This window comes from Pseudomonas sp. Seg1 (genome assembly GCF_018326005.1).
GTDB lineage: Bacteria > Pseudomonadota > Gammaproteobacteria > Pseudomonadales > Pseudomonadaceae > Aquipseudomonas.
In genome coordinates this window covers 2,073,939-2,535,311 of sequence record NZ_AP021903.1, presented here as the reverse complement: position 1 = coordinate 2,535,311, position 461,373 = coordinate 2,073,939, and the positions used below count along the sequence as shown (strand labels likewise).

At 59.5% G+C, this 461,373-nt stretch carries 380 protein-coding genes, 11 tRNA genes, 1 other RNA gene and 7 pseudogenes (1 of these 399 cut by a window edge); 177 read left to right on the top strand and 222 right to left on the bottom strand.

The window, feature by feature from the left end; all coding sequences use genetic code 11:
• Positions 1-714, bottom strand: partial view of a malate dehydrogenase (quinone) gene (gene mqo / locus KI231_RS11240; RefSeq protein ID WP_103303302.1) — the beginning only. Its footprint begins 933 nt before the window's first position; the window shows 714 of its 1,647 coding nt (coding positions 1-714); it begins with the start codon at positions 712-714; the stop codon falls past the left edge of the window.
• A gap of 586 nt (positions 715-1,300) precedes the next feature.
• Positions 1,301-2,299, bottom strand: a complete 999-nt coding sequence (locus KI231_RS30315; protein WP_502937320.1) for a methyl-accepting chemotaxis protein — start codon at positions 2,297-2,299, stop codon at positions 1,301-1,303.
• An 860-nt stretch (positions 2,300-3,159) separates the two neighbouring features.
• Here KI231_RS30315 and sodC point away from each other — a divergent pair.
• From sodC to KI231_RS11220, 3 genes are all read left to right on the top strand, one after another.
• The gene (gene sodC / locus KI231_RS11230) at positions 3,160-3,681 is read left to right on the top strand and encodes a superoxide dismutase family protein (protein WP_213028265.1); all 522 of its coding nucleotides are present in this window, start codon (positions 3,160-3,162) and stop codon (positions 3,679-3,681) included.
• A gap of 140 nt (positions 3,682-3,821) precedes the next feature.
• Positions 3,822-4,136 (top strand): DUF2388 domain-containing protein, encoded by a 315-nt coding sequence (locus KI231_RS11225; protein ID WP_103303299.1) that lies wholly within the window; start codon positions 3,822-3,824, stop codon positions 4,134-4,136.
• 80 nt (positions 4,137-4,216) lie between these two features.
• Entirely contained in the window at positions 4,217-4,618 is a 402-nt protein-coding gene (locus KI231_RS11220) for a hypothetical protein (protein WP_213028264.1), read from the top strand.
• Here the strand turns inward: KI231_RS11220 and ligD are convergent, their stop codons facing one another.
• The 6 genes from ligD to KI231_RS11190 all read right to left on the bottom strand — a co-directional run bounded on the left by ligD (position 4,619) and on the right by KI231_RS11190 (position 15,546).
• Complete coding sequence (gene ligD, locus KI231_RS11215) at positions 4,619-7,219, bottom strand: DNA ligase D (RefSeq protein WP_213028263.1); 2,601 nt, start codon at positions 7,217-7,219, stop codon at positions 4,619-4,621.
• Between the two features lie 17 nt (positions 7,220-7,236).
• Positions 7,237-8,190, bottom strand: coding sequence for a methyltransferase (locus tag KI231_RS11210; RefSeq protein WP_213028262.1), 954 nt, complete (start codon positions 8,188-8,190; stop codon positions 7,237-7,239).
• A gap of 11 nt (positions 8,191-8,201) precedes the next feature.
• Positions 8,202-9,578, bottom strand: a complete 1,377-nt coding sequence (locus tag KI231_RS11205) for an iron-containing redox enzyme family protein (protein WP_213028261.1) — start codon at positions 9,576-9,578, stop codon at positions 8,202-8,204.
• Positions 9,579-9,757: 179 nt separating this feature from the next.
• Complete coding sequence (locus KI231_RS11200) at positions 9,758-10,477, bottom strand: hypothetical protein (RefSeq protein ID WP_249412119.1); 720 nt, start codon at positions 10,475-10,477, stop codon at positions 9,758-9,760.
• Between the two features lie 373 nt (positions 10,478-10,850).
• Complete coding sequence (locus KI231_RS11195) at positions 10,851-14,441, bottom strand: toxin VasX (RefSeq protein WP_213028259.1); 3,591 nt, start codon at positions 14,439-14,441, stop codon at positions 10,851-10,853.
• Between the two features lie 355 nt (positions 14,442-14,796).
• Positions 14,797-15,546 carry a tellurite resistance TerB family protein gene (locus tag KI231_RS11190; protein WP_213028258.1) on the bottom strand — a complete coding sequence of 250 codons (750 nt, stop codon included), beginning with the start codon at positions 15,544-15,546 and terminating at the stop codon, positions 14,797-14,799.
• 260 nt (positions 15,547-15,806) lie between these two features.
• On the opposite strand from KI231_RS11190, the gene pcsA reads away from it, so the two are divergent.
• Positions 15,807-16,529 carry a phosphatidylcholine synthase gene (gene pcsA / locus KI231_RS11185; RefSeq protein WP_213028257.1) on the top strand — a complete coding sequence of 241 codons (723 nt, stop codon included), beginning with the start codon at positions 15,807-15,809 and terminating at the stop codon, positions 16,527-16,529.
• A gap of 145 nt (positions 16,530-16,674) precedes the next feature.
• Here the strand turns inward: pcsA and KI231_RS11180 are convergent, their stop codons facing one another.
• Positions 16,675-17,487 (bottom strand): class I SAM-dependent methyltransferase, encoded by an 813-nt coding sequence (locus KI231_RS11180; RefSeq protein ID WP_103306920.1) that lies wholly within the window; start codon positions 17,485-17,487, stop codon positions 16,675-16,677.
• 33 nt (positions 17,488-17,520) lie between these two features.
• Positions 17,521-17,793 (bottom strand): DUF4242 domain-containing protein, encoded by a 273-nt coding sequence (locus tag KI231_RS11175; RefSeq protein WP_103306919.1) that lies wholly within the window; start codon positions 17,791-17,793, stop codon positions 17,521-17,523.
• 237 nt (positions 17,794-18,030) lie between these two features.
• Between KI231_RS11175 and KI231_RS11170 the strand changes: the two genes are divergently transcribed.
• A complete protein-coding gene (locus KI231_RS11170) occupies positions 18,031-18,492 on the top strand; it encodes a GNAT family N-acetyltransferase (RefSeq protein ID WP_213028256.1) in 462 nt (153 codons plus the stop codon).
• Positions 18,493-18,509: 17 nt separating this feature from the next.
• On the opposite strand, the gene KI231_RS11165 is transcribed toward KI231_RS11170, so the two are convergent.
• Genes KI231_RS11165 through KI231_RS11155 form a run of 3 tightly spaced genes read right to left on the bottom strand, consistent with a single transcriptional unit; the run spans position 18,510 to position 20,273 of the window.
• Positions 18,510-19,721: a cytochrome c biogenesis protein DipZ gene (locus KI231_RS11165; protein WP_213028255.1), complete on the bottom strand. Its 1,212-nt coding sequence runs from the start codon at positions 19,719-19,721 to the stop codon at positions 18,510-18,512.
• A 48-nt stretch (positions 19,722-19,769) separates the two neighbouring features.
• Positions 19,770-19,982 carry a hypothetical protein gene (locus tag KI231_RS11160; RefSeq protein ID WP_213028254.1) on the bottom strand — a complete coding sequence of 71 codons (213 nt, stop codon included), beginning with the start codon at positions 19,980-19,982 and terminating at the stop codon, positions 19,770-19,772.
• Positions 19,983-20,009: 27 nt separating this feature from the next.
• Positions 20,010-20,273 carry a DUF2790 domain-containing protein gene (locus KI231_RS11155; RefSeq protein ID WP_213028253.1) on the bottom strand — a complete coding sequence of 88 codons (264 nt, stop codon included), beginning with the start codon at positions 20,271-20,273 and terminating at the stop codon, positions 20,010-20,012.
• A gap of 295 nt (positions 20,274-20,568) precedes the next feature.
• Here KI231_RS11155 and KI231_RS11150 point away from each other — a divergent pair, with 295 nt between their 5' ends.
• On the top strand, positions 20,569-21,309 hold the full coding sequence (locus KI231_RS11150; protein ID WP_064392669.1) for a response regulator: 741 nt from the start codon (positions 20,569-20,571) through the stop codon (positions 21,307-21,309).
• Entirely contained in the window at positions 21,306-22,613 is a 1,308-nt protein-coding gene (locus KI231_RS11145; protein WP_213028252.1) for an ATP-binding protein, read from the top strand. Before KI231_RS11150 ends, KI231_RS11145 begins: the two co-directional genes overlap by 4 nt.
• A 120-nt stretch (positions 22,614-22,733) precedes the next feature.
• Here KI231_RS11145 and KI231_RS11140 read toward each other — a convergent pair whose 3' ends face one another.
• Together KI231_RS11140 and KI231_RS11135 are read right to left on the bottom strand one after the other, a co-directional pair.
• Positions 22,734-23,483, bottom strand: coding sequence for an HvfC family RiPP maturation protein (locus KI231_RS11140; RefSeq protein ID WP_213028251.1), 750 nt, complete (start codon positions 23,481-23,483; stop codon positions 22,734-22,736).
• Positions 23,476-24,315 (bottom strand): HvfB family MNIO-type RiPP peptide maturase, encoded by an 840-nt coding sequence (locus KI231_RS11135; RefSeq protein ID WP_213028250.1) that lies wholly within the window; start codon positions 24,313-24,315, stop codon positions 23,476-23,478. Before KI231_RS11135 ends, KI231_RS11140 begins: the two co-directional genes overlap by 8 nt.
• Before the next feature lie 417 nt (positions 24,316-24,732).
• Here KI231_RS11135 and KI231_RS11130 point away from each other — a divergent pair, with 417 nt between their 5' ends.
• The 3 genes and pseudogenes from KI231_RS11130 to KI231_RS11125 all read left to right on the top strand — a co-directional run bounded on the left by KI231_RS11130 (position 24,733) and on the right by KI231_RS11125 (position 26,793).
• Positions 24,733-25,779, top strand: coding sequence for a class I SAM-dependent methyltransferase (locus KI231_RS11130; RefSeq protein ID WP_213028249.1), 1,047 nt, complete (start codon positions 24,733-24,735; stop codon positions 25,777-25,779).
• A gap of 28 nt (positions 25,780-25,807) precedes the next feature.
• Positions 25,808-25,903, top strand: a pseudogene (locus tag KI231_RS30310) (N-acetyltransferase); the annotation flags it as partial.
• Positions 25,904-25,950: 47 nt separating this feature from the next.
• Positions 25,951-26,793, top strand: a complete 843-nt coding sequence (locus tag KI231_RS11125) for an NAD-dependent protein deacetylase (RefSeq protein ID WP_213028248.1) — start codon at positions 25,951-25,953, stop codon at positions 26,791-26,793.
• Positions 26,794-26,899: 106 nt separating this feature from the next.
• Here the strand turns inward: KI231_RS11125 and KI231_RS11120 are convergent, their stop codons facing one another.
• The gene (locus KI231_RS11120) at positions 26,900-27,775 is read right to left on the bottom strand and encodes a LysR family transcriptional regulator (protein ID WP_213028247.1); all 876 of its coding nucleotides are present in this window, start codon (positions 27,773-27,775) and stop codon (positions 26,900-26,902) included.
• 261 nt (positions 27,776-28,036) lie between these two features.
• Between KI231_RS11120 and KI231_RS11115 the strand changes: the two genes are divergently transcribed.
• The 3 genes from KI231_RS11115 to KI231_RS11105 are packed head-to-tail and all read left to right on the top strand — an operon-like array spanning position 28,037 to position 30,618.
• Entirely contained in the window at positions 28,037-28,735 is a 699-nt protein-coding gene (locus KI231_RS11115; RefSeq protein WP_103306907.1) for a CoA transferase subunit A, read from the top strand.
• 24 nt (positions 28,736-28,759) lie between these two features.
• The gene (locus KI231_RS11110; RefSeq protein ID WP_103306906.1) at positions 28,760-29,425 is read left to right on the top strand and encodes a CoA transferase subunit B; all 666 of its coding nucleotides are present in this window, start codon (positions 28,760-28,762) and stop codon (positions 29,423-29,425) included.
• 11 nt (positions 29,426-29,436) lie between these two features.
• Positions 29,437-30,618 carry an acetyl-CoA C-acetyltransferase gene (locus KI231_RS11105; protein ID WP_213028246.1) on the top strand — a complete coding sequence of 394 codons (1,182 nt, stop codon included), beginning with the start codon at positions 29,437-29,439 and terminating at the stop codon, positions 30,616-30,618.
• A gap of 146 nt (positions 30,619-30,764) precedes the next feature.
• Here KI231_RS11105 and cobF read toward each other — a convergent pair whose 3' ends face one another.
• Together cobF and KI231_RS11095 are read right to left on the bottom strand one after the other, a co-directional pair.
• A complete protein-coding gene (gene cobF / locus KI231_RS11100; RefSeq protein ID WP_213028245.1) occupies positions 30,765-31,520 on the bottom strand; it encodes a precorrin-6A synthase (deacetylating) in 756 nt (251 codons plus the stop codon).
• Entirely contained in the window at positions 31,520-32,089 is a 570-nt protein-coding gene (locus KI231_RS11095; RefSeq protein ID WP_213028244.1) for a histidine phosphatase family protein, read from the bottom strand. The genes cobF and KI231_RS11095 overlap by 1 nt, the downstream gene beginning before the upstream one ends.
• A gap of 330 nt (positions 32,090-32,419) precedes the next feature.
• Between KI231_RS11095 and KI231_RS11090 the strand changes: the two genes are divergently transcribed.
• The 8 genes from KI231_RS11090 (at position 32,420) to KI231_RS11055 (ending at position 40,693) form a co-directional block, all read left to right on the top strand.
• Positions 32,420-33,274: a MurR/RpiR family transcriptional regulator gene (locus KI231_RS11090; protein ID WP_103306903.1), complete on the top strand. Its 855-nt coding sequence runs from the start codon at positions 32,420-32,422 to the stop codon at positions 33,272-33,274.
• A gap of 2 nt (positions 33,275-33,276) precedes the next feature.
• A complete protein-coding gene (locus KI231_RS11085) occupies positions 33,277-33,921 on the top strand; it encodes a cysteine hydrolase family protein (protein ID WP_103306902.1) in 645 nt (214 codons plus the stop codon).
• Entirely contained in the window at positions 33,918-35,249 is a 1,332-nt protein-coding gene (locus KI231_RS11080) for a type I glutamate--ammonia ligase (RefSeq protein ID WP_103306901.1), read from the top strand. The genes KI231_RS11085 and KI231_RS11080 overlap by 4 nt, the downstream gene beginning before the upstream one ends.
• A complete protein-coding gene (locus KI231_RS11075) occupies positions 35,233-35,985 on the top strand; it encodes an N-formylglutamate amidohydrolase (RefSeq protein ID WP_213028243.1) in 753 nt (250 codons plus the stop codon). Before KI231_RS11080 ends, KI231_RS11075 begins: the two co-directional genes overlap by 17 nt.
• 91 nt (positions 35,986-36,076) lie before the next feature.
• Positions 36,077-37,426: an APC family permease gene (locus KI231_RS11070; protein WP_213028242.1), complete on the top strand. Its 1,350-nt coding sequence runs from the start codon at positions 36,077-36,079 to the stop codon at positions 37,424-37,426.
• A 117-nt stretch (positions 37,427-37,543) separates the two neighbouring features.
• Positions 37,544-38,560 (top strand): arginine N-succinyltransferase, encoded by a 1,017-nt coding sequence (locus tag KI231_RS11065; RefSeq protein WP_213028241.1) that lies wholly within the window; start codon positions 37,544-37,546, stop codon positions 38,558-38,560.
• 61 nt (positions 38,561-38,621) lie between these two features.
• The gene (gene astA, locus KI231_RS11060; RefSeq protein ID WP_103306897.1) at positions 38,622-39,656 is read left to right on the top strand and encodes an arginine N-succinyltransferase; all 1,035 of its coding nucleotides are present in this window, start codon (positions 38,622-38,624) and stop codon (positions 39,654-39,656) included.
• 167 nt (positions 39,657-39,823) lie between these two features.
• Positions 39,824-40,693, top strand: a complete 870-nt coding sequence (locus KI231_RS11055; protein WP_213028240.1) for an oxaloacetate decarboxylase — start codon at positions 39,824-39,826, stop codon at positions 40,691-40,693.
• 132 nt (positions 40,694-40,825) lie between these two features.
• Here KI231_RS11055 and KI231_RS11050 read toward each other — a convergent pair whose 3' ends face one another.
• The 3 genes from KI231_RS11050 to KI231_RS11040 all read right to left on the bottom strand — a co-directional run bounded on the left by KI231_RS11050 (position 40,826) and on the right by KI231_RS11040 (position 44,082).
• A complete protein-coding gene (locus tag KI231_RS11050; protein ID WP_213028239.1) occupies positions 40,826-41,128 on the bottom strand; it encodes a hypothetical protein in 303 nt (100 codons plus the stop codon).
• Between the two features lie 429 nt (positions 41,129-41,557).
• A complete protein-coding gene (locus KI231_RS11045) occupies positions 41,558-42,796 on the bottom strand; it encodes a M20/M25/M40 family metallo-hydrolase (protein WP_213028238.1) in 1,239 nt (412 codons plus the stop codon).
• Between the two features lie 212 nt (positions 42,797-43,008).
• Entirely contained in the window at positions 43,009-44,082 is a 1,074-nt protein-coding gene (locus KI231_RS11040; RefSeq protein ID WP_103306894.1) for a diguanylate cyclase, read from the bottom strand.
• 213 nt (positions 44,083-44,295) lie between these two features.
• Here KI231_RS11040 and KI231_RS11035 point away from each other — a divergent pair, with 213 nt between their 5' ends.
• From KI231_RS11035 to KI231_RS10940, 20 genes and pseudogenes are all read left to right on the top strand, one after another.
• Positions 44,296-45,750 (top strand): flavin-containing monooxygenase, encoded by a 1,455-nt coding sequence (locus KI231_RS11035; protein WP_213028237.1) that lies wholly within the window; start codon positions 44,296-44,298, stop codon positions 45,748-45,750.
• A gap of 21 nt (positions 45,751-45,771) precedes the next feature.
• Entirely contained in the window at positions 45,772-46,698 is a 927-nt protein-coding gene (locus KI231_RS11030; protein WP_213028236.1) for an alpha/beta fold hydrolase, read from the top strand.
• A gap of 190 nt (positions 46,699-46,888) precedes the next feature.
• The gene (gene glcD, locus KI231_RS11025) at positions 46,889-48,388 is read left to right on the top strand and encodes a glycolate oxidase subunit GlcD (protein ID WP_213028235.1); all 1,500 of its coding nucleotides are present in this window, start codon (positions 46,889-46,891) and stop codon (positions 48,386-48,388) included.
• Positions 48,388-49,437 (top strand): glycolate oxidase subunit GlcE, encoded by a 1,050-nt coding sequence (gene glcE, locus KI231_RS11020; protein ID WP_213028234.1) that lies wholly within the window; start codon positions 48,388-48,390, stop codon positions 49,435-49,437. Before glcD ends, glcE begins: the two co-directional genes overlap by 1 nt.
• A gap of 2 nt (positions 49,438-49,439) precedes the next feature.
• Positions 49,440-50,660 carry a glycolate oxidase subunit GlcF gene (gene glcF / locus KI231_RS11015; protein WP_213028233.1) on the top strand — a complete coding sequence of 407 codons (1,221 nt, stop codon included), beginning with the start codon at positions 49,440-49,442 and terminating at the stop codon, positions 50,658-50,660.
• An 88-nt stretch (positions 50,661-50,748) separates the two neighbouring features.
• Positions 50,749-52,137, top strand: coding sequence for a 2-oxoadipate dioxygenase/decarboxylase HglS (gene hglS / locus KI231_RS11010; RefSeq protein WP_213028232.1), 1,389 nt, complete (start codon positions 50,749-50,751; stop codon positions 52,135-52,137).
• Between the two features lie 578 nt (positions 52,138-52,715).
• Positions 52,716-53,231: an Hcp family type VI secretion system effector gene (locus KI231_RS11005; protein ID WP_047601845.1), complete on the top strand. Its 516-nt coding sequence runs from the start codon at positions 52,716-52,718 to the stop codon at positions 53,229-53,231.
• Positions 53,232-53,363: 132 nt separating this feature from the next.
• Entirely contained in the window at positions 53,364-55,409 is a 2,046-nt protein-coding gene (locus KI231_RS11000) for a type VI secretion system Vgr family protein (RefSeq protein ID WP_213028231.1), read from the top strand.
• Positions 55,406-56,272 (top strand): DUF4123 domain-containing protein, encoded by an 867-nt coding sequence (locus KI231_RS10995; RefSeq protein ID WP_213028230.1) that lies wholly within the window; start codon positions 55,406-55,408, stop codon positions 56,270-56,272. The genes KI231_RS11000 and KI231_RS10995 overlap by 4 nt, the downstream gene beginning before the upstream one ends.
• Positions 56,269-59,142: a toxin VasX gene (locus KI231_RS10990; RefSeq protein ID WP_213028229.1), complete on the top strand. Its 2,874-nt coding sequence runs from the start codon at positions 56,269-56,271 to the stop codon at positions 59,140-59,142. Before KI231_RS10995 ends, KI231_RS10990 begins: the two co-directional genes overlap by 4 nt.
• A gap of 400 nt (positions 59,143-59,542) precedes the next feature.
• Positions 59,543-60,487, top strand: a complete 945-nt coding sequence (locus tag KI231_RS10985) for a DUF6708 domain-containing protein (protein WP_213028228.1) — start codon at positions 59,543-59,545, stop codon at positions 60,485-60,487.
• Positions 60,488-60,522: 35 nt separating this feature from the next.
• Positions 60,523-61,473 carry a hypothetical protein gene (locus KI231_RS10980; protein WP_213028227.1) on the top strand — a complete coding sequence of 317 codons (951 nt, stop codon included), beginning with the start codon at positions 60,523-60,525 and terminating at the stop codon, positions 61,471-61,473.
• A 35-nt stretch (positions 61,474-61,508) separates the two neighbouring features.
• Complete coding sequence (locus KI231_RS10975) at positions 61,509-62,423, top strand: hypothetical protein (protein WP_213028226.1); 915 nt, start codon at positions 61,509-61,511, stop codon at positions 62,421-62,423.
• Positions 62,424-62,460: 37 nt separating this feature from the next.
• Complete coding sequence (locus tag KI231_RS10970; RefSeq protein ID WP_249412118.1) at positions 62,461-63,240, top strand: hypothetical protein; 780 nt, start codon at positions 62,461-62,463, stop codon at positions 63,238-63,240.
• Positions 63,222-63,413: pseudogene (locus KI231_RS10965) on the top strand (hypothetical protein); the annotation flags it as partial. The gene KI231_RS10970 and the pseudogene KI231_RS10965, both read left to right, overlap by 19 nt.
• Before the next feature lie 35 nt (positions 63,414-63,448).
• Complete coding sequence (locus KI231_RS10960) at positions 63,449-64,381, top strand: hypothetical protein (RefSeq protein ID WP_213028225.1); 933 nt, start codon at positions 63,449-63,451, stop codon at positions 64,379-64,381.
• A gap of 792 nt (positions 64,382-65,173) precedes the next feature.
• A complete protein-coding gene (locus tag KI231_RS30305) occupies positions 65,174-65,803 on the top strand; it encodes a hypothetical protein (protein ID WP_213028770.1) in 630 nt (209 codons plus the stop codon).
• Positions 65,804-65,873: 70 nt separating this feature from the next.
• Positions 65,874-66,200 carry a hypothetical protein gene (locus KI231_RS10950; protein WP_249412116.1) on the top strand — a complete coding sequence of 109 codons (327 nt, stop codon included), beginning with the start codon at positions 65,874-65,876 and terminating at the stop codon, positions 66,198-66,200.
• Between the two features lie 63 nt (positions 66,201-66,263).
• Entirely contained in the window at positions 66,264-66,734 is a 471-nt protein-coding gene (locus tag KI231_RS10945; RefSeq protein WP_213028224.1) for a hypothetical protein, read from the top strand.
• A gap of 20 nt (positions 66,735-66,754) precedes the next feature.
• Positions 66,755-67,252: a hypothetical protein gene (locus tag KI231_RS10940; RefSeq protein WP_213028223.1), complete on the top strand. Its 498-nt coding sequence runs from the start codon at positions 66,755-66,757 to the stop codon at positions 67,250-67,252.
• Positions 67,253-67,294: 42 nt separating this feature from the next.
• Here KI231_RS10940 and KI231_RS10935 read toward each other — a convergent pair whose 3' ends face one another.
• Positions 67,295-68,107: a VanW family protein gene (locus KI231_RS10935; RefSeq protein ID WP_213028222.1), complete on the bottom strand. Its 813-nt coding sequence runs from the start codon at positions 68,105-68,107 to the stop codon at positions 67,295-67,297.
• A gap of 231 nt (positions 68,108-68,338) precedes the next feature.
• Here KI231_RS10935 and KI231_RS10930 point away from each other — a divergent pair, with 231 nt between their 5' ends.
• Entirely contained in the window at positions 68,339-69,166 is an 828-nt protein-coding gene (locus KI231_RS10930) for a glycosyltransferase family 2 protein (RefSeq protein ID WP_103305839.1), read from the top strand.
• 330 nt (positions 69,167-69,496) lie between these two features.
• Here the strand turns inward: KI231_RS10930 and KI231_RS10925 are convergent, their stop codons facing one another.
• From KI231_RS10925 to KI231_RS10895, 7 genes are all read right to left on the bottom strand, one after another.
• Positions 69,497-70,081 (bottom strand): hypothetical protein, encoded by a 585-nt coding sequence (locus KI231_RS10925; protein ID WP_103305838.1) that lies wholly within the window; start codon positions 70,079-70,081, stop codon positions 69,497-69,499.
• Between the two features lie 85 nt (positions 70,082-70,166).
• Positions 70,167-70,349: a hypothetical protein gene (locus KI231_RS10920; protein ID WP_213028221.1), complete on the bottom strand. Its 183-nt coding sequence runs from the start codon at positions 70,347-70,349 to the stop codon at positions 70,167-70,169.
• A 10-nt stretch (positions 70,350-70,359) separates the two neighbouring features.
• Entirely contained in the window at positions 70,360-70,602 is a 243-nt protein-coding gene (locus tag KI231_RS10915) for a hypothetical protein (RefSeq protein ID WP_103305836.1), read from the bottom strand.
• An 83-nt stretch (positions 70,603-70,685) separates the two neighbouring features.
• Positions 70,686-71,756 (bottom strand): lipocalin-like domain-containing protein, encoded by a 1,071-nt coding sequence (locus KI231_RS10910; protein ID WP_213028220.1) that lies wholly within the window; start codon positions 71,754-71,756, stop codon positions 70,686-70,688.
• The gene (locus KI231_RS10905; protein ID WP_213028219.1) at positions 71,746-74,217 is read right to left on the bottom strand and encodes an ABC transporter permease; all 2,472 of its coding nucleotides are present in this window, start codon (positions 74,215-74,217) and stop codon (positions 71,746-71,748) included. Before KI231_RS10905 ends, KI231_RS10910 begins: the two co-directional genes overlap by 11 nt.
• Positions 74,214-74,867: an ABC transporter ATP-binding protein gene (locus KI231_RS10900; RefSeq protein ID WP_213028218.1), complete on the bottom strand. Its 654-nt coding sequence runs from the start codon at positions 74,865-74,867 to the stop codon at positions 74,214-74,216. Before KI231_RS10900 ends, KI231_RS10905 begins: the two co-directional genes overlap by 4 nt.
• A gap of 200 nt (positions 74,868-75,067) precedes the next feature.
• On the bottom strand, positions 75,068-76,765 hold the full coding sequence (locus KI231_RS10895) for a sulfatase-like hydrolase/transferase (protein WP_213028217.1): 1,698 nt from the start codon (positions 76,763-76,765) through the stop codon (positions 75,068-75,070).
• A 391-nt stretch (positions 76,766-77,156) separates the two neighbouring features.
• Between KI231_RS10895 and KI231_RS10890 the strand changes: the two genes are divergently transcribed.
• The 17 genes from KI231_RS10890 to KI231_RS10810 all read left to right on the top strand — a co-directional run bounded on the left by KI231_RS10890 (position 77,157) and on the right by KI231_RS10810 (position 96,059).
• A complete protein-coding gene (locus KI231_RS10890) occupies positions 77,157-78,509 on the top strand; it encodes a UDP-glucose dehydrogenase family protein (protein ID WP_213028216.1) in 1,353 nt (450 codons plus the stop codon).
• Positions 78,506-79,543, top strand: a complete 1,038-nt coding sequence (locus tag KI231_RS10885) for an NAD-dependent epimerase (protein ID WP_213028215.1) — start codon at positions 78,506-78,508, stop codon at positions 79,541-79,543. The genes KI231_RS10890 and KI231_RS10885 overlap by 4 nt, the downstream gene beginning before the upstream one ends.
• Positions 79,544-79,561: 18 nt before the next feature.
• Complete coding sequence (locus KI231_RS10880; protein WP_103305829.1) at positions 79,562-80,308, top strand: sugar transferase; 747 nt, start codon at positions 79,562-79,564, stop codon at positions 80,306-80,308.
• Positions 80,308-80,955, top strand: coding sequence for a CpsD/CapB family tyrosine-protein kinase (locus KI231_RS10875; RefSeq protein ID WP_213028214.1), 648 nt, complete (start codon positions 80,308-80,310; stop codon positions 80,953-80,955). The genes KI231_RS10880 and KI231_RS10875 overlap by 1 nt, the downstream gene beginning before the upstream one ends.
• A gap of 21 nt (positions 80,956-80,976) precedes the next feature.
• Positions 80,977-82,002, top strand: a complete 1,026-nt coding sequence (locus KI231_RS10870; protein ID WP_103305827.1) for a polysaccharide biosynthesis/export family protein — start codon at positions 80,977-80,979, stop codon at positions 82,000-82,002.
• 16 nt (positions 82,003-82,018) lie between these two features.
• A complete protein-coding gene (locus KI231_RS10865) occupies positions 82,019-83,611 on the top strand; it encodes a GumC family protein (RefSeq protein ID WP_213028213.1) in 1,593 nt (530 codons plus the stop codon).
• On the top strand, positions 83,608-84,702 hold the full coding sequence (locus tag KI231_RS10860; RefSeq protein ID WP_213028212.1) for a glycosyltransferase family 4 protein: 1,095 nt from the start codon (positions 83,608-83,610) through the stop codon (positions 84,700-84,702). The genes KI231_RS10865 and KI231_RS10860 overlap by 4 nt, the downstream gene beginning before the upstream one ends.
• Positions 84,699-86,069 (top strand): O-antigen ligase family protein, encoded by a 1,371-nt coding sequence (locus tag KI231_RS10855; protein ID WP_213028211.1) that lies wholly within the window; start codon positions 84,699-84,701, stop codon positions 86,067-86,069. Before KI231_RS10860 ends, KI231_RS10855 begins: the two co-directional genes overlap by 4 nt.
• Positions 86,066-87,034, top strand: coding sequence for a glycosyltransferase (locus tag KI231_RS10850; protein WP_213028210.1), 969 nt, complete (start codon positions 86,066-86,068; stop codon positions 87,032-87,034). The genes KI231_RS10855 and KI231_RS10850 overlap by 4 nt, the downstream gene beginning before the upstream one ends.
• Positions 87,027-88,163 carry a glycosyltransferase gene (locus KI231_RS10845; RefSeq protein WP_103305822.1) on the top strand — a complete coding sequence of 379 codons (1,137 nt, stop codon included), beginning with the start codon at positions 87,027-87,029 and terminating at the stop codon, positions 88,161-88,163. The genes KI231_RS10850 and KI231_RS10845 overlap by 8 nt, the downstream gene beginning before the upstream one ends.
• 13 nt (positions 88,164-88,176) lie before the next feature.
• Complete coding sequence (locus tag KI231_RS10840; RefSeq protein ID WP_103305821.1) at positions 88,177-89,178, top strand: polysaccharide deacetylase family protein; 1,002 nt, start codon at positions 88,177-88,179, stop codon at positions 89,176-89,178.
• On the top strand, positions 89,175-90,479 hold the full coding sequence (locus tag KI231_RS10835; protein ID WP_213028209.1) for an oligosaccharide flippase family protein: 1,305 nt from the start codon (positions 89,175-89,177) through the stop codon (positions 90,477-90,479). Before KI231_RS10840 ends, KI231_RS10835 begins: the two co-directional genes overlap by 4 nt.
• Positions 90,476-92,395, top strand: a complete 1,920-nt coding sequence (locus KI231_RS10830; protein WP_213028208.1) for a hypothetical protein — start codon at positions 90,476-90,478, stop codon at positions 92,393-92,395. Before KI231_RS10835 ends, KI231_RS10830 begins: the two co-directional genes overlap by 4 nt.
• 215 nt (positions 92,396-92,610) lie before the next feature.
• The gene (locus KI231_RS10825) at positions 92,611-93,300 is read left to right on the top strand and encodes a GNAT family N-acetyltransferase (RefSeq protein WP_213028207.1); all 690 of its coding nucleotides are present in this window, start codon (positions 92,611-92,613) and stop codon (positions 93,298-93,300) included.
• Positions 93,301-93,304: 4 nt separating this feature from the next.
• Positions 93,305-94,489 carry a GNAT family N-acetyltransferase gene (locus KI231_RS10820; protein WP_213028206.1) on the top strand — a complete coding sequence of 395 codons (1,185 nt, stop codon included), beginning with the start codon at positions 93,305-93,307 and terminating at the stop codon, positions 94,487-94,489.
• Entirely contained in the window at positions 94,461-95,252 is a 792-nt protein-coding gene (locus KI231_RS10815) for a ChbG/HpnK family deacetylase (protein ID WP_213028205.1), read from the top strand. Before KI231_RS10820 ends, KI231_RS10815 begins: the two co-directional genes overlap by 29 nt.
• A 114-nt stretch (positions 95,253-95,366) precedes the next feature.
• Positions 95,367-96,059, top strand: coding sequence for a GNAT family N-acetyltransferase (locus KI231_RS10810; protein WP_213028204.1), 693 nt, complete (start codon positions 95,367-95,369; stop codon positions 96,057-96,059).
• A gap of 361 nt (positions 96,060-96,420) precedes the next feature.
• On the opposite strand, the gene KI231_RS10805 is transcribed toward KI231_RS10810, so the two are convergent.
• Positions 96,421-97,227: a class I SAM-dependent methyltransferase gene (locus KI231_RS10805; protein ID WP_103305815.1), complete on the bottom strand. Its 807-nt coding sequence runs from the start codon at positions 97,225-97,227 to the stop codon at positions 96,421-96,423.
• Between the two features lie 246 nt (positions 97,228-97,473).
• Between KI231_RS10805 and KI231_RS10800 the strand changes: the two genes are divergently transcribed.
• On the top strand, positions 97,474-97,821 hold the full coding sequence (locus KI231_RS10800; protein ID WP_213028203.1) for a hypothetical protein: 348 nt from the start codon (positions 97,474-97,476) through the stop codon (positions 97,819-97,821).
• 158 nt (positions 97,822-97,979) lie between these two features.
• On the opposite strand, the gene KI231_RS10795 is transcribed toward KI231_RS10800, so the two are convergent.
• The 5 genes from KI231_RS10795 to KI231_RS10775 form a co-directional block, all read right to left on the bottom strand.
• Positions 97,980-99,410 (bottom strand): sigma-54-dependent transcriptional regulator, encoded by a 1,431-nt coding sequence (locus tag KI231_RS10795; protein ID WP_103305813.1) that lies wholly within the window; start codon positions 99,408-99,410, stop codon positions 97,980-97,982.
• Positions 99,379-100,872, bottom strand: coding sequence for a sensor histidine kinase (locus tag KI231_RS10790; protein WP_213028202.1), 1,494 nt, complete (start codon positions 100,870-100,872; stop codon positions 99,379-99,381). Before KI231_RS10790 ends, KI231_RS10795 begins: the two co-directional genes overlap by 32 nt.
• A gap of 94 nt (positions 100,873-100,966) precedes the next feature.
• Complete coding sequence (locus tag KI231_RS10785; RefSeq protein ID WP_103305811.1) at positions 100,967-102,070, bottom strand: SCO family protein; 1,104 nt, start codon at positions 102,068-102,070, stop codon at positions 100,967-100,969.
• Positions 102,067-104,874: a multicopper oxidase domain-containing protein gene (locus tag KI231_RS10780; protein ID WP_213028201.1), complete on the bottom strand. Its 2,808-nt coding sequence runs from the start codon at positions 104,872-104,874 to the stop codon at positions 102,067-102,069. The genes KI231_RS10785 and KI231_RS10780 overlap by 4 nt, the downstream gene beginning before the upstream one ends.
• A 361-nt stretch (positions 104,875-105,235) precedes the next feature.
• Complete coding sequence (locus KI231_RS10775; RefSeq protein ID WP_103305809.1) at positions 105,236-106,684, bottom strand: sensor histidine kinase; 1,449 nt, start codon at positions 106,682-106,684, stop codon at positions 105,236-105,238.
• Positions 106,685-107,103: 419 nt separating this feature from the next.
• Here KI231_RS10775 and KI231_RS10770 point away from each other — a divergent pair, with 419 nt between their 5' ends.
• The 6 genes from KI231_RS10770 (at position 107,104) to KI231_RS10745 (ending at position 113,493) form a co-directional block, all read left to right on the top strand.
• Positions 107,104-108,450 carry a hypothetical protein gene (locus KI231_RS10770; protein ID WP_213028200.1) on the top strand — a complete coding sequence of 449 codons (1,347 nt, stop codon included), beginning with the start codon at positions 107,104-107,106 and terminating at the stop codon, positions 108,448-108,450.
• A 35-nt stretch (positions 108,451-108,485) separates the two neighbouring features.
• Complete coding sequence (locus KI231_RS10765) at positions 108,486-110,726, top strand: Ig-like domain-containing protein (protein ID WP_213028199.1); 2,241 nt, start codon at positions 108,486-108,488, stop codon at positions 110,724-110,726.
• Positions 110,727-110,797: 71 nt separating this feature from the next.
• A complete protein-coding gene (locus KI231_RS10760) occupies positions 110,798-111,262 on the top strand; it encodes a curlin (RefSeq protein ID WP_053119098.1) in 465 nt (154 codons plus the stop codon).
• A 28-nt stretch (positions 111,263-111,290) separates the two neighbouring features.
• Positions 111,291-112,742, top strand: a complete 1,452-nt coding sequence (locus tag KI231_RS10755; protein WP_213028198.1) for a curlin — start codon at positions 111,291-111,293, stop codon at positions 112,740-112,742.
• 270 nt (positions 112,743-113,012) lie between these two features.
• Positions 113,013-113,219, top strand: coding sequence for a type II toxin-antitoxin system RelB family antitoxin (gene relB, locus KI231_RS10750; protein WP_034152589.1), 207 nt, complete (start codon positions 113,013-113,015; stop codon positions 113,217-113,219).
• On the top strand, positions 113,209-113,493 hold the full coding sequence (locus KI231_RS10745; protein ID WP_082341417.1) for a type II toxin-antitoxin system RelE/ParE family toxin: 285 nt from the start codon (positions 113,209-113,211) through the stop codon (positions 113,491-113,493). The genes relB and KI231_RS10745 overlap by 11 nt, the downstream gene beginning before the upstream one ends.
• 76 nt (positions 113,494-113,569) lie before the next feature.
• Here KI231_RS10745 and KI231_RS29960 read toward each other — a convergent pair whose 3' ends face one another.
• The 22 genes and pseudogenes from KI231_RS29960 to KI231_RS10640 all read right to left on the bottom strand — a co-directional run bounded on the left by KI231_RS29960 (position 113,570) and on the right by KI231_RS10640 (position 138,221).
• Positions 113,570-113,788 carry a hypothetical protein gene (locus KI231_RS29960; RefSeq protein WP_034152590.1) on the bottom strand — a complete coding sequence of 73 codons (219 nt, stop codon included), beginning with the start codon at positions 113,786-113,788 and terminating at the stop codon, positions 113,570-113,572.
• Positions 113,789-113,969: 181 nt separating this feature from the next.
• Positions 113,970-114,340: pseudogene (locus tag KI231_RS10740) on the bottom strand (DUF6124 family protein).
• Between the two features lie 1,265 nt (positions 114,341-115,605).
• The gene (locus KI231_RS10735) at positions 115,606-116,466 is read right to left on the bottom strand and encodes a CsgG/HfaB family protein (RefSeq protein WP_083368634.1); all 861 of its coding nucleotides are present in this window, start codon (positions 116,464-116,466) and stop codon (positions 115,606-115,608) included.
• 29 nt (positions 116,467-116,495) lie between these two features.
• Entirely contained in the window at positions 116,496-116,927 is a 432-nt protein-coding gene (locus KI231_RS10730) for a curli assembly protein CsgF (RefSeq protein ID WP_064120104.1), read from the bottom strand.
• Positions 116,924-117,316: a curli production assembly/transport protein CsgE gene (csgE, locus tag KI231_RS10725; protein ID WP_213028197.1), complete on the bottom strand. Its 393-nt coding sequence runs from the start codon at positions 117,314-117,316 to the stop codon at positions 116,924-116,926. Before csgE ends, KI231_RS10730 begins: the two co-directional genes overlap by 4 nt.
• Positions 117,313-117,852 carry a type II secretion system GspH family protein gene (locus tag KI231_RS10720; RefSeq protein WP_213028196.1) on the bottom strand — a complete coding sequence of 180 codons (540 nt, stop codon included), beginning with the start codon at positions 117,850-117,852 and terminating at the stop codon, positions 117,313-117,315. Before KI231_RS10720 ends, csgE begins: the two co-directional genes overlap by 4 nt.
• Positions 117,827-118,201, bottom strand: a complete 375-nt coding sequence (locus KI231_RS10715; RefSeq protein ID WP_064588154.1) for a type II secretion system protein — start codon at positions 118,199-118,201, stop codon at positions 117,827-117,829. The genes KI231_RS10720 and KI231_RS10715 overlap by 26 nt, the downstream gene beginning before the upstream one ends.
• Before the next feature lie 4 nt (positions 118,202-118,205).
• On the bottom strand, positions 118,206-118,679 hold the full coding sequence (locus KI231_RS10710; protein ID WP_194934686.1) for a type II secretion system protein: 474 nt from the start codon (positions 118,677-118,679) through the stop codon (positions 118,206-118,208).
• Between the two features lie 2 nt (positions 118,680-118,681).
• Positions 118,682-120,529: a secretin GspD/PilQ domain-containing protein gene (locus tag KI231_RS10705; protein ID WP_213028195.1), complete on the bottom strand. Its 1,848-nt coding sequence runs from the start codon at positions 120,527-120,529 to the stop codon at positions 118,682-118,684.
• Positions 120,526-121,044, bottom strand: coding sequence for a hypothetical protein (locus KI231_RS10700; protein ID WP_213028194.1), 519 nt, complete (start codon positions 121,042-121,044; stop codon positions 120,526-120,528). The genes KI231_RS10705 and KI231_RS10700 overlap by 4 nt, the downstream gene beginning before the upstream one ends.
• Entirely contained in the window at positions 121,044-121,592 is a 549-nt protein-coding gene (locus KI231_RS10695) for a GspMb/PilO family protein (RefSeq protein WP_213028193.1), read from the bottom strand. Before KI231_RS10695 ends, KI231_RS10700 begins: the two co-directional genes overlap by 1 nt.
• Positions 121,579-122,124: a PilN domain-containing protein gene (locus KI231_RS10690; RefSeq protein ID WP_213028192.1), complete on the bottom strand. Its 546-nt coding sequence runs from the start codon at positions 122,122-122,124 to the stop codon at positions 121,579-121,581. Before KI231_RS10690 ends, KI231_RS10695 begins: the two co-directional genes overlap by 14 nt.
• A gap of 1 nt (position 122,125) precedes the next feature.
• Positions 122,126-122,929 (bottom strand): hypothetical protein, encoded by an 804-nt coding sequence (locus KI231_RS10685; protein WP_213028191.1) that lies wholly within the window; start codon positions 122,927-122,929, stop codon positions 122,126-122,128.
• Positions 122,910-124,616, bottom strand: coding sequence for a GspE/PulE family protein (locus tag KI231_RS10680; RefSeq protein ID WP_213028190.1), 1,707 nt, complete (start codon positions 124,614-124,616; stop codon positions 122,910-122,912). Before KI231_RS10680 ends, KI231_RS10685 begins: the two co-directional genes overlap by 20 nt.
• An 81-nt stretch (positions 124,617-124,697) precedes the next feature.
• Entirely contained in the window at positions 124,698-125,228 is a 531-nt protein-coding gene (locus tag KI231_RS10675) for a response regulator (protein ID WP_103305790.1), read from the bottom strand.
• Between the two features lie 218 nt (positions 125,229-125,446).
• A complete protein-coding gene (locus KI231_RS10670; protein ID WP_213028189.1) occupies positions 125,447-126,208 on the bottom strand; it encodes a peptidylprolyl isomerase in 762 nt (253 codons plus the stop codon).
• 15 nt (positions 126,209-126,223) lie between these two features.
• Positions 126,224-127,774 (bottom strand): ABC transporter substrate-binding protein, encoded by a 1,551-nt coding sequence (locus KI231_RS10665; protein ID WP_213028188.1) that lies wholly within the window; start codon positions 127,772-127,774, stop codon positions 126,224-126,226.
• Positions 127,775-127,783: 9 nt separating this feature from the next.
• On the bottom strand, positions 127,784-128,404 hold the full coding sequence (locus tag KI231_RS10660) for an SCO family protein (RefSeq protein WP_103305787.1): 621 nt from the start codon (positions 128,402-128,404) through the stop codon (positions 127,784-127,786).
• The gene (locus KI231_RS10655; protein ID WP_213028187.1) at positions 128,401-129,051 is read right to left on the bottom strand and encodes an SCO family protein; all 651 of its coding nucleotides are present in this window, start codon (positions 129,049-129,051) and stop codon (positions 128,401-128,403) included. Before KI231_RS10655 ends, KI231_RS10660 begins: the two co-directional genes overlap by 4 nt.
• 14 nt (positions 129,052-129,065) lie before the next feature.
• Positions 129,066-130,988, bottom strand: a complete 1,923-nt coding sequence (locus KI231_RS10650) for a YncE family protein (RefSeq protein WP_213028186.1) — start codon at positions 130,986-130,988, stop codon at positions 129,066-129,068.
• 592 nt (positions 130,989-131,580) lie between these two features.
• Complete coding sequence (gene mnxG, locus KI231_RS10645; RefSeq protein ID WP_213028185.1) at positions 131,581-137,412, bottom strand: manganese-oxidizing multicopper oxidase MnxG; 5,832 nt, start codon at positions 137,410-137,412, stop codon at positions 131,581-131,583.
• A 200-nt stretch (positions 137,413-137,612) separates the two neighbouring features.
• Complete coding sequence (locus KI231_RS10640; RefSeq protein WP_213028184.1) at positions 137,613-138,221, bottom strand: lytic transglycosylase domain-containing protein; 609 nt, start codon at positions 138,219-138,221, stop codon at positions 137,613-137,615.
• 206 nt (positions 138,222-138,427) lie between these two features.
• Between KI231_RS10640 and gspG the strand changes: the two genes are divergently transcribed.
• From gspG to KI231_RS10625, 3 genes are all read left to right on the top strand, one after another.
• A complete protein-coding gene (gene gspG, locus KI231_RS10635) occupies positions 138,428-138,856 on the top strand; it encodes a type II secretion system major pseudopilin GspG (RefSeq protein ID WP_103305781.1) in 429 nt (142 codons plus the stop codon).
• 14 nt (positions 138,857-138,870) lie between these two features.
• On the top strand, positions 138,871-140,058 hold the full coding sequence (locus KI231_RS10630) for a type II secretion system F family protein (protein WP_103305780.1): 1,188 nt from the start codon (positions 138,871-138,873) through the stop codon (positions 140,056-140,058).
• A gap of 73 nt (positions 140,059-140,131) precedes the next feature.
• The gene (locus KI231_RS10625; protein WP_213028183.1) at positions 140,132-140,569 is read left to right on the top strand and encodes a hypothetical protein; all 438 of its coding nucleotides are present in this window, start codon (positions 140,132-140,134) and stop codon (positions 140,567-140,569) included.
• Positions 140,570-140,841: 272 nt separating this feature from the next.
• Here KI231_RS10625 and KI231_RS10620 read toward each other — a convergent pair whose 3' ends face one another.
• Positions 140,842-141,741: a LysR family transcriptional regulator gene (locus KI231_RS10620; protein ID WP_103304934.1), complete on the bottom strand. Its 900-nt coding sequence runs from the start codon at positions 141,739-141,741 to the stop codon at positions 140,842-140,844.
• A gap of 159 nt (positions 141,742-141,900) precedes the next feature.
• Between KI231_RS10620 and KI231_RS10615 the strand changes: the two genes are divergently transcribed.
• Together KI231_RS10615 and KI231_RS10610 are read left to right on the top strand one after the other, a co-directional pair.
• Entirely contained in the window at positions 141,901-142,926 is a 1,026-nt protein-coding gene (locus KI231_RS10615; RefSeq protein ID WP_213028182.1) for an alpha/beta hydrolase, read from the top strand.
• Between the two features lie 252 nt (positions 142,927-143,178).
• A complete protein-coding gene (locus tag KI231_RS10610; RefSeq protein ID WP_213028181.1) occupies positions 143,179-144,606 on the top strand; it encodes a mechanosensitive ion channel family protein in 1,428 nt (475 codons plus the stop codon).
• Positions 144,607-144,815: 209 nt separating this feature from the next.
• Here KI231_RS10610 and ycaC read toward each other — a convergent pair whose 3' ends face one another.
• From ycaC to KI231_RS10580, 6 genes are all read right to left on the bottom strand, one after another.
• A complete protein-coding gene (gene ycaC / locus KI231_RS10605; RefSeq protein WP_103304931.1) occupies positions 144,816-145,439 on the bottom strand; it encodes an isochorismate family cysteine hydrolase YcaC in 624 nt (207 codons plus the stop codon).
• 68 nt (positions 145,440-145,507) lie between these two features.
• Positions 145,508-147,346, bottom strand: coding sequence for an amidohydrolase (locus KI231_RS10600; protein ID WP_103304930.1), 1,839 nt, complete (start codon positions 147,344-147,346; stop codon positions 145,508-145,510).
• 43 nt (positions 147,347-147,389) lie between these two features.
• On the bottom strand, positions 147,390-148,016 hold the full coding sequence (locus KI231_RS10595; RefSeq protein ID WP_213028180.1) for an antibiotic biosynthesis monooxygenase: 627 nt from the start codon (positions 148,014-148,016) through the stop codon (positions 147,390-147,392).
• Positions 148,009-148,425, bottom strand: coding sequence for a DoxX family protein (locus KI231_RS10590; RefSeq protein WP_103304928.1), 417 nt, complete (start codon positions 148,423-148,425; stop codon positions 148,009-148,011). Before KI231_RS10590 ends, KI231_RS10595 begins: the two co-directional genes overlap by 8 nt.
• 213 nt (positions 148,426-148,638) lie before the next feature.
• A complete protein-coding gene (locus KI231_RS10585) occupies positions 148,639-149,562 on the bottom strand; it encodes a LysR family transcriptional regulator (protein WP_103304927.1) in 924 nt (307 codons plus the stop codon).
• Between the two features lie 56 nt (positions 149,563-149,618).
• A complete protein-coding gene (locus KI231_RS10580) occupies positions 149,619-150,611 on the bottom strand; it encodes an MBL fold metallo-hydrolase (protein WP_103304926.1) in 993 nt (330 codons plus the stop codon).
• 252 nt (positions 150,612-150,863) lie between these two features.
• Here KI231_RS10580 and KI231_RS10575 point away from each other — a divergent pair, with 252 nt between their 5' ends.
• The gene (locus KI231_RS10575; RefSeq protein ID WP_213028179.1) at positions 150,864-151,319 is read left to right on the top strand and encodes a helix-turn-helix domain-containing protein; all 456 of its coding nucleotides are present in this window, start codon (positions 150,864-150,866) and stop codon (positions 151,317-151,319) included.
• Positions 151,320-151,353: 34 nt separating this feature from the next.
• Here KI231_RS10575 and KI231_RS10570 read toward each other — a convergent pair whose 3' ends face one another.
• Positions 151,354-151,923, bottom strand: a complete 570-nt coding sequence (locus KI231_RS10570; RefSeq protein ID WP_213028768.1) for a flavodoxin family protein — start codon at positions 151,921-151,923, stop codon at positions 151,354-151,356.
• A 354-nt stretch (positions 151,924-152,277) separates the two neighbouring features.
• Between KI231_RS10570 and KI231_RS10565 the strand changes: the two genes are divergently transcribed.
• On the top strand, positions 152,278-155,130 hold the full coding sequence (locus KI231_RS10565) for an ATP-binding protein (protein ID WP_213028178.1): 2,853 nt from the start codon (positions 152,278-152,280) through the stop codon (positions 155,128-155,130).
• Here KI231_RS10565 and KI231_RS10560 read toward each other — a convergent pair.
• Together KI231_RS10560 and KI231_RS10555 are read right to left on the bottom strand one after the other, a co-directional pair.
• Positions 155,095-156,564, bottom strand: coding sequence for an ATP-binding protein (locus KI231_RS10560; protein WP_213028177.1), 1,470 nt, complete (start codon positions 156,562-156,564; stop codon positions 155,095-155,097). The genes KI231_RS10565 and KI231_RS10560 overlap by 36 nt on opposite strands.
• Before the next feature lie 90 nt (positions 156,565-156,654).
• Positions 156,655-157,605, bottom strand: a complete 951-nt coding sequence (locus tag KI231_RS10555) for a GlxA family transcriptional regulator (RefSeq protein ID WP_103304921.1) — start codon at positions 157,603-157,605, stop codon at positions 156,655-156,657.
• Between the two features lie 221 nt (positions 157,606-157,826).
• Between KI231_RS10555 and KI231_RS10550 the strand changes: the two genes are divergently transcribed.
• Positions 157,827-158,549, top strand: a complete 723-nt coding sequence (locus KI231_RS10550; RefSeq protein ID WP_213028176.1) for a pirin family protein — start codon at positions 157,827-157,829, stop codon at positions 158,547-158,549.
• A 49-nt stretch (positions 158,550-158,598) separates the two neighbouring features.
• Here KI231_RS10550 and KI231_RS10545 read toward each other — a convergent pair whose 3' ends face one another.
• Together KI231_RS10545 and KI231_RS10540 are read right to left on the bottom strand one after the other, a co-directional pair.
• Positions 158,599-159,075: a hypothetical protein gene (locus tag KI231_RS10545; RefSeq protein ID WP_249412115.1), complete on the bottom strand. Its 477-nt coding sequence runs from the start codon at positions 159,073-159,075 to the stop codon at positions 158,599-158,601.
• 184 nt (positions 159,076-159,259) lie between these two features.
• Positions 159,260-160,135: a LysR family transcriptional regulator gene (locus KI231_RS10540; RefSeq protein WP_213028175.1), complete on the bottom strand. Its 876-nt coding sequence runs from the start codon at positions 160,133-160,135 to the stop codon at positions 159,260-159,262.
• Positions 160,136-160,246: 111 nt separating this feature from the next.
• Here KI231_RS10540 and KI231_RS10535 point away from each other — a divergent pair, with 111 nt between their 5' ends.
• From KI231_RS10535 to KI231_RS10525, 3 genes are all read left to right on the top strand, one after another.
• Complete coding sequence (locus KI231_RS10535) at positions 160,247-161,521, top strand: YbfB/YjiJ family MFS transporter (protein ID WP_213028174.1); 1,275 nt, start codon at positions 160,247-160,249, stop codon at positions 161,519-161,521.
• A 60-nt stretch (positions 161,522-161,581) separates the two neighbouring features.
• Positions 161,582-162,580, top strand: a complete 999-nt coding sequence (locus tag KI231_RS10530) for an NAD(P)H-quinone oxidoreductase (protein WP_213028173.1) — start codon at positions 161,582-161,584, stop codon at positions 162,578-162,580.
• 112 nt (positions 162,581-162,692) lie between these two features.
• Positions 162,693-163,637 carry an alpha/beta hydrolase gene (locus tag KI231_RS10525; RefSeq protein ID WP_213028172.1) on the top strand — a complete coding sequence of 315 codons (945 nt, stop codon included), beginning with the start codon at positions 162,693-162,695 and terminating at the stop codon, positions 163,635-163,637.
• Here KI231_RS10525 and KI231_RS10520 read toward each other — a convergent pair.
• Positions 163,634-165,445 carry an ABC transporter ATP-binding protein gene (locus KI231_RS10520; protein ID WP_213028171.1) on the bottom strand — a complete coding sequence of 604 codons (1,812 nt, stop codon included), beginning with the start codon at positions 165,443-165,445 and terminating at the stop codon, positions 163,634-163,636. The genes KI231_RS10525 and KI231_RS10520 overlap by 4 nt on opposite strands.
• A 35-nt stretch (positions 165,446-165,480) precedes the next feature.
• On the opposite strand from KI231_RS10520, the gene KI231_RS10515 reads away from it, so the two are divergent.
• Both KI231_RS10515 and KI231_RS10510 read left to right on the top strand, forming a co-directional pair.
• A complete protein-coding gene (locus tag KI231_RS10515) occupies positions 165,481-166,161 on the top strand; it encodes a hypothetical protein (RefSeq protein WP_103304914.1) in 681 nt (226 codons plus the stop codon).
• Positions 166,162-166,325: 164 nt separating this feature from the next.
• On the top strand, positions 166,326-166,739 hold the full coding sequence (locus KI231_RS10510) for a VOC family protein (protein ID WP_103304913.1): 414 nt from the start codon (positions 166,326-166,328) through the stop codon (positions 166,737-166,739).
• Between the two features lie 56 nt (positions 166,740-166,795).
• Here KI231_RS10510 and KI231_RS10505 read toward each other — a convergent pair whose 3' ends face one another.
• The 5 genes from KI231_RS10505 to KI231_RS10485 form a co-directional block, all read right to left on the bottom strand.
• Entirely contained in the window at positions 166,796-167,125 is a 330-nt protein-coding gene (locus KI231_RS10505) for a hypothetical protein (protein WP_213028170.1), read from the bottom strand.
• A 149-nt stretch (positions 167,126-167,274) separates the two neighbouring features.
• Positions 167,275-168,300 carry an RNA 3'-terminal phosphate cyclase gene (gene rtcA / locus KI231_RS10500; protein ID WP_213028169.1) on the bottom strand — a complete coding sequence of 342 codons (1,026 nt, stop codon included), beginning with the start codon at positions 168,298-168,300 and terminating at the stop codon, positions 167,275-167,277.
• An 8-nt stretch (positions 168,301-168,308) separates the two neighbouring features.
• Positions 168,309-169,097, bottom strand: a complete 789-nt coding sequence (locus KI231_RS10495) for a nucleotidyltransferase domain-containing protein (protein ID WP_213028168.1) — start codon at positions 169,095-169,097, stop codon at positions 168,309-168,311.
• Between the two features lie 14 nt (positions 169,098-169,111).
• A complete protein-coding gene (locus KI231_RS10490; RefSeq protein ID WP_213028167.1) occupies positions 169,112-170,338 on the bottom strand; it encodes an RtcB family protein in 1,227 nt (408 codons plus the stop codon).
• Positions 170,339-170,676: 338 nt separating this feature from the next.
• Entirely contained in the window at positions 170,677-172,224 is a 1,548-nt protein-coding gene (locus tag KI231_RS10485) for an RNA-binding protein (RefSeq protein WP_213028166.1), read from the bottom strand.
• Between the two features lie 204 nt (positions 172,225-172,428).
• Between KI231_RS10485 and rtcR the strand changes: the two genes are divergently transcribed.
• Positions 172,429-174,030 carry an RNA repair transcriptional activator RtcR gene (gene rtcR, locus KI231_RS10480; RefSeq protein ID WP_213028165.1) on the top strand — a complete coding sequence of 534 codons (1,602 nt, stop codon included), beginning with the start codon at positions 172,429-172,431 and terminating at the stop codon, positions 174,028-174,030.
• An 84-nt stretch (positions 174,031-174,114) separates the two neighbouring features.
• Positions 174,115-174,393, top strand: a complete 279-nt coding sequence (locus tag KI231_RS10475) for a hypothetical protein (protein ID WP_213028767.1) — start codon at positions 174,115-174,117, stop codon at positions 174,391-174,393.
• Between the two features lie 104 nt (positions 174,394-174,497).
• Here KI231_RS10475 and KI231_RS10470 read toward each other — a convergent pair whose 3' ends face one another.
• Together KI231_RS10470 and KI231_RS10465 are read right to left on the bottom strand one after the other, a co-directional pair.
• On the bottom strand, positions 174,498-174,746 hold the full coding sequence (locus KI231_RS10470) for a YceK/YidQ family lipoprotein (RefSeq protein ID WP_213028164.1): 249 nt from the start codon (positions 174,744-174,746) through the stop codon (positions 174,498-174,500).
• 100 nt (positions 174,747-174,846) lie between these two features.
• On the bottom strand, positions 174,847-175,053 hold the full coding sequence (locus tag KI231_RS10465; RefSeq protein WP_249412114.1) for a YceK/YidQ family lipoprotein: 207 nt from the start codon (positions 175,051-175,053) through the stop codon (positions 174,847-174,849).
• Between the two features lie 703 nt (positions 175,054-175,756).
• Between KI231_RS10465 and KI231_RS29955 the strand changes: the two genes are divergently transcribed.
• A complete protein-coding gene (locus KI231_RS29955) occupies positions 175,757-175,915 on the top strand; it encodes a hypothetical protein (protein ID WP_249412113.1) in 159 nt (52 codons plus the stop codon).
• A gap of 499 nt (positions 175,916-176,414) precedes the next feature.
• Here the strand turns inward: KI231_RS29955 and KI231_RS10455 are convergent, their stop codons facing one another.
• Positions 176,415-176,591 (bottom strand): hypothetical protein, encoded by a 177-nt coding sequence (locus KI231_RS10455; protein WP_213028163.1) that lies wholly within the window; start codon positions 176,589-176,591, stop codon positions 176,415-176,417.
• A 396-nt stretch (positions 176,592-176,987) separates the two neighbouring features.
• On the opposite strand from KI231_RS10455, the gene KI231_RS10450 reads away from it, so the two are divergent.
• Positions 176,988-177,203 carry a hypothetical protein gene (locus tag KI231_RS10450; protein WP_213028162.1) on the top strand — a complete coding sequence of 72 codons (216 nt, stop codon included), beginning with the start codon at positions 176,988-176,990 and terminating at the stop codon, positions 177,201-177,203.
• Between the two features lie 544 nt (positions 177,204-177,747).
• On the top strand, positions 177,748-179,202 hold the full coding sequence (locus tag KI231_RS10445) for a tyrosine-type recombinase/integrase (protein WP_213028161.1): 1,455 nt from the start codon (positions 177,748-177,750) through the stop codon (positions 179,200-179,202).
• A gap of 10 nt (positions 179,203-179,212) precedes the next feature.
• Here KI231_RS10445 and KI231_RS30300 read toward each other — a convergent pair whose 3' ends face one another.
• The 10 genes from KI231_RS30300 to KI231_RS10395 all read right to left on the bottom strand — a co-directional run bounded on the left by KI231_RS30300 (position 179,213) and on the right by KI231_RS10395 (position 193,375).
• Positions 179,213-179,386, bottom strand: coding sequence for a hypothetical protein (locus KI231_RS30300; RefSeq protein ID WP_502937313.1), 174 nt, complete (start codon positions 179,384-179,386; stop codon positions 179,213-179,215).
• Positions 179,387-179,486: 100 nt separating this feature from the next.
• Positions 179,487-182,669 carry a helicase-related protein gene (locus KI231_RS10435; protein ID WP_213028160.1) on the bottom strand — a complete coding sequence of 1,061 codons (3,183 nt, stop codon included), beginning with the start codon at positions 182,667-182,669 and terminating at the stop codon, positions 179,487-179,489.
• Positions 182,651-184,429, bottom strand: coding sequence for a phospholipase D family protein (locus KI231_RS10430; protein ID WP_213028159.1), 1,779 nt, complete (start codon positions 184,427-184,429; stop codon positions 182,651-182,653). The genes KI231_RS10435 and KI231_RS10430 overlap by 19 nt, the downstream gene beginning before the upstream one ends.
• Positions 184,423-185,631, bottom strand: coding sequence for a DUF6361 family protein (locus KI231_RS10425; protein WP_249412112.1), 1,209 nt, complete (start codon positions 185,629-185,631; stop codon positions 184,423-184,425). The genes KI231_RS10430 and KI231_RS10425 overlap by 7 nt, the downstream gene beginning before the upstream one ends.
• 489 nt (positions 185,632-186,120) lie before the next feature.
• Positions 186,121-186,684 (bottom strand): condensin complex protein MksE, encoded by a 564-nt coding sequence (locus KI231_RS10420; protein ID WP_024678242.1) that lies wholly within the window; start codon positions 186,682-186,684, stop codon positions 186,121-186,123.
• Complete coding sequence (locus KI231_RS10415; protein ID WP_213028158.1) at positions 186,668-188,074, bottom strand: hypothetical protein; 1,407 nt, start codon at positions 188,072-188,074, stop codon at positions 186,668-186,670. The genes KI231_RS10420 and KI231_RS10415 overlap by 17 nt, the downstream gene beginning before the upstream one ends.
• A complete protein-coding gene (locus KI231_RS10410) occupies positions 188,071-191,016 on the bottom strand; it encodes a hypothetical protein (RefSeq protein WP_213028157.1) in 2,946 nt (981 codons plus the stop codon). Before KI231_RS10410 ends, KI231_RS10415 begins: the two co-directional genes overlap by 4 nt.
• A 5-nt stretch (positions 191,017-191,021) precedes the next feature.
• Complete coding sequence (locus tag KI231_RS10405; RefSeq protein WP_144431999.1) at positions 191,022-191,894, bottom strand: hypothetical protein; 873 nt, start codon at positions 191,892-191,894, stop codon at positions 191,022-191,024.
• 546 nt (positions 191,895-192,440) lie between these two features.
• Positions 192,441-193,154: a toll/interleukin-1 receptor domain-containing protein gene (locus KI231_RS10400; RefSeq protein WP_213028156.1), complete on the bottom strand. Its 714-nt coding sequence runs from the start codon at positions 193,152-193,154 to the stop codon at positions 192,441-192,443.
• 74 nt (positions 193,155-193,228) lie between these two features.
• Positions 193,229-193,375, bottom strand: a complete 147-nt coding sequence (locus tag KI231_RS10395; protein WP_178075653.1) for a hypothetical protein — start codon at positions 193,373-193,375, stop codon at positions 193,229-193,231.
• A gap of 374 nt (positions 193,376-193,749) precedes the next feature.
• Here KI231_RS10395 and KI231_RS10390 point away from each other — a divergent pair, with 374 nt between their 5' ends.
• From KI231_RS10390 to KI231_RS10380, 5 genes are all read left to right on the top strand, one after another.
• A complete protein-coding gene (locus tag KI231_RS10390) occupies positions 193,750-194,661 on the top strand; it encodes a helix-turn-helix transcriptional regulator (RefSeq protein WP_213028155.1) in 912 nt (303 codons plus the stop codon).
• 329 nt (positions 194,662-194,990) lie between these two features.
• Complete coding sequence (locus KI231_RS30295; RefSeq protein ID WP_502937312.1) at positions 194,991-195,533, top strand: M15 family metallopeptidase domain-containing protein; 543 nt, start codon at positions 194,991-194,993, stop codon at positions 195,531-195,533.
• A gap of 61 nt (positions 195,534-195,594) precedes the next feature.
• Positions 195,595-195,990, top strand: a complete 396-nt coding sequence (locus KI231_RS29950; protein WP_249412111.1) for a hypothetical protein — start codon at positions 195,595-195,597, stop codon at positions 195,988-195,990.
• A gap of 72 nt (positions 195,991-196,062) precedes the next feature.
• Positions 196,063-196,515, top strand: a complete 453-nt coding sequence (locus tag KI231_RS29945; RefSeq protein ID WP_249412110.1) for a hypothetical protein — start codon at positions 196,063-196,065, stop codon at positions 196,513-196,515.
• A gap of 118 nt (positions 196,516-196,633) precedes the next feature.
• A complete protein-coding gene (locus tag KI231_RS10380) occupies positions 196,634-197,413 on the top strand; it encodes a hypothetical protein (RefSeq protein WP_213028154.1) in 780 nt (259 codons plus the stop codon).
• A 291-nt stretch (positions 197,414-197,704) separates the two neighbouring features.
• Here KI231_RS10380 and KI231_RS10375 read toward each other — a convergent pair whose 3' ends face one another.
• Together KI231_RS10375 and KI231_RS10370 are read right to left on the bottom strand one after the other, a co-directional pair.
• Entirely contained in the window at positions 197,705-198,265 is a 561-nt protein-coding gene (locus KI231_RS10375) for a hypothetical protein (RefSeq protein WP_213028153.1), read from the bottom strand.
• Positions 198,266-198,750: 485 nt separating this feature from the next.
• A pseudogene (locus KI231_RS10370) lies at positions 198,751-198,939 on the bottom strand (IS3 family transposase); the annotation flags it as partial.
• A gap of 295 nt (positions 198,940-199,234) precedes the next feature.
• Here KI231_RS10370 and KI231_RS29940 point away from each other — a divergent pair.
• Both KI231_RS29940 and KI231_RS30155 read left to right on the top strand, forming a co-directional pair.
• Positions 199,235-199,580: pseudogene (locus KI231_RS29940) on the top strand (amino acid permease); the annotation flags it as partial.
• 169 nt (positions 199,581-199,749) lie between these two features.
• On the top strand, positions 199,750-199,884 hold the full coding sequence (locus KI231_RS30155; protein ID WP_283246368.1) for a hypothetical protein: 135 nt from the start codon (positions 199,750-199,752) through the stop codon (positions 199,882-199,884).
• A 99-nt stretch (positions 199,885-199,983) separates the two neighbouring features.
• Here KI231_RS30155 and KI231_RS10365 read toward each other — a convergent pair whose 3' ends face one another.
• Entirely contained in the window at positions 199,984-201,357 is a 1,374-nt protein-coding gene (locus tag KI231_RS10365; RefSeq protein WP_213028152.1) for a transposase, read from the bottom strand.
• 267 nt (positions 201,358-201,624) lie between these two features.
• On the opposite strand from KI231_RS10365, the gene KI231_RS10360 reads away from it, so the two are divergent.
• Positions 201,625-201,777: a hypothetical protein gene (locus KI231_RS10360; RefSeq protein WP_213028151.1), complete on the top strand. Its 153-nt coding sequence runs from the start codon at positions 201,625-201,627 to the stop codon at positions 201,775-201,777.
• A gap of 100 nt (positions 201,778-201,877) precedes the next feature.
• Here KI231_RS10360 and KI231_RS10355 read toward each other — a convergent pair whose 3' ends face one another.
• Positions 201,878-202,930 carry a hypothetical protein gene (locus KI231_RS10355; protein ID WP_213028150.1) on the bottom strand — a complete coding sequence of 351 codons (1,053 nt, stop codon included), beginning with the start codon at positions 202,928-202,930 and terminating at the stop codon, positions 201,878-201,880.
• Positions 202,931-203,147: 217 nt separating this feature from the next.
• On the opposite strand from KI231_RS10355, the pseudogene KI231_RS10350 reads away from it, so the two are divergent.
• Positions 203,148-203,327 (top strand): annotated as a pseudogene (locus KI231_RS10350) (hypothetical protein); the annotation flags it as partial.
• A gap of 22 nt (positions 203,328-203,349) precedes the next feature.
• On the opposite strand, the gene KI231_RS10345 reads toward KI231_RS10350, so the two are convergent.
• Positions 203,350-206,742, bottom strand: coding sequence for a TM0106 family RecB-like putative nuclease (locus tag KI231_RS10345; protein WP_213028149.1), 3,393 nt, complete (start codon positions 206,740-206,742; stop codon positions 203,350-203,352).
• Positions 206,743-206,956: 214 nt separating this feature from the next.
• Here KI231_RS10345 and KI231_RS10340 point away from each other — a divergent pair, with 214 nt between their 5' ends.
• A complete protein-coding gene (locus tag KI231_RS10340; RefSeq protein WP_213028148.1) occupies positions 206,957-207,862 on the top strand; it encodes a hypothetical protein in 906 nt (301 codons plus the stop codon).
• Positions 207,863-208,118: 256 nt separating this feature from the next.
• Here the strand turns inward: KI231_RS10340 and KI231_RS10335 are convergent.
• The 9 genes from KI231_RS10335 to thrS form a co-directional block, all read right to left on the bottom strand.
• Positions 208,119-208,195: transfer RNA gene (locus tag KI231_RS10335), tRNA-Pro, on the bottom strand.
• Between the two features lie 89 nt (positions 208,196-208,284).
• On the bottom strand, positions 208,285-208,641 hold the full coding sequence (locus KI231_RS10330) for a MerR family transcriptional regulator (protein WP_003179985.1): 357 nt from the start codon (positions 208,639-208,641) through the stop codon (positions 208,285-208,287).
• Positions 208,622-208,924, bottom strand: coding sequence for an integration host factor subunit alpha (gene ihfA / locus KI231_RS10325; RefSeq protein ID WP_002553164.1), 303 nt, complete (start codon positions 208,922-208,924; stop codon positions 208,622-208,624). Before ihfA ends, KI231_RS10330 begins: the two co-directional genes overlap by 20 nt.
• Before the next feature lie 3 nt (positions 208,925-208,927).
• Positions 208,928-211,306 (bottom strand): phenylalanine--tRNA ligase subunit beta, encoded by a 2,379-nt coding sequence (gene pheT / locus KI231_RS10320; protein ID WP_213028147.1) that lies wholly within the window; start codon positions 211,304-211,306, stop codon positions 208,928-208,930.
• A 26-nt stretch (positions 211,307-211,332) separates the two neighbouring features.
• Entirely contained in the window at positions 211,333-212,349 is a 1,017-nt protein-coding gene (gene pheS / locus KI231_RS10315; RefSeq protein ID WP_003226365.1) for a phenylalanine--tRNA ligase subunit alpha, read from the bottom strand.
• 109 nt (positions 212,350-212,458) lie between these two features.
• A complete protein-coding gene (gene rplT / locus KI231_RS10310; protein WP_007913489.1) occupies positions 212,459-212,815 on the bottom strand; it encodes a 50S ribosomal protein L20 in 357 nt (118 codons plus the stop codon).
• Positions 212,816-212,843: 28 nt separating this feature from the next.
• Positions 212,844-213,038 (bottom strand): 50S ribosomal protein L35, encoded by a 195-nt coding sequence (gene rpmI / locus KI231_RS10305; protein WP_002553160.1) that lies wholly within the window; start codon positions 213,036-213,038, stop codon positions 212,844-212,846.
• A gap of 60 nt (positions 213,039-213,098) precedes the next feature.
• Entirely contained in the window at positions 213,099-213,650 is a 552-nt protein-coding gene (gene infC / locus KI231_RS10300; RefSeq protein WP_171057393.1) for a translation initiation factor IF-3, read from the bottom strand.
• Entirely contained in the window at positions 213,650-215,572 is a 1,923-nt protein-coding gene (gene thrS / locus KI231_RS10295) for a threonine--tRNA ligase (RefSeq protein ID WP_103304894.1), read from the bottom strand. The genes infC and thrS overlap by 1 nt, the downstream gene beginning before the upstream one ends.
• Before the next feature lie 371 nt (positions 215,573-215,943).
• Between thrS and KI231_RS10290 the strand changes: the two genes are divergently transcribed.
• Both KI231_RS10290 and KI231_RS10285 read left to right on the top strand, forming a co-directional pair.
• The gene (locus KI231_RS10290; RefSeq protein ID WP_213028146.1) at positions 215,944-216,246 is read left to right on the top strand and encodes a hypothetical protein; all 303 of its coding nucleotides are present in this window, start codon (positions 215,944-215,946) and stop codon (positions 216,244-216,246) included.
• 288 nt (positions 216,247-216,534) lie between these two features.
• A complete protein-coding gene (locus KI231_RS10285; RefSeq protein WP_003179963.1) occupies positions 216,535-216,747 on the top strand; it encodes a cold-shock protein in 213 nt (70 codons plus the stop codon).
• A gap of 73 nt (positions 216,748-216,820) precedes the next feature.
• On the opposite strand, the gene KI231_RS10280 is transcribed toward KI231_RS10285, so the two are convergent.
• Both KI231_RS10280 and KI231_RS10275 read right to left on the bottom strand, forming a co-directional pair.
• Positions 216,821-217,135, bottom strand: coding sequence for an I78 family peptidase inhibitor (locus KI231_RS10280; protein WP_103304892.1), 315 nt, complete (start codon positions 217,133-217,135; stop codon positions 216,821-216,823).
• Between the two features lie 167 nt (positions 217,136-217,302).
• Entirely contained in the window at positions 217,303-217,608 is a 306-nt protein-coding gene (locus KI231_RS10275) for a hypothetical protein (protein WP_007913485.1), read from the bottom strand.
• 132 nt (positions 217,609-217,740) lie between these two features.
• Between KI231_RS10275 and KI231_RS10270 the strand changes: the two genes are divergently transcribed.
• Positions 217,741-217,953, top strand: a complete 213-nt coding sequence (locus tag KI231_RS10270) for a hypothetical protein (protein ID WP_103304938.1) — start codon at positions 217,741-217,743, stop codon at positions 217,951-217,953.
• A gap of 33 nt (positions 217,954-217,986) precedes the next feature.
• Here KI231_RS10270 and KI231_RS10265 read toward each other — a convergent pair whose 3' ends face one another.
• The 8 genes from KI231_RS10265 to KI231_RS10230 all read right to left on the bottom strand — a co-directional run bounded on the left by KI231_RS10265 (position 217,987) and on the right by KI231_RS10230 (position 225,600).
• Positions 217,987-219,015, bottom strand: a complete 1,029-nt coding sequence (locus KI231_RS10265; protein WP_103304891.1) for a nucleoside hydrolase — start codon at positions 219,013-219,015, stop codon at positions 217,987-217,989.
• Positions 219,016-219,046: 31 nt separating this feature from the next.
• Positions 219,047-219,451 carry a D-ribose pyranase gene (gene rbsD / locus KI231_RS10260; protein ID WP_103304890.1) on the bottom strand — a complete coding sequence of 135 codons (405 nt, stop codon included), beginning with the start codon at positions 219,449-219,451 and terminating at the stop codon, positions 219,047-219,049.
• Complete coding sequence (gene rbsK, locus KI231_RS10255) at positions 219,448-220,365, bottom strand: ribokinase (RefSeq protein WP_213028145.1); 918 nt, start codon at positions 220,363-220,365, stop codon at positions 219,448-219,450. The genes rbsD and rbsK overlap by 4 nt, the downstream gene beginning before the upstream one ends.
• Before the next feature lie 24 nt (positions 220,366-220,389).
• The gene (locus KI231_RS10250) at positions 220,390-221,409 is read right to left on the bottom strand and encodes a LacI family DNA-binding transcriptional regulator (RefSeq protein WP_213028144.1); all 1,020 of its coding nucleotides are present in this window, start codon (positions 221,407-221,409) and stop codon (positions 220,390-220,392) included.
• 3 nt (positions 221,410-221,412) lie between these two features.
• Positions 221,413-222,390 carry an ABC transporter permease gene (locus KI231_RS10245; RefSeq protein ID WP_103304887.1) on the bottom strand — a complete coding sequence of 326 codons (978 nt, stop codon included), beginning with the start codon at positions 222,388-222,390 and terminating at the stop codon, positions 221,413-221,415.
• Entirely contained in the window at positions 222,387-223,940 is a 1,554-nt protein-coding gene (locus KI231_RS10240) for a sugar ABC transporter ATP-binding protein (RefSeq protein WP_213028143.1), read from the bottom strand. Before KI231_RS10240 ends, KI231_RS10245 begins: the two co-directional genes overlap by 4 nt.
• Positions 223,941-223,995: 55 nt before the next feature.
• Complete coding sequence (locus KI231_RS10235; protein ID WP_103304885.1) at positions 223,996-224,952, bottom strand: sugar ABC transporter substrate-binding protein; 957 nt, start codon at positions 224,950-224,952, stop codon at positions 223,996-223,998.
• Positions 224,953-225,153: 201 nt separating this feature from the next.
• Positions 225,154-225,600: a hypothetical protein gene (locus KI231_RS10230; RefSeq protein ID WP_103304884.1), complete on the bottom strand. Its 447-nt coding sequence runs from the start codon at positions 225,598-225,600 to the stop codon at positions 225,154-225,156.
• Positions 225,601-225,949: 349 nt separating this feature from the next.
• Between KI231_RS10230 and KI231_RS10225 the strand changes: the two genes are divergently transcribed.
• The 3 genes from KI231_RS10225 to KI231_RS10215 all read left to right on the top strand — a co-directional run bounded on the left by KI231_RS10225 (position 225,950) and on the right by KI231_RS10215 (position 228,199).
• Complete coding sequence (locus tag KI231_RS10225) at positions 225,950-227,038, top strand: asparaginase (protein ID WP_213028142.1); 1,089 nt, start codon at positions 225,950-225,952, stop codon at positions 227,036-227,038.
• 197 nt (positions 227,039-227,235) lie between these two features.
• The gene (locus KI231_RS10220; protein ID WP_103304882.1) at positions 227,236-227,505 is read left to right on the top strand and encodes a DUF1654 domain-containing protein; all 270 of its coding nucleotides are present in this window, start codon (positions 227,236-227,238) and stop codon (positions 227,503-227,505) included.
• 4 nt (positions 227,506-227,509) lie between these two features.
• Complete coding sequence (locus tag KI231_RS10215; RefSeq protein ID WP_103304881.1) at positions 227,510-228,199, top strand: endonuclease; 690 nt, start codon at positions 227,510-227,512, stop codon at positions 228,197-228,199.
• 52 nt (positions 228,200-228,251) lie between these two features.
• Here KI231_RS10215 and KI231_RS10210 read toward each other — a convergent pair whose 3' ends face one another.
• Positions 228,252-229,163, bottom strand: a complete 912-nt coding sequence (locus tag KI231_RS10210) for a siderophore-interacting protein (protein ID WP_213028141.1) — start codon at positions 229,161-229,163, stop codon at positions 228,252-228,254.
• An 87-nt stretch (positions 229,164-229,250) separates the two neighbouring features.
• A complete protein-coding gene (locus KI231_RS10205; RefSeq protein WP_103304879.1) occupies positions 229,251-229,619 on the bottom strand; it encodes an SPOR domain-containing protein in 369 nt (122 codons plus the stop codon).
• A gap of 250 nt (positions 229,620-229,869) precedes the next feature.
• Between KI231_RS10205 and csrA the strand changes: the two genes are divergently transcribed.
• Positions 229,870-230,064 (top strand): carbon storage regulator CsrA, encoded by a 195-nt coding sequence (gene csrA, locus KI231_RS10200; RefSeq protein ID WP_003179932.1) that lies wholly within the window; start codon positions 229,870-229,872, stop codon positions 230,062-230,064.
• Between the two features lie 231 nt (positions 230,065-230,295).
• Here csrA and KI231_RS10195 read toward each other — a convergent pair whose 3' ends face one another.
• Complete coding sequence (locus KI231_RS10195) at positions 230,296-230,751, bottom strand: DUF2214 family protein (RefSeq protein WP_213028140.1); 456 nt, start codon at positions 230,749-230,751, stop codon at positions 230,296-230,298.
• A gap of 395 nt (positions 230,752-231,146) precedes the next feature.
• On the opposite strand from KI231_RS10195, the gene KI231_RS29935 reads away from it, so the two are divergent.
• Positions 231,147-231,587, top strand: a complete 441-nt coding sequence (locus KI231_RS29935; protein ID WP_249412109.1) for a hypothetical protein — start codon at positions 231,147-231,149, stop codon at positions 231,585-231,587.
• 104 nt (positions 231,588-231,691) lie between these two features.
• On the opposite strand, the gene KI231_RS10185 is transcribed toward KI231_RS29935, so the two are convergent.
• Positions 231,692-231,958: a hypothetical protein gene (locus KI231_RS10185; RefSeq protein ID WP_158249175.1), complete on the bottom strand. Its 267-nt coding sequence runs from the start codon at positions 231,956-231,958 to the stop codon at positions 231,692-231,694.
• Between the two features lie 165 nt (positions 231,959-232,123).
• On the opposite strand from KI231_RS10185, the gene KI231_RS10180 reads away from it, so the two are divergent.
• Positions 232,124-232,291 (top strand): hypothetical protein, encoded by a 168-nt coding sequence (locus KI231_RS10180; RefSeq protein WP_213028139.1) that lies wholly within the window; start codon positions 232,124-232,126, stop codon positions 232,289-232,291.
• 296 nt (positions 232,292-232,587) lie between these two features.
• Here the strand turns inward: KI231_RS10180 and KI231_RS10175 are convergent.
• Positions 232,588-232,664: transfer RNA gene (locus KI231_RS10175), tRNA-Val, on the bottom strand.
• Between the two features lie 184 nt (positions 232,665-232,848).
• On the opposite strand from KI231_RS10175, the gene KI231_RS10170 reads away from it, so the two are divergent.
• Complete coding sequence (locus KI231_RS10170; RefSeq protein ID WP_213028138.1) at positions 232,849-234,132, top strand: NAD(P)/FAD-dependent oxidoreductase; 1,284 nt, start codon at positions 232,849-232,851, stop codon at positions 234,130-234,132.
• A gap of 130 nt (positions 234,133-234,262) precedes the next feature.
• On the opposite strand, the gene KI231_RS10165 is transcribed toward KI231_RS10170, so the two are convergent.
• The 23 genes and pseudogenes from KI231_RS10165 to leuC all read right to left on the bottom strand — a co-directional run bounded on the left by KI231_RS10165 (position 234,263) and on the right by leuC (position 259,475).
• Positions 234,263-235,234 (bottom strand): XdhC family protein, encoded by a 972-nt coding sequence (locus tag KI231_RS10165; RefSeq protein ID WP_213028137.1) that lies wholly within the window; start codon positions 235,232-235,234, stop codon positions 234,263-234,265.
• 1 nt (position 235,235) lies between these two features.
• Entirely contained in the window at positions 235,236-236,471 is a 1,236-nt protein-coding gene (locus tag KI231_RS10160) for a c-type cytochrome (protein ID WP_213028136.1), read from the bottom strand.
• A 2-nt stretch (positions 236,472-236,473) separates the two neighbouring features.
• On the bottom strand, positions 236,474-237,013 hold the full coding sequence (locus KI231_RS10155; protein ID WP_201239061.1) for a (2Fe-2S)-binding protein: 540 nt from the start codon (positions 237,011-237,013) through the stop codon (positions 236,474-236,476).
• Positions 237,006-239,837 carry a xanthine dehydrogenase family protein molybdopterin-binding subunit gene (locus KI231_RS10150; RefSeq protein ID WP_213028135.1) on the bottom strand — a complete coding sequence of 944 codons (2,832 nt, stop codon included), beginning with the start codon at positions 239,835-239,837 and terminating at the stop codon, positions 237,006-237,008. The genes KI231_RS10155 and KI231_RS10150 overlap by 8 nt, the downstream gene beginning before the upstream one ends.
• Positions 239,838-240,323: 486 nt before the next feature.
• Positions 240,324-240,400, bottom strand: a tRNA-Asp gene (locus KI231_RS10145).
• A gap of 93 nt (positions 240,401-240,493) precedes the next feature.
• Positions 240,494-240,570, bottom strand: a tRNA-Asp gene (locus KI231_RS10140).
• Positions 240,571-240,626: 56 nt separating this feature from the next.
• Positions 240,627-240,702 (bottom strand) — tRNA-Val (locus tag KI231_RS10135).
• 183 nt (positions 240,703-240,885) lie between these two features.
• Positions 240,886-241,661 (bottom strand): annotated as a pseudogene (locus KI231_RS10130) (SDR family oxidoreductase).
• Positions 241,658-242,869, bottom strand: coding sequence for an O-succinylhomoserine sulfhydrylase (locus tag KI231_RS10125; protein ID WP_213028134.1), 1,212 nt, complete (start codon positions 242,867-242,869; stop codon positions 241,658-241,660). The pseudogene KI231_RS10130 and the gene KI231_RS10125 overlap by 4 nt, the downstream one beginning before the upstream one ends.
• A 73-nt stretch (positions 242,870-242,942) precedes the next feature.
• Complete coding sequence (purF, locus tag KI231_RS10120; protein ID WP_007956466.1) at positions 242,943-244,448, bottom strand: amidophosphoribosyltransferase; 1,506 nt, start codon at positions 244,446-244,448, stop codon at positions 242,943-242,945.
• Between the two features lie 41 nt (positions 244,449-244,489).
• A complete protein-coding gene (locus tag KI231_RS10115; RefSeq protein ID WP_007913461.1) occupies positions 244,490-245,050 on the bottom strand; it encodes a CvpA family protein in 561 nt (186 codons plus the stop codon).
• A 98-nt stretch (positions 245,051-245,148) separates the two neighbouring features.
• Positions 245,149-245,805 (bottom strand): SPOR domain-containing protein, encoded by a 657-nt coding sequence (locus tag KI231_RS10110; protein ID WP_103304869.1) that lies wholly within the window; start codon positions 245,803-245,805, stop codon positions 245,149-245,151.
• Positions 245,789-247,096 (bottom strand): bifunctional tetrahydrofolate synthase/dihydrofolate synthase, encoded by a 1,308-nt coding sequence (gene folC / locus KI231_RS10105; protein ID WP_213028133.1) that lies wholly within the window; start codon positions 247,094-247,096, stop codon positions 245,789-245,791. Before folC ends, KI231_RS10110 begins: the two co-directional genes overlap by 17 nt.
• The gene (accD, locus tag KI231_RS10100) at positions 247,093-248,013 is read right to left on the bottom strand and encodes an acetyl-CoA carboxylase, carboxyltransferase subunit beta (protein ID WP_103304867.1); all 921 of its coding nucleotides are present in this window, start codon (positions 248,011-248,013) and stop codon (positions 247,093-247,095) included. Before accD ends, folC begins: the two co-directional genes overlap by 4 nt.
• A 204-nt stretch (positions 248,014-248,217) precedes the next feature.
• Positions 248,218-248,844 carry a phosphoribosylanthranilate isomerase gene (locus KI231_RS10095; protein ID WP_103304866.1) on the bottom strand — a complete coding sequence of 209 codons (627 nt, stop codon included), beginning with the start codon at positions 248,842-248,844 and terminating at the stop codon, positions 248,218-248,220.
• 65 nt (positions 248,845-248,909) lie between these two features.
• Positions 248,910-249,734, bottom strand: a complete 825-nt coding sequence (gene truA / locus KI231_RS10090) for a tRNA pseudouridine(38-40) synthase TruA (protein WP_034152768.1) — start codon at positions 249,732-249,734, stop codon at positions 248,910-248,912.
• Between the two features lie 273 nt (positions 249,735-250,007).
• Positions 250,008-252,674, bottom strand: a complete 2,667-nt coding sequence (locus KI231_RS10085) for a motility hub landmark protein FimV (RefSeq protein WP_213028132.1) — start codon at positions 252,672-252,674, stop codon at positions 250,008-250,010.
• Positions 252,675-252,882: 208 nt separating this feature from the next.
• Positions 252,883-253,893, bottom strand: a complete 1,011-nt coding sequence (locus tag KI231_RS10080; protein ID WP_213028131.1) for an aspartate-semialdehyde dehydrogenase — start codon at positions 253,891-253,893, stop codon at positions 252,883-252,885.
• A 275-nt stretch (positions 253,894-254,168) separates the two neighbouring features.
• The gene (gene asd, locus KI231_RS10075; protein WP_007956451.1) at positions 254,169-255,281 is read right to left on the bottom strand and encodes an aspartate-semialdehyde dehydrogenase; all 1,113 of its coding nucleotides are present in this window, start codon (positions 255,279-255,281) and stop codon (positions 254,169-254,171) included.
• A 66-nt stretch (positions 255,282-255,347) separates the two neighbouring features.
• A complete protein-coding gene (leuB, locus tag KI231_RS10070) occupies positions 255,348-256,430 on the bottom strand; it encodes a 3-isopropylmalate dehydrogenase (protein WP_213028130.1) in 1,083 nt (360 codons plus the stop codon).
• Between the two features lie 57 nt (positions 256,431-256,487).
• On the bottom strand, positions 256,488-257,255 hold the full coding sequence (locus KI231_RS10065; protein ID WP_213028129.1) for a class I SAM-dependent methyltransferase: 768 nt from the start codon (positions 257,253-257,255) through the stop codon (positions 256,488-256,490).
• A 145-nt stretch (positions 257,256-257,400) separates the two neighbouring features.
• A complete protein-coding gene (gene leuD / locus KI231_RS10060) occupies positions 257,401-258,045 on the bottom strand; it encodes a 3-isopropylmalate dehydratase small subunit (protein ID WP_007913445.1) in 645 nt (214 codons plus the stop codon).
• A gap of 11 nt (positions 258,046-258,056) precedes the next feature.
• Positions 258,057-259,475: a 3-isopropylmalate dehydratase large subunit gene (gene leuC, locus KI231_RS10055; protein ID WP_103304861.1), complete on the bottom strand. Its 1,419-nt coding sequence runs from the start codon at positions 259,473-259,475 to the stop codon at positions 258,057-258,059.
• A 140-nt stretch (positions 259,476-259,615) separates the two neighbouring features.
• Here leuC and KI231_RS10050 point away from each other — a divergent pair, with 140 nt between their 5' ends.
• The 3 genes from KI231_RS10050 to KI231_RS10040 all read left to right on the top strand — a co-directional run bounded on the left by KI231_RS10050 (position 259,616) and on the right by KI231_RS10040 (position 265,632).
• On the top strand, positions 259,616-260,506 hold the full coding sequence (locus KI231_RS10050; RefSeq protein ID WP_201239074.1) for a LysR family transcriptional regulator: 891 nt from the start codon (positions 259,616-259,618) through the stop codon (positions 260,504-260,506).
• Between the two features lie 69 nt (positions 260,507-260,575).
• The gene (locus KI231_RS10045) at positions 260,576-263,854 is read left to right on the top strand and encodes a sensor domain-containing protein (RefSeq protein ID WP_213028128.1); all 3,279 of its coding nucleotides are present in this window, start codon (positions 260,576-260,578) and stop codon (positions 263,852-263,854) included.
• Positions 263,855-263,940: 86 nt separating this feature from the next.
• On the top strand, positions 263,941-265,632 hold the full coding sequence (locus tag KI231_RS10040; RefSeq protein WP_213028127.1) for a molecular chaperone HscC: 1,692 nt from the start codon (positions 263,941-263,943) through the stop codon (positions 265,630-265,632).
• Here the strand turns inward: KI231_RS10040 and KI231_RS10035 are convergent.
• The 12 genes from KI231_RS10035 to gltX form a co-directional block, all read right to left on the bottom strand.
• The gene (locus KI231_RS10035) at positions 265,629-268,307 is read right to left on the bottom strand and encodes a DUF805 domain-containing protein (protein ID WP_213028126.1); all 2,679 of its coding nucleotides are present in this window, start codon (positions 268,305-268,307) and stop codon (positions 265,629-265,631) included. The genes KI231_RS10040 and KI231_RS10035 overlap by 4 nt on opposite strands.
• Positions 268,304-268,999, bottom strand: a complete 696-nt coding sequence (locus KI231_RS10030; protein WP_213028125.1) for a DUF1266 domain-containing protein — start codon at positions 268,997-268,999, stop codon at positions 268,304-268,306. The genes KI231_RS10035 and KI231_RS10030 overlap by 4 nt, the downstream gene beginning before the upstream one ends.
• Positions 269,000-269,186: 187 nt before the next feature.
• A complete protein-coding gene (locus tag KI231_RS10025) occupies positions 269,187-269,633 on the bottom strand; it encodes an Hsp20 family protein (protein WP_103304855.1) in 447 nt (148 codons plus the stop codon).
• Between the two features lie 121 nt (positions 269,634-269,754).
• Positions 269,755-270,714: a tRNA dihydrouridine synthase gene (locus KI231_RS10020; protein WP_103304854.1), complete on the bottom strand. Its 960-nt coding sequence runs from the start codon at positions 270,712-270,714 to the stop codon at positions 269,755-269,757.
• A 160-nt stretch (positions 270,715-270,874) separates the two neighbouring features.
• Entirely contained in the window at positions 270,875-271,324 is a 450-nt protein-coding gene (locus KI231_RS10015) for an acyl-CoA thioesterase (RefSeq protein ID WP_103304853.1), read from the bottom strand.
• Between the two features lie 46 nt (positions 271,325-271,370).
• Positions 271,371-272,204: an alpha/beta fold hydrolase gene (locus KI231_RS10010; protein WP_103304852.1), complete on the bottom strand. Its 834-nt coding sequence runs from the start codon at positions 272,202-272,204 to the stop codon at positions 271,371-271,373.
• 30 nt (positions 272,205-272,234) lie between these two features.
• A complete protein-coding gene (locus KI231_RS10005) occupies positions 272,235-272,774 on the bottom strand; it encodes a TetR/AcrR family transcriptional regulator (RefSeq protein ID WP_103304851.1) in 540 nt (179 codons plus the stop codon).
• A 182-nt stretch (positions 272,775-272,956) separates the two neighbouring features.
• Positions 272,957-273,032: transfer RNA gene (locus tag KI231_RS10000), tRNA-Glu, on the bottom strand.
• Positions 273,033-273,113: 81 nt separating this feature from the next.
• Positions 273,114-273,189 (bottom strand) — tRNA-Ala (locus tag KI231_RS09995).
• A gap of 53 nt (positions 273,190-273,242) precedes the next feature.
• Positions 273,243-273,318, bottom strand: a tRNA-Glu gene (locus KI231_RS09990).
• Positions 273,319-273,397: 79 nt separating this feature from the next.
• A tRNA-Ala gene (locus KI231_RS09985) sits at positions 273,398-273,473 on the bottom strand.
• 203 nt (positions 273,474-273,676) lie between these two features.
• The gene (gene gltX / locus KI231_RS09980) at positions 273,677-275,158 is read right to left on the bottom strand and encodes a glutamate--tRNA ligase (RefSeq protein WP_213028124.1); all 1,482 of its coding nucleotides are present in this window, start codon (positions 275,156-275,158) and stop codon (positions 273,677-273,679) included.
• Positions 275,159-275,386: 228 nt separating this feature from the next.
• On the opposite strand from gltX, the gene KI231_RS09975 reads away from it, so the two are divergent.
• Positions 275,387-276,436, top strand: coding sequence for an HlyD family secretion protein (locus KI231_RS09975; protein ID WP_213028123.1), 1,050 nt, complete (start codon positions 275,387-275,389; stop codon positions 276,434-276,436).
• Positions 276,426-277,976: an MDR family MFS transporter gene (locus KI231_RS09970; RefSeq protein ID WP_103304848.1), complete on the top strand. Its 1,551-nt coding sequence runs from the start codon at positions 276,426-276,428 to the stop codon at positions 277,974-277,976. Before KI231_RS09975 ends, KI231_RS09970 begins: the two co-directional genes overlap by 11 nt.
• Before the next feature lie 139 nt (positions 277,977-278,115).
• Here KI231_RS09970 and uvrB read toward each other — a convergent pair whose 3' ends face one another.
• Complete coding sequence (gene uvrB, locus KI231_RS09965) at positions 278,116-280,131, bottom strand: excinuclease ABC subunit UvrB (protein WP_095123435.1); 2,016 nt, start codon at positions 280,129-280,131, stop codon at positions 278,116-278,118.
• A gap of 337 nt (positions 280,132-280,468) precedes the next feature.
• On the opposite strand from uvrB, the gene KI231_RS09960 reads away from it, so the two are divergent.
• Positions 280,469-281,665, top strand: coding sequence for an amino acid aminotransferase (locus KI231_RS09960; RefSeq protein WP_103304847.1), 1,197 nt, complete (start codon positions 280,469-280,471; stop codon positions 281,663-281,665).
• 226 nt (positions 281,666-281,891) lie between these two features.
• Positions 281,892-282,092, top strand: coding sequence for a hypothetical protein (locus tag KI231_RS09955; RefSeq protein WP_053118898.1), 201 nt, complete (start codon positions 281,892-281,894; stop codon positions 282,090-282,092).
• On the opposite strand, the gene KI231_RS09950 is transcribed toward KI231_RS09955, so the two are convergent.
• Positions 282,089-282,319 carry a hypothetical protein gene (locus tag KI231_RS09950; RefSeq protein WP_103304846.1) on the bottom strand — a complete coding sequence of 77 codons (231 nt, stop codon included), beginning with the start codon at positions 282,317-282,319 and terminating at the stop codon, positions 282,089-282,091. The two genes, KI231_RS09955 and KI231_RS09950, sit on opposite strands and share 4 nt — an antisense overlap.
• Positions 282,320-282,547: 228 nt before the next feature.
• Here KI231_RS09950 and KI231_RS09945 point away from each other — a divergent pair.
• Positions 282,548-282,623, top strand: a tRNA-Asn gene (locus KI231_RS09945).
• A 119-nt stretch (positions 282,624-282,742) separates the two neighbouring features.
• On the opposite strand, the gene KI231_RS09940 is transcribed toward KI231_RS09945, so the two are convergent.
• Positions 282,743-284,266: a nucleobase:cation symporter-2 family protein gene (locus KI231_RS09940; protein WP_103304845.1), complete on the bottom strand. Its 1,524-nt coding sequence runs from the start codon at positions 284,264-284,266 to the stop codon at positions 282,743-282,745.
• Between the two features lie 290 nt (positions 284,267-284,556).
• Between KI231_RS09940 and KI231_RS09935 the strand changes: the two genes are divergently transcribed.
• Entirely contained in the window at positions 284,557-284,886 is a 330-nt protein-coding gene (locus KI231_RS09935; RefSeq protein WP_213028122.1) for a BrnA antitoxin family protein, read from the top strand.
• Positions 284,887-284,889: 3 nt separating this feature from the next.
• On the opposite strand, the gene KI231_RS09930 is transcribed toward KI231_RS09935, so the two are convergent.
• Both KI231_RS09930 and xth read right to left on the bottom strand, forming a co-directional pair.
• Positions 284,890-285,717, bottom strand: coding sequence for an arylamine N-acetyltransferase family protein (locus tag KI231_RS09930; RefSeq protein WP_213028121.1), 828 nt, complete (start codon positions 285,715-285,717; stop codon positions 284,890-284,892).
• Positions 285,718-285,817: 100 nt separating this feature from the next.
• The gene (gene xth / locus KI231_RS09925; protein ID WP_213028120.1) at positions 285,818-286,612 is read right to left on the bottom strand and encodes an exodeoxyribonuclease III; all 795 of its coding nucleotides are present in this window, start codon (positions 286,610-286,612) and stop codon (positions 285,818-285,820) included.
• 126 nt (positions 286,613-286,738) lie between these two features.
• On the opposite strand from xth, the gene KI231_RS09920 reads away from it, so the two are divergent.
• Complete coding sequence (locus tag KI231_RS09920; RefSeq protein WP_213028119.1) at positions 286,739-287,320, top strand: GNAT family N-acetyltransferase; 582 nt, start codon at positions 286,739-286,741, stop codon at positions 287,318-287,320.
• A 3-nt stretch (positions 287,321-287,323) separates the two neighbouring features.
• Here the strand turns inward: KI231_RS09920 and KI231_RS09915 are convergent, their stop codons facing one another.
• Positions 287,324-288,766: a mechanosensitive ion channel family protein gene (locus KI231_RS09915; protein ID WP_213028118.1), complete on the bottom strand. Its 1,443-nt coding sequence runs from the start codon at positions 288,764-288,766 to the stop codon at positions 287,324-287,326.
• 219 nt (positions 288,767-288,985) lie between these two features.
• Positions 288,986-289,852, bottom strand: a complete 867-nt coding sequence (locus tag KI231_RS09910) for a pirin family protein (RefSeq protein WP_213028117.1) — start codon at positions 289,850-289,852, stop codon at positions 288,986-288,988.
• 371 nt (positions 289,853-290,223) lie between these two features.
• On the opposite strand from KI231_RS09910, the gene dkgB reads away from it, so the two are divergent.
• On the top strand, positions 290,224-291,027 hold the full coding sequence (gene dkgB, locus KI231_RS09905; protein ID WP_213028116.1) for a 2,5-didehydrogluconate reductase DkgB: 804 nt from the start codon (positions 290,224-290,226) through the stop codon (positions 291,025-291,027).
• 4 nt (positions 291,028-291,031) lie between these two features.
• On the opposite strand, the gene KI231_RS09900 is transcribed toward dkgB, so the two are convergent.
• The 8 genes from KI231_RS09900 to KI231_RS09865 all read right to left on the bottom strand — a co-directional run bounded on the left by KI231_RS09900 (position 291,032) and on the right by KI231_RS09865 (position 302,501).
• Positions 291,032-294,250, bottom strand: a complete 3,219-nt coding sequence (locus KI231_RS09900; protein ID WP_213028115.1) for a transporter substrate-binding domain-containing protein — start codon at positions 294,248-294,250, stop codon at positions 291,032-291,034.
• Between the two features lie 10 nt (positions 294,251-294,260).
• Positions 294,261-294,887 carry a response regulator transcription factor gene (locus KI231_RS09895; RefSeq protein ID WP_213028114.1) on the bottom strand — a complete coding sequence of 209 codons (627 nt, stop codon included), beginning with the start codon at positions 294,885-294,887 and terminating at the stop codon, positions 294,261-294,263.
• Between the two features lie 135 nt (positions 294,888-295,022).
• Positions 295,023-295,445: an ANTAR domain-containing protein gene (locus tag KI231_RS09890; RefSeq protein ID WP_213028113.1), complete on the bottom strand. Its 423-nt coding sequence runs from the start codon at positions 295,443-295,445 to the stop codon at positions 295,023-295,025.
• Between the two features lie 92 nt (positions 295,446-295,537).
• Positions 295,538-295,990: a hypothetical protein gene (locus KI231_RS09885; RefSeq protein WP_213028112.1), complete on the bottom strand. Its 453-nt coding sequence runs from the start codon at positions 295,988-295,990 to the stop codon at positions 295,538-295,540.
• A 168-nt stretch (positions 295,991-296,158) separates the two neighbouring features.
• Positions 296,159-296,875, bottom strand: a complete 717-nt coding sequence (locus KI231_RS09880) for an MgtC/SapB family protein (protein WP_007913384.1) — start codon at positions 296,873-296,875, stop codon at positions 296,159-296,161.
• Between the two features lie 142 nt (positions 296,876-297,017).
• Positions 297,018-299,717, bottom strand: a complete 2,700-nt coding sequence (mgtA, locus tag KI231_RS09875; RefSeq protein WP_213028111.1) for a magnesium-translocating P-type ATPase — start codon at positions 299,715-299,717, stop codon at positions 297,018-297,020.
• An 835-nt stretch (positions 299,718-300,552) separates the two neighbouring features.
• Positions 300,553-301,887, bottom strand: a complete 1,335-nt coding sequence (locus KI231_RS09870; RefSeq protein ID WP_103306733.1) for a lysine N(6)-hydroxylase/L-ornithine N(5)-oxygenase family protein — start codon at positions 301,885-301,887, stop codon at positions 300,553-300,555.
• Positions 301,888-302,018: 131 nt separating this feature from the next.
• On the bottom strand, positions 302,019-302,501 hold the full coding sequence (locus tag KI231_RS09865) for a sigma-70 family RNA polymerase sigma factor (RefSeq protein ID WP_103306732.1): 483 nt from the start codon (positions 302,499-302,501) through the stop codon (positions 302,019-302,021).
• A gap of 321 nt (positions 302,502-302,822) precedes the next feature.
• Here KI231_RS09865 and KI231_RS09860 point away from each other — a divergent pair, with 321 nt between their 5' ends.
• From KI231_RS09860 to KI231_RS09850, 3 genes are read left to right on the top strand one after another with little or no spacing between them, the layout of a single operon-like run.
• A complete protein-coding gene (locus tag KI231_RS09860; protein ID WP_103306731.1) occupies positions 302,823-303,986 on the top strand; it encodes an efflux RND transporter periplasmic adaptor subunit in 1,164 nt (387 codons plus the stop codon).
• Positions 303,987-305,960 carry a MacB family efflux pump subunit gene (locus tag KI231_RS09855; RefSeq protein WP_213028110.1) on the top strand — a complete coding sequence of 658 codons (1,974 nt, stop codon included), beginning with the start codon at positions 303,987-303,989 and terminating at the stop codon, positions 305,958-305,960.
• A gap of 7 nt (positions 305,961-305,967) precedes the next feature.
• On the top strand, positions 305,968-307,362 hold the full coding sequence (locus KI231_RS09850; protein ID WP_213028109.1) for an efflux transporter outer membrane subunit: 1,395 nt from the start codon (positions 305,968-305,970) through the stop codon (positions 307,360-307,362).
• Between the two features lie 176 nt (positions 307,363-307,538).
• On the opposite strand, the gene pvdP is transcribed toward KI231_RS09850, so the two are convergent.
• The gene (pvdP, locus tag KI231_RS09845; RefSeq protein WP_103306728.1) at positions 307,539-309,164 is read right to left on the bottom strand and encodes a pyoverdine maturation tyrosinase PvdP; all 1,626 of its coding nucleotides are present in this window, start codon (positions 309,162-309,164) and stop codon (positions 307,539-307,541) included.
• Between the two features lie 207 nt (positions 309,165-309,371).
• Here pvdP and pvdM point away from each other — a divergent pair, with 207 nt between their 5' ends.
• The 5 genes from pvdM (at position 309,372) to KI231_RS09820 (ending at position 317,305) form a co-directional block, all read left to right on the top strand.
• On the top strand, positions 309,372-310,742 hold the full coding sequence (gene pvdM, locus KI231_RS09840) for a pyoverdine-tailoring dipeptidase-like protein PvdM (protein WP_213028108.1): 1,371 nt from the start codon (positions 309,372-309,374) through the stop codon (positions 310,740-310,742).
• On the top strand, positions 310,739-312,025 hold the full coding sequence (pvdN, locus tag KI231_RS09835) for a pyoverdine-tailoring periplasmic protein PvdN (RefSeq protein ID WP_213028107.1): 1,287 nt from the start codon (positions 310,739-310,741) through the stop codon (positions 312,023-312,025). Before pvdM ends, pvdN begins: the two co-directional genes overlap by 4 nt.
• A gap of 36 nt (positions 312,026-312,061) precedes the next feature.
• Positions 312,062-312,949 (top strand): dihydropyoverdine dehydrogenase, encoded by an 888-nt coding sequence (pvdO, locus tag KI231_RS09830; RefSeq protein ID WP_103306725.1) that lies wholly within the window; start codon positions 312,062-312,064, stop codon positions 312,947-312,949.
• Between the two features lie 110 nt (positions 312,950-313,059).
• On the top strand, positions 313,060-314,709 hold the full coding sequence (locus KI231_RS09825; RefSeq protein ID WP_123533053.1) for a cyclic peptide export ABC transporter: 1,650 nt from the start codon (positions 313,060-313,062) through the stop codon (positions 314,707-314,709).
• A 115-nt stretch (positions 314,710-314,824) separates the two neighbouring features.
• Positions 314,825-317,305, top strand: a complete 2,481-nt coding sequence (locus KI231_RS09820; protein WP_177431461.1) for a TonB-dependent siderophore receptor — start codon at positions 314,825-314,827, stop codon at positions 317,303-317,305.
• Between the two features lie 100 nt (positions 317,306-317,405).
• Here KI231_RS09820 and KI231_RS09815 read toward each other — a convergent pair whose 3' ends face one another.
• The 7 genes from KI231_RS09815 to KI231_RS09785 form a co-directional block, all read right to left on the bottom strand.
• On the bottom strand, positions 317,406-318,362 hold the full coding sequence (locus KI231_RS09815; RefSeq protein WP_213028106.1) for an alpha/beta hydrolase: 957 nt from the start codon (positions 318,360-318,362) through the stop codon (positions 317,406-317,408).
• Between the two features lie 74 nt (positions 318,363-318,436).
• Positions 318,437-332,095: a non-ribosomal peptide synthase/polyketide synthase gene (locus KI231_RS09810; RefSeq protein WP_213028105.1), complete on the bottom strand. Its 13,659-nt coding sequence runs from the start codon at positions 332,093-332,095 to the stop codon at positions 318,437-318,439.
• Positions 332,096-332,108: 13 nt separating this feature from the next.
• Positions 332,109-339,935, bottom strand: a complete 7,827-nt coding sequence (locus tag KI231_RS09805) for a non-ribosomal peptide synthetase (protein ID WP_213028104.1) — start codon at positions 339,933-339,935, stop codon at positions 332,109-332,111.
• Positions 339,932-343,333, bottom strand: coding sequence for a non-ribosomal peptide synthetase (locus tag KI231_RS09800; protein ID WP_213028103.1), 3,402 nt, complete (start codon positions 343,331-343,333; stop codon positions 339,932-339,934). The genes KI231_RS09805 and KI231_RS09800 overlap by 4 nt, the downstream gene beginning before the upstream one ends.
• Before the next feature lie 187 nt (positions 343,334-343,520).
• Positions 343,521-344,504: a TauD/TfdA family dioxygenase gene (locus KI231_RS09795; RefSeq protein WP_213028102.1), complete on the bottom strand. Its 984-nt coding sequence runs from the start codon at positions 344,502-344,504 to the stop codon at positions 343,521-343,523.
• 39 nt (positions 344,505-344,543) lie between these two features.
• Positions 344,544-345,284: a thioesterase II family protein gene (locus tag KI231_RS09790; protein WP_103306717.1), complete on the bottom strand. Its 741-nt coding sequence runs from the start codon at positions 345,282-345,284 to the stop codon at positions 344,544-344,546.
• 72 nt (positions 345,285-345,356) lie between these two features.
• Entirely contained in the window at positions 345,357-346,529 is a 1,173-nt protein-coding gene (locus KI231_RS09785) for an MFS transporter (protein ID WP_213028101.1), read from the bottom strand.
• Positions 346,530-346,801: 272 nt separating this feature from the next.
• Here KI231_RS09785 and KI231_RS09780 point away from each other — a divergent pair, with 272 nt between their 5' ends.
• From KI231_RS09780 to KI231_RS09770, 3 genes are all read left to right on the top strand, one after another.
• Positions 346,802-347,602, top strand: coding sequence for a glucose 1-dehydrogenase (locus KI231_RS09780; RefSeq protein WP_213028100.1), 801 nt, complete (start codon positions 346,802-346,804; stop codon positions 347,600-347,602).
• Positions 347,595-349,421, top strand: a complete 1,827-nt coding sequence (locus KI231_RS09775; protein ID WP_213028099.1) for a glycoside hydrolase family 15 protein — start codon at positions 347,595-347,597, stop codon at positions 349,419-349,421. Before KI231_RS09780 ends, KI231_RS09775 begins: the two co-directional genes overlap by 8 nt.
• A 402-nt stretch (positions 349,422-349,823) precedes the next feature.
• A complete protein-coding gene (locus KI231_RS09770) occupies positions 349,824-350,213 on the top strand; it encodes a hypothetical protein (RefSeq protein ID WP_103303927.1) in 390 nt (129 codons plus the stop codon).
• A gap of 143 nt (positions 350,214-350,356) precedes the next feature.
• On the opposite strand, the gene KI231_RS09765 is transcribed toward KI231_RS09770, so the two are convergent.
• Positions 350,357-351,328 (bottom strand): GlxA family transcriptional regulator, encoded by a 972-nt coding sequence (locus KI231_RS09765; protein WP_213028098.1) that lies wholly within the window; start codon positions 351,326-351,328, stop codon positions 350,357-350,359.
• An 89-nt stretch (positions 351,329-351,417) separates the two neighbouring features.
• Here KI231_RS09765 and inhA point away from each other — a divergent pair, with 89 nt between their 5' ends.
• The 4 genes from inhA to KI231_RS09745 all read left to right on the top strand — a co-directional run bounded on the left by inhA (position 351,418) and on the right by KI231_RS09745 (position 355,603).
• On the top strand, positions 351,418-352,104 hold the full coding sequence (gene inhA, locus KI231_RS09760; RefSeq protein ID WP_213028097.1) for an isonitrile hydratase: 687 nt from the start codon (positions 351,418-351,420) through the stop codon (positions 352,102-352,104).
• Between the two features lie 229 nt (positions 352,105-352,333).
• Complete coding sequence (locus KI231_RS09755) at positions 352,334-353,125, top strand: CPBP family intramembrane glutamic endopeptidase (RefSeq protein ID WP_213028096.1); 792 nt, start codon at positions 352,334-352,336, stop codon at positions 353,123-353,125.
• Between the two features lie 102 nt (positions 353,126-353,227).
• The gene (locus KI231_RS09750) at positions 353,228-354,793 is read left to right on the top strand and encodes a methyl-accepting chemotaxis protein (RefSeq protein WP_103303923.1); all 1,566 of its coding nucleotides are present in this window, start codon (positions 353,228-353,230) and stop codon (positions 354,791-354,793) included.
• Between the two features lie 339 nt (positions 354,794-355,132).
• On the top strand, positions 355,133-355,603 hold the full coding sequence (locus KI231_RS09745; protein WP_213028095.1) for a hypothetical protein: 471 nt from the start codon (positions 355,133-355,135) through the stop codon (positions 355,601-355,603).
• Between the two features lie 207 nt (positions 355,604-355,810).
• Here KI231_RS09745 and KI231_RS09740 read toward each other — a convergent pair whose 3' ends face one another.
• Together KI231_RS09740 and KI231_RS09735 are read right to left on the bottom strand one after the other, a co-directional pair.
• A complete protein-coding gene (locus tag KI231_RS09740) occupies positions 355,811-356,176 on the bottom strand; it encodes a DUF6124 family protein (RefSeq protein ID WP_213028094.1) in 366 nt (121 codons plus the stop codon).
• Positions 356,177-357,537: 1,361 nt separating this feature from the next.
• A complete protein-coding gene (locus KI231_RS09735; protein WP_213028093.1) occupies positions 357,538-358,218 on the bottom strand; it encodes an alpha/beta family hydrolase in 681 nt (226 codons plus the stop codon).
• A gap of 95 nt (positions 358,219-358,313) precedes the next feature.
• On the opposite strand from KI231_RS09735, the gene ccoN (KI231_RS09730) reads away from it, so the two are divergent.
• The 10 genes from ccoN (KI231_RS09730) to KI231_RS09685 all read left to right on the top strand — a co-directional run bounded on the left by ccoN (KI231_RS09730) (position 358,314) and on the right by KI231_RS09685 (position 366,047).
• Positions 358,314-359,738 (top strand): cytochrome-c oxidase, cbb3-type subunit I, encoded by a 1,425-nt coding sequence (gene ccoN, locus KI231_RS09730; RefSeq protein WP_025110370.1) that lies wholly within the window; start codon positions 358,314-358,316, stop codon positions 359,736-359,738.
• 10 nt (positions 359,739-359,748) lie between these two features.
• Positions 359,749-360,357 (top strand): cytochrome-c oxidase, cbb3-type subunit II, encoded by a 609-nt coding sequence (ccoO, locus tag KI231_RS09725; RefSeq protein WP_103303920.1) that lies wholly within the window; start codon positions 359,749-359,751, stop codon positions 360,355-360,357.
• Between the two features lie 3 nt (positions 360,358-360,360).
• Positions 360,361-360,558: a cbb3-type cytochrome oxidase subunit 3 gene (locus KI231_RS09720; protein WP_095189482.1), complete on the top strand. Its 198-nt coding sequence runs from the start codon at positions 360,361-360,363 to the stop codon at positions 360,556-360,558.
• Complete coding sequence (ccoP, locus tag KI231_RS09715; protein WP_103303918.1) at positions 360,555-361,508, top strand: cytochrome-c oxidase, cbb3-type subunit III; 954 nt, start codon at positions 360,555-360,557, stop codon at positions 361,506-361,508. Before KI231_RS09720 ends, ccoP (KI231_RS09715) begins: the two co-directional genes overlap by 4 nt.
• 481 nt (positions 361,509-361,989) lie before the next feature.
• Positions 361,990-363,432, top strand: a complete 1,443-nt coding sequence (gene ccoN / locus KI231_RS09710; RefSeq protein WP_103303917.1) for a cytochrome-c oxidase, cbb3-type subunit I — start codon at positions 361,990-361,992, stop codon at positions 363,430-363,432.
• Positions 363,432-364,040 (top strand): cytochrome-c oxidase, cbb3-type subunit II, encoded by a 609-nt coding sequence (gene ccoO / locus KI231_RS09705; protein WP_103303916.1) that lies wholly within the window; start codon positions 363,432-363,434, stop codon positions 364,038-364,040. Before ccoN (KI231_RS09710) ends, ccoO (KI231_RS09705) begins: the two co-directional genes overlap by 1 nt.
• A gap of 5 nt (positions 364,041-364,045) precedes the next feature.
• Positions 364,046-364,231 carry a cbb3-type cytochrome oxidase subunit 3 gene (locus tag KI231_RS09700; protein ID WP_213028092.1) on the top strand — a complete coding sequence of 62 codons (186 nt, stop codon included), beginning with the start codon at positions 364,046-364,048 and terminating at the stop codon, positions 364,229-364,231.
• Positions 364,228-365,211, top strand: a complete 984-nt coding sequence (ccoP, locus tag KI231_RS09695; protein WP_103303915.1) for a cytochrome-c oxidase, cbb3-type subunit III — start codon at positions 364,228-364,230, stop codon at positions 365,209-365,211. Before KI231_RS09700 ends, ccoP (KI231_RS09695) begins: the two co-directional genes overlap by 4 nt.
• 173 nt (positions 365,212-365,384) lie before the next feature.
• Positions 365,385-365,639 (top strand): type II toxin-antitoxin system Phd/YefM family antitoxin, encoded by a 255-nt coding sequence (locus tag KI231_RS09690; RefSeq protein WP_213028763.1) that lies wholly within the window; start codon positions 365,385-365,387, stop codon positions 365,637-365,639.
• Complete coding sequence (locus KI231_RS09685) at positions 365,640-366,047, top strand: type II toxin-antitoxin system VapC family toxin (RefSeq protein WP_103303913.1); 408 nt, start codon at positions 365,640-365,642, stop codon at positions 366,045-366,047.
• 96 nt (positions 366,048-366,143) lie between these two features.
• Here the strand turns inward: KI231_RS09685 and KI231_RS09680 are convergent, their stop codons facing one another.
• Complete coding sequence (locus KI231_RS09680; RefSeq protein ID WP_103303912.1) at positions 366,144-367,145, bottom strand: metallophosphoesterase family protein; 1,002 nt, start codon at positions 367,143-367,145, stop codon at positions 366,144-366,146.
• Between the two features lie 298 nt (positions 367,146-367,443).
• On the opposite strand from KI231_RS09680, the gene KI231_RS09675 reads away from it, so the two are divergent.
• The 7 genes from KI231_RS09675 to hemN all read left to right on the top strand — a co-directional run bounded on the left by KI231_RS09675 (position 367,444) and on the right by hemN (position 374,845).
• On the top strand, positions 367,444-367,620 hold the full coding sequence (locus KI231_RS09675) for a hypothetical protein (protein WP_213028091.1): 177 nt from the start codon (positions 367,444-367,446) through the stop codon (positions 367,618-367,620).
• A gap of 232 nt (positions 367,621-367,852) precedes the next feature.
• The gene (gene ccoG, locus KI231_RS09670; RefSeq protein WP_213028090.1) at positions 367,853-369,268 is read left to right on the top strand and encodes a cytochrome c oxidase accessory protein CcoG; all 1,416 of its coding nucleotides are present in this window, start codon (positions 367,853-367,855) and stop codon (positions 369,266-369,268) included.
• A gap of 11 nt (positions 369,269-369,279) precedes the next feature.
• On the top strand, positions 369,280-369,819 hold the full coding sequence (locus KI231_RS09665) for a FixH family protein (RefSeq protein WP_213028089.1): 540 nt from the start codon (positions 369,280-369,282) through the stop codon (positions 369,817-369,819).
• 135 nt (positions 369,820-369,954) lie between these two features.
• On the top strand, positions 369,955-372,405 hold the full coding sequence (locus KI231_RS09660) for a heavy metal translocating P-type ATPase (protein WP_213028088.1): 2,451 nt from the start codon (positions 369,955-369,957) through the stop codon (positions 372,403-372,405).
• A 22-nt stretch (positions 372,406-372,427) separates the two neighbouring features.
• The gene (ccoS, locus tag KI231_RS09655) at positions 372,428-372,640 is read left to right on the top strand and encodes a cbb3-type cytochrome oxidase assembly protein CcoS (protein WP_213028087.1); all 213 of its coding nucleotides are present in this window, start codon (positions 372,428-372,430) and stop codon (positions 372,638-372,640) included.
• A complete protein-coding gene (locus tag KI231_RS09650) occupies positions 372,633-373,316 on the top strand; it encodes a sulfite exporter TauE/SafE family protein (protein ID WP_213028086.1) in 684 nt (227 codons plus the stop codon). Before ccoS ends, KI231_RS09650 begins: the two co-directional genes overlap by 8 nt.
• 146 nt (positions 373,317-373,462) lie before the next feature.
• Entirely contained in the window at positions 373,463-374,845 is a 1,383-nt protein-coding gene (gene hemN / locus KI231_RS09645; RefSeq protein WP_213028085.1) for an oxygen-independent coproporphyrinogen III oxidase, read from the top strand.
• On the opposite strand, the gene KI231_RS09640 is transcribed toward hemN, so the two are convergent.
• Positions 374,842-375,324 carry a hypothetical protein gene (locus KI231_RS09640; RefSeq protein WP_213028084.1) on the bottom strand — a complete coding sequence of 161 codons (483 nt, stop codon included), beginning with the start codon at positions 375,322-375,324 and terminating at the stop codon, positions 374,842-374,844. The two genes, hemN and KI231_RS09640, sit on opposite strands and share 4 nt — an antisense overlap.
• Positions 375,325-375,479: 155 nt before the next feature.
• Here KI231_RS09640 and fnr point away from each other — a divergent pair, with 155 nt between their 5' ends.
• Positions 375,480-376,214 carry a fumarate/nitrate reduction transcriptional regulator Fnr gene (fnr, locus tag KI231_RS09635; RefSeq protein WP_103303904.1) on the top strand — a complete coding sequence of 245 codons (735 nt, stop codon included), beginning with the start codon at positions 375,480-375,482 and terminating at the stop codon, positions 376,212-376,214.
• A gap of 78 nt (positions 376,215-376,292) precedes the next feature.
• Positions 376,293-376,841 (top strand): adenine phosphoribosyltransferase, encoded by a 549-nt coding sequence (locus KI231_RS09630; RefSeq protein ID WP_027921719.1) that lies wholly within the window; start codon positions 376,293-376,295, stop codon positions 376,839-376,841.
• A gap of 133 nt (positions 376,842-376,974) precedes the next feature.
• On the opposite strand, the gene KI231_RS09625 is transcribed toward KI231_RS09630, so the two are convergent.
• The 5 genes from KI231_RS09625 to dnaX form a co-directional block, all read right to left on the bottom strand.
• Positions 376,975-378,123 carry an acyl-CoA dehydrogenase family protein gene (locus KI231_RS09625; protein WP_213028083.1) on the bottom strand — a complete coding sequence of 383 codons (1,149 nt, stop codon included), beginning with the start codon at positions 378,121-378,123 and terminating at the stop codon, positions 376,975-376,977.
• Between the two features lie 209 nt (positions 378,124-378,332).
• The gene (gene recR, locus KI231_RS09620; protein ID WP_095189469.1) at positions 378,333-378,935 is read right to left on the bottom strand and encodes a recombination mediator RecR; all 603 of its coding nucleotides are present in this window, start codon (positions 378,933-378,935) and stop codon (positions 378,333-378,335) included.
• A 66-nt stretch (positions 378,936-379,001) separates the two neighbouring features.
• Positions 379,002-380,036 carry an NADPH-dependent curcumin/dihydrocurcumin reductase gene (gene curA, locus KI231_RS09615; RefSeq protein ID WP_213028082.1) on the bottom strand — a complete coding sequence of 345 codons (1,035 nt, stop codon included), beginning with the start codon at positions 380,034-380,036 and terminating at the stop codon, positions 379,002-379,004.
• Positions 380,037-380,291: 255 nt separating this feature from the next.
• On the bottom strand, positions 380,292-380,630 hold the full coding sequence (locus KI231_RS09610; RefSeq protein WP_003223337.1) for a YbaB/EbfC family nucleoid-associated protein: 339 nt from the start codon (positions 380,628-380,630) through the stop codon (positions 380,292-380,294).
• A gap of 67 nt (positions 380,631-380,697) precedes the next feature.
• Positions 380,698-382,788 (bottom strand): DNA polymerase III subunit gamma/tau, encoded by a 2,091-nt coding sequence (dnaX, locus tag KI231_RS09605; RefSeq protein WP_213028081.1) that lies wholly within the window; start codon positions 382,786-382,788, stop codon positions 380,698-380,700.
• A gap of 145 nt (positions 382,789-382,933) precedes the next feature.
• Here dnaX and KI231_RS09600 point away from each other — a divergent pair, with 145 nt between their 5' ends.
• Positions 382,934-383,677, top strand: coding sequence for a substrate-binding periplasmic protein (locus KI231_RS09600; RefSeq protein ID WP_213028080.1), 744 nt, complete (start codon positions 382,934-382,936; stop codon positions 383,675-383,677).
• Between the two features lie 210 nt (positions 383,678-383,887).
• On the opposite strand, the gene KI231_RS09595 is transcribed toward KI231_RS09600, so the two are convergent.
• From KI231_RS09595 to KI231_RS09565, 7 genes are all read right to left on the bottom strand, one after another.
• Positions 383,888-384,685: a hypothetical protein gene (locus tag KI231_RS09595; RefSeq protein WP_213028079.1), complete on the bottom strand. Its 798-nt coding sequence runs from the start codon at positions 384,683-384,685 to the stop codon at positions 383,888-383,890.
• 376 nt (positions 384,686-385,061) lie between these two features.
• Positions 385,062-385,158: signal recognition particle sRNA small type (ffs, locus tag KI231_RS09590), an RNA gene on the bottom strand.
• A 146-nt stretch (positions 385,159-385,304) separates the two neighbouring features.
• Entirely contained in the window at positions 385,305-386,468 is a 1,164-nt protein-coding gene (locus KI231_RS09585) for a zinc-binding metallopeptidase family protein (protein ID WP_213028078.1), read from the bottom strand.
• A 98-nt stretch (positions 386,469-386,566) separates the two neighbouring features.
• Entirely contained in the window at positions 386,567-388,924 is a 2,358-nt protein-coding gene (ligA, locus tag KI231_RS09580) for an NAD-dependent DNA ligase LigA (RefSeq protein ID WP_103303894.1), read from the bottom strand.
• 89 nt (positions 388,925-389,013) lie between these two features.
• Positions 389,014-389,877: a cell division protein ZipA gene (zipA, locus tag KI231_RS09575; protein ID WP_103303893.1), complete on the bottom strand. Its 864-nt coding sequence runs from the start codon at positions 389,875-389,877 to the stop codon at positions 389,014-389,016.
• Positions 389,878-390,136: 259 nt separating this feature from the next.
• A complete protein-coding gene (gene smc / locus KI231_RS09570) occupies positions 390,137-393,625 on the bottom strand; it encodes a chromosome segregation protein SMC (protein ID WP_213028077.1) in 3,489 nt (1,162 codons plus the stop codon).
• Positions 393,626-393,627: 2 nt separating this feature from the next.
• Positions 393,628-394,287: a GntR family transcriptional regulator gene (locus KI231_RS09565; protein ID WP_103303891.1), complete on the bottom strand. Its 660-nt coding sequence runs from the start codon at positions 394,285-394,287 to the stop codon at positions 393,628-393,630.
• Between the two features lie 268 nt (positions 394,288-394,555).
• Between KI231_RS09565 and xdhA the strand changes: the two genes are divergently transcribed.
• From xdhA to guaD, 4 genes are all read left to right on the top strand, one after another.
• A complete protein-coding gene (gene xdhA, locus KI231_RS09560) occupies positions 394,556-396,010 on the top strand; it encodes a xanthine dehydrogenase small subunit (RefSeq protein ID WP_103303890.1) in 1,455 nt (484 codons plus the stop codon).
• Positions 396,003-398,402, top strand: a complete 2,400-nt coding sequence (gene xdhB, locus KI231_RS09555) for a xanthine dehydrogenase molybdopterin binding subunit (protein ID WP_213028076.1) — start codon at positions 396,003-396,005, stop codon at positions 398,400-398,402. Before xdhA ends, xdhB begins: the two co-directional genes overlap by 8 nt.
• 144 nt (positions 398,403-398,546) lie before the next feature.
• Positions 398,547-399,404, top strand: coding sequence for a xanthine dehydrogenase accessory protein XdhC (gene xdhC, locus KI231_RS09550; RefSeq protein ID WP_213028075.1), 858 nt, complete (start codon positions 398,547-398,549; stop codon positions 399,402-399,404).
• A 13-nt stretch (positions 399,405-399,417) separates the two neighbouring features.
• Positions 399,418-400,722 (top strand): guanine deaminase, encoded by a 1,305-nt coding sequence (gene guaD / locus KI231_RS09545; protein WP_103303887.1) that lies wholly within the window; start codon positions 399,418-399,420, stop codon positions 400,720-400,722.
• Positions 400,723-401,013: 291 nt separating this feature from the next.
• On the opposite strand, the gene KI231_RS09540 is transcribed toward guaD, so the two are convergent.
• Positions 401,014-401,778: a GntR family transcriptional regulator gene (locus KI231_RS09540; RefSeq protein ID WP_103303886.1), complete on the bottom strand. Its 765-nt coding sequence runs from the start codon at positions 401,776-401,778 to the stop codon at positions 401,014-401,016.
• Between the two features lie 356 nt (positions 401,779-402,134).
• Between KI231_RS09540 and KI231_RS09535 the strand changes: the two genes are divergently transcribed.
• Positions 402,135-403,331: a benzoate/H(+) symporter BenE family transporter gene (locus tag KI231_RS09535; RefSeq protein WP_213028074.1), complete on the top strand. Its 1,197-nt coding sequence runs from the start codon at positions 402,135-402,137 to the stop codon at positions 403,329-403,331.
• A 37-nt stretch (positions 403,332-403,368) separates the two neighbouring features.
• Here the strand turns inward: KI231_RS09535 and KI231_RS09530 are convergent, their stop codons facing one another.
• Positions 403,369-403,713 carry a YggL family protein gene (locus tag KI231_RS09530; RefSeq protein ID WP_095189455.1) on the bottom strand — a complete coding sequence of 115 codons (345 nt, stop codon included), beginning with the start codon at positions 403,711-403,713 and terminating at the stop codon, positions 403,369-403,371.
• A gap of 233 nt (positions 403,714-403,946) precedes the next feature.
• On the opposite strand from KI231_RS09530, the gene dacB reads away from it, so the two are divergent.
• Positions 403,947-405,407, top strand: coding sequence for a D-alanyl-D-alanine carboxypeptidase/D-alanyl-D-alanine endopeptidase (gene dacB, locus KI231_RS09525; protein ID WP_213028073.1), 1,461 nt, complete (start codon positions 403,947-403,949; stop codon positions 405,405-405,407).
• Between the two features lie 137 nt (positions 405,408-405,544).
• On the opposite strand, the gene KI231_RS09520 is transcribed toward dacB, so the two are convergent.
• Entirely contained in the window at positions 405,545-407,926 is a 2,382-nt protein-coding gene (locus KI231_RS09520; protein WP_213028072.1) for a sensor domain-containing diguanylate cyclase, read from the bottom strand.
• Positions 407,927-408,071: 145 nt separating this feature from the next.
• A complete protein-coding gene (gene rlmKL, locus KI231_RS09515; protein WP_166222320.1) occupies positions 408,072-410,342 on the bottom strand; it encodes a bifunctional 23S rRNA (guanine(2069)-N(7))-methyltransferase RlmK/23S rRNA (guanine(2445)-N(2))-methyltransferase RlmL in 2,271 nt (756 codons plus the stop codon).
• A 530-nt stretch (positions 410,343-410,872) separates the two neighbouring features.
• Here rlmKL and rmf point away from each other — a divergent pair.
• Positions 410,873-411,088, top strand: a complete 216-nt coding sequence (gene rmf / locus KI231_RS09510) for a ribosome modulation factor (protein ID WP_003223300.1) — start codon at positions 410,873-410,875, stop codon at positions 411,086-411,088.
• Positions 411,089-411,372: 284 nt separating this feature from the next.
• On the opposite strand, the gene KI231_RS09505 is transcribed toward rmf, so the two are convergent.
• Positions 411,373-412,392 carry a quinone-dependent dihydroorotate dehydrogenase gene (locus tag KI231_RS09505; protein ID WP_213028071.1) on the bottom strand — a complete coding sequence of 340 codons (1,020 nt, stop codon included), beginning with the start codon at positions 412,390-412,392 and terminating at the stop codon, positions 411,373-411,375.
• A gap of 223 nt (positions 412,393-412,615) precedes the next feature.
• Between KI231_RS09505 and KI231_RS09500 the strand changes: the two genes are divergently transcribed.
• The 8 genes from KI231_RS09500 (at position 412,616) to cobA (ending at position 424,241) form a co-directional block, all read left to right on the top strand.
• The gene (locus KI231_RS09500; protein ID WP_213028070.1) at positions 412,616-413,827 is read left to right on the top strand and encodes a CmpA/NrtA family ABC transporter substrate-binding protein; all 1,212 of its coding nucleotides are present in this window, start codon (positions 412,616-412,618) and stop codon (positions 413,825-413,827) included.
• Between the two features lie 15 nt (positions 413,828-413,842).
• Positions 413,843-414,418 (top strand): ANTAR domain-containing response regulator, encoded by a 576-nt coding sequence (locus tag KI231_RS09495; RefSeq protein ID WP_007916390.1) that lies wholly within the window; start codon positions 413,843-413,845, stop codon positions 414,416-414,418.
• A 270-nt stretch (positions 414,419-414,688) separates the two neighbouring features.
• Positions 414,689-415,900 (top strand): nitrate/nitrite transporter, encoded by a 1,212-nt coding sequence (locus KI231_RS09490; RefSeq protein ID WP_213028069.1) that lies wholly within the window; start codon positions 414,689-414,691, stop codon positions 415,898-415,900.
• Between the two features lie 7 nt (positions 415,901-415,907).
• Entirely contained in the window at positions 415,908-417,566 is a 1,659-nt protein-coding gene (locus KI231_RS09485; RefSeq protein WP_213028068.1) for a bifunctional protein-serine/threonine kinase/phosphatase, read from the top strand.
• Positions 417,567-417,977: 411 nt separating this feature from the next.
• A complete protein-coding gene (nirB, locus tag KI231_RS09480; protein WP_213028067.1) occupies positions 417,978-420,431 on the top strand; it encodes a nitrite reductase large subunit NirB in 2,454 nt (817 codons plus the stop codon).
• A complete protein-coding gene (gene nirD, locus KI231_RS09475; protein WP_213028066.1) occupies positions 420,428-420,745 on the top strand; it encodes a nitrite reductase small subunit NirD in 318 nt (105 codons plus the stop codon). Before nirB ends, nirD begins: the two co-directional genes overlap by 4 nt.
• A complete protein-coding gene (locus tag KI231_RS09470) occupies positions 420,745-423,459 on the top strand; it encodes a nitrate reductase (RefSeq protein WP_213028065.1) in 2,715 nt (904 codons plus the stop codon). Before nirD ends, KI231_RS09470 begins: the two co-directional genes overlap by 1 nt.
• Before the next feature lie 14 nt (positions 423,460-423,473).
• On the top strand, positions 423,474-424,241 hold the full coding sequence (gene cobA, locus KI231_RS09465) for a uroporphyrinogen-III C-methyltransferase (protein WP_213028064.1): 768 nt from the start codon (positions 423,474-423,476) through the stop codon (positions 424,239-424,241).
• 62 nt (positions 424,242-424,303) lie between these two features.
• Here the strand turns inward: cobA and KI231_RS09460 are convergent, their stop codons facing one another.
• From KI231_RS09460 to ppsA, 8 genes are all read right to left on the bottom strand, one after another.
• Positions 424,304-425,338 (bottom strand): OmpA family protein, encoded by a 1,035-nt coding sequence (locus tag KI231_RS09460; protein WP_103303880.1) that lies wholly within the window; start codon positions 425,336-425,338, stop codon positions 424,304-424,306.
• Positions 425,339-425,445: 107 nt separating this feature from the next.
• Positions 425,446-426,036, bottom strand: a complete 591-nt coding sequence (sigX, locus tag KI231_RS09455; protein WP_011333251.1) for an RNA polymerase sigma factor SigX — start codon at positions 426,034-426,036, stop codon at positions 425,446-425,448.
• Between the two features lie 90 nt (positions 426,037-426,126).
• On the bottom strand, positions 426,127-426,951 hold the full coding sequence (locus KI231_RS09450; protein WP_007916401.1) for a mechanosensitive ion channel family protein: 825 nt from the start codon (positions 426,949-426,951) through the stop codon (positions 426,127-426,129).
• Positions 426,952-426,953: 2 nt separating this feature from the next.
• Positions 426,954-427,202 (bottom strand): hypothetical protein, encoded by a 249-nt coding sequence (locus KI231_RS09445; protein ID WP_008076827.1) that lies wholly within the window; start codon positions 427,200-427,202, stop codon positions 426,954-426,956.
• Between the two features lie 63 nt (positions 427,203-427,265).
• Positions 427,266-428,261, bottom strand: coding sequence for a divalent cation transporter CmaX (gene cmaX / locus KI231_RS09440; protein WP_103303879.1), 996 nt, complete (start codon positions 428,259-428,261; stop codon positions 427,266-427,268).
• Between the two features lie 22 nt (positions 428,262-428,283).
• On the bottom strand, positions 428,284-428,775 hold the full coding sequence (gene rraA / locus KI231_RS09435; RefSeq protein WP_103303878.1) for a ribonuclease E activity regulator RraA: 492 nt from the start codon (positions 428,773-428,775) through the stop codon (positions 428,284-428,286).
• A gap of 226 nt (positions 428,776-429,001) precedes the next feature.
• The gene (locus tag KI231_RS09430; RefSeq protein WP_103303877.1) at positions 429,002-429,991 is read right to left on the bottom strand and encodes an alpha/beta fold hydrolase; all 990 of its coding nucleotides are present in this window, start codon (positions 429,989-429,991) and stop codon (positions 429,002-429,004) included.
• 96 nt (positions 429,992-430,087) lie between these two features.
• Complete coding sequence (gene ppsA, locus KI231_RS09425) at positions 430,088-432,463, bottom strand: phosphoenolpyruvate synthase (protein WP_103303876.1); 2,376 nt, start codon at positions 432,461-432,463, stop codon at positions 430,088-430,090.
• Between the two features lie 174 nt (positions 432,464-432,637).
• On the opposite strand from ppsA, the gene ppsR reads away from it, so the two are divergent.
• The gene (ppsR, locus tag KI231_RS09420; protein WP_064116928.1) at positions 432,638-433,456 is read left to right on the top strand and encodes a posphoenolpyruvate synthetase regulatory kinase/phosphorylase PpsR; all 819 of its coding nucleotides are present in this window, start codon (positions 432,638-432,640) and stop codon (positions 433,454-433,456) included.
• A gap of 121 nt (positions 433,457-433,577) precedes the next feature.
• Here ppsR and KI231_RS09415 read toward each other — a convergent pair whose 3' ends face one another.
• Positions 433,578-434,987 carry an aminotransferase-like domain-containing protein gene (locus KI231_RS09415; RefSeq protein WP_213028063.1) on the bottom strand — a complete coding sequence of 470 codons (1,410 nt, stop codon included), beginning with the start codon at positions 434,985-434,987 and terminating at the stop codon, positions 433,578-433,580.
• A gap of 90 nt (positions 434,988-435,077) precedes the next feature.
• Between KI231_RS09415 and KI231_RS09410 the strand changes: the two genes are divergently transcribed.
• Together KI231_RS09410 and KI231_RS09405 are read left to right on the top strand one after the other, a co-directional pair.
• Positions 435,078-435,998 (top strand): DMT family transporter, encoded by a 921-nt coding sequence (locus tag KI231_RS09410; protein WP_213028062.1) that lies wholly within the window; start codon positions 435,078-435,080, stop codon positions 435,996-435,998.
• A gap of 51 nt (positions 435,999-436,049) precedes the next feature.
• On the top strand, positions 436,050-436,778 hold the full coding sequence (locus tag KI231_RS09405) for an alanyl-tRNA editing protein (protein WP_213028061.1): 729 nt from the start codon (positions 436,050-436,052) through the stop codon (positions 436,776-436,778).
• A 17-nt stretch (positions 436,779-436,795) separates the two neighbouring features.
• On the opposite strand, the gene prpD is transcribed toward KI231_RS09405, so the two are convergent.
• From prpD to KI231_RS09375, 6 genes are all read right to left on the bottom strand, one after another.
• On the bottom strand, positions 436,796-438,280 hold the full coding sequence (gene prpD / locus KI231_RS09400) for a 2-methylcitrate dehydratase (RefSeq protein ID WP_213028060.1): 1,485 nt from the start codon (positions 438,278-438,280) through the stop codon (positions 436,796-436,798).
• A 189-nt stretch (positions 438,281-438,469) separates the two neighbouring features.
• A complete protein-coding gene (gene prpF / locus KI231_RS09395) occupies positions 438,470-439,660 on the bottom strand; it encodes a 2-methylaconitate cis-trans isomerase PrpF (protein ID WP_213028059.1) in 1,191 nt (396 codons plus the stop codon).
• Positions 439,661-439,714: 54 nt separating this feature from the next.
• Positions 439,715-442,309, bottom strand: a complete 2,595-nt coding sequence (acnD, locus tag KI231_RS09390; RefSeq protein ID WP_213028058.1) for a Fe/S-dependent 2-methylisocitrate dehydratase AcnD — start codon at positions 442,307-442,309, stop codon at positions 439,715-439,717.
• A gap of 205 nt (positions 442,310-442,514) precedes the next feature.
• Positions 442,515-443,642: a bifunctional 2-methylcitrate synthase/citrate synthase gene (prpC, locus tag KI231_RS09385; RefSeq protein WP_213028057.1), complete on the bottom strand. Its 1,128-nt coding sequence runs from the start codon at positions 443,640-443,642 to the stop codon at positions 442,515-442,517.
• A 146-nt stretch (positions 443,643-443,788) separates the two neighbouring features.
• The gene (prpB, locus tag KI231_RS09380) at positions 443,789-444,682 is read right to left on the bottom strand and encodes a methylisocitrate lyase (RefSeq protein ID WP_103303868.1); all 894 of its coding nucleotides are present in this window, start codon (positions 444,680-444,682) and stop codon (positions 443,789-443,791) included.
• The gene (locus KI231_RS09375; RefSeq protein ID WP_185037038.1) at positions 444,679-445,401 is read right to left on the bottom strand and encodes a GntR family transcriptional regulator; all 723 of its coding nucleotides are present in this window, start codon (positions 445,399-445,401) and stop codon (positions 444,679-444,681) included. The genes prpB and KI231_RS09375 overlap by 4 nt, the downstream gene beginning before the upstream one ends.
• 291 nt (positions 445,402-445,692) lie before the next feature.
• Between KI231_RS09375 and rloA the strand changes: the two genes are divergently transcribed.
• The 4 genes from rloA to pabB all read left to right on the top strand — a co-directional run bounded on the left by rloA (position 445,693) and on the right by pabB (position 450,404).
• Complete coding sequence (gene rloA / locus KI231_RS09370) at positions 445,693-446,229, top strand: retropepsin-like aspartic peptidase RloA (protein WP_008081000.1); 537 nt, start codon at positions 445,693-445,695, stop codon at positions 446,227-446,229.
• 5 nt (positions 446,230-446,234) lie between these two features.
• Positions 446,235-447,770 (top strand): osmotic stress tolerance membrane protein RloB, encoded by a 1,536-nt coding sequence (rloB, locus tag KI231_RS09365; RefSeq protein WP_150730486.1) that lies wholly within the window; start codon positions 446,235-446,237, stop codon positions 447,768-447,770.
• Positions 447,770-448,756 (top strand): alpha-L-glutamate ligase-like protein, encoded by a 987-nt coding sequence (locus tag KI231_RS09360; RefSeq protein ID WP_103303866.1) that lies wholly within the window; start codon positions 447,770-447,772, stop codon positions 448,754-448,756. Before rloB ends, KI231_RS09360 begins: the two co-directional genes overlap by 1 nt.
• A 304-nt stretch (positions 448,757-449,060) precedes the next feature.
• Positions 449,061-450,404 carry an aminodeoxychorismate synthase component I gene (gene pabB, locus KI231_RS09355; RefSeq protein ID WP_103303865.1) on the top strand — a complete coding sequence of 448 codons (1,344 nt, stop codon included), beginning with the start codon at positions 449,061-449,063 and terminating at the stop codon, positions 450,402-450,404.
• Positions 450,405-450,535: 131 nt separating this feature from the next.
• Here pabB and thrH read toward each other — a convergent pair whose 3' ends face one another.
• A complete protein-coding gene (thrH, locus tag KI231_RS09350) occupies positions 450,536-451,153 on the bottom strand; it encodes a bifunctional phosphoserine phosphatase/homoserine phosphotransferase ThrH (protein WP_213028056.1) in 618 nt (205 codons plus the stop codon).
• Positions 451,154-451,316: 163 nt separating this feature from the next.
• Here thrH and KI231_RS09345 point away from each other — a divergent pair, with 163 nt between their 5' ends.
• The 3 genes from KI231_RS09345 (at position 451,317) to KI231_RS09335 (ending at position 454,949) form a co-directional block, all read left to right on the top strand.
• Entirely contained in the window at positions 451,317-452,051 is a 735-nt protein-coding gene (locus KI231_RS09345) for a phosphoadenylyl-sulfate reductase (RefSeq protein ID WP_103303863.1), read from the top strand.
• 576 nt (positions 452,052-452,627) lie between these two features.
• Positions 452,628-454,166 carry an NCS1 family nucleobase:cation symporter-1 gene (locus KI231_RS09340; protein WP_213028055.1) on the top strand — a complete coding sequence of 513 codons (1,539 nt, stop codon included), beginning with the start codon at positions 452,628-452,630 and terminating at the stop codon, positions 454,164-454,166.
• A gap of 54 nt (positions 454,167-454,220) precedes the next feature.
• A complete protein-coding gene (locus KI231_RS09335; RefSeq protein WP_213028054.1) occupies positions 454,221-454,949 on the top strand; it encodes an aspartate/glutamate racemase family protein in 729 nt (242 codons plus the stop codon).
• A gap of 133 nt (positions 454,950-455,082) precedes the next feature.
• On the opposite strand, the gene KI231_RS09330 is transcribed toward KI231_RS09335, so the two are convergent.
• Complete coding sequence (locus KI231_RS09330) at positions 455,083-456,006, bottom strand: LysR family transcriptional regulator (protein WP_213028053.1); 924 nt, start codon at positions 456,004-456,006, stop codon at positions 455,083-455,085.
• 126 nt (positions 456,007-456,132) lie between these two features.
• Between KI231_RS09330 and KI231_RS09325 the strand changes: the two genes are divergently transcribed.
• Positions 456,133-456,879, top strand: a complete 747-nt coding sequence (locus tag KI231_RS09325) for a 3-oxoacyl-ACP reductase family protein (protein WP_213028052.1) — start codon at positions 456,133-456,135, stop codon at positions 456,877-456,879.
• A gap of 71 nt (positions 456,880-456,950) precedes the next feature.
• On the opposite strand, the gene KI231_RS09320 is transcribed toward KI231_RS09325, so the two are convergent.
• From KI231_RS09320 to KI231_RS09285, 8 genes are all read right to left on the bottom strand, one after another.
• Positions 456,951-457,646 carry an HAD-IA family hydrolase gene (locus tag KI231_RS09320; protein WP_213028051.1) on the bottom strand — a complete coding sequence of 232 codons (696 nt, stop codon included), beginning with the start codon at positions 457,644-457,646 and terminating at the stop codon, positions 456,951-456,953.
• Between the two features lie 201 nt (positions 457,647-457,847).
• A complete protein-coding gene (locus tag KI231_RS09315; protein ID WP_213028050.1) occupies positions 457,848-458,015 on the bottom strand; it encodes a hypothetical protein in 168 nt (55 codons plus the stop codon).
• Positions 458,016-458,132: 117 nt separating this feature from the next.
• Positions 458,133-458,555 (bottom strand): glycine zipper domain-containing protein, encoded by a 423-nt coding sequence (locus tag KI231_RS09310; protein ID WP_103303858.1) that lies wholly within the window; start codon positions 458,553-458,555, stop codon positions 458,133-458,135.
• 137 nt (positions 458,556-458,692) lie between these two features.
• Positions 458,693-459,064, bottom strand: a complete 372-nt coding sequence (locus tag KI231_RS09305; protein ID WP_103303857.1) for a glycine zipper domain-containing protein — start codon at positions 459,062-459,064, stop codon at positions 458,693-458,695.
• Between the two features lie 315 nt (positions 459,065-459,379).
• Complete coding sequence (locus KI231_RS09300) at positions 459,380-459,568, bottom strand: hypothetical protein (protein WP_213028049.1); 189 nt, start codon at positions 459,566-459,568, stop codon at positions 459,380-459,382.
• Between the two features lie 213 nt (positions 459,569-459,781).
• On the bottom strand, positions 459,782-460,102 hold the full coding sequence (locus tag KI231_RS09295) for a YbjQ family protein (protein ID WP_038366885.1): 321 nt from the start codon (positions 460,100-460,102) through the stop codon (positions 459,782-459,784).
• Positions 460,103-460,252: 150 nt separating this feature from the next.
• Positions 460,253-460,342: transfer RNA gene (locus KI231_RS09290), tRNA-Ser, on the bottom strand.
• On the bottom strand, positions 460,338-460,574 hold the full coding sequence (locus KI231_RS09285; RefSeq protein WP_213028048.1) for a hypothetical protein: 237 nt from the start codon (positions 460,572-460,574) through the stop codon (positions 460,338-460,340). The genes KI231_RS09290 and KI231_RS09285 overlap by 5 nt, the downstream gene beginning before the upstream one ends.
• Positions 460,575-460,638: 64 nt before the next feature.
• Here KI231_RS09285 and KI231_RS09280 point away from each other — a divergent pair, with 64 nt between their 5' ends.
• The gene (locus tag KI231_RS09280; RefSeq protein WP_103303818.1) at positions 460,639-461,328 is read left to right on the top strand and encodes a crotonase/enoyl-CoA hydratase family protein; all 690 of its coding nucleotides are present in this window, start codon (positions 460,639-460,641) and stop codon (positions 461,326-461,328) included.
• The last annotated feature ends 45 nt before the right edge of the window (positions 461,329-461,373 follow it).

Here is a 461,373-nt window from a genome sequence, read left to right as displayed (position 1 = left end):
GTCTTCGTTCTTGGTGATGTCCTGCACTTCGCTGGACAGTTTCAAGTTGAAGTTAGGCTTGGTCTGCAGGTAACCGGCGAACTGGCGGGTGATTTCGCCGAAGTTCATGTCGGTACCCAACGGGCTCCAGGTGGCCGCGATTTTCTGGTTCGGGTCACGCCCTTCCATCATCAGCGGGACCCACTTCTTGATCACAGCCGGGTCTTCGGAGTACTGCATGCCAGCGAACAGCGGGCTCGCTTGCAGGGCTTCGTAGCGCTTTTTCAGGAACTTGATGTTGTCATCGCCCCACACGAAGCTCATGTGCGGAGTGGTGTTGATGAACGAGCGAGGGTTCTTCAGAACACCTTGCTGAACCTGCCAGGCCCAGAATTGACGGGAGACCTGGAACGCTTCGTTGATCTCGACCGCTTTCGGGATCGTCACGTTGCCTTTGTCGTCTTCCGGGGTGTAGTTCAGCTCAGCGAGAGCCGAGTGACCGGTACCGGCGTTGTTCCAGCCGTTGGAGCTTTCCAGGGCGACGCCGTCGAGGCGCTCGACCATTTCCATCGACCAGCTTGGCTCCAGCTCATTGATCCACACACCGAGGGTGGTGCTCATGATGCCGCCGCCGATCAGCAGGACGTCGACTTTCTTTGCTTCGTCAGCATTGGCGGATGTCATCCCCATCGCCAAAGCCAGACCCAGCAGGGCTGTGTTCACTTTTTTAAACATCTGTTGCACCTATGATAAAACGCCTTCCGCCCGCCGCTGTTGTGCGTGTGAGGCCCCTCTTCTGCAACGCTCAGGCTAGCGTCGCGGGTTCCGGCACACTTCAATTTTGACGGGTGGGCACACAAGGCCGATGTACCGCATCGACCTCAGTTAATGTCCCTTCTGAACTGACTTCTTATCATTATTGGCTTCAGCTACTTGAGCGACAGGGATTCCGTCGGCCCGCCCAAAAGGCAAGCAAACTGAATAAGGTCAAACCAAGTTGGCGCGAAGAATATCACGTCAGGACAAACCCGCGCGTCTGTTCCCGACTTGAGAGTCTTTTTCCGCTCAGGGGCTTATCGGCTGGCAAGTGCCGAACATGACCCCAGCGCGGCCCTTGGCTGAATCCTCTCGCTTAAAGTCATCGTTTTGATGTTGTGAATACACTTGTGTTTACACCAAAGTCCAATGTGGGAGCTGGCTTGCCAGCGATAGCGGTGTGTCAGTTAACATCAATATTGAATGTGCCGGCCTTATCGCTGGCAAGCCAGCTCCCACATTGGGTTGTGGTGTTCTCAGGGTTACTGCACACCTGCTGCAGCACTCACAACCGAAACCGATCCACCGACTGCGCCAACTGCCCCGCCAGACTCGACAACTCATCTGTGGTGTTCGCCGTCTGGCCGATTACCCGGCTATTGCCCTCGGACATCCCGGCAATCATCTCCACCTGATGGGCAATCTCGTTGCTGGCCTGGCTCTGCTCGCCGATGGTGCGGGTGATGTCATTGACCAGTTGTGTAGTGCTCAACGTCGCTTCAAGAATTTCCCGAATCGCCCGCTCGACGTCAGCCGTCACCGCCATGCCCTTGTCGACCTGCGCCACGCCTGCCTCCATGCTGCTGACGGCCTCACGAGTGCTGTGCTGAATGCGTGCGACCATCGCGGCGATTTCCTGAGTGGACGCGCTGGTTCGCGCCGCCAGGCTGCGCACTTCGTCCGCCACCACCGCAAAGCCCCTGCCCTGCTCACCGGCTCGCGCAGCTTCGATGGCGGCGTTAAGCGCCAGCAGGTTGGTTTGGTCGGCAATGCTTTTGATCACCTGAATGATGTTGAAGATCGCTTCGGACTCCTGATCCAGCGTGCGGATCACCTGCGCCGATTGTTGCGCCGAGCGGGCAATATCATCCATGTCGCTGACCACTTGATGGATCACCTGCCCGCCATTCTTCGCCAATGACTCGGCCTGGTTGGCCATGCCCAGCGCGCGCTCGGCGTGTCGGGTGATTTCCTCAATGCTCGCGGTCATCTGGCTGGCGGCGGCAGCCATGGTCCCGGCGGCGACGCTTTGTTGCTGGCTGCTGTCGGCGACCTGATGGCAGCCATGGCTCAACTGCTCGCTCATGCCACTGACACCATGGGCATTTCGGCGCACCACGTCGATCATGTTGCGCAAGTCCCGCTGCATGGTCGCCAGGGTCCGAATCAAGACGCTGGCCTCGTCCTTGCCGGACGGCTCGGCGATGGACTCGCTGAGATTGCCGTGAGCGATGCTTTCGGCGATCCGGCTGGCCGTTTTCAGTGGCCCGAGGATGCTCGACATCACCCAGCGCCCCTGCGCCAGCAGCAACAACAGACTGGCAATCAGCACTAGGCCAAGAGCGAGATTGGCATTGCGGATAGCCGCTTCGGTGCCTTCGCTGGTCTGTCGGGTGTTGGTTTCGATCAATTCACTCAGCGCCGCCATTTGCGTTTCGATCTGACTGAACGCGGTATTGAACGTAGCGAGTTCCTGCTGCGCCGCATCCGGGTTGTCCAGTGCCAGCCCGACAATCCGCTCACCGGCGTTGATGTATGTGTCGAGACTCGGCTTGATCTGCTCCAGCGCCGTGCGCAGGGTCGGGTTGATTGGCAACTTGAGGTTGTCGTCGAGGACCTCGCGGAAATGCCCGGTGTGTTCATTGATCGAGTCGCGCACTTCGGCGGCTGTCCCGGTACTTTTGCCTAACCCCACCAGCATCGCCGAATAGACGTCGGCGCGCAGGGCGTCGTGCATCATGTCGGCCTCCATGTGGTTGCGCAGCGCGCTCATGCTGACGGCGTTGTCATTGACCGCTGAAGCCATGTGCACATTACCGAAGTAACTGACCACCCCATGATCAAGGCTGTCAGCAGACTGGTAACAATCAGCAACACTAAACGCAGTTTGATCGACACCTTGCAAATCCTCCCCGGGCACGCTGGAAAGCCCTGTCAGACCTTGAGTTAAGCCTATTTGCGCCAATCTGCCGCGCCAGAGCGTGTCAGCGAATGTCAACGCAGAACGGCAGCACCGGCAAAACTTTCGGATTGTGCGAAGAGTCTCACTTTGAACGCCGCGGGATCGCGCCTTCATCGCCTGTTAATGGGCAAAGGCTATTGAGTCGGTCCTTCTGAAAACTCGTGCAGCACAAGGAAACGCTTATGAAACGCGCACTCTGGTTGGGACTACTCGGCACCCTCGCTATTGGCACCGCTCAGGCGGCGAGCGAGAAAGTCGCCATCAATCTGGTCAGCGCCGATGGTGCACCGCAGGCGATTGGCGCCGTCACCATCAGTGAAACGCCGTATGGCTTGCTGTTCACTCCCGATCTGAAATCCCTGCCGGCCGGCGTGCATGGTTTTCATGTCCATGAAAACGGCAGTTGCGAGCCCGGCATGAAGGACGGCGTCAAAGGCGCGGCACTCGCGGCCGGTGGCCATTTCGATCCGCAGAAAACCGGCAAGCATCTCGGCCCGTACGCTGACGGCCATCTGGGCGATTTACCGGCGGTTTACGTGACAGCCGACGGCATCGCCAACTATCCGGTGCTGGCGCCGCGGCTGAAGAAAATCAGTGAGATCAAGGGGCATGCACTGATGATCCATGCCGGCGGCGATAACCATGCCGACATGCCCAAGCCCCTTGGCGGTGGCGGCGACCGCATGGCCTGTGGCGTGATCTGACCACTGCATATAGGAACGGGCAGCCCGCAACGGCGCTGCCCGCACTCCATATGAATCTCCCACGGAACTCCCGCCCTCCGCGCACCTCTCACATTATGTAGTACTTCCCTTTTGCTTCGCGCTTGTGGAGGAATACCGTCATGCGCAAGTTAGTGCTCGTTTCTTCTTTACTCTTATGCCTGCCCGTCGGTTCGGCACTGGCCCGCGTCGATGCGGGCGATGTCGCCACTTCGGCAGGTGTCTCCGCGTCGCTGTACTCGACCTTCAAGGATCACAAAATGGTGATTCCGGCCCGTGACGACTTGTCTGCATTCGTCGCCAGTGGCGGGGCCATTCGTGGGGTTTATCTTGAGTCGGTGCTGCAACAGGTTCGCCAGGAAAACCCTGGCATCAACGCCAGCGATGAAGACCTCGCCAATGCGATTCTGGTGCATTACGAAGGTCTGAATCAGTAGCTGTCAGATGCGAAGCGGCCGATGGACGGCTGCTGACGGCGCATAGGCAAAAATGTCCGACGGCCTCTATGATGGAGGCCATGACGACTTCTGTGCCGTTGCGCTCACCCTGCCCGCCCGGCGCCTGCAATTGCGGGCGCGACCCGCTGCTGGAGAAACCCGGTGCGGATCTGCGCATCCTGCGCCTGACGCGCGAGGAAGAAAAACGTCTGCTCGCGCGTCTGGAGATGCTCAAGGATCTGGCCGACCTCAGGCATCTGCAACAACAGATGTTTGAACAACTGGGTATCCGTGTCGATGTTGCCCCAGGTTTCAATGAAGTGCGCACGATGCGCGGCATTGCCATTCAGATCGAAGAGCTGCCGGGGCTGTGTCGCAAGACGCGTCAGGCAATTCCGGCCGCAATTCGCCGGGGCCTGGAAAACCATCCGGAAATTGCCTTCGAACTGCTCAACGCCCACGACTTGTTGCGCGATACCTGATCACTTCTTCATCCCGACCCGTTTGCGCATTTCTGCGGTGATGCTCTGGCGGGTTTTCTTCATGTCCGCCCAGGGCTCGTCGCCGACTTCTGCCAGGCGTTCATGGACGTTGTGGATATTCCACTGATTGCCGCCCTTGATCTCGGCCACTTCTTCCCGGAACAACGGCACCGACACCGGCAAACCCTCACGGGTGCGCGCGGCATAAGTACAAATAGTCGTTGCGCCGAGACCATTGCGCAGATAGTCGATGAAGATTCGCCCGACGCGGTTTTTTGGCCCGGACACCGCCGAAAATCGATCCGGCAACAGCTTGGCCATATGACTGACGATCGCGTGGCTGAAATCCTTGACCTCATCCCAGCCGAGCTTGCGGGTCAACGGCACCACCAGGTGAATGCCCTTGCCGCCGCTGGTTTTGAGAAACGCCTTGAGCCCCAGTTCATCCAGCACCGTGAGGGTCAGCGCGGTGGCTTCGACCATGCTTTTCCAGGGCAGCGCCGGATCCGGGTCAAGGTCGAGGACGAAGCGGTCAGGCTTGTCGAGGTCAACCGTGGTGGCGTTCCAGGTGTGCAGTTCGACGGTGCTCATCTGCACCGCGCCGATCAGCGCTTCGGCGTTGTTGATCAGCATCACCGGTTGCCCGGTGACATCCTTGTCCAGCGTGGTGATGCCCGGGATCGCCAGACGTTCGGCGTTCTTCTGGAAGAACAGTTCGCCGGCGATGCCGTCCGGCGCCCGCACCAGCGCAACCGGGCGGTCCTTGAGTTGCGGCAGTATCCATTCGGCGACGCTGGCGTAGTATTCGGCCAGTTGCATTTTGGTAGTGCCGCTGACGGCGTCGATGACCCGATCCGGGTGGGTAATGCGCACTTTGCCGCTGGCCAGGCCGAGCTGCGATGGCGCAGTCTCCGCCGGTTCGGATTTGCTCGCAGCGATTTTTTTTGGGGCTTTCTTCGCGGCGGTTTTGCTCTCTGAAGTCTTCACGGGTTTCGCTCGCTCCTCAGTGATGTCATTGGCCGGTTTGTCCTCACGCAAACCATGGAACACGGCATGACGCACCGAGCCGTCCTTAGTCATTTCGGCGAACGCGACTTCCGCCAGCAGTTTCGGTTTGAGCCAGTGCACGCCTTTGGCTTCGAATCCGTTCGGTGGATTGACCACGGCAGCTTTTTTCACCTGCAAGGGTTTGAGTTGCGCGAGGATGCTTTTCAGGGTGGTTTCATTAAAACCGGTGCCGACCTTGCCGGCGTAGCGCAGCTCGCCGCTATCACGATCATGCAGGCCCAGCAGCAACGCGCCGAAGGCACTGCGCGAGCCTTTCGGATCGGTGTAGCCAACGATCACGAATTCCTGGCGATGTTTGCACTTGAGTTTGATCCAGTCGCTGCTACGTCGTGAAACATACGGCGAGCCGAGGCGTTTGCCGATCAGGCCTTCCATCTGCATCTGGCAGGCGCTGTTGAGCAGCGCATCCGGGGTTTCGTCGAAGGCTTGGGAAAAGCGCAACAGCGGTTGCTCATGAGCACCGAGCACCGTTGAAAGTGCCGCACGGCGTTCCTCGACAGCGACTTCGCGCAGGTCGACGCCGTTGAGATACGGCATGTCGAACAGGTAATAGAAGATGTTGGCACTGCTGCCGGAGTCGAAGGCATTCTGCAGCGCCTGAAAATCCGGCACGCCGTGTTCGTCGGCGACCACCATTTCACCATCGAGCCACGCTGACTCCAGTTTCAGTGCAGCCAGCGCTTCTGCCTGTTTCGGCAACTTGTGCGTCCAGTCGTGACCGTTGCGGGTGAAGAGCTGAACCTGTTCACCCTCGATCCGCGCCATGATCCGGTAACCGTCAAACTTGATCTCGTAGCTCCAGTCACCTTCCGGTGCGCTGTCGACCAAAGTCGCCAATTGCGGTTTCAGTTGCGCGGGAATTTTCGCCTTGTGCGCGCCGGTCAGCGTGCCCGATGCCTTTTTGCGCGGTTTCGCGGCAGGCTTCTCGATGGGTTTGACCTGCCTGGCTGCAAGCTTGGGTTTATCGACCAGAGTGCGCTCACTTAAAACACTATCCGGCTCGGCCACCAGCACGTCGTAATCATCCTGCGGGCGGGCGGCGCTGTCCTGATGCTTGATCAGAAACCAGTTCTCCTTCTTGCCCGGCATGTGGGTGCGCACCAGATTCCAGATCCCGGCGAGTTTCTCGCCCTGTAACTCGAACTTGAGCTTGCCTTTGACGTAGGCCTTTTGCGGGTCTTCCAGTGGGATCCATACCCCGCGATCCCAGACGATCACATCCCCGGCGCCGTAATGCCCTTCGGGAATACTGCCTTCGAACGTCGCATAATCCAGCGGGTGGTCTTCGACATGCACTGCCAGGCGCTTGACCTTGGGGTCGAGCGATGGCCCTTTCGGCACCGCCCAGCTCTTCAGCGCGCCATCGAGCTCCAGGCGAAAGTCGTAATGCAGGTGCGAGGCGTCGTGCTTCTGGATGCAGAACTGCAGGGCGTGATCCGCTGCGGTCTTCTTGCTCGAGCGCTTGACTGCGGCTGGCTCCGACGTCGCTGAGAAATCGCGCATGCGGTTGTAGTCGTCAAGGTTTCTGCTCATGGCGCACCTGCCCTGTTTCAGCCAATACGAGTCACAGTCAAGGCGACCACGGCGATCCGGTCGACCCGTTGGTATCCCGGGTTGAGCAGTTCCTCGCCGAAGACATCCGGATCGATTTCCCGGTAGGTCCAGGCGAACCTTGCTTCATCGAGCCGTGGCAACACCGTGTCGAGAAACGGATCGCGACCATCGACCATCGCCACGCCGGTATAGAGCAGCAACGAGCCGCCGGGCGTGAGCCGATTGAGGGCTTGCTCGACGATGCGCAACGACAGCCCGGCGCCCAGCGTGCCACCGCCATGCCGGTAGGCCCGCGCGGCGGGATCGGCCATATACGGCGGGTTGGCGACGATCAGATCGAACTCGCCGTCGACGCCTTGCAGCAGATCGCTGGCATGGGCTTCGAGGTTGGCGACTTCCGCCAATGCCGCGTTAATCGTGGTCAGGCGTAGCGCGGCGGGATTGATATCCAGCGCCAGCACTTGCGCTTCGCGACGTGCGCGGCCGATCAGAATGGCGCCCACGCCGGCACCGCAACCGATATCCACGGCACGATGGATCGGTGCGAAGTTCTGTTGCAAATGGGCGTGAATCAGTTGGGCGAAACGATAGGTGTCCGGACCGAAAAACACTGAATCGGCGGCGTCGGTGGGGTACGCCGAATGAACGAATAGCAAGTCGTCCAGGCTCGACCAGCGTACGCGGCTTTTCAGGTGACCTTCGTAGCAATCGATGACTTGCGCATCCTGTAACTGCCGTTGCTCATCGGCAGACAACAGGCCCGGCGCAAAGGGCCGCGACCAGCCAAATACATCGCGCAGGGAGTCAGCGAACTGGCCTTCGTCACGCTGATTGACCCGCTGATGGGTCAGCGGCGTCGGGGTGATGAAACGATAGCCGTCAGCCTGCAAGCGCCGGCCCAGTTGCAGCAACGCAAGATCGTCGGTGGACAGTTGTTCTTCCTGATTCATTGCTGATGTCCTTAAGGCAGGCGGGATTTGAGTTCGATAAACCGGCGAGTGGCAAGTAGCCCGGCAGGATGCGCATGCCGCGCCGGCGCCAGCCACGGAATAAGCGCGGCCATTTGTGCGTGGCCATCAAGCCCTTCCAGCGCGGCGTTGAGCTGCTGCACGTCGGGGTCCTGTTCAGGCACCTCAATTGGTGAGTTGGCCGGCGCGTGTCGGCGCAACGCCGTGGCTTTTCGCGCCGGTTTCCAGTCGCCGGCAATCCAGTCGTGGACCAGCTGTTTCTCGTAGGCGCTGAACACGCCGAACATCGCCGCACCATCGCCGTCGATCAACTGCCAGAAGCGACTGGCCTGCGGGTCTTCATGACGCTTGATCCAGCCTTTGTCCTGCAGGGCTTGCAGGAAGCCCGGCAAATGCGCCGGTTCTGCCAGCCACTGGTTGACGGTTTTGCCTTCGAAACGGCAATAGTCCGAGTGCATGTGCTGGGCGAACGGGCACTTGCGCTCGAGCATCGCCAGTAATTCGTTTTCCAGGTCGAAACCTTCGATGATCGCGCGACTGCCCTGCCCCAGATCATTGAGTCGATAACCCAGCGATACCCGCCGCAGAAAATCGGCGCGATCGGCCTCAAGCGGCAACAGGTCAAGTACCGCTTGTACGGCTTTCTGCGCATGGCCGGTGCTGGCGTTGTCGATGGTGACGTGCAAAGTGAAGTAATACGGGTCGATGCCCAGCTCGCTAAGCTCGTAACTGCTGATCAGCAAGTGCAACGGCAGCTGCTCGTAGCCGAGGTTGTAGCCGATGACTTCTGGCAAAAACTCATCGCCGCAGACGCCGAGCGCCAGTTGCAGGGCGCCTTGTAGATAACGCTCATCGGTAATGGGACCGGCGTGGTCGAGGTCGTGTTCGGCCAGCAGTTTGCGGTAGATCACCACATGGTTCTGCGCCGGATTGCCCTCGCCAAGCTCTTCCAGATAGGTGCAGAGCAAACCGCTGAAACGTGGATCGCGCCAATGCTGCAACAGCCCGTACAACCAGGCACCATCGACTAGTTTGGTCGGGCCCACCGCTTGCAGGAAGTACAACGCCTGAGCCTTGTTTCTGAAGAACTGCCGTGGCCCGCCGGCCTTGCGCTGTTGCAGATAATCAGCGTATTGCCGAGCGACATCGGCGCAATGCGCGGCGACCCAGGCGTGCCAGGTAGAGGGGTCTTGCGGCAGCTCTTCGGGCAACGCTGCAGCACATTCCAGCTGTTGGTGCAGGAACGTTTGCGCAAGGGCTTGCGGGTTTTCCTCCCGTAGCAGCGCTTCATAGACGCCACGGATATTCCCGGCGGGTTCGATCGCTTGTTCTTGGGCTGGCACGGATTGCAGGGGTGTCAGGACAGTCATGGCAATATTCTCGGTCGATTGTCAGGACGCTGTTTCGCGCCTCTACAGCAGCAGAGGGGTTGCGCATGGCAAAAATTCAATCGAGCTGAAAAATGCCCGGACGGACGGAGCAGTTGATGAATCCGTGAACGAGACCGAAGGCTACATCTGCAGCGCATTCCGGGGCGAATCCCGGGCATTCATGCCACTCGCTGCACCTGGGCAAAAATTTCCGTGATGGGCCGCTGCGGCTGACGCTTTTGCAACTGCCGCACCTGCTCACTCAGCCGCAGCAACTCCTCACTCGGCTTGGCCCATTGATCTTCCGGTAAAGGCTCGGACCACTCGCGCATGGATTCGGGCAACGTCTGCTTGCCAATCCTTTCGAGGCGCCGCACTTCCCATTCGACGAGACGGTTGGGAATCGTCCACAGGGTCATGACGTGGTACAGGTACCAGAAAAACCCTGACAGCCGAGTGCGTGAGCCGTCGCGGATCTGCTGGTGCATGCGTGCGCGGGCGTTGCGAAAGGTGTGCAGGCCTTCGTGGGGAGGGTCGTCGGGGCCTTGCAGGTCTTGCAGATCCTGAATCGATTTGAGGTCGTTGACCTCGTATTCCATGTAGCCGCGAATGGCTTCCCAATGGCTGATGGCGAGTGGCAGGCCGGCGCAGGGGAATTCGAGGCTGGTGAGGGTTTCGCCGTGGTAGAAGCCGATGCCCATGCCGTATTGACGGTGGATGCCGTATTGGGTCGCGCCTTGGGCTTCGATGATCCAGGCGGAGAGGGATTCCCAGGGGACGAAGACGGGTTCGGTTTCGCCTTCGGGCATGAAGCAGACTTCGCGGCGTTGGCGGTTGAAGCGGGTCGGGATGATTGAGGCGCGTTTTTTGTGGTTGTGGTGCCAGACGGCGAGGCCCATGAAGAGACTTAGAAAGCCTGCAATTAAAGAGACTCCGTAAGCCTCCTGAAAAAGGCCCACTATGGCGTGAGAGATGTCATCCCATCCCATCCCAAATAAAAAGAACATGAAACCGCCAATGAGAGGGAACAAACAAGCGGTCATAAAAGTGCCACTCAACGGTCCTCCCAATATGACCTGCCACGAAAACACCTGCGGTAATCCCAACCCAAAATCCATATAAACATTATTCAGCTCGCCTATATGAGGACCGTATGGCGGCAATGGTGTTGGAAGAGGCAGCGGTGCGAGATAGGTAATCTTTCCACTCGGAAAGGGCTCGACATCTCCTGCTCGCTGCTGCTCAAGCCGTTCATGGACGGGCAAATCGTGATTACTCGGCATGATCGGCCAGTTCCAGAAATTGGGTCTCGACGAGCAAAACTGGTGGGGACTCTTTAATCAACTGAGGAGAAACCACCGAAAAATGTCCCTCACCCCGAGGGTCCAAATGTATGACGCGTGTTCGCGATGACCACTCACCGTTGGTGTTCAAGGTTTGTATGCAGACTGCCAGTTCCAGCGTCTCTCTGGCAGGCGTAAATTCAGAACCGAGACCCACCGGGTACTGAAGACAGAGCACCAGTCCCTCCGGGGATGACTTTACGATGCGCAAGCTACTTACGACCTCATCGCTGATTATGTCCTTGCGTTCTCGGGGCGCTCCTTGACTGTGTAATGGCAGAGAAATACGGTGAGCGCCGATGCCTAGACGATGTGTCGACTTACCGCCAAAGGGAGGCAGCAGATCACTCAACGTCAGTCTTGGCAGCACCAGATGGATATCGCTGGGTTTGGCTTTGAACAACAGTTTTTTCAGCCAAGAGTCGTACGGGTTTGGGCCAAGTTGGGCGTAAGGCGCGTGAATCAGAAAAGCCAGATACTTTTGATAGTCATCCAGTGAGTGATCACCGCACATTTCCGCATCCCGGCTCCAAGGCGTGATTTGCAGCCATTTATCGTGAGCGCTTAGGTTGTAGCGGTTAAATAGCCAGGTGCCGCTCAGCTCAAGCACAGTGAACAGCGCCCCTGCGAGATTGAAGCGGAAAAATACAGTGGACAGACGTGTGCCCGCGGCCGCCCAAGCGGCAGTTCGCGCGGCACGATTCGGTGCAGTCAATACCTTGAACGTGGCGTGGGCGGTGTTGCTCAAGCCATAGGCGTTGACTGTCACCATTCCACCTGCTCCGAATGTACCAAGTGCTGCACTGTTACTCGCCGCTCGATTTCCACTTCGAGTAGCCTGCTCCCAGTTCTTGTGTTGTGTGCGAAGACTAATTGTGGAAGCCACCAACCCTAAGAAGAAGTTTAAAAAGCCTAGCCCTATGTGCAACTTCCCCATCTGCACATATACATGCTGCAAGGCATGAGGTTGAAGTGCAGCTACAAGCGCAGTGCTACGAGCCTTCATTGCTGTATCAGCAAGACTTTGAGCCGCTGTAAAACCCGCCGCCCCAGTCGTCGCCAATGCACCGTAAAGTGGAGCCCACGTCCGCTTGTTGTTAGCCTGTTTGGTCAGTTCTTTGATAACCCCCAACAAATTCACCACCTGCACCAAAACCACCACCAACCCCATCCCCTCCGTCTTCACCAGACTCCCCGCCGAAATCCCACCCACCCCCAACCGAATATTCCCCAGCAAACTCCTTAACTCCCCCTGCTGTGCCGGCGGAAACACCACCGTCACCCCTGCCCGCGCAGGCGTGGCGCCGTACAAGCGGGCCGAGCGATCCGGCACTTCCTCAATCGGGCTCAGCGCCGCCGCCAGTCGCCCTTCAATCACCGTCAACTGCGCCCGCACGCGCAGGATCTCTTCCTGCAACTCCAGCGCTCTCGGCGTTTTGTGGCCCTGGCGGTTCTTGTTGTGGGTGATCTGGTTGCGTTCGCGGTTGAGGGTTTTCAGGTAGTCGCGTTCGCGCAGCAGTTCCTTGATTGCGGTTTGCAGGGCGGACTGTTCTGCGGGGCTGGCGACGGTGAAAGTCACGCCGCTGGTTTTGGCGGCATCGAAGAGGCGCAATTTCAACCCCTTGGGCAGGCGTTGGAACAGTTCATCGAGATCGGGGATTTTCTCGCCCGATAGGTCGAAGCCTTCCAGTACGTGGTTCAGGCCCAGGTTCAGTGCCGGACTGTAGGTGTCCTGCACAGCGGCCGCGACCGTGCGGCTGTGTTCGGGCATGTCGTCGAGGGCCGGCAGGTGTGGTTGCTCGATCTTCTTCAGTTTCGCCAGCCAATCCGGCAGGTTGTTGAACGTGGCCATGCCGGCGTTGAACAGGAACGCATATTGCCCGGCCTGCTCGGCTTGCAGACGCAGCGGCAAGGTGTAGAACAGCGTTCGGGTCAGTTCCGGGTGCTGTTCCAGATAACCGAGCATTTGTTCGCTCGCCGCGTCGCTGCGGCAGAGGTCCTTGAGGCAGGCGTATTCGGTGCTGAGGGCCTGGTGCGGTTGCGTCGCGTCTTGTGCGTCGTAGTACCACGCCGCGCGGTGGAAGCGGCCGGCGACCAGCAGTTGCGTGCGGTCGGCGGTGATGCGTTCGAGCAGGCGGTTCCAGCGGCCAAGGTCATCGCGCAGCAGATTCAGTCTGTCGTCCATCGCCGGTCGGTCGATCAGGTCGTTGACCCCGCGTTTGCCGCTGAGCACCGGGCCGTCGAGCACATCGCGCATGCGCCGATCCTGATCCTTGCCCAGATCGACCAGCGCTGACAGGTGTCGCTCGACGAAATCTTTGGGGGCGACTGCCTCGAAATACTGACGCGTGTAGTAACGGCGATCCGCCTCGGCGGTGGCGCGACCATGGGCGGTGAAATCCGGCGCGACGCCGTCGAAACGGTTCAGGGCCAGTGACTGATCGAGGGCCTTTTCACGCAGTTGCTTCAGTTCCGGCGTCGCGTCTGTAGAGGTCGGCTCGACGCTGCCGCCCTTGTTCAAATAATCGAGCAACGCCTTGCGCGTGTTCTCACGATCCGGTTCCGGCAACTGTTCGATATCGGCAAACAGGGCTTTGGCCTGCGGTTGGTCACTGGCGTTGGCCAGACTGTCGAAATCGACGGCACCGAGTTGGCTCAGCGATTCGATGTAACTGGCCAGCAGATAATCACGCTCGTTGTTATCAGCGTTGCTCCACGCCTCGACCCAGCCGACCACGCGGTCCTGATACTCGGCCAGATCGCGCAGCACGCCCAGATCATCGTTGACCAGCAGAAACAGCGTGTCGTCCTGATAAGGCCCCCGTACCCGACCGAGAAACTCGCCGATGTGTGCGGCACGAAAACGCTTCGGCTGCTCCCACAAATACGGTTCGCGTTCATGCTCGGGGGCATCGCTGACCTGCACGGCAGGCATCCGGGTCGCGTCCGTTTCAGCGACCGGCTCAGCGCCTGTCGCCACTTCCGCCAGCCATTTTTTCGCCTGAGCAACCGTCAGCAAATGTTCGCCACCGACCAGACAATTCACCGGCCCCAGATCGACCGGCTGCATGAAATGCCCGCGCTCCTCAGCGCTGTCCAGCACCTGAGAGCATTTGCGGGCCGTCCACTGCACCTCGGCGAAGCTCACGTACAGCGTGCTTTTGCGCGAAAAGATCAGCGCCGGGCGCTCTTCAATGGCTCCGCGCTGATCCTCATTGACCGATTTACCCTGATGCAGCAACGCCGTGATGATGCCGTCGAGTACCCGGTATTCGTACAAATCGCCGCTGAGGCTGTCGATGATGTACAACCAGCCGTCGCGCAACCGGCGGATGCCCATCGGGCGCGCGCTCAGGGTGTACGGCAAATTCAGCTCGGCGCCGGGATCGTGCTCTCTTTCCACCAGGCCGTAACTCAGCGGCAGCAGTTGCACGTGGGTTTGTCGTAGCGGGCACGCCGTAGGAGTAGCAATTGGGGCTTTCGAAGCCGCTGCGGCGTCGAGAATGGCGGGATGGGTCATTGGCGCCCCCCCTGACGAGCCCAGCGCTGCGCCAGATCAGCGGCCAGCGCACCGCACCCGCTAGGAGCCAGCAGAAGCCCGGCATGCCCGCACACGCGAAAACCGCTGAAAAAACCTTCTTTACCCCGTATGAAAACGATGAACCTGCCAACGGTAAGCATCCACATGTCCCTGTGTCTGTTTAAGGCACAGGACTGTGGGGCGTGATGGCTAAATTGGTGAAGTCAGATGAATCGACGCTTTATGTAGGACGGTTCCATTTAGGAAAAGACGGACAGTCTCACGCTGAATGTCCTACAGACATTGCTGCAAAAAAAGGCGATCCACTTGTTGCACGGGGTAGCGACGTCCTGCCTCAGGCTGTGCCCTTGGCCTGCTGCTCCAGATGCACCTGTAATTCAGGATCAATCTGCAACGCCGCCGCCAGCTCATCCAGATAGCTGCGCTCGGCGTCCTGCTGGTCGTCCACCAGCATCACGCTGGCCAGATACATTTCCGCGGCCACCGCCGGGTCGTTGTTTGCCGACTGCGCCACTTCATTGGGGTCAAGGGGCTTGGCGACTTCGTCATCAAACCACTGCTTCAGCTGCGGATCATCAGTGTGCTTGCCGATCTCACTGCTTATAAGCTGTTTTTCACTATCGTCGATGCGCCCGTCAGCCTTGGCCGCCGCGATCAGCGCGCGCAGCACGGCATGGCTGTGTTCTTCGATTTCGGGGCCGGCGAGCAGATTGGCCGTTTGCGGCGTCTGCTGTGGCGCTGCGCTGGCCTGACTGCGTTGCCAGGCCTGATACGCCTGGAACGCCATCATGCCCAACGATGCCAGTGCCGCATAATTGGTGCCTCCGGAACGGCTTTGCGTGCCGCCAGCGCCGCCCAAAACGCTGCCCAACCCACCGCCGCCGAGCAAGCCACCGAGCAATCCGCCCAAACCTCCTACCCCTCCGGCAGGCGAACCGCCGCGAGTGCCGGTGGAGTCCGCGCCACCAAGCAGCCCGCCCAGCAAACCACCGAGGCCACCCAGACCACCACCGGCGGCACCACTTTGTTGACCCGCCGAGGCCTGGCCCCGCAGCAGTTGTTCGAGCAAATCGCTGGTGTTCATGACGTCATCCTCAAGCATTGGCAGTGACTGCGTCTGGCAACAATAGACCGCTGCGGCCATTGCGCCAGCACCGTTTGGCCGACACAGAAAAGGCCTACAGATTTCGCCTGCGTATTTTTTCAGTGGCGAGCTAAGATTCATGGTGGGTGAACCTTATCCCGGCATGACCGGTCGATAGCTGCAACCCCGACCCGGTTAGCCGGCGCCCTTGCTGTCCAAGGGTGTTACCCGGCTTGCTTCACTTTCTGGAGAACGCCCCCGTGATATCCACCGTCCACATTGCCAGGCTCAAGGCCTGGGGCGCCCATGGCTTTACCGCGACCGGCGTGGTCACGGCGTTTCTGGCCACCCTCGCCCTGCTGGAAAACCAGCCCGTCCACTGCCTGATGTGGCTGGGCGTGGCGCTGATCGTCGACGGCCTCGACGGCGCACTGGCACGCAAGGTCAATGTGCAATCGGTACTGCCCAGTTTCGATGGCTCGATCCTCGATCTGGTCATCGATTACCTGACTTACGTGTTCATCCCGGCCCTGTTTATCTATCGCTACATTCCGCTGCCGGATTACACGCTGTTGCTGACGGTGTCGCTGATTCTGGTGTCGTCGCTGTTCTGCTTCTGCAACGTCAACATGAAAAGCAAGGACAACTACTTTGTCGGTTTCCCCGCCGCGTGGAACGTGGTCGCACTGTGCCTGTACATCATCGGGCCAGGACCGTGGATCACCTTTCTGACCGTGATCGGCCTGGCGCTGCTGACGGTGACGCGGATGAAGTTCCTCCACCCGTTCCGCGTGCGCCGCTTCATGCCGATCAACATTGCGGTCACGGCAATCTGGCTGTTGTGCAGCTTGTCACTGGTGCTCAATCACCCGGTGATCAATCCAATGGTGATGGGCTTGTGGCTGCTGATGTCGGCGTACTTCCTGGGGATCTGCATCTGGCGCACGGCACTGGAATGGTTTGATCGGTCCCAAGCGAAATAGCCCCAAGACATACCCGAAAACCTGTGGGAGCTGGCTTGCCAGCTATGACGGAAGGTCAGTCAGCATATTCATTGCCGACAGACCGCTATTGCTGGCAAGCCAGCTCCCACAAGGATCTCCCTTCAGATGAAGGATCGAGTTCGACTCAGCGCTTGCTGATCACTACCTCCAGATACTCGCTCGGCACCACCAGCGAGCCCTCCCCTGCCCGGTTCAAGCGGTTGAGCAAATCTGCCAGATCACTTTCCAGCGCCTGGCCGCTTTCCGGCGGTAATACCGCAAAGGCCTTGTGCACCGGCCCGTACCAATGCCGAAAGATATCGATGAAGTGCGCCGCCGAGCGATAGCGGAAATTGAAGTCGCGGCGAGTCACCTGCACGACGAAATCGCGGTCATCGAAATGCTGGTGGAGCCACGCTTCCGTGCCCCAGTTCGACGGTGGCTGAGCACCGGCCGGCGGTGGCAGATGGCGACCGAGGGTCTTGAACATCTGGCCGACGAAACCTTCCGGCGTCCAGTTGGCCAGTCCGATCCGCCCGCCACGACAGCAAACCCGCGCCAGTTCGGCCGCCGCCTGGTCCTGATCCGGGGCAAACATCACCCCGAACGTCGACAGCACCGCTGCAAAACTGCCGTCGGCGAACGGCAGTGCTTCGGCGTCAGCGACTTGAAAGGTCACGTCCAGGTGTTCGGCCCGGGCGCGATCCTGGCCGCGCTCCAGCAGGGCTGCCACGTAGTCAGTCGAGGTGACCAGACAGCCGCGCCGCGCTGCCGCCAGCGTCGCGTTGCCGTTACCGGCCGCGACATCCAGCACTTCCTCGTCGCAACGCAGGTCGCAGGCTTCGGCGAGATTTTCACCGACGATTTGCAAGGTCGTGCCGATCAAGGAGTAGTCGCCACTGGCCCAAGCGACCTTCTGGCGTTCCTTCAAGGCAGTGAGATCAATCGGGGTACTCATGAAGAGGTGCTCCGCAACAGGTGGAAACTGGCTTCATTCGGCGGTAGTCGGGTCGATCACCGTCATCACCCGCGCCACGCTGTTGGCGGGGAAACCGCCGAGGCGAGCGTGTTCGCGCACCTGCTCTTCATCGGGGGCGATGTACACGCAGTAGATTTTGTCGGCAGTGACGTAACTCTGCAGCCATTGCACCTGTGGCCCGAGTTCACGCAACGCATTGCAGGACGTTTGTGAAACGGCTTTGAGTTCTTGCTCCGACAGCTTTCCGGCCCCTGGAATCTCGCGTTCAATCACGAATTTCGGCATGGCAACCTCGCGTTCTTCTTGTTGTATGGCGTCTGTGGCGGGGCCGGCAGTGGCCCTGCTCGTCCACTATCGCGCCGAGCGCGGCCGGCGTCCCTGCCAGTCGTCTGCACATTCAGGAAAACCGCGGCTTTGCCGATGAGTGGTGGAAATCTGTTAAGCGGTTGCAACACCCTCGGCATTGCCAGCAGCGGTCGATTGGTTTCTGATGCACGCTCGCCCTCGGAACGGACTCGACTCATGCCTCTGCTTCTCGACTGGCTGGCCAGCCACCCGCAACACAGCGACACCTATGCCGCGTGGATCCACCAGCAATTTCACTACGAATACGCCCATCAACCCTTGGTCGAATGGCAACGGGAATTTGCCGAAGGTCAAAGCAATGGTGACTGGTCTTGCCTGATCGCCTTGGACGGTGAACGACTGGTCGGCGGTGCAGCGCTGGCTCGCGATGATCTCGCGCATCGGCCCGATCTCGGCCCTTGGCTGGCCTGCGTATTCGTCGACCCGGCAGCTCGCGGGCAAGGCTTGGCCGAGCAATTGATCGAAGGGATTTGTCAGGAAGCGAAAAACCGTGGCCTGGCGCGTCTTTATCTGCACACGCAGAGCAAGCAGGACTATTACGCCAAACGCGGCTGGCAGGTGCTGGAGCGTTTTCGCGCCTGGGACAACGACCAATGGCTCATGGTGCGCGACCTCTGAGCCATTGGCCGGATTGATCAGGCCGCAGGCGCCTTGGCCTCTTCAAGCAATTGCCGAATCACCTGCTCCTGAGCCTCGTAGCGGCCTTCGCCGAAGTGGCTGAAACGCACCTGCCCCTTGGCGTCAATCAGGTAGTGCGCCGGCCAGTACTGGTTATCGAAGTTGCGCCAGATCGCGTAGTTGTTGTCGATGGCCACCGGGTAGGTGATACCCAATTTGCGCACCTGCTCCCTGACGTTGTCGATAATCCGCTCGTAGCCGTATTCCGGGGTGTGCACGCCGATCACCACCAGACCATCCTTTTCGTACTTCTTCGCCCAGTCCTTGACGTACGGCAGGCTGTGCTGGCAGTTGATGCAGTCGTAGGTCCAGAAGTCCACCAACACCACTTTGCCGCGCAGGGATTCGGCGCTGAGTTCCGGCGAGTTGAGCCATTGCACCGCCCCGGCCAGCGACGGCATCGCGCCTTTGCTGTCGTCCATCAGCGAATCGGCGCGAACTTTGCTGACGAGGAAGTCGAGCACTTTCGGCACGTTTTCCAGCACGCTTTTTTCGACACTGGCGACGCCTTCCGAGGATGTTCCGGCCAATAGGGTTTTATCTGTGCCGGTGGAAATCACGGCCGCCGCCGCGAGTACCGCGACACCAGCGCCACGGCGCAACCAAGCGGTGAACGGGATCGACGGTTTCAAGCGGTTGACCAACCCGCGACCGGCGAAGATCAGCGTGCCCAACGACAACGCACTGCCCGCGCCATAGGCCAGCAACAACAGGCTGGTCTGCGCGTTGGCGCCTTGCAACATGGCGCCCGTGAGGATCACCCCGAGGATCGGCCCGGCACACGGCGCCCACAATAACCCGGTGGCGACGCCGATCATCAGCGAGCCCAAGGGGCCGGCCTTTTTCTGCGCATCGGGATCGAGTCGGTTGCCAAGCCACACAAACGGTCGCGCCAGCCAGTCACCAATACGCGCCGAGATCAGCGACAGCGCGAACAGCGTCATGACGATCAGCGCGATATGGCGTCCGCTGTTACTGGCCTGAATCACCCACTCACTGCTGACCACGGCCAGGCTGGAGATCAGCGCGAAAGTCAGGGTCATGCCGCCGAGGGTCAGCAGGATCGAAGAGCGGCTGCGGTGAGCCCCGGCAAACAGGAACGGCACCACCGGCAGGATGCACGGGCTGAGGACGGTCAAAAGACCGCCGAGGAAAGCGATGAGATACATAAGGGTCACCCTGAATAAATGTGAGCACTGAGCCCTGTGGCGAGGGAGTCAGGCGTTCTGGCTTTCCAGCCTCTGCCCTTGCGGCGTGCGGTTGGAGCCGTCAGCGGCGAGCAAGGCGTCGGCGCCTGGCTTGGTGATAGGCGTCAGTTGAAAACAGCTGTTGTCATGGCAGCTATGCTGTTCGACCGCAGCGTTGGCATGCACGGCGACACCGGCGAAAGAGAAAGCAACGGCAGTGAGGAGACGAGAGAGGTTATTCATGGTTCTTTCCTTCAAAAAAGTGACGAATCAGTTGTCGTTGTTGCAGTCGTCAGCAAACTTGCGGTAATCCAGCACGTGGGTTTTGTTGGCCGAATCCAGGTATGTCATGCGCGCATCAATGACGCCGCACATCACCGAATTGTCCTGGGTCAGCGAGATCACTTTCTGGATGTCCAGGTGCGTGTCGTAGTTGTAGGTTTGTGGAGTAACAGTGGCTTCGGCGCGGGCCGACAGGGTGCAGATGTTCAGGGCGGCAAACAGGCAGGCGGCGATAACCGATGTATTTTTCATGGCGTGTTCCTCAAGGCTTCAGTGGGTTTGAGCCGAGGCGTTATGGTGTGCCTCGATGGAGCTCATTGAAGCCTCGCGAGGTATCGCGTATGTGTCGGAAACGAGCGGCTATAAATGGCTATGTATCCCTGCCGCCCGGGGATACACAGCGATACAAAAGCCTGAAAAAATCGTCTTTTTGCGTTCCCGTGTATCGTCTGTGACGCCAGATACACTGCAATACAAACGCAGGCAGGCGAGCGCGTAAAGGCTCGATAGACTGCACGGCATTCCCCCTTTAAAGAGGCCTGGCCCGATGGAACATGTCGATCACATTCTCATCGTCGACGACGATCGCGAAATTCGCGAACTGGTCGGCAACTACCTGAAGAAAAACGGCCTGCGCACCACCGTAGTCGCCGATGGTCGGCAGATGCGCAGCTTTCTCGAGGCCAACACCGTCGACCTGATCGTGCTCGACATCATGATGCCCGGTGACGATGGCCTGCAGCTGTGCCGCGAATTACGCGTGGGCAAACACAAGGCCACGCCGGTGCTGATGCTCACCGCCCGTAACGATGAAACCGACCGCATCATCGGCCTCGAAATGGGCGCCGACGACTACCTGACCAAACCCTTCGCCGCCCGTGAATTGCTGGCCCGGATCAACGCCGTGCTGCGCCGCACGCGGATGCTGCCGCCGAACCTGGTGGTCACCGAAGCCGGCCGTTTGCTGGCGTTCGGCCGTTGGCAGCTGGACACCTCGGCTCGCCACCTGCTTGACAAGGACGGCACCATGGTCGCCCTCAGCGGTGCCGAGTACCGCTTGCTGCGGGTGTTTCTCGATCACCCGCAACGGGTGCTCAGCCGCGATCAATTGCTCAACCTGACCCAGGGCCGCGACGCCGATCTGTTTGATCGCTCGATTGATCTGCTGGTCAGCCGCTTGCGCCAGCGCCTGCTGGATGACGCCCGCGAACCGGCCTACATCAAGACCGTGCGCAGCGAAGGCTATGTGTTTTCACTGCCGGTCGAGATCCTCGGTGCCCCGGCATGAGCCTCAACCTGCACTGGCCGCGCACTCTCGCCTCGCGGGTGTCGCTGATTTTCCTGATCGGCCTGATCCTCGCTCAGGCGCTGTCGTTCGGTGCGCAGTATTACGAGCGTTACCAGAGCGCGAAAAACACCATGCTGGGCAATCTGGAAACCGACGTCTCGACCTCGATTGCGATCCTCGACCGCTTACCCGCCGAGGAGCGCCCGGCGTGGCTCAAGCGTCTGGCGCGGACCAACTACGGGTATCTGTTGAGCGAAGGCGAACCCGGTACGCCCATCGGGCCGGGCGAGGTGCCGGTTGCAGTCACCTCGATCACCGATGCCATCGGCGACCAATACCCGTTGACCTTCACCGACATTCCCGGCCCGCGAAAGCACTTCCAGGGCCATTTGCGCCTGAGCGACGGCAGCCCGGTAACCATCGACGTGCGCCCCTCGATGGTGCCGCTGTCGCCCTGGTTGCCAGCGGTATTGCTCGGCCAACTGGCCTTGATGATTGCCTGCACCTGGCTGGCGGTGCGCATTGCCATTCGCCCCCTCACCCGCTTGGCCAACGCCGTGGAAACCCTCGACCCCAACGCCCACCCGATTCATCTGGACGAGAAAGGCCCGAACGAAGTGGTCTACGCCGCCCGCGCGTTCAACGCGATGCAGGCGCGGATTGCGGACTATCTGAAAGAGCGCATGCAACTGCTGGCCGCGATCTCCCATGACCTGCAAACCCCGATCACACGGATGAAACTGCGCGCCGAATTCATGGACGACTCGGCGGAAAAAGACAAACTGTGCAACGACCTCGGCGAGATGGAACACCTGGTGCGCGAAGGCGTGGCCTACGCCCGCAGCATCCATGGTTCGACCGAAGAAAGTCGGCGCACCAACATGGATTCCTTTCTCGAAAGCCTGGTGTTCGACTATCAGGACATGGGCAAAGACGTGCAGCTTGTCGGCAAGAGTGAGGCAGTCGTCGACACCCGTCCGCACGCGTTGCGCCGGGTGTTGGTCAATCTGACCGACAACGCCCTGAAATTCGCCGGCGCCGCTGAAGTGTGGGTCGAAGCGAACAAGGGCAGCCTGTCGATCACCGTCATGGATCGCGGTCCGGGGATTGCCGAAGCGGAACTCGCGCAGGTGATGCAGCCGTTCTACCGCGTGGAAAACTCGCGCAACCGCGATACCGGCGGCACCGGGCTGGGTCTGGCGATCGCTCAGCAACTGGCGATGGCCCTGGGCGGCTCGCTGACTCTGAGCAATCGCCAGGGCGGCGGCTTGTGCGCCGAACTCAAGCTGCCGCTGAGGTCCTGAAAACACCTGAATACCTGTGGGAGCGGGCTTGCCCGCGAAGGCGTCTGGACAGTCAATGAAGAGGTTGACTGTGCCGGCCTTTTCGCGGGCAAGCCCGCTCCCACAGAGTCTTGCGGTGACTTAAAGAATCCCGACAACGCCGTTTTCATGCATTTGCTGCAACAGCGCCAAACCGCTATCCATGAACGACGCGTCCGCCAACTGCCCCGCCTCCTGCGCCAAACCCTGCAACTGCTCACGCCCGGTCAATCCCGCAAACTCGCCGATGCGCTGCAATAACCGCCAGGTCAGCGGGCTCAGCTCCGAGAATTTCACGCTGAAATCCGCCTCCCGCCGCACCAGCAACAACGTCGGTTGTTGCGGTGCGACCGAGGGTTGGTGATCCGGCCCGAGCAACTGCACCGGCCACGTATACGCCAGTGGCCACGCCAGTGCCGAGACCTGCAATGGCCGCTCCAGTAACAACTGCGCATCCGTCGCCGGCAACGGCTCGGCGTCGGACTGCTGCAGGACCATCTCGACCCATTCGTAATGCGCCAGCTCCAGCAGAAACGCCGGCCACTGACCTTCACGCAACACGTCAGGCTGCGCGGCAAGATAGTCGAGGAACGCCTCGGCAATCTCAGTAAATTTCGGCGTTTGTGCGCGATAGTCGCGCAAAAAACCGCGAACCAGCAGGTTCCAGCGTTGTTTGCCGATGATCCGGATCAGTACCGGAAAAGTGCCACTCAACAATTGCGAAAGATTGTTGAACAGCAGATCCCGGTAGACATTGACCCGCGCGATGTTCATATCGGCGGGTGGTGGTTGATGGTCAGGATCACGCAGGTAGCGCGTCAGCGCCTGTTGTTGCTGTTGAAGGTTATCCACGTTGAACTCCTGCGCCTTGCAGACGGCGGATGGTCTGTAGCTCGGCGACCAATTTGCTGAACGCCGGAAAATTGAAATCCCGCTCCAGCAAGGTCGGCTGCACGTCAAACCGGGCATAAGCCTCGGCCAGCAATGACCAGACCACGGGTTTTACCGAGGCGCCATGGGTGTCGATCTTGAGTGTGTCGGACTCATCGAAATGCCCGGCCACGTGCATCCCGACCACCCTGCCCGGCTCGATCCGCGCGAGGAATTCCTTTGGATCAAAGCCGTGATTGATCGAATTGACGTAGACATTGTTGACGTCCAGCAGCAGGTCGCAATCGGCCTCGCGCAGCACGGCGTTGGTGAAGGTCACTTCGTCCATGTCCTGGCGCGGGGCCGCATAGTAGGAGACGTTTTCCACCGCCAGACGCCGCCCAAGGATGTCCTGGGATTGCCGGATACGCGCGGCAACATGGCGCACGGCTTCCTCGGTGAACGGCAAGGGCAGCAGGTCGTAGAGGTGGCCGTCGTCGTTGCAATAACTCAGATGCTCGCTGTAATACCGGACCTGGTGATGATCGAGAAATACCCGTACCTCTTGCAGAAAACGGGTGTCCAACGGCGCCGAACCGCCCAGCGATAACGACAACCCGTGACACGACAGCGGATAACGCTCGGCCAGTTCGCGCAGCGCCGCGCCATGGGCGCCGCCGACGCCGATCCAGTTTTCCGGGGCGACTTCGAGAAAATCAAAATCGCCGCCACGGGCGACGAGCAAGTCTTTCAACAGACCACGGCGCAGGCCCAGACCGACGCCGGGTTGCCTTGATGCTTCGGGGATTTGCATGGGGGTTGACCTCACTTGATTGGCCAACCCAGTTGAACCGGCGGCTGTATCGCCGCTGTGTTCAGCCAACCGGGGATTTGCCGCCCTGTGTATCCCCCGACCGGCGCGATACACAGCAATACAACCCCTCATCAAACACCGCCCCTTGTGGGAGCTGGCTTGCCAGCGATAGCGGTGTATCAGGCAGCAAGTCAGTGGCTATGCCTACGCCATCGCTGGCAAGCCAGCTCCCACAGGTTTTTCAGTGCCCACAAATTCAGCGTCTATCCCGGACGAGGGCTAGACTCTTTCATTACCCAGTCGAGGGGGCTGCAGGACTTTTGCCGTGCCCTGCCCGTTTCCATGACCACCGCCCGGTGGCGCATGCCTCGACCCTCTACGTCGCCGGACTGTGATCCTGTTTCAGGAGCACATGTGATGGACGAGTCCCGACTCAACGAATTCATGGGCAAACTGGTCAACGACATGGGCGGCGCGGCGATGCTGGCCAATGTCATCGTCGGCGAGGAGCTCGGGCTGTACCGGGCGATGGCCGACAGTCAGCCGATCAGCGCCGATACCCTTGCGGCAAAAACCCACTGCAATCCCCGTCTGGTCCGCGAATGGCTCAGCGCCCACGCCGCGTCGGGCTACATGGAACACCGCGACGGCCAATTCCGTTTGCCGGAAGAACAAGCCCTGGCGCTGGCAGTTGAGGACTCGCCGGTATACGTCGCCGGCGGGCTCGGCGTGGTGGCGTCGTTTTTCCATGACAAGGACAAACTGGTCAAAGCCATGCGCGGCAACGGCGCCCTGCCTTGGGGCGATCACCACCCGTGCATGTTCACCGGCACTGAACGGTTTTTCCGCCCCGGCTATAAGGGCCACTTGATTGCCGAATGGCTGCCGGCACTGGAGGGGGTCGTGGCAAAACTGGAGGATGGCGCGAAAGTCGCTGACATCGGCTGCGGCCATGGAGCCTCAACAGTGATCATGGCTCAGGCGTTTCCCAATTCGCGCTTCGTCGGCTACGACTACCATGCGCCGTCGATCACGGTCGCCACCCAACGCGCCGAAGAAGGTGGGGTCAGCAGCCGGGCGAAATTCTTCCAGGGCACGGCGAAAAGCTATCCGGGAAACGATTACGACCTGATCTGCTATTTCGACTGCCTGCACGACATGGGCGACCCGGTCGGCGCCGCCCGCCACGCCTACGACTCGCTGAAGGATGACGGCACGGTATTGCTGGTCGAGCCATTCGCCAACGACACGCTGGACGACAACATCAACCCGGTCGGTCGGTTGTTCTACGCGGCTTCGACCTTTATATGCACACCGAACTCGCTGTCACAGGAAGTTGGCCTCGGGCTCGGCGCGCAAGCTGGGGAAATGCGTCTGCGCAAAGTCTTTGCCGAGGCCGGGTTCAAGCGTTTCAGGCGTGCAACGCAAACGCCGTTCAACCTGATTCTGGAGGCGCGCAAATAAATCATCGGGACTGAAAACAATACATACCCTGTGGCGAGGGAGCTTGCTCCCGCTGGGTCGCGAAGCGGCCCCAAAGGATGGGCCTGCTGCGCAGTCCAGCGGGAGCAAGCTCCCTCGCCACAGGGGTCGGTGCTAACCTGCAAGGCATTCACTCTGCCTGGAGCGCCGACCATGCTCGACAGCCCGATCCGCGAACAGCTCGACACCCTGCAACAGGCGATGGCCGATGGCGATTTTCTGGTGCTGACCGGTGCCGGCATCAGCACACCCTCGGGCATCCCTGATTACCGCGACAGCGACGGTGTGCGCCGTGGCCGCCAGCCGATGATGTATCAGGAATTCCTCGCTGCCCCCGAGTCACGCCGCCGCTATTGGGCGCGGGCGATGCTCGGTTGGCCGTGGGTGCGTCAGGCGCAGCCGAATGCCGCGCACGAAGCGCTGGCCAGTTTGCAGAGTCATGGGCGCATCAGTGGCTTGATTACGCAAAACGTCGACACCTTGCACGATCAGGCTGGCAGTCACGACGTGATCGAACTGCACGGCAGTCTGCATCGCGTGCTCTGCCTGGATTGCGGGCAGCGCAGTGAGCGCGATTCGATTCAGCGTTTGATGGAACAGCAGAATCCGTATCTGGCCGGCGTCGATGCGGTGCAGGCACCGGACGGCGATACCCTGCTCGACCCGGCGTTCGAAGCGCGGTTTCAGGTGCCGCACTGCCCCCATTGTGCGGGTGAGCGGATGAAACCCGATGTGGTGTTTTTCGGCGAAAACGTCGCCCAGGCCACCGCGGCACGGGCCATGGCGGCGGCAGAAACGGCGGCGGGGATGCTGGTGGTGGGGTCTTCGTTGATGGCGTATTCGGCGTTTCGTCTGTGCCGGGTGATCGCGGATCGCGGCAAGCCGTTGATTGCGATCAATCTGGGCAAGACTCGGGCGGATGATTTGCTCGACTTGAAGATTGAAGGATCCTGCGAACAGCTCCTGCCGTTGCTATCGCAACAGTTCATCTCCTGAACACATAAATCCCTGTAGGAGTGAGCCTGCTCGCGATAGCGTCTTGTCAGCCAACATCTTTGCTGACTGAAACACCGCTATTGCGAGCAGGCTCACTCCTACAGGTTCAGTGTTCGGCTTTGAGGATATCGAACAACGCCTGGGCCGCCGCCGACAGTTCATTGCCCGGCTCGGTCAACACGCCAATCGCCCGTTCCACCGAATCATTCAACGTCAGGCAGCGCGCGCCCAATTCCTGCATCTGTTCAGCGCACAATGCCGGGACGGCACTGACGCCCAGCCCACTGGCCACCATCCGCCCGACCGTCGCCAGTTGGTGGCTCTCGAACTCCACCGGCAACTTCATACCCCGGCCCTGCAAGTGCTCCTCAAGCATCACTCGCACCGTGGACGGCCGCTGCAAGGTAATGAACGGTTCCTGCAACAACGTCTGCCAGTCGATTTCGCTGCGGGCGGCCAGCGGCGAATCCTGCGGCACCACCGCAACGAAGCGGTCCAGATAAAGCGGGGTAAACGTCATAGACGTGTTCTGCATGGGTTCGAACGCCACGCCCAGCTCAACCTGGCGATCACGAACCATCTCCAGCACTTGTTCGTTGATCACGTCATTGACCGTCACGTTAACGTTCGGATAGCGCGCCCGAAAGGTCTTGAGGATCGGCGGCAGCAGATTGCCGGCAAACGATGGCATCGCCGCCAGCGTCACCCGCCCGCGTTGCAGGCTGAAGCGCTGACGCATTTCGTCTTCGGCGTTGTCCCAGTCGGCGATCAGACGCCGGGCCAGCGGCAGCAGCGATTCGCCCTCGGCGGTCAGGGCGACGTTGCGGGTATTGCGGCTGAACAGGCGCCCGCCGAGCCCCTCCTCCAAGGCTTTGATGGTCAGGCTCAACGCCGATTGCGACAGGTGCAGACGCTCGCCAGCCACGGCGAAACTGAGGCTTTGGGCGACAGCGAGAAAGGCGCGGATCTGTTTGATGGTCATAATGAAGCCTCAGGATTCTCATGCATGATCGTTCCCACGCTCCGCGTGGGAATGCTGCCCGTGACGCTCTGCGTCACTGAACGCGGAGCGTCCATGGATGCGTTACCACGCGGAGCGTGGGAACGATCAACCCTAACGCGGCGCTTTGATGAGTTTTATCTATTAATCAACCTTAAAAATCAACTTAACAAATATATCGCCCGGCGCGACACTCCAGTCATTCGGCTAGCCAGCCGCCCGCAAATAATAAAAGAGGTGCATATGGCAGGTTTCGACAAGCGCGTGAGTTCCTACGAGGAAGCCCTCGCCGGGCTGGAGGACGGCATGACCGTCATCGCCGGCGGCTTTGGTCTGTGCGGCATTCCGGAAAACCTGATCGCCGAGATCAAGCGCAAGGGCACCCGCGACCTCACCGTCGTTTCCAACAACTGCGGCGTCGATGGTTTCGGCCTCGGCGTGCTGCTCACCGACCGCCAGATCAGCAAGGTGATCGCCTCTTATGTTGGCGAAAACAAGCTGTTTGAAGAGCAACTGCTCAAAGGCGAAATCGAAGTCATCCTGACCCCGCAAGGCACCCTCGCCGAGAAGATGCGCGCAGGCGGCGCCGGCATCCCGGCCTTCTTCACCGCTACCGGTGTCGGCACGCCTGTCGCTGAAGGCAAGGAAGTGCGCGAGTTCAAAGGTCGCAAGTACCTGATGGAAGAGTCCATCACCGGCGACTTCGCCATCGTCAAAGGCTGGAAAGCCGACCACTTCGGTAACGTCATCTACCGTCACACCGCGCAGAACTTCAACCCGCTGGCCGCCACTGCCGGCAAGATCACCGTGGTCGAAGTCGAAGAAATCGTCGAGCCCGGCGAGCTGGATCCGTCGCAGATCCACACCCCCGGCATCTACGTCGATCGGGTCATTTGCGGCACGTTCGAAAAACGCATCGAACAGCGCACCATCCGCAAATAATTCAGGCTGACGGAGAATAAGAACATGGCACTTTCCCGCGAACAAATGGCTCAGCGCGTCGCCCGCGAAATGCAGGACGGCTACTACGTGAACCTCGGTATCGGCATTCCGACCCTGGTCGCCAACTACATCCCCGAAGGCATGGAAGTCATGCTGCAATCGGAAAACGGCCTGCTCGGCATGGGCCCGTTTCCGACGGAAGACACTATCGATGCCGACATGATCAACGCCGGCAAACAGACCGTGACTGCACGTATCGGCGCGTCGATTTTCAACTCCGCCGAATCCTTTGCGATGATCCGCGGCGGCCATGTCGACCTCACCGTGCTGGGCGCGTTCGAAGTCGACGTCGAAGGCAACATCGCCTCGTGGATGATTCCCGGCAAACTGGTCAAGGGCATGGGCGGCGCCATGGATCTGGTGGCTGGCGCCGACAATATCATCGTGATCATGACCCACGCCTCCAAGGACGGTGAGTCCAAGCTGCTATCCAAATGCAGCCTGCCGCTGACCGGCGCCGGCTGCATCAAGCGTGTGCTGACCGACCTCGCCTACCTGGAAATCGAAAATGGCGCTTTTGTCCTCAAGGAACGCGCACCTGGCGTCAGCGTCGAGGAAATCGTCGCCAAAACCGCTGGTAAACTGATCGTCCCGGATCACGTACCGGAAATGCAGTTCGCTGCCGAGTGAGGAATTCGAAAATGCAAGATGTCGTCATTGTTGCCGCCACGCGTACCGCGATCGGCAGTTTCCAGGGCTCCCTGGCCAGTGTTTCCGCTGTAGATCTGGGCGCTGCGGTGATCCGTCAGTTGCTGGAGCAGACCGGCCTGGACGGTGCTCAAGTGGATGAAGTGATCATGGGTCAGGTGCTGACTGCCGGCGCCGGCCAGAACCCGGCGCGTCAGGCCGCGATCAAGGCTGGCCTGCCCCACGCCGTACCGGCCATGACCCTGAACAAGGTGTGCGGCTCGGGCCTGAAGGCTCTGCACCTCGGTGCGCAAGCTATCCGTTGCGGCGACGCCGACGTGATCATCGCCGGCGGCCAGGAAAACATGAGTTTGTCCAACTACGTGATGCCGGGCGCCCGCACCGGTTTGCGCATGGGCCACGCGCAAATCGTCGACACCATGATCAGCGACGGTCTGTGGGATGCGTTCAACGATTACCACATGGGCATCACCGCCGAGAACCTGGTCGAGAAATACGAGATCAGCCGCGAACAGCAAGATGCCTTCGCTGCCGCGTCCCAACAGAAAGCCGCCGCAGCCATTGAGGCCGGGCGTTTTGTCGATGAGATCACGCCGATCCTGATTCCACAGCGCAAAGGCGATCCGGTGGCATTCAAGGTTGACGAACAACCGCGTGGCGATACCACCGCCGAGTCGCTGGCCAAGCTTCGTCCAGCGTTCAAAAAGGACGGCAGCGTCACTGCCGGCAACGCTTCGTCGCTGAACGACGGCGCTGCAGCGGTGATCTTGATGAGCGCCGAAAAAGCCAAAGCGTTGGGCCTGCCGGTGCTGGCGACCATTGCCGCTTACGCCAACGCCGGTGTCGACCCGGCAATCATGGGCATCGGCCCGGTTTCGGCCACCCGTCGCTGCCTGGCCAAGGCCGGCTGGGACATTGGCCAACTCGACCTGATCGAAGCCAACGAGGCCTTCGCCGCGCAATCGCTGGCGGTGGCCAAAGATCTGCAATGGGATCTGGACAAGGTCAACGTCAACGGCGGCGCGATCGCGCTGGGTCACCCGATTGGCGCATCGGGTTGCCGCGTACTGGTGACCCTGCTGCATGAAATGATCAAACGTGATGCGAAAAAGGGTCTGGCGACCCTGTGCATCGGTGGCGGTCAAGGCGTAGCCCTGGCGCTGCAACGCGTGTAACGAGCAATACAGACAGCGGGCGGATCCACGACATCCGCCCGCTGCCTGCCCTGCTTAGCTGCATTCCTGCAGGGGATTGTGTCGGTTACAAATCAAAAGTGTGGGAGCGAGCCTGCTCGCGAAGGAGCCCGTCCAGTCAGTGAAATCTATGGCTTGCGCAGCAGATACGTATCCATGATCCACCCATGCTCCAGCCGCGCAGCCTTGCGCACCCGTTCGATTTCATCCGCCACCTCCCCCAGCTTGCCGCTGATCAGGATCTCATCCGGCGTCCCCAAGTAAGCCCCCCAGTAAATCTCGGTCTGTGGATCAGCCACATGGTGGTAGGAATCTTCAGCATCGAGCATCACCACCAGACTGTCCGCGTCACTGACCTTGCCAGCCGCCAACCGCCGGCCCGTGGTGATTTCCACCGAGTTTCCGATGGTGTTCAGCGGCACCTTGTGCTGCGCGGCCAGCGCCTGAACGCTGGTAATCCCCGGGATCACTTCAAACTCGAAGGCACAGCGGCCTTGCGCAAGAATCGCCTGCAAAATCCGAACAGTGCTGTCATACAACGCCGGATCGCCCCACACCAGAAAACCGCCGCACTCACCGTCAGACAATTCGTCATTGATCAGCCGTTCGAAGGTTTGCTGCTTGGCGCGGTTGAGATCATCGACGCTGGCGCTGTAGTCCACATCACCGCGCTTACGCTCCGGGCTGTTGGCCTCGGCGAAGCGGTACGTCGGATCGGTGATATAGCGCTCGCAGATTTCGCGACGCAGATCGATCAGTTTGTCCTTGCTCTGGCCTTTATCCATCAGAAAGAACACATCCACGCGGTTCAGCGCTTTCACCGCCTGCATCGTGATGTAGTCCGGATTACCGGCGCCGATGCCAATCACCAACAGTTGTTTCATCAGCGTGCTCCTTCAAGGTCGAGACCGGGCAAGCGCAGTCGCCAGAGACCGGTAAAGCGCAATTCGATCACCGACAGCGGCTCGACATCAATGCAATGAAAGGCTGAGCCGCCCATCATCTGGATCAGCGCGGCGCGGATGACGAACGGATGGGTGACCGCCACCACGTGGCCCGGCGTGGCTTGCAAACTTTGCAGCCACGCTGCCACACGCTCACAAAGCTGGGCCACCGATTCACCACCATGAGCTGTGGCGTGAGGATCTTCCAGCCAGGCCTGCAGCGCCGCGTCTTCCTCACGCTGCAGATCCTTGATCGCCCGGCCGTGCCACCGCCCCCAATCACAATCGCGCAGTGCCTCGTCGACTTGCGCATCGGCACCGAACCACCGAGCCGTCTGGCAAGTGCGCAATTCAGGGCCGCAGATCAGACGTCGCGGGGCTGCGAAACGCCCGGCCAGCGAGTCAGAAGCCAGCGCAGTGTTTTCAACAGGCTCATTCGTAGGAAAACACGCCAATTTTTGTGCGACGGTTCGCGCATGGCACATCAGGGTCAAACGGGTGGTCTGCACGATTATTCACTCTGTCGAGAGTCATGAAAATCCACGGCGCAATGCCGAATCGAGGGCAATTGTGCCGTAAACCGGGGGTTCAGGGGGGCTTGATGCAATGTCGCGAAAAAGTGACTTAAGCGCAAAAACGGTAATGTCTGACATGGCTATGGGCAATGGACTACAAGACCTGTCGACTCCGGTGTAGCCCTTGTTACACGGGCGTCTTGCTTCATTTTGGGGCCTTTTCAACAGCACGAAGAATTCACTAGACATGTAGCGCCAGTTACATAAATACTGTTTTAACGGATTGTGAAGCGAATTCGACACACCCATCCAGCAGGAGCCAGGATGCCCCCTCTCAGAGACTTGATCACCGACCCCGGCCTCGATCTTACGCCGTCGGAACGTAAAGTCGTGCGCGCCTTGCTGGACCAGTACCCGAGAAACGGCCTGGGGCCGATGGCGCGTCTGGCCGAACATGCCGGAGTCAGCGATCCGACCATCGTACGGCTGGTAAAAAAACTCGGTTTCGGCGGTTACGCCGAATTCCAGGATGCGCTGCTCAGCGACATGGACCATCGCCTGCGCTCGCCTCGTACGTTGTTGCAACCTCGCGCGCAACAGCACAAGGATGACGCCTGGAGCCACTATCTGGCTGACAGCCATCGCTTGTTGGTCGATACACAATCGCTGACCCAGCCTGAAGATGTGCGCATCCTCACCGACTGGCTGCTCGATGCCCGGCATCAGGTGTATTGCTTCGGCGGGCGTTTCAGCAGCCTGATGGCGACTTACCTGCTCAATCACTTGCGCCTGTTGCGCCCCGGTTGCTTTGCCCTGGAGGACAACGCGCAACTGCCGGATCGACTGTTCGATCTGCAACGTCAGGACGTGGTGCTGGTATTCGACTACCGCCGCTATCAGACCCAGGCCCTGCGCGTCGCCAGTGCGGCGAAAAACAATAGCGCACGCGTGGTGTTGTTCACTGACATCTACGCCTCGCCGCTGCGCGAAATGGCCGACCTGATCATCAGCGCCCCGGTGGAATCGGCCTCGCCGTTCGACACCATGGTGCCAGCGCTGGCACAGGTCGAAGCGCTGATCGCCTGCCTGACCCTGCGCACCGACAATCTGGCCGATCGCCTGGAAGGCATCGACGCCCTGCGCAACGACTTCAACACCCACCTGCTGGAGGATAAATAAGGATGTTCAGCCTTCCCCACCGCTCGCCGCGGGACTTGCCCTTTGTCACCGATCACACTGCGTTGTTGTTGGTGGACATGCAGCGTGCCTGGCTCGAACCGCAATTCGACCCGCACCTGAACGGCCCGGACGCCGAGTATTTCCTGACCCGTGCACACATGCAGGTGGTGCCCAATCAGCGACGTTTGCTCAGCGCCTTTCGCGAGGCGCGGCAGAACGTGCTCCATACCATTATCGAAAGCCTGACCGCCGACGGCCGCGACCGCTCGCTGGATCACAAACTGTCGGATATGCATCTGCCCAAGGGCAGCGTGCAGGCGCGGATCATCGAAGACCTGACCCCGGTGGAAAATGAAATCGTCCTGCCGAAAACCTCTTCCGGGGTCTTCAACTCGACCAACATCGACTACGTGCTGCGCAACCTTGAAACCCGTCACCTGATCATCGCCGGCATTGTCACCGACCAGTGCGTGGACATGGCCGTGCGTGACGCCGCCGACCGCGGCTATCTGGTAACGCTGGTCGAAGACGCCTGCGCCACCTACACCCCGGCGCGACATGACGCCTGCCTCAACGCGATCAAGGGCTATTGCTGGATCACCGACACGCAAACCGTGCTCGGCCGGTTGCAGGAGATGCGGCCATGAGCGCCCGCCTGACGCCGTTGCCGATGACCACCATCGTCACCACCGACCTGATCGGCATCACCCGTGGCCGCTCGTTTCCCACCGATGAGCTGGAACACTACCAAGCCGCCGGTTGTGGCTGGGTGCCGGCCAACAGCGCGCTGACGCCGCAGGACATCATTGCCTCGACCAATCCGTGGGGCGCCTATGGCGACTTGCGTCTGATCCCCGACCTGAGCAGCCGCGTTACCGTCAGCAACGGCCCGGATCCCGAAGCGCCCGCGCTGGACTTTATCCATGGCGACATCCGCGAAACCGATGGCCGGCCGTGGGGTGCCTGCCCGCGCACGCTGTTGCGCGACGAAATCGAACGCTATCGCGATCAACTCGGCTTGCAGGTCAATGCCGCGTTCGAACATGAATTCAACCTGCACGCAGGCTTTGCCGAACACCTGGCGTTTTCCCTCGAAGCCCAGCGCCAGGGCGCCGAATTCGGTGGCTGGCTGCTCAGCGCCTTGCGTGCCGGCGGTGTCGAACCGGAAATGTTCCTGCCTGAATACGGCAAGCACCAATACGAAATCACCTGCCGCCCGACGCTTGGCGTCGCCGCGGCGGATCGTGCGGTCAATGTGCGCGAGATCACCCGCGAGATCGCCCGGCAAATGGGCCTCGACCTGAGCTTCGCGCCGAAAACCGCAGCCGACGCGGTGTGCAACGGCGTGCACCTGCACGTCAGCCTGCTCGATCTGGCCGGCCAGCCGATGCTCTACGACGCCGGCACCAGCAATGGCCTGTCGACCCTCGGCCAGCATTGGGCGGCGGGCATCCTGCATTACTTGCCGGCGTTGTGTGCGTTCACCGCACCGACGCCGGTGTCGTACGAGCGTTTGCAGCCGCATCACTGGAGCGCGTCGTACGCCTGCCTCGGCCAACAGAACCGTGAAGCTGCGTTGCGCATTTGCCCGACCGTGACCCTCGGCGGCAAACCCGTAGCCACGCAATTCAACGTCGAGTTCCGCGCCATGGACGCCACCGCCTCGCCGCACCTGGCCATGGCCGCACTGTTGATTGCCGGACGCCTGGGCATCGAACAGCGTCTGGCCTTGAACGCGATCACCGATGAAATGCCCGATTCACTCAACGACGAGCAACGCAAGGCCCGGGGCATCGTCGCCCTGCCCGCCTCGCTGGCCCAGGCCCTGGATTGCCTGCGCGACAGCGCCGCCTTCAACGAATGGCTGCCCAAGCCGTTGCTCGACACTTACCACGCCCTGAAAACCGAGGAACTGGCGCTGACGGAACAGCTCTCGCCCGCTGACCTGTGTGAGCACTATGCACGCCTGTACTGAATCCGCCGAGCTGGGGTTGTACACCCGACCGGTCTACAACCTGAGCCGCGCCGACTCGACGCACCCGTTGATTCTGGTGTGCGAGCACGCCAGTCGCTACATCCCCGAGGCCCTGAACAATCTGGGCCTGGACGATGTCGCCGCCCGTGAACACATTGCGTGGGACATCGGTGCGCTGCAACTGGCCGAACGATTGTCGGAGCAACTCGGCGCAACGCTGCTGAGCGCCAACTATTCGCGGCTGCTGATCGACCTCAATCGCCCACGGCATGCCCCCGACAGCATTCCCGCGCAGAGCGAGATCTATCAGGTGCCGGGCAACCGTGAGCTGGACGAAGCCGCGCGCGAATACCGTCGGCAGACGCTGTTCAAACCGTTCCACGCGCGTTTGCAGACACTGATCGACGAGCGCATCGCCATGGGCCAACCGGTGCGAGTGGTCGGGATTCACAGTTTCACCCCGGTGTACTACGGCCAGCCACGCTCGCTGGAAATCGGCGTGCTGTTCGGCCAGGCCAAGGCTTACGCCCAGCGTTTGCTCGACGGTCTCGAAAAACACCCGCTGAAAGTGGCCGGCAACCAGCCCTACAAGATCGATCCACTGGGCGATATGACCGTGCCCGTGCATGGCGATGCCCGGGGTCTGGATTCAGTGCTGATCGAGGTGCGCAACGACTTGCTGCGCAATCCCGAAGACGTGGCGCGCTGGGCTGGGTATCTGGCGCCATTGCTGTAAGAAAAAACGTCTGTAGAGACTGCTGATGCTGTAACGGATTACCGATAGAACAACTAAAAAACAATCGATGGCTGACAAGGAGTTGCGCTTCATGGAAATTGAAGAATTCGGCTACAAGCAAGAGTTGAAACGTAGCCTGACCCTCACCGACCTGGTGGTCTACGGGATGATCTTCATGATCCCCATCGCCCCGTTCGGTGTGTATGGCTACGTCAACGCCGAGGCACCGGGGATGGTGCCGCTGGCGTACATCATCGGCATGGTGGCGATGCTGTTCACGGCACTGAGCTACGGCAGCATGGCCAAGGCTTTTCCGATTGCCGGTTCCGTGTACTCCTACGCACAGCGCGGCCTCAATCAACACGTCGGCTTCATCGCCGGCTGGCTGATGCTGCTCGATTACCTGCTGATTCCGCCGCTGCTGTATGTGTATGCGGCCATGGCGCTCAATCACTTGTATCCGGACATTCCGAAAGTCGGCTTCATTCTGGCGTTTCTTGTCAGCGCGACCTTCGTCAACCTGCGCGGCATCACCTTCACCGCACGGATGAACATCATTTTCCTGCTGGCGCAACTGGTGGTGCTGGGGATCTTCCTGTTCTACGCCTGGAACGCCTTGCACAACGGCGGCGGTAACGGTGAGCTGACCCTGGCGCCGCTGTATCACCCGGAAACCTTCAACTTCGCCCTGCTGATGCAAGCGGTATCGATCGCAGTACTGTCGTTCCTTGGCTTCGATGCGATTTCCACCCTCGCTGAAGAAATCAAAGGCGACCCGGGCAAGAGCGTCGGCAAAGCCGCGTTGATCACACTTGTGGTCATGGGCGTGATTTTCGTTGCGCAAACCTGGATCGCTACCGATCTGGCCGCCGGCATGGGCTTCAAGTCAGCCGACACCGCGTTCTATGAAATCGCCGAAATCGCCGCTGGCAGTTGGCTGGCGACGCTGACCGGTGTGGCGACTGCACTGGCTTGGGGCGTGGCCGTGGCGATCACCTCGCAAGCCGCGGTCTCGCGCCTGCTGTTCGGCATGGCCCGCGACGGCAAGCTGCCGAAAGTGCTGGCCAAGGTCCACCCAAAACACAACACGCCGTACCTGAGCATTTATCTGGTGGCGGTGCTGTCGCTGGTGATCTGCTACCTGTTCATCAACTCGGTCGACACCCTGACCTCGCTGGTCAACTTCGGCGCACTCAGCGGTTTCATGCTGCTGCACCTGACCGTCATCAACTACTACTGGCGTCGGCAAAAGTCCGGTCAGGTTGTGCGCCACCTGATCTGCCCGGTGATCGGCTTCATCATCGTCGCGGCCATCATGTACAACATGGGCGTCGATGCGCAGAAACTCGGCCTGATCTGGATTGCCCTGGGTTTGGTGTACCTGTTCTTCCTCAACAAGCTCGGCGCCAGTACCGCGTTGCCTGACCCGAGCAACGGCTGACAAGAAAAAGAGCGGCGTCTGACAACAAATCAGGCGACCGCCGATTTAACGCGTGGAACCCGACAGTGATAGTCAGGTTCGGTGATTCGCCGAACCTTTTGATACAGGAGTACATCCATGCTGGTCTTACGCCCAGTCGAAGCGACTGACCTGACCCAGCTCCAACAATTGGCCCGCGACAGCCTGGTGGGCGTGACCTCCCTGCCGGACGACAGCGACCGCCTGCGCGAGAAAATCGCCGCTTCCTCTGCGTCGTTCGACAGCGACGCCGCGGCGCACGGCCCGGAAAACTACTTCTTCGTGCTGGAAGACCTGAGCAATCAGCGGCTGTTGGGCTGCTCGGAGATTCTCGCCACCGCCGGTTTCGACGAACCCTTCTACAGCCTGCGCAACCGCCACTTCACCAGTGCCTCGCGGGAACTGAACATTGAGCACGGCGTGCCGGCGCTGTCGTTGTGCCACGACCTGAACGATCACACCCTGCTGCGCGGTTTCCACATCGACTCGATGCTGGAGCGCACGCCGTTTTCCGAATTGCTCTCGCGGGCACGCTTGCTGTTCATCGCGGCCCACGCGCAGCGCTTTGCCGAAGCGGTGATCACCGAAATCGTCGGTTACAGCGACGAGAGCGGCAACTCGCCGTTCTGGGATGCGCTGGGCAAGCATTTCTTCGATCTGCCCTACGTCGAAGCCGAGCGTTTGTGCGGGTTGCAGAGCCGCACATTCCTTGCCGAACTGATGCCGCAATACCCGATCTACGTGCCGATGCTGCCGCAAGCGGCGCAGGACTGTATTGGCAAAATCCATCCGGACGGCCAGGAAGCCTTCGACATTCTTGAGCGTGAAGGTTTTGAAACCAACAGCTACATCGACCTGTTCGACGCCGGCCCGACGCTGTTCGCGCGCACGGCGAACATCCGCTCGATCGTCCACAGCCAGGTCGCCGCCGTTCAGCAACAGCCACAGATTGATGCGCGTGGCCGTTATCTGCTGAGCAACGATGCGCTGCACGGCTTCCGGGCCATCGTCGCCGAACTCGATTACCAGCCCGATCAACCGCTGTCCCTCACCCCTGCAATGTGTGCGGCGCTGAACGTGACCGATGGCAGCCAGATCCGCCTGATTGCCCTGTGAACCGCGCCCGGTTCCGCACCCAACGACAGTGCCCGAACAGGCGCGCAGAAGGAGTTACAGCATGATTGTCCGCCCGGTTAAAGTCAGCGACCTGCCAGCCTTGATGGCTCTGGTAAAACAGGCGGGCCCTGGGTTCACCACCCTGCCGGCCAATGAAGATCGCCTGTCCCACCGGGTACGCTGGGCGCAACGCGCGTTCGCCGAACAGGTGGAACGTGCCGACGCCGACTACCTGTTCGTGCTCGAAGACGATGACATGCGCGTGGTCGGCGTCAGCGCCATGGCCGGGGCGATCGGCTTGCGCGAGCCCTGGTACAACTATCGCGTCGGTTTGACCGTGAGTTCGGCGCCGAACCTGGGCATTCAGCGGCAGATTCCGACGCTGTTTCTCAACAATGAACTGACTGGCCAATCGGAGTTGTGCTCGTTGTTTCTGGGCCATGAGCATCGTCACGGCAGTAACGGGCGTCTGCTGTCGTTGGGGCGCCTGCTGTTCGTCGCCGAGTTTCCGCACCTGTTTGGCGAAAAGATGATCGCCGAATTGCGCGGCAGCGCCGATGAGCTGGGCTGTTCGCCGTTCTGGGATAGCCTGGGTCGGCACTTCTTTCAAATGGATTTCAGCCACGCCGACCATTTGTCGGGGCTGGGCAACAAATCCTTTATCGCTGAGCTGATGCCGCGCCAACCGCTGTACACCTGCATGCTCACTGAACAGGCCCAGGCGGCCATCGGCCAGGCACACCCCAACACCGAGCCGGCGCTGAAAATTCTTCAGGCCGAGGGTTTCACGCATAAGGGCTATATCGACATTTTTGACGGTGGGCCGGTGATTGAAGCGCCGGTCCGCAACATCCGCACGGTACGCGACAGCCTTGAGTTGACCCTGAGCCTCGGCAGCCCGGACGAACAGGCGCCTCTGTGGCTGATCCATAACCGCCGCCTGGAAAACTGCCGCATCACGGTGGCGCGGGCGCGTCGGGTCGGCAGCAGCCTGGTGATCGATCGTCTGACGGCCAAACGCTTGCAGTTGCAACCGGGCAATTCGGTCAGGGCGGTAATGTTGCCCAATCAACAGCAGCAGGCTGTGGCAGCCTGACTGTCCACTCCTTCGAAGATGAATCCTTTCAGCAGGAGATTCGTCGGCAAACAGCCACCTTGCAAATTCGTCATGATCCTTGACCCATTCGCGTGATAGCCTTTTCACTCTTCGGCGTTGACACCTTTGCTCAAGCCTTTCCATTCCTTTGTATTGGTGGAACTCGTATGACCAGGCTTTCTCATCAAGATTTGCGCCGTAACTTCCGTCAGCTGCTGGCCTCCGACACCTGCTACCACACGGCTTCGGTGTTCGACCCGATGTCCGCACGCATTGCCGCTGACCTGGGTTTCGAAGTGGGGATTCTCGGCGGGTCCGTGGCCTCATTGCAGGTGCTCGGCGCGCCGGACTTTGCCCTGATCACCCTCAGCGAGTTCGCCGAACAGGCCACCCGCATCGGCCGCGTCGCCCAATTGCCGGTGATCGCCGATGCCGACCACGGCTACGGCAACGCCCTCAACGTGATGCGCACCATCGTCGAACTGGAACGCGCCGGCGTCGCCGCCCTGACCATCGAAGACACCCTGCTGCCCGCGCAATTCGGGCGTAAATCCACCGATCTGATCTCGGTCGCCGAAGGCGTCGGCAAGATCCGCGCGGCACTGGAAGCCCGGGTCGATTCGGAAATGGCGATCATCGCCCGCACCAACGCCGGCATTTTGCCGAACCAGGAAATCGTCAGCCGCACCCGCCAATATCAGGCCGCAGGCGCTGACGGCATCTGCATGGTGGGCGTGCAGGACTTCGATCAGCTTGAGCAGATCGCCGAACACCTGACCGTGCCACTGATGCTGGTCACCTACGGCAACCCGGCGCTGCGTGACGACAAGCGTCTGGCCGAACTGGGCGTGCGTGTGACCATCGATGGGCATGGCGCTTACTTTGCGGCGATCAAGGCAACCTACGACAGCCTGCGCGAACAGCGGCAGATCTTTACCCAGGCTTCCGACTTGAGCGCGACCGAGTTGACGCACACCTATACCCAGCCGGAGGAATACATTCTCTGGGCCAAGGAATACATGAGCGTCAAGGAGTAATAAGTTGGCCGGGCTGACGCCATCGCTGGCAAGCCAAGCTCCCACAGGTTATGCGGCCAGCTGCAAATTAGTGGTCATTCACCAAACCCTGTGGGAGCTGGCTTGCCAGCGATGAGGCCGGCCGCATCACCGCTACATCGGGGTTTTGTACGCCTCCTCCCGCTGCATCGCCCGCGCCTGAATCACATTTAGAATCGCACACCCCTCGCGCATCAACAGATGCACCGCGCTGGTCACCCGCGTCAGATCACAATCGGAAATGTCTTTGAGGTTGAGACTGGCCAAGGTGTCGGCCAGATCGCGCACGACGACGAACCGGTGCATCGCACAGGCGGCCATGTCGCTGAGTTCTGAGTGGGTGTTACGGAAGAGCACCGGGGATTCGGCGTCGTAGGTGTCGATGGGGAGGAAGCGGGGCATTACTTGATCACACATTGGTATAACTCCTGTAATGAGAGAGCTACCACCAGTCGCGGCCAAACGAGGAAGGTGGCAGCCGTACGCGGGTTGGCCGACCGGATACAGGAACCGGCACACCCGAAGGTGTCCCACGCACAGCCGCCATAACACAACATCACAGCCAAACATCGACTGAATATGTTGAGCAAACTGTACGTTCCTGTAACGACCGGCCAAGGTCGTTCGCGGTAAATTCCGCGAGCCCGAACTATAGGGGTCGATACCGAAACGCGGCAACAGGGTACGTTGTAGGAAACGTCTTGGAAAGTTGTACGCCACGTAGTGATCGTTCCCACGCTCCGCGTGGGAATGCAGCCCGGGACGCTCTGCGTCCAACACAAAGCCGAACGCGGAGCGTCCGTTGAGGCATTCCCACGCAGAGCGTGGGAACGATCAACTACTACCTCACCGCGGCTTGGCCAACTCCATAATCATCCGCGACAACAGATAAATCCGCGGCGCCACGCTCGCCACTTCGGCGTATTCCTCCGGCGTATGGATATTGCCGCCAACAATCCCGAAGCCATCCAGCGTCGGCGTGCCCACCCCCGCCGACAAACTGGCATCAGCCGCGCCACCGCTGCCCTCCTCGGTCAGTTTGCGGCCGATCTCGCCGTAAATCCCTTGGGCCATGGCCATCAGACGATCCGACTCGGCCGTCTGCGGCATCGGCGGTAAACCGCGTTGCAAAGTGGTCTTCACTTCAGTGTCGGGAATCAACTTGTCCTGCGACACCCGCGCCAGATCCTTCTCGATACGGTCGAACTCCTCCGGCACCGCCGCGCGCACGTCAGCCTTGGCCGTGGCCTGATCCGGGATCACGTTGGTGCGATCGCCGGCCTTGAGCACGGTGAAGTTGATGGTGGTTTTCTTCGCCTCATCACCGAGTTTGCCCAGTTGCAGAATCTGATGCGCTGCCTCCATCGCCGCATTGCGTCCCAGCTCCGGTGCCACCCCGGCATGCGCCGCTTTGCCCTTGACCTCGACCAGCGCCGTCGCGCTGCCCTTGCGCCAGACCACCAGGCCATCGGCCGGGCGCCCCGGCTCAAGATTGAGGGTCACGTCATGCAGTTTGGCGGTTTTCTTGATCAGGTCGGTGGCGACGTCCGAACCGGTTTCTTCGCTGGCATCGAGCAGGAAGGTGATTTGCGCGTAGTCCTTGAAGTCGAGGTTTTTCAGGACTTTCAGCGCGTAGATCCCGGCGACGATGCCGCCCTTGTCGTCCATCACCCCCGGCCCGTAGGCGCGACCGTCCTTGATGTGGAACGGCCGCTCGGCGGCCGAACCTTCCTTGAAGACCGTGTCCATGTGCGCCATCAGGAGGATTTTCGCCTTGCCGGTGCCTTTGAACGTGGCCAGTACGTGGTTGGTTTTTTCCGGGGTGTTGGGCACCAGTTCAATCGTTGCGCCGAGCTTTTTCAGCTCATCGATGGCGATCTCGCTGACTTGTTTGAGGCCTGGCTCATCGCCGGAGCCTGAGTCGATGTTGACCAGCCGCTCCAGCAGTTTCAAGGCTTCGGGCTGGTATTGCTCGGCGTCGGCGAGCACTTGTTTATGCGGTTCGGCGAAGGCACTGGCGGCACTGATGGCGAGAGACAGGCCAAGGCTGGCGGCCAGCAGGGAGCGGGAAAATGAGAACGTCATGAATCGATCCTTGTTTCGCGTCGGGGGGATCTGAACCGTACCTGACATCGGCGCAAGGCTCTATACCGATAGCGACATATCCAGGACCGACACCGAACAAAACTGTGGGAGCGAGTCTGCTCGCGAAGGCGTCGTGTCAGGCGATTTCAATGTGGCTGACCCACCGCTTTCGCGAGAGGCTCGCTCCCACAAGGGGACTGAGGTGATGCGGGTCAGACGGAGTCGAGCAGTGGCTGTTTCGGCAGGTTGTCGCAATTGCACACCACCCGATTGCGCCCGCTCGCCTTGGCTTCATACAACGCCTGATCCGCGTCATTGAGCCAGCGCGTCGCATCGGCATGGGCCGGTTCGTACGCCGCCAGTCCGATACTCAGACTGACCTTCAACGCCGGGTTCTGCTCATACCCCAGCGTGGCGAAGCGCTCGCGCAATGCTTCCATCGCCTGCGCGGCATGAAACAGCGGCAAATCCGGGAGGATCACGCAGAACTCATCGCCGCCATAACGCCCGCCAACGTCGGTGGCACGCAGATTCTGCTTGAGCATCTTGCTCAATTGCCGCAACACGATGTCGCCGGCGACATGCCCGTAGGTGTCGTTGATTGCCTTGAAATGGTCGATGTCGATCAGCGCAATCGCCGCGCCCTGCTTCTGCCGTTTGCAGCGCTGAAAAGCGATTTCCAGTTGATCCTTCCAGGCGCCGTGGTTGAGCAAACCGGTGAGACTGTCGGTGCGGCTCAGCGCCAGCAACTCGCGTTTATGCCGGCCGAGCGTGTAGGCCTGTCGAAAGCAGATCCAGCCCAGGGCCAACGGATACAGGAGCAGTAACGGGAAACAGGCATACATTTGCGCAGGCGAGGTTTGCGGCACGAACGCCGGGGCAAACACCACCAGTCCCACGCCGACACCGAGCAGTTGCGCCGCCGAACCGGCCAGCAGAAAACGCAAACCGCCGATGGCGACGTTGTTCATCGCCATCATCGAAATGGTCGTAGCCGTGGGCAGCGGATTGAAATGCATGGCGGCGACCCAGAAGCCACCGAGGAAGGCGTCGATCAACAGATTGCGGTGTTCGGCGTGGTACGGCACCCGCGCGCGACGCGCCCATTGATACGCCAGATGCGGCCAGACCAGGCCATTGAACAACATCAGCGCCCAGACCCACAGCGGCGGATCGAGCGTGTACATCGCCACGGACACGCAGAGCAGCCCAAGCATCAGCCCGAGGACTCGCGATGTATAAAGCCTCCTGGCTAATGAAAGTCCCTTTCCTCCCGTGTTTCCCATAAGGGCCTCGACCACTCGACGGAACTGCACACCGCAGGACGGATGTGCTGGGAGTCTAACAGGGCAACGTTAAATAGCCATCACCGGCCAGCGGCCTCAACAGAACACCTCAAGCCCGCTTCCAATGGGGAAGTATTGCCAACGCGCACAGTGCAAATATTTGGCTATACCTGAAAGGATGAAAATGGAAAAACAACTATAAGAAGGAGACCCATGCAGACCTACCAAGTGTTGATCATCGGCAGCGGATTTGGCGGGCAGTGCGCGGCGGTCAACCTGCTCAAGGCCGGCATCGACGATTTTCGCCTGCTGGAACGCCGCGACTTTTTCGGTGGCACCTGGTGCCAGAACACCTACCCCGGTGCGGCGGTGGATGTGCCGTCGCCGCTGTATTCGCTGTCGTTCGCGCCCTACCGCTGGTCGCAGATGTTCGCCGAACAGGCAGAATTGCACCGCTACACCGAACACGTCATCGACCAGTTCGGCCTGCGCGAGCGGGTGGAACTGCAAGCCAATGTCGAACGCGTCGAGTGGGACGACGCGCAAAAGCGCTGGGCCGTGCACACGACCAGCAAAGGCACGTTCTACGCACAGTTCCTGATCAATGCCACCGGGCCGTTGAGCCAACCGGTGATCCCGCACTTCCCCGGGCAAGATCGCTTTCAGGGCAAGACCTTTCATACAAACAATTGGGATCACGGCTACGACTATCGCGGTAAACGCGTGGCCATCGTTGGCAGTGGCGCCAGCGCGGCGCAGGTGATTCCAGTGATTGCGCCGCAGGTCGAACAACTGCATGTGTTCCAGCGCACACCGCACTGGGTGTTACCACGCGGGGATCGCGTGTTCGGGCCGTTTCAACGTTGGCTGCTGGGCCTGAAACCAGCCTACAAACTGCTGCGCTGGCTGATCTACTGGCAGTTCGAAACCCGGGTGATCGCCTTCAAATACTCGAAACCGGCGATTCATATGGTGCAAAAGCAGGCGCTGCGTTTTCTCAAACGTCAGGTGCCCGATCCGGCACTGCAGGAAAAACTCATTCCGGACTTCACCATCGGCTGCAAACGGGTGCTGGTCTCCAGCACTTATTACCCGGCGCTGAACCGCGCCAACGTGACGCTGCACACCCGCGAACAAGGCATCGCTGCAATCGACGAAAGCGGGATCAACACTCAGGACGGCCAGCACGTCGATGTTGATCTGATCGTCTGGTCGACCGGTTACGACGCCACCGACGGGGTAATTTCCTACCCGGTCAGCGGAAAAAACGCCGTGCAACTCAGAGATGTCTGGGCCGACTATCCCCGCGCCTATCTCGGCACCAGCCTGCCGGACTTTCCCAACCTGTTTATCGTCACCGGGCCCAACACCGGCATCGGCCACACCTCGGCGCTGTTCATCATCGAGTCGCAGATGAACTACATCATCGACTGCATCCGCACTGTAAAAGCCAGAGGCCTGCACAGCATCGAAGTGCGCCCCGAGGCAGAACGTACCTACACTGAAATGATCCACCGGGAGATGGAACGCACGGTCTGGAAGTCCGGCGGCTGCCACAGTTGGTATCAAAGCAAGAGCGGTCATGTGATCGCGATGTTTCCCGGCTTCAGTTTCAGCTATCACCGCTTGACCCGGGCGCTGAAACCGGCCGACCACATTTTGTCCTGACTACGTAAAAGGAAGACGTCGATGCTTTTGCTGTTTGTCGCCCTCGCGGTGTTCGTGGCCTGGAGCTGGTTGAGTTATCCGGCGGTTGGCCACTGGCTGTATGACCTGAACATGGCCATCGAGGCCAAGTTGTACAAACTGCACAAGATTGAAGTGCCGATTGCCGAGATGACGGTGTCGACCTGGCAAGGTGGGCCTTACGAGGCGGCCAGTGCGATTCTGATGCTGCACGGCTACAGCGCCGACAAGAACCTGTGGCTGCGCTTTTCCCGGCATTTCGTGCGCCAGTATCGGGTGATCATTCCGGACCTGGCGGGCCATGGTGAAACCGGCTTCAAGGCCGGCGGCGGCTACGACATTCCGCTGCAGGCCAAGCGCATGATCCAGTTGCTGGATGTCTGCGGTGTGGAAAAGGTGCATGTGATCGGCAACTCCATGGGCGGTTACATCGCGGCGTGGCTGGCGGCGACGTATCCGGATCGCATTGCTTCGGTGGCGCTGATCGATCCGGCCGGCGTAACCGCACCAGAGGCCAGCGACATGGAGCGCCACCTGGCCCGTGGGCATAACCCGTTTCTGATCAATTCCCGGGAGGAATTCCGCCAGTTTTATGCAATGACCATGGCTTCGCCGCCGTGGGTGCCGAAGCTGGTGCTGGACGCGATTGCTCAGCGCTATGAACAACAACGCGATGACCTGGAAGAGATCTTTCGTGACTTCCGCGCCAGCCCGCCGATGGAGCCGAAACTGGCCGACATCAAATGTCCCGCGCTGCTGCTGTGGGGCCGCAAGGATCGGTTGATCGACGTCAGCAGCGTGCCGGTCTGGAGCAAAGGCATCGCCAATTTGCAGGTGGACGTGTGGGATGGCGTCGGGCATATGCCGATGGTCGAACAGCCGGGGAATACTGCAAGGTTGTACCGGGAATTCCTCGGAAACCAAAAATGATCCTCAAGACAAACCCGCCCCATGTGGTGAGGGGATTTATCCCCGATGGGTTGCGAAGCAGCCCCCAACCTGTGCATGCAATCTGTCTGATCCTCAGCATTCTCTGCACTGGGACCGCTGCGCGACCCATCGGGGATAAATCCCCTCACCACAGTCAATCCTCATCATCACCAGAGAGATTCGGGTTGAGATGAACATTCTGTATGACGAACGCCTCGACGGCCCGCTGCCTGACGTGAACAAAGCCGATCTGCTTAAGGCCTTGCAGCGCGCCGTGCCTGATCTCGACATTCTCTGGCGCGAAGAAGAGCTCAAACCCTACGAATGCGACGGCCTCTCCGCCTACCGCACCACACCGATGCTGGTCGCCCTGCCCCATCGACTCGAACAAGTGCAAACCCTGCTCAAACTGTGCCACCAGCAAAACGTCCCCGTGGTCGCCCGTGGCGCTGGCACCGGTTTGTCCGGCGGTGCCTTGCCGTTGGAAAAAGGCCTGCTGCTGGTCATGGCGCGCTTCAACAACATCCTGCACATCGACCCCGCCGCCCGCACCGCCCGCGTGCAACCCGGCGTGCGCAATCTGGCGATCTCCCAGGCTGCCGCGCCGTTCGGTTTGTATTACGCGCCCGACCCGTCTTCGCAAATAGCCTGCTCGATCGGAGGCAACGTCGCCGAAAACGCCGGTGGCGTGCATTGCCTCAAGTACGGCCTGACCGTGCACAACCTGCTGAAAGTAGAAGTGCTGACCATTGAAGGCGAACGCTTGACCCTGGGCTCCGAGGCCCTCGATTCACCGGGTTTCGATTTGCTCGCACTGTTCACCGGTTCCGAAGGTCTGCTGGGGATCATCACCGAAGTCACCGTCAAACTGCTGCCCAAACCGCAAGTCGCCAAGGTACTGCTGGCCAGTTTCGACTCCGTGGAAAAGGCCGGGCGTGCCGTGGCCGAAATCATTGCGGCGGGGATCATTCCCGGCGGTCTGGAGATGATGGACAACCTGGCGATTCGCGCCGCCGAAGACTTTATCCACGCCGGCTACCCGGTCGACGCCGAAGCGATCCTGCTGTGCGAACTCGATGGCGTCGAAGCCGATGTCCACGACGACTGCCAACGGGTGCGCGAGGTCATGACCGCGGCCGGCGCTACCGAAGTGCGCCAGGCCCGCGACGAAGCCGAGCGCGTGCGTTTCTGGGCCGGGCGCAAAAATGCCTTTCCGGCCATCGGCCGCTTGTCGCCGGATTATTACTGCATGGACGGCACCATCCCGCGCCGCGAACTGCCCGGCGTGCTGCGAGGCATCGCCCGTCTCGGTGAGGAGTACGGCTTGCGCGTCGCCAACGTGTTTCATGCCGGCGACGGCAACATGCATCCGCTGATTCTGTTCGATGCCAACCAGCCCGGCGAGCTGCACCGCGCCGAAGCCCTCGGCGGCAAGATTCTCGAATTGTGCGTGCGCGTTGGCGGCAGTATCACCGGCGAACACGGGGTCGGCCGCGAGAAAATCAATCAGATGTGCGCGCAATTCAACAATGACGAACTCAGCCTGTTCCACGCCGTTAAAGCCGCGTTCGACCCGCAAGGGCTGCTCAACCCCGGCAAAAATATCCCGACCCTGCACCGCTGCGCCGAGTTCGGTGCCATGCACATTCACGCCGGGCAACTGCCATTTCCCGAGCTGGAGCGTTTCTGATGGCCGATTACGATGCTGCCGACGCCCTGCTCGATCAGGTCAATGAAGCACGGGCCAATGCCACGCCGCTAAAAATTCAGGGCGGCAACAGCAAGGCGTTTCTCGGCCGCGAGGTGGCCGGTGAAGTGCTCGATACCCGCGTGCATCGCGGCATCGTCCGTTATGACCCAACAGAGCTGGTGGTCACCGTACGCGCAGGTACACCATTGTCCGAGTTGCTCGCGGCACTGGACGCTGCCGGGCAGATGTTGCCGTGCGAGCCGCCGTCGTTCGGCGAAAGCGCCACGGTCGGCGGCATGATCGCCGTCGGGCTGTCCGGCCCTCGACGGCCATGGTCGGGCTCGGTACGTGATTTCGTCCTCGGCACGCGAGTGATCACCGGTCTCGGTCAACATCTGCGTTTCGGCGGCGAGGTGATGAAAAACGTCGCCGGTTATGACCTGTCGCGGCTGATGGCCGGCAGTTATGGCTGTCTCGGTGTGCTGACCGAAGTCTCGCTGAAAGTCCTGCCCAAACCCCGCCAGTGCCTGAGCATCCGCCTCGATATCGATTGCGCGCGGGCACTGGCCAATCTCGCCGAATGGGGCCAGCAACCGTTGCCGATCAGCGCGGCGTGCCACGATGGCAACAGTCTGTACCTGCGACTGGAGGGCGGCGAAGGATCAGTGACGGCGGCGCATCAACGCTTGGGTGGCGAGCCGTTGGACTCAGTATTCTGGCGCGATTTGAACGAGCAACGTTTGCCGTTCTTTGACGAGGGCCTGCCGCTGTGGCGGCTGTCATTGCCGAACAATCTCGGCCCGCTAGACCTGCCCGGCGCGCAACTGATCGACTGGGCCGGCGCGCAACGCTGGTTGAAATCGCACAGCCAGCACATTCATATACTCGCCCAGGAACTCGGCGGCCACGCCACCTGTTTCACCCACGGCGCCTGTGACTCGCCGTTCCAGCCTTTGCCCGCGACACTGCTGCGCTATCACCGGCAACTCAAGACGCAACTCGACCCGCAAGGGCTGTTCAATCCCGGCCGGATGTACGCGGAGGTCTAGCCATGCAAACCACCCTCAGCGAGCAATCCCGACAGTTGCCCCGCGCCGCCGAGGCGGAAAAGATCCTGCGCACTTGCGTGCATTGCGGCTTTTGCAACGCGACCTGCCCGACGTATCAATTGCTCGGCGACGAACTCGATGGCCCGCGCGGGCGCATCTACCTGATCAAGCAAGTGCTCGAAGGCGCGCCAGCGACCGCGCAGACGCAACTGCATCTGGACCGCTGCCTGTCGTGCCGCAATTGTGAAACCACCTGCCCGTCGGGTGTCGATTATCACAACTTGCTCGACATTGGCCGGGCGGTGGTCGATCGCGCAGTGCCGCGCCCGGCCGCACAACGTTTGTTGCGTGAGGGCTTGCGCGCATTGGCGCCGAATCCCGGGCTGTTCAAAGGCTTGTTGCGCGTCGGCACTACGTTCCGCCCACTGTTGCCGCGGGTGTTTGAAAGCAAGCTGCCGCAACATCTGCCAACGTCCGGTTTGCGCCCAGCGCCACGGCACTCGCGCCGGGTGTTGTTGCTTGAAGGCTGCGTGCAGCCGGGGCTGGCGCCGAATACCAATGACGCGACCGCGCGGGTGCTGGATCGACTCGGGATCAGCGTCACCCCGGTGACCGAGGCGGGTTGTTGCGGTGCGCTGGACTATCACCTCGACGCCCAGGCTAAAGGCCTCGATCGTGCCCGGCAGAACATCGACGCCTGGTGGCCACACCTGCAAAACGGCGCCGAAGCCATCGTGCAGACTGCCAGCGGTTGTGGCGCATTCATCAAGGATTACGGGCATTTGCTGGAGGATGATCCGGCCTACGCCGAAAAGGCGCGGCGGATCAGTGAGCTGACGCTGGATCTGGTGCAGATCCTCGCGCAAGAACCGCTGGAGCACATCTGCGCGGCTGCTGAACGGCGGATCGCCGTACATTGCCCCTGCACCCTGCAACACGCACTGAAGCTCAGCGGCGCGGTGGAAGCGCTGCTGACCCGCCTCGGCTTCAACCTCACCGCCGTGCCGGACGGCCATTTGTGCTGCGGCTCGGCAGGCACTTACTCCCTCACGCAACCGGCGCTTGCCCGGCAATTGCGCGACAACCGCCTCAACGCCCTGGAGAGCGGTCGCCCCGAACTGATCGTGACCGCCAATGTCGGTTGCCAGAGCCACCTCGCCAGCGCCGGACGAACCCCCGTCAGGCACTGGATCGAACTGGTGGATCAGTCGTTGGCAGAATGAAGTTCGTAGGATTCTTCGTTTGCCCGCGTGTGAGAAGGCTGCGATCTTTTCCCCCATCCATTCCGTGACCGTGGCAGGAATTTTTTTCATGAGCGTGCAGCCTTTCGTCAGCCCCGACCTGATCCGCCAACGCTTCTCCAAAGCGATGTCCGACATGTACCGCGAAGAAGTGCCGCTGTACGGCGCGCTAATGGAATTGGTCGAGCAGACCAATCGCGATGTGCTGTCCCGGCAGCCAGACATCGCCCGGCAACTTGATCGTACCGGTGAAATCGAGCGTCTGGACATGGAGCGCCATGGCGCCATTCGTGTGGGCACGGCGACAGAACTGGCGACCCTCGCCCGCCTGTTCGCGGTGATGGGCATGCAACCGGTGGGTTATTACGACCTGACGCCCGCAGGTGTGCCGGTACACTCGACGGCATTTCGCGCCGTGCATGAAGAGGCGCTGCAAGTCAGTCCATTTCGGGTGTTTACCTCGTTGTTGCGCCTGGAATTGATTGAAGACCCTGAGCTGCGCGGGTTCGCGGAATCAGTGCTGGCCGAGCGCTCGATCTTTACGCCAGCGGCGTTGCGTTTGATCGCGCAGGCTGAAACGGCTGGCGGGCTGACGGAAGCTGAAGCCGCAGAATTCGTCCTACAGGCACTGGAAACTTTTCGCTGGCATCACAGCGCAACTGTTACCGCCGCGCAGTACCAGACACTGAGCGCCCAACACCGTTTGATCGCCGACGTAGTAGCGTTCAAAGGTCCGCACATCAATCACCTGACACCACGCACGCTGGACATCGACGCCGTACAGCAGCAGATGCCAGCCCACGGCATCACGCCCAAAGCAGTGATCGAAGGCCCGCCACGTCGGCAATGCCCGATCCTGCTGCGCCAGACCAGTTTCAAGGCACTGGACGAGCCGATCGCCTTCACCGATCAAAGCGAAACCCGTGGCAGCCACAGCGCGCGTTTCGGCGAAATCGAACAACGCGGCGCGGCGCTGACGCCCAAGGGCCGTGCGCTGTATGACCGCTTGTTGAATGCGGCCCGCGATGAACTCGGTGACTTTCCCAACGAAGGCAACGCCGCACGCTACAACGCGCTGATGACTCAACACTTTGGCGAATTCCCCGACAGCGTCGAGGGCATGCGCGCAGAGGAGTTGGCGTACTTTCGCTATTTCGTGACGGAAAAAGGTGTGGCGGCAGGTAGTCTCGGCGACGCCTCGCTGGAGGATTTGTTGCGCGACGGTTATGTGAAAGCGGAACCGCTGGTGTACGAAGATTTCCTGCCGGTGAGTGCGGCGGGGATTTTTCAGTCAAATCTGGGCGATGCAGCGCAGACACACTATGGCGAACACTCCAATCGCGAGGCGTTCGAACAGGCGCTGGGGCGCTCGACTATTGATGAGTTGGGTTTGTATGCCGAGACGCAACGGCGTTCGCTCAAGGAATGCGCCAACATCTTGGGCTTGAAACCAATCTGAACACCACGCTGCCCGTTGTGGCGAGGGGATTTATCCCCGATGGGCTGCGCAGCGGCCCCAAAAAAAGTGCAGTAACGAAGATCTTAGGAAGCGCTACGCACTCCAGCGGGAGCAAGCTCCCTCGCCACAGGTTTTGCATTTACTCAGCGCAAACGCTGGCGTGCTTCCTCCGGAGAAACTGGATTTTGCCTAGTCTGCAATACCCCATCCTCCCGCGTATTTCCCAACCAGTCCGCCCACTGAAGAAAACGACATCGCGCTCACTGATGGCATATGGCCGTACTGCGCAAGAAGTTGCGCAGTTGCCCGTAATATTTCAGTACTAAATTGCCCTACAAGCCATGATCTACGTGGCCTGTAGCCAAGTGCGCAAGAAGTTGCGCAGTACTGCGCAACTTCTTGCGCACTTTTACCCTGAATCCCCGCTGAAAAATCCTACAAAGCGCAGGCCAGAGCGGTTTCACCCCCGGCTTCCGGGGACCTCACAAAAGCTGGCACGCTCCTTGATAACAGTCAGGCACCCACCGGGCGATTTCGCCTCCCGGGCACCTTAAATTTATCCGCAAGGAGAGCATCCCATGGCAACACCAGCGTACATGTCGGTTACCGGCGAAAAACAAGGCCTGATCACTGCCGGCGCGTTCACCGCTGACTCCGTTGGCAACACCTACCAGGAAGGTCACGAAGACCAGGTCATGGTTCAGGCGTTCAGCCACGACGTGATCATCCCGCGTGACCCGCAATCCGGTCAGCCAACCGGTCAGCGCGTTCACAAGCCAGTTGTGATCACCAAGGTCTACGACAAGGCTTCGCCTCTGCTGCAAGCCGCTCTGACCTCGGGCGAGCGCATGAGCGAAATCGTTATCCAGTGGTACCGCACTTCGGCTCAAGGTACTCAAGAGCACTACTACACCACCAAACTGGAAGACGCGATCATCGTCGCCATCAACAACAAAATGCACAACTGCCAGGACCCAGGCAACTCGCACTTCACCCACCTGGAAGAAGTGCAGTTCACCTACCGCAAAATCACCTGGACCCACGAAGTATCCGGTACTTCGGGTTCCGATGACTGGCGTGCTCCAGTCGTTTAATTACGGCTGATCGCTTCACACATCGGCCAGCTCTGCTGGTCGATGTTGTTTACGCCCCTCCAGAATTTCGCGTACGTTGACCCGCTTTTGCGGGCGTCGACGAGCGCCGCTGTACAGCACGAGGAACAACGGATGTTCGCGCCGGCCAATGAAACTCACTTTGCCCTGACCATCGAAGGTCTTTCCGCCGACTTTCAGGTGTTTACCCTGCAAGGCCGGGAAGCCATCAGCCAGCCTTTTGTCTTCGAGGTGGAACTGGTCAGTGAGCAGCCGTCGCTGGACCTCGAAACCCTCCTGCACAAACCGGCCTTCCTGCAACTGTCGCTCGACGGCAGCGGCATCCACGGCCAGATCTACCGCGCCGCGCAAGGCGACTCGGGCAAGCGCCTGACCCGTTATTCGGTGACCCTGCGCCCGCAACTGGCGTACCTCGCGCACCGGATCAACCAGCGCATCTTCCAGAACCTCAGCGTGCCGAAAATCATCGGCATGGTCCTCGAAGAGCACGGCATCCAGAGCAACGCCTACGAATTCCAGACCCACTCGATCTACCCCGAGCGCATCTACTGCGTGCAGTACGACGAGTCGGACCTGCACTTCATCCAGCGCCTGTGCGAGGAAGAAGGCATTCACTACCACTTCCAGCACAGTGCCACCGCGCACAAACTGATCTTCGGCGATGACCAGACGGTGTTCCCGAAACTCAAACCCGTGGCCTATCAGCAAGACTCCGGCATGGTCGCCAGCGACCCGGTGATCAAGCGCTTCGACCTGCGCCTGGAAACCCGCACCAGCCGCACCACGCGTCGCGATTACGACTTCGAAAAACCGCGAATCACCCTCGAAAGCGAAAACCGTGGCGACACCCTGCCCGACCTCGAGGACTACGACTACCCGGGCCGCTTCGTCGACCGCGAACGCGGCAAGCACCTGGCCAAACGCGCCCTCGAACGCCACCGCAGCGACTTCCAACTCGCCGAAGGCAAAAGCGATCAACCGTTGCTGGTCAGCGGCCATTTCCTCGCACTCACTGCGCACCCGAAAGCCAAGTGGAACGACCTCTGGCTGCTCACCGAAGTCCTCCACGAAGGCAAACAGCCGCAAGTCCTCGAAGAGTCGGTGACCAGCGACACCACCGCGCTGAAAGACGATTTCCACCAGGGCTACCGCAACCGCTTCCAGGCCACCCCGTGGGACGTGCCGAACCGCCCGCCCCTGCGCCACCCGAAACCGCGCATCCTCGGCAGCCAGAGCGCCGTGGTCACCGGCCCCAAAGGTGAAGAAATCCACTGCGACCAGTACGGCCGCGTCAAGGTCCAGTTCCACTGGGACCGCGAAGGCCAGGCCAACGACAAGACCAGCTGCTGGCTGCGCGTCTCCAGCGCCTGGGCCGGCGCCCAGTACGGCGGCATCGCCATCCCGCGCATCGGCATGGAAGTGCTGGTGACGTTCCTCGAAGGCGACCCCGATCAACCGCTGATCAGCGGCTGCCTGTACCACAAGGAAAACACCGTTCCCTACGAACTGCCGGCGAACAAGACGCGCAGCACCTTCAAAACCCTGAGCTCCATGGGCGGCAGCGGCTACAACGAACTGCGCATCGAAGACAAGAAAGGTCAGGAGCAGATCTACCTGCATGCCCAGCGTGATTGGGATGAAAACATCGAGCACGACCAGAAGATTCGGGTCGGTAATGAGCGTCACGACACGGTCGAGAAGAACAGCTACACGGAATTCAAGGCTGAGGAACATCACACGGTTTATGAGGACCGCAAGGTTGAGGCGCAGGCCAATGATCACCTGACGGTGGGGGTGAATCAGCACGTCAAGATTGGCACTGGGCAGTTCATTGATGCCGGGCAGGAAATTCACCTGAGCAGCGGCATGAAAGTCGTGATGGAAGCCGGCGCCGAACTGACCCTGATCGGCGGTGGCAGCTTCATCAAGATTGATGCCGGCGGAGTGACCATGAGCGGGCCGGTGATCAATATCAACTCCGGCGGTGGCCCGGGCAGCGGCACGGGAGCGGCGCCGTTGCTGCCGGGGCCGTTGAAGCAGGCGGATGCAGATAAGGCCGGGACCTTGCTGGTGCCTGCTTTACGTCAAACCCTGCAACGAGCGGCCACAACGGCTCAGCCAGTCTGCGAGATATGCGAAAAACTGAAGGCGATGAAATGATCCCCGGTACCACACGTTATCTGCTTCTGGATGGAGCAAAGATCGAAAACCTTCCGGCCCGCGTATACAGCCTGGATGAAAACCCGATTGTCGAATGGCTTTACCACTCAACCCCCTTGCAAGAGGTGTTTGATGTCGGCCCTGCGCTGGTCGTCTTGCGCGCCAACACCGCACTCGAAAAAGCCTTCACTGAGGACTGGCAAAACGATGCCGGCCTGATCATCGAAAGTGATGCGCCCATTCAGCAATTGACTGAACATCTGCGCAGCCTGATCCATGTACGGGTGACCGGTGATGCGTCAATGCTGTTTCGATACTACGACCCGCGAGTCATGCGCCATTGGTTGCCGCCCCTGAGTCCAGCTGAAAAAGATCACTTGATGGGACCGATCCGCCGCGTGCGTCTGCCGGCCCGAGAGGGTGAGCAAGAACAGTGGATCGTTCGTGAGCAAGATCGCCAAAGTGCCCAGCAATATGCGGAGCGGCCGTGGTTGTACCTCGATGAGCAGCAGTTGCAACAGCTCAACCAAGGCAAGCTGGAGCTGTTTGATCAACAGCTGCTGGAGCACGTCAACACCTACTTCCCTGATTGCCTGGCCCAGCGCTCGTCCACGGAGCAACAGCAATGGGCAGTGCTCTGCCGCGAAGGCGCCGCCAGCCACGGTTACTCGGCGCCCAAGGAAGTGGCGCGCTGGTCGGCACTGGTTGCCGAGCATGGCACCGAGTTTCCGCGAGCACCTGAACATCAGGCCTACCGCGAGATTCTGCAAGAACCCACGCTTAACGCCACACAACGCCTGGATGCCTTGTTGGTAGAACTGCATCGCCATTGGCTGCTAACTGACAAGGAGTCTTTTGCATGACTGCCCAACCGCTCGATAAAAACCGCAATCTGGCCGCCGCTGATCAGGCTGCACAATGCCAGTTCGGCGACGAGGAACTGTCGAGCCCAGGTACCACCTGCCCGGCCAAACACCCGGAAATTTTCGTTGTTCCCGCACGCTACGCGAAGGCCGAGCAGGCCGCCGAGCACGCTGACTTCAAACCTCCCAGCCCGACCAAAAGCCACCCGATGGCACTGCGTCGCCTGCGCGCAGGTTATGTCTACCTGTGGCATGCCGAAGGCCCATTGAAACGCTACGGCGTAGGCGCAGATGGCCTGCTGGTCGAGCAGTCGCTGACGCAACCACACGCCGAAATCGCCACGGGCGAAAAAGCCGGTATCGCCCTGAAAAAAAGCACCGACGCCTGGATGCTCTACAGCGAAAGACCGCTGAGCAAAGACGCCTGCGAGAGCCTGAAAAAGAACGGCGAACGACGCAAACGCATGCGTCAGGTAGCACTCACCAAAGTCGCCACAAACCTGACGGCCAAACACTGCCCGCCACTCGAAAAAGCCCCGACACTTGTCGCCGAGCTGATGCCCAAGGTACGTGATCAAGCCCTTGCGCATGATTATCAGCAGAACGGTGCGGCCTACCGTGAAGGCGTGAATCAACAGGGCAAGGAGATGCAAAAGGCTCCCACGCAGGACAACATCAAAGCCTATTCTGCGAGCTCGCAATTCCTACGCGAACGTGAACAAGCAGCCAGCGCACAACCCCCGGGCGAGCCGGTGGCCGAACCTGGCATCTGGAGTGCCACCCCTTGGGAACTGGCCCCGACCCAAGCTTGGCTGGATGCAGCCAAAAGCCAGTCGGCCCCGTTATATGGGGTGTTTGCTGCGCTGGATGATGATCTCGGCGTGTTGCGAGATATCGACCACGAACAGAATAAGGTCGAGGCTGAGCACGAAGCTTGGGTCGCCGACAACAGCCTGCGTCAGACCATCGGCAGTTTTATCCGCAGCATGGTCACCGAAGACGGCGCAGAGGTGGCCAACCTGCTCAACTATCAGTATCGCGAGCACAACCTGAAGCTGACGCCCGAACAAGGCGACACCCTGCTTGATAGCCAGAAGCAGCTCAACGATTTACAAGCGGAAAAACAACGCATCAACCTTCAGCGCGGCCGTCAGTACGGATTGTCCAAAGCGGATTCGTTGACGGCGGATGTGAGCAGCCGAGAAGAAAGCATTCTGAATAAAGTGCGCAGCTTTATCCCAAGCGAACTGCACAAAGAGGCGCAACAAGTAGTACGCGAGTATCGCCGGGAAAAAGCCAGCAATCTGGGAGATGGTCGCGGCGCCAGCAAAGTTGGGGAATATATTGATCTGGCAAGCATGGATCGTTGGCTGGACGAAGAGGCACCGCAGCATTTCAAACAGGTCGAGACGCGTCATCATCTGCTGTATACCGATCGTAAAACTTATCTCCCACGAAGTGAGAGCGGCACCTGGTTTGTCGACCAAAGCAACGAAGATCACCTCAAGTGGCTGGAAAATTTGACGGTCGCCTGCCTCAGTGCCCAATGCAGCCGCAGCGAAGGGGCCAAGCAGTTTACTGACTACGTGCAAAGCGACAATCCGGGGTTGCTACGACTGGTGTTCCAGGCCTGGAGCCCGAGCCTCGAAGCGGCAGTCAACAACACGTCGCGACTCAATGAACTGTTCACCGCTCTGGGTATGGAAAACCTCGCTGATTCGCGTGCCGCCATCGCCAAGATTATCGACGCCGACACACTACGCAACATCGAGCGACTGGCAAGCAACCTTGAAGGTGCCTGGGTCGCAGCCCTTACTCGCCTCGGCGCATCATTGATACTGGCCCGCAACGGCATGGCCATAGGCATGGGTATGTTTCTTGCCCTTCGTCTGGGCGAAAGCGCTCGCCTGCTGCAGGGCATGGAGAACGGCATAAAAGTCTGGCGTCTGGTCGGCCAGAAAGCTGACGCCCTTGGCCAGTGGACGCGCAGCACTGCGCAGGCCATCGGCCTTGGCCGCATCAGCGGTATCGTCAATGCTCCCGCAGTGAAAGCCTCGGGCGGCCTGCTGCCATTGGCAGCGCTGGTGGTGAATATTCTCAACGCCGGAACATATGCCGGGCAGGCAGCTGCATTGGAAGGCAGCGATGAGCAGCGTCAGGCGGACTCTCTTTCTGCGTATTTATACGCAGGGGCGGCGTTGGGGGCGGTGATTCAGAATTGGGTGCTTTTGGGGAAAGGGATGAATGAGCTCAGCTTAGCTAAGGGTCAGATCTCATTCACCGCACCAACTCTGACGTTATTTGGCGGGATTGTCGGCGGACTTTCCGCTGCAGCAGCTCTTCAAGAAATGAATTCGTTGAAAATTCAAATAGATAGTGCTCAAAGCAGCATTGATCCATGGATTAAGATAAAACAATTGGCCGTTACTGGGCAGGTTGCCGTATATGGAGCGCAAGCGCTACTGGGGCTTGGACTAACAGGTATGCGGCTATCAAATCAAATTTCAACGCCAGTGGCCATAAAGCGCTTTCGCCTTGGGATGGGGCCAATGAATTTCTTGCTGTTGGCACTCGGTGGTCTTTACTTGTTCGCTTGGCTCCGCCAAGCCAGCCCGTTGCAGAATTACTTGGCGAATTCCTGCTGGTCCCATCGCCGTGCAAATGCCAATAAGGCTATCGAGCCTCAGGCACAACTGGACGAGATCAACGAACTGATGATGTTGTTGTATCAGCCGAGAGTCTCGATGGAGACTCGAGAAGTGCGGATCAGCGGAGTTCTGGGTGACACAATCACCCAGGACGGCATCACCCAGTTAAGCATTGACTTGCCGGGGCCGCACCAGGAGCGGCACAAATCGATATATCCATGAGCGGCAACCCTACTCCAGTCTCGGCGGGGTTCGGTACCGGTACTAGAGGTACGCCCACCGACCTAGGTGCTACTTGGCTGAATGCCAGCCAGTGCACTTGGATTCCGGCCGATGCCGGCCAGGGCTTGCGCCTCACCGGCAGCTTCTCGCAACCACTTACTCGTTTGTCCTTGCGCGTATGCTATCTCAGTCCCGTGGCACTGCTGGCCGGGGACGGTGCTACCATCGGCGGCTCGAAAGGCTTGGCATATACCTTGTCACCCAATGGCGGATTTCTGAGTCCGGACGGTGAAGTCATCACACTTCGATCAGGCGAGCCAACGCCTGAGCTAGATCGAGCCAGCGTTCACCGCCTTGGCCCACAACAGAACTCCAACTACCTCAACCCCAAGGATAAGGCATGACTTCAGCCACACCCGGAAGCCGCAAAGGACTGTTGTCACGAGAGGATTATCTGGCACCACCGGCTGTCCCTACGGGGCAACCGCCCAAGGATGTACTCAACACTATTTGGCGAAAAAATGAGGTGTTCCTTGATATTGGTTCTTACAGCATTGGCTCTGCTGTAATGGTCATCTGGCCGGTGCTGCTGTTGTGTATTTGGCTTGTCCACCATGAACGTAACACCGGAATTTTCTGGGAGGCATTGGCACTCTCATTCTTCATGGTGGGCATACCGATTATTTTAGTAGTAAAAAGCCTATTTAGCCCTGCACCTCCCCCAGTTCGATTCAACCGCCAACGCCGCGAAGTCTGTGTGCCATTCGACGATGGTCGTTACTGGATCGTGCCTTGGGAGCAAGTCACCGCCCAAGCAGTAGCAATGGACTCTGTCGGACAGCACGGTAAAACCACACAAGGCTTACTAGTCGTCGGCTTTCGAAATCCCGATCCTGATGCGTCTGAAAAGGAACGCGACTTCAGCCTGGGATTCAATTGCGGCGGCGGTGAAACGGCCATGAGCCTTTGGGAGTGTATGCGCAGTTTTATGGAGATCGGGCCTGATGCCGTCCCAAAATGCAACTTTGAGGGTGAAAACACCGGAAAGGGATTGATTGGCTGGACTATCAGCATCCTATTTGACGCTTTGAAATCTGCTGCCAAGGGGGATTTCAAATCTTCATTCAAAGATATTTTCTTTACTGTTTTTCTAGGCGCCCCACTGGGGTTTTATTTGCAAGAGCGCAAATTGGTCCCGCCACCAGACCTAATTGTCCCGGAAATAAAAGAATGGTCAAAACCACTATCGCCAGAGCAGTGGGCAAAGCGTTCCCCAGAACTGGAAGAAGCTATCGCCAAGCGTGAAACCGAATTGGCCGCCCAGACAGATCAAGCATTAGCTTGATGATGAGTAGCGGGACTTACAACCCAAGGAAGCACATGAGTAAGCCACCGGCAGGCACCACAAAAAAACGGTTGTTTTCGCGTAACGACTATTTAGCGCCGCTGCCCATCCCCACGGGTGAAGAGCCCTGTGATGTGCTTAACACCATCTGGCGAAAAAACGAGGTGTTTCTCGACATCGGAAACTACAGCATCGGTTCAGCCGTGATGGTGATCTGGCCGATGGTAATGCTCTTTGCGCTTTTGAGTTACATCACGCCTGACCCTCTAATGTGCGGTGGGGGATTAATTATCGTGGGTATCCCAATCTTGTTTGTGATCCAGGGCCTATTCCGCGATGTCCCCCTACCTGTGCGCTTCAATCGGCAACGTCGTGAAGTATGTGTGCCGCGAGAGAATGGTGAATATTGGCTGGTGCCTTGGGAAAGCGTCACGGCAGCAGCAACACAACATTCCTCGGTGAGCCAGGCTGGTAAAGCCACCATGGGCTTGTTGATCATCGGCTTTGAGAACCCAGACCCGCACGCCGAAGAAGACAACAAACATTTTTCATTCGGTTTCAACTGTGGCGGCGGCACCACGGCCATGGCCTTGTGGGAGTGCATGCGCAGCTACATGGAGATTGGGCCAGAAGCGTTACCGATCACCAATGACTTTGAAAGGGGTCGAGAAAAGTTACGCGGCAGAAATGTGTTTTGGGGCGTTTGTTGTGAATACATAGGCGGCATTATTCAGCACATGCGAGCCCTGGAAATTGATAAAGCCTTGTGGCTGATTATCGGAGCCATATTCTTGGGCGGACCACTCGCAATGATGTTGCAGGTATGGAAGCTCTCTCCTCCTCCTGATCTGCTCTATCCAGACATCATCGAATGGTCAAAACCGCTGCCACCCGAACAATGGGCCAAGCGTTCCTCAGAACTGGAAGAAGCTATCGCCAAGCGTGAAGCCGAATTAGCCGCCCAGACAGATCAAGCGTTAGCTTGATGATGAGTAGCGGGACTTACAACGCAAGGAAGCACATGAGTACGCCACCGGCAGGCACCACAAAAAAACGGTTGTTTTCGCGTAACGATTATTTAGCGCCGCTGCCCATCCCCACGGGTGAAGAGCCCTGTGATGTGCTTAACACCATCTGGCGAAAAAACGAGGTTTTTCTCGACATCGGCAACTACAGCATCGGTTCGGCGGTGATGGTGATCTGGCCGATGGTCATGCTTTTTGCGCTTTTGAGTTACATCACGCCTGACCCTCTGATATGGGGAGGGGGATTAATCATCGTGGGTATCCCAATCTTGTTTGTGATCCAGGGCCTATTCCGCGATGTCCCCCTACCCGTGCGCTTCAATCGGCAACGTCGTGAAGTATGTGTGCCGCGAGAGAATGGCGAATATTGGCTAGTGCCTTGGGAAAGCGTCACAGCGGCAGCGACGCAACATTCCTCGGTGAGCCAGGCAGGTAAAGCCACCATGGGCTTACTGTTCATCGGCTTTGAGAACCCAGACCCGCACGCCGAAGAAGACAACAAACATTTTTCATTCGGTTTCAACTGTGGCGGTGGCACCACGGCCATGGCCTTGTGGGAGTGCACCCGCAGTTACATGGAGGTAGGGCCGGACGCCGTACCCAATAGCCGAGTAGGTATTACCCCTTACGAAAAATCGCAAATCGGCTCGCTCATCATCGACCTGCGTAAGGGCGACCTGATAGGTGTGGTATGGGGGATATTCTGCATCACGATTCTGGGAACCTATTTCGCGGAAAAGTTGCAGAACTTGAAACTGTCTTACCCACCCGACCTGCTCTACCCCGACATCATCGAATGGTCAAAACCCCTGCCACCCGAGCAGTGGGCCAAGCGTTCCTCAGAACTGGAAGAAGCTATCGCCAAGCGTGAAGCCGAATTAGCCGCCCAGACGGATCAAGCATTAGCTTGATGATGAGAGACCGGACTTACAACCCAAGGGAAGCACATTGAGTACGCCACCGGCAGGCACCACAAATAAACGGTTGTTTTCGCGTAACGATTATCTGGCGCCGTTGCCCATCCCCACAGGTGAAAAACCCTGTGATGTGCTTAACACCATCTGGCGCAAAAACGAAGTTTTCCTCGACATCGGCAACTACAGCATCGGTTCGGCGGTGATGGTGCTATGGCCGATGATGGTGGTACTAGCGCTGATGGCATACATCACCCCCAAGCCTGCAATGATCTTGATTGTAGGGGGAATCATAATTGGAGTACCCGCACTGTTTATTATTCAGGGCCTATTCCGCGATGTCCCCCTACCCGTGCGCTTCAATCGGCAACGTCGTGAAGTATGTGTGCCTCGAGAGAATGGCGAATACTGGCTAGTGCCCTGGGAAAGCGTCACGGCGGCAGCGACGCAACATTCCTCAGTGAGCCAGGCCGGTAAAGCCACCATGGGTTTGCTGATCATCGGCTTTGAGAACCCAGACCCACAGGCCGAAGAAGACAACAAACATTTTTCATTCGGTTTCAATTGTGGCGGAGGCACCACGGCCATGGCCTTGTGGGAGTGCATGCGCAGCTACATGGAGATAGGGCCAGAAGCGTTACCGATCACCAATGACTTTGAAAGAGGTCGGGAAAAGTTACGCGGCAGAAATGTATTTTGGGGAGTTTGTTGTGAATACGTAGGCGGAATCTTGCAGCACATGCGAGCCCTGGAAATTGATAAAGCCTTGTGGCTGATTATCGGAGCCATATTCTTGGGGGACCACTCGCAATGATGTTGCAGGTATGGAAGCTCTCTCCTCCTCCTGACCTGCTCTATCCAGACATCATCGAATGGTCAAAACCACTGCCACCCGAGCAATGGGCCAAACGTTCCTCAGAACTTGAAGAAGCTATCGCCAAGCGTGAAGCCGAATTAGCCGCCCAGACAGATCAAGCATTAGCTTGATGATGAGTAGCGGGACTTACAACCCAAGGAAGCACATGAGTACGCCACCGGCAGGCACCACAAAAAAACGGTTGTTTTCGCGCAACGATTATTTGGCGCCGTTGCCCATCCCCACGGGTGAAAAACCCTGTGATGTGCTTAACACCATCTGGCGTAAAAACGAGGTTTTTCTCGACATCGGCAACTACAGCATCGGTTCGGCGGTGATGGTGCTGTGGCCGATGGTGGTGCTACTAGCGCTGATGGCGTACATCACCCCCAAGCCTGCAATGATCTTGATTGTAGGGGGAATCATAATTGGAGTACCCGCGCTCTTTATTGTTCAGGGCCTGCTCCGCGATGTCCCCTTGCCCGTGCGCTTCAACCGGCAACGTCGTGAAGTATGTGTGCCGCGAGAAAATGGTGAATATTGGCTGGTGCCTTGGGAAAGCGTCACGGCGGCAGCAACGCAACATTCCTCAGTGAGCCAGGCTGGTAAAGCCACCATGGGCTTGTTGATCATCGGCTTTGAGAACCCAGACCCTCACGCCGAAGAAGACAACAAACATTTTTCATTCGGATTCAACTGTGGCGGCGGCACCACGGCCATGGCCTTGTGGGAGTGCATGCGCAGCTACATGGAGATAGGACCGGACGCCGTACCCAATAGCCGAGTAGGTATTACCCCCTACGAAAAATCGCAAATTGGTTCGCTCATCATCGATCTGCGTAAGGGAGACCTGATAGGTGTTGCATGGGGGATATTCTGCATCACGATTCTGGGAACCTATTTCGCGGAAAAGCTGCAGAACCTGAAACTGTCTTACCCACCCGACCTGCTCTACCCCGACATCATCGAATGGTCAAAACCCCTGCCACCCGAGCATTGGGCCAAGCGCTCGCCAGAGTTGGAAATAGCTCTTGCCAAGCGTGAGGCGGAACTAGAAGCACAAAATCGCATGACTGTCTTCGGCAACCGGAATACCTGAGTCCACCTCCATCAACAAAGGCTCACCCCGAAAGTGCAACATCCAAGCTACTCGAAACAAAAGTGAAGGCATGACCTTACCCGACAGCCGCGAAGGATCGCCTTCACCCTCGGGCTCAGTACCAAAACAGATAGCAAAAAACGCCAACACAAAAAACCAGTAAAAATCGGAAACCAAAGCCAGGATGCTTGTATGAATGCCAGTGTAGAACCTCGCCCCCCATCAACGGCCTACCATAGCGACTCTAAAGCTCCCCTCCCTCCTCCAAAGTGGGCTGAAGACAACAACCGCTCTGGCGGCTTCGATACTCATCTTGCATTCGGAAATTATGCTTACTTGGAGCCGGAGATGGAGGTCACCACTCAGTTACAAGCTGACGAGGCCAACATACTTCAGCATCAGAAAGAGCGGGGATATAAAGAAGAGGTTTACTGCGACGCGACGAGCTGGCGTTTTCAGAACTCGAGTAAAATTCCGCATTTTCTTTTCGTCAGTAAACTCATGTGCCACCCCTTCGCTACGATTGCATGGGGAATGGGTATAACAGTTGCTTTTTTACCTACGACCTGGAGAAAGGATATTGAAGCGTTTTATGTACTGTGTTCATCGCTAGTAACCGTAGCAATCGCCATTTTCGCGCTGGCCTTATTCATGGATGGGAAAAGAACTGTCCATCGCATCCAGCTAACTGGCTTTTTCATTCTCTCAGCCATTGTCTATTGGAAAGAAAATGCACTTTGGGGAAACAGTGACCTTCATCGGACACTGTGGATAGGCGCCTGCCTTTATTTCATGGGTGCAATCGGTATCGACGTCCTGCTCTTTTTGCATAGCAAAATCAGTGTCTATGACGGCAGTGAGTTCAATCGAACGGATGGCATGCTGAGGTTTAAAAGACGTTTCCGTCGAATGTTCGTTGCGCCCTTTGAAGAGTTCGATCCTGTCTTGCAGCTCCTGCCAAGTGGTTACGGTTCTCATGACTATGCCCTGTGGTTGCATCATCGCTACACCGATAACAAGATCTGCCTCGCCGTCAAACTTCACGCGTTAGGGCTCGATCGAAATAATGCCTTGGCCTTTTGGGATTGCCTGCAACGCTATATGGATATCACGCAACCTCTACCTGACTTGCCAGTGCTGGAACAGAGCCGTCATCTCGACCCAACAACCGTAATTCACGATGCCAATACCGGTCGTAATCCTCGGCGATGGAGAGACCAGGCGCGCAGGGGATGGATTGCAGGTGGCCTGAAGACGCTGAGCAAGCAGCTCGAGGAATACCCATGGCAATCGCAGCCCTGCATCGTGAAAGCGCGGATTGATCGTTCCTTGACGATTGAAGCTTATTACCGCGCTCAAGAAGCCAAGGGTATTCATGCCTCTCCAAAAGCCGATGATTTTGATGACATTCATCGGCCGTGATGTTGAAGTTCCTTAACTCTAGCGGGGGCAAAGCCTCATGATCAGCTGTCACCTAACGATGAGCATCAGAATGGATACCGCTGCGCCCTGCTTTCTGATTCTCGCACTGACATTCCCCGCTTTCTCTCAAGCAGCCGATCCCACCAGTCCACTGCCACCGGACGTCTCCAGCTACACAAAAGACAGGGACACCTGCGATTCGCTAAGAGGAGAAATCCCCGAGCCTGACCCAGCAGATCCAGACAGCCTCAGTCAGGTCACCAGTGCCATCAACCACTACTGCAATGGCACAGACAAGCGTCTGACGCAGCTAAAGCAAAAGTATTCGAACGACAAAAACATCATGCAGAAACTCTCGCATTACGAAGAAAGCATCGAGGCAGACATGAGTCTTTAGACTCCGGAAAACTGAACACTCAAGCAGCATCGCACTCAATCAGCCCAAGCAGGACACACGCCAGTGACGGCCACTTTCCAACACGCTTTAGATCACCATGAAATCGCGGATTTCTTCAAAGGCAACGGGATCTACTTTGCCCGAGGCTGTGACTGGGGCGATCACTTGCATATAGGCAACTGGCAAGGAATGTGCGCGGTGCTGAAGCATCAGGATTCAGCGCAACAACAGCTGACCCGGCTGTTTGAGGAGTACGTTACGAGCCTCGATCAGAACTACTTCGATGCGGAAGGTTTGCTGTGCAACATCACGGCCTACTACATCCTGCGCAAAAAGAACGCGTTTCTCTGTGCAGGGGGTTATGACCTGATCGCCGACCTCGATGAAACCAGTCAACAAACCATCGGGGCGCTGTTCAGATTGCTCCGGGTAATCTACGACAGAGAAAACGCAGATCTCCCGAAGTACTCGTTCGAGCAGGAACTTGAAAGACTGAAAAGCCACGGTTGTACCATCGAGTTCGAAACGCTCTAACCCGAAGAATTGGAAATCCCATGAATAAACGTCAGATCACGCTCGCCAACGGCTGGACGGCCACCTTTGAAAACTGGGGCGAGTTCCGCATGGGGGCAGAGGGCTGGGGCTTGGTTCTGCAGGGACCGGACGACAGGACTATTAAGTACTTCGCTGACCAGATCATTCTGGTCAACGATGAGGATGGCACTCAGGCCAGTTCGTGCATTCGGCTCTCAAGCGACGGTGTGTACGGCTACTTGAGTGCAGCGATTAATCATTGCTGGGTGATCGACTTTGCGCGGGGCATGATCGCGCCCCATCGAGCGAGCATCTATCACTACCATCACGCCTACGACGAGAGCATCTCGCATTACGAACAGCCGGCGTTCAAACGTGAGCGGCAATACATCAGCGTGGTGGGCATGCACATTTATCTGACCTTCCCGCTGACTCGGGACGAGGATTTCCCCAAGGTTTGGGATGAGTATCTGTCGATCCGCCGACGCCAACTGGACGAGCTGTATTTCAGGAACTGATCATCTTCGGCGCGCGTGCTCGGCAAAGCATTTCGGTGCGCCCTACCCGATCAACTCGTCGGGCACCTCATACTTGACCACCACGCGATTGCGGTAAAGCCGCTCCCGCGTCACTAACTCCCCCACCTGGCCCTTGTTTCTCACTTCTCGCCAGATCTCGTTCTCGCGGAATACTCGCCCCGCTTCCCGCACAAACCGATGCGCCTCCTGGAATACGTGGTAGCGATACGCGCGCACTTGATCGCACAACAACTCCCCTTCGAGCTGCGTCTCCCCGACATTCAGCTTCAACTGAAAGTGGCGATCCGTCGGGTTGTGCAGTACCAGGTCGATGTAGTTATAAAAAATCGCTGCGCCGGAGCCGAACGGCAGGACCCGGCCTTCGTCCGGGAACGGATCGAAGCTGTGGTTGGAGCGTTCGACCACCACCAGCGGCGAGTGAATGGCCATCCAGTGAATCAGGTTGCTCAACTGGCAGATGCCGCCGCCCACGCCGGTTCGGGCTTCGCCGAAAGACAGTTCCATGCCTTCGACGTAACCGCGTTTGCGCGTCGGTTGGCCGACGAGGCGGCAGAAGGAGAAATACTCACCCGGGGCGATGGTGACGCCATCGATGGCCGCGACCGCGAGTTTCAGATTGATGACTTTGTTGTGTTGCAGGGCAAGGTCGGAGTCGCCGAGTTTGCGGATGAGCTTCGAGGTGTGTTTGAGGTAACGGAACGGCAGACGCTCAGCGGCAACCGCAGGCCGCGCATAGCGTTTGCGCGAGCAGTGCCAGGCGATTTGACGGAACAATCTTTTTTGCCGCACGCGCAGCCAGTACAGGGCCGGGTGGTAGAGGGAAAGTGGTTTCATCCGTGACACAACGGCGCTCGCCGCTTCTTCCTTGAGCCGTGAAAGGGGCGCGCATTTTAGCCTGTAACCCGTGTAAGCCAAGCAATAACTTCGGGCCTTTTTCCAGTCTCACTTCGACACACTCCCAACCACTGTCGAACCTGCAAATTAAGGTTGGCCTAAGGTTGCGTCGCTACCATCCCGGCCCATGAAACCCCTGTTGCCAGTGAACTGCGGATGAGCCCTTCTGATATGAAAGCGTTTGATTTTCCAGCCGAACAGCCGTCGAACTTCAGCCTGGTATTGGTCAATTACAAAACCCCGGACATGACGCGGATGTGCCTGGAGTTATTGCACCAGCACGTCAAGGAACAACGCATTCCGGTGTGGGTGGTGGACAATGATTCGGCCGATGAAAGTCTGGATTACTTGCGTTCGCTGGACTGGATCAATTTGATCGAGCGCCCCTCGCCCTGCAAAGAAGCCGGGCATATTGCCCATGGCAAAGCGTTGGATCTGGCACTGGAAAAGGTTGAAACCGATTATCTGTTTCTGCTGCACACCGATACCTTTGTCTACGACAAAGAAGTGTTTTCGATGATGATGCGCGAATGCACGAAAAGTGCAGATATGGCGGCAGTCGGTTGTGTCGAACAACTCAATCGTGGGGTCGTGCGAGATACCTGGCGTTTAACTTCGCGCTTTTGCAAGCATTATGTTCGCCATATCAAAGTCCGCCTGGGTTTGAAGTCGAAACCGCCGAGGCCCTATAAAGAAACTCACCTGAAAAGTTTCTGTACTTTGTGGAATGCGCGCTTGATGAAATCTCGAGGCCTGCACTTCTGCATGGATGACCGGGTGCCCGGATATACGCTTCAGGATCGAATGGTCGCTCTGGGTTACGGCATCAAGTTTTTGTCGCCGCGCAAGATTTTCCGTTATCTCGACCACATTCAGGCAGGAACGGTCGCTGCCGCAGGTACCTACGGGGAAAATCACCGTCGGACGAAAATGTATCAGGCGACGATCAAGCGCTTCCGGGGGCAGCAAGACAAACCGGGAATACAAGGATCGATATAATTTGCAGGCACAAAAAAGGGCGACTTTAAAGTCGCCCTTTTTTTGTCTGAAATTGTATACATCTACTCCACTGGAGGTGTTCGCCCAGTGTAATGGCCTGGCAATCCATGCACCGGTAAAGAGCCCTGACACTGGGCGAACGGGAGGGATTTTAATAGAAGTTGGCGGATATGTCGCCCTTCTTGAATGTAAAAATTATGTACGAAAAAGTTAATAGATATTTATCGACGAATGCTTTCGTGAAACTTTCAAGAAATGCAAACCGAATTAATAGTATGACTACTCTCATACATTAACTGTACAAGAGCAGTCATTCTGTAGAGTTAAAACTCAACTTTCGTGTTGACTGGTCACTTTTAATACATCGGTATACGTCACGACGACGCTTTGTCCGACTTTCAAATCTTTGAGTTTGGCTTGAATTTCAGGCTTCTTCACATCAAGGGTTTTCGACTGGCCCGCGGGGTTTTTCAGGGTTACCTGATGGGTCTTCAAATCAATTTTGGTGATTTCCAATTGCACCTGGACCTGACGGTAAGCTTCGCCGCCCGGGTTATCGCTGCCAGGAGCGTTGCGCAGTTCACCGCTACGCTCGACGGTGCCAGGCAGACCTTTATCCACATCGGTATCGAGGTAGGCCGCGACGGAACGCTGCACTTCGATTTTGACCTGGTCGCCGACCTTCAGATTAGCCAGATTTTTTGCCTTGTCGCTCAGTTGAACATGCACCTGACGCCCTTCGGCGCCTTCGAGCACGACCTGGTGATTGGCCGCATCGACCGCCAGCACTTTGGTGGTGACCACATCCGCTTCGACGGTGGCGGACAGCGGGATATCGGCAGCAAACGCTCCGAAGCTGGTGGCGGACAGTACGGTTGCAAGAGTGATGGCCTTGGCCAGTGCGTGGAGTTTCATAAGAAATCCTTTCCCTGTGATGAATGGCAGCACCCGCCGCCGAATCGCGTTCGACGACGAATGTGCCACTGAGCATAGACGCCGTTCAGGGCTTGGCTTTGCTTTCTGCTGCTGCAGTTTCTTGCGCGGTGGATTCGCCACTGGCGGTGCCTTTGCCGCTGTTCTGCCGCTGTTTTGGATCAGTGGGCCGCAGGGCGTCGTTGTCACGCTCGGTTTCCCCGGGTGGCCGGGGTTCATCGGGGTGTTCGTTTGGCGAGACGGGTTTCATGGTGTGGTCCTCAAGCTTGGGGGTCGTCCAGTTCGCGGGCGACGTTTACGGCGGGGGAATCCTTGTGTTCGTCATCGGCTTTGGCGCGCAGGATCTGCCATTGCTCAAGGTCGATGGCGCCCTGACCAAGCAAGTCGTCGGCGATACGTTGCAGGTCGAGGTAATGGGCGTCGGGGGATTGCTGCCACAGGGTTTCATCGTCGAACAGACGCTGCCAGGTTTTCATGTCCGGGGGTTGCAGGTCATCGCTCATGGCAGATCCTCCACAGGTATTACTGTGTAGAGGTTCAGCAAACAAATGGAGTTCAACCCAAATCCGCGCCGGAAGGATTTGCCTCAGTAGCCGGTCATTTCGAGGTAGCCGTTGCCACCATGACTACCGCTGATCCGCACCGGGCCTTCCCAGTAGGGAATGCGCAGGTTCATCCATGCGTTGGGGTTGAGCGCCGAGAGGCTGATGTCGAGGTGTTTGTCCGGGATGCTGATCGACCAGCGCACGGGCATGGAGCGACCGGCGACAGTTGCCGTGTCTTGCGGTGTGAGTTTGATCTGCTCGCTGTGCAGGGTCTGCGTCTGGCCGTCGGCGTCGATCCAGGTGCCGGTCAGGTACGGCGCGCCGTCCTTCTGGCGCATGCGGTACAACATGACGTGCGCGCCGCTGTCCAGGTGCAGGGAGAACCAGTCCCAGCCAGTCTGGTTGGCGGTCAGCGGTTGGCTGCTCCATTCGCGATCGAGCCAGGCCGGGCCGCTGACCGTGTACGTCTGACCGTCGATTTGCAGCGTGCCGCTGGCCTGAAAAAACGGCTGGCTGTAGTAATACGAAGCCTGGCCCTGTTCGGATTTCTGACTGAAACCCTTATCTCCCTGCAGCACCAGCGGACGGCTGGCGGTGAGGTGCAGTTGATAGCTGAAGGATTTGTCCTTGGCACTGAGTTGCATATTGCTCAACGGGTCCTGAGTGCGACTGGCGAACTGCCAATCATCGATCCACGCTTCGAACGGTGCCAGACGCACGCCAGCCTGACCCACCCCGCCGCGGGCATAACGCTCGGCAGCGTGATGCGCAGTCGCCGAGGTCACCGCCGCATGCCCCAGCCAAATCGTTTGATTACCCCACCCGGCCTGCTCCGCCACTGGTTTCAAGGCACTGCGAAACAACGTCCATTGCACGCCGAAATCATTGCCTTGCTGATCCTTGAGATTAGCGGTGACGTACCACCACTCGATGCGAGAACCCTCATGGGCGCCGTGGTCCGCCGGAAAGCTGAACACCCGCCCCGGCACCACCGGGATAAACGCTGACGCCTGATTGCCCATCCCGGCAAAGCCCTTCTGCTCGGGTGCTGATTGATCGCAGCCACCCAGCATCAACAGCACGCTCAACCCCACCACCGCGTTAATCCTCATGGGCAAACGTCCTCAGCAGGTCCGCCGGTTGTGTGCGGTACAGCGAATACAACGGCCACGCCGACGCCAGCAATGTCGCGAGCAACGCCAGGCCCAGCAGTTGCAGCAATTGCCAAGGGAAGACTCGCAGCGGTAGACGCCAACCGAACGCCTGCACGTTGATCACCGCATCCAGACACCACGCCAGCGCTATCCCCAATGGCAGCGCCAGCACCAGCGTCAGTACCGCCAGCAGCCAGGTCTGGCCGAGGTTGAGCAGCATCAGTTGGCGTCGCGTCACGCCCAGCGCCCACAGCGGTGCGAGCTGGCCGAGACGGCTTTGGCTCTGCGTCAGCAGGCTGATAAACAGCGCCACGCCTGCCACTGCCAAGGTCAGGCTGTTCAGCGCGGCGGTGGCGGCGAAGGTGCGTTCGAACACCTGAACCGACCAGCCCTTGAGTCGCGCCTGATCGACGATGCGACTGTCATCGAGGGCAAAGCGTGCCTGCAATGCGGACAAAAATCCCGGGATGTTTTGCGCGTCGATGCGCAGGTTGAAACGGTTCGGCGTCAGTTGCGGCCAGCCGCGCAGCAGGTGGTGGATGTTGACCAGCAAATGACCTTTGGGATTGCCGTAATCGGCGTAGATGCCGACGATGCGCGGCGACCACGAACCATTCGGTGCCGGAATCGTCAGTCGATCGCCCGCGTGCACCTTGAGTCGTCGCGCGAGTTGCTCGCTGAGCATCACCGCATCGTCGGTTGCCAGATGCGCCCATGGATCACCGCCAGTCGCATCGAGCAGCGGCCAGTGCTGACGATAGTAGGCGTGATCGATGATCCCGAACACATCCGCCGGCCAGCCTTGCAGCGTCACCGCCACCTGCCAGTTGGGCAGTATCGCCGTGACGTGCGCCTGCTGTTTGAGCCAGCTGTACATCTCCCGGGCCTGAGCCGGGTTGCTCGGGTTGATGTAGAGCTCGGCGCTCAGGCGTTGTTCGAGCCAGTCGTTAAAGGTCTGGCGAAAACCGGCGGTCATGCTGCCGGCGCCGATATTGGCAGCGAGCGCCAGGAGCAACGCCATCAGCGCCAGGCTCAATGCCGGCAATTGCTGACGGCAGTCGGCGAGAAACCATTGGCCGAGCACCGAACGACTGCGCCCGAGCAATGGACTCAGCAAGCCACTGAGTAGCACCGGCAAGGCCAGCGCGGCGCCGAGCAGCAGCCCGGCCATCAACACGAAGCCGCTGGCCAGGCTGTCGCCCCAGAGCAACGCCGCGAGTGCGATCACGCCCAGCACCAAGGCCAGCCAGCCCTGCCGTCGCAGCCAGCGCGCGTATTGTTGATGCCAGGCTTGCGGATCTGCCACCGCCAGCAACGGCAGACGCGCCGCTCGCAATAGACTGTTGGCGCCAGCTAGCAACGCACCCAGCAAGCTCAAGCCGATTCCGCTGAACCACCACCACGGGCTCAGCCGCAACTGCCCCGCCACTTCCGCGCCGTACAGACCGCGCAGGCTGGCGGCGACATCCGGCAGCAGCACACTGGCCAGCCAATACCCGCTGATCACACCAAAGACACCACCGATCAGCGCCAACACGCCCAGCTCAACGACAAGACAGCCAATCAACAGGCGCGCACTGACACCACAGGCGCGCAATGTGCGCAACAGTCCGCGTCGTTGTTCGAGGGCGAGGCCGATGGCCGCATGGACAATGAACAAACCGACCACGAACGAAAGAAAGCCCAACGCATCGAGATTGAGATGGAAGCTCTCGGTGAGTCGCGCCAGATTGTTTTCCTCGCCACTGCTCTTGAGCTGCAACTGGCCCTTGAACGCGGGTGGCAACTCACCGTGAAAATCCTTGGGCAGCAACAGGCGGGACAGTTGTCCGGGTTGTTCGAGCAGGGTTTGCGCGACCCCGATGTCAACCAGCAACACGCCCGGGGCCATGTCTTTTTGCGCCAGAAGCGGCGGCAGCGTCTGGCCATTCAGCGTTTGCGGGGTGGCGCCTTCGTGCAGGTTCAGGGCCTGCAGGGTTTCCGGGGAAATCCATGTACTGCCCGGTGGCGTGAAGAATTCGACGACCCGTTCGATTGACATCGCCTGCCCCGCCACCGCCGAATCGGCCGGCAGCGACACCGGTTCGACGCCCAGCAGTTGCAGGCGCTGATTGTCGTGATCCCTGAGGATCAAGCGGCCCTGCAATACTGGCGACACCGGCCAGCCCTGACGGCGCAGATCGATAAACCATTGCTGTGGGAAGGTTGCACCGTTGGGCGTGCTGAGACTGGCTTGCGGTTCGCCGCCGATCAATTGGCTGGCGCGGGCGTAGCTGGCGCGGGCTTGACTATTCAGAGCCTCGACGCCGGTCAACAGGCTGGTGGCCAGCCACAACCCGGTCAGTACACTGAAAAACTGCACCGGATGCCGCCGCCAATGACTGAGCAGCGCGCGCAGGGTTTGCCAGAAAACGTTCACGTCAGGCGCCCGTTGGAGAGCACCACGCGTTGGGCCAGCCGCGCCGCCACTCGCGGACTGTGGGTGACCATCAGCAAGGTCGTCGGCGTGTCGTCGAGCAGTTCGAGCAACAAGCGCAGCACTTCATCGCTGGTGGCTTCATCGAGGCTGCCAGTGGGTTCGTCGGCCAGCAGCAGTTTCGGTTGCGAGGCCAGCGCCCGGCCCAGCGCGACCCGTTGCTGCTGGCCGCCCGACAGTTGCTCGGGATAACGCATGAGCAAATCGCCCAACCCCAGACGCTGCACCAGATGCGCCTGCCAGCGCGGTTCATGACGCCCGGCCAGACGCGCCTGAAACGCCAGATTGTCCTCGACGCGCAAACTGCCAATCAGGTTGAACTGCTGGAACACCAGACCGATCTCCGTGCGGCGCCAGTTCGCCAGTTGCGCCTCGTTCATGCTTTCGAGCCGATGCTCGCCGCTGCGGATGCTGCCGCTGTCGACCTTGTCGAGGCCGGCGATCAGGTGCAGCAAGGTGCTTTTGCCACTGCCGGATTCGCCCATCAGCGCCAGGCTGCTGCCGGGTTCGAGCGTCAGGTTGACGCCTTGCAGCACGGGCAAGGGGCCTTGGGGAGTGAGGTAACTTTTGCAGACGTTTTCAACCTGGAGCATGCCGCCACCTGATGGGTCAGTGTGGGGCAAGGATAGCGGAAGCCGATGACAGACCAGAGCCTGGCGTTGAATCAAACGGCCTCATCGCTGGCAAGCCAGCTCCCACAGGGATTGAGGTTGTTCACAGGTACCTGAGTTCACCCTCAAACACTGTGGGAGCTTGCTTGCCAGCGATGAGGCCAGCTCAGCCAGCCCAAACCTCACTGCCCCGCCGCCACACTGGTTGGCGCCTCCCCCGGCGTGACAATGCTGCCCAGATCAATATGCTTCCACTCAGGCTTGGCCCCCAGCCGCGCATTGAAGCGGTAATTGAAGGTGAACTCATCCGCCGTCGGCACGCTCAACGGCTTGCCGTATACCGCCTCGATGCCCGCCAAGTCGTACCCCATCAACTGCAGCAGCGTCGGGAAGATGTTGTAGTGGCTGGAGCGATCCTTGTTCGTCGAAAGCTGCGCAGTCCAGTCCAGCGTTTTCATCCCGCTGCCCTGAATCACCACCAGCGGCACCAGGCCCTCTTCCTCTACCGGATCACCGCCGCAATGGGTATTGAGCCCCGGATTGCCCCGCTCGTGCAGATCCTGGCCGTGATCGGAGGTGTAAATCAGCAACGCATTGTTCAGATTGGCCTGGGCAAACACCCGCGCAAAAAACTCCCCGACGTTCCATAGCACGGTGTTCTTGTAGGCGTTGCGGTACAGCACCCAATCGTCCGGCTGACCATTGAAACCGGTACGTTCGCCGGTGTCGGCAACCTCGGTGAACTGGCCGCGCGGCAAGGTCGGACGGTAGGCCATGAACGCATCCGGGTATTTGTCGTGCACCGGGAAATGCGCGCCGACCTTGTTGATCAGGATCAGCTCGGGTTGGTCATCGTTGAGCAGTTCGATCAGTTTCGCCGCGGCGGCCATGTCGCGGTCACGCACGCTGGTGCGGTCGAATTGCACGAACTCGTCGATGTCCTTTTTCTCGGCGTCGTTCATCAGGTTCTGCAGGTTGCCGCCCGTACGCTGGGCATCAATGTACACCGTGCGCAGCCCGGCCTTTTTCGCGTATTGCCAGATCGACGGCAGCGTACTGTTGATGCGCATGTAGTCGGCGCGGGTGCCGCCGTAGCGCAGGGTGATGTTGGTGTCGGCGCTGCAATTGGCGATGGACGCGGCGTAGCCGTAATTGAAGATGTCGACGTCTGCGTGCGCCTGCTTGAGGTTGCTGTGCACGCCGAACGGCGTGTTGATGTCCAGGTAATTGCCGGAGATGCTCTCGTCGATGATCAGCACAATGTCGTGCCCCACCACTGCCGAGTTACGCGCCAGGGTGACCGGCTCGCGCGGGCCGACGGTGTTGTGCAGTGCTTCATAGGCAAACAGGTTCAGATAAGCCAGCGGCGTGTACATGACCGGCAAGCCCCGTGCGCCCTCGCCCGCCCGCAAAAACAGCACCGCGCTGAGCAACAGCACCCCGCACAGCGGCGCCGCCACACGCAATGCGTTGGGTACCATCAATGCATGCCGAGGTTTCAGACCGATGCCGAACAACAGCAGCAAACCACTGAGCGCAGCGTGAATGATCGCATCGCGATACTGGTACGCCGCTTCCTGAATGAAGCCGCCGGAGTACACCAGCGAGACGAAGCTGCTGTAGCTCAGGTAATCCGCTGTGACCCGGGTATAGACATCAAAAAATACCGCCGAAACAAACATGGCCAATGCGAACAAATGTCGAATGAGCGTCTGTCGTATATATGCCGTTAGATATAACGCTAAAGTTAGCGCCAAAAACATCGCGCCAAAAAGAAGTACAGCCAGACCGAGGCCGATAGCATTTAACCGCTCTATGTAATATTCGGAATAAAGCAGCAGATAAATAATTAAAAGCAGTTCTTTCAGGTATCGAAACATGGCCATTCCGGGACGCAATAAACGGCATCGGGTCAATAGTTTGTCGGTCAGAATCTGACACTAGCACCCGGCCATCAAAGCGCAAGAAATGGAAGACTTTTACCCAAAGCGTCAAAAAAACGTTGACTCAAATCTGACACACTCCAGAAGCTACAAGCCTTTAATTTCGCGGCCTTCGACCGTTTATCGCTTTCTCGTGATTATGAAAAAAGCGTCAAGGACGCGACAAATCCAGCAATAGCAAGCACTTGATGGCTAATCGCCCCCAAAATTGGGGCTGTTATACAGGTGCAACATGTCATTTTGCTGACACGCTTTTCCCACCCTGCGCTATACCCCTTTTGACAGTCTCATTTCGAACTTATCTTTTTGCTCTATCGAGGGTGCGCAGATGGACGTGAGCGTATTTGGCACGGGCTATGTTGGACTTATTCAAGCCGCCGCACTTGCAGATGTCGGTCATCGGGTTTTATGCGTTGATATAGACCCGAACAAGATTAAACAACTGCAACAAGCCGTGCCGCCGATCAGCGAACCGGGACTGTCCGGCACACTTGAAGAAAACATCAAGGCCGGGCGTTTGCTATTCAGTACCCAGGCCAGCGATGCCGTCGAACATGCCGAGCTGATTTTCATCGCCGTCGGTACCCCGGCCGATGAGGACGGTTCCGCCGACCTCAGTCACGTGCTCAATGTCGCCCGGCAGATCGCCTCACACATGGAGGCCGATCGCACCCTGATCATCAAATCCACAGTGCCGGTCGGCACAGCGGATCAAGTCCTCGCCGCTGCCGACAGCGAACTGCTGCGCCGCGGCAAGATCGGCCTGAAAGTGCGCGTGGTCTCCAACCCCGAATTCCTCAAGGAAGGCAGCGCCCTCGCCGACTGCATGCGCCCGGACCGGATCATCATTGGCGCCCGCGACGACGAGGCCCGCGAGCAGATGAGCGAGCTGTATGCACCGTTCTGCCGCAATCACGAAAAACTGATGTTCATGGACAACCGCAGCGCCGAGCTGACCAAGTACGCGGCCAATGCGATGCTCGCCACACGCATCAGTTTCATGAACGAACTGGCCAACCTCACTGAACTGCTCGGCGCCGACATCGAAGCGGTGCGCAAAGGCATCGGTTCTGACCCGCGTATCGGCTACCACTTCATCTACCCGGGCTGCGGCTTCGGTGGCTCGTGCTTTCCCAAAGACTTGCGTGCCCTGCTGCACACCGCCGAACACAACGGCATGCCGCTGAAACTGCTGCGCAGTGTCACCGACGTCAACGACACCCAGCGGCACATCCTGTTCAGCAAACTGAAAGCGCAATTCCCGCAAGGGCTGGCCGGTAAATCCATTGCTGTCTGGGGCCTGGCGTTCAAACCGAATACCGATGACATGCGCGAGGCGCCCAGCCGCTACCTGATGGATGCGCTGTGGGCCGAAGGCGCCAGCGTGCAGGCTTACGATCCGGAAGCCATGTCCGAGTGCCGGCGCCTCTACGGCTATCGCGATGACCTGCACCTGTGCGCCACCCGCGACGACACCCTCGAAGACGCCGATGCGCTGGTGATCTGCACCGAGTGGAAAAACTTCCGCGTGGTGGATTTTGAACTGCTCGCCAGCAAACTCCGTTCGCGCGTGGTGATCGACGGCCGCAACCTCTACAACCCGGAACACCTCGCCGCCGCCGGCCTGCACTACAGCGGCATCGGCCTGCGCCACATCGCCCCGGAAGGATTGCGCTCATGAAAATCCTGGTCACCGGTGCGGCCGGATTCATTGGCGCTCATTGCGTATTGCGGCTGATGCGCGACGGCCATGCGGTGGTCGGCCTGGATAATTTCAACGCCTATTACGATCCGCAACTCAAGCACGACCGCGTGCAATGGGTGCGCGCGCAGGTCGGCGATTTCCAGCTCGCCGCGGTTGACCTGGCCGATGCGTCGGCCATCGAAGCGCTGTTTGCCCGCGAACGCCCGCAAGTGGTAATCCACCTCGCGGCGCAGGCCGGCGTGCGTTACTCGCTGGAGAATCCGCGGGCCTACATGGACAGCAACCTCGGTGGTTTCCTGAACATTCTGGAGAGCTGCCGGCATCACCCGGTCGACCATCTGATCTACGCCTCGTCAAGCTCGGTGTATGGCGCCAATCAGCACACGCCGTACTCGGTCAAGGACGGCGTCAATCACCCGCTGTCGTTGTACGCCGCGACCAAGAAAGCCAACGAGCTGATGGCCCACAGCTACAGCCACCTGTTCGGCATTCCCTGCACCGGCCTGCGCTTTTTCACCGTGTACGGCCCGTGGGGTCGGCCGGACATGTCGCCGATCCAGTTCGCCCGGGCGATCAGCGAAGGCGAACCACTGAAGCTGTTCAACTACGGCGAGCATCAGCGCGATTTCACCTACATCGACGACATCATCGAAAGCATCGCACGCCTCGCCGACCAGCCACCGCACGCCCATCCGGAATGGGATCGCGAGCAGCCCGACCCGGCCAGCAGCATGGCGCCGTGGCGGTTGTTCAACATCGGCGGCCAGCACCCGGTCGAGCTGAAAACCTATCTGGCGCTGATGGAAAAGCACCTCGGCCAGAAAGCCATTGTCGAGCTGCTGCCGCTGCAACCGGGTGACGTGCTCAATACCTGCGCCGAGGCCAGCGATCTGGCCCAGGCCACCGGGTTCCAGCCCCGGATCGAGCTGGATGAGGGACTTGGGCGTTTCATCGCCTGGTTCCGCGACTACTACCCCACTGCCTATCGCCCACGCGCCGCTCGCGGCTGAATTAATGCGGAGGACTCCATGACTGGACATGAGAAAGGTGTACCGATCCAACAAATGCGCCGCGACAAGCGCGTTGACCCCGAGCACCGGATGCGTCTCGATGCAGCGATTCATCGTCAGGGTCGCGGTTGGTTCACAGGCCGCGATGGCGGTCGTCCCTGGCAGCTGTCACGCACCAATCGAGTGGTGGCCTGCCTCGGCGCGCTGATGATTCTGGTGTTGATTTCGCCGCTGCTGCTGGGTCTGGCCCTGGCCATCAAGTTCACCAGCAAAGGCCCGGTGATGTTCGTGCAGAAACGTACCGGCTACCGCGGCCGCAAGTTCGGCATGTTCAAGTTCCGCACCATGGTCAGCAACGCCGAAGAATTGAAAGAGTCGCTGCGTCACCTCAACAAGCACGGCGCCGACGCCATCGACTTCAAGATTGACAAGGACCCACGCATCACCCGAATCGGCGGTTTCCTGCGGCGCACCAGCCTCGACGAACTGCCGAACCTGATCAACGTAGTGACCGGCGACATGCGCCTGGTCGGCCCGCGTCCGACTTCGTTCAACGCTTACCGCTACAAGGACAATCACCTCGCCCGTCTGGCGATCTACCCCGGCATGACCGGCCTGTGGCAGATCTCCGGACGCAGCAACATCGACTTCGACCAGCGCGTTGAGTTGGACCTCAGCTATATCGCCGAGCAGAGCCTTTTGCTTGATTTGAAGATCCTGTTGAAAACCCCCTTCAAAGTATTCAGCGGCCACGGAGCAAGCTAATGGACGGTTCAACCAACAAAAGCCTGAGCATCGCCAACCCCAGCGAATCGAACCTGACCTCGACCGTGCTGGACCTCGATCTGCGGATCCTGTTCCTGACCGCCGCCAACCCCGGCGCGGGCACCACCACCAGTGCCCTGGCGCTGGCCAGCCAACTGGCGCAAATGAGCAGCGGCCAGGTGCTGCTGGTCGACGCCAGCCAGTCGGCGAACAACCTCACCCAGCAGTTGAACCTGAGCAAAGAGCGCGGCCTGCGCGATCTGCTGTTCAACCCGGACAACCCGCCGCTGCTGCAGGACTGCGTGGTGCAGGTTTCAAGCCTGCCGTTTCACGTACTGCCCAACGGCCGGCCGATCCGCACCATGGAGCACCTGACCGCCGAGCGCCTGAGCCCGTTGCTCGATCAATTGGGCAGCCAGTACCGCTTCGTGGTGATCGACGGCGACGCGGTGTATTCCGCCGCCGACACGCTGGTCATCAGCACCCAGGTCGATGGCGTGGTGTTCGTGGTGCGCGCCGAAGACACCCGCTGGGAAGTCGCCCAGGCCGCCGTGCAACGCCTGACCCAGGCCGGGGCCAAAGTGGTCGGCAGCGTGTTCAACCGGCGCAAGTACTACATGCCGAAATGGCTTTATAAAAACCTGTAAGCGAACGCGAGGGATGACGCCATGAACGCCAAGATTCTTGTGCTGCTGATGCTGCCGCTTGCAGGCTGCTCAAGCAACTCCGAAACCCAGAACATGCCGGTGAATATCCTCACCGCCACCCCGGCCAACGCCCAGGCCACCGACATGCCGAAGATCGAGCAGACGCTGCGCCCGCAGGATGTGCTGGATGTGATCTTCCATATCAGCACCAGCGGCTCGGACGCCTACCGCGTGCAGTCGGGTGACCAGATCGGCCTGAACTTCACCGCTGCCAGCCAGCTCAACGGCAACCAACTGGTGCTGCCCGACGGCACCATCGAACTGCCGGGCGCCAACACCTCGGTGAAAATCGCCGGGCTGACCAGCGAAGAAGCGCGTCAGGAAATCCAGCGCGCCTATCAGCGCAAACAGCTGTTCCAGCCCAACCGCAATCAGTTAACCGTGCAGATCATCAGCCCGCTGACCAACGAGCAGAACCTGAAAAGCGCGCTGAACCATCCGGCCACCGGCATGAGCCGCGAAATCACCGTCGGCACCGACGGCTACGCGAGCTTCCCGGAAATCGGCGCCGTGCCGCTGCAAGGCATGACCGTCAATCAACTGGAAACCTTCCTCAACAAGAAATACGCGCAACTGCCCGGCCGCATGACCGTCGACGTGTTGCTCAAATCCACCGCCGGCAACGAGATCTATGTGCTCGGTGAAGTCGGCCAACCGGGTTCCTACCCGATCCGCCGGCCGGTGTCGGTGCTTGAAGCGTTGACCCTGGCCCGTGGCACCAACGTCAAGGCGCGGCTGGATTCGGTGGTGATCATGCGCCGCAACGGCAATCAGGTGCAGGCGGTGCGTTACGACGTCGAGAAAGCGCTGTCGGGTGATGCCTCGCAGATCGCCTATCTGCAACCGGACGACATGCTTTACGTGCCGAAAACCAAACTGGCCAGCGCCGGCGAACTGGCCCGGCAATTGGCTGACGTGGTGTTGTTCCAGGGCGTCGGGTTCAGCTTCGGCTACCGCGTCGACAACAAAGACAGCAACAACAACTGACTCTCAGGTGACCGACATGAATCCAAAGGAAAACTACCTGCATGAGTTCTTCAGGATCTTCTTCGCCAACAAGCAACTGGTGAAACGGGTCTTCCTGATCTTTGCAGTCATCGCCCTGCTGCTGCCGCTGGTGCTCAAACAGAGCTTCGATATCACCGCGCAGGTGATCGTGCAGTCGAAAAAACTCTCCCAGGGTGACGCCACCACGTCGCTCACGGTGGACAACGCCACCTTCATCCCGCCGTCGCTGGCGGACATGGAAACGGAGAGCAATATCCTCCGTTCCCCGGCGCTGATCCGCCAGACCATCAGCGAACTGCGCGACAAGGGTGAATACACACCTTCGCCGGGCATTTTCAGCAAACTGGTGGCCGAGCCGTTCAAACGCTACGTCAGTTCGCCACTGCGCCAGTACGTGATCAACCCGGTGCGCAACATGCTCGGGCTGGAAACCGACCCAGTGCGGGACACTGCACTTGATGCATTGACACAAGAGGCCATCGACAAGCTGAAAATCGAGACCTTGCCGGGTTCCAACGTGATCTCGATCGTCTACAGCTTCCCTGATCCGCACCAGGGCACGACGTTCGTTGCGGCGCTGCTGCAGAACTACCTGTTCAGCCGTCAGGCGCTGCAATCGATCGACCTGCCGCAGTCTTTCTACGAGTCGAAGAAGCATCTGTATCAAGTGCGACTCGATGGCCTGGAAGGCAACCGTCAGGCACTGCTGGAAAGTGTCGGTTCGTCGGATCCGAAGGAAGAAATCACCTTCCGTCTCAACGCGATCAACACCGAAGAGCAAGCCCTGAACCTGTACCAGGATCGCCTGTTGCAGAGCCAGCGCTGGCTGGAATACCTGAAAACCGCGCTGGCCGCTGCCAGTACCAACAAGCTCAACGACTACACCTTCCCCTACACCTTCACCACCACCGTCGACAACGTGGCGTTCGAAGACCGCGAAATCAAACAGATGGGCGAGCAACTGACCACTCAGGTCAGCCGCTACATGAATGACCTGGCGGTATTCCAGCCCGGCAGTGAACCGATGCTGCTGACCCGCGAACAGATTGCCCGCACCCGTCAGCAATTCCTCAAAGTGGTGAGCAACCGCATTCAGGAACGCACCAACGATCTGGCGGTGGTCAAGCAAGTGATCGATCAGAAAACCGCGCGCATCGCCGAGTTCAAGAATCGCATCCACGAGCTGCAGCAGACCCAGAGCAAGCTGCGGCAGATGGACACCGAAATCGATGCGCTGCACGCCGCGTTCTCGACCTACGCCCAGCGCTTTGCCGAAAGCAGCACCACCGGCGCGCTCAACGACGATCTGTCCAACGCCCGGGTGCTGAGCCCGCCGTTCGAACCGACCGAAGCCGCGTTCCCGAAACCGGGCCTGATCATTCCGTTCGGTTTGTTCACCGGTCTGTTGCTGGCGATTGCCCTGGTCTACGTGCGTGAGTTCTTCGATCACCGCTTCAAACACCCGGCGCAAATCAGCCACGAGCTGGGCGTACCGGTGCTGTTGGTGATCAACGACCAGAACACGCTGCCGAGCAATCCGCACAAGAACTGGACCGTGCCAAGCTTCCTGTACTGGGTGCGCAATTGAACACCGCACCGTCCCCGAACGCCGCGCTGCCGATCATTCATTTGCTCAGCAGCGGCGGTTTCTATGGGGCCGAGCGGATGTTGCTGGATCATTGTCTGGCGACGCCGGGACAGCATCAGGTGCTGTTTCTCGACGCGCCGCCAGAACTGATCGCGCGCTTTCGTCAGGCCGGGGTGGACTGCCGTGGCTGCGCCGGACTAGGCGAATTGCTGCGGCACTTGCGCCAGCGGCAGAGCGAGCGGCCGCTGATCAATACGCACAATTTCAAAGGCCTGCTGTTCGGCTGGGTCGGCGCAACCCTGTTGCGCCTGCCGCTGGTGATCACCCAGCACGGTTTCACGCCACGCAGTCGCAAGCAGAAGTTCTACACCTGGCTCAGTCTGCAACTGTGCCGCACCGCGTCGGTGGATCGGGTGGTCTGCGTGGCGGAAAGCATCGCCGTGTTGCACCGTCAGGCCAGCGTTCGGGCGGAGAAGTTGCAGGTGATCCCCAACGGCTTGCCCGCCGCCCATGGGCAAATGATTCATGACGCCGATCGGCAGCGCTGGCTCGCCGGTTATGTCGGCCGTTTGAGCAGTGAGAAAGGTCCGGATCTGTTTCTCGATGCGCTGATCCCGCTGTGTCATCAGCATCCGCAACTGGATGCGGTGATGCTCGGCGACGGCCCGGAGCGCGAGGCGCTGCAGGCACGCATCGACAGCGCCGGTTTGCAGCTACGGATTCGCCTGCCGGGCTACCAGACCGTCATGCAACCGTGGTGGCAACGCCTTGATGCGTTGGTGATCAGTTCGCGCACTGAGGGCACGCCGATGATTTTGCTCGAGGCGATGCAGGCCGGTGTGCCGGTGGTCGCCTTCGGCGTCGGTGGGATTCCCGATGTGCTGGAACACCGGCACAACGGCTTGCTCGCCGAACCCGCCGACAGCAATGCCCTCGCCCGCCAGCTCGACACGCTGTTGACTGAGCCGAAACTGGCGCGGCAACTGCGTGACAACGCGAAACGCACGCAACAGGATCGCTACGACCTCAAGGCCCTCGCCGAACGCTGGTCGCAGCTGTACATCCGCACGGCACGGGAGGCACGCGCATGATTTTCCCGCTCTCGATCGTCAGTTTGCTCGGTCTGGTCTGCATCGCTTTGCTGGCCAGCCCTTATCCGTATCTGGCGCCGGGAGCGGTGCTGGGCCTGGTGGGTTTCGCGGTGCTGTATCGCAAACCGACCTGGGGCCTGCTCGGGATTGCCGCGCTGGTGCCATTCGAGGGTTTCTTCAAGGACAGCTCGCTGTCGGGCAGCAAACTGATCGGCGCTTCGCTGGCGGTGATCCTGATGCTGCAACTGGCGCTGCACCAGATTCCCTCCGAACGCCTGCGCAGCAACATCTGGCGTTACCTGGTCTGGTTCATGGTTCTGTACTTCCTCAGCCTGCTCAACACCGATGACATGGGCATGTCGCTGGGGCACCTGCGCGAACTCAGCGTTGGCCTGATCCTGTTTGTCATCACCCTGCTGATCGGCCGCGAGCTGAACCTCGACCTGTTCGCCCGACTGGTGACCCTCGCCGTCAGCGCCACTTGTGCGATGGCGATGTTCTCGACCAAGTTTCAGGATCAGGGTCGCGCCGCCGGCCTGCTCGAAGACCCCAACGCCTTTGCCATGCTGATCGCTTTCGCCATTCCGCTGGGCCTGCTGTTGGTGATCCGCAGCCCGAACCTGCTGCACCGGTTGTTCTGGGGCGGTTGCTGCCTGCTGTTGCTGGGCGGCATGACCAAGACTGAATCGCGTTCGGGGCTGGTGGTGATCGCCCTCAGTCTGTTGATCGGCTGCTGGCATTACCGCTCGCAACTGACGCGGATTCGGCCGCGGCATCTGGGCTTCGCCATGCTCGGCGCGGCGATCGTGATTCCGCTGGCGATCTATGCGATGCCCGCCGGCTACATTGCGCGGATTCAATCGCTGAGCGTGTTGAGTGCCGGCGCCAAGGGCCACAACGACGAATCTCTCGGCCGGCGCGCCTCGTACATCGTGGTCGGCAGCCAGATGATCCGCGAGAACCCGCTGCTCGGCTCCGGCCCCGGCACCTTCCCGCTGCACTACGCCACCACCGGTTACGCCAAGGCGTTCTCCGCCAACCGCAAGATCGGCGATCTCTACCGCCGCGCTCACAACACTTACCTGGAAATCTTCAGTGAATTGGGGATTCCCGCCGGGCTGATGTTCGTCGGCATGCTCGGCCTCGGCTTGTACAACCTGATTCGCGCACGCGCCGCATGGATGCTGCGGCGTGACTGGCAACAAGCCGACTTGATGACCCACCTGGGTGTGAGTTTTCTCTCGCTGACGCTGTTTTTGATGTTCCTCAGCGCGCCGAACCAGAAGTACGTGTGGATCATGCTCGCGCTGACCAGCGTCCTGCGTGTGAAAGCCGAGCAGGCCCCCCTGACGGAGGCCCGCGCATGAGCCGGATCAGTATCGTCATCCCGATGTTCAACGAAGCCCGGCACATTGGCCGCACGCTGCTGGCCGCGCAAAAAGCCGCGCACGCGGCCAATATCGAGTGCGAACTGATCGTGGTCGACAACGGTTCCAGCGACAACGGACCGCACATTGCCCGGCAGTTCGGTGCACAGGTCTTGAGCCTGCCGGGGCTGTTGATCGGCGCCCTGCGCAATCGCGGCACGGCCATCGCCACCGGTGAATGGCTGGCGTTTATCGACGCCGACATCGAGATGCCGGAAGACTGGCTGACGCCGCTTTTCGATCTGGAGGCCAGTGCGCAGGCCGACGTGTTTGGTCTCGATCTGCACACCCCGGCTGAGGCGCCGTGGTATGCCACCGCGTGGCAACGGCGCACCTTGCGCGTGTCTTCGCAGGCCTCGCATGTGGTCGACTGGCTGCCCAGCGCCAACCTGCTGATGCGCCGGACGTGGTTCGACAAGGTCGGCGGATTCAACGAAACCCTGCGCACCGGCGAGGACAAGGAGTTCACCCTGCGCCTGCGTGAAAACGGCGCCATCCTGTTGTCGGTCAACAACAACGTCGCCCTGCACTGGGGTTACGAAATGAACTGGCGTGAATGGATGGGCAAGGAGCTGTGGCGTCAGGGCAGTCATCTGCAATTGCTGCGCACCCACGGTTTCAGCCTGCGCCTGCTGCGTTTTCCGATGCTGTCGATTGCCGTTTGGGTACTCGATTTTCTGGCGATCTCGGCGCTGCTCGACGGTTTCCCGCATCACGCCGCAATCATGGTGATCCTGACCCTGATTCCGGGCCTGATCCTCAGCCTGCGGCAGAGCGCCAAGCACCACAATATCGGCCTGACCCTGCAACTGTGGGGCCTGCACTGGGTGCGTCTGCACCTGGCCGGCGCTGCGTTCATTCTCAGTCTGTGTCATTGGAACGCCAGGAGGCCTGCCCGTGGCTGAATTCATTTTCTGGATGTGCCTGTTGCTGCCGGTGTACGCCTATGTCGGCTATCCACTGCTGCTGACACTGTTGGCGCCTCTGTTTCCGGCCTGGCGCCACACGCCGGCACCGCCGCTGAACATCAGCATCGTGATCGCCGCGCATAACGAGGCGCGGCACATCGAGCACAAGTTGCGCACGTTGCTGGCGCAGGATTATCAGCCGGCGACGTTGCAGATCATTCTCGCCAGCGACGGCTCGACCGATGACACCGTGGCTTGCGCGCACAAAGTCGTCGACCCGCGCATCACCGTCCTCGACCTGCCGCGCCAGGGCAAAGCCGCCACGCTGAATGCCGGCGTGGCCGTGAGCACCGGCGACATACTGGTGTTCACCGACGCCGACAACCAATGGTCACGCGAGACCCTCGGTTATCTGCTCGCACCGCTGAATGATCCCAACGTCGGCGGCTGTGCCGGGCACATGGTGATTCCGGTCACCGGCGGCGGTTTGAGCGTCGGTGACAGTCTGTATCGGCATTACGAAGGCTGGTTGCGCCGGGTTGAAAATCGCACCGGCTGCATGGTCTCCGCCGACGGTGCCCTGCTCGCCCTGCGCCGCGAGTTGTTCCAGAACGTGCCGGCCGAAGTGAATGACGATTTCTTTATCAGCACCTGCGCACCAGTGGCACACAAACGCATCGTCTATGTGCCTGAGGCACAGGTAATCGATCACGGTGTGGATGAAGCGGACAAACAATTCCGCCGCCGTCAACGCGTCACCGTCGGTGGCCTGCAAAGCCTCGCGCAGCGCCGCGAACTGCTCAATCCGCTGAAATATGGTCTGTATTCGATTGCGTTGATCAGCCACAAGCTGATCCGTCGTCTCGCGCCGATCCTCCTGCTGCCGCTGTTGCTGAGCAATTTCTGGCTGTGGGATGACCACGGCTTTTATCGCCTGGCACTGATCGCGCAACTGTTCGGCTATGCCGTGGCGATTGCCGGTTTGCTGGATTCGCAACACCGCTTGCCCAAACCGTTCCGCCTCGCCGCGTTTCTGCTGGTCACCCTTGCCGGGATGAGTCTTGGCCTGTGGCAGTTCCTGCGCGGTCAGCGATATGCCCAGTGGAATCCTGAACAGAACCGTTAAGAGGACCGAAGCCATGGCGATCAAACAACTGATAAAACGCACCAGTGGCTGGCTCTATCTCAACTCGTCCGTGGGCCGCAACCAGTTGCACGGCGCCGGGGTGATTCTGATGCTGCACCGCGTGCTGTCGAACGACCGCGCCGCCGACCTGCCGCACCGCAACGAGCTGTGTGTGGGGCCGAAAGCGTTCGAGCATTTGCTGGTGTGGCTGCGTCGGCATTTCGATTGCGTGCCGCTGATGGAAATCCTCCAGCCCAACTCGCTGCGCACCGAGCGCCCACGGGTGGCGCTGACCTTCGATGACGGCTGGCGCGACAACGCGGTCAACGCCTATCCGCTGCTGCAGAAACATCAGGTGCCGGCGAGCATTTTTCTCTCCACCGACTTCATCGGCAGCCGTCAGCGCTTCTGGTGGGAAAGCCTCGGCGAAACCCTGTGGGGCAGCCACGGCGACAAGGCGCGCATGCACCTGATCGAATGCCTGCATGCCATGCATCACCCCTTGCCGGTGCTGGTCGATGACATTGATGTCGAGCGCCGCAGCCTGGCGCTGCTGCATTATCTGCAAGGCCTGAAGACCCTTGATCCGCAGGAGCTTGAACGCCTGACCGACGAATGCCCGCAAGAGTCGCAACCGCAGGCGCTGGACTGGCATCAAGTGCGCGCACTGGAGGCTTCCGGGCTGGTGCGTTTCGGCCCGCACGGCGCCAGTCATGCGATCCTCACCGGTCTGGACGATGTACGTCTGGACGAAGAAATCAGCCGCAGCCGCGATGCCCTGCACAACGGCTGCAATCGGCCGTTGCCGGTGTATTGCTACCCCAACGGCGACAACGATGAACGCGTGCGCCAACAGATCGCCAGCCATGACTATCCGTTTGCGCTCGGCACCGGCACCGGCATCTATCGCGGTGAAGGCGATCCGCTGAATCTGCCGCGTTTCGGTGTCAGCCAGCGCACGGCGCGCAATCCGGAACTGCTGTCGTGGCGGATCTTTCGCGGGGCGCGGCCATGAGCCGAGGCAGCTACCTCAAGCATCTGGCGCTGAGCATGGGCACCAAACTGGCGATGATCGCCCTGCGTTTGCTGCGCAACGTATTGCTGGCGCGGATCCTCGGGCCGAGTGAGCGCGGGCTGTTTGCGCTGCTCAGCACGCTGCCGGATCTGATCAGCGCGGCCACCAGTGGCGGGCTGAATTCGGCGGTGGGTTATCAAGCGGCCAAGCAGCGACCGATGGGGCTGCTGCTCAGTCAGGTGTTGGTGTTCGGCTGTTTGCTCGCCGCGTTGCTGACCTTGCTGGTGGTGGCGTTGGTGCGCGAGTTTGGCGCTGAACTGGATGTGACCGTGCAACTCGGTCTGCTCGCCTGGTTGTTGCTGCTGGCAGTACCACTGACGGTTTTGAAAAGCGGTCTGCTGACCTTGCACAACGCGTCGGGCGGCGTGGTGGCGTTCAACGCCTTGCGTCTGGTCGAATCGCTGGCACCGCTGCTGCTGTTTCTCGCGCTGTTTTGGATGTGGCAAAGCGCGGCGCTGGAAGCGGCGCTGATCAGTTGGCTGGCCGGGATCAGCCTAGTGGTGCTGGTCGGTTGGGTCTGGCTCAAACGCGCACAGCCATTGCAACTGCAATGGGACCGCGCCAGCCAGAAAGAACTGCTGCGCTACAGCGCCCGCAGCCATCCGGACCTGCTGTTCCAGCAAGTGATTCTGCGCTCGGATTATCTGTTTATCGGTGCCTTGCTCGGCAGCACCGCGCTCGGTCATTACGCCATGGCCAGCGCTGCCGCCGAACTGCTGCTGATCGTCCCGGAAGCGGTGACCACACCATTGATGAAACGCCTGCTGCAGCAGGACGAAGGCATGGATAAAGTCACTCCGCTGGCGTTGCGCCTGACCGCGACGGTAATGCTCGGCGCCTGCCTGAGCATGGCGGTGATTGGCGAATGGCTGATCGTCACCCTGTTCGGCGCCGCTTACCAACCGGCGTATCCGGCGTTGCTCGCCCTGCTGCCGGGGCTGTTGGGCCTGTGCTACGCGAGCATTCTGCGCCTCGACTTGCTCGGCAAGAATCGTCCCGGCACGGTGTCGCTGCTGATGGGCCTGGGCGCCCTGCTCAATCTGGCGCTGAACCTGGTGCTGATTCCGGCCTATGGCATTGTTGGCGCGGCGGCGGCTTCGTCGATTGCCTATCTGGCGGTGACCGTGGCGATGCTGGTGCTTTACTGCCGTTTGAGCGGCGTGCCGTTCTGGCAAACCCTGATCATCCTGCCGCGCGATGTCCTGCCCATGCTGCAGATTCTGCAAAGGAAAGCCGCATGAAAGGCCTGGCCCTGCTGCTCGGTCTCGGCCTGTCGCTGGACGCGTTTGCCGCGTCGATGCGTTGGGGCGAGATCCGTGACGGCAGCCTGTATCTGCAAAGCGATCGCCCGGACACGCTGACCGTGCGCTGGACGCCAGCGTGGCAGGCGGATGCCAACGAAGAGCATCTGTACCTGCTCGACGGCCAGGGCAAATTGCAGGGCGACCGGTTTATCCAGGCCAGCGAAACCCGTGGCAGTCAGAGCTGGCCATTGCTGCCCGGCGCAGCCAGTTATCGACTGGAGATTCCCGGCTACAGCTTTCGCAACTATCGCATCGAACATGACGAGCGCACGGTCGCCCTGTTCGCCCCGGCCAAAGTGCATTTCAGCGCGCAGACGCAGAACGGCGACACGTTGTATTTCAAAGTCGCGCCCGGCGAACGTGCAGTGCTGGCCGGCAAGTTTCATGGCGGTGTCAGTGCGTTGCAGGCGCAGCGCGTGGGTGACGGGCAAGCGCTGACACTGACACTGAAACCCTATCGCGCCTATTGGCAGTTCGATCAGCTCGCACTGCCGGTCAGCGCCCAGGAACAAGTCTGGCGCCTGCGTTTGCAGGGCAGCGGTAAAGCGGCGTTCTGGCTTGATGGCACCGCCAATCTGTTTGCGCAGAACCCGCAGCAACTCAAACCGCTGCGCGAAGACGCCGGGCAGATCCGTTTGACCCTGCACGACAAAGTCCTCGGGCGCACGCCGGATCTGGGCATCGCCCTGCCCTACGTGATGCCGCCAGCAGCCAGTCATGCGGCGCTCGATGCGCTGAAACCGACGGCGGCGAGTTACTACAGTTTTGTTGATGTGACGGCGAAGAACCCGCAGTTCGAAGACGCGTTCCGTCAGGTTTATCAGGATCGTTTCGGCATCAAACAGGACATCACCCTGCTCGCCGGCAGTCAGCGTCAGGCCGATTTACGCGCCGATGTGCAAAGCAACAGCGGCCTCGATGCGTGGCTCGCCAGCACACGAGCACTGGGCGGCAAAGGCACCCACTACATCGGTTTCGCCGACGAGCCGAACCTCAACTATTCGAGCTACGCGCAGTATCAGGCGATTTTCACCAGCATGGCCCGCCAGGTGCGCAGCGACCGGGCGAATGCCAAGGCTGGCGTACGCATCGCCATGCCGGCCAGTTCGCGCCTGGTCAACGGGCCGTTCGCCAATAACGCGGCGGACAAGCGCGGCATCGACTGGGCGCGCCGTTTGCTCAACGAGTCCGCCGATCAGGTGGATGCGCTGGCCTGGCACGAATGGATGATCCGCGATCTGCTCGCCACTCGCGTCTATCGCGACAGCGTGCGCCGCGCCGCCGAATTGGTTGGCCTTGATGGTAACGGCCAGCCGCGCAAGGCCCTGCTGCTCGATCAGACCAATCTGTCCAGCGGCTCCAGCCTCAGCCCCTACGATCAGGAAACCCATTACACCTCGCTGTGGTGGGCGTCGGTGGTGATCAACGCTTCGCAGGACGGCTTGCTGACCATGCTCAACTGGTTCCAGGCCGCCGATGAGCCGCAGTACCCCAAGGGCATGTTGCGGGTACTCGGCGATGATCGTTTCGAGTTGAAACCGGTGGGCCTGGCTCAGCAGTTCATCGCGCAGCACTGGCTGCATAAGGTGCTGTGGCTGGAGAACGATGCGTTTGAAGTCGATGTGCTGGCGATGGCCGGTGATGAGCAACGCGGATTGCTCGGGGTGAACAAAGGCACGCGTTTGCAGCGTATCGATCTGAGCGGCGCCAAGTGCCCGCTGAACAATGGCGCCCTGCGCTACTTCGGAGCGGACAACCGCAGCCGCGACGCACCATTTGCCTGCCGCGATGGGCGCGTCAGCTTCGATTTGCCGGGGGAGACCCTGTTTGCACTGAGCTGGATCGCGTCATGAAGCCAATTCCGATTATCAGAACATGTAAGGCGAACAAAGATTTGTGGGTAGGGAGTTTTTGTGGCGAGGGGATTTATCCCCGATGGGCTGCGAAGCGGCCCCGCATTTACAGGCTAAAAGCGACGACTGCTGCGCAGCCCATCGGGGATGAATCCCCTCGCCACAGAGCCCCTCGCCACAGTCGTTCGCCTTGCCGGAACTCCGGAGTACGCACAATGGGCATCGTCAGCAAACTCAGCGAACACATCAAGCAGAAAGGACTGTCTGCCACCGTCAAAAAGGCCTGGAAGCACTACATCTTTTCCCATCAGGAGCTGCTGTGGATGGAGCGCGATCTGGTCAGCCCGGTGCCGCCGCACAGCCTCAAGCCCTACCCGCCGTTGCGGGTGGTGAAGATCACCGCAGACAACGCCAGCGCCTTCGCCCGCTACTTCGGCGACCGTGTCGGGACCATGGCGGAACTGGCCAACGAGGGCCACACCGGGCACATGCACCTGGACGATCAGGGCGATGCCGTGGCGTTCATCTGGGGCAGTGCGCGGGACTATTTCGACCGCCATTACTACGGCTGCCTGTTCCCGGTGAAACCCGGCGAGTTCTTCGAGTTTGGCGGTGAACTGACCCGTGCCTATTGGGGCTCGGAGCTGTCGGTGGATCTGCAACTGGAGCTGTGGAAAGCCATGGCCGCGCAAGGCTGCGACAAAGTCGTGGATGTCTGCGAGTTCCACAACATTCCGGCGCTCAAGCTGCACCTGCGCATGGGCTATACCGAACAGGGGCGGATCATGAACGTCTACACCCTGTTCAACCGCTGGCGCTTCTACCGCGAAACCCGCTACAGCGGCTCGCGTCTGGATGCGTTGCGCAAACCTTCCCGTCCACCTGTAACAGCTACGGCGGCCTGAGCCTATGGTGACGCGATTCGAATGGTGCACTTCACTGTGCGCCGCCGATTTCCCGGCAGCAGCGTATGAAGCGCTGCGCCTGCGGGTGACGGATCACACGCCGTTCAACAACCTCGGTTGGTTGTGTGCGGCCGAGCAGGCACTCGGTGAGGGTGAGCGTCTGCACATCCTGCTGGGTTGGGAGACGGATGAATTGCGTCTGTGCCTGCCGCTGGTGGCGAGTCGCGAGCGCTTTTTCGGCGTGCCGTTCCGGGTGCTGCACCACTTGGGTTATCCGCTGGCGGATCGCCTCGCGCTGCTGTCGCTACTGGACAGCGAAGGTATGCGCCAGGCGCTGTCGTTGATCCGCCAACGTGTGCCCCACGCGCTGCTGCAGCTCAATGAAGTGTCCGAGCCTGCCGGTGAGGAAAGTGCGCTGACCGAATGGATGGCGCGCAGCTCCACCGCTGAGCGGCGCCTGAGTTGTCGGGTGCCGGTACATCTGATCAGCGAGGCGGATCATCAGGAAGTCTCCGGCGATCCACGCTACAAACTGCGCCGGGCGCGTAAACGGATTGCCGCGTGTGGCGCCGAGGTGCGGCGGATCATTCCGGATGCAGTCACCATGGGGCCGCTGTTGCAGGCGATCAGTGAAGTCGAAGCAGTGAGCTGGAAAGGTGACGAAGGCGTCGGGATTTTTGCCAGCGAACGCAGTCGACTCCTGATCGAGCGCGCCTTCACCGCCCTCGCCGGCCAAGGCCTGGTGCGGCTGGTGACGCTGGAGCTGAACGGGCGGTGCATCAGCTATCGGCTCGGTCTGCTCGAACAGAGTCGACTCTACGATTACAACCTCGCCTTCCTGCCGCAATACGCCGACCTGGGCAGCGGCCGGGTGTTGCTGGAGGAATGGATTCGCTGGGGGCTGGACGAGCACTGGCACTGGATCGATGCCTCGCGGGTCAGCCTGGAAAACTCCAGCCATCAACTGCATGAACGCATGACCGGACAACTGGAGCACTGGCGCTGGAGCTTTTACTCCTGGCGGCCGAGTGGCCTCGTCCTCGGTCTGGGCTTGCGCCTGTGGCATCGACTCAAGCCGCGCGTGCAAGGCTGGCGGGCGCGGCGCGCAGAGCTTGCGAAACCCACATTGAAACCTGTCGCGATCACCACGGAGGGCGAACATGCCTCGCCAAGTCATAGTCAACGCTGACGATTTCGGCCTCAGCCCGAATGAAAACTCGGTGATCTTCGCCGCATTTCAGGCCGGGGTCATCAGTTCTGCCACGGCGATGGCCAACATGCCGGCGTTTGAAGCGGCGTGTGCCATGGCCCGGCACCCTGTGCTGGAAGGCCGGGTCGGATTGCACTTCAACCTGACTTACGGGCGCCCGTTAAGCCGGGCCATCCTGTTGCGCCGAACGTTCTGCGACAGCCATGGTGTGTTCGACCTCAGCCTGCCGCGCCACAGTCTGTGGCTCAGCCGTGAGGATCGCGATGCGGTGCGTGAAGAGTTGCAGGCGCAGTGGCAGCGTTGTGTCGACCATGGCGTACGCCCGAGCCATATCGATTCGCATCAGCATGTGCATAACATCTGGCCGATCGGCGAAATCGTCGCCCGCTTCGCAGCGCATCAGGGCGTACCGATTCGCCTGGCACGCAATCTGGGGCAAAACCTCAACCTGGCGAAACGGTTGTTCAAGGGTTTGCTCAATTGGCGTTTGCAGGGTCTGGCCGGTGTGACCGCCGACTATGTGTGCACGCCGATCGACTTGCGCAACGACTTCGCGCCGACCGACGGTGTGCTGGAAATCGTCGCTCATCCGACTCAACTTGGCGCCGACTTTGGTGACGCCTACCTCAACCCCGACGAATCCCTGAGCCGCGTGCTAGAGCAGCGGCTGGCGGGTATTCCGCGGGTTTCCTACGCCGACTTGAACAAGGATTTTCTACGCGGTGCCGCGGCACTCGATTGACTTACATACCTTGCAATACTTTCAAAGATGGCACTTTGAAATGTACTCGCAAAGGTGATCTATACCCACAAAAGCACCATCCACAACACCCGGGCTGCGGCCACGGAGGGCATCATGAGTGTCATCGAAAAACTACAAGAACGCATCCGCCAGAAAGGCCTCGGTCGCACCTTCGGCACGTTGTGGAAACGCTACGTGTTCTTCCATTGGGAACTGCTGTGGATGGAGCGCGACCTGGTCAGCCCGGTGCCGCCGCACAAGCTGCGCCCTTACGATGGCCTGCGCAGAGTCGACATCACGCCGCAGAATGCCGGAGCGTTCGGCAAGCATTTCGGTGATCGCGTGGAGACCATGGCGGAACTGGCCGCCGAGGGTCACACCGGGCACATGTACCTCGACGCAGACGGCCACGCGGTGGCGTTTATCTGGGGCAGCATTCGCGACTATCACGACCGTCACTATTACGGCTGCACCTTCCCGGTGAAGCCTGGCGAATTCTTTGAGTTTGGTGGCGAAATGACCCGCGCCTATTTCGGCAGCAGTCTGTCGGTGGACGTGCAGGTCGCGCTGTGGGAAGCCATGGCGGCTCAGGGCTGCAACAAGGTGGTGGATGTCTGCGAGACCCACAACATTCCGGCGCTGAAGCTGCACATCCGCATGGGCTACCACGAACAGGGGCGCGTGATGCACGTGTATTGCCTGTTCGGTCGCTGGAAATTCTTCAGTGAAAGCCGCTACGAGGGCTCACGTCTTGACCCACTGCGTAAACCGGGGCGGCCGGTGGTGAGTGCGGCGGCGCAGGCTTGATACATCCTTGAAAGGGATGGCGGCTATTCGGCCGCCATCGCTGGCAAGCCAGCTCCCACAGGGGTTGAGTTGTACTAAGTTTTATTTGTACGACACTAAAACTGTGGGAGCTGGCTTGCCAACCCCCTTAGGGTTTTGAGTTGTACTCAGTTTTATTTGTACGACACAAAACTGTGGGAGCTGGCTTGCCAACCCCCTTAGGGTTTTGAGTTGTACTCAGTATTGCTTGTACGACACAAAACTGTGGGAGCTGGCTTGCCAACCCCCTTAGGGTTTTGAGTTGTACTCAGTATTATTTGTACGACACAAAACTGTGGGAGCTGGCTTGCCAGCGATGAGGCCAGTCGGCGCGATAAGGCATTCACGCCTTGGTGGCGACCAGGGTAAAGCACATCGGCATCTGCGCCTCTTGATTCAGATACTGGTCATACACCTCTTCCCGATTCGAATGCGCGTATTCCTTGAAATGCGCAATGCTCAGCCCTGCCCCGATAGCACCGCTGAAAATCGCTCCCAGCGTGTGCACAAACCAGTACGACTTCGCTGCCTGCTGTTCAACCTTGCCGACATAGACAATCGGTTCCTCCTGCACAAACGGTTCAGCGCGGAAGTACGAACTGGCGAGGCGATAAGGATCTTCCGCATCCGGATCAACCATTTCCAGAAACGGATGGGTTTCATAAATCACCAGTTTTCCGCCCGGCTTGAGGGTCGCGGCGACATGGCGGAAAAACTCGCCGATGTCCGGCATCCAGTTGAGAACGCCAATGGTGATCAGCGCCACGTCGAAGCGATTCTGCAGCGATGCAGGCAGATGATGGATATCGGCTTCGATGAATTCGGCGTTGTGCGCTGAGCGGCGGTTCAGTTCGCGGGCCTGCTCAAGGAACGCCACCGATTGATCAACACCGACAACCCCGCGCGCACCGAGGGCGAACAGCGACAGGCTTTCACGCCCGTTGTTGCAGCCCAACTGGATCACGTCTTTGCCATCAACCCCGACTTGCTCCAGCAAGCCGCGCAACGTGTCGTCGAGGCAAGAGAATTCTGCCTGCGCAACGTCGTTCAACAAGGCCTGCCAGTCAGGCGAATCCTGATGATGGCGGGCGGAATCGTTCCACGCCTGTCGATTGCTCTCGATGGCGGTTTTATTGTTCGGCACTTCCATGGCGCACTCCGGACGATGCTCGTGATTGAGCGGATCCGAGTCTAGATCAGCCCGGCAATTACGGTTGTTGCAAACTTGTAAGCCAATTCGTGTAGGAGCTGCCGCAGGCTGCGATCTTTTGATCTTGTTTTTAAAGGTCAAGATCAAAAGATCGCAGCCTGCGGCAGCTCCTACATATCTGATTGTTTGAATGGCGGGCAGCTATAGTTAATAGCCTTGGGGAAAACCGCACTCGCAGGTGCCGCCATGCAAATGCTCGATCGGCTGTTGTTCACCGGCTGTCTGCTCGCTGCCAATCAGGCGCAAGCGCTGGACAGCAATTTTGTTTACTACGGGCCCAACCAGCCCTTTGCTCACCCTGCTCCGTATTCCTTGAACGCAACGCCGCCGAAGCCTTACGAGGACACGGCGCCGCAGGATTTTGTGGTGATTCCGGATGATCACGTGTTCTACGACTCGCAATTGCCCACCGTGGCGGATGCGACGGTGCGGGTGTTTATTCGCACGTACGATGCCGAGCGCGGGATTTACGTGAATGACGAGGTGTTGGATCCGGGTTGTTTGCTGGAGTGTCTGAGCCGGCAGCAGCATTGATCCTGATTACCAAGTATTAACCAGACGCCACAAAACCCTGTGGGAGCGGGCTTGCCCGCGATGGCGTCCTGTCAGCCGATCTATCTGGTGACTGACACTACCTCATCGCGGGCAAGCCCGCTCCCACAGGGTTTTGGGTGTCCAGGCGGTCACCACTTTTACCACTGCCGTTTATCCGGGCGGGCGAGGCCGAGTTTTTCGATGCGATAACGCAGCATGTCGCGGCTCAGGCCCAGCAGGCGAGCTGATTTGGTGACGTTCCAGTCGGTCTTGTCGAGCATCTTGCGCACCATGTCGCGTTCGACTTCCGGCAGGTTCATCGATTCGGTGTTGCTCGCCGGTCGAGGTTCGTAGTGCATCGGCACTTCATGAATATGCAGCGGCGGTTCGTCGACCAGGCTCATGCACACGTTCAATTGATGCGCAGCAATCGTGTCGCTCGGTGCCAGCAGCACGGTCTGCTCAAGCATGTTGCGCAGTTCGCGCACATTGCCCGGCCAGGTATAACTGAGCAGCAACTCCTCGGCCTGCTGGCTGAAATGCAGATTCGGTTTGCCGTAGCGTTTGCCGTGGCTGGCGAGGAAGTGCCGCGCCAGCAGCAAGATATCGTCGCCCCGGGCGTACAGGCGCGGCACTTTGATCGATATGATCCGTAACCTGAAAAACAGGTCACGGCGAAATTTGCCCTGTTGCACCATTTGCTCAAGGTTGCAGTTGGTCGCGCTGATCACCCGCAGATTGACCTTGCGCTCCTTCACCGAGCCGACCCGGCGAATTGTCCGGTCCTCAAGCAACTTCAGGAGCTTGGCCTGCAGCAGCAGATCCATCTCGCCGACCTCATCGAGAAACAGTGTGCCGCCATCTGCCGCTTCCACCAGACCGACGCGACGGTCCTTGGCATCAGTGAACGCGCCCTTCTCATGTCCGAACAGCTCCGACTCCACCAGATTCGACGGAATCGACGCGCAGTTGAATTCAATAAACGGCCCCTTGCTACGCGGCCCATCGAAATGCAGGGCGCGAGCTACCAGTTCCTTGCCGGTGCCGGTCTCGCCTTCGACTAAAACCGGCGGCAGATCGGTGTTGGCCATGCGCCGCTCGGCGTCGAGCAACTGCCCGATGGTGTTCTTCAGATACTGCATCGGTGCCGAGTCGCCAATCAGCGCCTGCACCCCGGATTTCTGCGCCTCGCGGTCCTGATAGAACGACAGCGTGCGCTCCATCCGTTCGGTGGCCAGAGCCTTGTCCAGCAGCAGTTTGAGTTCCGGCAACGCGACCGGTTTGGTGACGTAGTGAAAGGCGCCCTCCTTCATCGCCACCACGGCATCTTCGACGTTGCCGTAGCCGGTCATCATGATCACTTTCAGATCTGGCGCGCTGATGCGCAGCTTCTGGATCAGGTCATGCCCACTCATGCCCGGCAGCGAGTTGTCGGTCAGCACGATGTCGGGCATGAAGCTGTTCAATTGCTCCAGCGCATCTTCAGCAGAATGGCAGACAGTCACCTCGAAGTCCTTGCGCTCCAGGTAGGTCTGAATATTCTCGGCCAGCAGTTCGTCATCCTCGACCAGCAGAATGCTGTGTTCCATATTCCCCTCCCGTTGCCACTTTGAAGTTGAGACTGACGCGGGTTCCTTCCTGCTCGCGGCTGGTCAGCACGACCGAACCTTCGAAACGCTCCATGATGCGTTTGACCAACGCCAGGCCAACCCCGAGGCCGCCCTGTTTGGTGGTGAAAAACGGTTTGAACACCAACAGTTGCTGCTGCGCGCTCATGCCCTTGCCGGTGTCGCTCACGGTCAGGCGCACGCTGTCGGGCTGCGGCGATTCGAATTCGACGCTGAGCACACCGCCCTTGGGCATGGCTTCCAGGGCGTTGGCAAACAGGCTATTGAGGATTTGCGTGAGCAACACCTTTTGACTGACGACCGGCGCGCAGTTTTGCGGAGTGAAGCGCACTTCGACGTTGCTGCGTTTGATCAGCGCCTCGAAGGCGCCAAAGGTGTCCTCGACCGCCATCAGCAGGTCCACCGCCTCGCCGTCGTCATTCATCGGCCGCAGCGACACCAGCAATTCGCGCACCCAGCGCGACATGCGATCGACCTGGCTGATGATGTCGCCAATGTTGCGTTGCGCGCCAGGGCTGGCGACTTCCTGGGCCAGTTCGGCGCTGGAACGGATGGTCGCCAGCGGATTGCGCAGGCTGTGCGCCACCGCCGAGGACATCTCGCCGAGGGCGACAAAGGTTTCATTGCTGATCAACTGTTGCTGTTGGCTCTGCAGCAGTTTCGCCGCGCGGCGGACGATCCAGAACAACGCCAGAAAGATCGCCGCACCGCCGAAACACGTGGCGGCCCAGATCGAGGCAAATCCACGGTCGATGCGGTCGACCAGATCCGCCGGTTCCTTGTAGATCTCGACCATGGTCACGACTTTGCTTTTGTCGGCGTTGAACATCGGGATGTAGTTCTCGATGAACAGATACTTCGGTTCGCGCAACAACTGCTGCTCGGGTTTCTCATCGTCGATCTTGTGATAACTGGAGGACACCGCGACTTTCATCTCGAACGATTCGTCGAGCTCGTCGTCATCCTCGAATTTGACCCCGATCAGCTCGGGATTGGTCGACCAGATCACCGTGCGATCCAACGCATACACCGTGGCCAGAAGTATGTCTGGCAGGTGTTCGATATGGTCGAGAAACTCCGCGCGCGCCGCTGCATGGGCAACGGGATCGACATCGGGAAAGTTGTCGTCCTGGCGTGGATCGAGCATTTCGCCCATGGTGCGTGCCGGGGTGATGCCGGCGTGGCGTATTTCCGCCGAGCCAATGGCCTGAACGAATTGCGCGGTCAGCAAGGCGTCGCGCTCGACACTTTCGGTGACGACAAAGCGCGTCGAGATGTACCCCAGCCCCACTGCCACGACGGCGATGATCAAAAAGCTCGCGAGCGAGAACCAGCGCAGCAGATTGAACTGTTCGCGCCAGCTCTTGCCCATTGCCGCCGGCGTGTCCGGCGCGGAGGTTTTTTGTATTTCCAGTCGCTGCATGGGAGTGCCCTGGAGGTTTTGTATCGAGCCAGTTACAGCCATCAGTGTAGGTGGCTCTGACCGCGACACACGGTTCAATGATGCTATTTCGCCGCTACCGCATCTGACTCACCGTCGCGGCTGCATGGTCCGGTTTTACTGGCGTCAATGCACCGTCGGCCATGGCATTGGCGGACGGTTGCTGGCGCTCGGTTTCGTCGCTGAGGAAGTCGATGATCGACTGCGCAGATGCCTCGTCGAGGCGCAGGTTGGGCATCGGAATTCGCTCGAACTGTTCGTAGAGTTGCAGGGCAGTCGGGTCTTTTTCCGCGAGCAGGCGATCCGGTTCGCGAATCCAGCGATTCAGCCACTGCGGATCACGGTTGCGGGTCACTCCGATCAGGTCCGGACCGATGCTGCGCATGCCAAGGCCCTGGCCATCCATGGGGCCGAGGCTGTGGCACGAGGCGCAGCGGGTGCGGAACAGTTCTTCGCCATTGCTCGGCGGGCGAATGTCCGGGGCGTCGGCGTAACTTTCTTCGATGCTCGGCTGTTTCCAGTTCTGCAGAGTGTTGGCCAGTTGATCGGCGAGGATCCACGGATTCTCGAACGGCGAGGCTTTCATCCAGCGCCCGGTGGTCTGGTTGCCGACGATCAGGCTGAGGTTGTGATCCTTGCTGCGGCCGTTGTCGACGCCTTCGATGAACAGCCCGAGTTTCTTGCGCAGGTCGGTGACGTCTTCGAATTCGCCGGTGAGAAACTTCCAGCCGGGGCCGACCTTGAAGCGCTGCGCATAGGCCTTGAGCACTTCGGGGGTGTCGCTGAGCGGGTCGATGCTGATCGAGTAGAAAAAGATGTCCTGGCCGACCCGATCACCGAGGAGTTTCTGCACCTGACGCAAGCGCGCGGTTTCCAGTGGGCAAGAGTCGCTGCAGGACGTGAAGATGAAATTGATCACCACCACTTTGTCTTTGATCAGGTCATCGAAAAAATGCACCTGCCGACCGTCCTGATCAGTCAGCAAGGTGTTGGGGAAATAGTCGCCACCCCACGGGGTGGCGGATTCGCTGGTCGCTGCCGTTGCGTCAACGCTGGCCTGGTGCGCGAGCAGCACGCGGCTGCCGAGCACGCAGGCCACCAGCACCAGCACCAGGTGCATACCCAGCGCCCGGGAGCGCGGGGTATGCAGCGGTTGGCTGTCACCGTGGCGGCGGTTCATGGCTTGACCACCACTTGCGGGCCGTAACCGTCGCCATTGCGGAAGGTTGGCAGCGCGGCCGAGTTGACGTAGCGCACGCCGTCCCAGCTCGGCAGAGGCGTCGGCATCAACTGCAGTTGCCCGGGTTTTTCAAGGTCCCACCGCAGCAGCATCGAGTTGTCTTCGTGCTGGGTGTTGTGACAGTGCTCCATGTACGTCCCGGCGAACTCGCGGAAGTTGATCGCCATTTCGACGTTGTCCAGACCATCGGCTTCGGAACCGATCCGGTAGACGTCCTTGCGCGCCCATTTCTCCCATTCCGGTGGTGCTTTGCCGCCGCGACTGAGGATGATCCCTTCTTCGAAGTGCACATGCACCGGATGGCTCCAGCCCTTGCCGCCGGCCTTGATGTTCCAGACTTCCAGAGTGCCGAATCCGCTGACGCCGGCATCGGTCGGGCCGCTGGACAGCTGGGTCGAGGCGTTCAGGCGCCGTGGGTCCATGTGGTAGCCAAAACCACCGTCGGTCTTGACCGTCCACGGTGCTTCATCGGTGCCATCGGCACGGCCGAAGGTGAAGGTGCGGTGACGGGCTTTGGCCAGCAGCGCCTTGTCGGCAGCGTTGTCGCGATGGATCTTCAGCGGGATCATCACCAGCCCTTCAGCCTTGCCGGGTTTGGCCGGTTCGTAGGCTGCCGGGTTCATCGCCAGATCCTGGCCGGTGTAGGCCTTGACGTTGAGTTGCAAAACCTTGCCCACCGCCGGATCGCCCTTGTCCCACTGCGGGCCCTTGCTGGTTTGCTTGATCACCGGCAGGTATTTCTCCGAGAGCACATCCGCCAGCGGGATCATTTCTTTCGGGCCTTTGCCGTCGTCCTGCGCCTGCAGGTTGAGGAAGAACAGCTTGTCGCCAGGCTTGATGCCGTTTTTCGCGAAGTTGACGATGATGTCGAAGCGCTCCGCGATGCCTTGGGTCGGCAGGATCGCGTTGTGGTTCTGTTTATCGCCGTCGGCGTCGAGGTCCATGCTGCCGTCGAACGGCACGCTGTGTTCCATAATGTTGCCGTCGTTGGCGATCATGTGGAACGGCACGCGGCTGTACGTCAGACCCGAGTTTTTCGGCCCTTGGAACTCTCCGCCACTGCCTTTGATTTCCCGCACCAGCGCCAGTTTGAAATAGCGCGACACCGAGCCATTGAGAATGCGGAAGCGATAGCTGCGTGCGCGCACGTCGAGGGTCGGTTTCCACTGCCAGTTGACCAGCACCTGATCGCCGATGAAGCCGTCGGTGTTGAACGGGTTGAACCACAACTGACCTTCCTGATCCCAGGCCTTGTCGGCGAACACTAGGTTGACGTCATAGTCGCGGTTGCCCCACGGCAAGGCGCTGCCGCTGGGGAAGCGCAGGTTGACGCCGTCGTTGACCGACTCGTTGCCGCGATCCAGCGCGCTGTAGTAGTTCATCATCGCCGCGTTGCCCTTGTAGACATTCTGCGCGGTGAAATCGAGCATGTGGTCGTGGAACCAGTGGGTACTCATGGTTTCGCGCCAGTCGCCCCGGATCTTGATGGTGCCGTTATTACAGGTCTTCTTCGCCGGGGCCAGATCGTTGACCCACAGGGTCTCGCCCGGCGCACAGGGGAACGCCGCGCGCGGGTCTTCCGCCTTGGTGTTGATGCTGTCGTAACCGGCGAGCTGGATCGGCCAGCGATAATCGTAGTACTGGCCGGGGAAGAAGAACGCGTTGGCATAGCCGTCGCTTTCCGCCGGCGCGTGGCCGTTGTGCTCGTGGGTGCTGATGGTGTGCAGACCGAAACCGCGGTTGGCCGACGGGTCGATCGGCAAGCCGTTGTAGTGGCGCATCATCACCGGTTGGCCGTAGCGCACCATCAACAGTTTCGGCGGCAGCGTGCCGTCGAAGGTCCATACCGAATTGTGGTTCTGCACCGGCATGTTCGGGTGGAAGCGCGGGTCGACGCCTTTGGCGGTGCCATCGGTCGCCGGTACGCCGGCGACGTTGTGGTAAAGACCGCCGGGGCCGAACTCGCCCAGGGCGTAGCCGTGCATTTGCCGACTGTCACGCAGGCCGCCGTTGAGGCGCGCGCCGGTCTGCACGGTTTTATAGGCGACTTGCGGGTAGAACTCGTTCCAGCGCTGGTGCGACCAGCCTTTTCCTGGCGGCCGTCCTTCAGCGGAGGAGCCGATGTGGCGGTTGAGGAACACTTCGATCTGCGCCTGCCACGGGTTGCGGTCGACCACGTTGGAGAACTGGCTGGGGAACGGCGTCAGCCCCGGTTGGCGCAAGAACGCATCGAGCGCCGTGCCGGGTGGCGCGCTGCGGGCGATGTTGTTCGGGTCCTGCGCAGGTGCCGGGCCGATCGCGGCCGGCGGAAAGGGCAACGGCGCGGCCGGGGTGGTCGGGTCGAGTTTTTCCGGGCCGAATTCCTCGAACAGCAGCAACTGCTGGCTGAACGGCTGTGCGCCATAGAGCGGGCTGGGTTTGCCGTTGGTGGGATAGTTGAAACTGGTCTGCACGGTGGGCGGCAGAACGTTTTCCGTGCGGGTCGAGTCTCGCGTGCCTTTGACCCCGTCGGGCAAATCGAAGGAGTCTTCGTTGGCCTCGGGCATGGTCAGGATGGCGTTGAGTGCGGTCGGCTCGTCCGCCGGCTCGTCGTAGTACGCCGACGGATCGGACGTTTCGGGCTGGCGTTCATCATCAATCGGGCTCGCCTGAACCACGGTCATGGTGCCGAGGGTCAACATCAGAAAGACGCTCAGTGGCGTCAACCGGAAGGTATTGCTTAGGTCACGCGTTGCTCTGTCCATCACCAGCCGCCTCATCAAGGAAGGGGTGATGGTGTTTTGCAACTAGTGCGCCAAGAATTTATTTCCAGTTGTTACAGGGGCTTGGGGACGCTGTAGGTTCCCCCACCCCCCGGTGACCGGGGCTTGACACCCATTGGTGGGGGAAGTTCATAAAATTATCGAGCGTATGAATTCTTGTGGCGAGGGAGCTTGCTCCCGCTCGACTGCGCAGCAGTCGTAAACCCCTTTTGTCTTGCTCGTTCCCATGCTCTGCGTGGGAATGCAGCCCGGGACGCTCTGCGTCCCATTGGAACGCGGAGCGTCCCTTGAGACATTCCCACGCAGAGCGTGGGAACGATCATGCACAGGGGGAAGGTGTAAATCAGGGGACGCGTTGGAAGGCCAGGCGCACGGTGGTGCCCTCGCCTTCGCGGCTGTCGAGGGTCACGCCGCCGCCGAAGCGCTCCATGATGCGTTTGACCAGCACCAGGCCGACGCCCAAGCCCCCCGATTTGGTGGTGAAAAACGGCCGGAACGCCATGGTCCGTTGTTCCTCGTTCATGCCTTTGCCGGTGTCGCTGAGCACCACGCATACACCACGATCGCCGCTCGGTTCAAGGCTGACGGTCAACGTGCCGCCCTTGTCCATCGCCTCCAGCGCATTGGCCAGCAGGCTGTTGAGGATCTGCGTCAACTGCACCGGCTGACTGAGCACCATCGGTGTGTGCTGCGGATGAAACACCACTGTCACGCCGGCCCTGGCGATCTGCTGTTCGAAGGCGACGAGGCTTTCGTGCAACGCGGCCACCAGGTTCACCGGTTCCGGGTCATCGTTGAGCGGACGCAACGACTGCAGCAGTTCGCGCACCCATTTCGACATGCGGTCAACCTGACCGATGATGTCTTTGATGTTCTTTTCGGCCGGGCCGGCATCGAACTCCAGCGCCAGTTCGGCACTGGAACGGATGGTCGCCAGCGGATTGCGCAAGCTGTGCGCGACCGCTGAGGACATCTCGCCGAGGGCCACAAAGGTTTCATTGGCGATCAGTTGTTTTTGCTGGGCGGCGAGCAGAATCGCTGCGCGCCGCACGATCCAGTACAGGCCCAGATAAATCAGTCCGCCGCCGAGCGCGGTGGCCAGCCAGATCAAGGTCAAACCGCGCTCTATGCGCGCGATCAGGTCTTTGGGTTCCTTGTAGATCTCGACCATCGCCGTGACGTTCTTGCCCTCGGCGTCGAACAGCGGAATGTAGTTCTCGATGAAGATGTAATCCGGCGGGATGATGAACTTCTGTTCCTCCCGGGCCTTGTCAACGTCGTGGTAGCTGGCCGACACCGGAATCTTTTCATTGAACGCGCGATCGAGGTCTTCGTCGGCATGAATGCTGGTACCGACGAGCGCCGGATTGGTTGACCAGATCACCAGCCGGTCCGGCGCGTAGATATTGGCGAGGATCACGTCCGGCAAGTGTTCGATGTGATCGAGAAATTCCCCCCGCGCCCCTGCCCGGGCCTGCGGATCGACATCGGGGAAGTCCTTGTCCTGACGCGGATCGAGCAGTTCGCCCATGGTGCGGATATTGGGAATCGACACGTGGCGCACTTCGGCGGACGCGATGGCCTGGATGAATTGCGCGGTGAGCAAGGCATCGCGCTGCACACTTTCATCGATCACGAAACGCGTTGAAACCATCCCGAGTGCGATGGCCACGGTGCCGATCACCGCCATGCTGATCAGCGAAAACCAGCGCAGCAGGTTGAACGGTTGCTTGCGCGAACCCAACCGTAGCGTGCCCTCCTCAACCGGAAGCGATTTCGACTGCATATTCATGGCGGCGACTTCCCGATACGTCCCTATAGGGTTATAGCCCACGGGTGGGGGTTTGCCCGGATGCGGGGATATCGACCCGATGCGCTGATCCCACAAACACCAAAAACCCTGTGGGAGCTGGCTTGCCAGCGATGGCGGTTTGTCTGTGCCGAGGATGTCGACTGATCCACCGTCATCGCTGGCAAGCCAGCTCCCACAGTTTCTTCATCCGACAGATATTCAGTGTTCATCCCCATCGTCCCCGATTCTGGGGAATGACGCCCTTTCCCCGCAGGCCACAAACTTCGCCAAACCGCCCGCCAAACCCTCTAAACCGGCCCTCTCCCGCCCGTCCACCGCACCTTGGCATGGAAGGTGTACAGGCCCTGTGCAACTGACCCATCCCCAAGGGGCAGGTACTTTGATAGAGGGATTAACTCATGCACCCTTTACTGTCCAAAACCGCGACCGTCCTGGTCGTGAGCGCCTTGGCCCAGGGCATTGCTCAGGCCGCTTTGTTTGCTGTTGACCCCGGTCCTTATGCGGCGGCCAACGGCGGTTTCGCCAGCTGGTATCAGGACACCCACGGTCGCACTCTGGATCTGTGCCTGTCCAAAGCGCTCAGCTCGCGAGTGCCAAGCACACCGGGCGCACCTTCGTACATGTGCTCCCTGCTGCCGACCCCCGGCGTGTTCGACGACACCCAGCCAATCGTCTTCCCGAGCAACTTTCCCGATGAAGCGTTTTGGTTCACCGGCGAAACCACCCTTGTCGACGCCGCACGCGGGATCGACCTGACCTACGTCAGCGCCGTCGAAGCCGCGTTCGCCGCCGAAGAACCGGTGGAAGGTGATCAAGTCAGCTTCGCGCGGATCCGCATTCGCGTCGATGTGCCCACTGCCGGCACCTACGTGATCACCCACCCGTATGGTGTTGACGTGTTCAACATCGACACCCCCGGCCGTCGCGCGATCAACATGACCCGCGACATCGGCATCGGCACGCCGAAAACCTATGACGGCGCGCTCAAGGGTGACATCGGCCCGTTTCTGCGCAGCGTCAACGGCCCGTACACCGAGACCAACCCGGTCACCGGCGCCGCCGAACAATTCGTCGGCGACCCGAACCTGTCCGAAGCGGTGACCGGTAGCCCGTTCAATACCAACTTCGTACGCATCGAAGGTCCGAACGGACTGGACCTGCGCACCACCGCATTCGCCGTCTCCGGCAAATTGTCGACCGTGGTTCGACCCACGCCGATGATCACCCAGCGCAGCACCTACTCACGCAAAGCGGGGACCAGTGCCCCGGTCGCTCAGCAGGACGTTTTCGTTCTCGCACCACCAGCCCCCGGCACCGTCGCCGTGACCAGCCTCACCCCGGTGCTGAACATGACCGAAGCCAACTCCACCGGCGCCTGGTACGCGCAATCGTCGGCCAACCCGACCTTGCCGAGCGTCCTGCAAGTGACCGCCGACAACCACCTGGCCATCGCCAGCAGCACGCCGACCACCCTGCCCATGACCCTGACCGACCTGGTAGTGATCCAGCGCGCCGAGTACAGCCTCAGCTCCGGGCAACTGACGTTGGTGGCCTCGACCAGTGACGAAACATCGCCACCGGTACTCACCGCAACCTCCATCAGCGGCGCCGCGATTGGTGCGCTGAGCGGCGACGGCGCGGTGAAAACCCTGGCCACCGGGATCTCGCCGATACCGCCAGCCAAGGTCCGCGTGACGTCGTCCAACGGCGGCAGCGATACCGAAGAAGTGGTCATCGTGCAATGAACGCTCACATGCCCAGATCCGCATCAGGAGGCATCATGAACAAGTGGCCACGCTTTGCGCTCAACGCGCTCGGGCTCGGGCTCGCTCTCTCGCTGACCGGCAGTGCCTATGCGCAACTCGCCGCCGTCGACCCCGGGCCCTACACCTTCGCCACCGGGAAATTCCCGATGTGGTATCAGGACAGCAATCAACTGTCGATGGAACTCTGTCAGTCGCGTGCCGCCAGTTCGCGGGTAGCGGCCAGCACCCCACCGGCCTACATGTGCACCCTGCTGCCGGAACCGGGCATCTACGACGACAGCCTGCCGATGGTGTTCCCGGACAACTGGCCGCCGGAAGCCTTCTGGTTTCTCGCCGAAACCACTATCCCCAACAACGGCGCCGGCTTTGGCATGGACGCTTATGTCGCCGGGATCGAAGCGGCGTTTGCCTCGGAAAACCCGGCTGACGGCGATCAACAAAGCTTCGCGCGGATCCGTATCCGGGTAAACGTCCCCGTGGCCGGCACCTACACCATCACTCACCCGTATGGTGTGGAGACGGTTAACGTCACCACCCCCGGGCGCCGGGCGATCAATATCACCAAGGACATCGGCATCGGTGCGCCGGGCGACTTCAGCGGCACCCTCAACGGCGCCATCGGGCCGTTCCTGCGCAGCATCAACGGCCCGTACACCGAAGTGAACCCCGATACCGGCGGCGTCGAAACCTTCGTCGGCGACCCGAACCTCACCGAAGCGGTGACCGGCAGCCCGTTCGACACCAACTTCGTACGCATCGTCGGGCCGTCCGGCGCCGGTACGATTCAGACCAACCTGTTCACCGTCGCCGGAAAGGTGCTCGACAGCCGTCAGCAAACCCACGTCGACATCGACCGCGCCACCTATCGCCGCACCTCGGCCGGGGTGCGTGCCGAAGTGTTCGCCAAGGCTGACAGCAGCTCGACCCTGTGTTTCCGTGAAACCGTGGCGCTGCTCCCCGGTCCACCGCCAACGCCGTGCCAGACCAGCCTGACCGGTGACAACACCGGGCTGTTCTTCGGCCAACGCCTGGGCAGCGGTGCCGTGCCGCCCGTGGTGGTGGTGACTGCGACCAACCCGGCCGGGACCACGCGTCCGACCGCTGTGTCGGCCAAGCTCACCGACGTGGTGAAAGTGCAGACCGCGCGTTACAGCTGGGCCAACCACAGCTTGCTGATCGAAGCGACATCGACCGATGAAGTGGCAGTTCCGGACATGGTTGCCCAAGGCTACGGACGCCTGTCGAAGACCGGCACCCTGCAGCGCATCACCGTCGCCGACCTGACTCAGCCACCGGCCACCGTGACGGTGAAATCCGCCGCCGGCGGCAGTGACACCGAGCCCGTTGTCGTCGTCGGCACCGCACCGGACACCGGCGCCAACCAGGCGCCAATCGCCAACGCCGACACCGGCAGCACCAGCTTCGGCGTGCCGGTGACCGTCAACCTGCTGGCCAACGACAGCGATCCCGACGGCAACACGCCGCTGAGCATCACCGCATTGACCCAACCGGCAGCCGGCCAAGGCACCGTCGTGCTCAGTGGCACCACAGCCGTGGTCTACACCCCACCCGCCGTGGTCAACGCGCCACTGACCACGACCTTCACCTACAAAGCGCAGGACGCCAAAGGGCTGGCCTCGGCCAATCCGGCCACCGTGACCATCACCGTCGCCCCGAACCAGGCGCCCACCGCCGTCGCCGACAGCATCGCAACGGCAGGCCTGACCGTGCCAATCAGTGTGCTGGCCAACGACACCGATCCGGAAGGCAACGTGCCGCTGGCCGTGGCCAGTGTCACCCAGCCGGCGCTCGGTCGCGGCAGCGTCACCACCGACGGTACCGTGGTCACTTACACCCCACCAGCCGTCATCCTGACCGCCTTCACCACGACCTTTACCTACGTCGCCCGGGACAGCTTCGGCGCCCTGTCGACACCGGCCACGGTCACCGTGCAGGTGTCGCCAAGAGCGCCAGCGGAAACCTTCGCCGTCACCGCCGCCACCGTGACCGCACGGGCCGGTAATCGCTTCACCTGGGACTTCTCGGGGACCTCGTCGGTGATCCTCGGCAACACCGTCACCGTGCAAGTCACCACACCGACCGGCCTGGTGACCCTCGGCACCACGACCGTGCCACTGACCGGTCGCTGGAGACTGACCGTCACCAACACCACCGTGGTGCCGTCGGCCAACCCGACCGCAACGATCCGCACGACGCCTGGCACCGTGCGCACCGTCCCGGTCACCGTGCAGTAACCCTCCGCCCCCACCACCCGGTCATCGCGACCGGGCCGGTGGGCCAGTTTTCATGACCCGGGATTTTCGCCATGAACACGCCGACCGCCGCCCTGCTTTGCCTGCTCCTGCTGTGCAGCAGTGCAGGCGTGCGTGCCGACGACCTGATGGACAACGACGACCTGGCCCCGACCAGCAGCGACCTCGGCGAACTGCCCCCACCCGTGGGTCAGCAAGCCCTGATCGACCAGCTCGGCCAGGCCAACGTCGCCCTGCTGCAACAGAACGGTCAGTCGCTGCTCGGGCAGATCGTGCAGTCTGGCAGCAATCAGGAAGCGTACATCCTGCAACAGGGCAGCGACTTGATGGCGCTGATCAACCAGAACGGTTCCGGCAACGCCGCCTCGATCACTCAGAACGGCAGCCACAACCGCGCGCAGATTTCGCAAAACGGCAACAACAACGACGCCAGCATCGAGCAGGCCGGCGCGGGGCTGCAAAGCGCCGTGACCCAGTCGGGCAACGGCATGAGCGTTTCGGTCAAGCAATACCGCTAAGCACTGCAAATCATCGGAGAGTTCAATCATGTTCAAACTGACGCCCCTCACCGCCGCCCTCCTGGTCATGATCAGTGCCCAGGCCATGGCCGACGACAGCCTGTCCAACCAAAGCCAGGCCGGTACCGCCAACATCGCGGACGTGAAACAGACGCAGGCACCGTTCAGCACCGCCACCCAGACCCAACTGGGCCAGGGCAACGACGCCGCCGCCGTGCAAGACCACGCCAGCAGCGTGATCACCCAGGACGCGGTCGGCGACTACAACGCCGGTTACGCCGAACAACTTTACGAAGACAACGCCACCATCACCCAGCAACAGGTCGGCGCCTTCAACACCGCCCACGCCAGCCAGTCACTGGGCTTCGGCTCACCCAACAATGCGCTGCAACAGCAGCAAGGCACTGGCAACTTCTCGTTCGTCTATCAGGACTCGCAAAACGGCAGCGAAGGCAAAACCTTCCAGTACGGCGACAGCAACGAAGCCAACATCGAACAACTCTATGAAGGCGTCGGCAACAGCTCAGTGATCACCCAGTACGGCACCGCCAACTACGGCACCGCCGAACAGGTCACCCACAACGGCGGCCAGATCGGCATCAACCAGGCCGGCGAAAGCAACTACGCCTACGGCGACCAGCGCAACGGCACCGGCGGCAACATCACCATCAACCAGTTCGGCAACCTCAACGGCACCGAAATCTGGCAAGACTCGCAACTGGCCAGCCAAGCCACCATCAACCAATACGGCGACAGCAACGAATCCGTGGTCGACCAAAGCTTCGGCGAAAACAATAGCGCTGCCGTGACGCAGGTCGGCAACAGCAACGCGATCTACGCCGACCAGTTCGAATCGGTCAATTCGACACTGGCGCTCTATCAAGTCGGCAACGGCAACGTGCACTTCACCTACCAGAACGGCGAGGGCCACGTGCTCAGCGCCACCTCCGTGGGCAACGACAACAAGGTCTACGCCAGCAACTGGAAAGGTCCGCAATCGGGCGGACAGTTCGGCAGCAACCAACGTGCGACCGTCACCCAGGCGGGGAATGGCAACATCGCCAGCTTCACTCAGGATGGGGTTGGGCATGTGATGACCACGCACCAGACCGGGACCGGCAACAAGACCACGGTCAGTCAGGCCGAGTCGTATAACGAGCTTTATTTTGATCAGAATGGCAGCGACAACATTTTGATCTCGGATCAGCGTGGGACCGGCAACCTGGTGCAGGGTTCTTCGAATGGCACCGGAAACAGTGCTGAGTTTGATCAATCGGGATCGGGTAACCAGGCGTATACCGCGCAGTTGTATGGCAGTGACAACCAGATCACTGTGAAACAGGCTGATACGATGAACGTGGCGTATGTGACCCAGGGCGGGACGGGGAACATTGCCAATGTGGATCAGAGTGGGGTTACGCAGACGGCGAATATTCAGCAGTTCGGGTCGGCTAACCAGGCGACGGTTTTGCAGCAGTAGGGGTTGGGTGTTGGAAAACCGCGACCTGCTGAGGGTCGCGGTTTTTTTTGCGCTGACGCTTGAGTTGCGTCCTACGGAAAACGGAACGTTTTCAGAAATTCGGGGAGTTTTCTGACAAGTTCTGGCGGTTGGCCGTCGGAAGTGCAGGCTCTAGGATTTGCCGGGACAACTTGATCCTCATGGAGCTTGGCCTACATGCAATTCATCCAGACAGCGACGACATCGATACCGTTAACGAATAGACTTCGAGGCACCAAACCCGGAGGTTCCATGATCGACCCGTCTTTGATCGACCCACTGTGCCCGGTTGTTTCGGATCTTGATCCCGAGGAGCAGGCTGCAAGTTATGACCGTTGGTTTCGGGCCGAAGTACAGGCCTCTCTCGATGATCCGCGTCCGAGTATTCCCCATGAGCAGGTGATGGAGGAAATAAATGCCTTGATGGAATCAATGCGCAAAAGCGCTGATGCAGATTAAGTGGCGACCCAAGGCCAGGGTCGAACTCTCGAAAATCCTTAAGTACATTGGCGAGCGAAATTTTGTAGCGGCGACTGCACTTCACAAGTCCGTCGTAAAAACTACATCTGCGCTTTGTTGGCATCCACACCTGTATCGCAAAGGCCGCTCTCCCGGCACTCGAGAGATTGTCGTAAGCCCGAACTATCTCGTCGTTTATCAAGTGGCGGACCACATTGAGATTGTGAGCATCTTGCATGCGCGTCAGGAGTACCCTCGACGCGACCCCGGTTAAGATCGCTTCCTCGTCTCAACACAAGAAACCGTGCTTCCCGTGGAGGCACGGTTTTTTTTTGTATCTCAGTACTCAGTTAATTGAGATGAAATATGCGATTTATTGCAGCTCGAGCCTTCTTGCCGTCAGCCTCGTAAAGTCCCTGTAACAAAACCTGATCGTTTAACCGATGGAGGCGAAAATGGTTGTAGAAGGCTTGTCCCAATCGCTGGTTATCAAAAGAACCCATTTCCCACAGAACTGAGAATTCTGCATAGGCTGCGCTGTCGATTTCGAGTGGTGGTGAAAGGTCCATACGCTCCTCAAAAAATAGTTAGCCGTCAGGAAGCAGTAGAGTAGCCAAAATCGGCATTACGCTTTTGATCGTTCCCACGCTCTGCGTGGGAATGCCTCTCGGGACGCTCCGCGTTCCAACTCGCGAATTTGACGCAGAGCGTCAAGGGCTGCATTCCCACGCAGAGCGTGGGAACGATCAATCAGCCATCCTTCAACTCGACGTGATCCAGCGCTTGATTGACGGCGAGTTCGCCCAGCATGACGACTTGAGCGATGCCCAGTGCGGTTTTGCGCTGTGAGTTTTCCAGCGAAGCGGCGAAGTTGATGAGCATTTCGCTGGCCGAGCCGAGGGTTTCGCTGACGTTCGCGAGCAGGGATTCGGTGTTGTACCTGGGGTTGGCGAGGTACATGGGTTCCGGCTCGTTGGCGCTGGACATGATGTGGGCGGTGGGGTTGAGGTAGAAATCGAGGGCGCGGTCGGCGGCTTCGTGGAGTTTTTTGCTGTCGACGGAGGCGTAGGGGGATGTGGTGTTGGTGTCTGGTTCTGGGGGTTGGGTGTTGGTTTTTTCATGATTATTTACCCTGTATGACGGTTATAGCTGGCCCCCCATTCGGTTTCCAAGCGAATAGGTGGCAGCTGTACGCAGGTTGGAAACCCGGGACAGAGGCAACCCGGCAGACACAAGGTCTCCCACGCACAGCCGCCATAACAAAGTGCACACAGTGAAGGTGCGCAAGGATACGTTATGAATGGCGCTAGTGCGCTCTGTAGTTACTCGGGTTTCCACGCCCGGTCGCTGAATTGGCAGCGACGAACACAGGCTAGAGACCGGACGTCCGACGGACAACCTGAAAACATTGTGGGAAGGTTCTGCAAAATCGAAACAACCTTTAAACATTCCGAATTGAAATACGCATGTGTAGGAGCTGCCGCAGGCTGCGATCTTTGATCTTGATCTTGATATTCATCTTAAAAAATCAGAGTCAAAAGATCGCAGCCTTCGGCAGCTCCTACAGTGAATGTGTGCAACCGGCGGGAATTGGTCGGCTCGTAGATCGCCATCGCTGGCAAGCCAGCTCCCACAAGGATTTGGGTACATCCGCAATGGCAACTGAGTCTGAGAGATAGCTATCGCGAGCAGGCTCACTCCTACAATTGAATCGCGTTCTGTCAGCAAGAGATTGGTCGGCTGTAAGGCCGCCTTCGCGAGCAAGCCAGCTCCTACGAAGATCAAAAGCCGAGCACGCTGTGCTCCTCACCACTCAACAGGATGAGCGTTAGCTCGGCTGCAGCTCTTGATCTTGATCCACGGGCGACGTCGGAAGGCTGAGCGGAGGGATTGATACGGGCGTGGGAGCGCAGCGACCGTTTGGCGCAGCCAAACACAGCGAGAGGAGGTGCAGCGAAGCAAACCGTAGGCGCTGCGCCCGGATCGATCCCGGAGCGAAGGAACCCCGAGCCTCAGCGAGCGGGCCGCACGTAGGAGCAAGCCTTTTTGGTTACTTTTTCGGCGTCTGGAAAAAGTGACCCGCCGTAAGGGCGGAACCCTAGGTAGCCGTTGCCGCAGAAATGGATATGTACTCAGCCAGAAAGAACCCCACCGCCTGACAAAAAGCCTTCGCGAGCAGGCTCGCTCCCACAGTTGGAACTGAGTACATCTGCCAGAGATTGGTCGGCTATAAGGCCGCCATCGCTGGCAAGCCAGCTCCCACAAATTTCTGGTGCATCCGCAAAAGCATCAGCGTTTGAGAGATAGCTATCGCCAGCAGGGCTAGCTCCTACAGGTGGGAACCGAGTACATCGGCAAAACCTGGTCGGCCCGAAGGCCGCCACGTTCACTCGGCATCCGGATCAACCTTGTTCTGGCTCAAATACCGATTCAAAACATCATCCTGCCCAGGCGTAGAAGCGTCCCCCGCGACCTGCCACAACCGCCGCTCAATCCCCTGCGCCACCATATGCCCCACCGCCGCCTCAATCGCCGACAACACACACAACTGCGCCGGCTCATTCGTCGTATACCCAACCTCAGCCTCAAGCAACTTCTTGAACTCGATAAACTTGAAAATCCCGGCACTGCGCGCCACCGAATAAATCGTCTTACTGGTCATCACATTCGCCAACACCTGCCCGCTACGCACATCCACCGCACGCAAATTCACCGTCACCTGATCCACCCGATACTCACGCTGCAAATCGATCCCGAGATACCGCGCCCCTTCCCCACCGCTACGCACATTCGTGTCATAAGCGATGATCCCGCCCTCAAGCATCATGTTCGCCGCCTGCAACGGTGGCAGCTCACCCTGAATATTCACCGGCGTATTCGGCTTCTTCTGCGACGCGCGAATGATCTTGCGCTCGGTCAACAGGTTCTGCAGACCTTCCCGCTCCAACACCACAAACCAGCCACTGGCCTGCATAGCGTCCATCAACATCGACGCCGCGCCCTGGGTCACGCTGGTGGAAAACGAACTCGCTGGCGTCGGCTTGTACTGCCCGGTCTGATCACGGAAGCCGTACACCACCGCCATCAGCCGCCCCTTGGGGCGCGGCATCTTCAGCAAGTCGTAATAAGTCGAGGCCCTTGGAGTCAGGGTCGGGGTTTCGGTGTCCTGCTCGGCCGGCATCGGCTCACGCAGACTGCACCCTTGTAATGTCGCCAACATCAGCCCTAGCGCGATTAATTTTTTCATGTCCATCACTCCCCGGAACCGTCAGCCCGTCATGGGTTGAGGCCGTTCACCTGAATTTCCGAAACCTCACCGGTCGCTCGATCGGTCACTTCAATACTCAGTGCCCCGGAGTCGTCGATGACGTTGACGATAAAAGAGTCGGTGGACAGGCTCCCCGTGTTGCCAGTGGAGATGTTGTCCAGCAACTGCCCTAGCAGCCGCGATTGCAATTGACTGGTGAAGCGCTCCAGCGCCGAGGTGCCGGCCACGCTCGAACGGCTTTTCAGGTCCGGATCGTCGTGATCGTTTTGCGCCTGAGCGTTGTTGAGCAACCAAGTGCCGTTGAGCGGATTGCCGCCAAACGACGGGTTGACCGGCGTGTAGACCAGTTCAGTGGCCTGGACAGCGGCAGCGCTGGCGAGCCCGATCAACAACCCCGAGATCCACAATCCGCTGCGCCGTGAGAACGTTGTGCTGTTCATAGTTCGTCCTTCTCAAGGTCGGTGGTGTCCTGCAACAGAGCCTCCAGCTTGCGCTGGACTACCTGGCGTCGAACCCAGTCGGCGGCCGCATAGGCCTCGTCCTTCAGTTCCACGGTGTTCGGCGGCAGGAAGCGCCGATACACCAGGCGTTGCTGATATTCCACGGTCACCAGGCTGCCCCAGCGCGCGTCGGGACGCTCACGCACTACCAGGTTGAAATCCATCGGGCTGGTGTCACGCAGGCGTTCACTGAACGAGTAGTAAAAGTCGTGGCCGATGTGCGAGATCGTGTCGTCGACGATGAAGCCCATCATTTCGTCTTCTTCACCGGCATTGGCGCAGCACGCCGCAACGGCGAGGACCAGCGCGCACCACCATTGGCGAGTCATGGCTGCAACGCCTGCGGCAGACTCGACTGGCCTTTCGCCGGGCCATTGGTGCCTTCAAGAAAGGCCTTTTCGGCAACAAACTGCCAGTCCGAATAACGCTGCATGCCTTCGAAATCCGACCACTGCGTCGGGAAGTCCGCCTGCTTCAATGGCAGCTCGATCGACGGGCTGTTGAGGCCAGTGATGCGTCCGTCGAAACCGCGTTGCAGCGCCCATTCACCCTGACCGATCGGGTCCAGATAGAGCTGACGCAAGTGATGTTTGGCCTCGGGAAAACGCTGATCGTCGAGCAGGTCCACCAGTTCTTTCGGGTACTGCGCCAGCCCCGGCGAACTGCGGTAGTAGCTGCGCAACGCCTGTGCGTATTGAGTACCGACCCAGAGCAACTGGCGCTCCCGGTCACGGCGCGAGGCGGTCGACCACAACTCGCCAGCACTGGCCAGGCCCATGCCCATCACCACTATCAGGAACAGCACGCCCAAGTAGGTGAAGCCACCCTGCTGCGCGCGGTTACCACTCGGCATACTGGCTGCCATCACGCGCCCTCCCGGTAGCACCGCTTTTGATGTCGGCCACGCCACCGGCGACGCCGTCCGGTGGCGCGATCAGCACCCACTGGTCTTTGCGTTCGGTGATCGGGTCCAGTGGTGCGCTGCGCAAGTAACGTTGTTCGATCAGTTGTTCAATGGAATCGGGGTAGCGGCCGGTGTCGCCGTAAAAGTGATCCAGCGCCTCACGCATCGCCGACAGGCTTTGGCGCAGCGTGGTTTCCTTCGACGCTTCAAGGCTGTTGAAGTAGCGCGGCAGCGCGATGGTCATCAGCGTGGCGATGATCGCCATCACCACCATCAGCTCCAGCAAGGTAAAACCTTTTTCCCGGCGCATGAGTTCACCACTCGCGGTAGGCGATGCCGTTGAGGCCCTTGCCCCGGGCGTGGGAGTAGACGTCGAACACGTCCTCGCCATCGCGCGGGTTCTGAGCCGAACTGTTGTAGGCGCGTACGCCCCAACCCCCTTCATCGTCACGTTTGGCCGGCACCAGCGGATCGCGCGGGATGCGGCGTAAAAAGTAGAACTTGGCGCCCTTCGCGCTGCGCACATCGCGCACGCCTTCGACCAGCACTTTCAGGTTCGGCGGGTAGCCGCTGCTGTTCAGCGACTTCTCGATGTAGCCGGCATCGAACGCGCGTTTATAGGCGTCGATGGCATCGCGAATCTGATACAGCGCGTTGCGCAATTCCTGCTCCTTGCCACGCCGCACCAGGGTTTCGGTCAGGGGCGCGGCCATGCTCGCCAGCAGGCCGATCAGGGCCAGCGTCACCACGACTTCGATCAGGGTGAAACCGCGTTGGGAGGCGTTCATGATCAAGGCTTCTCGACAGTGACGCGGGTGGTGGCCACGGCCGATTCACCGACTGCACGCGGCTGCGCGGCAGGCGATGGCATCACGTAACTCTGCGAGCGATCCGGGGCCTGGATGTGCATGCTGGTTTCGGTGCCGGTGGAGAACTCCATGTCTGACGGGCTCTGGTATGGCAGGTTGCGCACGATCCGTGGAGTGATCGACAGCACCAGTTCCGATTTGCCGATGGTGTCTTTGTTGCTGCCGAACAAGCGGCCGAGTCCGGGAATGTCCCCCAGGCCGGGAATCTTGTTGCCGGTGGCGCCATGATCGTTGCGCACCAGCCCGGCGAGGATCTGCGTTTCACCGTCGTGCAGACGCAGCGAGGTTTGCGCATTACGGGTGTCGACCTGCACCGGGATCGTGCCCTGGCGGGTCGGCTCCAGCGGCGTGGCGTTACTCACCTCCAGGGCAATCTTGATCGCCACTTCGTTGTTCAGGTGCACAGTGGGCGTCACTTCCAGCTTCAGACCGACATCCAGATAGGTCACGCTTTCGGTGATCACCGGCCCCTGTGTCGACGGCACCGAGGTCGCGCTGATGATCGGCACGCGCTGACCAATGTGAATGCGCGCCTGCTCACGGTTGCTGACGCGAATCACCGGGCTGGCGAGGGTGTTGATGTCGTTGTCCTGCGCGTTGATCTTGGCTTGCGGCGACGGGCCAATGGAGATGCGATCAGAGTTGATGCCCTTGAGTTGCCCGAGCAGCGTGACCGGCGAACCATCGGAGTTGACCACACCGAAGGTGCTCGGCCATTGCAGACCGAGGTCGAGAATGCGCTGAGTGGCGACTTCCATCACCTCGACTTCGAGCACCACTTCCGGGTTGGACTGGTCTTGCGATTGCAGGAGCTTTTCCGCCATGCGGATCGCGTCTTCGGTGTCGCGCATGGTCAGGGTGTTGAGGCGCTCGTCGACGAACACATCGCGGGTCTTGAGCATGGTTTTGACCATGTTCAGCGCGGTGTTGGCGTCGATGCTGGTCAGATAGAACGTGCGCATCACCAGTTCCTGGTAATCCTTCACTTTCTGTGGCGAGTCCGGGTAGATCAGCAAAGTGTTTTCGTTCACCACTTTCTGGTGCAACTGGTTCTGTTGCAGCAGCAGGGTCACGGCGTCTTCGATGCGCACGTCACGCACGAAAATCGTCGCTTTCATGTCCGGGCGCAGGTCTTTGTCGAAGATGAAATTCAGTCCGGCGACTTGCGACAGCACTTCAAAAATGGTCTTCAGGTTGGCGTCACGAAATTCCAGGGTCACCGGACGATCGAGCTTGGTGCGCAGTTGCGGATAAGCGATCACGTTGCGGCTCTGCACCAGACGAATGTTGCCTTGCAGCTCCAGCGCGCCTGCGTTGGCCGGGTCGAGTTCGAGGATCTGTTTGACCTGGCGATCCGCGCCGTAGATGTCGCCGCGACGCAGGTCGCCACGGGCCAGTTCGAGTTTCTCGTCCATGGTGCGCAGGTATTCCAGCTGTTTCAGGGCATCCTGGGCGCGGCGGTTGTTCGGCTCGATGGTCAGCACGCGCATGTAAGCGGTGCGCGCCGAAGCAAAGTCGCGCCGCGAACGGTCAGTGTCGCCGGCCGTCAGTAACGACGTGATCGCTTTGGCGCGGCCGCTGTTGAGCAGCAGGTGCAGTTCGGTGTCGCGAGGATTCTCACGCAGACCTTCCTCGATCCGGGCCAGTCCCGCCTCGTACTGACCCTGTTCAATCAGGTCGGCGGCTTCCTTGTTGGCCACCTGCGCAGAGCTGCACGCGGCCAGCCCGGCGCACAGGCCCAGGCTCATCAGCAAACGGGAACGGTTCATTGCGTACTCCCCACAGACAAGGTCTGCGACAAATGCAAAGGCAGGTAAACCAGGCTCAATTCCAGATCGGAAATGCCGGTGATCTTCCAGGTGTCGTCGATCACATCCCCGTTGCGCACGACGTAGATCTTTTCGCCGTTCTGCAAAAACACTTGCAGGTCGCTGCGGTCATGCAGCCGGCCGACGAACTGAAACGGCACCGGTGGCAGGCTCGGGGCTTGCACCACTGTGGCCGGGTTGATCGCTTGTTCGGTGACCGTGGCCAGGGTCGGCGCGGCCTTCCAGGATTTCGCGGCGAACAGGTCGCCGGCCGGGCTCAGGTCCTTGATCGGTAAGTCCTTGGCCTTGGCGTTGCTCGCCGGCAGCGCGCCACGGCTGGCGGTTTTGGCCGGGGCGGCCACCGCCACTCCGTTGGAATCGGCGTCATCACTTGGCGAGAAATACTCCGGCAACCATGCCAGCGCCGCCGCCACGCCGAAGAACGCCAGCCACCCTGTCACGCGCTTGGTATTCATCACGACCTCGACAGGTAAAGGGTCATACGGATCCGGCCATTGAGGTCGGTGTCGCCAATCTTCTTGCGTTGCAACTCTAGGTCTTCCACCACCACCGCCGGCAACTGGCCGAGCAAGGCATGGAGGAAGCGGCGCAGTTGCGGGTAGGTGCCGCGTACCGGCAACAGGATCTGATAGCGCGCCAGATGGGTTTTCGGGTCGACGCCGAGGGCGTATTCACCGCGCGCCAGGGTGATGTGTTCTTGCGCTGCGAGTGCGTAGATGCGGTCGATGGCGACGGTGGCTTGCGGCTGCGCCGGGAGTTTGTTGCGGAAGTCGTCGAGCTGCCGTTGTGGGACCACCGGCGGCGCGATGCTGCCGTCTTCAACCTTGGCCAGGTATTCGGTGGCCTCCTGAGTCTGCTGGCTCAAGTGCTGCAACGATTGCCAGCCCGGCAGCAAACCACCGAGCGCCCAGGCCACCGCAACCAGCAGCAGCGCCAGCCCGGCGAGGCCCGGAATGCCGAGGCCTTGCAGGTATTCGTGGACGATCAGTCTAGGGATTCGCATCGCCAATCTCCCAGGTCGCCGACAGGTTGAATTGCACCGGTTGTTCCGGCGATTTGACGACGATTTCATGGCTGAGCAGCGAGACGTCCGACAGCTCGTCGCTGGCTTCCAGACGCTTGTGGAAGTCGAGCATCGCTTGCAGATCCCGCGCTTCGGCGCTGATGCGCACTTGGCCTTTGCGCGCATCCGGGGTCAGGGTCAGCAGCGCGACGTCATCGCGCGGCATCGCTTCGAGCATGGCGAACAGGCGTTCCCACGGGCGGCGCAGTTGCTGCGAAACCTTGCGCATCTCGGCGAGGTTCTGCGCCTGCTCGCGGGTTTCCGCCGGGCTCAATGCGCTCTTGGCTCCGCTGTCTCCGGTGAGCTGGCGCTGGGTGGTTTGCAGGTGGCCCTGTTGTTGTTCGGTGTGCGCGTCGAGGTGCTGTTGCACACCGAAGCACAGCAGCGCCAGCAGCACACCGCCGCCGAGCAGACTCCAACCCAATGGGCCGGAACGTGGTCGTGGCTGGAAGTCGAGATTGAGCGCGCGCATGTCAGGCCACCGCCCGGGACATGACGTACAAGCCGTCACGCACGGTCATCGAGTCGTCTTCAAGGGTGCGCAGTTGCACACCCGCCACGTCCGGCTGCGCATCGAGGCGCGCCGGCGCATGCAGATACACGTTGAAGGCGCGTTCGCTGGTCGAGGCTTGCAGTTGCCGTTCGCGACCGATCAACGCGCTCAGCGCCACATCGCTATCACTGCCGCCGACGGAACGCACGCCGGCCCAGCGCCCTTCCCTCGCCAGCAACAACACGCTGCGTTGCGGCTCGGCGACGACGAACAGGAAGTCGCCGGCATCGAGGCTTTTGTCGAAGCGGTTGAACGCCGCCATCAGGTACGGCTGCACCGAACGCAGGCGCAAACCGCGACCGCTGACCAGCGTGCGCAGGCGTTCGAGCAAGTCTTGCGGCAAGGCGCTGGCGATGCGGTCGTAACCGGCCGGCTCAGCAGACAGCACCAGACTCCACGGTTGGGTCGGCACGCCAAACAGGTCTTCAAAACACAGCTGAGCAAAGCCGCGCTGTTCTTCAGGGCTGCTGATCTGCGCGCTCCATGGCACCAGGCAGAAGCGGCTGAAGTGCCCGGAGATGACCACGCTCAACTCGGCACTGGCACGGGCGTGTTCACCGAGCAGGCGGTCGAGGGTATCCAGCGCCACCGCGTAGCTCTGGAAGCCTTCGTCGATGTAGCCGACGCTGCCCAGCCACAGGGTGTCGCTGCCGCGCCGCTGACCAAGGCCAACACCGCTGGCGCCGAGCACGGCGACAAAACGCTCACGCGATAAAAGTGACACGATTGATCTCCTCCAGCGTGGTGCGGCCTTGTTCCACCAACTCCAGTGCCGATTCGCGCAGCAGGCGCAAACCACGGGCGCAGGCCAGGGCTTTGATCTGGGTAATCGGTTGGCGCTCGACGATCATCTGGCGCAGTTCATCATCGAGATGCAGCAGCTCGGCAATCGCCGTGCGCCCGCGATAACCGCTGCCCCGGCAGTGGCCGCAGCCTTTGCCGTGGACGAAGTGGTAGTGATCGACTTTCTGCGGATCGAGGCCCGAGGCGCGCAGTTCTTCATCGCTCGGATTGACCGGCGCGCTGCAACTGGCGCACACCAGCCGAATCAAGCGCTGGGCGAGAATCGCGTTGAGCGCCGAGACCAGGCTGTAGGGGTCGATTTCCATTTGCGTGAAGCGGCCGATGACGTCGAAGACGTTGTTGGCGTGGATGGTGGTAAATACCAGGTGACCGGTAAGTGCCGATTGCACGGCGATCTGCGCGGTGTCCGGGTCACGGATTTCGCCGACCATGATCTTGTCCGGGTCGTGGCGCAGGATCGAGCGCAGGCCGCGGGCGAAGGTCAGGCCTTTTTTCTCGTTGACCGGGATTTGCAGGACCCCCGGCAATTGATACTCGACCGGGTCTTCGATGGTGATGATCTTGTCCACGCCATGGTTGATCTCGGTGATCATCGCGTACAGCGTGGTGGTCTTGCCGCTGCCGGTCGGGCCGGTCACCAGCACCATGCCGTAGGGTTCGGCGGCGAGGCGGCGCAACTGGCGCAGGGTTTCGTCTTCAAAGCCCAGCGCCTGCAATTGCACGCCGCAGACCTTGTCGGCCAGATCCTGTTTGTCGAGGACACGCAGCACCGCGTCTTCGCCAAAGATGCTCGGCATGATCGATACGCGGAAGTCGATCTGGCGACCGCTGATGCCGATTTTGAAGCGACCGTCCTGCGGCACGCGCTTCTCGCCGATGTCCAGTTCGGCCATGACCTTGACCCGCGAAATCACCTGCTCGGCGAACTCGTTGCCCTGGACTTTGCTGATGTTGTTGAGCACACCGTCAATGCGGTACTTGATCACCAGACCTTGGCCGGTGGTGCCGAGGTGGATATCGCTGGCGTGCATTTTCAGCGCGTCGTAGAGGGTCGAGTTGACCAGTTTCACCACGCTGCTGGCGTCTTCGCTGATGCTGGTCAGCGACAGGCTTTGCAGGGTGTCGGTTTCGCTGTGGGTGTCGCCCTGGGCGTTCAGCGATTCGACGGCGTGGAAGCTTTCTTCGTGGCGGGCCAGATAGGCCTTGAGGTCATCGGCGTGGACCAGATGCAGCGGCGCGCCGTGCAGGCAATCGTCGATCCAGGCCAGGCGCGCCGGGTCGAAAGGGTCGGCAAATACACCGATGACTTCGTCGTTGTGGCGCAGCAGGATGAATTCACGTTTGAGGCATTGTGCGAGGGTGACGCGGTCGAATACCGGCGTCGCTTGAAACAGGCTGTCGGTGTCGAGCACCGGGTAATGCAGGGTGGCGCCGAGGGTATGAATGAACGGCATCGGCGCCAGTTCACAGAGCACGCCGAGGGCTTCAAGCACGCGTTCGCCGGAGGTGGCGGCCCGCGCCCGGGCCTGGGCAAGCTGCTCACTGGAAAAGCGCTCGGGGGCACTTGCGGCCGGCAGCGGTTCGACGACAACGGACAGACGTTCCATGGCTTGCTCTCCAACCGGGGCTCAGAGCCCTGTCGGCGCGGCAAACCTTGGCGGCAAGTGCCGGAACGTCTGATCGCGCCATTACTCCCCGGTGAGCATTTGATCGTCGTCCGGTGCCATGGCGTACGCCTGTTTTCGGCGATCCGCCAACACCCAACTACCATCGTACAACTGCAACGGGAAGCTCTCGGTCCTGCTCTGGCGTCGTTCGACAAACCCTTCGGATGGGTTGGCACCGGGTTTCGCTTCACGCTTGATGCCCAGAAGGTCGCAGACCGCCCGCGCCAGTTCCGCCAATGGAAACGGTTTGAACAGGATGTGGCTGACCCCCAGTTGCCGCGCCCGCTCACAGACTTCAGCGGTCGGGTGACCCGTTATCAGCACAAAATGGCACGTCCTGTTCTGGCGGACCGCGTCGAGCACCTCAAAGCCTTCCATATCGGGCAAGCGGTAATCGAACACCAGCACGTCGGGGGCAAAGGTTTCGGCAATGCCGATCGCCGTCGCTCCGTCATGTGCAATCCGGACGTCCAGCCCCTGCGCCTTCAGATAATCCTGAAGGTTCTGTGCAAGCAGCTGTTCGTCTTCGACAACCAGTACTTTGTTAACCAAGGTCGACTCCTTGAAACCGCAGGTCCGATGACCCTGCCTTGAGAGTGCGCCTTACCAGGGGTAACGCACACTTCATGCCAGGCTGAGCGCCGGTAAATTTAAGTCTTCATGTCCTTGAATTTCATGACAATGCCCGCTCGTCCCGGTACCCCGTTCCCCAGAAACGGGGAAGCACCTGAATGGGCAAAGAAGCCATTCCCCACTATTGGGGGGAACCTTCAATCGTCGTCAATTCGTTCGATCCTGTTCTGCGCCCGTAATTGCGCGAGCACCTGGCGACGAGCCTGGGTCTGTTGCTGTCGGGCGAGCTCTGCCCTGACTGTGTCCAGCCCCTGCAAATCTGGGACATCGGTTTCCTCCAGGTGGTTCGGCAAATAAATCACATGCCAGCCGAACGGTGAACGTACCGGGTGGCTGGCAAACGTCGCACCGCTGACAATCGAGGCGCGCATCTGCATCAAGCGTAGACGCGCTGCCGTCACTGTGGCCGCATCCGCTTGTGCGGGCACGCGGATCAACAGGTGCCGGGGTTGCAAGGTGTTGGCCCGGATCAACTCGGCGAACATCTGCTGGGCGGCCAGTTCGCGGCGGGTGTATTCGGTGAAGGAGGCTTCGTCGAAACCGGCGTCCTGCAAGCGCCGGAGGAATTTGTCCGGGCCACCGATGGCGCTGCGGGTTTGCTCGATTTGTTGGCGCACCACTTGATCGCCAATCTGCACGCCGCGCTTTTGCGCTTCCTGCCACAGCAGCTCTTTGTCGATCAGCGTTTGCAGCGCCGCCTGACGCAGCTGTTTGTAGGCCTTGGGATTACGAATGTTCGCCACGGCGCGGCCCTGATCTTCCAGGTATTCAGCGAAAAACCGTTCGAAGCGAAATCCAGAGATTTCCTCGCCATTGACCCGCGCCACGGCGGGCTCGTTATTGGCCCACGCCACCGGGAGCCAGCAGGTCAGCAGCAACAACAGCGTTGTGAGCTTCATGGTCGGGGCCTCCGTTCAGGGGCTGACAATAATCGGTTTATAGGGCGCGACCAGATAGAAGCGCTGATCCGGCAGATCCAGTGTGACCACATGCGCGCCGCTCAAACCCAGGCGCCGCCCGGGGCCGAAACTCAGACGCGGAGTCAGGCCGGTGTCGAAGTCGTGCAGGCCCTCCAGCGCCGCCACCAGTTTTTCCCGACTGGCGTCGCGACCGGCCTGCTTCATGCCTTCGCTGAGCAGCAGCATCGAGGCATAGGCGCCGACTTGCAGCACCGCGTGCTGGGCACCGAGGCCTTGACCTTCGCGCAATAACGTCAGGGCCATGCGCCCGGCCTGAGTCCAGTCGCTGGGCACGAATGGATAGGCGAGAAACACCCGCCGGGTGAACCCGCTCGGCACTTGCAACAGATCGCCGGCCACCTGACTCGACGCGGCAAACAGGTACGGCACCTGCCCGGCGCCTTGCAAGCGCGTCGCCAGACGACTGAAACCGCCGCCACTGCCCAGATAAAAAACCGAGCGCGAGCCCAGTGGCAACGCATCCGCCGAGGAATCCCAGGTTTGCAGATGGACGTTCTGCCAGCCGTGGCTTCGCAAGTACTGATCCAGGATTTGCGCCGTTTGTACCTGTGCCGGATCTTCCGGATAGGCAATCAGCGTTGGCCCTTGCAGCACACGCAGGCTGGCCGTGGCGTAATCGGCCAGTGCGATCAACTGCTCACGCAAGCCTGGCAATGGCTCGAATATCTGCGGACTGGCCTGCAGGGTGCCGAGGATCGACATCGGCCCGATCAGCGGCACGCCGGCCTGTTCCAGACGCGGCCCGAGTTCGCTGTCGAGGGCCGGCGCCAGCGGTGCGATCAAGGCGAACACTTGTTCCTGCTCGATCAATTGCTGCAAGGCGTGCTCGGCACTGGCGCGATCCGGGCCGGGGTCGATCACCGTCAGGCGCAGTTGCCGGCCATGTATGCCGCCGGCCTGATTGATCCGCGCGACGCTGCCGTTGAGAACCGCCGCCACCGTCGCGCCCTCCTCGGCCAGCGGCCCCTGGCTGGGCAGCAACGTGCCCAGGTGCAAGGTCTCGGCGTCGAGGCCGGGATCGCGCTCATCGGCCAGGCGTTTGAGGTAAGCGGTGAGGTTGCGCTGATCCTTCATCGACAGCAGAAAGCGCGGCATGCTCGGGTCGAGGCGATTGTGGCCGGGGTCGCGGCCCTGCTCAATGGCAATGGCCAGCGAGCTTTCGCTGTAGGCCGGATAGCTGCGGCCGTTGACCTGCTGCTGGCCATACGTGCTGGTCAGCCGCGCCCAGTTCAACTCGGGTGGACGCACGCCGCCCTCAGGTCGACCGAGGCCATCGGCGCCGTGGCAGTTGGCGCACGGCAGGCTGGTCGCTGGCAACAACACATCCGCCGCGCCCACCCGCGCCATGATCGCTTCACCGCTGGCCGACAAGCCTTGGCGGTACAGGCGCTTGCCCGCCGCCTCCTGCGCAGTCAACGGCACAGCACTCGCGCCAAGGCTGACGCCAGCGAGCAGGATCAGGGCGAGAGCGCGGCCGGATTTCATGGCGCGGACTCAGCGGCCGGCCACGGGCATTGTCAGCAACTGCAAGCGCTGGGCAATGGCGGCGGCCGGGGCATCGGGGCGGATTTTGCTCCAGCGTTTATTGGCGACATCGCCGACGATCAACTGCGTGGAGTGTTGCTCGGGCGTCGGCACGATCTGGCCGATGCGGCTCAGTACCAGGTCCATCTGCGCTTTGTCACCGGTAAGAAAAAGCCAATGAGGGTCATCGGAACCCTGCTTCAAGGTGTAAGCCTTGAGCACCGCCGGCGTGTCGCGCAGCGGGTCACTGGTAAGGGAAATGAAGGTGATGTCCTGCGCCTTGTCGCCCAGCAGCTCGCGGACTTCCTTGAGCTTGCGGGTGATCAGCGGGCAGGCATCGTTGCAGCTGGTGAAGATCACGTTGAGCAGTACCACGCGGTTGTGCAGCGCGTCGCTGTAGAAGCGCAGGGTTTCGCCGTTCTGATCCTGCAACGGCGTGTCAGTGAACCAGGTTTTCGCGTCGTGGGTGCCTTTGGCCGGCGCGGCAGCCACAGCGGCTGGCGGTTCAGAGACATGGCCTTCGTGAGCGAACGCGACGTTACCGAGAATCCAGAAACACACGGTCAGGGAGATCCAGTCGAGCAGTCTCATGGTTGTTGCTCCATGGCGATGGCGGTGTGTTTGGCGTGGGTGCGCAGGCCGCTGAGTTTCTCGACTTCCTTGGCCAGCAGTGCCGGGTCGGTGAAGCCGTAATAGCGCATCCAGTGCCGGCTATCGCCGTCGCCGACGAGGATCAGCGGCTGATGGTTCTTGAGGTCGCCACTGAAACTGCCGAGGCCCTTGAGGGTTTCATTGATCGATTGTGGCGAGCCGGTCAGCCAGCTCCAGCCCGGCCCGCACTGGAAGGTGCGCGCATAATCCTGCAGGCGTTTCGGGTCGTCGCGCTGCGGATCGACGCTGATCGACACCAGTTGCACTTCGTTACCGACCCGTGCGCCGAGCTGTTTTTGCACCTTGCCCATGATCGACGAGACCACCGGGCACACCGTGGTGCAACTGGTGTAGATGAAGCTCATGACGACGATTTTGCCCTGCACCAGGTCTTGTTCAAGGCGCACGGTTTTGCCGTTCTGGTCGAGCAGCGGCACGTTGGCGAATTTCACCTGAGCATGTTCCTGGCTATTGCTGGCCGGGGCCTTGTGCCCGGCGTGTTCGTCTGCCGAATGGGCCTGGACTTGCTGGAGGCCGAGGCTCAACAGGCACAGGGTCAGCAGGCCACTGGATGCAAATCGGTTCATGTCGAAACTCCTCTTCAACGGGCCAGGCCGGGGGCTACCCGAACACTGGCAAAGGTCTTGTCATCGAAACCAGCGCCCAGCGATGCCGCACGCACATGCAGGTACCAGGCGCCGCTGCGGTCGAGGGTGATTGGCGCTTCGTACACGCCGTCGGCGACTTCCAGCGCCGCCACTTCACGCGGATGCGAGGTGGGCGCGAGGTAGTAGCGCAGTTGCACGTCTTTGACGCCGCTGCGCTGGGTTTTGTCTTTGCCCTGCACGATGCGAAAGCGCACGACGTAGGGGTCGTTGAGCGCGACGGCAGTCTTGTCGAGGAGGAACTCGACTTTCGGCTGACCGAGGTGTTTTAGCGGTTTGCCGTCAGGATCAATCTGCGCGGTAAAGCAATGAATGATGTTCGGCTGGTTGAGCAGGAACGCCACATCGAAGCGCCCCGCTGCCGGCAGTTTCACCCGCGCGCTGTACAGCCCCGGCGAAACCTCGCGCAAGCTGCGGTCGATGACCATGGCGGCACGGGCGATCTGGCCACGGTTGGGGTAACCGGACATCGGCGCGTTCATGCCTTCGGCGTAGAAGTAGGTGGTGTTGTCGACCGGGTTGACCACGAACACCGCGTTGTCGTCACGCGACACCGCCAGGCTTGAGGCCAGCGGCAAATCCCCGGCCATACGCGGTGGTTGCGGGCCGGCTTCGAAGCCCTGACTGATTGGCTGGCGGCCTTCGCCGAGGGAGGACAGGTTGATCATGGTGACTTTCGGTGAAGCGAGTCCGCGGATGTAGGCGTAGGCCTGGGTGAACACCACTTGGTAGGGATCGGCGGAAACATCCAGATCATGGATGGCGCTGTTGGTCGCGGCATCAATGATGCTGGCGCGGTTTTCCACGGTGTTGAGCACTACGCCGAAGCGGCCGTCGGCGCTGAAGCCCATCGGGCCGAGGCCTTGTTGCAACTGGATCACTCGGCGGATGGCGTGAGTGCTGGCATCGATCACTGTCACGGTGCCGTCCTTACCGTCGGCCACATAAACCGCGCCGGACAGTGGTGAATAGGCGACTGACAGCGGATGAGCGCCGGTTTTGATCTGCTGGACGATATTCAGGCTGGCGATGTCGATCACGCTGACGGTGCCGTCGTCGCGGTTGCTGACGAAGGCAAAGCGGCTGTCCTTGCTGAAGCTGATTTCGTGGTGGCCGCGCCCGGTCTTTAAATGTTTGAGGGGCTTGAAGCTTTGGCTGTCGATCACCGTGACGCCGGAGTCTTCGGCTTTGCTGGCGTTGTTGCCGACCCACAGCAGGCGTTCGTCCGGTTGCAGCGCCACGCGCACCGGTTGGCTGCCAGCGGCAATCGAGTCGATGACTTTGAATTGCTCGCTGTCGATCACGGCGACTTCACCGGCCGTCGGCATCGAGACGAATACGCGTTTGTTGTCTTTGGGCGTGACCCAGTCCATCGGCGGTTGCTTGAGTTCAATGCGCGCCAGGGTGCTGGTGATACCGCCGACCGACACCGACGGATCGACCACGGCGATGCTGGCGTCGCGGTTCATCACCAGCAGGAAATAGCTGTTGAGGTCGAGCAACGGTCGCGCGCCGATGTTGGATTTGAGAAACACCCCGACCCGGGCCTTGCAGCTCTGGTCACGGCCCTGGGCTTGATCGGCGGCGAGGGTTTGTGGATCGACCCAGGCACCCGGCGCCACACCGGACAACGGCTGGCCGGAAGCGCTGTCAGTGACGCGGAACTGCACATCGGCGAATTCGCCTTCACGCAGTTTGCCGTCGGCGGCCAGTGGCTTGAGATTGAAATCCACCGCCACGCCGTCACGGTTCAGCGTCTGACCGGCCCCGGTTTGCGCCAGCGCAATCTCACTCAGCGTCAGCAACGCCCCGGCCAGGGCCAGCGTGCAAATACCGATGATGTTGATGATCCTGTTCATAGCACCCTCCCCTGTAACATTCACTTCCAACCACTGCCGCCCTCACTGCCTACCCTCACCCCTCTGGAGGAGTGAGCCTGCTCGCGATGGCGTCATCCGCCTCACCATCCGAAACCGAGTTGTCCCGATCGCGAGCAGGCTCACTCCTACATAGGATTTGCATGCATCCCACCCTCTTCATTGCCTACCATGCCCCCCGGTGGGAGCTGGCTTGCCAGCGATGGCGTCCGTCCTGTCACATCAATGGCGCCTGTGCCGCCGTCATCGCTGGCAAGCCAGCTCCCACAGGTTTTGCATTCCTACCGCACGCTCACTGCCCACCACCGATCCCTGTAGGAGTGAGCCTGCTCGCGATGGCGTCATCTGCCTCACCATCCGAGATCGAGTTGTCCCGATCGCGAGCAGGCTCACTCCTACATGGGATTTGCATTCATCCCGCAACCTCACTGCCCACCGCAGACCCTGTGGGAGCTGGCTTGCCAGCGATGGCGTCCTTTCCGTCACATCAATGGCGCCTGTGCCGCCGTCATCGCTGGCAAGCCAGCTCCCACAAGGATTTGCATCCACAGGCATGTTGTCGTTGCACCTGCTTCTACTGCCCCTGCGGCGCCGGTTCCGGTTCATTGGTCACGCGCAGCAATCCCCACAAACCGGAGGTGTTGCCGTAGGCCGCGTAGTCACGGAACAGGTAGTCCCCCGGGATCGCATTGCTGCCGCCGGCGCTGGGGATCATGAAGCTGAAGTGCGCGGCCGGCAGGATGCTTTCGTGGGCGCCGATGTACATCGACATCGGGTTGTAACCGAAGCGCACCGAGCCGACGCCCGGCGAGCCCATCGGATAACCACCGGTGTCGCTCTTCTCGGCCTGGAACGGGTTCACCGACCAGACATGCCCGTCGAGCTGGAACGTGGTGCCGCGACTGCCGCCGCTCGGCATCAGGATGTGCGTGCGCAACGGTTGGCCCGGCTTGGCATAGAGCACCGGCGTCTGCGGATCGCCGCCCACCAACGCATTGCTGTAGGCCATGTGCGCATTGCTCATGTCGCCGTAACCCGCGCCGTCGGCATGCCCGAACGGTGCGTCCGGAGCGAGGCCGAAGCGATACCACAGCGGCTCGGTCTTGTAGTTGATCGCCATGCTCGAGTTGTCCTGCGGATCGGTCGGCACGCCGAAGCCCTCAGCGGCAATCCCCTCCACCGGCCGGCCATTGGCCCAACGGGTGTTCAACGCCTTGTGCCAGACCATCGCGAAGTCGCGGTAGCTGGTTTGCCCAGGTGCCGTAACCGTAGCGTTGACCTTGCGCGCATCGTCAACCCAGGTCGCGCCGATCGGCAGGATGCTCATCGCCCCGCCAAGACCTTTTTGCGGTTGCTTGATCACGTCCGCCGGGGTGATGTTCAAGCCGCCAAACTCCACCGCCGTCGCGTTGATGTTGTCGACGCTGCGGCCCAGTTGCGTCACCGGTTTGCCTTCGCGCTCCAGATGCCCGGCGTAGTACTGATAGGTACGCGTCGGGTACGCGCCGCTGTTGCCGACACGCGGTGGCACGGTCTGGATCGGGTTGGCGCCGACGTTAGCGCCGTCGGATTTGGTGATGTCGTAGGCCAGCAGTTGCGCGTGCAGGCCTACGTGGCTGGACGGCCGCATCAGGTTGTTGCTGAAGGTGGTCGAGCCCAGACCGCTGTTGCGATCACGCTTGACCATGCCTTGCATCACCGCGGTTTGGGTCAGGTCAGGCATCACGCTTGGCAGACGGTTTTCCAGGGTGATGTTGATGCAATCCCCCGCAGCTGCACGCAGCACCAGTGGTTCTACCGGGATGCCGGGTTTGAGCTTGCCACTGAGCGGATCCAGATCGGATTTACGCACGTACAGGATCGCAGTCGGATCATGCAACGGCCCACTCTGCCCGCCGATGGTGATGGTTTCGCCATCCTCCGGATCGGTCACGGTAACTTGTGGAATGCTCACCGTGCGCGAGTTCAGCACCAGGGTGCCGCCCGCCGGATTGAGCGGCCCGCCGACATGCTGACCGAGCCCTTCCGGATCGCCGATGGTCAGGCCCAGCGCATTGCCGAGAATGTCATTGGCCAGCGCCGCGACCACTTCATAGTTACGCTGCACCGTTGGCCGGGTACCGATGCCATTGGGATTGGCACTGATCCGTGGGCAACTGCCCTCGAACGCCACGGTGTTGCGCATGCCCGCCGGGCTTGGGTTGTTGGGGATGGCGAACAGATCACTGCGCTTGGCGGTGTAGTTGCGCATCACCCCCCAGATACCGCTCCAGTAGCCTTCGATCGAAGCGTCCATCGAGTAGAGATAGTCGCCCGTGGTCGCGGCGGCGCTGGAGAGCATCGACACCGGCGCAATGAAGCCCATCTGCTCGGAGATGCCGATCATCTGCGACGCGCGCCAGCCAGAGTTGGAGCTGTTGCCGAAACCGGAACCGCTCTGCAGCCATTTCACGCCGTGCAGGGTGACGTTGTGCTCTTCCTCATGGCCGCCGGCATGCACCCGCAGCCGCACGTTGTCGCCGGTATAGGTGCGCAGCATCGGCGTGAACGGATCACCGGGTTCGGCGCCGCCCTTGTTGATGTGCGGCGGGAACAGCGTGGTGCCGCCGGTGGGGCCGGTCGCCGAGGTGAGCAGATTCGGCGCCAGGTTCATCGCCGGAATTGCCCGGTCGGTACGGCTTTGCATGGCGAACGATAGATCGCCGCCGAGGCCGTCGGCCTGCATGCCGCGCTTGCCATCCGGGCCAACCTTGTTCGGGTCGTACACGCGCAGGGCCAGCGGTTCGTTGCGATAGTTGACGACGAACATCCCCGGATCATCCACCGAAATCGCCTGCGGACATGGCCGGCTCGGGCAGCCCGGAACCTGACCGCCCTGCACTTCCAGCACCCCTTCAAGCAGGTTGCTGGCGTTGTTGCGCACTGGCGGATTGATCGCGTAGCGGAAGCTGTCGGCGGTGGCCGGGAACGCCTGCGCATTCGGCACACCGTTAGGACCGGCCCCCACATAGACGCCAGCTTCATAGGCGTGCTGGAAGTCGCTGTACTCGAGGAAGAACTCGCGGAAGCTGTCGTTCTTGCCGTCGCCATCGAGGTCGCCGGTGTTGATTACCGCTTGCCACGAGGTCGGGCCGCCGTCCTGGCGCGCACCGCTATAAAGAGGTTCGCCGGTTTCGGCGTGGAACCAGGTGGAACCGGCCGGTTCGGCCAACACGGTGGCGTACAGACCAATCTGCTGGTGCGTCGATGGGCCTAAGTGGTCGTGGGTGAAGATGGTGCCGAGGCCGCGATCGACGCCTTTGGCGTTGACCACCGGATCGACGAACCAACGTTGCATCGCCGTGCGCGCACCGAGCCAATCGGCGCGGCCATACTGGCCGAAGAACGGATGGTTTTTGGCTTTCGGGCAGGCCTGGGTGCCGTCACGCGGATCAGTACCGGCGCACTGGTTGAACTCACGGATCGCGTGAATGCGTTCCTGCACGGCGCCGGGCGAGAGCACGCCGTCCTCGTAGTTCCAGCCGTTGGAAGAGCCGTCCGCCGAGGTCAGATCCCACTTCGGCAAGTGGATGTGCTGGCCGATCACATCGGTCGGCGTGCGCACCTGATAGTCGTCCATCTCATAAGTGGCCGGCACCAGGTTGGTTTGCTGGTATTGCACGCAATCGAAGGTATTCATGCGCATCACCAGCGGCTCTGGCGGACGCTGTTTGGTGATCACCGGCCAGGCGTCTTCCCACAGCGCGAGAATGCGCGCCTGCGGGAAGTGATAACCGACTTTGTTGTACACCGCATCAAACTGGATGTTGGCGGCTTTGTAGATGCGTGGGCGGTCGGCGGTGAAGGTCGAGGCGCCAACAAAGGACATGCCGTCGATGCGCTCACCGCTGGCGAACTCGCCGCTGCCGGCGTTGCTGGTCAGGCGTTTTTGCCGATCATCCATGCACGGCTCGTAGTACGGCGCGCCCGCCATCGGCAAGGCACCGTTGGTGCGGAACGCCTTGGCCACCACTTGATTGCCGGGCAGCAAGGCATAGCTTGGGTGATCTTTTTTCGCGTGGAAAGCCATCGCGGCCTGTTCGACTTCGGTGCCTTCTTCCGGCAGGTAAATCGGTTTGGCGCGGGTGACTTCCTTGGAGAAGTCCAGCGAAGTGGTCACGGTGTGTGCCTCGCCACCGGCCGCGACGCCGTCGAGTGCGTGCCGCTGCAAGCCGCCATCCCAACCGCCGGACTGTGCCGGGTCGAGGTTGGCCCACAGCGCTTTGCCGCTGGCCTTGAGCGATTGCGCGGTGGCGGCGTCGAGCATGTCCAGTGGCGGCGTTGGCGGACGCTGGCCCACGGAGCTTTCCATGCCGCCAATCCAGAACGGATAGCCGGGGTTTTTCAGGCTGCCGTCGGCATTTCGGTTGGCTTCACTGCGATCGACCAGCGCCAGCGAGCCGATGGCTTGACCGGCAGCGTTGCCGCCATGGTGTTCACCGTCATCATCGCCCTCTTCTTCGTCATCGTCGTCATTACCGGCGACCAGGGTTTCACCGATTTTCGGCACCACCACCACTTTGCCGGGCATCGGCGCCATGGCTTTGCCAGGCAGCGGAACAATGGCCGGAATCGGTGTACCGGCGACGATTTCACCATCGGGCAAGGCCCGTGCTCCGGCAGCCGGTTTGCCGCTGCGCAAGGCAAACGGTTCGCGGTGATAGCCGTCGGCGCCCTGCTGCGAAACATCGAGGCGGGTGCCTTCTTCAAACACATCGTGGACCCGCCACATGGCCCACATGCCTTGGGCGAAGTGCGGATAGAAATGGCAGTGATAGATCGCATCACCGGCCACGCGGTTGCGGTTGCCCGAACCACCGTTGGCGATTTCATAGGTATAACCGGCGCCCGGCCCGATCCCTTGGGCGTCGACGTAATCGGAGTTGTCGTCGTTGGGATTGAACAGCCACTGATGGCCGTGCAGGTGAAAGATGTGCTGTTCGTGGCCATTGTGAGTATTGCGGAATTTGACGAAGTCACCGATGTAGCTGTGGTTGACGTTCGACGGCTCCGACGGATACAGGGCCATGGTGGCTTTGACACCGATCTGATCAGCGCGCGGGGTCTGGCCGGGGGCGATGTTCTCAAGCCCGGTGTTGGCCGGCACATCCACCAGCATCGCCACATCGCCGACGGTGTGGGAACTGAGGAAGAATTCTTCATAGGCGCACGACAGGCAATCGTGCATCGGCCCCACGCCCAAGCGGTTGGCGACCACTTCGGCGCCCATGCCGCCGGAGCCGTAGTTGATCATGAACGAGTCGCGGGTCGGCTCCAGCACATGGGCCATCACCGGATCGGCCCAGTACGCGGGGAACGCTTGGGTGGCAGCGGTTTCATCCTGGAACTGCGAAGCGAAATCGCGGAACGGTTCCAACCGGTTGGGGATCGCCGGATTGCGTTTGCCCATTGATTCCAACGGATAGGTACTGGACGGGAAACTGCCGTCGGCGTTGCTACCCATGACAATCGCATCGCTTTCACTGGAAATGATTTCACTGCCGTCCACCATGTTGATGATCGGCGTGCCGGCCTTGCCTTCGCGCAACCACGGTTCGCGTTGCGGGTAGCGCGCCTGGTAGTCGACGATGGGTTGGCCGGCCGGTGTGCGGCCGGTGGTGGCGAGGCGCATTTCTTCTTCGGTGAGGGTGTTGCGATAGCTGCGACCGCCCTTGGGCAGGACGACGACCTGGCCGAACAGGCCGTTGGCAACGTTGCCGGCCGCGCCCTCGCCACCAAAAGTCGCGCCACGGCTGCTGACGGCAAACGCGCCTTCGCGTTCGGCGAACAAGGTGTAGGAACGGCTCGCGCCCGGTGGCACCAGGCTGTTGGCGTTACGCCCGGTGAACGAGGAAATGTCATCAATGCTGTTCACCGCTTGCAGGCCGTTGACCTGGAAACCGACATGACGGTCAGCCACTTGCTCATCAACTTTGAAGTCTTCGGCGCCGTTGGCGTTCTCGGCGCCCTCCTCTTCGCCCTCGTTTTCAAAGTGCTTGTTCGGGTTGGCCTGATAGTCGAGCAGGTTCTGCAGATTGATCGTCAGGCAATCCCCGGCGGCCACGCGTAGCACCAATGGCCGTGGACGCTTGTCCGGGCGCAGCGAAACTTTGCCCGGCACCGCAGCGCCACCGTAAGCCAGCGACTGCTCATGTTCATCGACCACATCGCGGCGCAGGGCGAACATCATGCCGTTGATGTTCTGCGCACCGAGGCGGTTGAACATCAGCGGTTGATCGAAGGCGACGACGTTGGCCACCAGGTTGCGCTCGCAACGTACGGCCGCGCCGGCCAGCTCGACGCTGAGCATCGAGGCCAGAATCAGCAGCCAGTTGAGCAGAGACGGAGCGTGATGAATGCCAACCATGATCAGTAACCTCGTAGTGGGTGCTCTTGGGAACACTTCTCGACAAATGCCTCGGAGCAATCCCTGTGCCACAAAAAAATGCATTAACGTTCAGCTAGTTACCGCAACGACTTGAGAATCCGGGGGATATTCCCCACCCGTTTCCCCCACATTTCGGGCCTTATCGGTTTGCCCCGAAAGTGGGGAAAACCGGGTTGGGCTCACAACGGCGCATCCATCGCCAGGCCCTGCAAACGCCGGTACTGACGCAATACATTCGGCACATAACGCTGGGTTTCAGCGAACGGCGGAATCACCCGGCCACGGCTGAGCACCGCGTCCGGCCCTGCGTTGTAAGCCGCCACCGCGAGGGCAATGTCGTTGTCGAACAGGGTCATCAGGCGCTTGAGGTATTTGGCCCCGCCCTGAATGTTGGCCTTGGGGTCGTAGACGTCCGTTACACCCAGCTCGCGTGCGGTGTCGGGCATCAACTGCATGAGCCCGCCCGCGCCTTTGGCTGAGGTCGCGCCGGGGTTGTAATGCGACTCGGCGTTGATCACCGCGTGCAACAGCGCTTCGGGCAATTGATTGGCCGTGGCCGCCGCCGACACCAGTTCCGCGTAGGGCTGGTTGGCGATCATTTGCGGTTGCTGATCGAGGCTGCCCACAGGCATTTCAGCTTCGTGGATCACCCGTTCGTACGTGCGTCCGGGCCGGTGGACGTTGGACAGGACATAGCTGCCCTTGGCGTCCACGGAGATGAATACATCGGCTTGCACGGCACCGCTGAGCAGCACACAACCGAGCAATCCGCTGGCGAGAAATTTCATGTCGGGCCTCCCCGGATCGACCCCGATAAATTGGGGGAAATGCCCCAATGGCCGATCACGCTTGAGCCATACGCAAGCACTGTGCCGACTCTTGAGAAGCCCGTATTACAAGGGCTTCAGCCAAGTTGATGTATTTGAGTGGGGGCTGAGCATGGCAATTGCATAAGCCCTTCACGCAACACGGCTGCCACTCACGGGAGGTCATCATGAAGCTGCAATTTCGTCCGCGTGACCAACGCGGTTTCACCCTGCTCGAATTGCTCGTGGTGCTGGTGGTACTCGGCCTGTTGGCCGGGATCGTCGCGCCGAAATACTTCGCCCAACTCGGTCGCTCGGAAGTGAAAGTGGCCAAGGCGCAGATCGAAGGGCTGAGCAAGGCACTGGACATCTATCGACTGGAGGTCGGTCACTACCCGTCCACCGAACAGGGCTTGCAGGCCTTGGTCGCCGCACCGAGTGACGAAGCGAAATGGACCGGCCCGTACTTGCAGAAAAAACTGCCGCAGGATCCGTGGGGACGTAATTACACCTACCGCTATCCTGGCGAAAACAGCGAGTACGACTTGCTGTCGATGGGCAAGGACGGCCAGCCCGGCGGTGAAGGTGAAAACGCCGAAGTGACCAACTGGCAGTAAGCGGAGCGCGGCCCATGCGATTTCATCTGAAGGCGGTCGGCAAGACCGGTGTGGTGGCGCTGAGCATCGAGGCGCCGGGACACGGCGAAGCGCGGCGTATTGCCGAAGATCAAGGTCTGCGCGTGCTCAGCCTGCATGCCGAGAAACACTGGCGCTCGTTGCGCCTGCGCCAACGCGAAACGTTCAATCTGGTGTTGTTCAGCCAGGAGCTGACCACGCTGCTCAATGCCGGCCTGCCGTTGATCGATGCGCTGGAAAGCCTCGCCGAAAAAGAAACCGCCCCCGCCGCCCGCAAAACCTTGACTGAGCTGGTGCGCCTGCTCTACGAAGGCAAATCCTTCTCTCAGGCACTCGGCCAGTTGTCCGCAGTATTCCCGCCGCTGTACGTGGCGCTGGTACAGTCCAGCGAGAAAACCGGCGCGGTCGGTGATGCGCTGGGCCGCTACGTCAGTTATCGCCAGCGCATGGACGAGGTGCGGCAGAAGATCGTCAGCGCCTCGATCTATCCGCTGCTGTTGCTGGTGGTCGGCGGTGGCGTGGTGCTGTTCTTGATGGGTTATGTTGTACCGCGCTTCAGCCTGGTGTTCGAAGGTTTGGGGTCGAACCTGCCGTGGCTGTCACAGATCCTGATGAGCAGCGGCATGTTCTTGCATGCGCATCAGGGTGAATTCTTCGGTGCGCTGGCGGCCATTGTCATCGCCCTCGCCGTGCTGCAAAAACAACCGGCATTTCGCCGTGGACTGGATCGGCTGGTGGAGAAACTGCCGGCCGTGCATCAACGGATTTTCATGTATGAACTGGCGCGCTTCTATCGCTCGCTGGGAATCTTGCTGCAAGGCGGAATTCCGCTGGTCACCGCCATGGGCATGGTTCGCGGCCTGCTCACCGTCGCCTCTCGGGCGCGGCTGGATCAGGCCTGCGAGCGCGTGCGCGAAGGTCAGTCATTGTCCGCCGCGCTGGAGCTCAATCGGCTGGTGACGCCAGTGTCCCTGCGCCTGCTGCGGGCCGGTGAACAATCCGGCAACCTCGGGCAGATGATGGAACGCAGCGCCGATTTCTACGACGAGGAGATCAGTCGCTGGATCGAATGGTTCGTGCGCCTGTTCGAACCGCTGCTGATGACCTTCATCGGCCTGCTCATCGGGGTCATCGTGATCCTGATGTACATCCCGATTTTCGAACTGGCTTCCAGTATCCACTGACCCCGGGAACGGGTCGGATCGACGCAACAACGCTCATCGACGTTCCCAACCAGACAATAAGACGGAGAACGATATGCACATTAAAAAGCTCGTGCTCGCAATGGCCATTGGCGCAGTACTGTCGGCGTCTACCGTGTTGATTCCGGACAATCTTTCAGGCGTTTCCAGTGTTCAGGCCAAGGAAGGTGGCAGTGGAGGGAGTGGCGGCGGTGGACACGGCGGAGGGGGTAGCGGCGGAAACGGTGGTGGGCATGGCGGTGGCGGTGGCGGCAATGGTGGCGGTCATGGCGGCAGTGGCAGCGGTGGCAGTGGACACGGTGATGGCGGCGGTGGTCACAGCGGCAGCGGCCAAGGCTCCGGACACTCGGGCGACTCCGCGTCCTCGTCAGGACGCAGCGGCACGCACGCTGAGCCAGGCGATGATCACGGCGTCCACCGCGCCGGTGAAGTCGGCGATGATCGCGGCGTGCATGTCGGCGGCGAGCCCGGCGATGACAAGCGCACCAACTGATTTTCAGAAACGCCACAAAACCTGTGGGAGCTGGCTTGCCAGCGATGAGGCCGGATCAGGCAACCTTGTATTGCCTGACACACCGCTATCGCTGGCAAGCCAGCTCCCACAGGGTTATGCAGTGTGCACAAATTCCGCAGACAACCATGAACCCAATGTGGGAGCGAGCCTGCTCGCGAATGCTGTGGGTCAGCCAATGATGTTTTGACTGACCGTCCGCTTTCGCGAGCAGGCTCGCTCCCACAGGGCTTTGCAGTGTTTGAAAGATCCACTCAGAGAGCGACGTTGCTCTGGTTCAGCCGTTCGCGCAGGAATTCGACCAACGCCTGCACGGGTCGGGAGGCCTGTCGATGCTGCGGATACACCGCCGATAACGTCAGCGGCTCCGGGCGCAAATCATCCAGCACCGGCACCAGCCGGCCATCCTTCAGCGCCGCACCGACAATGAACGTCGGCAAATAGGTAATCCCCATCCCCTGCACCGCCGCATCCCTGAGCAACTCGCCGTTGTTCACGCGCATGCGCCCGGTGACATTCACCAACTGCGGCTTGCCCTGTCCCGCGTTGAACCGCCATTGCACCGAGCGCCCGTGGCCATAGGGCAAGCAGTCATGGCTGAGCAGATCCTCAGGCTTGAGCGGTGTGCCGCGCTCGGCGAGATACGCCGGGCTGGCGCAGTAAACCCGCTCAATCGACGCAATGCGCCGGGCGATCAGCGTCGAGTCTTCCAGCACGCCAATACGCAGCGCCAGGTCGTAGCCTTCGCCAAGCAGGTCCACCGGCCGATCGCTCAAATCCACCTCGACCGTGACCTCGCGATAGCGCTGCAAAAACATCGGCAACAGGCAACCGAGATGCGCCACGGCAAACGATAACGGCGCGCTCAGACGAATCGTCCCGCGCGGCTCGGCAGTTTGCCCGGCGATACCCTGCTCGACCTGTTCGACTTCACCGAGCAAGCGCAGTGCCGACTCGTAGTAGCTCTGGCCCAGTGGCGTGACGTCGAGGCGCCGGGTCGAGCGATTGAGCAAACGCACGCCGAGACGCTCTTCGAGCTGCATCAGGCGACGGCTGACGAATTGCTTGGACAGGCCCAACTGATCGGCGGCGTTGGTGAAGCTGCCGGAGTCCATGACCTGGCAAAAAATACGCATGTCTTCGAACGGGTTCATTGTCACTCTCTGGTGGACAGTTAAACGCTTTATAGCCGCTTTTTCACTTTACGGCAGCTCATTAATCTGTGCTCACGGTGTTGCTGAGGCCTGAAGCCCAGCGCCACAGCAGCCCGCAACCCAGGCATAAAAAATCAAACGGATTAAAAGGAATTGCACATGAACATCGTCAAGAAAACCCTGGCCGCTTCCCTCCTCGCCCTGTCCATCGGCAACGCGTTCGCCGCCGCCGGCAGCCCGGGTGTCGAACACAACACCCAGGCTTTTCTCGAAGCCCTCGCCGCCGGTGGTGGCAAGCCGCTGGAGCAGCTGAGCCCGAAAGATGCCCGTGCAGTACTTACAGGTGCGCAGGCTTCGGTGAAGGTTGATCTGTCCGGTGTGGAAGTCAGCGACAAGGTGATCACGGTGGACGGCCAGACCCTCAACCTGAAAGTGGTGCGCCCGGCCAAGGTCAAAGGCGAGTTGCCGGTGTTCATGTTCTTCCACGGTGGCGGCTGGGTGCTGGGTGATTATCCGACTCACCAGCGCCTGATTCGTGACTTGGTGGTGGGCTCCGGCGCCGTCGCGGTGTACGTCGATTACACGCCGTCGCCGGAAGCGCAGTACCCGACCGCAATCAACCAGGCCTACGCCGCAACGAAATGGGTGGCCGAGCATGGCAAGGACATCGGCGTCGACGGCAAGCGTCTGGCGGTAGCCGGCAACAGTGTCGGCGGCAACATGGCGGCCGTCGTCGCGTTGATGGCCAAAGAACAGAAAACCCCTGCCCTGCGCTTCCAGCTGCTGATGTGGCCGGTGACCAACGCGCAGTTCGACGACGGCTCGTACCAGCAATTCGCCGAGGGCCACTTCCTCACCAAAGGCATGATGCAGTGGTTCTGGGACAGCTACACCACCAACCCGGCCGAACGTGCGCAGATCCACGCTTCGCCACTGAACGCTAGCGCCGAACAGCTCAAAGGCCTGCCCGCCACACTGGTGCAGACGGCCGAATTCGACGTGCTGCGCGATGAAGGCGAAGGCTATGCGCAGCACCTGGATGCGGCCGGTGTGGCGGTCACCTCGGTGCGCTACAACGGGATGATTCATGACTTTGGTTTGCTCAACCCGCTGAGTCAGATTCCGGAAGTGAAAGCGGCCGTGCGGCAGGCAGCGGCTGAGCTGAAGACGCATTTGCAGCCTTGACGTTAAAAGATCGCAGCCTGCAGCGGCTTCCACATCGGACACGTGCAGGCGGCGATCTTTTCCATTGATCTTGTGGCGAGGGGATTTAGCGAAACGTCGCACCGCCCCGATGGGCTGCACAGCAGTCCCCTGCTTCTTCTGGATAAGAGCGGGGTCGCTTCGCAACCCGTCGGGGCGGTGCGACGTTTCGCTAAATCCACTCACCACAAAAAGTCCTTCATCACCAAGGCTCGTGCCAATCCGGAGCACATCATGTCCTTCCTTCTTGCTCACCTGCTGTCCTGGAGCGCTGCTCTGCTCTTGCTCGATGGTCTGCTCTGGCACTTCACGCCTTTTTCGCATCGTGCTCCGCGAGTCGGCATTCGCCTGGTGCTGTTTCTGGCGTTCAGTGCGTTGGTGATCAACGCCGGCGTCAGCCCGTTGCAGGCGCCGCTGTTTGCCGATGATCGCGTGGCGCAACTCGGCGCGACGGCGTTGGGCATTCTTTGGTGGTTGTACGCCGCGAGGGTCCTCACCGAAGTCATCGGCCTGATCCTGATGCGCCGCATTGGTCACAGCGGGCGCTTGCTGCAGGACGTGATTGGCGCGCTGGTGTTTTTGGCGGCCATCGTTGCGGCAGCCGGTTATGTGCTGGAGTTGCCGGTCAAAGGCCTGCTCGCCACGTCCGGTGTGGTCGCCATCGTCGTCGGTCTGGCGCTGCAAAGTACCCTGGCCGACGTGTTTTCCGGGATCGTCCTCAACACCACCAAGCCCTACCAAGTGGACGACTTCGTAGTGATCGACGGCGTCGAAGGTAAAGTGCTCGACATCGACTGGCGCGCCACGCATCTGTTGACCAGCGCCGGGACCATGGCCGTGGTGCCAAACTCGGTGGCGGCCAAGGCGAAAATCGTCAACCTCAGCCGCCCGAGCAACATGCATGGCGTGTCGATCAGCATTCAGGTGCCCAACCACATTCGCCCACGCCGGGTACTCGACGCCCTCGACCGTACGTTGCAAGGCAGCAGCAGTCTGCTGCTCAACCCGGCGCCCAAAGCCGTGTTGAAAGAAGCCGGCGAAGAGATGTCGGAATACGTGGCCAGCGGTTTCATTGCCGAGTTGAGCAAGAAAGGCGAAGTGCGCAATCAACTGTTCGACCTCGCCCACCGTCATCTCGAAGCGGCCGGGATTTCGCGGCATCCGGATGGCGTGATCGAGCCTTCGACTCGCGCCCGCGCGTTGCTGGATGAGGTGAAAATTTTCCGCTCGCTGAGCCATGAAGAACGTGACCGTCTGGCTGAATCGATGGTCGCGCAGCAGTACGCGGCGGGCCAGGTAGTGCTGGATCTGGATGAAGTGCCGGACAGCCTGTTTGTGATTGCCACGGGCGTGGTCAGTGCGACTGTGCCGGACGGCGACGGGCAGACCGAAGCCGGGCGAATGGGGCCGAGTGAGGTCATGGGCGAACAGAGCATTCTCGCCGATACGCCGTCGCAGGCTACGTTTACGGCGCTGACATCGAGCATCATCTACCGTCTCGACAAGGGGCTGACCCGTCAGTGCATGGAGCAACGCACGGAGGTGGGGCGGGCGTTGAATAAATTGCAGGCGGTGCGGCAGCAGAACAGTCATCTCGCGTTGTTGGCGAAAACGACACCGATCAAGAAAGGTGGGTTTCTCGGTTGGCTGCAAAAGCGTTGATGCGAAGATCTTAAGATCAAGAGCTTTACCCCCTCACCCCAGCCCTCTCCCCCAGGGGGCGAGGGGGAAAGGGAGCCGATCTTTAAGCTGTTCAAAACTGAAGTTCGGCTCGGTATTGCACGTCGGCGTACTTCTAAAGAGCCCCTCGGTCAGTTCCCTCTCCCTCTGGGAGAGGGCTAGGGTGAGGGGCTTTTCAAACTCACATCTAATTACTTGGCGGTGAACTTGGTGTAGCTGTTGATCAGGTTGCGGTAGTTCGGCAAGCGGTTCGACAGCAGATTCGCCAGGCCTTCCATGTCGTTGCGCCAGTCGCCCTGGAGCTCGCACGCCACCGAGAACCAGTTCAACAGTTGCGCACCGGCCGCCGACATCCGCGCCCACGCCGCTTGTTGCACGGTGGTGTTGAAGGTGCCGGACGAGTCGGTCACCACAAACACTTCGAAGCCTTCAGCGATGGCCGACAGGGTCGGGAACGCCACGCACACGTCAGTCACCACACCGGCGATGATCAGTTGCTTGCGACCGGTGGCCTTGATGGCTTTGACGAAGTCTTCGTTGTCCCAGGCGTTGATCTGGCCTGGACGTTGAATAAACGGTGCATCCGGGAACTGTTCCAGCAGTTCAGGCACGATCGGGCCGTTCGGGCCTGCGTCGAAACTGGTGGTGAGGATGGTCGGCAGCTTGAAGAATTTGGCAATGTCGCCCAGTGCCAGCACGTTGTTCTTGAACTCGTTCGGGGTGAAATCCTGTACCAGCGAAATCAGACCGGTCTGGTGGTCGACCAGCAACACGACCGCATCATCTTTGTTCAGACGCTTGTAAGGAACGCTCATGGGGAAACTCCTGGTTGGATGGATGTGATGTCAAGCGCCGTGCCTCGTGGCCGGCGCTTTTGGGGAAATCAGAAAGCGAAGCAGGAACAACCGAACGCGCCCCAGAAACCGGCGAAATCGCTGACCGGTGCGTTCGATAATCGCGCTTTTTCATGACTGTGCGAGTGCACGGCGCAGGCGCCGACGCATTGGTGAACCTGCGCCTGCAACGGCGAGTTAGGCCGCCAGTGGCCGGGGACTTTCACCACCGGCGACCAGTCCGGCAGCACCGGAACGCTGGCCGGGCCGAGGTCTGCGAAGTCGCCGGCGGCGTAGACAATCTTGCCGCCCACCACGGTCAGTACCGACTCGATCCACTTGATCGCTTCTTCTTCGACGTGGAAAAAGTCCGCGCTCAGTGCCGCCAGATCCGCCAGTTGCCCGACCTTGATCTGGCCTTTCTTGCCCTGCTCCGAGGAGAACCAAGCGCTGCCGTGAGTGAACAGTTCCAGCGCGGTGGTGCGCGGCAAACCTTCTTCGTACAACGCCAGGCCACCGACGGTGCGGCCGCTGACCATCCAGTACAGTGACGTCCACGGGTTGTAGCTGGAAACCCGCGTCGCATCGGTGCCCGCGCCAACCGGCACACCTTCGGCGAGCATGCGTTTGATCGGCGGCGTCGCTTCGGCAGCTTTCGAACCGTAACGATCGACGAAGTATTCGCCCTGGAACGCCATACGATCCTGAATCGCGATGCCGCCGCCCAAGGCTTTCACCCGTTCGATGTTCTGCGGGGTGATGGTTTCGGCGTGGTCGAAGAACCACGGCAGACCGTTGAACGGAATGTCGCGATTGACCTTCTCGAACACGTCGAGCATGCGGCTGATCGATTCGTTGTAGGTGGCGTGCAGACGGAACGGCCAGCGCTGCTCGACGAGGTGGCGCACCACCGGTTCCAGCTCAGCCTCCATGGTTTGCGGCAGGTCCGGACGCGGTTCGAGGAAGTCTTCGAAATCCGCCGCCGAGAACACCAGCATCTCGCCGGCACCGTTGTGCCGCAGGAAGTCGTCGCCCTGATGCAACTTGACGCTGCCGGTCCAGTTCTGGAAATCGGTCAGTTCTTCTTTGGGTTTCTGGGTGAACAGGTTGTAGGCGATACGCACGGTCAACTGGTCGTCCTTGGCCAGTTGCTCGATCACCTGATAATCGTCCGGATAGTTCTGGAAACCACCGCCGGCATCGATCGCGCTGGTCAGGCCGAGGCGGTTGAGTTCACGCATGAACTGGCGGGTCGAGTTGACCTGATACTCCAGCGGCAGCTTCGGCCCCTTGGCCAGCGTCGAATAGAGAATCATCGCGTTGGGTTTGGCCACCAGCATGCCGGTCGGGTTGCCATTGGCGTCACGCACAATCTCGCCGCCCGGCGGGTTCGGCGTGTCGCGGGTGTAGCCGGCCACGCGCAGCGCCGCGCGGTTGAGCAGTGCACGGTCGTAGAGGTGCAGGACGAACACCGGGGTGTCCGGCGCCGCCTGATTGAGTTCTTCGAGGGTCGGCATGCGTTTTTCGGCGAACTGGAATTCGTTCCAGCCGCCGACCACGCGCACCCATTGCGGGGTCGGTGTACGGTCGGCCTGGTCCTTGAGCATGCGCAACGCGTCGGCCAGCGACGGCACGCCTTCCCAGCGCAGTTCGAGGTTGTAGTTCAAACCGCCACGGATCAGGTGCAAGTGCGAGTCGTTGAGGCCGGGAATCACGCAGCGACCGTGCATATCGATCACTTGCGTGGCCGGGCCGCGCAAGGACATGGCTTGGGTGTCATTGCCGACGACCACGAAGCGGCCGTCCTTGATCGCCACGGCGCTGGCCAGTGGCTTGGTGCGGTCTACGGTATGGAATTGGCCATTGAACAAAATCAGATCAGCGCTCATCGCAGTTCCTCAAGCAAAGTGAAAAGAAGCGAACCCCGCGCGCTCAGCGTGGCGAGGTCTCTTGGGAATCGAGGTGTTCATGGGCCTGGCTGGCTTCGAGCCACGGCGTAAACAAACGGGTGACCGGCGGCATCACCACGTACACCACCGACAGGACGATAGTCAGGGTGATCAGGAACGTGGCGACTATGTAGTTGGACAGGATCGGGTGCATCGAAAGCAGCGGCCCCCAGATCAGCGGCACCAGTAAGGTGTGCGGCAGAATCACCAGCAGCGAGACCACGGCCTGCTTCCAGCGCGGTGGCGGTGTAGCGGCATCGGCCAGTGGCGAGAACCAGAATTCATTGATCGGCGCGACTTCGGTCTGATCGCCATCAGCCAGCATCGGCGCAGCTTCGGCGACCAGAGCCTGACGCTGCGGCGATTCCAGCCAGCCTTGCATCGCTCCGGTGGAGCTGAAGCGCAGCACACAGGTGTAGAAGTCGAGACGGCCGCGCTTGCCACGCACCACGTCCACGCCCAAATGGCCCTCACGCTGCCCAGCCACGCGAACGATATTGCGCAGCCAGGCTTCATACGCTGACTCGAAACCGGCCTTGACCCGGTGTTTGATGATCAATGTGACCGTCTCATCGGCCCCCGGTGACTGTGGATGGAGGACTTCAGGCATAACGCAACACTCCGGGCAAACGAACAGAAATCGCCAGCCGTCCCGGCCCGGCGATAAACACAGTGGTAAACAGGATCAACAGCAACCAGCCGAACTGCCCCTCAGCCACACTCCATTGCGGATGCACAACCAACAGCGCCACCAGCAGCACAAACAGAATAGGCAAGCACGCCAATCTCACCAGTAACCCGGCGACGATCAGTAATGGACAGAGGACTTCGGCGAAGATCGCCAGACACAAGGTCAGGTGGGCGCCGAGGTGGAAAGGATCTTCGATCAGCGCCAATTGCGCGGTGAAGTCGAGCAACTTGGGCAAACCGTGCACCCACAGCAGAAACAACCCGCCGCTGACCCGCAGAAACAGCAAACCAACGTCGCGCGCCCGTTCATCATTGTGTATCGCGCTCATGCCCCGACCCTTGAAATGTCATTGGCCTGAATAATGCCGATGCCGGGCGCGGGGAAATTGGATGGATGTGCTCTCTTTCTTTCTTTCACCTAAAACCCCTGTGGGAGCGAGCCTGCTCGCGATAGCGGTGTGTCATTCAACAGGGATGTCGACTGACCGGGCGCCATCGCGAGCAGGCTCGCTCCCACATGGGGGGGGAACTGTGTTGTTTCGTCAGACCGAGGGGATATCCAGCGACACCGACATGAACTGACTGATCCGCGACCGCAACCACTTCTCCGCCGGGTCGTTGTCATGCACCCCGCTCCAGGCCATCGACAGCTGCGCCGCTTCGATCGGGAACGGTGGATCTTCTGCGCGCAAGGCACAGCCCTCGACCAGAGCGCACGCGGCATAGTCCGGGACGGTGGCGATCATTTCGGTGCCGGCGAGCAAGGCGCGCAAGCCGCTGAACTGCGGCACGCCGAGGACTACACGGCGAGTGCGGCCCAGCTTGGCCAGGTCCAGATCGATGTTGCCGCTCAGATCACCGGAAAACGACACCATCGCGTGCGGGCGTTCGCAGTATTCATCCAGTGTCAGCGGCCCCGGACGATCGTCACCGCGCAGGACTTTGCAGGGAATGTCGCGCAGTTTCTTGCGCTTGGCGTTGGCGGGCAGATCGGTGGTGTAGCTGACACCCACCGAGATTTCCCCGGACGCCAGCAGCGCCGGCATCAGCAGGTAATTGGCGCGGCGCACCACCACGACAATCCCCGGTGCTTCTTGCTGAAGCTTGCGCAATAACGGCGGAAACAGGCCGAACTCGGCATCGTCCGACAGGCCGATGCGGAACACGTCGCAACTGCTCGCCGGTTCAAATTCCTTGGCGCGGCTGACGGCCCCGGAAATGACGTCCATCGCCGGTTGCAGCTCCTTGAGAATCGCCAGGGCGCGGGCGGTCGGCTCCATGCTGCGACCGTTGCGCAGCAGCAACGGGTCATCGAACAGATCGCGCAGACGGCCGAGCGCCGCACTCACGGCGGGTTGGCCCATGAACAGTTTCTCGGCGACGCGGGTCAGGTTCTTTTCGAACATCAGCGCTTCGAAAATCACCAACAGGTTCATGTCGACGCGACGCAGATCGTTACGGTTCATCGGCTCGTGTTCCTTGCTTGGAAGTCTTGTTCAGTCAGGTGCGAGAGCGCCGTACTTTACTCGATCAACGGTACTTTGGCCGCGCGTTTGTAAGGGCCGTATTCCACCGGCGCCCATTGGAAGTGCTTATCGATGGCGGTGATGTGACCGATCCCCGGAAACGGCAGGTGTGCGGCGCTCACCCAGGTTTTGCTGGCGGCCGCAGCGCTGAACACAGCGTTACGGCTTTTGATCGCCTGCTGACCGTTGACGTCAAAACTGATCGACACTTCAGGGTGGTCGAACTGCACGGCGAGGTTGTGCACCAGGTCACCCATGAACACGATGCTCTGGTTCTGAGAAGTGAAACGGTAGGTGGTGCTGCCTGGGGTGTGCCCGCTTTCAAGTGCAGCCTCGACCACACCTGGCAGCGGCGACTGCCCCGGCGTGAAGGTCTTGAAGCGGCCCGCGGCCACGTAGGGTGCGGTGGAATCCTGAGCGATCCTGAAGAATTCTTTCGCCCCGGCCGGGGCTTTGGCCAACGCCTGCGGATCGAGCCAATAGTCGGCCTCAGCCTTGGCTGCATAGACTGTGGCATTGGCGAAAACCGGTTTTTGCTCAGCGTCGACCAGTCCGCAAACGTGGTCCAGATGCAGGTGCGTCAGCAGAATGGTATCGACCTGTTCCGGTTGGTAACCCGCAGCCTGCATGTTCGCCGAAAGTTGGCCGGCGGTAGCGCCAATGCACTGCCCGGCACCGGTGTCGACCAGGATCAACTGCTTGCCGGTGTTGACCAGAAAAGCGTTAAACGCCGTTTGCACGCCCGGGGTTTCAATCGAACGGCGAGCGAGCAATGCACGGATCTGCCCCTGACTCATGCCCTGCAGCAATTTGGGTGACAGATCGTTATAACCGTCGAACAGTGCCGTCACTTCATAGTCGCCCAGCGCCAAACGAAAGTAGCCGGGGGCCTGCGTACCGACCTGCGGCGCCTGTGCCAGAGCACTTGTGGCCGCCAGCGCGAGCGCCAATCCGAGTGTGCCCCACGTAGCGTGTAACGAACCTGTCATGCCAATCCCCTTGCTTGATCGATCTTCGACGGCACCGAACGTGCGCCTCTAGATAGTAGCCATCCTCGCCGATCCGCCCCCTCGCCGACTTGCAGCGATGTGCTGAGTTCAACGTTTCGCGGCGCAATTAACAACGTTTAACTCGTCAGCCTTTCGGTCCCGTCGAACAATGAAACCCTCTGCGCAACATTGTTTTTTTGACCTGAGGGGAAAGTACCGAGCGTGCCTTCCCCCCCGACACGGACATTGGCCATGGCTCACTTACAACAAACAGTCGCCCTCGCCCCCGCCAGCGAATCTCGCACACCGCGCATCGGCGGCCTCAGTCCGCAGCGCGAACGGCGGGTCAAACAGTTGATCCTCGATCGCCTCGGTGAAAGCCTGGAAGTCACCGAACTGGCAGAGGCATGTTCGTTGTCACGCAGTCATTTTTCCCGAGCATTCAAGTGCAGCACCGGACTCTCGCCACAAGACTGGATCCGCACCCAGCGCATCGCCCGCGCCAAGCAGTTGATCCAGCTCACGCACTTGAGCCTGACGCAGATCAGCCTGGAATGCGGCTTCTGTGATCAGGCGCACTTCTGCCACATCTTCACCCGCAGCGAAGGGATCAGCCCGTTCGCCTGGCGCTGTCGTGAAGTGCCGGAAATGAAACTCAAAAGGTCACAAGCATCGGCATTGCCGCTGGGCATGCGCCTGGCGGTGTAAGCGCTGGCGCCGATAACGCGCAATCGGTCCTGTTTCACTTCTGTCGCAAACGCTGCGCCACTTGTGCCACCCGCTCGCCCAGATGGGCCGCCGTGCGCCGGTCTTCGAGCGGCGGCGCCTGCTCGGGCGTCTGTTCGACATTAGATTGGGACATGGCACCGAGCGAGCTGCCCAGACGATTCAATTGCCCATCAAAGAACCCGGCCGCCGAACGCGCCGGGAGCAAGTCGAGACCGACCCAGATCATTGAATGTTGCGCGGCAAACACCGCAAGTTGCAGCAGCGTATTGAGCTTGTCGCCGCACAGGCTGCCGGAATTGGTGAACCCGGCGGCCACCTTGTCGCGCCACGGCTTGGCCAGATAGAACGCCGCGCTGGCCTCCATGAACTGCTTGAACCCCGCCGACGCGCTGCCCATGTAGGTCGGCGCGCCGAAGATGATCGCATCGGCGCGGTGCAACTCATCCCAATAGAGTTCGACTTCCTCTACCGTCACCAACCGACAGGTACTGCCCAGGTGTCGCTCGACGCCCTGCGCCACTGCTTCAGCCATGACGCGTGTATGGCCGTAGCCGCTGTGATAGACCACCACCACGTTGCTCATTGCGCCGTCCTCCGGACGTGTGCATTCCATTGCAGCCGTCAGGTCTGTGCCTGAGGTTGAACTTGTTCAAGGGATTTTTGGGGCTGGCGCAGATGCAGACGAGTTAATCGTTGTTAATTGTCTGTGGAACAGCGCGCTGATTCGAGCAGCGCAGCGGGTAAAAACAGCGGTTATGCGCAGCGTTGTACAGGTTTCCGGCAATCTGTACGTTGCACTGACGCCAGAACCTGAGGAATATGTCTGAAAACTGCGGATTAGAAGGCTTGCGTGCCGCTGACGCCGTCATCCGCCCTGCCCTCACTAAGACTTCACAAACCCTGGGCAGGATTATAAAAACATCGCAGGAGTGAGCTGTTGAGTCTTTCCCCGAATCAGGCCCTCGGTTTCGGCCCCTATCGGATTCAGCCTGGAAAACGGCTGCTGCTTGAGGGCGAGCAGCCGTTGCGTCTGGGTCGACGTGCCATGGACATTCTGCTGATCCTGCTGGCGCATGCCGGCGAAGTTGTGAGCAAGCAGCAATTGCTTGCCGGGGTCTGGCCGGACAGTGTGGTCGAAGACATCAACCTGCGGGTGCACATGGCGGCGTTGCGCAAAGCGCTGGGCGACGGTCAGGCCGGGCAGAGGTTCATCGTCACCGTTGCGCAGCGCGGCTACAGTTTTGTCGCACCGATCGCGGTGCAATCGATCGAACAACCCACCTGCGCCGAAACCGGCACCCGGCATAACCTGCCGCTGCGCCGCACGCGAATGATCGGCCGGCAGCCGCTGGTCGACAACCTGATCAGGCAGTTGCCGCGCAAGCGTTGCATCACGCTGGTCGGTCCTGGCGGCATCGGCAAAACCACCGTAGCCCTGCGCGTTGCCGAGCAGATGATCGGCCACTATCAGGACGGCATCAGGCTGCTGGACCTGACGCCCATCAACGACGCCCGGATGATCTGCTCGCATTTGGCGGCCCTGTTGGACGTGGTGTTGCATGACAATGAGCCGCTGACCAGTCTGGTCAACGTCCTGCGCAAGCGACAGATGCTGCTGGTGATCGACAATTGCGAACACCTGATCGACGCCGTGGCCCTGCTCAGCGAGCGCATTTTGCGCGGTGCACCGCATGTGCACATTCTGGCCACCAGTCGCGAGAGCCTGCGGGCCGAAGGCGAATATGTGCAGCGCCTTGAGTCCCTTGATTACCCACCGCCGATTGCTGCGCTCGATCGCACGCAGGCACTGAGTTTTTCTGCACTGCAACTGTTTGCCGAACGCGCTTTGGCCGCTCACGAGGGCTTTGAACTCAGCGACGCCGAGTTGCCCGATGCCATTGAAATCTGCCGACGTCTGGACGGCATTCCGCTTGCCCTGGAGCTGGCGGCGGCGCAGGTTGGCGGGCTCGGCCTGCACGGCCTGCTCAGCCAGCTCCAGGGCCGTTTACCGGCACTGGCCACCGGCACTCAGAGCAGCGTGGAGCGCCACCTCACCCTGCGCGCCACGCTGGACTGGAGCTTCAACCTGCTCACCGACTGTGAACAGACCTGCCTGCGTCGGCTCGGCGTGTTTCGCGGTGGTTTTACGCTGGAGTCTGCCGCCGCCGTGATCGTTGGTCAGCACATCAAGCCCGCAGAGGTGTTCGGCTCAATCACGCAACTGGTCGCCAAGTCGTTACTCAACGTCGAAGTCGGTGATGAAGAGGTGTTCTATCGGTTGCTCGACACCACCCGCCGCTACGCGCTGGAAAAACTCGACCAGTGCGGCGAACTCGCCGAAACCCGTGAACGCCACGCTGAACGCTGTCTGGCGCTGATGTATCAGGGGCAGACTGACTGGGAGAACACCTCAACCGCCCTATGGATCGAACGCTATGCGCGCGGTCTGGAAGACTTGCGTGCGGCGCTCGACTGGAGCCTGAACGGTGCCGGCCCCAACGATGTGGGTATTTATCTGGCCGCGACCTCGGCCCCGCTGTGGCAAGAGTTGTCGCTGCTCAAGGAGTACGGCGGTTACGTGCGTCAGGCACTGGCCGTGCTCGATAACGCTGCCGAACCCTGCCCGCGAGTGAAAATCGCTCTGAAGCTGGCGCTCGGCAGCGCCTGCTACCACACCTGGGGCGGTACCCCGGAAACCATCGCGGCGTTCGTCGACGCCCACACGCTGGCGCTAGAGCACGACGATGTGGCCGGGCAACTGCGTGCGGTGTCCGGGCATATGGCGGTCAACCTTAGCTGTGGCCACTATCGATTGGCGCTGGAACAGAGCGAGCAATTCGATCGACTCGGCCTGCACGGCGACCCGCAGTTGTCGCTGAGTACCCACCGCCTGCGCGTGTTGGCACTGCATTATGCCGGCGACCAGCAGCAGGCGCGGCTGCATGCCGAACAGGTGATTCAGCGCATGGCGCAAAGCGGCAATCCCAACCGCTTCACCCATGGCTTCGGCGTGCAGTACGACCAGAGCGTCGCCTCACTGACGGTGCTTGCCCGGGTGTTGTGGCTGCAAGGTTTTCCGGAACAAGCATGGCGCACGGCCCGGCAGGCGTTGGACATCGCCGTGCAAATCAACCATGGCACCTCGATCTGCTACACCCTGGCATTGGCCAGTTGCCTGATCGCTCATTACAACGGTGACCAACCGAACGCCCGTGCTTTGTTGCATCTGTTGCTGGAGCAGGCACAGAAGCATTCCGTATTGCTGTTCTATCAATGGGCACGGCACTACGCGCAGGTCATTGACGCCGATACCGCCGTGCCGATGCCGGCTGATGACAGCGGCCTGATCCGGGAAATCATGGTGACGCTGGACAGCGGTTTTGTTGATGACGCGTTGCTTGAACGCGCACATAGCGGTGCAGCAGGCTGGAGCACGGCAGAGATTCTGCGAGCTCGGGCTGAACGGTTGTTGATTGAAGAATCGGGTTGCCCACGCCGACGCCATCGCGAGCAGGCCCGCGAAGGCGTCAGCGCAGACACGTGCAATACCTGTCGGGCAGAGGAGGTGTTGCACCAGGCACTCGCAATCGCCCAAGCCCAAGGCGCCCTGGCCTGGGAACTGCGCAGCGCCACTTCACTGGCCCGGCTGTGGCAACGGCAAAATCGCCACCGCCAAGCGCTGGATCTGCTGAACCCGATCTATCAACGCTTCACCGAAGGCTACGCCACCCCGGACTTGCGCAAGGTGCGCGAGTTACTCGATGAGTTGGGCAGTCAATTGCGGACCTGAAACCCAACGAGTACGACTGACGTAGCGCGCATGCCGGCGCTCGTAATCGTTCGAGTCACCAGTGCGCTCCAGTTGTTCGCGGGCATACCCACGGGTGGTGTTGAGCATGCGATAGCGCAACCCTGCGCTACCCCGCTCCACCGCCAGCAAGGACTTCTGCGCCAATCGCTCGATGATCAGGGCCAGCGTCGAGGGAGGCAATTGCGCGCAACTGATCACGCCCATTGCGGCGTCCATGGCAAACGCCATTTTGAACACTGACAGCCGTTGCAGTACCTGCTGTTCCTGTTCACTCAAGTGCTGATAGCTCCAGTCCAGCGCGGCTTTCAAGGTCTGATGGCGGGGCACGGCCGTACGCCGGCCATGACTGAGCAACTGCAAACAGTTGTCGAGTTGGGACTGCAACCCGACCATCGCCAAAGCGTCGATTTGCGCCACCGCCAGTTCAATCGCCAGCGGCAATCCATCGAGCCGTCGACAGATGTCCCGCACCGCGTTGAGGTCTTGTTTGCGCAGGGTAAAACCTTGCTGGCGGGCGCGGGCGCGACTCACAAACAACTGCACTGCCGAATAGCCCATGGTTTCTTCGACACTGCTCAACGCTGAGGACTTGGGAATGGCCAGTGGCGGCAGTTGCTGTACGGTCTCCAGACTGGCTTGCAACGCTTCGCGACTGGTGGCCAGAATCGACAGCCTTGGCGCGCTCGCCAATAAACGCTCAGCCAAAGCCTTGCTGGCCTCACGCAGATGCTCGCAGTTATCCAGCACCAACAAAGTGTGGCGGGCAGACAGCGTGGCGAGATTGGTATCGAGGGTATGCAAGAGGTGATCGAGTAACGACGTGGAGTCGCTGACTATCGACAGATCCACTAACCACACGCCGTCACGAAAATGCTGTAACAGCAATTCTGCAACGCGCAACGCCACCGTGGTTTTGCCAACACCCGCAGGCCCCGTCACCGTCATCAATCGGCACAGCGGCAATTGCCGCACCATTGCGCCGACCACTGAATCGCGACCGGTGACCGGCGTCAGCCGCACCGGCAAGTTGTGTTGCGGCGCCTGCAGGTTTTCCAGGACTTCCTGCGCGGTGCTGTCGCCCTGCACGGGAGCAACGAAGCAGTAGCCGCATTGCGGCACATTGACGATGTAGCGCTGGCCGTTTTCACCATCGCCGAGTGCCCGTCGCAGGGCGGCGATGTGCACGCGCAGATTGATCTCCTCAACCACCGACGTCGGCCAGACCCGTGCAATCAAGTCCTCCTTTCTGACCACTCTGCCTGCGCGCTCGACCAGCACTTGCAGAATGTCCAGCGCACGCCCGCCCATGCGCAATGGTCGATCCCCTTCCAGGATCAACCGTTGGCGCAAATGAAAGGCATAGGGGCCGAAATACAGCACCGACGCCGCGTTCAAATCGTTGAGGCTGTTCATGCCAACTATCTTGGCAGCCTGCGATGACGGCACAACCGCCGTACAGGGCGCAGCACGGACATCCGGGTGCGCCAGACGGACAGAACCGCTCTAGCTGAACTGTTCGCGGTACTGCGCAGGGGTAAGACAGAGCTTTTCAGCGAACAACGAGCGCATGTGCCGCACGCTGCCGAAGCCGCTTTTATAAGCCACGGTTTTCATCGGCAGATCGCTGGTTTCGAGCAAGTTGCGCGCGCAATCGATACGCGCACTTTGCAGAAACTCCATAGGCGTCATGTTGACGTCACGGCTGAACAAGCGCGCGAAGTGCCGCGCACTCATGTTCGCGAGCCCCGCCATGCGCTCCACGGTGAACGCTTCGTCGAGGTGTTCCAGCACGTAATTCTGCACCCGGGTGATCGGAGTCTCCTGCGGCGCGACGGCGGCCATCAATGGGCTGAACTGGGCCTGCCCGCCCTGGCGCTTCATTACCACCAGCAACACTTTGGCCACATCCTGCGCGAGTTTTTTGCCATGGTCCCGTGCGACTACGGCCAGCGCCAGATCGATGCCCGCGGTAACCCCCCCGGAAGTGATCAAATTGCGATCTTCAACGTAGATCTGGTCGGTCGTGACCGTGGCTCTCGGGAAGCCCTTGATCAGGCGTTCGGTGTAATTCCAGTGGGTGGTCACGCGAAAGCCGTCGAGTAATCCGGCATGGCCCAGCACGAAGGCGCCGGTACAGATCGAGCCATAGCGTTCGGCGCGCTGCACGGCGTCCGGCAACCAGTCGAACAGCGCCGGGAATTTCTCGTTGTAAGCACCGGGGCCGCCGGGTACCAGCAGCAAGTCATAGTGCTCACGGTCGTCTTCGACAGGCCGATCGGCGTGCACCCATAAACCATTGGAGGCGCGCAACTTGCCGCGCTCAGTGCCGAGGGTGACCAATTGATAATGTGATTCTGCTTTCAGGAAACGATTGGCCACCGAAAACACTTCCATCGGCCCGGCCATGTCGAGCAGGAGAAAATCGGGGAACAACACCATTGCCACGGTTTTCATGGGGAGACATCACTGAGATCAAAGAAAGTAAACGCATGAGACAGGTTGGACATTATGGCCAAGCGTGCGATGAGTGTCGGAAAAAGTTGCGTGAACTGCCGCGCAAAACTGTCAACCTGATTGCGACAGTCTTTCAATTTCCACCTACTTATTGCATCGAAAGGTAACCAGTAAGCTTCTCCTCACTCGGACGAATCAACGTCCCCCAAGGAGATTTCATCATGCTGACTCTTCGCAAAGCCTCCGATCGTGGCCTCGCCAATCATGGCTGGTTGAAGTCGTTCCACACCTTTTCTTTCGCCAGCTATCGCGATCCGCGGGAGCAGGGGTTTTCCGACCTGCTGGTGATCAACGATGACCGCGTTGCCGCCGGCAAAGGTTTCGGCCAGCACCCGCATCGCGACATGGAGATCTTTTCCTACGTGCTGGAAGGTGCGCTGGAGCATAAGGACACCCTGGGCACCGGCTCGGTGATCCGCCCCGGCGATGTGCAACTGATGAGTGCCGGCAGCGGCGTGGCGCACAGCGAGTTCAACCATTCGGCGACCAAGCCTGTGCACTTTCTGCAAATCTGGATCGTGCCGGACGTTGGCGGCGCCAAACCACGCTATCAACAGGAGCATTTCAGCCCGCAGAAAAAACGCGGCCGGCTGCAATTGATCATCTCGCCGGACGGCAGCGACGGCTCGCTGACCGTGCGCCAGGATGCGCGGGTCTATGCCGGGCTGTTCGATGGCAAGGAAAGCGCCACGCTGAAACTGCCGGCCAATCGCTACGCTTATGTCCACGTGGCTCGCGGCAGTGTTGAACTGAACGGTCAGCGGTTGCAGGAAGGTGACGGCGTGCGGGTTCGCGAAGAACAGGCGCTGACCTTGAACAATGGCGTGGATGCCGAGGTACTGGTGTTTGACTTGCGGCCGCAGGAGTTGCCGCAGATGCCATGAGGCAGTGCTCCAACGCGCGTAAAAACGGCCTTCTTTTGAAGGCCGTTTTTTATTGTGGCGACTCGGACGATGGCAGCTCGGCAGGCTTTGGTACGCCGACATCCTTGCCCGCCTGAACCGCCGTCAGGGTTGTTTGTATCGCAACATACAGATTGGCCTGACTGGCGAAGTAGCCACCAATGACAATGCTGACCACGCCAAATAAATGCACAGCCGTTGCCATCCAGACATTCGCCTTCACGGTACTTGCTTGTCTGAGCGCTTCTTTCGACTCTACGGCAATTGAGTCGAGGCGTTTATCGCGCTCGATCCGAATGCGTTCATTCGCTTTGTCCCTGGCTGCCTGAGCTAAAAGAAACGCATCGATCCTCCCTGATACAGCCTCCATCCGAGCATCCATCCTTGTCTCAATGGCCTCGATTCTGGCGTTGAATTCTTCACGGCTGATAGTGTTCATGGCGGGAGTGCTCTGACCTTTGCTCGAAGCGTTCATGTTTTGGTATTGCTCAATTTCCCTGGCGTTCAATCCGATCCCCTTCCTTGGGTTACCGATACCTTCCCTGGTCGATCACCTGGGTGTAAGCGCTACGTCTCTCACCCAGCTGTAGAAACAATAGAGCCCTCCCCCAAAGCCCACAAGCCAGCGGATTCTGCTCGGGGTGTAGGCCTTTTCGTCAGGCAGCGTAGTTTTGCCAAAGCAGTCGTCGCACTCACTCATTCTCTGTCGCAAACACCTCGACAATTTGTTCGATTACCGCCCTCACGCGCGCGGTATGGCGCAAATCCGCGTGAGTCACCAGCCACACCTCATAGGGTTGCGGGCAACTGCGCTCCGGCCAGAGCCTGACCAAGCCATCGCGTTCGGCCATGTAAGCGGTCATTTCTCCTACACCGATTCCGGCCGCAATCGAGCGGCGCACCAAGAGGCTTGAACTGAGGCTGGCGACGATCCGCCCACGATGGATGGGTTCGCAGGCCAGTGTCAGCTCCTTCTGACGTTGCAAATACGGTTGATAAACCACCAGGTCATGGCCCTCGAACGCCGTGCCCTGCTGCGGAATCCCCTTGGCGTCGATGTAGGCCTGTGAGGCGAACAACCCTACCGGCCAGCGGGCAATCCGCCGGGCGATCAGGTCGGGGTTGTCCGGTCGGGTGTTGCGCACGGCGATGTCCGCTTCGCGTTTGGCCAGACTGAGAATTTGCGTGGACGCATCCAGTTCCACGCGCACGTCCGGGTGCTGCCGGTGCAGGCGCGCGATGGCCGGGATCAGGAAGTCGATGGCCAGCGAATCAGTGGTGCTGACCCGCACGGTGCCTGTCAGGCGATCATCCAGACCTTGGATCTGCCGCTCCAGCTCCAGCGCCGAATGCTCCATTTTTTCTACGTTTTTCAGCGCCGCTTCGCCAACCGCCGTCAGCGCGTAGCCATCGGACGTACGCAAGAACAATGTCGCGCTCAGGGACTTTTCCAACGCGGTTATACGCCGCCCGACGGTGGCCTGATCCACGCCTAGAACCCGCGCTGCCCCCCGTAGCGAAGACTCGCGGCAAACAGCGAGAAACACCCGTGCATCATCCCAATTCATACCGCCCCCTACCGATGCAAATATGCATCACTGCGCCGCCTAATCGCTGCGTTAAAGCAGCAACGATAGCCGATATGCTCAGCGCCATACACCTTCCCAAGGAACGCTCCCATGCGTACGTCATCTTCAGCACTAGCCATCTTCGCCGGACTTTGCGCCAGCCTGGTCAGTATTGGTCTGGCACGCTTTGCCTACACACCGCTGATTCCCGAACTGATTCAGGCGCAGTGGTTCTCCGCCAACGACGTGGTCTACCTCGGCGCGGCCAATCTGGTTGGCTATCTGATCGGCGCCCTGCTCGGTCGGCCGCTCGCACGCCAACTCGGCAACAAAAACGCCCTGCGCTTGATGATGTTGCTCGTCACCGCCGCTTTTTTTGCCTGTGCGTTTCCGTTGTCGGTGAGCTGGTTCTTCGGCTGGCGCTTGCTGTCGGGGATCACCGGTGGCGCGATCATGGTGCTGGTGGCCGCGACGGTGTTGCCCCACGTGCCAGCGTCCCGCAAAGGTTTGGCCAGCGGCGCGATCTTCCTGGGCATCGGGCTGGGCATCGCCGGCTCGGGGACCATCGTGCCACCGCTGTTGAGTCTGGGTCTGCAAGCCACCTGGTTGGGACTGGGCGCATTGTCCTTGCTGCTGACCGCGTTGAGCTGGTTTGGCTGGCCTTCTGACTTGCCGCACACGGTGGCCGCTCAATCGAACGCGGCGGTCCAGCCGACACCGCCCGGCGTGTATTTACTGTTCGCTCAATACGCTTTCATGGCCGCCGGACTGGTGCCAGCCATGGTGTTTCTGGTGGATTACGTGGCACGCGGGATCGGTGCCGGGGCACATATCGGCGCGCTGGTGTGGGTGATGTATGGCCTGGGGGCGATTGTCGGGCCGGTGAGTTATGGCTTTCTGGCGGACAAATTCGGCGCCCGGACGAGCATTCGTCTGGTCCTGGTGGTGCAGGCGATTGCGCTTGGACTGCTGGCGACGTCTCACTCATTCATCGCGCTGGCGGTGCTCGCAGTGGTGCTGGGCTCATTTCCGCCCGGCATCGTGCCATTGGCCTTGGCCCGTGTGCATGAGCTGGTGCCGGAGCATCATCGCCAGCAGATCGCCTGGAGCCGGGCCACCGTGTCGTTCGCTACGTTTCAGGCGCTGGCCGGGTTTGCCTATTCAGCCGTGTTCAATGCCACGGGCGGCCATCACGCGTTGCTGTTCGTGATCGCCGCTGGCGCGATCGTGGTGGCGTTGTTGCTGGAGCAGGCGATGAACCTCTGGTACCGCACAAATCAGGGTGGGCGTGGGCCTGCTCACGCAAGCGCCCTGCCTGACAACGCTGCGTTGGCTGTGCAGGCGCCTTCGCGGGCAAGCCCACTCCCACAGGGTTGCGCCGATTGACTGGAATTTTTGCACTGCACAGACCTCCCATCTACAGAACCTTCATCAGCAGGAATTGAAATGACCTTGCCCAACGAAATGACCCGCATCGAAATCACTGAACCCGGTGGCCCCGAAGTCCTGCAACCCAAACGCGTACCGCTGCCGGTGGCCGCTGAAGGTGAAGTGCTGATTCGCGTACACGCAGCCGGCATCAACCGGCCGGACGCCTTGCAGCGCGCCGGAAAATACCCGATGAAGCCCGGCATGAACCCGATTCCCGGTCTCGAAGTGGCCGGCGAAGTGGTGGCCCTCGGCGCCGGGGTCAGCCAGTTTGCTGTGGGTGATCGAGTCTGCGCGCTGACCAATGGCGGCGGCTACGCTGAATACTGCACCGTTCCGGCGGGCCAGACGCTACCGATTCCCGACGGACTCGACTGGGTGCACGCCGCCGCGATCCCGGAAACCTTCTTTACCGTGTGGGCCAACCTGTTTGGCCTCGGCGGTGCCAGCCGTGGGCAACGTGTACTCATTCATGGCGGCACCAGCGGCATCGGCACTACGGCGCTGATGCTCTGCCGCGAATTTGGCATCGAAGCCTTCGCCACCGCCGGCAGCCCTGAAAAATGCGCAGCAATCAGTGAACTGGGCGGCCAGCCGATCAACTATCGCGAGCAGAATTTTGCTGAAGTGATCGCCGAGAAAACCGCTGGCCAGGGTGTCAATGTGGTTCTCGACATCATGGGTAGCTCGTACCTCAACGGCAATGTCAGCGCCTTGGCGATGGACGGGCGCGTGGTCATGCTCGGTTTCCTCGGCGGCGCCCGGGCCAACGATGTCGATCTACTGGCGATCCTCGGCAAACGCGCGGTGGTGACCGGATCGCTATTGCGTGCACGCACCACGGCGGAGAAATCCGCCATCGCCGATCAGCTGCGCGAACACGTCTGGCCGGCGCTGAACGCTGGGCGCTGCCTGCCGATGATCGACAAAGTCTACGCACTCACCGACGCAGCTCAGGGGCATGCGCACATGGAAGCCGGTGACCATATCGGCAAGATCGTCCTACAGGTGAACTGAACCGGCGCAGCATTTTGTAATTGTTGACCTCGCACGGTGGTCGAAAATATCGCGCGCAGACCGAGTCATCTGGTAAAAAGCCTTCTTTGTCTGCGCTGCGGTGAAACGTTTAATGTTCCTTTCCTTTATGACTCGACTGCGCCGTCGCCGCCTGGCGTTCGCCTGCATGGCCGCATTGATTATCGGTGTGCCGACGAGCTGTGCCGTGCTGGAACATGCCGAGCGCAAATTGCTGTTTCGCATCGAGCCCGGTACGGCAGGTTGGTACCACGGTTTGCCGGGCAGCGTGCAGGAACTCGATCTGCAACCGAAGAGTTTCAAAGCCGGGCAGAACATCCACGCTTGGTGGTGGCCTGCGGAAAAAGCCAATGCCCCGGCGATTCTTTATCTGCACGGTGTGCGCTGGAACCTCACCGGGCAATTGTTCCGTATCGAGCAATTGCGCGCGGCGGGTTATTCGGTGCTGGCCATCGATTACCGTGGGTTCGGCAAGAGCAAGGGTGATCTGCCCTCGGAAAGCAGCGTTTACGAAGATGCGCGAGTCGCCTGGGAGCGTTTCAAACTGTTGCAGCCGGACCCGAACAAGCGCCTGATCTACGGCCACTCTCTGGGCGGTGCCGTGGCAATCGATCTGGCCGCCGAACTCGGCAAGGATGCTGCCCGTGATCACGCCGCACTCCCTGTGCGCGGGCTGGTGATCGAATCCACATTCACTTCACTGGCAGATGTGACTGCGGCCGTCGCCAATACCTCGCTGCCGGTGCGCTGGCTGCTGTCGCAGAAATTCGATTCCATCGACAAAATCGCCGACATTCATATGCCATTGCTGGTGGTGCACGGTCTGGCCGATGCGTTCGTGCCGTCGCGCTTCAGTGAGCAGTTGTTCAACGCCGCGCAACAACCCAAGCGACTGTTGCTGGTACCGGGTGCCACGCACAACAACAGCATGGCACTGGGTGGGCAGAATTATCGCAAGGCGATCGATGCATTGATGCAGAGTAAACCGGCGCCGCGTGTAGCCGGGCCGGCCATGCTGCGCAGTGCGCAGGACTCCTAACGGTAGCCGCGAGCCTGCAAATCGAACAGTTGCGCGTAATGCCCGGCACAGGCGATCAGCTCGTCATGATCGCCCTGCTCCAGAATCCGCCCCTGTTCCAGCACGATGATGTGGTCGGCATTGCGCACGCTGGAAAACCGGTGAGAGATCAGCAAGGTCATGCGCCCTTCGGTGTGTTGACTGAAATGCTCGAACACCGCCGCCTCTGCCGCCGGATCGAGGGCTGAGGTCGGTTCATCAAGAATCAGGATGTCGGCATCACGACGCATGTAGGCCCGGGACAAGGCAATCTTCTGCCATTGGCCGCCAGACAGCTCCTGACCACCGGCAAACCAGCGCCCCAATTGCGTTGCGTAACCCTGATCGAGGCCTTCGATAAAGGGCGCGGCCATGCCTTCGGCAGCGGCGTCCTTCCAGCGTTGCTGATCGTTGAACGCCAGCGTATCGCCGACGCCGATGTTTTCCCCGACGCTGAATTGATAGCGGATGTAATCCTGGAAAATCACCCCGATGCGCTGACGCAACGTGGTTTCCTCCCAATCCTGCAAGTCACTGCCATCGAGCAGAATCCGCCCTTGATCCGGACGGTAGAGCCGGGTCAGCAACTTGATCAGCGTGGTCTTGCCGGAGCCGTTCTCCCCCACCAGCGCCATGCTTTTCCCCGGCACCAGATGCAGGTCGATGCCTTGCAGTGCCGCGCGACTCGCACCGGGGTAACGGAAACCGACGTTCTCGAAGCGCAAACCATCGCCCGGTTGCGCGCCGACGGTCAGATGACCGGTGTCGGCGAGTACCGGTTCGGCCAGGTATTCGTAAAGACTCGTCAGGTACAGGCCATCTTCGTACAACCCACTGATCGCGCTCAGACTGCTACTGACTGCGCCCTGCCCTTGCTTGAACAGCACCAGGTACATGGTCATCTGGCCCAGGCTGATATTGCCATGCACAGCATCGATCACCACCCAGGCATAGGCCAGGTAAAACGCCGCTGTACCCAGCAATCCGAGGCCGAAGCCCCAGCCATCGCGGCGCAAGGTCAATCGGCGGTCTTCGGCATAGAGCCTGGCGAACGTGTCGCGATAGCGTTGCAACAACAGCGGCGCGAAACCGAACAGCTTGACCTCTTTGATGTAGGCCTCGTGGGACAGCAGGGTTTCGATGTAATTCTGCTGGCGACTTTCCGGCGCACGCCGGGTGAACAGACGAAAAGCGTCACCGGAAAAATGCGCCTCGGCGAAGAACACCGGCAACGCGCCGACCACCAGCAACACCAGCGCCCACGGCGAAAAGTGCACCAGCAGCACGCCGAAACTGATCAGCATGATCAGGTTCTGGATCAGCCCCAGCGATTTCATGACCAACGCCAGCGGCCGGGTCGAGGCTTCGCGACGCACACGCACCAGTTTGTCGTAGAACTCGGAGTTCTCGAATTGCACCAGCGACAGGGTCTGTGCTTTCTCCAGAATCAGCGTGTTGACCTTCTGCCCCAGTTGCACCCGCAAGAGCGACTGCTGCACGGACAGCGCCCGTTGTGTTCCGGACAGCAACGCCAACACCCCGGCCTCCAGCAACACATAACGCAACACCGGCCACAATGGCGCCGTACCGTGCTGCGCGTGCAGCTGCATCGCCGCGACCACCGCATCGACAATCCGTTGCCCCAGCCATGCCGCCAGCGCCGGCAGCAGTCCGGCAAACAACGTCGCCAGTACCAGCCCCAGGAACAAGCCGCGCGACGTGCCCCAAACCAGTCGCAAGGCCCGCTGTCCCTGGTCGAGCAATGACGTGAAGCGCGATAGAACAGGCATAGGGCATTGGGCTCGGCAGAGGAAGAGAGTGCGCCATGGTACTCCAGCGCCGCGATTGGATTTCCAGTGTCGGGTATTCCTCGGCATACTGCCGCGCCCGAACACCACGAAAAGGACTGAGTGTGTTATCCCGCGCCAATTTCTTCTGGTTTTACTACCCTGTCTCCTGGCTAGCTGTACTCGCACTGACACTGCACATCGCCTTTTATGACGTGTACCTGATCTCCCCCAGAGATGTCGGCGGCACTTTCATGGGTGGCATGAACGGTCCCCTGTTTGCCTCCGCGTGGATGCTGACCACAGGGGTCCTGCTGTTGAGTCTGTTACTGCGCTTGCCCGGGTCGATACCTGCCTGTATCGCCGCAGGACTTTTGCCACTGGGCATCGGCACCTGGTGGCTGATCAATTATCCGAACGACGCAGAGCAGCAGATCTACAGCATCACCCCGCATGAAATCGGCAGCACAATGTTCATCGGCGCTGCTCTCCTTGCCCTTGGCCTGTTTCTGCGTTCGCGGCTCAGGAACAACCGCCTTGGGTCTCGTCCTGTATTGATCGGCAAAGCCATCGTAGCCACCCTGATCGCCATTGTGTTTATCGGTGCGCCCATCCGGATCGCAATGCAGCTTTCATTGCCCAACTGTGCATTCGACAAGGATGGACATCAATTGACGATATGTCTGAGTGATGAAGACGAACGCTTTATTGTCGATTGAATGTCAGAACACTGCGCCGTGCTAAGACGTGCACTTTTCATGAGAAAAACGTCTGGAAGACTTCGCACTTCCCGGCGTCCAACGCTCTGCTACGTTTTCACCGCCCATCGCGGAACCCGGCGAACGGTCGCCACTCTCCGCGTCTGACCACTGGGAGCAGAGACATGAGAATCAACCCGTACCTGATCTTCAACGGCGACTGCCGCGAAGCCTTCACGTTCTACGAGCAAGCCTTGCAAGGGAAACTTGAGGCCATGATGACCTTCGGCGAAACGCCGGCCGCCGAGCATGTGCCGAAAGAGCATCACCATCTGATCATTCACACGTCACTGCAAGTCGGCGATCAGTCGATCATGGCCTCGGACACTACGCCCGACCGGCCGACTCAGGGCATGAGCGGATGCTCGATTTCACTGAATGTCGACAGCATCGCTGAAGCCGAACGGGTATTTAACGCATTGGCCAAGGACGGGCGCGTCGACATGCCACTGGAAGCAACCTTCTGGGCCGCACGCTTCGGCATGCTGGTAGATCGTTTTGGCGTGTCGTGGATGGTCAATTGCGAAAGTGAAAAATAACGCTGGCGGTTCGTCAGGCATGAAAAAGCCCAACCGGTTCAGGTTGGGCTTTTTGTTCAGCGCTGGGCCAATTCGTGTCTGACGCATTGCTCGTAATAGGTCTGCTTGACTGCCGCCGGTTTGAGCTTCGAAGCGCTGTTGTAGGTCTGCTCGGTAATGCCCATGGCGGTCATGCGCATCCACGGTTGCTGGAATTTGCGCACCTGCAATTGTTTACGCGCGCCATACAAAGATATCCCTGACAGCTTGGATTGTTGCGCGCCGGCGGCAATATCCGATCCCCAGGCACAGGCAAAGCGATGGCTTTTGCTTAACTCTTTTGCCTGGACTCCCGAGGCAAGAACAGCCAGGGAAAGCGTTGCAACGGCTATGACAATCGTCCGCATATAGCCAACCTAACCTTTTGAAAAAAGGCGATTTTGCCGACGAAGCAGTCACTCGGGGGCCAGCAATTTGCCGCTTTTTGGCAATATTCGGCTACAAAAAAAGGGACAGCGCGATGTCATGATGAAATCCCGCTGTCCCGTTGCATTTGTCAGATCGCACTGACCTCAACCCTTAAACGATCTGGCCCCTCCTCCCGACATTCGACGCTGATCGGCAAAAACTGCTCGATGACGGCGATGTTGCTGTGCAGATGCTCGGTCATGCGCGGCGTGGTAAACGATCCACCACCGGCCAGCGCCATCGGCAACAACAATTGATCAGCGAGGTGTTCGGCCACCGCCGCACCGCTGTGCAACCAGTCCGCCGCCTGGTTGATCGCCGCGTCTGCGACCTTCTCCGCGCGGAGTGAAACCTGACCAAATGCGCTGAACACTTCAGTGACATGCTCAAATGCGTATTCCAGCAACAGCACGTTGCCCGGCCCACGCGCCGGATCGAGCGTGACCTGCTGCAATGCGTCCGCCGGCAGACTCAAACGCTTGGACACTCGATCAAGCTCACGCTCGGCGACAACCGGTGCAAGCCCTGCCGTCAGCGCCGAAGCCTGGGACGAAATGGCCGCACCACGCTCAGACAAGTCCATTCGGACAAGCGCTGACGGCTGCACCCTTGCTTCGATCTCACCGCCCCCTGCCGGTACAAAACCGTGTCGCAGCAGATCCAGCTCAATGTTGGCGCCCATGCGCCGCAGCAATGGCAACCAACTGCGGGTCAGGAAATCCGTCGGCGGTGCCAGCGGATTATGAGTACCGCCGCTGATCCGCACCCGACTCGCCTCGGGTGCGCGCAACAACGCAGGCAACAGCGTCTGCAACACCAGCGTGCAACTGCCAGCCGTACCAATCGCGAATTGGTAATCGCCACCGCGAATCGCTCCCGGCTCGAAACTCAATGCCTGCGAACCCAACTCCGCACCCAGGGTCTTGGCGCCACACACCTCGGCCGCCGCCAGCACCGCCGTCAAATGCTGACGCAACAGTCCCGGACGGCTGCGTCTGGCGCGAATCTGCTTAATGCGAAACGCCCGACCTGTCACCATCGACAGGCTCAAGGCACTGCGTAACACCTGGCCGCCACCGATGGCGCCGTCCAGTTCAATCACTTCCTGTTTCATTGCGATCCTTATGCGTACAGCCCGACGGTATCCCTGAGGTACTGATCCAGCCGTCGCGAGTTTTCCTGAGTTCTTTTTAATGCAGGCACTTCGCGCTCAAGCTCAGCAGCGATGAACCCGTGCAGCGCCGGACGCCGTGGCCCGTAGGCGCTCTCGTCGGCATTGCGTTTAAGCGCAAGCAGTTCGTCGACTTCATCGAGCAATGCGCGATCATCGACCGTGGTCAGCAGATCGGCGAAGGTCATTGGTGGCCGGCCGCGGCCCTGATCGATCCAGCGCACCGCCAGCAGCGGCCGCAGCACGTAGAAGTACTTTTTGAACCGCACGGTTTCGCCTTGCAGGTAGCCGCGAAAGTTCTTCTTTGCCATCGACAGATAATGGCTACGGGCGGCCGGCGGGCTATAGAACGCCTCCGCCAGTTCGCGCAGTTGCCCCACCGCTGCCGTTTCGCTGCGATACACCAAGGGCGAATCGAGCCACTCCAGCAGCGTCGGATTGGACTTGCGCAGCAACCCGAGGGTCTTGCGCAGCTCCCAGCCACTGACGTCGAGTTCGTCGTCCAGCGGTCGCTCGATCACGTCTCGCGGTGTGTCGACCTGAACAAACCAGTCAGGCTTCTCCACGTACACAAACCGTACGTCGTAATCACTGTCGGTCGAGGCAAAGCCCCAGGCCCGACTTCCAGACTCACAGGCATACAACACCGTAACGTTGCGCTCGCGTTCTATGCGCGCCAACTCTTCCAGCACCCGTGCGCGCATCGTGCTGCACAGCGGGTGGCGCTCTTCGAATTCCATGACATCTTTTCCTTTTAACCTTTGACGCACACCACCTGACGCAGGGTGTGCAGCACTTCCACCAGCTCACGCTGGGCGTGCATGACTTTGTCGATGTCCTTGTAGGCCATCGGAATTTCGTCGATCACCGCTTCATCCTTACGGCACTCCACATGAGCGGTGGCGCGGATCTGATCTTCGACGGTGAAGGTGTTCTTCGCCTTGGTGCGACTCATGGTGCGACCGGCGCCGTGGCTGCAGGAGCTGAACGACTCTTCGTTGCCCAGACCGCGGACAATGAAACTCTTGGCGCCCATCGAGCCCGGAATAATCCCCAGCTCGCCCTTCTTCGCCGACACCGCACCTTTGCGGGTGACCAGAATGTCTTCGCCGAAATGCCGCTCTCTCTGCACGTAGTTGTGGTGGCAGTTGACCGCCTCCAACGCCACTTCGAACGGTTTGCGGATGATCTGCCGCGTCGCCTGAATCACCGCTCGCATCATCAACTCACGGTTCTGTTTGGCGAAGTCCTGCGCCCAGCCCACCGCCTCCACGTAATCATCAAAGTGCTGACTGCCTTCTTCGAAGTACGCCAGGTCGCGGTCCGGCAGGTTGGCGATGTGCTGACGCATATCCGCCTGGGCCATTTGAATGAACAGGTTGCCGATGGCGTTACCGACACCGCGTGAACCGCTGTGCAACATGAACCAGACCCGATTGGCTTCATCCAGGCACACTTCGATGAAGTGGTTGCCGCTGCCCAAAGTGCCCAAATGCCCGCGGTTGTTGGTGTTGGCCATTTTCGGATACTTGTCGGTGATCAACTTGAACCGCGGATGCAATGCCGCCCATGCCTGATCGGCCTGTTGCGGAATCTCGTCCCAGGCGCCCTTGTCACGCCGCGACCGGGGTGAACTGCGGCCGTGTGGCACCGCTTGCTCGATGGCACTGCGCAGCCCGAGCAGATTGTCCGGCAGATCGGCGGCAGTCAGCGACGTACGCGCCGCGATCATGCCGCAACCAATGTCCACGCCGACCGCAGCCGGAATGATCGCGCCAACCGTTGGAATCACGCTGCCGATGGTCGAGCCCTTGCCCAGATGCACGTCCGGCATGACCGCCAGATGCTTGAAGATGAACGGCATCTTCGCGGTGTTCATCAACTGTTCGCGTGCCTCGTTTTCGACCGGGACGCCTTCGGTCCAGAGCTTGATCGGCTTGCCGTTGGCGACTTCAAGCAGTTGGTAGGTATGTTCTTTCATTTCTCTATTCTTTATTCATTGGCCGATCATTCGGCGTTGTTCCGTTCGTAGCAGCGACAAAAACACAGACACTGTGGCTCCGCCTGATTTAAGCCCCCGTTGCCGGGGCGGGATTCGAACCCGCGTTTCCTATGGAGTACCTGTCGCATTCGCTGCCTTCACTACAAATAAGGTGGCACGACAAAAGTGGGTGACTGTTGCGCGTTGCGGCGCTCCGGGATTAACCGGACTCCAATGTACAGCCACCCGGCATTCGTGCCGTCACACGCGCTGACAAGGGTTTGATGAGACGTCTTGGATGTAGTCCCATCAGCATTCAGCGCCTGTGATAAATCAATTCATTGCATATTTTCGATCGCTTCAACCCAATGCTGCGCACCGTAATGACCGCGGGTGAACTGCTCGATCACATCAAACACCGCATCGCTGAAACCACCGACATTCAAGATGTCATCGCGATCCGCTGCCTGTGTTGCATGGCCAGGCTGGATATCGATGCACACCAGTCGCGCCTGCGGGTTGATCTGCTTGATCCGCTCCCATTGACGCATCGTCTCACTGGCTCCCCGACGTCGTATGTCGATCCAGGATTCGTTGTCCGATACCAGAATCAGCGTGTCGACCCTGGCCTTACTGTCGGCCAGTTTCGCCAGCGGTGCCGAGCAGTTGGTGCCACCGCCAAAAATACCGGCGAGTTTCTCCGCATTACTGATCACGCTGTCACGCGGGTTGAGCTGGATATCCACCACGCCCACTTCGAACGGCATCACCCGTGCCAGCGGTTGTTTGCGCAATACGGCTGCTGCCACCAGCGCCGCGACATCGATGCAACGCACCACCGAGGTCGCGCCTTGGCGATAACCGGTTGCCGGGCTGCCCATCGAGCCCGAGACATCCGGGCAAACCACCACTGAGCCTTGCAGTTGTGGCACGTTGGCCAACGACAATTCCAGTGCATCCTGCAACGCTTCACGTATCCGCGCTGGAATGTCCTCACCCATCATTCGATAGGCCGCCAGCAACTGGTACGGATACACCCGCGCCTTGGCAACTTCTTGCGGATCCGCCAACCGCGCCGCCACATACTCGACGCAACCTGGCACTTCAAACGCACCGTGGCGAGCCAGAGTGTTGAGGTTGATACGCAGCCCCTGCCAGCCCATGTTGCGAGCCTGAGCGGCCCATTGTTCCTTGCTCAAGGTTTCGTTGCCGAGCAACTGGAACGGCACCGCTGGCACTTCTTCACTGGCACCGCTGCGAAACGCCAGCAGATCGCGGGTCAATTGCGGAAGCGCCTGCACATCCACCGGTTTACCGATCAACCAGGCGAAGAACGCTTCGCGCCAGGCTTCAGCAGGTTTTGGATGAACCATTTTCACGACATCTGCCAACGAAGGCTGATTGCCAATCGATGCTTGCAAGAGTTGGCGTTCAGTCGCGCTGTTCAACCAGTTCTGCACCAATCGCTTCGGCTGCGAACCAAGGGATTTACGCCCGGTCGCACCGCTGCGGAGGATCTGCACAAAGTTGCGCAACATTTTGCCGCTATCGATCACTTGCTCGAAAACCTGTGGCACCAGCATTGAACGCTGAGCGGTCAATGCGGCCAACAGCAATGCCGGCATGTCTTTCATATGGCCTTTTTTACGAGCGTAAATCGCCGCCTTGGCAACGAAGCTACTGTCCAGTTCGGCCACCAGTTTCAACACTTGCTCCAGTTGGCTTTCAGCAGAAGCGTAAAAGGTCTGGTTGAGGCAACCGGTCACTGCCAATTGAGCCAGTTGATGCTTGGGTGTGTAGGCATAGGCCGAGGCACCGGAGGCATTCAGAGTGTCGCAGGCTGGCAAGTGATTCGATTGCGTATTGAAGAGATTCTGGTTGGCCATCGTGGCGTCTCGCTGTGTTGTCCTGTTCGTTGCGATAGGTATTGCAGCCGCTGTGCCAGTTTTGTTTTTGTTTTTTTAATTATTTTTATCTTATTGATTTATAACGGTTTTTATTTTTTAGAGCGCTTCTGCCAATTAAATTCGCGACAAGCCCATCAACGAAAATCTATCATTGGATATCGTCTTTTATCTTCTGAGATAAACATGCCCAACAAACGCACAGTCGCCATCGGTTTTATCGGAGCCACCCTTGATCGCGTCGGTAAAGGCGCCAACCGCTGGAGCCACTGGCGACCCAGCGTAGGTTTGTGCCAACAGCCGGATGTGCTGATCAACCGCCTGGAACTGATTCACGGTGTCGATGCCCGCGATATCAGCCTCGCCGAGCGCGTTCGCGCTGATATCCAACAGATCTCCCCGGAAACCGAAGTGCGCCTGCACCCGATGTCGCTGCGTAATCCGTGGGATTTCGAAGAGGTCTACGGCGCACTGCACGACTTCACCACCGCCTACGATTTCGACACCGAGCAGGAGGACTATCTGGTTCACATCACCACCGGCACCCACGTCGCGCAGATTTGCTGGTTCCTGCTGACCGAAGCGCGCTACCTGCCGGCACGCCTGATCCAGACTTCGCCCGCCAAACGCAAAAGCGAAGACGAACACGCCACCGGCACTCACGCCCTGATCGACCTCGACCTGTCGCGCTATGATCGCATCGCCTCGCGCTTCGCCAACAAACGCCTGGAAGGCCTCGAGTTCTTGAAGTCGGGCATCGCCACGCGCAATGCCGCATTCAACCGCTCCATCGAACAGATCGAACGCGTGGCGGTGCGCTCTAAAGCGCCGATGCTGCTGATCGGCCCGACCGGCGCCGGCAAATCCTTTCTCGCCCGACGCATCTTCGAGCTCAAGCGCAGCCGCCATCAGATGCAGGGCCGCTTTGTCGAAGTGAACTGCGCTACCCTGCGCGGCGACGGCGCAATGTCTGCATTGTTCGGCCACGTCAAAGGCGCATTCACCGGCGCACAAAACGCCCGCGACGGACTGCTGCGGGCGGCCGATGGTGGCATGTTGTTTCTCGATGAAATCGGCGAACTGGGCGCAGACGAACAGGCAATGCTGCTCAAGGCGATTGAAGAAAAACGCTTCTTCCCGCTCGGCTCGGACAAGGAAGTCGACAGCGACTTCCTGATCATCGCCGGCACCCATCGCGACTTGCGCAGCCGGGTTGCTGAAGGCTTGTTCCGCGAGGACCTGTACGCGCGCATCAACCTGTGGACTTTCGACCTTCCCGGTCTCGCGGGACGTCGCGAGGATATCGAGCCGAACATCGATTTCGAGCTGGAACGCCACGCTCGTGAACATGGGCAACTGGTGCGTTTCAACCTGGAAGCACGCCGCCGCTACCTGGCGTTCGCCAGCTCCAGGGAAGCGGCATGGCTGGGCAATTTTCGCGAACTATCGGCGTCGATCACGCGGATGGCGACGTTGGCTGACAGTGGGCGGATTGATGAAGCGCAAGTGCAGGAGGAAATTGATCGGTTGCGCTACGCATGGGGTCTGGCGCAACCCGCAGGCATTACGGATGAGTTGCCGGGAAATGGCGAGAGCATGGATCTGTTTGATCGCCTGCAATTGAAGGGTGTGCTTGAGGTTTGCCGACAGGCCGACAGCCTGTCAGATGCCGGGCGAAAACTGTTTGGAGTATCGCGACAAGCCAAGGCGCAGCCGAATGATGCCGATCGACTGAGGAAATATCTGACGCGATTCGGGCTCGAGTGGAGCGGCATAACCCAATCGTAATGCCTACCACTCGTCCAGCGCCGAGCACCTTTGCCTTCGGCGCACTTCCAATACGGTACACCCCCTGCGTGGAAGGCTTAGATGATGAACAAGAACATGACCGCCCTATCGCTCGCCAGCCTGCTTATCCTCGGCCCGCTCCACGCCTTGGCAACTGAAAAGACAACAGCAGAATCCGCCGCCCCGCCCAATGCTCTGCCAGGCGTCAATCAGTCCAAAAGTTCGCGCGCCAATGATGAGAAGGCCAACAAAAAAGGTGAGGAATCTTCGGGAGGTAATTCCGGGGCGCAGCCGCATGAGACAGAAAAAGATGCAGCCACTTCGAGCGATTCGGAGGACCTCAAGAAGGAGCCGAAACAGTAGCATTCGTTACCGGCAATTGCCGTGCAAGAAGCGTTGGCGCTAAAGGCTTCTTGTACTCTGAGATATGCTGCGCCAAGGCCTCCCTCTGTAGATCGAAATTGACGTCACTGCCTTGGGCAGTCGTCGATATATTGATACTCGAAGGGGAAAAAGACTGTATCGACCACAAACGAAAACGGCGCGTCGATAAGCAAAAAAGGAATCAGCTTTCCGTGGGATGTACCTACTAGCCACCAATCCAATCTCAGGCCAATGTAGGGGCATCGATGCTCGTCGTAATCCAACCGCATCGCAGTTGCCGCACACCCACTTAGACTGGCACTCAAAACCAGCAAAATCACTTTACGCAACACGTAACGTCCTTATCACTCATTCAAAAACTGCGCATCCCGCGACAACAAATAGCCGATGCAATACCACCAAGCGCGGGCTTTGGTGGTTTTTATGCAGGCCCTACAAGCAAGCAGGAACCGCCAGCGTGTCGGCAACCAACGTAAAAGGCAGGTCGATAATGATGAAAGGCCCGATGATTGGCATCAATTCCTTGAACTCGTACTCCGTTCCGTTAAAGCACGAAATAGGGCCATAGGAATTGGCGGCAAACCATGCGCAGCCGTTCAACTGCGAGGTAGCCAAAATCAAGATCAGCTGGCGTAACACTTAACTTCCTTATTACTTATCCGTTGTGAAACTCGCACTAACTCGCAACTAATAACGAGGGCAAGCTCAGTACCAGCAAAAAGGAAGTGAAACCGAATCTGCCACGAAAGTGAACGGCAAATCAATGAGGACAAGGGGGCCGAGAAACTGCGCGAGCACGTACTCGCCCTTGACGCCGTCATAGCAGTCATAGGGAGGGTTCGTAACAGCCCCAAACCAAGCGCAACCACTCAGTGGCGAGACCGCCAGAATCAAGATCAACTTCCGTAGCACGTAACTTCCTTATTACTTTTGCGTTGTTTGCCTCAGAGACGCAGGGGCCGGCAAATCAGGCGGCTTTTTAACAGACCGCTGTTAGGCAATCAACATTCTTTTGGCAGCGCCCGGTAATCACTTATTGACTTCTATAGGTTGATATGTAGCTTTTATAGACTGGCTAAACTGCATATTTTCCTTATTATTCAATGACCTATGTAGGATCTGTGGTCACCTTGCCATGGTGGCGCAATAACTTCGCCTCAAAGTCCCGCGGTGGCAAATGCAGTCGAAGTGCGTGTACTTTCCTCCTCCGGCGTTCTGCCTAGGAACCATCCAAAAATGCTACAGCGCGCTACCTCACCCTCGCCCACTTGGCGCCACGATTACTGTACACACACAAACCTGTACAGCAGATATCGTCATGACTGCAGCCTAGGCACTTCAGATGCACATCGACCAGTTCAAGGCTTCACTGGGTGGCAAAGCGCGTATGCCGGCAGCTCCTGCAGATTTCGCCGGAGTCATCAAAAGCAAGAGGATGATCAGCAGTCTGCGCGACTCCGCCAACTACGAATTGGCCAGGGCAAAGATCGACGCAAGTTAGATTGGCGACAGAATCCGGAGCAATATGGCCAGCCTGGACGAACTCGCCGCCGACTACCTGTCCTGTTCAACTAAGTGCAGCAGTTGGTGATATAGGCAAACGACGACCTGGTCGCGTTGACCAAGGTGCGGATCTCGAAACACCAAAATGTCGAGGAACAGAAAGCCGAAACCCAGCGTGAGCAGATCCGCAACCAGGAGCTGCAATGAATCGAGGCTGAAGCTACTGCTGAGTCTGCACCAGTCGCCAGCCGCGCACCGATGAAAGTTTCTACACCGGCTCAGCCTGCCACGAAGACTGCCAATACAGCCGAAGCATCGGTGAATCTGCAGGCCGAAGTGTTCGATCTGGAGTCGCTGATATAGCCCTCGCCTACGGCCACGCCCCTATTTCGATGCTCACCGTGGATTGGGACAACCTCGACGCGATGGCCGCAGCCCAAGGCGACAAGTTCAGCATGGCCGGGGTGAGGCTGGTTAAGGTGACAGCATGATCCGCCTCAAGCCTTGGTCGATTGAGTGAACATCCAGCCAAATGCAACCACGCCAATGATAGGTCGTATCAGATCCGCTGCTGAGGCCATGCCGGAAAACACCTGTAGCCCGGTTATTACCAACACCGCCAATGCCGCGAGAATGCCAAATGCTGCGATCCAGCGAAAATACCTTGGAAACATTGTGTAACTCCCTTATGAGGGGCGGCATCGTAATCGCATTTAGCCATCACTTCAATCTAGGTGTCGAGATGGATCACGAACTGTCGGGCTAAAGGTTACTGAACTGGCTGTACTTGCCGGCCAGCGGAATTGAAGAGGTAGACCATGGCCAAGAGCAACGCGGAACGTTCAGAGAAAGTCGCGGCGAAGAGGAAGGGCCGCGGCGAAGTAGAGGTTCGGTTTCACAGCCTGCCCGCTACGCGCCAAGCCTTTGCGGAGCTGAGAGCCTGGGGCACTGGCACGGCGGGCGTTGGAGATTGCAGGATGAGCGAAGTCAGCCGGTATTGAGTGGAATGGCGACGGATATCGGTTCGGATTCTCCACAGCGTGGGATCCGAAAGACGACGAGCTGGTGATGTGGCCGGCTTCAAGCGCGTCCAGGACGAGCGTGATGCCCTGCAGGAGCGCCTGAACGCAGCGGATCAGCGGATTGATGTGTTAACCGATCAACAGGCTGAAGCGATCGACCTGCTCAGTACCTCAAAGACGAACGCGAATACCCAGACGATTTCGAGCAGCGTCTCAAAGCCGCAACCCAGCATTAACTCCCCCCTTCAAAGTCAGCCGCTATAGCGGCAAGGACGAAGTCATGACCAAAGAAAAGCTTGCCGCCGAATTGAGCGTCATCCAATACCCGACTACCGCTCTATCACCAAGGAGCAAATTACAGCGACCAAGGTTGCCGGCCTAGTGATTGTCTTCGACGTCAGTGATGACCTGATGGGATTCGAAGGCTCATGAAAAAGTACGATGAGATTCCGAAACGAAAACGCGTCTACTGGGACGAGAACGGCGGCGAAGAATGCTGGCGAGAATTCGGGATCGCAGGAAGCAAGGTGCCTAGTTTTGCGCAGGCACAAAAAAGCCGATCTATCTGATCGGCTCAAGTGTCTGATTTTATTCAGGAATAATGGTCGGGACGGAGTGATTCGAACACTCGACCCCTAGCACCCCATCTCCTTTTTCATACTTCTTGAAAGCTTCCAAAATTTTGCTCTGGATTTTTCCAAGCTAGTATTTACTTGAGCTCCAGCGTTGTTCTGCTCTACGAGAGTCCAGTAACGTCCATCAAGAGCCGACGTTTTTTGTGGGGGTAAAAGTAGGGGGAGTCCGTTTCATGGCCAAAATCACCATCAAAGAACTCGAGTCGCTGACTCCCAACGATGCCGGCCGAATCCTCCGGGAGGATGGCAATCTGGCCGGTCGAATCTCAGTCCGCAAGGACGGTGTGTCGGTCAGCTTTTTCTATCGTTATCGGTGGGGCGACCAGAACAAAGAGTACGCCTGCGGAACCTGGCCGCGCAAATCCCTGACAGACATCCGCAAGGCGCGTAATCAGGCCCGCGCGCTCATTGATGAGCAGATCAATCCCAACGAGCAAAAGAAAACCGCTAAGGCACAAGCATACGCCGCTGCTAACGTAGAGGCTGAACTAGTAAAAACGACGAAGGTGAAAACGCTGACCGTCCAGGATCTGGCCAAGGCGTGGCTGTTGGATGGCGTGGCGCGCAAAGATGGCAATGCTGAATTGCAGCGCCGTTTTAACAAGGACCTTTTTCCGGCACTCGGCAAGACCGCGGTGAGCAGCGTCTCCGAACACGATGTTCGGGCGCTGATCCGGGCCGTGATCAACCGCGGCGCTCACCGGCAAGCCATCAGTTTCTTCGCCGACCTCACTCAGATGTTCAGTTGGGCCAGAAAGCGTCAGCCCTGGCGGGCCTTATTGATCGAGGGCGATCCGACTGAGCTGGTCGACATCTCCCCGCTGATCCCTGCCGACTACGAGGCCGAAAGAAGCCGGATCCTTTCCCCGGCTGAGCTGTTGGAACTTCACAACTGCTTCCAGCAAATGACGGCCGATTACAACGCCCTGCCCGCTGGGCAAAAATACGACGGCATACGGCCGTTAAAGAAGGAAACCCAACTCGCGCTCTGGATCAGTCTGGGCACCCTGTGTCGGATAGGCGAGTTGCTGCAGGCCGAATGGAAAAATGTCGATCTGGACCGGCAAACTTGGTTCCTTCCCAGTGAAAACGTCAAAGGCACCCGGGGCAAGAAACAGGACCACCATGTCTTCCTCTCCCCCTTCGCCTTGCATTTCTTTCAGGAGCTCAAGACCCTGACGGGGGACTCCCAGTGGTGCTTTCCGAACAAGCAGGATGATGGGCATGTAGACGTAAAGGTGGCGAGTAAACAGGTTGGCGATCGCCAGGCCCGGTTCAAAAACCGCAAGGCCCTCTCACGACGGCGTCACGACGATACCCTGGTCCTGGCCGACGGCCAAAACGGCGACTGGACGCCGCATGACCTGCGCCGCACGGGCGCGACCATGATGCAGGCCTTGGGGGTCAGCCTGGACGTCATCGACCGCTGCCAAAACCATGTACTGGCCGGTTCGCGGGTGAGACGACACTACCTGCATCACGACTATGCCGAAGAGAAGAAACGTGCCTGGAATCTGTTGGGCGATCGTCTCAGTGAAGTCTTGTCCGCAACCTACGAGCACACACCGACCGAGTCGATGTTGTCGTTTTCTGCATATACCGGGAATAGTTATTTACCGCCGTCTTAAGTTGGCGTCTTTAGTGTTGAGTCGTCATCAGCGATTGACGACCCCGTGAGAAGTGGAACCGTTGTCCAACTCGCTGTGCCAGTGTAGGGCGTGCCATCGGCAGCCCGGCTCCACCGAAAATATTCTCTAGCCGGTACAGCGCCAAAAGGTCGGCGAACTTCGCCGCCGTTACGTGAAGCAACAATCCTCCGGTCGGGCTGTTTTTGTCGATGTTCTGCGCAGGGAACTAGTGTTTGTATCAGTGTTTCGCGGCACGCCCAGTCCCTCCTGCCACAGCCCAGGCATCAAGTACGTGACCGCTCCCTCCGGTACAGAACGGGCGCTAACCGGATCAACAACTGACTTTTTATGTGCTCAAGCGCTTCGTCATCCAGATTCAAGTTCTTCAAGTGCTCTAGCATCTCGCTTTGCCCTGGTTGACCGAATGCTAGACGGTAAAGCGATAGGACTTTTTGCATGTTCGGATAGCGGCGTGCTTCTTCGCTGAAGGCAAGTCTCGGAATCAAGCGGCGGATCTTCGCGTCACCTTCGGGATAATGCCAATAGGGCACCAGATCAGTTCCCCAGGTGGGGCTTTCGACAGATGTAAACAACGCCTTCCAGTTTTCGGGCGCGCTGTCGTACTCCGCCACCGCTTGCACCACGCGACGCCGGACCACCAGCGACTGGTAGCGATTGACCCGCCCTTCCCGCTGTTCCAGATCTATCGGGTTATTCGGCAAATTCCAATGCACGACTTCGCTGCAGTACCAATGAAAATCCAGGCCTTCCTGACCAATGGAAGTTGATGCGAGAACGAACGGCCGAAACGGCGAATTGAAGCTTTCACGTATATTGATGATTCGTGTCTGGCCCGCTTCATCCGTGGTTTTCTGAGCGCCCAGTTGCACGGCATAATGACATCTCAGGTGAGTGTCGTCTTTTTCCCTGTCAACCTTCCAGACTTTCACATTCGACGGTGTCGTGCGAAGAACGCTTTCGAGCGTAGTCACCACATCATCCAGCAACTTGTCGGGTGCAAGTAGGTAACAGTACTCCTCAAGCATCGCCTGAATGCCGCCATCGGCGCAGTACCTCACGATGCCTCGCCAAGGATGCAGCGGGTCGAGCCGCCGGGCGATCGCACTGCCCGTGACGCTGTTGAATAGACTGACAAATCCCAGAGCGACCCGACTGGCGGCTCCTATCAGGCAAGGACCGGGATACAGCTGCCGCAGCACGCGGTAGGCGCACACCGCCGGCGATCCCAAAGCCAGCCTGGCAAGGTACTGAGGAAGGTCTTCAGGCATTGCGCCCAGTTCATCCAGTTGGTTGAAACGACGGGATATTTCGCGAACGCGCAACCGCGCTCCGTCGGAGAGATTGCCGACGTCCGACATGGCTTCGAACCATGTGGCGGTCCATCCCTCGTGCGCCTGATCCAGCAGCATCGGGGCAAACAGATACCAGTAGTGGCTGTTCTGAGCGCCCTGATTGCGGACGCGCAATGACGCTAGACTCCTTGTGAAGTGCCGGATGAGTTCGTCAAGGCGGCTCTCCAGTGGGACTGAAGTACGCGCTATCGGAATGTCAGTCAGGCAGCGGGCAGGATAAATCAGCGACCAGTTGGCAACGTCCCCGCTGTCGAGTTTGATCACCGCGCGACGTTGTTGCAGATGACGGTTCTGGTCGTCTTCGCTGACACCGGCACGGCGCTTGTTGAAGTACTCCGATTTGTCCGTGAGATGCTGCTGGACTCGCCGTTCCGCCTCGTAGCTCATCAGCCCGCCCACCATCCTCGGCACCATCGTCCAGGAGGAAAACAGTAACGTCTTGCTGAGTTGCTCGTGACCGGCAAAAAAGCCTCTGAGTCTATAGTGCGGCCAACTAGGCGGTAGCCAAAGCAGCATTTCCGGACCGGCTTTACGCCCGTCTCCAAACAAGTGACTGGCTAACCAGCGAACCTGCGGATTGGGTGCCTCGCGGGCGACATCCAGCGTGAACTTGCGGATCCGCTCGCGCGATAACCAGAGGTTTTTGTTGGCGGTCAACTGCTTGAACAGCGCCGGAGATCGCTCGAAGCGGCGTTGCAGCACTTCTTGCACTTTGTAACCGGTACTGAACGACAGCGGCCAGGCTGCCGACTTGAAAAAACTCATGATCTGACTGGAGACGCGCAGTGAGCTGTCAGCTTCCAGAACGAGCGCCAGCCGGTCCAGCTCGATATAAGTGCGGATATCATCGGTGCGCAATTGTGGCAAGTCTTGCGGGGGTATCCCGTCGACCAGGCTGTCCACATCCCGAGCGATCTGGCTTCGCTCCGTGCGGCAAATCAGTGGGCGAAGCAATCGCTCCACTTCTCGGCGAGGCGCATCGTCCAGCGCTTCGCCATCGATGCAGTCGCGTCGCAGACACAGCAGCGCAGCCTGCAGTTTCTTGCGTGCAGGTTCGTAAGCATCGAGTGGCGACAGATTCAAAAACGCGAGGATCTGCTTGAGTTTCTCCAGATGGCCGTCATCGTTCTCATCGTCATCCACGGTGCTCATGGCTTTGAACGGAGTGGCCGAGAGCATCAAGACATTGCTCTCGCGCTCGCGACTGAATATCTCCCGCGCGATCAGGGACTGTTCGTTTTCCTGCAGATCGAGCAGGCTTTCGAAGCGCTGAAACTCGTCGAGAATGAACAGATCCGCCCGGAGATGCGTAGCGCAGCATCGGGCGAACGTCACGCGCAAATCGCGCATCAGCTCGCGTTTGACGCCACGGTGACGTTCCGCACGCAGACAGGCAGTGCTGCGCAGTCGTTCCAGCAATGAGGGCGTCGCGTCGTTCGACACGAAAGTGATCGCTGCGTGAAAGCTGGCAACGATCTCCTTCACCAGTCCTTGCTGTTCTATCTGATCCCGCTCCGCCTGCCAGCTGTCAGCGCATTGCACTCGGTCCTGGAACAGCGCCGTCAAACTGTGGCGAAAACCTCGAAGCTGCGGGTGCTGAAGCAACGCCGCAAGGATGATGCCCCTCTCCTGCCGGTTTCCTGTTCCCTGGGTCAGCGAAAACGATGTGGCTGGCGTCAGGGTGCAAATTTCCAGCAATGCACTGTGCTGCTCGGGCTGGCACACCGCGACTTGTGCGAGGCGTGCGTAAGACGGCTGTCGAATCCAGCCGCTGCCTGCTGGAAACACGGCAAGCTTGGCCAGGTTCTCAGCGGCCAGACTCAAGTTGGAACAGATATAGGTGACACGCAGCGGTTCGCGTCGATGCCAGTCGCGCAGCATCGACACGATCAGTCCTTTCGCTACGACGGTCTTTCCTAACCCGACTTCGTCGGCAACCAGCACCCGACGGCTGTGCTGCGGGTCTTTGAACTGTTCGGCAATACGCTCGACTGTCGCACGCTGGAAATCCTTGAGCCTGCTCCAAGTCATCTGCAGGGCTAGATCGACGTTGTCGCGATCCGATACAAATCGAGTCATGCTTTCTTCTTCCATGCAAGCTGCTGGTACTGCGCCCATAAGACAGACAGCTCAGAAGGGACCAGATGTTCAGTGTCGCTGAGCCGGGCCAGAATGGCGTCGATGCGCTGCAGCTTTTCAGGCTGTCGGGCAGCACAACGCAAGAGAGCCTCGTGCAGCGGCCCGCCGAACATCTGGCTGAAGTCGGTATCAGCGTCCGCCCCGGGACCGCCCTCCCTCGTCATGCCGGTATCCGCCGTATACGCGTGGCCTGGATGCAACAGCATCTGAATATAAGCCAGCAGCTTGTGCGGGCTATCAATCAGCGTCGTCGTGATTTTCTGCTCTCGCGTATCGCCACCATCGATTTCAAGACGGACCTTGATCATCAGTTCGACGGGAGGTGATGACACCGGTATCACTCTGAGAATAACGAATGCACTGACCTGGGTCAGATTCAGGTCTTCCCAAACCATACGAGAAGCCAGACTCAGCGGCTTGCCTCTGACCAGCGGCTGCACCTCGATCACCCAATCGCCATGTTGCTCCAGGAGTGGCGGCGGGCATTCAATGACACAGGTGTAAGTCCCGTTGGCCTCGGCACGGGCCTGCAGACACCAGTCTGCCTGGATCAGGTTGTGCTGGAGTCTGCGCATCCACGCTTCCGTCTGATGATCATCCGTGATCGACGCTGGGCTGAAACGATGAGGGATGAAAATACCTGTCGGCTCTTGCTCACGTCCTACCAGTTCTGCGCGGAGCTGGTCGACGGACTGCTGGCCACTTTTGCTCGACAGTCGCAGCATGAACTCGGTATTGCGCGGCGCCGCTCCCAAAGCGCCAAGGGCTGCCTTGGTGACATTCGCCGAACCGATATGCCAATGACTGACGGCGCCCTCCTGCAGCAGCACCAGCTTGGCATGCAGATTCTGGGGACGGGCTGCGGTGAGCTCATCCTCGCCCTCGATCAGGCAAGGATTGAGCGCGAAGCACTCCCAATCCTGCAGCTGGCATTCACCCATACGGTCGAGCTCTTCTGCGCGGCTGAACAGCCAGTGCCGCGCACCAGCCTGCTTGACCAGGTCGAGCGCTTCGTGATGGAGAAACGGTGACATCACCATTACCGTGCTGGCAGCGGTACCCAATGACAGCGGCAACTTCCCTGGCTTTTCAGGCAATGTCTTCAGCGCGTTGAATCCGGCAGGCTTGTCCCAGGCCACCCGAGGCAGCTCCTTGACAAAAAGCTCCAGTCCGGCACGCAGGTCCTCCGCACCGGCGGCCAGCGCCTTCAGCAGTGCCACAAGTCCATCGTTGTCTTCACTGCGTGCGCTCGTGGGTTCCCCTTCCAGAGCGACTGCAAGGTCCCAACTGCGGTCGAACGTCAGATTCCGCGACAGCACCAACAACCGGTACCGCACCACCTTCGTCGGACTGGTGAATCGCAACAGCCAGAACTTGGGGTGGAACGAGCTGAACGCATCGCCGGGAACCTGGGGCGCCAATAACGGTTCGAGCAACGAAAACAGCAGGTTGAAGTGGCGCGGAAGTTTGATGCAGCCCTGCTGAAAGAAAACCTTCACCTTGCCCTTCAACTGGCTGATCGCTTCCAGCAGCGCCAGCTTATCGGTCTGTAAATCGCCCTCCGGCGGGCAGTTGAACGACAGCGCCAACGGCAGACACAAGAGCGTCTCAAGATCTAGGGTGTAGGTCGTCGCGATGGCATGGCTTAACGTGAACCCTTCCGGGGCTTTGAGTTTGTCGCCATAGTCCAGGCGATCAGCGTGCGGATTCAGCATGCCACGCCCTCCTGAATATCTTTCAGCACGGTTCGAACCTGCCTCCAGCGATAATCCAGCCGCGCCATCCCTAGCCAAGCGAACCCTTCGGGCAGCTGTTTATTCAGCACACTCCGCTCCTTCTTGTTTGCCCGCGCCTGATGTTCCACCAGCTTATCCAGTTCGACATCCGATGCCCCCTGGATTAAACCTTCAGCCCATCGGGTTAGAAACAGAGTCGTGTGACTGGCCAGCGTAACTTGAGTCTGTTCAAGCCAGCGGAAGATGTCGGCGGGCGTCGCGTGAGTCTGCGTGCGCCATGCATCCCAAAGCTCGGCAAAGTCCTCCAGCAGAGCGTCATGTTCGCGATAGTCGTTACGGACAAGGATTATGTTGAATCGCAAGTGAGCACCGTAGATCAGCTCACTGAACGCTTGCGCCATCGCCACGTATTCGCGGGTCCGGCCAGGCAGCGACGGCTGATCGGCGGCCCAAGCCGCCAGCGCTGGGAACTCAGTCTTGGTGAGGGCCTGCTCGCGCAGCCCCTGTATTTCCAGTAGGCAAGGCAGGCTCAGTTCGGGGCCGGCTTTGAACTTTTCACTTAAAAAACGTGCCTCGGAAGCCGTCAGCGTGATTTTGACCTTGTCCAGCCAATCAGGCACAAAGCGATCTAGGTACACACTGCGGACAACGTTGTGTGCATCACTGTCGTCCCCTTCATCGCCATAGATGCTTCCATGAAACGCTTCTGACGATCCGATTGCCTGCAGAAATTGCCGGAGCGAGCCCCCAGTATCGACAAGCTTCCAGGTCCTCAGGCCTACCCAATAGATCGACGAAGGCTGTCGAGTGACACGCTCACCTTTGCTCAAAGAAGATCCAGAAATGCCGGTCTGGGTTCCGTCCTGATGCTTTTCTCTGAGCACCTCTGACAACCGTGCTTCCTGTTCCTCCAAGTAATCCGCAGCCGGCTGCTTACGCTGCTGCGACGGGCTCAAGTGCAGATAATCGCGGATGATCCGCGGCACAGTGACGAAATACTTGGCTCGAGTCTGCAGCGTGGAAAAACCTGGAAACATCAGATCCGCAAACCCATCGCGCAACCCTCCTATGCCCAGCTCATCCAGCGTCCCCGGCTCCGACAGCTGCTTGAGAGCGTGTTTGACGCGGTCCCGGTCTTCGCTCGAAAAGTCCACCCATCCCAATTGACTCTTGCCTGACACCTTCCGCTCTCCTTGTCCTATCCAAACCACTTAGCCACATTCAATCGGGCAGTCACGCAATGAATGCATGATAGGGCCAATTGCCATCGATGCGCAGATGAGCTTGGAACTCATAACCTCCGCAATGAGTCCAGGCTGTGTGAAACGCGCTCAATACGTCGAAAACTGAAAGTTACGGGCGTTACCTGCGAAACCGGCAGACGGACGCGCGAACTGTCCTTGTCAGCTACATCCGGCATTTACGTACGATCAAGCGGCTGGATTCACGCTCTGATTGTTCACGCCGACGCTGAATTGACCCACGTGCCGAGGCAAGACTGCCCCATCTCCAAACCTTCAAAAATCCAGCACAGACAAGGATTCGCGAGGAGTCAGACTGGGTCAGTGAAATCTCAGCAACTGGGGCAATTCGGCGTAGGCGCCAACAATCTATGTCGAGGATGTGATGGAGGGTAAAGAAACCATCTACCAATTGATAAAGCCGGAAACTCAAGCCACCATAACTGCACCTGGTTCAGCATTACTGTACTTAAATACGTCGTCAAAGAACGCTAATCCAGCATGAGTCAGTACCAGATTGCCTTTTGCATTCCTGTAGGCGATCCCACGCTGCTCGAGATTTTTCCTAACTGCAGATGCAAGAGCCTCCCCTTTCATGTTGCTGGCAGACATGACATCTTGTTTGTCTTCTCCCTTCCCGATCTCCTCCATGATCCCATCAGACACACCAGCTTCCCCGTCGCGCAGAATATCAAGCTGGTACCCCTGTTCATGCAGTCCGCGAGCAAGGATCAGCAGTAGAACCTGTATTTTCCTGACCACCTCGCTGTACTCCTCATCGCGCTCGACTGAACGGATGTAGATAAAGCCATTCCGCATCACCAACTCAAACCCGATGTTCAAGTACAAGGGCTTGTAGCTCTGATCGTAGTTATTGAGCATCTCTTCGAAGAGCGGGTTGGGTTTTATTTCACCATTCTCGTAGGTGTCTTTGTTGATCACCTTCCCCGACATCAACTCTTTGTAGATGGCTTGGCTAAGCTGTTGTCTCACTGCCCTGCTCCTCGATCCTCAATTTGTAATAGGTCAACTTCTGCCTGTCGTCCTCAATCACCCCTAACTGGAATCGAGGAGTTAGCACAATGTCCTCTCGGTGCTTTAGCCAAGACACGCCTTCCACTAGGTCAGCAATTTCGTAGTCGCTGATCTGCTGGGCCAGATGTGCGTGAAGCGACGCATGGGCGTCAGGCCCGACCTGAACAGGCCACTCATCTATCAGCCTTCCAATTAGTTTTCGGCGCACGTCTGAAGCACGCCTGGCTTTGAGCACGTCCTCTCCAACCGGCTCAACAGACGTTGTTGTTACTCGGGTATTTTTGAGTGAATCCAGGCTACTCCGCAGATGCTCCTGAAGGTGAAGCCAATGATCTACGTTGTGCCATTCAATCTTGCTATCGGCTCTCTGCCTCTTCATGCCTTTGAAGGTAGAGAAACGCTCCAGTACCTCATGATCTTTAGGTATGAGGTTGCCCCTTAGTTTCCCGTCATGGAGCTCCCGACAGGCAACTAGTAGATCGTTGAAAACGCTCTCAACCTGGTCGTACTCACGACGCTGACGTTCATTCTGATGCACGTAGCGCTGCAGAGACTTGCTGATGACTTCCACGTCGTAGCGATAGGAGCGAATGGATGCCACTGCGTAGAGAATCTGCTGACCCAATTTTGGCAACTTGGCATCGCGGAACATCTCGGATATCCGCAGCAAGGCAGTGAGTGCCGGCAGGCCTTTCTTCAGAGGTTCCCTCTCGTTGAGGAACTGCAATGTGGGGAGAACATGCCTACCGTAGATTCGGGTGATCGCCTGCAAAGCACCGCGAGCCTGCTTCACCTCGTCGAGGTTCTCAAGGCTCATCACTTCGACGATCTCCGCCAGGCGAAGAGTCTGCCCCTGAAGACTGTCCACGTTCTCCTTGATCTTCCCTTGAGCGTAGCGGATGCGTTCCCGGAGGAGCTTAAGCTCATCCTCGAACGTGTCGTTCCCCTGCTCAATCACTGTCAAATCGCGAAGCTTTTCAAGACTATCATTGAAGCTGTCGCACAGCGCCTCAAGATCGGCGCTACTCAGCTGCCGAAGACGCGATCTATCAAAGTGGCGAAATAACTCGATCAAAAACGGGGCGAAGGCAATGACTCCTCGCTTGGTGTCATGGTGCAATATCAGGCTTGCTCGGACGAGGTTACGCACGTCGAAGGCCGCTTCAATTTTTTGCCGATCGGACTTACTGTCTCCCAGCGAATCAAGCAGCTTCATCACTTTGGACTCGTACAGGCGAGTTGACACTTCTTCGCCAGCCGAGCCTTCATCCATGATGTCGATAAGATCAAGAAAAATGTGCTTATGCTCGATCATGAGCATGACCGTTTTGTCTGCTGCAACGATCATCCGGCAGTGATCTCCGCAACAGCATCGGCGGGATCTTTCTTTGTTCTCAGCGACTCGCTTTCACCTGTGTAGATCACTCGACGTAAGTGGCTGTATGCCCTGTCGGTGGCGAGAAAATGCGAAAGGTCGATGTAGTTTTCGATTACTTTCGCGATAGTAGACGTCGGCTCCGGCGTTGCCCCGAACAGCACGAACCCTTCTGACTCAGCGATGCCACGCGCAGCCTTCAGATTCAAGTGGCTCAGATTCGACAGCTCATCCATTACCAATGGCAAACAGATCTGTGTATTCGCAACCAGCAGCCTACGCAGAAGAATCGATAGCAGGCGGCAGTTAATCATTGCCGTAGTACCGTTGGATTGATCCTCTTCGGTGTACTTGTCATGCCCACGCTTGCGGTACCGATATCCAACCCGATCAATCAGTAGGCTCATATCCAGGGTGGTCCCCCGACGGCCACCGTGAACAAAGAACTCGGTACAGAAAGCTCGTAACCGTTCATACAAGCGCTTCTCGTGGAGCCCGGTTGTCATGAGGTTTATGGAATCAATATCGACCAACAGCTCTTCGAAATGGGGATTCAATACGCAGTAAATCTCGATCGCCTCGAGGTCAGACACACTGAACTCCGAGAGCTGGTCATCTACCTCTTTCTCGAACTCCTTGATCATCCTTCTGGCGTGTTTGATTTCGTCGATTTGAATAGAGGTATTCGAGTTATGTGCGGTGACCTTGGCCTGGTAGGTCTGCTGCTCGCCTTCCAAGGTGCCAAACATCGCCGCGAAAGCTCTCCGACAGCTACGCATCCGACTCAAGTCATGGAAAGCATGGTAGCCAAAGTCTCTGCCCTCTTCGCCCAGCAAGTTACGTTTCAGCAGTTCATCCAAGGCCACTTGCAGAGCTTCTCTGCTCTTGGCTACCTCAGAAGCGAACTGGGAAATCTCCTTGATCTGGCTAGGGTGAAAGAAAGTATCGCGAGCTTTCAGCTTCATTTCGCGGATCGAAAGGAATCCTAAAGTGATCTCAGCTACGTTCCGGATCTGCTCAAGGTAATTGCGCAGATCTTCGTTTTCCTTCCTGACCCTGCCGAGCACTTCTTTTGCGTGCTCAACCTGTACCGCTAGGTCCTCCAGCTCGCCGGCGGCATCCGCCACACTCTCATGTAGCTTGGCCAACTCTACCGTCTGTTCCCCCACCTCAAGTTCCAATGCTTTCTGCTGCTCGCGCATGTAGCCATGCCGACTGAGTAGTTGAACCTCTTCATCAGTTTCAATCCGCTCGCGGGTCAGCTTCTTGGCTTTATCCTTGGCCTGCTCAGCAGTCAACTTGCTGTCATCGTTTAGACGCTGAATGAGGTCATCACAGTCCTTGATATCGTCATCCAGTTTGATCAGGTCTTGCTCGTGCTGCTTCCTTGCTCTGGTCGGGTCGAAAGACATGAAACCAAATGAGGTCTCCTGGCTCAGGAAGCTGATGAAAGAACCTCGCTCCTGGAATAGGCAGCCAAACTCTTTGATGGCTTGCTTCTGGTCAGAGTTGAGTCGAGGAGTCAGCTTGGTGAACAGCGTCGAGTTCAAGCTACTCAGCACCGACGCACTGTGACGATCGACCTGCTCGAGAACAGTTTCCACATGTTCATCAAGAATTTTTCGGAGTTGGTCGCGCTGATGGGAAAGACTGTTCTTATTCCTGATCGCCTGGGCTAGTTGCTCAGCGCTCTGAACCTTGTTTGTCAGGGTCTCGATGTCTGCGGTCAACTCTGCGGAGAGATCGGATAAGAGCTCGCGGACCTCATGCTCTGTTGTGCCAGGGTAACGCCGAAGAATCTCGCTGACCTTGAATAGCTGCTTTTGGACACCGTCCAAATCCTTATGCCGGAGACTCAGTGCTCCAGCCAGCTTCAGATACTCAGCCTTGACCAGACCGTGGTGCTGTCTCTTAGCTGAGTGAGCCACATCAAGAGCCTGATATCTCTCGGATGCTGCCTTAACATCATCAAGAATGCTGGACTGCCTTTCAGCCAAGGCATGCTCAACATCGACGATACTCTGAACGATCAGTTCGGATTTCGTCTCAAACAGTTGGAACTGGCTATCAAAGCCCTCCCAAGACCTCCGCGCGCTTTCTATGTCCGCCAGGCGATCGCCTTCTTTTTTCAGGTTCTCATAGTCATCGAGGATCTCGCTCAGGCTGACACTCAGCTCTGCATTCTTCCGGTCCTTATCCCCTTCGATGATCGTGGCGATAGTATCCGGCAGAGTGCGGTTGTCCTTCGCCCCAATGTCGAAGGCCAGGTGGATTAGCATCTTCCACGCGTCGATCTCGCGTGCGGTACCGCCATTCCTAAGAGGCAGCAAGCAGAATCGGCCCTCCTCACGATTAAGAGCCTGTTGACCGAAGAGCCGCTGGCGAATGACAGCACCGTCGTTCATTGCCTCCCCGCCCCGAGCTCGGAGATCCGAAAGCACACCAGAAAGTGAGATGCCTTCTATCGGAGCCCCCATGCCTCCATTGATGGGCGACTCAAGGTCCCAAAACATGTGCTGGATATCGGCATACATGCAAGGTACTGCCATACGGCCGTATGAGAATGGTCGATTCCCGCGGTGCAGGACCAGGCAGAACGGGCCGTGCATGTTCTCCGCTTCGAGGATGATGAAGGAGTGGTTTTCCGGGAAGTAGTAGCTGTAGCTAGCATCAGTCGAGTAGTACGTCCCGGCCGGCCCCTTGAAGGCGAATTTCTTATTGCAGCTCTTGAAGTTCTCGTGTGGCAGCAAAAAAAGCTTCAATGCATTCAGCATCGAGGTCTTTCCGAGGTTGTTCTGGCCACACAAAGCGGTGTGCTTGTCCACGCGGATTACGGTGTAGGCATAGGCAGCACTGTTAACAAAAATCAGTCTGTGGAATTTGTATACGTCCTGAAACGCGTAGGAGTCGCTCAACATCATCAGTCCCTTGTCGTTGCCAACATCAAATAGGTTTCTTGCTCTAGCGCTCTATGGCTGTCTCGCATAAGTCCGATCAGCTCATTGGTTTCCTTGGATAGACCAACGAACTCAAGGAGATCTTGTCTCGTTTGCTGATTTAGTGAGTATTTGGAAGCGCTTAACCGGTGGGCGATATCATCAGGGTACACAAACACGACCCGGTGCCCGTCTGGCAGCCCTTTGAGAAGGGTTCGATACATTGTCAGCCCACCTAAGTCGACATCAAAAAGGCAGTACAGCCTCTGGTATTGGCTGAGAAATGGCATATTCAGTCTGTTGGTGATCTGATTACCGGCGCTGAAAATGACATCGAAACTTTCACTTTGCTCAGCTACGCCACAGTCGGCCAGGATGTCGACGGTCTGTTTGAGAGCTAGGAAATTCTCGAGATTTTCCACCAGCAACGCCGCTGGCCGGAGAGTGTTAGGTGCTTCCCATCCATGCTTGCTCAGAAGAACTACGCTTGGATGAGGATGGACCATGCTTCGTGTTATCAAAAGCGAGCCGCTTACTGCTGCTGCGTGGCTACTTCCGTCGAAAGCAGCACCAATACGACCCGTAACTTCTGATGGAGCGTGTTCACGAATCAGCTCCGCAAAGCGATCCTCACGCAAGACAGCCACCTGATAGCTGCTCTTTCCAATTTTCGACGTTGAAAACGTATCGAACAGATAGCCAGCACCCTTGCCATGCTTCTTCAACTCCTTAGCAAAAGCCTCAAAGTTGATCGGCTGACCAGAGCTGATTGAGTTCAGATAGGTGTAGATCCTCGACATTGCATCCCTTGCGCTCTGCGAAACAAGTGAAACCATAAGGTTTCTTGGCTGAAGCATATACCGCTCGTCGCGGCTACCGAGCTAAACGGCCCACCCGATTGAGCTGCCGCATACATGATGCGCCAGTCACCGAGCAGCTCGATTTCTCTGAAAGCATTCCAACGCATCCTTTGGGGTATTCGCAGAACACACCTGATGCAATGCCCGTTGGACTTCATACTCAGCGTATTCCTTTACCATCAACCCACTCCTCCTTAGAAATTCCATTCGGACCATCACCATAAAGGCATATTGAAATCACTCCCCCTCCATGGAGAATCGCCTGCACTACTTTTCCACCATGGATAGCCGTCTCGTGTAACGCCTTCGCGGGTAAAAGTATCCAAACAATACCGTTGGGTGACTGCCTAAAAATTGCTGCTGCAACTCGACCGTTGACGGCATCCTCAGACTGCCTTCAGCTGTTGACAACAGGCAGCAATCGGCCCAAATCGGTCTCTTAGTCGGAGCTAACAGCCCTGCCGAAGGCAGGTCTGTTAAACCGTAGAGGATAAAAGGTACGAGCATCCGCATCTGAATGCCGAAACTGTGTGAGCAAAAGAGCTAGAGCGCTACCAGCTCGGCGATTTTTGCCGCAACCACCGCCATTGAATCTTCTGCAGTGTCCAAGCCGCTTCGGGAGGCGAGCAAGGGACTTACATTGCGGAGAGCTTCATACGTCGTGTTGTGCACAATGGGAACGAGCTGGTTACCCGCCAGGAGTGCCGAAAGCTCTTTGTCAGCAACACTCTCTTTGGGAAGGCGCGTCAGCAACGCGGGAGTGACCAGCACAAGCCCGATTCGCGAATTCGCTAGGCCCTTGTCGATTGTGCGCATCATTGGAACACCGAGACCTAGGTCCCTCTCGCTAAACCAAACTTTGACACCAGCCGCCACGAGCAACTCGTGCAGCTCTTTGGCAGGTCCGTGCCGATCGTCCCATGCGTGGCACAGGAAGACGTCACGAAGGTCAGGTTGCTCCGCTGCTCGCGTCTCAACGGTTTCGCGAATTGGAGTGAGGGACTGCACCTGGGCCGGTGAGTACGATACGGATGAACCTGCTCTCGACCAGCGCGGCTTTGAACTGCTGCTGGACCCGCCACCACCACCGCTACTGTTAGCATGGCTACCTCCATTGCCGACCGAGGGGGAGTAGGACGAGCCATAACCGTCATAGCGAGAGCTACTGCGGGAACTGGTGCGATAGCGGCATGCAGGACAGGCAGCGGCAGCGGCAGCTGAGTTATGTCCACGTACTGGTGCTGTACATCTAGACATGTCGTAATCCTTTTATATGGGAGCGACTAGCCCCAGGGCACAAAACGTGCCCTGAGCTCTGTTAAGCGACTAAATCAATTGCTCGCTTTTGGGCGAATGACGATGCGGAACGGTTGGCCGTTAGCACGTCGAATCACCTTCCCCGATTTGGTGGTGATCGTCATACGGTAAATGACCTCGCCTTCCGCCTCGGGCTTTTCGAACATCTCAAGCTGGGACATAAAATGTCTCCTATGAGGTGGCTCAAACACAGAACTCGCTCCCTTGCGGAGGGAGCCCATAGGGGCTACCATCCACAAGCTTTTTCCACAAAGCGCGAGAGACATCTGGAACCAATTCAGACGTCTTTTCCCAAAGGCCGGTCAAGTTCGTACCTTGACCGGCCTTTCTGTTTCTGGCGTTCTGACATCCCATCCAAGCCTCCTTTTTGAATCGCCTAAGGTGCTATGGATAGATATGTATCACAACCATAACTAAACTCTATCATCATCATTTTGATGACGTCAAGCACTCGTGTGTTATCATTGTTGCTAGATGCGCCCGATCAGATATTGGATATTCAGCAAGACAGGTAAGAAGGCAAGACGGAGAGCAAATGATTGATTTGAGCGAATACAGCCAAGCGCAACGGGAGCGCCTGGTGTACATAGATTTTCGCCTGTACTTCACGGGGGCCGTTTCACGAACTGATCTCATGGATCGTTTCGGGGTGGGCGCGGCAGCTGCCACCCGCGACTTCGCGCAGTATCGGGAGATTGCTCCTGAGAACACTGAGCTGGACACTGTGACCAAGCATTATGCGATACGCGAGACGTTCTCGCCTCTAATCGTGCACTCGCCTGAGCGCGTGCTCACGGCGCTTTCCCAAGGGTACGGATACGGTCTAGATGGAGAGAAGCCGCTCATCCTGAACGAATCCATTTCGCTGCTCAGCAAGCCAAAGGTAGAGGTTTTGGCGCCGATCTCGCGCGCGATCAGCCTCAACCAGGTGGTAAAAATCAGCTATACCTCGGGGTCGGGCGAGTCTGAGCGGGAAATCGTGCCGTTCGCGGTCAGTTGCGATGGCTTGCGCTGGCATGTCCGAGCGTACGATCGGAAACGCCAGAAATTTGTGGACTTCGTTTTGGCTCGAATCGGTACGGCTCAGACTCAGTGGGGGGCTAAACCCAAGAACGACGAAAACCAAAAGCACGATGATCAGTGGAATCGAATGCTGGATCTCCCCCTCGTGCCGCACCCTAATAAGAATTATGCGCAGATTGTGATGCTCGACTACGAAATGCCTGGCGGCGTGCTTAGGCTGCGAGTGCGCGCAGCGATGGCTGGGTACGTCCTGCAGCAATACCACGTGGACTGCTCACCTGACCACAGCATTGAAGACAATGCATACCGCCTATGGCTCAGTGATCCCTTGGCTCTCTATGGGGTAGAAAGCTCAATGTTCGCGCCGGGATACAGAAGCCCAAATGGAGACTTGGGCGGGAGCGATAAAGTTGGAGCGAGTTGAACGAGCTGCGATTTATGTAAAGCGAGATGCTATGTCATATGTGTTCATGAGCCTCGTAAGCTACTGATTCGACAAAATCGCTTCTGACGTCCACTCACTCAACGGGCCATGTCCTTCGTGTTCATGGCGCGTCATTGAATGAGGTGGCTGCCGATGAAGCTGATTCAATGCCGTTTCTCTTCAGGTCAGCGTGTGCCGTTGGTCGTTCAAGCAGGTAACGCGGCGCCGTTGCCCATGCTTGTCCCGTTCATCTACGTTCAACTCAAGCTAAGGTACCGCGTTTACAACACTGCTGCGGCACATCTGAGTGCGATCCAGGCTTTATATCTATGCCAAAAGCTGTGGCCTCAATATTGATGACGCCATCTTGGCCTGCCACTTCGAGCCGATTCTGGCTTTATTGGACGGTTACGCCATCTGGCTCCAAAGCAGCCGTCAAACCGACAAGCTGGTCGCCAGAATCGGCAAAGCTGAAATTGCACCTTCTCCGAAGATCGATCCGCGTACCCGTGACCGGTACCTGCGGTTGCTTAAGCAGTACCTGTCCTGGTGTGTCACCCGATACATCCCGCGCGCTCGCCAAAATTCAACCGCCCTGGCTAACATCGAGGTGGTATCGCGACAAAGAGGCTCAAAATAAGGCGCTCAGGGAGGGTAAGTCGAAGCAGGAATGGCCGCACAGCAAACACAACACCCTACACATCGCACCACACCCACTCGACTGGAGCGATTCGCTGGCATTTGCTCGTCTCGCTGGTTACGTACAAGCAGTAGCGAACGCGAAGGGCATACCACTCCGGTGGGATGGCGACTGGGACGCCAAATCGAAAGATGAGCGATTCCTTGATCTTGTCCACTTGGAGCTTTGCTGACGAAGCGTTTCCCTGCTGCCGCTGGTAGGATGGCACTTTCACATCGCTGGCAGGGAAGCGCATGTTCGATCTACTCAAGCTGCTCACTGATAACAGCCCGTCGCTCACCCGCGATATGCAGGAATGGATTAAGCAGTATCGGCCAGACGCAGCCTGGAACATCTACTCAGACTACTGCGTTGGCAACACAGAGAAAGCGAACGACAGCTTTTCCTTCGTCATCACGCTCAAGCATGACACTGACAAGAATTTTTCAGAGTATATCGCGAACGTGGCTCCGAAGGATCTGAAGAAGACACGGCAGGCGTCAGAAGGCCTGATCTCCTACCTCAACTGCCCGGGAGCTTTCAGCGTTTCGTTCATCGTTGAGCGAGATTCTAAGCTGCTTCGTGACTTCATCACTGATGACAACATTCATGGGTTCTGCCTGGGTCTGCGGGAATTGATCGCGTCATGACTAGGTGAACCAGGAATCGATAAAGGGTATTGGCAACGAATTGACAGGGCGCTGGGAGACTTTGCCTCCGAGGTGAGGCGCAAGAAATTCAATGCCAAGCTTGCAAGACAGGTGTTGCTGACCTCGACCTTTGCTGCATTCCTCTTCCTAACACTGAATCAGCTTAAAGAGCCCGCCTACATTCGGTGGATCACTGATCGAGATGCGACATTCGAAAAATACAACGAAGTGGCATTCGACATCGCTTTTGTGCTGTTTCTCGTTGCTCGTCTTCAGTCGGGGGCAGTAAAAAATCCAAACAAGCCCCAATACATTTTCGCATATCCTTTTATGGACGGTAAAACTGACTACGCAGAACATGTAAGGCTTCCCGATTACCTTGCAGGGCTTTGCGCTGACATCAAATTACCCTCTATGGAATTCACACACACCAAATTTGAAAAAATATTTGGGAGTGCCATCATCAACTCTACGAACAATGTTGTTCTTCAAATTCTCGGCAACCCAGAAAAAAATAACGGCTAGGCGCCTAGCCTTTAAGGAAGAATTATGAGCTCGTTTTAGCGAAATACTTATCGCCAACTCTTACCACTTTTTGTGGGAGCAAGACTTCACAGCCAAATATAAAAAGAAGAGATTTGAGGTGTACATCCCAAATGCAGAAGAGGTACATGTCGGATATGATCTTGGATTCGCCCTACCACTTCGAAACTTTAACTTGAACGGCGATCAGTTTTTTGAGTGGATGAAAGATAGGATAAGCGACACATCCTCAGCCGACAGTGCTTTTTTGATGGCTTACTTTTATCAGTACAAGGTTCTCGACTATGTAACACGCCTCTCATCGACACGCAACAAATCTACAAAAGAAGGACTTGTTCTAAAAGGATATATTGCGAGCGCTCCTGCATACAGGATAGAGCTTTATACCGAAAGAAAACTTTATGCCAATAGAACAAGACGCCGTCCATTCAGCCAGCATGAGGCACTATGCCGCCTTACCAAAGTCAAAGGAACTAATATCTACTATTGTGCACCAAAATTCTTGCTATCCAACGGCATCCCCCATGTTTCAACAAGATCTGTCAACGACCTTAACCTTGTTCAGGTAACAAATCAGACTTCAACATACAGAGATAAAGAAACACATTACATCTACTTTCAGACCATCTCGGGCGCTAACGCGCAGTGGTGCTCCCTTCCAACCCCTGCGTTTGTATCAAGAGAAAGAGACCTTCCGCCTCTGCTTACGCCCAAGCAATTGCTCCAATTGATGAAAGCAAATTATCTGGCGTACAGCGATGTCGAAACCATCGACTTTAAAGAAGTACGCATCACTGACGATGACCTCAGCAGAGAAACATTTTTAGGCTACTTATCAATGATGCCTGAATGCACCAGATTTGTGGCATTCGCTGACTAATACCAGCTTCGCTGAAGCTGACCAGCGGGCAGTTTGCTGAGTAAATTGTATTTATTGAAATGTATATTTATAACACAAGTATGAAGGGAGGGATCATGGTCAATAATTTTCATGATTCTGACTGTCGGGAATAGTTCGGCGGCCTCGCCCTCTCTTCAGCCATTTTAGAGTAGCAACTCACTTTTTTGGATGCGATTTTTTGCTCGAATATATTTAAGCGCTAAACCCCAACCTGCTGAGACATCGCAGTTGGGGCCTATTTTTTTGAGTAATCAACGACCGTTTATACTGCTACTTCTTCATGAGTAAGAATATGGCAACGCTGTAGGCTTGTGCAATTGCCGCAGTCATTGCGGAGTCAAGCGATGAGATCGACACGTCATCAATCTTCAGACCAGTATTTTTCATCAAGAATACGAGTGCATCTGGTTTTTCAAGACTATAAGAGTTATCCGACAACCAACGCCCGACCATAATAAATTTTTCCCCGGCTTCCTTTGCAGCATCTGCGTCAGAGATTATCAGATCGAAGAAGTCTGGATAAAACATAACTTGAGGAGTGTACATTAATTGAAGAGCGACATCATCATTATTTGAATCCAGGCCGAGACTTTCTTCAACAGTCAACCTAAGATTATTTGCATAGGCTGTGGACACAAGCTGCATCAAGCCAACAAAGTTCTTAGAGCTTTGCATTCTGTCATCGTGAAACGATGCCAAATCGATAGCAATTTCCATGAGCCCGATCAGCGGATTGATATATAGCTTTTTTATCCGATCTTCTACAGATGAATCTTCTGCAATAGCAGAATACTTTTTGTACAGCTGCTCAACAACCCGCTCAACTCTCATATGTATCCTTACTTCAAATGAAAATGGCTGCAAAACGTGGCAAATCATAGCACAATGCCACGCCCAAGCCTGACAGATTCAGGATGCGTGTGTCATATCAAGGCGTGATGGTCGCCCTCGCTGACATGCGGGCTATTTCTTGAGAACAGTGCACGATCCTGCATACGAGTTGACCGCTCCAAATTCGCGGGCGAAACCGTAATAGCGCTGATTTGTCCAGTCGATGTGGAAGTACCAATCCTGGAGCTCGCCCGTGAGGAGCAGGAAGCCACTGCCTTCCGACCAATTCGGGTCTGTGTGCAAGAAAATATCATACTGGATGTCGACGATTTTTTGGAGTAAGCGGTCCTCTCTTTGAGCCTGAAAAAGTCATAACCCTGTGGCTGATCGTATGAATACTTGGTGTGATTCCCCTCTTTCGTGATCGTTACCTTGCCGCCGTACTCAACAAGTGAGCCGCAGCACCATGAATCGTCCCCGATTCTCTAAACACCTTGCAAGCTCATTGCGTAACGTTTTTCAAACTCTACTGGTGACATCTGATTGTTGAAACTATGGCGAAGTTTTGCGTTGTAGAACATCTCGATGTAATCGAACACATGAATGCGAGCATCTTCCCACATGGTGTAGATTGTTCGCTTGATCCGCTCCCGCTTTACATGGAGTGAGAATGATCTGCGCGCTTCCTGCTGAAAAGCTACTTTTAATGATTGTAGCTATTCGTGCGCAAGCAAAATTTTCCGATCAATAGCTTTCCTCAGCCCATGGTTCTCGTGGGGCAATTATCGAATACTGCCATTACCAGCACCCATCTTTTCAAGGTTGAAACGACTCATGGCAAGGAAGAAGGCAAAAAACTCCACAAGTAACGGCGTCCTGATCATTTTCGCTCTGGCCTTCGGCGCAGTCGCATCTATTTCGAAAAACTCGCATTTAATTCGATAACCTACAGGTGCCATTTAGGTATTTCTGCTGATCGCCTTGTGTTTCGCGTTACTCATAGCGGGTTCCTACGCGGAACTTGTGACCAAATATCCAGATGCCGGTGCCTCTGCCTTGTTCGCCGCAAGGGCCTTCAAGTAGCCACTGATCTCGTTCCTGATGGGGTTTTGCATGCCAGCAGTTGGGGTGACCAGTGCGGCGGGACTTCGTTGGCATTTGTCGGCGACTACCTCTCAGCGTTTATGTAAGCCTCACCGCCAGTCAGGCATTGGTGTTTCTTGGCGTCATCGCGCTGCTCAATATTTGCGGCATCAAGGAGCTCCTCTCTGCCAATCTGCTCATGACCTTCATAGAGATATCCGGCCTGCTCATATGCGCTCCTTCACGCTGCCTTGGCCCGGCGGCAATATAGAGGCGTTAACGAGTCCCGTCGCCGTCGAATGACCGGTCGATCTCTTGGCTGACATTGCGATGAGAACCTTCTCGGTTGAGCCTTTCATAATCATCAAGCAGTGCGGTGACGCCCCTTTGCAAAATGAGTCGTGATCAAGGTCAATCCGCTTCTGCGAGAAGTCATTCGGGCCATGTTTGCCATCCACGACCGGCTGCTTTCGGCCGATTCTGTTGAAAAAGTCGGTTTTTCAGCTGACCTGAACTCAGGCACGACCATCGCCTAAGAACCGACTCACCACATTGAGTAGTTTCTCGGCCCTTCGTTGACCGTTGCTGCTCAGTTAGTGGGTTAATTTGAGGTTTTTTGCTGAGTGCAGGCGCACCTATCTCGTGACAGGTGGCCCTTGAGATGTAAATTTAGCCAGCCGTCGCAGGTTCTGTACCGCAGCGGCCAGCGTGAATTCATCAGTCGCGCCACTCATGCCACGTAGTCTCAGGCGATCCAGTTTCAGGATGCGCTTGAGGTGGGCAAACAACATTTCGACCTTCTTACGTTCGTGGCGAGAGTGCACGTACACAGGTGTCGTTGCGATTCGCCGAGCCACATCGCGCGCGGCTTCATGGATGCTGCGGGCGATCTTGCGGAACGCAGTGTTCGGGCAGCACTTGGCTTTCATCGGACAGGCAACGCAGTCGGTCTGCCTGGATCGGAAGATGGTGGTGTTGGCTTTGGTGACGTGCGAACGCTCGTTCTTGAAGGCTCGCCATTCGCTACGTAATGCATTGCCAGCCGGGCAGCAGTATTCCTCAGTCTCTTCATTCCAGCGGAAATCGTTGCTCGAAAAACTGTCGTTCTTGCGTTCGGTTTTGTCCCACACCGGCACATGTGGCTCGATGTCCTTTTCCTCCACCATCCAGGCCAGCATCGGCGCGGTACCGTAAGCGGTGTCGCCAATCAGGCGTTCCGGCTTGATGTCGAACTGCGCTTCGACCCGATCGATCATCGTCTTGGTGCTCTCGACTTCTGCGGTTCGATGAGCCGGTGTGGGTTCCACATCCATGATCACGCCGTGCTCGGTATCGATCAGATAATTCGTGGAGTAAGCGTAGAACGCTGGGCCACCTGGAGCTGCGGTCCAGCGGGCTTGAGGATCAGTCAGCGATAGGCGCTTCGGTAGCGTTTCGGCCAGAGCCTCTTCATCGAGTGCCTCAATATACTCACGCACGGCGCGGGTGCTCAGGGCTGGATCGCTCCAGTTGACCGGTTCATCACCCGGTACGCCGCGCTGCCGGCTGGCATCCGCTTTGATGATGCTGGCGTCCACGGCAAAGCCTTCGCCCTTGACCAGGTCGGCGTCCATGCAACGACGCAGCACTTCATTGAACAGCCAGCGAAACAGATCGCTGTCCCGAAAACGGCCGTGTCTATTTTTGGAAAAGGTCGAGTGATTGGGGACTTCATCTTCAAGGCTCAACCGGCAAAACCAGCGATACGCCAGGTTCAAATGGGCCTCTTCGCACAGCCGACGCTCTGAGCGAATGCCGTAGCAATAGCCCACGATCAGCATGCGGATCATCAGTTCGGGATCAATCGACGGACGCCCAATCGGGCTGTAAAAATCGGCGAGGTAATGGCGCAAGTCGCTCAGATCGAGACACCGATCAATGCTACGCAGAAGGTGATTGGCGGGGATGTGGTCTTCAAGGTTGAATGAGTAAAACAGCCGTTCCTGCCCACTCGATAACTGTCCCATCATGCTGCGTGCTTCCCTGCTGGCCGATGCGCGGATTTTGCCGCAGGCCAGACAGGGGAGCTACTTTTTCAACAGAATCGGCCATAAACGGCCCCTCCAAGGAACTGCGCGCAGCCTTCCGCAGCTTGCGCTAGGTACACAGCTTAGGCTTGGCCTGCTCATTGTTCTGATGGGCAGCCTCCCCCACCAATATCGATTTAGTAGAACCACAGGACCACGCCATATATTGATAAACGCAACACCGATGGATAAAAGGACGTCGAGAGCATCATGCCGACAGGGCGTGACTACGGGGTGGGCGACATCAAACAGGCCATTTATGGCTTTCGCGGCAGTGAAAGCGCCTTGATGCAGGCCATCCTCAAGTCACTTCCACAACTCGGCACCTTGACGGCGCGGGTGCGGGTGTTGATCGAGTCGTGACTCTCTGATGAAGTCGCCGGTGGCACTGCCGTGATATTGGCCAGCGCGTAGTTCACCAAACTAATTCCGGTCCTGAGCAATCAGGACCGGCGCTGGCAGTTCAGTCCAATCGGATATCCAACCCAAGCCCCGGCAGGCACCATTCCTGCCAACTTTCGTCTACGGCCGCACGCTCTTCAGCGTTGGCACAAAAATCCTTGGCCAACTCGAACAACGCCGCCACTCGCTGCCGGCGCTGCTCCGTGGTCATCTCGTCTCTGATCCCAACGGTCTGTACAGTCTGGAGAATTTTCGTGCATTGGGCCTCATCCAATCCCTCCGGAAAGATGGAAAAGCACGTTTTCTGACTGACATGCAGCAGCGGTGGCAGTACGCGCAGGATCAATCGGTGCAGTGCTTTATCGCCCGTGACCACTGCAGGTGTGCCAATAAATGAATAACCCTGCTGGCGTAGCGTCGGCAGTATCAACCATAGGTTCAAATCCCCCGCCCGGTTGCGCAGGTACGGCACTGTGATGTGGCTGCCCTCAACCTTTTGTCCCGACTGGAAAGCCAGGAAGGAATCCAGATACGAGTAGGCAGGCTTCGTATCCCCGTCGAGTTTGAGCGCCTGCTTACTTTTCAGCACAACCCCTAAGGCAGTCAACATAAGGCTGGAAGTGAAGCGCGGAATATCAGCTTGGCCAATTCGATCAAGCTCAGCCAGCGCCGTATCCACCGGCATCTTCCTCGACAGCAATGATTTCATGATCACTACATAGGGAAAAATGAGGCTGAACTGCGTCTTCAGTGCCGCTTCATTCCTGCGTAAAATTGCCACTTGTTGCTCGGCGAAATTCGCTCGAAAGTTAAAGCCCAAATCGCACAAGGTTTGGGTCATCGCGTCTATCCGGGTAATCGGGTCAGCGCGAAACTCTGGATTGGAAAACCACTGTTCCATCAGCGCCGGCAACGGATTCAGAATTGACTGGTCTCGGACGTACTGCGGTAGCTGGCGCGCCCAATCCACTTTACTCAGGGCATTGGTGTCCAGAAATAGCTCATAGGGACCATCGCCTTTCTTTGCATTCAGAAACGGCCACACCACTGCGCAACCACTTGGTGTGAGCACGCATCGTTCGTCATAAGGCACAGCGATATTAAGTTGCTGCATTGGAACACGAACCTCATCGCATTACTGTTTTTGAAGCCCTAAATCTTATAGGTGACAGGCTACCCTTGCATGGCATCGTTCAAACGCATCCGCTGATTGATTATTGCGTCTCACAACTGTATTCCGGCCGGCGTATTTATGCGCCCTGCACCGACGGGGATACTGCCCCACTGTCGCCTTTCGGATAAACGCTCATGACGAAGTCTGATTTCTCCGCCTGGTCCTGGACCGCAGGGGCAGGCATCGACGCAGAGATCTGGCTCTCTTCGATCTGGCCATCGGCAGCAAGCTTCGAGCCTGCGATTTAATGAAGCCCAAGCTCCGCGTGCGCGATGTCGCTCCTGGCGAGTACGTATCATCACGAGCCATGGTGATGCAGCAGAAAACGCAGCGGCCGTCAGGATTACTAACTCCTTTTTCTATATTTTCGTCGCAAGTTCATCGTAACGGCAGAAAGCATTGGCAAGCTGCATCTGGCGGGGTGTTCGGCATTGAGCCTCAAACAAAGTAGGTGACGCAACGAGTACACAAACACATTTTGCACGTGATGTAGCGACATTCAGTCGGTTTAGGCTGTAGAGAAACTCCATGCCACGCGGTGCATCGACGTAACTTGATGTTGTCATCGAGTAAATAACGATCGGCGCTTCCTGTCCTTGGAATTTGTCGACAGTTCCGATCCGAGCGCCCGAAATGCGGTCCTGTAGCTCGAACACCTGCGCATTGTAGGGAGCAATGATTAATATATCTTGAAGCGATATCAGTCGCTCAACACCATGTCTGTCGATCCAGGTAGTGCCTGACGCAAGGATTTCCTCCACGAGCGTTCGAACGCAATCAGCCTCTTCCGGCGATGAACTCTGATTGCCTTCAGAAACGACTGCAACATAGCGGAGGCCTGAACCATTGAGGCGTCCGGGTGAGCGAATTGCTTGAGCCTCCAATCCTGGGCGAGGATGAAGACGTCCCTCGTAGAATAGTTCGGACGTATAGGAGCAGATGTCCGGATGAAGACGCCATGTCTCCGCAAGAAAAAGTCCTCGGTCAGACGCAATCGTCTGCTCTTCACCTAGAATATGATGCAGAGCTGAAACATCAGTGCCTTCTGGATGACTACCCTGCATCGGCTGATCGAGTTGTTGCGGATCGCCTAGCAACACAACGCTATTCGCCGCTTGTGATACAGCAATTACATTCGCAAGCGCCATTTGCGCCGCTTCATCAATAAACAGCACATCTACGGATTGCGCTGCATCAGGCGACGCCCACAGCCAAGCAGTCCCTCCTGCCACGTTTGCTCTGCTGCCGATGGCGTTTAGCAAATCATCATTACTTTTTACAAATCGCAATCGCTGCTGATCTGGTTCCATCTCCGAAGGTTTTTGAAAGCAGCAAACATCAATTCCCATTTCTTCAGAAGCCTTCACAACTCCATCGAGAAGGTTACGGATGACCTTGTGGCTATTGGCAGTCACTCCAACAGTCTTCCCGGCTTGTACCAGAGAACAGATCATGCGTGAGCCTGTGTGCGTCTTGCCGGCACCTGGTGGCCCTTGAATTGGAAGCAGTCCACTTTCGATATGTGCCGCAACACGGAGTGCGGAATCTAGGGCAGGCTCACCTTCATGCTGGATCGGTTGATTGCCTATACGAGGGGGCAGACGCATCAGAGGATCACGAGCGGCCTGAAAGGGTCCGCCTCCCTCCATCCCATGAGCAACGACATGTTCGCCGATGCGAACAAGCGCATTGGCGAGGACAGTCGTATTAATAACTGTGTGGGAAAAAACTGCCTCAGGATGAATATTTGCACTGTCCCCTCTTTTCTTAATATCGACCCAACGTTCATCCAGAGAAATTGCGTCGACGCTGCCTAGCTTCCTGCCTCCCAAAGTGTGCAAATCCTCACTGCCGCGCATCTCCGTTTCTTGAGGAGGGAAGCTGTAGCGATGAATGGGTGCCTTAGCGGTTCCCCCATTCACGCCCACAAATGTTAGACCTGAAAGTCCAGCTCGCTCGTCGAGCAAATCTTCTGCCATAAGGTCGGAAAGGCGGAAATACTCCCACCAAAGCGCCTTCTGTTCTCGCCGGTGCCAGTCGAGCGAATGCGCGAGAATCCATCGAGCATGCTCCTCGGCCGTGCGCTCCGCCGCATCAGTAGGAACCCCGTCCGTCAACCGTTCGATAAGCCCAATGATCTTCTCTTGCCATTCACCAAGTGCCTCGCTTGGCACGCTCCCAGGGACTTCCGGTCGAGGAATGATATTGCCAACGTTGATCAAGTTGGTGCGCTGTATTTCTAGCCAGTCCCGAAGTCGCCATGTAGATACGCAATCATCTCGGTTGTATCCAGTCACAACAGAACGATCAACATCATTGATGAACGCTAAATCTCCCAGCTCAAGACATGCTTGAACCTTAGCAAGCGCCTTGTTTGCTTCTGAAAGTTCTGTATCTCGGCTGAAATCGTATAAGGGCTCAAGCTTTTTGATCGAGTAACTTTCCACGCTCGCTCGCAGACCATTTCGTATCACGCTGTAAAGGTCAACGAAACGTTTAGAGCGCAGAAGAGCATCAATCTCTTCTTCACGACTTGCATGACGCCCCATCAACCGTTTTAGAGCAGCCGGCTCATAGGGTGCGAAATGGTAAATGTGCAGATCCGGGTATTGCTCCTGTCGAGCGACGACGAAATCGATGAAACGCTCGAAATTCAGTTTTTCCTCCTCACGAGATAGCGCCCAGTCAGCCGTATAAGCGATGCCATTGTTACCATCAATAAAAGTATAACCAAACAAGTACTCAAGGCCGCCTTCCCCAGCAAATGGGTCGCCCTCCAGATCGAAGAAGATATCCCCGACTGAAGGTTCGGGTAAGCTCGCTAAACCGAATCCCTCCGTAACAGGTAAAAGTTCGTGAAGCACGCTCCCTGCTTCGCGTCCCTCGACCTGAATGCGCGCCTGCTCTCGTACCCGCTCGTACGAATGTACTGCCCCGCGCGAGGGTCTCCATGGAAGCGGAACCGGCATTGCTGCTAGATCCGTCATAGTTTCTATGCCGTGCCGTCTTAACTCATCGATATGGACTTTGGTAATCCCGGCCACAAGCGAGAGATGGTCATCCTCTCGACGTTTCCGGTCGCAACGACTCTGCCAACGACAGATGTCGCAATGCTCCTTCGGTTCAGGATAGATCAACTCCCCCGCATGCTCGATAGCAGCTACAAGACTGCTTTTGACTCGTCGGAAGTACGCTGCGTAATCGTCCATTCGATACATCTGTGGCTCATACCCGGACCATGGGGCAACTACATAGCTATGTGTCGGGCAACCCCCTTGGATGGTGCCGACTAGATCGGCGTACAAGCAAAGCTGCAAGACAGTTCCACCTTTCGTCTCACGAGCAAGCTTGGTATCGATCACCTCATAAGACCATGCTCCAAGATTGCTCTCGGCCTCTACTCGCCTGAGGACATCCGTGCGACCCACCCAACCATTCGCGCGAAACGCGCCTTGTACTATGATCTCATCCCCAGCGAGCATGGCGCTCCTTGTGCGCTCAACCGATTCGTCATCAACTCCGATACCGTCAATGATTGTCACGGATAGACCCTGGGATCGTAGGTGCTCGACAAAGCCTTGTTCATGTCGCGTGCCACGCTCCCATAAAATCTGCAGCAATGGGTCCCAGATAGCAGGGCGTTCTAGCTCGCCATTCGCCACCGCTAAGTCAAGGCTCGTTAAGTGCCGGCAGTTAAGATGTCCAACCAAGTCAGAAGCACTAAGAAAAATCGAATCGCCTTGCCTTTGCATTTGATTCCGACCTCATCAAAAGTCCATTCAGATGCTCTGTCGTCCAAATGCCAGCTCAAGTGACTTTTAGGATTAGCCAAAGCGAATGCCCGCTCGTCGAGTGTAGTCAATAGTGAAAGATCCACTGTGGATCGAAAAACAGGCACTCAAACATACCCCGTCGAGCTCTACCTTAGAGCTTCATCCTCATCACGACGCGACTAGGAACCATGGAATGAATCGCAAGCAGTTTCTCGAGCAACCGGACGTGCTCGGCCTTATCGAGTGGCTAATCGAAAACCTCCCCACTCTGCCAGTGCATCTGAAGGTCGCGCGCAGCAGGTTTGTGCGCAAAGCGATCGACTGCAAGGTTCAAGGTATCGAAGCGGTTCAGGCGGAATACCAGTGGGGCGGGAACTGGGAGACGGTTAAGGCGGAGCTGCGCCGGCTGCGTATTCGCTTGCGCCTGGCGGTTCGCGCCCGCGATGAGTTCGCCACGCATGGAGCCTGCGAAGCGATCCTAGCGTGGGGAAATGTCGATGGCGCCGTCGGATTCCTCAAGGAGCAAATGCACGATAAGAACTTGGTGAATTACCTAAAGCAGTGCCAGGCGCTTCTCGCGCTGGACCGCAAGCAGCAGCTCAACCACCTCACCAAGCAGAAGATCCTAAGATTCGACTCGGGCATGACTAAGATCCATGCCCTGCTTGACACCACAGGCTCTCCCATCTATGACGGCCGGGTCGGTGCCGCCATCGCGCTGCTCTACCACCTGTACCGCCAAGGCACCGGCACCACTGCGTCGCAGGCACTGGACTTCGCCTGGGGGCCAGGGATTGGCGACCAGATTCGAAACCCACAAGACTTAAAGCTTGGCTACAACGGTACACCGCGACTCTCCACCACCAGTCGCCACCTTTGGGCACGGCGCCAGCTCCAATTAGGTTGGATCATTCGCGCGGCGCTAGAAGGGTCCGAACTATTCGCCAAGCAGCCTCACCTGGTAGACCGCTGCCACGCCTTTGAAGCTGGATTGTTCATGATGGGCTACGACCTACGCAGTTTAGTCCCCGACGGCTATACGATCCCGGTGCCGCCCAAGCCTAACTACCGAGTACGCAGGATGACCCGAGCGACCTGAGATAAACAAGCTGCTGGTTGACCTGTATGTAGTTCTCAATAAGCAAGAAAATAGTCTTAAACACTCAAAAACATCAGGACCTGAAGAGAAAGACCAAACAACATTGGTAAAGAGACCACGCGTGAGCGCCAAAGACTGCGTCCGCCCACGCGGAAGCCGCGAGGATTCCACCCAGAGCCAGTGGTTTTGTGGGGGTAAAAACGACCAAAAATAAAAAATGGTCGCGAGATAAAATCTCGCAACCCCTTGAATTATATGGTCGGGACGGAGTGATTCGAACACTCGACCCCTAGCACCCCATGCTAGTGCGCTACCGGACTGCGCTACGCCCCGACTGATGTTGCATTTCGCTCTTCACCTCTAAGAGCGCTCAAGAATATATCGCAAGCTTTTGAAAACTGGAAGTATTCAAACGCAGCTTTTTATTTCTTGAGTACCACCAGCACATCTTCGAGCTCGGCGATCATCTGGCGGATCATTTGCTTGTACTGGGTGGTGTCGTCTTTGGCTTCATCGCCGGACAGACGCAAACGTGCGCCGCCGATGGTAAAACCCTGATCGTAAAGGAGCGCGCGGATCTGCCGGATCATCAGCACGTCCTGGCGCTGATAATACCGGCGGTTTCCGCGGCGTTTGACGGGGTTGAGTTGAGGAAACTCCTGCTCCCAGTAGCGCAGCACGTGTGGCTTTACGGCACACAGCTCGCTGACTTCACCAATGGTGAAGTAGCGTTTGCCCGGGATGACGGGTAGTTCGTCGTTATGACTTGGTTCCAGCATAAGCCTCAACTCGGGCCTTCAACTTCTGCCCTGGACGAAAGGTGACCACACGGCGAGCCGTGATCGGGATTTCTTCCCCCGTTTTCGGGTTGCGGCCAGGCCGCTGGCGTTTGTCCCGAAGATCGAAATTGCCGAAACCGGACAATTTGACCTGCTCGTTGTCTTCAAGAGCGTGCCTGATCTCCTCGAAAAACAGTTCGACCAATTCCTTGGCTTCCCGCTTGTTCAGGCCCAGCTCTTCATACAGACGTTCCGCCATCTCAGCTTTCGTCAAAGCCCCCATACGTCACTTCCTTAACGTGGCGTTCAACCTTTGTTCGAGCGAGGTGAGGATATTTTGCGTCGTCGAATTCACCTCATCGTCATTAAGAGTGCGCGATGGATGCTGCCAGGTCAAGCCAACTGCAAGGCTTTTTCTATCAGGATCAATGCCTTTACCCTGATAAACGTCAAACAGCCTTAGATCTGTGAGCCATTCGCCTGCATTTTCACGGATTACGTCCAATACAGCCGAGGCTGCAACGTCTTTGTGCGCGATCAGTGCAAGGTCACGACGCACTTCAGGAAAGCGCGACAACTCGTGGAATTTCGGCATTTTACCGAGTGCCACTTCCGCCAGAACCAGCTCGAAAACAAAGACTGGACGATCCAGACCCAAAGCTTTCGACAGTTCCGGGTGAATGGCGCCGATGAAGCCGACTTCACGCCCTTCGCGCTCAATGCGTGCGGTTTGACCCGGGTGCAGCGCCGGGTGTTTGCCCGGTGCGAAAGTGAACGAGTCCAGCGCACCGGCAAAACCCAGTACAGCTTCTACGTCAGCTTTGACGTCGAAGAAGTCCACAGTATCGCGACCCTGCGCCCAACCTTCCGGCAGACGGCTACCGCAGACAACACCGGACAGCATCGGCTCTTGCTTCAGACCTTCCAGCTGACCAACGAAGCGCAGACCGCTTTCGAACAGACGCACGCGATCCTGCTGACGATTCAAGTTGTGCTGCAACGCCTTGACCAGACCCGGCCACAACGACGGACGCATAGCGGCCATGTCATTGGAGATCGGATTGGCCAACAACAGCGGCTCGACGCCTGGGTTGAACAGTTCGAACTGCTTTGGATCGATGAAGCTGTAAGTGATCGCTTCCTGATAACCGCGCGCCACCAGCAGACGACGCAGCTCCGGCAGATCGCTACGCGCTTCAGCCTTGGCTTGTGGCGCCAGACGCGCTTGCGGGTAACGAACCGGCAGACGGTTGTAGCCGTACAGGCGAGCCAGCTCTTCGATCAGATCGACTTCCAGACTAATGTCGAAGCGATGGCTTGGCACTTCTACGCGCCACTGGCCTGCACCATCGGCGGAAATGTTCAGACCCAAGGCGCTGAGCAGACGCTCGACCTGCGCCGAATCCATTTCCATGCCGAGCATCTGGGTAATGCGCTGGGCACGCAGGGTGATCGGCGCGATCGACGGCAGATGTTGCTCGCTGACTGTCTCGATGATCGGGCCGGCTTCGCCGCCAGTGATTTCCAGCAGCAGGCCGGTGGCCCGCTCCATGGCTTCACGGGCCAGCTGCCAATCCACACCACGCTCGTAACGGTGCGAAGCATCGGTATGCAGGCCGTAGGAACGAGCTTTGCCCGCGACCGCGATCTGATCGAAGAACGCACTTTCCAGGAATACATCGCGAGTGGTCGCGGACACGCCGCTGTGCTCGCCACCCATCACACCGGCAATCGCCAGAGCGCGGGTGTGGTCAGCGATCACCAGCGTATCGCTACGCAGGCTAACTTCCTGACCGTCGAGCAGAACCAGTTTCTCGCCCTCTTCCGCCATGCGCACGCGGATACCGCCATTGATTTCGGCAAGATCGAAAGCGTGCAGCGGCTGACCCAGCTCGAGCATCACGTAGTTGGTGATGTCGACGGCAGCGTCGATGCTGCGCACTTCGGCACGGCGCAGGCGTTCGACCATCCACAGCGGCGTAGGCTTGGACAGGTCAACGTTGCGGATAACACGGCCCAGGTATCGCGGGCAGGCAGCCGGCGCCAGGACTTCTACCGAACGCACTTCTTCGTGCACGGCAGGAATAGTCATCACGACAGGACGGGTGACCGGAACGGCGTACAGCGCGCCGACTTCACGAGCCAGACCGGCCAGGGACAGGCAGTCGCCACGGTTCGGGGTCAGGTCAACCTCGATGCTGGCGTCTTCCAGATCCAGATACACACGGAAATCTTCGCCCACCGGCGCATCGGCCGGCAGTTCCATCAGACCGTCGTTGCCTTCACCGACTTGCAGCTCGGCTTGCGAGCAAAGCATGCCGTTGGACTCAACGCCGCGCAGCTTGGCCTTCTTGATCTTGAAGTCGCCTGGCAACTCGGCACCGATCATGGCGAACGGAATCTTCAGGCCCGGACGCACGTTTGGCGCACCGCATACGACCTGGAAGGTTTCCGCACCATTACTGACCTGGCACACACGCAACTTGTCAGCATCAGGGTGTTGCTCGGTGCTCAGCACCTCGCCCACCACCACGCCACTGAATACACCGGCGGCCGGCGTAACGCTATCGACCTCAAGACCGGCCATCGACAGACGAGCAACCAGCTCGTCGCGATCTACCTGCGGGCTAACCCAGCCACGCAGCCATTGTTCACTGAATTTCATCCTGCTCTCCTAAGAATTCGTTACGACTAGCGAAATTGCGCGAGGAACCGCAAGTCGTTGTCGAAGAACAGACGCAAGTCGTTCACGCCGTAACGGAGCATGGCCAGACGCTCGACGCCCATACCGAAAGCAAAGCCGGAGAACTCTTCCGGATCGATGCCGGACATGCGCAGCACGTTCGGGTGAACCATGCCGCAGCCCATCACTTCCAGCCAGCCGGTCTGCTTGCAGACGCGGCAGCCTTTACCGCTACACATCACGCATTCCATATCGACTTCAGCGGATGGCTCGGTGAACGGGAAGTACGAAGGACGGAAACGTACGGCCAGTTCTTTCTCGAAGAACACCCGCAGGAACTCTTCGATGGTGCCTTTGAGATCGGCAAAATTGATGTCGCGATCGACCAGCAGGCCTTCGACCTGGTGGAACATCGGCGAGTGGGTGATATCGGAGTCGCTACGGTACACACGGCCTGGGCAGACGATGCGGATCGGTGGCTGCTTCGATTCCATGGTGCGGACCTGTACCGGCGAGGTATGGGTGCGCAGCAGCATGTTGGCGTTGAAATAAAAGGTGTCATGCATCGACCGGGCCGGGTGATGGCCTGGGATGTTGAGCGCTTCAAAGTTGTGATAGTCGTCTTCGACCTCAGGACCTTCGGCGATGCCGTAGCCAATGCGAGTGAAGAACTGTTCAACACGCTCCAGAGTCCGGGTCACCGGATGCAGACCACCGGAGGTCTGACCACGGCCCGGCAACGTCACATCAATGGACTCGGCGGACAGTTTGGCAGCCAGTTCGGCTTCTTCAAACAGGGCCATGCGCGCATTGAGAACGCCTGTTACACGTTCCTTGGCAACGTTGATCAGGGCGCCAACTTGTGGACGCTCTTCTGCCGGCAAATTCCCCAGGGTCTTCATCACCTGAGTCAATTCGCCCTTTTTGCCAAGGTATTGAACCCGGATTTGCTCCAGGGCATTGATATCTTCAGCGCTTTGCACAGCCTCTAGAGCTTGAGAGACCAGCGCGTCCAGGTTTTCCATGTACAGACTCCAGATACAAAATAGGGGAAGAGCTTGAAGGCTCTTCCCCTATTTAAGACGTTTACCACCTGGCCCCACGGAAGTGAGACCGGGTGATTGTCGGGGGTACTTAAGCCAAGGTGGCTTTAGCTTTCTCGACAATCGCAGCAAACACCGCTTTTTCGTTCACTGCCAGATCAGCCAGAACCTTACGGTCGATCTCGATGGACGCTTTTTTCAGGCCAGCGATGAAACGGCTGTAGGACAGACCGTTAACACGCGCACCAGCGTTGATACGAGCGATCCACAGAGCGCGGAACTGACGTTTTTTCTGACGACGGTCACGGTAGGCGTATTGGCCTGCCTTGATTACCGCTTGCTTGGCAACACGGAATACGCGCGAGCGTGCGCCGTAGTAGCCTTTAGCAAGTTTCAGAATTTTTTTGTGACGTTTACGGGCAATGACGCCACGCTTTACACGAGCCATGAGTTACTTCCTCTATTCTTGACTAAAATTAACGAAGGCGCAGCATGCGCTCGACTTTTGCCACGTCAGACGGATGCAGCAAGCTGCTACCGCGCAGTTGACGCTTACGCTTGGTCGACATTTTAGTCAGGATGTGGCTCTTGAAAGCGTGCTTGTGCTTGATACCGTTAGCAGTTTTCAGAAACCGCTTAGCAGCACCACTTTTGGTTTTCATTTTTGGCATGTTCGGATACTCCGCATTCAGTTGATAAACATAATCAGAAGGCCTGCCGTGCCCTGATGATTACTTCTTCTTTTTCGGGGCGATGACCATGATCAGTTGGCGTCCTTCCATCTTAGGATGCTGTTCGACCGAACCGTACTCGAGCAGGTCAGCTTCAACCCGCTTGAGGAGTTCCATCCCCAGCTCCTGGTGGGCCATCTCACGGCCGCGGAATCGCAAGGATACCTTGGCCCTGTCCCCATCACTCAGGAAACGTACCAGGTTGCGCAGTTTTACCTGGTAATCCCCTTCCTCCGTCCCTGGACGAAACTTGATTTCTTTTACCTGAATCTGCTTCTGGTTCTTCTTCGCCGCTGCAACCTGTTTCTTCTTTTCGAAGATAGATTTGCCGTAATCCATCACCCGGCAAACCGGTGGGATTGCGTCGGCAGAGATTTCTACCAGATCAAGCTTTGCTTCTTCAGCAATACGAAGCGCTTCATCAATCGAGACGATGCCAATCTGCTCGCCATCAGCGCCAATTAACCGAACCTCGCGTGCCGAGATATTCTCGTTGATCGGGGCTTTCGGTGCAGCTCGTTTATCTTGTCTCATTTCACGCTTAATAATAATTACTCCGAATCTGGGCGACCACGCCGGGAAACCGCTTGCGCGAGAAACTCAGCGAACTGGGCGACGGGCATCGAGCCCAGGTCAGCACCTTCACGAGTACGCACAGCGACAGTCTGCATCTCGACTTCCTTATCTCCGATAACCAAAAGATAGGGAACCTTGAGCAAAGTATGCTCGCGGATTTTAAAGCCGATCTTTTCATTTCTCAAGTCGGACTTGGCACGAAATCCGCTTTCGTTGAGAGTTTTTTCTACTTCTGCAACAAAATCTGCCTGTTTATCAGTGATATTCATGATCACCGCCTGGGTTGGCGCGAGCCACGCAGGGAATGCACCTTCATAGTGCTCGATCAGAATCCCGACGAAACGCTCGAAGGAACCGAGGATCGCACGGTGCAACATCACTGGATGTTTGCGGCTGTTGTCTTCGGAGACGTATTCAGCGCCCAAACGGACAGGCAGGTTAAAATCGAGCTGCAAGGTACCACATTGCCAGACGCGACCGAGGCAATCTTTCAGCGAAAATTCGATTTTCGGACCATAGAACGCGCCCTCACCCGGCTGCAGATCGTACGGCAGGCCCGCAGAATCAAGGGCTGCAGCCAGTGCGGCTTCAGCGCGATCCCACAGCTCGTCGGAACCGACGCGTTTTTCCGGACGAGTGGACAGCTTCATCTCGACATCGGTAAAGCCGAAGTCGCGATATACGTCCATGGTCAGCTTGATGAACGCAGCGGATTCGGCCTGCATCTGCTCTTCAGTACAGAAGATATGGGCGTCGTCCTGAGTGAACCCACGCACGCGCATGATGCCGTGCAGCGCGCCCGATGGCTCGTTACGGTGGCAGGCACCGAACTCGGCCAGACGCATCGGCAGCTCGCGGTAGCTCTTCAGGCCTTGGTTGAACACCTGCACGTGGCAAGGGCAGTTCATCGGCTTGATGGCGTAGTCGCGGCTTTCCGACTGCGTGGTAAACATGTTGTCGGCGTAGTTGGCCCAGTGCCCGGATTTCTCCCAAAGGCTGCGATCAACGACCTGCGGCGTCTTGATCTCAAGGTAGCCGTTGTCACGCTGCACCTTGCGCATGTATTGCTCGAGCACCTGGTACAGAGTCCAGCCGTTCGGGTGCCAGAACACCATGCCCGGCGCTTCTTCCTGGGTATGGAACAGGCCCAGACGCTTGCCGATCTTGCGGTGATCGCGCTTTTCAGCTTCTTCGATGCGCTGGATGTAAGCCGCGAGCTGCTTCTTGTCTGCCCAAGCGGTGCCGTAAACGCGCTGCAACTGCTCGTTTTTGGCGTCGCCGCGCCAGTAGGCGCCCGACAGCTTGGTCAGCTTGAAGGATTTCAGGAAGCGCGTGTTCGGCACGTGCGGACCGCGGCACATGTCGACGTATTCTTCGTGATAGTACAGGCCCATCGCCTGCTCGTTCGGCATGTCCTCGACCAGACGCAGCTTGTAGTCTTCGCCGCGGGCCTTGAACACTTCGATCACCTCGGCGCGCGGAGTGACCTTCTTGATGACGTCGTAATCTTTTTCGATCAGCTGCTGCATGCGCTGCTCGATGGCGGCCATATCGTCCGGAGTGAAAGGACGCTCGAAGGCGATGTCGTAATAGAAGCCTTCGTCGATGACCGGCCCGATCACCATTTTGGCAGTCGGGTACAACTGCTTGACCGCATGGCCAACAAGGTGCGCGCAAGAGTGGCGAATGATCTCCAGCCCCTCTTCATCCTTTGGCGTGATGATTTGCAGCGTCGCGTCGCTGTCGATGATGTCGCTGGCGTCAACCAGCTTGCCATTGACCTTGCCGGCCACGGTGGCTTTGGCCAGGCCTGCACCAATGGATGCGGCGACCTCGGCTACGGAAACCGGGTGATCGAATGAACGTTGACTGCCGTCGGGAAGAGTAATAGTTGGCATGGCGCCTCCTCTCCTAGTGGTGACCCCTACCAAAGGTCACGTGGGTTGGGATGAGCCAGTACAAGATCCGATCCAGGCCATTCAATGACGAACGCCTGCCTTACAGCGGCAGGAGCCTTGCGGCCAACCGGAAAACCGAACCAGAGTGACTGGGATTCAAATCAGAATGTTCGCACGCTGACCGCAGCCGGGACGGAAAGTCATCCGGTGCCTGTAAACGCTTGAGCCCGGCATGCTAGCACAGATGAGCGGTCACTTATGCCTCTGTTTGAGCAGAAGGCAAATCGTCCGTTTTTATGCCAGAGTGCTGAACTTGAGAGGCCTTTACCCCCTCAGATAACAAGACATTGACCCACAAGGAGCATCCTCGCATGCGTCTGAACACCTTATTCGCCGTAGTCGCCCCTATTGTTCTGTTGGTGCCGCTGGCCGCTCACGCTGATTGGCCGAAGGGCGAACGCGAGAAATACATGGCACAGTGCACCCAGGCGGCTACTCCACAAATCGGCGCCGCTGCTGCCAAATCTCACTGTGCTTGTGGTGCAGATGCCATCAAGTCTTATCCGGCCAGCGACATTCAGGCGTTGATGGACAACAAGGCTACGCCTGAATTGAAGCAGAAAGCGCTGGGCCAAATTGCCAAATGCAAAGCCAACACCCCGGCAAAAAAGTAAGTAAAAAGCACTTCTGACTCGGCTCAGCGCCCCTGAAAACGGCTGAATTTGAGCCTTTTCGGACGATTTATGCAGGTTTTACAGGTTTTTTTATTGTCTTTACTTTTCGCTAAAAGCCTTTGAAACCGGGGCTTTCAGCGTACAAAGGCAGCAAAGAAAACACGACTGATTGGCAAACAGCACGTCCGGGGGGCTACCAAAGCGAACATTTCGACTATGATACCCGGGTGTGCCCAGTTGGCCTGAGCAGCACAGTACTGAAAAATATATGTTTCTTGGAGATACACCATGTCTAATCGCCAAACCGGCACCGTTAAGTGGTTCAACGATGAAAAAGGCTTCGGCTTCATCACTCCTCAAGGTGGCGGTGACGACCTGTTCGTACACTTCAAAGCTATCGAATCCGACGGTTTCAAAAGCCTGAAAGAAGGCCAGACCGTCTCTTTCGTGGCTGAGAAAGGCCAAAAGGGTATGCAAGCAGCACAGGTTCGCCCAGAGTAATTTCTGAGCAGAACTAAAAAAACCCCGTCCATGTGACGGGGTTTTTTATGCCTGAAACAAAAGCGCTCGGCGATCAGCCGCAGTTGACGCGGGTAACCACCAGAGCGTTATCGGTGTTCAGGTTCAAGCGATCGGAGCGGTATTCCAGGGTGATCATGTCATCGGGCTTGAGGAAGCGTGCGTTTTGCGCACCGGCTTTCGCTCGGGCCTGCTCCAGCAATGCGGGCGAAGCTTTCTTGCCAATGGCGAACTCCGCTGCCGTCGCTTCACAGCGGCTACCAGCTTCTGGCGCCACAGGATCCTTTGCCGACTCGCTGGAGGTCGTACTGCAACCGGCCAACATGGCAGCGGCCATAAGTGCACCCAGTGTCGCGAACTTCAAAGGCATGAAGCCTCCTTACTTTCAAATGATTAAGCTGAGATCGTGCGACCGCCAATGCGGCGTTTGGTTTCATGACAAATGCCATCCCCCTGCCCCACGACCGGAAAAACGCCGAGTTTGCCTGAGCAGCCCTCACCCCTTCATCAATCAATCGTGACTGAATATTAACGAGCTCAGTAGACGTCGATGTAGTCGTAAGGTGGATTCGGCCAGTTGTCTTTGAGCGCATTGAAAATCTGCATCACCCACACTTCGTCGCTGGCCGCGACATTTCCCACATAGCCTGAACCCTTGGCCCAGGTTTCCAGACGAAACAACAGGCCATCAATGTCCTGACCGCCCGTCACGCCCGAAGAAATATACGCAATACCGCCCTTGGTCACGCGCAGTTGCGTGTGCTCATCATCGCTGGCCGACGCCAGCAATTGGCGTACGGCATCAAGCGTAAGGCCGTCAGGGGTATTCAAATCGATCTGCACAGCACGATCCTTGGATAAGCCGGAAAAGACCAAGTGTCGCATAGCGTTGTGCTCATGCCTAAGTCGCAGTGCCAAACGAGCGACAAAGTGGTTAACTCGTCCACCGACATTCCCGACCTTTCGAGCGCACTCATGAGCACCGTAAGCATCACCGCCGACATCAAAGTCCTGTGGCCGAAAGGGCACAGTTCATACAGCCCGGGCAGTTCGGAAGAGCTGGCATTGATCAGCATTGATCTGCTGGTCAAAACGATGGGAACACAAGGCGCGCAAACGTTTATAGCCCAAGTGTTCGAGAGGTATCAGCACGACCCAAAGGGCAAACCGGACACCGAGAGAGAGTAGCGACCCGCAGGCTGGCACCTGCGGGTCTTTGCCTTACTTCAGGCGTTTCAGGCGCTCAGTCAGCAGATCGAAGAAGCCTTGGGCATCACCATTCTCGACCCAGAATGCATTTTTCGGTTGTTTCAGGCCGTCGTACCAATCAACGACGGTCTGACCGAAAGTGATCCCTTCACGGCTATCAACAGCCACGTTAACCGAGCGACCGGTGAACAGTTCCGGCTTCAGCAGGTAAGCGATGACGGTAGCGTCATGCACCGGGCCGCCCGGGATGCCGTAATGCTCCATATCCCCTTTGATGTACTCGTTGAGAATGTCGCCGACAATCTTGCTCGCATTGTTGTTGAGCGCTGCAATCTGCTTGAGGCGCGCATCGCTGGTGAGAATCTTGTGGGTCACGTCCAGCGGCAGGTAGGTCAGCTTCACGCCGCTCTTGAGTACCACTTCAGCCGCTTGCGGATCGGCAAACAGGTTGAATTCAGCCACCGGGGTGATGTTGCCACCGTTGAAGTGCGCACCACCCATGATCACCACTTCCTTGATGCCCTGAACAATCTCGGGCTCCTGGATCAGCGCCAGCGCCAGGTTGGTCTGCGGACCGAGCATGGCGATGGTGATGCTGTGCGGCTTGGCTTTTTTCAGGGTATCGATCAGGTAGTTGACCGCATTGCCTTCAGCCAGGCCTTTTTTCGGTTCATGCACGGTGACACCCGACAGGCCTTCCTTGCCATGGATGTTTTCGGCGTAGATCGGCGTACGCATCAGCGGTTTCGGCGCACCGGCGTACACCGGTACATCCTCGCGCCCTGCCCACTCGCGAGCCAGACGCGCATTACGCGACGTCTTGTCGAGGCGCACGTTGCCGGCCACGGTGGTCAGCGCACGAATATTCAGTTCGTCCGGCGAGGCCAGGGCGAACAGCAAGGCGACCACGTCGTCGGCACCCGGATCGGTGTCGATGATCAGGTCGATTTTTTCCGCCGCATGAGCGCCGGTTGCAGTTATCACGGACAAAAGCAGCAGACTCCGGACCAGTTGATGCAGTTTTTGAGCATAGCGTTGCATGGCGCATTCCTTGTGCAGATGAAATCGAAAATCAGAACGTAACCCCAGCGACCAGAACGATGTTGCAGTACGGCTGACATTCGCCTGTACGAACAATCGCTCGTGCCTGTCGGCTGAGAACCTTGAATTGGTCGTGACTGAGCAGATCGCGACGCCCCAGTGCGCCCTCTTCATTCAACGCCTCCAGCGTGGTGAGCGCCGTCGGCTGCTTATCGAAAATCTCTTTGGCCAACGCGTGGCTTTCCACCTGCATTTCGCTGAGCAGCACTTTCAACGTGGTGACGAAATCCGGGACGCCGTGGGTCAGCGCCAGATCAATCAATTCGACACCGGGCGGCACCGGCAACCCGGCGTCACCGATGACCACCATGTCGCCATGGCCCAGGGAGGCGATCAGCCGCGACAGCGCGACATTGAGCAGAGGAGTCTTTTTCATGCGGGTTTAAAGGCCTGTACGTCGGACATTGTTGGGATAGAAGGCTGCGCGCCAGCGCGAGTCACTGACAATGCAGCGGCAATCTGCCCGTAGCGAATCGCTTCAGCTTCGGACTTGCCAGCGGCCAGGGCAGCGGCAAAACCACCGACAAAGGTATCCCCTGCCGCCGTGGTATCGACGGCTTTCACTTTGGGGGCAGGAAAATGCTCGAAGCCTTTGCCGTTGGCGAACAATGAGCCCTCGGCGCCGAGGGTGATGATGACTTTGCCCGCACCCATCGCGATCAAGTGACTTGCAGCGCTTTCTGCGGTTTCCAGCGAATCTACCGGCAGGCCGCTCAATGCAGCGGCTTCGCTTTCATTGGGAATCAGATAATCGATGGCCGCGAACCAATCCGACGGTAACGGGCGGCTGGCTGGCGCGGGGTTGAGGATCACCGTCTTGCCCAGCGCACGTGCGCGCTTGAGCGCATGGCCCACCGTCGCATCCGGAATTTCAAGCTGACAGATGACAACATCGGCAGCCTGTAGCACGGCGTCGAACCGGTCGATCACCGCCGGTGTCATCGCGCCGTTGGCTCCAGCGACAATCACGATGGCGTTCTGACTGTTGTCATCGACAACGATCAACGCCACGCCACTGGAATCCTCGACGACGCTCACCGCCTGGCAGTCAATCTGCTCAGCCAGCAAGGCATCACGCAATTGCACGCCATAGTCGTCATTGCCGACACAACCGACCATAGCCACTTGTGCACCCAGTCGCGCGGCAGCCACTGCCTGATTGGCACCCTTGCCGCCGGACACGGTGGCGAAGGAGTGACCGATCAGCGTTTCACCGCCCCGGGGCAACCGTGGCGCCCGGGTCACCAGATCCATATTCAGGCTGCCTATTACCACTACATTTGCTGGCATACATCATTACTCGTCAATTCGGTTTCAGCGATATTCGGTGAACACGCCGGACAGCGGCGCGGTCGACTCGCGCAGGACAATACTCGGGGTCACGATCCTTTGATCCGTGCCCAGAGTTGGAGTAGCAAGTCTTCGCAGCAGCACCTCGGCCGCCATTTCGCCCAACTGCAGGATTGACTGGCCGACGGTAGTGAGTGCCGGATAGACATAACGGCTCATCTGGATATCGTCGAAGCCGATCACCGACAGATCACTCGGCACCCGCACATTACGCTCTGCCGCTGCACGCAGCACACCGATACCAATCATGTCGTTACCGGCGAAAATCGCGCTCGGCGGGTTGCTCTCGAGCAGGATCGCCGCGGCGTTGTAACCACCGGTACTGGTGAAATCACTTTCCAGCATGCGCGCCTGACGTATTTCTATGCCCGCCTCTTTCAGCGCCCGGCAATATCCGGCCTGACGCATCTGCGCCACGCTGGTGCTCGCCGGACCGCCGATCGTTGCAATATCGCGATGGCCAAGCTCCAGTAGATGGCGGGTGGCGAGATAGGCGCCGTATTCGTGGTCGATGCGTACCAGATCGGCATCCACGCCATCGAGGCCACGGTCGACAATCACCATGGGCGTCTTCACCCCGGCCAACCCTTGCGCCAAACCACTGTCACCGCCCGCCGAAGCGACGATCAACCCATCGATACGTTTTTCCAGCAACACGCGCAAATAGCTGCGTTGCTTTTCCGGGTTGTCATCGGAGTTGCAGAGGATCACGCAGTAGCCGTTACGCTCGCAGTAATCCTCGATGCCCCGCGCCAGTTCGGCGAAGTACGGGTTGAGGCTGTTGGGTACCAAAAGGCCAATGGTTGCCGTGGTCTTGGCTTTCAACGAGCGCGCCACCGCACTCGGCACATAGTCAAGGCTCTTGATGGCCGCCTCGACTTTGCGCCGCACTTCCTGACTGACCGGCCGCGTGTTGTTCACCACATGCGACACGGTTGTGTAGGAAATTCCCGCGAGGGCCGCCACATCCTTGATAGTCGCCATGGCTCAGCCCCGCCGACTGGCGCGCTGGCTACGATAGGTATCGAGCACGACCGCGATGACAATCACTGCACCGGTGATGATACGTTTGGTCGGTTCGGTCGCACCGATCTGCGCCAGACCCGCTGCCAGCACGGAAATGATCAACACCCCAAAGAACGTGCTGATTACCGAACCGCGCCCGCCCATCAGGCTGGTCCCGCCGATCACCACAGCAGCAATCACTTGCAACTCCAGACCGGAGCCGGCGTTCGGGTCAGCCGCTTCCAGACGAGAAATCTGGAACAGCGCGGCGATACCGGCCAACAACCCCATCAGGCTGAACACCAGAATCTTGTAGGGCTTCGGATTGATCCCCGCCAGCCTTACCGCCTCTTCGTTGGTGCCGATGCCGATCAGGTAGCGACCAAACACGGTGCGAGTCAAAACCGCCTGGGCCATGAAGATCACCAGCAAGGCAATGATGAACGAAGGCGAGATGCCGAATGCGATCGGGTTCGACAGCCAGGCAAAAGAATCACCGATATAAGCCGTGCGCGAACCAGTCATCTGGTACGCCAGGCCGCGAGCCATTTCCAGCACGCCGAGGGACACAATGAACGATGGAATCCGCCAGGCAACGGTGATCGAACCAGTGACGGTGCCGGCCAGCGCCGCTACCGCCATGCCCAGCAGCGCCGACGGCAGAACACTCCAGCCCCAGCCGAGAATGGCGACACTGACCGTTGATGCCGCCAATGCCAGCACCGAGCCCACCGAAAGGTCGATGCCGCCGATGATCAGCACGAAGGTCATGCCGACTGCCAGCACCATCAGATCGGGAATCTGGTTGGCCAGGGTGCTGAAGGTGTTATAGGACAGAAAGTGGCTGCTCAAGATCGAGAACAGCGCGACCATCGCCAGCAAGGCACCGGCCAGCCCCAGATAAGTACCCAGCCCGTAAAAATTGCCACTACGTTTGCCGGCAGGAGATGCAGTTTTCATGGGAGATCCCTAGGCGCCGCTTCGTTGAGCAACGCATCACGTTTTTGGTAGCCGGCGAACGCGGCGGCAAGCAAATCATCCTGGGTCCAGCTGTCGCGCTCGAAGGTATCGATCAGACGACCTGCGGACAGCACGCCGATCCGGTCGCAGATCAGCATCAATTCACGCAGGTCACTGGAGACCACCACCAGCGCTTTGCCCTGGCGAGTCAATTCACCGAGCAAGGCATAAATGTCGAACTTGGCGCCGACGTCGATGCCACGAGTCGGCTCATCGAACAGCAGCACCGAACAATCACGCTCCAGCCATCGACCAATCACAACCTTCTGCTGGTTCCCCCCGGAAAGCTCTGACACCAACTGGGTCGGGCTCGAACTGCGGATGCGCATGGCATCGATCTGCCGTTGCGCCAAGGCGATCTCGTCGCCATTGTTGACGAAACCGCCACTGGAGATTTCCGGCATGTTGCCCAACGCGATGTTGGCGCTGATCGACTGACTGAGCAGCAAGCCTTCGCCCTTGCGGTCTTCGGTGATCAACGCGATGCCATTGCGTACCGCATCGACCGGCGAACGCACACTCACAACTTGTGCGGGCGAGCCCAACGATATCGTGCCGCTGTCGGCGACATCGGCACCGAAAATCAGCCGCAGCAATTCCGTGCGCCCTGCCCCGATCAGCCCGGAAATCCCGAAGATCTCTCCGGCGCGCACTTCGAACGAGACGTCGCGCACCTTGTCGGAACGCGTCAGACCCTTGACCGTCAACGCCGGGGCGCCAATCTTGCGCGGGCCCATGTCGATGTGTTCACCCAGTTCACGACCGACCATCAGCGTGACCAGTTGCTCGCTGTTGTAATTGGCCATCGGTTCGACACAGACCAGGTTGCCGTCACGCAACACGGCAATGCGCTGGGCAACACGGGACAGCTCTTCGAGGCGGTGGGAAATGTAGATGATCGAGACGCCGCGCGCCTGCAAACGAGTGATCTGCTCAAAGAGCATTTCAACTTCACGCGCCGTCAGCATCGCGGTGGGTTCGTCGAGAATCAGCACATGGCAATCGCCGATCAGGTTCCGGGCGATTTCGACCATCTGCTGATGCCCGATGCCCAGCTCGCCGACCAACGTATCCGGATCGATCGCGTCGAGGCCGACTTGCGCCATGGCTTCGATAGCGGCTTTACGCAACTGCTTGCGGCTGATCCAGCCACCATTGCTTGGCAGATTATCGAGAAACAGATTCTCCGCCACCGACAGCGTCGGCAACAGATTGAGTTCTTGCATGACCATGCGTACGCCAAGGTCTTCTGCCTGGGTACGACTGCCCGGGCGATAGTCCTTGCCCTGAAACTGCATATGGCCCGTGGTCGGAGTGACCAGACCGCCAATGATCTTCGAAAGCGTGCTTTTACCGGCGCCATTCTCGCCAGTGAGCGCCAGCACTTCACCGCGCATCAGCGTCAAATCGATGCCGGTGAGCACCGGTTGCGCATAGGTCTTACCGATACCGCTGACCGAGAGGACAGCGTTCGGGGCGGAAACTGACATAAAAATCTCCATGCGCTCGCCCGGACGGACGAGCGCCGTTGTGTCGCCAGAGGACTTACTTGGTGACCAGCTCGACCGGCGTTTCGATCACGCCATTGGCACCGCTGTCGACTTTCTCGCCCTTGATGATTTTCAGCGCGGTCTCGATGCCGAACACGGCTTGTTTGGCAGCATATTGGTCGGCAGTCGCCAGTACGCGACCATCCTTCAACATTGGCTTGATGGCATTGATGTTGTCGTAACCGACCACCTGCACTTGGCCTGCCTTGCCGGCGGCGCGTACGGCGGAAACGGCACCGACGGCCATGCTGTCGTTACCCGCCAGCAACGCTTTGACTTGCGGATATTCGCTGAGAATCGACGCGGCAACCTTGTTGCCCTTGTCGATTTCCCAGTCGCCGGACTGCAGGGAAACAACCTTGATTTGCGCCGCGTCCATCGCATCCTTGAAACCGGCGGTACGCTGCTGGGCGTTGGTCGTGGTCGACACGCCTTCAATGATGCCGACTTCGTCACCGGCCTTGAGCTGTTTGGCCAGGTATTCACCGACCAGACGCGCACCTTTGCGGTTGTCCGGACCTACGAATGGCACGCTGATGTTTTTGCTTTTGACGATTGCCGGATCAAGCTGGTTGTCGATGTTGATCACTGTGATACCGGCGTCGACTGCTTTCTTGATCACCGGCACCATGGCCTTGGAATCGGAAGGCGCGATGACCAGCGCATTGACCTTGGCCAGAATCATTTGCTCGACGATGCGGGTCTGGCCGGCGGTGTCGGTTTCATCCTTGATGCCGTTGGAGATCAGGTCGAAATCGGCGGAGTGTTCTTTCTGGTAGGCCTTTGCGCCGTCTTCCATGGTCAGGAAGAATTCGTTGGCCAGAGATTTCATGACCAGTGCGACTTTGGGTTTTTCAGGGGATTCGGCGAACGCCGAAGAGACAGGCAGTGCAGCGGCTGTGGCAGCCAGCATAGCGACAGCAAGAAGACGTCCAGCAAATGGCAGCTTCATGGGTTCACTCCGATCTTATGATTATTGTGAGCAACGCTTGCGCTGGCGTAATCTACATTACTTTGCCGATGACAGAATGCCCCGACGAACGTCGCGCAAACGTTTGCGTAGACCGAACTATGCGAATCCCGCCGACATTTGTCAACAATCAGAAATCGTCATGTATTGTAGGGCGAATCTGCTGATCCGCCCGGTCGCTGTTTATGCCGTGGTGCTGACCAGGTTACCGCTGGTGGAACCCTTGGACATCTCTTTCAGCAGCGCCGCCGATACTTCCATCATTGCGCCGCTGGTTTGCGCGATCTGCCCCTGAATGGACATGACTGCCTGCGACTTGGCCTCTGGCGTCGGATAGCTCGCAGCCTGCGCGGCAGCGAGTTGCTGTTGCTGCTCCTGCATTTGCTTCTGCAATTCCTGCATGCGTTTCAGCAGCATCTTGACGGTAATGCTGAGATTATCGCTGCTTTCAGTCTTGCTCGCTTCCTGCGCGGGACCACCGGTTCTGACCTGATTACTGCTTTCTTCCTCGGTGCCCAGCGCCTCGGCGGAGGCATCCGCTTCGGCTTCATTTATTGCATTGATCGTCGCTGCGGTCTTACCACCAATGGTGACAGCACCGGGATTTGCTATACCGATCGTCAGTGACATGTGAACTCCCTAGAGTTTAGTTTCCTTTATCACCCATCGGCCTGCGCTAAGGATTCTTTAGCAGGAATTCCACAACCGGCAACCCGATCTGTTCGCCAGGGGCAGTAGTCCTTTTCGGTGAGCCGAACGCGAAAGCGACCATTGTTCGGAAATCCGGATAAACGATTCATCAGGAACCTCACCGAGTCATAAAATCTTGATGTAAATCATCAGCTTAAACATTTCTCTAACGCAAAGTACGGCTGGTACAGATCCTGCTCCCTTCACCGCACCCCGCGCACCCAGATCGGCACGGGGCGCATCTAGATGAACCTGCATCAGCACCGTCTCACTACTAGAGAGAAAAATAATGACATCTGCTTTGAAAAACTTCGTTCCGGGCGCTTTGGCCCTCCTTTTACTCCTGCCTACTGCCCTTCAGGCAAAAGAAGTCGAGTCCCAGACCAAACTTGCCAACGTCGTGGTGCTTGCCACGGGTGGCACCATCGCCGGAGCTGGCGCCAGTGCCGCCAACAGCGCCACTTATCAAGCTGCCAAGGTCGGCGTGGAACAACTGATCGCCGGCATTCCCGAGTTGAGCAAACTGGCCAATGTGCGTGGCGAACAAGTCATGCAGATCGCCTCGGAAAGCATCACCAACGACAATCTGCTGCAACTGGGCCGTCGCGTTGCCGAACTGGCCGACAGCAAAGACGTTGACGGCATCGTCATCACCCACGGTACCGACACCCTGGAAGAAACCGCTTACTTCCTGAACCTGGTCGAGAAGACCGACAAGCCGATCATCGTTGTCGGCTCCATGCGTCCAGGCACTGCGATGTCGGCTGACGGCATGCTCAACCTGTATAACGCCGTGGCCGTGGCCAGCAGCAAAGAAGCACGCGGCAAAGGCGTACTGGTGACCATGAACGATGAAATCCAGTCCGGTCGCGACGTCAGCAAAATGATCAACATCAAGACCGAGGCGTTCAAGAGCGCCTGGGGCCCACTAGGCATGGTGGTTGAAGGCAAGTCCTACTGGTTCCGCTTGCCAGCCAAGCGTCACACCATGGACTCGGAATTCGACATCAAAAACATCAAGAGCCTTCCTGACGTAGAAATCGCCTATTCCTACGGTAACGTAAGCGATACCGCCTACAAGGCACTCGCCCAGTCCGGCGCCAAAGCCATCATCCACGCCGGCACCGGCAACGGTTCGGTGTCGTCCCGCGTGGTTCCGGCCCTGCAGGCCCTGCGCAAGGATGGCGTGCAGATCATCCGCTCGTCTCACGTCAACGCTGGCGGTTTCGTTCTGCGTAACGCCGAACAGCCTGACGACAAGTACGACTGGGTTGTCGCTCACGACCTGAACCCACAAAAAGCCCGCATTCTGGCGATGGTCGCTTTGACCAAAACCAACGACAGCAAAGAGCTGCAACGGATGTTCTGGGAATACTGATTGACCTCCGCCCGACCAATCCCGGTCGGGCACCCTTCGCTCCATTCACCTGCCTGGCAAATGGAGCGTCGCCTACAGCACGCAAGCATTTCCCCTACAAAAAAATCGACACACCTCACACCAAAATCGGAAAACCGCTGTCAGAGGATTTTCTTGAATTTTAAGCAGTTGCGAAATTGCTTACAGTTAAATACTGTATGCACGTACAGCTTAATAAGGATAACCTCGTGGCCACCTCCCCTGATGCTCCTGACGCTTATGAACGCATGGGTATGCGCGTTCAAAAAATCATCAATTCCCCCACAGCGCAAAAATCCAAAGCCGCATTGATCTTCCGCTTGCCGGACGAACCAATGGATGAGTGGGAGCGCCTGCTCGAGGAAATCGACGAGAACGACAACGTCACCCTCGCCTATCGCGACGATGGCGGCGTGCAGATTTTTTGGGTTGTGCCGAAGGAAGATTGATTCAATGATTGTCCGCTGTTTTGCTTTGCTGCTGCTGTTCATCGCCATGGGCGCCCAGGCCGGCGCGCCCCGCACTTTTTCAGAAGCCAAGAAGGTCGCGTGGAAGTTGTATGCTCCGCAGTCCACCGAGTTTTATTGCGGGTGTAAGTACACCGGCAACAAAGTTGATCTGAAGGCGTGCGGTTACGTACCGCGCAAAAATGCCAAGCGTGCGTCACGCATCGAGTGGGAACACATCGTGCCGGCCTGGCAGTTCGGCCACCAGCGCCAATGCTGGCAGGAAGGCGGACGCAAGAACTGCACCCGTTATGACCCGACTTATCAAAAGGCAGAAGCCGACCTGCATAACCTGGTACCAAGTATTGGCGAGGTCAACGGCGACCGCAGCAACTTCAGCTACGGCTGGTTGCCGGTGCAATCCGGTCAGTACGGCTCGTGCCTGACCCAGGTCGACTTCAAGGCCAAGAAGGTCATGCCCCGCCCTTCGATTCGCGGCATGATCGCCCGCACCTATTTCTACATGAGCAAGCAGTACGGCTTGCGCCTGTCGAAACAGGATCGGCAATTGTACGAAGCGTGGGACAAGACTTATCCGGTGCAAGACTGGGAACGCCAGCGCAATCAGAGCGTGGCGTGCGTGATGGGGCGCGGCAATGAGTTTGTCGGCCCGGTGAACATGAAAGCCTGCGGCTGATCGCAGCGTGAAAAAAAGGCCTCGAATGTTATGTTCGAGGCCTTTTTTGTGGCTAGCTTCCAGACTTGTTGTAACGCCAATACCCCATCAGATTGAGCGACTCGCGAGGAATGCCGCACTCCTTGATCAGGTATTTGCGCAAGCTCATGACTGCCGCACTTTCACCGGCGACCCAGCCGTAAAATCCTTCAGGGGCGTTATCGGCAATTTCCCAGAGAATATCCTTTTCGATATCGACATCGGCCAACTCGACTGCACGTCCCTCTGACGACGCATGAACGGGTAGCGTTGCCCCGCGCACCGCTTCAACCATCAGCGCCCCGGCGACGGTTTCACTCGCTTGATCACGAATCAGCCATCGCACTGACAGTCCCGGCCAGTCAGGGACGGCGAGCATGTCCTGCGCGCTATCCACCTCAAAGAATGCCTGGACTTGAGGCGGCTTATTGAGCGCCGCCAACTCATCGAGAATACCCATGGCCGCCGGCAGCGCGGTGGCGTCGGCGACGAGCAGAACCTGTTTGAGAATTTGCGGTGGCTTCCATTCGAATCCACCGGCATCCTGCGCCGAGAAATGACTGTCGGGCGCAAGGATCTGCATCGACTCACCGGGTTGAGCCCTTAGCGCCCAACGCGATGCCGGGCCGTTCTCGCCATGCAGGACAAAATCGATATCTACCTCGCCTTGCTCAGCGCGCAGGTGACGGATTGTGTAGGTGCGCATCGCAGGACGTCGATCCGCCAGCATCGCCCGGAAGCGAGCGAACCAACCTTCATCTTGAGAAAGCCGTGATGGCGACCCGTCGGCGGCAGGGAAAAACAGCTTCACCCTTTGATCCGGCGCCCAAGTCGCCATTTCATTGACGGACGGGCCGCAAAGGGTGATCCGCATCATATGCGGGCTCAACTGCGTTTTACGATGCAAGGTGACATCGAACAACTTGTAGGGATTGGCGGAGGCCATGGGGAGCTCCTTCTGGAAATCATCAGCGACTTGAATAGGAACGAATCGCAGTTGACAACCTTTAGGCAGCTCCACCAGATGAATCGTTTACGGCGTGAGCGGATGCTCAACCAACACGGATTCAACATTCTGCTTTTTGGCCTTCACCAATGCAGCATCCACCTGCACCTTGCGAGCTTCCGCCTCGGCCTGGGAGTTGAACGGGCCAATCAGAATCCGCGTTTTGCCGCTGCCATCCTTGATGACCGTCGGAACGAAAGCATGCTCGATCAACCAGCCGCTCAGGTCACTGACGGCTTGAGGGGTTTCACCGCGCACCTCAAGGTCCCATTGAGGGGCGGCGGCAACCGCAGGAGCGCTCGCGACTGTCGTTTTCGGTTTCTGCGCGTCTACACCTTTGCCTTCACCACATCCTGCCAATGCCAGTGCCGCGACCATCCAGACCAATTTGCGCACAACGCTTTCCTCGAAAATCTCAAAGCGGCGATCTTATCATTCATAAATACTTCGTGAGCCCCGCAAAATGGGCACAAAACAACGAGATTGATGATTGCAGCCTCTGTATAGTTACGCCCTGGGAATTAATGCCGCATCTGCGCGTCAGAAAGAGGCACCCAAACCGTGAGACTTCGCACTAATCTATACGTACCACCGACCTCTGCACTGTCTGAATCAGGTGCCCTACAAAGCAATCAAGGAGAAGACCATGCTGATACTCACCCGCAAAGTCGGTGAAAGCATAAACATTGGTGATGACATCACCATCACCATTCTGGGCGTTAGCGGCCAGCAAGTACGAATCGGCATCAACGCTCCGAAAAACGTTGCCGTGCATCGTGAAGAGATTTACCAGCGCATTCAGGCTGGCCTGACCGCCCCGGACAAGCCACAAACTCCCTGAGCCGCCCCGCAGTCAGTAGCCAGTTCGTTTGCCTCGTGTAATGACTGGCTAGAGATACACGCGCCGTATTGCCATCCGCTCCCCACTCTGTTGGGCACGGCGCCTGACACGCGACCTCCTTCCCTCTCAACGCTTTACCGCATCCCTATCCTTCGTTGCCGAGCGATATTACCCGCCATTTTTAGGGCTGGCTGTCGGACGTTTCCGATAGAGCGCAGAGAATTCGCCTTCCTAGCCGAATGTCACGCCACGCGCCATGCCGGTGGCGGCAATCACCATCAGCACTAGCAGCAACGCCTGGACATGACTGATTCGCGCGTACAACTTTGCACGCCCGGTATTTAATGCCGCACCGCGTGCAGATGCGATCCGCCATTTGACCAGCGTGACCATCGGGGCGAGTTCAATCAGCAGAATGAGCACCAACAGCGTCATCTTCAGATGAAACAGCGGCTGATGAAGGTAATAGTCAGTGCCCTTCTCATACTCGCCAAATGCGCGCATCCCGCCGGTCACCAGCAGGATCAATGCAGAAATGCCCCATAAGTTATCGGCAAGCAACACTCGCCCGGCCTCTCCAGTACCGGCCGCCAAGCGGCGGAACGCTGTACCGCGTGTAAGCACCGCCCAAAAACCCAAGGCAAAAGCCAATAGATGAATTGCCGCTAGAAACCAATGAACCAGCATCGACAAACCCCTTTGGAAAGAGTTGAAAATCGGCCAGTCAGTAGTAGTCGAATAAGCAAGGATTTGCCCGCGCAGGATCGGCGGATGAAAGACAGGTACTGCGACAGCCAAATCGCAGGCAAAAAAAATCCCAAGCAGCTGATGGAAGCTTGGGATTTAAAAGTGCATAAACCGTGGTGGTGAACGCGGGGCGGATGTTACTGATTTATCCCGCATGTAACAACATTTTTTCGATAACCGGCTGGTTAGTAACACGCGTAAGTCATTCAATATCCACACTTTTTCCAAGGATGATGGCGACGGACGGTGACTCTACGCCTGAAAACCAAAGCCATCCCCACAGCAATGATTGACCATGATCTCCCCCCACTGGATCATTCGCACGCAAAACCAGCATGGATCGCAAAGCAATGAAACATCCCCACCATGGACGACGCGCCCTCTCGGCAATCTCCCCACCAAAAACTCCGCAGGGACTCCTCCTCAACATGAGCAGCGTGAGCACTTGGCTCTTCATCGGCTTCTTATGCTGTGCAAGTTTTCATGTAGACGCTGCAGAGGTGCCAATCAAAGAGGGGATGTCATTTACAAGCGCCAGAAATGCTCTGATTCAAAACGGCTGGAAACCGAACCCAACCGACTTAGAAAAGATCGGGGTCGAAAATATTTTCATAAGAAAAGGCTTCATCGAAATTGAATCCTGCACGATGGGCATTCAGTTCTGCAGTTTCTACTATTTAAAAGACCAAACCTGTCTCGGCGTCGCAACAGTGGGCGAAGAGATTAAAGACATGAAGATCTACTCATGGAATTTCGAATGCCCCGAAAGAGAGTAAGGGTGCGGAAAGTGAGATCCTTCCCTTGCGCTTGCATTTTGCTTTATCTCTCCAGTGCCTTTGCCTGCGCTACAGAGATACCCATCAGAGAAGGTATGCCGTTTTTATCGGCGCGAAGTGCATTGATCAAGAACGGCTGGAGGCCAGATGCGCTCATTCAGAGGCAGCCTGTCGGCACTGCGGTAGAACTTCTGAATATGGGCATCACGGAAGTCGAGCGATGCACCCAGGGCGTGCAGTACTGCCAATTCCATTACAGGAAAAACCAGGAATGCCTGGGCATCACGACTATTGGCGAGGAGGCAGAGGACCTTGTTATTGATGCCTGGAATTTCAGCTGCCCATGATTCATCAGGTGCATGGACGCGCATTGAGCCCCATCGAGAACCGCTCGCTGATTTCCACAATTCGTCAATTTGGCGAGCTCTGCCGTAGCACAATTCATGCGCCCATTGATGAACATACGTTCATCGAAATCATCGTTATATGCGTCTAGTCTGCGGGTTCCAACATAGTGACTACAGGAGTAACCCACCATGTTCTCGCACGAAAGCATCCCGCTGATCACCATTTTCATCATCATGCTACTGGGCGTGCTTGCAGCCTTTCTACACCCACTGCACGCCCTTCATAGTTGGGTGCAGAGACGCAAAGAAAGATCCTCCGACCAGATTGTGAAAAAGCTGGATTCGCGCCGAAGTTAATTTAACGAGCCCGGCGCCCGAGCCGGGCTTCTCCGCTGATTGACTGTGGCTGGCCTTTGGAGCCTTAACACTGCCATAAAGCTTTGGTGTAGATGCGGACGAGAAAGTGACGAAGCATTATCTGACGGGCCATGGCAATGAGGCCTTTGTGTACATGCGGGCGAGTGCCGATCTGAGGGTGTAATCGGTGGTCGTTTGCCCAAAGTATTCCCAAAGTTTTCCCAAACGACAGACAACAAAAAAGGGCCCACCTTTCGGTGAGCCCTTCTAGACCGCCCAGCAGAGCGGATTTTGTTTGGTAGGCGCGATTGGACTCGAACCAACGACCCCCACCATGTCAAGGTGGTGCTCTAACCAACTGAGCTACGTGCCTGCTGTGAGGCGGCATTCTACGGAATTCCGGAGGGGTGTCAACACCTTTTTTTCACCTAACCCTATGAATATGCAAAATATTTAATTTCAGGCCAGCGAAGAAGATTTTTCCGGTGGCTGGCGGAGGTTTTTCAACTCGGGTAGGATCGGCGCACTCGTAAAATATATTAAACAGAGGCTGCAGGATGGCGAACACCCCCTACCCAGAGTCTTACTACGCGGCGTCGGCCAACGCCGTACCGCCACGTCCGGCCTTGCAGGATGATGTGGAGACGGATGTCTGTGTGATTGGCGCCGGGTATACCGGGCTGTCCTCTGCGCTGTTTCTGCTGGAGAACGGTTTTCGCGTGACCGTGCTGGAAGCGGCCAAGGTCGGCTTCGGTGCATCGGGTCGCAATGGCGGTCAGATCGTCAACAGCTATAGCCGCGATATCGATGTGATCGAGCGCAGCGTCGGCCCGAAGCAAGCGCAACTGCTCGGACAGATGGCTTTTGAAGGCGGCCGGATCATTCGTGAGCGTGTGGCCAAGTACAACATCCAGTGCGATCTGAAGGATGGCGGCGTTTTCGCCGCCATCACGGCCAAGCAGATGGGTCACCTGGAGTCGCAGAAACGCCTGTGGGAGCGCTTCGGTCATACGCAGCTTGAATTGCTCGACCAACGCCGCATTCGCGAAGTCGTGGCGTGCGATCAGTACGTCGGCGGCATGCTCGACATGAGCGGCGGGCATATTCATCCGCTGAACCTGGCGCTTGGCGAAGCGGCGGCGGTTGAATCCCTCGGCGGCACTATCTATGAGCAATCGCCTGCCGTGCGCATTGAGCGCGGGGCCAATCCGGTGGTGCACACGCCACAAGGCAAGGTCAGGGCCAAGTTCATCATCGTCGCCGGCAACGCCTACCTGGGCAATCTGGTGCCGGAACTGGCGGCCAAATCGATGCCGTGCGGCACGCAGGTGATCACCACCGAACCGCTGGGTGATGAGTTGGCCAAGTCTTTGCTGCCGCAGGATTATTGCGTCGAAGACTGCAATTACCTGCTGGACTACTACCGTCTGACGGGCGACAAGCGTCTGATCTTCGGCGGCGGCGTGGTGTATGGCGCGCGGGATCCGGCAAACATCGAAGCGATCATCCGCCCGAAAATGCTCAAGGCGTTTCCGCAGTTGAAGGATGTGAAGATTGATTACGCCTGGACCGGAAATTTCCTGCTGACGCTGTCGCGCTTGCCACAGGTTGGACGGCTGGGCGACAACATCTATTACTCGCAAGGTTGCAGTGGTCATGGCGTGACGTACACGCATCTGGCTGGCAAGGTGCTGGCCGAGGCGTTGCGTGGGCAGGCTGAGCGCTTTGATGCTTTTGCTGATTTGCCGCATTACCCGTTCCCGGGTGGACAGATGTTGCGGACGCCGTTTGCGGCGCTGGGGGCCTGGTATTACGGGTTGCGGGATAAACTCGGCTTCTGACTGACCGTGAAACAACTGTGGCGAGGGGATTTATCCCCGATGGGTCGCGCAGCGCCCCCTTAAAGAAGGGACTGCTGCGCAGTCCATCGGGGATAAATCCCCTCGCCACAAGTAGATATATACGCCCGTATCAGAGTTGGTCCCGGGCAATCCCGCTACGAATCCGCAGGATGTCGGCCAGCACCGCCAAGGCGATTTCCGCAGGCGTTTTGCTGCCAAGGTTCAGTCCGATCGGCGCATGAATCCGCGCCAGCTCGCCCTCCCCCAGACCACCAATCCGCCGCAGACGCTCGAAGCGCTTCTGCGATGTTTGCTGTGAGCCCATCACGCCAATGTAGAACGCTTCGGTACGCACCGCCTCCATCATCGCCAGATCGTCGATGCGCGGATCGTGGGTCAGCGCCACCACCGCCGTGTCGCGATGGCAGCCACCGTCGGCAATAAATACCGAAGGCAATTGCCGACGCACCTCCACGCCATTGAGCACCACACCTTCGAGCACCTCATCGCGCGGATCGCAGAGAATCACCTCAAACCCAAGGCCGACGGCAAACTCGGCACACGCCTGCGCCACACTGGAGTACCCGGCGAGCAACAAGCGTTGCGCCGCACCGACACGAATGCGCACCCGATCGATCTCACGTTCGATGCGCGCCCCCTGCTCACGATCAGTGAACAGACTGCGCGCACCACTGGCCAGATCGACCTCACGGATCAAGCGACGCTGACCGAGCAGCGCCGACTCCAGTTCACGCAGATGCGCCTGAACATCACAATCAGCGTCAAATTTCTCAACCAGCACATCGAGGATGCCGCCACAGGGCAGGCTGACCCGCGAGCGCGGATCATCGCCTTCCCCATAACGCACGACGTTGACCGCATCGAGAAACGCACCTTCGGCAACGCGCTCGAGAAAATCTTCTTCGACGCAACCACCCGACAGCGACCCGATCCACTGCCCGCCGTCGTTCACCGCCAGCAGCGAACCCGGCGCTCGCGGCGCCGAGCCGTAGGTGGTCAGCACGGTGCAGAGCCAGATGCGCTGCCCCGCCACCGACCACTCCAGCGCCCGTCGCACAACCTGTAGATCGAGATGCTGCATGTCAGTGCGCCTTGTGCTCGATGGGCGGTGCATCAGCCTGCAACTTCTGCACCTCGCTCACCGCCAGCTCGGCGGACTGGCCACCCCAACCCTGACGCAGGTAGTTGAGCAGATCTGTCAGCTGTTCAGGACTGAGCTTGTCGGCAAAACCCGGCATTGGTTGCATGTGCTCGAAGCCTGCGAACTTCTGTTCGCCGATACCGTCCTCGATCACCCGCAGCAGGTTGCGCGGGTCTTCCAGGCGCAGCGTGGTGTTGCCGCGCATGGCCACGGCGATATGCGGTTTGCCTTCGCCACCGGCGGCGTGGCAACCGGCGCAGACGTTCAAGTATTCCTGACGGCCGCGCTGGGCACTCGCGCTGAGCTTGTCCACGGGCACTTCGACGAGTTCTTTGGCTGCCGGCGGTTTATCGCCGAGCAGGAAAGTTGCCATCGCTGCCAGATCGGTATCGTTCAGGCCCTGAGTGCTGTTGTGGAACACCGGGAACATCTCGTTGAACATCGTCCCCTGCGCACTCATGCCGTGCTTGAGGAACGTGCTCAGATCCTGCTCATTCCAGCCGCGAGCGGCCAGATCGGTGGCCAGAAGGCTTGGTGCCAGATAACCATTGAGAATGCCGCCAGTGAGGCGTTTATCCAACTGCATCGCGCCCGGCAGGCCGCGTGGCGTGTGGCATTCACCGCAGTGGCCGAGGACTTCGACCATGTACTGGCCGCGTTTCCAGGCGTCGCTTTTGCCTTCCGCCGGCTCCAGTTTCAACGCTTTGCCGTACATGATGTTCCAGCCGATCAGGCCCGGACGCACGTTGAACGGAAAGCTCAGGCTGGTGACCGGGGCTGGGCGCTCGATCGGCTCGATGGTTTTCAGGTACGCATGGATCGCATCCGAATCTGCACGCGGCATCAGGTGATACGAGGTATACGGCATCGCCGGATAGAGGTTCGCGCCATCGCGACGCTTGCCTTCGGTCAGCGCAGCGAAGAACTCGTCATCGTTATACAAACCGATACCGTGTTCTTTGCTCGGGGTGATGTTGGTGCCGTAGATCGTGCCGAACGGCGACACGATCGGCAGACCACCCGCAAATGGCGCGCCACCCGGAGCGGTATGGCAAGCCATGCAGTCAGCCGCGCGAGCGAGATACTCGCCGCGCTTGACCTGATCATCAGCGTGAGCAAATACCAGCGGCGCAGCCAACCCGACCGCCAGGGTCAGGCGGGTCAGTAATAGCTTCATGCTTAACCCTCCTTGACCAGGCCGAGATCGGTCAGCACGTTGCGGGTGGCGTTGTAATAACGCACGTACCCGGTGCAACGGCAGACGTGATGGCCGAGGCTGTCCTCGATGACTTGTTCCAGTTTGCTTTTGACGATCGGCTGGCGTTGCAGCTTTTCCACCAGCACGGTCGCGGCGTTGACGAAGCCCGGCGCGCAGTAGCTGCACTGGAAAGCGAATTCGTCGACGAAGCGTTGCTGGATCGGGTTCAGCTCGGTGACCTGGCCCTGCTCATCGCGGCTTGCATGACCTTCGATGGTGCGGACTTTCTTGCCTTCGAAGTAATGCGCGCCGGTGATGCAGGTGCGCACTTCTTCGCTGGTGCCGTCAGGGTTATCGACGATCACCACACAGGCGTGGCAGATGCCCTGGCCGCAGCCCAGGCGCGAACCGGTGAGGTTCTTGTATTCGTGCAGGTAGTCGATCATCGGCAGGTCATCAGGGATGTCCACCGGGCCGACGGATTGACCATTGAGGGTCAGTTGAAGCGGACGGTTAGCCATTGAGGGCCTCCTTGATGCGCGTAGCAGTGATAGGCAGATCGCGAACACGTTTACCGATGGCGTGCGCCACGGCGTTACCGATGGCACCGACGATCGGGATCATCACCACTTCGGCGATGCCTTTGGACGGGTCGCTTGGCGACAGCGCCGGGAGAATCTCCGACGTCTGTTTCCACACCGCAACGTGGCGCGCCATCGGCAGGCGATAACGGTTGAAGTTCCAGTCACCCTCCCCCGGCCCGCCTTCGTACAGCGGCATTTCTTCCATCAAGGCGTGACCGATGCCCATGGCGATACCGCCTTCCATCTGACCCTTGACCAGCTCTTCGACCAGCACACGGCCGCACTCGACCCACGAATGGTGGTTGAGCACTTCGACTTCCGCCGAGCCCTTGTTGACCTTCAGTTCGACCAGCGTCGCGACCGGGCTGTAGTAAGTCACGGCAGCGTTGTTCAGCTGAGTGGCTGGATAGCTGATGTTCTGGCGATCGAGCAGGTGGAAACCGGCAGTGCTCATCAGCGCTTGCTTGGCTTTTGGTGCGCCATCGCCGTACTTCACCGCCAGACCGTCGAGCGGCAGACGCTCTTTCACGCCGTCGATGCTGTATTCGGCCTCAGCCCAGCTCCAACGGTTGAAACCGTGCACCGTGGCAGCGGTGACCAGACCGCGCTCGTGAGCACGCTTGGCCAATTCTTCGAAACTCAGCGGCTGCATGCCGTTGGCGGTGAGTTTGCCGTCGACCCAATGCGCATCTTCGCGACGTACCACGTAAGGGTTGGCCTGGCCACCGAACGGACCCTGACGCCAGATCTCCAGCGCCGCCGGCCACAAGCCGTGGTTGAACAACACACGCGCCGCTTCACGGGTGGCGTGGCTGAAGTAGTAGGCCGAGTTGGTCGCCGACGAGGCCGAAGCCAATTTGCCGACCCAGCGCGGGTTACGCAGCAGGTTGTCCTGTTCGGCCTGAGTCATGATGTAAGGGTTGCCGCTGGTGATCAGCTGCATTTCCTTCCATTCGGTTTCGCCGGTCTTCACTTCGTGCGCCGGGTTGCCGAGGAAATCGGCGACCACCAAGGCTTGCGAAGTGGACATGCCGGTGCCGATCTCGATACCGATGTGGCGCAGGCTGATGCGACCTTCAGCGGTGAACTCGATGCTGGCCATCGGCGCTTCGGAACCGGTGCCGAAGTCTTTCTGGCAGATGGCAAAACCGACGCCGTACCAGTTGTCCGGGTCGGCCGCTTCGCGCTGCTTCTTGATTGCGTCGCGGTTCTTCCAGACTTCGTGCACCGAGGCTTTGTCGAGGATCTCGTGCAGGCGCAACGCACCGGCCGGGATCGCGCCCTGGGTGTTTTTCATGCCGGAACGCAGGGCGTTCTTGCGGCGCAGGTCGATCGCGTCGACCCCCAGACGATTGGCGATTTCGTCGACCATCATTTCGGTCGACGCCATGCTCTGCAGGGTGCCGTAACCGCGCATCGAGCCGGCTTCAACACCACGCGAGTGGTAAGCAGTGACTTGCAGATCGTTCTGCGGCATGTAGTAGATCGACTGTGCGGCCGTGGCACCAACGGCAGCTACCGACGGGCTGTAGTTGATCCGGCCACCACCGTCGACGCTCATTTCTGCGCGGAAAATCTTGAAGCTGTAGTCGTTTTTGTCCACAGCCAACTGGTAGCGGATGTCGAACGGGTGACGCTTGATACCACTCTGGAATTGCTCGTAGCGGTCGTTCGCCAGGCGAATCGGTACACCGGCGCCATACAGCGCCGCGAGGGCTGCGTAATAGACAAAGATGTTGTGGTCTTTGGATCCGTAACCGACGGTGTAACCCGGGTGCATGTTCAGGTTGGCAAGGCCGAAGCGCGACGGCGCGATCATTTTCGCGGTCTCGGTCGCCGCTTCCAATGGGCACTGAGTGGCCACGACGAAGTGCAGGGTTTTGGTCGCTGGCTCGTACCAGCCGTTGCCGTTGTCCGGCTCCATCGCTGCCGGTTCGATCGACGGGGTCTTGTAGCGCTCGTCGAACACCAGCCAGTTGTCCGGCGGCGTGTCGATCTCTTTCTTCATGCGGTCGGCGTAGAACAAACCGCGCTCGGTCAGGTTGCCGTGCAGGTTCGGCTGGGAATTCCACACCGGACGACGGTTTTTCAGCATCGGGAACAGGATCGAGTCCTTGAGGCTGGCGAACTCATCTTCGTCGGCCGAGGTCGGGCCCCCCACGCGCACGTAGCGGAAGCTGCCATACGGGTCGCCTTCGTAGTACGGCACTTGGGCACCGTAACGAATCGCCTTGTCATTGAATTTGAGTTTGTTCTTGGCCTGACGGAAACGCTCGAAGTCATTCCAGATCAGGATCGCCACCGGGTGACCGATAAACATCGGCACTTTGCCGACCGGCAGCAATGGGTCCGGTGCGTGCTCCTCCGGGAAGACGATACCGTCCTTGTCCAGGTCTGCGGCGGTGACGATGCGGTCAGGTTGCAAGTCGGCGCCGAGCCACGACAAATCGTAGCCGTCGTAGATACGATCGGCCTTGATGGTTTTCAGCAACATGGCGTGGCCTTGCTGCTCGGGCCAGCCCGGCATGTCCTTGGAACGGATGTCGCGGGCAAACACCTTGCTGCCGCAGACCTTCGACAAGGCATCGTTACGCTGGCGCGCCTTGCCGTTGTTGCCGAGCCACTTCTCGGACGGCACGGTGACGCTGTTTTCCATCAAGGCAGCCAGCGCCTGACTGCTGAGCGGCGTGAGCGTGACGCTCACACCCGCCACCAGCCCGCCCTGGAGGAACGAGCGCCGGGATATTTCACGGTTGGACATGGATCATCCTCTGGGCGGTTATACGTCCGCCCTTCTGGTTATCTACTGGGAATCTCGAGTCTTGCAGAAGCTCTTTCTGGCGAAGCAAAGAGCTGTGTTGACAGTGCAAAGCTGACCGAAAGGTTAACTTTAAAGGTTTCTGGGCTCGCAGCAAACAACCAGTTACAAAAATTTGACTAAAGAATCAAAAAATCAATGCGACGTGGCACCGCAGCAGATCGCTGAACATATCGACCCCCTTGTGGGAGCGAGCCTGCTCGCGAAAGCGTTCTTCCAGCCAATACTGATTTAGAACGTGCCGACGCCTTCGCGAGCAGGCTCGCTCCCACAGGGATTTGCGCTGGATTAAGAAGGGAGGAAAAGAGGAAAAGCCAAATTTCAGACACAAAAAACCCCGGTCTTTCGACCAGGGTCTTTGCTATCGGATCCGACTCAGCGAAGCTGACTTCGGTGCTTCAAGGCGTTCAGTGGTCCTTGAAGCAGATATGGCGCAGCGGACGGGACTCGAACCCGCGACCCCCGGCGTGACAGGCCGGTATTCTAACCGACTGAACTACCGCTGCGTATCGCTTTGAGCTTGCGCTCAAGTAACTCGTTTTGATTGAAAGCTTCGGTGCTTTGCAATCGCGAGCCAGACGCGTCTGACTCGTAAAATATGGCGCAGCGGACGGGACTCGAACCCGCGACCCCCGGCGTGACAGGCCGGTATTCTAACCGACTGAACTACCGCTGCGCGTCGGTGCAGGCACTTTCAGCCTACGCTCTTGCTTACGCAAGTATCTCGGGGAGTGGTGGGTGATGACGGGATCGAACCGCCGACATTCTGCTTGTAAGGCAGACGCTCTCCCAGCTGAGCTAATCACCCGTTTGCATCTCCGAGGCCGCGAAATTTACGCAGGTAGCGAACCTAAGTCAATAGCAGGATTGAAGTTTTTTTCAAAAACAGTTTTTAGCGGCAAGTCTCAAGCTGCAAGCAAAAGCATAAACATCCAAAGCAGAGACACCGCGATCTCGCTTCAACTTGCAGCTCGACGCTTGCAGCTGGCTCTCACTGCTTGTAAATCATCTTCTTGGTCATGCCGCCGTCAACGACGAACTCCTGCCCGGTGACAAACCCGGCATTGCGCGACAACAGCCACGCCACCATCGCCGCCACGTCCTCGACCGTCCCTACCCTGCCCGCCGGGTGCTGAGCATGATCGGCATCCGCCAGTGGCTCGGCACGACGCGCCGACGGATCCCGCGCATCGATCCAGCCCGGGCTGACCGCATTGACGCGAATCTCCGGCCCGAGACTGATCGCCAACGCATGCGTCAGCGCCAACAATCCCCCTTGCTCGCTGCATAAGCCTCGGTATCCGGCTCCGACTGCCCGGCCCGAGTCGACGCCAGATTGACGATCGACCCGTTGTGCGCCCGCAGATAAGGCGCACAGTGTTTGGCGAGCAACATCGGGCCACTGAGGTTCACCGCCAGCACTCGATTCCAGTAAGCCAGATCAAGGCTTTCCAGAGTGATGTTATGCGGATCGGCCACGGCTGCGTTGCACACCAACGCATCGAGACGACCAAACTGCCCCAGCACTTCGGCCACGCCAAGCGCGACCTGCCCCTCATCCGCCACATCCATGGCGATGAACCAGGCGTTTTCGCCCAGCACCTTCGCCACTTTCGACCCGCGCGCACGATCCAGATCTGTCAGCACCACCTGCCAGCCTTCGCTGATCAGCCACGCCGCAATCCCCAGACCGATGCCGCGCGCAGCACCCGTGACCAGTGCAACGCGACCATGGGTAGCCGCTTTCGGAGTGGACAACTCGATCACAGCGCTGCCAGACCGCGCGCCAGATCGGCTTGCAGGTCGGCGACGTCTTCCAGGCCGACCGCGATACGGATCAGGCTGTCGCGAATGCCCGCCGCTTCACGCTCCTGAGGCGCCAGACGACCGTGGGATGTGGTGCTCGGGTGGGTGATGGTGGTTTTGCTGTCGCCGAGGTTGGCGGTGATCGAAATCAGACGAGTCGCATCGATAAAGCGCCAGGCGCCCTCTTTGCCGCCCTTGACCTCAAAGCTCACCACGGCACCGAAGCCTTTCTGCTGACGCTGGGCCAGTTCATGCTGCGGATGGCTCTTGAGGCCGGCGTAGTGCACTTTCTCGATACCGTCCTGCTGCTCCAGCCATTCGGCCAGTTGCTGAGCGTTGGCGCAGTGCGCCTTCATCCGCAGGTTCAGGGTTTCCAGACCCTTGAGGAAGATCCACGCGTTGAACGGGCTCAGGGTCGGGCCGGCGGTGCGCAGGAAACCGACAATTTCTTTCATCTGCTCGCTACGACCGGCCACCACGCCGCCCATGCAACGGCCCTGGCCGTCGATGAACTTGGTTGCCGAGTGCACAACGATGTCCGCGCCCATTTTCAGCGGCTGCTGCAACGCAGGCGTGCAGAAGCAGTTGTCCACCACCAGCATCGCGCCTTTGGCGTGAGCGATTTCTGCCAGCGCGGTGATGTCCACCAACTCAGCCAGCGGATTGGAAGGCGACTCGACAAAGAGCAGTCTGGTGTTGGATTTGATTGCCGCATCCCAACCTGACAGATCGGCCAAAGGCACGTAATCGACTTCCACGCCGAAGCGCTTGAAATACTTCTCGAACAGGCTGATGGTCGAACCGAACACACTGCGCGAAACCAGCACGTGATCGCCGGCACTGCACAGGCTCATCACCACCGCCATGATCGCGGCCATGCCAGTGGCGGTAGCAACCGCCTGCTCGGCACTTTCCAGCGCGGCAATGCGCTCTTCGAACGCACGCACGGTCGGGTTGGTGTAACGCGAGTACACGTTGCCCGGTACTTCGCCGGCGAACCGTGCGGCCGCATCGGCGGCGGTGCGGAACACGTAGCTGGAGGTGAAGAACATCGGATCACCGTGCTCGCCTTCCGGCGTACGGTGCTGACCGGCACGTACGGCCAGGGTATCGAACGCTACGCCTTCGAGGTCGCTGTCCAGCCGACCGGCATCCCATTCCTGACTCATGCTGTCACTCCTTGCCCTGTTCTCGAAAAATAAAAGTCAGATACAAAACCGGCCCCTCAGGGCCGGTAATCACTCAATTGTTGTACAGATCGATGATCGCACTGACCGCCTGGGTCTTGACCTTCGAGGCATCGTTGCGTGCCTGTTCGATCTTGTTCAGGTAAGCCTCGTCGACGTCGCCGGTGACGTACTTGCCATCGAACACTGCGCAATCGAAGTTCTCGATCTTGATCTTGCCGCCACCCACCGCTTCGATCAAGTCAGGCAAGTCCTGATAGATCAGCCAGTCAGCGCCGATCAGATCTGCCACGTCCTGAGTCGAACGATTGTGCGCGATCAGTTCGTGAGCGCTCGGCATGTCGATGCCGTAGACGTTCGGGAAGCGTACAGCCGGAGCCGCCGAGCAGAAGTAGACGTTTTTCGCGCCGGCTTCACGGGCCATCTGGATGATCTGCTTGCAAGTGGTACCGCGTACGATCGAGTCGTCGACCAGCATCACGTTCTTGCCGCGGAATTCCAGCTCGATGGCGTTGAGCTTCTGGCGTACCGACTTTTTGCGAGCGGCCTGGCCCGGCATGATGAAGGTCCGGCCGATGTAACGGTTCTTGACGAAACCTTCGCGGAATTTCACGCCCAGATGGTTGGCCAGCTCCAGCGCTGCGGTGCGGCTGGTGTCCGGAATCGGGATCACCACGTCGATGTCGTGTTCCGGACGCTCGCGCAGGATCTTCTCGGCGAGCTTCTCACCCATGCGCAGACGGGCCTTGTAGACCGACACGCCGTCGATGATCGAATCCGGACGCGCCAGGTAGACGTGTTCGAAGATGCATGGAGTCAGGGACGGATTGGTCGCGCACTGACGGGTGTGCAGCTTGCCGTCTTCAGTGATGTAGACCGCTTCGCCCGGTGCCAGGTCGCGAATCAGGGTGAAACCGAGCACGTCCAGCGAAACGCTTTCCGAGGCGATCATGTACTCGACGCCTTCGTCGGTGTGACGCTGGCCGAAAACGATCGGGCGGATGCCGTGCGGGTCGCGGAAACCGACGATGCCGTAACCGGTGACCATGGCCACTACCGCATAACCACCGACGCAACGGTTGTGCACGTCGGTCACGGCGGCAAACACGTCTTCTTCGGTCGGCTGCAGCTTGCCGCGCTGGGCCAGCTCGTGGGCGAACACGTTGAGCAGCACTTCCGAGTCGGAACTGGTGTTGACGTGACGCAGATCGGATTCGTAGATCTCTTTGGCCAACTGCTCAACGTTGGTCAGGTTACCGTTGTGCGCCAGGGTAATGCCGTAAGGCGAGTTGACGTAGAACGGTTGGGCTTCGGCCGAAGTCGAGCTGCCCGCGGTCGGGTAACGGACGTGACCGATACCCATGTGGCCGACCAGACGCTGCATGTGACGCTGCTGGAACACGTCACGCACCAGGCCATTGTCCTTGCGCAGGAACAACCGGCCATCATGGCTGGTCACGATACCGGCAGCGTCCTGGCCGCGGTGCTGGAGCACGGTTAGCGCGTCATACAGCGCCTGATTGACGTTCGACTTACCGACGATACCGACGATGCCACACATGCGACGCAACCCCTACTTAATGGATCTGAACTGAACAACACTCACTGAGGCGTTTTGGCCGACGGCAAGAGTTGCTCCTTGAACGGAATATCAGCGGGTACGCTGATTCCGCTGGCAAGCCACTGACTGCTCCACCCGAGAATCAGGTTTTTGGACCAGTCGGCGACCAATAGAAACTTTGGCACGAGCTGTGATTCTTTCCACCACCCGTCCTGCTGTACCGGCCCCAGGCTCAACAGCCCGACCGCCACGACCACCAGCAACACGCCACGCGCAGCGCCGAAGGCCATGCCGAGGAATCGATCGGTCCCGGACAACCCGGTGACGCGAACCAACTCGCCGATAAGATAATTGATCATTGCGCCCACGATCAGTGTGGCGACAAACATGATGGCACAGCCCGCGATCACGCGAGCCGATGGGGTTTCGATGTATCCGGCGAGGTACTCGGACAGTGAGCCACCGAACATCCAGGCGACGACTCCTGCGATGATCCAGGTCACCAGCGATAATGCCTCCTTGACGAAGCCGCGGCTCAAACTGATCAAAGCGGAGATGGCGATGATTGCAACGATCGCCCAGTCAACCCAGGTAAATGGCACAGTGCAGCCTACAGACGGATAAGGCGGCGCATTTTAGCAGAGCGCATGGCTGTCGGTAAGCTGCGATTTTCAGTGCATTTCAATCGAAGTGATAGTTTTCAGCCGCGCTCGGGCTGGAAGCGCACGACAAAACCCTTGAGGTTCTGCTGACGACCCAACAGATCACGCAGACGATCGGCTTCGGCGCGCTCGATCAGTGGACCGACGAACACCCGGTTCTTGCCATCGGCAGAACGGATGTAGGCGTTATAACCCTGGCTGCGCAGGGTTTTCTGCAGGCTTTCAGCACTGGCGCGACTCGACAGGCTGGCCAGTTGCACCGACCAGCTGACCGACAGACCGTTGGCATCGACGCGACTTTGCGTGGTGTCAGGCCTGGACGATGCAGCGGCGATAGGCTGCGCAGGCGCCGGAATCGGCTTGGCCACCGCAGGCGGCGCTGCAGGTTTGACGATGGCGATGGGGGCAGCGGGCGCTGGCGTCGGAGCAACCGGGACAGCAGGCGCAGTGTCTTCTGCGACGTCTTCATCCGTCGGCACCGGCTCTTGCGGCAAGGCCTGCGGCTCGGGAACGGCCACGGTTTCCATCTGCACTTGCGGCACGACAGGTGCGTGCGGCGCGGCGGGCGCATCGACAGTCACCTGACGCTGCTCATCCTGGCGGGAAAACAGCATTGGCAGGAAGATCACCGCCAGCGCCACCAGCACCAGGGCACCGACCATGCGCTGCTTGTACGCTTTATCCAGCAAAGCCATTTGCCGCTTCCTCCGTGGAGCGCCGGGCCAGCCATTCAAGGGCCTCGGCGACACAATAAAATGATCCGAACAACAGAATCTCGTCGTCACTGGTTGCTACTGCACACTGCCCTTCCAGAGCGGCGGCAACACTGTCGTAAGACGTGACCGATGCGCCAAGGTTCTGCAATGCAGCGTCTAATTCTGCAACCGGACGAGCGCGCGGCGAATCCAGCGGCGCTACGGCCCAGTGCTCGACACTAGCATTCAATTCGCCGATAACACCATCCAGATCCTTGTCCGCCAGCAGTCCAAACACCGCCAGACGCTTGCCGACCGGCGGTCGCGAGGCCAGACGGCGGGCCAGATACTCCGCCGCGTGCGGGTTATGACCCACATCCAGCAGCAGGTTCAGGCGTTTGCCATCGAATTCGAACGAACGGCGATCCAGACGTCCGACTACGCGAGTCCCCTGCAGAGCCGCAATAATCTGTTGCGCCTCCCATGGCAAACCGAGCAACAGATAGGCCTGCAACGCCAGCGCGGCGTTTTCCATCGGCAGATCGAGCAGCGGCAAATCGTGCAGCTCGACAACCTGCCCCTGCGCGTCGGTACCGCGCCACTGCCAATGTTGATCGGTGATACCGAGATCGAAATCACGCCCGCGCAGGAAGAACGGGCAAGCCAGTTCCCGCGCCTTGTCGAGCAACGGTTGCGGAGGATTGAGGTCACCACACAAGGCCGGTTTGCCATGGCGGAAAATCCCGGCTTTCTCGAAAGCCACGGATTCACGGGTATCACCCAGATAATCGGCGTGATCAACACCGATGCTGGTAACCAGTGCGATATCGGCATCGACCACGTTGACCGTGTCCAGACGCCCACCCAGACCGACTTCCAGCACCACGGCGTCAAGTCCGGCTTGTTGGAAAAGCCAGAACGCCGCCAGGGTGCCCATTTCGAAGTAAGTCAGGGAGGTTTCGCCGCGCCCGGCCTCGACCGCAGCAAAGGCTTCGCACAGCTGCGCGTCAGTGGCTTCGACGCCATTGAGCTGCACCCGCTCGTTATAACGCAGCAGGTGCGGGGAATTGTAGACACCAACGCTCAGGCCCTGCGCGCGCAGCAATGAAGCCACGAACGCGCAGGTCGAACCCTTGCCGTTGGTGCCGGTGACCGTAATCACCCGAGGCGCCGGCTGGCCCAGCCCCATGCGGGACGCTACCTGTTGCGAACGCTCCAGGCCCATGTCGATGGCGGACGGATGCAACTGCTCCAGGTAGGCGAGCCACTCGCCAAGGGTGCGCTCGATCATACGTTGGCAGGCACCGGCGGAACGACGATCGGCTCGATCGGCGCGGCGACGAATTTCGGCGTCGGCTTGCCGGTCATTTGTGCCAGCAGGTTACCCAGGCGCGGACGCAGCTCCTGACGATGGATGATCATGTCGATCGCACCGTGTTCCAGCAGGAACTCGCTGCGCTGGAAGCCTTCCGGCAGTTTTTCGCGAACGGTCTGCTCGATCACACGCGGACCGGCGAAGCCGATCAGGGCTTTCGGCTCACCGACGATCACGTCACCGAGCATCGCCAGACTGGCGGAAACACCACCGTAGACCGGGTCGGTCAGCACGGAGATGAACGGAATGCCTTCTTCACGCAGACGCGCCAGCACAGCCGAAGTCTTGGCCATCTGCATCAGCGAGATCAGGGCTTCCTGCATGCGCGCACCGCCGGAAGCGGCAAAGCAGATCATCGGGCAACGATTTTCCAGCGCGTAGTTGGCAGCGCGAACGAAGCGCTCGCCGACGATGGCGCCCATGGAACCGCCCATGAAGCTGAATTCGAACGCTGAAACCACCACCGGCATACCCAGCAGGGTGCCGCTGACGGAGATCAGCGCATCTTTCTCGCCGGTCTGCTTCTGGGCAGCGGTCAGGCGATCCTTGTACTTCTTGCCGTCGCGGAATTTCAGACGGTCAACCGGCTCCAGATCGGCGCCCAGTTCGTTGCGACCCTCGGCATCGAGGAAGATGTCGATGCGTGCACGTGCGCCGATGCGCATGTGGTGGTTGCACTTTGGGCAAACATCCAGGGTCTTTTCCAGCTCCGGACGGTACAGCACAGCCTCGCAGGACGGGCATTTGTGCCACAGACCTTCAGGCACCGAGCTCTTCTTGACCTCCGAACGCATGATCGAAGGGATCAGTTTGTCTACTAACCAGTTGCTCATGCTTTCTTTCTCCAGTACCGGCGGCCCGAACGCTCTGGTTCGCAGCCCCGCGTATGCCCTTCAGCTAAATTCATGTGTGTGGCGATGATGGGTGAACAGCCACGGTCAGCGCGAAACATGACCTGCGTACTGCTAACAAACCCTCAGCCGCGCCTGCTTTGTGCAAGTGCATTGATGGACGGCGGCAGACTGCCAGCCGTCACATCAATATGGAGCTTTGCGTACGGCGTCGATAAACGCCCGAACCTTCACGTGATCCTTGATGCCTTTACTCGCTTCTACCCCGCCACTGACGTCGACGGCGTAGGGTTTCACCCGGGCCACAGCGTCTGCGACATTTTCCGGGGTCAGACCGCCCGCCAGAATCAAGGGCTTGCTCAAACCTTGCGGAATCAAAGACCAGTCGAAGGCCTCGCCGGTTCCGCCGGGCACGCCTTCGACATAAGTGTCGAGCAGCACGCCACTGGCGCTTGGGTATGCATCGACGGACGCAGCGATGTCATCGCCGGCCTTGACTCGCAGCGCCTTGATGTACGGACGATGCCAGCCTTCGCACTCCTCTGCCGATTCATCACCGTGGAACTGCAACAGATCCAGTGGCACGGCATCGAGAATCTCGCCCAACTCACAGCGACTGGCGTTGACGAACAGGCCCACCGTAGTCACAAACGGCGGCAACGCCTTGATGATCGCTCGCACCTGCTGCACGTTTACCGCACGCGGACTCTTGGCGTAGAACACGAACCCGATCGCATCAGCCCCGGCTTCGACGGCTGCCAGCGCATCTTCTATGCGGGTAATCCCGCAGATCTTGCTGCGAACGGCTGACATGTCGAGAAAAACTCCAAGGTAAAATCCGGGAAAGTCCCGGATGGTAACAAAAGCGTTCGAGGGCGTCAGCCGTCAAGTTCGGAGAAACCCGTAAGGAAATGTGGCCCGATAAAACGCTCGGGCAACGGGAATTCGTCGTGATACTCGACCTGCACCAGATACAACCCGTAAGGATGCGCTGTCACACCCCCGGAGCGGCGCTCGCGGCTCTCCAGCACCTCTTTCATCCACTCGACCGGTCGCTCGCCGGCACCAATGGTCATCAGCACACCGGCAATGTTGCGCACCATGTGATGCAGAAAAGCGTTGGCGCGGATGTCGAGCACGATCATCTTGCCGTGGCGGGTCACGCGCAGGTGGTGCATCTTCTTGATCGGTGACTTGGCCTGGCACTGACCGGCACGGAAGGCGCTGAAATCATGGGTCCCGATCAGATATTGCGCGGCCTCGGCCATGCGCTCGACATCCAGCGGGCGGTGGTTCCAGGTGATTTCTTCGTTGAGGTGCGCCGGACGAATCTGATCGTTGTAGATCACGTAGCGATAACGCCGGGCGATGGCTTTGAACCGCGCATGGAAATGCGCCGGCATCACTCGCGCCCAACTGACGCTGATGTCGTGGGGCAAATTGATATTGGCGCCCATGACCCAGGCTTTCAGCGAACGATCAACCGTTGTATCGAAATGCACCACTTGGCCGCAGGCGTGCACACCAGCGTCGGTACGCCCGGCGCACTGCAGCGAGACCGGCGAGTTGGCGACTTTCGACAAGGCCTTCTCGAGCTCTTCTTGCACCGTGGCTACGCCGGTCAACTGACGCTGCCAGCCGCTGTAGCGCGAGCCTTTGTATTCAACGCCAAGCGCGACGCGGTAAAAGCCGTCGGGCGCCATTTCGGCGGCCGGGTTATCTATGTTTGCCAAGGTGAGACAGCCTGCTGTTTTTGCAAAGGCGAGCATTATAGGGCCGTGGTCAGTGGATGCCAGAGAGTTCTCTGTCGTCTGATCTGGCGCCATCGCTGGCAAGCCAGCTCCCACGGAAATTGCGTGCGCCGCCAAAACTGTGGGAGCTGGCTTGCCAGCGATGGCGATAGCTCAGGCAAACAGCATCCAGCCCAAACAAAAACGGCAGCCTCAATGGCTGCCGTTTTTTTTGTTACCGCTGAATCAAGCCAGATTCGAAAGCATTTCCTTGGCTTCGCCACGCTGCTTCTCGTCACCCTCGGTCAACACTTCGTTGAGGATGTCGCGCGCGCCGTCGTTGTCGCCCATGTCAATGTAGGCCTGGGCCAGATCGAGCTTGGTGGCGGCTTCGTCAGTACCCGCGAGGAAGTCAAAATCGTCTTCGCCCAGATCATCACCGATAGCCGCATCAGCTTCAGTAAAGGTCGGCTCGGCGATGCTTTGCGACAGACGATCCAGCTCAGCGTTGACGTCATCCAGTTCAGAAGCGAACGCATCAGGTTCAGCCGCAGGATTGCTGTCCATTTCGTCGGCCAGCGACAGATCGAAGTCGGCCGGCAGCTCCAGATCATCCTGCGGCACGTCAGCGACGACCGGCGGCTCGACCGGCGGCAGATCCTTCACGCCTTCGTCCAGATCCAGCAGGAAGTCATCGTCCGCCAGATCAACCGCTGGCGCTGGCTCGGCACCGAGGTCCAGATCCAGGTCGAAGTCCGACAGATCGTCAAGATTTTCTTTGATCTCGGTCTGCTGTTGCAGCACCGATTCGAAGCTCAGGTCATCGTCCGACGGGAACTCGTCCAGCTCGACTGGCGCTTGCGGCTCGACCACGGGCTCAGGGGTGACCGGGGTGATGTTGTCGAGATCGTCCAGACTCAGGTCGAACGCGCTGTCCAGATCATCTTCGACCGGCGCCGGAGCGGGCTCCGCTACTTCCGGCTCATCCAGCAGCAAGTCCTTGACGTACTGTGCGTCCAGCTCGGCAGCGACAGCAGCGGCAGCCAGACCGGCAGCAGCCACAACAGCCATGGCCGGGAAGCGGCTTTTCAGCTCTTCGACCTTGGCGAAGTTGTCGCCGTTGGCAACCAGTTGACGCTCTTGACCGACGAACGCATCGCGATCGCCTTGCTGACCGTAGACTTCCATCAGCTTCAGGCGCAGATCGCTACGCTGCGGCTCAAGGCTGACGCCCTCTTCCAGCAGCGCAGCCGCCTGATTCAAGCGACCGGCATTGATGTGCGACTGAGCCTTGTCCAGCACGTCATCCGAGCGATCGGCGGCCGGGGCCACCAGTGGCGCGGCAATCGGTTCAGCCATGACCACCGGCGCGACGATCGGAGCTGGAGCAGGTGCTGGCGCAGGAGCCGGTGTATTGAGCTTGACGCTGGCGGCCGGGGTTTCCAGACCTTCGAAGCTGCTTTCCGGCAGATCCTGCTCGGCGGAGAATTCTTGCTCTTCAGACAGGGCGCGAGCCATGCGCAGATGCTTCTCGGCTTCCTGCTGTGCTTTGCGACGACGGGCCAGCAGCAACAGCAAGAGCAGCAGAACCACTGCACCGCCGCCGATCAGACCCAGCAGGATCGGATTGGTCAGCAGCTCGTTGAACGTCTTCTCGTCATCGACCACAGGCTTGGGCTCGACCACCGGCGTTTCAGCGGGTGTATCGACCGGCGGCGCAATGGCGGATTCTGGCGTCGGCGAGGCCGCTTCTGCCGGCGTTGCTGGCGGTGTTGCTGGCGGTGTTGCGGCCAGTTCAGCGGTGATCGCCGGAACCGGTGCAACAGCGGCATTCGCAGCAGGCGCAGCGCCCGCCCCTTCAGCCTGCATCTTCGCCAGTTGATTGTTCTTCAGCTCGATCAGTTTTTGCAGCTTGTCCAACTGGCTTTGCAGATCGGACATGCGGCTTTTCAGTTCCTCGTTGTCACGACGAGTCGTGTCGAGGCTTTCCTGAGTCACCGCCAATTTGTTGCTCAACGCCTTGGCGTCGCCCGCCGGGCCTTTGCCACGCGCCTTGGCGCTTTCGGCGGAGACCAGGCTCAGGTTGTCGCTGGTGTTCTGCGCGGCGCCGGTGTTGGCGCGACCACGATTGGTCGCGTCGAGCTGCTGCTGACCGGTGCCAGGTTTGGCCACGTAACGACGGCCCTGACGCCAGGCTTCGTTCTGCGCCGCGACTTCAGCGATTGCCTTGGTTTGCGGCAGCGCAGTGCTTTGCACCGAATCGGGCAGACGCAGCACCTGACCGGTTTTCAGCCGGTTGATGTTGCCACCGATAAACGCATCGGGGTTCAGCGCCTGAATCGCCAGCATGGTCTGCTGCACCGAACCGCCGGTGCGCGCCTTCGCGGCGATTTCCCACAAGGTATCGCGAGGCGTTGTGGTGTATTGAGTCGGGTGCGTGGCGCCCGTGGTCGGTGCGGCAATAGTCTGCGACGGCGCCGGTTGCGCGGCCGCATCAGCGGTCTGCGGCGAGAACTTCGATGGATCCAGCAGCACACTGTAATCGCGCAGCAGGCGGCCATTGGGCCACATCACCTGCACGAGGAATTTGACCATCGGTTCCGACAGCGGCTTGCTCGACGTGACGCGCAGCACGCTTTTGCCGCTGGCGTTGAGCACCGGGGTAAAGGTCAGATCGTTGAGGAAGGCCTGGCGATCAACGCCGGCCTTGGCGAAATCTTCAGGGGAAGCCAGGCTCGGCACCACTTCGGCAGCGGTGAGATCCTTGACGTCGAGCAGCTCGATTTCAGCCACCAGCGGCTGGTTCAGGGTCGACTTCAGGGTCAGCTCCCCGAGCCCGAGGGCATGCGCCATACCGGAGGACAGCGCCGAGGCGGCCGCTATTGCTAACACCAGTTTGCGAACTTGAACCATAGCCTCATCCTTTGTTTGAACGTTCCTCGGCCAGCGAGAAGATGTTGAATACCGCTGCCGTAAGGCATTGCGCGCGACGACGACAGATGTCGCGCGCGATCATTTCTTTGATGCCCCGGAAAGTCCCGGAGGGTGAAACGTTATCGAGTGCTGCGGGCAAGCATAGCGCTCACCTAGAATCAGTCGACAAATTGTTGCCAAGTATCTTTTACAGCAGGTCTTTTATCAACAATTCGGCCACCTGCACAGCGTTAAGGGCGGCGCCTTTGCGTACGTTATCTGACGTCAGCCACAGATTAAGTTCCGCCGGGTCGTCGACACCGCTGCGCACCCGACCGACATAGACAACGTCCTGCCCTACCGCGTCACCGACTGCGGTCGGATAATCGCCGGCTTCGACCAGCTCGATACCGGGTGCATCTTCCAGTGCGGCGTTGACCTTTTCCAGGTCGACGGCCTGCGCTGACTGCAAGGTCACGCTAAAGCTATCGCCAAAAAACACCGGGGCTTGAACACAAGTTGCGGAAATCTTTAATAAAGGCTGCGCCAGCACTTGGCGCAGCTCGCGCACCAGACGCTTTTCCAGCAGCGTGTGGCCTTGCGCGTCAGGCGTACCGACCTGAGCCAGCAGGTTGAAGGCCATCTGCCGATCAAAGAATGTCGGCTCCAGTGGGCGCATGTTCAGCAGCTCGGCAGTCTGACGCGCCAGTTCGGTGACGGCCTCGCGACCCTGAGCGGAAACGGCCAGATTGGCGGTGACGTTGACGTATTGCAGGTCGATCAGATCGAGCAACGGTGCCAGCACCACGGCGAGCGTGGCGGCCGACGGGCTTGGGCTGCTGACCTGGAACGGCGCTTTCAAACCAGCGAGCACATCGGAATTGGCTTCCGGCACCACTTGCGGCGCCTGATCGGCCGGCAAGGCGCCGGACAAGTCGATAAGCGAGCAGCCGGCAGCTTGCGCGCGAGCAGCGTAGCTCAGGGTGATGGCCGGGCCGGCAGCGAAGAACACCAGTTTGACCTTGCTGAAATCGAACTCGTCGACTTCACGCACACGCACGTTCTTGTTGCGGAACAGCACCGAACTGCCGGCGGATTCGCTGCTGGCCAACAGGTGCAGATTGCCGACCGGGAAGTCGCGCTCTTCAAGAATCTGTACGAGGGTTTCGCCGACAGTACCGGTGGCGCCGATCACGGCAATATCTAGGGTCTGGGTCATGGTGCGAGCCTCTGGCGAAACGGGGGGAGCGGCACTTTACCGGGTGACTGGCGCACAGGCAATTTCTGCCGGGATTTGTGGCGCCTGTGCCGTCCCCATCGCTGGCAAGCCAGCTCCCACAGGTTTATGTGTTGTGCATAACATTTGTGGGCAACATCGACCAATGTGGGAGCTGGCTTGCCAGCGATGGGGCCAGACCCGACGACCGAGAACCATCAGGGATAAAAAAACCCGCACCTCTCACAAGGCACGGGTTCTTTCATTGCATCAAGCGATCAACGCTCCAGCAAAATCCGCAGCATGCGACGCAGCGGTTCGGCCGCGCCCCACAACAGTTGGTCGCCGACGGTGAAGGCACCGACGAATTGTGAACCCATGTTCAGCTTGCGCAGACGGCCGACCGGAACATTCAGGGTGCCGGTGACCTTGGTCGGGCTCAGCTCCTGCATGCTGATTTCGCGCTGGTTCGGCACCAGTTTGACCCAAGGGTTGTGCTGGCTGATCAGCCCTTCGATATCGGCGATCGGCACGTCTTTGTTCAGCTTGATGGTCAGCGCCTGGCTGTGGCAACGCATGGCGCCGATGCGCACGCAGATGCCGTCGACCGGGATTGGGCTCTTGAAGCGACCGAGGATCTTGTTGGTCTCGGCCTGGGCCTTCCACTCTTCACGGCTCTGGCCGTTCGGCAGTTCCTTGTCGATCCACGGGATCAGGCTGCCGGCCAGCGGTACGCCGAAGTTTTCGGTCGGGTACGCATCGCTGCGCATGGCCTCGGCAACGCGACGGTCGATGTCGAGGATCGCGCTGGCCGGATCGGCCAGTTGATCAGCGACAGCGGCGTGGGTCGCGCCCATTTGCTTGATCAGTTCACGCATGTTCTGCGCGCCGGCACCGGAAGCCGCCTGATAGGTCATGGCGCTCATCCACTCGACCAGACCGGCTTCGAACAGACCGCCCAGGCCCATCAGCATCAGGCTGACGGTGCAGTTGCCGCCGATGTAGTTCTTGGTGCCCGCGTCGAGTTGCTGGTCGATGACCTTGCGGTTGACCGGATCGAGAATGATCACTGCGTCATCGTTCATCCGCAGGCTCGAGGCCGCGTCGATCCAGTATCCCTGCCAGCCGGCTTCGCGCAGCTTCGGGAATACTTCGCTGGTGTAGTCACCGCCCTGGCAGGTCAGGATCACGTCGAGGGTCTTCAGCTCTTCAATGCTGTAAGCGTCCTTGAGCGGAGCAATGTCCTTGCCCACGGACGGGCCTTGGCCACCGACATTGGAAGTGGTGAAAAACACTGGCTCGATTAGATCGAAGTCCTGCTCTTCCAGCATCCGCTGCATGAGCACGGAACCGACCATGCCGCGCCAACCGATCAGACCTACACGTTTCATCGCAACTACACCTTCTTGAAAAGTGGGCCGCTGCTTTGTATTGAATTTCGCAGCGGGCCCGAGAGATTACAGATTCCGCAGCGCGGCGACTACTGCGTCGCCCATTTCCTGCGTACCGACTTTGGTGCAACCGGCCGAATAGATGTCGCCGGTGCGCAAGCCTTGATCAAGCACCACGCTGACCGCCTTCTCGATGGCATCAGCCGCGTCGTGCAGATTGAAGCTGTAACGCAGCATCATCGACACCGACAGAATCGTTGCCAACGGGTTGGCAATGCCTTTGCCGGCGATGTCCGGCGCCGAACCGTGGCAAGGCTCATACATGCCCTTGTTGTTCGAATCCAGCGAGGCCGACGGCAGCATGCCAATGGAGCCGGTGAGCATCGACGCTTCGTCGGACAGGATGTCGCCGAACAGGTTGTCGGTGACGATCACGTCGAACTGCTTCGGCGCGCGCACCAGTTGCATGGCGGCGTTGTCGACGTACATGTGACTCAGTTCGACTTCTGGATAGTCTTTCGCCACTTGCTCGACCACTTCACGCCACAGCTGGCTGGATGCGAGGACGTTGGCCTTGTCCACCGAGCAGAGTTTTTTGCCACGGACCATGGCCATGTCGAAACCGACGCGGGCAATGCGGCGGATTTCGCTTTCGCTGTACGGCAGGGTGTCGTAGGCCTGACGCTCGCCGCTTTCCAGGGTACGGGTGCCGCGTGGCGCGCCGAAGTAAATGCCGCCGGTCAGTTCGCGCACGATCAGGATATCCAGACCGGCAACGATTTCCGGCTTCAGGCTCGAAGCGTCAGCCAGTTGCGGATAGAGAATCGCCGGACGCAGGTTGCCGAACAGACCCAATTGCGCACGGATTTTCAGCAGACCGCGTTCAGGACGAATATCGCGCTCGATGGTGTCCCATTTCGGGCCGCCCACCGCGCCCAGCAGCACGGCGTCGGCGGCGCGGGCACGGTCGAGGGTTTCGTCGGCCAGCGGCACGCCGTGCTTGTCGATGGCGGCGCCACCGATCACGTCATGGCTCAGCTCGAAGCCCAGGCTGTACTTGTCGTTTGCCAGTTCCAGCACCTTGACCGCTTCGGCCATGATTTCCGGACCAATACCGTCGCCTGGGAGAATCAGAATCTGCTTGCTCATGCTTTCCTCGTGTCTTCAGTCGGTGCGCCGTTAACCGGCACGCCCGGAAAAATTCTTTTAGCGTTCTGCCATCAGCACGATTACATCTGTACTGAACGAACCATCGGCATCAATCTCAAAATATTCGCGCACTTCGTTGCCCATCGACTGCTGCAACTGGCGGATCGCCGCGCGCATCACTTCGGGTGTACGCATGCGCTCGACCCAACTGCTGTACTCCAGGCGCAGACGCTGCCGCGTGGTGCTGCGGGTATGCAGCCCGGCCTCGCTGACCTGACGCAACCACTCGCCAGCGGAATAATCGCGCACATGGCTGGTGTCGCGCAGCACTTCGACGCTTTGCAGGTAAGTGTCGAACAGCGGGCTGCCCGGTGACAACACGTCAACGAACGCCGCCACACCGCCCGGTTTCAGCACCCGGCGCACTTCGCGCAGTGCCACACCGAGATCGCTCCAGTGATGCGCCGAATAACGGCTGAACACGAAGTCGAACTCACCGTCGGCAAACGGCAGGCGCTCAGCGGCGCCGTTGACCGTGACAATGTTGCTCATGCCGCGATCAACGGCAGCGGCAGCGACCACGTCGAGCATTTGCTGCGACAGGTCGTAAGCGACCACTTCGTTGACCAGCGGTGCGACGTGGAAACTCACGTGGCCGGCGCCGCACCCCAGATCCAGCAGCCGGGCATTGCCCTGCCCGGCCAGTTCGGCCTGTAGCAGCGCAAATTCGGTGCCTTGAGCGTGAACGGCGCTGCTCAGGTAGGCGGCGGCCTGTTCACCGAATTGCTTCTGGACAACCTGACTGTGCTGGGCGGTGCTGGTCATGGGGACTTCCTTTGATCTTGTGGTGTCTGTTCCGGCCTCATCGCTGGCAAGCCAGCTCCCACAGGTTTTGTGAACACCGCAAATCCCTGTGGGAGCTGGCTTGCCAGCGATGGGGCCGGCCCCGACTACATCAATCTCGAATCAATCACGCGTCGCGGAACAACCAAGGCTGGCTAACGCGGTGTTTGGCCTCGAAGGTGGCAATCGCATCACCGTCCTGCAAGGTCAAACCGATATCGTCCAGACCATTCAACAGGCAGTGCTTGCGGAACGCATCGATTTCAAAGCTGTACACCTTGCCATCCGGACGGGTCACGGTCTGCGCCTGCAGATCAACCTGCAATTGATAACCCGGCTCGGCCTCGACCTGCTTGAACAGTTCATCGACTTCCGCGTCGCTCAAGATGATCGGCAACAAGCCGTTCTTGAAGCTGTTGTTGAAGAAGATGTCGGCGTAGCTCGGCGCGATGATGCTGCGGAAACCGTACTCCTCCAGTGCCCACGGCGCGTGTTCACGGCTGGAGCCGCAACCGAAGTTCTCCCGGGCCAGCAACACGCTGGCGCCTTGATAACGCTCGGCGTTGAGGACGAAGTCCTTGTTCAGCGGACGCTTGGAGTTGTCCTGATACGGCTGGCCGACATCGAGGTAACGCCATTCGTCGAACAGGTTCGGACCGAAACCGGTGCGCTTGATCGACTTCAAAAACTGTTTCGGAATGATTTGGTCGGTGTCGACGTTGGCACGATCCAAAGGCGCGACAAGACCAGTGTGCTGAGTAAAAGCTTTCATGCTGCGCTCCTTTAAATCAATTCACGAACGTCGATGAAACGACCGTTCACCGCTGCCGCAGCCGCCATGGCCGGGCTGACGAGGTGGGTACGGCCACCGGCGCCCTGACGGCCTTCGAAGTTACGGTTGGAGGTCGAGGCGCAATGCTCGCCGGACTCCAAACGGTCCGGGTTCATCGCCAGGCACATCGAGCAACCCGGCTCACGCCATTCGAAACCGGCTTCGAGGAAAATCTTGTCGAGACCTTCGGCTTCAGCCTGCGCTTTCACCAGACCCGAACCCGGCACCACGATGGCTTGCTTGATGGTCGAAGCGACTTTGCGGCCCTTGGCGATCACCGCAGCAGCACGCAAGTCTTCGATCCGCGAGTTGGTGCAGGAACCGATGAACACGCGATCCAGTTGAATGTCGGTGATCGCCTGATTGGCGGTCAAACCCATGTATTTCAGGGCGCGGACGATCGAGTCGCGTTTGACCAGATCCATCTCTTTGGCCGGATCCGGCACGTTCTGATCAACGGCCAGAACCATTTCCGGGGAAGTGCCCCAGCTGACTTGCGGCTTGATCTGCGCGGCGTCCAGTTCAACCACGGTGTCAAACTTGGCATCGGCGTCGGAGACCAAGTCTTTCCAGGCTTCGACGGCCATGTCCCATTGCGCGCCCTTCGGAGCGAACGGACGACCCTTGACGTATTCGACAGTCTTTTCGTCCGCCGCCACCAGACCCACACGGGCGCCGGCTTCGATGGACATGTTGCAGATAGTCATGCGGCCTTCGACGGACAAGTCGCGGATCGCGCTGCCGGCGAACTCGATGGCGTGGCCGTTACCGCCGGCCGTGCCGATCTTGCCGATCACGGCGAGGACGATGTCCTTGGCGGTCACACCGAACGGCAATTGCCCTTCGACGCGCACCAGCATGTTTTTCATTTTCTTGGCGACCAGGCACTGGGTGGCGAGCACGTGCTCGACCTCGGAGGTGCCGATACCGTGAGCTAGCGCGCCGAAAGCGCCGTGGGTCGAGGTGTGCGAGTCGCCGCAGACCACGGTCATGCCCGGCAAGGTTGCGCCCTGCTCCGGGCTGATCACGTGGACGATGCCTTGGCGGATGTCGTTCATCTTGAACTCGACGATGCCGTATTCATCGCAGTTGTCATCGAGGGTCTGAACCTGCAAACGCGAGACCTGATCGGCAATCGCTTCGATGCCGCCCTTGCGCTCTGGCGTGGTCGGTACGTTGTGGTCCGGGGTCGCGATGTTGGCATCGATGCGCCAAGGCTTGCGCCCGGCCAGACGCAGGCCTTCAAAGGCTTGCGGCGAGGTCACTTCATGGATGATGTGACGATCGATGTAGATCAGCGCCGAGCCATCGTCGCGCTGCTTGACCAAATGCGAATCCCAGAGCTTGTCGTAGAGCGTTTTGCCGGCCATCAGACGGTTCCTCATCAGCTTGTTTCTATGCCCTGGGCTTATCAATAACCCTTTGGCTTGTGAGGCCGATCCTATGGGGTTAGATTAAATAACTCAAATTCATATTTTTTATGCTTTGGATAACCAACTGGAATACAACCTTGGATCTGGCCAACCTCAACGCTTTTATCGCGATTGCCGAGACCGGCAGCTTCTCCGGCGCCGGCGAACGGCTGCACCTGACGCAACCGGCCATCAGCAAGCGCATTGCCGGACTGGAGCAACAACTGAAGGTGCGACTGTTCGATCGCCTCGGTCGTGAAGTCGGCCTGACCGAAGCCGGCCGCGCCCTGCTGCCGCGGGCTTATCAGATTCTCAATGTGCTGGACGACACACGTCGGGCGCTGACCAATCTGACCGGTGAAGTCAGCGGCCGGCTGACGCTGGCCACCAGTCACCACATCGGCCTGCACCGTTTGCCACCGTTATTAAGGGAATTCACCCGCCGCTACCCACAAGTCGCGCTGGATATTCAGTTCCTCGATTCGGAAGTGGCCTACGAGGAAATTCTCCATGGCCGTGCGGAGCTGGCGGTCATTACCCTGGCGCCGGAGCCGCACACGCTGGTCAAAGCCACGCCGGTCTGGGACGACCCGCTGGATTTCGTGGTCGCCCCCGAGCATTCGCTGATCAGCAATGGCGCCGTCAGTCTGGCGGACATTGCCGGTCATCCGGCGGTTTTCCCCGGCGGCAACACATTTACACACCATATTGTCCAACGATTGTTCGAGGCCCAGGGGCTGACGCCGAACATCGCCATGAGCACCAACTATCTGGAAACCATCAAGATGATGGTCTCCATCGGCCTGGCCTGGAGCGTGTTACCGCGCACCATGCTCGATGATCAGGTGGCAAGCATCGCTTTGCCGGGCATACAGCTCAGTCGCCAGCTAGGCTATATCGTGCACACCGAACGGACGCTATCGAATGCGGCAAGAGCATTTATGGCCTTGCTGGATGCTCAAATCGATCTGCCAGGGACTCTGGGCTAACTTGTGCTACTCCTATAGAGCCGCTGTCCCTGTGCCTAAAATGCCACCACCGCTCAAGGCCTGTTAACGATGCCGAAATCTGTTGACCGAATTCCGCCGATGCCGCGCATTCAAGCCATTGACCCGCGACGTTCCGAGCAGAGCTGGGAGAGCGCGCCGCAATTGCTCGCCGCGCTCAACGGCGCTCGGCTCGGCGCCTGGTATTGGGACATCGAGCGCGGGCAGATCAGTTGGTCACGGGGCACCCAGGCATTGTTCGGCTTCGATCCGCGCCAGCCACTGCCGGAAGATCTTGAATACCTCGATTTGCTGCCGCCGGAAGACCGCGCGAAAACCGTCCGCGCCTTCCATGCAGTGATTGCCGGCGCGCCGCTGGAACAGGCGATGCATCACCGCATCCGCTGGCCCGATGGCAGCCTGCATTGGCTGGAGATCAACGGCAGCCTGCTTCCGGACAAAAACGGCCGCCCCCGAATGATCGGGGTGATTCGCGAAATCACCCACCAGCGTCAACGCGAACAGGCCCTGAGCAGCTCGGAGAAACGTTTCGCCACCCTGTTTCACCTGTGCCCGAACATGGTCTTGCTCACCCGCCAGGAAGACGGCCTGATCAGCGAGGCCAACCAGTATTTTGAAAGCCTGTTCGGCTGGCCGGTGCAGAGCGCGATTGGCCGCACCACTCTGGAGCTGGGCCTGTGGGTGCACCCCGAGCAACGCGCCGAACTGGTCAAGAAAACCAAGGCCAAGGGCGAACTGGTCAGCATGGAAGTGCAGTTTCGTGAGAGTAACGGGCAGATTCACGACGGCATTCTCAGCGCCCAGAAAGTCGAGCTCGAAGGCCAGCCGTATCTGCTCAGCACCTTCCTCGACACCACCGAGCGCAAAGCCGCCGAACACGCCCTGAAAGACAGCCAGGAACGCCTCGATCTCGCGCTGGATTCGGCGCAGCTGGGCACCTGGGACTGGCACATCCCCAGCGGTATGCTCTATGGCTCGGCGCGCGCCGCGCAATTGCACGGGCTGGAGCCGATACCGTTTCATGAATCGTTCGACGAGTTTTTCGAAGGCGTGCCCGGCGAAGAGCGCGATAGCATGCGCGACGCCTATCGCAGCCTGCGCGAAGGCCCGGCGGGCAATTACCAACTGACGTATCGCGTGCAACTGCCGGACGGCAGCTCACGCTATCTGGAAAGCCGTGCACGCCTCTATCGCGACGACAACGGTGCGCCGCTGCGCATGGCCGGCACGCTGTTGGACATCACCGATCAGGTCGAGCGCGAACAGCGGCTGGTGGCGTCCGAAGAGAAATTTGCCACGCTGTTCCAGGTCAGCCCCGACCCGATCTGCGTGACACGGCAGGACAGCGGCGAATTCATCGAAATCAACTCAAGCTTCACCCAGACTTTCGGCTGGAGCGCCGCCGACGTGATCGGCCGCACCGCCGAAGACATCGGTCTGTGGGACGCCTCGGCGAAAAGCCTGCAACGCATCGAACGGGTGATCCGTGAACAGGGCCTGAGCAATGTTGCGATTATTGTTCAGCACAAGGACGGCCAGTCGCTGACCTGCGTGATTTCCAGCCGGCAGATCAGCGTCGGCAATCAGCCCTGCATTGTCACCACTCTGCGCGACATCACGCAGCAGCAACGCTCGGAGGCCGCCCTCAAGGCCAGCGAGGAGAAATTCGCCAAGGCCTTTCACTCAAGCCCGGACGCAATCACCATCACCGAACGCGATACCGGACGCTATCTGGAGGTCAACGACGGTTTCTGTCGCCTTACCGGCTATCGCGCCGATGAAGTGGTTGGCAAAACCGTGTATCAGGTCGGCATCTGGGCCGAGGAGAAACAACGTTCTGCGCTGCTGGCCGAACTGCAGATCAAGGGCCGCGTGCACCATCAGGAAATGCTCGGGCGCAACAAGCGCGGGGAATTGCTGACGCTGGAAGTGTCGGTCGAACCGATCACCCTGAATGAAACGGCATGCCTGCTGCTGACCGCCCGCGACGTCAGCCTGCTGAAAAACGCCGAAGCACAGATTCGCCATCTGGCCTACCACGACCCGCTGACCAACCTGCCCAACCGTGCGCTGCTGATGGATCGCCTGAGCCAGCAGATCGCCCTGCTCAAGCGCCACAACCTGCGCGGTGCGCTGCTGTTTCTTGACCTCGACCATTTCAAACACATCAACGACTCGCTTGGCCACCCGGTCGGCGACACCGTGCTGAAAATCATCACCGCTCGGCTAGAAGCCAGCGTGCGCATGGAAGACACGGTCGCACGTCTGGGCGGCGATGAGTTCGTGGTGCTGCTCAGCGGCCTGGAAGGCTCGCGCAACGAAGTCAGCGCGCAGGTGCGCGAACTGGCCGACACCATCCGTGAATTGCTTTCGGAGCCGATGTTCCTTGACGGTCAACGCCTGCAAGTGACGCCGAGCATCGGCGTGGCACTGATTCCCGACCACGGCTCGACCCCGACCGACCTGCTCAAGCGTGCCGACATCGCCCTGTACCGGGCCAAGGATTCCGGGCGCAACACCACGCAGATGTACCACAACACCATGCAGAAAGCGGCCAGCGAACGGCTGCGCATGGAGACCGACTTGCGCCTGGCCTTGTCTCGTGGCGAATTCAAGGTGCATTTCCAGCCACAGGTCGACGCACGGGACAACCGCATCATCGGCGCCGAAGCCCTGGTGCGCTGGAATCACCCGGAGCTCGGTGCACAATCGCCGACCGAGTTCATCAAGGTGCTGGAAGACAGCGGCCTGATTCTGGAAGTGGGCACCTGGATCCTCGACGAAGCCTGCGATGCGTTCAAACAACTGATCGCCACAGACCTGATCAACCCTTTCGACTTCAGCCTGTGCGTGAATATCAGCCCACGCCAGTTCCGCCAGAACGACTTCGTCGAACGCATCGAACACAGCATGATCAGCCACGGCCTGCCCTGCACGCTGCTGAAACTGGAAATCACCGAAGGCATCGTCATTCAGAATCTGGAAGACACCATCAGCAAAATGCGTCGCTTGAAAAAACTCGGCGTGAGCTTCGCCATGGACGACTTTGGCACCGGTTATTCGTCGTTGACCTACCTCAAGCGCTTGCCGGTGGACACGCTGAAAATCGACCAGTCGTTCATCCGCGATGCAACCACCGACCCGAACGACGCGGAGATCATCCGCGCCATTGTCGCCATGGCCCGCAGCCTCGAACTCGAAGTGATTGCCGAAGGCGTGGAGACGCCGGAGCAACTGGCGTTCCTGCAAGGCCTGGGTTGCCACTTGTATCAGGGTTATCTGCACAGTCGGCCCCTGCCGCTGGAGGACTTGAAAAAACTGCTGCCCTGACGCGCCCAATTTGCAACAACCGCGCAATTGCCAGGGTTGGCAGCAACCTGTAGGGTCGCTTTTTTTGCGCCGTTTCGAGATCAGTCATGCAGGATGCAACCCTTCCCCGCCCGGCCCTGCTGGGCATCGACCTTGGCACCACCAACAGCTTGATCGCCGTCTGGCAGGACGGTCAGGCGCGGTTGATTCCCAACGCCCTCGGAGATGTGTTGACCCCGTCGGTGGTCAGCCTCGACGAAGACGACACGATTCTGGTGGGCAAAGCCGCCCGCGCCCGCCTGACCACACACCCGGAGCGCAGCGCTGCGGCCTTCAAGCGGTTTATGGGCAGTGACAAACAAGTCGAACTCGGCAGTCGTCAGTTCAGCCCCGAGGAGCTTTCGGCGCTGGTGCTCGGCTCACTCAAGCAGGACGCCGAAGCTTTTCTTGGCCACCCCGTCTCGGAAGCGGTGATTTCCGTACCGGCGTATTTCAGTGACGAGCAACGCAAACGCACAATGTTTGCCGCTGAACTGGCCGGACTGTCCGTCACGCGCCTGATCAACGAGCCGACCGCCGCGGCCATGGCTTATGGGCTGCATGAACAGAAATTCGAACGCACGCTGATCTTCGATCTGGGCGGCGGCACCTTCGATGTCACGGTGCTGGAATACGCGCTGCCGCTGATCGAGGTGCATGCGTCCACCGGCGACAATTTTCTCGGTGGCGAAGACTTCACCGCCGCGTTGCTGCAAGCCTGCCTCAAGGACTGGCAACTGCCCCCTGCAACGGTCGACGCGCAAGCCATGGCCAGCCTTGGCGATGCGCTGGAGCAGCTCAAGTGCAAACTGGGCGAAGGCAGACAGCAACTGATCTGGCGGCACGCCGAGCAGACATTCGAGTGGTCGCTGGACGAAGCCGCTGCGGTGAAAATCTGGGAACCGCTGCTTGGCCGTTTGCGCGCACCGATCGAACAGGCCCTACGCGATGCCCGGCTCAAGCCACGCGACCTCGACAGTCTGGTGCTAGTGGGTGGCGCCACGCGGATGCCGGCGGTGCAGCAATTGGTCGCCACGCTGTTCGGGCGCCTGCCTTACCGTCATCTTGATCCGGACACGATTGTTGCGCTTGGTGCGGCGACGCAAGCGGCGTGCAAGGCCCGCGATGGCGCGGTAGAAGAACTGATCCTGACCGATGTCTGCCCGTACACGCTGGGGATTTCGACCATGCGCGGCGATGACATCAAAGGCGCGTTCTCACCCATCATCGAACGCAACACCATCATTCCGACGTCACGCGTGGAGCGCTACCACACGACCTCGCCTAGGCAGGAATTCATCCGCATTGCGGTTTATCAGGGTGAACGGCCGTGGGTGCGCGACAACATTTTCATCGACGCCTTCGATGTCACGCTGACACCCAGCGATCACATCCAGGCGCTGGACGTGCGCTTCAGTTACGACATCAATGGTTTGCTCGAAGTCGACGTCACGTTGCTGGAAACAGGCGAACGCCATAGCCACAGCATCGACCGCAGCCCTACCGGGCTTGACGAGCAATCGCGCCAGGCCAGCCATGAACGCCTGACCAGCCTGAAAATACACCCCCGCGATGCCCTGCCCAACCGCACCCTGCTGGCGCGACTGGAACGTGCATGGATGCAAAGCCTCGGCGACGACCGGCAGCGTATCGCCGAGTGGCTGGACAGTTTCACCTCGGTGCTGGGTGGTCAGCGATCGGAAGAAATCGCCAGCCACCGTTCACAACTCAACAAAGTGCTGGATGAGCTGCGTCTCTAGCCGTTGAGTCGACGCAACGCGGCCTGCAAACCACCGGATAACGTGTCTTCTCGATCACTGTCCGGTGGTACACCGTAGCGGTTGGGCAACTTCTCACCGGGAAAGCCGAACAGCACCAGCGGCAGAAATGGCAAGACCGGGGTCAGGCCGGCCAGAATCAGAAAGCTTGCAACACCTCGGCCCATGTCGTGCAGACGCCTCAGAATGGCACTGAGCATCAGCATCAGCGCCACTGCCAATACCACGAAAGCGGAAAACATCGAGCCACTGAACAAGGCCAGCAATGGCGTAAGCAGCACGATACCAATCACCTGACCGATAAATGCCTCGCGCCCCAGTCGTGTGCCAAGACGCCAGAACGCGGTTGCAGGCGTCGGCCGAGTGTCACCCTTGGCCAACAGCAAACGCTCTGACCACGACAGTAATGCACTAAAGGCAAAGCGTAAGCCGAGGCCATTGTGCGTGTTGTCCTTGGCCTGCTGCATGCGCATCAGGATTTTCTGGCGCGGCACCCCGGCGCTACCGTAACGCGCCATATCCTTGAGCACATCCAGCGCCAGGTAAAACGCGTCGGTGTAATCAACGCCGTCATCCTCCAGCACCTCACGCGGCGGGCGTGTGGGTTCACCTTTGATCAGACTGTGGCGGAATCCGTCGAACCAATCCTGTGGATTGACGACTTCGGTGATGCTCTCAAGCAGGTATTTGCGCTGTTGCGCATTGAGCAGCGGATCGTGATACAGCACCCCAGCCAACAGCATGCGACCGAGCAAATCCTCATTGAAACGGCTGATGTCGCTGCGCATGCACTCGTACAAACGGTCATTGCTCAACAGCCTTGCGCTGTCGAGCGCTTCCTGGACGCTGAACAATTTACGCGCGAGCAAGGCATGCACCGGGTCGGCTGCTTGCAGCCAGCCCAGCAGGCCACTGGCGCTGCCCTGCTCGCGATTCAATCGACACAGCAGCGGCTGCAAACGCGCCAATGGATGCTCACGCGCAACGCTCATCGAATCAATGCAGTGCGCCGATTGCGCACCCAGCCAACGTGTCGGCTCGTCGAGGGTCGCCAGCAAGTACAGCGCCTGACGATGCCATTCCCAGACGGCGTCAGGGTTATCGATGGCCGGCAGTAGCATGCCTTGCTCGGCCAACTGCGCTTGCAGCTTCAAGCCATCGAGCACGACGTCGCGCTTGCTCAGACTGAATGCTTCGTCCAGCCGGGCCAGCGACCGCGTGTCATAGGCTCGCAAACGGCGCATCCACAGCAGGCTGAGCTCCAGCGGCTCGCCCTTTTGCAGTTCCGGCGGCAGCTGCACCGATTCTTCGCTGGTCAGAAACGCATGCAAGGCACGCGGAATGGGGGCCTGGGTCAACCAGCAGATCTGTTGATCGGCTTGGTACTTGAAGCCTTCCAGCACCAGCTGATCAAGAATCTCAGGAGCCTCTGGCGCATCCATGACGCGTTGCAGCAAGGGCACATCGCCGCGGTGCAAAGCCCAGGCGTGCTGGTACAGCACCTGAAGTGCCGGGTCGTCGCTGGCAATAATCAGCCACGCCAGCAAAGGTAGTTCGTCACCGCTGATGCGCCACTCGACAAAGGCATCGGCGATGCCCTGCAAGTCCAGCTGCCGCGCGCGAAACCAGCGCCCCAAGGTTTCCGGACGCTGCGAAGGACTGCCATATTCCTGGGTGACATCACTGAGGTCAGCGGACCAGTCGCGGAAGTTTTCCAGACGATCAAACGCCTGGATCAGCAGCGGCAAGCGCTGTGGTTGATGACGCGCGCACAGATCCAGCAACCAAGTGGCGGCCTTGGGATGGTGATGCTCTCGCCAGAGTTGCACCCAGGCCTGAAGCGCCAACTCTTCCATGCCCAGCGCACTGCGCTGACAGGCCAGCAGATAAAGCCAGTCAACGTCGTCCGGCGCCAGCCGATGCTGCTCACTGATGATGTCGAGAAAGTCTTTACTGGCAATGCCGGCCTGACTGAACTGGATCGCCAGACGTTGCACCAGCGCATCATCGGCAGGCAGCGGGATACAGGTGTGCAGGCTGGCGAAATAGCGGAAATCGTCGAGCGAAGCGTTATGGTGAAGATGATTCAGCGTGCGCACATACCAGAGCGCTTCCAACTGCGCGACGACGGGCCAATGGCACATCAACGACGTGTCGAACGGGTCCGGTGCGGCTATCCGCTTCAAGAACTCATCGACATGTCGGGCGCTGTCGAAAGCCAGATCGAGCATCCGGCTCGCCCAGCCCAGGCGCTGCGCCAACAAGCGTGCGCAGGCGTGGGAAATCGGTCCCGCGTCGAGCAACTCACGCAACAATGGCCAGCAAACATCGTCCAACACGTCCAGAGGCAGGCGATCCAACTCAAGGTTGAATGCCTGCCAGGCTGCAGGACTGAAGCGACGTGTCGGATCGATCAGCAGCGCTTCGAAATCTGCCAGTGTCTGGTCGGCAGGACTCGCCTCGTCATCGACTGGTTCGCCTGCCTCGTCCGGCTGCTCACGGGCGAAACGCATTGCTAGCTCGTACGCTTCGCGCAATGCCTGAAATCCTTCCGGATCGGTTTCAGGATGATGTTGCGGCAAGCGCGCGCGATAGGCGCCGCGAATGACGTCATTGTCTTTGGTGGGCTCGATACCCAAGCGAATCCAGCAGCTCATGACCAGTCGAACTCCCCTAATGAGTCGGGCCTTTCAGGCAGATGCAAGGGCATGTCCCAGGGCAACTGGGCAAAGAATTCGCGGGCATCGCGATCAAGCTTTCTGATGACCACCGTGGTGCCGATGTAGTCGCCTTGCCGATCGTATTCGTGGGCAAGTTCCTCATCTTTATTGCCCAGGCAATGCCAGAAGGCTTTACCGATGACAAAGCCATTCAGGTAACTCGTCCAACTGTCGTAGTAGTACCGCGCACGCGCCGCCATGCGGCCGTGCAGCCAGAGACTTTCGGTGAGATCGATCCAGCCGTGCAGCACCGCCGAGCGCAGCAGAAAGCCCATTCGGCCAATGTCCCAGGCGCGAATACCGCCAGAGCCACACTCGCCGAACGTACGGCTGGCCAACTCATAAAAGGCGCGTTGGCGGGTATCCAGCGTGTCTAGCAGGGCTTGCCATTCAGACGGAAGACAACGTTCCCACTGTCGGTAGGCTTCGTTCAAAGAGGTCGCGTGCCCGGTGTCGGCCGTGCTCAACATGTCGAGCAATTGCGCGCGCGTGGTAATGCCCCAGCCGCCTTCGACATCGACGTGTTTGAGGTCGAAGCAGTAAGTGGGGGCGGCGTAGTCGGCATCGGGATTGAGGGCGACCAAAGGCGCAGAAAGCGCGTATAGCCAGCGCTGTTCCATTTCGTCCATGAACAAAGGCTCCGGGCCAGCGGAAATGAGAGAGTGCCGGCCTTGTTGGCGCGGATTGTAAAGAGCCGTAGCCGCAGCGGCAAACAGTGCGTGCGGTTTTCCTGCGCGCATAAAAAAGGCCCCGACGTATCGGGGCCTTCATTCAGCGGCTCAGCGCTTGATCAGACGATTGTGTATCTGCCTGTGATCAATGCTGCAGAACCGGTTGCTGCGTCCCGTTGATCGGGATGCGTTTGGCTTTCGCTTCTTCCGGGATCACCCGCAACAGGTCGATGCTCAGCAGACCGTTGCTCAGGCCGGCGGCCTTGATTTCGATGTGATCGGCCAGACGGAAGGACAGCTTGAACGCACGCTGGGCAATGCCCTGGTGCAGGAAGGTTACGCCTTCGTTGGCATCACGCTTGCCGCCACTGATGGTCAGCACACCCTTCTCGACTTGCAGCTCCAGGTCTTCTTCCTGGAAACCGGCTGCCGCCACGACGATGCGGTATTGGTCGTCGCCGTGTTTTTCAACGTTGTAGGGTGGATAGGTGCTGCCTGGCTCATTGCGCAGGGCGGTTTCGAACAGATCGTTGAAACGGTCGAAACCTACCGAGGAACGGAACAATGGCGCGAGGGAAAATGCAGTACTCATGGTTCAAATCTCCTGAAAACAATCAGCAAGGTTTTATGTCTCCGCGACCCGAATTCGGCATCGCGTAACCCTTAGATAGGGACCGCTGAAATGATTTCAAGAGATTATTTGCAGATTTTTTTCAGGCCGCTTCGGCGACCGGCAGACCAAGCAAACGCGAGACTTGATCAGGTTCCGTTTCGCGGCGCAGGACGGTGAACAGCTCGGTGGCTTCGGGATAATTGCGCGTCAGCATGGCCAGCCATTGCTTCAAACGACCCGGCGATTGGCGCGCAGTCATCTGCGCTTTGGCCTGTAGCCAGAAGTCCTGGATCAGCGGCAGCAGCTCGGTCCAGGTCATTTCCACGACCTCTTCACCGGCGCGTGCGGCAGCGATTTGTTTGGCCAGATCCGGGCGCGAGACCAGACCGCGACCGAGCATGATATCTTCCACGCCGCTGATTTCGCGGCAACGGCGCCAGTCTTCGACGCTCCAGATATCGCCGTTGGCGAACACTGGCACCTTGACCACGTCCTGCACCCGCGGGATCCACTCCCAGTGCGCCGGCGGCTTGTAGCCATCCATTTTGGTTCGGGCGTGAACCACGATGTGTTCGGCGCCGCCCTCGGCCAGTGCCGTCGCACAGACCAGCGAACCGTCCGGGCTGTCGAAGCCCAGGCGCATCTTGGCAGTGACGGGAATATGCGCCGGTACGGCACGACGCACGTGCTCGACGATCTGGTTGAGCAGTTCAGGCTCCTTGAGCAGCACTGCACCGCCACGGGACTTGTTCACGGTCTTGGCCGGGCAGCCGAAGTTGAGGTCGATCACTTCGGAACCGAGCTCGCAGGCCAGCGCCGCGTTTTCCGCCAGACACACCGGGTCAGAACCCAACAATTGCACGCGCAGCGGCACGCCGGAACGGGTGCGCGCGCCGTTGAGCAGCTCCGGACCGAACTTGTGGAAGTAGGCCGGGGTGAGCAACTGGTCGTTGACCCGAATGAATTCAGTGACGCACCAGTCGATGCCGCCAACGCGGGTCAGCACGTCGCGCAGGATGTCGTCGACCAACCCTTCCATGGGCGCCAGAGCAATTTGCATGGGGAAAACACTACTTAAGGAAAAAACGTGCGGCAGTTTACTGGATATCGCAAGAAATCGCAGAAACCTTGTGGGAGCGAGCCTGCTCGCGATCGCGGTGCTTCAGTCACATGTGCATCGGCTGACATAGCGCGATCGCGAGCAGGCTCGCTCCTACAGTTTAGATTTGGACAGATTCTGAGGGCTGGATCGCCGGGCCATAGCCTTCGATGAACTCGGCCGGCATGCGCTTGGGTTTGCCAGTGGACAATTCAATGCAGACAAACGTGGTCTGCGCGCGCAGCAGTGTGGTGTTATCGCTTGGACGCTTTAGCTGGAAATGCCGGGTCATTTTCAGGCGCTGGTCCCAATCGACGATCCAGGTCGCCAACTGCAGTTCGTCGCCTTCATAGGCAGCGGCCAGATAATCGATCTCGTGGCGCACCACCGCCATCGCCCGGTCCAGGCGCCGGTACTCGACCAGATCCAGCCCCAGACGCTGCGAATGACGCCAGGCGCAGCGTTCGAGCCAGGTCACATAGACCGCGTTGTTCGCGTGGCCCAGCCCGTCGATGTCCTCGGCGCCCACTTGCAGATCAATGGTAAACGGCGTTGCCCGATCCCAGCCCATGCCCCACTCCCGGTCAATTTATTCAACCGGGGCAGTGTAACGGAGCTCACGCCGATTGGCGCGCCTGAAGGCTGCGGCCCGCCAGCAGTGATAACACGCCATCAATCACCCGAGGGTCGGCCAGCACGCGCTGATGACCACCGCTTTCGAGGCGCAGCAAACGGCTGTCGAACCAGGATTCGTGAATCAGTTGCGATTCTTTGACTGAGACGAAATTGTCGTCCTCGGCGTGCACGATCAGACCGGGCATGTCCAGTTGATAGTGGGCTACATCAAGGGTCGCGGCGCGCATGCCGACATCCTGTTCGACCTGACGGATGAAAGCGGAACGCGCTCGTGGCGGCATCCCCACGTAACGAGCAAAACCTCGCAGCACACCGAGAATGCGGGCAGGAGCGGCGATGCTGACGAGGGTTTCGGTGCGCAAGCCCAATTGCACGGCGAGCATCGCACTGGCGCCACCCATGGAGTGGCCGATGACGGCTTGCAAGGGCGGCAGTTCAGCGGCGGCTTCGAGCATGGCGCGGGCGAACAATACAACGTTGGCTTCACGCCCCGGCGACCGACCGTGGGCCGGGCCATCGAGTGCGACAACGGTGTATCCAGCTTCAACCAGCGCGGTGATCAATGCAGCGAATTGGGTTGGCCGCCCTTCCCAACCGTGCATCAGCAGCACCGTCGGGCCTTGCCCCCAGCGCAGCGCCGATAAACCAAAACGCAAGGTGATCCGTTCGGAATTGGCCAGTAATGGCAACTCCCAATCCCGCAGCGGCAAAGCACGCGGCGTCATGAACGCCAGACGCATTTTGCTTGCTACCTGTTTCGGTGCAATCCAGCCCAAGGTGCCATTTACGCCACGAATCCACTTCAACGTGTTCATCGCTCTCTCCTCAGGCGTGTTGCCTTCAGGTCAACGCACCGCCGACTTGGCAGCGCGCAGCAATCGATCGGACAAATCTCCAGGGCCAAGCGCTCTTGCGAGGGCCAGACCACCCACCATCAAGGCCACGTCGGCCAGGGCTTTGTCGGTGTCCTCAGGGCTGGACGCCAACTGCGCAATCATCAATTCCAAGTGTTCGTTGAGCGCGATTCGGAACGAATCCGGCAAGCGACCCAGCTCACCGATGGACGCCGGAATCGGGCACGCCGCGTCACTGGAATCGCGGTGCTTGCGCGACAGGTAGAACGCTGCGACCAGCGCGCGACGTTCTTCGCCAGTCAGTTCGGCATCCATGTCGGCAATCAGGTCGCGGCGGCGCCCCAGCAATTGCTTGAACGCTTCGAGCATCATCGCGTCCTTGCTTTCGAAGTGCGCGTAGAAGCCACCGACGGTCAGGCCGGCCGCGCCCATCACTTCGCCCACGCTAGGGTCTGCCGGGCCGCGCTGAATCAGTGCGGCGCTGGCAGCCTTGAGGATGCGTTCGCGGGTTTGAGCTTTTTTATCGTTCATCGTTGCCTCCGAATATTACGACTAGAATATTATTCGCATAATAATATTCTGCAAGTCAAGGATATGACCGCTGGTCTGAAGCACAGTGTAAGGAAAAAGGAGAGTTGGCCAAACGCCAGACAAACAAAAGGGCCATTCAATAATTGAATGACCCTTATAAAATCCCGCAGAGCGGGTAATCGTGGCGTCCCCTAGGGGACTCGAACCCCTGTTACCGCCGTGAAAGGGCGGTGTCCTAGGCCACTAGACGAAGGGGACACAAACCCTTCTATACAACTGATCAGTGCTGAGATCTGATCGATTCAAGGCCGGTGTGGCCAGACCTTGAACTTGTAAAATTGGTGGAGCTAAGCGGGATCGAACCGCTGACCTCCTGCATGCCATGCAGGCGCTCTCCCAGCTGAGCTATAGCCCCGGATTTTTCGCCTCGCGGCGGAGCGACATCTTGCAACATCGCTTCTGTAAAACTGGCGTCCCCTAGGGGACTCGAACCCCTGTTACCGCCGTGAAAGGGCGGTGTCCTAGGCCACTAGACGAAGGGGACGCAAACCCTTCTATACAACTGATCAACGCTGAGTGTTGATCGCTTCGAAGCCGGTGTGGCCAGGCTTCGAAGTGTAAATTGGTGGAGCTAGACGGGATCGAACCGTCGACCTCTTGCATGCCATGCAAGCGCTCTCCCAGCTGAGCTATAGCCCCTCATCGTTGATGTCATCGCTGAGGACGGGGCGAATCTTAAGGGCGTATCGGAGGGCTGTCAAACTTATTTTTAAAATATTTCAAAGTTTTTTGCCGACATAACAATCACTTACCGCCCTCCCCCCGAAAATCCGGGGGAAAAACGCCGAAGGCCGGAATCAAACGATCCCGGCCTTCGGTTGTTCCTGCAGAGTCAGGCGTGCTTAAGCGATAGCGCCCAGCAGCTTTTCCCACTCTTTGTTTTCTTTCTTCGACACGCCGCCCAGCAGGTCAATCGCCTGACGCAGACGGAAACGGGTCAGGTCCGGGCCGATGATTTCCATGGCATCGAGCACCGACACCGAACTCGCCTGCCCGGTAATCGCGGCAAACATCAGCGGCATCGCATCACGCAGTTTCAGCTCGAGGGATTCGACCACCGCCTGAATCGTCGCGGTGATGTGGTCTTTTTCCCACTGACGCAGGCTTTCCAGCTTCCACAGGATCAATTGCATCAACTGGCGAACCTGATCACCGGAAAGTTTCTTCGACTCGAACAGCTTGGCATCCGGATTGACGCCGCCGGCGAAGAAGAACCCGCCCAGCGGTGCGACCTGGCTGAAGGTTTCAACACGACCCTGCACCAGCGGTGCGATCTTCATCATGTATTCCGGGTTCAACGCCCAGGTCTGCAAACGGCTGGCAAACTCTTCCACCGGCAGATCACGCAGCCACTGGCCGTTGAGCCACGACAGCTTCTCGATGTCGAAGATCGGCCCGCCGAGGGACACGCGCTTGAGGTCGAAGTTGTCGACCATTTCCTGCAGGGAGAACTTTTCGCGCTCGTCCGGCATCGACCAGCCCATGCGGCCCAGGTAGTTGAGCATCGCTTCCGGCATGAAGCCCATGCGCTCGTAGAACGTCACCGAGGTCGGGTTCTTGCGCTTGGACAGCTTGCTCTTGTCCGGGTTACGCAGCAGCGGCATGTAGCACAGCTCTGGCTGCTCCCAACCGAAGTATTCGTACAGCAGAATCAGTTTCGGCGCCGACGGCAGCCATTCTTCGCCACGCAGAACGTGGGTGATGCCCATCAAGTGGTCGTCGACCACGTTGGCGAGGAAGTACGTCGGCAGGCCGTCGGTCTTCATCAGCACTTGCATGTCCATGCGATCCCACGGGATCTCGACGTCACCACGCAGCATGTCCGGCACCACGCAGACGCCTTCGCTCGGCACTTTCATGCGGATCACGTGCGGCTCGCCAGCGGCCAGACGGGCAGCGACTTCTTCCTTCGACAACAACAGCGCGCGGCCGTCGTAACGCGGGGTTTCGCCGCGAGCCATTTGCTCGGCGCGCATCTGGTCCAGTTCTTCAGCGGTGCAGAAGCACGGGAACGCGTGGCCCATGTCGACCAGTTGCTGGCAATATTTCTGATAGATATCGCCGCGCTCGCTCTGACGGTACGGACCGTGCGGACCGCCAACGTCCGGGCCTTCGCTCCAGTCGATACCGAGCCAGCGCAGGGCGTCGAATATCTGCTGTTCGGACTCGCGAGTCGAACGCAACTGGTCGGTGTCTTCGATGCGCAGGATGAACTCACCGCCATGCTGCTTGGCAAAGCAGTAGTTGAACAATGCGATGTAAGCGGTACCTACGTGGGGGTCCCCGGTAGGCGATGGCGCGATGCGAGTGCGGACGGTGGTCATGGCATGTCTCGAAAAGAATGAAAAGCAAAACAATCAAGCGGCGAATGGTAACAGGCGACACCCGCCCCGCTCCAGCGGGCAGGGCATTTAAGCCAAGTTTGCGGCTGGAACACCCATAGACTGCGGTGAATGGCCGAATATCAACAGATGGCATTTACCGTTTATCGGCTGTATGCCAGATTCGCCTGCTGATAACTTTCCTTACAATTCCTCGACTACAGTTTGCCCATGCCTGCCCAACTCAAGCGTCGCCTGTTTATTTTCCTGCTTCTGGTCCTGTTGATCGCCGGGGGCTTTTTCGCCCATTGGTTTTTCAAGGGGCGCTTTTATGAAAGCACCGACAACGCCTATGTCCAGGGCGAAATCACCCGTGTCTCGAGCCAGTTGAGCGCGCGCATCGATGAAGTGCTGGTGCAGGACAATCAACATGTGGAAAAAGGCCAGTTGCTGGTGCGCCTTGAACCCAATGATTTCCGCCTGGCCGTGGATCGTGCCAATGCCGCCCTCGCCACCCGCGAAGCCGAACGCCTGCAAGCACAGAGCAAACTGACCCAGCAATCGAGCCTGATCGCCGCCAGCGATGCGCAAGTGGCGACCACGCAAGCGACGCTTGGCCGCTCGCAGATGGACTTGTCGCGGGCGGAAACCCTGCGCAAGCCCGGTTACGTTTCCGAGGAACGGGTGACCACCCTCTCCGCCGACGCCCACATCGCCCGCTCGCAAGTGGCCAAGGCCCAGGCCGACGCGCAGGGTCAGCGTCAACAGGTCAACGCCCTGAGCGCCGAGATCAAACGCCTCGACGCGCAGATCGCCAACGCCCGCGCCGAACTTGCGCAAGCCGAACTCAACCTCACCCGCAGCGAAATCCACGCGCCGATCAGCGGCCTCGTCGGCCAGCGTGCCGCACGCAATGGTCAGGTGGTGCAGGCCGGCGCCTATCTGTTGTCGATCGTCCCGGACGAAGACATCTGGGTGCAGGCCAACTTCAAGGAAACCCAGATCGGCCACATGCAGCCCGGGCAGAAAGCCGAGCTGACCTTTGATGCCTATGGCGATACCCCGATCGAAGCGCGGGTCGACAGTCTGTTCGCCGCCTCCGGCGCGCAGTTCAGCCTGCTGCCGCCGGACAACGCCACCGGCAACTTCACCAAGGTCGTGCAGCGGATTCCGGTGAAGCTGACCTTCAAAGCCGATAACCCGCTACGCAGCAAGAGCCGTCCGGGCATGTCGGTCACCGCCACCGTGAATATCAAAGACGCCCCAGACGATGGCCGGTGATTCGCTGATCCGCCCGGTCGGAGAACCGACCCGGCGGGACTGGATTGCGGTAATGAGCGTGATGCTCGGCGCCTTTATGGCGGTGCTCGATATCCAGATCACCAACTCTTCGCTCAAGGACATTCAGGGCGCGCTGTCGGCGACGCTGGAAGAAGGCTCGTGGATTTCCACCTCCTATCTGGTCGCGGAAATCATCATGATCCCGCTGACCGCATGGCTGGTGCAGTTGCTCTCGGCGCGGCGCCTGGCGGTGTGGGTGTCGCTGGGTTTTCTGGTGTCATCGCTGCTGTGCTCGATGGCCTGGAGTCTGGAGAGCATGATCGTCTTCCGCGCCATGCAAGGCTTTACCGGTGGCGCGCTGATCCCGCTGGCGTTCACCCTGACGCTGATCAAACTCCCCGAACATCACCGCGCCAAAGGCATGGCGATGTTCGCCATGACCGCGACGTTCGCCCCGTCCATCGGCCCGACGCTGGGCGGCTGGCTCACGGAAAACTGGGGCTGGGAATACATCTTCTATATCAACATTCCGCCTGGGCTGATCATGATCGCCGGGTTGATGTATGGGCTGGAGAAGAAAGAAGCGCATTGGGAGCTACTGAAAAGCACCGATTACACCGGCATTCTCACGCTGGGTATCGGCCTCGGCTGCTTGCAGGTTTTTCTCGAAGAAGGCCATCGCAAGGACTGGCTCGAATCGAGCCTGATCGTGACCCTCGGCAGCATTGCCCTGGTGAGCCTGATTACCTTTGTGATCGTGCAGATTTCCAAGCCCAATCCGCTGATCAACCTTGGCATCCTGCGCAATCGCAACTTCGGCCTGTCGAGCATTTCCAGCCTGGGCATGGGCGTCGGGTTGTATGGCTCGATCTATCTGTTGCCGCTGTACCTGGCGCAGATTCAGAACTACAACGCCCTGCAGATTGGCGAAGTGATCATGTGGATGGGCGTGCCGCAGCTGTTTCTGATTCCGCTGGTGCCGAAACTGATGAAGTTCGTCTCGCCGAAATGGTTGTGCACGATCGGGTTTGGCTTGTTCGGGCTGGCGAGTTTTTCTTCGGGGGTGCTCAACCCGGATTTCGCCGGGCCGCAATTCAATCAGATCCAGATCATTCGGGCGCTGGGGCAGCCGCTGATCATGGTGACGATTTCGCTGATCGCCACGGCGTACATCCTGCCGCAGGACGCCGGCTCGGCGTCGAGCCTGTTCAACATCCTGCGTAACCTCGGCGGTGCAATCGGCATTGCCCTGCTCGCGACATTGCTGGATGCGCGGACCAAGACTTACTTCGATTATTTGCGTGAGGCGGTGGTGCCGACCAACCCGCAAGTGGCGGAGCGCCTGGCGTCGATGAGCGATCGGTTTGGCAGTGATACGGCGGCGTTGGGCAAGTTGAGTGAGATCGTCCATCAGCAGGCGGCGATCATGGCCTATAACGATGCGTTTCACTTTGTCGGGATTGCGCTGGGGATCAGTATGTTGGCGATCTTGCTGACCAAAAAATTGCCGCAGGGGCTGAAGGCTGGGGAAGCCCACTAACTTTTGTGATGCCTGCACCGACCCCATCGCTGGCAAGCCAGCTCCCACAGGGATTGATGGTGTATACAAATTTTGTAAGCACCAAAGAAACCTGTGAGAGCTGGCTTGCCAGCGATAGGGCCAGATCAGGCAATGAACATCAAACAGCCAGAAGCCGCTCACGCAATTTGGCGATTTCATCTCGCATCTGCGCTGCCGCTTCGAACTCCAGATCCCGCGCCAGCTGATACATCTTCTCTTCCAGCGCACGAATACGCTTGGTGATCTCGCTCGGCGAGCGCAGTTCGGCTTCGTACTTGGCGTTTTCCTCGGCAGCCTTGGCCATGCCTTTGCGCTTCTTGCTGCGCGAACCGGGCACGGTGGCGCCTTCCATGATGTCGGCGACGTCCTTGATCACGCCTCTTGGGGTGATGCCGTTTTCCAGGTTGAAGGCGATCTGTTTGTCGCGACGACGCTCGGTCTCGCCAATCGCCCGCTCCATCGAACCGGTCATGCGATCGGCATACAGAATCGCCCGGCCATTGAGGTTCCGCGCCGCCCGGCCGATGGTCTGGATCAGCGAACGCTCGGAACGCAGGAAGCCTTCCTTGTCCGCATCAAGAATCGCCACCAGCGACACTTCCGGCATATCCAGACCTTCGCGCAACAGGTTGATCCCCACCAGCACATCAAAGGTGCCGAGGCGTAGGTCGCGGATAATCTCGACCCGCTCAACGGTGTCGATGTCCGAGTGCAGATAACGCACGCGTACACCGTGGTCGGCGAGGTAGTCCGTAAGGTCTTCGGCCATGCGCTTGGTCAGCGTAGTGACCAGCACGCGCTCCTCGACCGCCACCCGCTTGGTGATTTCCGAGAGTAGATCGTCGACCTGAGTCAGCGCTGGACGCACTTCGACTTGCGGGTCGACCAGACCGGTCGGACGCACCACTTGCTCGACCACCCGCCCGGCATGTTCAGCTTCGTAATTGCCCGGTGTCGCCGAGACGAAAATGGTCTGCGGGCTGACCCCTTCCCACTCGTCAAAACGCATCGGCCGGTTGTCCAGCGCCGACGGCAGACGGAAGCCGTATTCGACCAGGGTTTCCTTACGCGAACGGTCGCCTTTATACATCGCGCCGACTTGCGGCACGCTGACGTGGGATTCGTCGATCACCAGCAAGGCATCGGCCGGCAGGTAATCGTAAAGGGTGGGCGGCGCCGCACCGGCCGGGCGCCCGGACAGGTAGCGCGAGTAGTTTTCGATGCCGTTGCAATAACCCAGCTCAAGGATCATCTCCAGGTCGAAACGGGTGCGCTGCTCCAGACGTTGGGCTTCGACCAGTTTATTGTTGCTGCGCAGGTATTCGAGGCGCTCCTGCAATTCGACTTTGATGTGTTCGATGGCGTCGAGCAGGGTTTCCCGTGGCGTCACATAGTGGCTTTTCGGGTAGAAGGTGAAGCGCGGCATCTTGCGGATGACTTCGCCGGTCAGCGGGTCGAACGCGGAAATGCTCTCGACTTCGTCATCGAACAGCTCGATGCGAATCGCTTCCAGATCGGATTCCGCCGGGTAGATGTCAATCACATCGCCACGTACCCGGAATGTCGCACGGGCAAAATCCATATCGTTGCGGGTGTATTGCAGGTCGGCCAGCCGTCGTAGCAATGCACGCTGATCGAGTTTGTCGCCGCGATCGACGTGCAGCACCATCTTCAAATAAGTTTCCGGGCTACCCAGACCGTAGATGCACGACACCGTGGTGACGATGATCGCGTCCTTGCGCTCGAGCAGTGCTTTGGTCGCCGAAAGCCGCATCTGTTCGATGTGGTCGTTGATCGACGCATCCTTCTCGATGAAGGTGTCGGACGACGGCACGTAGGCTTCGGGCTGATAGTAGTCGTAGTAGGAAACGAAATATTCGACGGCGTTGTTCGGGAAGAATGCCTTGAACTCGCCGTACAACTGCGCGGCCAAGGTCTTGTTCGGCGCCAGCACCAGCGTCGGGCGCTGGATCTGCGAGATGACATTGGCGATGCTGAAGGTCTTGCCCGAGCCGGTCACACCGAGCAGCGTCTGGTGCGCCAGCCCGGCTTCGATGCCCTCCACCAATTGGCGGATGGCTTCTGGCTGATCGCCGGCGGGCTCGAAGCGAGTGACTAGCTGGAATTCGGACATACACACCTCTGGGATCGCGGCGCTCCGAGCAAAGCGGAGTACCACGGGGACGACCGCAAACGACCGATGTCGCGCAAGAAAAAACCTGGATTGTGCTCAATGTGGTGGCGATTGCCTCATCTTTCAAGGCAAACGTCCTACATCCGGTAAAGACTCTGACACGGTCAATCGACTAACGGTCAAGAAATAATCGGAAAAACTTACCCGAAAAGCCGATTCGCCTGTCGCCATTGCTCAGTGATGGCCTCTATACTAGCTCCCCGTTTGTGCACCGCTCTAGTGCATTCGGCTGGAGCGCGACACGTCCCTCCACACTCCATTCAGAGCCGCCGTAATAATGAGCCTGTTCTCCGCTGTCGAAATGGCACCCCGCGATCCAATCCTGGGCCTCAACGAAGCATTCAACGCCGATACCCGGACCACCAAGGTCAACCTGGGCGTGGGTGTTTACTGCAACGAAGAGGGGCGAATTCCACTTCTGCGCGCCGTGATCGAAGCTGAAACCGTTCGCGCTGCTCAGCACGCTTCCCGTGGCTACCTGCCGATCGACGGCATCGCCGCCTACGATCAGGCGGTGCAAAAGCTGCTGTTCGGGAACGACTCGCCGCTGATCGCTGCCGGTCGCGTCATCACCACTCAGGCCGTCGGCGGTACCGGCGCACTGAAAATCGGTGCCGACTTCCTCAAGCAACTGCTGCCGAACGCTGTCGTGGCAATCAGCGACCCGAGCTGGGAAAACCACCGCGCGCTGTTCGAAACCGCCGGTTTCCCGGTGCAGAACTACCGCTACTACGACGCCGCCACCCACGACGTGAACCGTGCCGGCCTGCTCGAAGACCTCAACGCCCTGCCGAACGGCTCGATCGTTGTTCTGCACGCTTGCTGCCATAACCCGACCGGCGTCGACCTGAGCCCGGCTGACTGGAACAACGTGCTGGAAGTGGTCAAGGCCAAAGGTCACGTGCCGTTCCTCGACATGGCGTACCAGGGTTTTGGCGATGGCATCGACGAAGACGCCGCCGCTGTGCGCCTGTTCGCTGAATCGGGCTTGACCTTCTTCGTCTCGAGCTCGTTCTCCAAGTCGTTCTCGCTGTACGGCGAGCGCGTCGGTGCGCTGTCGATCATCAGCGAGTCGAAAGAAGAAAGCGCGCGCGTACTGTCGCAAGTCAAACGCGTGATCCGCACCAACTACTCCAACCCGCCGACCCACGGCGCAAGCATCGTCGCTGCCGTGTTGAACAGCCCGGAACTGCGTGCGCAGTGGGAAGCCGAGCTGGCGGAAATGCGTCTGCGCATTCGCGGCATGCGTGAGCAAATGGTCAACCTGCTGGCAGAGAAAGCGCCACAGCGTGACTTCAGCTTCGTCGGTCGTCAGCGCGGCATGTTCTCCTACTCCGGCCTGACCACCGAACAGGTGCACCGCCTGCGTAACGAGTTCGGCATCTACGCCCTGGACACCGGCCGTATCTGCGTGGCTGCGCTGAACCAGAGCAACATCAAGGCTGTGACGGACGCGATCGTTCAGGTCATCTGATTTCGCCGCGTGATGAAAAACGGGAAGCCTTGGGGCTTCCCGTTTTTATTTGCCTGATTAACCGTGCCCATAACCTCTAGACTGCACATAAATCCAAATTGTAGGAGTGAGCCCGCTCGCGATAGCGTCTGATCAGTTGACGCTGCACTGCCTGACGCACCGCTATCGCGAGCAGGCTCATTCCTACAGGTTTTGTGTACACCCGGGATATCTGATGAGAGACAACATGAAAAACGACAACCTGCGCGCTGACCGTGACGATCTGGATGATTTCATCCCCCGTGCTTCGGCCAAACGTGAAAAAAGCCTGGTGCTGCAAGTTGCCGCCGGCGTCTTCCTCGGTGGACTGGTCCTGTGGCTGGTGCAACTGGCGGCGACGGCGGCTTACGCCAAACTGATGCTCGGCACCATCACCTTCGGCAGTTAAGCCAGCTCGGTCGCGCGCTGACTGGCAGCATCGTCATAGGCGACGTAAAGCGATTCGGCGATCTGGCTTTTGATCGCCTTGGTGCTTTCAAGCCCGAGGACAAATCCTTCAGCCTTGCCGCCGGCGCGGTTCAGCTCTTCAGCCGTACTGGCCTGAGTGATTGCATCGAAGAGTTTTTCGGCATGTGGGCCAACCCCTTTGGGCAGGCTGATCTGAGTAATGCTCATGCGAGCACCTCGCTGTTGCAGGAATTGCGGACTGGGTGATTCATGGCGCGTACCTTTTCGGCGAATGGCCGGCAGCGCGTGTGACCACTTCCGGGCGGCCATGGTAGACCTCTGATACGGTTCTGGTAACCGCCAATCGAGGATAAACCACCGTCCGTCCCGCGAAATCACTTATTTTCCTAATCGACGCTTGACTTCTCTTTTTGAATCAGTAACATACGCACCAATTCCGCAATAGCTCAGTTGGTAGAGCAAATGACTGTTAATCATTGGGTCCCTGGTTCGAGTCCAGGTTGTGGAGCCAAATAGCGAAGCCCCTGAATCGAAAGATTCAGGGGCTTTTTTGTGGGCGCTTGAAAAGATCAAAAGAAAAGGGCCGATCTGCGCTTAACAGATCGGCCCTTTTCTATTCAGACGCAGCGGTCAGACATGCTCGCTGCTTTTCACCTGCGCTTTCGGCGCGCCATGTCCGTGGTCGTGATCATCCGGCTCGATCACCGGCACTTCCTTGCCATCGCAGTCATGCAGTTTGCCGTCGCTGAAGTAATCGCCTTCACGCAGCGCTGCCAGATCGCGATAACGCAGGGTCCGCTCTTCCGCTGCCGCAAACACCGACTGCTGGTCCGAGTTGCCAGCGGTGAAGTGGTTGAACGCCAGGTTGAGCAGGATCGCCATGATTGCCGACGAACTGATGCCCGAGTGGAAAATGGTCGCGAACCAGCTTGGGAAGTGATCGTAGAAGTTCGGTGCGGCAATCGGGATCATGCCGAAACCGATTGAAGTGGCGACGATGATCAGGTTGACGTTGTTGCGGTAGTCCACCTTCGACAGTGTACGGATACCGCTCGCGGCCACGGTACCGAACAACACGATACCGGCGCCGCCGAGTACCGAGGTCGGCACTGCCGCAATCACCCGCCCCATGAACGGCAGCAGGCCGAGAATCACCAGGAAGATACCGCCGGTGGCCACTACGTAACGACTCTTGATGCCGGTCACCGCCACCAGCCCGACGTTCTGGGCGAAGGCGCTTTGCGTGAACGAACCGAAGATCGGCGCAAACATGCTCGACAGCATATCGGCCCGCAGACCGTTGCCCAGACGCTTGGAGTCAACCTTGGTGCCGATGATTTCACCAACCGCCAGAATGTCCGCCGAGGTTTCCACCAGGGTCACCATGACCACGATGCACATCGACAGAATCGCGGCGAAGTGGAAAGTCGGCATGCCGAAATGGAACGGCGTCGGGAAGCCGAACATCGGCCCGGTGGTGACACTGGAGAAGTCCGCCATGCCGAGGAACACCGCCAGCACCGTGCCGATCACCATGGCCAACAGGATCGACAGACGCGAGATGGTCGAGCTGCCGACCTTGCTCAGCAGCAGCACCAGCACCAGCGTCACCGCCGCCAGACCGATGTTTTGCATGCTGCCGAAGTCCGGCGCGTGGCTGTTGCCGCCCATGGCCCAGCGTGCGGCCACCGGCATCAGCGTCAGGCCGATGGTGGTGATCACAATGCCGGTGACCAGCGGCGGGAAGAACTTGGTGATTCGCGAGAACACCGGAGTGATCAACAAGCCGATCAACGAGGCTGCAATCACCGCGCCCAGCACCGACTGGAAACCACCCTCCCCGCCACTGCTGACAATCGCAACCATGGTCGCCACGCCGGAGAACGACACGCCCTGCACCAGCGGCAACTGACAGCCAAAAAACGGCAGACCCAGGGTTTGCAGCAGTGTCGCCAGCCCCCCCGCAAACAATGAAGCAGCAATCAACAAACCGATGTCCGCCGGCGACAGGCCGGCCGCCTGGCCGATGATCAGTGGCACCGCAACGATACCGCCGTACATGGTCAGAACATGTTGCAGGCCGTAAGCCATATTCGCGCCGACCCCGAGATTTTCGTCCTCGGGCCGTTGGTGTGAAACATGGGGCGTTTTCATGGTGGGGGGTTCCCTGGTTTTTGTTATGCGCACACTGTATTCAATACTCGGGACAAATGTCCATAGAGTTGTATACAACTTATCAGTCACATAATGGATAGGTAGCCACCCAACCTTCTACCCCGGTGCTTCCATCGCCCACAAATCCGGCAACACATCCGTTCCTGCCCCACCTTCCATCTGCCACTCGGCTGAAGTCTCCATGGCGACCGACGGTACAGGCACGCTCTTCTCTATGCATATAAAGTATGTATAAGTGATGTGCGCAATATTCAAAGGGAATGTGCCTTATGAAAGACGAATTCGACTTCTCACAGAGCAAACGTGGCGCAGTGGCTACCAAGGGTAAAACCCGCATCACCATCATGCTCGACGATGCCGTTATCGATGCCGCACGCATCGCGGCGCAAAACGAGGGTTTTGGTTATCAGACGGTGATCAATAACACCCTACGCCATGCCTTGCTGGATGGCGCAAGGAAACCGGAACAGGCCGATTCATCTCAGCCTGGGCAGCTCAAGCAAGGCATCACTGCCGGCGACCTCAAGAGTCTTGAGAAAAAGCTGTCAGCGGCCGCCGGGGAAATTCGTCGAGTACTGGAAGCGGATACAAAGCCCTAGGCCTCAGGCCGGCACGATCATCCGCGCCAAAGCGCCGCGTACATGCGGCTGCTCGGGCAAGCGAAGATCGAATTCCTGCTCCAGCAATGCAATCAGTTCATCGACGTCCGTTACTTCACGCCGCTCACTGCTTGCCCCCATGCGATGGAGGGCAAAGCTGCCGTTGTTCAATGTCTTGCGCCAGCCATCGCCGGTACGCGCAACCATCAGCCGCTGAGCGAATGGCGAATCTGGGTGCGTCGAGACGTACCAGTTGCCGATGGTGTAATCGATGTCTTCCTGGCGTTGCAGATCGAACAGGTACATCGAGCGCCACTCACCTGCAACGTTGGCGCGCAGCATGTAGCCATCGGGTTGTTTTTCGATGCGATAGGGTTCGTGCGGGGTGGCCTGCTCGTCTTCGGCGTCGAGGACCAGCGGCGCGGTCGGCACCATGCCGCCGAAGCCGACGTCGGTGATGTAGCGCACACCGTCGAGGGTTACCAGGCTCAAGCGGTGAGTCCGTGCCGTCCAGGTGCCTTCGGGTTGATTCATGACCACGCGGCCGCTGATCGCCCGAGCGTCGAAGCCCAATTCCCGCAGCAAGGTAAAAAACAGCTTGTTCAGCTCGTAGCAGTAACCGCCACGGCCATCGTGCAGGACTTTCTGCTCGATCGAGGCGAGATCGATCGGCACTGGCGCGCCGCTGATGGTCGACAGATTTTCAAAGGGGAAGGCACCGGTATGGCGCAATTGTAACTGGCGTAAGGTTTCCAGGGTCGGCGCTGGCGGTGCGTCGAACCCCAGGCGTTGCAGGTACAGCTTCGAATTCGTCAGTCGTGGCTCACTCATTGCTCGGTCCTTAGGCATGGGGCCGCAGATCACTGCGTTGGTGGTCGCCATGTATACGGGATCAGGCGCTGTTCTCGACAATTGATTTCACCAATCGCTTCTAGCGTTTTTTCCTTGAACCGATACGAATCCACGTCGGCGCATGATCGCTCGCGTGCGCTTCGTTGCGCACCCAGGCGTCTACGCCGGCCTCGTGCAAGTACGGACTGAGTGCTGGATTAAGCAGCAGATGGTCAATGCGCAAACCGGAATTGCTTTGCCAGTGTTGGCGGAAGTAATCCCAGAAGGTGTAGAGGCGATCTTCGGGATACAGATGCCGCAGCGAATCGGTCCAGCCCTGGTCCAGCAATCGTTGATAACACTCGCGGCTTTCGGGCTGCAGCAACGCATCCTTGAGCCATGAGCGGGTGTTGTAGATGTCCATGTCGGTGGGCACGACATTGTAGTCACCGGCCAGCACCACGGGGTGATCGCTGCTTTGCAGGTCTTTTGCGTAGCTGATCAACCGCTCGAACCACGCCAGTTTGTAATCGAATTTCGGTCCCGGTTGCGGGTTTCCGTTGGGCAGGTACAGGCAACCGACCAATACGCCATGCACCGCCGCTTCCAGGTAACGGCTGTGCTTGTCATCGGGATCGCCCGGCAAGCCGCGTCGGCTCTCTAGCGGTTGCGCGTCACGGGCGAGAATGGCCACGCCATTCCATGAGGCCTGCCCGTGCCAGATCGCACCATAACCGGCGGCTTCCAGCTCGCCAGCGGGAAAGGCGCTGTCCAGCGATTTAAGCTCTTGCAGACAGACGATGTCCGGTTGCTCGCGCTTGAGCCATTCCAGCAGATTCGGCAGCCGTGCGCGCAAGCCATTGACGTTGAACGTGGCGATTCGCAGGTTTTTCATCGACTGAGGCTCCTGCCCCTGGCATGTGAAAATTGTGACCTTGCGAGCACTGTGCGGGTTGCATCGGATGTCGCCGCTAAGGCGTAATAAGCGCTCGTCTGCCCGAACTTTCGAGAGCCGTACTCCATGCACACCACACTGCAAGGCCAGCGCATTGTCCTGCGCCCACTTCAATACTCGGACGCCGATGCGCTGGTCCGCGCTGCCGCTGACGGCGAGCTGTGGGATCTCACCGTGACCGTTGTGCCGTCAGCGAGCACCGTCGACAGCTACCTGAAAAAAGCCCTCGACGGGCGGGATGCCGGTACGGTGCTGCCGTTTGCCATCACCTTGAAGGACAGCGGCGAAGTGATCGGCTCAACGCGCTTCTGGAAGATCGACCCGCTCAATCGCAAACTGGAAATCGGCAGCAGCTGGATCTCGGCGAGCTGGCAGAAGTCCTTCGTCAACACCGAAGCCAAATACCTGATGCTGCGCCACGCCTTCGAAGAGCTCGAATGTGTGCGTGTGCAATTCACCACCGACGAGAACAACCAGAAATCACGCCAAGCGATCCTGCGCCTCGGCGCGCAGCAGGAAGGCATCGTCCGCCACGAACGGATCATGCCGGACGGGCGCAAGCGCAACTCGGTCCGGTTCAGCATCATCGACGACGAATGGCCGCAAGTGCGCCTGCACCTGGAGCAGAAACTCGCCGGCTACGCGTAAGGCTCAGGCGCGATTGCGCAGCCATTGCAGGAAGCCTTTTTTCGGCACCACCACCGGCGCTTCCTCGGTCAGCGATTGCGCCTTGTGCAGACGGTAATCGAGCAGGGTTTTCATAGCGTCGCTGATGTCGTGACGGGCGTCGAGGCACGGCTTGAGGTAAGTCTTCTCGATGCGGTACAGGGCGCAGAAGGTCTTCGCGGCAAACTTCGCCGGCACCGAGGAATCGGAAAGAATCCCCGCCTCACCGATGACCTCGCCGGGGCCCATGCGTCCGGACTCGAACGGCGTCCCATGGCGGGTCAACGTCACTGTGACCACACCCGATTCGATAATGAACAAGTGATCGCTGACCTCCCCCGCCTCAAGGATAGTCTCGCCAGCCCGGAAGCTTTGCAGGGTCATGTTCTGGCTGAAGGTTTCTTTTTCTTCCTGACGCAATGTGGAAAAAATCGGCGAGCTGTCGAGCAACGCCCGAGGCCGCGAAAGATTGGTCGGTGCACTGCTTTCATCAGTCGACAGCAGATTGACCCCGGATGCCTGCAAGTGCCGATACGCCAGATCGAACAGCTGATTGCGCACCACCCGTTTCTCGCCCATCGAGGCGACGAAACCACTGATTTCGTATTCCGCGCCACTGCTGCCGGAGCTTTTCAGTGCGACGCTCGGCGCAGGTGTGTCGAGCAACTGCCGACAGCCCTGCATCGCCCGCTCCAGTGCATCGATCACCGAGTTGGGCCGCGCATGCGGGCTGACCTGCACGCTGACCGCGACGCCGAACATGTTGCTCGGCCGGCTGAAGTTGATGATCTTGGCCTTGGCCGCCAGCGAGTTGGGAATCACCGCCATGCTGCCCTGACTGGTTTGCAGGCGTGTGGCGCGCCAATCGATATCGGTGACCCGGCCTTCGGTGCCGTCGATGGAAATCCAGTCATCCAGTTGATAAGGCTTGGTGGTGTTGAGGACGATCCCGGAAAACACGTCGCTCAAAGTGCTTTGCAAGGCCAGGCCGACGATGATCGCCAGTGCGCCGGACGTCGCCAGCACGCCTTTGACCGGCAGATCCAGCACATAGGCGAGTGCCGCGATAATCGCAATGAGGAAAATCACCGCGCCGAGCAAGTCCTGCAATAGCCGCCCGGTGTGCCCGACCCGCTGCATCATCACCGCGCCGATCAACACCGTCAGGGTGCGTGCGCCGAACAGCCACCAGCCGATCTGCAACCCGGTCGCCGCCAGGTGCAACGGCACGTTGTCGGCCCATGGCGCAGGTTCCATCGGGTTGAGGCCTTCGTTGAACAGCAGGATGCTGAACAAAGTGAAAATCAGCACCCGCACCAGCAGTTTCCATTCACTGCCATGGGAGCTGATCAGGCGCCACAGACCGAGATCGAGGAGGATCAGGATCAATGCGCAAAACAACGGGTGTTCAGTCAGCAGAGACAGCATCAAACAACTCCGACGAGGGCCAATCGCGAGAAGATCGCACAGATTGGGACAGTGTAGGAGCAATTGATTTCAGAGGATGAACACCCGCGCAAAAACACCACAAAACGAAGTGTGGGAGCGAGCCTGCTCGCGAAAGCGGTGGATCAGTCAAAGGTGCATTGACTGACATGACGCCTTCGCGAGCAGGCTCGCTCCCACAGGGTGAGTGTAATGGCGGGATCAGCCGTGCATCCGGCCAAAGCGCCCGGACTGGAAGTCGGCGAAGGCCTGATGGATTTCCTGCTCGGTGTTCATCACGAACGGCCCGTGACCGACAATCGGCTCGTCGATCGGCTCGCCACTGAGCAACAGCACCACCGCATCCTGACTCGCCTGGAGTGTGAGTTGCCGGCCATCGCGTTCGAACAACGCCAGTTGCCCTTGCTCCGCTGATTCCTGTCCATTGATCTGCACCGAACCCTTGAGCACCACCAGTGCAGTATTACGCCCCTCGTGCAGATCCAGCGTCAGCAACTTGCCGGCGTTCAGCCGCAGATCCCACACATCGATTGGCGTAAAGGTCCGCGATGGGCCTTTATGGCCATCGAACTCACCAGCGATCAAGCGCAGGCTGCCGGCGTTGTCCTTCAGTGCAATGCTCGGAATGTCACCATCGAGGATTGTCTGATAACCCGGCGCAGCCATTTTGTCCTTGGCCGGCAGATTGACCCATAGTTGAACCATTTCCAGCTTGCCGCCAGTCCGGGCGAAGTTATCCGAATGGAATTCCTCATGGAGGATTCCGGAAGCGGCGGTCATCCATTGCACATCGCCAGGGCCAATGGTGCCGCCGCTGCCGGTGGAGTCGCGGTGCTGCACTTCACCGTCATAAACAATCGTCACGGTTTCAAAACCACGGTGTGGATGCTGCCCCACGCCGCGCCGCTCGCTGGTTGGCGTGAATTCGGCAGGCCCGGCGTGATCGAGCAGCAGAAACGGGCTGATGTGTTGGCCCAGGTTGTCGTAGGAAAACAGTGTGCGTACCGGAAACCCATCGCCGACCCAATGGCCGCGAGGGCTGGTGTAGATACCGATGATGTTTTTCATGGTGGGCTCCAAATCAGTGAGTGACGCAATGGATTGAGCTTAAATCCATGACCATTAATGCACTAGACGGCAAAAACCGATCTCAGCGTTCTATCTGAAGAACAGTGCGTTCGCGGGCAGACTCAAAACCGAGGCGCCGCCATCGCGGGCAAGCCCGACTCCCACAGGGATCTCCAGTGAACTCGGTTTTTGCGAACACCCGAGAACCCTGTGGGAACTGGCTTGCCAGCGATGAGGCCAGCCCGGACAGCACGGATCCCGGAAAAGATTCATGACCTGAGGTCAAAGGTGCTTTGCCCCCCCGACGGTTTTTCTCACGGAAACAGACGCGGATACTCCTGCCCATTCCCACTGCAACCCTGGAGTCCTTCATGTCTGTTCCCGCTTTCGGTCTTGGTACGTTTCGCTTGCAAGGCCAGGTGGTCATCGATTCGGTGAGCACCGCCCTTGAGCTCGGCTACCGGGTCATCGACACCGCACAGATCTACGAAAACGAAGCCGATGTCGGCCAGGCCATCGCCGTCAGCGGTATCCCTCGCGAAGAACTGTTCATCACCAGCAAGATCTGGGTCGCCAATTTTGCCGGGGATCGCTTGATCGAGAGCCTCAAGGAGAGCCTGCAAAAATTGCAGACCGATTACCTCGACCTGACCCTGATCCACTGGCCATCGCCGGACGATCAGGTGCCTGTCGAAGAATTCATGAGCGCGCTGCTGGAGGCCAAGCGTCTGGGCCTGACCCGGCAGATCGGCATTTCCAATTTCACCATCGACCTGATGAAACAGGCGATTGCTGCCGTCGGTGCCGACCACATCGCGACCAACCAGATCGAACTGCACCCGTACCTGCAAAACCGCAAAGTGGTCGAATTCGCCAAGAGCCAGGGCATCCACATCACCTCGTACATGACCCTCGCATACGGCGAAGTGCTCAAGGACCCACTGATCCTGCAGATCGCTGAACGCCTGCATGCCACCCCGGCGCAAGTCACGCTCGCCTGGGCCATGCAATCGGGTTACGCGGTGATTCCATCGTCGACCCGGCGCGCCAACCTGCAAAGCAACCTTGGCGCCACGGCACTGACGCTGAGCGAAGCCGACATGGCGCAAATCGCCACGCTCGATCGCGGCCATCGCCTGACCAGCCCGAAAGGCATTGCGCCCCTCTGGGATTGACGGCTCAGACCTGAAGGCGTTGCGCGAGGCCATGCATGGCCGCGCGCAGCGTATCAATCGCCAGCCCCATGGCCACGGCTTCGGCCTCGCGGCAGGCCTGCTCCAGATCAGCGCAGGCCGATACCACCCGCGCCGCCCCGACCATCTGCGCGCCACCCTTGATATGGTGGGCCAGTTCGCGCAGCCCTTCGCGGTCACGCTCATGGAGCAGATCGTCCAGTCGCAGCAGGTCGCGGTGCAGACTACTCAGCACTTCCTCTCGCAAGCGCTCGATCAGCGAGCGATCGCTGCCGGCCATCTGTTCCAGCGTACTCAGATCAATTTCTGTCAGGTGATCTTCCTCGATCGGCTCGACCGCTATTTCGCCATGGCTGGCGCCATTCAACGCCTGCTGCAAATCGTGCAAGCGAATCGGTTTGAACAGGCATTCGTCCATGCCGGCATCGAGGCAACGCACCTTCTCCTCGACCTGTGCGTTGGCGGTAAAGCCGAGAATCAGACAAGGCGCCTGCCCGCTCGCCGCTTCCTCCTCACGAATGGCCATAGCCAGTTCGTAGCCGTTGCGCCGGGGCATGTTGCAATCGGTGATCACCACATCGAACGGCTGTGCCCGCCAACGCTCCAGCCCGGCGTGGCCGTCCTCGGTATCAACCGTGCGATGGCCAAGCTCACTCAACTGCCAGCACAACAACAAACGGTTCACCGGATGATCGTCGACCACCAGAACGTTCAGTGAGCATGCAGCAGCGACCCGTGTTGCAACGTGCGCTGGAGCTTGCGCGAGTGTGGCCAGCAGCGGCAGTTCGAGGCTGACTTCAACTTGCGTGCCGTAACCCTGCTCGCTGTCCAGGCGCAACGCACCGCCCATCATTTCGCAGAGACTGCGGCTGATTACCAGGCCCAACCCGGCGCCGCTACGCAGCGGTTGCGCGGTATGACTCGCTTGCACGAACGGACTGAACAACCGCTGCCGATCCTGCGCGCTGATGCCGATCCCGCTGTCCTCGATGAGCACCTTCACCGCCACGTACTCGGTGGACGTAACCGTCAGCGCAAGCCGCAGACTCACCTCGCCCTGTTCAGTGAACTTGATGGCATTGCTCAGCAGGTTCGACAGCACTTGTTTGAAGCGTGTCGGGTCAATCAACACATCGACGTCGCTGCGCCCATCGAGTTCGATATGCCACAGCAAGCGCTTTTGCCGCGCCAGCCCCTCGAACACCCGGCAGACCGACATCACCAGTTCACGCAGGTTGACCCGCTCAGGGGCCAGAGACAGATGCCCGGTTTCAATACGGGCGATATCCAGAATGTCGCCGATCAATGCCAGCAGTTGTTGTCCGGCGTTGGAGGCCACTTGAATTGCCAGGCGATCGGTCACGCCTTCATCGGCCCGTTTCAAGGCCAGTTCGAGCATGCCGATCAACGCATTCATCGGTGTACGGATTTCATGGCTCATGGTCGCCAGAAACGTGGTCTTGGCCCGGTTGGCGTCATCTGCCGCTTCCTTGGCTTGCTGCAATTGCTGCAACCACTGCTGACGCTGACGGATCTGCCAGCGCTGAAATCCGATCCAGCCCAGTGCCAGTACCAGCAAGCCCGCCGCACCAAAAAATCCGAGGAGGATCTCGCGGCGATGACGCAACCAATAGCTGTCATCGACCACCACATCATGGCTCCAGCGTTCAACCAATTCGTCCATCTGTTGCGGAGCGATACTCAGCAGGGCTTTATTCAGGATCGAGTGCAGCACTGCCGCCTGCGGCGCAGTGGCCAGTGCAATACGTGCCGGTTGATCGCCGACGGTGCTGGTGATGCGCAGACGTTCGCGGTAGTGACGGGCGATCAGATATCGCGCCACCAGCAATGAGCTTACGGTGGCATCGACCTGTCCTTTGGCAACCTGCGCCATGCCTTCGGCGGGGCTTGCGACTTCGACAAAACGTATGCGCGGTACGCGCCCCTGCAGGTATTCGCGCAACGGATGACCGCGATAAATGGCCAGACGTTTGCCCACCAGATCGTCAAGCGTGCGCGGGCTCTGCACCGTGACTGCACTGACCAGCACGAACGGGTTGTTCAGATAAGCGCGGGTGAATTGCAGTTCGCTTTCCCGTTCACTGCTGGGTGTCACCACGGGCAGCACATCCAGTTCACCGGCCTGCAACTGCGTGATCTGGCGATCCAGCGAGACGCCACGCACGATGTCGAAATTCAGTCCGCTGCGTTGACTGATCAGGCTCAGCAGTTGCGCCGACAGCCCGTTGAATCGGCCATCGGCATCGAAAAAAGTCAGCGGCGCGAAGTCTTCGATGCCGCCCACGCGCACCACCGGATGTTGCGCCAGCCAATGCTGTTCGGCGGCACTCAGTTGCACCCTTGCCTGTCCCGCCATTTCGGCAGGTCCGGCGCTCCAGCGCTGTTCTATGCGTTGTCGATGCTCCATCGGAATGCTCGCCAATGCCTTGTCGACGATACGCTTGAGGCGCACCTCGCTGCGCAACAACGCAAAGCCGAACGGGTTGGCATCAAGCCCTGCCGGCCCGGCCAGATGCAGGTCGTTGCGATAATTGGTGTTGATCAAATAGTTGGCACTGATGAAGTCGCCCAGATACACCTCATCGGCGCCGAATGCCACGGCGCCGAGAGCGTCCATCGCCGAGGGATAACGCTGCACACTCGCTTCGGGGTAGAACGCCTGCACGATCGCCAGTGGCAGATAATCTTCGACCATGGCGACGCGCTTGCCCGCGAGATCTTCGGGCATCGTTTCGTCGAGCCGGGTCACCAGCATCGGCTGATCTTCAGCGTAGGCGCGGGACAGAACGAACGCAGGATCGGCGGTCTCGAAACTGTTGGACGTGCCCAACAGTTCGAGGTCGCCGCGCTTGAGTGCTGCCATCGCCAAATCCCGGTTGGCATAGCGCCGCACTTCAATATCGGTTCCGAGCAGTTGCGCCAGCAGGTCGGCGTAATCGGCCGTGAGCCCTTCCAGCTCATGCTGATTACGAGTGATCTCGAACGGTGGGTAATCCGGCCCGGAAATGCCCATGTGCAGCACCGGATGCTGACGCAGCCATTGCCGATCCTGTTCGTCCAGGCGAACCTCGACCGGTTCCACGCTGGCGCGGGTCAGGACCTCCAGCACCTTTGGCATTTCATTGGCCCAGCTCGAGACCACGAGGCTCAGCCACAACCCGCCAATCTGAACGACGCGGATCATGCCCGGCCGCTCAGATCAAATGATTGCGCTTGGCGAAATCGCGCAAGTGCACCGCTGAACTCACCCCGAGCTTCTTCATCAGACGGGTTTTGTAGGTACTGATGGTCTTGTGGCTCAGGTGCATCTCTTCGGCAATCGCCTTGTTGGCCTTACCCTGACCCAGTTGCTCGAAAATGCTCAATTCGCGATCGGAGAGCTGATCGATCATCTGCTTTTCCGTGGTTTGCACAGCATTCAACGTGCTGACATTGTCCGGCATCGCAGAAAAATAGGTGTAACCCGACATCACCGCCTGAATGGCTTTGTGCAGTTGTTCCAATTGATTGGTTTTGGTCACGTAGCCCATGGCCCCGGCGCGCAGACAACGCTCCTGGTAAAACAAGGGGTCGTGGGAACTGAAAACGAGGACGCGACAGTCAAGCTCGTTGGCTTTGATCCGCGTCAGTACTTCCAGGCCGTCAAGGCTCGGCAAACGCAGATCGAGCACCACCAGCCGGGGTTTGTGCGTGCGGATCAGTTGCAACACCTCGTTGCCATTGGACGTTTCATGGACTTCCTTGAAACCTTCGGCTTTCAGCACGATGCGGATGGCAGCGCGCACCACCGGATGATCATCGACGATCAGCGCTGACTTCATGGCCACTCCCGGGGCAGGTTCTAACGATGAGGCCACCGGCGTGGATCGATCCGGACTCAGTGGCTGCGCAGTGACTGTTGCACGGAACGGAAAGTGAATCACCTGTCAGGTCTGACAGTTGCGGTCAGCGTATTTCTATGCATACGCCCGACGCTGCACTGCTGGCTCCGCCTTCCACTGCGAAACATCGACGTGAGCCATCAAGTGCCTGATTGCCTGTTCATTAGGTAACGGCACATGACTGATCAGCACATTGTCCTGAGCGAAACCTGAAATCGCCTGCAGCGGCGCCGAGGGTTCGTTGTAGATCAACGCATGACGCACCTGTGGGTTATCGAGGAAGAACCCCAGCAGATCCAGCGAACCTGCCGCCAGACCGGCGTCGATGACCACGGCATCGAACGGTTCACAACCGTAGTCGACCAGCGTCAGCAGTTCGGCGAGGTTCTGCACCGGGGCCACGCGGTAATAATCGAGACCATTGAACAGGCGCTCGATTTTCATCCGGTGGAAGTGCTGCGGATCGGCGATCAGGATACGCAGGGCTTTGTTGGTCATGCTCAATCTCCAGAGAGGCAGGGTTCTGAGTGCGGCAAGACTACGCAAGCTCAACGGTAGGTTCTGTAGGACTTTTCCTAAAAACCGAACAATCAACCGAGATCTACCGGGTACATGGACGCAGCCGCAAGCGGCACCGGGAGGTTGCTTGTCTTATAAACATCAAGCTGCGCCAGCAGTGCACCCAGCGTCTGTCGATCCGGTGTGCGGGTCAGATACAACTGGCGTTGATGGTTGGCGTAAATCGTCTCGGTCTGCGGCTGACCGCGCCGCGCATCGTGAATGACACAGTGGCGAATCTGTGAATTGCTCTGAAAAAAGCGCACCGGGTCGACACCGGCAGCGGCGATCAACTCACCGTTGATCACCATCAGATCAAAGCGCTGGAACGGGTCATGGGCGTAGTGAGTCAAGGCCAGCAATTCACGAAAAGAATGCACCGGTGTGAGATTCGGGTAGCCCAGTTCGTTGAAGATCTTCGCGATCCTGCCTTGCAGAACACTCTGCTCTTCGGCAATGACCACTCGCCAGTATTTGTAGGACATAGGATTTAACAGCGTGGGAAAAGGTGCTGACCACGCTACTCACCCCCATTTAAAACCTCTGTAGGAAAATTCTTAAAAGCGGCCGGAAACCTCGCAAAAACCGGCAAGATCAAAGTCGTGGACTGCCAGATTAATCCTGTGGGCACGTGGGATACGCCCAAGCGGAGCCTACTCGGTTGTACTCGGACTCCAGAACGCCTGCACCACCAGCGCCGAAGTCGAGATCCGCGCGACCAGTGCATCCAGTTCATCACCATCGACCGAAGTGGTCGCCAGTGTCGCTTCGATCTCGATTTCATCGGCACCAAACGCGTGTACGTCGACATCGCTGGCCGGATAGTTGCTGCGTTCCAGTTCCGCTTCGAGCAAGGCAAACACAGCCGTTTGCTGTGAGCGCCGGGCGATGACGTAGACGATGTTGGTGACTTCGGCCGAGACCACGTCCAGTGGCTGACGGTTGATGTTGTTGACGATCGGCCGCAGCAAGGTGTTGGCGGCGAGGATAAACAGCGTGCCGAGCACGGCTTCGGCGAGCAGGTCGGCACCGGCGCAGGCGCCGACCGCCGCCGAGGTCCAAAGGGTGGCGGCGGTGTTGAGGCCACGGACGTTGCCTTCTTCGCGCATGATCACCCCGGCACCGAGAAAACCGATGCCGGAAACCACGTAGGCGACCACCCGCACTGCGCCTTCGGCACCGGCGAGACGGTTGGCCATGTCGACGAAAATCGCCGCACCGACCGCCACCAGCACGTTGGTGCGCAGGCCGGCGGTGCGTTGCCGGTACTGGCGCTCGAAGCCGATCAGGCCGCCGAGGATGAAGGCGGCGCTGAGGCTGACCAGGGTGTCGAGCAGGGAATCGAGGTTGAGGTTGTTGATGGCTTGCATGATGAAATCCTTGAAAAACACGCGATCTCTGTAGGAGTGAGCCTGCTCGCGATAGCGGTGTGTCGGGCGCTGGAAATCTTGACAGACAGATTGCTATCGTCGGAACGCCGCCCGGAGCAGGCTCACTCCTACAGGGGCAGCATTACTGCCAGCCGAACCGGCGGATGTAGAAACCTTTGACCGCCTGAGTCAGCGCCATGTACGCCAGCAGAATCACCGGCAGGAACACGAAGTACAGCGATGGCAACGCCTGCAGTTTGAAGTAATGCGCCAGCGGCCCCATCGGCAGGAAGATCCCCACCGCCATGATGATCCCGGTCATCACCAGCAGCGGCATCGCTGCACGGCTTTGCAGGAACGGAATCTTCGGCGTACGGATCATGTGCACGATCAGCGTCTGGGTCAGCAACCCGACCACGAACCAGCCGGACTGGAACAGCGTCTGGTGATCCGGGGTGTTGGCATCAAACACGTACCACATCAAGGCGAACGTAGTGATGTCAAAGATCGAACTGATCGGCCCGAAGAACAGCATGAACCGACCGACATCACCCGGCTGCCAGCGTTGTGGTTTCTTCAGCATTTCCTCGTCAACGTTGTCGAACGGAATGGCGATCTGCGAAATGTCATAGAGCAGGTTCTGCACCAGCAGGTGCATCGGCAGCATCGGCAGGAACGGAATGAACGCACTGGCCACCAGCACCGAGAACACGTTGCCGAAGTTGGAACTGGCGGTCATCTTGATGTACTTGAGCATGTTGGCGAAAGTCCGGCGCCCTTCGAGCACGCCCTCCTCCAGCACCATCAGGCTCTTTTCCAGGAGGATGATGTCCGCCGCCTCTTTAGCGATGTCCACCGCGCTGTCCACCGAGATACCGATATCGGCCGTGCGCAGCGCCGGGGCATCGTTGATGCCGTCGCCCATGAAGCCGACGACGTGGCCGTTGCCCTTGAGAATGCGCACGATGCGTTCTTTGTGCGACGGCGTCAGTTTGGCGAAAACGTTGGTTTTCTCCACGGCCACCGCCAGTTCGGCATCGCTCATGCGTTCGACGTCATTGCCCAACAGCAAACCTTGCTGAGCGAGGCCGACTTCGCGGCAGATCTTCGCGGTGACCAGTTCGTTGTCGCCGGTCAGCACTTTCACCGCCACGCCATGCTCGGCCAAGGCCTTGAGCGCGGGCGCGGTGCTTTCTTTCGGTGGATCGAGGAACGCCACATAGCCGATCAGCGTCAGTTCATTTTCATCAGCCAGGCTGTAAGTGTCGCGACCTTCAGGCATCGAGCGGGCGGCAACGGCCACCACGCGCAAGCCTTCAGCGTTGAATGCTGCAGTGACCTGACGAATACGGGTCAGCAATTCATCGCTCAAGGCTTCATCGATGTCGCCATGACGCACGCGGCTGCATACCGCCAGCACTTCTTCCACCGCGCCTTTGCAGATCAGTTGATGCGGTTGGCCGCGCCCTTCGACCACCACCGACATGCGCCGGCGATTGAAGTCGAACGGGATCTCATCGACCTTGCGAAACGCCGTGCCGACCTTCAGCTCACGGTGGACTTCCACGTGTTCCAGCACCGCCACGTCCAGCAGGTTTTTCAACCCGGTCTGGTAGTAGCTGTTGAGGTAGGCCATTTCCAACACGTCATCGGAATCTTCACCCCAGACGTCGACATTGCGCGCCAGGAAGATTTTGTCCTGGGTCAGGGTGCCGGTCTTGTCGGTGCAGAGCACGTCCATCGCGCCGAAGTTCTGGATGGCGTCGAGACGTTTGACGATGACTTTTTTGCGCGACAGGAACACCGCGCCTTTGGCCAACGTCGAGGTGACGATCATCGGCAGCATTTCCGGGGTCAGACCCACGGCAATCGACAGCGCGAACAGCAATGCCTCGGTCCAGTCGCCCTTGGTGAAACCGTTGATGAACAGCACCAGCGGCGCCATGACGAACATGAAGCGAATCAACAGCCAGCTGACTTTGTTGACGCCTTGCTGGAACGAAGTCACCGCACGATCGGTGGCGCCGACCCGTTGTGCCAATGCGCCGAAATAGGTGCTGTTGCCGGTGGTGAGAATCACCGCCACCGCCGTGCCGGACACGACGTTGGTGCCCATGAACAGGATGTTGTCGAGCTCCAGCGGATTGCGTGTGTCGCGATCAGCCTGACGCGCAAACTTCTCCACGGGCATCGATTCACCGGTCATTGCGGCCTGGCTGACGAACAGATCCTTGGCGCTGAGCACCCGGCAATCGGCGGGAATCATGTCACCGGCCGACAGCACGATCAGATCCCCGGGCACCAATTGCTTGATCGGCAATTCGCTGCGCGGCGCATCCCGGCGCATCACCGTGGCGGTATTGCTGACCATGGCTTTCAGTGCATCGGCGGCCTGATTGGATTTGCTTTCCTGCCAGAAACGCAGCAGCGTCGACAGCACCACCATCGAGAAAATCACGACGGCTGCTTTAAGGTCTTCAGTCAGCCACGAGATCACCGCCAACAGGGTGAGCAGCAGGTTGAACGGGTTTTTGTAGCAGTGCCACAGGTGGATATACCAGGCCAGTGGTTGCTCGTGCTCGACCTCGTTAAGGCCGTATTGCGCACGCAGGGCATCGACTTCGAAATCGGTGAGGCCGTCGGAATGCGTGCCCAGTGACGACAGCAACACACCGCTGTCGCAATGCGCGGCATCGACCAGGGTGTTGGCCAGGGTTGGCGGGACTTCACGGCTGACCGTGGTGTCGTTGATGGTTTCCAGCAAGGCCAGGCGACGGAAATGCCGGGCGATGTGGCGGGTCCGCAGAAAGCCTGCGAAAAATTCCTTGAGCGTAAGTTTCATGGCTGTTGCCCCTTTGGTCAGCCGGGAAACCGTCAAGCAGGTACGGCCGCGCCTCGTCCGCCGGGAAAACCGGCACGGCAAGGCTTGGCGCGCCGGTCAGAAAAGACAGGCGTGTCGATAGGGCTGCGATGACGACAATAAAGTCGAAATCACGCTCTTTCAGTGTCGATGAGAAGGACTTCAAGACATGACCTAGAACTGGCCATGTACGGGATGCCGCTGCTCGCTGTTACGGCGAGACAACGGCACAAAAGAGGCGCGTTATCTTGCCGAGAATCTGCCGGTTACCGAGACCGGCCGACAACTGTCACTCGAACAAGTACCCACTGTGGGTCTCCGCTATTGATGAAAACGCGCGAAGCTTACGCCCCGATGTCTGGAGAGTAAACCCGCAAAAGGAAGTGTGTCGGGGAATGTCAGGGTCATTCAGGAAGGGTTCAGGATTGTGAAGTTCTGGTGTTTTCGAAGGCCCCATCGCGAGCAGGCTCACTCCTACATTGGTCCTGCGTACACAGAACATTGTAGGAGTGAGCCTGCTCGCGATAGCGGTGGTTCATCAAAGGTGATAGTGCCTGACCTGCCGCCATCGCTGGCAAGCCAGCTCCCACAATGTTTTGTGTGATGTCCGCTACCGCTAACACAACACCGCCCCCTGTGGGAGCTGGCTTGCCTCGCGATAGCGGTGGTTCATCGAAGGCAATGGAGCCTGACCCGCCGCCATCGCTGGCAAGCCAGCTCCCACAATGTTTTGTGTGATGTCCGCTACCGCTAACACAACACTGATCCCTGTGGGAGCTGGCTTGCCAGCGATAGCGGTGTATCAGGCAATACAGAGTTAGCTGGCAGTCGCCAACAACAGATCTGCCATCGAACGATGCCCACGATGCTTGCCGTGCTCATACAGCGAGCCGGCAATCTCGTCCGCACGAATCGGCAACACCGACAGCAATGTATCACTCAGACCATGGCTGGCCTGGCAGAAGCCCTGCATGTAGATGCCGGCCTTGCAGCGCTCGTCGGTAATCAGTTTGTAGTTGCGATCGACCTCGAACTCACCCAGGTACTCTTCCAGCGGCGCCAGCAATTTGCGGTGCATCTGGCGCTCGTAACCGGTGGCCAGCACTACAGCGTCGTAAAGGCGCACGGTGACTTCGCCAGTGGCGTTGTTGCGCACGGCCAGCTCGATACCGTTTTCGGTCGCGGTGGCTTTCTCGACGGTGGTCAGGGTGCGGAACGCATGACGGGCAATCCCGGAAACCTTCTGGCGATAGAAGATGCCGTAGATGCGCTCGATCAGGTCGATGTCGACCACCGAGTAGTTGGTGTTGTGGTACTCGTTGACCAGACGCTCCCGCTCGGCGCTGTTCTGCTGGAACACCAGATCGGTGAACTCCGGCGAGAACACTTCGTTGACGAACGGGCTGTCGTCCGCAGGCTTGAGTGCCGAACCGCGCAGGATCATGTCGACCTGCACCGACGGGAACGAATCGTTCAGATCGATGAACGCTTCCGCCGCGCTCTGCCCACCGCCGATGATCGCAATGCTCATTGGCTGATTGTTCACGCACGGCTGCTCGGCCATTTGCGACAGGTATTGCGAGTGGTGGAACACGCGGGTATCGCCCTTCAGCGCCTTGAACGCCTCTGGAATACGCGGGGTGCCGCCGGCACTGACCACCACCGAACGGGTGGTGCGTACATGTTGCAGGCCCTGGCTATCGCGGGAAATAACGCGCAGCGCTTCAACCTGATGGTTGTGCAGCACCGGCTCGATGGTCAGCACTTCCTCACCGTAACGGCTCTGCTCGGAGAACTGCCCGGCCACCCAGCGCAGGTAGTCGTTGTACTCCATGCGGCACGGGTAAAAAGTGCCGAGGTTGATGAAGTCGACCAGACGGCCGTGGTACTTCAGGTAGTTGACGAACGAGTACGGGCTGGTCGGGTTGCGCAGGGTCACCAGATCCTTGAGGAAGGAAATCTGCAACTCGCTCTGCGTCGACAGGGTGTTGCCGTGCCAGCTGTAGTTGGCCTGCTTGTCGAGGAACAGCACATCCAGCTCACCCTGAGTCGGGCCGCGCTCTTGCAGAGCGATGGCCAGCGCCAGGTTCGAAGGGCCGAAACCGACGCCGATCAGGTCGTGAACGATGGGCGATGCAATTGCCTGTGTCATTTCCAGTGTCCTCTGGATGAACCCCTCAACGCGGGGATAAAGCCTGGGTGGCCTGACCGGCCTGAATCAGGTCAGCAGGTCGTCTGTTGAGTAGGAACGAGGACGATGAAAGGAAATTTAACCGGGAAGGATCAATGGGCGTCCCATTGTTTGATCCGCAACCGGCAGTGTTTCATGGCGTTGACGATGTGTTTTTCCACCAATGCCTTGGAAATCCCGAGGTGCTCGGCAATTTCCGGATGGGACAGACCTTCGATCTTGCGCAGCAGAAAACATTCACGGCAGCGCGGCGGCAGCTCTGCCAGCGCGCGCTGGAGCATCTCCAAACGTTGACCATGATCAAGGGTGCCATGGGGCGACGGGGTGAAATAGCGCTCTTCATTGTCCAGCACATCAAGTGACTCGACCTGACGCAGGGCATTGCGTCGATGATCGTCGATGACCAGGTTCAATGCCGTGCGATAAAGAAAGGCGCGCGGCTGTTCGATCGGCGTGTCGCTGGAACGCTCCAGCACCCGCACATAAGCGTCATGCACCACATCTTCGGCCACCTGACGGTTGCCTAGCTTGGCGTTAAGGAAACACACCAGCTCGCGATAGTAGTTTTCCAACATGACTCCCGACCGCATCGTTGCAGATCCTGTCCTTGAGCGCACCGATCCGGCCGCGGAATACGCAGTAGCAAGATAGTGGCAACTTGAGGGGCGTAATTTATAGTAATTCTCATATAGATTTAAAGCGCTGATTCCATATCCCGACCAAATAGTCCTGTCCGGACACCTGTTACATGATGTGTTAGCGCTTAAATTCCCTTGCACATGCCTCGTTTACAGGACAGCTCCCCGTATCTGTCGTGCCTTGCGACAGCGTTCAGCGCCCCTGCACGCCTGTGTACTGGCCGGATGACGGGCCGAATCCACTGGCCGGAACCCTGCATGAAACGTCCCCGCCCCGCCCGACGCGCCTTGTTCGCCGCCCTTTGCCTGATTCCCGTGATCGCTGTTGCCGCGTGGCAAGTCCTGCCACCCGGGCGCGACGCTCTCGCTACGGTGCAAGTGACCCGCAGCAATATCGAAAACAGCGTGACCGCACTGGGCACGCTGCAGCCACGCCGTTACGTGGACGTCGGTGCGCAGGCATCCGGGCAGATCCAGAAGATTCATGTCGAGGCTGGCGACACGGTCAAGGAAGGCCAGTTACTGGTAGAGATCGACCCATCCACGCAAAAGGCCAAACTCGATGCCGGGCGGTTTTCCATCGAGAACCTCAAGGCGCAGTTGCAGGAGCAACGCGCCCAGCACGACCTCGCGCAGCAGAAATACCAGCGCCAGCAGAAACTCGCCGCGGGTGGCGCCACCCGTGAGGAAGACGTGCAGACGGCCCGCGCCGAAGTCCGCGCGACCCAGGCGCGCATCGACATGTTCCAGGCGCAGATCCGTCAGGCCCAGGCCAGCTTGCGCAGTGACGAGGCGGAGCTCGGCTACACGCGGATTTTTGCGCCAATGAGCGGCACCGTGGTCGCCGTGGGCGCCCGCGAAGGCCAGACGCTCAATGCGCAGCAGCAAACCCCGCTGATCTTGCGCATCGCACGACTGTCGCCGATGACCGTGTGGGCCGAAGTTTCCGAAGCGGACATCGGCCACGTCAAACCCGGGATGACCGCCTACTTCACCACCCTCAGCGGCGGTAGCCGGCGCTGGAGCAGCACGGTGCGGCAGATTCTGCCGGTGCCGCCGCGCCCCCTCGAACAGAACCAGGGGGGCAGCCCCACCAGCGGTCGCAGCGGCAGCGAACGCGTGGTGCTCTACACCGTATTGCTCGACGTCGACAACGCCGACAACAGCCTGATGACCGACATGACCGCGCAGGTGTTTTTTGTCGCGCAACAAGCGCAAGACACCCTGACCGTGCCCACCGCCTCCCTGCAACCGGGTTCACGCCCGCAGTGGCAACGGGCGCAGATCGTCGCCGCCAACGGCGAAGTTCAGTCCCGCGAGGTACGCACCGGCATCAGCGACCGCCTGCGCACACAAGTGCTGGAAGGCCTGGCCGAGGGCGATCACATCCTCAGCGCGCCGGCCACCGGCAGCGGAGGCTGAATGCAGACGCCTCTGATTGACCTGCGGCAAATTCGCAAATCCTACGGCGGCAATGACAGTCCGCTGGTGGAAGTGTTGCGCGGCATCGATCTGTCGATACATGCCGGCGAATTCGTCGCCATCGTCGGTGCGTCCGGCTCCGGCAAATCGACATTGATGAACATCCTCGGCTGCCTCGACCGCCCCACCAGCGGCGAATACCGTTTTGCCGGTGAAGACGTCGCGCAACTCGACACCGATGAACTGGCCTGGCTTCGCCGCGAAGCATTCGGTTTTGTGTTCCAGGGTTATCACCTGATTCCGTCCGGCTCCGCCCAGGAAAACGTCGAGATGCCGGCCATCTACGCCGGCACCCCGGCCGCCGAACGCCACGCCCGGGCCAGTGCCTTGCTGGAGCGGCTCGGCCTGGGCAGCCGCACCGGCAATCGCCCGCATCAGCTTTCCGGTGGTCAGCAACAGCGGGTATCGATTGCCCGGGCGTTGATGAACGGCGGCCACATCATCCTCGCCGACGAACCCACCGGCGCCCTCGACAGCCACAGTGGTGCCGAGGTCATGACCCTGCTCGACGAACTCGCCGGTCAGGGCCATGTGGTGATTCTCATCACCCACGACCGCGAAGTCGCACAACGGGCCAAACGCATCATCGAAATCCGGGACGGCCTGATCATCAGCGACACCGCCGAACACCCGTCAGCCGCACCCCGCACTGCCAATCCCGGCGCTTTGCAAGCGGTTGATCTGCGCCAGCGCCTGAGCACCGGCAGTACGCAGACCGGCGCCTGGAAAGGTGAACTGGTCGACGCCGTGCAAGCGGCGTGGCGAGTCATGTGGATCAATCGCTTTCGCACCGCCCTGACGTTGCTGGGGATCGTCATTGGCGTTGCTTCGGTGGTAGTGATGCTGGCGGTGGGCGAAGGCAGCAAACGCCAGGTAATGGCGCAGATGGGCGCTTTCGGCTCCAACATCATTTACCTCAGCGGTGCGGCGCCCAACCCGCGCACGCCGCCGGGCATCATCACCCTCGACGACGTCGCCGAGCTGGCCGCCCTGCCCCAGGTCGAACGCATCATGCCGGTCAATGGCTCCACCGCCGGTGTACGTTTCGGCAATGCCGACCACAGCAGTTACGTCGGTGGCAACGACACTAATTTTCCAACCATTTTCAACTGGCCGGTGGTTCAGGGCAGTTACTTCACCCAGGCCGATGAAGACAGCGCCGCCGCCGTGGCGGTGATCGGCACCAAGGTCCGCGACAAGCTGCTCAAGGATGTCGCCGACCCCATCGGCCAGTACATCCTCATCGAAAACGTACCATTTCAGGTCCTCGGAGTTCTGGCCGAGAAAGGCTCAAGCTCCGGCGATTCCGACAGCGACAACCGCATCGCCGTGCCCTACTCGGCGGCCAGCACGCGTCTGTTCGGCAACCGCAATCCGGAATATGTGGTGATCGCCGCCAAGGACGCACGCAAAGTCAAAGACGCCGAGCAGGCGATCGAACAGGCAATGCTGCGCCGGCACAACGGCAAAAAGGATTTCGAACTGACCAACAATGCCGCGATGATCCAGGCCGAAGCGCGCACGCAAGGCACGCTGTCGCTGATGCTCGGCGCCATCGCTGCCATCTCCTTGCTGGTCGGCGGTATCGGTGTGATGAACATCATGCTCATGACCGTACGCGAACGCACTCGGGAAATCGGTATTCGCATGGCCACTGGCGCCCGACAGCGCGACATCCTGCGCCAGTTTCTCACTGAGGCGGTGATGCTCTCGGTGGTCGGCGGCATTGCCGGTATCAGCCTGGCGATGCTGGTCGGCGGCGTCCTGTTGTTCAGCGGCGTGGCAATCGCATTTCAATGGCTGGCCGTGCTCGGCGCTTTCGCCTGCGCGCTGGTCACCGGCGTCCTCTTCGGCTTCATGCCTGCCCGCAAGGCTGCCCGGCTCGACCCGGTAACGGCCCTTACCAGTGAATGATCGATCTATGAAAGCGCCACTGACAATCCTTGCCGCCAGCCTGTTGCTGGCAGCCTGCAGCAGCCCTGCGCCGCGCCCCGACAGCGGCGTGCAGCCACCGCTCGCCTGGCAATCGCCTGACCATCCCGGCGCCGTGCAAGGCAATCGGCAGTGGTGGACGCAGTTCGGCAGCCCTGAACTCGATCAACTGGTCGAACAGGCGCGCCTGGGCAGCCATGACCTCGGTGCCGCCGTTGCGCGGGTCAGACAGGCTCAGGCCAGTGCGACGATTGCCGGCGCCCCGCTGCTGCCGGAAATCAAGGCCGGCCTCAATGCCAACCGACAGAAACTGTTGCACGGCAAGGGCTACAGCCAACTGGACGTCAACCCGGATAACCGCTCGCTGGATTATTACGATGCCGAGTTGAGCGCCAGTTACGAAATCGACTTCTGGGGCGGTAAACGCGCCACACGCGACAGCGCCGTGTTCGGTGTGCAGGCCAGCGAGTTCGACCGTGCCACCGTCGAGCTGACCCTGCAAAGCGGCGTCGCCACCAGCTACACCCAGGCCCTGGCCTTACGTGAGCAGACGCGTATTGCCGAGCTCAATCTGGCCAACGCGCAAAACGTTCTGCACCTGGTGCAAACCCGTTTCGACGCCGGCAGCGCTACCGCGCTGGAACTGGCCCAGCAAAAAAGCCTGGTGGCTGAACAGCAACGCAAATTGCCGCTGGTGCAGCAACAGGCCCGCGAAGCATTGATCACCCTCGCCGCCCTGCTCGGCCAACCGGTGCAGGCACTGTCGTCCCTGCAACAACCGTTCGAGCAGTTGCAGTGGCCGAACATCGCCAGTGGCGTACCCAGCGATCTGCTGAGCCGGCGTCCGGATATCGCCAGCGCCGAAGCCAGACTGGCAGCGGCCCAGGCTGACGTCACCGTGGCCCGGGCGGCCATGCTGCCGAAGATAACCCTGACAGCCAGCCTCGGCACCGGCGCCGATCTGGCGGCGGATCTGATGCGTACAACGTTCTACAACCTGTCCTCGGGATTGACCGCGCCGATCTTCAACAACGGCCGATTGAGTGCTGAACGCGACAAGGCCAGGGCGCGTCAGGACGAACTGCTGGAGTCATATCGCGGGGCAATCATCAACGGTTTTGCCGACGTCGAAAAAGCCTTGAGCAGCATTCGCGGCCTCGACGAACAGCGCCAGTGGCAAAGCGAAGAACTGAGCCAGGCGCAAACCGCATTCGACATTGCGCAAAGCCGCTATCAGGCCGGCGCCGAAGACTTGCTCACCGTGCTGCAAACCCAGCGCACCTTGTATGCGGCGCAGGACATGAATGTGCAACTGCGCTTGTCGCGACTGCAGGCGAGCATTGCCTTGTACAAAGCGTTGGGCGGCGGCTGGCAAGTCATCTGAGCGCAAATTAGCGACTGGCCCGACGCCTTCGCGAGCAGGCTCGCTCCCACATTGGATCTGCGTCGTTTACAAAGTCCCCTGTGGGAGCGAGCCTGCTCGCGACAGCGCCAGGTCAGGCGAAACCAATCTCTCAGGGCAAAAAAAATCGCAGCACCGGGCTGCGATTTTTTTTGCGCTTAGAGTTGCCGCCCCTTCACTTTCAGATGCCGGGCATACCACGGCCGCTGCGGCACTTTGCGGAACAGGTCGGCCATGTTGTCTTCATCGCCAAAGGTGATGCGCAGCGCGAGCTTCATCGTTTCCGGGTCCATCTCCACCGAACGCCCGATTTGCAATCCTGGCACGGTGCTGCAGCCATGGGTATCCGGGCCCAGCCAAGGATCATCCACTTCGACCCAGCGCCCCGGCGCAAACCACGGCACGCCGTTGACTTCCAGCCGGCTGACCTCGCCCGGGTGAAAACGCTCATGAGCACGGAACCAGTCTTCGATACGGTCATCGATCCAGCCGTGGAAACGCCAGAACACCGGGTTCACATGGGAGGAAAACGGGTCGCCGAGGAAGTCGTTTTCCGGGGCATACCAACGCGCGGCAAAATCCGCCTGATCCCGCGCCATCGGCACTGGAATGTCATTGGACGGATCACGTGCCACCGACGCCCAGCGCATGTGCAACCAGTCGTGCAGGCCCAGTTCGACTTCCGAACCGAACTGGCCGAGGGTGAGTTTCGACAAGTAGCGCGGATCGCGGTATTGCGATTCCCACACCTGGAAATTGCTGTGGTAGGTCTCGGCCGCTTTGATGTCGCTGACCCATTTGGTGTATTCGTCGTCGCCTTCGGTCAACCACGTCGGCGGCAGTGCGTTGCCGTCATGATTGTCGAAGTAACGGGCGAACCCCTGGCGATCACGCTCCAGCTCCGGTTGCGGCATCGGGAACGCCTGCCATGATGGCAAGTCCTGCATCGAACGGGCCTTGCCCAGCATGTGTCGATGCATGAAGAAAAAGTCGATGCCCGAGCCGTTGCGATCCTTGCTCGGCCCACGGGCATCGCGCTCCTTGTCACGGGGGCCGGGTTGCCAGCCGATACCGCGCAGGGCTTCGCGTTTTTTCTCCGAGAGCTTGTGCCACTTGTCGCGGCTGGCGTGCCAGAGCTGGTGGAACAGCCGATGTTCCGGCGCGACCAGCCACGCCAGCAATGTCGGGTTCAACCCGGTGCGCTCGCGAGCCTCGGGAAAACGTCGCTTGATGGCGATGAAATGATTGTCGAGTTCGGGCAGAGCCAACGGTCGATCCAGGCGCGACACTTGCCCGGTGAACGTGCCGCTGCCGGCATTGCCGAACGCCGCCCAGACTTCGTCCAGTTTCACTTTGAATTCGTAGACTGGCGGCGCTTGCAGCGTATCGGTACGCATCAGCCGCCAGTACAACTCGGCGCCGTTGCCTGGCGCCAGATCGCCGACCACTTGGTAACGCGCAGGTTCTTCGGAACGCAGGTTGGCGCCGGTATCGAGATAGCCGCGCAAGCCGCGACCACGGTGGGCAATGTCGAGAAACAGTTCCAGACCTTCGCGCGGCAAGCCATCGAGTCCGGCAGCAGCTCCGCTGAAACGGATATCCCACACGCCGCGCAGGTTGTCCGCCAACTGTTGGCCGGCCGTATCGGCCAGGTCGACCGTCGCCTCTCCCGGGGTGATCGGAAACTCCTCACGGGTCAGCTCGCGATGTGCATAAAAAGCGGCAGGCAGCGCAGCGCCCGTGAGTGCCATGCCCGCCATGAACCAGCGTCGAGAGATCGTCATTGCCCTACCTGTGTCAGCCATGAAGCAGGCTTTATCCAAGCTAGAACGTTTTCTCGTCGGGGAAATTTACGGCCCCGGCAAAAGATCGCTACGCGTCGTCAGCGCTTTTCCTGCGCGCGACTAAATTACCCGCCCGACCACTCGTTCCTCCCAGATAGCAAAGGCCCCTGCGCCTGCACCTCGACGGCGAACCTGAATGAGATGGCAATGACAAAACCGCGTTCGAAAAAGGCTCTATTTATCGGCCTGCCGCTGGCCTTGGCGATCAGCGCCGGCGCAGGGTTTCTGGCTTGGGATTACTGGTTTCGGGACAACCCCGGCTATCCGGTAAAAGTGATGAAACAGGCGACCGAGCTGCAGGACCGCATCCTCTCCTTCGACAGCCACATCACCGTGCCCCTGAGTTTCGGCGCCCACGGCAACGAAGCCGACAAGGACGGCTCCGGGCAGTTCGACCTGATCAAGGCCAATCGCGGCCGCTTGTCCGGCGCTGCGCTGACGGTGTTCGGCTGGCCGGAAATGTGGAACGGTCCGAACGCGCCGCATCGCCCGACCGAAGGTTTTGTCGAAGAAGCCCGTAACCAGCAGGAAGTGCGCTACAAGATCATCACTGGCATGGTCCGCGACTTTCCCAATCAGGTCGGCATCGCCTACACCCCGGATGATTTCCGCCGCCTGCATGGTGAAGGCAAGTTTGCGATTTTCATCAGCATGCTCAACGCCTATCCACTGGGTAACGACCTGAGCAAACTCGACCTGTGGGCCGGACGCGGCATGCGTATGTTCGGCTTCAGCTATATCGGCAACAACAGCTGGGCGGACTCGTCGCGCCCGTTGCCGTTCTTCAATGACTCCCCTGATGCCCTCGACGGTCTCTCCGATATCGGCAAGCAAGCGGTGCACCGTCTGAACGATCTGGGTGTGATCATCGATGTTTCGCAGATGTCGACCAAAGGTCTGGAACAGGTTGCGCAATTGAGCCGCACACCGTTGGTGGCCTCGCACTCGGCACCGCGTGCGGCCGTGGATATTCCGCGCAACCTCAGCGACAAGGAATTGCAGCTGATCAAAAACAGCGGCGGCGTGGTCCAGGTAGTCGGCTTCTCGCAATACCTGAAACCGCTGACCCAGGGCACTCAGGACAAGCTCAATGCCCTGCGCGCACGCTTCGATCTGCCGCCCTTGCCTAACCTGGCCATGGCACTGATGCCAGGCGACCCGATCATTACTGCGTGGTCGGAGCAGAAACTCGGCCAGTACGCCAGCGGCCTCTACGGCATCCTTGAAGAAGAACCGAAAGCGACCCTCAAGGATCTCGGCGACGCCATCGATTACACCGTGCGCAAAATCGGTATCGACCATGTCGGCATTTCTTCCGACTTCAACGACGGCGGTGGCATCAAGGGCTGGGAAAACGTTGGCGAAATTCGCAACGTCACTGCCGAGCTGATCCAGCGCGGCTACTCCGAAGCGGACATCGCCAAACTGTGGGGCGGCAACTTCATGCGTGTCTGGGACCAGGTGCAAAAAGCCGCGATACCGGCACTGATTTCCCGTCAGGACGCAGCCAAGCCATGACTGATCGCCGGACCTTTCTGAAACAGGCGGGCGTGGTCGCAGCCGCGCTGCCGTTTGGCGCCAGTCTGGCAACGCCGGCAATGGCAGCGACCGCCCCTGTGGCATCCGCGAACAAGTGGACACAACTGCGCCAGTTGTTCGATCAGGACCCGCAGGCGATTCACTTCGCCAATTTTCTGATCACCTCCCATCCAAAACCGGTGCGCGAGGCCATCGAACGCCATCGCGCCGCCATCGACCAGAACCCGGGGCTGGCCATGGATTGGGACTTCGGTGTCACCGAGAAGCGCGAAGAAAACGTGCGGGTCTGGGCCGGTAAATACTTGCAGGCCAAACCCGGCCAGATCGCCCTCACCGGCAGCACCACCGAAGGCCTGGCGATGATTTACGGCAGCGTACAGGTGCGCCCGGATCAGGAAATCCTCACCACCGAGCACGAGCACTATTCCACCCGCAACATTCTCGATTTCCGCACCCGCCGCGATGGCACCCGGGTGCGCAAACTCAAGTTGTTCGAGTCCCCGCAAAGCATTTCGCTGGATCAGGTGCTCGACATCATCAACCGCAACATCCGTCCCGAAACCCGTGTACTGGGCATGACCTGGGTGCATTCGGGCAGTGGCGTGAAGTTGCCGATCAGCGATATTTCGCGACTGGTCGATGAACACAATCGTCAACGCGACGACAAGGACCGCCTGATTTACGTGGTCGACGGGGTGCATGGTTTCGGTGTCGACGACTTGAGCTTCGCGCAAATGAACTGCGATTTTTTCATCGCAGGTACCCACAAGTGGATGTTCGGCCCGCGTGGCACCGGCATCGTTTGCAGTCGCAGCGAAGAGCTGAAATACGTCAGCCCGAGCGTGCCGACGTTCTCCGAAGCCACCTCCTTTGCCACCATCATGACCCCGGGCGGTTATCACGCTTTCGAGCATCGCTGGGCGGTGGACGAAGCCTTCAAGTTGCATCTGCAACTGGGCAAGGCCGACGTTCAGGCACGCATCCATCAGCTCAACAGCTATCTGAAGCAACGCCTGCGGGAACAGTCGAGCATCGAGTTGGTGACCCCTTTCGATCCGCAGTTTTCTGCCGGTTTCACCTTCTTCCGCGTCAAGGGTCAGGACAGCGATGAAGTCGCCGCCTACCTGATGCAAAACCGGGTGATCTGCGATGCGGTCAGCCGCGACGTCGGCCCGGTGATTCGTACTGCGCCCGGCCTGCTCAACAACGAAGCCGAAGTTGACCGGTTCATGGACATCCTCGGTAAAAAACTGCGCGCCTGATTCTCGACTCCAGTTTTCCTTTCACAGAGACGACTCATGAAAAAGCCTTACGCCTCTTTCACCCTCAAGGCGCTGCCGGCGCTAGCCCTGACTGCGCTGTGCGCCGGTCTGCTGCCGGGGGCCGCCCAGGCTGCCACACCACCGGCGCCGGGCAAGGTCTTCAAAGACTGCAAGGACTGCCCGGAAATGGTCGTACTGCCGACCGGCACCTTCACCATGGGCACCCCGGATGACGAAGTCGGCCGCGAACCGGACGAAGGCCCGCGCCACGACGTGACCTTCAGCAAACCGTTCGCCATCAGCCGCTTCCAGGTGCTCGTCGGTGAGTGGGATGCGTATGTGCGCGAAACCGGCAACAAGCCTTACGACTTCGATGATCGTCCGGGTCGCCGCTGCACCGCCGGCAAGCCTGAATTCAAACAGACCGCCCGCGACCCTGCCGTGTGCATGAACGTCGCCGAAGCCCAGGGCTACATCGACTGGCTGTCGAAAAAGACCGGCCACGCGTATCGCCTGCAAAGCGAATCGATCCGCGAGTACGCCGCACGCGGCGGCAGCACCGGGCCCTTCCCTTTCCCGTTCGATGAAGGCAATAACTACCAGATCTCCAAACACGCCAACACCTATGGCGCCGCCGACGGCTACAACTTCACCTCCCCGGCCGGCACTTTCCCGGCCAATGCCTTCGGCGTTTACGACGCCCACGGCAACGTCTACGAATGGACCGCCGACTGCTATCACAAGGATTATTCCGGCGTACCCGACGACGGTCGCCCATGGACCCAGGAAAACTGCGAACGCCAGGTCATGCGTGGCAACGACTGGGGCGAGGCGCCGGTGTTCTCGCGTTCCGGTAACCGCAACAGCAGCTGGCCGACCAGCAAAGGCGACTGGCTCGGGTTTCGTGTAGTGCGCGACCTCTGATCCTGCCCACCCCGACCGCAGCCCCGCCTGCGGTCGTTTTAAAGAAAGTCCGTGACCATTCGTTTTCCTTTAGTACCGGCACTCCCTCCGCACCGAAGCAGGAATCCTCCATGACCAAGCCTACGCGTGGGGCGATCAACGAATTGTTCGCCTTGCTCAAGCCCTTCCGCCTGATCGTCTCTGTGTCCATCGTGCTCGGCATGATCGGCGGCCTGAGCGTCACCGTGCTGCTGGCGACCATCAACAATGCCCTGCACTCCGACGATGGCCTGACCCGCACCGTGGTGATGATCTTCGCCGGCCTGTGCGCACTGGCCTTGCTGACGACGATTCTGTCCGACATCGGCACCAACTACGTCGGTCAGCACATCATTGCCAAACTGCGCAAGGAACTGGGGGAGAAAGTGCTGTCGGCGCCGATCGACCAGATCGAACGCTACCGCAGCCATCGGTTGATCCCGGTGTTGACCCACGACGTCGACACCATCAGCGACTTCGCCTTCGCCTTTGCCCCGCTGGCGATCTCCATGACCGTCACCCTGGGTTGCCTCGGCTATCTGGCGTTGCTGTCCTGGCCGATGTTCCTGATGATGCTGGTGGCCATCGCGATCGGCACAACCATTCAGGCGATTGCCCGGGCCAAGGGCATGCGCGGTTTCTACGCCGCACGTGATTCCGAAGATGAACTGCAAAAGCACTACAACGCGATCGCCGAGGGCGCCAAGGAGCTGCGCATTCATCGCCCGCGTCGCCAGCGCATGTTTGTTGCCGGGATTCAGAAAACCGCCGAAAAAATCTGCGACACGCAGATCAAATCGATCAACACGTTTGTCATCGCCAAGTCCTTCGGCTCGATGCTGTTCTTCGTGGTAATCGGCATGGCGCTGGCCCTGCAGTCCTTCTGGCCCAGCGGCGACAAAGCGGTGATGAGCGGATTCGTGCTGGTGCTGCTGTACATGAAGGGGCCGCTGGAACATCTGGTCAGCACCTTGCCGATCATCAGCCGCGCACAAATTGCCTTCCGCCGGATCGCCGAGCTGAGCGAACAATTCTCCTCGCCCGAACCGCACCTGCTGCTGGAAGACCAGGGCAAGAAACCCGGTGCCGTCAACAGCCTGGAACTGCACAATGTGCGCTACGCCTTTCCGCCCGTGGCAGGCAGCGAGCCATTCCGCCTCGGGCCGGTCAACCTGCGCATCGAACAGGGCGACATCGTGTTCATCGTTGGCGAAAACGGTTGCGGCAAAACCACCCTGATCAAATTGCTGCTGGGTCTTTACGCGCCAACCGAGGGCGAAATCCGCGTCAACGATCAACCGATCACCGCGCTCAATCGCGATGACTACCGCCAGAACTTCACCACGATCTTTGCCGACTACTACCTGTTCGACGACCTGATCCAGGGCGACCGCGAGGTGCCGCAGGACGCCACCCGCTACCTCGAACGTCTGGAGATCGCGCACAAGGTCAGCGTGCGTGACGGTGCCTTCAGCACCACCGACCTGTCGACCGGCCAGCGCAAGCGTCTGGCATTGGTCAATGCCTGGCTCGAAGAGCGTCCGGTGCTGGTGTTCGATGAATGGGCGGCCGATCAGGACCCGACCTTCCGCCGCATTTTCTACACCGAGTTGCTGCCCGACCTTAAGCGTCTGGGCAAGACCATCATCGTCATTTCCCACGATGACCGTTACTTCGACGTCGCCGATCAACTGGTGCGCATGGAGGCCGGCAAGGTCAAGAGCGAACTGCAAACCGCTTGATTGAAGAGGCCGTGGCCAGGTCGGAAAAAATAATTTTCCGGTTTGCCGCGGCTTCCTCGTCTTAATGAGATGAATAAGAACCATTAACAACTATACCTGCCAAGGTCTTAACCTCATGTCCGCATCCCGTTTCATGCTTCGCCCTCTGACTCGAGCCCTGCTGATGCACGGCGCGACACGCACTCGACTGGCCGGCACCGGCCTTGGTCTGGCACTGACCCTCACCGCAGCCCCGTATGTCCAGGCTCAGGAATGGACCCTGAACATCCCATCGCAGCCACTGGCGCAGGCGCTGCAAACCCTTGGTCAGCAGACCAGTCTGCAAATCATCTACAGCCCGGAAAGCCTGCAAGGTCTGCGTTCCAGCGCATTGAATGGCCGCTACCAGGATGATGAGTCGCTCAAGGCGATGCTTAACGGCACCGGCATCCGCTACCAGCGTGACGGCAACACCGTGACTGTCCTCGGCCCTGCCACCGGCAGCGCGATGGAACTGGCACCGACCAACGTCAACGCCAGCCGACTGAGCGCCACCACCGAAGGCAGCAACTCCTACACCACCGGTGGCGTGACCATTGGCAAGGGCGTGCACTCGTTGAAGGACACCCCGCAGTCAGTCACGGTCATGACCCGCAAGATGCTCGATGACCAGAACCTCAACACCATCGAACAAGTGATGGAAAAGACCCCGGGCATTACGGTCTATGACTCGCCCATGGGCGGTAAATATTTCTACTCCCGCGGTTTCCGCATGACAGGCCAGTACCAGTACGACGGCGTGCCGCTGGACATCGGCAGCAGCTACGTGCAGGCCGACAGCTTCAACAGCGACATGGCCATCTATGACCGCGTGGAAGTACTGCGCGGCGCGGCCGGCATGATGAAAGGCGCAGGCGGCACCGCCGGTGGCGTCAACTTCGTACGCAAACGCGGCCAGGACACCCCGCACACACAACTGTCGCTGTCGGCAGGGACGTGGGACAACTATCGTGGTCAGGTCGATACCGGTGGCCCGTTGAACGACGCCGGAACCATCCGTGGTCGCGCCGTGGTCACTGAGCAGACCCGTCAGTATTTCTATGACGTGGGCGAACGCAGGGACCAGATCTACTACGGCGCGCTCGACTTCGACCTGAGCGACTACACCACCCTGGGTCTGGGCATGGCCTATGAAGACGTCGATGCCACGCCGTGCTGGGGCGGCTTGCCGCGTTACGCCGATGGCAGTGACCTGAAGCTCTCGCGCTCCACCTGCCTGAACACCGCATGGAACAACCAGCGCAGCAAGCGGGCCACTTACTTTGGCGATCTGAAACACGAGTTCAACGACAACTGGGCGTTGAAGGTCGCGGGTGTCTACTCGAAAAACACTCAGGACATGGAATACGCCTTCCCGAGCGGTTCGGTACCGGTTGGCGCCACCAGCACCAATACCCTGATGATCGGCAGCACCTTTGACTACGATCAGGTCGACTACGGCCTCGACGCTTACGTGGACGGCAAGTTCGACGCATTCGGCCAAGAGCACGAACTGGTCGTCGGCGCCAACGCCAGCCGCTCCCACAAGGATGACTTCTACGCCGTGGCACTCCTGCCTCAAACTCAGGATGTGCTGAACCCCAACCACCACCTGCCCCAGCCAGATCAAAGTTACTACCTGGCCAACGCCACCCGGGGTGGTCCGGTGGACATGCGGATCAAGCAATACGGCGCCTACTCCACGGCACGCCTGAAACTGGCCGATCCGCTGACCTTCGTCCTGGGCAGCCGCGTCAGCTGGTACAAGTCCGAAACCGACTCCGTCTCGTACTGGCGCGGCGAAGGCACACCGACCAGTTCCCAAGCCAAGGAAACCGGGCAAGTCACCCCGTTCGCCGCGCTGTTGTTCGACATCAACGACAACCTGACCGTTTACACCAGCTACGCGGATATCTTCACCCCGCAAGGCAACTACAAGACCATTAACGGTTCGACCCTCAAGCCATTGATCGGTCAGAGCTATGAACTGGGGATCAAGGGTGAATGGTTCGACGGTCGCCTGAACAGCTCCTTCAACCTGTTCCGCACCGTCCAGAAAGACGCAGCCCAGGATGACCCGGCCTGCCCGGACAGCACCTGCTCACTGAACTCCGGCAAAGTGCGCGCCCAAGGCTTCGAAGCTGAAGTCAGCGGTGAAGTCATTGACCGCCTGCAACTGCTGGCCGGCTACACCTATACCCAGACCAAGGTGCTGGAAGACGCGGATGCCGGTCAGGACGGTGTGGTGTATAACTCGTACGTGCCGCGCCACCTGCTGCGCGTCTGGGGCGACTACGCCCTCAGCGGCCCACTGGAACGCGTTACCGTCGGTGCCGGCGTCAATGCCCAAAGCAGCAACTACCGCGTCTCGCCGAGCAGCGGCAACGATGTCACCCAGGCGGGCTATGCGGTCTGGAACGGTCGAATCGGCTACCGCATCGACGACACCTGGTCCGTGGCACTGAACGGCAACAACCTCTTCGACAAGCGCTATTACGCCACGGTCGGTACCGAAGGTTGGGGTAACTTCTACGGTGAACCGCGCAACTTCGTGATGTCGGTCAAGGCTGACTTCTGATTCTGCAGCGCCAATGAAAACGCCCCGCAATAGCGGGGCGTTTTTTTGTGTACAAGGCGAGAAGCTGCATTCCCACGAGAAGCGTGGGAACGATCAATGTTCAACCCAAATGGCGACTCAATGCCCGACTCAAGCTGTCATACACGCTCAGCACCTCCGGCATGACCGAGACCAGCCTGAGCAAGTCATGGGTCAGGCCCGGGCAATGCTCGAGTTCGACATTCACCCCCTGCGCGCGCAATTTATCGACGTAGGCCTGGCCTTCGTCGAGCAACGGATCAAACCCGGCAAGCAGCACGATTGCCGGCGGCACACCGCGCAGATCTTCGGCCAGCAACGGTGAGAAGCGCCAGTCCAGCAGGTCTTCGGGGCTGCGGGCGTAGTGCTGGTAAAACCAGTCCAGCGTATCGTTCTCCAGCAAATACCCTTCACTGAACAACAAGCGCGAATCGTGGGTGCGCGACGCATCAGTGACCGGATAACACAGCAGTTGCACCTTGGGGACGATGGCCACGGTGTGTGGCTGAACCACCGCTTGCAAGGCCAGCACCGTCGCCAAAGTGGCGCCGGCACTGTCACCGCCGAACGCGACACGACCGGCATCCAGCCCCAGGGACTGCGCCTGTTCCGCCAGCCAGGACAAGGCGTCTTCCCCGTCCTCCAGCGCCGTCGGGAATTGCTGCTCCGGTGCCAGTCGATAGCCGACGGACAACACCGCGCACGGCGTACGTCGGCAGAATTCACGGCAGACACCGTCATGGGAATCCAGGCTGCCCACGACAAAACCACCGCCATGGAAATACACCAATACCGGCATCAGCGCCGTCGCTTCGCTCGGGCGATATAAACGCAACGCCAGTGGCGCACCATCCCGCGCCGTGGTGTTGACCTCCAGCACGTCAATATCCTGAGGAGCATTCCAGCGCAATTGCGCCGTGGTTTGTTCGAAAATCGCCCGGGCCTCTGCCGGGGTCAGTTGATGCAACGCCGGCTGGCCTGCGTCCTGGCTGTCTTGCGCCAGGTCCAGGAAGGCTTCCAGATCAGGGTGTAACGACATCGAAAAAATCCTTATGTCCGTAAAAAGGGACGCGCCTGAGCAACGCCCCCCTGCAATGATTAAAACCCCGGCTCTCAGCCCACCCGCGCCATGCAATGCTCGATCAACGCCTCAAGCTCGCGCTGATAATCCTGCATGAACGACTCCATAGTGCTGGCCCGATAACGCTGAGTGCTGTAGATGCAACGCAGCGCCAACTGACCGTCGTACACCTGGCCGACAACCTCCAGCCAGTTGCCCAGATTGGCTTGCAGGCTGTAGTTGTCGCCGGTTTCTTCCAGCGCCGGCACCAGCAAGGCGTGCTCATCGAAGCTCTGGTCGAACTGCCCCAGATAGTTGAACGTCACCCGTGCCTGCGGCAGGTCGGCCAATTGGCGGGCCAGTTGCGGGCCGGCCAAGTGACGCAACACCCCGTAGCCGATTCCTTTCTGCGGAATGGCCGCCAACTGCGCCTGCACGTTGATGATCGACGCACCGATGTCCGCGCTATCGGGAGTGAGCCGGACCGGGAACATGCTGGTGAACCAGCCCAGGCTGCGACTCAGATCGATGTTCTCGAACAGGTCCTCGCGGCCGTGCCCTTCCAGCAAGATCAACGCCGACGGCTGTTCGCTCCAGCGACACAACGCCCGGCTCAGGGCCGACAGCAGCAAATCGTTGATCTGCGTGCGATAGACCGCCGGTGCCTGCTTGAGCAACTGCTCGGTATGCTCGCGGGACAACTTGAGTCGCGCCTGAGCCTGGTGACGCACCTGATTCTTGCCGCGACGGTTGTCGCATGGCAGATCGATGCCCGGCTGATCCAATTGCTCCAGCCAGTAACCCAATTCCTGCTCGGCAATGATCGTCGCCTGCTCCTGCAGGGCTTCGGCAAATGCGCGATAGCTGCTGGTACGGATCGGCAATTGCGGTTCGATGCCGATCACGCAAGCCTCGTAGGCGACCTTCAAGTCGTCGAGCAAAATCCGCCACGACACGGTGTCGACCACCAGATGGTGGATAACCATCAACAGCCGCGCCTGGCCGTCCGGCAAGGCGATGTGCACCACACGCCAAGCCGGTCCATCATCGAGTTTGAGGCTGCGCTGAGTGAGGTTCGCCAAGGCCTCGACCTGCTCGCTGCTCTCGACTTCACGGCGCCACAGCAACGTTTCGCGGCGCTCGGTTGGTGCGGCATAGCGCTGCAACCAGCGCCCGCCTTCCTGACAGAAGCGCAGGCGCAAGGCGTCGTGATGGTTTTCGATCCAGCCCAACGCCTGTTCCAGGGCATCCAGATCCAGCGTCTGACGCGCACTCAGCAAAAACGACTGGTTGTAGTGATGAGACTCGGCCATGCCTTCGCCAAAGAACCACTCCTGAATCGGCAGCAGATTGAACAACCCTTCACTGGCCACATGGGTGAGGTCCACCGACGGTTGCGCGGTGACGGCCTTCACCACGTCCTGCTCGACGATGCCAGCAATGGTCTGATAGCGCATCAGATCGCGCAGCTTGAGGTCCATCTGCAGGGTCGGGTGGTTCCTGACCCGGGAAATCACTTGCAGGCTCAGGATCGAGTCGCCGCCCAGTTCGAAGAAGTTGTCGCTGATACCGACCTGCTCCACCTGCAACACCTGCGACCAGATCTGCGCCAGTAACTCTTCCTGCTGATTGCGCGGGGCAACGTATTCCTCGCTTTTGAATTCCGGCTCGGGCAATGCCTTGCGGTCGAGCTTGCCGTTGGGAGTGATCGGGAAGGCACTGAGGCAGACGATCTGCGCCGGCACCATGTATTCCGGCAAGGTGCTGCGCAGACCGGCCTTGAGTTCTTCACCCAGTTGCTGGCCGGCGTCGGTGACGACGTAACCGATCAGTTGCTTGCCGGAGGCATTGTCCCGGGCGATCACCAAGGCGTCGCTGACCTGCGCCAGTTGCCGCAGGCTGGCCTCGACTTCACCGAGTTCGATACGGAACCCGCGCACTTTGACCTGATGGTCGATGCGACCGACGTAATCGACCACGCCGTCCTGGCGCAAACGCACCAGATCGCCGGTGCGGTACAGCCGCTCGCCGCTGGCATACGGATTGGGCACGAAGCGTTCGCAGGTCAGGTCTGGCCGCCCATGGTAACCACGGGCAACCCCATAGCCACCGATGTACAACTCGCCGGCGAAACCTGGCGGCAGCGGATTCAGTTCTTCATCCAGCACATACAGCGAACGCGCACCCACCGCTCGGCCGATCGGCGCATAGGCTGCTTCACACTGCTGGCTCACCGGCACTTTCCACAGCATCGGCGTGACCACGGTTTCCGTCGGGCCGTAGCCGTTGGTGAAGTACTCGGGACGCAGCGCCGCCTTGACCTGTTCGAAAGTCTGGTCCGGCACCGCATCGCCGCCGAAGCAATAGATGCGCACCGGTGGCGGTGCAATTGCGCTGGCGGCGGCGTACTCGGCCAGTTGCTTGAGGTAAGCCGGCGGGAAGCAGGCGATGGTCACGCCGTACTCGTGCAACGCCTGATAGGTCTGCTCCGGCGTCCACAGGCAACCGTCGCGCACCACCAGCCGGCCGCCGCTGTACAGCGTACTCAACCAGCGCTCATGAGCACCGTCGAAAGCGAACGACATGAAGTGCAGCTCGCAACTGCGGTTGTCCATTTCATACAGTTTGGCGATGGCCTGACAGTGCATGCTCAGTGGTCCGTGAGTAACTGCCACGCCTTTTGGCCGTCCGGTGGAACCCGAGGTGTAAACCAGATAGGCCAGCCCTTGCTCCAGCACGCGACGCACCGGCGCTTCATCGCCATAGCGGGATTCGTCGAGGTGATCCAGCTCAAGGCGCAACAGGCCTTCGGGCGCCGGCAACGCCGCCCGCAGGCTGCTCTGGGTCAGCAGCAGCGCCATGCCGGAATCTTCGATCATGTACGCCAGACGCTCCGGCGGGTAATCGATGTCCAGCGGCACATACGCTGCGCCGCTTTTGAGCACGGCGAGGAAGCTGACGACCATTTCCAGTGAGCGCGGCAGTGCCACGCCGATCACTACTTCCGGCCCCGCGCCATGCTCGATCAAGCAATGGGCCAGACGGTTGGCCCGTCGTTCCAGCTCGCCGTAGCTAAGGCTCAGCCCGGCGCATTGCACCGCAATGGCCTCGGGCTGACTCAGTACGTGTCGGCTGATCAGCTCCGGCAACAGCTGCGATTGGTGCTCCGCCGCCGGTTCGGCGCTCCAGGCTTGCATCGCCTGCCATTGTTCAAGCGACAGACGCTGCAGGTTACCCAGGCGTTCGTAAGGCGCGCGCATCATCGCCTCAAGGGTGTTTTCCAGGGTCAGGCGAATGCCTTCCACCGCCTCGGCACTGAAGTGGCTGCGCAGGTACAGGTATTCAATCGACAGTTCGTCGCCGAGCATCACCGCCAGGTCCATCGGCACGTTCGTCACGTCATGCCCGATGGATTTGCCGAAGCTCAGGCCGGTATCGTTGTCCTCTTGCAGGCGATCATCGATCGGGTAGTTCTCGAACACGATGATGCTGTCGAACAGCGCCTGCCCGCCCAGGCCGGACCAGCGTTGCACGTCTGCCAGCGGAACCTGGGAATGGTCGCGTATATCCAGGTTGTAGGCCTGGATCCGGTTCAGCCAGTCTGCCAGGGGCTGATCCGGTTCCAGCGTCTGAATGATCGGCAACGTGTTGATGAACAGACCCAGCATGTTGCCGACATTGGGCAAACTCTCGGGACGCCCGGAAACCGTGGCACCAAAGGTCACGGTGTTTTTTCCGGTGTAGCGCTGCAACAGCAGCAACCATGCGCCCTGGATCAACGTGTTCGGCGTAATCCGCAGATCGCGACAGAACTGCAGCAGACGACCGGTCTGTTGCATGTCCCAACGCGAGTAAATGGCATTGTGGCCGGGTTCATCCGACACATGCCGAGGATGGATGGCCTGGCTCAACGCCGTCGCCTCAGTGACCGGGGCCAGCCGGGCTTTCCAGAACAGCTCCCGGGCATCTTGGTCCTGGGCTTGCAACCAGGCGATAAAGTCGCGGTAGCGACCGTTCTCAGCGCTGATTTCACCCTTGGCGTAGTGCTGGATCACCTCACCAAACAGCCGCGAGCTGCTCCAGCCGTCCATCAGGATGTGGTGACTGGTCCAGACCATCTGATACTGATCTTCAGTGCTGCGAATCAACAGCACTCGCTGCAGTGGCGCCTGGGTCAGCTCGAAGCCTCGCGCGCGGTCCTCGGCGGCCCGCGCGGCGATGTCTGCCTCGCTGGCGTCGCGATCGCGCCAGTCGAGCACCTGCAAATCGAGCGTCGCCTGACGCTGGACAACTTGCAGCGGTTTGGCCAAGCCATCGTGCCAATGGAAGCTGGTGCGCAGGATGGCCTGACGCTCGATGACCGCCTCCCAGGCCTTGCGGAAACGCTCAACATCCAGACCGCCCACCGGCAAACTGATCTGATTGACGTACAGGCTGGAACCATTGTCCGACAAGGTATGGAACAGCATGCCCTCTTGCATCGGCGACAGCGGATAAATGTCTTCGATCCGGGACGGGGCTACCGGCAAGGCGTCCAGTCGGGCCTGATCCAGCTGCGCCAGCGGGAAGTCCGAAGGCGTGACGCCGTGGCTGTCCGGCTGGCAACAATGCTCGATCAGCAGTTCCAGCTCCCGGCCGTACTCTTCGGCCAGGTGTTCGATGGTCGAGACGTTGAACATGTGCGTGCTGAATGACCAGCCGACACTCAACTCGCCGCCGTACACTTGGCCATTGAGCGTCAGCCAATTCCCCAGCAGCGCATCGTTACTGTGTTCTGCGCCCTTGAACTCATCGGCCGGCACAAACAAGGCACCGCTCTGGCTATCGAAGCTACCGTCAAACTGGCCCAGATAATTGAAGGTGATACGCGGTGTCGGCAGGGTCCGCAGCGACGCCTGGCAAGCCTCGTCCCCCAGATAACGCAGCACACCGTATCCAATGCCACGATCCGGAATCGCGCGCAGTTGCTCCTTGATTTGCTTGATCGAGCCGGCCAGCTCCTGGGTCGGAGTCAATTTGACCGGAAACAGGCTGGTGAACCAGCCGACTGTGCGGGTCAGATCGAGTCCGTCGAACAAATCTTCACGACCATGGCCTTCGAGCTGAATCAGCACCGACGACTGTTCGCTCCAGCGGGCGATCACCCGTGCCAGCGCCGTCAGCAGCAGGTCGTTTACCTGTGTGCGGTAAGCCGCCGGGGTCTGTTGCAGCAGTCGTCGGGTCAAGGTTGCGTTCAGGCGACTGTAAAGCGTCATGGCATGGCGACTTTGCAAGCTGCCCTGAGGGTTATCTTGCGGTAGCGGCGCGTCGTCCGAGCGCTGCGCCTGCCAGTAAGGCAGTTGCCCAAGCAGCGATTCACTGCGGGCGTGACGTTCCAATTGCTCCGCCCAATGCTTGAAGGACGTGGTCTTGGCCGCCAATGCCAACGATTCGCCGGCCAGTAACTGACGGTAGCTGCCCTGCAAGTCCTCCAGCAGAATCCGCCAAGACACACCGTCGACCACCAGGTGGTGAACGATCAACAACAAGCGCTGTTCGCCCTCAGGCAAATCCAACAACACCGCGCGCAACAACGGGCCTTGTTGCAGATCCAGGCTGCGCTGGGCTTGTTCGGCGACGCGTTCCAGGTGGGCGGCATCGCTGACCGTTTCCTGCCACAACGGTGACAGGCGCTGTTGCTCCACGTTTCGATAGCTCGCCGACCAGCTGCATGGCGTTTGTGTAAAGCCCAGGCGCAGGCCGTCGTGATGATCGATCAGCGCGTGCAAGGCCTGTTCAAGCGTCTCGGCCACCAGAGGGTTTAACGGTTTGAGCAGCACCGACTGATTCCAGTGATGGCGTTGCGGCAAGGGCTGTTCGAAGAACCATTGCTGAATTGGCAGCAATGGTGTCTCACCTGTCACCGGGCCTTGATCGGTTGGCGTCAGGGCTTTGCCGATCTGCGCGACAGTGGCCAGCCCCTGGACGGTCTGCTGCTGGAACAGATCCTTGGGTGTGAAGCTGATTCCCTGCTGACGAGCCCGGCTCACCACCTGAATGGAGATGATCGAATCGCCACCAAGGGTGAAGAAGTTGTCGGTCAAGCCGACCCGTTCGAGTTTCAGAATGTCCTGCCAGATCCCGGCAATCTGCTGTTCCAGCGCGGTGCGAGGCGCCACATAATCGCGCTGCGACTGACTGGCATCCGGTGCCGGCAGCGCCTTGCGATTGAGTTTGCCATTCGGCGTCAACGGCAGTTGTTCAAGGAACAACCACTGCGCCGGCACCATGTAGTCTGGCAGATGCGCCTTGAGGGCAGTCTGCAGCGCTCCACTCAAGTCGTCCTGTTCTTTGAGACTGAGGCCGCTATCACTTGGCACCACATACGCCACCAGTTGCTGACCACTGTTGCCATCCACCGCCAACACCACACCGTCACGCACGCAGTTATGGGCAAGCAAACGCGCTTCGATTTCACCCAGTTCGATACGGAAGCCACGCACCTTGACCTGATGATCAATGCGGCCGACGTATTCGATCCGGCCGTCATCGCTGAAGCGGGTCAGGTCGCCGGTGCGGTACATGCGCTCGCCAGTGGTCGAGAATGGATTGGGCAGGAAACGTTCAGCGGTCAGGCCCGGGCGGAACAGATATCCACGGGTGATGCCGTCGCCGGCCAGATACAGCTCCGCCGCCACGCCAATCGGCGCTTGTTGCAATTGGCCGTCGAGCAAGTACGCCGTGGTGTTGACCAGCGGCCGGCCAATGTTCGCTTGGCCACCGAGTTCACGGCGGGTGCAGGTCGAATACGTGGTGTCTTCCGACGGGCCGTACAAATCATAGACATGCGCCACCGCGGTTTCGCGGTAGAGCGTGTCGACCAGACTTTGCTTCAGTGGCTCACCGGCGAGGTTGATGATGCGCACGCCCGGCGGGATTTGCCCGGTGCGTTGCAGCGCGGCAATAGCCGACGGCACGGTGTTGATCAGACGCACCTGATCGCGCTCGGGCAAGTCCGGCAGCTCCAGGGCATTGCGTGCCATGACGAGCGAACCGCCGCGTGCGAGGGTGACGAAAATCTCCCACACCGACAGGTCGAAGCACACCGACGTCGACGCCAGCACACCTTGCAGATCGTCTTCGCTATAGACCTCGGCGGACCAGTGAATCAGCGCCTGCACGTTGCGGTGGGCGATGGCCACGCCTTTCGGCTTGCCGGTGGAACCGGAGGTGTAGATCACGTAGGCCAGATTGGCGGAGTCGCCGCGCACACCCGGATTATCGGAAGACTGCTCGGCAAATGCCTCACCACCCGCCTCGACCAGTACCACCTGCGCATCCGTCTGCGGCAGTTGTGCCAGCAGCGACTGCTGCGTCAGCAAGACTTTCGCCTGACTGTCGTCGAGCATGTAGGCCACGCGATCAGCCGGATAATCCGGGTCCAGCGGCACATAGGTGCCACCGGCCTTGAGCACCGCCATCAAGGCGATTACCAGCTCCGCCGAACGCGGCATCGCCACGCCCACGCGGACTTCCGCACCGACACCCAAGGCCAGCAGATGATGCGCCAGTTGGTTGGCACGTTGATTGAGTTCGGCATAGCTCATGGCGGTGCCGGCGTGACTGAGTGCCGGTGCTTGCGGATGGGCTGCGACACGCAGTTCAAAACTCTGCGGGATCAGTCGTTCAGCGGGATACGCGCCCTGATTGTCGTTCCATTGCGCCAAGGTCTGGCGTTCGGCGAGAGGCAACAGGCCGATCTCACCAAGCAGACGTTGTGGCACCTCGATGAACTGCCGCAGCACTTCCTCAAGATGGCCTGCCAGGCCCAGCACGCTGTGTTCGGCAAAGTGCTCGGTGAGGTAGTTGAAGTCCAGGTTCAACACGTCGCTGGCCCCGGCGATCAGGGTCAGACCGTAGTTGGTTTGCTCGCGGTGCTCCAGACCGGCGAAACGCAGTCCGCCCGGACTGGCTTCCAGCGCTTCGGACACCGGATAGTTTTCAAACACCAGTAACGTGTCGAACAGCGCTTCGCCGCTCAACTGAGCCAGACGCTGGATGTCCTGCAACGGGGTCTGCTCGTAGTCACGCAGCAACAGGTTCTTGTCCTGCACGCTGCGTACCCAGTCGCCGACGCTGAGCGTGGCGTGCGGGCTGGCGATCACCGGCAAGGTGTTGATGAACAGTCCCAATTGTTGCTCGATGCCCGGCAGATCCACCGGACGCCCGGACACCGTGGCGCCAAACGCTACGGTGGCCTGGCCGGTGTAGCGCTGCAACACCAACAGCCAAGCGGCTTGCACCAGACTGTTGAGGGTCACTTGCTGCTGACGGGAGAAACTGTTCAGGCGCTGAGTGAAGGCTGCGTCGAAATGCAGGCGATGCATTTGCTTGCCCGGGCCCGGCACCGTACGCCCGTGGCAGGCTGAAGCCAGCCGGGTCGGCTCGTCCAGTTCGGCCAGTTGCCCGCGCCAGAAATTCTCTGCGGCGGCCTTGTCCTGACCTTGCAGCCAGACCAGGAAATCACGGTAACGGCCCTGCGCGCTCGGCACCGGCTGACCGGCGTAATCCTGCAATACCTCGCCGAACATCCGCGAGTTGCTCCAGCCATCCATAAGGATGTGGTGGCAGGTGAAAATCAGACGGTGGCGGTCATCGGCCGTGCGCAGCAGGCACAGACGCAGCAGCGGCGGATTCTGCAGATCGAAGCCGCGTTCACGGTCGGCCTGCGCCCGCGCTTCGAGCACGGCCGGCAGGTCCGTTACACCGCGCACATCCACTTCCGGCATTTCCAGGGTCAACTGGCGATTGATCACCTGCAGTGGCGCATCGAGACCGTCGCGGCCCCAGATGAAACCTGCGCGCAACACTTCATGGCGATCCACCACGCGTTGCCAGGCCTGCTGGAAACGCGCCACGTCGAGGCCGTCGATGTCGAGCAGCATCTGATAGACATAGGCGCTGGCATCGGCGTCGTACAGGCTGTGGAACAGAATGCCTTGCTGCATCGGCGCCAGCGGATAAATGTCCTCGATCCGCTGGGCAGCCATCGGCAGGCTGTCCAGATGCGCCTGCGACAACCCGGCCAACGGCACATCCGACGGCGTCAAACCGCCACTCGGATGGTTCAGGCAATGGTCGATCAATTCTCCCAGCGCCACTTCATAAGCGCGGGCCAGGGCGTTGATGGTGCTTTCCTCAAACACATCGCCACTGTAGGTCCAGGTCAGGCTCAACTGGCCCTGATAGACCCGGCCATCAATGGTCAGCCAGTTGGCCATCGGCGCGTTTTCGTCCTGGCCGGCGCCCTTGTCTTCGGTGGCCGGAACCCACAGGGCGTCGTCATCGAAGTTGTTGTCGAACTGGCCGAGGTAGTTGAACGTCACCTTCGGTTGCGCCAGTTCGTTCAATGCCGCTTGCGACTCGGCGCTGCCCAGATGACGCAGCAAACCATAGCCGATGCCTTTGTTGGGGATCGCGCGCAGTTGCTCCTTGATGCCTTTGATCGAGGTTTCGAGACTTGCGTCCGGGGTCAGGCGCACCGGGAACATGCTGGTGAACCAGCCCACCGTGCGGCTGAGATCGACGTCATCGAAGAGGTCTTCACGACCGTGACCTTCCAGTTGCACCAAGGCACTGTCGGTGTTGGTCCACTGACACAACACACGGGCCAACGCGGTCAACAGCAGGTCGTTGACCTGGGTGCGATAAACCGCCGGCGCCTGTTGCAGCAACTGACGGGTGCGTTCGGCATCAAGACGCGTATCGACGCTGCGTTCGAAACGGTTGCTCAACTGGCCCTGCGGATTGTCCAGCGGCAGTTCGACGGAAACATCGCGCAGTTGCCCGCGCCAGTAATTCAGTTCGCTTTCCAGTTCGGCGCTGCGGGCATGACTTTGCAGACGCTCGCCCCAATCCTTGAACGCACTGGTCTTGGCCGGCAGACGCACCACCTGACCGCAGCTCAGTTGTTGATAGGCGGTTTGCAGGTCTTCCAGCAAGATCCGCCATGACACGCCATCGACCACCAGGTGATGGATCACCAGCAGCAGACGCTGACTGGCGTCCGGCAAGTCGACCAAAACCGCGCGAATCAGCGGGCCATCGAGCAGATCGAGGCTGCGTTGCAAGTCCAGGCAAAGCGCTGGCAATGCAGCGCTGTCGTCCAGCGCGACCGTGCGCAGCAGGGCTTGCGCCTGATTCGCAGGTGCGTGGCTCTGCTGCCAGCCATCGTCGGTCTGGCGGTAACGCAGGCGCAAGGCGTCATGATGACGTTGCAGGTGCAACAGCGCCTGCTCCAGCGGCGCCGGTTGCAGCGCGGTGGCCGGGGTCAGCAGGATCGACTGGTTCCAGTGATGCCGCGCCGGGATGTCGCTGTTGAAAAAGTAATGCTGGATCGGTGTCAGCAGCGCGTCGCCGAGCACATCACCCTGCTGCATCTGCACCGCGTCGCTCTGTTGCGCGACGGTCGCCAGACGTTGCACGGTCTGATGCTGAAAGATGTCTTTGGGGGTAAAGCGAATGCCCGCCTGACGGGCGCGGCTGACCACCTGAATCGAAATGATCGAATCGCCGCCCAGCTCGAAGAAGTTGTCATTGAGCCCGACACGCTCGACCTTCAACACGTCCTGCCAGATCTCGACGAGACGCTGCTCCAGTTGGTTACGCGGCGCGGCATAGGCTTCCTGAACTTGCGCAACTTCCGGGTGCGGCAGTTGCTTGCGATCGAGTTTGCCGTTGGCCGTCAGCGGCAGGCGCTCAAGGAACGCCCAACTGACCGGGACCATGTAATCCGGCAGGGTTTCGCGCAAATGCGCCTTGATCGAATCACGCAGTGCGCCCTGCCCTTCGGCGTCCAGCACCTCGTTGGCGACGATCCAGGTCGCCAGTTGCTGACCGCTGAGACCGTCGACCGCCAGCACCACCGCTTCGCGCACGTCAGGGTGCTTGAGCAGTTGCGCTTCGATTTCGCCCAGTTCGATACGGAAGCCGCGGATCTTCACCTGATGATCGATCCGGCCGATGTACTCGATCACGCCGTCGCCACGCAGCCGCGCCAGGTCGCCGGTGCGATACAGCCGCCCGCCGGCCTGCGGATTGAATGGATCGGGAACGAATCGCGTGGCGGTCATGCCGGCCTGATTCAGGTAACCCCGGGCCAGACCGGCACCGGCGATGTACAACTCACCGATGCAGCCTTGCGGTACCAGGTTCAGCGAGCTGTCGAGCAAGTACCACGACAGGTCGACAATCGGCTCGCCAATCGGGCTGCTGTGGCTTTGCTGCAGATCGTCCATCGACAATGGACGATAGGTCACGTGCACCGTGGTTTCGGTGATCCCGTACATGTTGATCAGTGTCGGTGCGCGGTCGCCGAAACGTTCGAACCACGGGCGCAGGCTCTGCACTTCCAGCGCCTCGCCGCCAAACACCACGTAGCGTAATGCGTTATTGCGTGGCGACTCGCTGGCGATCTGCATCAATGGCTTGAACGCCGACGGCGTCTGGTTCAGCACGGTGACGTTTTCATCGCACAACAGGGTGTAGAAATCTTCCGGGGAACGGCTGATGTCATGGGGCACCACCACCAGTTTGCCGCCGTACAACAGCGCACCGAAAATCTCCCAGACCGAGAAGTCGAAGGCGTAGGAATGGAACAGCGTCCAGCTGTCCTGCGGGCCGAAATCGAACCAGTGCTCGGTGGCGCTGAACAGGCGCATAACGTTGCCGTGCGGCAGCAACGCGCCTTTCGGTTTACCGGTGGAACCCGAGGTGTAGATGACGTACGCCAGACTGTCCGGTGTGGTCAGGCAGACCGGGTTGGCTTCGTTGCCATGTTCCGGCGCCTGATCCAGATCGAGGCACGCCAGTCCCGGCGGCACCGGCAGTTGCGCGAGCAGATGGCCTTGGGTCAACAGCAGGTTGATGCCGCTGTCCTCGATCATGTAGCTCAAGCGATCATCCGGATAGCTCGGGTCCAGCGGCACGTAAGCACCACCGGCCTTGAGCACGGCGAGGATGGCGACGATCATGTCCAGCGAGCGTTCGACCGCGACGCCAACGCGCACGTCCGGCCCCACGCCACGGCCGATCAGCGTATGCGCCCACTGGTTGGCGCGGCGATTGAGTTCGGCGTATGTCAGGCGCTGCCCGGAATAAGTCACGGCGACCGCGTCGGGATGACGCTCGGCCTGCACTTCGATGGCTTGATGGATGCACTGCGACAGCGGTTGCTCGATGCGCTCAGGATTCCACTGCGCGAGCAATTGTTGCTGTTGACCGGCATCGAGCATCGGCAACTGGCCGATGCGCTGCGTCGGCTCGGCAACGATGGCCCGCAGCAGCGCGTTCCAGTGCTGCGCCAGACGCTCGATGGTCGCCGCGTCGAACAGATCCGTGGCGTACTTGAGCACCGCTTCAATGCCATGCGCCTGTTCGGTGGTGTTGAGGGTCAGGTCGAACTGCGCGGTCTGGCTTTGCCATTCCAGCGGTTCGATGCTCAGGCCATTCAAACGGGTTTCGACGCTCGCACGGCGCTCGGCCTGATGGTTGAACATCACTTGGAACAGCGGGCTGTGGCTGAGGCTGCGGCCCGGCTCCAGCGCTTCCACCAGTTGCTCGAACGGCAAATCCTGATGGGCTTGCGCCTCCTGCGCGGTCTGTTTGACCTGACGCAGCAGATCGACAAAAGGCATCTGCCCATCAATGTCGGCCTTGAGCACCTGAGTGTTGACGAAGAAGCCGATCAGCCGCTCAATCTCCACCCGGCCACGGTTGGCATTCGGCACGCCGACGCGGATATCGGCCTGACCGCTGTAACGGTGCAACAAGGCCTGGAACGAGGCCAGTAAGACCACGAAAAGGGTGACGTTTTCCTGACGGGCGAAGGCCTTGAGCGCATTGCTCAGCGCCGGGTCGAGAATCAGGTTGTGACTGGCGCCGGCGAAGCTTTGCTCGATGGAACGCGGGCGATCCATCGGCAGTTCCAGCACCGGTTGCTCGCCACCGAGTTTCTCCTGCCAGTAAGCCAGTTGCCGCTCCTGCTCACCGGCCTCCATCCACTGCCGTTGCCACAGGGCGTAGTCGGCGTACTGAATCGGCAAGGCCGGCAGACCGGCGTCGTGACCGAGGTTGAAACCGGCGTACAACTGCACCAGTTCCTCGATCATCACTTGCAGCGACCAGCCATCGGAGACGATGTGGTGCAGGGTCAGCACCAGCACGTGGTCATTCGGGGTGACTTGCAGCAGCGCTGCGCGCAATAGCGGGCCATGCTGCAGGTCGAAAGTTTTCTGGCTCTGAGTCTGCACGAACGCCTGGATAGAGGCATCCGGGTCGTTCGCCAGCTCAGCGCTCAGTTGATGGATCTCCAGTGCAAAGGGGCCTGCAGGCAGGACCACTTGCAAGGGTTGCGCGGTTTCCTGAGTGAACACCGTGCGCAAGGTTTCGTGTCGCTCGATCAGCGCCTGGACGCTGCGCTCCAGCGCGGTCACATCCAGCGGCCCCCGCAAACGCAGGGCCGTCGGAATGTTGTAGGCCGCGCTGTGCGGCGCCCATTGCCAGAGAAACCACTGGCGCTGCTGAGCGTAGGACAGCAGCAACGGCTCTTCAGCCGTGCGCTTGAAAACCGGGGCAATGTCAAAGAGGTTGACGCCTTTCTGCTTGAGCAGAACCGCCAGAGCCTTTCTTTGCTTAGCCGAAAGTTGTCCTACCGACTCGATTAACTCTTGCACGCGTTTTTCCCTCTCAAGAAATCAGTTTTTCCAGATCATCGAGGGATAGACGTTTGAGGGCCTCCAGGGATTTAGCCAATTCATCCTGAACGGGCGACATTTCGACGCGCAAGGCCTCGATTCGCGCGCAGAACGCCTTGAGGGTATCGGTTTCGAACAATTCCTTGAGCGGCACCTTGTCGCCCAGACGCTCCTTGATCCGGGTCACCACCAGCGTGGCCAGCAACGAGTGCCCGCCGAGCTGGAAGAAGTTGTCGGCAAGGCCCACCTGCTCGACCTCCAGCACTTCCTGCCAGATCGTCGCCACTTCCCACTGCAAATCGCTTTGCGGCGCCTGATAGTGCTGCTGCGTCGGGCTGTCGCCCAGAGCCATCAACGCCTTGCGATCAAGCTTACCGTTGGGGGTCAACGGGATGGCGTCGATCAAATGCAAGTGGCCCGGCACCATGTGCGCCGGCAAGCGACTGGCCAGCGCGTTGCGCAGGCGTTCCGCCAACACCGTCTGATCGGTCACTGCCTGCGCCGCCACCACATAGGCATGCAGGTGTTTGCCGGCGGCACCGTCCTGAGCGAGGACCACGGCTTCGCGGATCTCGTCCTGCTCCAGCAGCCGCGCTTCGATCTCGCTGAGTTCGATACGGAAGCCGCGAATCTTCACCTGATGATCGGCCCGACCGATGTACTCGATATTGCCGTCACGGCCCTGACGCACCAGATCGCCGGTGCGGTACAGCCGCTCGCCGTTGCTGGCGTACGGGTTCGGCACAAAGCGTTCGGCGGTCAGCGCGGCGCGCATCAGATAGCCACGGGTCACACCGGCTCCGCCCAGGTACAGCTCGGCGGGCACGCCGCTCGGCAACACTTGTAATTGGCTGTCGAGCAAGTAGGCCACAGTGTTTTGCAGCGGTCGGCCGATGTTCGCCTGCCCTTGCGGCGTGCGCAGGGTGAAGGTCGAATAGGTGGTGTCTTCCGACGGCCCGTACAGATCGTAGACCTGCTGCACCGAGGTGCTCGCGTACAAGGTGTCGACCAGACTTTGCTTGAGCGGCTCACCGGCCAGATTGATGGTCGCGACCGAATGCGGAATCTGTCCGGCACGTTGCAGCGCGGCAATCGCCGACGGCACCGTGTTGATCAGCGTGACCTGTTCGCGAGCCGGCAAATCGGCCAGTGCCAGCGCGTTGTCCGCCAGCACCAGGCAGCCACCGCAAGCGAGGGTGACGAAGATTTCCCAGACCGACAGGTCGAAACAGATCGACGTCGACGCCAGCACGCCGCGCAACTGTTCTTCGCGATAGACCCCGGCCGACCACTGAATCAGCGCCGACAGGTTGCCGTGGGTGATCGCCACGCCTTTCGGTTTACCGGTCGAGCCCGAGGTGTAGATGACATAGGCCAGATTCTGCGCGGTGACATTCGCCTGCGGTGCGGTGATCGGGAACGCGCTCAAGGCGCCCTCTTCCACCAACAGCACCTCAGCGCTCAAGTTTTGTGGCAACAGCGCCAGTGCGGCGGGCTCGGTGATCAGCACGGCGGCGCGGCTGTCGTCGAGCATGTGCAGCAAGCGTTCCTGCGGATAGTCCGGATCCAGCGGCACATAGGCACCACCGGCCTTGAGAATCGCCAGCAGCGCGACGAGCATGTCCGGCGTGCGCCGCATGCACACCCCGACACGCACCTCCGGACCGACGCCCAGCGTTTGCAGCTTGTGCGCCAGGCGGTTGGCCCGGGCATCGAGGCTCTGGTAATCGATCTGTTGCTCGGCGAACAGCACCGCGTGTGCTTGTGGCTGACGCTGCACCTGCGCGGCGAGGTGTTCCAGCACCGTGCGGGCATCCGTTGCCGTGACGTCGGCCTTGCCCCAATCGATGGCCTGTTGCCGCTGCGGTTCTGCGAGCAATTGCAGCGCACCCAGTGGTTGCGTGGCATCGGCGAGGAACTGCGTGAGCAGGCTTTCGAGTTGTGCGCTCAACGCGCTGATCGCGGTCGCAGCGAAACTGGCCTGGTCATAACTGATCCCCAGACTCAGCTCGCGACCGGTGACCGCCACCAGCGTCAGCGGGTAGTTGGTCTGTTCCTGACGACGAATCGCCGAGAACGTCAGACCGGTCGCCGGGCCTTGTTGCAGGGCTTCGGCCATCGGGTAGTTTTCGAACACCAGAATGCTGTCGAACAACGCCCCGTTACCCGCACCGGCCCAACGCTGAATGTCGTAGAGCGGTGTGTGCTCATGCTCGCGCAGCGCCAGATTGACGTCCTGCACCTGTTGCAGCCACTGGCTGACGACCATCTCAGCGGAGGGCGCCGCCGCCACCGGCAAAGTGTTGATGAACAGACCGATCTGTTGCTCGACGCCCGGCAAATCCGTCGGGCGCCCGGCGACCGTCGCGCCGAATGCCACATTGTCCTGCCCGGTGTAACGCTGCAACAGTACCAGCCACGCCGCTTGCACCAAGGTGTTGAGGGTGACTTTCTGCTCGCGGGCAAAACGGTTCAGATCCGCCGTCAACGTCTCACTGAATACATGCTCGTGATCGGCGTAACCGCTGGCCACTTGCTGCGCGCCGGACAAGGCACTGGCCAGACGCGTCGGCTCATCAAGGTCCGCAAGGGCTGTCGTCCAGAAATCGCGACTGGCCTGCTGATCGCGCTGCCCCAGCCATTCGATGTAATCGCGATAACGCCCCTGCCCGGCCGCCGGGGTCATGCCGGCATAACGCTGCAGCACTTCGCCGAACAACTGCGACGTACTCCAGCCGTCCATGAGGATGTGATGGCAGGTGTAGATCAGGTGGTGCGTCGCCTCATCCGTGCGCACCAGGGTCACCCGCAACAGCGGCGCACCGGTCAGGTCGAAACCGCTGGCAAGATCTTCGCCGGCCAGTTGATCCAGTGCCGTGCCGAGGTCATGGCGACCGCGCCAGTCCTGCACGCGCCATGGCATCTGCGCACTCTGGCGCACCACTTGCACCGCAGCGGCGGCATCCTGTGGCCACACAAATGCCGTGCGCAGGATTTCGTGAGCATCAACGGTTTGCTGCCAGGCCTGATGGAAGCGCTCGGCATCGAGATGTTGCACATCGACGCGCAATTGGTTGGTGTAGGCCGGGCTGTGCGGATCGTTGACGCTGTGGAACAGAATGCCCTGCTGCATCGGCGACAGCGGATAGAGGTCGACGATGTCGCGGGCCGGAATAGGCAATGCCGAGAGTTGTGCCTGGGTCAGCGTTGCCAGACTGAAGTCCGACGGCGTGACAGCCGCCTCGCCACTGTCGCAGCAGTGTTCGATCAAACGCGCAAGCTCACGACGATAGGCCTCGGCCAGCGCCTCGACGGTTTCTGCGCGATACATGCCGGTGCCGAAGGTCCAGGTCAATTCCAGCTCACCGCCGTAGACCTGACCGTCAACGCTCAGCCAGTTACCCAACGGCGCGGCTGCGTCCTGGTTGGCCCCGGTGCTTTCACCGCTGGGCACGAACAGCGCGCCGGCGTCAGCGTTGAACGCGCCGTCGAACTGGCCGAGATAATTGAACGTCACGCGCGGCTGCGGCAATGCCTGCAACTCGGCGCAACGGCTCAAGTAGCGCAGCACACCAAAGCCGATGCCTTTGCCCGGCACCGCACGCAATTGTTCCTTGATCGCGCACAGCGACGCACCCGGCGTTGCCTCGGGGGTCAGGCGCACCGGGAACAGGCTGCTGAACCAGCCTACGGTGCGGCTCAGGTCGATGTCGTCGAACAGGTCTTCACGTCCGTGACCTTCGAGCTGAATCAATACCGACGGCTGTTCGCTCCAGTCGCACAACACCCGCGCCAGCGCCGTCAGCAACAGGTCGTTGATCTGCGTGCGATACGCCGCTGGTGCCACTTTCAACAGCTTGTGGGTCAGCGCCTGGCTCAGGCGCGAACTGGCGTGGGCGGCCTGTTCGCGGGTCTGCGTGTCCTGCGGAAAATCGCGCGGCAGTTGTGCGTCGCCGGCCTCCAGGGTCTGGCGCCAGTAGGCGCTCTCAGCGGCCAGCGCTGCGCTCTGCCCGTAACGGTGCAGATGCTCGGCCCAGCTGTGCAGCGAGCTGCTTTTGCCCGGCAGAACCAGCGGCGTACCCGCCGCCAGCGCGGTGTAAGCGTGCTGCAGATCTTCCAGCAGAATGCGCCACGACACGCCGTCGATCACCAAGTGGTGGATGACCAGCAACAAGCGTTGCTCGGCGTTCGGCAGGTTCACAAGCACCGCCCGCAGCAAATGGCCTTGTTGCAGATTCAGACTGCGCTGGGCTTCATCAGCAAGCGCAGGCAGCGCGTTCAGGCTGTCCAGCTCACGGACCCACAACTGCTCTGGATCACGCTGGGTCTGCGGCGTTGCCTGCCACACGTCGCCGGATGCCTGGAAATTCAGCGTCAACGCGTCGTGCTGTTCGATCAGCGCCGCCAGCGCTGTGCGTAGGTGAGCGGCGTCGAGCAGCGTGGTCGGTTGCAACATCACCGACTGGTTCCAGTGCTGACGCTGGGCGATCGGGGTTTCGAAGAACCGTGCCTGAATCGGCAACAATGGCAACGGTCCGCGAGCTGCCGGCGCCGCAGCCGCAACGGGTTTGGCTTCGATCAGTTTGGCCACGGCGGCCAATTGGCCGATGGTCTGTTTTTCGAACAGTTGCTTGGGGCTCAGCTTGATGCCCTGGCGTTTGGCCCGGGCAATGATTTGCAGGCTGAGGATCGAATCACCGCCCAGCTCGAAGAAGTTGTCGGTGCTGCCGACGCGCTCAAGCTTGAGGACATCGGCCCAGATTGCCGCGAGTTTCTCTTCGACTTCACCTTGCGGCGCGACGAAGTGCTGAGTGACCACGCCCGGCACCGGCAAGGCACGCTTGTCGAGTTTGCCGTTGGCCGTCAGCGGCAGTTGCTCGAGCAGGACGATCTGCGCCGGCACCATGTAATCCGGCAGGCACGCCTGCAATTGCTCGCGCAGCGCCTGTGCCGCTAACGAAGTGCCCGCGACCGGCACACACCACGCGACCAGTTGCAGACGCGTCGGGTCGTCATCCAGTGACAACGCCAGCACCGCCGCTTCACTGACGCCGTCGAGCCCGAGCAGCACGCGCGCCACTTCCGCCGGCTCCACGCGATAGCCGCGCACCTTGACCTGATCGTCGGCGCGGCCGATGAATTCCACCGTTTGCTGACGATTGCGGCGTACCCGGTCGCCGCTGCGATACACCCGCGCACCCGGCGTGCCGAATGGATCGGGCAGGAAGCGCTCGGCGGTCAGCCCCGGCTGATTCAGGTAGCCCAGCGCCACGCTGTCGCCACCGATATACAACTCGCCAGCCACCTGATCGGCGACGTTGTTCAGGACATCGTCGAACACGTAGACGTGAGCGCCGGTCAGTGCGCTACCGACCGGCACGCTGCGGGTGAGCGTCAGATCAGCGACTTCATGGGCCAACACGCCCACCGTGGTTTCGCTCGGCCCATAGTGGTTGATGATGCGGCAGCCCGGTTTGAGCTGACGCACGCGCTCCACCAGCGCCGGCGAGCACGCCTCGCCGCCGACGATCAGCGCGTGTTGCGGCAGCACGTCGGCTGCCCTTGCGGCCTGCAACAACGCGGCCAGATGACCGGGGACGATTTTCAGCATGCCCACCTGGTGCGTTGCCATGTAATCGGCAAACCGGTCCGGATCGAAACCCAGCTCTTCCGGCAAGACATGCAACAGGCGCCCGGAACACAGCGCGCCGAACAGCACGGTGAAACCCAGATCCGCAGCAATGGTCGAGACCAGCGCCATGCTGCTGTCCGCCGCCGGCGCCAGTCGCTCCAGCACACCGCGGACATAACTGCCCAGCGCGCCGTGGCTGACCAGTACGCCTTTGGGCTGCCCGGTGGAGCCGGAGGTGTGAATCACGTACGCCGCTGATTGAGCGCACAACGCCACGGCCGGACAGGTGTCCGGCATTGACTGCCACTGCCGCGCTGCGAACGCGATGCCCCGACAGCCGTCAACCGCCAACCCGGACACGCGCGCATCGCCTTCGATGCACAACAACAGCCGCGCCTGCGCCGCACCGAGCATCTGCTGCAAACGTGCGTCCGGCGCCTTGACGTCCAGCGGCATGTACACCGCGCCGGCCTTGAACACCGCCAGCACACAGGTCAGCCAGTCCAGCGAGCGCTCCATCAGCACCGCCACCGGCTCGCCGACGTTCACGCCCTGCGCCAGCAGATGATGGGCCAGACGATTGGCCGCCTGATCCAGTACCCGATAACTCAAGACCTGATTCAGGTCGCGGGCGGCCGGCGCTTCAGGCTGGCGGGCAACTTCACGATCCCAATGCTGCAACACCGACAGCGCCGGCGCGGCGGGTGCCGGAAGTGGCGCCGGCAAGGTCACCGCAACGCGGTGCAGTGGCGCTTGCGGCGCTTTCAACAACTCGCTGAACAAGCCGAGCAAGGCCGGCACAAAACCCTCGACCGTCTGCGGGCGATAGAGGTCGCTGGCATAGGTCATCTGGCCATGAATCAGCGTGCCGTCATCGGTGATGTCCAGCGCCAGATCAAAATGAGTACCGTCCTTGTCCAGCGGATATTCCGCCACGCTCAGCCCTGGCAGGGCCATCGAACGCTGCTTCTGCATGCCGACGTTCTGGTTGAACTTGGCCTGGAACAACGGGTTGTGGCCTAGGGTGCGTTCAGCCACCAACTCGTCCACCAGTTGCTCGAACGGCAGTTCCTGATGCGCCTGGGCACCGAACGCGGCTTCACGTACACGCGCCAGCAAATCCTCGAAACTGCCGCGCTCGTCCACCTCGCATCGCAGCACCTGAGTGTTGACGAAAAAGCCGATCAGCCCTTCGACCTCAGCACGGCCACGGTTGGCATTCGGCACCCCGACACGAATGTCGCGCTGCCCGGCCTGCCGCGACAGGAACAGCGAGAACCCGGCCAGCACCAGCATGAACAGACTGATGCCCTGGCTACGGGCAAAGGCGTTGAGTTGCAGGGACAACGGCGCACCGAAATCAAAACTCAGGGTCTGGCCCTCGAAGCTTTGCGTCACAGGACGGGCAAAGTCCGGCGCCACTTCCAGCAGCGGATGCTCTTCACCCAGTTGCTGGCGCCAGTAATCGAGTTGCCGTTCGCCCTCGCCGGCTTCCAGCCAGCGCCGCTGCCAGATCGCGTAGTCGGCGTATTGCAGCGTCAGTGCCGGCAATTGCGGCTCGCGTTCAAGGCTGAAGGCCTGGTAGCACTGGACGAATTCCTTGACCATCACGTCCATCGACCAACCGTCGGAGACGATGTGGTGCATGCTCACCACTAACACGAATTCTTCTTCGGCCAGCGCAAACAGGCTGGCACGCAACAGCGGCCCGTGGCGCAAATCGAACGGCCGCGCCGTGACGGTCTGCACCTGTTGCGCCAAGGCAGGCTCGCGCTCTGACGGCGGCAGGCTCGTCAGGTCGATGCGTTCCAGTGTCAACGGCTGTTGCTCAAGGATCACTTGATGCGGCTGATCACCGTCGGTCTGGAACACCGTGCGCAGAACTTCGTGACGCGCCACCAGATAATCGAACGAACGCTGCAACGCCGATTCGTCCAGACGCCCATTCAAGCGCAAGCCGGCGGCCATGTTGTAAGCGGCACTCTGCGGTTCGAGCTGCCAGAGAAACAGCAGGCGCTGCTGGGCAAACGACAACGGAATCTGCGCGACATCGTGACGACTGACCGGCAGCGGCAACAGGCTGAAGTCCTTGCCGTCTTCACGCAGCTTGGCCAAAAACAGCCGACGCTGTTCCAGCGGCAAGCCGACGAACCTTTTCGCGATGCGCTCCGCCATGGTGCCGCTCATACTTCCTCTCCTTCCAAAGCATTCATGAACTGATCCATGTCGGACCAGTCGTCGTTCGTTGCGCCGTCAGCCAGTTGCGCAAGCATTGCCGCCAGATCGGCCAGAACCGGTTTCTCGAATAGGCTGCGCAGCGGCAACACCACGCCCTGCAGGTTTTTCACCCGGGCGATGACTTGCGCGGCCAACAGCGAGTGGCCACCCAATTCGAAAAAGTGATCGTCCAGACCCACCCGCGACACTTGCAGGACATCCGCCCAGATCTGCGCCAGACACTGCTCGGCGTCCGATTGCGGGGCGCGATAGTCGCCCTGCAACTGCGCGCAATCCGGTGCGGGCAAAGCCTTGCGATCAAGTTTGCCGCTCGGCGTCAGCGGCAGGTTCGCCAGCAACAGCAGATGGCCCGGCACCATGTAGTCCGGCAGATCGGCTTGCAGCGCCGCGCGGATTTGCTGACGGAACGCCGCTTGCGTCGCCGCGCTGTCGAGCACGGCCTGATCGCTGACCACGTAGGCCACCAGTTGCAAGCCACCACTGAGCGGCACCGCCAGCACCACCGCCTCGCGGATGCCCGGGCACTGTTGCAGGCGCGATTCGATTTCGCCCAGCTCGATACGGAAGCCGCGAATCTTCACTTGATGATCGACCCGACCGACGTACTCCAACGCACCATCGGCGCGTAGTCGGGCGCGGTCGCCGGTACGGTACAGGCGCTGGCCGTCAGCGAACGGATCAGCGATAAAGCGCTCGGCGCTGAGCATCGGCTGACGGTGATAGCCACGCGCCAGGCCCGGTCCGCCGATATACAACTCGCCCACCGCACCTTGCGGCAGCAGGTTCAAATCATCGTCCAGCACGTACAAACGACGCGCGTCGAGACCTTGGCCGATCGGGATGCCGCGCCACGACACGGCGTCCGCCGTCAGTGCCGTGCAGTCATGAATGGTCGAAACCACCGTGGCCTCGGTGGGCCCGTAGGTATTGAGCAATCGCACATGGCCCAACCCGGCCTGTTGCCATAGACGCAAACCGTCCACCGCCATGGCTTCGCCGCCGACATGAATCTGCCGCAACGCAGCGAAACCGCTCGGTGGGTTGGCGGCGTATTCCTGCACCAGCCAATACCAGTAAGCGGCGGGCAAGTCGGCCAGGGTGATGCCGTGTTCGAGGATGACCTGATGCAACGCCGCGCTGTCCCACAACCGCGCATCACGCAGCACGACAGCAGCGCCGTGGCACAGTGGCGGGAAAAACTGCTCGACGAAGCCGTCGAAACTGCTGGTGGCGAATTGCAGGACCCGGTCGCCTTCACGCAGTTCGCTGTAATCGATGGCGCGGTCGATGAACTCGCTCAACGCGCCGTGACTGATCGCCACGCCTTTCGGGCGCCCGGTCGAGCCTGAGGTGTAGATCACGTAGGCGAGGTTTTGCGCCTCGACCGTCACCGAAAGATTGTCGACCTGCCCGTCATCGGCCAACTGCTCCAGACACAGGCAGTCGACACCGTCGAGAGCCGGCAGGCTGGCGAGGCTCTCGCGATCGGTCAGCAGCAGTTTCAGGCCACTGTCATCGAGCACATGGCGCAAACGTTCGGCCGGTGTTTGCGGATCCAGCGGCACGTAAGCGCCGCCAGCCTTGAGCACTGCCAGCAGCGCCACCGCCAGTTCCAGCGAGCGCCCCAGCGCCACACCGACCAGCACGTCAGGGCCGACACCGCGAGCGCGTAACTGGTGGGCCAGACGATTGCTGCGGGTGTTCAACTCGGCGTAGCTGAGTGACGGCGACGGCTCGGTCGCGAGGATCACCGCCGCTGCCTGCGGCGTTCGCGCTACTTGTGCTTCGAAGCGTGTTTGCACGCTGGCGAATAGCGGTTCGGCCTCGGTGCTCTGAATCAACTGCGCGTGCTCGACGTCCGCCAGCAGCGCAACTTCGCTGATCAATTGCTGAGGGTCACGGCACACTGAGGCCAGAATGTTGCGCCAATGTCCGGCCATCGCGGCGATGGTCGCGGCGTCAAAAATATCGGTGGCGTAGGTGAAGGCAGCGAACAGTTGCTCGCCCTCCTCGCGGGTGTCGAGCATCAGGTCACTGGTAGCGGCATGTTGGCGACCGCTGCCGGCCAGTTGCTCTTCAGTCAAATAGCCGACCTGCAACCCCGATTCCAGTTGCACATGCTGCAAATCGGTCACCAGCGGCTGGTGGTTGAACATCACCTGGAACAGCGGATTGTGGCTTTGGCTGCGCGCCGGTTGCAGGGCTTCGATCAACGCGTCGAACGGCAGCTCCTGATGAACCTGAGCACCGAGCGCGGCTTGACGCAGGTTCTGCAACAGATCGGCAAAACGCGTTTGCGCGGTGACTTCGCTGCGCAGGATTTGCGTGTTGACGAAGAAGCCGATCAGGCCTTCGGTTTCGCTGCGGGTGCGGTTGGCGATCAGCCCGCCGACACGAATGTCGGTCTGGCCGCTGTAGCGATGCAATAAGGTTTTGAACGCGGCCAACAGCACCACGAACAGGGTTACGCCCTGACGCTGGGCGAGGCTTTTCAGTTCCTGGCGCAGCGCTGCGTCGATGACCGTTTCCAGCCGCGCCCCCTGATGACTTGATTGCGCCGGATAGGCGCGGTCAGTCGGCAATTCAAGCACCGGGTGTTCGTCACCCAATTGCGCGCGCCAGTAATCCAGTTGCCGCTCGCGCTCGCCCGCCTCCAGCCAACTGCGCTGCCACAGCGCGTAATCGCGGTAATGCACGGTGAGTGCCGGCAACGATGGTTCGCGCCTCGCGACCAGGGCGTCGTAGGTGCGCATGAACTCGTCGATGAGAATATTCATCGACCAGCCATCGGCAATGATGTGGTGCAAGGTCAACAGCAGCACGTGCTCCTGCTCGGCCAGACGCAACAGGCGCAGGCTCAGCAGCGGGCCGTTTTCCAGGTCGAACGCCTGCGTGGCCTCGGCCATCATGTGCTGCTGCGCCAGAGGCCAACGCTGGGCCTCGGGGACGGCACTCAGATCGGTGATAGCCAGCTTCAGAGGCTGAGGCTCGGCGACGCGCTGAAAAGCGCGCTCGCCTTCCTGACCGAAGGTGGTGCGCAGGCACTCATGCCGCGCCGCCAAAAGGCTGAATGCCTGCTCCAGCGCCTGCGCTTGCAGATCGCCCGTCAGGCGCACGGCCATCGGCAAGTTGTAAGCAGCACTGTGCGGGTCCAGTTGCCAGAGAAACCACATCCGCTGCTGGGCATAAGACAGGCCGTCACGCTCGGCGATGCCGTCACAGGCGGTCATGGGAAGCTGCGCAAAATCGATGCCTTCGCGGGCCATGCCGGCGAGAAACAAACGGCGTTTGTCCTGCGGCAGTTCGATAAAGCGACGGGCTAGTTTCTGTGCGTCTGCGGCATTCATGCATGGGGTCCTTGCTGATCGGCGGCGTGACCAGGAGGCCCGGTCGTATCAACAAGAACGAATGACAAACGCAATGATTTAGCGCGCCGGCGCAATACCGGCCGGGCGGCACTCCCGCCAGATGCAGAAATGCCGAAGCCGCGGCAAGAGCGGCTTCGGCAAGCGTTCAGACAAACGCCGGGATCGCTCAGCGAGCGTCCAGAGAATGCCCCTCGGCCATGGCGACAATCACTTTGCGCGGGCCCTCAAACGGCGATCGCGCGTGGGCCGACAGCATGTTGTCGAGCATCAGCACATCGCCTTCCTGCCAGGGGAAGCTGATCGCACAGTCGTCGAGCACTGCGCGAATCTGCACCAGCACCTCATCTTCAATGGCCGAGCCGTCGCCGTAGTAAACATTACGCGGCAAGTCCTCTTCGTCGACGATGTCCAGCAGGCTTTCGCGCACTTCCGCTTGCAGGTTGGAAATGTGGAACAAGTGCGCCTGGTTGAACCAGACGTTGTCGCCGGTCACCGGATGCACCGCCACCGCCTGACAGGTCTGACGGGTGCGCAGCTCACCGTCGTCCTTCCATTCGCAAACAATGCCGTGGGCCTTGCAGTAGGCCTCGACGACCTCGCGATCCTCGGTGTTGAACACATCTTCCCAGGCCACATCCAGACCATTGCCGAAGTTGCGCACATACATCAGGCCTTTGCTGACGAAGCGCTCGCGAATCGCCACCGGAATACGCCGATAGACTTCACGGCTGTCGGCAATCGGCGTTTCGCCACCGGACTTGGCCGCGATCATGCTGTAGAACCAGATCTTCATCGGCCAGTCGCGGGAATAGGCCTGCTCGTTGTGCAGCGGAATGCTTTGGTGCGCCGGGTATTCGGTGGACGTGTACACGCCTTGCGTCACGTTGGTACGCGGCGTCGAGCCGAATTCATAGTTCAACAGCGGGTGGCCGAAACTGGCCGCGAACTGACGGAACTGTTCAGCACCGTTCAGACGGAATCCACGGAACAGCACCCCGCCATCGCGCAGCAGGTGTTCGTCCACCAACTCTTTCAATTCATCGAACACCGCCAAAAGGTCGGTATCCGCATCGGTCGCTTCCACCAACAACGGCAAGCGCCCCCGTTGCGGCAGCAGCGGCCGAACGGAAAATCCCACAGCAACAGCCATGACTGGCCTCCTGTAATCACTCGATAGGTGAACCGCGCACTAAAACGCCGGTGCCGCTGCCTGCGCATGGCGGCGGTGGTGGACTTCCAGATGGGTCTTGATCGTGCGGATGACCCGGGCTTCGTGTTCATGGATGAAGAAATGCCCGCCGGTCATCATGTCGACGGAAAAACTGCCCAGGGTTTCTTTGCTCCAGCCGATCAGTTGTTCGGTGGTCGCGCGGTCTTCCTTGCCGCCCAGCACGTGCACCGGGCAATTGAGCAAGGGCCGCTGCGCCGGCGTGAAACGTCCGCACATCATGAAGTCGGCACGCAGCACCGGCAGCGTCAGGCTCATCAGTTCCTGGTTGGCCAGCACTTCCTCACTGGTGCCTTGAAAGGTGCGCAACTGCTCGATCAACTCGTCATCGCTGCGCGCCTCGGCAAAGCCGCGATCGTAGTCACTGCGCATGGTCGGGGCGGCCGTGCCGGAAGCGAACAACGCCACCGGCTCCGGCGCACCGAGTTCGCGAAAAGCATGCGCCATTTCGCACGCCAGCAGCGCACCCAGGCTATGCCCGAACAGGGCATAAGGCGTCTGCAAGCCGGGCTTGTGCTCACGGGCCAATTGGCCGGCCAGCGCACGCATGTCGATCTGCAAGGGTTCGTCGAAACGGGCACCGCGCCCGGGCAATTCCACCGGTTGCAGGTGCAGCCACGACGGCAGTTGGCGCCGCCAGCGGCTGTAGACCATGGCGCTGGCGCCCGAATAGGGCAGGCACAGCAGTGTCAGCTTTGTCACCGCGTTTACCTCAATAGGGTTATCTGTAAAAGAGAACGGATGAGGCGACGCGGGAATTAGTCGGTTGGTTGATCACTTCAGATGACGGAAACTCTGCACCGCCGACGCGAGGACCACCGCCCCGGCGGCAATCGCCAGCCAGAAGCCACTGCGCGCGCCAAAGGCATCGACCAGCGCACCGGAACCGGCGGCGCCGATGGCAACGCCGATGCTCAGACCGGTCACCAGCCAGGTCAGGCCTTCGGTGAGTTTGGCCGGCGGTACGATGCGTTCGACCAGTGCCATCGCGACAATCAGGGTCGGCGCAAAGAACAGCCCGGCAATGAAAACCGCCAGCGCCAGGCCGAGAATGTTGCTCGCCAGCAATAGCGGCAACGTCGTCACTGCCGTTGCCACTCCGCCATACAGAAACAGTCGCGGCAGCGGCAGTTTCGAACGCATCGCCCCAAACGCGATCCCGGCCAGACACGAACCGATGGCATACACCGACAGCACAATGCTCGCCGCTGCCGGTTGCCCCTGTTGTTGGGCAAACGCGACGCTGACAACATCGACCACACCGACGATCACGCCCATGGCGATCATCAAGGCCAACAACAGCTGAATATCTGTCGAGCCGATGATCGAACCGTGATGTTCAGACGCGTGCGGATGCACCGGCGGCTCGGTGCTGCGCTGGGCGACAAACGCCGTTACGCCGATCGCCAGCGCGAGCAACGCCGCCAGTGGCCCGGCTTCGGGAAACACCGCCACGCACAGCCCCACCGACAGCGGTGGGCCGACGATGAAACAAACTTCATCAAGCACCGACTCCAGCGCATACGCGGTCTGCAATTGCGGCTGGCCGCGATAGATTTCGGTCCAGCGCGCCCGCACCATCGCCGACATACTCGGCATGCACCCAGCGAGCGCGGCGAACACAAACAGCGTCCAGTTCGGCGCCTGCAACCGTGTACACAGCAGCAACATCAACAGCGCGCCACCACCGATCAATGCCGAAATGGGCAGCACTTTGCCCTGACCGAAGCGGTCCACCAGTCGCGAAACCTGCGGTGCACAAAACGCCGTGGCCAAGGCAAATGTCGCCGCCACCGCACCGGCCAGTGCGTACCCACCATACAGCTGCGAAAGCATGGTGATCACGCCGATGCCGGTCATTGAAATCGGCATGCGCGCGATCATCCCGGCCAGCACAAAATTTCGGGCGCCGGGGGCGTTGAACAATTCGCGGTATGGGTTTGCCATCAGGTCACAGCCTCGTCAGGGGCGGCCAAGTTGCCATAGAGGCTGATGAGAGAGGAAGCGGGGAATTGTTGGTGGAATGTGAAGGCCCCATCGCGGGCAAGCCAGCTCCCACAGAGGTACTGGTCGTACATAAATTCATGTTCATCTATGTTCCCTGTGGGAGCCTGGCTTGCCAGCGATGAGGTCCATACTTTCACCACAACCCACAGAAATGAACTCTCACGCCAGGCAATCGGTCAGCTGATTAAGCCCTCAACCCAGGCGCCTCCTCTATGCACATTTCTCTCGCCGGTCAGGTAGCTCTCGTCACCGGCGCCAGTTCCGGCATTGGCCACGCTTGCGCCAAAGTCCTGGCCGCTGCCGGTGCCGCCGTGGTCATCAACTACAACCGCCAGGCCGAACCCGCCGAAGCACTCGCCCGACAAATCATCGCCGATGGCGGTCAGGCCCTGGCCATCGGTGCCGATGTCTCCAAGGAAGACGAGGTCGAACGGCTGTTCGCTGAAACCCTCGACGCTTTCGGCTCACTGGACATTCTGATCGCCAATTCCGGCCTGCAAAAAGATGCGGCGGCTGTGGATATGTCGCTGGATGACTGGAACGCGGTGATCGGCGTCAACCTCACCGGCCAGTTCCTCTGCGCCCGTGCCGCGTTGCGCATCTTCAATCGCCAAGGCGTTCGCGAAGGCGTATCCCGCGCCGCCGGCAAAATCATCCACATGAGCTCGGTGCACCAGCGCATTCCGTGGGCCGGGCACGTCAATTACGCGGCGTCCAAGGGCGGTGTCGATCAGTTGATGCAGACGCTTGCCCAGGAAGTCAGCCATCAGCGCATTCGCATCAACGGCATTGCACCGGGGGCGATTCGCACGGCGATCAATAAAGAAGCCACCGAAGGCGCTGCCGGGGAAGAGCTGCTCGACCTGATTCCCTACGGGCGCATCGGCGATGTTGAAGACGTCGCCAACGCGGTGGTTTTCCTCGCCTCCGATGCTTCTGACTACATCATCGGCACCACCCTGTTTATCGACGGCGGCATGAGCCTCTATCCGGAGTTTCGCGGCAATGGCTGAGCATCATCCAGAACGACAAAGCCCGATCGACGCCCACGGCATCATCGGCGACATGCGCAGTGCGGCACTGGTCAACGACAAGGGCAGCGTGGATTTTTTCTGCTGGCCGGAGTTCGACAGTCCGTCGATTTTCTGTTCGTTGCTGGATACCCCCGACGCGGGTATTTTCCAGTTGGCGCCAGCCTTGCCCGATGCCCGGCGCGAGCAAATTTACCTGCCGGACACCAACGTCCTGCAAACCCGCTGGCTCAGTGACGATGCCGTGGTGGAAATCACCGACATGCTGCCGGTGGGTGACAGCGAAGATGACTTGCCACTGCTGATGCGCCGTGTGCGGGTGGTCAGCGGCGAGGCGACTTTCCACATGCGCTGCGCGGTACGCCACGACTATGCCCGTGCCGACACTCGCGCGGCGCTGGATAACAACGACGTGGTGTTCAGCGCCAGCGGGCAACCGACGCTGCGCCTGGCTTCTGATCAGCCCTTGCAGGTGGACGCCGCAGCGGCGATTGCCCGCTTCACCCTCAAGCAGGATCAGACGGCGGCCTTCATGCTCGGCGCCAGCGACGATCCGCGCTTCGCCGAAGGCGCCGGCGACTTCTGTATGGAGCGCACGCTGAAGTTCTGGCGCGACTGGATCGGCCAGTCGATTTACCGCGGACGCTGGCGGGAAATGGTCAACCGCTCTGCCCTCGCGCTCAAGCTGCTGACCTCGCGCAAACACGGCGCGATCCTCGCCGCCGCGACCTTCGGCCTGCCGGAAACGCCCGGCGGCGAACGCAACTGGGATTATCGCTACACCTGGATCCGCGATGCGTCGTTCACGGTTTACGCGTTCATGCGTCTGGGCTTTGTCGGCGAAGCCAACGACTACATGCGCTGGCTGCGCCATCGGGTCAGCGATTGCCATGGTCAGCCGATGAAACTCAACATCTTGTACGCCATCGACGGCCGACAGGAATTACCGGAAACCGAACTGGACAACCTGTCCGGGCATGGCGGCGCCCGACCGGTGCGCATCGGCAATGGCGCGTATGACCAGATTCAGCTGGATATCTTCGGCGAGCTGATGGACGCGGTGTATCTGGTCAACAAGTACGGTGACGCGATTTCCCACGAAGGCTGGAAACACGTGCGCGAAGTGGTCGATCAAGTCTGTGAGACGTGGCAGACCACGGATGTAGGCATTTGGGAAATGCGCGGTGAGCAGCATCACTTTCTGCACTCACGGCTGATGTGCTGGGTGGCACTGGATCGGGCGATTCGTTTGGCTTCAAAACGCTCGTTGCCTGCACCGTTCGCCCAGTGGGATCAAACCCGCCAGGCGATCTACGCCGACATCTGGGACAACTTCTGGGACGAAGAGCGCGGGCATTTTGTCCAGTACAAGGGCGGCAGCTCCCTCGACGGCTCGATGCTGCTGATGCCGCTGGTGCGTTTCGTCAGCGCCAAGGATCCGCGCTGGCTCTCGACCCTCGAAGCCATTGAAAAGCATCTGGTACGCGACGGCATGGTTTACCGCTATCGCAATGACGACGCCAACATCGACGGCTTGACCGGCACCGAAGGCGCGTTTGCCGCGTGTTCGTTCTGGTACGTCGAATGCCTGGCCCGCGCCGGTCAGGTGGAAAAGGCCCATCTGGAGTTTGAACAGTTGCTGCGCTACGCCAATCCGCTGGGGCTGTACGCCGAAGAATTCGACAGCCATGGCCGGCATCTGGGCAATACCCCGCAAGCGCTGACGCATCTGGCGTTGATCAGTGCGGCGAGTTTTCTGGATCGACGGTTGAGTGGAGAAAAGAGTGAGTGGCAGCCGTAAAGCTCGCCACTTTCTGTAGGAGATATTCCACAAAACTGTGCTTTAGCGGGCTATTCCCTACGCAGCAATCAGCAGGGTGGCACCCCTGTGGTGAGGGGATTTATCCCCGATGGGCTGCGAAGCAGCCCCCAACCCTGCGTCCCCACTCCTCCAGAAATACCGCATTCACTGACTTTGCGACTGCTGCGCAACCGGTCGGGGCGGTGCGACGTTTCGCTAAATCCCCTCACCACAATTGCGCAGCTCAGCCCCTACATCTTCTAAACACCCCCCCAATCCCTCCCCCGCAACTTGCACTTACACCCCGAAATACCTTGTTGCCAGCTGTTACATCCCCCCCTACCATCCACCGCAACGGGCACAGCGGAGCTGTCCAATAAAACCCGAATTCAAGGAACCAGAATGTCCCAGCACGTCCAGCGCAGTATCGACACACCCCTTCGCAGCGGCCTGACCCGCACCCAACTCTGGGAAGCCGCCGACAAAGGCCTGATCAAATGCTGGGAAATCGGCCGCCAGCGCGCCGCACGCTTCCCCGACCTCGCCTTGAAATGCCTCGCTGGAGAATTACCGGTGCTCGGCTGGAAGGGCGGGGTCAGTCGTAGCCTGAAGAAAAACGAAAAATACGGATCGCTGAAATACCTCGCCCAGTGGCAAGGGTTGCGTGGGGAAGATCTGGATATCGATTTGAGCGAAGAACGCTCGCTGACGTGCTCGCGGACGAAGATGCGGGTGACGTTTACGCCGGATCGGAGCAAGTATTTCAATCAGGTGGCGGAAGCCGAGGTCTGATACATCTGAGGAATAACGCTTTTGTGGCGAGGGAGCTTGCTCCCGCTGGGTTGCGCAGCGCCCCTGACTGGGCTCAAAAGCATGGGCCTGCTGCGCAGTCCAGCGGGAGCAAGCTCCCTCGCCACAGGTTCAGCGTTGTCCCGTCAATCTGTTGCAGCACTGACCGAAAAGCGCTCGCGATAAGCCTGCGGCGTCACGCCAATCGCCCGCAGGAAACTACGGCGCAGCGTCTCTTCGCTGCCAAATCCACAATTGGCCGCGACCCGTTTGACCGGCAACCCCGTGTCACTGAGTAAGCGCCGTGCCGTTTCGACACGGATCAGTTCGATGGCCCGCGCCGGGGTCTGGCCGGTGTCGGCGCGGTAGTGGCGGACGAAACTGCGTTCGCTCATCCCGGCCTGCTCGGCGAGGGTCGGGATGCCGAGGTCACAGGTCAGGTTTTCGGCGATCCACGCGTGCAGGTCGTCGAAACGATTGCCCTGATTTTGCAGCGATAGCGTCACGCTGAATTGCGACTGCCCGCCCGGGCGTTTGAGGAACACCACCAGATGGCGGGCGACGTCCAGCGCGATGTCGCGACCGAGATCTTCCTCAACCATCGCCAGCGCCAGATCGATGCCGGCGGTGACCCCCGCAGACGTCCACACCGGGCCGTCATTGATGAAGATCGGATTGGCCTCGACTTGCAGTTTCGGGTGCTGCTGCGCCAGCTGTTCGCAACGGGTCCAGTGGGTGACCACGCGGCGACCGTCGAGCCAGCCGCTGGCCGCCAGCAGAAACGCTCCCGTACAAACCGAGGCCACGCGACGGCATTTCGCGGCATGCTCGCGCACCCAATCCACCAGCGGCACATCTTCCGCCGCCGGATAAATCCCCCAGCCACCGGCGATGATCAACGTGTCGCTGGGCGCTTCGGGCAACGGCTCGGCCAACACCGCCAGACCGGCCGAGGACATCACCGCCCCGCCGCCGCTGGCAATCACGCTCGGCGCATACGGAATGGGCAATCCGCGCTGACGGGCGAGGTCATTGGCCGAGGCGAATACCTGCAACGGCCCGGTGACGTCGAGGATCTGCATATTGGCGAACGCGAGTACGTGGATGGCTTTGGGCATTTGGCGTAATTCGTGGGGTTATTGGCGTATGCGCCAGAACCTACGCGCCTACAGTGAAGCCGTCCACCTCTTTTCATGGAGCAAGAACGATGACGCTGCAGATCGGTTTTCTGTTGTTTCCACAGGTTCAGCAACTTGACCTGACCGGGCCGTACGACGTGCTCGCCTCGCTGCCGGGCGTGCAGGTGCATCTGATCTGGAAGGACCTGATGCCGGTCACGGCCAGCACCGGGCTGCTGCTGAAACCGACCACAACGTTCGAGGATTGCCCGGATCTGGATGTGATCTGTGTGCCCGGCGGTGGCGGCGTCGGTCCTTTGATGGAGGATGCTCAGACGCTGGATTTCATCAAACGTCAGGCTGCGCAAGCGCGTTACGTGACGTCGGTGTGCACCGGGTCGCTGGTGCTCGGCGCGGCGGGTCTGCTGCAAGGCAAACGGGCGACTACGCATTGGGCATATCACGATCTGCTGCCGACACTGGGCGCGATTGCGGTGAAGGATCGGGTGGTGCGTGACGGCAATCTGTTTACCGGTGGCGGGATTACCGCGGGAATCGATTTTGCGCTGGTGTTGGCGGCTGAACTGTTCGATGCCGACACGGCGCAACTGGTGCAGTTGCAGCTGGAATATGCGCCGGCGCCGCCGTTCCATTCAGGCAGCCCGGAAACGGCACCGAACGCGATTGTCGATGAAGCCCGCCTGCGTGCCGCGCCATCGCTGAAGCTGCGCACGGAAATCACTGAGCGCGCGGCGGCAAAACTCAACCTGCGCTGATCCCTCAGCCAAAAACAAAACCTTGTGGGAGCTGGCTTGCCAGCGATAGCGGTGAATCAGCCGATGACGATGTCGGCTGTGCAATCGTCATCGCTGGCAAGCCAGCTCCCACAGGTATCGGGTCGGCCAGAGGTTGTGGACTGTCCCCGTTTCTCGCCGCACCTTGACTTGTCCCCCGCCGCTCGTCCGTGTAGAAAGCCCTTCCACAAAATCTGCACAAGGACCCTCCATGAAGTCTCTGCCATGGCTCTATCTGGCACTTCTCGGCCTCGGCTACGGTTTGGCGCTGAGCTACGGTCAACTCGGCTGGCTCGCACTGATCTCTATCGGGCTGCTTTTGATGGCCGGTTTCGCCGTACGCCAGCAACACGTGCCGTTTGCGCGTTATCTCGGCCACGGCCTGTTCATCGTGCTGGCTTTGGCGCTGGCCCTGCACTGGCTGCCAGGGTTCTACAACGGTCGCGCCATTGATCCGCAACGTTTCACTGACAACGCCGTGCCGTTCTCGATGTACCTCAATCAAGACAAACCGCTGATTGGTTTCTGGCTGTTGCTGGTCTGCCCATGGATTGTCGCCCGGCGCTCGCTGCGCCTGACGGTCTACGCCACCGCCCTCGCCCTGACCTTGAGTGTGATCCTCGCCCTCGGCGGCGCGTTGTTGCTGGGCGTGATCGCCTGGGCACCGAAGTGGCCGGATCAGGCGTGGCTGTGGGTGCTGAACAATCTGCTGCTGGTGACCCTGGTCGAGGAAGCGTTGTTTCGCGGCTATATACAGGGCGGCCTGAGCCGGCGTTTCAAACACCTGCCCTATGGCGAAAATCTTGCCCTGCTGCTGGCCTCATCGCTGTTCGGGCTGGCGCACATCGGTGCGGGCTGGACGTGGGTGTTGCTGGCGGGTCTGGCAGGTGTCGGCTATGGTCTGGCCTACCGTTTTGGCGGACTCGGCGCAGCAATCGCCACGCACTTCGGGCTGAACCTGCTGCATTTCGCACTGTTCACCTATCCGATGCTGGCGGGTTGAAGCAAGGCCCGTTTTGCGACGCCGTACTGATTACTGAAAGAAAAATTCAACAATTTCCTGCCACCGCCGACAACCTTTCAAAGCCTTGCGGATTGAAAAACCATGCGTAACAACCAGCCCATTACACAACGCGAACGGACTTTCCCGGCTCAGCAGCGGTTGATTTCCACAACCGACGCCAAGGGCGTGATCACCTACTGCAACGACGCCTTCGTCGAGATCAGCGGGTTTTCGCGTGAGGAGCTGATCCGTGCGCCGCACAACCTGGTGCGTCACCCTGACGTCCCGGCTGCGGTGTTTTCGCACATGTGGGGCACACTGAAACAAGGCTTGCCATGGATGGGCATTGTCAAGAATCGCTGCAAGACCGGTGATCATTACTGGGTTAACGCCTATGTAACGCCAGTGTTCGACGGCAATCAGGTGGTCGGTTACGAGTCGGTGCGGATCAAACCCACCGCCGAACAGATCCGCCGCGCCGAAGCGCTCTACCAACGCATCAACCAAGGCAAGTCGGCAATCCCTTCCAGCGATAAATGGCTACCGGTGCTGCAAGACTGGCTGCCGTTCATTCTGGTCAGCCAACTGAGCTTCGTGATCGGCGCGACGCTGAACTCGCACTGGGGCTTTGCTCTGGCGGCGGGTCTGTCGGTGCCGTTGGGCCTGATGGGCCTGCAATGGCAGCAACGTGGGCTCAAACGCCTGCTGCGCCTGGCCGAGCAGACCACTTCCGACCCGTTGATTGCGCAGATGTACACCGACAGCCGTGGCGCCCAAGCGCGTCTGGAAATGTCGATCCTCAGCCAGGAAGCGCGCCTGAAAACCTGCCTGACCCGTCTGCAGGACACCGCCGAACACCTGACCGATCAGGCCAAGCAGTCCGACGCCTTGGCACACAGCAGCTCGACCGGCCTGGAACGTCAACGCGTGGAAACCGAACAGGTCGCCACCGCTGTCAACCAGATGGCCGCAACGACTCAGGAAGTGGCCAGCCACGTACAGCGCACCGCTGACGCGACTCAGGAAGCCAATCGCCTGACCGGTCGTGGTCGTGACATCGCCGGGGAAACCCGCGAAGCCATTCAGCGTTTGTCCGTGGTCGTGGGTGAAACCGGTCTGACCGTCACTCAACTGGCCAAGGACAGCGACGAAATCGGCGGCGTAGTTGATGTGATCAAAGGCATCGCCGACCAGACCAACCTGCTGGCGCTGAACGCTGCGATTGAGGCAGCACGTGCCGGTGAAATGGGTCGTGGTTTTGCTGTGGTGGCTGACGAAGTGCGTCAACTGGCGCAACGCACCAGCGAATCGACCGGGCAGATTCATGCTTTGATCGCCAAGTTGCAGCAAACTGCGTCCAGCGCTGTGCAGACCATGGAAGCTGGCCATCGTCAGGCCGAAGAAGGTGTGGCGCGGGTGCTGGAAGCGGATCAGGCACTGGTCGGGATCAGTGAAGCGGTGGCTAATATCACCGACATGACCACCCAGATCGCTGCGGCGACCGAAGAGCAAAGTGCGGTGGCTGAGGAGATCAGCCGCAACATCAGCAATATTTCGGAACTGGCGGACCAGACCTCGGAACAGGCGCAAAACTCGGCGTTGCTGAGTGAAGAGCTGACGAAGACGGCGAATACACAGTACTCGTTGGTGGAGCGGTTTAACCGCTGATTGATGTGTTGCAGACAAAAAACCCGGATGGCGCGAGCTTCCGGGTTTTTTTGTGTCATTGAAAATACCCAATTCGGGGTTCGGTTTGAGTTGAGGCTGCGCATCAAGAGCTCACTCACCCATCCCGCCACAACCGCCAACCCGAGGCATCTAATACGCTAGGTGCACCTCTCTGAAAAATCTTGTGTTGAATATTCAAAATCTTGGCAAAAACACACAAAACATTGCAACTGTCTACTGTCAGGTCTGACAGTAGACGGCCAACCTCCATGGGTTTATCTATAAATCGTCGAACAGTCCATTCGCAATTGTTCCCACGACATGACCAAGGAGCTAAAGATGACCGCACAACTTATTTACATACCGAAAGCAGATTTTACTCAAAAGCAGGGAAATGTCCTCACTTGGCAATTCGGCACCAATCCCGAAACGAAGTCCATAAGAACTTTTTTTGATCTACACCATTTTATTCCGACAGACGAAAAGAACTGGTCAATCTCTGGATCGACAGGAACTATGGAAGACGAAAACTTCTTTGCCTACCTTTTCTCGATCCCCTACACCAATGACGCTCCGTTCAATAAAACCTATACGTTAAAAGATGGGCTAAGTTTCAAGCATGGTCACTCATCGCCTGCACCTGAGGGATTTTACGGTGTTGCCTACGTTGATGCTGATGAAGCCATACTTAATATCGACATCCATCCCACCACGGGAATTGCTACAGGTACATTTGAAGCAAAGTTTAAAAGCCATGGTTACCGTACACAGCCTAAAGGAACTTTCAACTTGCTAAGAGATGATTTGTGATCCTCTTCCAACTACGGCTTCGAGCCGCTTTGCCATAACAGGTTTTTTCAGTAACAGGCAAACGACATAACTGACCTCATAGCCATATTGCTATCGCGAGCAGGCTCGCTCCTACATTGGATATGCTGTGATCACAGATAATATGTCCGACGACAATTCACTGTGGGAGCGACCCTGCTCGCGAAGAGGCCATAACAGCCAGCGAAATTACTGAGGCAACTTCAGCTTATCCAGCAGTCGATTAATCAACAGTTCGTTCAGCATGATTACCTGTTGCAGCGCCAGCAGCGGTTTGCGCTCCGGGCCGCCGATTGAGTTGGCGATGTTACCGGCCATGGCGTGGGCGTATGAAAGCGACTCGCTCGCCTCGACCAGCAGGGTTTCATCATCCAGCGTTGGATCGACGAGATAGACGGGGCGAAATTTGGGCGAGGCTGGCGGAGCCGCGAGGTCTTCGGGTTTGAGGTAGTAGTCGAGGGCGCGATCGGTTGCTTCTTTGATCTTTTGCGGGCTGAGCGCTGGGTCGTGGGGGATTGGATCTTTGGGCGGTGGGTTTGGCGTGATTTTGAACATGGATGAAACTCCTATCGCAGTTAAGGAGCCATCACTCTCGCTACCAAACGAGAGGGTGGTGGCCATACGCGGGTTGGTAGACCGGCTGCAATAGGAACCCGGCGCTCACGAGTGAGCCCCACGCATGACCACCATAAAACCGAGCCCCAAGAAGAGGGACTGCATACGGTGTTGCCATACAGCTATTACAGACGGGCTACCAAACCCGATCACTGATTTTCAGTGACAGGAAAACGATATAGCCCACTGCATAGCCGCGTAAGCCGGCGGATTCTGGCGTACGCGTAGGTAACGGCGCAAGGTGTTGTAGGCCCGATGGAGTAACGGGTTGTGTGATTTAAACGTGCTTGCAGGATTGCGTTTACTGACAGAGAAAACTGGAGATTCCCCTGTTGTATTGATGTTGTTTTTGAGGCCGTTTCGCGAGCAGGCTCGCTCCTACATTTGGATCGGGTGCATCAGTAAGAGATTGGTCGGCTGTCAGGCCGCCATCGCTGGCAAGCCAGCTCCCACAATGGATTGAGTGCGTTCATTTAGAAACTGGTCGGCTGGCAGGCCGCCATCGCGAGCAGGCTCGCTCCTACAGATGGATTGAGTGCATTCAGTTAGAAACTGGTCGGCTGGCAGGCCGCCATCGCTGGCAAGCCAGCTCCCACAATGGATTGAGTGCGTTCATTTAGAAACTGGTCGGCTGTCAGGCCGCCATCGCGAGCAGGCTCACTCCTACAGATGGATTGAGTGCATTCAGTTAGAAACTGGTCGGCTGGCAGGCCGCCATCGCGAGCAGGCTCACTCCTACAGATGGATTGAGTGCATTCATTTAGAAACTGGTCGGCTGGCAGGCCGCCATCGCTGGCAAGCCAGCTCCCACAGTTTTGATCTATGTAAAGCACGCGGCGCATGCCGCCCCACTCAAAGGATGAGCGTTAGCTCGGCTTCGGCTTTTGATCTTGATCCACGGGCGACGTCGGAAGGCTGAGCGGAGGGATTGATCCGGGGGTGGGAGCGCAGCGACCGTTTGGCGAAGCCAAACACATCGAGAGGAGGTGCAGCGAAGCAAACCGGAGGCGATGCGCCCGGATCGATCCCGGAGCGAAGGAACCCCGAGCCCCAGCGAGTGGGCCGAACGTTGGAGCAAGCGTTTTTTTGCTTACTTTTTTTAGGCGTTTGTAAAAAAAGTGAGTCGCCGTAAGGGCGAAACCCTAAGTGGCCGTTACCGCAGCAATGGATATGCACCCAAAACGAAGAACTGCGGCGCATCCAAGATCCATCCCCCTCACCCCAGCCCTCCCGAAACGTCGGACCGCCCCCAAGGGGGCGAGGGGAAAGGGAGCCGATCTTTATGCAGTTCGGGATCTCGGTTAACCCTTGAGAAACTCGGCTACCTTCTGCGCGGCGCTGGCCAAATGCTGTTCATGGGTAAACCCGGAAACCTTCAATGGCTTCAAATCATGATCCCCAGCCGCCAGCCACAACACCTCAATCCCCGGCGCTAACGAATACCCCTCGACCGCCTCACGATTGCCAAGCGCATCCCGCTCCCCCTGCACAATCAACGTCCGAGTCTGCAAACCAGCCAAATGCTCAACCCGAGGTTTCTCCGGTTTACCCACTGCATAAAACGGATAGCCCAAACACACCAACGCATCGGCACCCAATTCGTCAGCCAAGAGACTAGCCATTCGCCCGCCCATGGACTTGCCGCCGATCCCCAGCGGCCCAGCGACATGACGTCGCACTTCGGCAAACACTTCGCGCCAGCATTCCAGCAGTTTCGGCGCCGGGTTCGGCGGACGCTTGCCACCGTCGATACGCCGCTGCGCCATATACGGAAACTCAAACCGCAACACGTTCACCCCAAGCCCGGCAAGGCGCCCAGCCATGTCGTTCATCCAGTCACTATCCATCGGCGCACCGGCACCGTGAGCAAGGATCAACGTCGCTGAAGCCTCACCATTGGCGGCATCCCAAAGCCACCCATGATCGAGCACGCACTGCGCCCATTGATCCCCGTCAATACTGGCCTTGTGCTGTTTGTCCATGCTTGCCTCGCTTTTAGTCTGCCTATAACTCCAGACGAAGGATTCGCCGCGTGTTTTGCGCGCGCTCACTTCGGCTGAACCGTGGATGGGGAACCATGAACACTTCTATCAGTACCGCCTACAACTACAAGGTGGTCCGCCAATTCGCCATTATGACGGTGGTGTGGGGCATCGTCGGCATGGGCCTCGGGGTTTTTCTCGCGGCCCAATTGGTCTGGCCCGAACTCAACTTCAATTTGCCCTGGACCAGTTTCGGCCGCCTGCGCCCACTGCACACCAACGCGGTGATCTTCGCGTTTGGTGGCTGTGCGCTGTTCGCCAGTTCCTTCTACTCGGTACAACGCACCTGCCAAACCCAATTGTTTGCGCCAAAAATCGCCGCGTTCTGCTTCTGGGGCTGGCAACTGGTGATCCTGCTGGCGGCGATCAGCCTGCCACTGGGTTACACCAGTTCCAAGGAATACGCCGAACTGGAATGGCCGATCGACATCCTGATCACCATCGTCTGGGTCGCCTACGCGATCGTGTTTTTCGGCACGATCATGCAGCGCAAGACCAAGCACATCTATGTGGGCAACTGGTTCTTCGGCGCATTCATCATCACCGTGGCGATTCTGCACATCGTCAACAACCTTGAGTTGCCGGTGAGTTTCACCAAGTCCTACTCGGTGTACGCCGGTGCAACCGACGCGATGGTGCAATGGTGGTACGGCCACAACGCCGTAGGCTTTTTCCTCACCGCCGGTTTCCTCGGGATGATGTACTACTTCGTGCCGAAACAGGCCGAACGTCCGGTGTATTCGTATCGCCTGTCGATCGTGCACTTCTGGGCTTTGATCACCCTGTACATCTGGGCCGGCCCGCACCACCTGCACTACACCGCGCTGCCGGACTGGGCGCAGTCGCTGGGCATGGTGATGTCGCTGGTGCTGCTCGCGCCAAGCTGGGGCGGGATGATCAACGGCATGATGACCCTCTCGGGCGCGTGGCATAAGTTGCGCAGCGACCCGATCCTGCGCTTCCTCGTGGTGTCGCTGGCGTTCTACGGCATGTCGACCTTCGAAGGTCCGATGATGGCGATCAAGACCGTTAACGCCCTCTCCCACTACACCGACTGGACCATCGGCCACGTACACGCCGGCGCTCTGGGCTGGGTAGCGATGATTTCCATCGGCGCGCTGTACCACATGATCCCGAAAATTTTCGGCAAAGAGCAGATGCACAGCGTCGGCCTGATCAACGCGCACTTCTGGCTCGCAACCATCGGCACCGTGCTCTACATCGCTTCGATGTGGGTCAACGGCATCGCCCAAGGCCTGATGTGGCGCGCAGTGAACGAGGACGGCACGCTGACCTACTCCTTCGTCGAAACCCTGGTGGCCAGCCACCCAGGCTTCGTCGTGCGGCTGATTGGTGGGGCGATCTTCCTCAGCGGCATGTTCCTGATGGCTTACAACACCTGGCGCACCGTGCGGGCCTCGCAGCCTGCTGACGTCGTTGCTGCCGCGCAGATGGCCTGAGGAGTCCGCCATGAAACACGAAACGATTGAAAAAAACGTCGGCCTGTTGATGTTGCTCATGGTGTTCGCCGTGAGCATCGGCGGCCTGACCCAGATCGTCCCGCTGTTCTTCCAGGACGTCACCAACAAACCGGTGGAAGGCATGAAGCCCTACACCGCGCTGCAACTGGAAGGCCGCGACATCTATATCCGCGAAGGCTGCGTCGGTTGCCATTCGCAGATGATCCGGCCGTTCCGCGCCGAAACCGAGCGCTACGGGCACTACTCGGTGGCCGGTGAAAGCGTCTGGGATCACCCGTTCCTGTGGGGTTCGAAACGTACCGGTCCGGACCTCGCCCGGGTCGGCGCGCGCTACTCGGATGACTGGCACCGCGCGCACTTGTACAACCCGCGCAACGTCGTACCAGAATCGAAGATGCCGGCCTATCCATGGCTGGTCACGCAAGCGGTCGACAGCAGCCACACCGAAACCAAGCTCAAGACCATGCGCACCCTCGGCGTGCCGTACACCGACGACGACATCAACGGCGCGGTGGCCAGCCTCAAGGGCAAGACCGAAATGGACGCCCTCGTCTCCTACCTGCAAGTGCTCGGCACTGCGATCAAGAGCAAGAGGTGAGCCATGGTCATTGAAATGAGTGCAGGCCTGATTCGCGGCCTCGGCACGGTCGTGGTGTTCGTCGCCTTCGTCGGGCTGACGCTGTGGGTGTTCAACCGCAAGCGCACCCCGGAATTTGCCGAAGCGCGATTGCTGCCATTCGCCGACGAACCGCTACCCGACACAACCCCAGTATCTGAACCAAGGAGTACCCGGCCATGACCACCTTCTGGAGTACGTGGATCTGCGTACTGACCATCGGCAGCCTGATCGGCCTGACATGGCTGCTGGTCGGCACCCGCCGGGGCGAGACCAAGGGCAGTGTCGACCAGACCATGGGCCACAGCTTTGACGGCATCGAGGAGTACGACAACCCGCTGCCGCAGTGGTGGTTCATGCTGTTCGCCGGCACGCTGGTATTTTCCGTGGGCTATCTGATCCTGTATCCGGGCCTGGGCAACTGGAAAGGCATCCTGCCCGGTTACGAGGACGGCTGGACCGGCGTCCACGAGTGGGAAAAGGAAATGAACAAGGCCGACGCCAAGTTCGGGCCGATCTTCGCCAAGTTCGCCGCCATGCCGGTAGAGGAAGTGGCGAAGGATCCGCAGGCGCTGAAAATGGGCGGTCGTCTGTTCGCCTCAAACTGCTCGGTGTGCCACGGCTCGGACGCCAAAGGCGCGTTCGGTTTCCCTAACCTGGCTGACAGCGACTGGCGCTGGGGCGGCGACGCCGAGACCATCAAGACCACCATCATGGGTGGCCGGATGGCGGCGATGCCGGCCTGGGGCGAAGTGCTCGGTGAGGCGGGGGTGAAGAACGTCGCCGCCTACGTGCGTCACGAACTGGCCGGCCTGCCGCTGCCAGCGGACAACAAGGCTGATCTGCAAGCCGGACAGCAAGCGTTCAGCACCACTTGCACAGCCTGTCATGGGGCCACCGGCCACGGCACTGAAGCCATGGGCGCGCCGAATCTGACGCACCCGGCCGGATTTATCTATGGCACCAGCCTGACGCAGCTTGAGCAGACCATCCGCCATGGTCGTCAGGGCCACATGCCGGCGCAGAACGAACTGCTGGGTAACGATAAAGTGCAATTGCTGGCCGCTTATGTGTACAGCCTGTCTCACGGATTGAATACAGAAAAACTTATTACTGAAGACAATAAGCAATAAGCATTGCGCAACATCTGCCGCACCTTTCTCGGTGCGGCAGCATCCAGCCTCTTTGCGACGCATTGTCGCACCCCTTTTCACCCTCTCCTTTCGGTTCCCCGGATTCGGGTCTACGCTTGGTCGATGCGGACTGGCTCGTGCCGGTTCCAGGTCAACGCTAACCGCTGTGTTCTCCGAACCGGCTGACTGACGTGGCCGCAAACGCCGGTAGATACCGGCTGTCGTGCCATTTGCCGTCCGTCACCCGAACAGGCCGTTTGAACACACCCCGTTACAAGCGACCTGAACCCCTCGCTTTTTTCGTCCGCTGCGACATTTTGTCCGAGGCCAATTTTGTCCTTACGCGGCGCATGGAAAGGCCGCAGAATCAGCGTTGGAAAGCATTGACCCAGGTCATGGCGCGTTGCAATGACCCCCTGCTCTCTGCATACTTGCGGCCGATTTTAATCCTAATAAAACACCCAAACCGTGGAACCTTAGAATGAGCACAGCAATCAGTCCGACTGCTTATAACTATAAGGTAGTCCGCCAGTTCGCCATCATGACGGTGGTCTGGGGGATCCTTGGCATGGGGCTCGGTGTCTTCATCGCCTCGCAACTGGTCTGGCCGGAATTGAACTTCGGTCTGCCGTGGACGAGCTTTGGACGCCTGCGCCCGTTGCACACAAACCTGGTGATTTTCGCCTTCGGTGGTTGTGCACTGTTTGCCACTTCCTACTATGTCGTGCAGCGAACCTGCCAGACGCGACTGATTTCCGACAGCCTCGCGGCCTTCACCTTCTGGGGCTGGCAAGCGGTGATCGTCGGCGCGATCATTACCTTGCCGCTGGGTTACACCACCACCAAGGAATACGCGGAACTGGAATGGCCGCTCGCCATTCTGCTGGCCATTGTCTGGGTCACCTACGGTCTGGTGTTCTTCGGCACCATCACCAAGCGCAAGACCAAGCATATCTACGTGGGTAACTGGTTCTACGGCGCGTTCATCGTCGTGACCGCGATGCTGCACATCGTCAACCACGCGTCCTTGCCGGTGAGCTTCTTCAAGTCCTACTCCGCCTACTCGGGCGCAACCGACGCGATGATCCAGTGGTGGTACGGCCACAACGCGGTGGGCTTCTTCCTCACCACCGGTTTCCTCGGGATGATGTACTACTTCGTGCCGAAACAGGCCGAACGTCCGATCTACTCCTATCGCCTGTCGATCGTGCACTTCTGGGCATTGATCACCCTGTACATCTGGGCCGGCCCGCACCACCTGCACTACACCGCCCTGCCGGATTGGGCACAATCGCTGGGCATGGCAATGTCGATCATCCTGCTGGCGCCAAGCTGGGGCGGCATGATCAACGGCATGATGACCCTGTCGGGCGCCTGGCATAAGCTGCGCACCGACCCGATCCTGCGTTTCCTCGTGGTGTCGCTGGCGTTCTACGGCATGTCGACCTTCGAAGGTCCGATGATGGCGATCAAGACCGTCAACTCGCTCTCGCACTACACCGACTGGACCATCGGCCACGTCCACGCCGGCGCTCTCGGCTGGGTAGCAATGATCTCGATCGGCGCGATCTACCACATGATCCCGAAACTGTTCGGTCGTGCGCAGATGCACAGCGTTGGCCTGATCAACGCGCACTTCTGGCTCGCGACCATCGGTACCGTTCTGTACATCGCCTCGATGTGGGTCAACGGCATCACGCAGGGCCTGATGTGGCGTGCAATCAACGATGACGGCACCCTCACCTACTCGTTCGTTGAGGCGCTGCAGGCCAGCCACCCGGGCTATATCGTCCGTGCCCTGGGCGGTGCGTTCTTCGCCAGCGGCATGCTGTTGATGGCTTACAACGTCTGGCGCACCGTGCGCGCCTCGAACCCGGCTGAAGCCGAAGCCGCCGCCCAGATCGCTGTCGTTGGAGCTCACTGATGAAGCATGAAGCTGTCGAGAAGAACATTGGCCTGCTGGCCTTCTTCATGGTCATCGCCGTCAGCGTTGGCGGCCTGACCCAAATCGTTCCGCTGTTTTTCCAGGACGTCACCAACAAGCCGGTCGAAGGCATGAAGCCACGCTCGGCGCTGGAACTGGAAGGCCGCGACGTTTATATCGCCAACGGCTGTGTCGGCTGCCACTCGCAGATGATCCGTCCGTTCCGTGCGGAAACCGAACGCTATGGCCACTATTCGGTTGCCGGTGAAAGTGTCTGGGATCACCCGTTCCTGTGGGGTTCCAAGCGTACCGGCCCGGACCTGGCCCGTGTGGGCGGTCGTTACTCCGATGACTGGCAGCGTGCGCACTTGTACAACCCGCGCAACGTGGTGCCTGAGTCGAAAATGCCGGCTTACCCGTTCCTCGTGGAAAACAAGCTCGACGGCAAAGACACGGCCAAGAAAATGGAAGTGTTGCGCACGCTCGGCGTTCCTTACACCGACGAAGATATCGCTGGTGCACAGGCTGCCGTGAAGGGCAAAACCGAAATGGACGCGCTGGTGGCCTACCTGCAAGGCCTGGGCACCATCATCAAAAGCAAACGGTGATCTAGATGGATATCGGGATGATTCGTGGCCTGGGCACCGTTGTTGTGATGGTGGCCTTCATCGGTCTGGCGATGTGGGTGTTCAGCCCCAAGCGTAAGTCGGAGTTTGAAGACGCGACCTTGTTGCCTTTTGCGGATGATCCCGAAGCCATCAAGCACGTCGAGCAAGCTTCTAGGAGTAACAAAGAATGACTACATTCTGGAGTCTGTACGTCACAGTCCTCAGTCTCGGTACGATCTTTTCCCTGACCTGGCTGCTGCTGTCGACCCGCAAGGGCCAGCGCAGCGAACAGACGGACGAGACGGTCGGGCACTCCTTCGACGGGATCGAGGAGTACGACAACCCACTGCCGAAATGGTGGTTCATGCTGTTCGTCGGCACCATCGTCTTCGCCTTGGGTTATCTGGTGCTGTACCCGGGTCTGGGTAACTGGAAAGGCCTGTTGCCGGGCTACAACTACCTCGATACCGACAAGCAGACAGCGTTCGCCAACGGCCAGACTGGCTGGACCGGCGTTCACGAGTGGGAAAAGGAAATGGCGCGCTCGGACGCCAAGTTCGGTCCGATCTTCGCCAAGTTCGCCGCCATGCCGATCGAAGAAGTGGCCAAAGACCCGCAAGCCCTGAAGATGGGTGGCCGCCTGTTCGCCTCCAACTGCTCGGTCTGCCATGGTTCCGACGCCAAGGGTGCTTACGGTTTCCCGAACCTGACCGATGCCGACTGGCGCTGGGGCGGTGAGCCGGAAACCATCAAGACCACCATCATGGGCGGTCGCCACGCGGTGATGCCGGCCTGGGCTGAAGTCATTGGTGAGCAAGGCGTGGCCGACGTGGCAGCGTTTGTCGTGACCAACCTCGATGGCCGCAAATTGCCGGAAGGCACCAAGGCCGACCCGGCCAACGGCGGCAAACTGTTCGCTGCCAACTGCGTGGCTTGCCACGGCCCAGCCGGTAAAGGCACCCCGGCCATGGGCGCGCCTGACCTGACTCACCCGGGCGCGTTCATCTACGGTTCGAGCTTTGCGCAACTGCAGCAGACCATCCGTTACGGCCGTCAGGGCCAGATGCCAGCGCAGGAACAACTGCAAGGCAACGACAAGGTGCACCTGCTGGCGGCTTACGTTTACAGCTTGTCCCACGGTGAAAAAGCACCGGAAGCGAACGCCGAGTAAGGCCGACGCTTGAAGCAACAAAAAGGCCCCGCCAATGAGAATTGGCGGGGCCTTTTTGCCTCTACTTCCCCCCATCGAAAGACCAGTGGTTATTTTCTGTAGGGCACGGAGGTTGCTGCACGCCGAACAAGGTAGTAACGTTTCTACAAACCATGTTCAGGGGGATCTTCATGATGGCCATCACCACCATTTCAAGCCGCGAATTCAATCAAGACACAAGCAGTGCCAAAAAAGCCTCGCGTCAGGGGCCGGTTATCATCACTGACCGTGGCAAGCCCGCTCACGTACTGCTAAGCATTGAGGAGTACCAGAAATTGATGGGTACGAACGCGAGCATTGTCGACCTGTTAGTCATGCCTGAATCGGCAGACATCGACTTCGAAACCGAGCGTGCCGTGATCACTCACCGCCCTGTGGATCTGTCCTGAATGTATTTACTCGACACAAATGTGATTTCCGAACTGCGCAAACCTCAGGCTGACGCGAATGTCGTCGCCTGGGCCAAGAGTACTTCTGCTCCAAGCATGTTTATTTCAGTGATTACTTTGATGGAGCTGGAGACAGGGGTGCTGCGGATAGAGCGCCGCGACCCCGACCAGGGAAAGGTACTGCGCCGCTGGTTGAAGCGACACGTTGTCCCCGCCTTCGACACAAGAATCCTACCTATCGACGTGGCTGTCGCCGTTCGCTGTGCCAGCCTGCACGTTCCGGATCGCGCCAGTGAAAGCGATGCGCTGATCGCTGCGACTGCCTTGGTTCACGGTCTTACGGTGGTGACCCGAAATATCGGCGATTTTCAAAACAGTGGCGTGGCACTCATCAACCCATGGGATTGACGAATTAGTCCTTTAACGGTGAAGCCCCAGTGATACCGACGTTACAAACTACCGGCTTGAGAAGACCCCGCCAGTCATCCAACGGGGCCGTTTTTTTTATGGCCGATTGGCCCTGATGGATTTCACGGGAATGGTGTCTATCAACTCCCGTTTCTGCCATTGATTGTCCTTCACCAGATAGATCTGCAATTGCTTGCGATCCTCGGTAAAGCTGGTGATCAGGTAAGTCTGTTGAGAAGTGGCACCACTCAGGTACATCGGCACATTCCCCAACCAATAGGAACTACCACCGTCCTTGTGCAGATGGCCAGCAAATACCGCAGTGACTTCATATTTCTTGACCATTTCGATAAAGCGCTTCTGCTGGCTGGCGTCCTTCATTTCCAGCGGTTTGTGCATGTTTATGATGATGGAGTACCCCCCAGCTCTCGCCAGCCGGAGATCGTTCTCAAGCCAGTCCAGTGCACTGGTGATGTCGAAAGTGGTGGGGTTCCAGACACTGGAAATTTTTCTCGTGTAAGTAGGCTCGTTATTGAGCTGCACCAGGTGCACGTCATCAATGGTCTTGGAGTAAGCGAGGCTCCCCGAATAAAGCCTGTTTACTGCGCTGCCAGTAATCTTCAGATCAAAGCTGCCCACCTTGCCTTCATGATGTTCCTTGAAAGCAACAATACTGCCGGCCGCACAACTATTGCTGAAACAGTCATCGACGTTATTTTCATAGTCATGATTACCCAGGCCATACAGGTAATCCGTTCCGAAGTGCCTCTTTAACGCCGACGCCATATAGTCACGCTGCCAGCCATGACCGAACGCAGTGATGTCACCATTAATCATCAAAGGGATCGTTGACTGCGATCCGTTGCGGATTCGAAAGTCAGCGATACTTGCCAGTTGACTTTCCACCAGCCACTTCGAACGTTTCGTGAACTCCTCAGCGGATTCATGTGTTCTGCTGTCCGTCTTGTCTGTCCAGGGATATTGCGTGTCCGATGCGAACACCATGTGCTTCGGTGCATCCGGCAATGCATGGGCCATAAAAACCGAAAACAATAAAAACACCCCTACAATCAAGCTTGCCACTTTATTAATAACCATCACATAACACTTCCATTTAGTCGAATAAACTGACGACCTCATGCCGTCAACTTTCACGCTATTAGAAAACCTTGCAATCCTCAAACATACCGTACGAATTAATTAATTTATTTTATGTCGCCCCGACACCAACCAACTTGCGAAACGCAACTAAGGTAAAGTTTCTCATTACACAGGCATTCATAAAATGAGACGAATATCCGCTAGACTCGACTTTCAGCGAACAGTAACTTTTATCGGCGCCTGAGACTTATTGTCAGAGCGCCTCATATATCAATAGATTCCAAGGAAGATAAACATGCGAGAAGCTGATCATGATTGTGTGCAATCCCAAGAGGATTTCACCTATTTCAACTCTGATAACGAACCCTCCAATACGCAGCACCAGGAGAGTGATGACGCCACAACCGTCGACGTGGTCAAAAAAACCCCCGGCAGCGGGCTCGACAGTCTCGGCGGCGGAAGGCTGATCTGAGCAAAGCAGGGACTCGCTCGCCAGAGCGAGTCTCATGCATCGTCTATAGTCAATTGATCTGGGTCAGGACTTGTTACATCTGCTACACCATTTGAACCCTTCCCCCAACGCGACCAAAGGTCGCACCCGTTCGTCGGCGTGACAGGCGTATCATTGCGCCACTGCAACGCCTTTCTGACCCCGGCCGGCACGTATCGACCGAGGCATTTTTCCACTGCCGTGGGATGCAATGATGAGCAACCAGATTCCGGTACACGACGTCACGCCACCCAGCAAAAACGCGAATAACAGCGTCGATCTCTACGCCTCTCGAGAAAAAATCTACACCCGTGCCTTCACCGGTCTGTTCCGCAATCTGCGGATGATGGGCGGTGCCGCGCTGTTCCTGCTGTATTTCGGTACGGTCTGGCTGAACTGGGGCGGTCATCAGGCCGTGTGGTGGAACCTGCCCGAGCGCAAGTTCTTCATCTTCGGCGCGACTTTCTGGCCGCAGGATTTCATTCTGCTCTCGGGCCTGTTGATCATTGCCGCGTTCGGCCTGTTCTTCATCACCGTGTATGCCGGCCGTGTGTGGTGCGGCTACACCTGCCCGCAAAGCGTGTGGACATGGATTTTCATGTGGTGCGAGAAGGTCACCGAAGGCGACCGCAACCAGCGCATCAAGCTCGACAAGGCGCCGATGAGCGCCAACAAATTTGCGCGCAAATTTGCCAAACACGCGCTGTGGTTGCTGATCGGTTTCGTTACCGGCATGACCTTCGTTGGCTATTTCTCACCGATCCGCGAACTGGCGTTCGAATTCTTCACCGGCCAGGCCGATGGCTGGTCGTATTTCTGGGTCGGTTTTTTCACCCTCGCCACGTACGGCAACGCCGGCTGGTTGCGTGAGCAGGTGTGCATCTACATGTGCCCGTATGCGCGCTTCCAGAGTGTGATGTTCGACAAGGACACCCTGATCGTTTCCTACGACCCGCGTCGTGGCGAAAGCCGTGGCCCGCGCAAGAAAGGCGTCGACTACAAGGCCATGGGCCTGGGCGACTGCATCGACTGCACCATGTGCGTTCAGGTCTGTCCGACTGGCATCGACATCCGCGACGGCCTGCAGATCGAGTGCATCGGTTGCGCTGCGTGCATCGATGCCTGTGACAGCATCATGGACAAGATGGACTACCCGCGCGGCCTGATCAGCTACACCACCGAGCACAACCTGTCCGGGCAGAAAACCCATAAACTGCGGCCACGCCTGATCGGCTACGCCGTGGTATTGCTGGCGATGATCAGCCTGCTGGTGACCGCGTTCTTCATGCGTTCGCTGGTCGGTTTCGATGTCAGCAAGGACCGCGTGTTGTACCGCGAGAACGCCGAAGGCCGGATCGAAAACGTCTACAGCCTGAAGATCATGAACAAGGACCAGCGCGATCACACCTATGTGCTGGAAGCCGCCGGTTTGCCGGATCTGCGCCTGCAAGGCAAACGCGAGATCAAAGTGGCAGCCGGCGACATCATCAGCATGCCAGTCGAACTGTCGAGCGCACCGGAACAACTGCCATCGAGCACCAACGAGGTGAAATTCATCCTCAAGGATGCCGATGACGACAGCGTCCACGTTGAAGCCAAGAGCCGATTCATCGGCCCACAAATCCGTTGAGAGAACTGAACATGCCCGCCGCAAACGCCGCAAGTCCCTGGTACAAGCACCTCTGGCCGTGGATCATCATCGGGATTCTGGCCTGTTCGGTGACCTTGACCCTGTCCATGGTGACCATCGCGGTGAACAACCCGGACAACCTGGTCAACGACAACTACTACGAGGCCGGCAAAGGCATCAATCGTTCGCTGGATCGCGAGTTGCTCGCGCAGAACCTGAAAATGCGCGCTGCGGTGCATCTGGATGACGTGACGGGCGAAGTCGACCTGCGTTTGAGCGGTGACAGCCAACCGGGCAGGCTGGAGCTGAACCTTATCTCGCCAACCCAGCCGGAGAAGGATCGCAAGATTGTTCTGGTCCGCAGCAAAACAGAAACCGGGCGCTACATCGGCCAACTCAACGACAAGATCGAAGGCCGCCGCTTTGTCGAGCTGCTGGGGTCTCAGGATGACCACGTCTGGCGCATGTTCGAAGAAGAACTGGTCAGCCATGACAAGGAGTTGCTGCTCGGTGATGAGCCGCTGCAAGGCGCCGAAGATCTCAAAAAATAAGCCTGACTCTGATCGTTCCCACGCTCGGCGTGGGAACGCAGCCAAGGACGCTCCGCGTCCCAGCCGAAGCGGACGCGGAGCGTCCGGGGAGGCATCCCCACGCCGAGCGTGGGAACGATCATCGGAACACGATCCATGACCAGTCCAACCCCCTGCTACCACTGCGCCCTGCCCGTCCCGACCGGCAGCCGCTTCACCGCTGTCGTTCTCGGGGAGCCCCGCGAATTCTGCTGCCCAGGTTGTCAGGCAGTGGCAGAGGCCATCGTCGCCGGAGGCCTGGAAAGCTATTACCAGCACCGCAGTGAAGCCTCGGCCAACCCCGAAGCGCTGCCGGTGCAATTGGTTGACGAACTGGCGCTGTACGACCGCGCCGATGTGCAAAAACCTTTCGTCCGTCATGACGGCGAACTCGCCGAAACCACCCTGCTGATGGAAGGCATCAGTTGCGCCGCCTGCGGCTGGCTGATCGAGAAACATCTGCGCACGCTGCCAGCGGTGGCCGAGGCGCGATTGAACCTGTCCAATCATCGTCTGCACGTGCGCTGGGCCGATGGGCAATTGCCGTTGAGCCAGATGCTCGCGGAACTGCGTCACATCGGTTACGCCGCGCACCCCTATCAAGCCGACCGCGCCAGCGAACAACTGGCCAGCGAAAACCGCCTGGCCCTGCGCCAGCTCGGGGTGGCCGGGCTGCTGTGGTTCCAGGCAATGATGGCGACCATGGCGACCTGGCCGGAATTCAACATCGACCTCAGCCCGGAGCTGCACACGATCCTGCGTTGGGTCGCATTGTTTCTGACCACGCCGATCGTGTTCTACAGCTGCGCACCTTTTTTTAAAGGGGCGATGCGCGATTTGCGCACGCGGCACCTGACCATGGACGTCTCGGTATCGCTGGCCATCGGCAGCGCTTACATCGCCGGGATCTGGACGTCGATCACCGGCGTCGGTGAGTTGTATTTCGATGCGGTCGGCATGTTCGCGCTGTTTCTGCTCGCCGGACGCTATCTGGAGCGCCGCGCCCGCGAGCGCACCGCCGCTGCCACCGCGCAATTGGTGAACCTGTTGCCGGCCTCATGCCTGCGTCTGGATGCAGCCGGCCAGAGCGAACGCATCCTGCTCAGCGAACTGCGCCTGGGCGACCACATTCTGGTGCAACCGGGCTCGATCCTGCCGGCGGACGGCAAGATCCTCGACGGCCAATCGAGCATCGACGAATCGTTGCTGACCGGCGAATACCTGCCGCAGCCACGCATGCCGGGTGAAGCGGTGACGGCGGGCACGCTCAATGTCGAAGGCGCGCTGACCGTTGAAGTGCAGGCGCTCGGACAAGACACGCGCCTGTCGGCCATCGTCCGTTTGCTCGATCGCGCCCAGGCAGAAAAACCGCGCCTGGCGGAAATCGCCGATCGCGCCGCGCAATGGTTTCTGCTGTTGTCACTGATCGCCGCAGCCGCCATCGGCCTGTTGTGGTGGGAGCTGGATTCGTCACGCGCCTTCTGGATTGTCCTCGCCATGCTCGTCGCCACTTGCCCTTGCGCCTTGTCACTGGCAACGCCGACCGCGCTTACGGCCGCCACCGGCACCCTGCACAAACTCGGTCTGTTGCTGACTCGCGGTCATGTGCTGGAAGGGTTGAATCAGATTGATACGGTGATCTTCGACAAAACCGGCACCCTCACCGAAGGTCGCTTGGTACTGCGCTCGATCCGTCCGCTGGGGGCGCAGGACAGCGATCAATGCCTGAGCCTCGCCGCTGCACTGGAAAACCGTTCCGAACACCCGATCGCCCGTGCTTTCGGCCGCGCACCGCTGGCAGCGGAAGAAGTCCACAGCACCCCGGGCCTGGGCCTTGAAGGTCTGGTCGGCGAGCAACGTTTGCGCATCGGTCAGGCGGCATTTGTCTGCGCCCTCAGTGGCTCACCTTTGCCAGTGATGCCGGATGAACCGGGCCAATGGCTGCTGCTCGGTGACAGCTCCGGGCCGCTGGCGTGGTTCGTTCTTGATGACCGCTTGCGCGACGATGCCCCCGCCCTGCTCGCGGCATGCAAGGCCCGTGGCTGGCGTACCTTGCTGCTGTCCGGTGACAGCTCGCCGATGGTCGCCAGTGTCGCCGCCGAACTGGGTATCGACGAGGCCCATGGCGGCCTGCGCCCGGACGACAAACTGCAAGTGCTGCAACAGTTGCACAAGGAAGGTCGCAAAGTGTTGATGCTCGGCGACGGGGTCAACGATGTGCCGGTGCTGGCGGCCGCCGATATCAGTGTGGCCATGGGCTCGGCCACGGATCTGGCGAAAACCAGTGCCGATGCCGTGCTGCTGTCCAACCGTCTCGACGCCTTGGTGCAGGCGTTCACCTTGGCGCGGCGCACTCGCCGGGTAATCATCGAGAACCTGCTGTGGGCCGCGCTGTACAATGGCCTCATGTTGCCGTTCGCCGCCCTCGGCTGGATCACCCCGGTGTGGGCCGCCGTCGGCATGTCGATCAGTTCGTTGACCGTGGTGCTCAATGCCCTGCGCCTGACTCGCCTGCCGAGCACGCCAGCCGCCCGCACCTCGTCAGAAACCCGCCCGCTGCCGGCCTGAGCCGCGCGGGCATGGAGTACAGATGCCAGCTCTCTACGTGATGATTCCGGCCGCGCTGCTGATTGTGGCCATCGCCGTGTACATCTTCTTCTGGGCGGTGGACAGCGGCCAGTACGACGATCTCGACGGCCCGGCCCACAGCATCCTGTTCGACGATCAGGACCCGAACCACACCGCGGCCGTCAATGAAGCCAACCCGAACAAACCGGACGACAAGGCGCCACCTCATGCTTGAACTGGCGCCGCTGATGGTCTCGGCGCTGATCCTCGGCCTGCTCGGTGGCGGCCATTGCCTGGGGATGTGCGGCGGCTTGATGGGCGCGCTGACATTGGCGATTCCCAAGGAACAACGCAGTCGGCGCTTTCGTTTGCTGCTGGCGTACAACCTGGGGCGAATCCTCAGTTATGCCACGGCCGGATTGCTGATCGGCCTTGCTGGCTGGGCGGTGGCCAACAGCCCCGCCGCACTGTTCATGCGCGTGCTGGCCGGGCTGCTGTTGATTGCCATGGGTTTGTATCTCGCCGGTTGGTGGAGCGGCCTGACCCGCATCGAAAGCCTCGGCCGCGGTTTGTGGCGCTACATCCAACCGGTGGCCAACCGCTTGCTGCCGGTGTCGAGTTTGCCCCGCGCGCTACTGCTTGGCGCACTGTGGGGCTGGCTGCCGTGCGGACTGGTTTACAGCACGTTGCTGTGGTCGGCGAGCCAGGGCAATGCGCTGGACAGCGCGTTGTTGATGCTGGCGTTCGGGCTGGGTACCTGGCCGGTGCTGCTGGCTACCGGTCTGGCGGCTGAGCGGGTCACGGCGCTGTTGCGCAAGCGTAGCGTGCGTATGGCAGGTGGTTTGTTGGTGATTCTGTTCGGCATCTGGACCCTGCCCGGCCCGCATCAGCATTGGTTGATGGGGCACTGATATGAACCCAAGAAATTGAGCCAGTGATATCCCCTCACCACAAAAACCAGGCAAAGCCTTCAACCACCGTTGATGCAAATCAACAGCCCCATCGCCGCACCCCGATAGACTCGCCACACTGCCAGCCTATCCGGGGGAATGCCCGCATGCTCGACGCCATTCGTTGGGACACTGATCTGATCCGCCGCTACGACCTGGCGGGGCCGCGCTACACCTCTTATCCGACGGCCGTGCAATTCAACAGTCAGGTCGGCACCTTCGACCTGTTCCATGCCCTGCGCGACAGCCGCAAGGCCTTGCGGCCGTTGTCGCTGTACGTCCACGTGCCGTTCTGCGCGAACATTTGCTACTACTGCGCCTGCAATAAAGTCATCACCAAGGATCGCGGCCGCGCATTGCCGTATCTGCAACGCCTGGAGCAGGAAATCCAGCTGATCGCCTGTCACCTCGACCCGGCGCAAAAAGTCGAACAGCTGCACTTTGGCGGCGGCACGCCGACCTTCCTCAGCCACGACGAACTACGCCAGTTGATGGCGCACCTGCGCAAACATTTCAATCTGCTGGATGACGATTCCGGCGATTACGGCATCGAGATCGACCCTCGCGAAGCCGACTGGTCAACCATGGGCCTGCTGCGCGAACTGGGTTTCAACCGGGTCAGTATCGGCCTGCAAGACCTTGATCCGGCGGTGCAACGGGCGGTCAATCGCCTGCAAAGCCTGGAAGAAACCCGCGCCGTGATCGACGCAGCACGCACCCTGCAATTTCGCTCGATCAACATCGACCTGATCTACGGCTTGCCCAAGCAGACCCCGGACAACTTTGCCCGCACCGTCGAGGAAGTCATCAGCCTGCAACCGGATCGGCTCTCGGTGTTCAACTACGCGCACCTGCCGGAACGCTTCATGCCGCAGCGAAGGATCAATGGCAACGAACTGCCAAGTCCGACGCAGAAACTGGACATGCTCCAGCGCACCATCGAGCAACTGACCACCGCCGGTTACCGCTACATCGGCATGGACCACTTTGCCCTGCCCGACGATGAGCTGGCGATTGCCCAGGAAGAACAAACCCTGCAACGCAACTTCCAGGGCTACACCACACACGGCCATTGCGATCTGATTGGTCTGGGGGTGTCGGCGATCAGCCAGATCGGTGACCTGTATTGCCAGAACAGCAGCGATCTCAACGAATACCAGAACACCCTCGCGTCCGCGCAACTGGCAACCAGTCGTGGCCTGGTGTGCAATGCCGATGACCGGCTGCGTCGCGCGGTGATCCAGCAACTGATCTGCAATTTCAATCTGGACTTCGCCGCGATCGAGCAAGCGTTCAACATCGATTTCCAAGGCTACTTCGGCGCGCTGTGGCCGCAACTGCAAGGCATGGCCAAGGATGGCCTGATCACGCTGGACAGCGAGCGGATCGAAGTATTGCCGGCGGGACGTTTGCTGGTGCGTTCGGTGTGCATGGTGTTCGACGCTTACCTCGAACAGCAGAACCGCCAGCGGTTCTCGCGGGTGATTTAGTTTTTCATCAGCAGCGAACCGACTTTCATGTTTTGCTCGGACGTCAGGCCCGACTGGCCGACCACTTTCGACAAAGCCAGATTGGCGGTAATCAAACCGGTGTTCAACGCGGCAATGGCGCCACGCAGGCTGGCAACCTTGATGATTTTCTCTTCGTTGGAAAGGCGCTTGTCGGCCATGATCTTTTCGATCTGCGCCTTTTTCTCGGCAATCTCTTTTTGCAGCTTGCGGATCATCTTCAGCAATTGCTGGATGTCCTCGGGCAAACCGCTTTCTTCGATGTCCCGATTGTCGCCACCCGCCCCCGCCGATTTCTCGATGGAGGCTCCGGACAGCGACACTTTGACGCCTTCGACCAAGGTCGGGGTTGCGTCTGTCGTCGAGTCGGCATTTCGGTCCTTGTCGGACGCGTTTTTAAACGCTTCCGACGTTGCCTCAACGCCGCTGCTACCGGGGCCCAGCGTACCAATGGCAGCCATCGAAGCGGTTCCTTGAATAGGGTGTGATGACAGTTTATCGGCCAGTTGCCCTGCGGCTTTACGCCCGTGGGACAAACTCGCCACACGCTGGCCTGAATGTCCTCCCGTGGGTTACCCTTACGGCTTATGTGTGTTTTCCCACAAGGATTAAAGAAATGTCCGAGCCAGTTAAACTGCGCGCTCACAACCAGGCCCATTGCAAGGATTGCAGCCTGGCCCCTCTCTGCCTGCCACTTTCTTTGAATCTGGAAGACATGGATGCGCTGGACGAAATCGTTAAACGCGGCCGCCCGTTGAAAAAAGGCGAGTTCCTGTTCCGTCAGGGCGACACGTTCGATTCCGTTTATGCAGTACGCTCCGGCGCCCTGAAGACCTTCAGCCTGAGCGACACTGGCGAGGAGCAACTCACGGGCTTCCACCTGCCGAGCGAACTGGTCGGCCTGTCCGGCATGGACACCGAGAAACATCCGGTTTCCGCCCAGGCGCTGGAAACCACCTCGGTCTGCGAAATTCCTTTCGAACGCCTCGACGAACTGGCCCTGCAACTGCCGCAGTTGCGCCGCCAGTTGATGCGCGTGATGAGCCGGGAAATCCGCGACGACCAGCAGATGATGCTGTTGTTGTCGAAGAAAACCGCCGACGAACGCATCGCAACATTCCTCGTCAACCTGTCGGCGCGCTTCCGCGCTCGCGGTTTCTCGGCCAATCAGTTCCGCCTGAGCATGTCGCGCAATGAAATCGGCAACTACCTTGGCCTGGCGGTGGAAACCGTGTCCCGTGTATTCACCCGTTTCCAGCAGAACGAACTGATCGCCGCAGAAGGCAAAGAGATCCACATCCTCGACCCGATCCAGCTCTGCGCCCTGGCGGGTGGCTCGCTCGACGGCTGATCTCGACCCGCGGCCGAGCGCATCGTTTCAGCCGCGGGTATACTGCGCCGTTTGCAGCCCTGCCAGGACAACTCGACGATGGTCTTCGACTCCTTCGACATCAAATCCCTGATCCGCCCCGTGATCGACTTCCCGAAACCGGGCGTGATCTTTCGCGACATCACCCCACTGTTTCAGTCGCCGACGGCTCTGCGCCTGGTGATGGATAGTTTCGCCCACCGTTACGTCGAAGCCGACTTCACCCACATCGGTGCGATGGATGCCCGGGGTTTCCTGATCGGTTCGGTGCTGGCTTATCAACTGAACAAGCCGCTGGTGCTGTTCCGCAAACAAGGCAAACTGCCGGCGGACGTGTTGGCCGAGGGTTACGCGACCGAATACGGCGAAGCCTTCCTGGAAGTGCACGCCGACAGCCTGTGCGAAGGCGATTCAGTGGTGATGTTCGATGATTTGATCGCCACTGGCGGGACACTGATTGCAGCGGCCAACCTGATTCGCCGCATGGGCGCGCGCGTGCATGAGGCGGCGGCGATTATCGATTTGCCGGAGCTGGGTGGCTCGCAGCGTCTGGAAGATATGGGCATCCCTACCTTCTGTCTGACGCAGTTTGCCCTGACTGACAAGTAAGCGGCGCTCCCACTGACGCCATCGCTGGCAAGCCAGCTCCCACAGGTTTTTTGGTGTACACAACCTTTGTGAACAACCTGAATCACTGTGGGAGCTGGCTTGCCAACGATGAAGCCAGCCGCAACACCGAAGATCAAAGCCCCATCTGCTTGCTGATGATCTCGTTCATCACCTCTCGCGTCCCGCCGCCAATCGACAAGATGCGGTTATCCCGATACAGCCGCTCCACCAGACTCTCGCGCATGTAACCCAGACCACCCAAAATCTGCACGGCTTCGGTAGTGATTCGGTCCGAGGTGTCCGTAGCAAAATTCTTGGCCATGGAGATCTCCTTGATCACACTCTGCCCCGCCGCCATTTTCGCCGCTTGCCGATAAGTGAATTCCCGCGACACTTCCAGCGCCGTGGCCATCTCGGCCAGACGATGCTTGATCACCTGGAACTTGCCGATCGGTTTGCCGAAAGCTTCGCGCTCGCGGGCCCACTTCAGACTCTCTTCCAGCGCCAACTGCGCGGTCATGTTGGCCATCAGCGCCAGCGCCAGCCGTTCACTCTGGAAGTTGCCCATGATGCAGGCGAAGCCCATGTTCTCGGCGCCGATCAGATTGCCCACAGGCACGCGGCAATCGTCGAAGAACAACTCGGCGGTGTCTGACGCCCACCAGCCCATTTTTTTCAACTCACGGCCGACGGTGAAGCCCGGCGTTCCCTTCTCGATCAATAGAAGACTGATGCCGGCGAAACCCGGCGCTCCGGTGCGCACCGCGACAGTGTAGTAATCGGCGCGCACACCACTGGTGATAAAGGTTTTGCTACCGCTGACGCGGTAGAAATCGCCGTCACGCACGGCGCGGGTCTGCAGATTGGCGACGTCGGAGCCGCCACCGGGCTCGGTAACCGCCAGGGCGCTGATCTTTTCGCCGCTGAGCACTTGGGGCACGACGCGGTCACGGACGTCGGGGCGGGCCCATTTGATGATCGGTGGCAGACCGATATCCAGCGACCCCAGCCCCGCCACCAGCCCGCCGGAGCCGCAGCGCATCAACTCCTCACTGGCGGCGACCTTGGCGAACAGGTCGCCTTCATGACTGCCGCCGAGCACTTCCGGGTAACCGATACCAAGGATGCCGGCGGCGCCGGCCTTCAGGTACAGCTCACGGGGGAAGCTCTCGGCTTCTTCCCACTGATCGATGTCCGGCAGGATCTCGCGCTCGACGAAACGTCTGACGCTGTCGCGGACCATTTGGTGGCTGGGGTCGAAGTATTCCTGAAAGGCAGGCATGGGCGAGCTCCACGGAAGGGTTCGCCGAACTTAACCGAGCGCTTGCTTGGTTTTCAACAGTATTGTGTGATTTGGAGAGACCGAGGTGCGTTCATCGCTGGCAAGCCAGCTCCCACTGGGTTCGGAGTTGTCGACAAATTTTGCGACCAACACAAATCACTGTGGGAGCTGGCTTGCCAGCGATGGGGTCAGAACAAGCAATAAAGAACTCAGAGTGCGATCGGTTTGCGGCCGGCAAACGAATGCGCCAGCGTGCCGCCATCCACCAGCTCCAGCTCACCCCCCAACGGCACCCCGTGGGCAATCCGCGAAGCGATCAGGCCTTTGTTGTTGAGCAACTGGGCGATGTAATGCGCCGTCGCCTCACCTTCCACCGTCGGGTTGGTGGCCAGGATAACCTCGGTAAACGTCCCCGCCTCTTCGATCCGCGCCATCAACTGCGGAATGCCGATCGCCTCAGGTCCGAGTCCATCAAGCGGCGACAAGTGCCCCTTGAGTACAAAGTAGCGCCCACGGAAACCGGTCTGCTCGACCGCATACACATCCATCGGCCCTTCGACCACGCACAGCAGGGTGTCATCGCGGCGAGTATCGGCGCACTGCGGACACAGATCGTCTTCGGTCAGCGTGCGGCACTGGCGGCAGTGACCGACCCCTTCCATGGCCTGACTCAAGGATTGAGCCAAACGCAGACCGCCGCTACGGTCGCGCTCGAGCAACTGCAACGCCATGCGCTGGGCGGTTTTCTGACCTACACCCGGCAGAATTCGCAGGGAGTCGATCAGTTGGCGAATCAAAGGGCTGAAGCTCATGGGTAAAAAGTCCGACAAAACAACGAGACGCGGTTTATACCCGCGCCTCTGGCCAGCGTCAAATACTCAGTCCTGGGCGACCTTCACCACCAGTTTGCCGAAGTTGCGCCCTTCCAGCAGACCGATAAACGCCTCGGGCGCCTGTTCCAGGCCCTCGACCACGTCCTCGCGGAATTTCACCTTGCCCTCGCGCACCCACGGCACCATGTGGCTGATGAATTCCGGCTGACGATAGCCGTAGTCATCAAAGACGATGAAACCCTGAATTCGCACGCGCTTGGTCAACAGCGTGCGTTGCAGCATCGGCAAGCGATCCGGGCCCGTGGGCGCCTCAGAGGCGTTGTAACCGGCGATCAGCCCGCACAACGGAATGCGCGCCTTCGGATTGAGCAGCGGCACGACCGCGTCGAACACATGACCACCGACATTCTCGTAGTAAATGTCGATGCCATTCGGGCAAGCCTTGGCCAGTTGTTCGGCGAAATCCGCCGCTTTGTGATCAATGCACGCATCGAAACCCAGCTCCTCGACCACGTATTTGCATTTCTCGGCACCGCCCGCCACACCCACAGCGCGCAGGCCTTTGATCTTCGCTACTTGCCCGACCACCGAGCCGACCGCGCCCGAAGCTGCCGCCACCACGAGGGTCTCGCCCTCTTTTGGCTGGCCGATGTCCATCAGGCCCATGTACGCGGTCATGCCCGGCATGCCCAGCACACCCAGGGCCATCGACGGGCTCGGCAGCCCTGACGGGATCGGAATGATATTGCGGCCGTCGCTGATGCTGTGGCTCTGCCAACCGGTGGCGCCGACCACCAGATCGCCTTCGTGGAATTTCGGATGACGCGATTGCTCGACCCGGCTGACAGCGCCACCGGTCATCACTTCGCCGATTTGTACCGGCGCGGCGTAGGACGGAGCGTCACTCATGCGTCCGCGCATGTAGGGGTCCAGCGACAGGTACAGGGTTTTCAGCAGCACCTGCCCGTCTTCAAGATCCGGCAACGCTTCGCGCTCCAGACGGAAGTTTTCCGGGGTCGGTGCGCCCACCGGGCGCGAGGCCAGGACAAAGCGTTGGTTGAGCGTCAGAGGGTCGGACATGTCAGCGTCTCCTGTGAATGAGGGATTCGAAGGTATAGGGAGCAGACCTTTGTGGCGGTGGCGCGTTCCACTTGATCGTTCCCACGCTCCGCGTGGGAATGCCTCAACGGACGCTCCGCATTCGGCTCTGGACTGGGGACGCGGAGCGTCCCGGGCTGCATTCCCACGCAGGGCGTGGGAACGATCAGCCAGAAACAAAAATGCCAGGCGCGATGCCTGGCATTTTGTGTAGCTCATCTGCCGCGCAATGGCGAATCAGAAAGGCAGTTTCATACCCGCTGGCAGGTTCATGCCGGCGGTCATGCTGCCCATTTTTTCCTGGCTGTTGGCTTCGATCTTGCGCACGGCGTCGTTGACGGCGGCAGCAACCACGGCTTCCAGCATCTCTTTGTCGTCTTCGCTCAGACCTTCGACCAGGCTTGGGTCGATGCTCACGCTTTTCACGTCGTGACGACCGGTCATCACCACGGTGACCATATCGCCGCCGGCCTTACCGGTGACTTCGGCGTTGGCCAGTTCTTCCTGCATCTTGGCCATTTTTTCCTGCATCTGCTGCGCCTGCTTCATCAGGCCGGCCATGCCACCTTTCATCATGGGAATCACCTCAAAAGTACTTGGATCAAAACAGCGCCCGGCGAGTTGGGCCGGACGCCCTCAGTTATTAGCCTTGGGCGACCAAGGCATCGACAGGTTCAATAGTATCGTGTCGCACCACCGCGCCGAACTGCTGGACCATCTGCTGGATGAACGGATCGCCGTGGATCGACTCTTCCGCCTCGCGCTGACGGTTGGCACGACGCCGGGACGCAGCCTGAGCCGGGGTTTCCTGCTCGGGCTTGATCAGCTCGATGGTCAGGCTCAGCGTGCGGCCGTGGAACTGGTTCAACGCATCGTTGAGACGACGCTGTTGCGTAGCGTTGAACAGCGCGCTGTGCGCCGGATCGAGGTGCATCAGCCAATGGTCGCCATCGACGGCAATCAATGTGCAGTTGGCGGCGATGCTGCCGGTCATGCCGGAGATCGGCAGTTTCGGGAACAGCTCCAGCCATTGCAAGGCCAGACCGGTGGCCGGTGCCGCAGCCGGTTCTGGCTCAGGCTCCGGTGCAGGCTCGGCGGCGTGTTCGCTGGCCAGTTCGTCGAGGTAGCTGTAAGCCGAATCCATGTCCGGCTCGATGTAATCCTCGTCCAGCGGCGGCTCGTCGTCCATGTCCATGCCCGGGGTGGCGGCATCGACGTCGGCGACCGACGGCTCCGGAATCGGCGCAGCGGCCCACTCCGGTGCGTCCGGGACCACGCTGTCCGGGGTCGGCAGCGGCATCGGCGGCAACTCGGGCTGCTCGGCGGCGGTTTCCAGCACGGGCTCGACGGCGGGTTGCTGCGCGGGCTCGGGCTCAGGCTCTACCGGATCGTTCCACGGCAGATCGACCACTGCTTCGACGGCAACTGGCTCCGGCTCGGGTTCCGGTGCTGGTTGCGGCTCAGCTGCGACCACAGGCTCGGCAACCGGTACCGGCGCAACCAGAGTTGGTGCTGGTGTTGGTGTCGGTGCAACCGCCGCAGCGACTACCGGTGCAGGTTTAGACGCGGCAGCCACGGAGTTTGCGGAATCAACTGTGGCCTGGCTGATCCCCACTGGCTTTAGCGGCTGTCTCGGGGCGTCCGCCGTATCCGCCGGCCGGAAAGCCAGCATTCGCAGCAGGACCATTTCGAAACCACCGCGCGGATCCGGTGCCAGCGGCAAATCGCGGCGACCGATCAGGCCCATCTGGTAATAGAACTGCACGTCTTCGGCCGGCAACGCCTGGGCCAGCGCCAACACGCGATCCCGATCACCATGGCCATTGTCGACACCTTCCGGCAGCGCCTGAGCAATGGCCACACGGTGCAGCACATTGAGAATTTCCGAGAGCACGCCGTTCCAGTCCGGGCCTTGTTCGGCCAGGTGGCGCACGGCTTCGAGCAACGCCTTGGCATCGCCTTCGATTAACGCATGCAGCACGTCGTAAACCTGACCGTGATCCAGCGTACCGAGCATCGCCCGCACGTCGGTGGCCAGCACCTTGCCTTCACCGAACGCGATCGCCTGATCTGTCAGGCTCATGGCGTCACGCATCGAACCGTCAGCGGCGCGACCGAGCAGCCACAGTGCATCGTCTTCGAACGGCACGTTTTCGGCCGTCAGCACGTGGGTCAAATGCTCGACCACACGTTCCGGCGTCATGTTCTTCAGCGAGAACTGCAAGCAACGCGACAAAATCGTTGCCGGAAGTTTCTGCGGGTCGGTGGTCGCCAGGATGAACTTGACGTAAGGCGGCGGCTCTTCGAGGGTTTTCAACAGCGCATTGAAGGAATGGCTGGAAAGCATGTGCACTTCGTCGATCAGGTAGACCTTGAAGCGCCCACGGCTTGGCGCGTACTGCACGTTGTCGAGCAGTTCGCGAGTGTCTTCGACCTTGGTGCGGCTGGCGGCGTCGATCTCGATCAGGTCGACGAAACGCCCCTCATCGATTTCACGGCACACCGAGCACTCGCCGCACGGGCTGGAAGTGATACCTGTTTCACAGTTCAGGCATTTGGCAATGATCCGCGCAATCGTGGTTTTACCCACCCCACGCGTACCGGTGAACAGGTACGCGTGGTGCAGCCGCTGGCTGTCCAAGGCATTGATCAGAGCCTTGAGCACATGGGTCTGGCCGACCATTTCGCGGAACGAGCGCGGACGCCATTTACGTGCAAGAACCTGATAACTCATCGAAAACCGTCGCAACGAAGGAAGCTGAAGCGGCTAATGCTAGCGGAGCAAGGGCAAAATTGCATCCGGTGTGCTCGTCTAATATGGCTAAGCTGCATGAGCAGAGGCTTTTATCGGCTCGGGATCGGGAATTACCGGAGCGTTTATGCGTTGGGCCGTGGGGGCGTTGCTGGGAATCAGCCTGAACGTGACGGCAGCCGAACCACCGCTGCGTTTCGTCGTGGCCGACAGTTGGGCCATGCCGATGGTGCAGATCGAGCGTGGCCAGCCAACCCAAGGCATCCTGCACGACATGATGCTCAGCCTCGCCACCCAGGTTGGTGTGCCGGCAGAATTTCACGTACTGCCACGCGCCCGGGTGCAGAACGCCATGGAACGCGGTGAAGTCGATGTGCGCTGCTATGCCGCACAGTCATGGCTGCCGAATCAGTCCGGCGATTACATCTGGAGCATTCCGTTGTTGTTCCAGCGTGACCTGCTGATCAGCGGCCAAAGTCAGCCCGCCCATGTTGAGCCGGCAAGCCTGGCGCCCCAGTCGATCGGCACCGTGCTCGGCTATACCTATCCGACCCTGCAACCGCTGTTCGATGCCAATCAACTGCAACGCGAAGATGCGCGCAACCAGGAACAGGTGCTGGATAAACTGCTGGCCGGGCGTTATCGCTATGCGGTGAGCAATCAATGGACGCTGGACTGGTTCAACCAACGCCTGACGCCGGACCAGCAACTGCACGGCGTGGCGGTGCTGCAGGAACAGCATGTGGGTTGTTATGTGAGGAATGATCCGAAGGTGCCGGTGCAGCGGATTTTGCGCACGTTGCTGCGCATGAAAATGTCGGGGGAGATTGATGAGATTATTCGGCTGTATACCGGACAGCCTTCAGATTAAACCGCAGCCATTATATTGAAGGAAAATAAAATTTATGCGCCCACTTACAAGCCACCCACAAACCAAGGTACTCGCCATTTTCTATACACTTGACAATATAAAAAGCGCTAACCATTGCCCAACCAAAAAAATGCCAGCACGCAAAAAACCGCCCAACATATCTATATTCACTTACTTTTCAGCAACCGCTGACAAGCAAAAGCTGCCGATCTAATTAAAAGAAAATCCCACCAACCACATCCAAGGAACGAACATGTAAAAAAACCAGCATAAAAACCAGACACCTGCCCACACCCACGCCCAAACAGCGAAGAAAATCCGACAAGCAAGTGACTGATGAGATATCAAACCCGCTTTTTTTAAATCTGCTTTAAAAGGATCACTACGAAAATTTTCTAACGACCACGCAAGAGCCCCCATTCCGAAACCGATTAAAAAGATCAACCCATAATACCAATGAGGCTGAAATATTAAATCGTAGTACTCACCTTGAAAACCACGCCCGCACAAACACAAAACAACGAAAGCGAAGACAGGCCCCGCCAGCAAGAACAGAGCGTACAGCAAACGGAACCCGATCACACGAAACCGCAGAGAGGCTTTGGAGGTGACTGTAGAGGATAAAATATTAAAATCTTTAACCTCAACAATATTACCAGCGTGGCACTTAACATTTGTAAACTGCACATCTCCCATCTTAGGCGTTAAGAAGTGCCCCCAAAACAACTTAAATCCAAAAATATATAGCGGATTATGGCGAACAAATTTTCGGACCGCCTGCTCGCTAAACACTATTACACTTGCACTATCCTCATCAATAACCGTCGACTGCCCAAACTCCAAATCCAAAGCATACATCCTGCCTTGAGTCTTAACATTGAAAACGAAATCTGTAACAACCTGCTGCGCACTCAATGTTGAATAATGATAGAGAAACCTGGGGGTATGAATAAAAAATAATCTAGAGATAAAAACCCACATACCAACAACAATATTTCGCACTTTCATCCCTGCCACTCCATACTTAAACTACCCACCGAAATCCACCACCAATCAATCCAGGTAGCAACCCATCTTATTTGGAAATATTACACTGCAACCGTTTAGCAATCGAATACTTCGACAACATCAATTCTACTCGGATGATTTTATAGATAAAGATGCAGACTCTCAGTCATCGACAACTTTTTAATAAGAAGCCAAAAATAATTAAATAGCAGCATATCAAGCAGTCTGAAAAACAGCGTTGAGTGGGAATGCTATAAAGGTATATTTAGGAATATGGCATATGTACCGATCGAAACCTCACTGAGGATCCTGACGCTACATTGCTTTAATTTTTTCTGGAAATCCCTGAGCAACAAGGATTTTAAGTGGGTGGTAACCCCACCAGCCACACCCCGGCACACAATGTTCCCGCTGTGGCTGCTGCCTTCCGGCTCTGACCAGGTTCACGGGTAATCGTTGCGGGGGGACCGATGGGGTCACCATAACGACGCTTGCCTGTCGGCGAGCCGCGCCATTGTACCTATCTGAGGTGAAGTTACAACCGTTGGTTGCAGATAAAAATATGAACAGCTTCAAGGACATGCGCCATGCCCGAAAAGATCGCAACCTGCGTCAGCGTTTACAGGGCAAGAACCTCGTCTGCCCGACCGCCCGCCTGCTGGATCACCAGATGAATGAAGTGCAGTTTGGCAATCGCCGGTGCCGGCAGCACGAACGGGTAAAAATCCGGCTGGCCCATGCTGCGTGACAGTTCATTGAGCATGCCGGCCAATTCGATCCACGCGTTGACGAACGAGAGAAACGCCTCGCCGCCGGGATGTTCCGGGTCATACAGCGTGCTGGTGGGAAACGGCTGGTAGTCGAAATCCATTTCCCGCGCGCTCATGCCAAAGCCCAACGCGGTGTCCACAGCGTCCATCATGTGCAGGTAATGCGCCCAGGTTTCTGCCCAGTCTTCCCACGGGTGCATGGTCGCGTAGGCGCTGACGTAGTGCTGCGGCCAGTCCATTGGTGCGCCCTGTTGATAGTGGCGATCCAGCGCTTCGGCGTAACTGGCGCGCTCGTCGCCGAACAGGCTGCGGAATGAATCGAGCCACGGGCCGTTGGCGATCAGGCGATCCCAGTAGTAGTGGCCGACCTCATGGCGGAAATGCCCGAGCAACGTGCGATACGGTTCGTGCATCTGCGCCCTCACCCGCTCGCGGTGGGCGTCGTCGGCTTCTTTGATATCGAGGGTGATCAGGCCGTTGGCATGGCCGGTCATCGGCGCGTTGCCTTCGAGGTCGACGCCGATAAAGTCAAAGGCCAGCCCGGTTTGCTCGTCTACGGTTTTCGGGGTGACCTGCAAGCCGAGGGTGATCAGTTGCGCGATCAGTCGCCGCTTGGCAATTTCGACCTTGCGCCAGCGCTCGGGGTTTTCCGGGTCGGACAGATCGGGGATGGTCCGGTTGAGGCTGCAGGCGATGCACAGGCTGTCGTGGTCGTTGGCCGGCAGCAGCCAGTTGCACGCGGCAGGCGTGTCTAAGTTGGCGCAACGACGGAACAGCCCGGCGTCGGGATCGGCGTCGAGGGTCCAGGTGCCATCCTGCGGCCCCGGTTGCAGCGAAGTCAGGCGACTTTCTTCGGGTTGATAGCCGAGCAACGCATTGCACGCCAGGCACTGGCTGTTGCGAAAGAACAGCGACTGGCCGCAGCGGCACGGCCAGACTTTGCTGTTGCGTGAAGACCCGCCCATGAACGGCGCGACGATGCGAGAACTGAGCTGCTCGAAAAAGCGGTACATGGCGATCTCTCCCTGGGGCTTGCCAAGACTAGATCATTCGCATGACAACATCGTTCCCGCGTTTTGCTGATCGTTCCCACGCGGGAGCGTGGGAACGATCAAACGTTCAGGCCATGGGTTTTGAGGAAGGCGATAAAAGTTTCTTCGTCCATTACCTTCACGCCCAGTTCATTGGCCTTGGTCAGCTTGGAACCAGCGCCGGGGCCGGCGACCACGCAGTGAGTTTTCGCCGACACCGAACCGGCGACCTTGGCACCCAGGCTTTCCAGATGCTCCTTGGCGACATCGCGGCTCATCAACTCGACCTTGCCGGTCAGCACCCAGGTCTCGCCGGACAGCGGCAAGCCTTCGACGACTTTCTTCTCGCTCTGCCAGTGCATACCGAAATCGCGCAGTTGTTTCTCGGATTCTTCCGCCAGTTGCCGATGCTCAGGCAAGGCAAAAAACTCACGTACCGAATTCGCCTGTTTCTCCGGCAGTGCCTGACGCATGTCCAGCCAGTCGGCATTCATCACCGCTTCCAGCGAACCAAACTTGTCCGCCAGTTTTTGCGCACCGCCCGGGCCGACCGAAGGGATGTGCAGTTTGTCGAGGAAACCGCCAAGCGTGGTGCTGGCAGCGAACTCGGCGCCCAACTCGCCTTGGTCCTGAATCTGCAAACCATGGCCGAGCAATTCAGTGATCACCTGTTGGTTATGCGCATCTTCAAAGAAGCTGTGAATCTCGTGCGCCACTTCCAGGCCAACATCCGGCAGGTAGGTCAACACTTGCGGCAACGCCTGCTGAACGCGCTCCAGCGATCCCAATGAGCGCGCCAGGACCTTGGCCGTCTCTTCGCCGACATCGGGAATGCCGAGTGCATAGATGAAACGCGCCAGCCCCGGTTTCTTGCTGTCCTCGATGGCCGCGAGCAGTTTGTTGCTCGACACCTCGGCAAAACCTTCCAGATCGACGATGTCGTCGAATTTCAGCGCGTACAGATCGGCCGGCGAGCTGACCAGACCTTCGTCGACCAGTTGCTCGACGCTCTTGTCGCCCAGGCCTTCAATGTCCATCGCCCGGCGCGAGACGAAGTGGATGATCGCCTGCTTCAGTTGCGCGCCACAGGCCAGACGGCCGACGCAGCGATACACCGCGCCTTCGCTGACGGTTTCCTTGCCTTTGCTGCGCTTGATCAGTTGCGTGCGCTCGACGTGCGAACCACAGACCGGGCAGCTATCGGGAATCTGCACCGCACGGGCGTTTTCCGGGCGGCGATCCATAACCACCTGCACCACTTGCGGAATCACGTCGCCGGCGCGACGGATGATCACGGTGTCACCGATCATCAAGCCCAGACGCGCCACTTCGTCCATGTTGTGCAGCGTGGCGTTGGCCACGGTGACGCCGGCAACCTTGACCGGTTTCAGTCGTGCGACTGGCGTGACGGCGCCGGTGCGGCCGACCTGGAATTCCACGTCGAGCAACTCGGTGAGCTCTTCCATCGCCGGGAATTTATGCGCGATGGCCCAGCGCGGTTCGCGGGCGCGGAAGCCCAGCTCACGCTGATCGGCGATGCTGTTGACCTTGAACACCACGCCGTCGATTTCATAGGCCAGCGAATTACGCCGCTCGCCGATGTCGCGGTAGTAATCCAGGCACTCGCCAATGCCCTTGGCCAGCTTCAGCTCGTGACTGATCGGCATGCCCCATTTCTGCAACTGCTTGAGGTTGCCGATGTGGGTGTCGGCAATATCGTGGGAAACCTGACCAATGCCGTAGCAGCAGAATTCCAGCGGACGGTTGGCGGTGATCTTCGAATCCAGCTGACGCAAGCTGCCGGCCGCAGCGTTGCGCGGGTTGGCGAAGGTCTTGCCGCCGACTTCCAGTTGCGAGGCGTTGAGGCGCTCGAAACCGGCCTTGGACATGAACACTTCACCGCGCACTTCCAGGGTCGCCGGCCAGCCTTCGCCGTGCAGCTTCAGGGGAATGTTACGCACGGTGCGCACGTTGACGCTGATGTCTTCACCGGTGGTGCCGTCGCCGCGTGTGGCGCCACGTACCAGCACGCCGTCCTGATAGAGCAGGCTGACCGCCAGGCCATCGAGCTTGGGTTCGCAGCTGTACTCCACCGCCGCGCCGCCACCGAACAGGTCACCGGCCGGCAGATCCAGCCCTTCGGTGACGCGGCGATCGAACTCGCGCATGTCGGTTTCTTCGAAGGCGTTGCCGAGGCTGAGCATCGGCACTTCGTGACGCACCTGGGTGAACGCGGTGAGCGCCACGCTGCCGACTCGCTGGGTCGGCGAGTCGCTGGTGATCAGTTCGGGATTGGCCGCTTCCAGCGCTTTGAGCTCGTGGAACAACCGGTCGTACTCGGCGTCCGGAATGCTCGGTTCGTCGAGGACGTGGTACCGGTAATTATGCTGATCGAGTTCAGCGCGCAGCTCTAGAATGCGGTTTTTGGCGGCGGTCATGGGGTGTTCTCTCATAAAGCAAAAGAGCAGCCGAGGCTGCTCAATCTATTTGCCGATTGCCTCTTTTTATCGCGAGGCAATCTTTTCAATCAACGCTTCTGGGTCAGGGCGCGGCGTTCGAATTCGACGATGCGCTGACGGTAGTGCTCGATGGTCTGCGCAGTCAGAACGCTGCGCTGGTCATCTTTCAGCTCGCCGTTCAGTTCCTGCGACAGCTTGCGGGCTGCTGCCACCATGACATCGAAAGCCTGCTTAGGATGACGCGGGCCTGGCAGGCCGAGGAAGAAGCTCACCGCCGGGGTGCTGAAATGGTCGATATCGTCCAGATCGAAGATGCCCGGTTTGACCGCATTGGCCATGGAGAACAACACTTCACCGTTGCCGGCCATGCTTTCGTGGCGGTGGAAAATATCCATCTCACCAAAACGCAGACCACTCTCCAGAATGTTCTGCAACAGCGCCGGGCCTTTGAAGCCGGCAGCGTCGCGGCAGATCACGCTGATCACCAGCACTTCTTCGGCTTGCGGCTGATCCTTGTCGACAACAGCAGGCGCAGGCTTGCTGTCTTCAACGAAGTCATCGTCACGGCTGCTGAAGCTCGGGCCGTCATCCAGATCGAGGTTGAGGTTCAGGTCACCTTGAGCCGGACCGTTGCTGCCACGTTTGCCACGCTTCGAACCGGATTCGCGAGGCTCGCGTGCTTCGCGGGCCGGCATGCTCACCGAGGGCAGATCGTGTTCGTCCAGCTGCGGTTCTTTATGGTTGTCCAGCACGCGAGCCGGGCCCAACAGCTCGGCGCTGGTGTCCTCGTCCGGCAGGTTGGACAGACTTCGGTCAAGACGGAATTTCAGTTTTCCCTTGCCGCCGCGCATACGGCGCCAGCCATCGAAAAGAATACCGGCTATCACAATGATGCCGATGACGATCAGCCACTCGCGCAGACCGATTTCCATGTAATCCCGTGCCTCTATAAAAAATGCTGAAAAATAAGGGGTTTACACTGTGCAAACCGCTTTAAAACGTGGCGCCAACTCTATGTTCTGACAGGCGTTTTGCCCACGTATACGAAAAATTGACATTAAACTAGCACGACCAAAGACAACTTTACACCGTCTGTCTCATTGGCTTGCGCGAATATGTCGATTGGCCAGCAAGTCGAACGCGGTAAAAAAGTCCTACAAGACTAAATTACCTTTCCGACACCACGCTGGCTCAGGCGTCCACCATCGCCATCGCCTCCTCGACATCCACGGCTACCAGTCGCGAACAACCCGGTTCATGCATCGTTACGCCCATCAACTGCTCGGCCATTTCCATGGCGATTTTGTTGTGGGTGATGTAGATGAACTGCACGGTCTGCGACATCTCTTTGACCAAGCGTGCGTAGCGTCCAACGTTAGCGTCATCCAGTGGCGCGTCAACCTCATCGAGCATGCAGAACGGCGCCGGATTCAATTTGAAGATGGCAAATACCAGTGCCAGCGCGGTCAGGGCTTTTTCCCCGCCGGAGAGCAAATGGATGGTGCTGTTCTTCTTCCCTGGCGGCTGCGCCATGATCGTTACCCCTGTATCGAGTAGATCTTCGCCCGTCAGTTCCAAATACGCCCGTCCACCACCGAAAACTTTTGGAAAAAGTGCCTGTAAACCGCCATTGATCTGATCAAAGGTATCTTTGAAACGGTTACGGGTTTCCTTGTCGATCTTGCGGATAACGTTTTCCAGCGTCTCCAGTGCTTCGACCAGATCGGCATCCTGCGCATCCAGATAACGCTTACGCTCGGACTGTTGCGTGTATTCATCGATGGCCGCGAGATTGATCGCGCCCAGGCGTTGAATCCGCGCATTGATCCTTTCGAGCTCTTCTTCGGCTTCGCGTTCACTGGCCTGCGCGGTCAATGTGGCGAGCACGCCATTGAGATCGTAGCCGTCTTCGAGCAATTGATCCTGCAAAGCCTTGCGGCGCACGGTCAGGGCTTGCCATTCCATGCGTTGTTGTTCGAGCTGGCCGCGAATCAACTGCGATTGCTGCTCGGCCTGGGTCCGGCGCTTTTCCGCATCGCGCAATTCGCGGTCGGCGTCTTCCAGGGCGATCTGCGCAGTCTTGAGTTCTTCGTCGACGGTCATGCGCTTGTCGAGCAGTTCTTCGAGTTTCAGGCGCAGCTCTTCCAGCGGTGCCTCGCCCTCCTCCAGATTCAGACTCAACTGTTCGCGCTTTTCGGTCAGACGCTCGGCCTGCATTTCCAGACGCTCCAACGCCTGACGCGTGGAATCGTGCTGCGCGCGTAACGAGCCAAGACGCACGGCCAATTGATGCGCATGATCCTTGTGCTGACGCGCTTCCTGACGCACGCGATCAAGGCGCTCGCGCAGGCTGTCGCGCTGGGCCAACAGCAATTCGCGCTGCTCGGTATCCAGTGCCATCGCGTCGAGGGCTTCCTGCAACTGCATGCGCGCTTCGCCGACTTGTTCGTGCTCAAGTTCGCGCTGTTCGCCAAGCTCGACCAGCTCTTCATCGAGGCGTGTGCGGCGCAAAGTCAACTGTTCGGCCTTGGCTTTGCCGGCGGACAGTTGCGCTTTCAATTCACCTTGCTGACGTGCTTCGTCTTGCAGCAAACGACGCAAATGTTCGCGACCGTTTTCCTGCTGACGCTGTTGCGCACGCAGGGTTTGCAGACGGGTTTCCATGGCCTCGACCGTGGCTTCTTTCTCTTCGCGCTCAAGGTGCAGCGCTTCGATTTCCTGGCCACGGGCGAGCATGCCGCTTTCCGCTTCGCTGGCACGACGTACGCGCAGGAAGTGTCGACCGACCCAATAACCGTCACGGCTGATCAGGCTCTCGCCAGCGCTTAATTGTCCACGCAAGGCCAAGGCCTGTTCGAGGCTGTCGACGGGTTTGACCTGACCGAGCCACGGCGACAGATCGATCTGCGCCTCGACCTTATCCAGCAAGCTGCCGGCCACGCGTACGCCATCTGTGCCGGGGCTGAGCAGGCGCAAATCGCCTTGGGTGAAACCGGACAGATCGAAGCCGCTGAAGTCGTCGACCAGCACCGCCTGCAGATCGGCGCCGAGCACGGTTTCCACCGCCAGCTCCCAACCGGCCTCGACCTTCAGGCCTTCGGCCAGGCGCGGACGCTCGGTGAGGTTGTGTTCCTTCAGCCATTCGGCAGTGCCGGTGCCCGGATCGAGTGCGGCTTGTTGCAAGGCTTCCAGCGAAGCCAGGCGACCATTGAGCCGCTGCAAGTCACCCTGTGCCTGCTGCTGCGCGGTCAGCGCTTGCTGTAATTCCTGACGCAGTTGCTCAAGCTTTTCGACCTGCGCTTCTTCGCTGGTCTGCAAATCTTCGAGGGTCGCTTCGGACTCGGCGAGCTGCTCGTTAAGCTCCATGATCGCCGCGTCTTCCGGGTCGGCCGAAAGCAGCGCGCGCTCTTCGCCGAGGCGCTTTTGCCGATCGGCGAGGCGCTCCATGCTGGTTTCCAACTGCTGGATGCGCGACTGCTGCACTTCGGCCTGACGACGCGGTTCGGCGGCGGTCAGGTTGAAGGCGTCCCACTGCTCCTGCCAACCGTGCATGACGCTTTCGGAATCTTCCAGCGCAGCGGCGGCTTCTTCGGCGGCAGCGCTGGTGACTTCCTGCTCGGGGGTGAGCATGTCCAGTTCTTCGCCGAGGGTCAGCAGCAAGGTGCGGTCGTGACCCAGATGCGATTCGGTTTCCAGGCGTGCTCGTTCGGCTTCTTTCAGATCGTCCTGCAACTGGCGCAAACGTTGCTGGCCGTGCTGGATGCTCTGCTCGACCCGGGCGATGTCGCCGCCGACCGAATAGAAGCGCCCCTGCACCAGATTGAAGCGTTCGGACAGATCGTGGTGCCCGTCGCGCAGGCGTTCGATGGCCGCGTCGGCATTGCGCTGTTCTGCGACCAAGGCTTCGAAACTGATTTCCTGAGTGCCGATGATCGACTCGCGCTGGCCGACCTGATCGTTCAGATCCTGCCAGCGCAGGGCCGACAGTTGCGCCTTGAGCTGACGCTCCTCGGCTTTGAATTCCTGATACTTCTTCGCCGCCTCGGCCTGGCGGTGCAGGCGTTCGAGTTGACGCTCCAGCTCTTCGCGCAGGTCGGTCAGGCGAGCAAGGTTTTCGTGGGTGCGGCGGATACGGTTTTCGGTTTCGCGGCGGCGCTCTTTATATTTCGAGATGCCGGCCGCTTCTTCGATGAAGTTGCGCAGGTCTTCGGGCTTGGACTCGATCAGCTTGGAGATCATCCCCTGCTCGATGATCGAGTAACTGCGCGGGCCGAGGCCGGTGCCGAGGAAAATATCGGTGATATCGCGACGACGGCATTTGGTGCCGTTGAGGTAATAGGTGGTCTGGCTGTCGCGGGTGACTTTGCGGCGAATGGAAATTTCCGCGTAAGCCGCGTACTCGCCCAGCAACGTGCCGTCGGAGTTGTCGAAGACCAGTTCGATGCTGGCCTGACTCACCGGTTTACGGCTGGTCGAACCGTTGAAGATGACGTCGGTCATCGACTCGCCACGGAGGTTCTTCGCCGAACTTTCGCCCATCACCCAGCGCACGGCGTCGATGATGTTCGACTTGCCGCAACCGTTCGGCCCGACGACTGCCGCCATGTTACTGGGGAAGTTCACCGTGGTCGGGTCGACGAAGGACTTGAATCCCGCCAGTTTGATGCACTTGAGCCGCACGCTTAGGCAACCGTCAGGGCGGACACCACCAGATCGCAGCTGCGCTGGGCGTAAGCCGTCAGCACGATGCGGATCTGCGGCAAATCACGGGCAAGCACGGCGGCCAGCAGGCGCTCGAACAGTTCGAGGAACTCGCTCATTTCGGCCTTTCGCTGTTCGAGGGCAAGGAAGTAGGCGCGGCTCATGGCCGGCTGCAGGTTCTCGACGGTCTCTTGCAGGTACGGGTTGTTGGCGAACGGATAGGCAGCGCGCATGACGCTGAAGCTGTCGTCGACAAAACTGCGGATGTCCTGGCGCTCGTAGCTGGCGGTCAGGCGCTGCTGGATCTGCACGAACGGCGCCATGTCCGACTGCACTTGCCAGCCGTTGGCCACCGAATTGCCGAGCAGGATGTACAGCTCGCTCATCAGCGTGCACAGGCTCTGCACCTTGTGCGGCGTCAGTTCGGTGACGTGCGCGCCACGGCGCGGCAGGATCGCGATCAGGTGGCGGCGTTCGAGGATCAGCAAGGCTTCGCGGACCGATCCGCGGCTGACATTAAGTGCCAGCGTGACCTTCTGTTCCTGGATGCGCTCTCCCGGCTTCATTTCGCCACGAATGATGCGTTCGGCGAGGTGGTGAGCAATTTGCTCGGCGAGGCTGTCCGGCGCCTTGAACGTCATGGTTGTCCTTCAAACTCTATCGATCTGCACAAGCGGCGCAGTGTAGCGCAAATGCACGGGCATGGCGGAGTGCCCACTCAGCGGTTTTTGGCACGAATCCCGCAAAAAAGCGGGGTGACCGATGAGGGTCAATACTGAATAGACACGTTGCTGATCGACGAAACGTATTTTCCTGACCTTTAAGTCAGAAAACCATTGACCGAAAAGTCAGACCTGCTAAATTCGGTTCACGTCGGTTAACAACAATAATGAGTCTGCGAGGCCTTCCGTGATCCAGTTTTTACTTAACCAGGAACTCCGTAGCGAGCACGCCCTGGACCCGAATCTGACTGTGCTCAATTACTTGCGTGAACACGTCGGCAAATCCGGTACCAAAGAAGGTTGCGCCAGCGGCGACTGCGGCGCTTGCACCGTGGTGGTTGGCGAGTTGCAAACGGATGACGATGGCCGCGAACACATTCGCTATCGCAGCCTCAACTCGTGCCTGACATTCGTTTCGTCACTGCACGGCAAACAACTGATCAGCGTCGAAGACCTCAAGCACAAAGGCGAACTGCACAGCGTGCAGAAAGCCATGGTCGAGTGTCACGGCTCGCAATGCGGTTTCTGCACCCCGGGTTTCGTCATGTCGCTGTTCGCTCTGCAAAAGAACAGCGATGCGCCGGATCACGCCAAGGCCCACGAAGCGCTGGCCGGCAATCTCTGCCGCTGCACCGGCTACCGGCCGATTCTGGCGGCTGCCGAGCAATCGTGCTGCGGCAAACAACCGGACCAGTTCGATGCCCGCGAAGCGGAAACCATCGCCCGCCTGAAAGCGATCGCCCCGACCGATATCGGCGAGCTGAACAGTGGCGACAAGCGCTGCCTGGTGCCGCTGACCGTCGCTGACCTGGCCGATCTCTACGACGCTTACCCACAAGCCCGCCTGCTTGCCGGCGGCACCGATCTGGCGCTGGAAGTCACCCAGTTCCACCGCACCCTGCCGGTGATGATCTATGTCGGCAACGTCGCCGAAATGAAGCGCATCGAAACCTTCGAAGACCGCATCGAAATCGGCGCTGCCACCGCCCTCTCCGACTGCTACGAAGCGTTGAACGCCGAGTACCCGGACTTCGGCGAACTGTTGCACCGCTTCGCCTCGCTGCAAATCCGTAACCAAGGCACGCTCGGCGGCAACATCGGCAACGCCTCGCCAATCGGTGATTCGCCTCCGCTGCTGATCGCCCTCGGCGCGCAAGTCGTGCTGTGCAAAGGCGAAACCCGGCGCACGCTGAACCTCGAAGATTACTTCATCGACTACAAAGTCACTGCCCGTCAGGAAAGTGAGTTCATCGAGAAGATCATCGTCCCGCGCGCCAGCGCCGAGCAGTTGTTCCGCGCCTATAAAGTTTCCAAGCGTCTGGACGACGACATCTCCGCCGTCTGCGCCGCGTTCAACCTGCGCGTCGAAAACGGCGTGATCAGCGATGCGCGCATGGCCTTCGGCGGTATGGCAGCAATTCCGAAACGCGCGGCTCACTGTGAAGCCGCATTGATCGGCCAGCCGTTCAACAACGCCGTGGTCGAACGCGCCTGCGCCGCACTGGCCGAAGACTTCACACCACTCTCGGACTTCCGCGCCAGCAAGGAATATCGCCTGCTCAGCGCGCAGAACCTGCTGCGTAAATACTTCATCGAACTACAAACACCGCACATCGAGACTCGGGTGACCGCTTATGTCTAACCATCACGCCGTAGAGAAGACCCAGGCTGAATTGGCCGAGCTGTTCGCCAAGGACCTGACCACCGGTGTCGGCCGCAGCGTAAAGCACGACAGCGCCGCCAAGCACGTGTCCGGTGAAGCGCAGTACATCGATGACCGTCTGGAATTTCCGAACCAGTTGCACCTGTATGCACGCATGTCGGACCGCGCTCACGCGAAAATCATCAGCATCGACACCTCGCCGTGCTACGCCTTCGAAGGCGTGCGCATCGCCATCACCCACGAAGACGTGCCGGGCCTGAAAGACATCGGCCCATTGATGCCGGGCGACCCGCTGCTGGCCATCGATGACGTGCAATTTGTCGGTCAACCGGTGCTCGCCGTTGCCGCGAAGGATCTGGAAACCGCGCGCAAGGCCGCCATGGCCGCGATCATCGAATACGAAGACCTCGAGCCAGTGCTCGACGTGGTCGAAGCCCTGCGCAAACGCCACTTCGTGCTCGACAGCCACACCCATCAGCGCGGCGATTCGGTCTCGGCACTGGCGACCGCTGAACATCGCATTCAGGGCACGCTGCACATCGGCGGCCAGGAACACTTCTATCTGGAGACGCAAATCTCCTCGGTGATGCCCACCGAAGACGGCGGCATGATCGTCTACTGCTCGACGCAGAACCCGACCGAAGTGCAGAAACTGGTCGCCGAAGTGCTCGACGTATCGATGAACAAAATCGTCGTCGACATGCGCCGCATGGGCGGTGGTTTCGGCGGCAAGGAAACCCAGGCCGCCAGCCCGGCGTGCCTGTGCGCCGTGGTTGCGCACCTGACTGGCCAACCGACCAAGATGCGCCTGCCGCGCGTCGAAGACATGTTGATGACCGGCAAGCGTCACCCGTTTTACGTCGAGTACGACGTCGGTTTCGACAGCACCGGGCGCCTGCACGGGATCAACATGGATCTGGCTGGCAACTGCGGCTGTTCGCCGGACTTGTCCGCCTCGATCGTTGACCGGGCGATGTTCCACTCGGACAACTCCTACTACCTCGGCGATGCGACCATCCACGGGCACCGCTGCAAGACCAACACCGCGTCGAACACGGCTTACCGTGGTTTCGGTGGCCCGCAAGGCATGGTCGCGATCGAGGAAGTGATGGACGCGATTGCCCGTCACCTGCAGCTTGATCCGCTGGCTGTGCGCAAGGCCAACTACTACGGCAAGACCGAGCGCAACGTCACCCATTACTACCAGACCGTCGAGCACAACATGCTCGAGGAAATGACCGCCGAACTGGAAGAAAGCAGCCAGTATCACGAGCGTCGCGAAGCGATCCGCCGCTACAACGCCAACAGCCCGATCCTGAAAAAAGGCCTGGCGCTGACCCCGGTGAAATTCGGTATTTCCTTCACAGCGAGCTTCCTGAACCAGGCCGGTGCGCTGATCCACATCTACACCGACGGCAGCATCCACCTGAACCATGGCGGCACGGAAATGGGCCAGGGGCTGAACACCAAAGTCGCGCAGGTCGTGGCTGAAGTGTTCCAGGTCGAGATTGATCGTGTGCAGATCACCGCGACCAACACCGACAAAGTACCGAACACCTCGCCGACAGCGGCGTCCAGCGGCGCCGACTTGAACGGTAAAGCGGCGCAAAACGCGGCTGAAATCATCAAGAAACGCCTGATCGAATTTGCTGCCCGGCATTACAAAGTCAGCGAAGAAGACGTGCAATTCCACAACGGTCATGTGCGCGTCCGCGACCACATCCTGACCTTTGAAGCGCTGATCCAGCAGGCGTATTTCAATCAGGTTTCGTTGTCGAGCACCGGGTTCTACAAGACCCCGAAAATCTACTACGACCGTAGCCAGGCCCGTGGTCGGCCGTTCTACTACTTCGCCTTCGGCGCGGCGTGCTGCGAAGTGATCGTCGACACCCTGACCGGCGAGTACAAGATGCTCCGAACCGACATCCTTCACGATGTGGGCGCCTCGCTGAACCCGTCCATCGACATCGGTCAGGTCGAGGGCGGTTTCATCCAGGGCATGGGCTGGCTGACCATGGAAGAGCTGGTCTGGAACAACAAAGGCAAGCTGATGACCAACGGCCCGGCCAGCTACAAGATCCCGGCGGTGGCGGACATGCCGCTCGACCTGCGGGTGAAGCTGGTGGAAAACCGCAAAAACCCGGAAGACACGGTGTTCCATTCCAAGGCTGTCGGTGAGCCACCGTTCATGCTCGGGATTGCGTCGTGGTGTGCGATCAAGGATGCGGTGGCGAGCCTCGGTGACTATAAGCATCAACCGCAGATTGATGCGCCGGCGACGCCGGAGCGGGTGTTGTGGGGGTGTGAGCAGATGCGTCAGCTCAAGACCGTGAAAGCGGTCGAGGCTGAGACTGAACTGGCTCCGCTTTAAGACCGAGGCGCGGCCAATCGCTGGCAAGCCAGCTCCCACAGGGTTCTGCGGTGTTTATCCGATATGCGTTACACCGCAAATCCTGTGGGAGCTGGCTTGCCAGCGATGAGGCCCGAACAGACAACGATGTTGTAGGGGTGAACTATGTACAACTGGATCGACGCCCTCGCCGACCTGCAGAACCAGGGCGAACCCTGTGTGCTGGTGACGATCATCGAAGAACTCGGCTCGACCCCGCGTAATGCCGGCTCGAAAATGGTCGTCAGCGCGAAACAGACCTTCGACACCATCGGTGGCGGGCATCTGGAATACAAAGCCATGCAGATCGCCCGCGAGATGCTCGCCAGCGGCAAGCAGGACACCCATCTGGAGCGCTTCAGTCTCGGCGCCAGTCTGGGCCAGTGCTGCGGCGGCGCCACCGTGTTGCTGTTCGAACCGATGGGCCAGGTGCAGGCGCAGATTGCCGTGTTCGGCGCCGGCCATGTCGGCCGTGCCTTGGTACCGTTGCTTGCCGGCCTGCCCTGCCGGGTGCGCTGGATCGATTCGCGGGAAGAGGAATTCCCCGAACAGATTCCCCACGGCGTGCGTAAAATCGTCGCCGAGGAGCCTGTGGATGAAATCGATGACCTGCCCGCCGGCAGCTACTGCATCGTCATGACCCACAACCATCAGTTGGATCTGGAGCTGACCGCCGCCATCCTCAAGCGCAACGATTTCACTTGGTTCGGCCTGATCGGCTCGAAGACCAAACGCGCCAAATTCGAACACCGTCTGCGTGATCGCGGTTTCGACGCCAGCGTCGTGCAACGCATGCGCTGCCCGATGGGCATCAGCGAAGTCAAAGGCAAATTGCCTGTGGAAATCGCCATCTCCATCGCCGGCGAAATCATCGCCACCTATAACGCCAATTTCGGCCAGCACACCGCCAGCGCCGAACCGATTGCCAAACTGCTGCCCGTTTCGCGCCGCAGTGAAGCCGCCAAACTCAAAGCCTCAAATTGATTAGAGAACCCTCATGCCTCTGACTCGCAAAGCCTACCGCGCCGCCATCCTGCACAGCATTGCCGACCCTGCCGAAGTCGGGATCGAAGCCTCCTACGAATATTTCGAGGATGGCCTGCTGGTGGTCGATGGCGGCAAGATCAGCGCCCTCGGCCACGCCAGTGATTTGCTGCCGACCCTGCCGGCGGACATCGAAATCGAGCACTACAAAGACGCGCTGATCACCCCGGGCTTCATCGACACCCACATTCACCTGCCGCAAACCGGCATGGTTGGCGCCTATGGCGAGCAACTGCTCGACTGGCTCAACACCTACACCTTCCCGTGCGAAAGCCAGTTCGGTGACAAGGCGCACGCCGACGATGTCGCGGATATTTTCATCAAGGAACTGCTGCGCAACGGCACTACCACTGCGCTGGTGTTCGGCAGCGTGCACCCGCAGTCGGTGAACTCGTTCTTTGAGGCGGCCGAGAAGCTTGATCTGCGGATGATCGCCGGCAAGGTGATGATGGACCGCAACGCCCCGGACTACCTGACCGACACCGCTGAGTCGAGCTACGTCGAGAGCAAGGCGCTGATCGAGCGCTGGCACGGCAAGGGCCGCCTGCACTACGCGGTGACCCCGCGTTTCGCCCCGACCAGCACCCCGGAACAACTGACCCTCGCCGGGCAACTGCTGACCGAATACCCGGATCTGTACATGCAGACCCACATCAGCGAAAACCTCAAGGAAATCGAGTGGGTCAAGGAGCTGTTCCCGGAGCGCAAGGGCTACCTCGACGTTTACGACCACTACAAGTTGCTCGGCGAGCGCTCGGTCTTCGCCCACGGCGTGCACCTGTGCGACGACGAATGTGCGCGTCTGGCGGAAACCGGCTCGGCGATCTCGTTCTGCCCGACTTCGAACTTCTTCCTCGGCAGCGGCTTGTTCAATCTGCCGATGGCCGAGAAGCACAAGCTGAATGTCGGTCTGGGCACTGACGTTGGTGGCGGTACCAGTTTCTCGCTGCTGCAAACCTTGAACGAAGCTTACAAAGTGATGCAGTTGCAGGGTGCGCGGCTGAGTCCGTTCAAGTCGCTGTATCTGGCGACGCTGGGCGGTGCACGGGCGCTGCGTCTGGAAGACAAGATCGGCAATCTGCAACCGGGCTCGGATGCCGACTTCCTGGTGCTGGATTACAACGCCACGCCGTTGCTTAGCTATCGCTTGAAGCAGGCGAATAACATAGCCGAGACGTTGTTTGTGTTGATGACGCTGGGGGATGACCGCACGGTGCAACAGACGTATGCGGCGGGTGCGTTGGTGCATCAGCGCTGAGTTTTCCCGACACATGATCGTTCCCACGCTCCGCGTGGGAATGCCTCTGGGGACGCTCCGCGTCCAGTGACGCGGAGCGTCACGGGCTGCATTCCACGCAGAGCGTGGGAACGATCAGGCAGGCATAAAAAATCCCCCAGAGCTTTTCAGCCTGGGGGATTTTTATTGCCTGTCAGATCGCTATCGCTGGCAAGCCAGCTCCCACAGTTTTTTGTGGTGTTTACCCATTTGCACTACACCACACATCCTGTGGGAGCTGGCTTGCCAGCGATTGGGCCAACTCGGTCTGACTTAGAGTTTCGCCGCAGGACGCCCCGGCTTCTTGGTCTGCAACAAATGCGAGAACACCGCATGCAGATCATCGGACGCGCCTTCCTCGTCGAGGTTGAGCTTGCTGTCGATGTGATCCATGTGATGCATCATCAGATTCACCGCCAACTCACCGTCACGTTTCTCGATCGCGTCGATCAACTGGGTGTGCTCGTCATAGGAGCAATGCGAACGGTTGCCGCTTTCATACTGGGCAATGATCAGCGAAGTTTGCGAGACCAGGCTGCGCTGGAAGCTGATCAGCGGGGCGTTTTTTGCCGCTTCAGCGAGCTTCAGGTGAAATTCACCCGACAGGCGAATACCGGCGCCACGATCACCACGCGAGAAACTGTCGCGCTCATCGTTGACCATCTGCCGCAGTTCGGCAATCTGTTCGGCAGTGGCGTGCAGCACGGCCAGTTCAGTGATCGCGCGCTCGACCAGACGGCGGGCCATGAACACCTGGCGTGCTTCTTCAACGCTCGGGCTGGCGACGACGGCGCCACGGTTCGGCCGCAACAGCACGACGCCCTCATGGGCCAGACGCGACAAGGCGCGGCGAATGATGGTGCGGCTGACCCCGAAAATTTCCCCCAGCGCTTCTTCGCTCAACTTGGTGCCGGGCGCCAGACGCTGCTCGAGGATGGCCTCGAAGATATGCGCGTAGACAATATCGTCCTGGGTTCCGCTGCGGCCGGCTTTGCCTGCTCGCGGTTGTTTCTTGAGGGGTTGCAACTGTTCGTTCATGGGCACTCGAGTCGGAAGAACTGCGGCGAATAGACCGTGACTGTAATACGGCACAGTAGGTCGCTGGCAAGTATCGCGTAAAAAACAGCGCGATTGTACACAATGGATGGTGGCAACACGACTGTATGGCTGTTTGTGACCACGGCTGTATTGCAACGATCCGTTACGATTGAGTTTAGGCTTGATCACAGAATCCGCCTTCAGCGCACAATTCCTGTGGGAGCGAGCCTGCTCGCGAAAACCATTTCACATTCAATATGAATGTTGACTGACACACCGCTTTCGCGAGCAGGCTCGCTCCCACAAGGGTTTGCGTCACAGGGGACATCTTCATCCGCATAAGGAACACCGCCGTCATGAACGACGCCACGCACACTCAACTGCGTCCCTTTTCCGACACATCGCCTTCGGCCATCGTCGCCGGTTTCATTGCGATGATGACCGGCTACACCAGTTCACTGGTGCTGATGTTCCAGGCCGGGCAAGCGGCGGGCCTGACCAGCGGGCAGATTTCCTCGTGGATATGGGCGATTTCGATCGGCATGGCGGTATGCTCCATCGGCCTATCGCTGCGCTATCGCACACCCATCACCATCGCCTGGTCGACACCCGGCGCCGCATTGCTGATCACCAGTCTTGGCGGCGTCAGTTACGGCGAAGCCATCGGTGCCTATGTCACTTGCGCCGTGCTGGTGACGATCTGCGGGCTGACAGGCAGTTTTGAACGTTTGGTGAAAAAGATCCCGGCATCGCTGGCGGCGGCATTATTGGCGGGGATTCTGTTCAAGATAGGCAGTGAAATTTTCGTCGCCGCGCAACACCGCACCGGTCTGGTGCTGGGGATGTTCTTCACTTATCTGCTGATCAAACGCCTGTCGCCACGCTATGCCGTGCTAGCTGCACTGCTGATCGGCACCGCGCTGTCGGGCTTTATGGGCCTGCTGGATTTCAGCGGTTTCCACCTGGAGGTGGCGACACCGGTGTGGACTACTCCGCACTTCTCGCTGGCAGCGACCATCAGCATCGGCATTCCGTTGTTCGTGGTGGCGATGACCTCGCAGAACATGCCCGGCATCGCCGTCCTGCGCGCCGACGGCTATAACGTGCCGGCATCGCCGCTGATCACCACCACCGGCATCGCCTCGCTGTTACTGGCGCCGTTCGGCTCCCACGGCATCAACCTCGCGGCCATCAGTGCAGCCATCTGCACCGGGCCACACGCCCATGAAGACCGCAACAAACGTTACACCGCAGCGGTGTGGTGCGGGATTTTCTACGGGATTGCCGGGGTGTTCGGCGCCACATTGGCGGCGTTGTTCGCCGCGTTGCCGAAGGAACTGGTGCTGTCGATTGCCGCATTGGCGCTGTTTGGTTCGATCATCAATGGCTTGAGCATTGCCATGACCGAAGTGAAGGAACGCGAAGCGGCGTTGATTACCTTTATGGTGACGGCGTCGGGGTTGACGCTGTTTTCCATCGGCTCGGCGTTTTGGGGGATTGTCGCGGGGGTTTTGACGCTGCTGATTCTGAACTGGCGTAAAGCGCAGGCATAAAAAAACGGCGACCCTCAGGTCGCCGTTTTTTTCAGTATCACTTAGCCGCGTTGATCGGCTTTTCCGGATACCAAACGTCCAGCAGCGGGCTGATTTCAGCCTTGGTCAGCTCGGAACGGTTTTTCAGCCAGGCTTCAACGGCAGCGCGCTGCTCTTCGTTGACCGAGCCACGCTTCTGCAGGCAAACCAGACCGAAGTCGTCGCCGCCTACATAACCCAGACCGTTGGCTTCCATGGCTTCTTTGATGAAGGCTTCGAGGAAAGCGTCAATGGCTTCTTCGGACAAGTCTTCTTTGAAGTCCAGGTTCAGTTCGAAACCCAGCTCTTGAAATTCATCAACGCACAGTTTTTTGCGCAGACGCTGGGAACGGTTAGTCGCCATTGGAACAATCCTCTTAAGTAATAACGGCCGGCACTTTACCAGTTTAAGCGGTCAATTGCCCGATTCTCTGGACTGCGCAGCCGACCGCCTGTAAAAAAATCACGGATTAGCCACCCGGGGACGGCACAAGCGGTTACACCTTGGGGCATAATGCCGACACTTTCGTGACCACTGAGGGCTTTTTCATCCATGTCCTCGTTATTTTTCCCCTCTTTTGCAGGGTTTTATTTCTTATGATCAAATCGTTGCGTCCACTTTTTCTGGCCGGCCTTCTTCTCCCTCTGGCCCTGCCTGTCTCCGCTGCCACCATCAATACTTCTCTCACCCCCAACGTCGAAAAAGCCCTCAAGGCGAGCAAGCTGCAGCCGACTGCCCTGTCGCTGGTGATGGTGCCGCTGGATGGCCCGGGCACCGCGACCGTGTACAACGCCGACGTATCGGTCAACCCGGCCTCGACCATGAAACTGGTCACCACCTATGCGGCGCTGGAGATGCTCGGTCCCAACCATCAGTGGAAAACCGAGTTCTACACCGATGGCGACCTGAGCGGCGGCATCCTCAACGGCAACCTCTACCTCAAGGGTGGCGGCGATCCAAAGCTGAACATGGAAAAACTCTGGCTGCTGATGCGCGACCTGCGCGCCAACGGCGTGACCCAGATAACCGGTGATCTGGTGCTGGACCGCAGCTTCTTCGTGCAGCCGCAACTGCCGGAATTCAATGACGACGGCAACGACGAGAACAAGCCGTTCCTGGTCAAACCGGATTCGCTGCTGGTCAACCTCAAGGCTCTGCGTTTTGTCGCGCGTAACGACGGTGGTCGGGTGTTGATCTCGGTAGAACCGCCGATTGCCAACATCCGCATCGAAAACACCGTCAAGGCGTTGAACTCCAAACAATGCACCGGCGGCGTGCGCTACAACCCGGTGGCGCAAGCCGACGGCAGCATGACCGTCACCGTCGCCGGCCAGTTGGGCGATGGCTGCAGCTCACAGACTTACCTGTCGCTGCTTGATCACGCGACTTACACCGCCGGCGCCGTGCGGGCGATCTGGAAGGAACTGGGTGGCAGCATCCAGGGCAAGGATCGTCTCGCCTCGACGCCGAATAACGCCAAACTGCTGGCCCGCGCCTACTCGCCGGATCTGGCCGAGATCATCCGCGACATCAACAAATACAGTAACAACACCATGGCCCAGCAGCTGTTCCTGAGCCTCGGTCAGAAATTCCGCAACGATGCCGACGGTGACGACGCCAAGGCCGCGCAGCGAGTGGTACGTCAGTGGCTGGCACGCAAAGGCATTACCGCGCCGCATCTGGTGATGGAGAACGGCTCCGGCCTGTCCCGCGCCGAACGCGTCAGCGCCCGTGAGATGGCCAGCATGCTGCAAGCCGCCTGGCACAGCCCGTACGCCGCCGAATACATCAGCTCGCTGCCGATTGCCGGCACCGACGGCACCATGCGCAAACGCCTGAAGACCACCGCGATGCGCGGCGAAGCTCACGTCAAGACCGGCACCCTGAACACCGTGCGCGCGATCGCCGGCTTCAGCCGTGATGTGAATGGCAACACCTGGGCGGTGGTGGCGATCCTCAATGACAAGGCGCCGTTTGGGGCGTCGTCGGTGCTGGATCAGGTGCTGCTGGATCTGTATAAGCAGCCAAAACTGGCGCAGACAGCTTCGGTTCTGTAACGCGGTTCAAGCAACTCCACAAAACCCTGTGGGAGCTGGCTTGCCAGCGATAGCGCTATGTCAGTCACCGAAGATGCTGACTGAAATGACGCTATCGCTGGCAAGCCAGCTCCCACAGGTTTGTGGTGTATTGAATGTCAGCTCATCTGCTCAACCCGATCGCGCCCGCCCTGCTTGGCTGCGTACACGCCCGAGTCGGCGCGCAGCAGCAGCGAATCCGCGCCCTCCCCCGGTCGCCAACTGGCGATGCCGAAACTCGCAGTCACCACGCCGACCACATCCACCGGCGCACTGCGCAGCCCCTGCCACAACTCCACCGCGAGCATGTACGCGTGTTCGCCGTCGATGTCCGGGCACAGCACCATGAACTCTTCGCCGCCCAGACGACAAAACACATCGGTACGGCGCAGCCGATGGCCAATGCGCTCGCACACGGCTTGCAACACCCGGTCGCCCACGGCATGGCCGTACTGGTCGTTGATGCGTTTGAAGTGGTCGATGTCGAGCATGATCACCGACAACTCCCCGCCGCCACGCTCGACCCGGGCCATTTCCGTGGTCAGGCGCTCCTGAAAATAGCGGCGGTTGTGAATACCGGTCAGCGAATCAGTCACTGACAGCGCACGAAGTTCTTCCTCGACCCGCTTCAGATCGGAAATATCCGAAATATAGCCATGCCACAGCACACCGCCGCCGGGCAGCTCTTCCGGCGTCGCCTCACCACGCACCCAGCGCAGCCCGCGCTCGGGCAATTGCACGCGGTATTCCTCGCGCCACGGGCTGAGGTTGTCCGCCGAGGCGCGAATCGAGGTGCGCACGCGGGTGATGTCCTGTGGGTGGATGCGAGAAAAGATCGCCTCGGCGTCGAGCAGCAGCACGTCCGGCTCCAGCTCGTAGATCTCGCGGATGCCGTCGCTGGCGTAGATCACGCTGAAGCGCCCGTCGAATTCCATCTTGAACTGGTAGATGCCACCAGGCACGTGAGCACTGAGTTTCTTCAGCAGCACGTCCCGCGCCGCCAGGGCCTCGTGGACGCGCTTGCGCTCGGTGATGTCGATACAGATCGCCAGATGGCCGACCCACAGGCCCTGCTCATCGAGGACCGGAGTGGCGAGCATGTTCACTGGCAGGTGGCTGCCATCGCTGCGTACCAGCGTCCACTCGCGAGCCTCGTGACCGCCGACTTCACCGCCCTCGACCAGCATCGCGTGGCAGGTCGGGATGCTCTTGCCGTACCGCGCACTCAATTCCGTAGAACGTGCGCTCAACTCCCTTGGCAAGTGCAGGTTTTCCAGTGTCATGTGGCCGACGACGTCGGCACTGCTGTAGCCGAGCATCTGTTCGGCGCCGGGGTTGAAAGTATTGATCACCCCGCGCAAATCGGTGGCGATGATCGCGACTTGAGTCGCGGCATTCAGCACCCCGCGCAGTTGACCGTGGGTGCCGCGCAACTCCTGCTCACGCTCGTGCAGTTCCTGCGTGCGCAATTCGACCAGGCGCAAGGCGCGCTGGCGCTGGCTGACCAGCACATAGAGCAACGCGCTGAGCAGCAGACTCAGCAAGCCGCCAAGAATGATCACGCTGCCCACCGACGAGTGATTGGCCTGCATAAAGGCTTCGCTGGGCAGGATATCGACCTGATAGTCGTGATCGGCCATGCGCACCAGCCGCGTCGCCGCCAGATCACTGAGCGCCGGCTCGTTGGTGGATTCGAACAATACTTCATGCTGATCATTGGTCGACAGGTCAAGAATGCGCACGGACAAGTAGTCATGAAACGCATCCGGCAAGCCATCGGCCAGCAACTGACGCATGCTGATCACCGCCATCACGTAGCCGAACGACTGTTGCTGGCCAGCCCGCATCACTGGTGCAACCAATAGCACCCCGCGCGCGTAGGACGGCTCGATACTCACCAGATGCATCGGTTGCGACACCGCCAGACCACCAAGCTTGTCTGCACGCTGGAGGGTGTCCCGACGCAGCGGTTGCGCCAGCAAGTCATAGCCCAAAGGCGAGCCGAGGCGACTTTGCGTCTGGCTGAACAGCACGGGCACATATTCATCACGCATGCCGGCCAGTTGCAGCTCGCCCTGTGCATTGAGTTCACGAATGGTAAAGGTGCTCAGCCCTTCCTCTCGCACGCGCTGTTCAAAAGCGCCGCGCTCGGCAGCACTGACCCGCAAAGCAAACGAATAGGCCTGGGTACGCAGTAATAAAGGTTGGGTGTAGCCATCGAATTCGGCGCGGGACACCGATTCGGAGTTGGCGAAGAAGCGGCGCAAGCCGTCGAGGCGTTGCTCCTGATCCTGGAAGCGTTCTTCGATGCGGCTGTAACGCTCATTGGCCAGCAGTTGAAAGCGCTGACGCAATTGCTGCTCAAACTGATTGAAGGTGGCCCAGGCGAGCAGTCCCGTGAGAATCCCGCCGGCGAGCAATACCAGCATCGCGACCAGCCAGGCCGAGACTTCTTCGCTGATAAAACCCAGAATCTTCGGGCGCACGGGGTGCAACGACATAAGGGCAACTCACCACAGCAGCATTTCGGGGATACCCCCATTGGCCATGAGTGAGTTATAGCTATTAGCCATTAATTTGGCTAGCGCTGATCGGATCCAAGAGCCGTTAAAAATCAAGGCTCTGTGGATCCAACTTTGCCGAGTGTCAACGAGCCGTGATTTTCCAGGCGCGGTGGATCTTGGTGTTGCGCGCGAAATCCGGATCGATGGTCTGCGCGCTGATTTCCTCGACCGCATAACGCTCGGCGAGGTTTTCCTCCAACTGGAACTTGCGGAAGTTGTTGGAGAAGTACAGCACGCCACCCGGAGCCAGACGCGCCATGGCCAGGTCGATCAACTGCACCTGATCACGCTGCACGTCGAAGATGCCTTCCATGCGCTTGGAATTGGAGAAGGTCGGCGGATCGATGAAGATCAGGTCGTATTCGTCACGACTGCTCTCCAGCCACGCCATCACGTCGCCCTGCTCCAGACGGTTCTTGTCGGAGAAGCCGTTCAACGACAGGTTGCGGCGCGCCCAGTCGAGGTAGGTTTTCGACAGGTCGACGCTGGTGGTGCTGCGCGCGCCGCCCTTGGCTGCATGCACACTGGCCGTCGCGGTGTAGCAGAACAGATTGAGGAAGCGTTTGCCGGCGGCCTCTTTCTGAATACGCATGCGCATCGGCCGGTGATCGAGGAACAGACCGGTGTCGAGGTAATCGGTGAGGTTGACCAGCAACTTCACGCCGCCCTCGCTGACTTCATTGAACTTGCCTTGCGCGGCCTGACGCTCGTACTGCTTGGTGCCGCTCTGGCGCTCGCGGCGCTTGACCACTACGCGGCTCTTGTCGACGTTCAACGCCTGCGGAATCGCCGCCAGTGCGTCAAACATGCGCGCCGAGGCTTTTTCCGGGTCGATGGACTTCGGTGCGGCGTATTCCTGAACGTGCACCCAGTCGTGGTACAGATCGATCGCCATCGCATATTCCGGCATGTCGGCATCGTAGACGCGGTAGCAATCGATGCCTTCGCGCTTGACCCACTTGCCCATCGCCTTGAGATTCTTTTGCAGGCGATTGGCAAACATCTGCCCGCCTTCGCTCAAGCGCGGCTGCTCGATCACTGGCGCCGGGGCCGGCGTCGGTTTGATCGGGTTGCCGTTCTTGTTGAACTTGCGCTCTTGCGGCTCGTCCGGAGTCTGATCGTAAGCCGCTTGCTCACGCTCGGCCTGACGCTGCTCCGGGGTACGACGCTCGCCGGTGACGAACTGATCCGGCAGCACTTTGATCAACAGCAGCTTGCACGGCAACGCACCGTTCCAGAACGAATACTGTTTGTGGCTGCGGATGCCCATGCGCTTGCCCAGATCCGGCGCGCCGGTGAATACCGCCGCTTCCCAGTTCAGGCAGGCCTGACGCAGGCGCTCGCCGAGGTTCTGGTAGAGGTACAACAGGCTGGCTTCGTCACCCAGACGCTCGCCGTACGGTGGGTTGCAGATCACCAGACCTTTCTGGTTCTGGTCCGGGCGCGGCTCGAAGGTCGCGACTTCGCCCTGGTAGATCTTGATCCACTCGCTCAGACCGGCACGTTCAACGTTGTTGCGGCCCGGTTGAATCAGGCGCGGGTCGGCTTCGTAACCACGAATCCACAGCGGCGGCTTGGCCAGACCGGCAGCGGCGCGCTGGGAAGCCTCTTCGTGAAGTTTTTTCCACAGCGCCGGCACGTGACCGAGCCAAGCGGTGAAGCCCCACTGCTCGCGACGCAGGTTCGGCGCCATGTCGGCGGCGATCATGCCCGCTTCGACGAGGAACGTACCAACACCGCACATTGGGTCAGCCAGCGCGCCACCTTCGGCAGCAATGCGCGGCCAGCCGGAGCGGATCAGAATCGCTGCCGCGAGGTTTTCCTTCAGCGGCGCAGCGCCCTGCTGCAAGCGATAGCCACGCTGGTGCAGGCTGTGGCCGGAGAGGTCGAGGGAGAGAATCGCTTCGCCGCGATCCAGACGCAGGTGAATGCGCAGATCCGGATTGAGCTTGTCGATGCTTGGGCGATCGCCTTGCGGGGTGCGCAGCTTGTCGACGATGGCATCCTTGACCTTCAAGGCGCCGAAGTGGGTGTTGTCGATGCCCGAGCCATGACCACTGAATTCGACGGCCAGGGTGCCATCGCTGAGCATGTGATCCTGCCACTCGACGTCGAGCACGCCGTGGTACAGGTCTTCAGCGTCCTTCATCGGGAAACGCTTGAGCACCAGCAACACGCGGTTGGCCAGACGCGACCACAAGCACAGGCGATAAGCGGTTTCCATGGTTGCCATGCCACGCACGGCGGAAGTGTGCTCGCGGGCTTCTTCAAGGCCAAGCCCGACGGCTTCCTCGATGAGCAGGCCTTCAAGGCCTTTAGGGCAAGTGAGGAAGAGTTCGAAACGGTCGGACATGGTTTTTCCAGAGCCTTTGGCTAGTGAATCGGCAACGCATTGCCGATCCGGTTTTCAATCAGGCGCTTTTCTACAAGAACGCCCGCGTGGCACGAAGGTGTGCCGTCCCATCCCCGCTGCTCGGGTTAAAGGAGCTTAGATGCAAGGACAGAGAAAAAAGTTGGTGCAACAAAAAGTCTTAAAGCGACCCTTCGTCGAATATTACCTGAGTCTAAACGTGGGTCATTCTCACTAAAGAATTAAGCCCATCATCCAGTGCGGCGCCGATCATACCGGGGTTTGCTGAAAAAACATTCATGAAACCCACAGTTACTTATGGCTGTAGCACTATTTTCGTTACGTCCTTATGACAAAACGATCATTCCCTCGGTGTGACTCATTGGTTAGAACTGAACACAGGTTGACGTCCCAACGGCGTCAACGCCTTGGCTCGCCACGCCGGCAGCGAGCCGCCCACGGCAGAGTTTTTCTGCCAGACCTCGGTTGAGGTCAACGCGACACAAACAGTCAACAAGTGAGGGAAATACCCTATGAGAAGACTTAAGCGTGATCCGTTGGAAAGAGCATTTTTGCGCGGATATCAATATGGCGTTGGTGGCAAATCCCGTGAGCTTTGCCCATTTACTCTACCGTCGGTACGCCAAGCCTGGATCAACGGCTGGCGAGAAGGACGCGGCGACAACTGGGACGGTATGACCGGCACTGCGGGAATCCACAGACTCAACGAACTTCACGCCGTCGGCTGACACAGGGCATTTATTCCGACACGACAATCTGAATTTGTAACGCATTAACCACGCACGTCCTTCCCGGACGGCGGGCTACGGCCCAGGGGCTCCTTCGAGGAGCCCTTTTTTATGCCTGCTTATCCGCAAGGTGATCCTGTGGTGAGGGGATTTATCCCCGACCGGCTGCGCAGCAGTCGCAATCCTGAGCCCCTGATTTTACTGGCACATCGAGGTGAATGGTTTTGGGCTGCTTCGCAGCCATCGGGGATAAATCCCCTCGCCACAAAAGCCCTCGGCAAACCTCAACGCAGCGCGACGATAGCATCTACCGACTCACGAATCAGCGCCGGGCCTTTATAGATGAAGCCAGAGTAGATTTGCACCAGGCTGGCACCGGCAAGAATTTTCTCGGCCGCGTGCTTGCCTTCGGTGATGCCGCCCGCCGCGATGATCGGCAGACGACCACCCAGTTCACCCGCCAGCACCTTCACGGTATTCGTGCTCTTCTCACGCACTGGCGCGCCAGACAAACCGCCCGCCTCGTCGCCATGTTCCATTCCTTCAACACCGACACGGCTCAAGGTGGTGTTGGTAGCGATCACCGCGTCCATCCCGGTTTCGATCAGGGCCTGGGCGACTTGCGCGGTTTCTTCGTCAGTCATGTCCGGGGCAATCTTGATCGCCAGCGGCACATGCTTGCCGTGACGCAGCGCCAGTTCGACGCGACGGGTGGCCAGGTCTGCCAGCAATTGTTTTAGCGAATCACCGAACTGCAGACTGCGCAGCCCCGGGGTGTTCGGCGAGCTGACGTTGACCGTGATGTAACTGGCGTGGGCGTAGACCTTGTCCAGGCAGATCAGGTAATCGTCCACTGCGCGCTCGACCGGGGTATCGAAGTTCTTGCCGATGTTGATACCCAGCACGCCTTGGTATTTCGCCGCAGCCACCCGTGCCAGCAGGTTATCCACACCGAGGTTGTTGAAGCCCATGCGGTTGATGATCGCCTCGGCTTCCGGCAGGCGGAAGATCCGTGGTTTCGGGTTGCCTGGCTGCGGACGCGGGGTCACGGTGCCGATTTCGACAAAACCGAAACCCAGCTGCGCGAAGCCATCGATGGCGGCGCCGTTCTTGTCCAGACCGGCCGCCAGCCCCACCGGGTTGGGAAATTCCAGCCCCATCACGGTCACCGGCATTTTTGCCGGGGCCTTGCACAGCAAGCCGTTTAAGCCCAAACGCCCACCCGCGCCGATCAGATCCAGCGACAGATCGTGGGAGGTTTCCGGGGAAAGTTTGAACAACAGCTGACGGGCCAGGGTGTACATGGGCGGCAATGACTCGGGCGGCGAAAAGAGGCGGCGATTATAGCCGGGCATCGACCTGCGGCGCGAGGCGCACGCACAAATCGCAGGCACTGGCATATGCCTTGCACTCTCCTGGCTATCAGCGCGCGGGCCAACGAAGGCAGGCGCGCAAGGACAATGGCGTCGTCTTCGGGTTTTGCCTGCGCAAAGTCTGTGGCGGCGCTTTTTTTCGAGGTGGCGTTGTATGAATGAACCTTCGGTAGGGCCGCTGGCCTGGGTCAATGGCAGCGATGCCCCGGAAAAAACCGCGATCAACCTGGGCTTCATGGCCCTGAGCGATTGCGCCTCGGTCGTCGTCGCGGCCACACAGGGCTTTGCCCAGCCTTACGGGCTGACCCTGAACCTCAAACGCCAGACCTCCTGGGCCGGTTTGCGCGACAAACTGGTCAGCGGCGAACTGGATGCCGCCCACAGCCTATACGGCCTGATCTACGCGGTGCACCTGGGCATTGGCGGCGTGGCGTCGACCGACATGGCGGTATTGATGGGCCTTAACCAGAATGGTCAAAGCCTCAACCTCTCCCACGGCCTGCAAAATCTCGGCGTGACCAGCCCTGAAGCGCTCGACGGGCACGTGCACCAAAGCCGCGCAAAACTCACCTTCGCGCAGACCTTTCCCACCGGCACCCATGCCATGTGGCTTTATTACTGGCTGGCGAGTCAGGGCATTCATCCGCTACAGGATGTCGATAGCGTGGTGGTGCCGCCGCCGCAAATGGTCGCGCACCTGCAAGCCGGGCGCATCGACGGCTTTTGCGTCGGCGAACCGTGGGCCGCCAGCGCGGTGCAGCAGGATCTCGGTTTCACCTTGGCCACCAGCCAGACCATCTGGCCCGATCACCCGGAAAAAGTCCTTGGTTGCACCCGCGAATTTATCGAGCAATACCCGAACACGGCGCGGGCGCTGGTGATGGCGATCCTCGAAGCCAGCCGTTTCATCGACGACAGTCCGGAAAATCGCCGCAGCACCGCGCAGTTGCTCAGTGCGCCGGAATATCTGGACGCGCCGATGTCCTGCATCGAACCGCGTTTTCTTGGTGATTACGCCGATGGCCTCGGCAACCGCTGGCAGGATCCGCACGCGCTGCGCTTCCATGGTAACGGCGAGGTAAATCTGCCGTATCTGTCGGACGGTATGTGGTTCATGACCCAGTTCCGCCGCTGGGGTTTGCTGCGTGAGGATCCGGACTACCTTGCCGTCGCCCGTCAGGTTCAGCAGCTGGATATCTACCGCGACGCGGCAACCGCTGTCGGCGTCGCCGCGTGGGGCACCGACATGCGCAGCAGCCAGTTGCTCGACGGCAAAGTCTGGGACGGCAGCGACCCGGCCGGATACGCACGCAGTTTCAAGCTGCACGCCTTGAGCGACGACGCTCCCCTGCTCGCTCGCCGCTGAAAGGAGCCCACGAACATGTTGCGCATTCTGCTGATCAACGACACGGCGAAAAAAGTCGGACGTCTGAAAGCCGCGCTGACCGAGGCCGGTTTCGAGGTAATCGACGAGTCAGGTCTGACCATTGATTTGCCGGCACGCGTCGAAACAGTGCGCCCGGACGTGATCCTGATCGATACCGAGTCACCGAGCCGCGATGTCATGGAGCAAGTGGTACTGGTCAGTCGCGACCAGCCACGGCCGATCGTGATGTTTACCGACGAACATGACCCGGGGGTGATGAGGCAGGCGATCAAATCCGGGGTCAGTGCCTACATCGTCGAGGGGATCCACGCACAACGCCTGCAGCCGATTCTCGATGTGGCGATGGCGCGTTTCGAGAGCGATCAGGCCTTGCGCGCACAGCTTCAGGCCCGTGACCAGCAACTGGCCGAGCGCAAGCGTATTGAGCTGGCTAAAGGGCTGCTGATGAAGATGAAGGATTGTAATGAGGAAGAGGCCTACACCCTGATGCGCCGCCAGGCGATGAGCCGACAGCAGAAGCTGATTCAGGTGGCGGAGCAGATCATTGCCATGAGTGAGTTGCTGGGCTAGCCCCCTCCTACCGATCGTTCCCACGCTTTGCGTGGGAACGATCAGGATAGAGATGGCACAAATCTCGCTATGTAAAACGCACAGGTAACCAACGGCGGTTGCCCCACCCACGACAAAGACGTCGCTCACCCGCTCGCCCCACCCGGCGAATCAGGTAGCGGCGTTTTTGCGTTTTGGCCCCACAGACCGGGGCCGGTGGTGCGGCCGTGGCGGCGCCCCACTTGCTGTTGCATGACTCCTTTCGAGACTCCTTTTCAGCTGAGGTGCGCGATGAATTCAAGCTTCTGGAAATCCGGCCACGCCCCGACCCTGTTCGCGGCCTTCCTCTATTTCGACCTGAGCTTCATGGTCTGGTACCTGCTCGGCCCCTTGGCGGTGCAGATCGCCGCCGACCTGCACTTGACCACCCAACAACGCGGCCTCGTCGTCGCCACGCCGATCCTTGCCGGTGCGCTGCTGCGCTTTGTGATGGGCATGCTCGCCGATCGTCTGTCGCCGAAAACTGCCGGCCTGATCGGCCAGGTCATCGTAATCTGCGCACTGTTCGGTGCGTGGAAACTCGGCATTCACAGTTATGAACAGGCGCTGATACTCGGTCTGTTTCTTGGCATGGCCGGTGCGTCATTCGCCGTCGCCCTGCCGCTGGCGTCGCAATGGTATCCGCCGCAGCACCAGGGCAAAGCCATGGGCATCGCCGGTGCGGGCAACTCCGGCACCGTGTTCGCCGCGCTGCTCGCCCCGGTGCTCGCGGCTGCGTTCGGCTGGAGCAACGTCTTCGGCTTCGCTCTGATCCCGCTGATCCTGACGCTGCTGTTGTTTGCCTGGCTGGCGAAAAACGCCCCCGCACGCCCGAAAGCCAAAGCCATGGCGGACTACTTCAAAGCGCTGGGTGACCGTGACAGTTGGTGGTTCATGTTTTTCTACAGCGTCACCTTCGGTGGCTTCATCGGCCTGGCCAGCGCCCTGCCCGGCTACTTCAACGATCAGTACGGTTTGAGCCCGGTGACCGCCGGTTACTACACCGCTGCCTGCGTGTTCGGCGGCAGTTTGATGCGACCGCTGGGTGGCGCACTGGCTGACCGTTTCGGCGGTATCCGCACGCTGCTGGCGATGTACACCGTCGCCGCCGTCTGCATCGCTGCCGTGGGTTTCAATCTGCCAAGTTCCTACGCAGCACTCGCGCTTTTCGTCTGCACCATGCTCGGTCTGGGGGCAGGCAACGGCGCGGTTTTCCAACTGGTGCCGCAGCGTTTTCGTCTGGAGATCGGCGTGATGACCGGACTGATCGGCATGGCCGGCGGCATCGGCGGTTTCGCGTTGGCGGCCGGCATGGGCGCGATCAAACAAAGCACCGGCAGCTATCAATTGGCCTTGTGGTTGTTCGCCAGCCTCGGTGTGCTGGCGTGGTTTGGCCTGCACGGCGTCAAGCGTCGCTGGAGAACCACTTGGGGTTCGGCAGCGGTAACGGCAGCGCGGGTCTGACGCATCGATGGCCCTGCAGCTGAGTTTTGCCGAAGCCAGCGCCACCGGCCCGCGTGCGGAGAATCAGGACGCCTTGCGCCTGGTCACACCCGCTCCGGCGCTGGCGGTGAGCAAAGGCTATCTGTTCGCCATTGCCGACGGTGTCAGCCAGTGCGCCGATGGCGGACTGGCTGCGCGTTCGACGTTGCAGGCCCTGGCGCTCGACTATTACGCCACGCCGCAAACCTGGAGCGTGGCGCAGGCGCTGGATCGGCTGCTGCTCGCGCAAAATCGCTGGTTGCAGGCCAATGGCGGTGGGCAGCCGTTGCTGACCACGGTCAGTGCCTTGGTCATGCGTGGTCGGCGCTTTACCCTTGCCCACGTAGGCGATTGCCGGGTTTATCGCTGGCACGCCGACAGCTTGCAGCGTATCTCTGAAGATCACGTTTGGGATCAGCCAGGCATGCAGCATGTGCTCAAGCGCGCGCTGGGGCTGGATCAGCACCTGGTGCTGGATTTTCTCGACGGCGAACTGCGTGGCGGCGAGAGCTTTGTGCTGCTCAGTGACGGTGTCTGGTCGACCTTGGGCGATACCGCCATTGCGGCGATCCTGCGTGACCAGCCGGATCTGGCCAGCGCTGCACAAACGCTGGTCAACGCGGCGCATCTGGCGGGGAGTCAGGACAATGCCAGTGCCTTGCTGGTGCGGGTCGATGGTGTCGGCGAGTCGAATATTGGCGATGCGTTGATTCATTTGCAGCAATGGCCACTGCCGCCGCCGTTGAAACCGGGGCAATCGTTCGAAGGCTGGCAAGTGCAAGGCATCGTCGCTCAGAGCCAGCAATCGCTGCTCTATCGGGTGCTTGATGGTCAAGGCCAGACCTGGCTACTGAAGACCCTGCCCACGCGTTCGGCTGACGATTCCTACGCCGCGCAAGCGTTGCTGTCAGAGGAATGGTTCCTCAAACGTGTGGCCGGGCGGCATTTCCCTGAAGTCCATGCGTGCAGCCAGCGTCAGCATTTGTACTACGTGATGCGCGAATATTCCGGGACGACGCTGGCGCAACTCGGGCATCTATCCTTGGCTCAATGGCGAGACATAGCCGAACGCTTGCTACGTGCAGTCGGGCTACTGCACCGGCGGCAGATTCTGCATCGCGACATCAAACCGGAAAACCTGCATTGGGGCGACGACGGTGAACTGCGCTTGCTGGATTTTGGCTTGGCGTATTGCCCGGGCCTGTCCGAAGACGCGGCGTCGACGCTGCCGGGTACGCCAAGTTATATCGCCCCGGAAGCGTTTCGCGGTGATCCGCCGAGTGCGCAGCAGGATTTGTACGCTGTGGGTGTGAGCCTGTATTTCTTGTTGACCGGGCACTTTCCCTATGGCGAGATCGAAGCCTTTCAACGGCCGCGTTTTGGTGTCCCGGTGAGTGCCAGTCGCTATCGGCCTGATGTGCCGGAATGGCTGGCACAGAGTCTGGAGCGCGGGGTGGCGGCGGATCCGCAGCAACGGTTTGAAACGGCTGAGGAGTGGTTGTTGGTGCTGGAACAGGGGGAGCGGCGGAGTTTGAGTGTGCGGCCCAGACCTTTATTGGAGCGTGAGCCAATGAAGGTTTGGCGGACGATGGCGTTGCTGGCATTGCTCGGGAATCTGGTGCTGCTGGTGTTGTTGTTTCACAGCTGAACCGAGGCGCGGCCATCGCGAGCAGGCTCACTCCTACAATTTGAAATGCATTCTCCTGTAGGAGTGAGCCTGCTCGCGATGACGTAAGCCCAATCACCACAAATCCCCCTGCCTGAACGCCCCAAGAACGAGCAACCCGCTTCGATACAGTGCAAAAAACCACCCGCAATAACCGACCCGCCCCAATGAACCGGGCACTGCTCCACTTGGCACAACCACTGCATTAGCCCTTTCAACACACACATAAAGCCCAACCTTCAACGACGAAGGCTGCGCTTCCCGAGAGAACGGGACCAGGACAAAGGCGTCCTCGCTAGGCAACTAGCGGGACGCCTTTTTTGTTTGCGCAAAATTTCTCGAGCAAGGCCTGACTGCCCACAAGAGGCTAGCCGCAGCTCCCCGGAGAACCTGATGAAAAAACTCAAACTGGTGATGATCGGAAATGGCATGGCCGGGGTTCGCACCCTGGAAGAACTGCTCAAACTGAGCAATGAGCTGTACGACATCACCGTCTTCGGCGCCGAACCGCACACCAACTACAACCGCATCCTGCTGTCACCGGTGCTGGCCGGTGAGCAGACCTTCGAAGAGATCGTGCTCAACGATCTGGATTGGTACCTGGAAAACAACATCAAGTTGCTGCTCAACCGCAAGGTTGTGCAGATCGACCGGGTCAAGCGCCGGGTGATTGCTGAGGACGGCACTGAAGCCGAATACGATCGCCTGCTGATCGCCACCGGCTCGACGCCGTTTATTCTGCCGATCCCAGGCAACACCTTGCAGGGCGTGATCGGCTACCGCGACATCGCCGACACCCAAACGATGATCGACACCGCGAAAACTCACAAACACGCGGTGGTCATTGGCGGCGGCCTGCTCGGCCTCGAAGCCGCCAACGGTCTGATGCTGCGCGGCATGCACGTGACCGTCGTGCACATCGGCGAATGGCTGCTGGAACGGCAACTGGACAAAACCAGTGGCCAACTGCTGCAAACCGCCCTCGAATCCCGTGGTTTGCACTTCCGTCTGAGCGAGCAGACTCAAGCCCTGCATGACGCCGGCAATGGCCGCGTCGGCTCGGTGCAGTTCAAGAATGGCGACATCATTCCTGCCGATCTGGTGGTGATGGCCGCAGGTATCCGCCCCAACACCGAACTCGCGGAAAAGGCCGGCATCCCGTGCAACCGAGGGATTCTGGTCAACGACACCCTGCAGACCTACGACCCACGCATCTATGCCATCGGCGAGTGCGCCAGCCATCGTGGTATCGCCTACGGTTTGGTCGCGCCGCTGTTCGAACAGGCCAAAGTCTGCGCCAACCACCTCGCACAATTGGGTTTCGCCCGTTATCAGGGCTCGGTGACGTCGACCAAATTGAAAGTTACCGGCATCGACCTGTTTTCCGCCGGTGACTTCATGGGTGGCGAAGGCACGGAAACCATCACCCTCTCCGACCCGATTGGCGGCGTGTACAAAAAACTGGTGATCAAGGATGACGTGCTCGTCGGCGCCTGTCTGTACGGCGATACGGCAGATGGCGGTTGGTATTTCCGGCAGATTCGTGAGAATCACGCCATTGGCGAGATCCGCGATCACCTGATGTTTGGCGAAAATGCTCTAGGCGACGTAGGACATCAGGGCCAGGACAAAGCCATGGTCATGGCCGACACCGCCGAAGTCTGCGGCTGCAACGGTGTGTGCAAAGGCACCATCGTCAAAGCCATTCAGGAACACGGCCTGTTCAGCGTCGATGAGGTGAAGAAACACACCAAGGCTGCCAGTTCCTGCGGCTCCTGCGCCGGGCTGGTCGAACAGATCCTGATCAACACCGTCGGTGGCGCAGCCGACGTCAAACCGAAAAGCGAAAAAGCCATCTGCGGGTGCAGCGACCTCAATCACGGCCAGATTCGTCAGGCCATTCGCGAGCAGCATCTGCTGACCATCGCCGGCACCATGAGCTACCTCAACTGGCGCACCCCGAACGGCTGCGCAACGTGCCGCCCGGCCCTCAACTATTACCTGATTTCCACCTGGCCCGGCGAAGCCAGGGACGACCCGCAATCACGCCTGATCAACGAGCGCGCCCACGCCAACATCCAGAAGGACGGCACCTACTCGGTGGTGCCACGCATGTGGGGCGGCGTGACCAACCCTTCGGAGCTGCGGCGGATTGCCGACGTTGCCGACAAGTACAACGTGCCAATGGTCAAGGTCACCGGTGGTCAGCGCATCGACTTGCTCGGCATCAAGAAGCAGGATCTGCCGGGCGTGTGGAAAGATCTCGACATGCCCTCCGGCCACGCCTACGGCAAATCCATTCGCACGGTGAAAACCTGCGTCGGCAGCGAGTTCTGCCGCTTCGGCACGCAGAATTCGACACAACTGGGCATCGAACTGGAACACGATCTGTTCAACATGTGGTCGCCGCACAAAGTGAAACTGGCTGTCTCCGGATGTCCACGCAACTGCTCGGAAGCGGGGATCAAGGACGTAGGCATTATCGGCGTCGACTCCGGTTGGGAGATGTACATCGGTGGCAACGGCGGGATCAAAACCGAAGTCGCCGAGTTCTTCGTCAAGTTGAAAACCGCCGAAGAAGTCCGCGAATACAACGGCGCGTTCCTGCAGCTTTATCGCGAAGAAGCCTTCTACCTCGAACGCACCGTGCACTACCTGCAACGGGTCGGCATGGAGCACATCAAGAAAGCTGTGCTGGAAGACCCCGAGCGCCGCAAGGCGCTGAACGAACGCCTGCAATTCTCCCTGTCGTTCGAACAGGATCCGTGGAAAGAGCGGCTCGCGCAGCCACTACTGAAGAAAGAATTCGACGTCATCCCCGTGAAAAACCTGGAGGTGCTGGCATGAACTGGCTCGATGTCTGTGCCCTCGAAGAGATCAACGCCCTCGGCTCGCGGATCATCGCCGGGCCCAAAGGTGACATCGCGATTTTTCGTACAAGCGATGATGAGGTTTTCGCCCTCGACGACCGCTGCCCGCACAAAGGTGGGCCGTTATCCCAAGGTTTGATCTACGGTAAACGCGTCGCCTGCCCACTGCATAACTGGCAGATCGACTTGCAATCCGGCGAAGCGCAGGCGCCGGACATCGGTTGCGCTCACCACCACCCGGCGCGAGTCGAGAATGGTCGCGTGCAATTGGCCCTGCGGGACGCCCTCTGATGAGCCGCCAGACGACCGCTTCGACCTGCTGTTATTGCGGGGTTGGCTGCGGCGTGCTGATCGAGCATGACGGCGAGCGCATCCTCGGCGTCAGAGGCGATCCGACGCATCCGGCCAACTTTGGCAAACTCTGCAGCAAAGGCTCGACCCTGCACCTGACCGGTGATCTTGCGGCGCGGGCGCTGCACCCGGAACTGCGCTTGGGTAAAAGTCTGGCCCGCAGTCGTACGGATTGGGACACCGCGCTGGAGCACGCCGCTAACGTGTTCGCCCAGACCATCACTGAGCACGGCCCGGACAGTGTGGCGTTTTACATCTCCGGACAACTGCTGACCGAGGATTACTACGCCTTCAATAAACTGGCGCGGGCGCTGGTCGGCACCAACAACATCGACAGCAATTCCCGGCTGTGCATGTCTTCAGCGGTGGTCGGCTACAAACGCAGCCTCGGCGCGGATGCACCGCCGTGCAGCTATGAAGATCTGGACCTCAGTGATTGCGTGATGATTGTCGGCAGTAACATGGCCTACGCCCATCCGGTACTTTTCCGTCGGCTGGAAGAGGCGAAATCCCGCCGACCGCAGATGAAAGTCATCGTCATTGATCCGCGGCGCACCGACACCTGTGACCTCGCGGATCTGCACCTGGCGATTCTGCCCGGCACCGATGTCGCGTTGTTCCATGGGATTTTGCATCTGCTGTTGTGGGAAGACTGGATCGACCGCGACTTCATCCAGGCCCACACCGAAGGCCTCGCCGAGTTGAAGAATCTGGTGCGCGATTACGCCCCGCAGATGGTTTCGCAACTGTGCGGGATCAGTGTCGAGCAATTGCAGCAGTGCGCTGAATGGGTGGGTACTTCGCCGAGTTTCCTGTCGCTGTGGTGCATGGGTTTGAATCAGTCCACGGCTGGCAGCGCGAAGAACAGCGCTTTGATCAATCTGCATCTGGCCACCGGGCAAATTGGACGCCCGGGCGCCGGACCTTTCTCCCTCACCGGTCAGCCGAATGCCATGGGCGGACGCGAAACCGGCAGCCTGTCGAATCTGTTGCCGGGGCATCGTGAAGCAGCCAACCCGCAGCATCGTGCCGAAGTGGCGTCTTATTGGGGTGTCGATCATCTGCCGGAAAGCCCCGGCCTCAGCGCCATCGAACTGTTCGAACAGGTGCGAAGCGGCAAGATCAAGGCGCTGTGGATTGCCTGTACCAACCCTGCGCAATCGATGCCGGATCAACAGTCAGTGCGAGCGGCACTTGAGGCCTGCCCGTTTGTGGTTCTGCAAGAAGCCTTTCGCACCACAGAAACCGCTGCGTTCGCTGATCTGCTGTTGCCGGCTGCAAGCTGGGGCGAAAAGGACGGCTCGGTGACCAATTCCGAGCGGCGGATTTCCCACGTCCGCAAGGCCGTAGTCGCACCAGGTGACGCACGGCCGGACTGGGCGATCACGGTGGATTTCGCACAACGGCTGGAGAAACGTCTGCGCCCCGGTGAGTCGTCTCTGTTTACGTTCACCCGACCTGCGCAATTGTTCGATGAATTCAAAGAGCTCACACGTGGCCGTGATCTGGATTTGTCCGGGATCAGTCATGCGTTGATCGACGAGATTGGACCGCAACAGTGGCCCTTCCCCACCGGTGCCCGTGAAGGAACAGCGCGGTTGTATAGCGACGGTATTTTCCCCACAGCCAATGGTCGCGCGCAGTTCATTGCCGATCCTTACCGCGCCGCCAGGGAACAACGTGATGCGCGCTTTCCGTTGACCCTGATCACCGGCCGTCTGCGCGATCAATGGCATGGTATGAGCCGCACCGGCACGGCGGCGCAACTGTTCGGCCATGTCAGCGAAGCGGTGTTGAGCTTGCATCCGGATGAGTTGCGCCGGCAGCGTTTGCAGCCGGGTGATCTGGTCAATCTTAAAAGTCGTCGCGGCGCGGTAATTGTTGCGGTCGGCAGCGATGACAGCGTGCGTCCGGGCCAGGCGTTTCTGCCGATGCACTGGGGCGACCGCTTTCTCAAAGGCGGCGTGAACAGCCTGACCCTGCCGGCCTTTGATCCGCTGTCGAAACAACCGGAACTGAAACACAGCGGCGTACGCCTTGAACCGGTGAATTTGCCTTGGCAACTGTTCGCACTGATCGAGGGCAATGTTCAACGCCATTTCGAGACGCTGAGACCGCTCTGCGAGGTATTTTCTTACGTCAGTTTCAGCCTTGTCGGACGTCAACGATCGGCATTGCTGATCCGCGCAGCCAGCCCCGAGGCGCCGGATGCGTCGTTACTCGCTGAAATCGACCGATGCCTGACATTGATCGAGGGGCCGGTATTGGCCTACGACGACCCGCGTCGGGCCATCGGTAAACGGGTGCGCATCGAAAACGGTCGGATCACTGCGATTCGACTGGCCGGTGAAACCCTCGCTCAGCATTGGCTGCAAAGCCTGTGGCTGGAAGGTCGCGCCGACCAGCAACTGCGGCGCTGGCTGCTGGCGCCGATGAGTGCGCCACCGGCCAGCGCCGGGGCGCTGGTCACTGCGGATAAAACCCTGTGCAGCTGCAAAAACGTCAGCCTCAATGCGGTCAGCGCCGGCATTCGCCAAGGCCTGGATCTGCAAGGTTTGAAAAACACGCTGGGCTGCGGCACGCAATGCGGCTCTTGTGTCCCGGAAATAAAGCGCTTGCTGGCTGCCGACGTGCAACCAGTCGCCGTCATCTGATGAGGAAAAACACCATGCATGCAAAAGTCTGGTTGGTGGGCGCTGGCCCCGGCGATCCCGAACTGCTGACCCTCAAAGCGGTGCGCGCCTTGCGTGAGGCCGATGTGGTGCTGATCGATGATCTGGTCAACGACGCCGTTTTGGAACACTGTCCGACCGCGCGAATCATTGCGGTGGGCAAACGCGGTGGCTGCCGTTCGACACCGCAAGCGTTTATCCATCGGCTGATGCTGCGCTATGCCCGCCAGGGGAAATGCGTGGTACGGCTCAAGGGCGGTGATCCGTGCATTTTCGGTCGGGGTGGTGAAGAGGCGCAGTGGTTGCGCGAGCGTGGTGTTGCGGTGGAGCTGGTCAATGGCATTACTGCCGGGCTGGCCGGGGCGACTCAGTGCGATATTCCGCTGACCCTGCGTGGGGTGGCGCGTGGGGTGACGCTGGTGACAGCGCACACCCAGGACGACAGCCAGTTGAACTGGCAGGCACTGGCGCAGGGCGGCACGACGCTGGTGATTTACATGGGAGTGGCAAAGCTGGGCGAGATTCGTCAGCAGTTGTTGGCGGGGGGCATGGCGGCGAATACACCGGTGGCGATGATCGAGAATGCATCGCTGCCGCAGCAGCGGGAATGCCGCAGTGATCTGTTGGCCATGGAAGAGGATGCGGGGGTTTTTGGATTGAAAAGTCCGGCGATTTTAGTAATTGGAGCTGTGGCCGCGGTTGCAGAAGATCAAAAGATTGCAGCCTGCGGCAGCTCCTACACTGAGAGTGCTTGCGCCCTGTAACGCCAAATCGCAGGCAAAGAAAAGCCCGGCCTGAGCCGGGCTTTTCTCGTAGCGACAGCTAATTACTTAGCTTGAGCTTCAACCTGCGCTTCTACGCGACGGTTTACAGCGCGGCCAGCTTCAGTTTTGTTGTCAGCAACTGGGCGGGATTCGCCGTAGCCAACAGACTGAACGCGGGACGATTCAACACCGTACTGGTTGGTCAGAACTTGCTTAACGGCGTTTGCACGACGCTCAGACAGTTTCTGGTTGTAAGCGTCAGGACCGACGGAGTCAGTGTGACCTTCAACAGTAGTGGTGGTGGATGGGTACTGCTTCATGAAGTCAGCCAGGTTTTTGATGTCGCCGTAGCTGTTAGGCTTGACTACCGACTTGTCGAAGTCGAACTTCACGTCCAGCTCAACACGAACAACTTCAGCAACTGCCGGGCAGCCATCAGCGTCAACAGTTACGTTGGCTGGGGTGTCTGGGCACTTGTCAACGTTGTCGCAAACGCCATCGTTGTCGCTGTCGGAGCAGACTTCAGCTGGTGCTGGAACTGGAGCAGCAGCAGGCTTGGAGCCGCCACCGAAGTTCACACCGATACCGACGCTAGGAGCCCACTCGGTGTCGCCCTGGTCGATGTTGTACTGAGCTTCAACGCCAGCACGGGCGTAGAAGTTTTCGGTGAAGTACAGTTTTGCACCAGCGCCAACGTTGGCGAAGGTGGAGCGGTCACGACCGCCGGAACCGTTCTGACCGATGCTCTGATCGGAGAAACCAGCCGAAACGTACGGACGCAGCATGTCGCCCGGGTTGTTGAAGTGGTACAGAGCGTCCAGAGCGGTGTTGGCGCCCTTGATGTTACGACCGTCGTCGGAACGAACGTTGTGTACTTCGTCGTAGCCCAGACGCAGTTCAACGTCGTCGGTCAGGAAGTAACCGATCGAGCCACCGAACAGGTTGCCGTTGTTTTTGAAGTTACGAGCGCTGTCGAATTGTTCTTTCTTTGCGAAGCCTTCGATTTCAACTGCGCCTTGGCCTTGTGCCAGAGCGCCGAACGAAGTGGCGGCAATCAGAGAACCAATGGCCAAGCCCAAGGTGTTTTTCAGTTTCATCCGTTAAATCCCCATCTGGTGATTGTGAAGCAGTCCCGCAAACCGGGGGACAACTCGGCGGCAAGTCTATCAGAACTTGCCTACACGTAAGAGATATTTGCGCCGAACTAAGTTTCAGCAATGCCTGCAAATTTCTCACGCAATTTATCTAGAGCACGTTTGTAACGCATTTTTGTCGCACTCAAACCCATGTGCATGATGTCTGCGATCTCCTGAAATTCCAGTTCTGCGACAAATCGTAGCACCAGAATTTCGCGGTCAATCGGGTTCACATACACCAGCCAGCGATCAAGCCCGCCCTTCTCCTCGGGTTTTGGCGCCTTTTCTTCGGACGCTTCCTCAAGGGGGTCAAGACTCAATGCGTCCATCAAGCGACGCTTTCGCCGTTCCTTCCGATACTGCGTAATACATTCGTTGTACGTGATGCTGTATAGCCATGTCTTGAACTTCGATTTGCCCTCGAAGTTCTTCAGGCCGTACAGCACCTTCAACATGACTTCCTGACAGACATCGTCTGCGTCGCGATCGTTCCCAAGATATCTCGCACAGACGTTAAATAATGTTCGCTGGTAACGCCGCATCAGTTCTTCATAAGCGCGCGTTACGTGAAAAAGCTCGGTATGCGAGCGCGCGACCAACTCCTCATCAGAGAGTTCGCGGGGGTCGTAGCGCGTGGATAGCGTTTGGGCTTTATTCAAAACAAGTCGTGCCGACAGTCAGGTCAATGTCCACCGCAACCAGCCTCAGCTGGCATTTTGCGGCGGCATACATTAGCAGGGTTTGCCGGGTTAGCGGCTACTCACATGCTGTTCCAGCAGGATCCGATTGGAAAGAGAGACTAGCTCACCCTCATCGGTCAGCAATGTGGTTTTAACCGTGCCGATCTCTTCGATCTGGCCTTCGACCTCGCCAACACGCACTTGTTGCCCAACCTGATACAACTCACGCACATAGATTCCCGCGAGAATCTGACCGGCAATTTCCCGGCTTCCCAAACCCATGGCCAGCGCAACCGCCAGACCAACGGTAATCAATACGATGACGATCACATGGTTCAGCAGGTCAGTCTTGACCTCAAGCTGACTGATCGCGACCGAGATGCTGATGATGATCACCAGCCCTTGTGCAATTCGCCCCAATCCCGAAGCGTAGTCCAGGCCCACGCCTTCTGCCGCCCCGCGCACCAGGCCATTGGCCAGTTGCGCGAGCAGAACACCTACCAGCAACACCAGCGCGGCGCCGAATACTTTCGGCAAATACAACGCCAGCATATCCAGCGTAGCTGAAACTCGCTCAAGTCCAAGGGACTCTGCTGCAGAAACCAGGAAAATAAGCAGAACGAACCAATAGACGATCTTGCCGATCAGAGTCGAGATCGGTACTTGCAGCCCCGCACGCGACATCAACTTGGTCAGCCCTGTGCCGCCCATCAGGCGATCGAGGCCCAGTTTGGCGAGCAACTTGGACAACAAGGTATCGAGCAGTTTGGCCACGACAAAACCCAACAGCAGCACGACCAGTGCGCCGAACAGGTTCGGGATGAAGTTGGCGACTTTGGTCCACAACGCAGTCATTGCAGTGACGAGGCTCTGAGTCCAGAGATCAAGTTCCATATTCAATCAGCCTTATCAGCAGTGCGAGCGGTAGGTTTACGAAGACGGGAAACCGGCGAGACATGCGCCGATCCATTATTCAAGGCGATCATCAGCGCGGGCAGCCAGCGGCCCAGCAGGCTGAACAGATCGCCGGCGCCGACCTGGCGGTTGGCGGTTTTGAGCACACGGCCCAGGCACGCATCGTCGTCGCGGCTGGACGGCGAAGCGTTGAGCATGTCGCGTAAAGACTGTTCAAACGGATCGTGCATACGCACCTCTCGTGATGTCTGTGAAAGACGCGGGCAAATTTGGTCGGGTCACATACGCCATCTTCATACCCAGCGCAAACGACGGAATAACCACCACTGACCGAAGGCCAGGGCGAGCACCGTCAAACAGGCGATCAGGAAACCATAGGGGCTGCTGGAGAATGGAATTCCGCCAACGTTGATACCCAACAGGCCGGTGATGAAACTCATCGGTAAAAAAATGCAGGTGATGATCCCGAAGCGGTACATCGTGCGATTCATGCGTTCGCTCAAACGCCGGTCTTCGGCCTCCAGCACAAGCCCCACGCGCTCTCGGGTCAATTCGAGCTCTTCGAGATAGCGGGTCAGGCTGTTGTTCAGTTCGTTCCAGTAATCGGCGTCATCATCGACAAACCACGGCATTTTGATCCGCGTCAGTTGACCAAAAATGTCTCGTTGCGGAGCGAGAAAACGCTTGAGTCCGGCCGCCCTGCGACGGATGTGCAAAATGGCGCCGTGCTCCGGGGTATACCGTTCGTCGGCATCCATCTTTTCTTCTTCCTCATCGGCGATTTCCGAGAGGCAAGTGACCAGATCCTGCACCTTGTTGGTGAGGAACTGCGCCAGATAAAGGATGAGTTCAGAGGAGGTTTTCGGGCCTTTACCATCCGCCAGGTCAGCCAACAACTCATCGGTGGCACGCAACGGACGCAAACGCAGGGAAATCACCCGTTGCGCAGAAGCAAAAATCCGCACCGAGACCATGTCTTCAGGCTCAGCCCCCGGATTGAGATTGACCCCGCGCAGAAACAGCAGCAGCTCGGAATCCGGCAGCGGCAACAGGCGTGGTCGTGTGTTCTCTTCAAGTAGCAGGTCGCAGGTGAACTCGTTGAGCCCGCTGGATTTGCGCAGCCAGGTCTGGGTTTGCGGATGACTGCGATCCCAATGCAGCCACAGGCTTTCATGCGCCTGCAACTGCAAATCGTCGAGCTCAGTCCGGGCTATCGAACGCGCACCGCCTTTACCGTCCAGCACCAGGGCATGCACCAGCCCCCATTGCGCGTTTTCTTCCTCGAACATCCGCATCCCTTTGTCGAAATTCTTATTCAGGCATCTTCAGCGGGCTCGGCGAGACGATCACGCCGTTGTTATCCGCATAAATGTAGTGGCCCGGTTGAAACGTCACACCGGCAAAAGTCACCGCCACGTTGAGGTCGCCGATACCGCGTTTTTCGGTTTTCATCGGGTGACTGGCCAGCGCCTGCACGCCCAGATCGGTCTGCGCGATGACGTCGACGTCGCGGATGCAGCCGTAGATCACCAGCCCTTCCCAGCCGTTTTTCGCAGCTTTCTCGGCGATCATGTCGCCCAGCAGCGCACGACGCAGGGAACCACCGCCATCGACCACCAGCACCTTGCCGTTGCCCTTGAGTTCCGCTTGTTCCTTGACCAGCGAGTTGTCTTCGAAGCACTTGATGGTCACGATTTCGCCGCCGAACGAATCACGCCCGCCGAAATTGCTGAACATCGGTTCCAGCACCTGGACCAGCTCCGGATAGGCGTCGCACAGGTCAGGCGTAAGGTAATGGTTCATCGAAAAGCTCCTGCAATAAGGAAGACGATCAAGGATGACGCACTCTGAAAAGACGAGTTCCGGCAGTCGCTGTTTACCTTAGTCCATCCCATGGTCGCTGAACGAACCTGAACAAACCCTGAAACGTAATAGCGAAACAGCCACCAAATATGACCAGAACCGCACAATGCGTCATATCTTAGCCGCAAGCCGAGCCGAACGAAATGCCCTCTTCAGCGCCTTCAGCTCAAACGGCGGCTGCCAGATCCGCCTTTTCGCCCAGTAACGGCGTCTGCTGATCGCTCAACCAACGCGCCACCAGCGGCCACACCTCCACCTGCGCGGCCTTGCTCACCAACATTTCGACATGACCGAAATTGTCGTTGAAACCGTGTTCGCGCCCCAGATTGACGAACTGCTTGTGCTCGGAGCCAATCTGCTCGAAGAGTTTGCGACAGGCCCAGGCCGGGTCCTGATGATCCCCCACCGCACTCACCGCCAGTACCGGCACTTGCACATCGGCAAGACCGGCCCACCAGTCCTTGTCCTTGTCGCCAAAACGGCCGAACAGGCCGTACCAGCGCATGCTTTCGAGGGCCAGACCGATCGGTTCGTCTTCCGGCCCTCGTTTCAGGCGCGAGCCGGACAGCTGCGCAAAGCGCTTGAGAATGAAGCGACCGCTCCACTCCACCGGCGGGATTTTCAGCGGCCAATAGGTGCGACTCACTTGCGTGCCGAAAAACGCCGCCGAGGCCACGGCAGGCTCACCGAGGTATTCACCACCGAGCGCCGCCGCCAAGGTGATGCCGCCCAGCGAATGGCCGATCCAGTGCGGCACTTGCCCGCTCTGCTCTCGCACGAACGCAGCAATCGCCGGCAGATCGTAACGGGCATAGTCGGCGACACGGTTACGTCGGTATTCCTCGTTGCGCTGCGACAGACCGTGGCCGCGCATTTCCGGAATCCACACATCGAAACCCAGGCGCGTCAGATACGCGCCCAGCCCCAGACCCTTCGGTGAAAACCAGAAACGCCGATTGGAAAAACTGCCGTGCAACAAAATCACCGGCACACCACGTGGCGCGGAATCATCGGCCATACCCAAACGGGTGACGGCAATCTCCACGGACCAGTCGGGGCTGTTGCCGGGTTTCAAGCGATACACGTCTTCGCTCAGATCACCACGCCGTTCGGCGCTGATCAGGGCGACAGGAAACAGGTTGCTGCTGCTTTGCATAATGCTCTTGCACAAAAAAGGGCGGCATCCACAGGAGCCCGCCCTACTCAGATCTCAAACCCGCTCCCACAGGGGAGCGGGCCGTTCACATACTGATCAAGCCTGAGCTTGACCTTCGGCGAGGAAGAACCAGGTTTCCAGCACGGTGTCCGGGTTCAGCGACACGCTTTCGATGCCCTGCTCCATCAGCCACTTGGCCAGATCCGGGTGGTCCGAAGGACCCTGACCGCAGATACCGATGTACTTGCCAGCCTTGTTGCACGCGGCAATCGCGTTGGCCAACAGCTTCTTGACCGCCGGATTACGCTCGTCGAACAGGTGCGCGATGATACCGGAATCGCGGTCCAGGCCCAGGGTCAGCTGAGTCAGGTCGTTGGAGCCAATCGAGAAACCGTCGAAGAACTCGAGGAATTCTTCGGCCAGAATCGCGTTGGAAGGCAGTTCGCACATCATGATCACGCGCAGACCGTTTTCGCCGCGCTTCAAGCCGTTTTCGGCGAGCAGATCGACCACCTGGCTGGCTTCGCCCAAAGTACGAACGAAAGGCACCATGATTTCGACGTTGGTCAGGCCCATCTCGTTGCGCACACGCTTCAGCGCGCGGCATTCGAGTTCGAAGCAGTCGCGGAACGATTCGCTGATGTAACGCGAAGCGCCACGGAAGCCGAGCATCGGGTTTTCTTCTTCCGGCTCGTACAGCTTGCCGCCGATCAGGTTGGCGTATTCGTTGGACTTGAAGTCCGACAGACGCACGATGACCTTCTTCGGTGCGAACGCTGCAGCGAGGGTGCTGATGCCTTCAACCAGTTTTTCGACGTAGAAACCGACCGGATCGTCGTAACCGGCAATGCGCTTGTCGACGCTTTCCTTGATTTCCTGCGGCAGACCGTCGTAGTTCAACAGCGCTTTCGGGTGCACACCGATCATGCGGTTGATGATGAATTCCAGACGGGCCAGGCCCACGCCGGCGTTCGGCAACTGCGCGAAGTCGAAAGCGCGGTCCGGGTTGCCGACGTTCATCATGATTTTGAACGGCAGCTCCGGCATGGCATCGACGGAGTTCTTCTTGATGTCGAAGCCCAGCTCGCCTTCGAAGATGTAACCGGTGTCGCCTTCGGCGCACGAAACGGTCACACCCTGGCCATCCTTCAGCAGTTGGGTAGCGTTGCCGCAACCGACGACTGCCGGAATGCCCAGTTCACGGGCGATGATCGCTGCGTGGCAGGTACGGCCGCCACGGTTGGTAACGATGGCGCTGGCGCGCTTCATCACCGGTTCCCAGTCCGGGTCGGTCATGTCGGAAACCAGCACGTCGCCCGGCTGGACCTTGTCCATCTCGGACACGTCTTTAATGATCCGCACTTTACCGGCGCCAATGCGCTGGCCGATAGCACGACCCTCAACCAGCACAGTGCCGGTTTCTTTTAACAGGTAACGTTCCATGACGTTGGCCTGGGTGCGGCTTTTCACGGTTTCCGGACGGGCCTGCACGATGTACAGCTTGCCGTCGTCACCGTCCTTGGCCCACTCGATGTCCATCGGGCAGCCGTAGTGCTTCTCGATGATCATTGCCTGCTTGGCCAGTTCGCTGACTTCAGCGTCGGTCAGGCAGAAACGTGCACGCTCGGCCTTGTCGACATCGACAGTCTTGACCGAACGACCGGCCTTGGCCTCGTCACCGTAGATCATCTTGATGGCTTTGCTGCCCAGGTTGCGACGCAGGATCGCCGGGCGACCGGCCTCCAGCGTGCCTTTGTGCACGTAGAACTCATCCGGGTTCACCGCGCCTTGAACGACGGTTTCGCCCAGGCCGTAAGCGCCGGTGATGAACACCACGTCACGGAAACCGGATTCGGTATCGAGCGTGAACATTACGCCGGCAGTGCCGGTTTCCGAACGCACCATGCGCTGCACGCCGGCCGACAGGGCGACCAGTTTGTGGTCGAAGCCCTGGTGCACGCGGTAGGAAATCGCACGGTCGTTGAACAGCGAAGCGAACACCTCTTTGGCGGCGCGGATGACGTTTTCCACACCACGGATGTTCAGGAAGGTTTCCTGCTGACCGGCGAAGGATGCGTCCGGCAGGTCTTCGGCGGTGGCGGAAGAACGCACGGCCACGGCCACGTCAGGGTTGCCGGCCGACAGCGCGGCGAACGCGGTGCGGATCTCGGCATTCAGTTTTTCGGGGAATTCGGCTTCCATGATCCATTGACGGATCTGCGCGCCGGTCTTGGCCAGGGCATTGACGTCGTCGACGTCGAGCGCGTCGAGGGCCTTGTGGATCTGGTCGTTGAGGCCGCTCAGTTCGAGGAAATCACGATAGGCCTGAGCCGTCGTGGCGAAGCCGCCGGGGACCGAAACACCGGCGCCTGCCAGGTTACTGATCATCTCGCCCAGGGATGCGTTCTTGCCCCCCACATGCTCAACATCGTGTTTGCCGAGCTTATCGAGGGAAACTACGTACTCTACCAAGGTGATCTCTCCACTAACTGTGTTGGAAAAGCTCAGAAACCGGCAGCTCGGGGGAGCGTTGGCCGGTTGTATGGCCTGGACCTGGAAAATAAGTGAGAATGCTGGCCAATGGCGGCCGGCAAATCGCGCCTATCATATCCAAGATTGCTTATTAGCTTAAGGCCCAAGGTGCAAATGAAACGATCTGCTTTCTTTATCTCCGATGGCACCGGCATCACCGCCGAAACCCTGGGTCAAAGCCTCTTGGCGCAGTTCGAAAACATTACCTTCAGCAAATTCACGCGACCGTACATCGACAGCGTGGAAAAAGCGCGGGCCATGGTACAACAAATCAACAAAGCCGCTGAAACCGACGGCTTTCGCCCGATCATCTTCGACACCATCGTCAATCAGGACATTCGTGAGATTCTCGCAACGTCCAATGGTTTCATGATCGACATTTTCTCGACCTTCCTCGCCCCGCTCGAGCAGGAACTGACCGAGCATTCTTCCTACACCGTCGGCAAGTCCCATTCGATCGGGCACAACTCCAATTACATGGAGCGCATCGAGGCGGTGAACTTCGCCCTCGACAACGACGACGGCGCGCGCACGCACTATTACGACAAGGCTGACTTGATACTAGTGGGCGTGTCGCGATGTGGTAAGACGCCGACGTGCCTGTACATGGCCATGCAATTCGGCATCCGCGCAGCGAACTATCCGCTGACCGAAGACGACATGGAGCGCCTGACCCTGCCGTCCGCCCTGCGCGCCCACCAGCACAAGCTGTTCGGCCTGACCATCGACCCGGACCGCCTCACCGCGATCCGTAACGAGCGCAAACCCAACAGCCGCTATTCGAGCTACGCCCAGTGCGAATTCGAAGTGCGCGAGGTGGAAAATCTGTTCCGCCGCGAGAACATCCCGAACATCAACTCCACGCATTTTTCGGTGGAAGAGATTTCGGCGAAGATTCTGGTGGAGAAAGGCGTGGAGCGGCGCTTCAAATAATTTTGCGGTGTCCGGGCTGACGCCATCGCGGGCAAGCCAGCTCCCACAGGGTTTTGTAGTGAATGCGAAATTTGCAAACACTAGAGAAACCTGTGGGAGCGGGCTTGCCCGCGATGAACGATCACACGGTCTCTGTCAGTGCGCGATTTAAAGCCTCAAACCCCGCCAGCAACAAGCCGTCATCCCCTACCGAGTTACACACACTCACCCGAATAAACTGCGGCACCGCTGCATGCCCCACCGCAAACGCCTCGGCTGTGGCAACCAGGTAGTTGCGCTCTTTCAGTTCAGCGGCGATCTGCGACGCGCGCCACAACTCAGGCACTTCCACCCAGAAATGCGGACTGTGGCTGTGCGTCTTGTAGCTCAGCCCTTCCAGCGCCCCCGCAACCAACGCCTTGCGCCGGGTGATCTCGTTGATCTGCTCATGCAGCAAACGCTCGGCCATGCCGTTTTCGATCCACTGGCTCGCCACTTCCATCGCCAGTGGATTGGCCATCCAGCAGGTGCCACGAATCGCAGCACTCAGGCGACCGATCAAAGCCTGCGGTGCATGCAGATAGCCGATGCGCAACCCTGCTGAAACAGCCTTGCTCAAACTGCCGATCAACACCGAACGCTCCGCGGCGTAATAACTCAGGGGTAGCGGGCGCTGGCGATCCAGCACCGCATGGGCTTCATCTTCAATGATCAGTAGATTGTGATCACGACAGACCTCGGCAATCGCCTCACGCCGTGAGACCGACATGACCGCAGCCGTAGGATTCTGGATCGTCGGCGTGCAATACAGCGCCGAGACGCGATGCTGACGGCAAACGTCCTGCAGAGATGAAGGCAACAGTCCTTCGTCATCCATCCCCGCACCAATCAGCTTTATCCCGAGCTGACGTGCGACGCTGATCAATCCGGGGTAGGACAAATGCTCGGTGACCACGGTGTCGCCGGCCTTGAGCAATCCCATCAACGCACACAACAGGCCATGCTGCCCGCCGTTGACGCACAGCACGTGATCGGCGTGAGGCACGAAATCCCCGTGACGCAGCCAATCAGCTCCCGCCGCGCGATGCCTTGGCAACCCACCTTCGGGGGTGTACCCCGTCAATTGTTGCAAGCGTCGCGAATCACTCGCCAGGGTGTGCAGGGCTTGGCTCATCAAGGCCGTTTCCTGCCCGGGGATCGGCTGATTCCGGCTCATGTCCAGGCAGGCTTGCGGTTCATCGCTGACATTGCGAAAGCCCTTGTCCTGCGGCCGTTCCATCCCACGCTGACGCACATAAGTGCCATCGCCTACGCGCGCCACCACCAGTCCTACACGCTCCAATTCGCCGTAAGCACGACTGATGGTGCCGATGGTGACGCCAAGACTGTCGGCCAACAGTCGGTGAGGCGGCAGCTTGCTACCGGGTTCGATGACCCCGGCACCGATGGCTTTTTCGACCGCATCCGCGAGCCGCTTGTACTTCACACCGACGCCATGGGCGAGGCCGTCACGGAGGATTGACACCATGGCAATACTTACTTTGACACTCATTCTCGCCCCGAATAGCGTAAGGAAAACAGGTTCAATCAGGGATAGACCTTTTCAGTGACGAGGTCAATTCTGCCGTCCGGAGCACCCAGCATGTCGACCGCTGTCAGCACACCGTTGAACATCAGCAAGCCGTGGCTCGGCGGGTTAGTCACCAGCCTGCTGTTTCTCATCGTCTGTCTGAGCTGGGGCACCACGTGGCTGGGGATAAAGATTGCGGTGGAAAGCGTGCCGCCCCTGACGGCCGCCGGCCTGCGTTTTCTGATTGCCTTCCCGCTGTTTCTGGGTTTCGCCGTATTACGCAAGGAGCCTTTGTTGTTTCCCCGGGAAAGTCGCTGGTTTTTCGTGTTCGTCACCTTGTCGTACTTCAGCCTGCCGTACTACTTGCTCAACTACGGCGAGATGCATGTCTCCTCCGGCCTGACTGCCCTGTTATTCAGTGGCATGCCGGTGTTCATCCTGATTTTTTCCGCGATGTTTCTGCGCGAGCAAATCCACCCCGCGCAGATGGTCGGCATCGCCATCGGCTTCGGCAGTCTGTTCATGATTATCCGCAGCCAGGGCTTGCATCTGGATCAGGCCGAATGGCTTGGCGTGCTGGCGATTCTCGGCGCGGCGATCCTGCATGCCCTGTGCTACGTGGTGACCAAAAAGCATGGCAGCGCGATCAGCGTGATCACTTACAACACCCTGCCCATCGGCATCGCCGGTTTGATGCTGTTGGTGGTTGGCCTGGGTCTGGAAAGCCCGACATTCGCCTCGATCACCCCGCGCTCGTGGGGCGCCCTGCTCTACCTCGGACTGGTGGCGTCGGTCGGCGGCTTTATCGTCTATTTCATCCTGCTCAAACGCTTGAGTCCGGTGCTTCTGTCGTTCGTCTTCATCATCTTTCCGGTGTTCGCCGTGATCATCGGCGCCTGGTACGAAGGCACGCAAATCTCTCGCGACCTGATGCTCTATTCGGCAACCCTGCTCGCCGGTTTCGCCATCACCAAACTGCCCGTCAAACGCTGAAAAACACTTGTCGATTCGCAGCAGAACTCACTTTGAACATTGGAGGTTCAAATGTCGGTACACACCATGGAAACCCTCAGCCTGTTTAACAATGCACCCTACCAGCGTGACTTCAGTGCGCGGGTCATCGCGGTGGTTGATCAAGCCGTCGTGCTGGAACACACCCTGTTTTATCCAACCGGAGGTGGGCAACCCGGGGATACCGGGTATTTCAGCCTGCCGGATGGCACGCGGATCAACGTCACGGGCACGGTGCGCGATCCGTTGCTGCCGTCGATCATCTGGCATCAGGTGGAGCAATGCCCGCCGCACTTGTGCACGGGCGCCCTGCTCAATGCCAGCCTCGATTGGCAGCGGCGCTATCAACACATGAAGATGCACACGTGCCTGCACCTGCTGGGTTCGATCATCAATGCGCCGGTGACCGGGTGCAGCATCAGCGCCGACAAGGGACGTCTGGATTTCGATCTGCCGGAAATGACCCTCGACAAAGAGAGCATCACTGACGAACTCAACGCGCTGATTGAGCAGGCCATTCCAGTCAGCACTTTGTCGATGCCGGCCTCGGAATCCCCCGCACTGCTGCAAAGCACCGGCAGCAAAACCGTCAAACCGCCATTGATTCAGGGCGACCTGCGTATGGTTGAAGTCATCGGCATCGACATCCAGCCCTGTGGCGGCACCCATGTGCAAAACACCCGGGAAATCGGCCGAGTGTTTTGCGAAAAAATCGAAAAGAAAAGCAGGAACAATCGACGGGTGATCCTGCGATTCGAATGACGACGCCTGCGCGGACCTCAGATCACCAACAGGTCGACAAAGCGGTTCACCGCGGTCGCTTCAAGCTGCGTCTGATCCTTGCACAACGCGAAGATCTCGGCGCAGCGTTGCCCCGTGAAACGGGTGGCGAGGTTTGCCTTGAACTTGTCTTCGAGCAACGGCACTCCTTCGCCGCGACGTCGACGATGGCCGATCGGGTACTCCACGATCACGTTCTCGGTACTTGAACCGTCCTTGAAAAACACCTGCACGGCGTTGGCAATCGAGCGTTTGTCGGCCTCCAGATACTCGCGAGTGAAGCGCGGCTCTTCGACGATGACCATTTTCTCGCGCAGCACATCGATGATCGGATGCGCCTTGTGGAAGTCGTCTTCGTATTGCTCGGCCACCAGATTGCCGAAGGCCAGCGGCACAGCGGTCATGTACTGGATGCAGTGATCGCGGTCGGCCGCGTTGGCCAGCGGCCCGACCTTGGAAATGATGCGAATCGCCGATTCATGGGTGGTGATGACGATTCTGTCGATCTCGTGCAGGCGATTGCGCACTTGTGGATGCAGTGTCACGGCGGCCTCGCAGGCCGTTTGCGCGTGGAATTCGGCGGGGAAGCTGATTTTGAACAGGACGTTTTCCATCACGTAACTGCCGAACGGCCGTGAAAAGCTGAAGCTGCGTTTGTCCTCGGGCTTCAACGCCAGATCGCTGTTGGTGTGGCTGAACAGCACGTCGTAAAAGCCCCACTGTCTAGCGCTCAAAACACCGGGAATGCCCATCTCGCCGCGAAGGGCGATGTCGGCCAGACGCACGCCGCGACTCGATGCATCCCCCGCCGCCCAGGATTTGCGCGAGCCGGCGTTTGGCGCGTGGCGATAGGTGCGCAACGCCTGCCCATCGGCGAACGCGTGGGACAACGCCGACAGCAGTTGCTCGCGGTTGGCGCCCATCAATTTGGCGGCCACAGCGGTCGAGGCGACTTTCACCAGAATGACGTGATCGAGTCCTACGCGGTTGAAGGAGTTTTCCAGGGCGATGATGCCTTGAATTTCATGGGCCATGATCATGGCTTCGAGCACATCGCGAATCGTCAGCGGTGCTTCGCCATTGGCCAGACGTTTTTGCGAGAGGTGATCGGCCACTGCAAGAATGCCGCCGAGGTTGTCCGACGGATGCCCCCATTCAGCGGCGAGCCAGGTGTCGTTGTAGTCGAGCCAACGGACGATGCAGCCGATGTCCCACGCGGCCTTCACCGGGTCGAGGCGATAACTGGTGCCCGGAACCCGCGCGCCAAACGGCACGACAGTGCCTTCGACGAGGGGGCCCAGGTGTTTGGTGCATTCGGGGAAACGCAGGGCCAGCAAACCACAGCCGAGCGTGTCCATCAGGCAGTTGCGGGCGGTGTTCAGGGCTTCGGCAGATTCGACTTTGAAGGTGAGGACATAGTCTGCGATGTCCTGCAGGACACGGTCGTAGTCGGGGCGGTTGTTCAGGTCGACGTTGGCGCTCATGTTCGATTCACTCTTGAAGTGGTTCGTTGATGGGACCTCGGTTCAGGGCTAACGATTTCTTATGGTTGAAATGCAGATAAATGTAGGAGTGAGCCTGCTCGCGATGGCGGCGTGTCAGGCAACATTGATGCTGAATGTCAGTGCGCTATCGCGAGCAGGCTCACTCCTACAGTTTTGTTCGGTGCCGGGTCAGAAAGAATCACCGGGGATCCGGACGTAACCTTCCATCAAAACCCGCGCACTGCGGCTCATGATGGCTTTCTTCACGACCCACTCACCGTTTTCAAGGCTGGCCTCGGCGCCGACGCGCAAGGTCCCGGACGGGTGACCGAAGCGCACGGCGTTGCGTTCAACACCGCCCGCGGCAAGGTTGACCAAGGTCCCGGAAATGGCTGCTGCGGTACCAATCGCCACCGCCGCCGTGCCCATCATCGCGTGGTGCAACTTGCCCATCGACAACGCGCGCACCAGCAAATCAACATCGCCAGCCGCCACGGTTTTGCCGCTGGAGGCCACGTAATCCGCAGGCTTGGCCACGAACGCAACTTTCGGTGTGTGTTGACGCTTGGCGGCTTCATCCAGATTGGAGATAAGCCCCATGCGCATGGCACCGTAGGCGCGGATGGTTTCGAACATTTGCAGCGCCTTCGGATCGCTGTTGATCGCGCTCTGCAACTCGGTGCCGGTGTAACCAATGTCTTCGGCATTGACAAAAATCGTCGGAATCCCGGCATTGATCATGGTTGCCTTGAAGGTACCAACCCCCGGCACTTCCAGCTCATCAATCAGGTTGCCGGTGGGGAACATCGAACCACCGCCGCCCTCTTCTTCCGCCGCCGGGTCCATGAATTCGACTTGCACTTCGGCGGCCGGAAAGGTCACGCCGTCGAGTTCGAAATCACCGGTCTCTTGCACTTCGCCGTTGGTGATCGGTACGTGGGCGATGATGGTCTTGCCGATGTTGGCCTGCCACACGCGCACCACCGCCACACCGTTGTGTGGAATGCGGCTGGCGTCGACCAGACCGTTGCTGATGGCGAAGGAGCCAACGGCTGCCGAGAGGTTGCCGCAGTTGCCGCTCCAGTCGACGAACGGCTTGTCGATGGAGACCTGACCGAACAGGTAATCGACGTCGTGATCGGCCTTGATGCTTTTCGACAGAATCACGGTTTTGCTGGTGCTGGACGTGGCGCCGCCCATGCCGTCGATCTGCTTGTCGTACGGGTCGGGGCTGCCGATCACGCGCAGCAGCAAGGCGTCGCGGGCCGGGCCGGGAACCTGCGCGGCTTCGGGTAGATCCCTGAGGCTGAAGAACACGCCTTTGCTGGTGCCGCCGCGCATGTAGGTGGCGGGAATCTTGATTTGTGGTGCGTGAGCCATGGTGCTCCTTAACGAAGACATGGGACTTGAAGTCCCATGCCCACATCAGTTGATTTAAACGGCTACCGCCGACTCTTCGAGGAAGTCTTGAGCGAAGCGTTGCAACACGCCGCCGGCCTCGTAGATCGACACTTCTTCAGCGGTATCCAGACGGCAGGTCACCGGCACTTCGACGCGCTCGCCGTTTTTGCGATGGATCACCAGCGTCAGGTCGACACGCGGTGTACGGGCGCCGATCACGTCGTAGGTTTCGCTACCATCGATGGCCAGGGTGTGGCGGTCGGTGCCCGCTTTGAACTCCAGCGGCAACACGCCCATGCCCACCAGATTGGTGCGGTGAATGCGCTCGAAACCTTCGGCGACGATCGCTTCGACACCGGCCAGACGCACGCCTTTGGCCGCCCAGTCGCGGGACGAACCCTGGCCATAGTCGGCGCCGGCAATGATGATCAGCGGCTGCTTGCGTTCCATGTAGGTTTCGATGGCTTCCCACATGCGCATGACCTTGCCTTCCGGCTCGACGCGCGCCAGCGAACCCTGTTTGACCTTGCCGTTTTCCACGACCATTTCGTTGAACAGTTTCGGGTTGGCAAACGTTGCGCGCTGCGCGGTCAGGTGGTCGCCACGGTGGGTTGCGTAAGAGTTGAAGTCCTCTTCCGGCAGGCCCATTTTCGCCAGGTATTCGCCGGCAGCGCTGTCGAGCATGATCGCGTTCGAGGGCGACAAGTGATCGGTGGTGATGTTGTCCGGCAGCACTGCCAGCGGGCGCATGCCCTTGAGCGGACGCGCACCGGCCAGCGCGCCTTCCCAGTACGGCGGTCGGCGGATGTAGGTGCTCATTTCGCGCCAGTCGTACAACGGCGTGACTTTCGGGCCGGTGTCTTCATGGACAGCGAACATCGGAATGTAGACCTGACGGAACTGCTCGGGCTTGACCGAAGACTTCACCACAGCGTCGATTTCTTCGTCGCTCGGCCAGATGTCTTTCAGGCGGATTTCCTTGCCATCCACAACACCGAGAACATCTTTTTCGATATCGAAACGGATGGTGCCGGCGATGGCATACGCGACCACCAGTGGCGGCGATGCGAGAAACGCCTGCTTGGCATACGGATGGATACGGCCGTCGAAGTTGCGGTTGCCGGAAAGCACAGCGGTGGCATAGAGATCGCGGTCGATGATCTCTTGCTGGATCACCGGATCGAGGGCGCCGGACATGCCGTTGCAGGTGGTGCAAGCGAAGGCGACGACGCCGAAACCGAGTTGCTCCAGCTCCGTGGTCAGCCCCGCTTCATCGAGGTACAGCGCCACGGTTTTCGAGCCCGGCGCCAGCGAGGATTTCACCCATGGCTTGCGGGTCAGGCCGAGCTTGTTGGCGTTGCGTGCGAGCAGGCCGGCAGCAATCACGTTGCGCGGGTTACTGGTGTTGGTGCAACTGGTGATGGCGGCGATGATCACCGCACCGTCGGGCATTTGCCCCGGCACGTCATCCCACTGCCCGGAGATGCCTTTGGCCGCCAGATCGGACACTGCGACGCGGGCGTGCGGGTTGCTCGGGCCGGCCATGTTGCGCACTACCGAAGACAGGTCGAAGGTCAGACCGCGTTCGTACTGCGCGCCTTTCAGACTGTCGGCCCACAGGCCGGTGGTCTTGGCGTAGTGCTCGACCAACTGCACTTGCTGGTCTTCACGGCCGGTCAGTTTCAGATAATCGATGGTCTGCTGGTCGATGTAGAACATCGCCGCCGTGGCGCCGTATTCCGGGGCCATGTTGGAGATGGTCGCGCGGTCGCCGAGGGTCAGGTTGGCTGCGCCCTCGCCGAAGAACTCCAGCCAGGCGCCGACGACTTTCTGTTTGCGCAGGTATTCGGTCAGCGCCAGCACCATGTCGGTGGCGGTGATGCCCGGTTGCAGCTTGCCAGTCAGTTCGACGCCGACACTTTCCGGCAGGCGCATCCATGAGGCGCGACCGAGCATTACGCTCTCGGCTTCGAGGCCGCCGACGCCGATGGCGATCACGCCCAGCGCATCGACGTGCGGGGTGTGGCTGTCGGTGCCGACGCAGGTGTCAGGAAACGCCACGCCGTCACGCACCTGGATCACCGGAGACATTTTCTCCAGGTTGATCTGGTGCATGATGCCGTTGCCCGGCGGGATCACATCAACGTTCTTGAAGGCCTTTTTGGTCCAGTTGATGAAGTGGAAACGGTCTTCGTTGCGACGGTCTTCGATGGCGCGGTTTTTCTCGAATGCCTGCGCGTCGAAACCACCCGCCTCCACCGCCAGCGAGTGGTCGACGATCAGTTGCGTCGGCACCACCGGGTTGACCTGCGCCGGATCACCGCCCTGCAAGGCGATTGCGTCGCGCAGGCCGGCGAGGTCGACCAACGCGGTCTGGCCAAGAATGTCGTGGCAGACCACACGCGCCGGGAACCACGGGAAGTCGAGGTCGCGTTTGCGCTCGATCAATTGCTTGAGGGAATCGGTGAGCGTGGCCGGGTCGCAGCGACGCACGAGGTTTTCTGCGAGCACGCGGGAGGTGTACGGCAGGGTGTCGTAGCTGCCGGGCTGGATCGCTTCAACCGCGGTGCGGACATCGAAGTAGTCCAGCGGCGTGCCGGGCAGGTTCTTGCGAAATTCTGTGTTCATCGGGTCAGGACTCGGGTCACGGTAGTTTCAAGAGGTAGGGCCGGTCGCCGATCTTTAACTTCACACCGAACCCTGTGGGAGCTGGCTTGCCAGCGATAGCGGTGGGTCAGTCGACATCAATGTTGGATGTGACTCAGTCATCGCTGGCAAGCCAGCTCCCACAGGGTCTTCGGTGAATCTCGGATCAGTGTTCGGCGCCCACCATTCAGCGACGTTCGATTGGCACGAACTTGCGCTGTTCGACGCCGACGTACTCGGCGCTCGGGCGGATGATGCGGTTGTTGGCACGCTGTTCGAACACGTGCGCAGCCCAGCCGGTCAGGCGCGAGCAGACGAAGATCGGCGTGAACAGCTTGGTCGGGATGCCCATGAAGTGGTACGCCGAGGCATGGTAGAAGTCGGCGTTGGGGAACAGCTTCTTCTGTTCCCACATGGTCTTGTCGATGGCTTCGGAAACCGCAAACAGCACCTTGTCACCGACTTCGTCCGCGAGTTTTTTCGCCCAGCCCTTGATCACCTCGTTGCGCGGATCGCTGTCCTTATAGATCGCGTGGCCGAAGCCCATGATCTTGTCCTTGCGCTCGAGCATGCCGAGGGTGCCTTTGATCGCCTCTTCCGGCGAGGAGAAGCGCTCGATCATTTCCATCGCGGCTTCGTTGGCGCCGCCGTGCAACGGGCCACGCAGCGAACCGATGGCCGCCGTTACGCAGGAATACAGATCGGACAGGGTCGAAGCACACACGCGAGCAGTGAAGGTCGAGGCGTTGAATTCGTGCTCGGCGTAAAGGATCAGCGAGACGTTCATGACTTTGACGTGCAGTTCGCTCGGCTTCTTGTCATGCAGCAGGTGCAGGAAGTGGCCGCCGATGGTCGGTTCGTCGCTCACGCAATTGATGCGTTTGCCATCGTGGCTGAAGCGATACCAGTAGCACATGATTGCCGGGAACGCGGCCAGCAGGCGGTCAGTCTTGTCGCGCTGCTCGGAGAAGTCTTTCTCCGGCTCGAGGTTGCCGAGGAACGAACAACCGGTGCGCATCACGTCCATCGGGTGGGCGTCGGCGGGGATGCGTTCGAGCACTTCTTTCAGCGCTTGCGGCAGGTCGCGCAGCTTGCTCAGTTTGCCTTGGTATTCGTCGAGTTGCGCCTGGGTCGGCAGCTCGCCGTAAAGCAGCAGGTACGCCACTTCTTCAAATTGTGCATCGGCTGCCAGTTCGCGCACGTCGTAGCCGCGATAGGTCAGCCCGGCACCGGCCTGGCCCACGGTGGACAGTGCGGTTTGCCCGGCAACCTGGCCACGGAGCCCGGCGCCACTGAGTACTTTTGCTTCGGCCATTGCTGTCTCCAATCTTCTTGAATTTGTAGGGGAAACTTGTGGGAGCGAGCCTGCTCGCGAAGGTGGTCGCAACACCTCGGTGCATCAGGAACACCGCATTATCGTTGGCGTCCTTCGCGAGCAGGCTCGTTCCCACTGGGTTTGAATCAGCCTTTCTTTTGTGCAAACAACGCATCGAGCTTCTGCTCGAAGGTGTGGTAATCGATGCGATCGTAAAGCTCCATGCGAGTCTGCATGGTGTCGATGACATTTTGCTGCGTGCCGTCGCGGCGGATCGCGGTGTAGACGTTTTCCGCAGCCTTGTTCATCGCGCGGAACGCCGACAGCGGGTAGAGCACCAGCGACACGTCGGCGCCGGCCAGTTGCTCGGTGGTGTACAGCGGCGTCGAACCGAACTCGGTGATGTTGGCCAGAATCGGCGCTTTCACGCGGTTGGCGAACAGCTTGTACATTTCCAGCTCGGTGATGGCTTCCGGGAAGATCATGTCGGCGCCGGCCTCGATGCACGCTGCTGCGCGATCCAGCGCCGATTCCAGACCTTCCACCGCCAACGCATCAGTGCGCGCCATGATCACGAAGCTGTCATCGGTGCGGGCATCGACGGCGGCTTTGATGCGGTCGACCATTTCCTGCTGGCTGACGATCTCTTTATTCGGGCGATGGCCGCAGCGCTTGGCGCCAACCTGATCTTCGATGTGAATCGCCGCCGCGCCAAACTTGATCATCGACTTGACCGTGCGCGCGACGTTGAACGCCGAGGAGCCGAAACCGGTATCGACGTCCACCAACAGCGGCAGATCGCAGACGTCGGTGATGCGGCGCACGTCGGTCAGCACGTCATCCAGCCCGGTGATGCCCAGGTCCGGCACGCCGAGCGAGCCTGCGGCCACCCCGCCACCGGACAGGTAGATCGCCTTGAAACCGGCGCGCTTGGCCAGCAACGCGTGGTTGGCGTTGATCGCGCCGACCACTTGCAATGGGTGCTCGCTGGCGACCGCATCGCGGAAACGCTGGCCTGGAGTGCTGTGCTTGGAACTCATGACTCACCTCGTTCAGTGGCTGTCTTATTGTGGGCGCCGTCCTGGTAATGACGGGCGATGTTGCGTTTCGAGGCGCCGATGTGGCGGCGCATCAACAATTCCGCGAGCTCGCCGTCACGGTCGGCGATGGCATCGAGAATCCGGTGGTGTTCGGCGAAGGCCTGACGCGGCCGGTTCGGCGTGGTGGAAAACTGGATGCGGTACATGCGCACCAGTTGGTACAGCTCGCCGCAGAGCATTTGCGTGAGGGTGCGGTTGCCGCTGCCCTGGATGATCCGGTAGTGGAAGTCGAAATCGCCTTCCTGCTGGTAGTAGCCAACGCCCGCCTGAAACGCCGCGTCGCGTTCGTGGGTTTCCAATACGCGGCGCAGTTCGTCGATTTCTTCGACGCTCATGCGCTCGGCCGCCAGCCGGCAGGCCATGCCTTCAAGGGATTCGCGGATTTCGTAGAGTTCGATCAGTTCGGCGTGGCTCAGCGACACCACCCGCGCACCGACGTGCGGTACACGTACCAGCAGGCGCTGACCTTCCAGACGATGAATGGCTTCGCGCAGTGGCCCTCGGCTGATGCCGTAGGTGCGCGCCAGTTCCGGCTCGGAGATCTTGCTGCCCGGGGCGATCTCGCCTTTGACGATGGCCGCCTGAATGCGCCGGAAGACGTTTTCCGAAAGCGTCTCGGAATCGTCGCCACTGATGACCGGGGGATCGAGTTGATCCAGCATGATTGTCGACACCTTTAAATCCAATGCGGCAAAAACTAGCCAATTAGCCTGCATCAGTCAAAGGATAAATAGATATTGTCGACAATCGTCTAATAACCCTCTTCCACATCCCCAAGGGTTATAGACCGGCGCAGGCGCTGGCGCCATAAAACCACCGTGCTAGAATGCCGCCCGCATTTGCTGGCCATTTGTACGGCTTGTCATAAAAAGCTGATAGGCACACGAAGGGCCTTGCGCAACTTTTGCCAAGGACCTGAACCGAAAACGGAACGCTGCGCACCAGGATTTATGAGACTCAAGCCTTTTCCCACATTTTTTGCTCTGTTTTGCCTGCCCGGCCTCGCTGCGGCGGGGGAAAAAACCGTGTACGGCCTCAACGAATACGCATCGCTTGATGGCATCAATCTGGAAGTCGCGGCCAAGCTCGACACCGGGGCGAAAACCGCCTCGCTGAGCGCCCGCGACATCAAACGTTTCAAACGCAACGGCGAATCCTGGGTGCGCTTCTATCTGGCCATCGACGCCGCGCATTCGCACCCGATCGAACGACCGCTGGCCCGGGTCAGCAAGATCAAGCGTCGCGCTGGCGACTACGATCCGGAAGAAGGCAAGAAGTACACCGCCCGCCCGGTCATCGAGCTGGATATTTGCATGGGCACGGCGCTGCGCAGCATCGAAGTGAACCTGACCGACCGAAGTGCGTTCCAATACCCGCTTTTGATCGGCTCCGAAGCGCTGAAACGCTTCGACGCGCTGGTCGATCCAAGCCTTAAATACGCTGCAGGCAAACCCGCCTGCACCATCGCCGCTCATACCGCCGAGTAATTTTCATGCGTTCTCTAACCTTCCACCTGAAAATCCTGATCACCATTCTGGTGCTGCTGGGCGTTTCGGTTACGGCCTATCAGATTTTCGTACTCGGCATCCCGGTGACCGAAGATGCGACCGACGACTTGTGGAACATCGACGCCAAGGTCGAGTTCGTCGCCAGCACCAAGGATCCGGTGAAGATCCAGATGTTCGTACCACCGTTGAGCCGCGACTACGTCAGCCTCAACGAAAGCTTCATCTCCAATAATTACGGCGTGGCGGTGAACCGTGTCGACGGCAACCGCAAGGTGACCTGGTCGGCGCGCCGGGCCAAGGGCAATCAGACCCTCTATTACCGTCTGGTGCTAACCAAGCGTTACACCGCGGAAAAGACCAAGATCAAAGGCCCGACCTTCCGCGACAGCATCGCCATCGAAGGCCCGGAAAAAATCGCCGCTGAAGCCCTGCTCGCGCCGATCCGCCAGCACTCGGCCGACGTCGAAACCTTTATTGGCGAGGCGATCAAACGGGTCAACAACGTCAACGACGACAACGTGAAACTGCTGCTGGCCGGCGACCCGTCGACACCACACAAAGCCAAAATCGTCGAACTGCTGCTATCGATCGCTCACGTACCGGTGGAAAAAGTCCACACCATCCGCCTCGTCGCCGACCAACCGCAAATGCCGGAACTGTGGCTGCGCAGCTTCAATGGCAACGACTGGCTGTACTTCAACCCGGAAACCGGCGAGCAGGGCCTGCCGACCGACCGCCTGCTGTGGTGGACTGGCGATGAAAACCTGATCACCGTCGACGGTGGCAAGAAGGCCAACGTGACCTTCAGCCTGAACAACAGCGAGATGAACGCGATTCGTCTGGCCAAGCTGACCGACGAAAACACCGACGCCAACTTCCTCGAATACTCGTTGTACGGCTTGCCGCTGCAAACCCAGCAGACCTTCATGATCATGGTGATGATCCCGATCGGCGTGCTGGTGATCCTGATCCTGCGCAACCTGATCGGCCTGCAGACCTTGGGCACATTTACCCCAGTGCTGATCGCCCTCGCCTTCCGTGAAACTCAGTTGGGCTTCGGCATCCTGCTGTTTACCGTGATCACGGCGCTGGGGCTGTCATTACGTTCGTATCTGGAACACTTGAAGCTGCAAATGCTGCCGCGACTCTCCGTGGTGCTGACCTTTGTCGTGGTGTTGATTGCGGCGATCAGCCTGTTCAGTCATAAGCTCGGTCTGGAACGCGGCTTGTCGGTAGCGCTGTTCCCGATGGTGATTCTGACCATGACCATCGAACGTCTGTCGATCACCTGGGAAGAGCGCGGCGCCAGCCATGCGATGAAAGTGGCGATTGGCACGCTGTTCGCGGCGTCCCTGGCGCACTTGATCATGACCGTGCCGGAGTTGGTCTACTTCGTGTTCACTTTCCCGGCGATCCTGCTGATTCTGGTCGGCTTCATGCTGGCGATGGGTCGTTATCGCGGTTACCGCCTGACCGAACTGGTGCGTTTCAAGGCTTTCCTGAAGAAGGCTGACGCCTGATGTTCGGTTTCTGGAAGACCTGGAAGGCCCTGGAGGCCCGGGGCATCATGGGCATCAACCGGCGTAACGCCGACTACGTGCTCAAGTACAACAAGCGCAGCCTGTACCCGATCGTCGATGACAAGATCATCACCAAGGAACGCGCGATCAAGGCCGGCATTCACGTGCCGGAGCTGTATGGCGTGATTTCCACCGAGAAGGAAATCGACAAGCTCGGCGAGATCATCGGCGGGCGCAGCGACTTCGTGATCAAACCGGCGCAAGGCGCCGGCGGTGACGGCATCATCGTCGTCGCCGACCGTTTCGAGGGTCGCTATCGCACGGTGTCGGGCAAGATCATTGCCCACGAAGAACTTGAGCACCACATCTCGAGCATCCTCACTGGCCTGTATTCGCTGGGCGGCCACCGTGATCGGGCGCTGATCGAATACCGCGTGACCCCGGATCAGATCTTCAAGAGCATCAGCTACGAAGGCGTGCCGGACATCCGCATCATCGTGCTCATGGGTTACCCGGTGATGGCGATGTTGCGCTTGCCGACCCGCCAGTCCGGCGGCAAGGCCAACCTGCACCAGGGCGCCATCGGTGTCGGTGTTGATCTGGCGACCGGTTTGACCCTGCGCGGCACCTGGCTTAACAACATCATCACCAAACACCCGGACACCACCAACGCGGTGGACGGCGTGCAACTGCCCTACTGGGACGGTTTCATGAAACTCGCTGCCGGCTGCTATGAGCTGTGTGGGTTGGGGTATATCGGCGTGGACATGGTCCTCGATCAGGAAAAAGGCCCGCTGATTCTGGAGCTGAATGCGCGGCCGGGGCTGAATATTCAGATCGCCAATGACTGCGGGCTGACCTTGCGTACCCATGCGGTTGAAGCGCGACTGGAAGAGCTGAAGGCGCGTGGGGTGACCGAGTCGGTTGAAGAGCGGGTGGCGTTTACTCAGGAAATGTTTGGGCATATTCCTGCGGTCGAGGGCTAAAAGCTGAAGAGCCCCTCACCCTAACCCTCTCCCGGAGGGCGAGGGGACTGACCGAGGTGGATGTTGGAGCTACGCCGACTTGAAAGTCTTGAATCGAACTCAGGACTTGAAAAGCCCAGACCTGCTCCCCTCCCCGAAATATCGAGTCGAACCGAGGCTTTGAAAAGCATGAAGATCTGCTCCCTTTCCCCCTCGTCCCCCTTGGGGGAGAGGGCTGGGGTGAGGGGGTAGGCTTTTGACTTTGATCTGGGATCGGAGAGGACTACAATCCCCACCCCGCCTCAATGGCCGATCTGCCCCGCCCATGTTGACCTGCTCCGTACATCCACTGCCCTACCGCGCCAATCCCGCCGACTACTTCGCGGCCATCCGCCACGCGCCCGGCGCCGTGCTGCTCGACAGCGGCCGGCCAAGTGCCGACCGTGGCCGTTATGACTTGCTCAGTGCCTGGCCGCTGGAACAACTGGCGGTGTTGCGGGATGAAAGCGGCAGCCATTTCCTGCAACGCCTGCGTGACAATCTGAACCGTTTGGGCGAGGCACAACTGCCTGCCACTTATGAACTGCCGTTCGCTGGCGGATTGATCGGTTATCTGAGCTATGACTTTGGTCGGCACCTGGAAAACCTGCCGAGCGATGCACGAGATGATCTGCAACTGCCGGATGCACAGTTTGGGTTGTATGACTGGGCATTGGTCAGCGATCACCAGGCTGGCACCAGTCAACTGGTGTTTCATCCGTCGATTGTCGACAGTGAAAAGCAGCGGCTGATCGGTCTGTTCACTCAACCGGTTGTTGAATCGCTGGCGCCGTTCAAGCTGAACCAACCGATGACCGCCGATCTTTCGGCTGACGACTACCGTCAGGCTTTCGAACGCATTCAGCATTACATTCAGGCCGGTGACTGCTATCAGGTCAACTTTGCCCAGCGTTTCCGAGCCTCATGCCAAGGCGACCCATGGTTGGCTTACTGCGAATTGCGCAAAGCCTGCCCGACACCGTTTTCCGGCTTCCAGAGCCTGCCCGATGGCGGCGCGGTGCTGAGCCTGTCGCCGGAGCGCTTCGTCAAGGTCAGCCAGCGCCAAGTGGAAACCCGCCCGATCAAAGGCACCCGCCCTCGAGGCCTGACCCCCGCCGAAGACGCGGCCAACGCCGCCGAACTGCTGGCCAGCCCGAAGGATCGCGCGGAAAACCTGATGATCGTCGACCTGCTGCGCAACGACCTCGGGCGCACCTGCCGCATTGGCTCGGTGCGCGTGCCGGAGTTGTTCAGCCTGGAAAGCTATCCGAACGTGCATCACTTGGTCAGCAGCGTGACCGGTGAACTGGCGGATGACCGCGATGCACTCGATCTGATCGCCGGCAGCTTCCCCGGCGGTTCGATCACCGGCGCGCCAAAGATTCGTGCCATGCAGATCATTGACGAACTGGAGCCGACCCGGCGCGGCTTGTATTGCGGGTCGTTGTTGTATCTGGACGTGCGCGGCGAGATGGACAGCTCCATCGCGATTCGCAGTCTGTTGGTCAAGGATGGGCAGGTGTGCTGCTGGGGCGGTGGCGGGATCGTCGCCGACTCGGACTGGCAGGCGGAGTATCAGGAGTCGATTACTAAAGTCAGAATCCTCCTGGAAACCCTGCAAAACCTCTGAGTAAAGATCGTTCCCACGCTCTGCGTGGGAATGCAGCCCGGGGCGCTCTGCGTCCCATCCAAAGCCGAACGCGGAGCGTCCGTTGAAGCATTCCCACGCGGAGCGTGGGAACGATCATCAGGGAGCCATGCTTACAGGCTGAGGTCGCGGTTTGAGGCTTTGAGGAATTCCTGCTTCAGCTCGGCAAACGTGTGCACCGCCGGAAACTGCGGGAACTCGCGAATCACATTCTCCGGCGCATGGAACAGAATCCCCGCGTCCGCCTCACCGAGCATCGTGGTGTCGTTGTACGAATCACCCGCCGCAATCACCCGGTAGTACAGGCTCTTGAAGGCCAGCACCGACTGCCGTTTCGGATCTTTCTGACGCAACTGATAGCTGGTCACCCGCCCGCTTTCATCGGTAATCAGGCGATGGCAAAGCAGTGTCGGGAAGCCCAGTTGACGCATCAACGGCTGGGAAAACTCATAGAAGGTGTCCGACAGAATCACCACCTGAAAGCGCTCGCGCAGCCAGTTGACGAACTCCACCGCGCCGTCCAGCGGTTTCAGGCTGGCGATCACTTCTTGAATATCCGACAGCTTCAAGCCATGTTCATCGAGGATGCGCAGACGCTGTTTCATCAGCACGTCGTAATCGGGAATGTCCCGGGTGGTGGCTTTGAGGGATTCGATTCCGGTTTTTTCGGCGAAGGCGATCCAGATTTCCGGTACCAGTACCCCTTCAAGATCCAGGCAAGCAATTTCCACAAGACACTCCCGTTTGTATTGATTATTGAGTCGAGCGAGCCCGAACTCTAGCGACTCCCCCACGCCCGCGCAACGCACAGCACGCCCCGCCAGACGCAGCTTTTTGTTACCATCGCCGCCATATAGAGCGCCCAGCGCCACCGACCTGTAGGAAGCCGCCCTGATGAGTGCAACGTTCGATGTCGTGGAACTCGCCACGACCTATGCCAACAAATCTGCGCAAGACATCCTCAAACTCGCCTTTGCCGAGTTCGGTGATGAGCTGTGGATATCTTTCAGCGGCGCCGAGGATGTGGTGCTGGTGGACATGGCCTGGAAGCTCAACAAGAACGTCAAGGTGTTCAGTCTCGACACCGGTCGCCTGCACCCGGAAACCTACCGATTCATCGATCAGGTGCGCGAGCACTACAAGATCGACATCGAACTGGTGTCGCCGGACTACACGAAACTGGAACCGTTCGTGAAGGAAAAAGGCCTGTTCAGTTTCTACAAGGACGGCCACGGTGAATGCTGCGGGATCCGCAAGATCGAGCCGCTGCGACGCAAGTTGTCCAGCGTCAAAGCCTGGGCCACCGGCCAGCGCCGCGACCAGAGCCCGGGCACGCGCAGCGCCGTGGCAGTGCTGGAAATCGACACCGCGTTCTCTACGCCTGAACGCACCCTCTACAAATTCAACCCGCTGGCGCAGATGACCAGCGAAGAGATCTGGGGTTACATCCGCATGCTGGAGCTGCCGTACAACAGCCTGCATGAACGCGGCTTTATCAGCATTGGCTGCGAACCGTGCACCCGCCCGGTCCTGCCCAATCAGCACGAGCGCGAAGGCCGTTGGTGGTGGGAAGAAGCGACGCAGAAAGAATGCGGGCTGCATGCGGGAAATATCATCAGCAAGGCGTAAACCCCTGCCACGATGATTTCCCCTTGTAGGAGTGAGCCTGCTCGCGATAGCGGTGTATCAGGCAAAAAATTCATCGACTGATACGCCGCTATCGCGAGCAGGCTCACTCCTACACGGCCTCTAGCGACTCAAAAAAATGTGTACACAGGAATGTCACCATCGGTGCCATTTATGTGTGCACTTTTTTTTTAACGCCCTGAAAAGTTACATCACTTCTGAACGCCTCTCCGCTTTGCCACCTCCGCAAAATCCCCCGCAAAAAATAAATACCTGTTCAATCGGTCAATTTATAACCAACTATTTTCAATCACTTAGCGTTGCTAGATAACTTTTCGAAATGAGGATGGCTGCGCATAGATCGATAATTGGCACAGATCTGGCTTCGGTGCATACATGTTTTGTATACAAAACTGCAAAACATGACTAAACACTTTCGATCCGCAAGCCTGAAGCGCCCTATCCCGTACAGGCTGCAGATGCCCCGTAACCAGTGATGTTTGCTGGCCGCGACGAAGATTTGTCGAGCCCCGGGCTCATGCACAGTCATCGCGGCCCGCCCATCAGGAGCCTGCCGGAATGCGTACAAGTCTCTCCAACAACATCGCGCTGAATCTGCCCTCCTCCGCACTCGATCAGCCCTTGCCGTACGACGGTCTGGGCGAGCCGTTGCAACTGAGCCCCCGTCTGCACAACAGTGATCTGGCGCCGACCAAAGCCGAAGGTCGGCGCTGGGGCAAGTACAGCATTTTCGCCCTGTGGACCAATGACGTGCATAACATCGCCAACTACTCGTTTGCTATCGGCTTGTATGCCTTGGGGCTGGGCGGTTGGCAGATTCTGCTGTCGCTGGGGATAGGCGCGGCACTGGTCTACTTTTTCATGAACCTGTCCGGTTACATGGGGCAGAAAACCGGGGTGCCGTTTCCGGTGATCAGCCGGATCAGTTTCGGTATTCACGGCGCGCAAATTCCTGCGCTGATTCGGGCGGTTATCGCCATCGCGTGGTTCGGGATTCAGACGTATCTGGCGTCGGTGGTATTTCGCGTTTTGCTGACGGCGGTCCATCCGGGATTCGCCGAATACGACCACAACTCGATCCTCGGGTTATCGACATTGGGCTGGGTGTGTTTCGTGGCGATCTGGTTCGTGCAACTGGCAATCCTCGCCTACGGCATGGAAATGGTCCGCCGTTACGAGGCGTTCGCCGGCCCGGTGATTTTGCTCACCGTCGCCGCTCTCGCCGCATGGATGTACTTCCAGGCCAACGCAACCATCGCCTGGTCGATCCGCGAACCACTGACCGGCGGTGAGATGTGGCGCAATATTTTTGCCGGCGGCGCATTGTGGCTGGCGATTTACGGCACGTTGATCCTCAACTTCTGCGACTTCGCCCGCTCCTCGCCGTGCCGCAAAACCATCAAGGTCGGAAATTTCTGGGGTTTGCCGGTGAACATTCTGGTGTTCGCCGCGATTACTGTTCTGCTGTGTGGCGCGCAATTCCAGATCAACGGCCGGATCATCGAAAGTCCTACAGAAATCATCGCCTCGATTCCCAATACGTTCTTCCTGGTCCTCGGTTGCCTGGCGTTCCTGATTGTCACCGTGGCGGTGAACATCATGGCCAACTTCGTCGCCCCGGCGTTTGTCCTCAGCAATCTGGCGCCGAAATACCTGACCTTCCGCCGTGCCGGGCTGATCAGCGCGACCATCGCCGTGCTGATCCTGCCGTGGAACCTCTACAACAGCCCGCTGGTGATCGTGTACTTCCTGTCCGGTCTCGGCGCCCTGCTAGGCCCGTTGTACGGCGTGATCATGGTCGACTACTGGCTGATCCGCAAAGGTCGGATCAACGTTCCGCAGCTCTACAGCGAAGATCCCGACGGCGCCTATTACTACAGCCACGGGGTCAATTTCCGTGCGGTGGCGGCGTTTATTCCTGCGGCATTGATCGCCATCGTCCTGGCGCTGGTTCCCGGCTTCCACAGTGTTTCGCCGTTTTCCTGGCTGATCGGTGCGGGAATCGCCGGAATGCTCTACCTGATCATCGCCAAACGTCAGCCGCACTACGCCGACGTCAATGGCGAGTCCATCGCTGTCGACAACGTCTGCCACTAACTTCTTCGCGGCCCGGACTTCGGGCCGCAGAACTGCCCGCTATAAGGACTTCCCATGCGAATTCTCGTGGTCAACGTCAACACCACCGAATCCATCACTCAGGCCATCGCTCGCTCGGCGCAGGCCGTCGCCTCACCCGGTACGGAAATCGTCGGTCTGACGCCGCACTTCGGGGCTGATTCGATTGAAGGCAATTTCGAAAGCTATCTGGCCGCCATCGCGGTGATGGATCGGGTGATGTCTTACGATCAGCCGTTCGATGCGGTGATCCAGGCCGGTTATGGCGAACATGGTCGCGAAGGTTTGCAGGAACTGCTCAACGTACCGGTGGTGGACATTACCGATGCGGCGGCGAGTACGGCGATGTTTCTTGGCCACGCATACTCGGTGGTCACCACGCTGGATCGCACGGTGCCGCTGATCGAGGATCGTCTGAAGTTGTCCGGTCTGTGGGATCGTTGCGCTTCGGTGCGGGCCAGTGGCCTTGCGGTTCTTGAACTGGAACATGAACCGCACCGCGCACTGGAAGCCATCGTGCATCAGGCGGAGTTGGCGGTGACGCAGGACAAGGCCGAAGTGATATGCCTGGGTTGCGGCGGAATGGCCGGGCTGGATGAGCAGATTCGCCGGCGCACCGGGGTACCGGTAGTGGACGGGGTGACGGCCGCGGTGACCATTGCGGAATCGCTGGTGCGCCTGGGGTTGTCGACGTCCAAGGTGCGGACTTATGCGACGCCGCGGCCGAAGAACATCATTGGCTGGCCGGGTCGGTTTGCCCGTTAGACCGCGTGATCGTTCATCGCGGGCAAGCCACGCTCGCACAGGTTATGAGTTGCCCACATATTTTGTATGCGACGCGAGACCTGTGGGAGCGTGGCTTGCCCGCGATGGCCGAGCCTCAGTCCCAAGCCAAAAATCAGATAGCACTGAACCGCTGAGCCAACCCCTGCTGCGCAAACTGTTCAATCACAAAATCCACAAAAGCCCGAGTCTTGCCCGGCAACAATTTGTGCTCGGCGTAGTAGATCGAAATGTTGCCGTCATCGACAAACCAGTCCGGCAACACCCGCTGCAATGTTCCCGCCTCCAGATACCCCACCGCGAACGGCATGCTCACCAGCGCAATGCCCAACCCTTGTGCCGCCGTTGCACACGCCGCCTCGGAATCGCTCATGGTCATTCGCGCCCGCAGGGTCAGCGGGCTGTGCTGTTGGCTGCGATGCGTCAGCTGCCATGAACGTACACGACCGGTTTGCGGTGAGCGGATCAGAATCCCGTCGTGCTGCTTGAGATCGTCCGGCTCTGTGATGGGTGTGTTGGCCTTCAAGTAATCCTTCGACGCGGCCAAGACCCGATGCGCAGGCGTCAATCGCCGCGCAACCACGCCTTGGGGCAATTCGAAGCCACCACCGATGGCGGCATCGAAGCCCTGGCCGATCAGATCAACCTGGCGGTTATCGAAGTTCCAGTCCGGGTTGATCGCTGGGAAGCGTCGCAGGAACTCGCCGAGCAGCGGCACGATATAGAGACGGCCGAACACCGTGCCCATGCTGACTTTCAAGGTGCCTGTCGGCTGCCCCTCGGCGCTGGCCAGATTGGCCACGGCGTTCTGGATCGTGGTGAGGCTGGCGCTGACTTCACCCAAGAACAACTGCCCCGCTTCCGTCAGGGTCAGTCGACGAGTGCTACGCTGGAACAGCCTCACGCCGAGGCGCGCTTCCAGTTTCGCCACGCTTTTACCGACGGCTGCCGGCGTCAGACTCAAGCGTCGAGCGGCCTCGGCAAAGCTGCCGACTTCGGCGCTACGCACGAAGCATTCGATACTGCTGAAGGTTTCCATGATCGCCACTATAAACTTCTGGTTTACACAGACTATAGCAATCAGGGTCTACACGGTTGTCGATGCGCGGCCGATACTCGGCTCCAACAACAAGGCACCCCGCCTTGAAACATCTGGAGATCGAACATGACCACTCAACACCTCAGCGGCAAAGTCGCTCTGATTCAAGGCGGTTCCCGCGGCATCGGCGCTGCCATCGTCAAACGTCTGGCCGCTGAAGGCGCTGCTGTTGCCTTCACCTACGTCAGCTCAACCGCCAAGGCTGAAGAGTTGCAAAACAGCATCACTGCCAACGGCGGCAAGGCCCTGGCGATCAAGGCTGACAGTGCTGACGCCGCAGCCATTCGCCATGCGGTCAGCGCCACCGTCGAAGCCTTTGACCGCCTCGACATTCTGGTCAACAACGCCGGGGTGCTGGCTATCGCTCCGCTGGAAGATTTCAAGCTGGAAGATTTTGATCAGACCTTGGCGATCAACGTACGCAGCGTGTTCATCGCTTCGCAGGAAGCCGCCAAACACATGGGCGAAGGCTCGCGCATCGTCAACATTGGCAGCACCAATGCTGACCGCATGCCCTTCGGCGGCGGCGGTGTCTATGCAATGAGCAAATCGGCTCTGGTGGGTTTGACCAAAGGTCTGGCGCGGGATCTCGGCCCACGTGGCATCACCATCAACAACGTGCAACCCGGCCCGGTCGACACCGACATGAACCCGGCGCACGGTGACTTCGCCGAAAGCCTTATTCCGCTGATGGCGGTGGGTCGCTACGGTACAGCCGATGAAATCGCCGGTTTCGTCGCTTATCTGGTGGGGCCGGAAGCGGGTTACATCACCGGTGCAAGCCTGACCATTGACGGTGGTTTCGGCGCCTGATCCTCTGATTCGTCTTTAAGAAAAACGCCGCCCCTCTTTCAACAGAGGGGCGGCGTTTTTTCATGCTGCGTTCAGGCCCATTCCAGCGCTGGCAAGCCACAGGCGCTCGGGACAAACCCTTTCAACGACCGAAGAATCCCGTCGGCGTGTGCGTATTTTTCATCGGCCATGGCGGCGTCGGGAATGGCGATGGCGGTCATGCCTGCCGCTTTCGCTGCAGTGACGCCAAACGGCGAATCCTCGAACACCAGACAATCCTCGGGCGCGACACCCAGACGGCGGGCGGCGGTCAGGAAAATATCCGGCGCCGGCTTGGCTGCGCCGACTTCCGGATCGTCTGCCGTAACGATGAAATCGAACAGCGAAAACCAGTCACGGTGCAACGTGGTTTTCTGGCCGAACGACTGCCGCGACGAACTGGTGCCCACTGCGATCGGAATGTTGTGCGCCTTGAGGTGGCGAATCAGCTCTTCCGCCCCGGGCATCGCTTGTGCAGTGGGGAAACGCTCGCGCATCAGCGGCTCGCGAATCACCAGAAACTCTTCGGCAGTGATCGGCAAATCCAGCGCCTGCACAACATAATTCGCCAGATCGTTGGCCCCACGGCCAATGATGTTCTGCTTGATGCTCCAGTCGAAGGTACGCCCGTAGCGCCCGGCAATCAGCGAGGTAACCTCGGTGTAAATGCCCTCGGTGTCCAGCAGCAACCCGTCCATATCGAAAATCACGGCCTTGATCGGGCCGAACGCCTTCAGCGGTGCATTCATCATCGGATCCGTTTTCAAAGACATCCCGGGCGACGACTGGCGCCGCTGCGCGGATCTGATTAAAGGGTTCAGCAGCATAACGAGCGCAATGGACATTGAGCAACGGGCAATGTTCTCTGCGGCGATGAGGGCCTGCACAACCACAGGCCCTGAAGATTCAAACTTTACGCCATCGGCATTTAGAAGCCATCGGGAATTCGGTCACTGCTCATCTTCATCATCTTCGTCTTCCATATCCGCCTCATCAGCATCGTTCAACGGCACCGTCGCGTCATCCATCAGCGACCCCGGATCCTCATTCCCCGGATCATTGATAAACGGCAGCCCACTCGGGCCTTTTTCTTCCTTGCCTTCGGTTTCGGGAGTCATGGCAAACCTCATAATTCGGGGTGTGTATCACTTTCGAAAAGCCCAACAGCCAATCGTTCCCCCCTACTGCAGAAACGAAAAACCCGGCTCACGACCGGGTTTTTGTTTAACCATCCATCAACGATGGCGGTTCTTATGTTTGTTCTTATGCTTGTGACCACCACCGGAATGAGACTTCCCGCCATCGTCGCCCAGGTTGTTGCCGACCGCACCACCCGCCGCGCCTCCCAATCCTGCACCGACAGCCGATCCGGTTGAGCCGCCAAGACTGTTGCCGATCACTGAACCGCCCGCCGCACCGAGGCCGCCACCAATGGCGGCCTCGGTGCGATTGCGTTTATTCGCCCCGACGGCACCGCCAGCCGCGCCACCTACACCGGCGCCGACCGCCGCACCGGTGCTACCACCGAGTTGTCCGCCGACGACATTGCCCAGCACGCCACCCAGCCCTCCACCAACGGCTGCCGAACCATCACCGGCGGCCATCGCGCCCTGAGCCACCAGCAATCCGAAAAACAGTGCAGATAATGACAAACGCATATGAACCTCACAGTTCCCGAATCGGGACAGTTCGCCCACACAAGGGCCTATGTGAGATTGGAGACTTCGGCGGGAAAAACGTTCAGCCATGAAAAAGCCCGGCATTGAGCCGGGCTTTTTCTGACAAGCGTTTTGGATCAGTGACGCTTGTGACCTTTCGACAGGTTGCTGCCTACCGCACCGCCCGCCGCGCCGCCCAGGCCGGCACCAATGGTCGCGCCGGTCCTGCCGCCGAGGCTGTTGCCGATTACCGAACCGCCAGCTGCACCGACACCGCCGCCGATGGCTGCTTTGGTGCGACTGCCTTTACGCGCCGCCATCGCACTACCCGCTGCGCCCGCAACGCCAGCGCCAATCGCGGCACCGGTGCTGCCGCCCATTTTCTGGCCGACAACGTTACCCAGCGCGCCACCCAGACCACCGCCCAGCGCCGCGGTGCCGTCACCAGCAGCCATCGCACCTTGAGCAACGAAAAGCCCCAGAACCAAAGCAGGCAGTGTTAAACGCATGACGGAAACCTCAAAAATTGGGATGACAAAAAGGGCCGGGATTTAATGTCTTCGGAGCGCAAAAGTCCAGACGAAATCGGAGCGCTGCGCGCACTCGGCGCCGATTGGACAGCGATTCTGGAAAAGGTTTTATGACAGGCAAAAAAAAGCCCGCTGGGGAGACGGGCTGGAGACTTGCTTTCTAACGGATGGCTTCACCCTACTTTGACGAACGTGAAAAGTTTGTGAAAACCTAAAAAGCCACGTAGGACATTTCCTAGATCGTTTGCCACACGTAAAAAACCCCGTTCGGTGACGGGGTTGTTAGCAGCCGGATTATTTGCGGGCGCGGGTCGCGACCTTGGGTAGAAATTTCGCCTTCGGCCCTTTCGGTGCCATGGACTTGATCTTGCCGGTCTGCACCGGGTCCTCGCCAAAACCAGACTGATACTCGGTCTGGCCGCACCGTACGCAGTTGTTGAAGGAAAATTCAGCGCCATCATCTTCGATATATGGATCAGTCATACCTTCGCCCCTTCAAATCGGGTCGACACCGGCAAAGCGCTTTTGCCTGAAAAAATATCGACCTCCCAGACTTTTGAGACTAGCCGGTCATTCCTGGACTTGTTATTCAGATGAACTGATGCCCGACGAATGGCCTACACCGAATCACCCCTCCGATACGCCCCACCTTGTCGCCATCGACCTGGATGGGCTCACATGGCCTGGGATCAAAATTCAGCGCAACTTCACTGCGGTACCGGTTGCGAACACCACAACCATCCCACCCTTACCGCCAGGCATGCTGATCTCAAAGTCCACCCCGACCACCGCATCGGCTTGCAGAGCACGCGCCCGCTCCTTGATTTCTTCAGTCGCCTGAATCCGCGCCTCCTTCAAAGCCCTTTCCAGCGTCTGCGAACGACCACCAAAAAAATCGCGCATGCCAGCGAACATGTCACGGATCACATTGACGCCCTGCACCGACTCGGCGCTGACAATGTCCAGATATGCAGTGATCTGACGGCCTTCAATGGCGTGAGTGGTGGAAATGATCATGAAATCGTCCTTTTACTGGTAAATAAATGCGCAATTGTAATCCCTGCCAAAGGTGAGGCGGACTTCGGCGGCGCGTCCGATAAAATCCAGACGCCAGAAACCACAAAACCCCTGACTTCTTTCGAAATCAGGGGTTTTGTGTACTGAATATGGCGGTGAAGGAGAGATTCGAACTCTCGATACAGTTTCCTGTATACACACTTTCCAGGCGTGCTCCTTAAGCCACTCGGACACTTCACCGTATCTCTTCAAACATGTTCTGTCTGTCGAGGCGCGCTAATGTAGTCGAAAGCTTTTCCGATGGCAAACTTTTTTTCAGAATTTTCATGCGGTTAAGAGAAAAAGTCGTTTTGCCCCGCCGATGAGTCATGGCAAACCGGCCAATCTTCGGTGGGCATGGCCCTTCTATATAGAAGCAGAACGGCGCGGTACGCCGGTTGAGCCGGTAATCGGTGACCGGCGGGTCAGTCACGGCGCTTTACCTGGCCTGCGGTGGTGGGTAACGTCTGCCCATCTTTCTTACAAGGAATAGCGTCATGAGTGAGTTGATTGCCTACCACCTCGAAGACGGTATCGCGACCCTGACCCTGAGTAACGGCAAGGTCAATGCCATTTCCCCGGACGTGATTGCGGCGTTCAACGCGGCGCTGGATCAGGCGGTTGCTGATCGTGCCATCGTGATCATTACCGGCCAGCCTGGGATTCTGTCTGGCGGGTACGACCTGAAAGTCATGACTGCCGGGCCTAAAGAAGCGGTGTCGCTGGTGACCGCCGGTTCGACGCTGGCTCGTCGCTTACTCTCTCACCCCTTCCCGGTGATTGTTGCGTGCCCGGGGCACGCCGTGGCCAAAGGTGCCTTTATTCTGTTGTCCGCCGATTACCGCATCGGTGTCGATGGCCCGTTCAGCATTGGTCTGAACGAAGTGCAGATCGGTATGACCATGCACCATGCCGGTATCGAGCTGGCCCGTGATCGCCTGCGTCGCTCGGCGTTTCACCGCTCGGTGATCAATGGCGAGATGTTCGATCCGCAAAGTGCTGTGGATGCTGGCTTCCTCGACAAAGTAGTTGCCGCCGAGGAACTGCAAGGCGCCGCCCTCGCTGCTGCGCGTCAGTTGAAAAAGATCAACATGACTGCGCACAAAAACACCAAGCTGAAAGTGCGCAAAGCCCTGCTGGAAACCCTGGACAACGCGATCATCCAGGATCAGGAACATTTGGGTTAATCACCCGGTTACCGCCATAAAGAACAGCCCGACCGTCGTGTCGGG

What these genes read in the sequence shown, in the direction of transcription:
- glcD (WP_213028235.1), top strand. Translation starts at nt 46,889, where the DNA reads ATGAACATTCTGTATGACGAACGCCTCGACGGCCCGCTGCCTGACGTG.
- KI231_RS11150 (WP_064392669.1), top strand. Translation starts at nt 20,569, where the DNA reads ATGGAACATGTCGATCACATTCTCATCGTCGACGACGATCGCGAAATT.
- KI231_RS09915 (WP_213028118.1), bottom strand. Translation starts at nt 288,766, where the DNA reads ATGCTGTCTCTGCTGACTGAACACCCGTTGTTTTGCGCATTGATCCTG.
- KI231_RS10550 (WP_213028176.1), top strand. Translation starts at nt 157,827, where the DNA reads ATGCTGACTCTTCGCAAAGCCTCCGATCGTGGCCTCGCCAATCATGGC.
- KI231_RS11200 (WP_249412119.1), bottom strand. Translation starts at nt 10,477, where the DNA reads ATGGGCCTCGCCGTCTGGCACCACAACCACAAAAAACGCGCCTCAATC.
- KI231_RS10765 (WP_213028199.1), top strand. Translation starts at nt 108,486, where the DNA reads ATGAACAAGTGGCCACGCTTTGCGCTCAACGCGCTCGGGCTCGGGCTC.
- KI231_RS10795 (WP_103305813.1), bottom strand. Translation starts at nt 99,410, where the DNA reads ATGGAACACAGCATTCTGCTGGTCGAGGATGACGAACTGCTGGCCGAG.
- KI231_RS11220 (WP_213028264.1), top strand. Translation starts at nt 4,217, where the DNA reads ATGACGACTTCTGTGCCGTTGCGCTCACCCTGCCCGCCCGGCGCCTGC.
- KI231_RS10445 (WP_213028161.1), top strand. Translation starts at nt 177,748, where the DNA reads ATGGCCAAAATCACCATCAAAGAACTCGAGTCGCTGACTCCCAACGAT.
- KI231_RS10925 (WP_103305838.1), bottom strand. Translation starts at nt 70,081, where the DNA reads ATGAAACTCCACGCACTGGCCAAGGCCATCACTCTTGCAACCGTACTG.
- KI231_RS10065 (WP_213028129.1), bottom strand. Translation starts at nt 257,255, where the DNA reads ATGACCAGCACCGCCCAGCACAGTCAGGTTGTCCAGAAGCAATTCGGT.
- KI231_RS10825 (WP_213028207.1), top strand. Translation starts at nt 92,611, where the DNA reads ATGGGCATCGTCAGCAAACTCAGCGAACACATCAAGCAGAAAGGACTG.
- KI231_RS09755 (WP_213028096.1), top strand. Translation starts at nt 352,334, where the DNA reads ATGAAGTCTCTGCCATGGCTCTATCTGGCACTTCTCGGCCTCGGCTAC.
- KI231_RS29950 (WP_249412111.1), top strand. Translation starts at nt 195,595, where the DNA reads ATGTTCGATCTACTCAAGCTGCTCACTGATAACAGCCCGTCGCTCACC.
- KI231_RS09735 (WP_213028093.1), bottom strand. Translation starts at nt 358,218, where the DNA reads ATGGACAAACAGCACAAGGCCAGTATTGACGGGGATCAATGGGCGCAG.
- KI231_RS09970 (WP_103304848.1), top strand. Translation starts at nt 276,426, where the DNA reads ATGGCCGGTGATTCGCTGATCCGCCCGGTCGGAGAACCGACCCGGCGG.
- hglS (WP_213028232.1), top strand. Translation starts at nt 50,749, where the DNA reads ATGAGCGTGCAGCCTTTCGTCAGCCCCGACCTGATCCGCCAACGCTTC.
- KI231_RS11075 (WP_213028243.1), top strand. Translation starts at nt 35,233, where the DNA reads ATGCACGCCTGTACTGAATCCGCCGAGCTGGGGTTGTACACCCGACCG.
- KI231_RS30305 (WP_213028770.1), top strand. Translation starts at nt 65,174, where the DNA reads ATGGGTGCAATCGGTATCGACGTCCTGCTCTTTTTGCATAGCAAAATC.
- KI231_RS10365 (WP_213028152.1), bottom strand. Translation starts at nt 201,357, where the DNA reads ATGATGGGACAGTTATCGAGTGGGCAGGAACGGCTGTTTTACTCATTC.
- ccoN (WP_025110370.1), top strand. Translation starts at nt 358,314, where the DNA reads ATGAACACTTCTATCAGTACCGCCTACAACTACAAGGTGGTCCGCCAA.
- KI231_RS09320 (WP_213028051.1), bottom strand. Translation starts at nt 457,646, where the DNA reads ATGAATGCACCGCTGAAGGCGTTCGGCCCGATCAAGGCCGTGATTTTC.
- rloB (WP_150730486.1), top strand. Translation starts at nt 446,235, where the DNA reads ATGCGTTCTCTAACCTTCCACCTGAAAATCCTGATCACCATTCTGGTG.
- KI231_RS09540 (WP_103303886.1), bottom strand. Translation starts at nt 401,778, where the DNA reads ATGAACGAACAGTTGCAACCCCTCAAGAAACAACCGCGAGCAGGCAAA.
- KI231_RS11065 (WP_213028241.1), top strand. Translation starts at nt 37,544, where the DNA reads ATGCTGGTCTTACGCCCAGTCGAAGCGACTGACCTGACCCAGCTCCAA.
- KI231_RS09855 (WP_213028110.1), top strand. Translation starts at nt 303,987, where the DNA reads ATGCAGACGCCTCTGATTGACCTGCGGCAAATTCGCAAATCCTACGGC.
- rloA (WP_008081000.1), top strand. Translation starts at nt 445,693, where the DNA reads ATGAGACTCAAGCCTTTTCCCACATTTTTTGCTCTGTTTTGCCTGCCC.
- KI231_RS09585 (WP_213028078.1), bottom strand. Translation starts at nt 386,468, where the DNA reads ATGTACCGCTTTTTCGAGCAGCTCAGTTCTCGCATCGTCGCGCCGTTC.
- KI231_RS09675 (WP_213028091.1), top strand. Translation starts at nt 367,444, where the DNA reads ATGCGAGAAGCTGATCATGATTGTGTGCAATCCCAAGAGGATTTCACC.
- pvdN (WP_213028107.1), top strand. Translation starts at nt 310,739, where the DNA reads ATGACTGATCGCCGGACCTTTCTGAAACAGGCGGGCGTGGTCGCAGCC.
- KI231_RS11030 (WP_213028236.1), top strand. Translation starts at nt 45,772, where the DNA reads ATGCTTTTGCTGTTTGTCGCCCTCGCGGTGTTCGTGGCCTGGAGCTGG.
- KI231_RS09865 (WP_103306732.1), bottom strand. Translation starts at nt 302,501, where the DNA reads ATGTTGGAAAACTACTATCGCGAGCTGGTGTGTTTCCTTAACGCCAAG.
- KI231_RS10160 (WP_213028136.1), bottom strand. Translation starts at nt 236,471, where the DNA reads ATGAAGCTATTACTGACCCGCCTGACCCTGGCGGTCGGGTTGGCTGCG.
- KI231_RS09450 (WP_007916401.1), bottom strand. Translation starts at nt 426,951, where the DNA reads ATGGAACTTGATCTCTGGACTCAGAGCCTCGTCACTGCAATGACTGCG.
- KI231_RS09960 (WP_103304847.1), top strand. Translation starts at nt 280,469, where the DNA reads ATGAGCCTGTTCTCCGCTGTCGAAATGGCACCCCGCGATCCAATCCTG.
- KI231_RS10230 (WP_103304884.1), bottom strand. Translation starts at nt 225,600, where the DNA reads ATGTCACTGACGATCGGTATAGCAAATCCCGGTGCTGTCACCATTGGT.
- KI231_RS10625 (WP_213028183.1), top strand. Translation starts at nt 140,132, where the DNA reads ATGCACATTAAAAAGCTCGTGCTCGCAATGGCCATTGGCGCAGTACTG.
- KI231_RS10515 (WP_103304914.1), top strand. Translation starts at nt 165,481, where the DNA reads ATGGTACTCCAGCGCCGCGATTGGATTTCCAGTGTCGGGTATTCCTCG.
- KI231_RS09930 (WP_213028121.1), bottom strand. Translation starts at nt 285,717, where the DNA reads ATGAGTGAGCCACGACTGACGAATTCGAAGCTGTACCTGCAACGCCTG.
- KI231_RS09295 (WP_038366885.1), bottom strand. Translation starts at nt 460,102, where the DNA reads ATGATCATTTCCACCACTCACGCCATTGAAGGCCGTCAGATCACTGCA.
- KI231_RS10655 (WP_213028187.1), bottom strand. Translation starts at nt 129,051, where the DNA reads ATGAACCGATTTGCATCCAGTGGCCTGCTGACCCTGTGCCTGTTGAGC.
- dnaX (WP_213028081.1), bottom strand. Translation starts at nt 382,788, where the DNA reads ATGAGTTATCAGGTTCTTGCACGTAAATGGCGTCCGCGCTCGTTCCGC.
- KI231_RS10345 (WP_213028149.1), bottom strand. Translation starts at nt 206,742, where the DNA reads ATGCAAAGGCAAGGCGATTCGATTTTTCTTAGTGCTTCTGACTTGGTT.
- KI231_RS10435 (WP_213028160.1), bottom strand. Translation starts at nt 182,669, where the DNA reads ATGGAAGAAGAAAGCATGACTCGATTTGTATCGGATCGCGACAACGTC.
- KI231_RS09750 (WP_103303923.1), top strand. Translation starts at nt 353,228, where the DNA reads ATGCGTAACAACCAGCCCATTACACAACGCGAACGGACTTTCCCGGCT.
- KI231_RS09940 (WP_103304845.1), bottom strand. Translation starts at nt 284,266, where the DNA reads ATGAAAACGCCCCATGTTTCACACCAACGGCCCGAGGACGAAAATCTC.
- KI231_RS10950 (WP_249412116.1), top strand. Translation starts at nt 65,874, where the DNA reads ATGGATACCGCTGCGCCCTGCTTTCTGATTCTCGCACTGACATTCCCC.
- KI231_RS10620 (WP_103304934.1), bottom strand. Translation starts at nt 141,741, where the DNA reads ATGAACCCGTTCGAAGACATGCGTATTTTTTGCCAGGTCATGGACTCC.
- KI231_RS11180 (WP_103306920.1), bottom strand. Translation starts at nt 17,487, where the DNA reads ATGAGTACCCCGATTGATCTCACTGCCTTGAAGGAACGCCAGAAGGTC.
- KI231_RS09920 (WP_213028119.1), top strand. Translation starts at nt 286,739, where the DNA reads ATGCACACCACACTGCAAGGCCAGCGCATTGTCCTGCGCCCACTTCAA.
- KI231_RS10195 (WP_213028140.1), bottom strand. Translation starts at nt 230,751, where the DNA reads ATGCTGGTTCATTGGTTTCTAGCGGCAATTCATCTATTGGCTTTTGCC.
- KI231_RS10085 (WP_213028132.1), bottom strand. Translation starts at nt 252,674, where the DNA reads ATGGTTCAAGTTCGCAAACTGGTGTTAGCAATAGCGGCCGCCTCGGCG.
- KI231_RS10640 (WP_213028184.1), bottom strand. Translation starts at nt 138,221, where the DNA reads ATGAAATTTCTCGCCAGCGGATTGCTCGGTTGTGTGCTGCTCAGCGGT.
- KI231_RS10430 (WP_213028159.1), bottom strand. Translation starts at nt 184,429, where the DNA reads ATGCTGAATCCGCACGCTGATCGCCTGGACTATGGCGACAAACTCAAA.
- KI231_RS10570 (WP_213028768.1), bottom strand. Translation starts at nt 151,923, where the DNA reads ATGAGCAACGTGGTGGTGGTCTATCACAGCGGCTACGGCCATACACGC.
- rbsD (WP_103304890.1), bottom strand. Translation starts at nt 219,451, where the DNA reads ATGAAAAAGACTCCTCTGCTCAATGTCGCGCTGTCGCGGCTGATCGCC.
- KI231_RS09490 (WP_213028069.1), top strand. Translation starts at nt 414,689, where the DNA reads ATGAATTCAAGCTTCTGGAAATCCGGCCACGCCCCGACCCTGTTCGCG.
- nirD (WP_213028066.1), top strand. Translation starts at nt 420,428, where the DNA reads ATGAACTGGCTCGATGTCTGTGCCCTCGAAGAGATCAACGCCCTCGGC.
- xdhB (WP_213028076.1), top strand. Translation starts at nt 396,003, where the DNA reads ATGTCTAACCATCACGCCGTAGAGAAGACCCAGGCTGAATTGGCCGAG.
- ccoG (WP_213028090.1), top strand. Translation starts at nt 367,853, where the DNA reads ATGAGCAACCAGATTCCGGTACACGACGTCACGCCACCCAGCAAAAAC.
- KI231_RS30295 (WP_502937312.1), top strand. Translation starts at nt 194,991, where the DNA reads ATGCCAAAAGCTGTGGCCTCAATATTGATGACGCCATCTTGGCCTGCC.
- KI231_RS09410 (WP_213028062.1), top strand. Translation starts at nt 435,078, where the DNA reads ATGTCGACCGCTGTCAGCACACCGTTGAACATCAGCAAGCCGTGGCTC.
- KI231_RS09415 (WP_213028063.1), bottom strand. Translation starts at nt 434,987, where the DNA reads ATGAGTGTCAAAGTAAGTATTGCCATGGTGTCAATCCTCCGTGACGGC.
- KI231_RS10485 (WP_213028166.1), bottom strand. Translation starts at nt 172,224, where the DNA reads ATGGCCAACCAGAATCTCTTCAATACGCAATCGAATCACTTGCCAGCC.
- KI231_RS10715 (WP_064588154.1), bottom strand. Translation starts at nt 118,201, where the DNA reads ATGCGCCGGGAAAAAGGTTTTACCTTGCTGGAGCTGATGGTGGTGATG.
- KI231_RS10770 (WP_213028200.1), top strand. Translation starts at nt 107,104, where the DNA reads ATGCACCCTTTACTGTCCAAAACCGCGACCGTCCTGGTCGTGAGCGCC.
- KI231_RS09430 (WP_103303877.1), bottom strand. Translation starts at nt 429,991, where the DNA reads ATGCAAAGCAGCAGCAACCTGTTTCCTGTCGCCCTGATCAGCGCCGAA.
- relB (WP_034152589.1), top strand. Translation starts at nt 113,013, where the DNA reads ATGATCGACCCGTCTTTGATCGACCCACTGTGCCCGGTTGTTTCGGAT.
- KI231_RS10375 (WP_213028153.1), bottom strand. Translation starts at nt 198,265, where the DNA reads ATGAGAGTTGAGCGGGTTGTTGAGCAGCTGTACAAAAAGTATTCTGCT.
- KI231_RS11000 (WP_213028231.1), top strand. Translation starts at nt 53,364, where the DNA reads ATGTTCGCGCCGGCCAATGAAACTCACTTTGCCCTGACCATCGAAGGT.
- KI231_RS10820 (WP_213028206.1), top strand. Translation starts at nt 93,305, where the DNA reads ATGGTGACGCGATTCGAATGGTGCACTTCACTGTGCGCCGCCGATTTC.
- truA (WP_034152768.1), bottom strand. Translation starts at nt 249,734, where the DNA reads ATGGCGCCCGACGGCTTTTACCGCGTCGCGCTTGGCGTTGAATACAAA.
- KI231_RS10835 (WP_213028209.1), top strand. Translation starts at nt 89,175, where the DNA reads ATGAGCCGAGGCAGCTACCTCAAGCATCTGGCGCTGAGCATGGGCACC.
- KI231_RS10535 (WP_213028174.1), top strand. Translation starts at nt 160,247, where the DNA reads ATGCGTACGTCATCTTCAGCACTAGCCATCTTCGCCGGACTTTGCGCC.
- KI231_RS10785 (WP_103305811.1), bottom strand. Translation starts at nt 102,070, where the DNA reads ATGAACCGCCGCCACGGTGACAGCCAACCGCTGCATACCCCGCGCTCC.
- gltX (WP_213028124.1), bottom strand. Translation starts at nt 275,158, where the DNA reads ATGACCACCGTCCGCACTCGCATCGCGCCATCGCCTACCGGGGACCCC.
- pvdM (WP_213028108.1), top strand. Translation starts at nt 309,372, where the DNA reads ATGACAAAACCGCGTTCGAAAAAGGCTCTATTTATCGGCCTGCCGCTG.
- KI231_RS09795 (WP_213028102.1), bottom strand. Translation starts at nt 344,504, where the DNA reads ATGGCTGTTGCTGTGGGATTTTCCGTTCGGCCGCTGCTGCCGCAACGG.
- ligD (WP_213028263.1), bottom strand. Translation starts at nt 7,219, where the DNA reads ATGAGCAGAAACCTTGACGACTACAACCGCATGCGCGATTTCTCAGCG.
- KI231_RS10045 (WP_213028128.1), top strand. Translation starts at nt 260,576, where the DNA reads ATGCCGAAATCTGTTGACCGAATTCCGCCGATGCCGCGCATTCAAGCC.
- KI231_RS10510 (WP_103304913.1), top strand. Translation starts at nt 166,326, where the DNA reads ATGAGAATCAACCCGTACCTGATCTTCAACGGCGACTGCCGCGAAGCC.
- KI231_RS10585 (WP_103304927.1), bottom strand. Translation starts at nt 149,562, where the DNA reads ATGAACCGTAACGATCTGCGTCGCGTCGACATGAACCTGTTGGTGATT.
- KI231_RS10990 (WP_213028229.1), top strand. Translation starts at nt 56,269, where the DNA reads ATGACTGCCCAACCGCTCGATAAAAACCGCAATCTGGCCGCCGCTGAT.
- nirB (WP_213028067.1), top strand. Translation starts at nt 417,978, where the DNA reads ATGAAAAAACTCAAACTGGTGATGATCGGAAATGGCATGGCCGGGGTT.
- KI231_RS10285 (WP_003179963.1), top strand. Translation starts at nt 216,535, where the DNA reads ATGTCTAATCGCCAAACCGGCACCGTTAAGTGGTTCAACGATGAAAAA.
- KI231_RS10730 (WP_064120104.1), bottom strand. Translation starts at nt 116,927, where the DNA reads ATGAACAGCACAACGTTCTCACGGCGCAGCGGATTGTGGATCTCGGGG.
- asd (WP_007956451.1), bottom strand. Translation starts at nt 255,281, where the DNA reads ATGAAACGTGTAGGTCTGATCGGTTGGCGCGGCATGGTCGGTTCCGTG.
- KI231_RS10280 (WP_103304892.1), bottom strand. Translation starts at nt 217,135, where the DNA reads ATGCCTTTGAAGTTCGCGACACTGGGTGCACTTATGGCCGCTGCCATG.
- KI231_RS10800 (WP_213028203.1), top strand. Translation starts at nt 97,474, where the DNA reads ATGCAAATGCTCGATCGGCTGTTGTTCACCGGCTGTCTGCTCGCTGCC.
- ccoO (WP_103303916.1), top strand. Translation starts at nt 363,432, where the DNA reads ATGAAGCATGAAGCTGTCGAGAAGAACATTGGCCTGCTGGCCTTCTTC.
- KI231_RS10615 (WP_213028182.1), top strand. Translation starts at nt 141,901, where the DNA reads ATGAACATCGTCAAGAAAACCCTGGCCGCTTCCCTCCTCGCCCTGTCC.
- KI231_RS11080 (WP_103306901.1), top strand. Translation starts at nt 33,918, where the DNA reads ATGAGCGCCCGCCTGACGCCGTTGCCGATGACCACCATCGTCACCACC.
- KI231_RS10010 (WP_103304852.1), bottom strand. Translation starts at nt 272,204, where the DNA reads ATGAACACGTTGAAGTGGATTCGTGGCGTAAATGGCACCTTGGGCTGG.
- rlmKL (WP_166222320.1), bottom strand. Translation starts at nt 410,342, where the DNA reads ATGTCCGACCGTTTCGAACTCTTCCTCACTTGCCCTAAAGGCCTTGAA.
- KI231_RS09445 (WP_008076827.1), bottom strand. Translation starts at nt 427,202, where the DNA reads ATGCACGATCCGTTTGAACAGTCTTTACGCGACATGCTCAACGCTTCG.
- rtcA (WP_213028169.1), bottom strand. Translation starts at nt 168,300, where the DNA reads ATGAAACAGGAAGTGATTGAACTGGACGGCGCCATCGGTGGCGGCCAG.
- gspG (WP_103305781.1), top strand. Translation starts at nt 138,428, where the DNA reads ATGAAGCTGCAATTTCGTCCGCGTGACCAACGCGGTTTCACCCTGCTC.
- KI231_RS10360 (WP_213028151.1), top strand. Translation starts at nt 201,625, where the DNA reads ATGCCGACAGGGCGTGACTACGGGGTGGGCGACATCAAACAGGCCATT.
- KI231_RS10250 (WP_213028144.1), bottom strand. Translation starts at nt 221,409, where the DNA reads ATGGCGACTATCAAGGATGTGGCGGCCCTCGCGGGAATTTCCTACACA.
- rplT (WP_007913489.1), bottom strand. Translation starts at nt 212,815, where the DNA reads ATGGCTCGTGTAAAGCGTGGCGTCATTGCCCGTAAACGTCACAAAAAA.
- KI231_RS11165 (WP_213028255.1), bottom strand. Translation starts at nt 19,721, where the DNA reads ATGTATCTCATCGCTTTCCTCGGCGGTCTTTTGACCGTCCTCAGCCCG.
- KI231_RS10610 (WP_213028181.1), top strand. Translation starts at nt 143,179, where the DNA reads ATGTCCTTCCTTCTTGCTCACCTGCTGTCCTGGAGCGCTGCTCTGCTC.
- KI231_RS09785 (WP_213028101.1), bottom strand. Translation starts at nt 346,529, where the DNA reads ATGGCAAACCCATACCGCGAATTGTTCAACGCCCCCGGCGCCCGAAAT.
- KI231_RS11120 (WP_213028247.1), bottom strand. Translation starts at nt 27,775, where the DNA reads ATGACCATCAAACAGATCCGCGCCTTTCTCGCTGTCGCCCAAAGCCTC.
- pabB (WP_103303865.1), top strand. Translation starts at nt 449,061, where the DNA reads ATGTTGACCTGCTCCGTACATCCACTGCCCTACCGCGCCAATCCCGCC.
- KI231_RS09950 (WP_103304846.1), bottom strand. Translation starts at nt 282,319, where the DNA reads ATGAGCATTACTCAGATCAGCCTGCCCAAAGGGGTTGGCCCACATGCC.
- KI231_RS09520 (WP_213028072.1), bottom strand. Translation starts at nt 407,926, where the DNA reads ATGTCGTTGCACCCCGTGCGCCCGAAGATTCTGGGTTTTATCAGCGAA.
- KI231_RS10875 (WP_213028214.1), top strand. Translation starts at nt 80,308, where the DNA reads ATGGACGGTTCAACCAACAAAAGCCTGAGCATCGCCAACCCCAGCGAA.
- dkgB (WP_213028116.1), top strand. Translation starts at nt 290,224, where the DNA reads ATGTCTGTTCCCGCTTTCGGTCTTGGTACGTTTCGCTTGCAAGGCCAG.
- KI231_RS10270 (WP_103304938.1), top strand. Translation starts at nt 217,741, where the DNA reads ATGAGCACCGTAAGCATCACCGCCGACATCAAAGTCCTGTGGCCGAAA.
- uvrB (WP_095123435.1), bottom strand. Translation starts at nt 280,131, where the DNA reads ATGTCCGAATTCCAGCTAGTCACTCGCTTCGAGCCCGCCGGCGATCAG.
- KI231_RS10695 (WP_213028193.1), bottom strand. Translation starts at nt 121,592, where the DNA reads ATGCGAATCCCTAGACTGATCGTCCACGAATACCTGCAAGGCCTCGGC.
- KI231_RS10920 (WP_213028221.1), bottom strand. Translation starts at nt 70,349, where the DNA reads ATGAAACCCGTCTCGCCAAACGAACACCCCGATGAACCCCGGCCACCC.
- KI231_RS10225 (WP_213028142.1), top strand. Translation starts at nt 225,950, where the DNA reads ATGACATCTGCTTTGAAAAACTTCGTTCCGGGCGCTTTGGCCCTCCTT.
- KI231_RS09745 (WP_213028095.1), top strand. Translation starts at nt 355,133, where the DNA reads ATGACCGCACAACTTATTTACATACCGAAAGCAGATTTTACTCAAAAG.
- KI231_RS09315 (WP_213028050.1), bottom strand. Translation starts at nt 458,015, where the DNA reads ATGACTCCCGAAACCGAAGGCAAGGAAGAAAAAGGCCCGAGTGGGCTG.
- KI231_RS29960 (WP_034152590.1), bottom strand. Translation starts at nt 113,788, where the DNA reads ATGGACCTTTCACCACCACTCGAAATCGACAGCGCAGCCTATGCAGAA.
- KI231_RS10870 (WP_103305827.1), top strand. Translation starts at nt 80,977, where the DNA reads ATGAACGCCAAGATTCTTGTGCTGCTGATGCTGCCGCTTGCAGGCTGC.
- KI231_RS09280 (WP_103303818.1), top strand. Translation starts at nt 460,639, where the DNA reads ATGAGTGAGTTGATTGCCTACCACCTCGAAGACGGTATCGCGACCCTG.
- ccoN (WP_103303917.1), top strand. Translation starts at nt 361,990, where the DNA reads ATGAGCACAGCAATCAGTCCGACTGCTTATAACTATAAGGTAGTCCGC.
- KI231_RS09900 (WP_213028115.1), bottom strand. Translation starts at nt 294,250, where the DNA reads ATGATCCGCGTCGTTCAGATTGGCGGGTTGTGGCTGAGCCTCGTGGTC.
- csgE (WP_213028197.1), bottom strand. Translation starts at nt 117,316, where the DNA reads ATGACTCGCCAATGGTGGTGCGCGCTGGTCCTCGCCGTTGCGGCGTGC.
- prpB (WP_103303868.1), bottom strand. Translation starts at nt 444,682, where the DNA reads ATGAGTTCCAAGCACAGCACTCCAGGCCAGCGTTTCCGCGATGCGGTC.
- KI231_RS10735 (WP_083368634.1), bottom strand. Translation starts at nt 116,466, where the DNA reads ATGAAAAAATTAATCGCGCTAGGGCTGATGTTGGCGACATTACAAGGG.
- KI231_RS09720 (WP_095189482.1), top strand. Translation starts at nt 360,361, where the DNA reads ATGGTCATTGAAATGAGTGCAGGCCTGATTCGCGGCCTCGGCACGGTC.
- KI231_RS11145 (WP_213028252.1), top strand. Translation starts at nt 21,306, where the DNA reads ATGAGCCTCAACCTGCACTGGCCGCGCACTCTCGCCTCGCGGGTGTCG.
- xdhC (WP_213028075.1), top strand. Translation starts at nt 398,547, where the DNA reads ATGTACAACTGGATCGACGCCCTCGCCGACCTGCAGAACCAGGGCGAA.
- KI231_RS10400 (WP_213028156.1), bottom strand. Translation starts at nt 193,154, where the DNA reads ATGTCTAGATGTACAGCACCAGTACGTGGACATAACTCAGCTGCCGCT.
- curA (WP_213028082.1), bottom strand. Translation starts at nt 380,036, where the DNA reads ATGTCCGACCCTCTGACGCTCAACCAACGCTTTGTCCTGGCCTCGCGC.
- KI231_RS10210 (WP_213028141.1), bottom strand. Translation starts at nt 229,163, where the DNA reads ATGGCCTCCGCCAATCCCTACAAGTTGTTCGATGTCACCTTGCATCGT.
- KI231_RS11205 (WP_213028261.1), bottom strand. Translation starts at nt 9,578, where the DNA reads ATGACTGTCCTGACACCCCTGCAATCCGTGCCAGCCCAAGAACAAGCG.
- KI231_RS10245 (WP_103304887.1), bottom strand. Translation starts at nt 222,390, where the DNA reads ATGAAAACTGCATCTCCTGCCGGCAAACGTAGTGGCAATTTTTACGGG.
- KI231_RS10170 (WP_213028138.1), top strand. Translation starts at nt 232,849, where the DNA reads ATGGCGAACACCCCCTACCCAGAGTCTTACTACGCGGCGTCGGCCAAC.
- KI231_RS10505 (WP_213028170.1), bottom strand. Translation starts at nt 167,125, where the DNA reads ATGCGGACGATTGTCATAGCCGTTGCAACGCTTTCCCTGGCTGTTCTT.
- KI231_RS10165 (WP_213028137.1), bottom strand. Translation starts at nt 235,234, where the DNA reads ATGCAGCATCTCGATCTACAGGTTGTGCGACGGGCGCTGGAGTGGTCG.
- KI231_RS10215 (WP_103304881.1), top strand. Translation starts at nt 227,510, where the DNA reads ATGATTGTCCGCTGTTTTGCTTTGCTGCTGCTGTTCATCGCCATGGGC.
- KI231_RS09600 (WP_213028080.1), top strand. Translation starts at nt 382,934, where the DNA reads ATGCGTTGGGCCGTGGGGGCGTTGCTGGGAATCAGCCTGAACGTGACG.
- ihfA (WP_002553164.1), bottom strand. Translation starts at nt 208,924, where the DNA reads ATGGGGGCTTTGACGAAAGCTGAGATGGCGGAACGTCTGTATGAAGAG.
- KI231_RS11125 (WP_213028248.1), top strand. Translation starts at nt 25,951, where the DNA reads ATGCTCGACAGCCCGATCCGCGAACAGCTCGACACCCTGCAACAGGCG.
- purF (WP_007956466.1), bottom strand. Translation starts at nt 244,448, where the DNA reads ATGTGTGGCATCGTCGGTATCGTCGGTAAGTCGAACGTCAATCAGGCG.
- KI231_RS09685 (WP_103303913.1), top strand. Translation starts at nt 365,640, where the DNA reads ATGTATTTACTCGACACAAATGTGATTTCCGAACTGCGCAAACCTCAG.
- leuD (WP_007913445.1), bottom strand. Translation starts at nt 258,045, where the DNA reads ATGAAAGCTTTTACTCAGCACACTGGTCTTGTCGCGCCTTTGGATCGT.
- KI231_RS09850 (WP_213028109.1), top strand. Translation starts at nt 305,968, where the DNA reads ATGAAAGCGCCACTGACAATCCTTGCCGCCAGCCTGTTGCTGGCAGCC.
- ligA (WP_103303894.1), bottom strand. Translation starts at nt 388,924, where the DNA reads ATGACCGCCGCCAAAAACCGCATTCTAGAGCTGCGCGCTGAACTCGAT.
- KI231_RS10395 (WP_178075653.1), bottom strand. Translation starts at nt 193,375, where the DNA reads ATGTCCCAGCTTGAGATGTTCGAAAAGCCCGAGGCGGAAGGCGAGGTC.
- KI231_RS11110 (WP_103306906.1), top strand. Translation starts at nt 28,760, where the DNA reads ATGGCACTTTCCCGCGAACAAATGGCTCAGCGCGTCGCCCGCGAAATG.
- KI231_RS10125 (WP_213028134.1), bottom strand. Translation starts at nt 242,869, where the DNA reads ATGAGTCAGGAATGGGATGCCGGTCGGCTGGACAGCGACCTCGAAGGC.
- KI231_RS10720 (WP_213028196.1), bottom strand. Translation starts at nt 117,852, where the DNA reads ATGGCAGCCAGTATGCCGAGTGGTAACCGCGCGCAGCAGGGTGGCTTC.
- pvdO (WP_103306725.1), top strand. Translation starts at nt 312,062, where the DNA reads ATGAAAAAGCCTTACGCCTCTTTCACCCTCAAGGCGCTGCCGGCGCTA.
- rmf (WP_003223300.1), top strand. Translation starts at nt 410,873, where the DNA reads ATGAGAAGACTTAAGCGTGATCCGTTGGAAAGAGCATTTTTGCGCGGA.
- KI231_RS09690 (WP_213028763.1), top strand. Translation starts at nt 365,385, where the DNA reads ATGGCCATCACCACCATTTCAAGCCGCGAATTCAATCAAGACACAAGC.
- KI231_RS09885 (WP_213028112.1), bottom strand. Translation starts at nt 295,990, where the DNA reads ATGTCCTACAAATACTGGCGAGTGGTCATTGCCGAAGAGCAGAGTGTT.
- KI231_RS10495 (WP_213028168.1), bottom strand. Translation starts at nt 169,097, where the DNA reads ATGGAATTCGAAGAGCGCCACCCGCTGTGCAGCACGATGCGCGCACGG.
- KI231_RS10670 (WP_213028189.1), bottom strand. Translation starts at nt 126,208, where the DNA reads ATGAAGCTCACAACGCTGTTGTTGCTGCTGACCTGCTGGCTCCCGGTG.
- KI231_RS10780 (WP_213028201.1), bottom strand. Translation starts at nt 104,874, where the DNA reads ATGGACAGAGCAACGCGTGACCTAAGCAATACCTTCCGGTTGACGCCA.
- KI231_RS11070 (WP_213028242.1), top strand. Translation starts at nt 36,077, where the DNA reads ATGGAAATTGAAGAATTCGGCTACAAGCAAGAGTTGAAACGTAGCCTG.
- KI231_RS11090 (WP_103306903.1), top strand. Translation starts at nt 32,420, where the DNA reads ATGCCCCCTCTCAGAGACTTGATCACCGACCCCGGCCTCGATCTTACG.
- KI231_RS10020 (WP_103304854.1), bottom strand. Translation starts at nt 270,714, where the DNA reads ATGCAAATTGCTCTGGCGCCCATGGAAGGGTTGGTCGACGACATCCTG.
- KI231_RS10340 (WP_213028148.1), top strand. Translation starts at nt 206,957, where the DNA reads ATGAATCGCAAGCAGTTTCTCGAGCAACCGGACGTGCTCGGCCTTATC.
- KI231_RS10520 (WP_213028171.1), bottom strand. Translation starts at nt 165,445, where the DNA reads ATGCCTGTTCTATCGCGCTTCACGTCATTGCTCGACCAGGGACAGCGG.
- KI231_RS10680 (WP_213028190.1), bottom strand. Translation starts at nt 124,616, where the DNA reads ATGGAACGTCTGTCCGTTGTCGTCGAACCGCTGCCGGCCGCAAGTGCC.
- KI231_RS10855 (WP_213028211.1), top strand. Translation starts at nt 84,699, where the DNA reads ATGATTTTCCCGCTCTCGATCGTCAGTTTGCTCGGTCTGGTCTGCATC.
- KI231_RS11175 (WP_103306919.1), bottom strand. Translation starts at nt 17,793, where the DNA reads ATGCCGAAATTCGTGATTGAACGCGAGATTCCAGGGGCCGGAAAGCTG.
- KI231_RS09975 (WP_213028123.1), top strand. Translation starts at nt 275,387, where the DNA reads ATGCCTGCCCAACTCAAGCGTCGCCTGTTTATTTTCCTGCTTCTGGTC.
- KI231_RS09360 (WP_103303866.1), top strand. Translation starts at nt 447,770, where the DNA reads ATGTTCGGTTTCTGGAAGACCTGGAAGGCCCTGGAGGCCCGGGGCATC.
- pvdP (WP_103306728.1), bottom strand. Translation starts at nt 309,164, where the DNA reads ATGACGATCTCTCGACGCTGGTTCATGGCGGGCATGGCACTCACGGGC.
- KI231_RS10995 (WP_213028230.1), top strand. Translation starts at nt 55,406, where the DNA reads ATGATCCCCGGTACCACACGTTATCTGCTTCTGGATGGAGCAAAGATC.
- KI231_RS10405 (WP_144431999.1), bottom strand. Translation starts at nt 191,894, where the DNA reads ATGCTTCAGCCAAGAAACCTTATGGTTTCACTTGTTTCGCAGAGCGCA.
- KI231_RS10960 (WP_213028225.1), top strand. Translation starts at nt 63,449, where the DNA reads ATGAGTACGCCACCGGCAGGCACCACAAAAAAACGGTTGTTTTCGCGC.
- rraA (WP_103303878.1), bottom strand. Translation starts at nt 428,775, where the DNA reads ATGAACCATTACCTTACGCCTGACCTGTGCGACGCCTATCCGGAGCTG.
- KI231_RS11050 (WP_213028239.1), bottom strand. Translation starts at nt 41,128, where the DNA reads ATGTGTGATCAAGTAATGCCCCGCTTCCTCCCCATCGACACCTACGAC.
- KI231_RS09610 (WP_003223337.1), bottom strand. Translation starts at nt 380,630, where the DNA reads ATGATGAAAGGTGGCATGGCCGGCCTGATGAAGCAGGCGCAGCAGATG.
- rpmI (WP_002553160.1), bottom strand. Translation starts at nt 213,038, where the DNA reads ATGCCAAAAATGAAAACCAAAAGTGGTGCTGCTAAGCGGTTTCTGAAA.
- KI231_RS11085 (WP_103306902.1), top strand. Translation starts at nt 33,277, where the DNA reads ATGTTCAGCCTTCCCCACCGCTCGCCGCGGGACTTGCCCTTTGTCACC.
- KI231_RS09500 (WP_213028070.1), top strand. Translation starts at nt 412,616, where the DNA reads ATGAATGAACCTTCGGTAGGGCCGCTGGCCTGGGTCAATGGCAGCGAT.
- KI231_RS10095 (WP_103304866.1), bottom strand. Translation starts at nt 248,844, where the DNA reads ATGTCAGCCGTTCGCAGCAAGATCTGCGGGATTACCCGCATAGAAGAT.
- KI231_RS10940 (WP_213028223.1), top strand. Translation starts at nt 66,755, where the DNA reads ATGAATAAACGTCAGATCACGCTCGCCAACGGCTGGACGGCCACCTTT.
- KI231_RS10560 (WP_213028177.1), bottom strand. Translation starts at nt 156,564, where the DNA reads ATGAACAGCCTCAACGATTTGAACGCGGCGTCGGTGCTGTATTTCGGC.
- KI231_RS10040 (WP_213028127.1), top strand. Translation starts at nt 263,941, where the DNA reads ATGCAGGATGCAACCCTTCCCCGCCCGGCCCTGCTGGGCATCGACCTT.
- KI231_RS11225 (WP_103303299.1), top strand. Translation starts at nt 3,822, where the DNA reads ATGCGCAAGTTAGTGCTCGTTTCTTCTTTACTCTTATGCCTGCCCGTC.
- cobF (WP_213028245.1), bottom strand. Translation starts at nt 31,520, where the DNA reads ATGAAACAACTGTTGGTGATTGGCATCGGCGCCGGTAATCCGGACTAC.
- inhA (WP_213028097.1), top strand. Translation starts at nt 351,418, where the DNA reads ATGACGCTGCAGATCGGTTTTCTGTTGTTTCCACAGGTTCAGCAACTT.
- KI231_RS10775 (WP_103305809.1), bottom strand. Translation starts at nt 106,684, where the DNA reads ATGAATATGCAGTCGAAATCGCTTCCGGTTGAGGAGGGCACGCTACGG.
- KI231_RS10265 (WP_103304891.1), bottom strand. Translation starts at nt 219,015, where the DNA reads ATGCAACGCTATGCTCAAAAACTGCATCAACTGGTCCGGAGTCTGCTG.
- KI231_RS10185 (WP_158249175.1), bottom strand. Translation starts at nt 231,958, where the DNA reads ATGCGCGTCCATGCACCTGATGAATCATGGGCAGCTGAAATTCCAGGC.
- KI231_RS10180 (WP_213028139.1), top strand. Translation starts at nt 232,124, where the DNA reads ATGTTCTCGCACGAAAGCATCCCGCTGATCACCATTTTCATCATCATG.
- KI231_RS10530 (WP_213028173.1), top strand. Translation starts at nt 161,582, where the DNA reads ATGACCTTGCCCAACGAAATGACCCGCATCGAAATCACTGAACCCGGT.
- leuC (WP_103304861.1), bottom strand. Translation starts at nt 259,475, where the DNA reads ATGGCCGGCAAAACGCTCTACGACAAGCTCTGGGATTCGCATTTGGTC.
- ycaC (WP_103304931.1), bottom strand. Translation starts at nt 145,439, where the DNA reads ATGAGCGTTCCTTACAAGCGTCTGAACAAAGATGATGCGGTCGTGTTG.
- KI231_RS10475 (WP_213028767.1), top strand. Translation starts at nt 174,115, where the DNA reads ATGAACAAGAACATGACCGCCCTATCGCTCGCCAGCCTGCTTATCCTC.
- KI231_RS09470 (WP_213028065.1), top strand. Translation starts at nt 420,745, where the DNA reads ATGAGCCGCCAGACGACCGCTTCGACCTGCTGTTATTGCGGGGTTGGC.
- KI231_RS10555 (WP_103304921.1), bottom strand. Translation starts at nt 157,605, where the DNA reads ATGAAAACCGTGGCAATGGTGTTGTTCCCCGATTTTCTCCTGCTCGAC.
- hemN (WP_213028085.1), top strand. Translation starts at nt 373,463, where the DNA reads ATGCTCGACGCCATTCGTTGGGACACTGATCTGATCCGCCGCTACGAC.
- glcE (WP_213028234.1), top strand. Translation starts at nt 48,388, where the DNA reads ATGGCCGATTACGATGCTGCCGACGCCCTGCTCGATCAGGTCAATGAA.
- glcF (WP_213028233.1), top strand. Translation starts at nt 49,440, where the DNA reads ATGCAAACCACCCTCAGCGAGCAATCCCGACAGTTGCCCCGCGCCGCC.
- KI231_RS09680 (WP_103303912.1), bottom strand. Translation starts at nt 367,145, where the DNA reads ATGGTTATTAATAAAGTGGCAAGCTTGATTGTAGGGGTGTTTTTATTG.
- KI231_RS09765 (WP_213028098.1), bottom strand. Translation starts at nt 351,328, where the DNA reads ATGCCCAAAGCCATCCACGTACTCGCGTTCGCCAATATGCAGATCCTC.
- sodC (WP_213028265.1), top strand. Translation starts at nt 3,160, where the DNA reads ATGAAACGCGCACTCTGGTTGGGACTACTCGGCACCCTCGCTATTGGC.
- KI231_RS10760 (WP_053119098.1), top strand. Translation starts at nt 110,798, where the DNA reads ATGAACACGCCGACCGCCGCCCTGCTTTGCCTGCTCCTGCTGTGCAGC.
- KI231_RS11035 (WP_213028237.1), top strand. Translation starts at nt 44,296, where the DNA reads ATGCAGACCTACCAAGTGTTGATCATCGGCAGCGGATTTGGCGGGCAG.
- KI231_RS10745 (WP_082341417.1), top strand. Translation starts at nt 113,209, where the DNA reads ATGCAGATTAAGTGGCGACCCAAGGCCAGGGTCGAACTCTCGAAAATC.
- KI231_RS10985 (WP_213028228.1), top strand. Translation starts at nt 59,543, where the DNA reads ATGACTTCAGCCACACCCGGAAGCCGCAAAGGACTGTTGTCACGAGAG.
- KI231_RS10540 (WP_213028175.1), bottom strand. Translation starts at nt 160,135, where the DNA reads ATGAATTGGGATGATGCACGGGTGTTTCTCGCTGTTTGCCGCGAGTCT.
- KI231_RS09535 (WP_213028074.1), top strand. Translation starts at nt 402,135, where the DNA reads ATGAACGACGCCACGCACACTCAACTGCGTCCCTTTTCCGACACATCG.
- KI231_RS09530 (WP_095189455.1), bottom strand. Translation starts at nt 403,713, where the DNA reads ATGGCGACTAACCGTTCCCAGCGTCTGCGCAAAAAACTGTGCGTTGAT.
- leuB (WP_213028130.1), bottom strand. Translation starts at nt 256,430, where the DNA reads ATGAGCAAGCAGATTCTGATTCTCCCAGGCGACGGTATTGGTCCGGAA.
- KI231_RS10705 (WP_213028195.1), bottom strand. Translation starts at nt 120,529, where the DNA reads ATGAACCGTTCCCGTTTGCTGATGAGCCTGGGCCTGTGCGCCGGGCTG.
- KI231_RS10355 (WP_213028150.1), bottom strand. Translation starts at nt 202,930, where the DNA reads ATGCAGCAACTTAATATCGCTGTGCCTTATGACGAACGATGCGTGCTC.
- KI231_RS10865 (WP_213028213.1), top strand. Translation starts at nt 82,019, where the DNA reads ATGAATCCAAAGGAAAACTACCTGCATGAGTTCTTCAGGATCTTCTTC.
- KI231_RS11210 (WP_213028262.1), bottom strand. Translation starts at nt 8,190, where the DNA reads ATGAATCAGGAAGAACAACTGTCCACCGACGATCTTGCGTTGCTGCAA.
- KI231_RS09335 (WP_213028054.1), top strand. Translation starts at nt 454,221, where the DNA reads ATGCGAATTCTCGTGGTCAACGTCAACACCACCGAATCCATCACTCAG.
- KI231_RS10935 (WP_213028222.1), bottom strand. Translation starts at nt 68,107, where the DNA reads ATGAAACCACTTTCCCTCTACCACCCGGCCCTGTACTGGCTGCGCGTG.
- KI231_RS10805 (WP_103305815.1), bottom strand. Translation starts at nt 97,227, where the DNA reads ATGGAAGTGCCGAACAATAAAACCGCCATCGAGAGCAATCGACAGGCG.
- KI231_RS10830 (WP_213028208.1), top strand. Translation starts at nt 90,476, where the DNA reads ATGAAAGGCCTGGCCCTGCTGCTCGGTCTCGGCCTGTCGCTGGACGCG.
- KI231_RS09595 (WP_213028079.1), bottom strand. Translation starts at nt 384,685, where the DNA reads ATGAAAGTGCGAAATATTGTTGTTGGTATGTGGGTTTTTATCTCTAGA.
- cobA (WP_213028064.1), top strand. Translation starts at nt 423,474, where the DNA reads ATGCATGCAAAAGTCTGGTTGGTGGGCGCTGGCCCCGGCGATCCCGAA.
- KI231_RS10580 (WP_103304926.1), bottom strand. Translation starts at nt 150,611, where the DNA reads ATGACAGGTTCGTTACACGCTACGTGGGGCACACTCGGATTGGCGCTC.
- KI231_RS11105 (WP_213028246.1), top strand. Translation starts at nt 29,437, where the DNA reads ATGCAAGATGTCGTCATTGTTGCCGCCACGCGTACCGCGATCGGCAGT.
- KI231_RS11190 (WP_213028258.1), bottom strand. Translation starts at nt 15,546, where the DNA reads ATGAACACCAGCGATTTGCTCGAACAACTGCTGCGGGGCCAGGCCTCG.
- KI231_RS09305 (WP_103303857.1), bottom strand. Translation starts at nt 459,064, where the DNA reads ATGCGTTTAACACTGCCTGCTTTGGTTCTGGGGCTTTTCGTTGCTCAA.
- KI231_RS10035 (WP_213028126.1), bottom strand. Translation starts at nt 268,307, where the DNA reads ATGAGCTGCTGGATTCGCTTGGGTATCGAGCCCACCAAAGACAATGAC.
- KI231_RS10590 (WP_103304928.1), bottom strand. Translation starts at nt 148,425, where the DNA reads ATGAGCGCGATACACAATGATGAACGGGCGCGCGACGTTGGTTTGCTG.
- KI231_RS10630 (WP_103305780.1), top strand. Translation starts at nt 138,871, where the DNA reads ATGCGATTTCATCTGAAGGCGGTCGGCAAGACCGGTGTGGTGGCGCTG.
- mnxG (WP_213028185.1), bottom strand. Translation starts at nt 137,412, where the DNA reads ATGGTTGGCATTCATCACGCTCCGTCTCTGCTCAACTGGCTGCTGATT.
- KI231_RS10240 (WP_213028143.1), bottom strand. Translation starts at nt 223,940, where the DNA reads ATGTCAGTTTCCGCCCCGAACGCTGTCCTCTCGGTCAGCGGTATCGGT.
- KI231_RS11130 (WP_213028249.1), top strand. Translation starts at nt 24,733, where the DNA reads ATGGACGAGTCCCGACTCAACGAATTCATGGGCAAACTGGTCAACGAC.
- KI231_RS09630 (WP_027921719.1), top strand. Translation starts at nt 376,293, where the DNA reads ATGGTCTTCGACTCCTTCGACATCAAATCCCTGATCCGCCCCGTGATC.
- KI231_RS09825 (WP_123533053.1), top strand. Translation starts at nt 313,060, where the DNA reads ATGACCAAGCCTACGCGTGGGGCGATCAACGAATTGTTCGCCTTGCTC.
- astA (WP_103306897.1), top strand. Translation starts at nt 38,622, where the DNA reads ATGATTGTCCGCCCGGTTAAAGTCAGCGACCTGCCAGCCTTGATGGCT.
- KI231_RS10015 (WP_103304853.1), bottom strand. Translation starts at nt 271,324, where the DNA reads ATGGGCTGGGATCGGGCAACGCCGTTTACCATTGATCTGCAAGTGGGC.
- KI231_RS09955 (WP_053118898.1), top strand. Translation starts at nt 281,892, where the DNA reads ATGAAAAACGACAACCTGCGCGCTGACCGTGACGATCTGGATGATTTC.
- KI231_RS10910 (WP_213028220.1), bottom strand. Translation starts at nt 71,756, where the DNA reads ATGAGGATTAACGCGGTGGTGGGGTTGAGCGTGCTGTTGATGCTGGGT.
- ppsR (WP_064116928.1), top strand. Translation starts at nt 432,638, where the DNA reads ATGAAACGATCTGCTTTCTTTATCTCCGATGGCACCGGCATCACCGCC.
- KI231_RS10650 (WP_213028186.1), bottom strand. Translation starts at nt 130,988, where the DNA reads ATGAACAGGATCATCAACATCATCGGTATTTGCACGCTGGCCCTGGCC.
- KI231_RS09665 (WP_213028089.1), top strand. Translation starts at nt 369,280, where the DNA reads ATGCCCGCCGCAAACGCCGCAAGTCCCTGGTACAAGCACCTCTGGCCG.
- KI231_RS09460 (WP_103303880.1), bottom strand. Translation starts at nt 425,338, where the DNA reads ATGAAACTGAAAAACACCTTGGGCTTGGCCATTGGTTCTCTGATTGCC.
- KI231_RS09770 (WP_103303927.1), top strand. Translation starts at nt 349,824, where the DNA reads ATGTCCCAGCACGTCCAGCGCAGTATCGACACACCCCTTCGCAGCGGC.
- dacB (WP_213028073.1), top strand. Translation starts at nt 403,947, where the DNA reads ATGATCAAATCGTTGCGTCCACTTTTTCTGGCCGGCCTTCTTCTCCCT.
- KI231_RS11005 (WP_047601845.1), top strand. Translation starts at nt 52,716, where the DNA reads ATGGCAACACCAGCGTACATGTCGGTTACCGGCGAAAAACAAGGCCTG.
- pheS (WP_003226365.1), bottom strand. Translation starts at nt 212,349, where the DNA reads ATGGAAAACCTGGACGCGCTGGTCTCTCAAGCTCTAGAGGCTGTGCAA.
- fnr (WP_103303904.1), top strand. Translation starts at nt 375,480, where the DNA reads ATGTCCGAGCCAGTTAAACTGCGCGCTCACAACCAGGCCCATTGCAAG.
- KI231_RS10220 (WP_103304882.1), top strand. Translation starts at nt 227,236, where the DNA reads ATGCACGTACAGCTTAATAAGGATAACCTCGTGGCCACCTCCCCTGAT.
- KI231_RS10890 (WP_213028216.1), top strand. Translation starts at nt 77,157, where the DNA reads ATGGACGTGAGCGTATTTGGCACGGGCTATGTTGGACTTATTCAAGCC.
- ccoP (WP_103303918.1), top strand. Translation starts at nt 360,555, where the DNA reads ATGACCACCTTCTGGAGTACGTGGATCTGCGTACTGACCATCGGCAGC.
- KI231_RS09890 (WP_213028113.1), bottom strand. Translation starts at nt 295,445, where the DNA reads ATGACCAACAAAGCCCTGCGTATCCTGATCGCCGATCCGCAGCACTTC.
- zipA (WP_103303893.1), bottom strand. Translation starts at nt 389,877, where the DNA reads ATGGAAATCGGTCTGCGCGAGTGGCTGATCGTCATCGGCATCATTGTG.
- KI231_RS09300 (WP_213028049.1), bottom strand. Translation starts at nt 459,568, where the DNA reads ATGACTGATCCATATATCGAAGATGATGGCGCTGAATTTTCCTTCAAC.
- KI231_RS10080 (WP_213028131.1), bottom strand. Translation starts at nt 253,893, where the DNA reads ATGACCCAGACCCTAGATATTGCCGTGATCGGCGCCACCGGTACTGTC.
- KI231_RS10850 (WP_213028210.1), top strand. Translation starts at nt 86,066, where the DNA reads ATGAGCCGGATCAGTATCGTCATCCCGATGTTCAACGAAGCCCGGCAC.
- KI231_RS10885 (WP_213028215.1), top strand. Translation starts at nt 78,506, where the DNA reads ATGAAAATCCTGGTCACCGGTGCGGCCGGATTCATTGGCGCTCATTGC.
- KI231_RS10415 (WP_213028158.1), bottom strand. Translation starts at nt 188,074, where the DNA reads ATGATCGTTGCAGCAGACAAAACGGTCATGCTCATGATCGAGCATAAG.
- KI231_RS10025 (WP_103304855.1), bottom strand. Translation starts at nt 269,633, where the DNA reads ATGAGTACTGCATTTTCCCTCGCGCCATTGTTCCGTTCCTCGGTAGGT.
- KI231_RS09565 (WP_103303891.1), bottom strand. Translation starts at nt 394,287, where the DNA reads ATGACGTTCAAGGCGCCGGACAGCCTCGCCGAGCAAATTGCTCACCAC.
- KI231_RS09775 (WP_213028099.1), top strand. Translation starts at nt 347,595, where the DNA reads ATGGCTGAGCATCATCCAGAACGACAAAGCCCGATCGACGCCCACGGC.
- KI231_RS09815 (WP_213028106.1), bottom strand. Translation starts at nt 318,362, where the DNA reads ATGTCGTTACACCCTGATCTGGAAGCCTTCCTGGACCTGGCGCAAGAC.
- KI231_RS10915 (WP_103305836.1), bottom strand. Translation starts at nt 70,602, where the DNA reads ATGAGCGATGACCTGCAACCCCCGGACATGAAAACCTGGCAGCGTCTG.
- KI231_RS09740 (WP_213028094.1), bottom strand. Translation starts at nt 356,176, where the DNA reads ATGTTCAAAATCACGCCAAACCCACCGCCCAAAGATCCAATCCCCCAC.
- KI231_RS10710 (WP_194934686.1), bottom strand. Translation starts at nt 118,679, where the DNA reads ATGAACGCCTCCCAACGCGGTTTCACCCTGATCGAAGTCGTGGTGACG.
- KI231_RS10455 (WP_213028163.1), bottom strand. Translation starts at nt 176,591, where the DNA reads ATGTTTCCAAGGTATTTTCGCTGGATCGCAGCATTTGGCATTCTCGCG.
- prpF (WP_213028059.1), bottom strand. Translation starts at nt 439,660, where the DNA reads ATGGCTCACGCACCACAAATCAAGATTCCCGCCACCTACATGCGCGGC.
- KI231_RS09700 (WP_213028092.1), top strand. Translation starts at nt 364,046, where the DNA reads ATGGATATCGGGATGATTCGTGGCCTGGGCACCGTTGTTGTGATGGTG.
- KI231_RS09650 (WP_213028086.1), top strand. Translation starts at nt 372,633, where the DNA reads ATGCTTGAACTGGCGCCGCTGATGGTCTCGGCGCTGATCCTCGGCCTG.
- KI231_RS10005 (WP_103304851.1), bottom strand. Translation starts at nt 272,774, where the DNA reads ATGAACGATAAAAAAGCTCAAACCCGCGAACGCATCCTCAAGGCTGCC.
- KI231_RS10235 (WP_103304885.1), bottom strand. Translation starts at nt 224,952, where the DNA reads ATGAAGCTGCCATTTGCTGGACGTCTTCTTGCTGTCGCTATGCTGGCT.
- KI231_RS09660 (WP_213028088.1), top strand. Translation starts at nt 369,955, where the DNA reads ATGACCAGTCCAACCCCCTGCTACCACTGCGCCCTGCCCGTCCCGACC.
- KI231_RS10600 (WP_103304930.1), bottom strand. Translation starts at nt 147,346, where the DNA reads ATGAGCGCTGATCTGATTTTGTTCAATGGCCAATTCCATACCGTAGAC.
- prpC (WP_213028057.1), bottom strand. Translation starts at nt 443,642, where the DNA reads ATGGCCGAAGCAAAAGTACTCAGTGGCGCCGGGCTCCGTGGCCAGGTT.
- KI231_RS11115 (WP_103306907.1), top strand. Translation starts at nt 28,037, where the DNA reads ATGGCAGGTTTCGACAAGCGCGTGAGTTCCTACGAGGAAGCCCTCGCC.
- KI231_RS10330 (WP_003179985.1), bottom strand. Translation starts at nt 208,641, where the DNA reads ATGCTGGAACCAAGTCATAACGACGAACTACCCGTCATCCCGGGCAAA.
- KI231_RS10150 (WP_213028135.1), bottom strand. Translation starts at nt 239,837, where the DNA reads ATGTCCAACCGTGAAATATCCCGGCGCTCGTTCCTCCAGGGCGGGCTG.
- KI231_RS09625 (WP_213028083.1), bottom strand. Translation starts at nt 378,123, where the DNA reads ATGCCTGCCTTTCAGGAATACTTCGACCCCAGCCACCAAATGGTCCGC.
- KI231_RS09345 (WP_103303863.1), top strand. Translation starts at nt 451,317, where the DNA reads ATGAGTGCAACGTTCGATGTCGTGGAACTCGCCACGACCTATGCCAAC.
- rbsK (WP_213028145.1), bottom strand. Translation starts at nt 220,365, where the DNA reads ATGCCAGCAAATGTAGTGGTAATAGGCAGCCTGAATATGGATCTGGTG.
- thrS (WP_103304894.1), bottom strand. Translation starts at nt 215,572, where the DNA reads ATGCCAACTATTACTCTTCCCGACGGCAGTCAACGTTCATTCGATCAC.
- folC (WP_213028133.1), bottom strand. Translation starts at nt 247,096, where the DNA reads ATGATCGAGCGCACCCTTGGCGAGTGGCTCGCCTACCTGGAGCAGTTG.
- KI231_RS11160 (WP_213028254.1), bottom strand. Translation starts at nt 19,982, where the DNA reads ATGAATAACCTCTCTCGTCTCCTCACTGCCGTTGCTTTCTCTTTCGCC.
- KI231_RS09880 (WP_007913384.1), bottom strand. Translation starts at nt 296,875, where the DNA reads ATGCAAGCCATCAACAACCTCAACCTCGATTCCCTGCTCGACACCCTG.
- ccoS (WP_213028087.1), top strand. Translation starts at nt 372,428, where the DNA reads ATGCCAGCTCTCTACGTGATGATTCCGGCCGCGCTGCTGATTGTGGCC.
- KI231_RS10975 (WP_213028226.1), top strand. Translation starts at nt 61,509, where the DNA reads ATGAGTACGCCACCGGCAGGCACCACAAAAAAACGGTTGTTTTCGCGT.
- KI231_RS11135 (WP_213028250.1), bottom strand. Translation starts at nt 24,315, where the DNA reads ATGCAAATCCCCGAAGCATCAAGGCAACCCGGCGTCGGTCTGGGCCTG.
- KI231_RS09340 (WP_213028055.1), top strand. Translation starts at nt 452,628, where the DNA reads ATGCGTACAAGTCTCTCCAACAACATCGCGCTGAATCTGCCCTCCTCC.
- KI231_RS09485 (WP_213028068.1), top strand. Translation starts at nt 415,908, where the DNA reads ATGGCCCTGCAGCTGAGTTTTGCCGAAGCCAGCGCCACCGGCCCGCGT.
- KI231_RS09895 (WP_213028114.1), bottom strand. Translation starts at nt 294,887, where the DNA reads ATGAAGTCAGCGCTGATCGTCGATGATCATCCGGTGGTGCGCGCTGCC.
- KI231_RS30315 (WP_502937320.1), bottom strand. Translation starts at nt 2,299, where the DNA reads ATGTCGAGCATCCTCGGGCCACTGAAAACGGCCAGCCGGATCGCCGAA.
- KI231_RS10290 (WP_213028146.1), top strand. Translation starts at nt 215,944, where the DNA reads ATGCGTCTGAACACCTTATTCGCCGTAGTCGCCCCTATTGTTCTGTTG.
- KI231_RS10110 (WP_103304869.1), bottom strand. Translation starts at nt 245,805, where the DNA reads ATGGCTTTGCTGGATAAAGCGTACAAGCAGCGCATGGTCGGTGCCCTG.
- KI231_RS10690 (WP_213028192.1), bottom strand. Translation starts at nt 122,124, where the DNA reads ATGCGCGCGCTCAATCTCGACTTCCAGCCACGACCACGTTCCGGCCCA.
- KI231_RS10700 (WP_213028194.1), bottom strand. Translation starts at nt 121,044, where the DNA reads ATGAATACCAAGCGCGTGACAGGGTGGCTGGCGTTCTTCGGCGTGGCG.
- xth (WP_213028120.1), bottom strand. Translation starts at nt 286,612, where the DNA reads ATGAAAAACCTGCGAATCGCCACGTTCAACGTCAATGGCTTGCGCGCA.
- guaD (WP_103303887.1), top strand. Translation starts at nt 399,418, where the DNA reads ATGCCTCTGACTCGCAAAGCCTACCGCGCCGCCATCCTGCACAGCATT.
- KI231_RS10490 (WP_213028167.1), bottom strand. Translation starts at nt 170,338, where the DNA reads ATGAAAGAACATACCTACCAACTGCTTGAAGTCGCCAACGGCAAGCCG.
- KI231_RS09870 (WP_103306733.1), bottom strand. Translation starts at nt 301,887, where the DNA reads ATGACACAGGCAATTGCATCGCCCATCGTTCACGACCTGATCGGCGTC.
- KI231_RS10575 (WP_213028179.1), top strand. Translation starts at nt 150,864, where the DNA reads ATGGCTCACTTACAACAAACAGTCGCCCTCGCCCCCGCCAGCGAATCT.
- KI231_RS09805 (WP_213028104.1), bottom strand. Translation starts at nt 339,935, where the DNA reads ATGAGCGGCACCATGGCGGAGCGCATCGCGAAAAGGTTCGTCGGCTTG.
- KI231_RS29935 (WP_249412109.1), top strand. Translation starts at nt 231,147, where the DNA reads ATGGATCGCAAAGCAATGAAACATCCCCACCATGGACGACGCGCCCTC.
- KI231_RS10840 (WP_103305821.1), top strand. Translation starts at nt 88,177, where the DNA reads ATGGCGATCAAACAACTGATAAAACGCACCAGTGGCTGGCTCTATCTC.
- KI231_RS10810 (WP_213028204.1), top strand. Translation starts at nt 95,367, where the DNA reads ATGAGTGTCATCGAAAAACTACAAGAACGCATCCGCCAGAAAGGCCTC.
- ccoP (WP_103303915.1), top strand. Translation starts at nt 364,228, where the DNA reads ATGACTACATTCTGGAGTCTGTACGTCACAGTCCTCAGTCTCGGTACG.
- KI231_RS09310 (WP_103303858.1), bottom strand. Translation starts at nt 458,555, where the DNA reads ATGCGTTTGTCATTATCTGCACTGTTTTTCGGATTGCTGGTGGCTCAG.
- KI231_RS09495 (WP_007916390.1), top strand. Translation starts at nt 413,843, where the DNA reads ATGTTGCGCATTCTGCTGATCAACGACACGGCGAAAAAAGTCGGACGT.
- KI231_RS09640 (WP_213028084.1), bottom strand. Translation starts at nt 375,324, where the DNA reads ATGGCTGCCATTGGTACGCTGGGCCCCGGTAGCAGCGGCGTTGAGGCA.
- acnD (WP_213028058.1), bottom strand. Translation starts at nt 442,309, where the DNA reads ATGAACACAGAATTTCGCAAGAACCTGCCCGGCACGCCGCTGGACTAC.
- KI231_RS09935 (WP_213028122.1), top strand. Translation starts at nt 284,557, where the DNA reads ATGAAAGACGAATTCGACTTCTCACAGAGCAAACGTGGCGCAGTGGCT.
- KI231_RS11170 (WP_213028256.1), top strand. Translation starts at nt 18,031, where the DNA reads ATGCCTCTGCTTCTCGACTGGCTGGCCAGCCACCCGCAACACAGCGAC.
- accD (WP_103304867.1), bottom strand. Translation starts at nt 248,013, where the DNA reads ATGAGCAACTGGTTAGTAGACAAACTGATCCCTTCGATCATGCGTTCG.
- KI231_RS10390 (WP_213028155.1), top strand. Translation starts at nt 193,750, where the DNA reads ATGATTGATTTGAGCGAATACAGCCAAGCGCAACGGGAGCGCCTGGTG.
- KI231_RS09820 (WP_177431461.1), top strand. Translation starts at nt 314,825, where the DNA reads ATGTCCGCATCCCGTTTCATGCTTCGCCCTCTGACTCGAGCCCTGCTG.
- KI231_RS09405 (WP_213028061.1), top strand. Translation starts at nt 436,050, where the DNA reads ATGTCGGTACACACCATGGAAACCCTCAGCCTGTTTAACAATGCACCC.
- ccoO (WP_103303920.1), top strand. Translation starts at nt 359,749, where the DNA reads ATGAAACACGAAACGATTGAAAAAAACGTCGGCCTGTTGATGTTGCTC.
- KI231_RS10665 (WP_213028188.1), bottom strand. Translation starts at nt 127,774, where the DNA reads ATGAAATCCGGCCGCGCTCTCGCCCTGATCCTGCTCGCTGGCGTCAGC.
- KI231_RS09780 (WP_213028100.1), top strand. Translation starts at nt 346,802, where the DNA reads ATGCACATTTCTCTCGCCGGTCAGGTAGCTCTCGTCACCGGCGCCAGT.
- KI231_RS11040 (WP_103306894.1), bottom strand. Translation starts at nt 44,082, where the DNA reads ATGGGAAACACGGGAGGAAAGGGACTTTCATTAGCCAGGAGGCTTTAT.
- prpD (WP_213028060.1), bottom strand. Translation starts at nt 438,280, where the DNA reads ATGAGCGCCAACGTCGACCTGAACAACCGCCCCGACTACGACCGTGTC.
- KI231_RS09910 (WP_213028117.1), bottom strand. Translation starts at nt 289,852, where the DNA reads ATGAAAAACATCATCGGTATCTACACCAGCCCTCGCGGCCATTGGGTC.
- KI231_RS10880 (WP_103305829.1), top strand. Translation starts at nt 79,562, where the DNA reads ATGACTGGACATGAGAAAGGTGTACCGATCCAACAAATGCGCCGCGAC.
- KI231_RS10155 (WP_201239061.1), bottom strand. Translation starts at nt 237,013, where the DNA reads ATGGCTAACCGTCCGCTTCAACTGACCCTCAATGGTCAATCCGTCGGC.
- KI231_RS10900 (WP_213028218.1), bottom strand. Translation starts at nt 74,867, where the DNA reads ATGCTCCAGGTTGAAAACGTCTGCAAAAGTTACCTCACTCCCCAAGGC.
- KI231_RS10660 (WP_103305787.1), bottom strand. Translation starts at nt 128,404, where the DNA reads ATGAGACTGCTCGACTGGATCTCCCTGACCGTGTGTTTCTGGATTCTC.
- KI231_RS09860 (WP_103306731.1), top strand. Translation starts at nt 302,823, where the DNA reads ATGAAACGTCCCCGCCCCGCCCGACGCGCCTTGTTCGCCGCCCTTTGC.
- KI231_RS09325 (WP_213028052.1), top strand. Translation starts at nt 456,133, where the DNA reads ATGACCACTCAACACCTCAGCGGCAAAGTCGCTCTGATTCAAGGCGGT.
- KI231_RS10980 (WP_213028227.1), top strand. Translation starts at nt 60,523, where the DNA reads ATGAGTAAGCCACCGGCAGGCACCACAAAAAAACGGTTGTTTTCGCGT.
- KI231_RS10895 (WP_213028217.1), bottom strand. Translation starts at nt 76,765, where the DNA reads ATGTTTCGATACCTGAAAGAACTGCTTTTAATTATTTATCTGCTGCTT.
- KI231_RS09330 (WP_213028053.1), bottom strand. Translation starts at nt 456,006, where the DNA reads ATGGAAACCTTCAGCAGTATCGAATGCTTCGTGCGTAGCGCCGAAGTC.
- KI231_RS11155 (WP_213028253.1), bottom strand. Translation starts at nt 20,273, where the DNA reads ATGAAAAATACATCGGTTATCGCCGCCTGCCTGTTTGCCGCCCTGAAC.
- KI231_RS09505 (WP_213028071.1), bottom strand. Translation starts at nt 412,392, where the DNA reads ATGTACACCCTGGCCCGTCAGCTGTTGTTCAAACTTTCCCCGGAAACC.
- rtcR (WP_213028165.1), top strand. Translation starts at nt 172,429, where the DNA reads ATGCCCAACAAACGCACAGTCGCCATCGGTTTTATCGGAGCCACCCTT.
- KI231_RS09800 (WP_213028103.1), bottom strand. Translation starts at nt 343,333, where the DNA reads ATGAATGCCGCAGACGCACAGAAACTAGCCCGTCGCTTTATCGAACTG.
- cmaX (WP_103303879.1), bottom strand. Translation starts at nt 428,261, where the DNA reads ATGTTCGAGGAAGAAAACGCGCAATGGGGGCTGGTGCATGCCCTGGTG.
- mgtA (WP_213028111.1), bottom strand. Translation starts at nt 299,717, where the DNA reads ATGAAACTTACGCTCAAGGAATTTTTCGCAGGCTTTCTGCGGACCCGC.
- KI231_RS29955 (WP_249412113.1), top strand. Translation starts at nt 175,757, where the DNA reads ATGCACATCGACCAGTTCAAGGCTTCACTGGGTGGCAAAGCGCGTATG.
- KI231_RS10790 (WP_213028202.1), bottom strand. Translation starts at nt 100,872, where the DNA reads ATGCAGCGACTGGAAATACAAAAAACCTCCGCGCCGGACACGCCGGCG.
- pheT (WP_213028147.1), bottom strand. Translation starts at nt 211,306, where the DNA reads ATGAAATTCAGTGAACAATGGCTGCGTGGCTGGGTTAGCCCGCAGGTA.
- KI231_RS10755 (WP_213028198.1), top strand. Translation starts at nt 111,291, where the DNA reads ATGTTCAAACTGACGCCCCTCACCGCCGCCCTCCTGGTCATGATCAGT.
- KI231_RS10525 (WP_213028172.1), top strand. Translation starts at nt 162,693, where the DNA reads ATGTTCCTTTCCTTTATGACTCGACTGCGCCGTCGCCGCCTGGCGTTC.
- recR (WP_095189469.1), bottom strand. Translation starts at nt 378,935, where the DNA reads ATGAGCTTCAGCCCTTTGATTCGCCAACTGATCGACTCCCTGCGAATT.
- csrA (WP_003179932.1), top strand. Translation starts at nt 229,870, where the DNA reads ATGCTGATACTCACCCGCAAAGTCGGTGAAAGCATAAACATTGGTGAT.
- KI231_RS10815 (WP_213028205.1), top strand. Translation starts at nt 94,461, where the DNA reads ATGCCTCGCCAAGTCATAGTCAACGCTGACGATTTCGGCCTCAGCCCG.
- KI231_RS10030 (WP_213028125.1), bottom strand. Translation starts at nt 268,999, where the DNA reads ATGGACGAAATGGAACAGCGCTGGCTATACGCGCTTTCTGCGCCTTTG.
- KI231_RS10595 (WP_213028180.1), bottom strand. Translation starts at nt 148,016, where the DNA reads ATGCCTGAAGTCCTCCATCCACAGTCACCGGGGGCCGATGAGACGGTC.
- KI231_RS11045 (WP_213028238.1), bottom strand. Translation starts at nt 42,796, where the DNA reads ATGACGTTCTCATTTTCCCGCTCCCTGCTGGCCGCCAGCCTTGGCCTG.
- KI231_RS10930 (WP_103305839.1), top strand. Translation starts at nt 68,339, where the DNA reads ATGAAAGCGTTTGATTTTCCAGCCGAACAGCCGTCGAACTTCAGCCTG.
- KI231_RS11055 (WP_213028240.1), top strand. Translation starts at nt 39,824, where the DNA reads ATGACCAGGCTTTCTCATCAAGATTTGCGCCGTAACTTCCGTCAGCTG.
- KI231_RS11195 (WP_213028259.1), bottom strand. Translation starts at nt 14,441, where the DNA reads ATGACCCATCCCGCCATTCTCGACGCCGCAGCGGCTTCGAAAGCCCCA.